The organism is Pseudomonas sp. (genome assembly GCF_035512415.1).
Classification (GTDB): domain Bacteria; phylum Pseudomonadota; class Gammaproteobacteria; order Pseudomonadales; family Pseudomonadaceae; genus Aquipseudomonas.
In genome coordinates, this window is record NZ_DATKDZ010000013.1 from 113682 (window position 1) to 575054 (window position 461373).

Consider the following 461373-nt stretch of genomic DNA (forward strand, 5'->3'; position numbering starts at 1 on the left):
CTGTCCTTGGCGCGGCGGCTGCAGTTATTGGAATGGGCCGAGCGCAATGACGGCCTGATTATCGAGGACGATTACGACGGCGAGTACCGCTACAGCGGCACGCCCCTGGCCCCGCTGGCCGCCCTCGACCGTCAGGGACGGGTGCTGTATGTCGGCACCTTCTGCAAGATCACCTTTCCGGCGCTGCGTCTGGGTTATCTGGTACTGCCACCAGCCCTGGCCGAAGCCTTCGCCCGCCGCCGCGCCCTGGATATGCGCCATTCGGAAATCGGCACCCAGGCGGTGATGGCCGAATTTATCGCCGCCGGGCACTTCCAGCGGCATATCCGCCGTATGCGCAGTGCGGCCCGCGCGCGGCGGGATGCGCTGTTGACCGGCTGGCCTGAGTTGGTGCCGGGCTGCGCGCCGCTGCCGGTGGTGGAGGCTGGGCTGCATCTGTGCGTGCGGGTGAACAGCCTGGCCCGCGAGCGCGAGTTGATCAGCGCCGCCGCCCAGGTTGGCGTGGAGATAAGTGCGCTAAGCAGTTACTGGCTGCCCGACAGCAGCACGCCGGAAGATCAGCGCGCCGGGCTGGTACTGGGTTTTGCTGCGGTGCCGGAGGCGCAGATCACCGAGGCCCTGCTGGCACTGCGCAGGGCCTGGCGGCTTTAGCCGCGGCGTAGGATGGGTGGTAACCCATCAATTGGCTGATGGGTTACCACCTGGGCGGCCCCACCCATCCTACGGGCTCAAACCCCGGACAAATACCGCTTGCCTGGTAAGGGCAGCGCGGTATTTGTCTTAGGTGAACGGCATTCAGCACAGCTCGGGGTTTTTCGCGCAGCTGCCGTAGCCTTCGCTGCGCATCTGTTCCAGGGCTGCCTGCAGGCGTTCGACCACTTCGTCGGGGGTGTCCTTGTTCAGCGCCAGGTACAGCTGCGAGGTTTCGAAGCTGAGCAGGGTTTCCAGGTCGTCAACGCCCTGCTCTTTGGCATAGAAGCGCCAGACCGGGTCGGAGGTGGCCCACAGGTCGATCTGTCCGCGTTGCAGCTTGCGGATATTTTCCTGGTCGCGCAGGGCGTTCTGTGGGGTAAAGCCCAGACGCTCCAGATGCTGGCTGACCGCCGCGCTCTGGTAGGCACCGATGCGGTAGGCCTTGGCCTGTTCCAGAGTGGTCAGTTGCGGGTGGCTGCCCTTACGGCCGACCAGCACGCTCTGGTACTGGGCGATGGGTCCCACCCACTTGAACAGCGGCTTGCGCGCCTCGCTCAGAGAGGTGGAGAACAGGCCGTGGTTGGGTTTGCTCATGGCCTGCTGGTAGATGCGGTCCCAGGGGAAGCGCAACGTCAGGCTGTAGTCGATGCCGGCACGCTTGAACATCTCGCGCACGATATCGGCACTGAGGCCCTGGATATTGGCGTCGCGGGCGAAGTTCTTGCCGTTGCTGGCCATATTGAAGGGCGGGAAATTCTCGGTCAGTAGCACCATCTTGTAACCGGGCGGCAACGCGGCCTGGCTCAGGGGGCTGAGCAGCAGGCAGAACAGCAGGGCAGCGAATAAAGGGCGGCGCATGGTCTGGCACTCCGATAAAAGAGGGCCGCGCGCGCCGATGGCCGTGGGCCCAAGATAAAAACTATGTCCCCGTTAACTGTTGTATGCGCGATCTCTTGTAGAAGGCGCGGCTCCGCGGCAAATGCTCCCCTCACCCTAACCCTCTCCCCGGAGGGGCGAGGGGACTAATCGGCGTAAGCCGGACAATCGCGCAACAGTTAACGGTATAGAGCCCAAATAAAAACGCCCGGCTCTAGGCCGGGCGTCGGGGCTTAACGCTGATGCAGCGTATTGCCGATTTCCGCATGGCCGTTGGCCGTGCTACCTGGCGCAGTGCTTGACCAGGCGGCTGGGTCCAGGTCCAGGTCGGCGAAGTTCTTCGCGTCCAGAACCGGCGACTCGACACCGGCCTTGATCTGGCTGTCGTAGTCGCGCATCAGGCGCAGGCCGACCTTGAACAGCAGCACCAAAGCGATCAGGTTGCAGATGGCCAGCAGGCCCATGGTCACGTCGGCAAAGGCGAACACCGTGCCCAGATCCTGCACCGAGCCCCAGAGTACCAGCGCCACCACCAGCACGCGGTAGACCATCACCGGGCCGCGTTTCTGGCTGAAGAAGCCCAGGGCGTTTTCACCCAGATAGTAGTTATAGATCAGGGTGGTGAAGACGAACAGCAGCAGGGCGACGCTGACGAACACCCGGCCCCACTCGCCAACTACGCTGGCCATGGCGGTCTGGGTCAGGATCACGCCGGACACATCCATACCCGGCTGGTAGACGCCGGAGAGCAGGATGATCAACGCGGTGCAGCTGCACAGGATCATGGTGTCGATAAACACGCTGAGCGATTGCACGATGCCCTGAGCCACCGGGTGCTTGACCTCGGCTACGGCGGCGACGTTGGGTGCGCTACCCAGGCCGGCTTCGTTGGAGAACAGGCCGCGCTTGACGCCCATGATGATGGCCGCGCCGATGCCGCCGGCAAAGGCCGGTTCCAGACCGAAGGCGCTCTTGACGATCAGCGCGAACACGGCCGGTACTTCGCCCAGGTTCAGGCCGATCACCACCAGCGCCATGGCGATATAGGAGAAGGCCATCACCGGCACCAGGATTTCGGAGAATTTGGCGATGCGCTTGATGCCGCCGAAGATGATCAGGCCGATCACCACGGTCAGGATCAGGCCGCTGATATAGGTCGGCACGCCGAAGGTGTCATGCATCGAGCTGGCCACGGTGTAGGACTGCACGGCGTTGAAGCCGAAGCCGAAGGTCACCAGCAGCAGGATCGAAACCACGATACCCAACCAGCGCTGGCCGAGGCCGTGCTGAATATAAAAGGCTGGGCCGCCACGGTAGGTGCCATCGGTTTCGCGGCGCTTGTACAGCTGGGCCAGGGAGCACTCAAAGTAGCTGGTGGCCATGCCGACCAGTGCTACGACCCACATCCAGAAGATCGCGCCAGGGCCGCCGAGCATGATCGCCACTGAGACACCGGCGATATTGCCGGCACCCACGCGACCGGCCACGGAAAGCATCAATGCCTGAAACGAGCTGAGTTGGCCGGGCTGGTGCTTGAAGGCCTCACTGAAGATGCGGAACATGCTGCCGAAGTAACGAAACTGGACGAAACGCGAGGCGATGGTGAAGTACAGACCAAGGCCGATCAGCATCACGATCAGCAGCTTGCTCCAGATCAGATCATTGAGAATATCGAGCATGGGGTCTCTCCCTTTACTTGTATTTATCGGGATTAATAGTGATGACGCCGCAGCGCCACCCGATAGGGCGACGCTGGCGGACGGCACGGGTGCTCCGTGTGCCTGGAGCCTGTGCAGTCGGTCGGTGGCGAGGGTTGTGCGCCGACACAGAAAATCCGCGAGGGCTAATGGCATGCCATAAACCGTCGCAGGAGGGTCCGCCGCCGAGCCGACTGAACGGGCTGTCAGGAACAGGAGCCTGTTGGGCTTGACCGTTCGTAGCGAGGGAAAGTCCGGCTCGAGTCAGTTTTGTTGGTCTTTCGAGGAGAATAGCGAGCTATTTAACGAGAAAGAGCAGCAAAAATGGCCGAGGCCGGCTTTTCCGCAGTAGAACAGCGTTAAGTCCGACAGGCTCCTAAGACAGCGGGGATCGCCTGCTGTTTGGCGGAGAGAGACAATCGGGGTCGAATGCGTTCATGGGTTCACCCTGTGTGGTTGTTTTTATTGCCCTGGATACCGATGGGTATCTCGTTGGCTGCCGGGTCCTGCCGGCGGTGCCGCTGCGCCGGGTTGGCGCAGAAGCCCCGCACATCCTTGTGCGGGGTGTTGCCCGTGATCAGCGCCGCGTTATTGCGCGTTGTCGCTGTTGTAGATCTCGCGATCCAGTTCCTTCTCGCTGCTGCCCACCAGAGTGGTGGTCATCAGGTCGCCGGCGACGTTCACCGTGGTGCGCGCCATGTCGAGGATGCGGTCAATACCGGCGATCAGCGCCACGCCTTCCAGCGGCAGGCCGACCGAGGTCAGCACCAGGCCGAGCATGATCAGCCCGGCACCGGGTACGCCGGCGGTGCCAATCGAGGCCAGGGTGGCAGTGAGGATGATCATCAGGTACTGGCCGGCATTCAGGTCAACGCCGAAGGCCTGGGCGATAAACAGCGCCAGCACGCCCTGGTAGATGGCGGTGCCGTCCATATTGATGGTGGCCCCCACCGGCAGCACGAAGCCGGCCACGCCCTGGGACACGCCGAGGTTCTTGCGCGCGCACTCAATCGACACCGGCAGGGTGCCGGCGCTGCTTGAGGTGCTGAAGGCCACGGCCAGTGCCGGGGCCGCGCCCTTGAAGAAACGCAGCGGGCTAAGCCGCGCCAGCACGGCCAGCAGGCCGCCATAGACCAGCAGCATATGGGTGATGCTGGCGAGGTAGATCACCCCGATGACTCCGGCCAGCGGCAGCAGCACTTCGATGCCGTGGGAGGCCACCACGCCGGCGATCAGCGCAAATACACCAATCGGTGCGCAGCGCATTACCAGGTCGGTGAGCTTGTAGAACACCTCGGCCAGGCTGTCGAACAGCTTGACTGCTGGCGCGGCCTTTTCGCCGATCAGGTTCATGCTCACGCCCAGGGCGATGGCGAACACGATGATCTGCAGGATATTGCCTTCGGCGAAGGCGGCGACCGGATTGCTCGGCACCAGGCCGACCAGAATCTGCACCAGCGAAGGGGCCTGCTTGGTTTCCTGCGCGGCGCTGGCGACCATGTTCATGCCTTCACCTGGGGTGAACAGGGCACCGAACAGCAGGCCGATGCTCACCGCAAAGGCGGTGGTGACCAGGTAGATGGCGATGGTCTTGACGCTGATGCGGCCGAGTTTGGCGCTGTCGCTCATGGCGGTGATACCGGCCACCAGGGAGACAAATACCAGCGGCACGATCAGCATCTTGATCGCATTGAGAAACAGCGCGCCGATGGGGGCCAGCACCAGGGCGTCGGCCTTGAACAGCACGCCAGTGAGTACGCCAAGGCCGAGGCCGATCAGAATCTGCTGCCACAGCGGCATGCGCCGCAGAAAGCCTAGGGAAGAGGTCGTGCTCTGACTCATGTTTATCACCCGAATTGTTGTTGTAAAAACAGCTGTCTGACGCAGCCGTGAGTGGTGTCGCCCGGTCGGCGAGAGTGGAAAGCACCGCGCCGCACAAAGTGGCGGCGCGGGGTATAACTCGGTTATCAGGCTATGAGGGGCACCAGGCGCGGCGCGATCATGTTTTCGGGCCGCAGGATGTCGGCCAGGGTGGCGTCATCCAGCAGGTTTTCCTCGCGTACCAGTTCCAGCACACCGCGGCCGCTGTCCAGGGCCAGTTTGGCGATGCGGGTGGCGTTCTCGTAGCCGATATAGGGGTTGAGGGCGGTGATCAGGCCGATGGAGTTTTCCATCAGCGCCCGGCAATGCGCCTCGTTGGCGGTGATGCCGACCACGCAATGTTCGCGCAGCATGTCCATGGCGCGCTGCAGCAGACGGATCGAGTCGAAGATCTTGTAGGCGATCAGCGGCTCCATCACGTTGAGCTGCAGCTGGCCGCCTTCGGCGGCGATGGTCAGGGCCAGGTCGTTGCCGATGATCTCGAAGGCCACCTGGTTGACCGCCTCGGGGATTACCGGGTTGACCTTGCCAGGCATGATCGAGCTGCCTGGCTGGCGCGCCGGCAGGTTGATTTCATTGATGCCGGTGCGCGGGCCGCTGGAGAGCAGGCGCAGGTCGTTGCAGATCTTCGACAGTTTGACCGCGGTGCGCTTGAGCATGCCGGAGAACAGTACAAAGGCACCCATGTCGCTGGTCGCTTCGATCAGGTCGGCGGCCGGTACCAGGGGCTGGCCGCTGATGGCGGCGAGACGGTCGACTGCCAGTTGCTGGTAGCCCGGGTCGGCGTTGATCCCGGTGCCGATGGCGGTGCCGCCCAGGTTGACCTCGGTGAGCAGCTCCGGGGCCAGGCTGCGCAGGCGCGCCAGATCTTCGCCGAGGGTGGTGGCGAAGGCGCGGAATTCCTGACCGAGGGTCATGGGCACGGCGTCCTGCAGTTGGGTGCGGCCCATCTTCAGTACATGGGCGAACTCTTCGCCCTTGGCCGCGAACGCGCCGATCAGGCTGTCGAGGCTGGCCAGCAGGCTGTCGTGGCCGAGCAGCAGGCCGAGACGGATGGCGGTGGGGTAGGCGTCGTTGGTCGACTGCGCCATGTTCACGTCGTTGTTCGGGTGCAGGTACTGGTACTCGCCCTTGGCGTGACCCATGGCCTCCAGGGCGATATTGGCGATCACCTCGTTGGCGTTCATATTGGTCGAGGTGCCGGCCCCGCCCTGGATCATGTCGACCACGAACTGCTCGTGGAAGTCGCCGCGCACGATGCGTGCACAGGCTTCGCTGATGGCTGCATGCTTGGCCGCGGGCAGGTGGCCCAGTTCGCGGTTGGCGTCTGCTGCCGCCTGCTTGACCATGGCCAGGGCGGTCACCAGTTTCGGGTAATGAGCCAGGGGCACGCCGGACAGGCGGAAGTTGTGCACGGCGCGCAGGGTCTGGATGCCGTAGTAGGCCTCGGCCGGAACTTCGAGGGTGCCAAGCAGGTCTTTTTCGACGCGGAAGGATGCAGCAGCGGACATGATGAGTATTATCTCGGGAAATGCGGCATATGCCGCGATGCCCCGTAGGTTAGGGCTCCTGGCCCGATGCTGGCTAATGCTGTTAAACGCTGGGTCATGCACAATCGGCATAATGTTGGTGTGACGTCCGGCTGCGTCCTGACGTACAGCGTATATGTGGGAGTAGTAGGGTGGGTTAGCCGCTTGCCGCCATTGCCACACACCACGCCACTTGAGATGCGGCGTAACCCACCACCGGCGCAACACGGCCGACCGTCTGGTGGGTTACGCGCCGCGCCCCAAGCGCATGTGGGATATAGACCTGTATACGACGGCGCTAACCCACCCTACGCATTGCAAAAATCATCGGGAGCCTGGGATGAACCTGGAAACCAAATGGCTGGAAGATTTTGTCGCCCTGGCCGCCACCCGCAGCTTCTCCCAGGCGGCGCAGAAGCGCTTCGTCACCCAGCCGGCCTTTAGCCGACGGATTCGCAGCCTGGAAAACATGCTCGGCCTGACCCTGGTCAACCGCGCCTGCACCCCGGTGGAGCTGACCGAGTCGGGCCAGCTGTTTCTGGTCACGGCGCGCAGCATGGTCGAACAGCTTGGCGAGGTGGTGCGCCATCTGCATAACGTCGAGGGCCAGCAGGGCGAGGTGATGCAGATCGCCGCCGCCCACTCGCTGACCCTGGGCTTCTTCCCCGAATGGATTGCCAGGCTGCGCCGCGAAGGCCTGCCGCTGAATACCCGGCTGGTGGCGACCAATGTCGGCGAGGCGGTGCACTCGCTGCGCGAGGGCGGCTGCGACCTGATCCTGGCCTATTACGACCCCGATGCCGCGCTGCAGATGGACCCGGAAATCTTCCCCTCGCTGCACCTGGGCCGCACCGAAATGCTGCCGGTGTGCGCGGTGGGCGAAGATGGCGCGCCGCTGTTCGACCTTAATAGCGGCCAGAGTGTGCCGCTGTTGGCCTACAGCGCCGGGGCCTTTCTCGGGCGCTCGGTCAACCTGCTGCTGCGCCAGCGCGGGCTACGTTCGACCACGGTGTACGAAACGGCGATGGCCGACAGCCTGAAGAGCATGGCCCTGCAGGGCATGGGCGTGGCCTGGGTGCCGCGGCTGTCGGTCACCGCCGAACTAAGCCGTGGCGAACTGGTGATCTGCGGCGACGAACAGTGGCAGACGCCCCTGGAAATTCGCCTGTACCGCTGCGCCCTGGTGCGCAAGGCCTCGGTGCGCCTGCTGTGGCGCAAGCTGGAAAGTGTCGAGGTTGGCCGCTAAAGCTGTCGCAGCTCTTGTAGGAGATCCCTCGTCGTCCAGACGCCGCGCTGTCGCGCAGCAAACTGGGGGAAATTGCGTCTTTCGGCTTGTAGGTACCTGTAGGAGCGGCTGGGCGGCACTCCGCCATGCCCGCGATGCGTTTCGCGGGCATGGGACTAGGCGTCCCCCCCGTTCCTACAAGGTAGCTAAATCGGCGTTGCTTCAGGTACCCGACTTGATGGTATTCCACACCCGGGTGCGCACCCGCTCGATCTTCTGCGGCAGCGGTTGCAGCACGTAGAGGGTCTTCTGCGCTTCGGCGGTTGGGGTTAGGCCAGGGTTGTCGCGGATTTCCGCGCCCACCAGCGACATGCCGTCCTTGTTCGGGTTGGGGTAGCCGAGAAAATCGCTGATCGGGGCCACGACTTTCGGGTCGAGAAGGTTGTTGAGGAACTCGTGGGCCTCACTGACGTTTTTCGCGCTTTTCGGGATGGCGAAGGAGTCGTACCACAGCGGCGCGCCTTCTTTCGGCAAGCGCCAGTCGACCACCACGCCGTTGCCGGCTTCCTTGGCGCGGTTGGCGAACTGGTAGAAGCTGCCGGAGTAGCCGATGGCCACGCAGATATCGCCGTTGGCGATATCGGTCATGTACTTGGCGGAGTGGAAGTAGGCCACGTAGGGACGGATTTTCAGCATCAGCGCGCTGGCCTTTTCGTAGTCCTCAGGCTTGCTGCTGTTGGGGTCGAGGCCCAGATGGTGCAGGGCGATAGGCAGGATATCGCCGGGCGAATCGAGCATGGCCACGCCGCACTGCTTGAGTTTACTGATGTTCTCTTCCTTGAAGATCAGGTCCCAGCTGTCCACTGGCGCATCGGCACCCAGCACGGCCTTGACCTTGTCCGGGTTAAAGCCGATCAGCACAGTGCCGTACATATAGGGCACGGCGTACTGGTTGCCGGGGTCGTTGGCGGTCATCAGTTCGAGCAGGCCGGGGTCCAGGTGTTGCCAGTTGGGCAGCTTGCTCTTGTCCAGGGGCTGGAACACCCCGGCCTTGATCTGGGTGTCGAGGAAGGTGTTGGTCGGCACCACTAGGTCATAGCCGGAGTTGCCGGTGAGCAGCTTGGCTTCCAGGGATTCGTTGGTATCGAACACGTCCCAGGTCAGCTGGATGCCGCTCTTGGCCTGAAACTCCTTGGGCACTGAGGGCAGCATATAGTCGGCCCAGTTATACACGCGCAGCTCGCGCGGCTTGCCTTCGGTTTGCGCCTGGGCCGCGGTGGCCAGCAGGGTTGCGCCGCAGATGGCGACGGCGAGCAGGTGTTTGATCGTGTTCATCGTGTCTCACCCCTGAATCATTATTGATGGTGTGTTGGCTGCCGCGCTTTGCGCGTGCGGCCTATGCGTTAGCTGCTTCGAACCCTTCCAGCACATTGACCGCGTTGACGCCGATGGCCTCCACCGCATAACCGCCTTCCATAACAAACAGGGTTGGTTTGCCGAGGGCGGCGATGCGCTTGCCCATGGCCAGGTAATCCGGGCTGTCGAGCTTGAACTGGGAAATCGGGTCGTCCTTGAAGGTGTCCACGCCCAGCGACACCACGATTACTTCGGCGTCATATTCGGCGATGCGTTGGCAGGCTTCATCCAGCGCCGCGCGCCACACTTCCCATGGGCTGCCCATGGCCAGCGGGTAGTTGAAGTTGCAGCCCTCGCCGGCCCCTTCGCCGCGCTCGTCGGCATAGCCGAGAAAGAACGGGAACTCGTCGGCTGGGTCGCCGTGGATCGAGGCGAACAGCACATCACCGCGTGTATAGAAGATGTCCTGAGTGCCGTTGCCGTGGTGGTAGTCGACATCGAGGATGGCCACACGCTGCTTGCCCTGGTCGAGAAAAGCCTGGGCGGCGATGGCGGCGTTGTTCAGGTAGCAGTAGCCGCCCATCAGCTCGCCGGCGGCGTGATGGCCAGGCGGACGGCACAGGGCAAAGGCGCTATGGGCACCGGCGGCGATTTCGGCCTGGGCGCTAAGGGCTACTTGTGCGGCGCTGTAAGCCGCCTGCCAGGTGCCGGCGGTAATCGGTGCGCCGCCGTCGAAGCTGTAATAACCGAGCTGGCCGTGCAGATCCCTGGGGATCACCTGACGCAGGGTGCGCGCCGGCCAGGTAAAGGGCAGCAGGTCGCCGCTGCCGTTCTGTGCCAGCCAGCGATCCCAGGCACCCTGGAAGAAGTCCAGGTAGGCGGCGCTGTGGATGCGCTCGATTGGCGCAAGGCCGAAATCCTTGGGCGCACGTACTTCGCCGAGCTGACGATCCTTGACCCGCGCAAGGATATGGTCGGCGCGTTGCGGCTTCTCGAAGCAGGGCATCAGCTGGCCATCGATCAGCTCGCAGCTGCCGTGGTGCAGGTGATGGTCGTCGCTGTAAAAGGTCAGCATGCAGGTGGCTCCCAGGCTTGTTGTTCTGGCAGCCATTGTTCGCCTGGTTGGCGCTGCGCAAGAACGCTGATAACGGCCAATAGGGGATCGAAGTGGCCAAGTTGCGCGGCCGCTGTGACATTTTGTGGGAGGCGCTTTAGCGGCGAGCTGTTTGATCGCTGTTACGACTGAAGGGATGCAGCCTGTAGGGTGGATGGCGCTCTTTTCATCCACCAGCTTTGCCATGGCTTGGTGGATGGATAAAGCGTCATCCACCCTACGTCACAGCACTATGTGCTTAGGCGCGAAAACGACTGGGTGGCACCCCGCTCCAGCGTTGGAAGGCGTGGCGGAAGCTGGCGGTTTCGCTAAAACCCAGGTGTTCGGCAATCCGGCAGATCGGCCAGTCCTCCTGGCTGAGCAGGGTTTTCGCCTGCTCGAAACGCAGCTCGTCGAGCAGCTCTTGGTAGTGGGTGCCCAGTTCCTGCAAATGGCGGCGCAGGGTGCGCGGCGAGCAGTGCAGTTGCTGAGCCAGCAGTTCCAGCCCCGGTGGCGCGGTCAGTTGCGCGGCCAGCAACTGGCGCACCCGTGCCAACCAGGCCTGGCGGGTGGTGAATTCGGCGTTCTGCTTGCGGCAGCGGGCGAGCATTTCGCGGTGGGTCACCGGGTCGGCCAGGGGCAGGCGCTTGTCCAGCCAGGCGGCGGGGAAGGCGAAGGCGTTGCGCCGGGCGTTGAACTGCAACGGGCAGGCGAAGCTCAGTGGGTAGCGGGCACTGTAGGCCGGTTCGGCATAGCGGAACTGCGCGGCGCTCAGCTCCAGACGCTGGCCGAGCAGGTCGTCGCAGATCAGTTTGAGTGAGGCCAGGCACATTTCCAGGTTGAACACTTCCAGGGCGGCAGCATGCCGATAACCGTCGGCACTGACCCAGGCCAGTTCGCCTTCCACCTGCAGGTCCAGCTTGAAATAGGTGCCGAGCAGGGCCGGGTACTGCAGCATCAGTCGCCAGGCGTCACCAAAGGTGGCACTGGAGAGGGCGGCGTAACCGACCATGCCGTAGGCCGAGATATGCATGCGTCGGCCCAGTTCGAGGCCCAGATCGTTGCGCAGCAACAGGGCGTTGGCGCACACCTGCAATTCCTGGGTGCGGGTGATGCGGGTGTCGGCGCAGCCCAGATCGGCCGCGGCGATGCCGCTGTCGGCCAGCAGCTGCTCGGTCAGTGCGGGCTGCTCGGCGAACAGATCGAGAATCTGCGACACCACATGCAGGGTGGTCAGGTGGGCATGCAACATTGAGGGATAACCGCAATAGTTCGGAATACCCGAATAAGGCAAGAACTATGCCGCGGCATCGCAGCGGCCGGAGGTGGTCCGCGCCGCTGCGGCTTAGCGGGGTTTAGCGATTACGCAGGTAAGCATTGATAAAGTCGCCTTGGTTGGGCGCTTTTTCGTGGGTGGTGAACACCAGGCCGGCATCGCCCTCGCGCAGTTTGAGTTGGGCGTCAAAGCTGCACTGCACGGTTTTCAGCTGCTCGGCCTGGGCTTTGAACGCCGCGTTGTTTTCACACAGGCTGGCCATCTGGCGCACCACTTCGCCGCAGAAGCTCGGCACGCCGAGGCGCTGGAGTTTGTCGTCTTCGATGGCTTGCCAATCCACCGCAGTGGTCAGTGGCGTGCCGCAGCTCTTCGAGGCGTCCTGGTCGATCTGCTGCAGTTGCGTGCTGAAATCGGCCACGCGCTGCGCGCGGTCGAAGCGGCTCAGCTTGTCCTGAATGCCCTGTTTCTTCTGCTGCTCGTAGAGCGCCAGCAGAGCGGCGGGTTTGGCGGCTTTGCTTTTGGTTTCGTCGAAACCCAGTTCGAAACCGTCGGTGTCTGGCAGATACAGCTGGAAGCGCTCGCCACCCCAGCCCTGACGCTTGACCAGCACGCTGGAGGCGCTGCCATTGAGGGTGGTGCTGTAGCTGAGCTCATCGTTGCCACGGTCTTTGATCGTGGTGAGCAGCACCACTTCATCCAGTGGGTGATTGATGCCGCTGACCTGGACCAGCGCCTGTTTGCTATCGCTGCTGGGCGCAACGATAACGCTGATGCCTTTGCCGGCATCGAACACTTGCGGGTACTTGGCCAGCTCGAGGGCGCTGGCGTTGAGGGTGAACAGTGCTGCAGTGAGTAGCAGTGACAGCCTTGTCATGGTGACGTCCTTCGTAAGTGGTGGAGCGCCGAGTATAACCAGGCGGCGGTGACCGGTCATGGCCGCCTGGGTCGCCCAGGCACCGCCACCTCGACAAACGGTTACCCGGGATGCTCGCCAGCCCAGGCTTTGCGGTATACTGCGCGGCCTTTCGCCGGTTGTACCGGCTATAAGTCGCACACAAGCCACGCCGGTTCTCCCGCGTGGCTTGTTGGTTTTTGTCGCGCCAACGGGCGCATGAATGAGAGGCACGACGATGAGCGCACTGGTTGGCGTGATCATGGGCTCCAAGTCCGATTGGTCCACCCTTAGCCACACCGCCGAGATGCTGGATAAGCTGGGCATTCCCTATGAGGTCAAGGTGGTGTCCGCCCACCGCACCCCGGACCTGCTGTTCCAGTACGCCGAACAGGCTGAAGAGCGTGGCATCCAGGTGATCATCGCCGGTGCCGGTGGCGCGGCGCATCTGCCGGGCATGTGTGCGGCCAAGACCCACCTGCCGGTACTCGGCGTGCCAGTGCAGTCGGCGGTGCTTTCGGGTGTCGACTCGCTGCTATCGATCGTGCAGATGCCTGCGGGTATTCCGGTCGCCACCCTGGCCATCGGCAAGGCTGGCGCGGTCAACGCCGCGTTGCTGGCCGCGAGCATCCTCGGCCACGTGCATCCGCAGTTCCACGCGCGCCTCAAGCAGTTCCGCCAGGAACAGACCGAGACCGTGCTGGAAAATCCGGACCCGAGGGACGCGTAATGAAGATCGGCGTAATAGGTGGCGGCCAGCTGGGTCGCATGCTGGCCCTGGCGGGTACCCCGCTGGGGATGAACTTCGCCTTCCTCGATCCGGCCCCGGATGCTTGCGCCCAGGCGCTCGGCGAGCATATCCGCGCCGATTACGGCGACCAGGACCACCTGCGTCAGCTGGCCGATGAAGTCGATCTGGTGACCTTCGAGTTCGAAAGCGTGCCGGCCGAGACCGTGGCCTTTCTCTCCCAGTTCGTGCCGGTCTATCCCTGCGCCGAGTCCCTGCGCATCGCCCGCGATCGTTGGTTCGAAAAATCCATGTTCAAGGGCCTGGGCATTCCCACGCCCGAGTTCGCCGATATCCAGGCGCAAGCCGACCTCGACGCTGCTGCCGTATCCATCGGCCTGCCGGCGGTGCTCAAGACCCGCACCCTGGGTTACGACGGCAAGGGCCAGAAGGTTCTGCGTGCTGCTTCCGATGTAGTCGGTGCCTTTGCCGAACTGGGCAGCGTGCCGTGCATTCTCGAAGGTTTCGTGCCGTTCACCGGCGAAGTGTCGCTGGTGGCGGTGCGCGCCCGCGATGGCGAAACGCGCTTCTACCCGCTGGTGCACAACCGCCACGACAGCGGCGTGCTGGCGCTGTCCATCGCCAGTACCGATCACCCGCTGCAGGCGCTGGCCGAAGATTACGTCAGCCGCGTGTTGACCAAGCTCGACTACGTCGGCGTGCTGGCTTTCGAATTCTTCGAAGTGGACGGCGGCCTCAAGGCCAACGAGATCGCTCCGCGGGTGCACAACTCCGGGCACTGGACCATCGAAGGGGCCGAGTGCAGCCAGTTCGAGAACCACCTGCGTGCCGTGGCCGGCCTGCCGCTAGGTTCGACCGCCAAGGTCGGCGAGAGCGCGATGCTCAACTTTATCGGTGTAGTTCCGCCGGTGGAGCAGGTTATCGACATCGATGACTGCCATCTGCACCACTACGGCAAGGCCTTCAAGGTCGGCCGCAAGGTGGGTCATGCCACCCTGCGCTGTGCTGACCGCGCCACTTTGGGCAGGCAGATCGCCGCGGTCGAAGCGTTGATCGCCAAAGGCTGAGCCCCACGCGGGATTCATGGCTAAGCTCTTGCGTACGGCCATACACAAGAGCCTCGCCATGAAGTACCTGCTTCTGCTGTCTTTGCTGTACCTGCCGCTCTGCCATGCCGAACAGCTGCTGCGCGCCGATTACCGTGAGCGGCCGCCGGAGATGCAGGCCCTCGACGCCCTGCCAGTCGGGCCGCTGATCGAGGTGCTGGATACCGCGGCCCGGCGCGTGGATGCGCGGATCGAATGGCGTTATGCGCCCTTCGCGCGCAGCCTGGAAGACCTCAAGACCGGGCGTATCGACCTGGTGCCGCGGGTGCTGTTCACCACCGAGCGCACGGCCTATGTGCACTACCTGCCAGCAATCGGTACTCAGCACAAAAGCATCCGCTTTATCGTCAGGCCCGGCCAGGAAGCCAGCCTGCGCGGCTATGCCGACCTGCGCGAACGGCTGATCGGGGCCAAGCGCGGCACCGCCTATTTTGAACCCTTCGACAGCGACGACCGGCTGAGCAAGAGCCTGGCCACCGACGATTACCTGCTTGCCGGGATGTTCCGCGCGGGTCGTCTGGATGTACTGGCGGTGCTGGATGCCGAGGCCATCGAGGCGCAGTTCCACAAGATCGGCTTCAGCGACTACCGTTACGCCGACTACCACTACGAGCAGTCCATCGGCAATTACTTCGGTGCCTCCCTGCGCCTCTATCAGGGCCAGAAGCAGGCGCTCTACGACCAGCTGGCACAGCAACTGCGGCAGATGCGCGACAGCGGCGAAATCGCCCTGATCTACAATCGCTATGGCGTGGCCCCGCCGGACAGCGTGGAGTAGCCCGGGCATCCGGGTGAACGGCCTGGCGCTTGAACGGTCTGATCAACGGTAACTGCAGCACACCCTATCCCAACTCCAGAGAGACTCAGCATGAGCATTATTGGCACCATTCTTATCGGCCTGATCGTGGGTCTGATCGCACGCTTTCTCAAACCCGGCGATGACAGCATGGGCTGGATCATGACCATCCTGCTCGGCATCGGCGGTGCCATTGCCGCTACCTACGGCGGCCAGGCCCTGGGGCTCTACCAACCGGGCCAGGCGGCAGGCTTTCTCGGTGCCGTGATCGGGGCGATGATATTGCTGGTAATCTACGGCGTAATCAAAAAGAACTGACCCCCAGCCCTCTGCGACCGCGAGCCTGTTCATGCGCCATCTGTTGTTGCTGCCCCTTGTGCTGATAAGCAGCCTGGCCTGCGCCGAACTGCCGGAAACCGACTGGCTCGAACTGATGCCGGAAACAGACCGTCTGGCTCTGGAGAACATGCCGGAAATCAGCCACGAAGGCGCGGAAATGGAGAGCGGTTTCTATATCCCCGGCGGACTCAAACAGCAGACCGCCGACCTCCCCGCGGTGATGTACTCGACCAAAACCGTACCCGCCTTCGACGGTAAACAGATCCGCCTGGGCGGCTACCCGGTCCCCCTGGAAACCGATGCCGCCGGGCGCAGCACCCTGTTCTTCCTGGTGCCATACCCCGGTGCCTGCATCCACGTCCCACCACCGCCACCCAACCAGCTGGTGTTGGTGCGCTACCCCAAAGGCATCGAACTCGAAGACATCTACGCCCCGCTCTGGGTCAGCGGCACGCTGAAAATCGAACAGGTCAACAACGACCTGGCGGATGCGGCCTATGCGCTGGAGGCGGGGGTGGTTCGGATGGTGGAGGAAAGCGATCTTTGAGTGAGCAGCCCCTCGGGGTTGGGGGGAAAGATCGTCTTTGAGTGCTCTGCGATTGGTAGGTAGCGACTTTGCGTTTCGCCCACGTTGGTTCTGGATCGATACCTATTCCTCGCTGAGCGGCGGAGACAGCGCAGAGTCGTTCAATTTGTTCTGTAAATAAATCGTCCCGTGCCTGTAAGGTTATGAAAATAGAGACAGTATTTAATGCTGCCATAGATATTCGGGGTGTTTTCTCTCATGTCAGGCCGCGCTTTATAGGCGCGGACTTATGTCCTAAGTTAAAGATCTGAAAAAGAATTCCTTTTCCTTATATTTCCTTATTATGCACTGTAAGGTACTCGCGTATTCCGCCCTAGTGCCAATAATCTCAAGTACCTCGGCCTTACAAGCGCGCTCAATAAATTCGTTCCATATCTCGTTTGCTGACTCTAATCGGTTAATCTGCTCATCGCGATTAAGATTTGATTCATTTGCAAAATCAAAAATATCTTTGTATGCCTTTAACGATGATTTCTTTTGTTCTCCAGTTCGAATTGGAACCTGGCCTCGATTTCTTGCTGCTGCTTTATTTCTGTACCTAAATCAGCACGGGCCAAACCTGAACAAAACAGTGCAGCAAGAAAAAATATCCTACCACTCATTAATTTATTCCTTCTTTTATTTAAACCTTTCTGATGGCACGCCGTACGTTGACACCCAAAATGTTTCATCTCTAATAACTTTCTTCATGCAGGGCAACTGGGGCCTCGATTAAAGAACCGTCGCTATACTTTTAAAACGCGGCCTGTCCCCTTGTTGTCATTTATAATACGTCGGAGAGCTTAATCCAGCGATCTATTGATGTGTTTTTGTTGTTTTTGTAACGAATAAGTAGCCACTCTTCTTTTGCTTTCAGTAGCATAACCTGGTCACCTTTTATTAAATAGGATTTTGATTTGTGCATGGTGTCAGGTTTAATGAAAAGCACAGCTTTTTCTGTAGTAATAGGTATTGATTTCTCTAGGCTTGATGATGCTAGTTCTAAACTCTCTTTACCAAATGCTTGGTTTTCGTCAAGCGTATCAAATGACATGGTTTCGATTTTTTCATCACTCGCGGAGAAATCTACCATAAGTGGTGTTTCTTCAATCGTTACCGAGCTTAGTTTTATCGTTTTATAAATGCTTGCTATTTTTATGGAGTGCTCTGAGCTTTCTAGCTCTATCACATAGGTATCTCTTGGGTACTGGTAGATAATTTGAAACCTATTTGCGTCTATTGCATCTATGGTGGTCTGATTTTGTTGCATGTCTTGAAGTTGGATAAGTGTGTTGTTTTCTGCAATTCTATTGTAGCCGACTAGTGTTTCTTCGAAAAAACTAATGGTTACGTATTTGTCACTTTCCATAGTGCTGTATATGCACGCTAACCCTCCCTTGTAAGCTAGCTCTTGGAATATTTCGTTAGCGCCAGGCTGTATTGTTCTGCACTCTTGAAGTGGAGAAGAAGTTGCGCTGTTAGTAAGGAGTGCCAAGAAAAGTAATATATGTTTCATTACCAGTTTTCCTTTAGCTTTTTGTAAGCATTTTCGATCTTTATGTCGTAGCCGACTTGGTTTCGTCCATTGTATTTCTCTGCAATGTCTGTCCAGTCTTTTGTTTTCATAGAGTTCAGCATGCGCTTTTCATCGGTTAAAAACACTTTGAAGTATTGCAGGTGTTGCAAGGCACAATGATTCTGTGCTTCGACTAGCTCCTGAGTTGTTTTGTATAAGTGCTTGTAGTATTCACCCATGACTTGAAACTTGCCCCAGGAACATGACATGTTTGCGGCGTCCTCGTTCAACTCACGTGCCCGAATGAGTCTTGTATGTTGTTCGTTCAGGCTGCCGTAAGCATAGTTGGATTCATATGCGTGAACAATTTTTGGTTCATCGATTGATAGTTGATTAACCTGAGCTTGCGTATAACCTGCCTTTATAAGCAATCTGCGCATGTAGTGGCGTTCGTATAAAATTAGTGCGTGCTGTTCTCCCGCCACAAATTCTTTAAATGGTACCTTGTCACCTGTCTCGGCTACAGCAATAGCTCGCAAAACTTCGCGTTCGACACCTAGCTGTGTAGCTAAAAGCTCGAAGTGATCTTTAGAAACATCTTCTTCTCCTTGCTGACAAGACATATTTACTATGCCCTGTTCAAAGCAAAAGCAGCGCTTCTTATTAGAATGCATAGAAATAAGGCTCACGGCATTAAAATGCCACGCTTTTCCATCTCCGCTAATCCCATGCTGCTCCGTCAGCTCCTTCCACCAGCTCAGCTTCTCAATCCGTTGCTTTTCCACTTCCCAAATCGGATTCGGTTTTCCAAGTTCTTCTGCCAGCAATGGGTCAAGCTCATCCCATTTGTCCTTGTTCCAAAACCACTCGCTTTCGTACTTGGTGAGCAATTGCCCGAGCACTTGGGCGTGCCAGGGTTTGGCCAGCGCTGCTTGGATTTCAGCGCTGGTCAATACGCCGTCCTTATCGGTGTCGACAATGTCGTAGAGGCGGGCGATGGCCAGAATGGGGCCGCCGTCGGCCTTGCTGATTTGGGCGCGGTAGTTTTGTTTTTCGTCATCGCTCAGCATGCCTCGGGCATTGAAGGTGTAGGCCAGTTTCTCGATCGGCGTGCCGGTGTCTTCGATGCATTGGAAGTCTGGCCATTCCCAAGGGCTATGGCGAGTGGTGATCAGGTCCTGTTCTGCTAGCCAGCCACCAATGGAATTACCGTTCTCGTCGGCGAACAATCCATCCAGCCGCCACCAATAAGTTGTGCTTGGTGTGGTACTGCCTTCGACAGGTGTTTTGACCTGAATCTTGTTTGAAGCGGGTAAGCCCTCCAGCAGGGCTTGAGGAATAATCAAATCGACACTGATTTGACTGCCCGCGTCACTGAGCTTAGGTGGGTTGTCCGCGTTGATATCGTCTCGATGAGCAATTAGCTTGCTGGCACCTTTGTAGATCTTGAGCAGGGTCTTCTGATCGTTCAGTAACCGGCTTGCCCAAGCACTACTTTGAGCAATAAAACCGGGCACGTCTTCGCAACTGAACACTTCCAGATGCAGCAAAGACCGCTGTGAGCCAGCGTGGTTCTGGTAGGTGCCCAAATGACCTATCAGTTCACCGGCTTTGATGGTGGTGCCTGGGCGCAGCACTACCACGCTGTTCTTGTCTTTGGGGTCGTGCTGAGCTTTAAGCAGTCTAAAGGACACATAGCCGGGCAGCTTGCCTTCGCTATCCGGTGTGAGAGCCGGTTGGGCTGCGCCGCTTATGATGCTCAGCAATTTACAGAAATCACCTTCTGGGCTGCCGACGGTGATCTGCGCACCTTTGCTCAGCATGGCCAATACTGTGCCGTTGGTGTTGGGCGCAGCACGTACATTGAGGCCCTGATCCCTGGTGTTTACGATGTAGCTTGCCGCTTCCCAGAATCCTGGTCGCGGAAGGTCCGCTTTAGCCTGATAGCTCGCCCAGTCCTGCAGGTGCATATACAGGCTATAGAAGGTCAGTGTGGGCGGAGCCTCTTCGCTGGCTGCAGCGGTTCCGTTGTTGGGTTGGGGAGGTTGAAGCTTATGTTTGACCAGAACAAACCCAGTGGAAAATGGTACACGCCTGATTTGCGGGATGGCCTCAGTGTATTCGCTGACGGGATAGGTTTCGTCGATGCGATAGGCAATCACCTCGCCATCGGCGATACAGCGTACGCTCGATTGATCGAGTACCGCCGCAGTACCCTCATCGAAATGCACGCCTCCATGCCAGAGACCATTCTCGCCGGTGGGGTAGTAGCCGTCTTTGGCTTTGGCCATATGGGTCAAGTACTGCAGCGGATTGCTACTCGTTTCTTTGCTGGGGAACGGATACGCCCAGTTGATCGGTTTGCTGTCTGCCATGATTTTCCGAATCCCTAATCCTTGTTTGCAGGCGTGACGACAGCCCGCGCTTGATCCCTGTTAACCCGAGAAATTGAGCATACGTTTGCGCTTTGTTGGCGTACTGATCAGTTCGTTCCCTTGCGTCTGCTCCAACACATCCCCCGCCTTATCGCTATCTGCCATCCCCGGCAGTACCGGCGGTTTGATCTTGATCCCCGAGCCTTTACCCGGCGAGCCGCCCGCGTTGATTTTGGCCAGCGGGCCGCTGAGGGTGATGCCGCCGGGGTCGAGTTTGATAAAGCTGCCGCCGGCTTTGAGGGTCAGTTCGGTGCCGGCCTCGATGACCATCTTTTGCCCTGCTTTTAGGTGAATCTCACGGCCGGCTTTGGTCAGTTGGGCGGTGCCGAGTTTGATGTGTTGGTTCTGGCCGACGGTGAGGTGATCGTCGGGTTTGACTTCGACTTTGCGCTCGGCTTTTACCGTCAGGTGCTCTTCGGCTTTGAGTTCGGTGTAGCTGTTGGCCTCGACGGTGTCGTGGCGCTCATTGCCGACGCGGATTTTCTGGTCGTGCTCGATGTTTTCGTCCCAGTCGCGCTCGGCGTGCAGGTAGATCTGCTCGGCCCCTTTCTTGTCTTCGATACGCAGTTCGTTGTAACCGCCACCGCCTGGGCTGCTGAGGGTCTTGAACAGGCTGCGGGTTTTGTTCGCGGGTAGGTCGTAGGGCACGACGTGCTCGGCGTGGTACAGGCAGCCGGTGACCAGCGGCTGGTCGGGGTCGCCTTCGAGGAAGGTCACCAGCACTTCCATGCCGATCCGCGGGATGGCGATGCCGCCGTAGCCATCACCGGCCCAGCTGTTGGCCACGCGCAGCCAGCAGCTGGTGGTGTCGTCGGCCTGGCCATGACGATCCCAGAAGAATTGCACCTTGATCCGGCCGTATTCGTCGCAGTGGATTTCTTCGCCAGCGGGGCCGGTGACCACGGCGCTCTGGCTGCCCAGCACGCGGGGTTTTGGGTGGGCCAGGGGTGGGCGGTAGGGGATGTCCCAGGGGGTGGCGGTGAAGTGGTTGCGGTAGCCTTGATGGAAGTCCGCGTTGCCTGCGGCCCTCACCCCCGGCCCCTCTCCCGGGGGGAGAGGGGAGGAAGCGCGGTGGCTGCCGGAGAAGTCGGTTACCGATTCTTCCAGCACTTGCGGTTGTTTGCCGTGGTGGATGACTTCGTGCAGCAGCCAGAGGTCGTTGTAGTCCTGGCGCGGGTGGTCGGAGAGTTCGAGGAAGTGGCCGCTGAGCAGTTTCGGCTGATCGCCACGGCCTTCGGCCAGGCGGTAGTCGGCGCGGTGGCGTTCGAGGTGGCGTTGGCTCAGGTGTTTGCCGCGAGTACGGTCGACAAAACGGCCGGGGTAGTCGTAGTCCTCCAGATCCGGCAGCGGCTTGGCCTCGGGGTCGCGGTCTTCCTTGAAGGCGGCTTCCATCAACAGGCGCGGTTGTTCGAAGTCGTAGTCGCGGCGGGTGGTGCGGCTGGTGCGGGTTTCCAGGCGCACGGCAAAGCGTTTGATCACCGGCTCGTCGGCGGTCATGCCGTTGTCTTGCAGGTAGGCGGTGGGCTGGCCGAGTTTGCCGAAGGCGCTCTGATCGTCGCCGAAGATCAGCACATGGCCCTGCTCGCTGTGCTGGAAGTGGTAGTGAATACCTTCCTCCTCGCACAGGCGCTGAACGAAGTGCAGATCGCTCTCATCGTACTGCACGCAGTAGTCGCGCTTGGGGTAGACAGTCGGGCCGAGCTGGAACTGGTAGGCGTTGGCCTGGATGCCGTGTTCTTCCAGTACCGTCGCGACGATCTGCGGCACCGTCAGGTGCTGGAAGATGCGTTGGTTGTGGCGGTGGGCCAGGTAGCTCAACTGCGGCACGATGGAGAGGCTGTAGCGGGTCAGGCGCTTGCCGGCCTCACCCTGGGCAACCCGGTAGATCAGGCCGTGAATCCCCAGCCCGTCGGGGCTAAAGGCGAGAAAGGCCGGTTGATGCAGCAGGCTCTGCAGATCCAGCTGCGGGTTTTCGCTGATCAGCTCCAGCTCGAAGCGATAGGGTTGGCTGATCGCCTCGCGGCCGCTGAATTCGAGCACTTGCAGGTCGTGTTCGAGGCCCTGGATATGCAGGCTGAAGTGGGTTTCATTGGCCGGGTTGAACATGCTTGTTTCCTTGTTAAAAGATCATCCATTGATGCCGCGTATGGCTACTGGCCAAGACCCAGCCAGCGTTGCCAGCGCCCGGGTGGCGGGCGGCGAAACACCCTTAGCAGCTCAGCGCAGTCTGAGCTGCGCTGCGCCTCATCGAAGGCCAGGGCGGTGCGCAGGGCTGGCCAGCAGTGCGCCGGCAGTTGCTCCGGGCGTTGCAGCTGCTTATCCAGTTCCATGGCCTTGGCCTGCTTGGCGCTAAGGCGGCGGAACGGGTGGCGGCCGCTGGCCAGTTCATACAGCACGCAGGCCAGGGCATAGATATCGGCCGCGGCGCTAAGTGGCGCGCCGTCGAGCAGTTCCAGCGCGGCATAGCGCGGCGTCCAGGCGCTGAAGCGGTTGCGGCACAGCCGTGGCAGGCCGGGCAGCAGGCCTTCCACCGGTTGGCCGAGACCATAATCGAACAGGCGCAGGCCGTCTTCGGCGAGCATCACATTGCTCGGCTTGAGGTCGCCGTGCAGCACGCCGAGGCTGTGCGAATAGCTCAGGGCCTCGAGCAGCGGCAGGGCGATGCCCTGCAGCTCGGGCCAGGGTAAACCCGTGGGCCGTTCCGCCAGCAGCTGGTCCAGGGTCAGGCCCTTGAGCAGTTCGAGAATAAGAAAGGCGCGCTGGCTCGGCACGTCCACCTCGAAGCTGAATAGCCGCACCACATGGGGATGGTTGAGCCGCGCGGTAAGGGCGAACTCGCTGTACATCAGCGAGTTGGCGTCGGGGTATTCGGCGAAGTCGTCGCTGAGGGTTTTTAGCGCCACATAGGGCTCGGGGTCGCCAAACTGCTCGCGCAACAGGTCACGGGCGCGATACACCGCACCCATGCCGCCGACGCCGATCAGCCGCTCGATGCGGTAACGGCCGCCGAGTACTTCCGGCAGTTCGCTGAGCGCCGGCCGCGGCGTTTGCGCGGTGGCTTTTGGTGTCGGTCTGGCAGCAGTGGCGGCGAGGGCGAAATAGGTCAGATCGCTGGCCTCGCTGCTAACCGGCGCGCTGTCGTCGAGCAGACGTTCACTCATCCTCGGCTCCTCATCGGCGGATCACCACCGCACTCAGGTTGTCCCGCGCCGGACCGTCGAGGGCCTGCTGGAACAGCCGGTTGAGCGCCAACAACGGCGATGGCAGATTGAGTGCGGCCCCCAGTGCGTCGGCGGACAGGCCCTGATAGAGGCCATCGCTGCACAGCAGAAAGGCATCGCCGGGCAGCACATCCAGTTCGAGTACTTCCAGCTTCAGCTCTTCGCTGGCCCCGATGGCGCGGGTCAGGGCGTGGGCTGCCGGGTGGCGGGCGGCTTCGGCCGGGCTGAGCTGTTCCTCGTCGATCAGTTGCTGCAGCAGCGAGTGGTCGCGGCTGAGCTGATACAGGCGGCTGCCGCGCCACAGGTAGCAGCGGCTGTCGCCGGCCCATACGCAGGCAGCGCGATCGCCCTCGATCAACAGCGCCACGACTGTGCTGCCGATCACCGGGTCCGGGCGCTCGGCGGTCACCGTCAGCTCCTGACCGAGGCGACGATTGAGGCCGTGCAGGCGCTTGCGCAGCTCATTCAGACGCTGCTGCATGTCGCCTTCGCAAGGCTCGGCCAGGTACTCGACGATCAGACGGCTGGCCAGGGCCCCGTTCTGGTGCCCGCCCATGCCATCGGCGACCACCCACAGGCCCTGCTCCGGCTGCGCCAGAAAGGCATCCTCGTTGCGCGCACGCACCTTGCCGGTGTCGGTGCGCGCGGCGCTGCGCCAGGCGTTGGCCACTTCTGTCATCAGAGCTTGGCCGGCAGCTTGAAGCCGCGCAGCAGACCGATGTCGAAGGGGTTTGGCGAGCGCTGGCTGTGCAGCAAGTAGTTGGCGCGCAGGCCGCCGAGGTCGGCCTTGAGCATCAGCACATCTCGGCCGCTGTGGTAGTCCACGCTCATCAGGTCGAGCAGGCGGAACAGCGACCAGGGGCCGGTGTTCTTCTCGATACCCACCTTGCGCCCGCCGAGCTCTTCGACCACCAGGCTGGTACGGCCTTCGTTGCCTTCGGCCGGCCAGCTGAAGGCGGTCTGCACGATTGGGCCGTGGCGGTATTCCATCTGCTCACTGCCGAAGCGGAAGTTGGCGCGGCCCAGGCTGGAATCCAGCGAGTAGGGTTCGAGCTTGAACAGCACTTTCGGCTCGTTGGGGTTCTCGGCGAAGAAGCTGCGGCGGATGGTTTGCACATGGCTCATCTGCAGCAGGAACTCGCGCGACAGCGGCAGCCCGCGGCCATCCACGCGGCGCAGCTGGTACTGGCCGGCGCTGCCGCTGACGAAGGGCTTGAGGTAGCCGTCGAAGAAGCGCTCGGCGATGCCCTGGGCCTTGAAGAACTCGCGGAAGTCGGCAATCGCCACGTCGCTTTCGCTGTGCGCGCTGAACGGATAACGCTGTTTCAGCGAACCGTTATAGGCGGCGTACAGCTCGCTCTTGTAGCGCTGATTGAGGTAGTGATAGGCGTCGCCCAGCACCAGCATCCAGCTGTCTTCGGCGAGCAGGCCGAGCCAGTTGCCGACCGGCTGCGGCAGGCGTGCGGCGCTGCTGCGTACCTGGTTGATGGCATCGCGACGGCCGCTCATGCGCGCCTTGGCTAGCTCGAACGCGGCCTGTTCCGGGGCGCTGGCGTGGGCCAGGCTGGCCAGTTGCAGGTGCAGGGCATCCAGCGCCTGCAGGGTGATCGCCAGTTCCGGGCCGGCACCGCCGTTGTCATCGAGCAGGCGGTGCAGCGGTTCGAAGCGCCGCTCCAGGGTTTTCCGGGCGGTGTCTGGCAGGTTCTTCACCAGCGCGGCTTGCGCCTGTTCGGCGGCACCAGCGGCGAGTTTGGCGACCTTGCCCAGCTTACCCTTGGCCCCTTTCAGCGCTTCGGCGGCGTCGCCCGCGCTGTCCGCGGCCTCGGCCAGACCCTTGAAACGGGTGTTGTCGCGCACTTCCACCAGCAGTTGCAGCAGCGGCGAGTTGGCGGCGGTGAGGCCAGCCAGTTGCAGGGCACCCTGGCCGGCGTTGCCGATCGGTTCCAGGGTCAACTGGGCCAGGGCTTCACCCCAGTAGTTGGCGTAATCGCGGAAGTACAGCTGTTCCATCTCCACCAGCAGGCGGCCGAGGTCGTTGCTGCTGAGGGTGTCGCCTTCGCCGAGTACCCAGTTGTCGCGCAGCAGGTCACGCACCAGGTCGGCCCCCTTGGCGGTGAAGGTTTTCTGGTAGCCGACCTGGGTGTAGAAACCCGGAATGGTGTAGTCGCTACCGGCGAACAACGCGCCTTGCGGACCGAGTTTCTGGCTCAGGCGATAGTCCGGCAGGCTGCGCGCTTGTTCGCGGAGCATGCGGTAGACCACGCTGGCCAGGGATTCGCTGCGCAGCACCTGGCGCGCCTGTGCCACCAGCGGGGCGTTGAGCGAGTAGGGCGCGAACGACTCGGACAGCAAACGCTCGAAGTGCTGATTGAGACCGCGCTGGCCAACGCTGTTGCCGGCGTAGCGCAGCGACCAGTCGGCGGCCAGCCATTCCTGCAGGAAGGCCTTATCGCGACGTTCTTCCAGGTTGAGCATCAGGTAGGCGCGCAGGCTGTTGAGTAGGCGCTCACGGTCACCTAGGTTGGCCCGTACCTGGGCTTCCAACTGGCGACCGACGCGCGGCAGCAGGAGGTTTTCCAGCTCGGCGCGGTAGGCGCGTTGCAGGGTCGGGTCGACCTCTTCACCCTGATACAGACCGCCGCGCTGCAGGTAGGACACCTCATCCACCGGCGCGAACACCTGGGTCGCGGCATAGCTGCTGTCGAGGGCCTTGAGGGTTTGCAGGGCATCGTCCTGGGTGCCGAGGCTGCCGTGTTGTTGGGTCAGTTGCTGGGCGATTTCGCGCAGTTGCTCCAGGCGACCGTGGTTGCCGGAGAAACCGCTGGCCCAGACCACACCGAACACCCCAAGTACCACCAGCGCGGTGGCGTACATGGCGCGCTGGCCCCAGTCGATACGGCGCACTTCCTTCTGGTCGAGGCCGGCAAGATCCGCTTCCGGGAAGATCACCCGGCTGAGCAGATGGTTGATAAAGCGTGCACGGCCGGTGCGGAAGGTCGGCAGGGCGCTGCTGGCCAGGCCGAGGTTGCGGCCGATGCCGCTGGTGCTCGGGTCGAGCTGGTTGTTCAGCTCCGGGGCGCTGGTCAGGTAGAAGCCGCGCAGCTGGCTGGCGCGCTGATAACGGTTGCCGCTAAAGGCCAGCTCGCTGAAAAGACACAGGCGCTCGCCGATCAGGCCGAGCTGATGGGGGAAGTCGAGGATGCGACCGCGGCGCTGGGTGTCGCGCTCTTGGTGCATGCGCAGGATCACCTGGCTGTTGAGGCGACGCAGCAGTTCTTCGAACTCCTGGCGGATCACCTGCACGTCGGTGGCGTTCTGTTCCTTGCGGAAGCTGGCACCGAGCACCTGATCGCTTTCCTCGCGCGACAGCTGGTCGAAGAACTCGTCGAAGCCCAGCACCTTGTCGGCCTTGCTCAGCACCAGGTACACCGGTACATCGGCACCCAGACGCTGATGGATATCCTGCAGACGCTGGCGGGTCTGGCGGGCCAGGTTTTCCAGCTCGATCTCGCTACCGCCCTGGAGCATCTCCACCGGGATATTCACCAGCACGCCATTCAGCGGACGGGCGCGACGCTGGCGCAGCAGGCCGAGGAGGAAGTCCCAGGCGCGGCTGTCGATGGCCGGGTCGGGTTGATTCAGATAGCGCCCGGCGGTGTCGATCAGTACCGCGTGATCGGCGAAATACCAGTCGGCATAACGGGTGCCGGACACGTCCTTGGTCAGGCGCTGCTGCTCGCCGCGGTTAAGCGGGAAGTCCAGGCCGGAGAAGTCCAGCAGGCTGGTCTTGCCGCTGCCCTGGGGGCCGAGCAGCAGGTACCAGGGCAGCTCGTTGCGCCACTTCTCGCTACGGCCGCGGTACAGGCTGGAACGCTTGAGGGTATGCAGCGCCTGCTTGAAGCGCTGGCGCAGTTCGATCTGCTCTTCGTTGATCAGGCCTTCGCGGCGCAGGCGCTCCTGGGCGTCGGCGTCGTCTTCCTCGGCCTTCTTGCGCGCGGTGGCCTTCCAGCTGGCGAACACCATGGCCAGGCCCCAGATCAGAAACAGCCCGCTGATGGTCAGCAGGCGGCTGGTGGCCGATTCCCAGAACTTGTAATCGTTGACCGCGAGCAGCGGGCCGACAAACCACACCAGCAGCGCCAGGACCAATACCAGGCACAGGCTCCAGACCCAGGTCTTGCGGAAAAAGGCGGCTAACTTGCCGAAAAAGCTCTTCATTTCAGATCATCCATGCTGACACCCGCGGACGGGTCGAGTTGCTCATACGGCTGCAAAATGGTCTCGCGCTGTTCGCCCAGCACCCAGGCGAAACCGCCGTACATCACGGCCAGGCAGACCAGGGTAAACAGCGCCACCAGCCACCAGGGCACGATGCGCACCAGGCGCCGGCGGGTATCCTTCAGGCCCTGCCAGTGCGGCGAAACTTCGCGTGGCACGTCGCCGCGCATCTGGCGGATCTGCCGATAGAGGCTGTCGCGCACCGCTTCCAGTTCGAGCATGCCGCGCGGCAGTACCCGGTACTTGCCCTCGAAACCGAGGGACAGGCACAGGTACATCAGCTCGAGCATCGGCAGGTGCTTGACCGGGTTGCGCGACAGGCGCTCGAGCAGCTGGAAGAACTTCTCGCCGCCAAACGTCTCGTTGTGGAAGGAGGACAGCAGGCTCATCTGCGACCACTCGCTCTCGTTGCCCCAGGGCGTGGTCACCACAGCCTCGTCGACCACGGTGCAGAGCACGTAACGGGCAGCCATCACCTGGCTGCTTTCCGCGCCTTCATGCAGGGCGCGGTGCTCGAACAGCTTGATGGCGCTGGACAGGCGCTGGTTGAGCGCGTGCATGTCTTCGCTGTCGAAGCTGTGCTTGAGGCGCACCACTTCCGAGAGCAGGGTGGCGGCCGCTGCGACCAGCGGGTTGAGGCTGATATTGAAGGTTTCCGCCGGGCGCAGACGTGCGGCGTAGATCATCCGCTCTTCCAGCTGCTCGAATTTTGGCGGCGCGGCGAAGTCGGTCAGCGGACTGTGCGCCGGGGCATCGCCCTTGCGGTTGAGGATGACGGTTTTGTCGTCCTGGCCGTATTCCATTTCCTTGGTCGTCATAATCAGTTCCTGATCGCCCAGAATTTCATCTCAAGCCCGGTGAACTCGCCGGACACGTGGAAAGCGAAGCCGCCGGAGCGCTCCAGCTGCGCCAGTTCCTCGGAGCCCAGTTCCAGGGCGAAGTAGGTCTTGCCCGAGTGGAAGGGGATCTGCCGTGGTGCCACGGGCATGGGTTTGACCTTGATCCCCGGCAGGTGCAGGTTGACCAGCTGGCGAATCTGCTCCACCGGGCCGACCTTGAGGTGCGCCGGTAGACGATTGCGCAGCTCTTCCGAGTCGCACTGGGCGCTGGCGGCGAGGATGAAGGTGGAGGTGGCGAGCAGCTTGTGGTCGTGCAGGGGCGACACCTGGATACCGTACTGACGCTGCTGCAGGAGCATCTCGATGGCGTGCTGTTCGAGCACCATCGACAGCACCTGGCGGATCGCATCCATCAGCTTGCGAAAGCTCACGCCCTGATCGCTGTGCAGGTAGCGGCCTTCCAGGCGCGGGCGTTTGATCTCGCTGGAGAAGGTCGCCAGCTCACCGAGCAGGCCGAGCAATTCGCGGTAGATCTGCTCCGGGTGCACCTGCTCGATGCCCAGGTAATGGCGCAGCACCGGCTCGAAGCGGTTGATCAGCTGCAGCATCATAAAGTCGCCGACTTCCGCGCCGCCGACCTTGCCGGTGGCGCGAATCCGTTCGGCAAGGATGTCGCCACGGTGGGCGAGCATGCTGATCACTTCCTTGAGGCAGCTGAGCAGATAGCCGGAAGCCTGGAAGTTGACGTAGGTCGGAATAAATTCCGGGTCGAGGCTGATCACCCCGTCCGGCGTGGTGTCGAGCACATCGCACAGCTTGAGTTTCACATAGGCCTGGTCGCTCTGTTGCTCGCCGAGCAGCAGGCGGAAATCCGGGCGGCCGCAGCTGACCTGGCTGGAGGCGCTATCACCGGCGTTGGAGTCGGCGACTTCCTCATCGAACGCGGTAAAGCGCGCCAGCACGTCCTGCTGCTCGGGGCGACGGCTCTCGATATGGTTACCAGTAACCAACGGCAGGGCCAGGTAAATCGGGGTATTGCCGGTGTTTGGCGGCACGTCGAGGGCCAGCGGCTCGCGCTCGGCACCGATATCGAACAGGGTGCCGTCCGGCAGAATGCCACTGGCCTTGCTCACCACCAGCTTGCCCATATTGAGGAACTGGCGGTCGATCTCCAGCTCGAAAAAGCCCCAGGCGTAGCTGTCGAGCTTCTGCGTACGGGTTTTCAGCTGGTAGTCGTAGTAACGGTCGTTCTGCTGGAAGTGCTGCGGGCGCAGCAGCATGCCTTCCTGCCAGACCACTTTATGCATGGCCATGGCTTACTTCCCTTCCTTGTTAGTGTCGTCCTGGGCTTTGATGCCTAGGGCATCGAGGGTCAGCACGCTGCTGTTGCGTGCTTGCTCCTGCAGCGGAATCACCACGCGCCAGTTGCTTTCCGGCAGGTCGCGGTAGGCGGCCAGCACGCCGACATAGCGGCTGCCCGGCTGCAGCGAAAGCTTCATTTCGCGTTGCTCGCCCGGGCGCAGTTCCAGCTCTTCGAGCACCACCATATCCGGCGAAAGGGCTTCTTTCGGGCGCTGATAGAGCGAGAAGAAATCCGCAGTTTCAAAGGCCACCGGGTGCTTCAGCTCGATCAGGCGCAGGACGATCGGCGAAGGGCGGCCATTGAGGTCCGGGTTGAGCTCATCGCTGCCGTTGAGGGTCAGGTCGAGCTTGGTCATATCCGAATAGGGCGAAAGTGCCGCGCAGCCAGTCAGGCTGAGCAGGGCGGCCAACAGGGCCAGGCAGGTGAAACGGTGCATGGAGATCATCCTTGAACGTCGTTGTTGAGGGTGGCGATCAGGCGAACCTGTTCTTCATAGGTGTGGGCGAAGTCGCGGGCGAACAGGCGGTCGCTCCAGTCATCGTTTTGCTCCAGCGCGCTGTGCAGGCGACGGTAGGCGCGCCAGCGGCTGCCAGCGGTGGCGATCAGCGGCTTGCGGCCTTCGCGCTCGAAACGCAGGCTCAGCTGCTCCGGCGACATTTGCTCGAACATGCCTTTGACTGCCGCGCGGCTGGCAGCGAGCATCGCCACTTGGTGCGCCTGCAGGTCACGGAAGCTGCGGCTGATGGTCTGCTCGGCGCTCAGTTGCCCAGCCTTGCCGCCACGCAACAGGGCGCTCAGCGCTTCACTGCTGTCGGCGGTGTGCTTGAGCGGGTTGTTGCCGGCGCTTTGTACGGTAGTCAGGGCCAGGCGCAGCTCGTTCTTTAGCTCGCTGCGGGTACGCAGGGCCTGCTGCAGGCTGCCGACGCTCTGCTTGAGCAGCTTGGCACTGTGGATGGCCAGGGCTTCGCGGGCCTCGTCATCGAGGTCATCAAGCTTGACCCCCAGGGCCTCGCCGAATTTCTCCCAGAAGGTCGGTGGCAGACGTACCGGCTCGGGTGCACGCTTGGGCTGCGGCTCGGGCGTCGGCATTACCAGCTCGGGCACCAGCAGGTTTTCTTCATCGATCTGCGCATAGTCGCGCTGCTGCGCCTGGACGTTATGCGGGTGCAGAATCGCGGTCAGATCATCGACCTGGGCGTAGACGCGCTCCTGCTGATCGAGGGCGGTCAGCGGGTCCAGATCGAGAAAGGCATCGTCCGGGATAATGCTGCCGGCCGGCTGCGCACGGCCGATATCGCCGGCGAACATCGCCGGATCCTGAATCAGCCGCGCACGAATTTCGAAGTCGCCGAAGCAATACACGCTGCCATGCTCAATACGCTGCGCCTGACCCTTACGCAGGCTGGCACCGCTGTCTTTGAGCTGAATGCCGTTGCTGCTGGTGTCGGTCAAAAAGAACGAGCCATCGCGATAGCTCACCTCGGCATGCCGGCTGGACAGCACGCGCTTGCGATCCGGAATCACCCAGTCGCACTCCTCCGCCCGCCCAATAATGCCGCCGGCCTGCTTGAAGGTTTTGGTGGTCAATAGACCTGGCACGAACTGCTGTGCACTGACCACATCGAAGACCAGTTCCATGGTTGTTAACTCCTTGCGGTCAGTTGCCGCGTTTCACTGCTTGCGGTTCGCCCAGCGGGCGGTATTCGTCATCGTTGAACTTGTAATTGCCGCTGCAGGCGGAGAGGCATAGGGCCAGGGCGAGCAGGGCGAGGGTGTAATAGCGGTTTTGCATGCGATTTCCTCCTTGAAAGTGTGAGTGGAAGCGAAGGCCACGCAGGGTGGTGGCGAAGTGGTATTTAAGGCCGGGTATTGAAGGGCAATGCGTGGCCTGGCTCGATTGTTCTGGTTCATAAAACAGACTGATGGCTGATCGGAAATAAGAGCTGCCACCGCGGTTTTCGTGTTGTCCTTTACTGTTGGTTCTGCTGAGCGTGCAAGGCAGTTGTTCATCAGCCGTCTTGCCCCGCCGCCCGCTCCAGATCAATCAGCCGACTGCTCGGCCCGTCCGGGCGCAGACGCTCTTTTACCAGCGTTGGCCATTGGCTACGGGCACGACGTTTGGCGATGGCGTAGGTGAAGTTTTGTAGGGTGCGTACAGGCAGAAGCAAAATACTGCCAATCACCAATACCAGGTCGCCATAGCTGAGGAAGTTGCGCCCGTTGTTGGCCTTGTATTCCTCCTTAAGTAGCCCCCAATACAGACGCACGGACTGTCCCTTGCTTTTGCGTACCTCTAGCAAGCTCTGAATAAAGGCATCCGATTCAGTGTGATTGCCCTGCTCGTCAAACCAGGGGCCTTTGTCCATATAGGTGCGCAGGTATTCCCAGAAACCCAGCTGCATTTCCAGGCTTTTGCTAATAGGGCTGCCCAGGTTGATCAGCACCTGTTCCGGGGGATGGCCATAGCGGTGCAGCAGTGCTTCCAAAGAAGCGTGGCGCATGCCTGCGGTATAGGGGCCAACGGTGCCGAAGGTATAGGCGGCCGCGGCGATCCCATCCCATGGGCTGTGGTACAGCTCGCCGTCCTGTTCGAAATACAGCTCGCGGGTACGGCGATTTAGCAGGATAGGTAGTGGCATGGGGCGAAGCACTTCCCAGAGGAAGGGAGCCATAACCATTACGAGGGTAACAAGAAGGATTCGACCGCCCGAATACATATCTCCATCCAGAAGCAGAGCGATAGCGAAGCAGGCAATAAATGTCCCCCCCCCACCCAAAGCCCCGGTGAGCATCCCCCGGTCGGCGCTATCGCCATGCTCGATGGCCAGGTAATGCTCGGTCTGCTCCTCGACCTCTGGGATGCACAGCAGCTCCGCGCCAGTGGCTTGGTCGGCATAGAGCAAGCGGCTCTCCGGGCTGCCTTGCAGGCGTTGGGCGAAGGGGTGCGACGTGGTCATTTCAGTCATGGTTTAAAGTCGCCTTGCCCAGATGTCCGCTCCAGATCAATCAGCCGACTGCTCGGCCCGTCCGGGCGCAGGCGCTCTTTTACCGGCGTTGGCCATTGGCTCCGGGCACGACGCTTGGCGATGGCGTAGGTGAAGTTTTGTACGGCATTGAAAGGCGAAAAAAGCATCCCACCCAGTAGCAACGCAAAATCGGAATAACTGAGAAAGTTACGTCCGTTGTTGGCCTTGTACTCTTTCTTAAGCAGTCCCCAGTGGAGACGCGCCCATTGACCTTTACTTTTGCGCACCTCTAGCAGGCTCTGAATAAAGGCATCCGATTCGCTGTGATTGCCCTGTTCGTCAAACCAGGGGCCTTTGTCCATATAGGTGCGCAGGTATTCCCAGAAACCCAGCTGCATTTCTAGGCTTTTGCTAATAGGGCTGCCTAGGTTGATGAGCACCTGTTCCTGAGGATGGCCATAGCGGTGTAGCAGTGCTTCCAAAGAAGCGTGGCGCATGCCTGCGGTATAGGGGCCAACGGTGCCGAAGGTATAGGCGGCTGCGGCGATCCCATCCCAGGAGCTGTGGTACAGCTCGCCGTCCTGTTCGAAATACAGCTCGCGTGTACGGCGATTTAGCAGGATAGGTAGTGGCATGGGGCGAAGCACTTCCCAGAGGAAGGGCAATACAGAGCACGCAAAAGCCATAAGAAAACATGTCAACGCTGGTTCGGGTCGGTTATCCAAATAAAAGGCAATAGAGAAGCCGCCCAAAAACACCCCTCCTACACCGGCCAAGGCACCGGTCAGCATCCCCCGGTCCGCGCTATCGCCATGCTCGATGGCCAGGTAATGCTCGGTCTGCTCCTCGACCTCTGGGATGCACAGCAGCTCCGCGCCAGTGGATTGGTCGGCATACAGCAAGCGGCTCTCCGGGCTGCCTTGCAGGCGTTGGGCGAAGGGGTGAGGTGCGGTCGTTTCGGTCATGGTTTAACTCAGGTCAATATCGATGGGCGGCAGGTAGAGGCCGTCAATGGGTTGATAGGTCAGGCTGCCCACGACACGTACCAGCGTGCTAAGACCATCGTCATGGTAAGCGCGGCGCAGGCGCACGCTGCCATCCGGCTCCGGGGCTATGCGAGTGCCACTATCCAGGTCGAAGGGAATGGGGTCTTCCTCGTCCCAGACCAGGGGAATGCAACGGCTGGCCGAGCCGAACAGGCTGGTTTTGTGCTTCCATTCCTCGTGCCCCTCAAAGCTGACCATGCCCTGGCGGTATACCTGTTGGCCGGGCAGGCGCAGGTATAAGCGCCGTTCCTGGACGACATCCGCGTTGGAGCGCTGTTCGGTCCAGCTTTCCAGGCTTATGCGCACCGGCAGTACGATCTGGTAGAAGGCGCGCATGCTGTCGGCATAGCTGCTCGCCCAATCGGCGGGACGAGTGCCGAAGCGGGTTTGTTTGAGCCACTGTTCCAGCGGAGTGTCCTGGGTATAGAACAGCGAAACCATGCCCAGAAAGATGGTGGCGGTTAAACCGAGCAGGCTCAGGCGTAGCGGCAGGCTGAGCACACGCAGGCCTGTGGCCAGGGCTTCGCCCTCGCCGGCCAGCACCGCAATGCGGGCGATACGCATGGCACGCACGGCCTGCACCGATATACGCGCATAGGCCATATTGGCACCGGCCAGGCCGGTGTACACCCCGGCGGTATCGAGGTCGCCGATGCGGTAGGCGTCCAGTGCCTGCCAGCCGTAGTAGAACACATCGATACCGGCTGTAATGGACTGGAGGAGCATGGCTGCAGAACCTGCCCCCAAGGCGTTGGCTAATAGCTTTTGTGCCTCCGGGTTGACTCTCCCTGCCTGTGCAGCGTGGCGCTCCCACTTGGTATCGGCCAATTGCTGAAAAATAGCGGATGCGGCGGTCGCTGTAGCAAAAGCAGCGCTGACCCCTGCGATTATGTTTTTACTCGATGAACTCTCCCAAGCCTGGCCGCCAACAGCCCCCAAGTTCCACATCGCCACCATCGCAATCAGCGTTTTCAGGGGGGCGTCATCGAATATATCGCCGATATTGCCCGGCAAGTCCGGGATGGCACCCGCCTTTATGGGGGGCAGCACCGGGGCGGGCTTGCTGAGTTTGTTCGGTGTACGCGGTACCTCACTGCCATAACCAGGCTGGGGATGGGTTGGTACCGGTTGTGGCTTGGGCACCAGGCGCAGGTGCGGAATTTCCTTCTGTACCCCGGTGCTAACGGGGTGCTTTACCGGTGCCTGGGGTGTGCTGGTGCGCGTGCTGCGCTCTTCGGCACGTTCCAGCTGTTCAATGCGTTTACGCAGGCTGCGGCGCTGGCCCTTGTTGTGGCCCTGACCCATCTGCTCGCTAAGCCACAGCAGGCTTTGCTTCGGCGTCAGCGCTAGGGCATCCATCTGTTGTTGGCTGCGCGCCAGCATGGCAAGCATCAAGGTGTAGGTATGCTGGTGAATCAGCGTGCTCAAGCTCGGCAAGCGGCCACCTAGGATGGGTGCGAGCGCAGCAGGTAAGGGCTCGCTACTGGCAGCCAAAGACAGTTGGTCAAGACGCTGCGCACCGCTATTCAATGCACGGGTCAGTGCCACCACGCGGGTAAAGCTGGCCGCAGCCTTGCCCACGTCATCGGTCACCGTGGCCAGGTTCTCGGGCACCTGCAGCAGTTGCTTGAGTTGGCCAGGATCGATGCGCTGGCGCACGCCCAGTAGCGCCCAGAGTAACCAGGGTTTGCCGGTGGTACTGGCAGGGTCGAGGGCCAACTCGATGGCCTTGAGCCCGGTAGAGGTGGCTGCAGGCCCAAGGCAGGCGGCCGCGAAGCTGGCCTCCAAGGCGTCGCGGGCATCTGCTTGGGTAATGTCGAAATGGCCGCAAGCGGTTTCCAGGCTGGCGGGGGTATTACCGCCCAGGGTGGCGAACCACTGTGCCCAGATTTCGGCAATGCGCTGTCGATCGGCATCCAGGGTTTCTTGCTCACCCTCCTGTTCTTGCAGGGTGAACTGAAGCCGGGTCACGTCGAGTATTGAGCCGAGTTGTGCGCGTACTTCGCTGTCACTGTCGCTGATATTTTTAATCGTCGCGGCAATGGCCCAGTCGTCAGCACGATGTCGGCTAAGGCTGTCGAAGGCCTGATTGCGTGTGCGAAGCAAGCAGGCGAGGTCGAACAAAACGCCCCAGGGGTCATCGACCAGAGCGAAGTGCTGCTGCTCACACCGCTGCATGCGTTTGAGTGGCGGCTCTTGCAGCAGCCAATAGCCTGGCTTGGACGCGCTACTCCAGCGCAAGTTCTCGGGTTTAACATCCGCGATCTGCGGGTGCAGTGCCTGCAACGGGCCACTGTCGTTACCGGTGCCAGGGGTCAGTTCGCGGAGCACCCGTTGGCGGACATCAGGCTGCTGCTCGGCGGCGCTAAATTGCGCGTCACTCCAACGTACCGGTGACCAGGCCAAGCCCACCGGCACCCCCGCCTCAAGCATCAGGTATGCCAGTGCTTCCTGGCTTAGAGGTACACCTCCACGGTCAGTAGGCGTGAGTAGCGAGGCGTTGACCTGATACTCGCTCAGGGTTTGCAGCGATGGTTCCCACAGATACAACCAGCCGTCGCGAAGCATACGTGGTACGTAGCCCAGAGGCTGATCCTGCAATTGGGGGTGAGCGGAGCCAAGGTCGGGGAATGCGCCAGAAACCGCCGGTAAACCCAGGGTGGCGGCGTCCAGGCTGGATGGGTGGCGAGGATCGATAGGGCCAATGGCATAACGTACCGGCAGTACGGCCGTTAACAGTGGACAGGCGGCCGGTTGTAGATTGGCGGGAGCGTTAACGGGGTGGTTCATACGGCAATCTCCTGCGTGCTGCCCTTATCGCGCGCCAATGCTTCCAGCAGTGGCCAATCCAGCGTTATCTGTGCATTGATGCCCTGGATGGCGGCGGTGCAGTCAATTTCAGGGGTGGCATTGCTCCAGGTCGGCAGAGGGCCGCCTGGGGTGGGTAACCAGACTTCTGTGATGCCGTGCCAAAAGCCTTGTGGCCATTGGCACTGTGCTTGCCATGCCATATGTAGTGGTTGTGCATCTGCCAGGCGTAGCCAGAACTCTCGGCCATCAGGGGAGAGAATGCGCAGGCGCCGTTGCAGGCTGTTGAACAACTGATCCGACGGTAAGTCGGTGGCTAGCCATACGGCATGCTCCAGGCCGGCATCGCCCTGCGACCAGGCACTGTGTAAGTGGCTGCCTGGTGCGGCCTCCAGCATGATCGGCCCGATATCGGCCAAGGGCTCGTATGGCGTGCCGTGAAGCAGCGGCCGCAACCCATGCTCGGGATAGGTCTGGCTCAGCCACATGGCGGCTTGCTTACGTGAGGCACCATCAAACAACAGCGCGCCGTTGTCAGTCATAGTGTCTCCTCCGCTTTTTTGGCTGCTTCACAGACTTCGCAAATGCCTGTACTGGCTTGCATAAACACGCGGCGCTGTTTGGCCAAGGCTTCCAGCGGAATACCTGCTACGTCCGTATCAGCTGGTTGTACCAAACCGGGCAATAGAATTTTCAGTCCAGAACCTTTACCCGGCGCACCACCCGAATTGATCTTGATGGTTGCGCCGCTGAGGGTGATGCCGCCGGGGTCGAGTTTGAGGAAGCTGCCGCCGCCGCTGGCGGTGAGTTCCATGCCGGCGTCGATGACTACTTTGCTGCCGGCGTAGTAGTGGATTTCGTTGCCGGCTTCGACGAACTGGCCGGTGCCAATTTTCACGTGTTGGGTCGTAGCGACCGTGAGGTGGTCGTTGCTGCGGGTTTCCACTTTGCGGTCGGCGTGGGTGGTGCGGTGTTCTTCGGCCATGAACTGGCTGTAGCTGTTGGCTTCGACGGTATCGTGACGTTCGTTGCCGATGCGGATTTTCTGGTCGTGCTCGATGTTTTCGTCCCAGTCGCGCTCGGCGTGCAGGTAGATCTGCTCCTCGCCTTTTTTATCCTCGATGCGCAGTTCGTTGTAGCCGCCACCGCCGGGGCTGCTCAGGGTTTTGAATACCGAGCGGGTCTTGTTGGCCGGCAGCGCGTAGGGCACCACATGTTCCTTGTGGTACAGGCAACCGGTGACCAGCGGCTGATCGGGATCGCCTTCGAGGAAGGTCACTAGTACTTCCATGCCGATGCGCGGGATGGCGATAGCGCCGTAGCCATCGCCGGCCCAGCTGGAGGACACGCGCAGCCAGCAGCTGGTGGTGTCATCCGCCTGACCTTCGCGGTCCCAATGGAACTGGACTTTGACCCGGCCGTACTGGTCGCAGTGGATTTCTTCACCCGCCGGCCCGGTGACCACGGCGGTCTGGCTGCCCAGGACTTTGGGTTTCGGGTGCTCTAGCGACGGGCGATGCAGCACATCCCAGGGCGTGGCGCTGAAGCGGTTGCGGTAGCCTTGGATGAAGTCCGTGTCGCCTGCTTCCCTCACCCCCGGCCCCTCTCCCGGGGGGAGAGGGGAGGAGGCGCGGAGGGATGAGAAGTCTGTTATCGACTCTTCCAGCACCTGGGGTTGTTTGCCCTGGTGGAAGATTTCGTTCAGCAGCCACAGCTGGTTCCATTCCTCGCGCGGGTGGGTGCTGAGGTTGAGGTAGTGGCCGCTGACCAGCAGCGGTTGGTCGCTTTCACCGCTGGCCAGTTCGTAGTCGCTGCGGTGGCGTTCCAGGTTGCGTTTGCTCAGGTGTTTGCCGCGCTCGCGCTCGGCAAAACGACCGGGGTAGTCGTAGTCCTCAAGGTCGGGCTGGAACTCGCTGTTGAAGGCGGCTTCCATCAACAGCTTGGGTTTTTCGAAGTCGTAGTCGCGGCGGGTGACGCGATTGGTGCGGGTTTCCAGGCGCAGGGCAAAGCGTTTGACCACTGGGTCCGTGGCGACCAGGCCACTGTCCTGCTGGTAAGCGGTGGCCGGCAGTTTCGGGAACACCGTCTGGTCATCGCCGAAGACCAGTACATGGCCTTGCTCGCTGTGCTGGAAGTGGTAGTGAATACCTTCTTCCTCGCACAGGCGTTGGATAAAGTGCAGGTCGGATTCGTCGTACTGCACGCAGTATTCGCGCTCGGGATAAACGCTTGGGCCGAACTGGAAGGCGTAGGCGTTGCTCTGGATGCCGTGTTCTTCGAGCACCTGGCTGATGATCTTTTCCACCGTCAGGTGCTGGAAGATGCGCTGATTCACGCGGTGCGCCAGGTAGGCCAGCTGCGGGCGCAGGGTGACGTTATAGCGGGTCAGGCGCGGCCCGGAGTCGCCTTGCGCAACGCGGTAGATCAACCCATGAATGCCGTTGCCGCCGGGGGCGAAGGCGAGAAAGGCCGGCTGATGCAGCAGGCTTTCCAGGTCGAGATCGGGGCGCTCGCTGATCAGTTCCAGCTCGAACACGAACGGCTGGCTGATGGCTTCACGGCCGGTAAATTCGAGCACCTGCAGATCGTGGCTGGCACCTTCGATGCTCAGGCTGAAATGGGTCTGATTGGCGGCGTTGAACATGCTCTTCTCCTTAAGCCTTACACGTCAGCCGGGCTGATATTCAGCCGCTGCATGCGGTACAGCAGGGTGCGCCGGGGCAGGCCCAGTTCGCTGGCGGCGTTGGTCTGGTTGCCGCGGTTCTTGCGCAGGCAGTCGAGCAGCAGGCTGCGCTCGACCCGCTCCATGCGTTCGCGCAGGTTCATGCCGTTGTCGTCGGGGTTGCTGTCCTGGCGCAGGTTGAAGTGCTCGGGCAACAGTTCGCCGCCTTCGCACAGCAGCACCGCGCGCTCCACCAGGCCTTTGAGTTCGCGCACATTGCCGGGGAAGGCATAGCCGGCGAGATGATCGAGGGTACGATCGGCCCAGCGGCAAGGGTCGCGCTGCAGGAAGGCGCTGGCCTTGTCGGCGAAATGCCGGGCCAGGGTCAGGATGTCCTGTTCACGCTCGCGCAGGGGCGGCAGTTCGATGGGGAACTGGGCCAGGCGATAGAACAGGTCTTCGCGAAAGCGCCCTTCTTCCACCAGGTTGCGCAGGTTGTGGTGGGTGGCGGCGACGATGCGCACATCGACCTTGTGGGTGGCGGTCGAGCCCAGCGGGCGCACTTCGCCTTCCTGCAGCACGCGCAGCAGTTTGGCTTGCAGGCTGAGCGGCATATCGCCGATTTCATCGAGGAACAGGGTGCCGCCATTGGCCGCATCGAACAGGCCCTGGTGATCGCGGTCGGCACCGGTAAAGGCGCCTTTGCGATAGCCGAACAGCTCACTTTCCAGCAGGTTTTCCGGCAGCGAAGCGCAGTTCTGCACGACAAAGGCCTTGCTGCGGCGCAAGCCGCAATCATGGATGGCGCGGGCCACCAGCTCCTTGCCGGTGCCGGTTTCGCCCGCCAGCAACACGCTGACCGGGTTGTGCAGCACCTTGCCGATCATCTGATACAGCTCGCGCATCGGCGCGCTGTCGCCGATCAGGCCGTAGCCGCTGGCGCAGGGCACGCTGGAGTAGAGCGTAGGTTGCTCGCTGCGCGGTGTGCGCAGGCGCTGCAGCAGGTGCAGCTGGGCGATCACGAAGCTGCCGAGGTGACCGAGCGAGCCGGCGAAACCGAGCAGGTCGCGGGGCGGCTGGCTGGCGAGCAGGAGCAGGCCGTTGACCCGCTTCTGTTCGTCGAGCAGCGGCAGGCACAGCAGGCTGCGCCAGGGCTCGCTGGCCTCGGGCAGGAAGCCGATCTGGTGCAGGTTGCCGTCCAGTTCGTCGAGGCTCAGCACCTGGTTCTGGCACAGGCAATACTGCAGCAGCTGCTCGCCATCGTAGTCGCTGGACAGGCTGGCGCCGGCGCGTGGTTGCAGCACGCCGTCCTGCCATTCGGCGCTGAGAGTCAGGCGGGTGTGGGTGTCGTCCAGCAGGTACAGCTGGCTCAGGCCGCAGTCAGAAAGCTGCGCGGCGGCCTCGACCAGGCCGCCGAGCAGGGCCTCGCCACTGGCGGTGCGCGCCAGGCCGGCGAAGCGCTGCAGCAGCGCCTCGGCATAGTGCAGCGGCTGCGGCACCTGATGGAACATCGGCGGCACCTTAAGCGAACTCACAGACCACCGTTCCTTCGCCGTCCAGGGTGGCGTGTACGCGTTGCAGGCTTTCGCCGCTGGCCATGGCATCGAGCAGGCGGTCGACCACCAGCGGTTGCAGGTGCTGGTCGATCAGGTGGTCGATCAGGCGTGCGCCGCTGTCGCTGTGGCTGCAACGTTCGGCCAGGTTTGCCAGCAGCGCCGGGCAGTGACTGAACTGCAACTGGCGGCGGGCCAGGCGTTCGGCGAAACGTGCGAGCTTGAGGCCGACCAGCTCGTTGAGCACCTCGCCATCGATCGGGTAGTAGGGCACCACGCGCATACGGCCGAGCAGCGCCGGCTTGAAGTGTTGCGACAGGGTCGGACGGATCGCCTGTTCCAGATCTTCCGCAGCCGGCCGTTGGCCGCCCTGGCAGAGGCTGGCGATGCGCTCGCTGGCGAGGTTGCTGGTCATCAGGATCAGGCAGTTGCGGAAGTTGATCTCGCGCCCTTCGCCGTCGTTGGCCACGCCCTTGTCGAAGATCTGATAGAAGACGTTCATCACGTCAGGATCGGCTTTTTCCACTTCATCGAGCAGGATCACCGAGTAGGGCTTCTGCCGCACCGCTTCGGTGAGCATGCCGCCTTCGCCATAACCGACGTAGCCGGGCGGCGCGCCGATCAGCCGGGAGACGGTGTGCTTCTCCTGGAATTCGGACATGTTGATGGTGGTGAGGAAACGCTCGCCGCCGTACAGCAGATCGGCCAGGGCCAGGGCGGTTTCGGTTTTGCCGACGCCGCTGGGGCCGACCAGCAGGAATACCCCGACCGGCGCATCGGCGCGGTTAAGGCCCGCGGCGGTGGCGCGCATCGAACGGTCCAGGGCCTCGATGGCTTGCTCCTGGCCACGCAGACGCTGGCGCAGGTCGCTGGCAAAGCTCAACACCTTGCTGTTGTGTTCGCGGGCCAGCTGGCTCAGCGGTACGCCGGTCCAGTGGCTGATCACTTCGGCCACCAGGCGCGGGCAGACTTCGAAGCTGACCAGGCGCTCATTGGCCTGGGCGCTGGCCAGTTCGACCTGCACCTCGCGCAGCTCGGCTTCCAGTTGTTGCAGGTCGGCCGCGTGCTCGGGGTTCTCCTCGCTGCTCGCTGCCCGGGCGCTGGCGCACTGCTTGCGCAGATCGAGCAGGCGGGTGGCGAGGTCGCGCTGAATGGCCCAGCGGGTTTCGATCTGCTCCAGCTCGGCGCGGGCTTCGCTCAGGCGCTGTTCCAGCTGCTTGAGGGCGTCGCTATCGATATTCAGGCCGGCCTCCAGGTCGCGGCCCATGGCCTCGCCCTGGCGCTCACCTTCGGCGATTTCGCCACGCAGGCGCTCCAGCGCTTCCGGCGCGGCGGCCAGGCTGATGCGCACCCGGGCGCAGGCGGTGTCCAGTACATCGACGGCTTTGTCCGGCAGTTGCCGGCCGGCCAGATAGCGCGCGGACAGCTCGGCGGCGGCGACCACGGCGTCGTCGCGCAGGTAGATGCCATGGCTCTTTTCATACACCGGGGCCAGACCGCGGAGGATGGTCACCGCCTCCTCGACCGTGGGTTCGAGCAGCTGCACCGGCTGGAAGCGGCGGGCCAGGGCCGGGTCTTTCTCGAAGTATTTCTTGTATTCGCTCCAGGTGGTGGCGGCGATGGTGCGCAGCTCGCCACGGGCCAGGGCGGGCTTGAGCAGGTTGGCCGCGTCGCCGCCACCGGCCTGGCCGCCGGCACCGATCAGGGTGTGGGCTTCGTCGATAAACAGGATGATCGGCTTGGGCGAGCCTTTGACTTCATCGATCACGCCCTGCAGGCGCCGTTCGAATTCGCCTTTGACGCTGGCACCGGCCTGCAGCAGGCCGAGGTCCAGGCACAGCAGTTCCACGCCCTTGAGCGCGTCCGGCACCTCGCCCGCGGCGATGCGCAGGGCCAGGCCTTCGACGATGGCGGTTTTGCCGACACCGGCTTCGCCGACCACGATCGGGTTGCTTTTACGCCGGCGCGCGAGGATGTCGATCATCTGCCGGATCGCGCCGTCGCGGCACAGCACCGGGTCGAGCTTGCCGTCGCGGGCCTGCTGGGTGAAGTTGTGGGTAAAGCGCGAGAGGTTCGATTCGCCGCCCGCCACGGATTTACTAGCGGTACCCTGGGGCTGCTGGGCCACGGCGAAATCGCGCAGACGCTCGGGATTGAGCTTGGCCAACAGCGCCTGGTAATGGCTGCCGGCATAACGCATCGGGTTGCGCAGCAGGGCGAGGATCAGCGCGGCCTGGTCGACCTGGCTCTGGCCGAGTTCCAGGTTGGCCACCAGCAGGGCGTCCTGCAGCCATTGCACCAGTTCGGTGGAGAACACCGGGTTGCGCGACTCGCTGTGTTCGCCGCGCGGTTGCAGCGCGCGGGCCAGCTCACCGGCATCGACTTCGGCGTCCTGCAGGGCGCGGCCGAGCAGGCCGTCCGGGCGCTCGAGCAGGCCGAGCAGCAGGTCTTCGACCAGTATCTTGCTGCCGCCACGTACCACGCAGCGCTCGGCGGCGGTTTCCAGGTCATGCTTGGTGGCGGCGTCGAGGGCCTGTACCAGCTGTTGCAGATCGACGTTGATCATTGCTCTCTCTTTCCCTAGTGAGTTTTGCTGCCGAGGGTGACCACGCCGTCGGCGTTGTCGCGCCCCAGCCAGGTGGTCCAGCCCAGCAGGCAAGGATTGTCCGCGCCGAGGCGCAATTCGCGTATTTCGTCCTGGCGCAGTTCCAGGCGGATGTCGTAGTCCAGCGGGTCGCGCAGGGTGAAACGCACCAGCGCGCAGAGCGGCTGGTAGCCACTGCCGATCGGCAGAAATTCGTGGAAGCGCTGCCAACCGAGCTGGCGCACATGGATGCGGAATTTGCCGCCGCGGTCACGCACGAACTCGCCGAGCACCAGGCTTTCGCCCAGCTGGCTGTTGGCCAGGCCGAGGCGATTGCGTTGCTCGCCGAGAATCTCCACCTGGCGCTCCAGGCATTGTTCGATATGCAGCGCGGCGTGTTTGAAGTAGTAACGCAGCACCGACTCGATCAGCGCCGCCGAGTGGGCACGCAGACTGAGCAGGCCGAGGTAGGGCAGCAGGCGTTTCCAGTTCAGCTCCGAGGCCTGGCGAATGGTCGCGCCACCCAGGCCGATCAGGGCGAACAGCTGCTCGGAGAAGGGGTCCGCCGCGCCGCTCTGGAAGCGCGCGTGGTAGCGATATTTTTGCCAGGTGGGCAGCAGCAGACGTTGCAGGCGGTTGTTGAACAGGTCGAGAAAGGCCCGGGTCGGATTGCCGTCCTCGCTGTCACCCAGGGCCTGCTCGCCATAGAAGGCCGGCAGCGGCGAGCCAGCACCGAACAGGCTGACCAGGTTGATGCGCAGGCGTGCGCGCAGCTCGCCGTGTTCTTCGAAGAACTGCACGCGATCGATATCGCTGCCGGGAAACCCCATACTCGGGTTGGCCTGCAGTTCCAGGTGTTGATACAGCGCCTCCTCGTCCAGCTCCGGATGGGCGGCCTGCAAGCGCTCCAGCACCAGCTGCACACCCTGAAACAGGCTGTACTCGCGGATGCCGCGGCTGAGTCGGCTAAGCCCCGGCTCGGTCAAGGCCAGATGTTGTTCAGGCGGCGTTGCTGCCGAGATCGCAGTGCTCATTTACACCTCGTAAAGTCGGGTGCGGTTCCAAGCATGTCTGCGTTCGCCGGTGCCTTGCCTGCCACCTGCGCGCCTGTCTCTGTGCGCAGTCTCATAGCAGGGGCTGCTGCCCCATGCGTGGCGTCCATTGATACAGCTCTCCCTGGGTGCTCTGCACACGCAGCTCGTGGTACGAATTCAAACTGGCGTACAGGGCGAAAAACTCATTGAGCACGGTGGCGAACAGGAACAGGTCGCCCTCACCGACATAGCCCTCGGGGTTGATCGTCAGCTGGGTGCGCACCCCGCGTACCGGCAGGCCGCGGTGCAGGCGGTCGACGTGCTGGTGGCTGATGCTTTTCAGACCGTCGAGCAGGCGCTTGCTGACCTTCTCCGCGTGCTGGTCGTAATAGCGCGGCAGGTCGTAGGTTTCGAGGATCACCTTGAGTGCGTCGACGTTGGCCAGCGACAGGTAGTTCAGCGACATATTGCTGATCAGCTTCCACAAAAAATCGCGGTGCAGCGGCGGCGCGTAGCTGGGGGTAACGGCGCTGATATTGCGGAAGCTGAGGAACTCCGGGGTGTCCTCGCAGGGCAGGCAGATATCGCCCAGGCCCAGCTGACGCGGCAGGTTCTGGTTGGTGCAGGTCAGCTCGATCGACAGCGTCTCGTGCTGATCGAGGTTGCGCAGGCCGAAACTCAGGTAGGTCTCCAGGCCATCGCCGAGCATTGAAGGCTGCTGGCGCACGCTGTAATGCGGGCGGGCGTGGGGCACATCGAAGCTGGCATCGTGTTCGAAGGACTCGAACGGCACATACTCTTCATAACCCTTGCCGCCGGGCTTCCAGCCGGTAACCCGGTCCACCGAGAACACCCCGCAATGCTCGGAGTCGAGCTCCGAGGGCAGCAGCAGGTACTGATCCTGTTTGCCGTCCAGGCGGATCGGGATGGCGTCATGGGCGAACAGGTTGACCACCGGCGTGCAGTACAGGCGCACGTTATCCAGGGTCGGGCGAATACGTTGCACGCCGGCCTTGTGGATATCGAAACGCAGCTCGATACCGCGAGCCTGTTTGAGCAGGTCGACTGGCAGACGCTTGAGCGCATCCAGGCCGAGCAGGTCGACAAACAGGAACTTGTCCTGGAAGGCGAAATATTCCTGCAGGTAGCGATAGCCGCGGAAGGTGTTGAGCGGGTAAGGGATCAGCGCCTGGTCTTCGTCGAAGCCCACCGGCTGTACATTGCTGGCGGGCAACTGCAGGGTGGCAACGGGCTGCTGGAGCGCATCGACCAGGGGCTTGCCTGCACCATCGAGCAGTACCAGCTGGATACCGCCGAGATGGCGCAGCAGGCCGAGGTAGAGCAACTGGCTGATATAGCGCTCGCCGGCCAGGTGCAGGCGCAACTGCTTGAGGTCGAGATCGCCGAGATGGCCATCGGCGCTCATCGCCAGGCGCAGGCTGAGCAGCGCGCCGTCGCCCTTGACCGAATAGTCGAGGCCATTGAGTGCCAGCGGCAGCACCTCGGTGGCGAAGGCGGTACGGAAACGACAGGTCACGCCCTGGATCGGCTTGGACTCCACCGGCGTATGGCGCGGCACCGGCAAGGCCGGGCCCGGACGCTTGAGTGGGTCGAACTGGAGCATGCTGAACGCCGGCAGCGGGCGCATATAGTTCGGCCACAGCAGGTGCATCAGCGAATGGGTCAGCTCCGGCAGCTCGTCATCAAGCTTCTGCCGCAGCCGCCCAGTAAGAAAGGCGAAACCCTCCAGCAGCCGCTCGACATCCGGGTCGCGCCCGCTCTGCCCAAGAAACGGTGCCAACGCCGGGCTGCGCTCGGCAAAGCGCTTGCCGAGTTGGCGCAGGGCGGTGAGTTCGCTCTGGTAGTAGTGGTTAAAAGACATTCGAAGCGCTCTTCCTTGGGCGTAGGGTCATGGACACAGGGCGGTGTCACGAATTTTCCAGGCGTGTATGGAGTTACCTCTGCGTTCGTGATGCGAGCGTCCGAGCTGTGCAAGAAACCTTGGCTTGTCGAGCGACAGCGAATTGCCATTTGCGGTGATGTCGAGGCGATAAGTATCGGGAACGCTGTTTTTCAACTCATCGTCGAAGGATATGTAGGACAGCACTTCGATGACTTCGCCAACCGCGACGCGCTTGTTCAATACGAACGGCTCTTTGGCGTTGGAGTACTCGTAGGCGGTGATGTCGACCGGGTAGCTGCAACGGTTTTCCAGGTCGGCGATAAACACCGTTTTCGATTGCGCTGTGCAACCTCCGAGAACGAACAGGGAAAGCAGGACGAGGTGCTTAATCATCGAATTGCACCCGTGATAGCCAAAGCAGGCCTTTGACATCTTGTTCCGAGGCGACTGCGCGGTTCCAGTAATCCTGATAGCCCCGCGGGCCTCTCGGAGAGTCTGAGTGATAGTGCATCACGTCCACTTCACCACTGCCCGGAACAGGGTGGTTAGCTACCGGGGATTGGGTTAGGACGGTAGAGGTTTCTTTGTGACTCCAGGAGTACTCAGGAACCAGTCCGCCATCGCCGTACTCGTTGAGAATCAAGTGACCAACTTCGTGAGCGGCAGTGTGTTCAAAATCGCCATCTGCGAAGCCCGCGGGATAATTGGCAGCGCTCCAAAAACCCTGGTTGTGATAGATCTTCTTGAACATGGCAAAACTGGTTGAACGACCAAAGTCGGCGCTCAGTGAGGAAATCAGAGGGAAGTTCTTGGCGCTTGGCTTGGTGTTCACATCCGCCACTACCTTAACCTTGTAAACACCCTTCGCCGTCTGAATCGGTGCGCCTACGCCTTGTGCGCGGCTGCCGTCGCGCGACCAGTAACGTTCGATACCCGCCTTGGCCATGGCCTGTAACTCGGTGAAGGTTTTTGCCGTCAGGTTGGTGTTCTTTCCCGATACACCTCCATCGGAAAAGCTTGGCCGCAGAGTGATTTCAACCAACTGGGTCGAGCGATCGATTCGGGCATCTACCCACTCAATCTCTTCGGCGTCATTGCTGAGCGCGAGTTCTTCGATCTGTTGCTGGCCACCCTTTACTGCCGTCAAACGCACCTTCAGGTTGGGGCTCTTCAGTACCTTGGTATCGAGCACGCCAGCTTGGTTATAACCGTCCCATTGCCAAAGATGCTCGCCAGCGGGCAGCAATGTGGCGGTGTTGGGTTCTGCATATAACAGGGTGCTACCATCGAGCACTTCAAGCGTCAGGCTATCGGCAGGTTGTTTGCGGTTGGTCACCAGAAAATCGATGGTTTCGCTGTTCTCCGTTGAACCACCTTTCAATTCCTTGAAATCAGGAATTTGTAGAGGCGTCAGAATGCGATTGCCGCCGCGCTGCAGACTGAGTTGGTAGTCCAGCTCTGTGCTTGAAGCCTCGGCCGCTTGCGCCGCTGGAACCAGGGCACCGACCAAGGCCGTTGCCACCGCCGCTACTGCAGTCGCGGGCATGGCAGAAGGCACGCTAAACGCAGCCCCACCCCCACTGGTCCCAATAATCACCGTCCCCGATCCCCCCACAACCACATTGCCATGGCTACCAACCGTGCCAACGGTGGTCGCCGGCTTGCCGTTGATCAGTACGGTGGGAATTACCGCGCTGGCCAGGGCACCGCCGCAGGCCGAGGCGTCGCCCTGGCGGGCGGCGGGCAGGTTGTCGAACAGTACGTTGGGCGAGCCGGCGGCGATCGGGTTGGTGCCATGGCCGGGAATCGGGCAGGCAGTGGGATCGCTGAGGCGGGCGGCGGGTTTACCGGACATGGGCTCTCCTTAATTGACCTTGACCTGTCCGCTGCCGTCCAGGCGCGCGGAGAAACTGACTTGGCGTTTGCAGCCTTCGACCTGCAGCAGGCCTTCGATGGCAAAAGCCAGGCTCAGCGGGTCGTTGTCGCGGGGCAGGGAAATCACCCGCACATCGCGCAAACGCGGTTCGTACGCTTCGATAAAGCGTTCGATAGCGATACGCGCCTGCTGCAGCGAATCGTGCAGCGATAGGCGCATATCGTTGAGATCGGGCAGCCCGTAGTCGGGCAGCGTTTGCACGCTGCCCGCCCGGGTGCTGAGCATTTTCGCCAGGTGGGTCGCCACCGACGCCATTACGGCGACCTCGCGGCTCCAGCCTGCGCGTTGGCTGGCTTCACCGCCGAGGCGTTCGAATAGGCTTCCGTACCCAGCCATAAGGATGCTTACTCCTTGTCCAGCTTGCCGACGAGCGACAGGGTGAAATCGGCACCCATGTACTTGAAGTGCGGGCGCACGTTGAGGCTGACGCGGTACCAGCCCGGCTCACCATCAACATCACTGACGATGACCTGAGCGGCGCGCAGCGGACGACGGCTACGCACTTCGGAGCTCGGGTTTTCCTGGTCGGCAACGAACTGGCGGATCCACTTGTTGAGTTCCAGCTCCAGGTCGGTGCGCTCTTTCCACGCGCCGATCTGCTCGCGCTGCAGCACTTTCAGGTAGTGGGCCAGACGGTTGATGATGAACATGTACGGCAGCTGGGTGCCGAGCTTGTAGTTCAGTTCGGCGGTCTTGCCTTCTTCGTTGGTACCGAAGAATTTCGGCTTCTGCGCCGAGTTGGCGGAGAAGAACGCGGCGTTGTCGCTGCCTTTGCGCATGGTCAGGGCGATAAAGCCTTCTTCGGCCAGCTCGTATTCACGACGGTCGGAGACCAGCACTTCGGTCGGGATCTTGGTTTCGATCTCGCCCATGCTTTCGAAGTGGTGCAACGGCAGGTCTTCCACCGCGCCACCGCTCTGCGGGCCGATGATGTTCGGGCACCAGCGGAACTTGGCGAAGCTGTCGGTCAGACGGCTGGCGAAGGTATAGGCGGTGTTGCCCCACAGGTAATGCTCGTGGCTGTTGGCGACGTTCTCTTTGTAGACGAAGGTCTTCACCGGGTTGTCTTCCGGATCGTAGGGGTTGCGCAGCAGGAAGCGCGGTACGGTCAGGCCAACGTAGCGGGCATCTTCCTGCTCGCGGAAGCTCTGCCATTTGGCGAACTGCGGGCCTTCGAAGTGATCTTTCAGATCCTTCAGGTCTGGCAAGCCGGTGAAGCTTTCCAGGCCGAAGAATTTCGGGCCGGCAGCAGCGATAAACGGCGCGTGGGACATGCTCGCGACCGAGGCCACGTATTGCATGGTCTTGACGTCCGGAGCGCTCGGGTCGAAGAAGTAGTTGGCGATCAGCGCGCCGACCGGCTGGCCACCGAACTGGCCGTATTCGGCGGTGTAGATGTGCTTGTACAGGCCGGACTGGGTGATTTCAGGGCTGTCTTCGAAGTCATCGAGCAGATCTTGCTTGGAGGCGTTGATGATCTCCAGCTTGATGTTTTCGCGGAAGTTGGTGCGGTCCACCAGCAGCTTGAGGCCGCGCCAGGAGGATTCCAGGGCCTGGAATTCGGCGTTGTGGAGGATTTCGTCCATCTGCCGGCTGAGCTTGGCGTCGATCTCCGCGATCATGCGGTCGACCATGGCCTTTTTCACCGGCTCATTTTCGTTCTGCGGCTTCAGCAACTCTTCGATAAAGGCCGACACGCCACGCTTGGCGATGTCATAGGCTTCGTCGTCGGGAGTCAGTTTGGTCTCGGCAATGATGCGGTCGAGGATGCCGAGATCGGCGGCGCTGCGACCGCTTTCTACTGCTGCACTAGTGCTCATGAATTAGCTTCCTTGTTAATTGAATCAGGAGTCCAGCTTGCCTTGGGCAGCCAGGCCGAGTTCGCCGAGTACGCGCTCACGCGAGTCGTCGTCAGCCAGCACGCTTTCGATTGCCTTGCGGAAGGCCGGGGCGTTGCCCAGTGGGCCTTTCAGGGCAACCAGGGCGTCGCGCAGTTCCATCAGCTTTTTCAGCTCGGGGACCTGGTCGACCAGGTTGGCCGGGTTGAAGTCCTTCATCGAGTTGATCTTCAGCTGTACGGCCAGTTCTTCGCTTTCGGCTTCGTCCTGCAGGCGGTTAGGTACGCCGAAGGTCAGGTTGAGTTCCTGCTTGGCCAGGACCTCGTCGAAGCTGTTCTTGTCGATGCTGATCGGCTTGCGGTCTTCGATCTTGCGCTCGTCGGCGCGCTGGGTGAAATCGCCGAGCACCATCAGTTTCAGTGGCAGTTCGATCTCTTCCTGGGCACCGCCGGTGGCGGGTTTGAAGGTGACGTTGATGCGTTCCTTGGGGGCTACCGAGCCTTCTTTGGCCATGGTTATTCTCCTTTGCGTTGATGGCCCGGGGGCCTTTGGGGCGTGCTCAGGGCAGACGACGAGGCGTCACCTGGCCTGAGCGCGCCTACTCCAGCACCACCTCGAGGTCGAGGTGGCACAACCTGCGGTAGATCTCTTCCTTGTGTTCGCGCACCGCATGGTTCTGCGGCAGCAGTTCGCAGCAGCTGTGCAGCATGCGCAGTACATCGAGGGCGAGATCGGGTTCCCAGTCGCCGAGGCCGGTGGCCTGCAGCGTCTGGTCCAGTGATTCCAGTTGGGTCTTGGCCAGTTCGTATTTCTTCGCGCTGTAGCACAGGCGCGCCAGGGTCAGTTGCCAGAAGAAGCGTTCGCGGCCGCCGCGTGCCCTGGCCAGACCGAGCTTGAGTTGTTGCACGGCGGATTTCAGGCCGTCCTTGCGCAGCTTCGGTAGCACTTCCTGCAGGGCCAGGTCCCAGGCCGGCTGGCTGTCGCCGTCGTGGGCGACCGGAGCGCTGGCGCTGGATGGGGCTTGCAGGTGCGGCATGACATGGGAGCTGAGCCAGGCGCGGGTCTGGGCATCGGCGAAGGCACTGCCGTCGTGAAAGCGCAGCTCTTCCAGGCCGTTCATGCGCTGCAGAAACAGCGCCAGCTGGATTTCCACTTCACGCATGGCCTGCTCGGCATCCAGCTCATGCAGGCACTGCCAGGCCAGGTGCTGGCCGTCGAGCCAGAACGGCGCGCGCGCGATGCTGGCTTCCAGGTCGACCAGCAGGTCGGCGTACTGGCCGTTCTGGTAACGCTCTTGATAGCTGGCCAGCTTGTCCGCTGGCAGGCCGCGCAGGGCGGTTATCTGTTCGGCGTTGCGTTCCGGCAGGCTGTCGATGGGCAGCCAGAGCAGGGTACGGGCCAGGCGCAGGGCGCGTAGGTCGCTGGCTTTTTGTTTCAGCCAATAGGCGCAGAGTGGGCGGGCCTGGTCTTGCAAGCTGCGCAGACTCTTGTGCGCTTCTTTTTCGCTTTCCACCGGCGCGCCAGGGGTGAGCATCTGGCTGGCGGCCTGCTTGACCTGGGCAATCGCCGCGCCGACCGAGCCTGGTTCCGGCTGACCCTGGCTGGCGCGCTTGACCAGTTCATCCAGGCGACGGCACAGCGGCAGCAGCAGTGGCGCGTCTTCACCCAGGTGTTCGGCCAGGCAGGCTTCCAGGGCGCGCAGTTGTTCGGCCAGGCTGCGGAACAGCGCCAGTTGCTCGCCAATCGGTACGTGTTCGGCCAGCGCCTGCTCCAGACGCGGAATCAGCCAGCTGATGGCGGCGGCGCGGGTGCGCGGTTTGCGGGGGTGCAGCTCGGTCCAATGGTTGATGCACAGGTAGTGCAGCAGGCTGAAACCGGCCTGCAGACCGGGGAAGGATTCGCGCTGGTACAGACCCCAGATCAGCCAGGCGGCGACGCGCAAATCCTTGGAGTGGGCGCTGAGCAGTACCTCACTGTTTTCGCGGACTTTCTGCCAGTCGATGGCGGCCGTTTCGTGCAGCGCCGTGGCCTTGCCCAGCTCGTTTTCGAGGACTTCGTATTCACTGGAATAACGCACGTCAGCGCCGGCAAAATTCCCTTTATCTATAGGGAGTTTGGCCAGCTCTAAATAATGAGCAGTGAGTTTGTTTGAATAGGTCATTCCATGACTCAATGTGTGTGCGCGTACAACTTTGTGAGTTCCGGCCTGGCTCAGGTCGGTCGTGTTGAAACAGCGCAAGTGCGCAACTTCTTGCGCACTTGGATGTGCAACAACTTGCGCAAATCCCTTGTGAGGTGGGCATCCTAGCCCCATGGCGAATGGCTAGCAACCGCCCAAAGTGTGAAATATGTAACAGAGAGGCGTATTAATCTAATAATTAATGGAACCATGGTTCCTGTTGGTTGGGCGAACTAATAGGCAAGTGGAAAAGTGTTCGGCAGTTGTAAGAGATATAAATCCATATATGTAGGAAATCACTTACTGGCGAACTAGTGGCACGTCACAGAAGTTGCTCTTGTATTGCTGGTTTATGTGAGCCAGCCGAGGTTTTGTTCGGGCCACTTATGCAACGCGCGATGCCTGGCTGGCGAGCCCGTGGGGGCTCGCGAGGCGAGTGGCGCGTCAGTCGGTCAGGGGCTGGGCCCACAGGCTCAGGTTGAGCTGGTGTTGGGCACCGGGGGCGAGCACCAGCATGTCGTGGAGCAGGTTGCCGTGCTCGACGCAGAGCATGCCGGGCCAGGCCGCGTCGGCGAACTGCGACAGGCGGCGGGCCTTGTCGATCCAGGGGGTCCACAGCACCGCCGAGCCGGAGCCGCTGCTGTGCAGATGAATCCGCCGCTGCCAGGCCGGGTCGCGAATGCTCAGTTGCGCCGGGGTGTCCAGGTAGATGCGGTCGGTCTCGCCGGCAAAACCCAGCGCGCCGTTCTGCTGGCGTTGCTGCCAGTCTTCCAGGGTTTCGACATAGCGGCAGCCGTGCAGGCCCTCGACTTCGGCCTGGCGAATATCGCCAACCGCGAAGTAGCTGTGCAGTGCCTGGCTGATGGTCAGGGGCGTGTCGCCCAGGTTGCGGTTGCTCAGGCTCAGGTGCAGGCGTTCATCCAGGCGGATGCCGAGTTTGAGTTCGGCCGCATGGGGCCAGCGTGGCAGTGGCTGTTCGGCGCTGTTGAAGACGAACTCCAGGCTGACACTGTCGTCCTGGCTGTCGATGCCTAGCAGCTGCCAGTCGAGGCCGCGCACCAGGCCATGGGCCGGTGCCAGTTGGTCACCTTGATACAGCGCCTGTACCGCCTGGGGGTTGCGCCGCAGGTCGCCGAACCACGGCCAGCACAGCGGCACGCCGCCGCGCACGCTCTGGCCCTGCTTGAATTCGGCCTGCTCGCTGAGCCAGATCAGAGGCTGTTCGCCATGGCGCTGGTAACTGAGGATCTGCGCGCCCTGTTGCGCCACCAGCAGTTCCGCCGTAGCTGTGCGTACACGCCAGCAGGGCAGTTCGTCGATTTCCACCCGTTCGACCTGTGGCCGTGATTGGGCTCCGCTCATGATTGCGTTCCTTGATCGTGCAGTTGGCTGAAAGTGTGAACCGCCCTGCCGGCAAAGGCCAGGCGTTGCTGTCCCATTCACTGACCTGGCGCATTGTTGCGCGGTTCCCGCTGGCCTAGGCTGAAAGCGACTTGTGGAGGGATTGATGGGCAGATCATGGATAGCCGTGCCGTTATTGCTGGTGCTGGCGGCAGGGCTGTGGTGGTGGAACCGGCCGCAGCCGCTGCCGGTACGCCTGGTCGAGGTGATGCGCGGCCCGGTGGAAAGCCTGGTGGCCAATACCCGCGCCGGTACGCTCAAGGCCTGCCGGCGTACCCTGCTGTCCTTTAATCAGGGCGGCCGGGTCGAGCAGCGTCTGGTCGAAGAGGGCCAGCGGGTGGCGGCTGGTGAGGTGCTGATGCGCCTGCGCCAGGACGAATTGCAGGCGCGCCTGCGCGAGGTCGAGGAGCGCTTGCTGGGCCTGCGCAACCAGCGCGAGCAGCGCTGTCTGCAGGCCGATCTGGAGCGCCGCGACCACCAGCGCCTGGCGCAGTTGCAGGCGCGTCAGCTGGTGGCCGAAGACCGGGTCGACCAGAGCGCCACCCGCGCGCGCCTGTCCGCCCTGGCCTGTAGCGGGGCCGCGGTGGCGATCCGCGAAACCGAGGCCAGTCTGGCCCTGCAGCGCGCGTTGCTGGATCAGGCCACCCTGCGCGCGCCGTTCGCCGGGATCATCGCCGAGATCAGTGGCGAGGTCGGCGAGTTCGTCACCCCTTCGCCACCGGGCATTCCCACCCCGCCGGCGGTGGACCTGATCGACGACAGTTGCCTGTATGTCGAAGCGCCGATCGACGAGGTGGACGCCGCCAGGGTCAAGCCCGGCATGCCGGTGCGGATCAGCCTGGATGCCTTTCGCGGCGAGCACTTTGCGGGGCAGGTCAGCCGTATCGCGCCCTTTGTGCGCGACCTGGAGCGCCAGGCGCGTACCGTCGATGTTGAGGTGCGTTTCGGCCCGGTGCCGGCCGAACTGGCCCTGCTCACCGGCTACAGCGCCGATGTGGAAATCCTTCTGCAACAGCGCCCCGAGGCCCTGCGCATTGCCACCGAAAGCCTGCTGGAGGGCAGCCGGGTGCTGCGTTATGACCCGGCGGCGGGGGTGCTGCGCGAGGTTGAGCTGCGCCTGGGCCTGGCCAACTGGCGCTGGACCGAGGTGCTCGAGGGCCTCAGCGAAGGCGACCGCATTCTCGCCAGCCTGGAGCAGGAGGGGCTGGCCGATGGCGTGGCGGTGGTGCCCGAGGACGAGGCCGGGCCATGATCCGCCTGAGTGCGGTCAGCCGCTGCTTCGTCCTCGGCGATCAGCAGGTCAAGGGCCTGGATCAGGTCGATCTGCAGGTCAGCCCGGGCGAATACCTGGCGGTGATGGGACCGTCCGGTTCGGGCAAGTCGACCCTGCTGAATATCCTCGGTCTGCTCGATGCGCCGGACAGCGGCGAGTACTGGCTCAATGGCGAAGCCACCGCGAGCCTGGACGAGATCCGTCGGGCCGAACTGCGCAGCCGCCATATCGGCTTCGTGTTCCAGTCCTACCACCTGATCCCGCGCCTGACTGCCCTGGAAAATATCGAGCTACCGATGCTCCTGGCCGGTATCGAACCCGCCGAACGCCAGCGCCGCAGCGCGCGCCTGGTGGAGCGGCTGAACCTCGGTGATCGGGTGCGCCATCGCCCGGCCGAGCTGTCCGGCGGCCAGCGTCAGCGCGTCGCCATCGCCCGTGCCATGGTTATGCAGCCGGCGCTGCTGCTGGCCGACGAGCCCACCGGCAACCTCGATAGCCATTCCGGTGCCGAGGTGATCCGCCTGCTTGAAGAGCTTAACGACGAGGGCCTGACCCTGCTGATCGTTACCCACGACGCCGCCCTCGGTGCCCGCGCCCGGCGCTGCCTGCGGATGCGCGACGGGCGCATTATCGAAGATGTGCAGCAGGAGCAGGGCAATGCGCGCGGCTGACGCCCTCGGCCTGATGCTCGGCGCGTTACGCGGGCACCGCTCGCGCAGTTTGATGCTGCTGCTCGCCATGGCCATCGGCGTGGTCGCGGTGAACCTGCTCACGGGGCTGGCCGAAGGCGCGCGGCAGTTCGTCATCGGCGAATTCTCCATGCTCGGGCGCAACACCCTGATCGTCCTGCCGGGGCGCAAGGAAACCACCGGCGGCATGCCGCCGCTCACCGGCCTGGCCACCCGCGACCTGACCCTGGGCGATGCCGAAGCCATCGGCCGCCTGCCCAGCGTGCGCCGGGTCGCGCCGCTGCAGGCCGGGCAGGTTGAGGTCAGTGTCGGCAACCGTTCGCGCGAGGCCTTTACCCTCGGCACCAGCCACGAATTTTTCGCCATCCGCCAGCTCGACGTGGGCCAGGGTCAGATCCTTCCGGCGCTGGCGCTGGACCAGGCCGAAGCGGTCTGCGTGATCGGCGCGACCCTACGCCGCGAGCTGTTCGGCAGCGGCCCGGCATTGGGCGAGTGGCTGCGCGCCGGTGACCGGCGTTTCCGGGTGGTGGGCATTCTCGGTGAGCGCGGCGAATCCTTGGGCATGGATTTCGGCGAGATGCTGATTATTCCGGTGGCCAGCGCCCAGGTGCTGTTCAACCGTGAGGGACTGTTCCGGGTCTTTGCCGAGCTGCGCGGGCCGCACTTTCTCGCCAGCGGCAAGCGGCAGATTATCGACACCATCAAGGCCCGCCACGAGGGCAAGGACGACGTCACCCTGATCAGCCAGGACAGCATGCTCGCCGCCTTCGACGGCATTCTCGGGGCCCTCGGCCTGGCCCTGGCCGGCATTGCCGCGATCAGCCTGCTGGTGGCCGGCATCCTGATCATGAACGTGACCTGGATTGCGGTGAACCAGCGCACCGCCGAGATCGGCCTGCTCAAGGCCCTGGGCGCGCGCCCGGCACAGGTGCGCTTGTTGTTCGTTGGCGAGGCGGCGCTACTGGCCGTGGCCGGCGGCCTGATTGGCCTGGGCTTGAGCGAGGCGCTGCTCTGGCTCGGCCGTCAGCTATGGGAGATTCCTTTGCAAACGCCGGTTTGGGCGCGAGTCGGTTCGCTGCTGCTGGCCAGCCTGGCAGCGCTGCTGTTCGCCTGGCTACCGGCCAACCAGGCGGCGCGAATGGAACCGCTGGCGGCGTTACGCCCGCCGGGAGCCAGGGCATGAGCGGTCATGGTGCGCACGGTCTGGGCGGCCCCGCGACACCCTACGGGTCGGGCGCGCTGTCTGAGGTAAACCACCGTCAATCTTCCGTAGGAGCGGTGGGAGACACCTTGTCCCATGCCCGCGAAGCGCTTGTGGCGTTTGTGACGGTTGGGCGGGCGCAGGTGAAAAAAACCGGTGCGCACGGCGCACCCTACGGGTGGAGCGCGTTGTTCGGGGTAGGGTGCGCCGTGCGCACCAATCGCCCATACATAAGGTCACTGCCATGATGCGCTGGCAGGATGGCCTGCGGCTGACCACCACGACCCTTACCAGCCGGCCGTTGCGTAGCCTGTTGACCCTGCTCGGGGTGGCCATTGGCATTGCCGCGGTGGCGCTGCTTACCGCCATGGGCGAGGGCCTGCGTCTGTATGTACTGGATAACTTCTCCCAGTTCGGCACGCGGATTATCGCCATCCATCCGGGCAAGACCCAGACCGGTGGCCTCGGCGGCATCCTCAGCAGCGTGCGCCCGTTGAGCCTGACTGATAGCGACGCCCTGCAGCGCCTGCCGCATATCGCCGCGGTGGTGCCGATTATCCAGGGCAGCGGTGATATCCAGTTCGGGGTGATGAGCCGGCGTAGCGACATTATTGGCGGCGGTCATCAGCTGGCCGAGGCCTGGCGTTTCCGGGTGGCCCTGGGGCAGTTTCTGCCGCCGGCCCGCGACGGCCGCTCGCCACCCTATGTGGTGCTTGGGCACAAGCTGCGCCAGGAATTGTTCGGCAGCGCCAACCCCCTGGGCGAGCTGGTGCGGGTCGGCGGCATGCGTTTCCGGGTGATTGGGGTGATAGAGGAGAAGGGCCAGCTGCTCGGCTTCGACCTCGACGATATCGCCTATATCCCGGTGGACTGGGCGCAGAGCCTGTTCAACCGCGATGGCCTGATGGAGATCAATGTGATGTTCACTGCCGGCATCGGATCGCAACAGTTGAGCGAGCGGATTCGTCAGCTGCTGATCGAGCGCCATGGTGAGGAGGATTTCAGCCTGACCACCCAGGACGACATGCTCGCCAGCCTGGATCGCATCCTCGGCACCCTGACCATCGCCATCGCTGCTCTGGGCGGTATCAGCCTGCTGGTGGGCGCGGTGGGCATTCTTACCATCATGACCACCACGGTCGGCGAGCGTACCGCCGAGATCGGCCTGCTGCGCGCCATCGGGGCCACGCCGCGGCAGGTGCTGGGGCTGTTTCTCGCCGAGGCGGCGCTACTGTCCCTGGCCGGTGGGCTGCTTGGCCTGCTGTTGATGGGGCTGCTGATGGCGCTGTTGTACGTCAGCCTGCCCGGCTTGCCGCTTAGCCTGGCCCCGGAGTTTCTGCTGCTGGCCCTGCTGCTCTCGGCGCTGATCGGCCTGCTCGCCGGCATCGCCCCGGCCCGCCGCGCCGCCCGCCTGCACCCGGTGGATGCACTGCGCAGCGAGTAAGGGAAGGGTGGGCATGGCGCGCCACTGGAGCAAAAGGATAGGGCGGACATGCTGAAGGGTTGTCCGCCATTAGCGCAGCGGGTGGACAAGGTTGAACACCCTGTCCACCCTACTTGCTACTTGCCGTATACCTGTTCCGGCAGCCAGGTAATCAGGCCGGGGAACTGGTAGGCGATTACCAGCAGACCGATCTGGATCAGGATAAACGGCAGTACGCCCTTGTAGATGGTGCTGGTCGGCACCGACGGCGGGGTGACTCCGCGCAGGTAGAACAGCGCAAAGCCGAACGGCGGGGTGAGGAAGGAGGTCTGCAGGTTAAGGGCGATCATCACCCCCAGCCATACCGGGTCCAGCCCCATGGCCAGCAGTACCGGGCCGACAATCGGCACCACCACGAAGGTGATCTCGATAAAGTCGAGGATAAAGCCGAGCAGGAAGATCACCACCATCACCAGGAAGAACGCGCCGAGCACGCCGCCGGGCAGCTGGGCGAAGATGTCCTCGATCATCGCTTCGCCGCCGAAGCCGCGGAACACCAGGGAAAACAGCGAGGCTCCGATCAAAATCAGGAACACCATGGCGCTGATTTCGGTGGTGCCGTAGGCCACCTGGCGCAGCTGGCTGAAGTTCAGCTTGCCTTTGTACAGAGCCAGCCCCATGGCACCGAGGGCACCCAGGGCGGCAGCTTCAGTGGGGGTCGCGTAACCGGCGAGGATCGAGCCGAGCACCGCGCCGATCAGCAGCAGTGGCGGTACCAGGGCGTTGATCAGCTTGCCCCACTCGATAGGGCCGAGTTCTTCCTGGGGCAGGGCCGGCAGCTTCTTCGGCTGGAAGATCGCTACGCCGATGATATAGAGGATATACAGGCCCACCAGCAGCAGGCCCGGCAGCAGCGCGCCGACGAACAGGTCGCCAACCGAAACGGTCTTCGGCGAGAAGATGCCCATCTTCAACTGCGCCTGTTGGTAAGCGCTGGACATCACGTCACCGAGCAATACCAGCACGATCGAAGGCGGAATGATCTGCCCCAGGGTGCCGGTAGCGGCCAGGGTACCGGTGGCAATTGCCGGGTCGTAACCGCGACGCAGCATGGTTGGCAGCGCCAGCAGGCCCATGGTCACCACAGTGGCCCCGACGATACCGGTGGAGGCGGCCAGCAGCGCGCCGACTACGCACACCGAGATCGCCAGACCGCCGCGCAGGGTGCCGAACAGCCGCGACATGGATTCCAGCAGATCTTCGGCGACCCTGGACTTCTCCAGCATCACCCCCATAAACACGAACAACGGCACCGCCAGCATGGTCTGGTTGTTCATGATGCCGAACAGGCGGTTGGGCAGGGCGCTCAGGTAACCGCCATCGAAGGTGCCGGTGAGAATGCCGATACCGGCAAACAGCAGCGACACGCCGCCCAGGGTGAAGGCCACCGGGTAGCCGGCCATCAGCGCCGCACAGATGCTGATAAACAGCAGAATCGCCATCAACTCAACCATGCGTCACCTCCACAGCGGGGAGACGACCGGTGAGGATGTAGGCGGATTTGATCAAGTTGGCAATTCCTTGCAAGACCAGGCTGAACACCAGCACCAGGATGATGCTTTTCTGCAGATAGACGAACTTCAGGCCGCCCGATTCGCTGGAGCCTTCCAGGGTCGCCCAGGAGTTGCTGACGTAATCCCAGCTGGCCCAGCCCAGGAACAGGCACACCGGCAACAGGAACAGCAGGGTGCCGAGGCCATCGATCAGGGCTTGGCGGCGGCCGCTGAACTTCTGATAGAAGATATCCACGCGGACATGGCCATTGCATTGCAGCACCCAAGCGGCCGCACCCATAAACACCAGGGCGTGGGCATAGAGCACCGCTTCCTGCAGGGCGGTCGCGCCGATGCCGAAGCCGTAGCGCAGGACCACCACGATGGCGGTACCCAGTACCAGGAACAGGGTGAGCCAGGCGCAGGCCTTGCCGAGCCAGGTGTTTATCGAGTCGATAAGTCGCGCGATGCTCAGCAACGGAGGAGGAGATGTCGTCATGGCAGATCCTTATTGTTATGAGCCAAGAAGGCCTGGGATTCTAGGTGGCGGGGTAAAAGCGTCGCAACTCGCAATACTACGTACGTAGTCGCTGCGCTTGAGGGATGCTGGTGCCTATGATAGTCAGTATTAGCTGATTGCTGGCGATCCCAGTGTTCAGCCCCTTAACAACAACAAGGAACCTTTACATGAAACGTCGTCAAATTCTCGCAGCAGCGGGTGTAGGCCTTGCAGCCACGGCCTTGGCCGGTTGCAAAGACAAGGCTGAGACCGTCGCCAAGCCTCAAGAGGGCGCGGGTGCTCAAACCTTCAACTGGAAAATGGTTACCTCCTGGCCGAAGAACTTCCCCGGCGTTGGCGTGGGGGCCGAACGCTTCGCCAAGCTGGTTGAGGAAATGAGCAACGGCCGCCTCAAGGTCAAGGTATATGCCGCCGGCGAACTGGTACCGGCGCTGGAAGTATTCGATGCAGTCTCCCGCGGCACCGCGGAAATGGGCCATGGCGCGCCTTACTACTGGAAAGGCAAGGTGCCAGCCGCGCAGTTTTTTTGCGCCCTGCCGTTTGGCCCCAACGCCCAGGAAATGAACACCTGGCTGCACCGTGGTGGCGGCATGCAGCTGTGGGAAGAGGTGTACAAGCCGTTCGGCGTGCTGCCGATGGCCTGCGGCAATACCGGCGTGCAGACCGCCGGCTGGTTCAATAAGGAAATCAACAGCGTCGACGACTTCAAGGGCCTGAAGATGCGCACCCCGGGCCTGGGCGGCGAAGTGCTGACCAAGATGGGCGGCACCGTGGTCAACCTGCCGGCCGGCGAGATCTTCACCGCGCTGCAGACCGGTGCCATCGACGCCACCGAGTGGATCGGCCCGTACAACGACCAGGCCCTGGGCCTGCACAAGGCGGCCAAGTACTACTACACCCCGGGCTGGCAGGAGCCGAGCGTACTGTTCGAACTGGATATCAATATCAAGGCCTGGGAAACCCTGCCGGCCGACCTGCAGGCTATCGTCCGCGCTGCGGCTCGCGATGTGAACGGCGACATGCTCGACGATTACAACGGCAAGAACATGGAAGCCCTGGAGCAACTCAAGAGCGAAGGCGTTGAAGTGCGCCGTCTGCCGGACGAAGTGCTGGCCAAGCTCAAGGAAGTGGCCGCCGAAGTGGTCGACGCCAGCGCCGCCGCCGACCCGGTCGCCGCCAAGGTGTGGGAGCAGCAGAAGGCTTATCTGCAGCGCCTGTACGACTATGCCGAGTTCAATGAAAAGGATATCTACAACATCCGTGGCTGATTCCAGAGCCATCAAAAACGCCGGCATCGCGCCGCGAGCCGTTGACTTAATCTGTTGAAAATCAAAGGCCCGGTGAAGTACAGGATATCCTCGTATTTCACTGGGCCTTTGGCCTAACCCAAGGCGCATTGCAGGTGCTTTCTTGCCCTTGCCGCCCTTCAGCACGTAGTTCTCTACCACTCGCAGGATATCGAGCAGGTTTTTAAACCTGATTCGGGCTGTACGCAGGCGTAGCCGCTCCATGCTCGCCCAGTATCCGGCTGGGAAGAAATGCTTCGCTCCACAAGCGATTGGCATCGGCTCGGCGCGATTTGATCCCGTCTTGAAACGCTGCCCGCATCCCAGAGTCTTGGTCGAGAAAGCGTCTGAGTTTTTCAACAGGCGACTCAGGCCACACCTCGCTCGCTGCCATCGGTGAGTTGATTGCTACAATCAGCGACATGAACGCGCAGATCGCCAGCGCCGCCGAAGAGCAAACTGCGGTATCGGAAGAGATCAACCGCAGCATCCAGCAGATCGCCACAGCGGTGGACAGCGTCGCCGACGAGACCCAGCAGGGCGCACAGACCGCGCTCAGTCTGGCCGAGCTCAGCGACAATCTGGGTGCCCTGGTACGTCAATTCCGCATTTAGATTGCTGTGTTTTTTCTGGAATAACGTAACCCATGCAACTCAAACACAAGATAGTCGCACTCAGCGTGCTGCCGTTACTGTTGGCCGTGGCGGTGGTGTGTGTGCTGGTGTTTTTTCAGAACCAGCGCCTGGGCGATCAACAGGCGCGCCTGATCGAAAACAGCATCCTGGCGAGCAAACGCGCCGAGCTCAAACACTATGTCGAGATGGCCCTGAGCATCATTTCGCCGCTGTACGAAAGCGGCCGCGACGATGCCGAGATCAAACAACAGGTGTTAGGGGTGCTGGCCAGAATCAGCTTCGGCAGCGACGGTTACTTCTTCGTTTACGAAAGCAACGGGCGCAACCTGATGCACCCGCGCCAGGGCGAGTTGGTCGGTAAGGATTTATGGGACATGACCGACCCGCGCGGCTTGCTGGTCATTCAAGCATTGATGCAAAGCGCGCAAAGCGGTGACGGCTTCCAGCATTACGCCTGGCAGAAGCCGTCGACCGGCGAGGTGACCGACAAGCTGGCCTATGTGGTCATGCTTGAGCGTTGGGGCTGGATGCTTGGCACGGGGATTTACCTGGAAGACGTCGACCAAGCGATTGCCCAAGTGCATAACGAGGCTACCAACGGCATCCATGCCACCATGCTGGCGATTGCCGGCCTGGCCCTGGTCGCGGTGCTGCTGGTATTCGCCGGCGGCCTGGCGCTGAACCTCAGCGAGCATCGCCTGGCGGATCGCAAGCTGCAATTGCTCACCCAACGCATCGTCAGCCTGCAGGAAGAGGAGCGCTCACGGGTCTCGCGCGAACTGCACGACGGCATCAGCCAACTGCTCGTCTCGATCAAATTCCAGTTCGAACTGGCCAGCCTCGAACTGGCCGCAGGCAATGACCAGGGCCTGGACACGCTGCACAAAGGCACCGAGCGGCTGGCGGGTGCCATCGGTGAAGTGCGGCGGATTTCTCACGACCTGCATCCCTCGCTGCTCGACACCCTCGGCCTGCCTGCCGCGATTGGTCAGTTGGTCGCCGAGTTCGAGCAACGTAGCGGCCTGTTGATCGACTACAAGAATGACCTAGGCGATACACTGCTTAACGATGGGATGGCGGTGGCGCTATTCAGGATTCTGCAAGAAGCGTTGACCAACATCGAGCGCCACGCGCAAGCGCACACTGTCGCCATTAGCCTCGACGGCAGGGCGCAACGGGTGCGTTTGCGGGTTCGCGACGACGGCGTCGGTTTCAGCCCCAGGCATTTCGACACCCTTACTGGCGGTATTGGCTTGCGCAACATCCGCGAGCGTGTCGAACATTTTGGCGGGCGCTTCGCCCTTACATCGCAACCTGGCCAGACGGAGCTGATGGTGACGCTGCCGTTACCGACCCCCAGCCCACTCGACTGAAGCAACCAAAACAACAAGAGCACGCACTCATGACCGCTGCCACCATACGAATCGCCCTGATAGACGACCATGCCTTGGTGCGCGAAGGTATTCGCGCATTGCTCGAGGTGCTGCCTCATTTCCAGGTGGTCGGGGAAGCCGGCAGTGGTGCCGAGGCATTCGAGCTGATGCAGCGCACGCAAGTCGACATCCTGCTGATGGATGTTGGTTTGCGCGATATCAATGGGCTGGAACTGACCCGCCAATTGCGCGAACGCCACCCCGCGATAAAAGTGTTGATCCTGAGCATGTACGACAATCAGGAATACGTGAGCACCTCGCTGGCGGTGGGTGCCAGTGGCTACGTTTTGAAGGAAGCGCCTTCCCGTGAAATCGTCGCGGCTATCGAAGCAATCGCAGCCGGTGGCAGTTTCTACAGCGGCGATATCGCGCGCAAGTTGGTCAAACCCATCCCCAGCGAAGACGAACTGACCCCGCGCGAACGCGAGGTGCTGCTGATGCTCGCCCAAGGCCTGAATAACAAAATCATGGCCCGCACTCTGCAGATCAGCGTACGCACCGTTGAAACCCATCGCCTGAGCATCAGGCGCAAACTGGCTATCGACAAGCCGGCAGACCTGCTCAAGCATGCCCTGGCCCATGGTTGGATACCCGACAGCTAGCAGGCGGTTAAAAAGGCTATGTGTGCGCCAGTACAAACTGGCAAGAGGTAGTCGGTGCAAGTTCGAGATGAGAACGAAGTGGCCAATCATCTTGGCCCCCCAGTCAGGCGTTGGGCGTCGCGAGGCGGCTAGCCGCCGATCTTTCACCCATAACTTCGAGTGAACTCCAGCCGCATGCCGACTGTCTGTCTGCTGTCGGCCCATCGGGTGGATTGCCTGGCCATTGGCCATGCGCTGCCTCCATTCCACCCAGATCGCGTTTCTGTCCAAATAATTTGCCAGGCCGGCTTTTATCGCGCCCGTTCGAGGGTTTTGTTCTATTGCCATGTGAAGATTGCCCTATGTCCCTATCCCGCCAGTCCCCCTTCCGTGTTTCCCCGTTGCTGCGTCGCGCCCGTGCTGCCTGGCTGTGTGCTGGCCTGCTGATGGTGGGTGCCCCGGCCTCCGCCGAGGAGGCCACGAGCAATCAGCGCTGGGTCAGCGATAGCCTGAATACCTATGTGCGCAGCGGGCCGACTGATGGCTATCGCATCGTCGGTACGCTGGTTTCCGGGCAGAAGGTCGAGCTGTTGCGCAGCCAGGGGGATTACAGCCAGGTGCGTGGCGACAACGGCAGCGCCGTGTGGATTCCCAGCCGCGATCTGCAGGACGTCCCCGGTCAGACCGAGCGCCTGCCGCAACTGGAGCAGAAGGTGGCCGAGCTCAGTGCCGAGCTGGCGAGTATCGACGACACCTGGAAGGCCCGCGTGCAGGGCATGCAGGAAACCCTGGATGCCCGCAAGGCGCTGATCGACGAGGCGCAGACAGCCCGCGCGGCGCTGGACGGCGAGCTGAGCCTGGCGCTCTCCGAGCTGCGCGAGGTGCAGGCTCAGTTGGGCGAAGAGAACCAGCAGGTGCTGATGCGTTATATGGTCTACGGCGGCAGCATCGCCGGTGCCGGGCTGTTCGCCGGGCTGCTTCTGCCGACCCTGCTGCGGGTGCGGCGCAAGCGCAATGATCAGTGGGTCTGATGACCTGAAAGGGTAGGGGCGCACGGTGCCCCCTACGGCGTTAGGTGCGTAAGTGCACCCGCCTGACCAGTCAGTGGCAGTCTCAATGCGCTGGAGCCAGACTTCGAGTAAACGATCACTGCCCACTTTTATGACGGTGTTTGCGTGATTGGAATGCGGTTGTGCTGGTGGCAACCAGCTGCGCATTTCCATTTTCTAGGCCATGGGTTGATGAGAGCCGGCATTCACAAACGGAAAAGGTTCTCTGGCTAGACGACACGAAGCAAACGCCCGTATTCTCTCGATCCCTTAGCCGCATGGACTCCTTCGTGGACCCCAGCCCCGCAACACCCAGCCGCTGTCCAGCTCCTCAATTTGGTCTTGCAGCCAAATGATCGAACCTATTCTTACCCTTCTTCTTGGCATCCTAGTCATCCTGGCGATCATCGCGGTGAATGGCTACTTTGTTGCGCAAGAATTTGCCTATATGGCGGTCGACCGCACCCGGCTTGCAGCATTGGCGGCTGCAGGTGATACGTCGGCAAAACGCGCACTGGCCGTCACGAATCGCACAAGCTTTATGCTGTCGGGTGCCCAACTGGGCATTACCGTCACAGGCCTGCTTGTGGGTTATGTTGCTGAACCGCTCGTCGGCGAATCATTAGGCGTTCTGCTCGCAGGAACCGGTATTCCGGTTGAAGCCAGAGTGGCGGTCGGCACAGGTCTGGCGCTGGTAGCGGCGACGATTATCCAAATGATCGTGGGTGAGCTTTACCCGAAAAACCTGGCCATCGCCAATCCTGAGCCGCTGTCGCTCGGGCTGGCCCGCTCCACGCTCTTTTATATGTCGGCCTTCGGCTGGTTGATCAGCTTCTTCGACAAGTCGGCCAACCTGTTCCTGAAGCTACTGCGTATCGAGCCTATTCATGACCTCGACGTGAGCGCCTCGGCTACCGATCTGCCGCACATCATTGCTGACTCACGCGACAGCGGCGATCTGCCACGTGAGCTTTCGCTCATGATGGATCGCATCCTCGACTTCCCGCAGCGCAACGTCGAGCACGCAATGGTGCCCCGCTCCCAAGTTGACTGGGTCGAGCCCGATACGACGCTCGAAGAGCTGCGCGGCCTGATGGCGCGAGCCCACACCCGCTACCCGGTGATTGATGACGATGATGCGCCAGTAGGCGTTGTCCATCTCGCCGACGTGCTGGCGCGTCTCGACGCGGGCAACGGTCACGAAACCGTTGCGTCGCTGATGCGACCTGCCAAGGTACTGCCGACGCTGATGCTGCTGCCAGACGCGCTTGACCAGTTGGTGCAAACAACCAACCAGTTGGCCTGCGTTATCGACGAGTACGGCGGTTTCGCTGGGGTGCTCACGATTGAAGACCTTGCCATGGAAATCGTTGGTGAGATCACCGATGAGCATGATGCTGAAGTCGGCGATGCCATCGTCGCCGAGGGTAACGACACCTGGACCATGGAAGGCGACGTTCACCTCGACGAGGTTCGGCGCATTATTGGCCACGACCTGCCGCGCGTTGATGTCGAGACGGTTGCCGGCATGCTGATCGCCGAGCTTGGCGCACTGCCAGCGCAAGGCGACACCGTTACCATTGATCTGCCTATCGATGCTGCTGAGCTAATTTCCGACGAACCTGTAAGGTATCGACTCGAAGTCGATGTGCTGCGCATTGAACGACACGTACCAACTGAAGTTCGTGTGCGACTGGTCAAGGTACCTATGGCGGAGGAAGAGCAATGAATGATCCGCTGATAGTCACGATAGCGACAGTCGCGCTCATCGCCCTGAGTGCCTTGTTTGTTGTTATCGAGTTCGCGTTGCTCGGCGCTCGCCGGCATCGCCTTGAAGAGCTGGCCGTCAACAGTCTGTCCGCTCGAGCCGCGCTGCGCGGCATGAATGATCTGACCTTGATGCTTGCCGGTGCTCAGCTGGGCATCACGCTCTGTACCTTTGCCCTGGGTGCGGTGACAAAACCTGCGGTCGACGTTTGGCTCGGCCCGGTGTTCACCGCGTGGGGCTTGCCTGGGTGGGCTGCCGGTGGCGCAGCTTTCGGTTTCGCGCTTTTCCTGGTGACGTTCCTGCATCTGGTTGTCGGCGAGATGGCACCCAAGTCCTGGGCCATTGCCCACCCGGAAAGATCCGCTCTGGCAATTGGTATCGTCTCGCGCATCTATATCTGGCCGCTGCGTCCGCTGTTGAGCTGGGTGAATCGAATCGCCAACCGTCTGGTGACGGCCTCAGGCGTTGAGCCCGTCGAAAGCGCTGCAGTTGGCGGTCAGGATATTGAGACCATCCGCCAGCTGGTTGAGCATTCGGCAAAGGTCGGCACGCTGATGCCGCAGATGCAGCAGCAGCTTTCAGGCTTGATCGACCTAGGCACGCTGCCCGTGGAAACGCTGCTGGTCGAGGGTGAGGAGCTGGTTCACGTTACGCGGGATGCGACGGTGGCGGATGTTCGCGCTGCCGCCATCCAGTCTGGACACTTGCGCATTCTCGTGTTGGGCACCGAAGGGATCCAGCCGACGGTGGTTCACGTACGCGACACCTTGCTTGAGCCAGAGACTCGGTCTGCGCATGAGCTTGCCCGCGAAGCTTTTGTGCTCGACGCGAAAACCCCCGTCTATGAAGCGCTTACGCGCATGCGCAAGTCGAGCGTTCAGCTTGCTTTAGTCATGAGTGCGGATCGCTTGCTGGGCGTTGTAACGCTGGCCGACATCCTCAAGCGAGTACTCCCTGCGGCCTCTAATGCTTAGCAGCCGCGCGCATAAATGCGGGGAGTTCTCGTAGCTACTTGGCAGTTATACCTTTACAGGGAAAGACGATTTTCATCTGAGCTTCGTTGGCTGATCATGACTTGAAGCTGCTGACTGGCCACCTTGGATCGAAAGCAGCATGACCTGGATGGCTTCCTCGGGGCGTTTTCTGCTGGTCATGATTTTGCCATCTACATGCTCAAACCGAGTGCAAACGCTGGTCAGCGGCAATGCAATTGGGCGGTCAGGTCGACGCAAGTACGCAGCCAGGTAAGCGCACGTTGAGCATCTGAAGCCAAGACAGCCTGCGGATCGCCAGAAAAAATGCCGTTCACCTGTCAGGTGAACGGCATTTTTTGTGCGGCCCGTAGAATGGGGCGGGCCGCGGAGGTCGGGCCGCGTAGGTGCTAACCCATCCTATCGCCGTGCCGGCACCGGGCGGGTGCGGCCGCTGCCGTCGATGGCGACAAACACGAAGACCGCCTCGGTAACCTTGCGCCATTCGCTGGACAGCGGGTCATCGCTCCATACCTCGACCAGCATCTGGATCGAGCTGCGCCCCACTTCCACGGTTTGCGTATAGAAGGACAGCTGTGCGCCCACTGCCACCGGCACCAGGAAAGCCATACGGTCGATGGCCACGGTCGCCACGCGGCCGCCCGCTACCTTGCTGGCCATGGCGGTGCCGGCCAGGTCCATTTGCGCCACCAGCCAGCCGCCGAAGATATCGCCGAAACCATTGGTTTCACGCGGCAATGCGGTGATCTGCAAAGCCAGATCGCCTTGCGGGATGGGGTCTTCCTGTTCGAAATCGTGCATCGGATAGGCTCGCGGCGCGGTTGTTGTTATTGGCGCAGTGCAGGGCGGTGAAGGGGTGACGATACAACCGCTTCTACGCTCCGCAGGCCCGCAGGAGTGCGGGTGTTGCCGAGTATAGCGACTCGACAGTCGCAGGGCGACCATGGCTTATGGCTAGTGTTGAGCAGGATTTTTTCAGCGTTCATCTAACTGTCATATTGCTTACATAGAGTGGTCACACGGCCCGAAGATACTTGGCTCGTTCAATCCAAAACTAGTCTGCTAGGAGTAAGGCATGAAACTTAAGCGTTTGATGGCGGCCATGACTTTTGTCGCCGCTGGCGTGGCTACCGCCACTGCGGTTGCTGCTGTCGATCCGGCTCTGCCGAGCTACACCAAAACTTCCGGCGTATCGGGCAACCTGTCCAGCGTGGGTTCCGACTCCCTGGCCAACCTGATGACCCTTTGGGCTGAAGAGTTCAAGAAGGAATACCCCAACGTCAACATCCAGATCCAGGCCGCCGGTTCCTCCACCGCGCCACCTGCTCTGACTGAAGGCACCGCTAGCATGGGCCCGATGAGCCGTCCCATGAAGGATGCCGAGATCCAGGCGTTCGAAGAGAAATACGGCTACAAGCCGACTGCCGTACCGGTGGCCATCGACGCCCTGGCGGTATTCGTACACAAAGACAACCCCATCAAGAGCCTGGACATGGCTCAGGTTGACGCGATCTTCTCCAGCACCCGCCTGTGCGGTGGCGCTACCGATATCAAAACCTGGGGTGACCTGGGCATGACCGGCGAGTGGGCTGCCAAGCCGATCCAGCTGTTCGGTCGTAACTCGGTATCCGGCACCTACGGCTACTTCAAGGAAGAAGCCCTGTGCAAAGGCGACTACAAGGCTAACGTCAACGAGCAGCCGGGTTCGGCTTCCGTGGTGCAGTCGATCTCCAGCACCATCAACGCCATCGGTTACTCGGGCATCGGCTACAAGACTTCCAGCGTGAAGACTGTGCCGCTGTCGAAGAAAGGCGGCGAAGCTTTTGACGCCAACGAAGAAAACGCTCTGGCTGGCAAGTTCCCCCTGGCTCGTTTCTTCTACGTATACGTCAACAAGGCCCCGAACAAGCCGCTGAGCCCGCTGGACGCCGAGTTCGTCAAGTTGGTGCTGTCCAAGCAAGGTCAGGAAGTTGTCGTGAAAGACGGCTACATCCCGCTGCCAAGCAAAGTGGCTTCCAAGACCCTGAAGGAACTGGGCCTGGAGTAATCCCGGTACAGGCAAGGACGCCAAAAAATGGTCGGGAACCCTTTTTAACGTCGCGCAGCGACGGCCCGCAGGGTGGTCGCCAGGGATGGCAGACCATAAAGTAAGTCGCACGCCCGCCTTCGTTTACGACTGGTGGGCGTTGCTTTGTCAAAGCGCTGTAACTTTTCTGTCACATAGTCCGGCTAGAGTTGGCCGCTCGTATAGCGACAGAACTCACTATGGCGCGCTCATGGCTGCGCAGAGACGCTCTTACCTATGAATGACTTGGCTAGTGAAACCATGACCGCACCAACCAAATCCCTCGGGCTGGACTTCAACACTCCGGCCCTGCAGCGCAAGCGACGCATGCGCGCACTCAAGGACCGCCTGGCGCGCTGGGCGGTGTCCATTGGCGGCATGACCGTGCTGGGTGCCATTACCCTGATCTTCTTCTACCTGGCCTATGTAGTGTTGCCGATGTTCCAGGGCGCGAGCATGGACAGCCGCAAGCCTGTGCAGGCCGCCTGGCTGAACGAAGCCGCCGCGCCGCTGCTGCTGACCCTGGAAGAACAGAACCAGATGGCCATGCGTCTGGACCAGAACGGTCAGGTGCAGTTCTTCGATGCGAAGAAGATGCAGCCGCTAAGCAACGTGCAGCTACCCATTCCAGCGGATGCGCGCATAGTTTCGGTTGGCCAGGATGCACCAGGCAGCAACCGCGTCGCCCTGGGTCTGTCCAACGGCCAGGTGCTGGTGTTCCAGCACGTCTACAAGCTCAGCTACCCGAATGATGTGCAAACCATCACGCCGAGCATCGAGTACCCCTTCGGCGAAGCGCCGATCGAGCTCGACCCTCAGGGCCGCGAGCTGGATCACATGGGCGTCAGCCTGAACAGCGGCACCCTGATGCTGGCCGGCTCCACCGGCACCGAGCTGCACGTGCTGAGCCTGGGCCGCGAAGAGAACATGATGACCGGCGAGGTGACCCTCAGCGAAGAGCGCGTCGCCCTGCCGCAGATCGCCGAGCCGATCAAGGCGCTGATCATCGACCCGCGTCACCTGTGGCTGTATGTGGTCAACGGTCGCGCCACCGCCGATGTCTTCGACATGCGCAGCAACAGCCTGAATGGCCGCTACAAGCTGCTGGCCGATGGCAAGCTGGAAGTCAGCAACGCCACCTCGCTGCTCGGCGGCATCTCGCTGATGATCGGTGACAGCAGCGGCGGCATCGCCCAGTGGTTTATGGTGCGCGAGGCCGACGGCAAGGCGGTGCTGAAGTCGATCCGCAGCTTCCAGCTGGCCGACAGCCCGATCATCCAGATTCTCCCGGAAGAGCGCCGCAAGGGTTTCTTCGCCCTGGATGCCAAAGGCAATCTGGGTATCTTCCATAGCACCGCGCACCGCACTTTGCTGGTCGAGCAAGTCGCCGAGGGTCAGGCCCTGGCCGCCCTGTCGCCGCGTGCCAACCGCGTGCTGGTGGAGAGTGATGGCCAGCTGCAACGCATACTCATCGACAACCCGCACCCGGAAATTTCCTTCAGTTCGCTGTGGGGCAAGGTCTGGTACGAAAACTATGACGCGCCCGGCCACGTCTGGCAGTCGACGTCCGCCAGCACCGACAACGAACCCAAGCTGAGCCTTGCGCCGCTGGCTTTCGGTACCTTGAAGGCGGCGTTCTACGCCATGCTGCTGGCCGCACCGCTGGCCATCGCTGCCGCGCTCTACACCGCCTACTTTATGGCCCCGGCGCTGCGTCGCAAGATCAAACCGGTGATCGAGCTGATGGAAGCCCTGCCGACGGTGATTCTTGGCTTCTTCGCCGGCCTGTTCCTCGCCCCCTATGTGGAAGGCCATCTGCCGGGCATCTTCAGCCTGCTGATCTTCACCCCCATCGGCATCCTGCTGACGGCCTACCTGTGGAGCCGCCTGCCGGAGTCGATCCGTCTGAGCGTGCCGGATGGCTGGGAGTCGGCGATGCTGATCCCGGTGATCCTGCTGGTGGGCTATGTGTCGCTGGCCATGAGCGGGCATGTGGAGAACTGGCTGTTCGACGGCAATATGCGCATGTGGCTGAGCAATGATCTGGGCATCCCGTTCGACCAGCGCAACGCCCTGGTAGTCGGCCTGGCCATGGGTTTTGCGGTGATTCCGACCATCTACTCGATTGCCGAAGACGCCGTGTTCAGCGTGCCCAAGAGCCTGACCTTCGGCTCCCTGGCTCTGGGTGCCACGCCGTGGCAGACCCTGACGCGGGTGGTGATTCTGACTGCCAGCCCGGGCATCTTCTCGGCGGTGATGATCGGCATGGGTCGCGCTGTTGGCGAAACCATGATTGTGCTGATGGCCACCGGTAACACCGCGATCATGGACATGAACATCTTCGAAGGCCTGCGCACCCTGGCGGCCAACGTGGCGGTGGAAATGCCCGAATCGGAAGTCGGTGGTACCCACTACCGCGTGCTGTTCCTCTCGGCGCTGGTGCTACTCGGCTTCACCTTTGTCATGAACACCCTGGCAGAGCTGGTGCGCCAGCGTCTGCGCGTCAAATACGCTTCGCTGTAAAACATGGCCTGCGCAGCAGGCCCAACTGATGACCTTCTCCCTTCGGGAGAGGGTGCCCGCAGGGCGGGTGAGGGTGGTTTGCCGCTACCTTCTTCCTCAGCCCCTCTCCCGCAGGCGGGAGAGGGGGGTGAATGCAAGATTTCATTGAAGGTGTGATGTCCGTGAAACAGAACAACCTGAAAGCCTGGTTCAAGAGCGGTACGCCCTGGGTCTGGATGAACGCCGGCGCGGTGTCGATCGCGGTAATCATGACCCTGGGTCTACTGATGGTGATCGCCGTGCGCGGCCTTGGCCACTTCTGGCCGGCGGATATCGTCGAAGCCGTCTACCAGGTGCCTGGGCAGGAAGCCAAGGTGATGGCCGGCGAGATCACGCAGATCGAGGAAGTACCGCGCGCCCGTCTTGCGGCCTCCGGCCTGCCGGTGAGCGCCGAGGGCGGCGAATTCATGACCCGTGAGCTGTTCAAGGTGGGTAACCGCGACGTGTATGGCGCGGACTTCACCTGGGTAGTCGGCGAATGGCTGAGCAACCTGCGCACTCCGGAAAACCTTACGGCGCTGGAGCGCCGCGAGTGGGGCAACTTCTACGGCTACCTGGTCAACGTCAAGGAAGCCGGCGAACTGGTCGCCGAGGGCGATGCCAGCTGGCCCGAGCTGCAGGAGCGCCTCGAGCGCGTCGAGCGGCTGCACAAGAACCTGGTGCGCCTGGAGAAGAAGGACATCGGGCGGATCAACGCAGGCCTGGAGCGTATCCGTCTGCAAACCCGCAAGCTGGAGCTGCAGGGCAAGCTGGATGAGGTCGCTCAGGCCGAGCTGGACGCCGAGCGCGCACAATGGGATGCCGAGTACAAGGTGCTGGAAACCGATCTGATCGCCCTTAATCAGGCGTTCAACCGCGACAGCGTCACACTCAAGACCGTCGATGGCCGCGAAGTGACCATCAGCCTCGGTAAGGTGGTGCGGGCCTTCCAGCCCAACGCCATGGGCATGGGCGACAAGCTCGGCTTCTACTTCGCCAAGCTGTGGGAATTCGTCAGCGACGACCCGCGTGAAGCCAACACCGAGGGCGGGATTTTCCCGGCGATCTTCGGCACCGTGATGATGACCCTGATCATGGCCGTGATCGTGACTCCGTTCGGCGTGGTCGCGGCCATCTACTTGCGTGAATACGCCAAACAGGGCCCGCTGACCCGGGTGATCCGCATCGCGGTAAACAACCTGGCGGGTGTACCGGCGATTGTTTACGGGGTGTTCGGCCTGGGCTTCTTCGTCTATGTGCTGGGCGGCTCGCTGGACCGCATGTTCTTCCCCGAGTCCGCTCCGGCACCGACCTTCGGTACCCCGGGCTTGCTCTGGGCCTCGCTGACCCTGGCGATTCTCACCCTGCCGGTGGTGATCGTGGCCACCGAAGAAGGCCTGGCGCGGATTCCACGGGCTGTGCGTGAAGGCTCTCTGGCCCTCGGTGCGACCAAGGTGGAAACCCTCTGGCGCGTGGTGCTGCCAATGGCCAGTCCGGCGATGATGACCGGTCTGATTCTCGCCGTGGCTCGTGCCGCTGGCGAAGTGGCACCGCTGATGCTGGTGGGTGTGGTCAAGCTGGCACCTTCGCTGCCGCTGGATGGCAACTACCCGTATCTGCACCTCGATCAGAAGATCATGCACCTGGGCTTCCACATCTACGACGTCGGCTTCCAGAGCCCCAACGTCGAGGCCGCGCGGCCGCTGGTGTACGCCACCGCGCTGCTGCTGGTGTTGGTTATCGTGGTGCTGAATATGGCGGCGGTGTATATCCGCAACCACCTGCGCGAGAAGTACAAGGCGCTGGATCACTAATGCTTTAACCCCCTCTCCCTTCCAAGGAGAGGGCGGGGGTGAGGGTTATGAACTCCGCCCCTCACCCTGACCCTCTCCCCTGCGGGGAGAGGGAATGGTCAACGAATTTGTTAGCGTAGGGAGCATCCCATGCAACACGAAGCACATACCCACGGCATCGATATCTCGGCCCTGGGCCGCGACAAGCAGAGCCTCAACCTGGCGGCGGAAACCACGGCCATCCAGGTGCCGGGCCTGAATCTGTACTACGGCGACAAGCAGGCCCTGTTTGACGTGCAGCTGGATATCCCCAAGCAGCGCGTCACCGCCTTTATCGGCCCGTCCGGTTGCGGTAAGTCGACCCTGCTGCGCACCTTCAACCGGATGAATGATCTGGTCGACGGCTGCCGCGTGGACGGCGAAATCAACCTCGACGGCAAGAACATCTACCGCAAGGGCGAAGACGTTGCCGAGCTGCGTCGTCGCGTCGGCATGGTGTTCCAGAAGCCCAACCCGTTCCCCAAGAGCATCTACGAGAACGTGGTCTATGGTCTGCGTATTCAGGGCATCAACCAGAAGCGCGTGCTCGATGAAGCCGTGGAATGGGCACTGAAAAGCGCGGCGCTGTGGGATGAGGTCAAGGACCGCCTGCACGAATCGGCACTCGGCCTCTCCGGCGGTCAGCAACAGCGTCTGGTCATCGCCCGTACTGTGGCGGTACAGCCGGAAGTGCTGCTGCTCGACGAACCCTGCTCGGCCCTCGACCCGATTTCCACGCTGAAAGTCGAAGAGCTGATCTACGAACTGAAATCCAAATACACCATCGTTATCGTTACTCACAATATGCAGCAGGCGGCGCGGGTTTCGGATTACACGGCGTTTATGTACATGGGCAAACTGATCGAGTTCGGTGATACCGATACGCTGTTCACCAACCCGGCGAAGAAACAAACCGAGGATTACATCACCGGTCGCTATGGCTGATGGCCATGTCAGAGTGCGCTGGACTGCGTCGGCGGAACTTGCCGTACTACTTGTACTGTCTGCGTTCCGCCTCCTTGCCCAGCACCCTCTGCCAAAGCCCATCGACCTGACAATTAGTAGGGTGCGCTGTGCGCACCATGGCCACCCAAGCCGGCAGCATTCGCGGAGCGAACCATGATCAACAAAGACAACCTTACCCAGCATATCTCCCAGCAGTTCAACGTCGAGCTGGAGGAGGTGCGCAGCCACCTGCTGGCCATGGGCGGCCTGGTCGAGAAGCAGGTCAACGACGCGGTTACCGCGCTGATCGACGCCGACTCCGGTCTGGCTCAGCAGGTGCGCGAAATCGATGACCAGATCAACCAGATGGAACGTAATATCGACGAGGAGTGCGTGCGCATTCTCGCCCGTCGTCAGCCGGCGGCCTCGGACCTGCGTTTGATCATCAGCATCTCCAAGTCGGTAATCGACCTTGAGCGCATCGGCGACGAAGCCACCAAGATCGCCAAGCGCGCCATCCTCCTGTGCGAGGAAGGCGAGTCGCCGCGCGGCTACGTCGAAGTGCGCCATATCGGCGATCAGGTGCGCAAGATGGTGCAGGAGGCGCTGGACGCCTTCGCCCGTTTCGACGCCGACCTGGCGCTGTCGGTGGCCCAGTACGACAAGACCGTCGACCGCGAATACAAGACCGCCCTGCGCGAACTGGTCACCTACATGATGGAAGACCCGCGCTCGATCTCCCGGGTGCTCAATGTGATCTGGGCCCTGCGTTCGCTGGAGCGTATCGGCGACCACGCGCGCAATATCGCCGAACTGGTGATCTACCTGGTACGCGGCACCGATGTGAAGCACATCGGTCTTACCCGCATGCAGGAAGAAGTGCAGGGCACCAACAAGGACAACTAGCGCACGTAAATCGTCCCCGCGGCGAGATAAGGCGTATTTCGGTTGGCCTTTGGCCACCAGCCGCGACTATGCTTAAGGCCATCTGAATGGGAGTGGCCGATGAGCAAAGTCAGCGTGCTGGTGGTGGACGATGCAACCTTTATTCGCGATTTGGTGAAGAAGGGGCTGCGCGACCACTTTCCCGGCGTGCAGATCGTGGAAGCAGTGAACGGGCGCAAGGCCCAGCAACTGCTAGGTCGGCAAGGCATTGACCTGATCCTCTGCGATTGGGAAATGCCGGAAATGTCCGGGCTCGAGCTGCTCAGCTGGTGCCGCGAGCAGGACAACCTGAAAACCGTGCCCTTTATCATGGTCACCAGCCGTGGCGACAAGGACAACGTGGTGCAGGCGATCCAGGCCGGGGTTTCCGACTTTATTGGCAAGCCCTTCTCCAACGAACAACTGGTAACCAAGGTCAAGAAGGCCCTGCACCGTGCCGGCAAGCTGCAGGCGCTGATGGCCAGCGCACCGCCGAAGATGCTTAGTACTGGGGCCTTCGCTAACGACTCGCTGTCCGCTCTGACCGCCGGCAAGGCCGAAGTGCTCAAGCCGGTTGCTGCGCCTGTGGCCACGGCTGCGGCCGCCTTTGCCGCTCAACCCGCAGCCGCCAAGGCCGCGCCGGCCAGCGGCCGTGGTCAAGGCCAGCTGCGCTTGCCCGGCGGCACCATGGCCTGTGTGATCAAGGCCCTGAGCCTCAAGGAAGCGCTGCTGGTGGTCAAGCGCACCGAGCTGCTGCCTCAGGTGCTGGAAAGCGCGGTGCTCGACCTGGAGCAGGGCGAGGCTGCGGAAACCGCCCGACTCAACGGCTACCTGCATGCGGTGGCGGCCTTCGAGCCCAAGCCCGACAGTGAATGGCTGCAACTGACCTTCAGGTTTGTCGACAGTGACCCGCAGAAGCTCGACTATATTTCCCGGCTGATCGCCCGCGGCACCGCGCAGAAGCACTTCAGCCCGGGTGCGTAACGGCTTGTCGGCCCGATCGCCAACGACTGCATCACAGCCCGGCGGATGCCGCCTCGCATGCTCCTGCCAGCGCTGCTAATCTGAACGATCATGGCCAACCAATCATAAGAACTGGGTCGTTATGCTAGGGCGTCTAATACTACTTTGTGGCGTGTTGGTCTTTGCCGGCCAGGCCGCTGCATTGACCATCTACAAGTACACCGATGCCAACGGCGTGGTGACCTACACCGACAAGGCCGCCCCCGGTGCCCAGGTGTTCGTGTTCCGCGACCGCATGGTTGAGCGCCTGGACAACCAGGTAAAGCTGGAAACCAAGAAGCACGAAGCCGGCGAAACCCTGCTGGTGCGCAATGATCTCTACGCCCCGGTGCAGGTCGAGTTGCGCCTGGAGCAGCTTGCCAATGTCGTTGGCGCGCCCAACAAGCCGATCAACTGGGTGCTGCCGCCGCGCAGCCAGATCCGCCTGGTGACCCTGACCGCGCAGGACGCCGGCAAGCCGCTGCGCTACACCCCCAAGCTGCGCTATGCCCTGGGTGATCCGCGCCTACTACCGACCCAGAAGAACTACCCGCTGCCCTGGCGTGGCGGCCCGTTCCGCCTGACCCAGGGCGCTAACGGCAAGTACAGCCACTTCACCCCGAAAGGCCGTTACGCCATGGATATCGCCATGCCCGAAGGCACGCCGATTGTCGCGGCCCGTGGCGGCGTGGTGGTGAAGACCGAAAACCAGCAGAGCGGGCGCGGCAACAACCCCTCCGGCAACTATGTGCGCATCCTCCATGACGACGGCACCATGGGCGTCTACCTGCACCTGATGAAGGGTTCGGTTGGCGTGCGCGAAGGCCAGCGGGTCACCAACGGCAGTTTTATCGCCCGTTCCGGCAACACCGGCAACAGCACTGGCCCGCACCTGCACTTCGTGGTGCAGCGCAACGTCGGCCTGTCGCTGGAGTCCATCCCTTTCGACTTCGCTCAACCGGTCAATAGCCTGCCCAATTTTGCGGTGGGTGGCGAGTAATCCTGCAGCCGGCGTATGGCGCTAACGTGTAGGGTGCGCCATGCGCACCACCGGCGCACCGCGCACCCTGGGTTGCTCAGTCGAGCTTAAGCACCTTGGCCAGGACGATCTTCGGGCCTTTCATCTTTTTGACGATGATGCGCAGGCCGTCGACTTCCAGCACTTCTTCTTCCTCGGGCATGCGCTTCAAGGTCTCGTAAACCAGGCCGGCCAGGGTTTCTGCCTCGACGTGATCGAGGTCGACGCTGAGCAGGCGCTCGACCTTGGCCAGCGGCGTGTCGCCGCGTACCAGCAGCTTGCCTGGCTGGTAGGCGAGGATGCCGCGCTCGGCCTTGCGGTGCTCGTCCTGGATATCGCCAACCAGAGCTTCCAGCACATCCTCCATGGTCAGGTAGCCGATCACCTTGCCGTCGGCCTCCTCGACCAGGGCGAAGTGCGAGCCGCCCTGGCGGAATTGTTCCAGCAGGTTGGACAGAGGCATATGCCGGCCGACCCGTTCGATGGGGTGCATCAGCTCCGCCAGTTTCAGCGCCGAGGGCAGCATCTCCAGCAAGGAGAGGTGCAGCAGCAGGTCCTTGATATGCAGCACGCCGACAAACTCGCCGCTGATTTCGTCATGGATCGGGTAGCGGCTGTACTTGTGCCGGCGGAAGACGCTGAACACCTCATCCAGGGCCGCTGTCAGCGGCAGGGAGACCAGGTCCTCGCGGGAGTTGGCCCAGTCCACCACTTCCAGTTCGCCCAGTTCCACGGCCGAGGCCAGCACGCGCATGTCCTGGTCGCTGGGGTTGCTGCCACGGCTGGAGTGGAGGATCAGCTTGAGTTCGTCGCGGCTGTAATGGTGTTCGTGATGCGGCCCCGGCTCGCCCTGGCCGGCGATGCGCAGGATGGCATTGGCGCTGGCATTGAGCAGGAAGATCGCCGGGTACATGGCCCAGTAGAACAGGTACAGCGGCACGGCCGTCCACAGCGACAGCAGCTCGGGTTTGCGAATCGCCCAGGATTTCGGGGCCAGTTCGCCGACCACGATATGCAGGTAGGAAATGATCGCGAAGGCAGTAAAGAAGGCGATGCCGTGGACCAGCTTCGGCGACTCGATGCCGATGGCCGCGAGCAGCGGTTCGAGCAGGTGGGCGAAGGCCGGTTCGCCCACCCAGCCCAGGCCCAGGGACGCCAGGGTGATGCCCAGTTGGCAGGCCGAGAGGTAGGCGTCCATCTGGTTGTGCACGGTGCGCAAGATATGCCCGCGCCAGCCATGGGCCTGGGCCAGGGCATCGACCTTGGTGGAGCGCAGGCGAACGATGGCGAACTCGGCGGCGACGAAGAAGCCGTTGAGCAGGACCAGGAAGAGGGCGAACAGGACGAGGCCGAAATCGGCGAAATAGCTGGTGGCGGTGTAACTCGTGGAGGGGTCCATAAGGGGTTCGGTTGGCCAATGACGGCTAAGAGTGGCGGCAGACGCCGGGCTTTGCAAGTGGGGTTAAAACGCTTTCGTCGCGCGGATAGGTCCTTTTCTATCCGCCAGCGCGTCGCTCCTGGTGGATGGATAAAGCGCCATCCACCCTACGGCAGAGCCACGCGGGCGCGCGGCTGGGCGGGTTAACCGCGACGCACCATCTGCTGGGCGGGGAAATGGCAGGTAAAGGTGCTGCCCTTGCCCGGGTTACTGACGATATTCAGGCGCGCGCGGTGGCGCAGCAGTACGTGCTTGACGATGGCCAGGCCCAGACCGGTGCCGCCGGTGTTGCTGGCGCGGCTGGAGTCGACCCGGTAGAAGCGCTCGGTCAGGCGCGGCAGGTGCTTGGCCTCGATGCCCAGACCCGTGTCGGCAACGGCCAGGTGCGCGCCCTGTTCATCGGCCCACCAGCGGATGCGGATCTCGCCCTCGTCGGGGGTGTACTTGACCGCGTTGAACACCAGGTTGGAAAAGGCGCTGCGCAGTTCCGTTTCGCTGCCCTTGAGGCGCAAGTGCGGGTCGGCTTCCAGGCTGATGCGGTGGTGGCGTTCGGCGGACAGGGCCTGGGCGTCGTTCTTGATCGACAGCAGCATCAGGTCCACCGCCACCGGCTGATTGTCCGAGGGGTAGTCGGTGGCTTCCAGCTTGGCCAGCAACAGCAGGTCGTTGAGCAGGTTCTGCATGCGCCCGCCCTGTTGCTGCATCTGCTGCAAGGCGCGCAGCCAGCGCGGATTGACCGCATCAACGTTGTCCAGCAGGGTTTCCAGGTAGCCAGCGATCACCGTCAGCGGGGTGCGCAGTTCATGGGAGACGTTGGCGACGAAATCCTTGCGCATCTGTTCCAGCTGATGGATGCGGGTGATGTCGCGCACCAGCATCAGGTGCTCGCGGTTGCCGTACTGGGTGATATGGAATTGCAGGCGCACACGGTCGCTGACCGGCGAGGGCAGCTCCAGGGGTTCCTGGTAATTGCTGCCTTCGAAGTACTCAATAAAGCGTGGGTCGCGCACCAGGTTGGTGATCTGCTGGCCGCTGTCCTGAGGGGTCTTCAGGCCCAGAAGTTTTTCCGCGGCGAGGTTCCACCATTCCAGGTTGCCATCGCGGTCGAGCATGATCACCGCGTCCTTCAGCGCGGCGGTGGACTCCTGCACGCGGTCGATCACCGCCTGCAAGCGGCCACGGGCCTTCTGGTCGCGGCGTTGCAGGTGATAGATATTGTCGAACACCTCGCCCCACAGGCCGTAGCCATCGGGCGGCGCTTCGTCACCCTTGCGGGTGCGCAGCCATTTGTGCAGACGTAGTAATTGCTGCAGGTGCCAGCCGAGGTAAGCGGCCAGGCCCAGGGCCATGGACCAACCATACTCGCCGGTGATCAGGCCAAGCAGCAGGCAGGCTGCGATCAGCAGCAGCAAACGACGTATCAGGGACGCGCGCCAGTCTTGATTCAATTAGAACTCATCCGCCAATCAATCCTTTATGCAGGCCATTTGTGGGCCTGCGGGTCATCCTAACCGTCTTAGCTCTTGGTGGAGAAACGATAACCGGTCCCGCGCACGGTCTGCACCAGGTTCTCGTAGACCTCGCCGAGGGCCTTGCGCAGGCGACGGATATGCACGTCGACGGTGCGCTCCTCGACATACACGTTGCCGCCCCAGACCTGGTCGAGCAACTGACCGCGGGTGTAGGCGCGTTCCTGGTGGGTCATAAAGAACTGCAGCAGGCGGTATTCGGTGGGGCCCATCTCAGCCGGTTTGCCATCGATGGTGACGCGGTGGCTGACCGGGTCGAGCAGCAGGCCGCCGACTTCGATCGGCCCTTCGCTGTCGGTCGGGCCGGCGCGGCGCAGCACGGCCTTCAGGCGTGCGACCAGTTCGCGTGGCGAGAAGGGCTTGGTGATGTAGTCGTCGGCACCGACTTCCAGGCCTTGGATCTTGTTGTCCTCTTCGCCCTTGGCGGTGAGCATGATGATCGGGATATCCCCGGTCAGCTCGTCACGCTTGAGCCGGCGTGCCAGTTCGATGCCGCTGGTGCCGGGGAGCATCCAGTCGAGCAGGATCAGATCGGGTTTGCGGTCGACGATGATGGCGTGGGCCTGCTGGGTATTCTCCGCTTCCAGGCACTCGTAGCCGGCCATTTCCAGGGCCACGGCGATCATTTCACGGATCGGTGCTTCGTCATCGACGATCAGGATGTTCTTGCCAACCATGGTCAAGCCTCGGGGTCATCTCGCTGTAATGGTCTGCATTAGATAACGGAATTATTGCAGTGATATGACAGGTGCGCGGCAAAGACCGGTGAAGACGCCCCATGGGACGGGCGGTGCCGCCTAGGTGAAACCCACCACTGCGATGACCGCGGTTGATGGGTTATCACCTGCACGATCCTATGCGCGTAGAGCGTAGTCCAGGACGATACCGACAAAGATCGCCAGGCCGGCCCAGTGGTTGTGCAGGAAGGCATTGAAGCAGGCCATGGGCTTGCGGTTGCGGGTCTTGTGATATTCCCAGGCGAAACAGGCGGCGGCCACGGCCAGGCCCAGATGGAAGTAGATACCCAGTTCGAAGCGTGCGCCGGCCAGTAGCAGGCACAGCAGGGTCAGGCCCTGCAGGCTGGCGATGATCAGGCGGTCGGCATCGCCGAACAGGATGGCGGTGGATTTCACCCCGATCTTCAGGTCGTCGTCGCGGTCGGCCATGGCGTAGTAGGTGTCGTAGGCCACGGTCCACAGCAGATTGGCGATATACAACAGCCAGGCTTCGGCCGGCACGCTGCCGGTCTCGGCAGTAAAGGCCATCGGCATGCCCCAGGAGAAGGCCGCACCGAGCACCACCTGCGGATAGAAGGTGTAACGCTTCATAAAGGGGTAGCAGGCGGCCAGGGCCAGGCCGCCGAAGGATAGCCAGATGGTGGTGGCGTTGGTAAACAGCACCAGGACGAAGCTGGCGGCCACCAGCACGGCGAACAGAATCAGCGCCTCGCGCGGCTGGATCTTGCCACTGGCCAGGGGCCGCGCTTGGGTGCGTTTGACGTGGCCGTCGAAGTTGCGATCGGCGTAATCGTTGATCACGCAGCCGGCAGCGCGCATCAGGATCACCCCGAAGACGAAGATAAACAGGTTCTTCGCGCTCGGCACGCCCTCGGCCGCCACCCACAGCGCCCACAGCGTCGGCCACAGCAGCAGGTAGATGCCGATGGGCTTGTCCAGGCGCATCAGCTGGACGAAGTCCCAGGCGCGTGGGTGCAGGCGATTCAGCGATTTCAGCAAGCGGGTGTACATCGGGCGCGTCTCCGTGCGGGTTGCGGCGGATTATACGGAGTCGGCGCGCGATCGGGCGATGCGTAGGATGGGTCGGGCCGCGTAGGTTAGCCGCGTAGCGGCGTAACCCATCAGGGGCGCAGGTGATGGGTATCGCTGCGCTCAACCTACGCGGCCCGACCCATCCTACGGCTCGATACCTGCCGCGACCCAGAAGGCCGGTAGAAATACCTCGGCCACCAGCACACCGAGCTCGCCGCGACTGAAGCAGGAACGTCGCCCCCACAGACGTTCGGCGCAGGCCTCGGTGGGTAGCCAGGCGCTCGGATAGCGACAGACCTGCATTGCGCCACGGTCGAAGGCGCGGTCGCTGAACAGCAGTTCGCCGAGTGAGCGGCTGCCCAGCTCCGCCAGGTTCAGCCCGGAGCCTTGCAGGGCGCTACGGGCGGCCACGCTGCGGGCGAACACCCAGGGCTGGCCATGGCCGCGCAGATACACCTCGCGCACCCAACCCTGGCAGCCCGGGGCCACGCCGAGGGCACTGCATTCATCGCGGCGCAGCGGCTGCCAGCCTTCCTGCAGCGGGGTGACGCTGAAACCCTGATTGGACAGGGCGGTCAGCCGTCGGGTCAGCGAGTCTTCATTGAACAGCCAGTCGCGCACGGCCGCGGCGGGCGCGGGGTGCAACTGGCCGGCGGTCAGCCAGCGGGGCGGATGGGCGAGAGCGGTGTGGGGCACGGCTGGAAATCACCATGGACTGGAAGCGCGCGAGTCTAGCATGGTGCTTCGCGGATGTTGGTCGGGGCGGGTGGCCAGGGGCGGGTGCTGCTCGCTGGGCGGCACCCGACTTTAGTTGGCCCGCCGGCGAGCGGCTTTCACCCTTCGGTCGCTTGGCGCACCCTCACATTTACGGTAGTTTGCCTCGCGCAAGCCGTTAGATTCGCCAGAGGTAGTTATGAAAAAGTGGCAATGTGTGGTCTGTGGACTGATTTACGACGAAAGCCAGGGTTGGCCCGATGAAGGCATCACCGCTGGTACGCCGTGGCAGGATGTTCCGGAAGACTGGCTCTGCCCCGACTGTGGCGTGGGCAAGATGGATTTCGAAATGATTGAGATCGGTTGATCGGCAATCTTTAAACGGCGACCTGCGGGTCGCCGTTTTGTTTCGCCAGTGCGCATACTTAAGCTGGACAAGCCGACTGATGGGTGAGGTGGGTATGCGCAAATGGCAGTGTGTGGTGTGTGGCTTTATCTATGACGAAGCCCTGGGCTGCCCCGACGAGGGCATTGCCGCCGGTACCGCCTGGGAAGATGTTCCCGCCGACTGGCTGTGCCCCGACTGCGGAGTCGGCAAGGTGGACTTCGAGATGATCGAAATTACCTGAGCCGCGCCCACCCCCTGGAAAATGCGTTCTGGCCACGGCCGCCGTGCTGTCGCCAAGTTGAGGAATCGATCATGAGTGCACCCGTAGTAATAGTCGGAACCGGCCTGGCCGGTTACAACCTGGCGCGTGAATGGCGCAAGCTCGACAGCGAGACGCCTCTGCTGTTGATTACCGCCGACGACGGGCGCTCTTATTCCAAACCCATGCTCTCCACCGGCTTCGGCAAGAACAAGGATGCCGATGGCCTGAGCATGGCCGAGCCCGGTGCCATGGCCGATCAACTGAACGCCGAGATTCGCACCCACACCCGCATCAGCGGCATCGACCCGGGCCACAAGCAACTGTGGATAGGCGAGGAGGCGGTGCCCTACCGCGACCTGATCCTGGCCTGGGGGGCTGAGCCTATCCGTGTGCCGGTGGCCGGGGATGCTCAGGATGCGATCCTGCCGATCAACGACCTGGAAGACTACGCGCGCTTCCGTACCGCGGCTGCGGGCAAGCAGCGGTTGTTGCTGCTCGGGGCCGGCTTGATCGGCTGCGAATTCGCCAACGACCTCAGTCTGGGCGGCTATCAGGTCGAACTGGTGGCACCCTGCGAACAAGTGATGCCCGGTCTGCTGCATCCGGCGGCGGCAGCGGCGGTCCAGGCGGGGCTGGAAAGCCTCGGTGCGCGCTTCCATCTGGGCCCTGTGCTGGCCAGCCTCAACCACAAGGGTGAGGCTCTGGAGGCGCACCTTTCGGACGGCAGCGTACTGAGCTGTGACCTGGTGCTCTCTGCCGTGGGCCTGCGCCCCCGCACCGAGCTGGCCGCGGCTGCCGGCCTGGCGGTCAATCGCGGAGTGGTGGTCGATCGCCTGCTGCAAACGTCCCACGCCAATATCTACGCCCTTGGCGATTGCGCCGAGGTCGACGGTCTCAATTTGCTCTACGTCATGCCCCTGATGACCTGCGCCCGCGCCCTGGCCCAGACCCTGGCCGGTAAGCCGACCGCGGTCAGCTATGGGCCCATGCCGGTGACGGTAAAAACCCCGGTCTGCCCGCTGGTGGTATCGCCACCCCCGCGCGGCCTGCAAGGCGAGTGGAGCGTGGAAGGCAGTGGCGGAAACATCAAAGCGCTGTGCCTCGACAGCAACGGAGCCCTGCTCGGTTACGCGCTGACCGGTACGGCCGTGCAGGAAAAATTGGTCTTGAATAAGGCCTTGCCAGCACTCCTGGCGTAAATGGCAGCTGTTCTGTCGGTTATGTCCTTATGTTGTCCGCTGAAACTGTCGGACAACACTGGCGCAGCTCTAAACGGCATGCCATTCTCGGTGGGTCTGCCGCAGCCCAGAGCTGTTGCGGCGCCTTGGACGCTGCTCGCGCAGAGTAGCCCCGGACACAACAACAAAAACTGTCAAAGAGGCATTTATGCGTAAACCGGAACTCGCCGCCGCCATCGCGGACAAGGCAGATCTGACTAAAGATCAGGCCAACCGTGTACTCAACGCCGTACTCGAAGAAATCACTGGTGCATTGAACCGCAAGGACAGTGTCACGCTGGTGGGCTTCGGGACCTTCGTCCAACGTCATCGCGGTGCTCGCACCGGGAAAAATCCGCAAACCGGCGAGCCGGTGAAGATCAAGGCCAGCAACACTGTCGCCTTCAAGCCGGGCAAGTCGCTAAAAGACGCAGTCAACTAAGTTGCAAAACCCGGAGCCGCCAGGCTCCGGGTTGCTCACCCCGCTGTTTTCCCTTCTTTCAGCCGGATGTAGTCCCCGGCGCGAAGCGCTACAATGCGCGGCCTTTTCATTCCCCCCCCTCGCGAGGCCTTGCGCATGAAATTCCGTTTTCTTCTGTGGATGCTGGGCCGCCTGATGGCCAAGGCCAGCCGTGACAACCCGGCGTTTCAGCAACAGCTCGAAGGCCGCGATATGGTCTTCCAGTTGCATACCCTGGACGGCAAGGTTGCCCGCCACTTTATCGTCAAGGACCGGCGCATCAGCAGCAAGCGCGGCCCGGCCAACGAACCCGCCTTTGCTCTGGGCTTCAAGGATGCCGCCTACGGTTTCGCCACCATGAATGCGAAGAACAAGCAGCTGGCCTTTATGCAGGGCATTCAGAACAAGGAGATCCAGATCCAGGGCAACCCGGCGCTGGTGATCTGGTTCCATGGGCTGACCAAGTACCTGATGCCGAAGAAGAAAACCGCGGCGAAAAAAGCCGCCTGAACCGCAGTACCGCGCGTCAGGGCTGGCCGGCGTGCCCGGCATTGGTTAGGCTGGGCCGAGTTTTTCGAGAGTTCGCCCATGCGTTTGTTGATTACCCTTCTGTGCCTGGCCGCCAGCCTGGCCCATGCCGCGCCGCCCAAAGCCGAAGCCTTTGCCCCGTTGTTCGAACTGGCTGGCATCCGCCTGCTCTGCGAGCAGAGTGCGCCGCTGGTGCAGCGCGGCCTTGGTAAACAGCAGCAGGCGCAATTGGCCCAACTGTTCGCCGCCGATGCCCTGTGCCTGGATCTGGCCAAGCGCATGGTGGCCAGCTTTGATCATAAGGGCCTGATCGAAGCTAAGCGTGTGCTCGAGAGCCCGCTGGCCCAAGGTTTTACTGCTGCCGAGCGCGCGGTGGGCGAAGGTGGTGCAGAAGACCTGGCCGCCTACCGTCAGCAACTGGCCGAGCGGCCGCCCCGGAAGGAACGACTGCAGCTGGTCAAGCGCCTGGATGCCGCGGCCCACACCACTGCACTGGCCACTCTGTTGCGCTATGAGGTCGGCAAAACCCAGGCCCTGCTCACCCTCAAGGCCCGTGGCGAAAACATCGACGAGCTGGCCCTGAGCAGCCAGACCCAGGCTCAGGAACAGGCCCTGCGGGCCTCCAGCGCCACCGCAGTGGAGTCTTTTATGCTGTTCGCTTACCGGCGCATGCCCAGTGCGCAGCTGGCCGACTATGCAGCGCTCTACGAACAGGAGGCGGTCGCGTTGCTGCTGGATCGCAGCCTGGAAATCCTCCCCGAGCTATTTGCCGCACGCCGCGCCCAGCTGCGTAAATAACCCCAGACAGCGTTCGCGATCGAGATCGTCCACACAAAAAAGCGCCCCCGCCGTAAATCTTTTAGGAGCGGCGGGGGCGCTTTTTGTTGGCTACGGCCAGGTGATGGGTTCTGGGGCTGTTGTGGGAGCGGACTTGTCCGCGAATTTCGCGGCTGAAGCCCCTCCCACAGCCTGTGCAACAGCTAACGGCGTTGTGCGCCTAACCCACCTTGCGAGCGGTCTCCTCTCCTGCGTTTTTCAGCGGTCTCCACAGGGTTCAAGTGCCGCAAACATGTAGGAGCACGCCATGCGTGCGAATCGCCGGCATGGCGGAGTGCCGCCCAGCGGAGTGCCGCTCAGCCGCTCCTACAGACCGATGGCTAACGGCGCACGGAGCTCCTCTAGTACTGCGAAGCCAGTTCGCGCAGGGCCACTTCGGCTGCCAGCACTTTGTTGACCGCTTCCTCGGCCTTGTCGCGGCTGATACCCAAGTTGTCGAACAGGTTCTGCGGGATTTCGCCCTGGGGGCCGGCCCCGATGCCGTGGTTGCGCAGCAGTTTTACCGCCAGGCACACCAGATTCGGGTACATCGCGTGGGGGCCGTTGTAGTCGGTGTCGTGCTGGAAGCGCAGGGCACTGGCCAGTTCTTCCGGCATATCCCAGTAGCGCATCAACCAGGCCCCGATCTGCTCGCGGCTGATACCCAGCAGGTGCTGCTCGATATAGCTGTGTGGCAGATGCGGGTTGACCTCCAGATGGCGGCAGATCAGCGAAAAATGCGGCGGAAATACGTGCGCCAGCACCAGATAACCGAAGTTGTGCAGCAGTCCGGCGAGGTAGGTCAGGCCGGCCTCCGGGCGTTGGGCGCGAGGGATGACGCGAGTCAGGCCTTCGATCACCGCCGCGGTGTAGATCGCCTGCTGCCAATAGGGTGTGGCGTGCTGCGGTTTGTCCTTGGGCAGGCTCAGGGTCTTGCCCAGGGCGAGGCCGAGGGCCAGGTTGATCACCAGATCGAAGCCGAGCACGCGGACGATGGCGTCCTCCACCGAGCGGATCTTGCCGGGGGCGGCGTAGTAGGGCGAAGCGGCCCAGCTGACCACCTGAGCAGCCAGCGCCGGGTCGGTTTCCACCACGCCGGTAATGTCGTCCACCGTGGCGTCCGGGTCGACCCGCAGTTTGATGATCTTCTGCGCGGTTTCCGGCAGGGGCGGGATCTCGATGGTTTCTTCCAGGCGCTGCTGGATGCGCCGGGCAGTAAAGGCCTGCACTGCCTGGGTGATCTCGGCGCGGTCGTCGTCGGGGCGATCGAGGTTCAGACGGATATTTTCCAGCGGCTCGCCGAAGCGCGCGGCGCTGGCCTTGCTCAGCAGGCTCTTGAAGGCCTCGGTGGGCAGCTCCAGCAGCACGCCGGGGGTGCCGGATTCGACAAACAGGCTGGGCACTTGCAGCAGGCGCTCATCGTATAGGCAGGGCGAACTGGTCAGCGGCGGCAGCCCGGGCAGCGTTTTCAGGTTGTGCTTGCCGAGCATGCGCTCCAGGCGTTCCGGCTTGACCGCGACGAGCTGGCGGCCGGTCAGTTCGGTAAGGCGCTTGAGGTCGAGCAACTGGCTTTGCGGGTAGAGCACCAGCAGGGCCCCGACGGCATCATCGAGCAAGACCGCCTGCAGGCGCTGCGCAGCCGGCAGATTGGGCAGGTCGCTGCGCACCTGATAGCTCAGGCCCAACTTCTCCAGAAGTTGCAGAATTACCGCTGGGGGTTGCGGTGCGGTGGAGGTGGAGAGGGCGAGTTCAGTCATGGCGATATCCGGCTGAGGCAGCAATTTGCCAAGTATATGCAGCTGTGGGGTGGGCGAGGCGTTCAGGCGACGGTTACCCTGTTCACACTTGCCCATATTGTTGTCCGTGGCGTAACCAGCGCTCCAGCAGCGGGCTGACATGCTGCGGCCAGCGCTCCAGCAGGGCCTGTGCGGCATCGCGTACCGCGGGTAGCAGGTCGGCGTCGCGCATCAGATCGGCCACCTTGAACTGCAGCAGACCGGTCTGGCGGGTGCCGAGCATTTCGCCGGGGCCACGCAGTTCCAAGTCTTTTTCGGCGATAACGAAACCATCGCAGGTCTCGCGCATGATTGCCAGCCGTTCGCGGCCCAATTGCGACAGCGGCGGGTGGTAGAGCAGCAGACAATGGCTGGCGGCGCTGCCGCGACCGACCCGTCCGCGCAGCTGGTGCAACTGGGCCAGGCCGAGGCGTTCGGGATTTTCGATAATCATCAGGCTGGCATTGGGCACGTCGACGCCGACTTCGATCACCGTGGTGGCCACCAGCAGTTGCAGCTGGCCCTGCTTGAACTGATCCATCACCGCGGCTTTTTCCGCCGGCTTCATGCGCCCGTGGATCAGCCCGACATTCAGCCCGCCCAGCGCCGCAGATAAATCTTCGAAGGTGGTTTCGGCGGCCTGGCAGGTCAGCTCTTCGGATTCCTCGATCAGGGTGCACACCCAATAGGCCTGCCGCCCTTCGTTACAGGCCAGGCGTACCCGCTCGACCACTTCCAGGCGGCGGCTATCGGCGATCACCAGGGTATTGACCGGGGTGCGCCCGGGCGGCAGTTCGTCGAGGATCGAGGTGTCGAGGTCGGCGTAGGCGCTCATCGCCAGGGTTCGGGGGATCGGGGTGGCGGTCATGATCAGCTGGTGCGGGCACATGCGCCCGCCGATACCTTTCTGCCGCAGGGCCAGGCGCTGCTGCACGCCGAAGCGGTGCTGTTCGTCGATAATCACCAGCGCGAGTTTTGGGAATTGCACTTCATCCTGAAACAGCGCGTGGGTGCCGACCACCATGGGCGCGCCCGCGGCGATCTGTTCCAGGGCGCTGGCGCGGGCCTTGCCCTTGAGCTTGCCGGCCAGCCAGGCGACTTCGATGCCCAGCGGCGCGAGCCATTTGCTGAAGGTGACGAAGTGTTGCTCGGCGAGGATCTCGGTGGGGGCCATTAGCGCCACCTGGTAACCGGCCTCCAGGGCCTGCAGCGCGGCAAAAGCCGCGACCACCGTCTTGCCCGCGCCGACATCGCCCTGTACCAGGCGCAGCATGGGCTCGTCCTGGCTGAGATCGTAGGCGATCTCAGCGCCGACCCGCTGCTGCGCGCCGGTGGGGGCGAAGCCCAGGTTGGCCAGGTAGTGCTGCGGCAGGATTTTCGCCAGGGGCAGGGCGGGGGCCTGCTGCGCGCGGACGCTTTCACGCAGGCGTTGCAGGGACAGTTGGTGAGTCAGCAGCTCCTCGAAGGCCAGGCGGTGCTGGGCCCAGTGGCGGCCTTCGGCGAGCTCTTCCAGATCGGCATCCGGCGGTGGCCGGTGCAGGTAACGGATGGCCTGATCGAGCGGGCTGAGCTGGTAATCGTCGGCCAGTTCGCGCGGTAGCCAATCCGGCAGGCTGTGTGGGCCGAGGCGGGCCAGGGCCTGTTCGCTCAAGGCGCGCAGGCGCTGCTGGGTCAGGCCTTCGGTGGTCGGGTAGATGGGGGTCAGGGTCTGTTCCACGGCAATCGGCTCGCTGCCCGACAGCGCGCGGTATTCCGGGTGGTAGATCTCCAGCCCCGACGAGCCGGGGCGCACCTCGCCATAGCAGCGCACCTGAGTGCCGCGCTTGAGGCCTTCCTTCTGCGCCTGGCTGAAGTGGTAGAAGCGCAAGGAGAGGGTGCCGCTGCCGTCCTGCAGGCGCACCAATAAGCTACGTCGCCTGCCCATCACCACATCCGCGCCGCAGACCACCCCTTCGACCACGGCATCCTGACCCGGGCGCAACGCGCCGATCGGCACGATGCGGGTGCGGTCCTGGTAGCGCAGCGGCAGGTGGAACAGCACGTCCTGCAGGGTTTCCAGGCCGACCTTGGCGAGCTTTTCGGCCAGGGCCGCGCCCACGCCTTTCAGCGCGGTCACCGATACCGTGGCCAGCTCGCTCATGCCCGGTCTCAGGCCTTCTGAGCCGGCGGGCGGGCCACCGAGCACAGGCGGATCGAGTCGGTCAGCACTTCGATGGCGTTAGGCCGCGGGAAGCTGGCGCGCCAGGCGATGGCCACGGTGCGGAACGGCGCGGGAGGGCTGAGTGGGCGCACTTCGATCACGCCGGGGGCGTAGTGGTGGCTGTCCACCGCGGAGAACGGCAGGATCGAGATGCCGAGGCCGGAGGCGACCATATGGCGGATGGTTTCCAGGGAGCTGGATTCCACCGTGGTGTGCTTGGCGCTGTCTTCGCCGCCTTTGCGCAGGCTGGGGCAGGCTTCCAGTACCTGATCGCGGAAGCAGTGACCTTCACCGAGCAGCAGCAGGCTCTTGTCATTGAGCAGCGCGCTGTCGATGGTTTTCAGCTCTGCCCAGGGATGGCCGGCGGGCAGTAGGGCGTAGAAGGATTCGTCGTAGAGCGGCTTGGTCAACACATCGGCTTCCTGGAACGGCAGGGCGATGATGATGGCGTCCAGCTCGCCGTTGCGCAGCTTGTCGCGTAGCACGTGGGTGAAGTTTTCCTCGATATACAGCGGCATATCCGGGGCAACCCGGTGCAGCTGCGGGATCAGGTGAGGGAACAGGTAAGGCCCGACCGTATAGATGGCCCCGATCTTCAGCGGCGCGGCCATCTGGTTCTTGCCGACCTGGGCCAGCTCGCGGATGCTCTGGGCCTGCTCCAGCACCTTCTGCGCCTGGGTGACGATGCCCTCGCCGACCGGGGTCAGGCGTACCGCGCTCTTGCTGCGCTCGAAGATCAGCACGCCGAGCTCGTCCTCAAGCTTCTTCACCCCCACGGACAGGGTCGGCTGGCTGACATGGCAGCGCTCGGCGGCGCGGCCGAAGTGTTGTTCCTGGGCCAGGGTGACGATGTAGCGCAGTTCGGTGAGGGTCATAGTGTTTATCCATTAAATTGCGCCTAAGCATAGCCTTTGCAATGCAATCAACCAACCGGGCTAAACTGCCCGCCTGCAAATACAGGGAGAAGCCCATGGCGGGTTCAGCGAGTCTTTTGATTGCCGGCTGCGGCGACGTCGGCACCCGCCTGGGCATGCGCCTGGCTGCGGCGGGTTGGACTGTGCATGGCCTGCGCCGCTCGGTTGCGCAGTTGCCCGCGCAGATTCTGGCGGTGGCCGGGGATCTGCAGGCGGATGCCTGTCCGCCGGCCTGGCCAGCGGGCCAGCTGGATTACCTGGTGTACTGCGTGGCGGCCACCGAGCATGACCAAGCCGGTTACCGCGCCGCCTATGTCGACGGCCTGCGCCGAGTGCTGGGCTGGCTGGCCGAGCATGGGCAGCGGCCCAAGCGCCTGCTGTTTGTCTCCAGCAGCAGCGTTTATGGCCAGCAGGGCGGCGAGTGGGTCGACGAGGCTTCACCGGCCGAGGCCGAGGGCTATTCCGGGTGCATCATGCGCGAGGCCGAACAGCTGGCGCTGGGCAGCGGCTTGCCAGCCAGCCTGGTGCGCCTGACCGGGATCTACGGGCCGGGGCGGCAGTGGCTGCTCAATCAGGTGCGCCAGGGCTATCGGGTGGCCACCGAGCCGCCGCTCTACGGCAATCGCATCCATGTCGACGATGCGGCTGGCCTGCTGGCCTACCTGCTGCAAGCCGATGCCCGTGGGGTAACGCTGGAGGACTGCTACCTCGGCGTCGACGATGTGCCCGCGCCGCTGCATGAAGTAGTGGCCTGGCTGCGCGAGCAGCTCGGGGTCAGCCACTGGGCGGAGCAGGCGACGGTGCGCCGCGCTGGCAGCAAGCGCTGCAGCAACGCCCGGGCTCGGGCGCTGGGTTGGGCACCGCAGTACCCCAGTTACCGCGAAGGCTATAGCGCGATCCTGGCGGAGCGCTGAGGTGGACGCCAATCGGCTGCTGGCCCGCGCTTGGCTACCGGGGGTGGAGCTGTTCCATGCCGATTTTTCCGGTCAGGCGTTTGCGCGCCACAGCCACGATGCCTTTGCCATCGGGGCCATCCTGCAGGGCGTTGGCGGCTACCAGTGCCGGGGTGCACGGCATGCCTTGCCGGCCGGCACCCTGTCGCTGATGAATCCGCAGGAGGCCCATAACGGCTATGCCGAGTCCGAGCGCCTGGTGTATCGCATGCTCTATGTCGAAGAGGGTCGTCTGCCGCATCTGCTGGGGCGCAAGCGCCTGCCGCGGGGTTTTGCCGAGTTGAACCCGCTGGACGATGGCGCGGTAGCCCTGGGCCTGGCCCGCCTGGCGGCGGCGTTCGAGCAGGCGGATGTACTGGCTCTGGAAAGCGAACTGCTGGTGCTGTTGGAGCGGGTGTTCCTCCGTCATGGCGGATTGCCGGCGGCCCAGGCTGCGCGACGCGATGGTGGGGTGATCCTGGCCCTGCGCGACTATCTGGAGGCGCACTATGCCGAGGCCGTCAGCCTGGAACAGTTGGGCCAGCAGCTACAGCGTCATCCACGCCATCTGATCGAGGCGTTTCGCCGGGTCTACGGCGTACCGCCGCATACCTATCTGCTGCAGCGCCGGGTCCGCGAGGCCAAGCGCCGCTTGCTTGCGGGCGAGGCGGTAGTGGCGGTGGCGCTGGACCTGGGCTTTTACGATCAGGCGCATTTCTCCACGACGTTCAAGCGCTTTACCGGGGTCAGCCCCGGGTTGTTTCGCCGCTCGGCCGCCTGAGAGGCTGTGAAAAAACTCCCACCTACTGCGACCGCCCCCCGGACGCCCGCTGCTGACGTTGCGCTACGTGAAAAACAGGGTCATTTAGCTCACTAAACTCCCCTGCTTTTCACGTAGAGCGCCTTGCCGCGAACGTCTGGAGACGGTCTCGCTACGGCGCTCGATATTTTCACAACCTCTGAGTTTCTTCCAAGACCGGCTCCGCTCGCCCGTTGAAACTGGCTCCCGTTCAATTCGGGAGTCGTTTATGTTCGCCTTGTTTGTGCTGGTCGCCAGCACCCATTTCGCTGCCCTGCTGTCGCCGGGGCCGGACTTCTTTCTGCTGATCCGCGCCGCGCTGCTCAAGGGCCGGCAGCAGGCCGATGGCTGCGCCGCAGGGATCGCCCTGGCCAATCTGCTGAGCATGTTGCTGGTGCTGCTGGCCCTCGGCCTGTTGCCGGCCCAGGGTGGCTGGCTATGGCCTGCTTTGCAGGTCGCGGGTGGGGCCTATTTCATCTGGCTCGGTGGTCAGGCGCTGTGCTCGAGGCGGCGGCTGGAGCTGACCGCGATCGCACCGCAGGCGTGCACGGGAACCTGGGTGGACGGTCTGCGCGAGGGGCTGCTGGCCAGCTGCTTGAATCCCAAATTGCCGATTTTCTACGCTGGCTTGTTCGGCGTGCTGCGCGAGGCGGCGATGCCCGCCTGGGGGATGCTGCTGAGCATGCTGTGGATGACGCTGGTGGTGCTGATCTGGGACCTGGCCCTGGTGCGGCTGCTCGGGCAAGCGCGCTGGCGCAGCTGGTTGCAGCGGCGCGTGGTCTGGTTGGACCGGCTGTGCGGCGGGTTGCTGCTGGTGCTGGGGGTGTGGCTGGTATGCGCTTAACGCCGCTGCAGCCGCCAGTGCAGCGGGCCTTTGTGGTAGTCGGGCATTTCGTCGATGGCCGCGCGGTTGAGCGCCGGGAAGATGCGCAGCTGGTCGCCTTCGCGTTCGAACAGCCAGCTCTGTCCCTGTTCGCCCAGTTGCAGCCAGATGCTGTCGGCTTCGCCGCTCATGGCGGCGCAATCGCCGGCCAGGCACAGGGCGTAGCGATCGGCCCCAGGCAGGCCTTCGAGCTTGCCGTCGGCGGCGAACAGCACCAGGCCGCCTTCGCCCAGGCCCTGTTTGATGACCCAGGTGCCGCCCAGATAGGCCTGATACAGGGCCTGTTCGAAACGGCTGCCGGGCGCGGCGTAACCGCTGTCGGCCGGGTTGGCGCGGACAAAGCGCTGTTGCGGCCAGGTGTCGCTGGCGGCCTGCACCAGCTCGCTGCGGTCGAGGCTGAGCCACTCCTGGTGATCGCCATGGAAGTGCACGCGGAAACCGCCATCGGGTTCGTGGCTCAGCCGGCCCTCGCCACGTTCGAAACCATTGCTGAAGCTGGCTTGCTGGCGCTGGCTGTCGACTTGCCATTCCAGGTTGGGGCCATAGGCGAGCAGGGCTTCGCGCAGCTCGCCGCCGGCCGCCGCGGCGTCGATGGCCGCCTGGTTGATCCAGATACCGCTAGGGTCTTGCGTCTGGCTGGCACAGCCGCTGAGTAACAAGGTGGCGAGTAGCAGGCTGGGCAGGCAACGCATGGGACGTCCTTGGAAAGAGGCGGCGGGGTGGGCAAACCCCGCCGGAGGGGCTTACTCGAGTACCAGAATCGCGTCCATTTCCACTTGGGCACCCTTCGGCAGTGCTGCTACGCCGATGGCGGCGCGGGCCGGGTAGGGTTGCTGGAAGTAGCGGCCCATGACTTCGTTGACGGTGGCGAAATGCGACAGGTCGGTGAGGAAGATGTTCAGCTTGACCACGTCCTTGAACGAGCCACCAGCGGCTTCCATGACCGCCTTGAGGTTCTCGAATACCTGCACGGTCTGGGCTTCGAAGCCTTCCACCAGCTCCATGGTGGTGGGGTCCAGCGGAATCTGCCCGGACATATAGACGGTGTTGCCGGCCTTGATCGCCTGGGAATAAGTGCCGATGGCGGCCGGGGCCTTGTCGGAATTGATAACGCTTCTGCTCATGGAAAAACTCCTTGGAAAGAAGCAGCTTCAAGCCAGGCTCAAGCTGCAGGTAAAGGCGGATGCAGGCTACAGATTGCGAGCTGCAGGCTCAAGGACAGGCTTTTGCTAGGCCTTGACCCGGTTGATATGAATCACGCCCTTGAGCGCGCGCAGCTTCCTGATCACGCGGGCCAGGTGGACGCGGTCATGCACGCTGACGATCAGCAGGACCACGCTGATGCGGCCGTCGCGCTCGTCCATGCTGATTTTCTCGATATTGCCGTCGGCGGCGTTGACGCTGCCGGCCAGCAGGGCGATCAGGCCGCGCTGGTGTTCCAGTTCGATGCGCAGTTCGACGTTGAACTCGCCGACCACGTCCTTGGCCCAGGACAGCTGGATGCACTTCTCCGGGTTATGCCGGATTTCGCCGATATTTCTGCAGGTGTCCAGGTGCACCACCATGCCCTTGCCGGCAGACAGATGGCCGACGATGGGGTCGCCCGGAATCGGCGTGCAGCATTTCGCGTAGCTCAGCACCAGGCCTTCGGTGCCGCGGATCGCCAGCGGGCCTTCGGCGCTCTGCAGGGTTTCGCCGCCTTCGCTGAGCAAGCGACGCGCCACCACGTAGGCCATGCGGTTGCCCAGGCCGATATCTTCCAGCAGGTCTTCGATCACCTCCAGGCGATACTCGTCGAGCACGGCCTTGACGCGTTCCGGCGCGAGTTTCTCGACCCGGCTGTTGAAGCCGGCCAGCACCTTGTTCAGCAGGCGTTCGCCGAGGCTGATCGACTCGGAGCGGCGTTGCAGCTTGAGGGCGTGGCGAATATGGGTGCGCGCCTTGCCGGTGACCACGAAATTGAGCCAGGCTGGGTTCGGCCGCGCGCCGGGAGCGCTGACGATTTCCACCGTGGCCCCGCTCTGCAGCGGCTCGGACAGTGGTGCCAGGCGGCGATTGATGCGGCAGGCGATGCAGGTGTTGCCGACATCGGTATGCACGGCGTAGGCGAAGTCCACCGCGGTCGAGCCCTTGGGCAGCTCCATGATTCGCCCCTTGGGGGTGAATACATAGACCTCGTCGGGGAACAGGTCGATCTTTACGCTTTCGATAAATTCCAGCGAGTTGCCGGCGCGCTGCTGCATCTCCAGCACGCCCTTGACCCACTGCCGCGCGCGGGCGTGGCTGCCCTTGGGCTGGTCTTCCTCGTTGGATTTGTACAGCCAGTGGGCGGCGATGCCGTTGTTGGCCAGCTCTTCCATCTCGCGGGTACGGATCTGGATCTCGATCGGCACGCCGTGCATGCCGAACAGGGTGGTGTGCAGCGACTGGTAGCCGTTGGCCTTGGGGATCGCGATGTAGTCCTTGAAGCGGCCTGGCAGCGGCTTGTACAGATTGTGCACGGCACCGAGCACGCGGTAGCAGGTGTCGACCTTGTCGACGATGATGCGGAAGGCGTAGACGTCCATGATCTCGTTGAAGGCTCGACGCTTGCCGCGCATCTTCTGGTAGATGCCGTACAGGTGCTTCTCGCGGCCCACCACCTCGCCTTCCATGCCCTCGCGGGCCAGGCAGTGGCTGATCGATTCCTCGATCTTGTTGACGATTTCCTTGCGATTGCCCCGGGCCCGGCGCACGGCGGCGCGGATGCGCTCGGAGCGCATCGGGTGCATGGCCTTGAAACCCAGGTCCTCGAACTCGATGCGCATGCTGTGCATGCCCAGGCGGTTGGCGATGGGGGCGTAGATTTCCAGGGTTTCCTTGGCGATGCGCCGGCGTTTCTCGCCGGATAGCACTTCCAGGGTGCGCATGTTGTGCAGGCGGTCGGCCAGCTTGACCAGGATCACGCGGATATCGCGGGCCATGGCCATGGCCATCTTCTGGAAGTTCTCGGCCTGGGCCTCGGCCTTGGTCTCGAAGTTCATCTGGGTCAGCTTGCTGACCCCATCGACCAGTTCCGCCACGGATTCGCCGAACTGGGCGTCCAGGGCTTCCTTGGCGATGCCGGTGTCTTCGATTACGTCATGCAGCATGGCGGCCATCAGGCTCTGATGGTCCATGTGCATATCAGCCAGGATGCTCGCCACCGCCAGGGGATGGGTGACGTAGGCTTCGCCGCTGCGCCGGCGCTGGCCGTCGTGGGCCTGCTCGGCGTAGAAATAGGCGCGACGCACCAGGTTGACCTGGTCGTCGTCGAGGTAGGTCGAAAGTCTGTCGGCGAGGGCGTCTATGCTCGGCATGGGCGTTCCCCTTGCCGATTCAGATGACCCTGCGCCTGACGACGTCGACCCGGCATAGGCTTACAGAGGCTCGTTGGCCTCTTCCTCGAATGCGGCAAACAGCGGTTCTTCTTCGACAATCTCGTCCTGAGCGATGACGTCATAGCTCATCAGGCCAGCAGCGATTTCGCGCAGGGCGACCACGGTAGGCTTGTCGTTTTCCCAGGCGAGCTTCGGCTCTTTGCCGCCGGTGGCCAGCTGGCGCGAACGCTTGGTGGCGAGCATGACCAGCTCAAAGCGGTTATCAACGTGATCCAGGCAATCTTCGACGGTAACGCGGGCCATGGTGTTCCTCGTAGCAAATGCGTAATAAAGCGGGCCCAAATGGGCGGGCGGACTGGATAGTCTAGTTAAGCCCGTGGTACGGCCGCAAGCTTTAAGCTACAAGCGGCAAGAAATACCCCGGTTGCGAACGTGCCGCATACCGCGTTAAACCAGCAATTCGCTGAGCAAACCACTGTGGCGCTGCTGTTGCGGTCCCTGCAGCAGTTGGTTGGCGCGGAAAATGGATTTCAGGTCGCTGAGCGCATGGGCGAAGTCGTCGTTGATCAGCAGGTAGTCGTATTCGACGTAGTGACTCATCTCGCTGACCGCCTCACGCATGCGCCGTTCGATGATCTCGCCGCTGTCCTGGCCACGGTTGGTCAGGCGATGGCGCAGGGCCTCCTGGGTCGGCGGCAGGATAAAAATCGACTTGGCCTCGGGCATCAGCCGGCGCACCTGTTGCGCGCCCTGCCAGTCGATTTCCAGAATCAGGTCGTAGCCTTCGGCCAGGGTCTGCTTGACCCACTCCTGGGAGGTGCCATAGAGGTTGCCGAACACCTCGGCATGCTCGAGAAACTCGGTGTTGTCGAGCATGGCATGGAACTGTTCGCGGCTGACGAAGTGGTAGTTGACCCCTTCCACCTCGCCCGGGCGCATGGCCCGGGTGGTGTGCGACACCGAGACGCGAATCTGCGCTTCGCTGTCGATCAGTGCTTTGACCAGGCTGGTCTTGCCCGCGCCGGAGGGGGCGGAAACGATATAGAGGGTGCCGGTGGTAATGGCCATAAATGTGTCCCGGGGCTGTCTTTCTATTCTTTCAGGTCTTAACGCGTAGGCAGTAGCGTTATTCGATGTTCTGTACTTGTTCGCGCATTTGCTCGATCAGCACTTTCAGATTGACTGCCGCCTGGGTGCTGCGGGTGTCGAAGGCTTTGGAACCCAGGGTATTGGCTTCGCGGTTGAGCTCCTGCATCAGGAAGTCCAGGCGTCGGCCGGCCGCGCCGCCGCTTTTCAGCACGCGGCGTACTTCGCTGACATGGGTGACCAGGCGATCGAGCTCTTCGGCGACGTCGCTTTTCTGCGCGAGCATCACCAGCTCCTGCTCCAGGCGCTGCGGGTCGAGCTCGGCCTGCATCTCGGCGCAGCGGTCGAGGATCTTCTGCCGTTGGCCGGCGAGCATCTGCGGCACCAGTTCGCGCAGGGCGACGACCTCGGTGGCGATGGCGTCCAGGCGTTCGTTAAGCAGCTTGGCCAGCTCGGCACCTTCGCGCGAACGGCCAATTTTCAGTTCATCCAGCGCCTGCGTGAAGAGGCTCAGGGCGGCCTTGTTGAGGGCTTGCGGGTCAGCGGCATCGGCCACCAGCACGCCGGGCCAGCCTAGCACTTCCAGGGGGTTGAGCGGGGCGGGCTGCTGGATCAGGTCGGCCACGCTCTGCGCCGCCGCCACCAGTTGCGCGGCGCGGGTCAGGTCGACCTGCAGGGTCTTGCCGGTGCTGTCTTCGGTAAAGCGCAGGGTGCATTCGACTTTGCCGCGCGACAGACCGCTGCGCAGCGCTTCGCGCACTGCGCCTTCGAGGTCGCGAAAGGCTTCCGGCAGGCGCAGGTGGGGTTCCAGGTAGCGGTGATTGACCGAACGCAGCTCCCAGCTCAGGGTGCCATTGGTGCCGGCCTGTTCGGCGCGGGCGAAGGCAGTCATGCTGTGGATCATGGGGCAAACCTCGCGGAAACGTCGTAACTCAAGGCGCAGGATTGTAGCGCAGTGCGTCGGTCGCTCCCAATTCGGCATACCGCCGCAGGCTTAGGGCCCTATAATGCCGGGCAGATTTTTTATTAAGAGCAGGTATTCCCAGATGAAACGTCCCAGTGGCCGCGCCGCCGATCAGTTGCGCTCGATTCGCATCACCCGCAACTACACCAAGCATGCCGAGGGTTCGGTGCTGGTGGAATTTGGCGATACCAAAGTGATTTGCACGGTCAGCGTCGAGTCGGGTGTGCCGCGCTTCCTCAAGGGCCAGGGTCAGGGCTGGTTGACCGCCGAGTACGGCATGCTGCCGCGCGCCACCGGTGACCGTAACCAGCGTGAAGCCAGCCGCGGCAAGCAGGGCGGTCGTACCCTGGAAATCCAGCGTCTGATCGGCCGTTCGCTGCGCGCCGCTCTGGATATGAGCAAGCTGGGCGAGAACACCCTGTATGTCGATTGCGACGTGATTCAGGCCGATGGCGGTACCCGTACCGCGTCCATCACCGGTGCCATGGTGGCCCTGGTCGATACGCTGAAAGTGATCAAGAAACGTGGCGGCCTGAAAGGCGGCGACCCGCTCAAGCAGATGATTGCCGCGGTATCGGTGGGCATGTACCAGGGCGAGCCGGTGCTGGATCTGGATTATTTGGAAGATTCGGCGGCAGAAACCGACCTCAACGTGGTGATGACCAGTGCCGGCGGCTTTATCGAAGTGCAGGGCACGGCCGAGGGCGCGCCCTTCCAGCCGGCCGAGCTGAATGCCATGCTGGCATTGGCGCAGAAAGGCATGACCGAGCTGTTCGAGTTGCAGCAGGCGGCCTTGGCCGACTGATTACCCGCAACGCCTCTATATGCAACGTCAAGGAGAAGCACCATGAGCGACGAATCCCCAGTGCCGCAGCCGGCACCCAGTCAGGAAGCCCGGCAATGGGCAATGTTCTGTCACTTCGCGGCCTTTTTCGGGCTGGTGTTTCCCTTTGGCAATCTGCTTGGGCCGCTGATTGTCTGGCAGATCAAGAAGGACCTCGACCCCTTTGTCGATCAGCAGGGTAAGGAAGCCCTGAATTTCCAGATCAGCGTGTCGTTGGCGATGGTGCTGTGCTTCCTGCTGATGGTGGTGATTATCGGCTTCCCGCTGCTGGTGCTGGTCGGGGTTGCCGCGCTGGTGCTGACCATCATTGCCGGGATCAAGGCCAATGAAGGCCAGGCCTATCGCTATCCCTTCGCCTGGCGTCTGGTGAAATAGAGGCAGGCAGACAACAAAAAGCCGGCATCGCGCCGGCTTTTTGTTGTCTGTCGATCAGACGCTGAGAATCCAGTCGTAATCGACGATCAGTGGCGCATGCTGGGAGAACCGCGGCTGGCGCGGCAGGCGTGCGCTGCGCACGCTGCGGCGCATGCCGGGGGTCAGCAGTTGGTAGTCGTAGCGCGAGCCGAGGTTGAGCAGTTCAGCCTGCTCGCTGTCCGGCCACCAGCTGAACTGCTCGCCTTCGCGGCTGACTTCGCGCAGGGCGTCGACATAGCCCATGGTGCCGATCACTTCATCCATCCAGGCCCGTTCGGGTGCGAGAAAGCCCGGCGATTGCTGGCAGTCGCGCCAGTTCTTCACGTCGAGTTTCTGGTGCGCCACGTAGAGTGAGCCGCAGTAGATGTATTCGCGGCGCTTGCGGCGCTGCTTGTCCAAATAATGGGTGAAGTCGTCCATAAACTTGAACTTCTGGTTCAAGCTTTCATCGCCGTTCTGCCCCGATGGCAGTAACAGGGTGGCGATACTTACCTTGTCGAAATCGGCCTGCAGGTAGCGCCCGTAGCGATCGGCCATTTCAAAGCCGAGGCCGCTGATTACCGCCTTGGGTTGCAACCGCGAATAGAGTGCCACGCCACCTTGGCTCGGCACTTCAGCATCGCAGGCATAGAGGAAATAGCCATCCAGTTGGAGGGCTTGGTCGTCCAGTTCAAAGGCGGAGGCGCGGGTGTCCTGCAGACAGATGACGTCGGCATTCTGTGCTTGCAGCCAGCTGAGCAAACCGCGCTCGACTGCAGCATGAATACCATTCACGTTCACACTGATGATCCGCATAAATGGCCCCCAAAATCACGTGCGTGTATGATACCCGAGCTCACCTCTATTAGCTAAATTCCTAGCAGATCCGTGTTGTCCGGGGCTTTTTCATGCAAGCGTACCAGCGCGATTTCATCCGTTTTGCCATCGAGCGTGGGGTCCTGCGCTTCGGTCAGTTCACCCTGAAATCCGGGCGGATCAGCCCGTATTTCTTCAATGCCGGGTTGTTCGACAGTGGTTCGGCCCTGGCTCAGCTTGGGCGTTTCTATGCTGCTGCGGTGGTAGACAGTGGAATCGCCTTCGACGTTCTGTTCGGCCCAGCCTATAAGGGCATTCCGCTGGCGGCGACCACTGCGGTGGCCTTGGCCGAGCATCATCAGCGCGATTTGCCCTGGTGTTTCAACCGCAAGGAAGCCAAGGATCATGGCGAAGGCGGCACCCTGGTGGGGGCCCCGTTGGCCGGTCGGGTGCTGATCGTTGACGATGTGATCACCGCTGGTACGGCCATTCGCGAGGTGATGCAGATCATTCAGGCCCAGGGCGCGCAGGCCGCCGGCGTGCTGATCGCGCTGAACCGCCAGGAGCGCGGCAAGGGCGAGCTGTCGGCGATTCAGGAAGTCGAGCGCGATTACGGCATGCCGGTGGTGAGCATTGTGTCACTGCAGCAGGTGTTGGAATATCTGGCTGACGACGCCGAACTCAAGCAGTATTTGCCTGCGGTAGAGGCTTACCGCGCCGAATACGGCATCTGATTTCTTGAAGTGAGGACCTGCATCGATGGGCACAACCAGGCTGATTCGCTGTTCGCTGTTGTTGGGCCTGCTGCTACCGGCTGTGGCGAGTGCGGTCGAGCTGTACCGTTATATCGACGAACGCGGTACCACGGTACTCAGTCGCCAGGGCGTACCGCCTGAGCATATCGCCCGCGGTTATGAGGTGCTCAACGAGCAGGGCCGGGTAATCCGGGTGATTCCCCCAGCCCCCACTGCCGAGGAACTGCGGCGGATGCAGCAGGAGAAGGCGCGGGCGCTTTCCGATGTGCAGCTGCTGCGTCTCTACAGCACCCCGGAAGACGTCGAACGGGCCCGGCAGCGCAAGCTCGCCGAACTCGATGGTTTGATTGGTGTAGCGCGGGGCAATTTGCAGTCGGTGCGTACTCAGCAGGGCAATCTGCAGAGCCAGGCCGCCGAGCATGAGCGTGCCGGCCGCGAAGTGCCTGCCCATCTGTTGGCGCAGATCGATAACCAGATTGCCGAGCAGACGCGTCTGAAAAGCGATATCGAACACTATCGGGCGCTGCGTGAGCAGTCGAATGCCAATTTCGACGCCGACCTCGATCGACTCAAGCAGCTGACCGAGCGCTAGCGCGGTCCCGCTTCGGCCAGCTCAAGGGCTGCCCGAAGCGCTCTGCGATGGCCGTTTAGGGGCGCTTGCGGTTGCAGATCAGGGTGCCGACGCCGCTGTCGGTGAAGATTTCCAGCAGCACCGCATTGGGCACCCGGCCGTCGATGATATGGGCGCTGTTGACGCCACCCTGCACCGCTTCCAGGGCGCAGCGGATCTTCGGCAGCATGCCGCCGTAGATGGTGCCGTCGGCGATCAGGCCATCGACCTGCTCGGTGGTCAGGCCGGTGAGCACTTCACCCTGCTTGTCCATCAGGCCGGCGATATTGGTCAGCAGCATCAGCTTCTCAGCTTTCAGTGCCTCGGCCACCTTGCCGGCCACCAGGTCGGCGTTGATGTTGTAGGACTCGCCGTTCTGGCCGACGCCGATGGGCGCGATAACTGGGATAAAGTCGCCCTTGACCAGCATGTTGAGCAGGTCGGTATTGACCCCGGTGACTTCGCCGACATGGCCGATGTCGATGATTTCTGGCTGGGTCATCTCCGGGGTCTTGCGGCTGACCTGGAGCTTCTTGGCGCGGATCAGTTGGGCATCCTTGCCAGTCAGGCCGATGGCGCTGCCGCCATGCTGGTTGATCAGGTTGACGATGCTCTTGTTGACCTGGCCGCCGAGGACCATTTCCACCACGTCCATGGTGGCGGTGTCGGTGACGCGCATGCCGTCGATAAAATGGCTCTCGATGGACAGGCGCTTGAGCAGGTCACCGATCTGCGGGCCGCCGCCGTGGACGACTACCGGGTTGATGCCCACCGCTTTCATCAGCACGATGTCGCGCGCGAAGCCTTGCTTGAGCTCTTCGCTTTCCATGGCGTTGCCGCCGTATTTGATCACCAGGGTCTTGCCGACAAACCGGCGGATATACGGCAGCGCTTCGGACAGTACCTTGGCGACGTTGGTGGCGGCATCACGTTCGAGGGTCATGCAGGGCTCCAGTGGGTAAGCGGTATTAATCAAAAAGGCAGATCCAGTTCGGGTATGACGCTGTAGAGCTGGGCGCGGAACACTTCCTTGATGCGATCGAGTTCACCTTGGGTTTCCGCTTCGAAGCGCAGCACCAGCACCGGCGTGGTATTGGAGGCGCGCACCAGGCCCCAGCCCTTGGGATAGTCGACCCGCACGCCGTCGAGGCTGGTGATATTGCCTTCGCCCCAGACCGCATCGCGTTGCAGGCGCTCGATAATGCTGAACTTGTTCTGCTCGGTGACCTGGATATTGATCTCCGGAGTGGAGATGTCGTTGGGGAAGGCCCCGAAGATCTGGTCGGCATCGCGCTTGTCCTGGCTGAGAATCTCCAGCAGGCGGGCGGCGGCGTAGACGCCGTCGTCGAAGCCGAACCAGCGCTCCTTGAAGAAGATATGCCCGCTCATCTCGCCGGCCAGCAGGGCACCGGTTTCCTTCATCTTCTTCTTGATCAGCGAGTGACCGGTTTTCCACATTACCGGGCGGCCGCCGTAGCCGCTGATCAGTGGGGTCAGGCGGCGCGTGCATTTGACGTCGAAGATGATGTCGGCCCCAGGGTTGCGCGACACCACATCCTTGGCGAACAGCATCAGCAGGCGATCCGGGTAGATCATGGCTCCGCTGTTGGTCACCACGCCGACACGGTCGCCGTCGCCATCGAAGGCCAGGCCCAGGTCGGCCTTCTCTTCCTTGACCTTGGCGATCAGGTCGACCAGGTTTTCCGGCTTGCCCGGATCCGGGTGGTGGTTGGGGAAGTTGCCGTCCACCTCGCAAAACAGCGGGATCACCTTGCAGCCCAGGGCTTCGATCAGTTGCGGGGCGATTACCCCGGCCGCACCGTTACCGCAGTCGACCACCACTTTCAGCGGGCGCGCCATGGCGATGTCATCGCGGATCTGCTGGAAGTAGCGCTGCAGCACATCGACCTGCTCGACCGAACCGACGCCGCTGGCCAGGTCGTTGGTGTCGATGCGTGTCTTCAGGGCCTGGATCTGCTCGTTGGCCAGGGTGTCGCCGGCGATAACGATCTTGAAACCGTTGTAGTCCGGCGGGTTGTGGCTGCCGGTGAGCATCACCGCGGACTTGCCGGCGAGAATATTGGCGGCGTAATAGACCACCGGGGTCGGCACCATGCCGACGTCGCTGACATTGCAGCCGCAGTCGAGCAGGCCCTGGATCAGCTGTTGCACCAGCTCCGGCCCGGACAGGCGGCCGTCGCGGCCCACGGCGATGTTCGGTTCGCCCTGGGCCAGGCTCTGCGAGCCAATGGCGCGGCCGATCCAGTAGGCGCTTTCCGCGGTCAGGCTGCTGCCGACCACGCCACGGATGTCATAGGCGCGGAAAATATCGGCGGGTAGGCTGGGGGCGGTTTGTTGAGTATTCATTGCAGGGGGTTGCTCCAGTCCCAGGAGATCCTGGTCTTCATCGAGAATATCGATATCGAGGATATCGGTGTCTTGAAACAGTGGATCAACCAGGCCGGCCGTTGCCGTTTGCTGCGTATCGGGTGTCGGGGCGGGCGCTTCCGCGGGTGGGCGCACGACAGTTTCATTGGCTCGGCGTGGCAGACGTGCCAGAGCATGGGCCAGGCTGTCGAGCGCTGGCAGGCTCAGGCTGAAAGCTTTGACTGCCTTGCCGGCCGAGAGTTCTTTGATCAGTTGGGCCAGCTGCATGACATCCTTGTGCAGGCGGCGTTGCAGGGTGCTGTGCAGCTGGTGCAGGCCCAGCAGGGAGCCGAGCAGGGCGATTAGGCCGATGACCACCAGTAGCAGCGGCGAGTAGGCCAGCTGTTGCAGTGCCGGGCCTGGAGTAAAGCCGAGCGTCCAGTTGGGGTTGCCGGTGGGGAACGCCTGGGCCTGGCCACTGGCCTGGCCAATACTGGCCAGCACCTGGGCGGCGGTATTGCTGAACTGCTGGCTTAGCTGCACCTGGCCGACATCCGCAGGCAGGGTGGGCAGGCTGTCCAGCAGCTGGTCGAGGTCAACCGCCAGGAGCAGGGTGCCCTGCAGCGGCTCGCCGTCCCTCAGGCGCAACGGCGCGGCGCTATAGACCAGCCAGCGCTGGCCGACCTTGTAGGCTTCGGGGGCGGGATCCTGGCCGCTTTCCACCCGGCGCAGCATATCCAGGGCGGCAAAGTTCATCGGTGCGCTGCGGGCCATGTCCTGCCGGGCCTGGCCGCGGGCATTGAGGTGGGCATCGACCACTCCGTGCCAATAGCCGAGGTTGCGTTCGGCGGCGCGCAGCTGGTTGCTGTCCTGGCTTTGCAGGGCCTCCAGCAGTTGTGGATTACGCGCGGCGCTGGCGGTGTTCGCGGCCAGTTGTTGCAGGGCCTTGTCCAGGGCTGAGGCCTGGCCGCTCCCCCAGGCCTGGCTGAGTTGTTGCTGCTGGCGTTGCTGGCTGCTGTCTAGTATGCCGAACCAGAGCAGGCCGCCGGCGACGAGCAGCCCGGCGAGTGCGGCCAGCAGGCCCGGCAGGATGGCATTGGCGGCCTGCTGCTGGGCGCTTGGCGCGGAGCTTGTGGCCGGGTGGCCTGGATCGGCGGAGGCGGCATCCTTGGCAGTGCGCTTGAAGAGTTTCATGCGGCGTCTCCTCGACAGTTCATCCTGCAATCAATAGGGGCCAATCAGTGGCTGCCGGAGTGGCCGAAGCCGCCTGCGCCACGCTGACTTTCATCGAACTGCTCCACCAGCTCGAAATGCGCCTGGACCACCGGCACCAGAATCAACTGGGCGATACGTTCACCGATAGCGATGGTGAAAGCGCTCTGGCCGCGGTTCCAGCAGGACACCATCAGCTCGCCCTGGTAGTCCGAGTCGATCAGGCCGACCAGGTTGCCGAGGACGATGCCATGTTTATGGCCCAGGCCCGAACGCGGCAGGATCATCGCCGCCAGGCCCGGGTCGCCGATATAGATCGACAGGCCAGTGGGGATCAGCACGGTCTGCCCGGGTTCCAGTACCAGCTCCTGCTTGAGCATGGCGCGCAGGTCGAGGCCGGCAGAGCCTGGCGTGGCGTATTGCGGCAGGGGGAATTCGTGGCCCAGGCGCGGGTCGAGGATCTTGGCTTGTAAGGCGTGCATGCGGGACTCGTTTTTGTATAGGTGGCTTCAGGTGCGGGGCAGACGTTCGGCGATAAAACCGATCAGCTGACGAGCGATTTTGCTCTTGCTGGTCTGGCCGAAGCTGTTCTGCTGCAGTTCGCGGTCGATGATGGTGATGGCGTTCTCCTCGCTGTTGAAACCGATGGTGGGGTTGGCCACGTCATTGGCGACGATCAGGTCGAGGTTCTTGTCCTTGAGCTTGCGCGAGGCGTACTCCAGCAGGTTCTCGGTTTCAGCGGCGAAGCCGACGCTGAAGGGGCGGTCGCTGCGTCCGGCCAGAGTGGCGAGAATATCCGGGTTACGCACCATTTGCAGGAGCAAACCGTCGCCGCTGCTGGGGTCTTTCTTCAATTTGTGCTGGGCAACTACTTCCGGGCGGTAATCGGCAACCGCGGCGGCGGCGATCAGCAGGTCGCAGGGCATGGCGGCCTCGCAGGCGGCGAGCATGTCGCGGGCACTGGTGACGTTGATGCGGTCGACCCGCTCGGGCGTCGGCAGGTGCACCGGGCCGCTGATCAGGGTGACCTTGGCACCGGCCTCGGCGGCCGCCTCGGCCAGGGCGAAGCCCATCTTGCCGGAGCTGTGGTTGGTGATATAGCGCACCGGGTCGATGTTTTCCTGGGTGGGGCCGGCGGTGATCAGCACATGCTTGCCGGTCAGGGCCTGGCCCTGGAAGCAGTCGGCGGCGCATTGCGCCAGTTGCTCGGCTTCGAGCATGCGGCCCAGGCCGACATCGCCGCAGGCCTGGCTGCCGGCGGCCGGGCCGAACAGATGCAGGCCGCGCTGGCTGAGTAACTGGGCATTGGCCTGGGTCGCCGGGTCGCGCCACATGGCCTGGTTCATGGCCGGGGCCAGAGCTACGGGGGCGTCGGTGGCCAGCACCAGGGTGGTCAGCAGGTCGTCGGCTACGCCCTGAGCCAGGCGCGCCATCAGGTCGGCGGTGGCCGGGGCAATCAGCACCAGGTCGGCCCAGCGTGCCAGGTCGATATGGCCCATGGCGGCTTCGGCGGCAGGATCGAGCAGGTCCAGATGTACCGGATGGCCGGAGAGGGCTTGCAGGGTCAGCGGGGTGATAAATTCGCGGCCGGCCCGGGTCATGACCACGCGCACGTCGGCGTCCAGATCCTTGAGTCGGCGAACTAGCTCGGCACTCTTGTAGGCGGCAATGCCGCCGCCCACACCAACGATGATGCGTTTCCGATAAAGCCGCTGCATAGGCCTGCCTTTTATCAAAGATGGATATACACCGCGATGCCGGCACCTCCCCAGGCCAGGCACCGCGCAAAAGTTGGGCTACGATAGCACAGAGGCCGCACGGGAGTAGCGGTGTGCCTAGCCCTGCGGCCTTTGCCCGGAGGCTGGCGGGACGACCACAAGGAGGTGTTATGAGCATTCGCGATTGGCCCGCGGCAGAGCGCCCGCGGGAAAAATTACTGGCCCAGGGGGCCGTCAGCCTGACCGATGCCGAGTTGCTGGCGATCTTTCTGCGTACCGGCGTGGCCGGGCAGAGCGCGGTGGACCTGGCGCGCCACCTGCTCGGCGATTTTGGCGGGCTGCGTGCGTTGTTGCAGGCCGATTTGCCGTCCTTTAGTCAGCGTCTGGGGCTGGGCCCGGCCAAGTTCGCCCAGCTCCAGGCGGTGCTGGAAATGGCCCGCCGCCACCTGGCCGAGCAGTTGCGCCGCGATTCCGCCCTGGAAAGCCCGCAGGCGGTGCGTGATTACCTCAAGGCGCTGCTGCGCCACGAGCCCCACGAAGTTTTTGGCTGTTTGTTTCTTGATGCCAAGCATCGGGTGCTGGGTTTCGAGGCGCTATTTCATGGCTCCATCGACAGCGCCAGCGTCTACCCGCGCCAGGTGGTTAAACGAGCGCTTGCACATAACGCGGCGGCGCTAATTTTGACCCATAACCACCCCTCGGGCGTAGCCGAACCGAGCCAGGCGGATCGGGTGCTGACCCGCCGCCTGAAAGAAGCACTGGAACTGGTGGATGTGCGGGTACTCGACCACTTTATCGTCGGCGATGGTGAGCCGCTGTCGATGGCCGAGTACGGTTGGCTCTAAGGCACCAGTCGCACTTTGGAAAAGTCCTGGCGACCGAAGGGGCTGACCTGATAACCCTCGACCTGCTTGCGCATTAGCGCATAGGCGGTCGGGTGGGCCAGGGGCAGCCACAGCGCCTGCTGCTGGATGATCTGCTGCGCTTCCTTATACAGCTGGCTGCGTTGCGCCTGGTCGCTGGTGCTTTTGCCGTCGGCGATCAGTTTGTCCAGTCGCAGGTCGCAATAACGGGCGAAGTTCAGCCCGGATTCCAGCGAGGCGCAGGCGAACTGCGGGGTGAGGAAATTATCCGGATCGCCGTTGTCGCCCGCCCAGCCCATAAACAGCAGGTCGTGTTCGCCGGCCTTGGCGCGGCGAATCAGCTCGCCCCACTCGATCACGCGGATCTCGGCCTGGATGCCGACCTTGGCGAGGTCAGCCTGGAGTAACTGCGCGCCCAAACTCGGGTTGGGGTTGAGCAGGCTGCCGGTGGGGCGAGTCCAGATGGTGGTGCTGAAACCATCGGCCAGGCCGGCCTGTTTGAGCAGCCCCCGGGCTTTCTGCGGGTCGTGGGCGTAGCCGGGCAGTTCGCTGGCGTAGCTCCAGGTATTGGCTGGGTAGGGGCCGTTGGCGGCTTCGGCACTGTTTTCGAACACGGCCTTGAGGTAGCTGGCCTTGTCGAAAGCCAGGTTGATCGCCTGGCGCACGGCGGGCTGATCCAGCGGCGGGTGCTGGCTGTTGATGCCGACGAAAGCGGTCATAAAGGCAGCGGTATGTGCGCTCTGCAGATTGTTATCGCCGCTGATGGCCTGCACGTCCTGGGGCTTGGGCGAAAGGGCGATATGGCATTCGCCGCGGCGCAGCTTTTGCAGGCGCACATTGGCATCCGGGGTGATGGCGAACACCAGGTTGTCTACCCCAGGCTTCCCAGCGAAGTAGCTCGGGTGGGCGCTGTAGCGCACCTGGGCGTCCTTCTGGAAGCGCTTGAAGACAAACGGGCCGCTGCCGATGGGCTGGTTGTTAAGATTTTCCGGGGTGCCGGCCTGCATCAGCTGTTCGGCGTATTCGGCGGAATAAATAGAGGCGAAGCCCATGCTCAGGGTGGCGAGAAAGGTCGCATCCGGGCGGTTAAGGCTAAAGCGCAGGCTGTGTTCGCCGGTCTTGTCGATGCTTTTTATCAGGCTCGGCAGTTGCATCGACTGCGCATGTGGATAACCGCTCGGGGCAGTTTTGTGCCACGGATGCGCCGGATCGAGCATGCGCTGGAAGCTGAACAGCACGTCGTCGGCGTTCAGTGGGCGGCTGGGGCTGAAGTAGTCGGTTGTGTGGAAGGCGACATCTTCGCGCAAGACAAAGCTGTAGCTGAGACCATCCTCACTGACCTCCCAGCTCTGCGCCAGGCTCGGCAGCAGTTGGCCGCTGGCGGCGTCGAAGTCCACCAGGCGGTTCATCAGCACATCGGCGGAGGCGTTGGTGGTGGTCAGCGAGTTGTACTGCACCACGTCGAAGCCATCCGGGCTGGCCTCGGTGCAGACGTTGAGGGTGGCGGCCTGAACCAGCAGTGGGCTCAGCAGGCTGGCGAACAGCAGTGTTGGGGCGATACGGCGCATGGCAAACTCCTTCCTGGATGCGGTGCGCCCAACAGGGTGCGCCAGCAAAAGCCTTACCCTAGCAGCCTGTCGGGCTTAACGCTGCCCTACTGCGGAAATCCGGATGTGGCCATTTTTGCTGCTTTCCCTCGTTAAATAGCTAGCTATTCGCGGGGCGGCCCCCCGCCTCGTGAAATCAGCAAAACTGACTCAAACCGAAATGTCGGACCACGGCCTTTCCCTCGCTACGGGCGGTCAAATCCGACAGGCTGCTAGGCGATAAGCGCGTGCTCGAACAGCGCGGCCAGGCGACGAGCGGCAGATGCCTGTCCGGCCCGGCCCTGCTGGCGGCGCTGGGGAAATGGGCGGTACGACAGATTCAGACAAAGTGCGGTTGGCCTTGTTGCACCTTGGGCTTTCTGGTATAAAGCAGCGCTCTTTTGTAGGGGCCCGGTTCGTGCGCTTTGTTGTGCAGCTGGTAAGACCCTCGAGATACGCGGCGCCGAGCGCCAATGATATTGAGTTTATGCGGCCAACCCATGCCGGGTTGGGCATGTGGTTTTAGAGGGCTGAGGCATGTCGAGAGTCTGTCAAGTTACCGGTAAGGGTCCGGTAACTGGGAATAACATTTCCCACGCAAACAACAAAACCCGTCGTCGTTTCCTGCCGAACCTGCAGCATCATCGCTTCTGGGTCGAGTCTGAGAACCGTTTTGTGCGTCTGCGCGTTTCTGCCAAAGGCATGCGTTGCATCGACAAGCGTGGTATTGACGTCGTTCTGTCCGAGCTGCGTGCTCGTGGCGAAAAGGTTTAAGGAGTAAGTCATGCGCGAACTGATCCGTTTGATCTCGAGTGCCGGTACTGGTCATTTCTACACTACCGACAAAAACAAGCGCACCACTCCGGACAAAATCGAAATTAAAAAATTCGATCCGGTTGTGCGTAAGCACGTGATGTACAAGGAAGGCAAGATCAAGTAATTGATCGGGCTCCTTGCCGAAAAAGCCCGCCTTTATGGCGGGCTTTTTCTTGCCCGGGATTTACCTCGGGCGGCGTGTCGCGCCTACGGCTAGCGCCGGGTGCAGGCAGCCGGGCGTAAAAAAGCCCGCTCGGGGCGGGCTAAAGGGTGACACATGAGCGGGTTGTTCAGGCCTGGGCCTGCTCGAAGATCACGTAGACCTTGCGGCAGGGCTCCAGCACTTCCCAGGTGCCGGAAAAGCCGGCGGGGATCACGAAGCGGTCGCCAGCGCGCACGGTTCTGGCGTTGCCGTCCTGGTCACGCAGCACCGATACGCCGGCAAGGATTTCGCAGTACTCGTGTTCGCTGTAGTTGACCGTCCACTGGCCCACCGCGCCTTCCCAGATGCCCGCGTTGAATTGACCGCAGGGGCTGCCGTAGTGGTTGCGCACACTCTGCTCGGGGTCGCCCTTGAGCACTTTCTCTGCAGCCGGACGGTAATGTTCGGGTGTGGTAGTGGCGGTGGCGAAGTCGACAATCTTTTCGATGTTCATCAGCATGTCCGGTAGGGATTGAGCGCCTGTTATGGCCAGGCTTGTTGTCGATTGGGGTTACGATTTCGGCAGTCTATGTTTAATAAAGCACACATAACAAGGCTGATTTTCCAGTTTTTGTAAAAAATATTGGAAGTGTGCAGGCCTCTGGTTTAGTGTTGCCGGCAGGATTGGGTTGTGAGGCCCATGCAGAATTATTGACAGTGCCCGCGGCGAGGCTGCAGCACTTTTACCGTTAGAGGATGCCCGAATGACTAGCCTGACTCGTGCCGACTGGGAGCAGCGCGCCAACGACCTGAAGATCGAAGGCCGTGCCTTCGTTCATGGTGAATTCCGTCCGGCGCTGTCCGGGCAGACCTTCGATTGCATCAGCCCGGTCGACGGCCGTCTGCTCGGCCAGGTGGCCAGCTGTGACCTGGCCGACGCCGAGCTGGCCGTGGCAGACGCCCGCGCCACCTTCGAGTCCGGCGTTTGGTCGCGTATGGCTCCGGCCCAGCGCAAGCGCGTGATGATCCGTTTCGCCGACCTGCTGGATGCCCACGCCGAGGAACTGGCGCTGCTGGAAACCCTGGACATGGGCAAGCCGATCGGCGATGCCCTGGCGGTCGATGTACCGGCTGCCTCGCGCGCCATCCGCTGGAGCGGCGAGGCGGTGGACAAGATCTACGACGAAGTGGCGGCTACCCCCCACGACGAACTGGGTCTGGTCACCCGTGAGCCAGTAGGCGTGGTCGCGGCCATTGTGCCGTGGAACTTCCCGATGATCATGACCTGCTGGAAGCTCGGCCCGGCCCTGGCCACCGGCAACTCGGTGATCGTCAAACCCTCGGAAAAATCCCCGCTGACCGCCCTGCGCATGGCGCAGCTGGCGCTGGAGGCCGGCATCCCTGCGGGCGTGCTCAACGTGCTGCCGGGCTACGGCCACACTGTCGGCAAGGCCCTGGCCCTGCATATGGATGTCGACACCCTGGTGTTTACCGGCTCGACCAAAATCGCCAAGCAGCTGATGATTTACGCTGGCGAATCCAATATGAAGCGCGTGTGGCTGGAGGCGGGCGGCAAGAGCGCCAATATCGTCTTCGCCGACGCCCCGGACCTCAAGGCGGCGGCCGAGTCTGCAGCGGCGGCGATCTGCTTTAACCAGGGCGAGATGTGCACCGCCGGCTCGCGCCTGCTGGTGGAGCGTTCGATCAAGGATCAATTTATGCCCATGGTGCTGGAAGCCATGCAGGGCTGGAAAGCCGGTCACTCCCTGGACCCGGACACCAAGGTCGGCGCACTGGTTGATGCTGGCCATCTGAATGCGGTGCTCGGCTATATCGAAGCCGGCCATGCCGACCAGGCCAAGCTGCTCTGTGGTGGCAAGCGCACCCTGGAAGAAACCGGCGGCCAGTATGTCGAGCCGACCATCTTCGACGATGCCCATAACGCCATGCGTATCGCCCAGGAAGAGATCTTCGGCCCGGTGCTGACGGTTATTGCTTTCGACAGCACTGAGGAGGCGATCAAGATCGCCAACGACAGCATCTACGGCCTGGCGGCGGCGATCTGGACCAGCAACCTGTCCAAGGCGCACCTGGCGGCCAAGGCGCTGCGCGTCGGCAGTATGTGGGTCAACCAATATGACGGCGGCGACATGACCGCGCCGTTTGGCGGCTTCAAGCAGTCCGGCAACGGCCGCGACAAGTCGCTGCACGCCTTCGACAAGTACACCGAAATCAAGGCAACCTGGATCAAGCTGTAAGCAACCGGGATGGCTTGAACAGCATCCCCGCGGCTGCCGCCGCTTCGGCAGCCAGTAAGGTCGATCCTCCAAAGGATCGGCTCATAGAGCCAGACCCGCGGCCGGGTTCCCCAAGGAACCCGGCCGCCTTGCATTCGCGCGCCGGGCTTTGCGAGCGGTGCCTGAGGCACCCAAGGAATGGAGTTGAGCAGATGAAGTGGGCAACCTATTTCGCCGTCAGCGCGGCGGTGGTGATAGTCGGGCTGTCGCTGGGCGTGACCCTGCCGCTGGTGTCCTTTCGCCTCGAGGCCTGGGGTTATGGCCCCTTTGCCATCGGTGTGATGGCGGCGATGCCGGCGGTGGGGGTGTTGCTGGGGGCGCGCCTGACCGGGCATCTGGCCGGCTGGTTCGGCACGCCGCAGACGTTGCGCCTGTGCCTGCTGGCCAGCGCGGTGTCGGTGGGGCTGCTCAGCGTGATGCCGAGCTATCCGCTGTGGTTGCTGCTGCGCCTGCTGATCGGTATTTCCCTGACCGTGGTGTTTGTCCTCGGCGAAAGCTGGATCAACCAGCTGGTCGAGGACCGTCTGCGCGGCCGCCTGGTGGCCCTGTACGGCACCGGCTTCGCCCTTAGTCAGCTGTGCGGGCCGCTGCTGCTGACCCTGATAGGCACCGAGAGCGACCATGGCTTCTGGTTTTCCGCGGGTCTGCTGGTGGCGGGCTGTCTGCTGTTGCTGGGCCATGATGGCGCGCCCAAGGTCGATGCGCAGAGTGCTTCCGGGCGTGGCGTGCTGGTGTTCTGCCGAACCTCGCCGGCGATTGCCTGGGCAGTGGTGCTGTTTGCCGCCTTCGAGGCCATGGTCCTGACCCTGTTGCCGGTCTACCTGCTGCGCGAAGGTTTCGCCCAGCAACTGGCGTTGATCATGGTCAGCACTGTGGTGGTGGGCGATGCCGCCCTGCAGCTGCCCATCGGCTGGCTGGCTGACCGGGTGCCGCGGCAGACCCTGTTCCGCTGCTGCGGGGTGGTGCTGCTGGGCTCCAGTCTGAGCATTCCCGTGGTGCTGCATACGCCGCTGATCTGGCCGGTGCTGGTGCTGTTCGGGGCCAGTGCCGGTGGGCTCTACACCCTGTCGCTGATCCTGGTCGGCCAGCGCTATCGGGATGATGCCTTGGTGCGCGCCAATGCCCATATCGCCCTGCTCTGGGGTGCGGGTTGTCTGCTCGGGCCGCTGTCCACCGGTGCCGCCAGCCAGTGGGTCAGCGGCCATGCCCTACCGGTGCTGATGGCCCTGGGCGCGGCGTTCTTCGTCTGGCTGGCGTTTCGTCGCGGAGCCTTTAGCGAGGCGCTGCCCGCCAAGGCCTGAGCGCCGTTCGGCAGGGCTCCTGGCACGGCCTGGCATTGCCGGCTAGCGTTGCTGGCAGGCGCGGCCGCCGGTGGCCTGCGCCAGGACTGGAGGCAGGTTATGCGCAGGGTTATCGGTTTGTGCCTGAGTGTGGTCTGCGCCCTGAGCGTGCAGGCCACTGACCTGCCGGGCAGCAGCGATCATCCGCTGATCCCGCGCTACGAGGGCGCGGAGATCATCCGCTACGCCACCCAGGCGTTTACCGATAAGGCTTTTCTGCGCAGTCCAGCCAAGGCCTATGGCGGCCTGACGAAAAATGCCGAGGCAACCCTGGTGCTGGAGGGCAAGCTGACCCAGCTGAGCTACCGCGCCCCGGCTGAGCGCACCCCCCTGGAGGTGCAGCGCAATTACCAGCAGGCCCTGCAGGACGCCGGCTTCGAGCTGCTGTTCGTCTGCGAGCGGGAGCAGTGCGGCGGGCGCAACTTCAACCATGCGGTGACCACCACTGCGCCCTTTCGCGAATACCATCAGCAGCAGCGCTACCTGTTCGCCAAGCTGGCGCGCCCGCAAGGCGATGTCTACGCCGCGCTCTATGTGGTGCTGAACCAGGATGGCGGCGGGCCTAACAAGGGCCGCAGCATGGTCCAGCTCGAGGTGCTTGAGCAGCAGGCCATGGAGCTGCGCATGGTGGTGGTCGAGGCCCCGGCCATGCAGGCGGATATCGACGCCAAGGGGCGGGTGACGCTGTACGGCATCCTCTTCGATTTTGATCAGGCCAGCATGCGTGCTGACTCCGCGCCGCAACTGGAGGAAATCGCCACGCTACTCAAGGCCAGCCCGGCACTCAAGGTGCTGGTAGTCGGCCACAGCGACGGCAAAGGGGCGCTGGACTACAACCGCGAGCTGTCGCAGCGGCGCGCGCAATCCATCGTCAAGGCGCTGGTCGAGCAGCACGGCATTGCCGCCGAACGCCTGACGGCCGTGGGTGTGGGCATGGCAGCTCCGTTGGCCAGCAATCGCAGCGAGGAGGGCCGCGCGCTCAACCGTCGGGTCGAATTGGTCGAACGCCCCGAGTAGCGCTCAGTCTTCTCCCGGCGCGAGCTGCTGCTCGGCCAGCAACCTGGCGACGCAGACTCCGGTCTGGCGGATGGCCTCTTCGAGGCTGCTGCTGGGCTTGGCGGCGTAGTTGATGCGCAGGCAATTGCGGTATTTGCCGGCGGCGGAAAAGATGCTGCCGGGGGCAATCTGGATGACGTGTGGCAGCAGTTCGCGGTTCAGGCGCTGGCTGTCAAAACCTGTCGGCAGTTCAATCCACAGCATAAAGCTGCCCTGGGGCCGACTGACCCGCGTGCCGGCAGGGAAATAGCGGCTGACCCAGTCGATCATCAGGTCGCGTCCGCGCTGATACTGCGCGCGCATGCGCCGCAGGTGCGGTTCGTAATGGCCGGCTTCCAGGTATTCAGTGATGGCCAGCTGCGGCAGCTGGGCGGTGCTGCCGGTGCCCATGTATTTCATGTGCAGTACGCGATCCAGATAGCGTCCCGGGGCGATCCAGCCGATGCGCAGGCCGGGTGCCAGGGTCTTGGAAAACGAGCTGCAGAGCAGCACGCGGCCGTCCTCGTCATAGGATTTGATCGTGCGTGGGCGTGGGTAGCTATAGGCCAGGTCGCCGTAGACGTCATCCTCGATAATAGCCACGTCATAGCGCTGCGCCAGGGCCAGCAGGGCGCGCTTGTTGGCGTCGGGCATGATATAGCCCTGCGGGTTGTTGCAGGTCGGGGTCAGCTGAATGGCCTTGATCGGCCATTGCTCCAGGGCCAGCTCCAGGGCCTCGAGGCTGATTCCGCTGATCGGGTCGGTGGGCAGTTCCAGGGCCTTCATGCCAAAGCCTTTCAGCGCCTGCATCACGCCGTGAAAACTGGGGGAATCCACCGCGACGATATCGCCCGGCTCGCAGATTGCTCGAATCGCCGCCGACAGCGCCTCGTGGCAGCCGGTGGTGACGATGATCTCCTCGGGCGACAGGCTGCAGCCGGAGTCGAGCATCAGTCGCGAAATCTGTTCACGCATGCCCAGGTGGCCGTAAATGCAACCGTAGGTCAGGCTGCTGGCGTCCTGGCGACGGCTCAGACGTGACAGTGAACGCAGCAGCGGTTTGAGCGTCGGGCTGTCGATATCCGGCCGGCCACGGCCGAGTTGCAGCAGGCCCTCCTGTCCGGGCGGGTGGCTGATCAGCTCCAGCACCTGATCCCACTGCGATACGTCCACGGGGCGCTGAGCCATGCGGCTGACCATGGGCAGCGCCGGCTGATGGCGGGCCTGGGGCACAAAGTAGCCGGACTTGGGTTTGGGGGTGGCCAGGCCCTGGTCTTCCAGGTGGCGATAGGCTTGTTGCACTGTGCTCAGGCTGACGCCATGTTCCAGGCTCAGGGCGCGCACGGAGGGCAGGCGATCGCCGGGGCGGTACAGGCCCTGCTCAATACGGGTGCCGAGCAATTCGGCCAGATTGATATAAAGCGTCATAACAGTTACCTCGCACTTTCCCCTGGAATTCCACCAGCCAGTACAGATAGACCGCAAATCCACCATTCAGAGCGTGGATGCCGCGGTCTGTATGGATTTAAAAGTTATTTTTTGAATCTGTCATGCTTTTTCCGCGTCGCTCATCATGATCTCCCATCAGGCTTACGGGCAGGAGCAGGCGATGAACGGATTAAGTGATGTCAGGCTGACAATGAAATCAGGCGAGTTGCAGCAGGAGTCCGCTGGCGGGCATCTGTATGCTCAGGCGGGCGCGGCCAAGCCGGCTGTAAGCCGCTGGAGCGCATTCTGGCTGCGCCTGTCGACTCGCCGGGCGCTGCTGACGCTGACCGATGAACAGCTCAAGGATGTCGGCCTGGGCCGCGAACAGGCCAGGCGCGAGGCTTTTCTGCCGTTCTGGAGGCTCTAAGCAAGGAGAAAATGCCGGGCAAGTGCGCGGCATTTTTTGTAGCCCGGATGCAATCCGGGGAAATCTACCTTCTGGCAAATCGCCCCCGGATTGCATCCGGGCTACTGTGTAGCGCAGCAGATCCGAGAAAGGTTCTTAGACCAGCTCTTTAAGTCGATGCCAGAGCATGCCCAACGCGAGAAGTGGCGAGCGCAGGTGCTTGCCGCCGGGGAAGGTCATATGCGGCACCTTGGCGAACAGGTCGAAGCCGCTGCTGGCCTGGCCGGCGATGGCCTCGGCGAGCAGCTTGCCGGCCAGGTGGGTAGCGTTGACCCCGTGGCCCGAGTAGGCCTGGGCGTAGTAGACGTTGGCCTGTTCCTTGAGCCGGCCGATCTGCGGCAGGCGGTTGGCACCAATGCCGATCATGCCGCCCCACTGGTAGTCGATGCGCGCATCGTGCAGGTGTGGGAACACCGCCAGCATCTTCGGTCGCATATAGCCGGCGATGTCCGCCGGGTCGCGCCCAGAGTAGTGGCAGGCACCGCCGAACAGCAGGCGGCGGTCGGCGGACAGGCGGTAATAGTCCAGGGCCACGCGCTGGTCACACAGGGCCATATTCTGCGGAATGATCGCCCGCGCTTCGGCTTCGGACAGCGGTTCGGTGGCGATCACATAGCTGCCGGCGGGCAGCACCTTGCCGCCCAGATTGTTGTTCAGGCCATTCAGGTAAGCGTTGCAGCCGAGCACCAGGCTGGCGGCGCGCACCACGCCCTGGGCGGTGTGCACCCTGACTTCGCTGCCGTAGTCGATGCGGCTGACCGCCGAATCCTCGAACAGCTGCACGCCCAGGCTCTGCGCCGCCGCGGCTTCGCCGAGGGCCAGGTTGAGCGGGTGCAGGTGGCCGGAGCCCATATCGATCATGCCGCCGACATAGCGGTCGGAGCCCACCACTTCATGCATCTGTTCGGCTTGCAGCAGGCGCATCTCGTGGCGATAGCCCAGCTGCTTGAGCTCGGCCATGTCCTCGGCGAAGCCTTCCAGGTGGCTGGGCTTGTTGGCCAGGTCGCAGTAGCCCCAGGTCAGGTCGCAGTCGATATTGAACTGCTCGACCCGACGGCGAACGATTTCCACCGCTTCCAGGCCCATCAGCTTCAGCTGACGCACGCCCTCGGCACCTATCTGCGCCTCGAACTGTTCGACACCATGGCCGACCCCGCGGATAAGCTGCCCGCCGTTGCGCCCGCTGGCTCCCCAGCCGATCTTGTGGGCTTCGAGGAGGATCACCGAGAGTCCCTTCTGCGCCAGCTCGATCGCCGTGTTAAGGCCGCTGAAACCACCACCGACGATGCACACATCGGCACGCATTTCGCCTTGCAGTGGCGGGTAGGCCAGTTGCCGGTTGGCGCTGGCGGCGTAGTAGGAGGCGGCGTGCTGGCTGTTGTGAACCGGCTGGTGAACGCGGGCGTTCATGTGTGGAATCCTGATTATTGTGTTTGGAAAATTTTACGAAGCATAAGCGTCCGCTTCGCCATACGCCAAGGGGCAATTGCCAAATAACGCGTTTTTCGTCGGTAAAGCCGCTGGCCCCGGCGCGCTTGCGCCGCCTGTGCAGTTACCATGGGCATCCGCCCCCAGGACCGTTCCCATGAGTTGCACCGGCCGCAAGATCGACCACCTGCGTTTGCAGATCCCCGCATTCGCCTGTGTGCCGGGTTGCCACGACTGCTGCGGCCCGGTTACCGCCTCATCCGAGGAGCTGGCGCGGCTGCCGGTCAGGAGCGATGCCGCACACGACGCCGCCCTGGCCGAGTTCAACTGTGTGCACCTGGGCCCGCAAGGTTGCCAGGTGTATGACCAGCGCCCGCTGATCTGCCGCCTGTTCGGCACCACCCCGAGCCTGCCGTGCCCGCGCGGGCAAGGCCCCGAGCAGCCGATCGAGGCGGCGGTGGAAAAGCAGGTGCACCAACTGATCGCCAGCACCCGCCAGCGTCTGGTGTAGCGCAGCGCGCCCTACGGATTACTCCGGTACTGGCAGGCTAAGCGACTCCTTGACCTCTTCCATCACGATATAGCTCTTCGACTCGCGCACATGCGGCAGCTTGAGCAGGATGTCGCCAAGCAGTTTGCGGTAGCTGGCCATTTCGTTGATCCGCGCCTTCACCAGGTAGTCGAAGTCGCCGGACACCAGGTGGCACTCCAGCACGTGGGGCAGCTTGAGCACGGCGCGGCGGAATTCCTCGAAAGTGTCGCCGGACTTGTAGTCCAGGCTGATCTCGACGAATACCAGCAGGCTGGCCTTGAGCTGCTGCGGGTTGAGCCGGGCGTGGTAGCCCATGATGATGCCCTCGCGCTCCAGGCGGCGTACGCGCTCGGTGCAGGGGGTGGTGGACAGGCCGACCCGCTCGCCCAGCTCGGTAAAGCTGATGCGGCCGTCTTCCTGGAGAATGCGGAGGATATTGCGGTCGATCTTGTCCAGCTCGCGGCGGCTCTGATGTTGGGTTCGCATGGTGGATCCCCCTCTGCTGAAGGCGTTTTTGCCAAGAATTCTCGCCAAATATAGCTATTTATATAGTGAATAGCACTGCTCGTCTCTTCTTATACTGCGCTCAATTGTGGTTCGGGCACTGTCCGTCGCGCTGGGTCGCGACGAGGAGAAGGTTATGCGGGTTCTGGTTCTGGGTAGCGGTGTAATTGGTACGGCCAGTGCGTATTACCTGGCGCGCCAGGGTTTCGAGGTGGTGGTGGTCGATCGTCAGGACGGCCCGGCCATGGAAACCAGTTTCGCCAACGCCGGCCAGGTCTCTCCCGGCTATGCCTCGCCCTGGGCCGCACCGGGCATCCCGCTGAAAGCCATCAAGTGGCTGCTGCAGAAGCACGCCCCGCTGGCGATCAAGGCCACCGGCGATATCGACCAGTACCTGTGGATGGCGCAGATGCTGCGCAACTGCACCGCCAGCCGTTACGCGGTGAACAAGGAGCGCATGGTGCGTCTGTCCGAATACAGCCGCGACTGCCTCGACGAACTGCGTCTGGAGACCGGCATCGCCTACGAGGGCCGCAGCCTGGGCACTACCCAGCTGTTCCGCACCCAGGCCCAGCTGGACAACGCGGCGAAAGACATCGCCGTGCTGCAGCAATCCGGCGTGCCTTATGAAGTGCTCGACCGCGCCGGCATCGCCCGGGTTGAACCGGCCCTGGCCGCGGTTACCGACAAGCTGGCCGGCGCGCTGCGTCTGCCCAACGACCAGACCGGCGACTGCCAGGTGTTCACCAGCAAGCTGGCCGAGATGGCCAAGGCCCTGGGCGTGGAATTCCGTTTTGGCCAGAACATCCAGCGTATCGACGCGGTGGGTGATCGGGTCAATGGCGTATGGATCGACGGCAAGCTGGAAACCGCCGACCGCTACGTGCTCGCCCTCGGCAGCTACAGCCCGCAACTGCTCAAGCCGCTGGGCATTAAAACCCCGGTGTATCCGCTCAAGGGCTACTCGCTGACCGTGCCAATCACCAATGCCGAGATGGCCCCCACCTCGACCATCCTCGACGAAACCTACAAGGTGGCGATCACCCGTTTCGACAACCGCATTCGTGTGGGCGGCATGGCCGAGATCGCCGGTTTTGACCTGAGCCTCAACCCCAAGCGCCGCGCCACCCTGGAAATGATCACCGCCGATCTTTACCCGCAGGGCGGTGACCTGGCTCAGGCCGAATTCTGGACCGGCCTGCGCCCGGCCACCCCGGATGGCACGCCGATCGTCGGTGCCACCCGGCTGGGTAACCTGTTCCTTAACACCGGCCACGGGACTCTGGGCTGGACCATGGCCTGCGGCTCCGGTCGCCTGCTGGCCGATCTGATCGGCAACAAGCGCCCGCAGATCAGCAGCGAGGGCCTGGACATCTCGCGTTACGCATCGCGCAAGCCGCGTGAAGCGGCCGCCGCGCCGCAGCCGCTGCGCACCTGATAGGCTGCGCGCCCCGTTCTTCAGGAGATTCGAACCATGTCCATCCAGCGCCTGCATGTGGAAAAACGCTACAGCGAAGTGGTGATCCACAACGGCACCGTCTACCTCGCCGGCCAACTGGCCGACGACTACAGCGGCGATATCCGCCAGCAGACCCGCGAGACCCTGGCCAATATCGACCGCATGCTGGCTGAGGCCGGCAGCGACAAGAGCAAGATCCTCTCGGTGACCATCTACCTCAAGGATATGGATGCTCACTACGACGGTCTTAATGCCGAGTACGACGCCTGGGTCGCCGAGGGTGCTGCCGCCGCCCGCGCCTGTGTCGAGGCGAAGATGTACAAGCCCGAGGTGCTGGTAGAGATGATGGTGGTAGCGGCTATATAAGTCGCTACCGCCCCGATTGCGATAAGTGTTTGCCCGGCTATCACACCGGGCTTTTTTATGGCCTGCCATCCCTGGCGGCCAGCCGTCGGGCCATGGCTGCGCCTGGCCATTTTTTAATTCTGAAAACTGCTGATAGTCGAGAACACCATGCGTCCTGCCCGTGCCCTGATCGATCTGCAAGCCTTGCGTCACAACTACCAGCTGGCCCGCGAAGTGACCGGCACGCGCGCCCTGGCGGTGATCAAGGCGGACGCCTACGGCCATGGCGCGGTGCGCTGTGCCCAGGCCCTGCAGGAGCAGGCCGATGGGTTTGCTGTGGCCTGTATCGAGGAAGCCCTGCAACTGCGCGAGGCCGGTATTCGCGGGCCGATCCTGTTGCTGGAAGGCTTTTTCGAAGCCGACGAACTGGCGCTGATCGAGCAGCATGAGTTGTGGTGCGTGGTGCATTCGTTGTGGCAGCTGGAAGCCATCGAGCGTAGCGCGCTGAGCAAGCCGTTGACGGTCTGGCTGAAGATGGACAGCGGCATGCACCGGGTCGGCCTGCATCCGGCCGACTACCAGGCGGCTTATCAGCGCCTGCTGGCCAGTGGCAAGGTCGGCAAGGTGGTGCTGATGAGCCACTTTGCCCGCGCCGACGAGCTGGACTGTCCGCGCAGCGATGAGCAATTGGCAGTGTTCCAGCAGGCGCGTCAGGGCATCGTCGCCGAGGTCAGCCTGCGCAACTCGCCGGCCGTACTCGGTTGGCCAAGCGTGCCAAGCGACTGGGTGCGCCCCGGCATCATGCTCTACGGCGCAACCCCGTTCGAGCAGGCCCAGGCCGTGGCGGCGCGTCTGCAGCCGGTGATGACCCTGGAATCGAAAGTCATCAGCGTGCGTGAACTGCCGGCCGGCGAGCCTGTTGGTTATGGTGCACGCTTTGTCAGCGAGCGGCCGACCCGGGTCGGCGTAGTCGCCATGGGTTATGCCGATGGTTATCCACGCCATGCCCCCACCGGTACCCCCGTGGCGGTGGATGGCCAACTGACTCGCCTGATCGGCCGGGTGTCGATGGACATGCTCACCATCGACCTGACCGATTTGCCGCACGCAGGGCTGGGCAGTCGGGTCGAACTCTGGGGCAAACAGGTGCTGGCCAGCGATGTCGCCACCCAGGCCGGCACGATTCCCTATCAGCTGTTTTGCAACCTGCGAAGGGCTCCGCTGCTCTACCTCGGGGGTTGAGCCTGTTCAAAGGCTGCTGCGCGTCGGCCCTGCTGCGTTAAAAACAGGCTCGGACTGCTCATTTACAACCCGTAAACTCCGCGTCCTCGCCTGTTTTTGCCTTGCATGACTCTAGCTCGCGAGCCTTTGAATAGGCTCTAAAACGCACGCTGTAGGCGAGTTTGAATGCGAGTGTTGTAAATTCTGAACGCTATGCCATGATACGGCGACTTTTCTGTATCTATCCCAAGGGGGACTCCAGCATTGGACGTCGGTGTACGACTGCAATCCATTCGCAAACTCAAAGGCCTATCCCAGCGTGAACTCGCCAAGCGGGCAGGCGTGACCAACAGCACCATTTCGATGATCGAGAAGAACAGCGTAAGCCCCTCGATCAGTTCGTTGAAAAAGGTGTTGGCGGGTATTCCCATGTCGCTGGTGGAGTTCTTCTCCCTGGATGTGGAGCCGGACAACCAGGCCCAGGTGGTCTATCGCGCCGCCGAACTCACCGATATCTGCAGTGGTGCCATCACCATGAAGCTGGTGGGCAAGGCGCATCCGAGTCGGGCCATCGCCTTCCTCGATGAAACCTACCCCGTGGGTTCCGATACCGGCGACGAGATGTATGCCCACGAGGGCGAAGAGGCCGGCATGCTGGTTTCCGGCAAGCTGGAGCTGACCGTCGGCGACGAGGTATTTATCCTCGAACCGGGCGACAGCTACTACTTCGAGAGCAGCAAACCGCATCGTTTCCGCAACCCTTATGAACAGCCGGCGCGACTTATTAGCGCGACTACACCGGCCAATTTCTAAATAACCCTGCGACAATCTGGGTTGTTTCGGCCTGCTGCGCTTGCCGCTATACTGACGCCCGCTCGCGAAACCGTGGCCGCGGGCGTGACTAGCCACGATGAGGGTGTACCGTGAACCTGATTAAAAAGATCCTGGTAGCGCCTGCTACCGTATTGGCCCTGTGGGCAGTGACTGCTCAGGCCACGACCGACGAAGCCATTGCCGAGCGCCTCAAGCCGGTCGGTGAAGTCTGCGTGATGGGCGAAGAATGCAAGGGCGTCGGTGCTGTGGCGGTTGCCGCTGGCGGTGCCGCACGTACTGCCGATGACATCGTGGCCAAGCACTGTGGTGCCTGCCATACCCCGGGTATCCTCGGCGCGCCAATGATCGGCGATACCGCTGCCTGGAAAGCCCGCGCTGACAAGGAAGGTGGTCTCGACGGCATCCTCAAGACGGCTATCGCGGGCATCAACGCCATGCCGCCGAAAGGCACCTGCGCCGACTGCTCGGATGACGAGCTGCGTGGTGCAATCCAGAAGATGTCCGGCCTGTAAGCGATATCGGCACCTAAAAAACCGCCCTCGGGCGGTTTTTTTGTTTTTCCGTGGGGCGTGGGCACTTCCATTCGCTGTCGTGGGTCCACACTGCTATGCAAAATGGCACCGCGGCATTGCGTGCTGCCGGTTCCGAGCCAGCCACTCACCCCACAGGGAATTGGATGCACAAGCGTTGTTCCATCGAGCAAGCGGTTGACCACGTACTCGCCGAACTCGACGGCCCCGTCCGGCTCGGCCTGCCTCTGGGCCTGGGCAAACCCAACCAGTGGGTGAACGCGCTGTATGCGCGGTTCAAGCAGTTGCCCGAGCGCCAATTGGTGATCTACACCGCGCTGTGTCTGGGCCGGCCGCCGGCCGGTTCGGGGTTGTCGCAGCGCTTTCTCGAGCCCTTCGTCGAGCGCCTGTATGGCGACTACCCGGAGCTGGATTTTCTTGCCGATCTGCGCCGCGACTGCTTACCGGCCAATGTGCGCATCGAGCAGTTCTTCCTGCAGCCGGGCAGCCTGCTCGACAGCACCACCACGCAGCAGAATTACATCAGCAGCAATTACAGCCATGTCGCCCGCGACCTGAATGACAAGGGCCTGAACCTGATCGCCCAGCTGGTCGCCCAGGACCCGCAGCGCCCGGAGCATTTCAGCCTCAGCTGCAACCCGGATATCACCCTGGATCTGCTGCCGCTACTGGAGCGCCGCCGCGCCGCCGGCGAAACCATTCTGTGCCTGGCCCAGGTGCACAGTGCACTGCCCTATATGGCCGGTACCGCCGAGGTGCCGCGCGCCACGTTCGACCTGCACTTGCTCGAAGAAGACCGCAGCACGCTGTTTTCCACGCCGAATATGCCGGTCACGCTGCAGGACCATTGCATCGGTCTGCAGGCCAGCGCCCTGGTCCGTGATGGCGGCACCCTGCAGATCGGCATTGGCTCCATGGGTGACGCGCTGACCGCCGCCTTGCTCGCCCGCCAGGCGGATAACCCGGCCTACCGGGCTGCATTGGATGAGCTGCGCTGCACTCGCCATTGGGCCGCTGAAATCGACAAGGATGGCGGTCTGCAGCCCTTTGCCGAGGGCCTGTATGGCTGCAGCGAGATGTTCGTCAACGGCCTGCTGGCCTTGGCCGATGCGGGCATCGTGCGCCGCCCGGTATACCCCGAGTTGCGTCTGCAGCAGTTGGCCAATGGTGGCGCGCTGGATCAGCAGGGCAGACCGCGCAGCGTCCAGGCCCTGCTCGATGCCGGCTTGGCCCCAGAGCTCGACCCCGCAACACTGCACTGGTTGCAGGGCTGCGGCGTGCTGGCCGAGTCAATCGGCTGGGATCAGGGGCGCTTGTTGTTGCCTGAAGGCGAGGCGCTTTCAGCCGATCTGCGTGACCCGCACAGCCAGGCCGGCTTGCAGCCTTATCTAGGCCCGGCGCGCGGTGGCGTGGTGGTGCATGGTGGTTTCTTTCTCGGCCCGCAAGCCTTCTACCAGCGTCTGCGCGAGCTGAGCGCGGAGCACTTGGCCCGCTTCGCCATGACCGGCATCGGCTTTATCAACGAACTGCACGGCGACGCCACGCTCAAGCGCCTGCAGCGCCGCGATGCGCGCTTTGTCAACACGGCCTTCACCATGACCCTGATGGGGGCCGGGGTCGCCGATCAGCTGGAAGACGGCCGGGTGCTCAGCGGCGTCGGCGGGCAATACAACTTTGTTGTTCAGGGCCATGCGTTACCCGGGGCGCGCTCGATTCTGCTGCTGCGCAGTTGGCGCGAGGCGGGCGGTAAGGCCTGCTCGAACCTGGTCTGGGATTACGGCCATGTAACCATTCCGCGGCATCTGCGCGATATGGTGGTGACCGAGTACGGTATCGCCGACCTGCGTGGCAAGACCGATGCCGAGGTGATCGAGGCGCTGCTTAATATCAGCGACTCGCGTTTCCAGCCTGGGTTGATCGCCCAGGCCCAGCGGGCCGGCAAACTGCCCAAGAATTTTCGTCTCGATGCGCGCTTTGCCGACAACCGCCCCGAGCGTTTGCAGGCTGTGCAGGTGCGGCATCCGGCACAGTTCGCGAGCTTTCCCCTGGGCAGCGATTTCACCCGGGTCGAGCGCGAGCTATTGCCCGCGCTGAGTTGGCTGAAGAGCCGGGTGAAATTCGCCCATGTCCTGGACCTGGCCGCAGCGCTGTTGCGCGCCCCCGCGCCGGCGGCCTATCCCGAGCATCTTCAGCGCATGGCCCTGGCGCAGCCGCAGGGCATGGCCGAGAAGCTCTACCGGCGTCTGCTGTTGGCGGCGCTGGGGGCCACTGCAGAGGCTAATCGAGAAAGCTGACCTGGCCATTGCTCAGGGAACTGATGCGCGCCAGCGACTCGACCCGGTAGCCTTGCGCATCCAACTCGGCGCGACCGCGCTGGAAGGATTTCTCGATCACCACGCCAATCCCGGCGATGCTCGCGCCGGCCTGGCCGATCAGGTCGATCAGGGCGCGGGCCGCGTGGCCGTTGGCGAGAAAGTCGTCGATCAGCAGCACATGATCATTGGCGCTCAGGTGCTTGGTCGAGATGGCCAGGGTGCTTTCGGTCTGCTTGGTGAAGGAAAACACCGTGGAGATATACAGGTCGTCTTTGAGCGTCAGCGACTGGTATTTGCGCGCGAAGATCACCGGCACGCCCAGCTCCAGCCCGGCCATCACCGCCGGGGCAATGCCCGAAGCTTCGATGGTGACGATCTTGGTGATGCCCTGGTCGGCGAAGCGCCGGGCGAACTCATGGCCAATCTGCTGCATCAGCTTGGGGTCGATCTGGTGATTGAGAAAGGCATCGACCTTGAGCACCTGCTCCGAGAGCACAGTGCCTTCATCGCGAATCTTCTGTTTTAGCGCTTCCACGCGATTACCCTCGTTGTTCTAGTGGTTTGCGTAGGATGGGTGGGGCCGCCTCGGTGATAACCCATCGCTGCGGTTGATGGGTTATCACCCATCCTACGGTCTGTCCTTTTGGCTTCGCTGCGCTCAGCGCCACCCGACGATAAGCCGTTATTTCTTAAGCATGGCGCGCATATTGGCCAGGGCGTCGTTACCACGGGCCGCCTTGACCTCCACGGGTGCATCGTCCTGGCCTTCCCAGACTAGATCCTCGGGCGGCAGTTCATCGAGAAAACGGCTCGGTGAGCAGTCGATGATCTCGCCGTACTGCTTGCGTTTGGCGGCGAAGGTCATGGTCAGGTTGCGCTTGGCGCGGGTGATGCCGACGTAGGCCAGGCGGCGTTCTTCTTCAACGGTATCGGCCTCGATGCTGGAGCGGTGCGGGAGGATTTCCTCCTCCACCCCGAGGATATACACCGACGGATATTCCAGGCCCTTGGAGGCGTGCAGGGTCATCATCTGCACGCCTTCGGCACCGTCTTCTTCCTCCTGCTGGCGTTCGAGCATGTCACGCAGCACCAGTTTGCCGATGGCGTCCTCGATGGTCATCTCGCCGTCTTCGTCGCGCTCCAGGGTGTTCTTCAGCGCTTCGACGAGGAACCAGACGTTGCCCATGCGCGCATCGGCGACCTTGTCGTTGGAGGCGTTCTGCCGCAGCCAGTTCTCGTAGTCGATATCCATGACCATGCTGCGGATCGCCGCAATCGGATCGTTCTGCGCGCATTCCTGGCGCACCCGGTCCATCCACTTGGTAAAGCGCGCCAGGCGTTCGGTATAGCGGGCGTCCAGCTGCTCGCCCAGGCCGATTTCGCCAGCGGCGGCGTACATGCTGATCTTGCGGCTGGTGGCGTAGTTGCCGAGTTTTTCCAGGGTGGTCGAGCCGATTTCGCGACGCGGCACGTTGATTACGCGCAGAAAGGCGTTGTCGTCATCCGGGTTGACCAGCAGACGGAAGTAGCTCATCAGGTCCTTCACCTCCTGGCGGGCGAAGAAGCTGGTGCCGCCCGAGAGACGATAGGGGATCTGATGGTGCTGCAATTTCAGCTCCATCAGCTTGGCCTGGTAGTTGCCGCGATAGAGGATGGCGTAATCGCTGTAGGGGCGCTGGGTGCGCAGGTGTTCGGTAAGAATTTCAAGGGCCACCCGTTCGCATTCGGCGTCTTCGTTCTTGCAGCGGATCACGCGGATCTCGTCGCCCATGCCCATCTCGCTCCACAGCTGTTTCTCGAACGCATGCGGGTTGTTGGCGATGAGGATGTTGGCGCACTTGAGGATGCGGCTGGTGGAGCGGTAGTTCTGCTCCAGCATCACCACCTTCAGCGAGGGGTAATCCTCTTTCAGCAGCATCAGGTTTTCCGGGCGCGCGCCGCGCCAGGCGTAGATCGACTGGTCATCGTCGCCGACCACGGTGAACTGGTTGCGCATGCCCACCAGCAGCTTTACCAGCAGGTACTGGCTGGCGTTGGTGTCCTGGTATTCGTCCACCAGCAGGTAGCGGATGCGGTTCTGCCATTTTTCCAGAATGGCCGGATTATCCTGGAACAGCTTGACCGGCATCAGGATCAGGTCGTCGAAGTCCACCGCGTTGTACGCCTTGAGCGTGCGCTGGTAGTGCAGGTAGACGATGGCGGCGGTCTGCTCCTTGGGGTTGCGCGACTCGGCTAGAGCCTGTTCGGGCAGGATCAGGTCGTTCTTCCAGCTGCCGATGTAGTTCTTGATCTCGTCCGCGCCATCATCGCCGGAATATTCCTTCTGCATGATGTCGCTGAGCAGCGCCTTGATATCGCCTTCGTCGAAAATCGAGAAGCCCGGCTTGTAGCCCAGCGCGGCGTATTCCTTGCGGATGATGTTCATCCCCAGGTTGTGGAAGGTCGACACCGTCAGGCCGCGGGCGTCGGGGCCCTTGAGCAGGGTGCCGACGCGCTCCTTCATCTCGCGCGCGGCCTTGTTGGTAAAGGTCATGGCGACGATATGGCGGGCCTGGATACCGCAGTTCTGCACCAGGTGGGCGATCTTGCGGGTGATCACGCTGGTCTTGCCGGAGCCTGCGCCGGCGAGCACCAGAAGAGGGCCGCCGACGTAGTTCACGGCTTCTTGTTGCCGGGGGTTGAGTCGGGACATGGCGAAATGAACTGGAGAAAAGGTTGGCGATTCTATCAGGGTTGCGCAGAACCGCTGAGCGGTCACCGACGAGTGCTCGATAAAACAGGCTGTACAAAAAAATTATTGCAAGGTATTAGGTAGGTGCGTCTATAACTTAAAGTGATTTGTTAAATAGCGAGCGCTGGAGGCCGTGTGTCCTGCCCAACCGATTTCTCGCAACTGTTGGTCCTGTCCACCGAACCCCATTGGGTGGCGTTGCTGGACAAGCTGCTAGCCGAACAGGACGAACCTGTCTGGCTATTTGCCGCCTGCAGTTGGAGTGATGCGCAGAGCCTGTATCAGGGCCGCTTGCCCGATCTGGTGTTCGCCACCCCGGAATGCCTGCCCACCGCCAGCCAGTGCCCGCTGCCGCCTATCCTGCTGCTCGACAGTGCGCCGAGCCAGCTGCCCGCCGATATCTGCGACTGGCTGGCGCGCGACAGCCTGAATGGCGAGGTCTTGCGCCGCTGTCTGCATTACAGCCAGCAATTGCTGGCCTTGCAGCGGTTGGCCAAGCAGGACCCGCTGACCGGTATCCCCAATCGTCAGGGCTTCCAGGCGCTGTTGCACAAACGTCTGCAGGCCAACCGTGGCCGCGGCCTGCTGCTCGGTTATCTGGATCTGGACAACTTCAACCATGCCAACGACAGCCTCGGCCATCAGGCCGGCGACGAGCTGATCCAGCAGGTGGTGCAGCGCCTGCAGCAGGTGCTCGGGCCACGCGATGTGCTGGGCCGTATCGGTGGCGACGAGTTCGCCCTGCTGCTGGATATCAGCGAGGCACCGACCCGGGTCGATGCGTTGGTGCAGGCGCTGCTGGAGTCCCTGGGCGAGCCCTACTGGCTGCAGGGCGAGAGCCTGTCGCTGGGCTGCAGCCTGGGCCTGGCCTATGGCCGCGCCGGCGAGGATGCCGATCCGCTGTTGTGGCATGCCCATATGGCCATGCAGCAGGCCAAGAGCCGCCAGGGCTGTACCCATCATCTTTACGACGAGCGCATGTCCAGCGATATCCGCAGCCTGGCCGACATCGAGGCCGAGCTGCGCCGCGCCCTGCGCCGCGACGAACTCGAGCTGTTCTACCAGCCGCGTCTGGACCTGGTCAGTGGCGAGGTGGTCGGGCTCGAGGGGCTGGTGCGTTGGCGGCATCCGCAGCGGGGGCTGCTCTACCCCCAGGACTTTATTCCCCTGGCCGAGCAGAGCGGCCTGATCGTGCCGCTTGGCTACTGGGTGATCGCTCGTGCCCTGCATGATGCGCGCTGGCTGAGTGAGCGTGGCCAGAGCCTGCATATGGCGATCAATCTGTCGTTCAGCCAGTTTCAGGACAGCCAGTTGCTGCCCACCGTGCAGCGCCTGATTGCCGGCTCCGGGGTGGATGCCCGCTGGCTGGAGTTCGAACTGACGGAAACCGCGGTGATGCAGCGCAGCGACTATGTGCTCAATACCATGCAGACCCTGGGCGAACTGGGCGTGCGCTTCTCCCTCGATGACTTCGGCACCGGTTTTTCTTCCTTTGTGCACCTGGCCAGCCTGCCGATTGCCCTGCTCAAGCTGGACAAGAGTTTCGTCAGCGGCATGCACCTGCGCCCCGAGCAGTGCCGGCTGGTCAACGCCATGATCAACCTGGCGCGCAACCTGGGTCTGGAAGTGGTGGCCGAGGGGGTGGAGAGCGCAGAGGACTTTGAACTGCTGCAGCAGTTTGGCTGCGACCAGGCGCAAGGCTATCTGATCAGCAAGGCGCTGCCATTGCGCGAGCTAGAGAGCTTTCTTGCCCAGCGCCAGACTCAGGCACCGGCGCGCATGGCGGCATTGCATTAGCGATTGCCGCCGGTTTTCCCCACGACTTCGGTCGATATCTCGCCCTACTTATGATGCCGCTCACAGGACGCGCCGAAGGTGCTGGCCGGCGGCTGGGCTCCTGGTTAATTTGAGCGCTGTGCGAGGGTTGTTGCGCTGCCCGCACGGCCGTGCCCTGTCTGTTCCTGCGCGGCCATGCGGCTTGCGTCGAACCGGCAACAGCCCCTAGGCTTGCGCCGTCAATTGCACCGCGCCGCAGTGGTTCGCGTCGGCCGTACCCCAGATAGGGGCGCAGGCCGCCCGCAGCGGTCCTTGGAGCTTGGCATTTACCATTTGATCCCGGGGAGGTTGTTTGTCCGCACCGTCAGAACCGTTGCGCTTGCTGTTGCTGGCCGATGACGCCAGCTGGACCGCGCAGTTGGACGCCTGCCTGGCGCAGTTGGGGCAGAACGTATCGGTGATCAGCGCGCCTTCCTGGGCGGTGGCCAGCAGCCTGCTCGAAAACCCGCGCCAGGCCCTTCTGCTGAGCACACCCGCTTGTCTGCCAGCGGCGGACGACAGCCAATTGCCGCTGATCCTGCTGCTCGAGAGCGAGCCGGACGAAGCCCCGCCAGGCGTCTGCGACTGGCTGGTGCGAGGCAACCTTACCCCTGATGCGCTGCGCCGTTGCCTGCGCTATGCCCGCGAGCGCCAGCAGATGCAGGATGCCCTGCAACTGCTGGCCGAGCAGGATGCCCTGACCGGGATTGCCAACCGCCAGGGCTTTCAAACCCTGCTGGCGGCGCGCCTGGCCGAGAGCGAGGGGCGCGGGGTGACCCTCGGTCACCTGGACTTGGACAACTTCCGCCATGCCAACGACGCCCTCGGTTACCAGGGCGGCGACAGCCTGATTCTGCAGGTGGTGGCGCGGATCAAGGCCGAGCTGCAGAACGGCGACCAGCTGGCGCGCCTGGGCAGCGACGAGTTCGCTCTGCTGCTGGACACCCGGCGTGATCCGCAGCGCGCCGAGCGCCTGGCCACTCGGCTCACCGCGGCCCTGGCCGAGCCTTACTGGGTGGAGGGCGAGAGCCTGCTGGTCGGTTGCAGCCTGGGCCTGGCTCATGCTCGGGTGGGCAGTACCGCCGACCCGCTGATGTGGCATGCGCATATCGCCATGCAACAGGCCAAGAGCCAGCAGGGCTGCACCTTTCATATCTATGACGAGCGGGTCAACCGCAGTGCGCGCAATCGGGCCGACCAGGAAGGCGAGCTGCGCCGCGCCCTGCGCCGCGACGAGCTGGAGCTGCACTACCAGCCGCGGCTGTGCCTGGAGAGCGGGCGGATTGTGGGCCTGGAGGCGCTGGTGCGCTGGCAGCACAGCGAGCACGGCCTGCTCTATCCCAACGAATTCGTGCCCCTGGCCGAGGAAAGTGGGCTGATCGTACCGCTCGGCTACTGGGTGATTTCCCGCGCCCTGCGCGATATGCAGTGGCTGCGCGGGCTCGGCATGCCGGCGCTGCATATGGCGATCAACCTGTCGTTCCGCCAGTTTCAGGACAGCCAGTTGTTGCCGACCCTGCGCCGCCTGATCGACGAGCGCGGGGTCGATGCGCAGTGGCTGGAGTTCGAGTTGACCGAGACCGCGGTGATGCGCCGTAGCGACCAGGTGCAGCAGACCATGCTGGCCCTTGCGCGGCTGGGCGTACGTTTTTCCCTGGACGACTTCGGCACCGGTTTCTCGTCGTTCGTGCACCTGAACAACCTGCCCATCACCCTGCTGAAGATCGACAAGAGCTTTGTCGGCGGTATGGGTGAGCGCGCGGAAAATCGCCAGCTGGTGCGGGCGATGATCAACCTGGCGCACAACCTCAATCTGCAGGTGGTCGGCGAGGGCGTGGAAAACACCGAGCAGCTGGCGCTGTTGCGCCAGTTCGGCTGCGATCAGGTGCAGGGCTACCTGATCAGCAAAGCCCTGCCGCTTAACGAGCTGGCGCGCTTCCTGGTAATTGGTCTGCGCCAGCCGTTGCTGGGCTTCAAGCTCTGAGACCCGGTGGTTATTGCGCGGCCTGCCGGCGTTGCGCCAGTTTCTGCTCGCGGTAGCTGATGGCGGCGGGCGGTACGGCGGTAACCTTGCCGGTTTCCAGCCAGCGCTTGATACGGCTGGCATCGGCCATATGGGTGTACTTGCCAAAGGCATCGAGCACCACGAACGCCACCGAGCGCTGGTTCATTACGGTATTCATCACCAGGCAGCGGCCGGCTTCACCGGTGTAGCCGGTCTTGCTCAGCTGCACGCTCCAGCCGGGCTTGCGCACCAGGTTGTTGGTGTTGCGAAAACCCAGGGTGTAGTTGGGCTTGCGGAATGCCTGGGTCTTTTCCGAGGTGGTGCTGAACTGGCTGATCAGCGGGTACTGGCGGGCGGCCTTGAGCAGCAACACCAGGTCGCGGGCGCTGGAGACGTTGTGTTCCGACAGCCCGGTCGGTTCGGCAAAGCGCGAGTTCTTCATGCCCAGAGCGCGGGCCTTGGCGTTCATGGCCGCGACAAAGGCCGCGTGGCCGCCCGGATAGTGGTGCGCCAGGCTTGCCGCGGCGCGGTTTTCCGAGGCCATCAGGGCCAGCAGCAGCATGTCGCGGCGGCTCAGTTCGCTGCCCACCCGTACCCGGGAGAACACCCCGCGCATGTCCGGGTTGTCGCGAATGATGATAGGCAGCTGCTGATCCAGCGGCAGCTTGGCATCCAGGGTGACCATGGCGGTCATCAGCTTGGTGACCGAGGCGATGGGTACCACCACATCGGCATTGCGCTCATAGAGCACTTGATTGGTTTGCAGGTCGACTACCAGGGCGCTGCCGGCGGCGAGTTCCTGGGGTTTGTTGGCGGCAAGGCTGTTCGATGCAACTACAACGCAGCTGCAGATCAGCAGCAGGTTTGCTAACGAGTGACGGATATTCACGGAAGGCTTCACGGACAGGTTGAGGGAGTAGAGGCGGGCTCTGGAGCAAGGATATACGCAATTTGGCACGCCGGCTGCAGCGTCGCAGGGGTGAGTGTCATGCGCACGGCGCTATAGTGATGCCGCCGTTTCCATCTGGATGAGCCCGTACCTTATGTCCGACCCGTAATCCGCCGATAAAATCCCGCCAGTGGTCAGCCTGTTCGAGGCCTTCTGCTTCTGGCTGAAACTCGGCCTGATCAGCATCGGCGGCCCGACGCATCGGCTTGCGAGCCCTGAAGAACAACTGGCTGTGGGGCATTGCCGGGGCGTCCTTTGTCGCCATTTTCGCCCTCAATCTGCCGTTCCCGCTGATCGTGCTCGGCGCGGCGTTGCTGACCTTCGGCGGGGCCTATGCTGTGCTGGCGCTGCGGTTGCTGCAGTAGAGGGGGCTCGTCGAAATGGCGTTCACCTAAGGTCAAGTGAACGGCGCTTTGTAGCCCGGATGAAATCCGGGGAAATCTATCCCCTGCTCATCCGCTCCCGGATTACATCCGGGCTACGGGCTGTTGCGTCTGCTGTAGCGGTTACTCGGCCAGGCGCACCTGATTGCGGCCGCTGTGCTTGGCCTGGTACAGGGCGCGGTCGGCCTGCTCCATCAGCTCACTGGCAGCCAGGCCCTCAGCACCGGCGATACCGGCGCTGAGGGTGACGTTGAATTCTCTGTCGCCGGCGCTAAAGCAGATGGCCGAGAACTGCTGGCGAATCTCGTCGACGATGCGTTCGGCGTGGGCCGCTGAACAATCGGGCAGCACCGCCAGGAACTCCTCGCCGCCGTAGCGGCCGAGGCTGTCGATGCGCCGCAGGCGCTGGCGCAGCAGGTTGGCCAGGGCGCGGATAACGCTGTCGCCGACCGCATGGCCATAGTTGTCGTTGACCTGCTTGAAGTGGTCGATATCGAGCATCACCACGCTGGCAGACTTGCCGCTGCGCAGGGCGCGCTCCTGCTCGAGGGCCACCTGTTCCTTGATGTCGGCGTGCTTGAGCAGGCCGGTCAGGCTGTCGCGCGACAGTGCATTGCTCAGCAGGCGGGCGCGCTGGGCGCGGGCGAATACCGTGGTGATCAGGCTGTTGTCGGAGATCGGTTTGTTGATGAAATCGTCGCCGGCCTTGACCAGTGCACCCATCTGTCGGGTGATGGCGGTTTCCGCCGAAAGATAGATGATCGGCACGCGCAGCCAGTCGTCATTGAAACGGATGATCTGCGCCAGTTCCGGGCCGCCATAGTTCGGCATGTTGATGTCGAGCAGCAGCACCTCCGGGTTGAAACTGGCCATGGCGGCGAGGATCAGCTCGGGGCTCTGCACGGTTTCCACCAGCATGTCGGCACCGCGCAGCACCAGGCTGTAACGGCTGGCCAGGTCGCGGTCGTCGTCGACGATCATGACCCGGTAGGGCTCGCCATTCTGCTGGGCGAAACAGCGCTCCAGGCGGTTTTCCAGTTTGGTGATGTCCAGCGGCTTGGCGAAGAAACCCTGGGCCCCAGCGCGGACCGCCTGCAACTGGGTGGCGAAATCGTTCTGGGTGGTCAGTACCAGCAGGGGCAGCGGTTCTTCCAGGCGCTGGTTCAGCGCCGCGGCGTAGTCCAGCCCGGTCTGGCTTTCCTGAGGCAGGTTGACGTCGATGATCAGCGCGTCGGGCAGGTGCCGGGCGATAGCCGCATCGAGCGCCTCGATACGGGTGAAATGCTCGGCCTTGTAGCCGAAGGTGTTGAGGGTCAGGCGAATGTTCTCGCCGATGCTGGATTCGTCTTCGAGGATATAGATGACCCGGGCGCAGGCTGTGCTGGCGAGGTTGGCCAGGCGCGCGTTGTTGCTCGCGGGGGCGGCTTCGAGTTCGACCAGTTGCGGCTGCTCGGCCAGGCGCTCGAGGCTGTGGATAAAGTCCTGCAGGCGCTGCTGTTTCTGTTGCAGGCTGTCCAGCCATTGCTCGGCTTGTTGCTCCAGCTCCCGGGCCTGCTGGCCCAGGCCGTTGAAGCCGAAGGTGCCGGCGCTGCCGGCGAGTTTGTGCAGCTGGTCGCGCAGGCTGCAGAGCAGACGCTGCTGGCTCTCGACATCGTCGGCCTGCTGCAGTTGCCGCGCCTTGTCGGCCAGCTCGGGCAGCTCCTGTTGCAGGCGTTGGGCGAATTGCTCGCCGAGCTGTTGCAGGTGGGCCTGCAGCTGCTGCAGTTGTTGCTGGCGTTTATCCATGGGCGCGGTCCCAGATGGCGCGGATCTGCGTCGACAGCTGCATGGGGTTGAACGGCTTGATGATCACGTCGGTGGCTCCCAGGCTGCGGTAGTGGGCGATCTCACTGGGCTGCACCTTGGCGGTCATAAAGGCCACGGGGATCAGGCCGATGTCCACCAGCTCGCGGAGTTTCGCCAGGGTTTGCGGGCCATCCATGTCCGGCATCATCACATCCAGCAGGATAAAGTCGGGGGCGAAGCCCTGCACCTGGTCCAGCGCTTCCTGGCCCGAGGAACAGCTGAGTACGCTGAACCCGCCGACGGCCTCCAGGGCGACCTTGGCCACGGCCTGGATCGAGGGGTCATCTTCCACATGCAGAATACGTTTGAGCTCAGGCATCGGGCGTGTCCTTGGTCGTCGACGGGCTGGCGCGGCGATGGGCCCAGTGTTGCCCATCGGCCCGGTATTTAGCCAGCGCGCCGCGCGGTCGCCGGGGTTCAGCGGCCTGGCCTAAGCCTAGGTCAGAATGGCGGCGAGTGAACAGTTGCCGGCTCATTGCGACGTTACCCGGGGCAGCTCAAACCAGAAGGTCGCGCCTTGGCCCGGGGTCGAGTCGAAGCCGATCTGCCCGCCCATGTGCTCAATCAGCTGCTTGCTGATGGCCAGGCCCAGGCCGGTGCCGCCCTTGCGCCGGGTGTCGGTGGCGTCTGCCTGGGCGAACTTGCCGAAGATCTGCTCCTTGAAGGCGTCGGCGATACCCGGGCCGTGGTCGCGCACGCTTACGCGCAGGCAGTCGCCACGACGTTGTACGGCGACTTCCACGCGCTCCCCGACGGGGGAGAACTTGGCGGCATTCGACAGCAGGTTGGCCAGCACCTGTTCCAGGCGCTGGCTATCGACCCTGACCCAGTCGGCGTCGGTGGGCTCCAGTAGCTGCAGTTGCACCTGGTACTGGCTGGCATAGGGCTGGTTCTGCGCCACGGCCTGTTCCAGCAGGGGCTGCAGGGGTTGCTCGAGCAGCTCGAAGCTCATCTTGCCAGCGACCAGTTTGTCCATATCGAGCAGGTCGTTAATCAGCGTGCTGAGGCGCTGGCTGTTGTCCTGGGCGATGCGCAGCATCTGCTGCATGGTGGCCGGCACTTCGCCCAGCACGCCGCCGTTGATCAGCCCGAGGGAGCCGGCGATGGCGGTGAGCGGGGTACGCAGCTCATGGCTGACGGTGGAGATAAATTCGTTCTTCATCTGTTCGATGCGCTTGCGCTCGCTGATATCGCGGATCACCGCGATAAAGCGCCGCTGGCCCTGGTGGCTGATCTGCGAGACGGCCAGCTCGATGGCGAACAGCTCGCCGCTGCGGCGCAGCCCCGTGAGTTCGCGCACCGTACCGACCAGGCGGGCCTCATTGGTCTCGCGGTAGCGGGCCAGGTAGTCATCGTGGGTCGAGCGCTCCGGCTCGGGCATCAGCAGCTTGACGTTGCGCCCGCTGACCTCGGCCAGGCTGTAGCCGAAAATCTGCTCGGCGGCGTGGTTGAAGGTTTCGATATTGCCCTGCTGGTCGATGGTGACGATGGCATCGAGGACGTTGTCGAGCAGGGTGCGCAGGTAGTCCTCGCGTTCGCGGATCGCCCGTTCGGCCTCGACCCGCTCGCTGAAGTCCTGAATCTGCGCGACGAAATTCACCGGCTGGCCCTGGCTGTCACGCACCAGGGCGACACTCAGCAGCACCCAGAGGGCGCGGCCCTGGCGGTCCAGGTAGCGTTTTTCCATCTGGTAAGCGCTGATTCGTCCGGCCAGCAGCTCCTCCAGGCTGTGCAGGTCGCTTTGCAGGTCGTCGGGGTGGCTCAGGCGCTGGAAATTCAGCTGCAGCAACTCGGCGCGGCTGTAGCCGAGCATCCGGCACAGTTCGTCGTTGACCTCCAGGCACTGCCCTTGCAGCGACACCAGGGCCATGCCCTGGGGCGCGGTGCTGAAGGCACTGCTGAAACGCTGCTGGCTGACGCTGAGGGCATCCTCCACGGCCTTGCGGTCGCTGATGTCCCAGATAAACCCGGAGATCCACAACGGCCTGCCGTCGGGGCTGTATTCGGCTCGGCCCTTTTCCCGCACCCAGACGCTGTGGCCATCGGCATGCTGCAGGCGATAGGTCAGCTCAAAGCTGTGCTGGCGGGCGATGGCCTCATGGGCCTGGTAGGTGATCGGCAGGTCGTCCGGGTGAATCATGCGGGCAAAGCTGCGCTGGCGGTTGTCGATAAAGTCGCTGGGCGGATAGCCGGTCAGGTTCAGCACCTCGTCGCTCATATAGCGCATGGTCCAATCGGCATCGTTGTCGCAGCGATAGACCGCCCCCGGCAGGTTGGCCACCAGGCCGCGAAAGCGGCTTTCGCTCTTCTGCAGGGCGCGGGTGGTCTGCTGCAGTTCGGTGATGTCGCTGGCGATGCTGAGAAACCCGGTGATGCTGCGATCACTGTCGAAGATGGCGCTGACCGTCAGGTTGACCCTGCGCTGGCTGCCGTCCTTGCACACGTAGGTCCACTGGTGGGTGTCGGGTTCGCCGCTGCGGGCATTGTGGATAAAGGCCTCGAAACCTGCGATGGGCTTGCCGCTCTGCTGGCTCAGGGCGACGCCGCGCGCCTCGATTTCGCTGGCCAGGTGGAAGGCTGCCGGGCTGGCGCGGCCGATCATCTCGGCGGCGCTATAGCCCAGCAGGCGCTCGGCCCCGGTATTGAACAGGCTGATCTGGCCAGCGGTATCGGTGGCGATAATGCTCACCCCGGTGGCCGAGTCGAGTACCGCCTGGAGGAAGGCGCGGGCCTTGCGGATCTCTTCCTCACGCTGCTTGGTCTCGCTGATATCGGCATGGGTGCCGTACATCAGCAGGGGCTGGCCGGCCTCGCCGCGGCGCTCGACCCGGCCGCGGTCCTGAACCCAGACCCAGTGGCCTTGCTTGTGGCGAATGCGGTACTGGCATTCGTAGTAGGGCGTTTCGCCGCGAAAATGCGCCTGCAGTCGTTCGCTGGACAGGGGCAGGTCGTCGGGGTGGATCATCTGCTGCCAGTGCTGGAAATCGCCGGGCAGCAGTTCATTCAGGTGGTAGCCGATGATCTGCGCCCAGCGCTCGTTGAATACCGTGGCCCCGCTTTGCACATCCCATTCCCAGGTGCCGATATGGGTGCCTTCGATAATGCTCGCCAGGCGTTCGCTCTGGGCCTTGATCGCCGCCTCGGCGCTGGCCTGTTCGGTGACATCCTGCACGGTGCCGACCAGGCGCAGCATGCGGCCCTGTACGTCGGGCTGCAGATGGGCCAGTTCATGGACCCAGCGCACCGCGCCGTCGGGGCGGATGATGCGGTGCACCACGTCGTGCACGCCGCCCGCCATCACCCGCTGTTCGCTGGCTTCGACCAGAGCGATATCTTCGGGGTGCAGCGTGCGTTTGAAGTTTTCCAGGCTGGGCCGGTAGTACTGCGGGTCGTAGCCGAAGATGCTGTAGATGGTGCTCGACCAGTACAGCTCGCCGTTTTGCAGGTTGGCTTCCCAGTGGCCGAGGCGGGCGATGCGCTGGGCGTCGTCGAGGCGTTCGAGCAGGACCTGACGTGCCTGTTCCTGTTGCTGGCGCTCCAGGGTGGCCCCGACCCAGCGGCCGAACAGGCGCAGAAACTCGCGGTCGGCCTCGTCGAATGAGCTCTGCCGCGCTTCGTGGGCGCAGAACGCCAGAGTGCCGAAACGCTGCCCAGCCACGCTGATGGCGATGCCGATATAGGTTTCCAGGGCAAACAGGGGGTAGCAGGGGTGGCTGGCATGGGCCGATTTGCCCATCTGTTCGATGGCCAGCACGTCGTCGCCGCGCAGGGCGATGCTGCAGTAGGTGTCGCCGAGGACGAAACGCTGACCATCTTCCAGGCCGCCCGCAGGCGAGACCTGGGCCATGACCCGATAATCCTCGCCATCGACCTGGCTGATGATGGCCAGGGGCAAGGCGTAGAAATCGGCCCCCAGTTGCAGGGCCTGGCGCAGCTGTTGCTGGCTGCTCAGGGTTGGCAGGGCGGCGATTTCGTTGAGCGCGCGCAGGGCGGCCTGCTGGCGCTGCAGGCTGTGCTGGGCCTGTTCGCGCTGAATATCGCGGCGCAGGGCCTCGATCAACTGGCCTAGGGTGGCCAGCAGCGGCTGCAGAAAATCGACAAAGGCCTGGTCATAGCCGCCGGGCCGGTTGGCCAGGCCGAGCATGCCGATCAGCTGACCATTGACATTGATGGGCAGGCCGGCAAAGGCCTGCAGCACCGGGTTGCGCTCCGCCGGGCCGGCGGGCTGGGGCTCTGCGGTCGGCATATTGCGCAGCAGCGGGCTGTTGCTGTGCAGCGCCTGTTCAAGCAGTTCGTCGAGGTCCGGCGCGGACTGGTCTGCGCGGCGCAGGGCGCGGGCGTAATCCCAGGCCTGATGGCTGACGGCATAGGCGCGCAGGTAGGGCGCGCCCTGGTCATTGTGGAGAACCTCGCCGATCAAGCCGAACTGGCTGTCGCTGAGGACGAGGATGCGCTTGAGCAGGGCGTCGAAGGCTTCGCGTTGATTCTGCGCGTTGATATAGGCCGCCTGGGCTTCGGCGATTACCGCCAGCAGCTGGCGCGCCTGCTCGCTCTGCCGATGCTTGGCCTGCAGCTCGTCGCGGTGACGGCTGAGCAGGAGCTGGCTGCTGCGCTTGGTCGCCCGCAACAGCAACAACAGCAGCGCCGCCGATCCTAGCCAGGCCAGCAACCATTTGCCGACCAGCTGGCGCTGGTCGCGCCGATGGATGGCCGCCAGCTCGCTGATATCGCGCCATACCAGGGTGATGGCCCGAGCCGTGGCCGGGCTGCTGGTGTCCTGCGAATAGCCCGGCAGAACAAACTGGTTGAGCAGGTAGCTACGATCCTCATCCTCTAGCAGCTGTCGGCTATAGCCGGCGGCAGGGGCCGGCAGCAGTCCGGCGGCCTGCCAGGCCCGAACCTGGGCGCGGGAGTCGCCAATCAGCTGCCAGCCGCCGGGCTGCGCCTTTAGGCCGCGCAAGGCCTCGCCATTATTGGTCTGGGCGGGGGTTTCCAGTAGCAGGGCGACGCCGGCATCCAGCTCCCGGTCCAGCTGGCGCAGCTCGCCGAGCACCTCGTACACCACTTCGATGGCACCCACGGTGAGCGGGCCATCGAGGCTGTCGACCCGTAACGGGATGACCGCGCGCATGCCCAGGCCCTGCGGGCTGAGATCCAGGCCGGCGCGGCTGGTGCCGCTGCGCAGGGCGTCGCGCAGTAGGGGATGGCGGTCACTCAGGTTGTCGCCATGGCGTTCGGGGGCGTGCACGCGCAGGAACACTTCGCCGGCAGGTGCCAGGTGCACCAGCAGGCGAAACGGATGGCTCGACTGCAGGTTGCGCCAGCGCGGTACCAGGCGGGTATACAGCTGGTTGCGGATGCTCGCCAGGGCTGGGTCGCTAGGGTCCAGGGCGTGGGCCTGACGCACCAGCTCGACCACCCAGGCATCCGCCGCCAGGGTTTCGCCGAGCAGCTGCGCCTGGGCGGCCTGGCGCTGGCGGGTGCTTAGCAGCGCCAACTGCTGCAGCTCGCTCTGGCTGGCCAATTGCAGTTGCCAGAGCGCTTCGCGTTCCTGCAGGGCACGCGAGCCGAGGGTGAGGAACAACAGCGCCAGAGCCAGGCTACCGAAACCGACAATCCAGCGAATTGCAGCAGAGCTGTTGTTAGCCATTGAGGCCCTCTAAGGCTGTTGGTGTGAGGGGGTCACGGCAGGCCCGCGAGGCGGCGCAGGCTATGGACGATCTGCTTGAGCAGGTCGGCGATCCAGACATCATCTTCGAGAATCATCACGCGCATGGTCTAGTCCTGCGGGGCCGTTACGCAGTGCACCAGGGGCAGCTGCGCGAGCAGGGCCTCGGCCGGTTGCGGGCGGCCGAAAAAGTAGCCCTGGGCATTGTCGCAGCCCAGTTGTTCGAGCAGCTCGGCCTGTTCCAGCTGTTCGATGCCCTCGGCCAGCACCTTGAGCCCCAGGCTGTGGCCCAGGGCGATGACCGCGCGGGTGATGGCGACATCGTCCTGGTCATTAGGCAGGCCCATGACGAAGCTCTGGTCGAGTTTCAGCTTGTGCACCGGCAGGCGTTTGAGCCGCGCCAGGGAGCTGTAACCGGTACCGAAATCGTCGATGGCCAGGCGTACGCCCAGGGCGCGCAGGCGATCGAGCAGGGCCAGGGCCGCGTCGGGGTTGTCCATCACCGCGCTTTCGGTGACCTCCAGTTCGAGGCAGGCCGGATCGAGGCCGGTGTCGGCCAGTACCTGGGCCACCCGGCTATCCAGCTCGCCGCGACTGAACAGGCGGCTGGAAACATTCACCGAGACAAAGCGCAGGTTATAGTCGGCCGCTTGCCAGGCGACCATCTGCCGGCAGGCCTTCTCCAGTACCCAGGCGTCGATGGCACCGATCAGCCCGCTTTCCTCGGCGATCGGAATAAATTCCCCCGGCGGCACCAGACCGCGCTGCGGGTGCTGCCAGCGCACCAGAGCTTCGACCCCGATCATCTGTCGGCTGCGCAGGCACATCAGTGGCTGGTAATACACGCGCAATTCGTCGTGCTCCAGGGCATGGCGCAGGGCGCTGACCAGCTCGACCCGCTGGCGGGCGTATTCGGTCAGTTCCTGGGCGTAGAAGGCATAGCCCTCGCGGCCGCTGCTCTTGGCCTTGAACAGTGCGGAGTCGACGTTGCGCAGCACCTGGGCGACGTTGTCGGCGTCGCCGGGAAACAGGCTGATGCCGACACTGGCCCCGATAAACAGCTCATGGCCGTTGACCACGAACGGCTGGCTCAGGCAGTTGAGCATCTGCTGGGCCAGGCCGGCTGCCTGTTCGGCCGTGGCGCAGTCTTCACAGAGCAGGCCGAACTCGTCACCGCCGAGGCGCGCCAGAGTCATGGCACCCTGCAACTGCTGGCGCAGACGTTCGCCCACCTCCTTGAGCAGCAGGTCGCCGGTGGCGTGGCCGAGGCTTTCATTGATGTGCTTGAAGTGGTCAAGGTCGATCAGCAGCACGGCCCCGCAACGGTTGTCGCGTTGCCCGCGCTCCAGCGCCGTCTCGACCCGCTCGGTAAACAGCAGGCGGTTGGGCAGGTTGCTCAGGGGGTCGTGATGGGCCAGGTAGTCCAGCTCGCGCTGGGAACGCTTGAGCGCGGTGATATCGGAGAACACCGCGACGTAGTGGCTGATCTCGCCCTCTTCATCGCGAATGACGCGGATATTCTGCCACTGTGGATAGATCTCGCCGTTCTTGCGCCGGTTCCACACCTCGCCACTCCAGCCACCGCGATTTTGCAGGGCATGCCAGAGGCTGTTGTAGAAGTCCTGATCGTGCCGCCCGGACTTCAACAGGCTGGGCTGCTGGCCAAGGATCTCCTCCTGGCTGTAACCGGTGATCCGGGTAAAGGCCGGGTTGCAGTGGACGATGCGTTGCTTGGCATCGGTGACCAGTACCCCTTCCTGGGTGGCATCGAACACCGCGGCGGCCTGGCGCAGGCTGTCCTCGTCGTTGCGCCGCTGGGTGATGTCGCTGGCCGTGCCGATCATCCGCTCCGGGCGGCCCTGGTCGTCCAGCAGCAGCCGGCCGCGGGACTGAATCCAGCGGTAGGTACCATCCTTGTGGCGCAGGCGATAGCTGACTTCGTAGGGATCCGGGCTGGCGCTGTTCAGGCGTTGTTCCATGCAGCGCTGAAAATGCGCGCAGTCGTCGGGGTGCAGGCGTTGCAGCCAGTTTTCCTGGTCGTTGCCCAGACCGCCCGGTGGCAGGCCGAGCAGGGCGGTGTAATCGGGGGAGAAAAATACCGTGCGGGTATGCAGGTCCCAGTCCCACATGCCATCCCGGGCCGCGCTCAGGGCGCGGCTCAGACGGGTTTCGCTGGCGCTCAGGGCCAGGTTGGCATGGTGCTGCTGCAGTTGATGGGTGCGCAGCACCCAGTACAGCAACGCGCCGGTGAACAGGACGAAGAGCAGCCCCTTGACCAGCTGCACGGACTCCAGCTGCTCGAGCGAGAGGCCGAGGGCGGCGACCAGAGTGTCGCTAAATGCTACCCACAGGCCGGCAGCCAGGGTGTAGGCGAGGGTCAGACGCCGAGCGCTGTGGGGAACATTCATAGGGGGTAGTCAGTCCTTTTGATCTGCTGGGCAGTATAGGTGCTAACGCGGGGCCGGCATTCTTATCCAAAAGACCAACTGGTTTTCTGATCTCGGTCAGGGATAATGTCGTAGTCTGTTGTGGCAACAGAGCAGCGTCCTTCTTTATACGAGGCACTCGATCCCCATGTGGTACAACGGTTTTCTCGACCTGTCGGTCTGGCAACTGATCGCGGTCACCCTGCTGATGACGCATGTGACCATCGTCAGCGTTACGGTTTATCTGCACCGTTACTCGGCCCACCGCGCCCTGGAACTGCATCCTGCGCTCAAGCATTTCTTCCGTTTCTGGCTGTGGCTGACCACTGCGCAGAACACCCGCGAGTGGACCGCCATCCACCGCAAGCATCACGCCAAATGCGAAACCGTGGATGACCCGCACAGCCCGGTGATCAAAGGCCTGAGTACCGTGTTGCTGACCGGTGCCGAGCTGTACGCCGAAGAGGCGAAGAACCCGGAAACCCTGCGCATCTACGGCAAGAACTGCCCGGAAGACTGGATCGAGCGCAACGTTTATTCGCGTTTCCCCATGGCCGGTATCAGCTTGATGGCGGTGATCGACCTGGCCCTGTTCGGCGCGGCGGGCATCACCATCTGGGCGATCCAGATGATGTGGATCCCGGTATGGGCCGCTGGCGTGATCAATGGCCTCGGCCATGCCGTCGGCTATCGCAACTTCGAATGCCGCGATGCCGCGACCAATCTGGTGCCCTGGGGCATTCTGATCGGCGGCGAAGAGCTGCATAACAACCACCACACTTACCCGAACTCGGCCAAGTTGTCGGTTAAGAAGTGGGAATTCGACATGGGTTGGTTCTGGATCAGGTTGTTCAGCATCCTCGGCCTGGCCAAGGTGCAGCGCGTTGCGCCCATCGCTCACCGCGTGGAAGGCAAGCGCAGCCTCGACATGGACACCGCCATGGCGATTCTCAACAACAGATTCCAGATCATGGCGCAGTACCGCAAGCTGGTCATTGCCCCCCTGGTCAAGCAGGAACTGGCCAAGGCCGATGCCTCGGTGCGCCATCATTTCCACCGCGCCAAGCGCCTGCTGGCCCGTGAGCCGAGCCTGCTCGACGAAGGGCACCAGCTGCGCATCCAGCGCGTGCTGGAGCAAAGCCAGGCACTCAAGGTGATCTACGAGAAGCGTCTGGCCCTGCAGCAGATCTGGGTCAAGACCAGCGCCAATGGCCACGACATGCTCGAAGCCATCAAACAGTGGGTGCATGAGGCCGAGGCCAGCGGCATCCAGTCGTTGCGCGAATTTGCCGAACAGCTGAAAACCTATTCGCTGCGGCCGACCGCCAGCGCCTGATTGAGGCCTGACGCAAATAACCCGCCCCCAGGCAGTGTGAAACGTAGCGAGCGAAGGTTAGGCAAGGCAAAAACAGGCGAGGAAGCGGAGTTTACGAGTTGTAAATGAGCATTCCGAGCCTGTTTTTAACGCCGCATAACCGAGCGCAGTAGTTTTCACACCGCCTGGCTCGGCGGGTTTTTTGTTTCTGGCATATGCTCGTGCTATTGCTTAAGCACTGTGCACCCCGGCGGCGTTTATGGATGAAGTGAGCAGACTGCAACTCGAGCATGAGGAGTTGACCCTGGCGCTATTGCACACCCGCGGTGAAGTCGCGCGGCTGCAGGAGCGCGAGCAGCTGTTCAGTACCCTGCTGGGCAGCGTCAATGCGGTACTGTGGGCCTTTAATTGGGAAACCCAGCGGGTTGTCTATGTCAGCCCCGCCTACGAGCGCGTCTTTGGCCGTTCCGCCGCCCTGCTGCTGGCCAGTTATAACGAGTGGCGCAACAGCATCTACCCGGACGACCTGGACTACGCCGCCGAGAGCCTGGCCCAGGTGCTGGAGACCGGCGCGGTCGAGGCCCGCGAGTACCGCATTATCCGCAGCGACGGCCAGCTGCGCTGGCTCAGCGACAAATGCTTCGTGAGCCGCCAGAGCGCTGCCGGCAAGGCGCAGATCATTGTCGGTATCGCCGAGGACATCACCGAAAAGAAGCAGTTGGAAGGCGAGCTGCACCGCCTGGCCACTACCGATGTGCTGACTCAAAGCAGCAACCGCCGGCACTTCTTCGACTGCGCCCAGCGCGAGTTCGAGCAGGCCCGCGAATATGGCAGCCCGCTGGCCTTTCTGCTGGTCGACCTGGACGACTTCAAGCTGATCAATGACCGCTACGGTCACCAGATGGGCGATCAGGTTTTGCAGCGTCTGGCCTACAGCGGTGCCACCACTCTGCGCCGCGGCGACCTGTTCGGGCGTATCGGCGGCGAAGAATTTGCCGCGCTCTTCCCCCGCTGCGAACCGGCCCTGGCCATCCAGATTGCCGAACGCCTGCAGCGCGAGGTGCGGCGTATGCGTTTCAGTCACGAGGGCACTTCATTCGGCGTCACCCTCAGCCAGGGCCTGACCAACCTGCACGCCGAGGACTTGAATCTGGACGCCCTCTACACCCGTGCCGATGCCGCCATGTATCAGGCCAAACGTCAGGGCAAGAACCAGATCGTGGTTGACTGAGCGGGCTGCTCCGAGCTGCTGCGAGACCTTGGTTGTTATGGCGGAAAATCGCCTACTGCTTATTGGGCTCGGCTGAAAACCGCCTATAATGCGCGCTCGACAGTCCCTCAGATCTTCCGTCTGCAGAGCTTGAGGCCTGAGCTAGAGCGCTCGGCTGCTGCAATAAGCAGACTGGCACAGTAACTGCGTAGGGCTCTGCATATAACGGCTGTGTCCATTCACGGCCAACAATAAAAAGACCGAGAGCCGCGTCATGATCACTACCTGCCCGATGCCCTGTCGCCTGACTTCGATTTGCGCCCCCTGTCTGCGCATGCACCCCTGATTCCGCTTATTGCCCTGTTGCCCGCTAGCTAGTTTTTCTGCGCGGCTGCGTTTGCTGCAGGGCGCAATAAGCCCCTGAATTCGGTGCGTGCCTGCCCCTTCACCTGGTGAAGCCCTGTGCCGTGCCGATGTGCCACCCACACACAACTGGAGCTATCACAATGAGAAAGACCTCCCTGGCCCTGGCCGTCGCCGCCAGCACCCTGGGCTTGTCCCTGAGCCAAGTCGCCACCGCGGCATTTATCGAAGACAGCAAAGCCAGCATCGAAGCGCGTAATTTCTATTTCAACCGTGATTTCCGCCAGGAAGGCGCGGCCCAGCACAAATCTGAAGAGTGGGCACAAGGCTTTATCCTGCGCATGAACTCCGGTTTCACCGACGGCACTGTGGGCTTCGGTGCCGATGCCATCGGCACCTTCGGCTTCAAGCTGGACTCCGGTGACGGCACCGCCGGCAGCGGCCTGCTGGTTCCGGATCGCTCGGGCGGTTCGCAAGATAACTATTCCGGTCTGGCAGTTGCTGCCAAGGCCAAGATCTCCAACAGCACCCTGCGCGTCGGTCAGATGCAGTTCAAAAACGCTGCCATTGCCTCCAGCGACGGCCGTTTGCTGCCGCAGGTGTTCGAAGCCGGTCACCTGGTCTCCCAGGAAATCGACGGCCTGATGCTCGAAGCCGCGCACGTTCGTGAGGTCAACCACCGCAACTCCGGCGATTACGAGGACATCGCAATCACCAGCGGCGGCCGTCGCGGCATCGCCACTACCGGCGGTACCACCTCCGACGCCTTCGATTTCATTGGCGGTACCTACAAGATCACCAAGGACCTGACCGCGGGTTACTACTATTCCAACCTGGACGAGTTGTACAAGCAGCACTCCCTCAACGCTGTGCATGTACTGCCGCTGGGCGACAAGCAGAGCCTGAAGACTGACCTGCGTTACGCCCGCTCCACTGATGATGGCAACCGCAGCAACGTCGACAACAAGGCCATCGGTGCCATGGTCACTTACGGTCTTGAAGGCCACGCCTTCGGTCTGGGTTACCAGAAGATGAGCGGTGACACCGGCTTTGCTTATATCAACGGCACTGACCCGTTCCTGGTCAACTACGTGCAGATCAGCGATTTTGCCAACAAGGACGAGAAGTCCTACCAGGCGCGTTATGACTTCAACTTCGCCAGTATCGGTATTCCCGGCCTGACCTTTATGACCCGCTACCTGACCGGCGACAACGTCGATCGCGGTCGTAGTGTTTCCGAAGGTAAGGAGTGGGAGCGCGACACCGAGCTGATGTACGTGTTCCAGGACGGTGCGCTGAAGAATCTGGGCGTGCGCTGGCGCAACGCGACTGTGCGCTCGAACTTCGCCAACGACATCGACGAAAATCGTCTGATCGTCAGCTACACCCTGCCACTGCTCTGATAGCAAGCGTGTGCGGCTGAGCTGTTGCATCCAGTTCAGCCTGCGTAGCCACCAGAAAACCCGGGACTCTGTTCCGGGTTTTTTATGCCCGCTGATTATATGCGAGTCGTTTGGCAGGGCTTGCCATTCAATATACAAAAGAATAAATTGTTTTTGTCTTAATTGAGTGCTGCCCGATGAATGCTCCCGACACCCCCTTCGATATCCAGCAACTGCGCGCCAATGCCGATGCGGCGGGGCAGCTGCTCAAGGCCCTGGGTAATCCCGACCGCCTGCTGCTGCTCTGCCAGCTGTCCCAGGGCGAGCGCAATGTCAGCGAGCTGGAAACCTTGCTGGGCATCCAACAGCCGACCCTGTCTCAGCAACTGGCGGTGCTGCGCCGCGAGGGCCTGGTGCAGACCCGTCGCGAGGGCAAGCAGATCTACTACCGGATCTGCAGCCCGGCGGCCCTGGCGGTGATCAACACCCTTTATCAACTGTTCTGTGCAGGAGAGTCGCAATGACCGTCGACTGGCTCAACTTTACGCCCTGGAGCGCCTTGGGCGGCGGGGCCCTGATCGGCCTGGCGGCGGCGCTGTTTGTGGTTCTGAACGGGCGCATCGCCGGCATTAGCGGCCTGCTCGGCGCGGTCGTGGAAGGCGGTGAAGGGCGTGGCGAGAAGGCCCTGTTTCTTCTCGGCCTGCTGCTTGCGCCGCTGCTTTGGGGGCTGTTCGCCGCCCTGCCGGCGATCGAGTTCCACGGCGGCTGGCTGAGCCTGAGCCTGGCCGGCTTGCTGGTGGGCGTCGGCACCCGTTATGGCGCGGGCTGCACCAGCGGCCACGGGGTGTGCGGAATTTCCCGGCTGTCGCCCCGTTCGCTGGTGGCGACCCTGGCCTTTATGGCCGCGGGTTTCGCCACGGTATTTGTCCTGCGCCATCTGTTGGGGGGCTGATCATGCGCAAACTGACTGCATTACTGGCCGGGCTGATCTTCGGCGTCGGTCTGTTGCTGGCCGGCATGGCCAACCCGGCCAAGGTGTTGGGCTTTCTCGACCTGGCAGGGGCCTGGGATCCGTCCCTGGCGCTGGTCATGTTGGCGGCCATCGCCGTGGCCGTGCTGCCTTTTCGCTGGGCCCGCCAGCAACGCCTGACGCTGCTGGACGCGCCCATGCAGCTGCCGAACAAGCGCAGCCTGGATCGGCGGCTGATCGGCGGCAGCCTGTTGTTTGGCGTCGGTTGGGGTATCGCCGGTATCTGCCCGGGCCCGGCGCTGGCGATTCTGCTCAGCGGGCATTGGCAGGTGCTGTTGTTCGTTCTGGCCATGTTGGCCGGGATGTTGTTGTTCAGCGTACTGGAGAGCCGGCGCGCAGCATGACCGAGGAGGTCACGATAAAAGCAAACGTTGGCACCATCGACCGCAGCCTGCGCATCGCCGCCGGGCTGATGCTGATTGGCCTGAGCCTCAGTGGCGTGATCGGCCTGTGGGGCTGGATCGGCGTCGTACCCCTGGCGACCGGCCTGTTTCGCTTCTGCCCGGCCTATCCGTTGCTGGGTATCAATACCTGCAACAACAAAACCTAAAGCAGCAACAGGGTGGCCAGGCCCAGGAAGGCGAAAAAGCCGACCACATCGGTCACCGTGGTGAGGATCACGCTGCCTGCCAACGCCGGGTCGATGCCCATGCGTTCGAGCAGCAGCGGGATGCCCCAGCCTGCCAGCGCCGCGCAGAGCAAGTTGACCAGGATGGCGACGCCGAGCACCGCGCCTATGCCCCAGTCGCCAAACCACAACACGGCGAGCAGGGCGATCACCACCGACCAGAGCATGCCGTTGAGGATGGAGATGCCCAGCTCCCGGTTGAGCAGGATGCGGATATTGCCTTTCTGCACCTGACCCAGGGCCAGGCCGCGAATCACCAGGGTCAGGGTCTGGCTGCCGGCGATGCCGCCCATGCTGGCCACGATGGGCATCAGCACGGCGAGGGCCACCAGCTGTTCCAGGGTGGCCTGGAACAGGCCGATAACCCAGGCCGCGCTAAACGCGGTGATCAGATTGATGCCCAGCCAGACCGCGCGGCGACGTGAGCTGACCAGCACCGGGGCGAAGATGTCGGCTTCGTCGTCGAGGCCGGCCATCTGCATCAGCGCCCGGTCGGAGTCTTCGCGTATCAGGTCGACCACGTCGTCGACGGTGATGCGTCCGAGCAGCTTGTTGTGCTCGTCGACCACCGGGGCGGACAGCAGATCGAGATCCTGGAACAGTCGGGCGACCTCGCGGCTGCTGGTCGTGACGGCGATCCCGGCGATATCGCTGTGCATCAGCTCGGCCACGCGCTGGCCGAGGTCGGCGGTGACCAGATTGCTCAGGCGCAGCGCGCCCTGATAATGGCCCTTGCGGTCCACCACCATCAGCATGTCGGTCTGCGGCGGCAGTTGTTCCATCAGGCGCAGGTAGCGCAGTACGGTGCTGGCCTTGACGTCGGCGCGGACCAGGATCGGGTCGGCGTTCATCAGGCCGCCGGCCGAGTCCTCGGGGTAGCGCAGCATCGACTCGAGCTGCTGGCGCTGCGCCGCGTTGCTGGCATGCAGCAGTTTGCTGCCGAGTTCGCCGGGCAAGGTCTGAATCAGGTCGACGCGGTCATCCAGTTCCAGCTGCTCGGCCGAGGCGATCAGGTCTTCCAGGTCCAGTTCCAGCGCCAGTGCGCCGCGGATTTCGTCGTGCAGGTAGGTCAGCACTTTGCCGCTGCGCTCGGTCTCGAGCATGCTCCAGGCGGCGCGCCGTTCGACGGGGGGTAGGGCTTCGAGCAGGCCGGCGACCTTGGCCGGGTGCATGCGCTGGAGGAGCTTGCCCACCCGCTTGAGCTTGCCCAGGGCCAGGGCCTGGCGCACGGCTTCCAGGTGGTTGACGCTGGCCCCCAAGCGTTCGCTCTCCGGGCGCGGCGGCAGTGGGTCGCTCGCGTCGCCGGCCAGCTGGGCAATCAGTTCCAGGCTGAGGTGGGGCAGAATGCGGCCTTCCAGGCTCGACTCGATCTGCTGCCAGAGGTTCTGGCGCTGGCGCGAGTCGAGCATTTCCAGCATGGCGGCGATCTTGGCCGGGTGCATGCGTCCCAGCAGCTTGCGCACGCGCTTGTTCTTGCCGGCCTTGAGCGCCTGCAGGATAGGGTCGCCTTCGGTGCGGCTATGGGGCTCGGCGTGCTGCTCGGGGTTGGGTTTGTTCGAATTCATGGGCGTCAGGGTAACACCAGCAGGGGCTGTCAGGGCTGGCGGCGTTGCGCGCCGGTGAGGGCCACAGACCCTCGCCGGCGGTCACCCTCAGGCGTGCTGCGCGGCCGGCTGCTGCTGGGTGATGCAGTGGATATTACCGCCGCCCAGAAGGATCTCGCGGCCCGGCACCATGACCACGCGATGTTCGGGGAACAGGCGCTGGAGCATGGCGCGGGCGGCTTGGTCCTGCGGGTCGTCGAAGCTCGGCGCGATAATGCCGCCGTTGACGATCAGGAAGTTGACGTAGGAGCCGGCCAGGCGGATCGACGGATCACGTTCCTGGCTGCCGGCCGCCAGATCGATCCCCGCGCACTCTTCGTCGCTGGCATAAAGGGGACCGGGGATCGGCATCTTGTGCACGATCAGCTGGCGGCCTTTGGCGTCGCGTGCCTGTTCCAGCACGGCCATGGCGGCCTGGCAGCGCGGGTAGTTGGGGTTCTGCGGGTCGTCGGTCCAGGCCAGCAGCACTTCGCCGGGGCGCACGTAACAGCAGAAGTTGTCGACGTGGCCGTCGGTCTCGTCGTTGAACAGGCCGTCCGGCAGCCAGATCACGCTGTCGATGGCCAGATGCTCGTGCAGCATCTGCTCGATCTCGGTGCGGCCCAGGTGCGGGTTGCGGTTACGGTTGAGCAGGCATTCCTCGGTGGTGATCAGGGTGCCTTCGCCATCCACGTGGATGGAGCCGCCTTCCAGCACAAAGCCTTCTGTGCGGTAGCGCGCGCAGCGCTCGATCTCGAGGATCTTGCGTGCCACCTGATCGTCGCGCACCCAGTTGGCATACAGGCCGCCATCGAGGCCGCCCCAGGCGTTGAAGGCCCAGTCCACACCGCGCACTTCGCCACTGCTGTTGGTAACGAAGGTCGGCCCGGTGTCGCGCACCCAGGCGTCATCGGTGCTGATTTCCACTACGCGGATATTGTCGTGGGCCAGGCGCTGGCGGGCGTTCTCATACTGCCCGGCGGAGGCGCAGACGGTCACCGGCTCGAACTCGGCAATCGCCCTGGCCACGGCGCTAAAGGCCGCCTGCGCCGGTTTGCCGCCCAGACGCCAGTTGTCCGGGCGCTCGGGCCAGACCATCCAGGTCTGGCTATGGGGTTCCCACTCGGCCGGCATACGAAAGCCATCGGCACGTGGAGTCGTGGTCAGTGTGGTCATGGTTCACCTGTAGCCGGATGCAGTCCGGGATGTTGTGACAGAAAATTCCCGGCTTGTATCCGGGTTATGCATAGGTCGTAGGGTGGCTTGAGCGCAGCAACAGCCTATCCTGCGCTGTCTGCTTTACTCGACGCTGACCCTAGCAGAGCGCTGTTGCGCTGCCATGGCACGCCATCATGCTGTTGCGAATAGCCTATTTATATCCGATAAAAATCGGCTTTTAAAGCATAATCAGCCTTCATTTTGGATTTTTAATCGATTAGTATCGAATAAAAATCTGTAATGGAGACTCTGTACCTTGTTATGTAATGCCGTGAAACGAGGTGCGGTAGAAGAGCCGTTTTTTCCATCCGTAATGTCCCCGAGCCCAACGTGCGGCGTGATGGCGACATTGAGTGCACAACCCATCAGCAGCCAGGGGTGACAAGATGATCGAGGTAACTGAAGTTTCCATTGCCGAACTGCGCGCCGCGCTGGAGGCCGGTCGAACCACGGCGGTCGAGCTGGTGCAGGCCTATCTCGCCAGAGTCGAGGCCTACGATGGCCCCGACACGGCCACCGCCCTCAATGCGCTGGTGGTGCACAACCCCGATGCACTCAAGGAGGCCCAGGCTTCCGATGCCCGCCGTGCTCGCGGCGAAACCCTCGGCCCGCTGGATGGCATTCCCTATACGGCCAAGGACAGTTATCTGGTCAAGGGCCTGACCGCCGCCTCCGGCAGCCCGGCCTTCAAGGACTTGGTCGCCTACCGCGATGCCTTCACCGTCGAACGTCTGCGTGCTGCCGGGGCCATCTGCCTGGGCAAAACCAATATGCCGCCCATGGCCAACGGCGGCATGCAGCGCGGCGTCTATGGCCGCGCGGAAAGCCCGTACAACGCCGCCTACCTCACCGCGCCCTTCGCCTCGGGCTCGTCCAACGGTGCCGGTACGGCCACCGCGGCCAGTTTCGCCGCCTTTGGCCTGGCCGAGGAGACCTGGTCGAGCGGCCGCGGGCCGGCCTCGAACAACGGCCTGTGCGCCTACACGCCGTCGCGGGGGGTGATCTCGGTGCGTGGCAATTGGCCGCTGACGCCGACCATGGACGTGGTGGTGCCCTATGCGCGGACCATGGCCGACCTGCTCGAAGTGCTCGACGTGGTGGTGGCGGAAGATGCCGATACACGCGGCGATCTGTGGCGGCTGCAGCCCTGGGTGCCGATCCCGAGCGTGGCCTCGGTGCGCCCGGCATCCTATCCGGCGCTTGCCGCGCAGCGCGATGCTCTTGCCGGCAAGCGCTTCGGCGTGCCGCGCATGTTTATCAACAAGGATGAAGCGGCTGGCACCAGCGAAAAACCAGGTATCGGTGGCCCGACCGGGCAGCGCATCCACACCCGTGCCTCGGTGATTGAGCTTTGGCAGCAGGCGCGTCAGACACTGGAAGCTGCTGGTGCCGAAGTGATCGAGGTGGATTTCCCCCTGGTGTCCAACTGTGAGGGCGACCGCCCCGGCGCGCCGACGGTGTTCACTCGCGGCCTGGTGTCCAAGGAGTTTCTCCACGACGAACTCTGGGCGCTGTCGGCCTGGGGCTTCGATGATTTTCTCCAGGCCAACGGTGATCCCAAGCTGAACCGTCTGGTTGACGTTGATGGCCCGCTGATTTTCCCCCATGACCCAGGCACGCTGCCCAACCGCGAAGACGACCTGGCCGCCGGCATGGACGAATACGTGCGTATGGCCGAGCGCGGTATCACGCCCTGGGACCAGATCCCTACGCTGCCCGATGGCCTGCGCGGCCTGGAACAGACCCGCAAGCTCGACCTGGAAGACTGGATGGACGCGCTGGGGCTCGACGCGGTGCTCTTCCCCACCGTCGCCGACGTGGGCCCGGCCGATGCTGATGTAAATCTGCAGTCGGCGGATATCGCCTGGAGTAACGGGGTCTGGGTCGCCAACGGCAACCTCGCCATCCGCCACCTGGGCGTGCCCACAGTCACCGTGCCGATGGGCGTGATGGCGGATATCGGCATGCCGGTGGGGCTGACTTTCGCCGGCCGCGCCTACGACGATTCGGCGCTGCTGAGCTTGGCTTCGGCCTATGAGTCGACTGGGACTAAGCGCGTGATTCCGCCGCGTACTCCGGCATTGTCACGGAGCTAATGATGGGGTTGGATTGGGGCGATGCCGGCCCCGATTCCGCTCGCTATCGGCGTTCAGGGCGGGTGAATAACGGGGAGGGTCAGGCGCTGCGGCGTTTGTGCTGTTCGAACTGTTCGTTGCCGTCATCCCAGCCGGCTTCCCAGGCCGCGGTGAGCACTTCGGCAGCCTGGCTGTGGGGCGTGTTGGGTTGTCCGGTCAGGCCGGCCATATAGCCCTGCTGGTAAGCCTTGTTGAGGCTTTCCAGGCTCCAGTGCTGATCTTCCGTGGTCGAGGCGGCGGACGCCATGGCACAAACTCGCGTTGAACATACAGGCCTAATGCTAGCTGGATAAAGCCGCACGCGTTGAGCCGTAGATCCCGGTTTTTCTGCCGCTCACTGGTTTTGTGAATCAGTTGACGAAATGCCGGCCCTGGTTGGGCCGGCGCTCTCGCGGCTCAGTTGGCCATTGCCAGGATGCTGGCCTGATAGGCCGCGGCAAAACTGTCGAAATCGCCTTCCTCGTGGGCCTCCAGCTCCACCTGGTCCTGCAGCGAGCGGGCCGTGCTGGCCTCGAAGGCCGCTTGCTGCTCGGCGCTTAGTGGCTGGCTGCGGAAGTACTCGGCGTGCAGCTTGCTCTGGCGCAGGGCGAACTCGGTAAAGCTCAGGCCCTGTTGCAGTTGCGCCAATACCTGCGCGGAGGGCGTCAGGCTGGAGTCGGCGACCTTGGCCTGCTGCGCCTGCAAAGCCTGGCGATGGGCGTTGCTGCCGTGGTTCTGGTCGAGCAGCTCGGCCAGCGGGCGGATCTGCTCCAGCAGTTCATCGGCCCAGGCCTGCAGCACCACCGGCTGGCCATTGCGTTGCAGATGCAGGCCCGGACGGCGACCTTCCTTGACCACGGCCAGGAAGTTGTCGGTGCAGGCATGGCATTCGCCGCTTTCCAATAGCGGGCTGTCGGCCAGCGCGCAGAACAGCAGGAAGGCGTCGAGGAAGCGCGATTCGGTCAGGTCGATGCCCAGCGGCAGGAACGGGTTGATATCCAGGCAGCGCACTTCGACGTACTGCACGCCACGGGCCATCAGCGCCTGGATCGGCCGCTCGCCGCTGTAGGTCACGCGCTTGGGGCGGATGTTGGAGTAGTACTCGTTTTCGATCTGCAGGATGTTGGTATTCAGCTGCAGCCACTCGCCATCCGTCTTCGCGCCGATTTCCACATAGGGCGGGTAGGGCGTGCCAACCGCTTGGCGCAGGCTGTCGGTGTAGCTGGTCAGATCGTTGTAGCAGGGCGTCAGGCCGGCCTGGGCGTTGCTCTGATAGCCCAGGTCGCTCATGCGCAGGCTGGTGGCGTAGGGCAGATAAAGGGTTTCGCCATCCAGCTCTTGCAACTGGTGCGGGCGGCCGCGCATAAAGCCCTTGTGCAGCGCCGGCGAGGCACCGAACAGGTACATCAGCAGCCAGCTGTAGCGGCGGAAGTTGCGGATCAGCGCGATATAGCGCGCCGACTGGTAATCCCGCGCGCTGCGCGTGTCACCTTCGGCCTGCTGCTGCAGCTGCCACAGCGCGTCGGGCAGGGAGAAGTTGTAGTGGATACCGGCGATGCACTGCATGGTCTTGCCGTAACGCAGGGCCAGGCCCTTGCGGTAGACGTACTTGAGTTCGCCGATATGCGAGCTGCCGTAACGGGCGATCGGGATCGTCTCTTCGTCCGGCAGGGCGCAGGGCATCGACGGGCTCCACAGGTATTCACCGTCCAGCTTGCTGTAGGCGAACCGGTGGATCTGCTCCAGATCGGCCAGGGTCGCTGCCGGATCAGGCTCGGCCGGGGTGATAAATTCCAGCAGCGACTCGGAGTAGTCGGTAGTGATCTGCGTGTGGGTCAGTGCCGAGCCGAGTGCGGCTGGGTGCGGGGTCAGCGCCAGCTGGCCGTCACCATCGACGCGCAGGCATTCGCGCTCGATACCGTGCAGGCACTGGGAAAGCAGGGAGAGGTTGGCGCGCTCGCCAAGCTGGGCCAGGCGGCGGGGTAACAGGTCGCTCAAGATTGCATTCCTTCACGCATCGGTTGCCCCAATATGGGGACGCCAGGCGTGCTCTACAAGGGGGCGAGAAAACCGCTTTCAGCGGTCGATAGCGCTTTATAACCCGGCACGGGTGAAGAAGGTTATAGCTGGGCGCAATGCATTTGCGTCAGGGCGACGCGGGAGGGCAGGGCGTGCGGCTCTGCGGGAAACACGGACATACGGCGTATGTCCGTGTACCAGCGGGCGTTGGCTTATTTCTTCAGCTGTTTGGCATTGGCAAACAGCGCCGCCATGCCGCCGCTGGCCGGCGCAGGTTTTTCCTGGCTGGAATGACGCTCGCTGCGCGGGGCATTGCCGGCCGGCTTGCCGCCACGGGATTGCCCACCACGCGGCCCATCGACTTTTTCGCCGGGGGTGTCGCCCATGCGCATCGACAGGGCGATGCGGTTACGCGGGATATCGACTTCCATGACCTTGACCTTGACCACGTCGCCGGCCTTGACCGCCTCGTGCGGGTCCTTGATAAATTTCTCCGACAGCGCCGAGATATGCACCAGACCGTCCTGGTGCACACCGATATCGACGAAGGCACCAAAGTTGGTCACGTTGGTGACCACGCCTTCGAGGATCATGCCCAGTTCGAGGTCTTTGAGGGTTTCCACCCCTTCCTGAAACTCGGCAGTCTTGAACTCCGGGCGCGGGTCGCGGCCGGGTTTTTCCAGCTCGCTCAAGATATCGCCGATGGTCACCAGGCCGAACTTGTCGTCGGTGAACTGCTTGGGGTCGAGGCGCTTGAGAAAGCTGGCATCGCCGATCAGCGAGCGGATATCACGGCCGGTATCGGCGGCGATGCGCTGCACCAGTGGGTAGGTTTCCGGGTGCACGGCGGAGGCGTCGAGCGGGTTGCTGCCGTTCATGACACGCAGGAAGCCGGCGGCCTGTTCGAAGGTCTTGTCGCCCAGGCGCGGCACCTTGAGCAGGTCGGCGCGGCTGTTGAATGCGCCGTTGGCGTCGCGGAAGGCGACGATATTCTGCGCCAGGGTGGTGTTCAGCCCGGAGATGCGCGCCAGCAGCGCGGCGGAGGCGGTGTTCACATCGACGCCGACGGCGTTTACGCAGTCCTCGACCACCGCATCCAGCGAGCGCGCCAGTTTCAGCTGCGACACGTCGTGCTGGTACTGGCCGACACCAATGGATTTCGGGTCGATCTTCACCAGCTCGGCCAGCGGGTCCTGCAGGCGGCGGGCGATGGACACCGCGCCACGCAGCGACACGTCCATATCCGGGAATTCCTTGGCGGCCAGCTCCGAGGCGGAATACACCGAGGCACCGGCTTCACTGACCATGACCTTGGTCAGGTTCAGGCCCGGCAGTTTCTTGATCAGCTCCAGGGCCAGCTTGTCAGTCTCGCGGCTGGCGGTGCCGTTGCCGATGGAGATCAGGTCGACCGCGTGCTTGGCGCACAGCTTGGCGAGGGTTGCCAGGGTGCCGTCCCAGTCGTTGCGCGGTGCATGGGGGTAAACCGTGGAGGTTTCCAGCACCTTGCCGGTGGCATCAACCACCGCCACTTTGCAGCCGGTGCGCAGGCCTGGGTCCAGCGCCAAAGTGGCGCGCGGGCCGGCCGGGGCGGCCAGCAGCAGGTCGTGCAGATTACGGGCGAACACGTTGATCGCCTCGTTTTCCGCGGCTTCGCGCAGCTCGCCGAACAGGTCGGTTTCCAGATGGGTGTAGAGCTTGACCTTCCAGGTCCAGCGCACCACTTCGCCCAGCCATTTGTCGGCGGCGCGGCCACGGGCACTGATGCCGAAGCGCTCACCGATCATGCCTTCGCAGGGGTGCATGGTACCTGGGGCTTCATCGCCGACTTTTAGGCTGGCGCTGAGGATGCCTTCGTTACGCCCACGGAAGATTGCCAGGGCGCGGTGCGAGGGGGCACCCTTGAGCTTCTCGTCGTGCTCAAAGTAATCGCGGAACTTGGCCCCTTCGTTCTCTTTGCCGGCGACCACGCGGGCGCTGAGGATGGCGTTGTCCTTGAGGTAGCTGCGCAGGCTGGCCAGCAGGTTGGCGTCCTCGGCGAAGCGCTCCATCAGGATGTACTTGGCCCCTTCGAGCACGGCCTTGACGTCGGGGAAGCCTTTCTCAGTGTCGATAAAGCGCTCGGCTTCGCTCTCGGGATTCAGCTCGGGGTCGTTAAATAGCGCGTCGGCCAGCTCGCCAAGGCCGGCTTCCAGGGCAATCTGGCCCTTGGTGCGGCGCTTCTGCTTAAACGGCAGGTACAAATCTTCCAGACGGGTCTTGGTTTCGGCCAGGTTGATCTCGCGGGTCAGCTCAGGGGTCAGTTTGCCCTGTTCCTCGATGCTGGCGAGGATGCTGGCACGTCGTTCGTCGAGTTCGCGCAGGTAGCGCAGGCGCTCTTCCAGGTTGCGCAGCTGGGTGTCATCCAGGCTGCCGGTGACCTCTTTACGGTAGCGCGCGATAAACGGCACGGTGGAGCCTTCATCGAGCAGGGCCACGGCGGCGGCGACCTGTTGCGGGCGTACGCCCAGTTCTTCGGCGATGCGGTTGTTGATGCTGAGCATATAAAAAGCTACCCACAGGGCGGCCATGCCAGCGGCATGACGCGCGGAATCATTTGAGTCGGCGTGGCCTGTCCTGCCCTCATCCGGTGCTGCGCACCACCTTCTCCCGGGGGGAGAAGGGCTGAGGCGGTTGTCGCTGCGCGACTGCCACGTCGATACGGCCGCGCATTATAAACACTGCCCGGCAGTGCGCCGGGAACCAGTCGGGGAAAAATCTGCTAACAATGGGCTGCACGTTGGCTGCGGCTCCTGAGCCATAATGCCGGCAATTGCACACTGCCAGCGCGCCCGCGCCCGGCGGATGCCTGGTCAAGGAGCCCTGAATGAGCAGCACTGCACTTCCCGTTGAAGGCGAAAAAATCCTGATCGTCGACGACGACGCCCGCCTGCGTCGCCTGCTCGAACGCTTCTTCGAGGAGCAGGGCTACCGCGTACGTGCGGTGGAAAACGTCGAGCAGATGGACCGCCTGCTGGCCCGCGAGCTGTTCAACCTGGTGGTGCTCGACCTGATGCTGCCGGGCGAAGACGGCCTGTCCGCCTGCCGCCGCCTGCGCGAAGGCAACAACCAGGTGCCGATCATCATGCTTACCGCCAAGGGCGACGAGGCCAGCCGTATCCAGGGCCTGGAGCTAGGTGCCGACGATTACCTGGCCAAGCCGTTCAACCCGCGCGAGCTGCTGGCGCGGATCAAGGCCGTGCTGCGTCGCCAGGCCCCGGTAGTGCCGGGCGCGCCGGGCAGCGAAGACGAAAGTGTAAGTTTCGGTGAGTACGAACTGTCCCTGGCCACCCGCGAGCTGAAGAAGGGTGACGAGGTGCATATGCTCACCACCGGCGAGTTCGCCGTGCTCAAGGCCCTGGTGCAGCACGCCCGCGAGCCGCTGACCCGCGACAAACTGATGAATCTGGCCCGTGGCCGCGAATGGGATGCTCTGGAGCGCTCCATCGACGTGCAGATTTCTCGCCTGCGCCGGCTGATCGAACCGGACCCGTCCAAGCCGCGCTATATCCAGACGGTCTGGGGCGTGGGCTATGTGTTTGTGCCGGATGGTAATAAGTGATTCGTAGGTTGGTGCTGAGCGCAGCGAAGCCCAACGTCCTGTTCGCGAGCCTTGTGTTGGGCTTCGTCGCTGCGCGTCTCAACCCAACCTACATCGAGTCGTGATGAACGCTCCGCTCTGGTTTCCGCAAAGCTTCTTCTCCCGCACCCTCTGGCTGGTGCTGGTGGTGGTGCTGTTTTCCAAGGCCCTGACCCTGGTTTATCTGATGATGAACGAGGACGTGCTGGTCGACCGCCAGTACAGCCACGGCGCGGCCCTGACCCTGCGCGCCTACTGGGCGGCGGACCCGGAGGACCGCGCCACCATCGCCGAAGCGGCTGGGCTTAAACCGGTACCCCACGCGCAGGTGCCCACCACCGAGCAGCACTGGCCCTACAGCGAAATCTTCCAACGACAGATGCAGACCGAGCTTGGCCCGGACACCGAGGTGCGGGTGCGTGCCAAGAGCCCGCCGGCCCTCTGGGTGCACGCGCCGACTCTAGGCGACCAGTGGCTGCGGGTGCCGCTTTATCCGCACCCGCTGCGTGGCCAGCGGATCTGGAGTGTGCTCGGCTGGTTTCTGGCCATCGGTTTGTTGTCGACTGCGGCGGCGTGGATTTTCGTCCGTCAGCTCAGTGCACCGCTCAAGCGCCTGGTGTTCGCCGCCCGCCAGGTCGGTCAGGGGCGCAGCGTGCGCCTGCCGGTCAGCGATACGCCGAGCGAGATGGCCGAGGTCTACCGTGCCTTCAACCAGATGGCCGAGGACGTCGAACAGGCAGCCCGCGAGCGCGAGCTGATGCTCGCCGGGGTGTCCCATGATCTGCGTACGCCACTGACCCGCCTGCGTCTGTCCCTGGAGTTTCTCCACAACGATTCCGAACTGACCGAGGATATGGTCCGCGATATCGAGGATATGGACGCCATTCTCGACCAGTTTCTCGCCTTTATCCGCGATGGCCGCGACGAGCGGGTGGAACAGCTCGACCTGCTCGAACTGGTCCGCGAGGTGGTCGCGCCCTATAACCAGAAGCAGGAAGTGGTGCGCTTGTGTCTGGAGTCGGTACCGGCCTTTCCCCTGCGTCGGGTGTCGATCAAGCGCCTGCTGGTCAACCTGATCGAGAATGCCCTGCGCTACGGCGGCAATGCAGTTGAGGTGGCTGTTTCGGTATCCGGCGACTGCAGCGCGCCCTATGTGGTGCTCAGCGTGCTGGACCGCGGTGCCGGTATCGACCCGGCGGAGCTGGGCAGCATTTTCAACCCCTTTATCCGCGGTGACCGCGCCCGGGGCGGCAAGGGGGCCGGGCTCGGCCTGGCCATCGTGCGGCGTATTGCCGCCCTGCATGGCGGCAGTGTCGAGTTGCGCAACCGCTCTGGAGGTGGCCTGGAAGCCCGCGTCTGTTTACCATTGGGCCTGCTCCTGCCGCGCGACGCGGCATAGCCCGTGCGCTATGTGCACCAGCGCCTGAGGGCGCTTGGGCATACCGATCTGACCGCTGCGTCGCGCTGAACTATGCTCAACCTGCGCTATGACATGAGGTCAGCATGCCTGCAGCTCCCGATCGCCTACCGACATGGACCTGGTGGCTGCCGCTGCCATTGCTCCATCTGGCCACCTGGCTATCTATCGGCACCCAGTTCAGCGAGGGCGCGGCGCTCTGGCACCTGCCTTTTGCCCTTGCCCTGACGATGACCCTGTGGTGGGGGCCGCGGGTGCTGCCGCTGCTCTACCTGAACAGCCTGTTGAGTATCCCGTTATGGGGCCTGGACTGGCGCTGGGCCCCGCTCTATGCCGTGCCGGAGACCCTGGGCGTGGCCCTGGCCTGGTGGCTGTGTCGCCTGCGTCCGGTCGACCCAGCCTTGCCCTTCTTGCGCCATCTGCTGCGGTTTATGCTGTTCGGCGTGCTGCTGGCACTGGTTCCGGTGGCCATCGGTGTGCAGTTCAACCTCTGGCTGAGCGGCCACCTGCCGACCGACAGCCTGCTTTCGGCGACCCTGACTCTGTGGCTGGCAGACAGCCTGATGACCCTGGCCGTTGCCGTGCCGCTGCTGACCTATATGACGCCCTGGCTGCAGCAGCGCGGCTGGTTGAACTCGCCCCTGGCCAAGCGTCGCGAGCCGGTACCCGCGGCCTTGCGCCAATGGCCTGCCTGGCCCTTGCTGCTGGCCCTGGTGGTGGGCATGCCCTGGTTGCTGGAGCTGCTGCCCCTGAGCCTGAACCTGCCGCTGATCGGTGTGATGATGCTCAGCCTGGCCCTGGTCTGGGGCTATGTCGGGGCCATCTGCGGGGCGACCCTGAGCGCCCTGATGGTGCTGATCCTGCCGCTGTTGCGCGGCCTCACCGATACCGCGGCCTGGCTCGACCCGCAGCGCCTGGAACTGCACTTCGGTGTGTTGCTGTTTATGCTGGCCAGCCTGATGGTCGGACGTTCCCTGAGCGATCTGCGTCAGGCTCTGGCGCGCAGCGCCCAGGTGCAGCAGCAACTGGCCCTGGCCAACCTGGCGCTGGAGGCCAGCTCGCTGGGGGTAATCATTGCCGATGCGCGGCAGGCAGAGTTGCCGCTGATCTACTGCAACCCCTCGTTCGAGCGCATCACCGGCTACAGTCGCGAGGAAAGCCTGGGGCGCAACTGGAGCTTTCTGCTGGGTGGCGATCATCGCCAGCAGGGCCTCGCTCGCCTGCAGCATGCCGTCCACGAGGGCCAGGCCTGCGATGTGGTGCTGCGCAATTACCGCAAGGACGGCGAGCAGTTCTGGAGCGAGTTTATTCTTGCGCCGATGCGCGATGGGCAGGGCATCAGCCATTTTGTCGCGCTGCTGCATGACGTCAGCGCCCGCGAACACATGGCCCAGCAGGTGCGCAGCCAGAGCGAGGAGCTGCTCAGGCAGAGCTATCTGTTCAGCCAGACTGAACATATCGCCAACCTGGGTGGCTGGGTGCTCAACCTGCCGGCCCAGGATATGGACTGGAGCGAGGGCTGCTTCCGCATCTACGAGCTCGACCCGAAGAACGGCACGCCCAGCCTGGATCAAGCCCTGAGCTATATGGACGCCGACGGTCGGGCGCTGGCCGAGCAGACCCTGCAGCAACTGTTCGAAGGCCTCGATCAGTTCGATTTGGAAGTGCGCCTGCTGACCGCCAAGGGCAAGAGCCGCTGGGTACGCGTGCGTGGCGTCACCCAGCGCGACGGTGCCGAGCTGGTGCGGGTGTATGGCGCGTTGCAGGATGTCAGCGCGCGCAAGTACGCCGAACAACAGCTGCGCGAGCGCGACGAGCGCCTGCGCCTGTTCTTTGAAGCGCCGTTGATCGGCATGGCCCTGACCGGTCCTGGCTTCGAGTGGGAGGAGGTCAACCTCAAGCTGTGCAGCATTCTTGGGCGTAGCCGTGAGCAGCTGCAGAGCTGCAGCTGGAGCGAACTGTCCTTCGCCGATGACCTGGCCGCCGAACAGCGGCTGCTCGAGCAGGTGCTGCAGGGGGAGCGCGAAGGCTACGAGCTGGAAAAACGCTTCCTGCGTCCCGACAACAGCCTGGTATATGCCCGCCTGAGCCTGCGTGCGGTGCGTCACAGCACTGGGCGGGTGCGCATGTTCCTGTTGCTGGTGGAGGACATCAGTGAGCGGCTGGAAGCCGAAGCGCGCTACCGCACCATAGTGGAAAACGCCCCCGAGGCGATCATGTTGTTTACCGCCCAGGGCAATATGGTCGACTTCAACGACAATGCCCTGCGCCTGCTGCGTTACTCTCGCGAAGCCATGCTTGGCCGCAATATTCTTGACCTGACCCCGCCCAAACAGGCCAGCGGCCAAGCTTCGGCGGAAATCGGCCGCGACTACCTGCGCCGCGCGCTTGCCGGTGAGGCCCCGGTATTCGAGTGGCTGCACCGCGACAGCGGCGGCCGGCAGATTCCCTGCGAGGTACGTCTGGTGCGCATGCCTGGCGAGCCGGTGCTGATTCGTGGCAGCGTCACCGATATTTCCGAGCGTCAGCGCTATCAGCGCGAAATCGAGCGGCTGGCCTTCAGCGACGAGCTGACCGGCTTGCCCAATCGGCGTTTGTTGCTCGACCGCTTGCAGCATGCAATGGACCGCGAAATACGCGAAAACACCCTGGGCGCACTGCTTTTTATCGACCTTGACCACTTCAAAACGGTCAACGACAGCCTCGGTCATCTGGTCGGCGACGGCCTGTTGCGGGAGGTCACTGCGCGCCTGGCCAGTAGCCTGCGCGCCGAAGACACCCTGGCGCGGATGGGCGGCGACGAGTTCGTGGTGCTGCTCGAAGGGCTCGACAGCAATCCGCAGCTGGCCGCCGAGGCGGCGGCGGTGGCGGCGGAGAAACTGCTCAAGAGCCTTGCCGGCACCTGCTGGATCGAGGGTCACGAGCTGTCGATCAGCGCCAGTATCGGTATCGCCCTGCACCCCTTCGGCACCCAGGTGGCGGCCGACGTACTCAAACAGGCCGACACCGCCATGTACCGGGCCAAGCATGCCGGGCGCAACGGCCTGCACTTCTTCGCCCCGGAAATGCAGGCCGCCATCGACCAGCGCCTGCAACTGCAGGGCGAGCTGCGCCAGGCGATTCAGCGTAACCAGTTGCATCTGGTGTTCCAGCCGCAGCTGGCGCTGGCAACCGAACGGGTGGCCGGGGCCGAAGTGCTATTGCGCTGGGTGCACCCCGAGCGTGGCGAGATCATGCCCAGCGACTTTATCCCCCTGGCCGAGGAAACCGGGCTGATCGAGGAACTCGGCGTCTGGGTGCTGGAGCAGGCCTGCATGGCCCTGGCGCGCTGGCTGCCGAGCTGGCCGCAGATGGTCCTGGCGGTCAATCTGAGCCCCCGTGAGCTGCGTCAGCCCAGGTGCGTCGAGCGGGTGCGCGACTGCCTGCAGCGGCACCGGGTACCGGCTACGGCGCTGGAACTGGAAATCACCGAAGGGGTGTTGCTCGAAGATGTCGAGCGCTGCATCGCCAATATGGACGCGCTGAAACAGCTCGGCGTGCGCTTCGCCATCGACGATTTCGGCACCGGTTACTCTTCCCTGACCTACCTCAAGCGCCTGCCGCTGGATCGCTTGAAAATCGACCGCAGCTTTACCTGGGACATGCACTGCGAAGACGGCAGCGGCCTGATGCTGGTGCAAACCATTCTGGTGATTGCCCGCAACCTCGGCCTGGAATGCGTCGCCGAGGGCATCGAGAGCGAAGCGCAACTCGATTGCCTGCGCGAGCATGGCTGCTCGCTGGGTCAGGGCTACCACTTCAGTCGGCCGCTGCGTGAGGCCGAGTTTCTCGACTGGATGGCCGATCAGGCGGAAGTGGGGGCTGGTAAGTCGGCGCTTGTGCGGCCGTTCTAGTTCGCCGGTTGCCGACTCAGCCTTTGCCTTTGGTGCGGGTCAGATGTGGGCCGCTGTTTTTCTCCAGGTACTGGATTACCAGGCTGGCAACGTCCTTGTTGGTGGTGGTTTCGATGCCTTCCAGACCCGGGGAGGAGTTCACCTCCATCACCAGCGGGCCGTGGTTGGAGCGCAGGATATCCACACCGGCCACCGACAGACCCATAACCTTGGCCGCGCGGATGGCGGTCATGCGTTCTTCCGGGGTGATCTTGATCAGGCTGGCTGAGCCGCCGCGGTGCAGATTGGAACGGAATTCGCCGGGTTTGGCCTGCCGCTTCATCGCGGCGATCACCTTGTCGCCGACCACGAAACAGCGGATATCCGCGCCGCCGGCTTCCTTGATGTATTCCTGCACCATGATGTCCTGCTTGAGGCCCATAAAGGCCTCGATCACCGACTCGGCAGCGGTGGCGGTTTCACACAGCACCACGCCGATGCCCTGGGTGCCTTCCAGCACCTTGATCACCAGCGGCGCGCCGTTGACCATCTGGATCAGGTCGGCGATGTCATCCGGGGAGTGGGCAAAACCGGTGACCGGCAGGCCGATACCGCGGCGTGACAGCAGTTGCAGCGAGCGCAGCTTGTCACGCGAGCGGGCGATGGCCACCGATTCGTTAAGCGGGAACACCCCCATCATCTCGAACTGGCGCAGCACCGCGCAGCCGTAGAAGGTCACCGAAGCGCCGATCCGTGGGATCACCGCGTCGAAACCCTCCAGCGGTTGGCCGCGATAGTGGATCTGCGGCTTGTGGCTTGCGATGTTCATATAGGCCCGCAGGGTGTCGATCACCACCATCTCGTGGCCCCGCAGCTGGCCGGCTTCGACCAGGCGGCGGGTGGAATACAGGCGCGGGTTGCGCGACAGCACGGCGATCTTCATTGGGCACCAGGGGAGTCAGCGAGGGTGGGTTTGTTCTGTACATAGGTCAGCGCCGGATTGACCAGCAGCTGCCCATCAATCAGTGCCTTGGAACCGAGCAGCACGCGGTAACGCATGGTCTTGCGGCAGGTCAGGGTGAATTCCACCGGCCATTGGCGCTCGCCCAGGGTCACGCTGGTGCGGATCACATAGCGCGACTGGCTGTGGCCGTTGGAGCTTTTGATGGTTTTCACCGACACCAGTTGCGCTTCGCAGCGATGGCGGCGCTGCACCAGGGTGCCGAGGTGGGCGGTAAAACGCACCCAGGGCTCGCCATCGCGGTCAAACGGCTGGATATCGCTGGCATGCAGGCAGGAGGTGCTCGCGCCGGTATCAATCTTGGCGCGCAAGCCGATCATGCCCAGGTCCGGCAGATTGATCCATTCACGCAGGCCGATCACGCCGAGTTGGTCAAAAGTCTTCAAAGGGGGTGCCTGCAAGATTTCCCGGCATTCTAGTAGGCCCTTATGACAACTGCATCAGGCAAAATGTCCGCTAACAGGCCGAAGCGATTGGAAACGCCATGAACGATAAAGACGACGACAAGATCCGCCTGGACAAATGGCTATGGGCGGCGCGTTTCTTCAAGACCCGCGCCCTGGCCAAGGCGGCGATAGAGGGCGGCAAGGTGCATTGCCGCGGCGAGCGCTGCAAGCCGGGAAAGGAACCCCGGGTGGGCGACGAGTATATGATTCGTATCGGCTTCGATGAGCGCAGTGTGGTGGTCCAGGCGCTGTCAGCGGTGCGTCGCGGTGCGCCTGAGGCGCAGGCGTTGTACGCCGAAACGCCGGCAAGCATCGAGCGCCGCGAGCAGGCGGCCGCGCAGCGCAAGGCCGGTGCCCTGGGCATGCAGACCGATGGTCGGCCGAGCAAGAAGCAGCGCCGGCAGTTTCAGCAGTTTCACGGCAATCAGGAATAAGGCGCGGAGGTTGGCTTAGGCAAGCCGCCGCGCAGGCCAGGCTAGCGCCCGCTGATGATGCTTAGGCGGCCCAGCAGTGGCAGCTTGGCGAGCTGGCGGGTCAGTGGCAGGGTGATCTTCTCCAGCCATTCGCTGGCCTTGTAGGCGAACGGGGTAAAGCAGGCCCAGGCCAGGCCCAGCAGGCTGAGGAAGACGCCGCCGACCAGGGCGTCCGAGCCCCAGTGCGCGCCCGCCACTAGGCGCGGCAGCATAAAGATCACGGCCATGGTCCAGACCAGCAGCAAGCGCCAGGTGTGGGCGAAGAAGCTCATAAACATCGCCCAGATCAGCAGCACCGAGGCGTGATCGCCGGGGAAGCTGCGGGTCGCGCTGTCCTTCATGTTCCAGCGCTCTTCCCAGTCCGGGAACAGCTCGGTCAGGCGTGCCGTACCCTCCACCATCAGCGATGGGCTCTGGCGCTGCCAGTCCATCAGCTTGACCAGGTCGGCGAAGCCGACGCGAAACAGCAGCATAACGATCAGCGCAGCGAGAAAGGCGAACAGCGCCTTGCGCACCTGCGGCCCGCTGAAGACAAAGTCAGCCTTGAGCATCACCGCCAGCATCAACAGGCCGACGCCCATGTCCACCGGGCGCATGCTGCCGATGGCCCAGGTCTGCGCCCACAGGCCGGCGCTATGCACTGGCTCGTTGAGCAGGGCAAACAGTTGCAGGTCGAACTGGTCCCAGAGCGCGCGGCTGGGTGTCCACAGCCAGCTGGCCAGCAGCAACAGGGCGACGATATGGCAGGCAACCAAGGGGCGGATGCGCCACTGGTCATTGATAAAAGGTGGGTTCATGCAATGGCATCCTTGTCATCTATATGTGATTAAGGCGGCCGGCATGCTAGGGGCTCGACTGCAAGATTGCAAAGTTTCCCCCTGCCTTTTGTCGCCATATGTGACCGGAGTCGGCGGCGATAGCCTGTGTTGGCTGCGCCGATAGATAAGAGGCGCTTGGTCGGATGGGCATTTGCGCCTAAAATCGCGGGCCGAGTCACATTCAGTGAAGTTGGCATGCCTGATTTTTCCCAACGCTTCTTGTTCGACGACAGCGATATTCGCGGCGAGTTGGTCGGTCTGACCGACAGTTACAGCCATGTGTTGGCCAAACACACCTACCCGCAACCGGTCGCCCAACTGCTGGGTGAGCTGCTGGCCGCCGCCTCGCTGCTGATCGGCACCCTGAAGTTCGAGGGGCTGCTGATTCTCCAGGCGCGCTCCTCCGGTGCCGTGCCGTTGCTGATGGTCGAGTGCTCCAGCGAAGGCGAATTGCGCGGTATCGCCCGTTATCACGCCGAGCAGATCACTGCCGATGCCAACCTGCGCGAGCTGATGCCCGATGGCGTGCTGGCCATGACCGTCGACCCGAAATCCGGGCAGCGCTACCAGGGTATTGTCGATCTGGAAGGGGAAACCCTGGCCGACTGTCTGACCAATTACTTCGCCACCTCCGAGCAGCTGCCCACGCGCTTCTGGCTTAGCGCCGACGGCCAGCGTGCCCGCGGCCTGCTGTTGCAGCAGTTGCCAGCCGACCGCCTGAAGGAAGCCGATGAGCGTGAAGCCAGCTGGCAGCACGCCATGGCCCTGGCCGACACCTTGAAGACCGAGGAATTGCTCGGCCTGGATAACGAAACCCTGCTGCATCGCCTGTATCACCAGGAAGCGCTGCGCCTGTTCGACCCGCGCGCCCTGCAGTTCCGCTGCAGCTGCTCGCGTGAGCGTTCCAGCCGCGCGCTGATCAGCCTCGGCCAGGCCGACGCCGAGGCGCTGGTGCAGGAGCATGGTGGCAGCGTGGAGATCGATTGCCAGTTCTGCAATGAGCGTTATCTCTTCGATGCCGCCGATGTATTGCAACTGTTTCTGGATGGGAGTATCGAAGCTCCATCGGATACGCGCCATTAAGGCTAGTAGCACCCAAACCGTGCCGGAATGATCTGATCAGAGGCTGCACCCGCAGCCGCGTTTTTCTGGCATAATCCGGCGCACTTTTTTCGCTGTAGTAGTGCCTCCACTTCTACTACAAAACGTTCGGAAGACTCGGCCGCTTGGCCGACGGGGACCCACATGACGCAAGCCAACAACGCCGTGCACACAGACATCAGCGCTGCCCAACTGGTCGAAGAAGCCCTTCGCCGCGGTGAAGGCGAGCTGGCCGCCAACGGCTCCCTGGTCGTACGCACAGGCCATCGCACTGGTCGTTCGCCGGCTGACCGTTATATCGTTCAGGAGCCGAGCACCGAGGCAAAAATCGCCTGGGGCGCAATCAACCGTCCGTTCCCGGCCGACAAGTTCGATGCCCTGTGGGACCGCGTACAGGCTTTCTCCGACGCCCAGGACAGCTTCGTTTCCCACGTTCATGTAGGTTCCGCCGAGGCTCACTACCTGCCGGTCAAGATGACCACTGCTACCGCCTGGCAGAACCTGTTCGGCCGCTGCCTGTTTATCGAGCCGGAGCAGTTCAACCCGGCTGGCAAAGACCAGTGGCAAGTGCTTAACGTTGCCAACTTCGAGTGCGTGCCCGAGCGTGACGGCACCAACTCCGACGGCTGCGTGATCCTCAACTTCGCCGCCAAAAAGGTGCTGATCGCGGGCATGCGTTACGCCGGCGAGATGAAGAAAGCCATGTTCAGCGTGCAGAACTTCCTGCTGCCGGACGCCGACGTGCTGCCGATGCACTGCGCCGCCAACATCGGTGAAGAAGGCGACGTGACCCTGTTCTTCGGTCTGTCCGGCACCGGCAAGACCACCCTGTCGGCCGACGAAAGCCGCTACCTGATTGGCGACGATGAACACGGCTGGGGCAAGGGCGTGGTGTTCAACATCGAAGGCGGTTGCTATGCCAAGTGCATCGACCTGTCGGAGAAGAACGAGCCGGTCATCTGGAAAGCCATCCAGTTCGGTGCCGTGCTGGAAAACGTCGTGCTCGACGAAAACCGCGTGCCGGATTACGCCGACGACAGCCTGACCCAGAACAGCCGCGCCGCCTACCCGCTGACCCACGTTGAAAAGCGCAGCGAGAAGAACCTCGGTGGCGAGCCGAACGCGGTGATCTTCCTGACCTGCGACCTGACCGGCGTACTGCCGCCAGTGTCGATCCTCAACGAAGAGCAGGCGGCCTACCACTTCCTCTCCGGCTACACCGCGCTGGTCGGTTCCACCGAAATGGGCAGCGGCAGCGGTATCAAGTCGACCTTCTCCACCTGCTTCGGCGCGCCGTTCTTCCCGCGTCCGGCTGGCGAGTACGCCGAACTGCTGATCAAGCGCATCCAGGGCTTCGGCTCCAAGGTCTACCTGGTCAACACCGGCTGGACCGGTGGTGGCTACGGTGTTGGCAAGCGCTTCAATATTCCGACTACCCGTGGCGTGATCGCAGCTATCCAGAGCGGCGCACTGATCGGCACCGAGACCGAGCAACTGCCGATCATCAACCTGAGCGTGCCGAAGTCGGTACCGGGCGTTGAAACCATCCTGCTCAACCCACGTAACACCTGGGCTGACCAGAACGCCTACGACGAAGCCGCTAAAGGCCTGGCCAAGCTATTTATCGAAAACTTCCAGAAGTTCGATGTGAGCGATGCCATCAAAAACGCCGGTCCTCAGCTCTAAGAACCTGCTTACGATCTGCTGCGCGTCGGCCCTGCGGCGTTAGAAACAGGCTCGGAATGCTCATGTACAACTCGTACACTCCGCTTCCTCGCCTGTTTCTGCCTTGCATGGCTCTAGCTCGCGAGATCGTAAACAGGCTCTAAGCTGTAATCGTCGCGTTGAAAAAACCGCCTTAATCGGCGGTTTTTTTATGCATGGAAATCACCGCGATAACCTGTAGGAGGCGCTTTAGCGGCGAGCTTTTGATATGAGAGGTCTGTCGCGGCTAAAGCCCCTCCCACAATGCTCTGTGATGCAGTAAGAAACGGAAAAGCCGCCCTGAGGCGGCTTTGGGTGCGTATCTGCGAGCAGACCAGGCACATTTTTCGCGTTGCATTGCAATCCAGCTCGGGTGGCCGCTCTGCACGGCCTGGGTATTGCCTATGTGGCTGACTCGGACCGCAGGCCTAACGGGTTGGCAACTCAGGCGATTTCCAGTGCCTTTGCCTTGGGACTGTCGACTTCAGCATGACTGGCTACTGCCAGATAGGTGTCGATATGTCGTTGGCGGCCACTGGCGCTTTCGAATTGGATGGCGGCGTTAGGTCTAGGGTTTGGCACAGCTCACGGCGAACTTGAGTACGACCAAATCGATCACCTTTACAGCCCGGTGTACGCATCAGCCACTCCAGAGTTGACCGGAGTCTTTACTGCGCGCCATCTGACCTGGGTGATAAACGATCTAGTGGGTAACCGGCAAGCTGCCGTTAAAACCGCATGGCTGCATACTCATCTCCTTATATCGCCTGCAATAAATTCAATGTACTCCAGCGCCCTGGGGTCTGTTAGTTGGATTGGCAATAGCCGGGGTGTTGCTAGGAGCCTGTCGGACTTAACACTGTTCTACTGCGGAAAAGCCGGACTCGGCCATTTTTGCTGCTCTTTCTCGTTAAATAGCTAGCTATTCGCGGGGCGGCCCCCCGCCTCGACAGACCAACAAAACTGACTCGGTCCGAATTGTCGGACCACGGACTTTCCCTCGCTACGAACGGTCAAGCCCGACAGGCTCCTAGGAAGCTAACTCTCGATAGGCTGCCGCAGCTCGTGGCGGTAGCACAGCAGGCCCAGCAGGGCCGCGGCATACATCGGTACGCCGAAGGCGGTGATGGCCAGCAGCACTTCCCCGGGTTCCGGCAACACTCGCGCCAACAGAATGGCCCCGCCGAGGTTGCGCACCAGCAGGAGCAGCTGCGGATTGCCGTCTTGCACCCGCTGCCGGCCTAGGCTGGCCGCCAGCAACAGGCTGACCAGCAGGCTGGCGGCTACCAGCAGTTCGGCGTGGGCGACCAGTCGCGGCAGGGTCTGTTGAGCGATCAGGGCAATCAGGCCGATGACCGCCACCCCGGCCATCCGCTCCAGTGGCGCTGCCAGCCTGCGGCCGAGCTCCGGCCGCCAGCGCAGTAGGCCCCGGCCCAGGGCATAGGGCAGGACCTGACCCAGCAGGCCAACCAGAAGGACCTTGCCCAGCAGCGCGATCTGCGCCGCCGGCCCTGCCGCAACGGCCACCAGCAAGAGCATCAGCGGCAGTGCCAGCAGGCTGCTGCCGATCACCAGGCGTGCCGCCTGGTGCGCATCGCCGCCGGCCAGGCGATGCAGGGCCGCGCCCGAGGTACCGAAACCGGCCGCAATGCACAGGGCCAGGCCCAGCAGGTGCGGCGTCGCGAGCCCCAAACCGGCCAGGGCGAGCAAGCCCAGGCCCGGCAACAGGTAGCCCAGCAGCGTGGCGAGGATCCAGCCGCTGGGGCGCGTCAGTGCCGCCGGGGCGTTCAGCGCCAGGCCGAACATCACCAGCCAGGCGCTGCCCAGGGCGAGTAGATCCAGCGCGGTGTTCACGCCAGGCTCTGCAGCGCGGGTGCGTGCGCCTGGCGCAGGTGGGTGAGCACGGCCGGCAACAGGTGTGCGGCGTCGGGGCCGACCCCGCGCAGGGTGGCCGAGGCGAAGTTGCGCTGTTTGGGCAGGCCGACGAAGAACAGCCCCTGCACCTGGCTGGCGCGACCGTTGCGCTGCAGCACCTGGCCCTGTCGACCCTGCACGGGCAAGCCGGCAAGGAAGCCCAGGTTGGGCCGAAAACCGGTGGCGAAGAGCAGCGCATCGACCGGTTCGCGGCTGCCGTCTGCCCAGATCACGGCATCGGGCTCGACCCGCTGGAACAGCGTGCGCTGTCGATAGCGGCCCGCCTGCAGGGCGCGTTTATAGCTGCCGTCGTCCAGCACCGGGGTGCTCTGGTCGCTAAGCCAGCCGGTGCGTTCCAGCCCGCTCCAGTGCAGCCAGGCATGAAAATCGATGCCGAGCAGGCGCTGGGGGAAGAAGCGCACTTTTTCCCGGGTGGCCAGGGTCACCTCGGCCACCGCGGCCAGTTCGTGGGCGATCTGCACCGCCGAGTTGGCCGCGCCAACCACCACCACGCGTTGGCCGGCAAAGGCCTCGGGCGTGCGGTAGGCGCTGCTGTGCAGCAGGGTGCCGGTGAAGTTCGTGAGCCCGGCGCAGTCCGGTATATAGGGCTGGCTGAAGGCCCCGGAAGCCACCACCAGGGCCTCGCAGCGGTAGTCCAGGCCATCCGCGCCGTGCAGCTGGAAGCCCGTGCCCTCACGGCTGACCCCATCGATGCGGCTGTTGTAGCGGATCGGTAGCTGGAAGTGCGCGGCATACTGCTCCAGGTACTCCACCACCTCGTCACGCCGCGGGTAGTGCCCGGGGCTGGCGGGGAAGGGCAGACCCGGCAGCGCGGAATAGGCCGCCGGGGAGAACAGCCTGAGGCTGTCGTAGTAATGCCGCCAATTGCCGCCCGGACGTTCGCCGGCTTCGATGATCAGAAAATCCACGCCCTGGCGCTGCAGGTGCCAGCCCATGGCCAGCCCGGCCTGGCCGGCACCGATGATGATGACTGCATGCTGTCTGGAAGTATTCATATATGCGCACCTATGCACGTGTTTGGATTTAAAAAAATTGCCGGGAGCAATTTTTAACGTCGTGTAGCGCCGACCGCTGGGTGGCCGCCAGGGATGGCGGGCCATGAAAATATGCCTGTGGCCGCGTTGTAGGGCGACCGCTTAACTGGGTGTACTGGGGCAACAGTAGGGGGCGATGGCCTTGCATTGCTGCAGTATGGCTTCCAGGCGGCTGACAATGGCCGGGCCGTCGACCTCGTAAAAGACCTGGCGGCCCTCCTTGGCGGTGCGCAGGATGCCGGCATCCAGCAGGGTCTGCAGGTGGCGTGAGACCACCGAGCGCTCCTGAGGCAGGTCGGCGGCGATCTCGCTGATATCGGCGCGGCCCAGCAGCATCACGCGCTTGAGCACGCCAATCCGCGAGGGTTCGCAGAGGGCCTTGAAGAAGGTGCTGTCGAAGGTGGCGATGGCGGCTTCGACGGCTTGTTGTTTGCGGGGTATTGAGTTGTCCATGACCGGCAATTTATGTGCATATATGTGCACGTGTCAATTGCGATTTACCTTCGTATGATCTTGCATGGCTGACCCAGGTCGGCTGGACTGCCTACAATGGTGGCCTAGGGTCTGTTGCCGTTTCGTCGCGAGCCGCGTTGCTGCGAAAAATCTCGCCAGGCTAGGCGGAGGACGCAGGTAATGGTGTTCCCTTGCCAAGTCCTCCAACACCGCATGGCGAGATTTTGCGCGCAACCCGAAGGGCCGGGCCTGTTTTAGCGCGATACTGCGTTTCTCGACACTCATTTGGAACAACCAAACTTCGTGTCTCGTGCCTTGCCTCGCGCTAAAACAGGCTCCGGCGCGGCCGCGAACGAAACGGCAACAGACCCTAGCGTCTATTCATGCCAAGGAATGCTTATGTACCAGCAGAGTCTCGCCGCGGTGTTCGGCTTTCAGCAATTGCGTCCCGGCCAGCAGCGGGTGGTTGAGGCCGTGTTGGCCGGACGCTCGGCGGCGGCGATCTTTCCCACGGGTTCGGGCAAGTCGCTGTGCTACCAGTTGCCGGCCCTGCACCTGCCGCATCTGACCCTGGTGGTCTCGCCGCTGCTGGCCCTGATGCAGGACCAACTGGCGTTTCTGCATGCCCGCGGCATCAGTGCCGCCAGCATCGATTCGGCGCAGAGTCGCGAGGATGCCAGTGCGGTAATGACCCGGGCCAAATCCGGCGAGCTGAAGATTCTGATGATCTCTGTCGAGCGCCTGAAGAACGAGCGATTTCGCAACTTTATCGCCCAGGTGCCCATTTCCCTGCTGGTGATCGACGAGGCCCACTGTATCTCCGAGTGGGGCCATAACTTCCGTCCGGATTATCTCAAGCTGCCGGACTACCAGCGCCAGTTCCGCATTCCCCAGGTGTTGCTGCTCACCGCTACAGCCACGCCGCCGGTGATTGCCGATATGCAGAAGAAGTTCGCCATCGCCGCCGATGATGTGGTCACCACCGGCTTCTATCGCGCCAACCTCAACCTGCTGGTGGTGCCGGTCGGCGGTACCGGCAAGCAGCGCCGTCTGGAGCAGTGGCTGGGTGACAAGGCTGGGCAGCCGAGCATCGTCTACGTGACCCAGCAGAAAACCGCCGAGCAGGTGGCTGAACGCCTGAGCCAGCGCGGCATCCCCGCCAGCGCCTACCATGCCGGCATGGCCCATGAGGCGCGTGAGGCGATCCAGCGCCAGTTTATGGCGGGGCGGATCAATTGCATCGTCGCCACCATCGCCTTCGGCATGGGCATCGACAAGGCGGATATCCGCAATGTGGTGCACTTCGACCTGCCCAAATCCATCGAAAATTACAGCCAGGAAATCGGCCGCGCCGGCCGTGACGGTCAGCCGTCCGACTGCCTGGTGCTGGCCAACCGCGACAGCCTTAGCCTGCTGGAGAACTTCGTCTACGGCGATACGCCGGAGCTGGACGGCATTCGCTGTGTACTCGATGAGCTGCTGAGTAGCAGCCAGGGCGGCGAATGGGAGCTGATGCTTAACCAGCTGTCCGAGCAGAGTAATATCCGCCAGTTACCGCTGAAAACCCTGCTGGTGCAGCTGGAGCTGCGCGGCATTATCGCCCCGCGTTACGCCTATTTCGCTGAATATCGCTTCAAATACTTGCTGGAACCCGAGGCACTGGTCGCCAAGTTCGACGGCGAGCGGCGGCAGTTTGTCGAGGCGTTGATCAGCACCTCGCAGCGCGCACGCACCTGGTGCACAGTGGATTTTGACCTGCTCTACCAACAGCACCAGGCCGAGCGCAGCCGGGTGATCAAGGCCCTGGATTACTTTCAGGAGAAGGGTTGGGTCGAGCTGGAAAGCAAGCAGATGACCGAGGTCTATGCGCTGCTCGACCCGGGTTTCGATCCGGTCGCCCTGAGCGCCGAGCTGCATGGCTATTTCAGCCAACAGGAAGCCAGCGAAATCCGTCGGATTCACGCCATGCTCGCCCTGTTTGCCAGCGAGCAGTGCCTGAGCCAGCGCCTGGCCGCCTATTTCGGTGACGCCAACGCGCCGCAGCAGTGCGGCCATTGCTCGGTGTGCCAGGGCCAAGTCGCCCATCTGCCCGAGCCGCCGGCCTTGCCGCCGCTGGCGGAGCAGGATGTCCGCAGCCTATGCGAGGGCTTTATGCGCAAATATCAGGAGCTCAAAGGCGGCGAACCCAGCGCCGAATGCCTGACGCGCTTTCTCTGCGGCATCAGCGTGCCGCTGTTTACCAAGCTCAAGGCCCGGCAGCTCAGCGGCTTTGCTGCGTTGGAAGATTACCCCTATGCCGAGGTGCGCAATTGGCTGAAGGGGGCGTAGGGTGGAGATGGCGAAGCCTTGTCCACCACGAGGGCTTGAGCGGCGGACAAGCCTTCGGCATGTCCGCCCTACCAGTGATGCCTACTCGCCGATATCTTCGTTCCACAGCGTCGGCTGGGCGGCGATAAAGCCCTGCATCATATGCAGGCATTCGCTGTTGTGCAGCACGTCGAGCTGCACGCCACGCTCGCGCAGTAGCGCTTCTTCGCCGAGGAAAGTCTGGTTCTCGCCGATGATCACCTTTGGGATGCCATACAGCAGGATCGCACCGCTGCACATGGCGCAGGGTGAGAGGGTGGTGTAGAGCACCGACTCGCGGTAGGTCTGCGCGCTTTGCCGGCCGGCGTTCTCCAGGGCGTCCATTTCGCCATGGCGGATGGCACTGCCCTGTTGCACCCGGCGATTGTGTCCGCGGCCAATAATCTGGCCGTTGTGCACCAATACCGAGCCGATCGGGATGCCGCCTTCGGCCAGGCCCTGGCGGGCTTCGTCGATGGCTGCCTGCATAAATATGTCCATGCTCGCTGCTCCTTGTGCGGTTTGGCTAAGTCTGTCGCGTTATGGCGCGCGGGAGGCCTGGCCTTGTTCCAGGGTCCAGTCCAGCAGTTCGCGAGTCAGCTGGTCGCCGGCCTGGCCGAAGGCGTTGACCACCGCCGCCACCGAGGTGTCGCTGGCCGCCTGGCTGACTTCGAAGCGGCGGCTGGCGAGGATGCGCAGGCTGCCGTTCTGCACCAGACGGGCCTCAAGCAGAATTCGCGCCACCGGGCGACCGTCCAGGTATTCGCTGTGGAAGGCTCGCAGGTCGCCATCCAGTTCCAGGTCGGCGTGCAGGCGGCTTTCATCGCTGCTGATGGCGGCGATTCGGCCGTCATCGATAAATCCGGCGATCAGTCGATCCCGCAGCAACAGCGGGGCGCGGTCGCTCCAGCGCACGCCCTGGTAGGCGCTGATCTGGTCCCCGGGCGGCAGCACGGCGATGCGCGTGCTGTCGAGCAGTTGGTTGCTGTAGGGCCTGTTCACCCGCAAGGCCCAGTCACTGCGCGGGCTGGCGCTCTGTTCGGGCAGGGCGCTGGCCGGCAGGCGGTAGATGCTCAGCTCCTCGCTTTTCGGCAGGATCGAGCAGGCACCGAGCAAGCCGGCCAGGAGCAGAACCGCGAGGGGACGAAGGCGACTCATGGTTGAAACTCCTTGATGCTGTCGCTGCGCAGCAGGTAACCGGCTGGATCTTCCTCCAGGCGGCGGGAAAAGGAGCGCAGGGCGCTAAGGGTTTCGCGTAGTTCGATAATGGTCGGGCCGAGTTCACTGACGCCTTGCATGCCGCCATGGAGGGCGTCGCGGTTGTCGCTCAGCAGGCTCTCGACCGTGGCGCTGCTGCGCTCCAGGGAGGCCAGCATGCGGTTGGCGTTGGCAAAGGCGGCGCGTCCCTCGGTGTTGACCAGCTGGTTGGCATTGCGCATCAGCTCGGCGGCTTCGCGGCTGGCGCTACTGATCTGCTGCAGGGCCTGGCGCAGCTCGTCGCGCTGCTCGGCGACGCTGGCGCTGGTCAGTTCGATGTTTTCCAGGGTGCGCCTAATGCTTTTCACGTTTTTTTGCGAGAACACCTGATTGGCGCGGTTGAGCAGGCGAGTGATGCTGATAATCAGGTCTTCACCGTTGGCCATCAGCCTCGACAGCGGCGAGGGGTCGGCGATGATCTGCGCGCGCTGTCCGTCCTGGCCCCTGAGCAGGGGGCTGTCTGGGGTGCCGCTGTGCAGCTGGATCAGCGCTGCGCCAGTAATGCCGGTGATCGACAGGCGCGCGCGGGTGTCTTCCTTGATCGGGGTGTTGGCACCGACCCGGATATGCGCATGCACCTTGCGTGGGTCTTCCTTGTCCAGGCTCAGGCTGATCACGTCGCCGATCTTGATCCCGCTGTACTGCACGGCACTGCCCTGGGACAGGCCGCTGACAGCCTCCTCGAAGATCACCTCGTAGTCGTTGAACTCGCTTTCTGGATTCGCGGAACTCAGCCACAGGGCAAAGCCCAGGCCGGCAGCAACCATAAGCACGGTAAATAGGCCGATCAGCACGTGATGGGCACGGGGTTCCATTCAGTTTCTCCCTGGCGCGCCGTTGGCGGCCTGTGCGGCTGCGCGTCCACGCGGGCCGTGAAAATAGTCGTGAATCCAGGCGTTGTCGGTGGCTACAACGACTTCCAGGCGATCGGCCACCAGCACGCGCTTCTCGGCCAGTACGGCGATGCGGTCACAGATGGTGTAGAGGGTATCCAGATCATGGGTGACCAGAAACACGCTGAGGCCCAGGGCGTCGCGCAGGGTCAGGATCAACTGGTCGAAGGCCGCCGCGCCTATGGGGTCGAGGCCGGCGGTGGGTTCGTCGAGAAACAGGATGTCCGGGTCCAGGGCCAGGGCGCGTGCCAGGGCCGCGCGTTTGATCATGCCGCCGGACAGTTCGGTGGGGTATTTGTTACCCGCTTCACGGGCCAGGCCAACCAGCGCCAGCTTGACCAGGGCCAGACGCTCGGCGGCGGCACGGCTGAGCCCTGCATGTTCAATCAGCGGCAGGGCGATGTTTTCCGTCACCGTCAGCGAGGAAAACAGCGCGCCGCGCTGGTAGAGCACGCCGAAGCGCCGCTCCAGTTGTGAGCGCTGCGCCGCCCCAAGCTCCAGCAGTTCCTGGCCGAAGATATGCACGTTGCCGGCGTTGGCCCGGCGTAAACCGAGAATACTGCGCAGCAGCACCGACTTGCCGGTACCCGAGCCGCCGACCACCCCCAGCACCTCGCCGCGGTACAGGTCCAGATCCAGATTCTCGTGCACGGTCTGGTTGCCGAAGCGGTTGACCATGCCGCGCACCTGGATGATCGATTCGCCGCTCACCAGCCCATCTCCATCAGAAACAGTGCCGCCAGAGCATCCAGCAGGATCACCACAAAGATCGATTGCACCACACTGGAGGTGGTGTGCTCACCTACCGACTGGGCGCTGCCGGTGACCTTGAAGCCTTCCAGGCAGCCGATCACGGCGATCAGAAAGGCAAATATCGGTGCCTTGGCCATGCCCACCAGAAAGTGTTTGAGGGCGATATTTTCCTGCAGCATGGCCAGGTACATGGTCGGCGAGATATCCAGGCTCAGGGCGCAGACCACCGCACCGCCAAGGATGCCGCTGAGCATGGCGATAAAGGTCAGGATCGGCAGGGCGATCAGCATGGCGAACACCCGCGGCAGCACCAGCAGCTCCAGCGGGTCGAGGCCCAGGGTGCGGATCGCGTCGATCTCCTCGTTGGCCTTCATCGAGCCGATCTGCGCGGTAAAGGCGCTGGCCGTGCGCCCGGCCATCAGGATGGCGGTAAGCAGCACGCCGAATTCGCGCAGAAAGGAGAAGGCCACCAGGTCGACGGTGTAAATGCTCGCGCCGAAGTCGGCGAGGATAGTCGCCCCAAGAAAGGCCACCACCGCGCCCACCAGAAAGGTCAGCAGGGCGACGATGGGCACGGCGTTCAGCCCGCTCTGTTCCAGATGGGCGGCCAGCGAAGTCATGCGCCAGCGCCCAGGGCGCAGCAGGATCTTCAGCATGGTGCTCAGGGTCAGGCCGATAAAGCCCAACAGCGCCACGCACTGGCGATAGAAGTCATCCACCGCCTGGCCAATGTGGCCGAGTACCTCGCGCCAGGCGGCTACCCGCTTGGCCGGCAGTAGCTGGCCCGACTCGGCGATGGCGCTGCCCACGGCCTGCAACAGGGCGCGGCGTTCGGCGGCCAGCCCCGGCGCATTGGCGGCCAGTTCGGCCAGGCGCTGGCTGCCGAGCAGCTCCACCAGCAGCGCTGCGCCGGCGGTATCCAGCGCGCCCAGGGCCTGCAGGTCGATCTCGGCCTCGCGCTCGAGGCTGCCGCTCAGGGCAAGCACCTCGGTCTCCAGGCGAGCGTAATGGGCCAGCGTCCAATCCCCGCCGATACGCAGGCCAGAAGGCGCGTCCGTGCGGCTGGAATCGAGCGGCGAGATATAGGGGGCTGTACTCATGCTGGCAGCTTAACCTCCCCGGGCGCGCGCGCCCAGCGTGCCGTGCTGCGGGCCACTTATGAGGGGGAATGCCGCCTGCGCTTCCAGGCAGTTGGAGGTCGAGTCCAGAACAGTGGGTATGAGGCTAGCCGCCTAGGCTTGCGCGGTGCCATTTCACTCATCTTTCGGAGTCACCATGGGTCCTATTACCGTACTGCGCGACACCCAGCCGCTGCCCCTGCTCGATGCCTGCAAGTGGACCCGGCTTGCCGGCGAGCCGCATACCGTCAACCTCAATGCCTACACCTCGGAAGACGGCAGCAAGATCATGGGCACCTGGATCTGCACCCCGGGCAAATGGCAGGTGGTCTATGAGAAGTGGGAGTACTGCCACTTCCAGGAGGGTTACTGCATTATCACGCCCGAGGGCCAGGAGCCGATTCACCTCCGGGCCGGCGATATCTTTATCGTCGAGCCGGGGATGAAGGGCACCTGGGAAGTGGTCGAAACCGTGCGTAAGTACTTCGTTTTTGCCTGAGTCCGCCTGGGCTTATGGATTGAAGGTGCGCGCATCCTTGGCCCAGCTGTCCAGCACTGGCTTGATATCTTCCAGGCGCAGCTGGGTGCTGTCGTTTTCCAGTTGCAGGCCATGGCCCTTGCGCACCACCCGTGCCATGGGCTGGCTGTTGCGGCCATCTATGGCTTCCAGTTCGATATAGATCTCGCTGTTCAGGTCGCGGGTGCCGGCTGCGGTACTGGCCGCCGCTGCTACCAGGGCGATGGGCACCACTTCGTAGACCTTGAGACCCTCTGCCGAGAGACTCACGGCACTGATTGCCGAGCGCAGCACCAGGCTGTCCTGATCCGCCTGGTTGACGATGCGCAGGCGTCCGGCCAGTTCGCGTTGCATGGCCTGCTGCAGGTAGGCGGCGATGGCGTCCAGGGTCTGTTGGCTGACCTGGGCGCTGGGTTGCGGCGCGGGGTAGAACAGCGGCTTCTCCACCACGACCGAACGGTAGCGCTGCAGGTCCAGTTCCGGTGAAATCCAGCGCATCACTGGCGCACCGCTGGCCGATTGCGCCGGTTGCAGCTGCGAGTAATCGCCGAGAAAGCCCGAGTATTGATTGGGTTTGGTGGTGCTGCTGGCGCATCCACCGAGCAGCAATGCTGCGGACAGACCAATGGCAAGGGGACGTAGAAACATATAGGCACTTTCCTGCGCAGGGGAGGTCAGTTGACTGTAGACCAGCCCGCTGCAAGGCGAGGGCTTTCTATAAAGGGCCTCAACAGCTCTGCCGTGACCGGCACCGTTATGGTGCGAGGGGCTTGCCTCGGCAGGAAGCTTGGGTTAAATCTTGTTTCCCGTTTCGGCTAAGGGATGTTCTCGCGAAAGGATCTCACCAATGGCCAATAAACTCGTGATCGCCGCTGCATCGCTGTTGTTGCTCTGCTACACCGCCACCTGGTTTGCTGCACCTCCGCAACTTTAATCTCGCCCGGCAAGGATGGCCGCTCATGACTTTTAAAGAACAACAATTGACCGAGCTGCTGACGCTGACATCGCGCAGCATCACCCACCTGACGGCTTCACTGACCTCACTGTCATTCGACCTGCTGCGTAGCCACGAGCCGGATGTGCGCAATGCCGGGGCGAAGATGATCACCCGGATGGAAGCGGTGAGTAAGGAACTGGATCAACAGTGGCAGCTGATCAGCGAATTGACCGGGGTACAGATACCCGAGCGGGTCGATGGGGTCGAAGAAGTGCAGCTGCAGTCGGTTAAATAGCCGCTAGCGCTCCTGGCGCTCGCTGCCTGTCCGGCTGCGGGGCGCTTTGCTGCGGCAAAGTTCAGCGAGCAGTTATGCGCAGACAACAAAAAACCCGCCGTGGCGGGTTTTTTACCTGACCATTCCAACATCCTGTTGGCAACCATCCTGGCTATGATCGATCGTCCTTGATCCTGAGTGCTTCCTTGCGACTCAGTGGATGTGTGTAGATTAGGCGCGCAGGGCCTGGGAGAACAGGGCGAAACGACGCCAGTCCGTGTAGGACATTCGCTATAGCGACTCAGTCGCGGCAAAACACCAGGGCCTTCAGGGCGCTGTCTGGCTGGCTGTCGGGGAATTCCGGCGGGTTCTGCAGGCGTTCGCTAAAGCGCAGGCTTGGCGCTTCGCTGGTCATGGCCTGGATCAGGTAATCCGGGCCGATTTCCGGATCATTGCTACAGGCCAGCACCACGCCGTCCGCGCTCAAGAGTTCGGGCAGGCGGCGCAGAACCTTGGGGTAATCCTTGCTCAGCACAAAGCTGCCGCGCTGGAAGGACGGCGGGTCGATGATGATCAGGTCATAGGGGCCGTACTTGGCCACCTTGCCCCAGGACTTGAACAGATCGTGGCCGAGAAACACTACCTGGCTCAGGTCGTGCTGGTTCAGCCGGTGATTATCGCGACCACGGCTGAGCGCGGCCCGGGCCATATCCAGATTGACCACCTGACGCGCGCCACCCGCCAGCGCCGCCACGGAAAAGCCGCAGGTGTAGGCAAACAGATTGAGCACGCGCTTGCCCGCCGCCTGCGCCTGCACCCATTGGCGGCCATAGCGCATGTCGAGAAACAGCCCGCTGTTCTGCTTTTTGCCTAGGTCGAGTCGGTAGTGCAGGCCGTGCTCGCAAATATCCCAGTGCTCCACGGGCTCGCCGAGCAGCCATTGCGTGGGGCTTTCCGGCAGGTAGCGCTGCTGCAGCAACAGACTGTGCGCGCCGCTTTGCTGCCAGGCGGCAGATTGGCCGATATCGAGCAGCATCTGCTGCAGCGCGGTCAGTTCGGCGTCGCTCACCGGCTTGAATAGCGCCACCAGCAGCACGCCTTGCAGCCAATCCACGGTGACCTGTTCCAGCCCCGGCCAGCAGCGTCCGCGGCCGTGAAACAGGCGGCGGGTTTCACTCGGCGCGCTATTCAGAGCAGTGAGCAGGTGTTGCTGCAGGGTGATAAGGGCGTCTGGGGTCATGGGCTTCGGTCGATTTGGCGAGGCGGCGATTTTAACAGGCAGCCGCCTGGAATCGTCTGCGTCGATCATTGTTATCGGTAAAGGCGTTTGGCATAAGCGCGTCCGAGTGCCTAGCATTGCCCTCTTTCTGCACCGCATATAAGGATCGACCATGCATATCGACGAAGCCATCCGCAGCCGCCGCGCCGTCAAAGGCTATGACCCGGCCTTTACCCTGAGTGACGCGGAGAAGGACGAGCTGCTGCAACTGGCCCTGCTCGCGCCGTCGGCGTTCAATCTGCAGCATGTGCGTATGGTTGAGGTCAGCGACCCGGCGCTGCGTCAGCAATTGCGTGAGGTGGCCTGGGGCCAGGCGCAGGTGACCGATGCCTCGATGCTGGTGGTGGTATGCGCCAAGCTCGACAGCTGGCAGGAGGATGTCGGCCGTGTCTGGGAAGGTGCTCCCGCCGAAGTACAGTCCTATATGGCCGGCGCCATCGACACCTATTACCGCGACAAGCCGCAGGTGCAGCGCGACGAAACCATGCGCAGCTGTGGCCTGATGGCGCAGACCCTGATGCTCGCCGCGCGCGGCAAGGGTCTGGATTCCTGCCCGATGGACGGCTTCGACTTCGATGCTGTGGCCAAGCTGATCAAATTGCCGGCCAACCATGTGATCGCCCTGATGGTCGCGGTCGGCAAGAAGACCATCGAGCCAAAGCCGCGGATCGGCAAGCTGCCGTTCAATGAAGTGGTGCTGCGCAACGGCTTCTGATCGCGGGGCAGGTTTCTGAGCGGTTTGGCCATTCTTCTGCCATAACTGGGGTCAGCCGGCGGCTGTTCACAGCACTAAAGGCTGGATGACAAAAGCGCTGTTGGGGGTGAATCTGGCGGCGCTACGCGTCGGTCTGCACCCAATAAGAAGAAGCCTGAGGAACCCCCCATGTCTGCCGAGCATCTGGACGTCTTGATCATTGGTGCCGGCCTGTCCGGCATCGGTGCGGCCTATCACCTGATGAAGCATTGCCCCGGCAAACGCTTCGCCATCCTCGAAGGTCGTGCGGCGCTGGGCGGTACCTGGGATCTGTTCCGCTATCCGGGTATTCGTTCCGATTCGGACATGTTTACCCTCGGCTACAACTTCAAACCCTGGACCAACCCGCTGGCGATTGCCGACGGGCCGTCGATCCGCAGTTATATCGAAGAAACCGCGCAGGAAAATGGCATTCAGGAACATATCCGTTTTCAGCACAAGGTGCTCAAGGCCGACTGGTGCAGCGAGCGCGCCAGCTGGACCCTGCAAGTGCAGCGCGGAGAGGACGCCGAGCCGATCAAGCTGAGCTGCCAGCACCTGCTGATGTGCACCGGTTATTACCGTTACGAGGCGGGTTACACCCCGGAATTCAAAGGCCGCGAGCAGTTCCAGGGCGAGTTTATTCACCCGCAGCTGTGGCCGGAAAACTTCGATTACAGCGACAAGACTGTGGTGGTGATCGGCAGCGGCGCGACAGCGGTGACTCTGGTACCAGCGATGACCGACAAGGCCAAGCACGTGACCATGCTGCAACGCTCGCCGACCTATGTGGTGAGCCTGCCGCAGGAAGATTCGATCTCCAATGCGCTGCGCCGTTTCCTTCCAGAAACCTGGGTCTATCGCCTGGCGCGTACGCGTAACGTGGCTATCCAGCTGGGTTTCTACAAGCTTTCCAAGGCCTTTCCCAGGCTGGTGCGCAAGGCGCTGCTCGGCCTGGCCAAGCGCCAGTTGGGGGCGAATTTTGATATGCGCCACTTCAGCCCGCGCTACAAACCCTGGGATGAGCGGGTGTGCGCGGTACCCAATGGCGATCTGTTCAAGGTGCTGCGCAAGGGCAAGGCCTCGGTGGTCACTGAGCATATCGACGGCTTTACCGCCAAGGGCATCCGCCTGAAGTCCGGCCAGGTGCTGCCGGCGGATGTGATCATCAGCGCCACCGGCCTGGAGCTGCAGTTGTTTGGCGGCATGCAGGTGGCGGTGGATGGCGTGCCCTTCGATGCGGCCAAGAGCATGGGTTATCGCGGCATCATGCTGCGCGATCTGCCCAATGCCGCCGTGGTGCTGGGTTATACCAATGCCAGCTGGACCCTCAAGGCCGACCTTTCCAGCGAGTACTTCTGCCGCCTGATCCAGCATATGGACGCCATCGGCATGCGCCAGTGCACCCCGCGCGATAGCCGGCGCGAGATCAAGGATGCACCCTTTCTCGACCTGGCCAGCGGCTATATCAAGCGCGCCGCCGACAAGATTCCCACGCAGGGCGACCGTGCACCGTGGAAGCTCTACCAGAACTACCTGCTCGACCTGGCCCTGCTGCGTTACGGCAAGATCGAGGATGGCTACCTGGAATTCACCTCGTCCCAGAGCAGCCCCCAGGCCGCGGCCGTTGGTGCTAGCACCGAAAGGCTGGTGTAAGCCAAACGCCATAGTGCTTTGACGGCTATCGGCTACAGCGCGCGGACAGGTTGCCGCTTTCATATGCGGCACTAGGCCACTATCCTTGTCCGGGCATCACGGATGATCAGGCAAGAGCCTGCACCGCGTATTTTTTGCAACTACAAAGAAGAAAGGACTCTATCGTGCTACTAGCGAGCAGAAAGGATGCAGGGCAGGAAGAGCAGCGCCACCTGCCGGCGTTGCGTGCGCATATCGAGCACATGCTCGGCCAGGGCTGGGTTATCGCCGCGCGCAACCCTCTCAAGCTGCAATTCGGCCAGAAGACCTGTCAGGTCAGGCATGGCATGTTGATCAGCGAAAGCATGCTCTAAGCCTTCCCAGAGTTCCCCGAGGCCCCGGCCGGTTGTCTGTCAATCGGCCGGGGCCTTTTTTCGTTTTGTTAGCGGGTATTGCGCAGCGCTGGGCACCTCATCGCGCGCTGTTACGACCGCGCGGGCTTAGCCTGAGCGTTGCGGTAGGCCCCAGTGGGTGGCGCTCAGCCAGTCGGCAAAGGCCGCTGGCGGTAGCGGTTTGCTCAGCAGGTAGCCCTGGGCGATATCGCAGCCGAGTTGGTCCAGGCGTTCGAGAATGGCCTCGGTTTCCACCCCTTCGGCGACTATCTTCAGGCCCATGTTGTGCCCCAGTTCGATGGTCGAACGGACGATGATGTCGTCATCGGGGTTGCTTAGCAGGTCCTGGACGAAGGATTTGTCGATTTTCAACTCATGCACCGGCAGGCGTTTGAGTTGGGCCATGCTCGAGTAGCCGGTGCCGTAGTCGTCGATCGACAGCTGCACGCCCAGTTCGCACAGCTGCTGCAATTGGCCCATGGCCAGCTCCGGGTCGGCCATCACTGCGCTCTCGGTGATTTCTACCACCAGGCTGCCCGGCGCGACGCCATGCTCGGCCAGCTGGGCGGCAATAAAGCTGGCAAACTGCGCATCGGCCAGGTCCAGTGCCGAGACGTTGATCGCGGTCTTCAGGTCCAGGCCCTGCTCCTGCCAGGCGCGGCTCTGCGCCACTGCAGTGCGTACCACCCAGCGGGTCAGGGCGCAGACGTTGCCGGTCTGTTCGGCCAGAGGGATAAATTCGTCCGGCGGGATAAAGCCGTGTACCGGGTGAATCCAGCGCACCAGGCATTCCACGCCATACAGGCTGCGCGCGCGGATATTCAGTTTGGGCTGAAAGTACAGGCTGAGCTGGCCATCTTCCACCGCACCTTTCAGCTCGCTCATCAGGGCCAGGCGCAGCAGGCTGTGGCGATCCAGTTCCGGGCGGTAGAGGGCGTAGGGCGAACGCTGTGCCTTGCCCAGGTACATCGCCACTTCGGCGTGCTGCAGCAGGCTGCCGGCGCTTTCACCGTGGTCCGGATACAGGGCGATGCCCAGGGTGGCGTTGAGGGTCATGCTGATGCCGCGCACGGCGAAGGGCTCGCGCAGGGCGGCGCGGTAATGCTCGGCGGCGGGGATGACCTGGCCCGGCTGGCAGCGGGCAATCAGCAGTGCAAATTCGTCGCCACCCAGGCGCGCCAGCTGCTCGCCTGGGCGCAGCAGGGCCTGCAGGCGCTCGGCGAGCTGACAGAGCAGCTGGTCGCCGGCCTCGTGGCCGAGGGTGTCGTTAAGGTCCTTGAAGTTGTCCAGGTCCATCAACAATACCGCCACGCCTTCGCCACCCGATGCCTGGGCGATGGCCTGTTGCAGCTCGGCGACAAAGCGGTTGCGGTTGGCCAGCTCGGTCAGCGGGTCGCGGTAGGCGAGAAAGCTGATGGTGGTTTCGCGTTCGGCGATGCCTTGCTGCATGGCGACGAATTCGCGGGCGAGCAGGCCGACTTCGCCACTGGCTTGCGTCGCCATCGGTACCTGATAATCGCCGCTGGCGATGCGCCGCACGTTGTCGACCATCTGGCTTAGTGGGCGGCTGACCGTATTGGCGATCCACAGCGCGCCGAGGCCGGCCAGCAGCAGGGCGATGGCGAAGATGGTTGCCAGCTGCCATTGCAGCGGCTGGTAATCGGCCAACTCGGCGGACAGCGAGCGCATCAGCAGCACCTGCAGGCCGCCGCTGGTGCCACTTAGCGGGGCGCGCAGGGCGACCTGCTCAAGCGCCTGCAGCTCGAAGCGGAACACCCCCTGGTCGTCGGGTAGTTGCTGGTTGGCCAGTTCGGCCCGCGGCAGCGTTGCCAGGTTGCTGGCCAGGATCCGGTAGCTGCCCGGGTTGCCGTCGAGCAGGGCGACATCGGCCCCGCTGAGGCGGGCCAGGTGCGCGGTGGCCTGGTCGTCCAGTTCGAAGGCCATCAGCAGCCAGCCCATCAGGTTGGGGCGCGGGGCGAAGATCGGCGTGGCGTTGATATGCAGCACCCGTTCGCCAAACACCACCAGGCGTTCGGCGCTTTGCGGGTCGTTTTTATCCAGCAGATCACCCCAAGGCAATGGGGCACCGGGCAGCAGTTCGCCGCTGGTGCCGGCCAGAATCAACCCCTGCGGCGCGCTGACCAGGGCAAAGCTGGCCTGGCTGCGCGAGGCGAAGGATTCCAGTGCGGCGGACAGCGACTGCGCCTCCTGCTGCGGGCTGGCGATCAGATCGGCGATTTCACCGAGCAAGGTAAAGTCCTTGGCGAGCAGGTCGGCCATGGCGCTTTGCGCCTGACGGCGGCTCTGCAGCTCGTTACTCAGCACCGCGTGGGCGAAATTCAACTGCCCGGCCACCTGGCTCAGGGTGTGCTGATAGGTGGAGCGGTAGACCAGCGCCAGGAGCAGCACCATTACCGCCAGCAACAGCAGCAGAAAGAAGCCGAGAATCTTGCTGCGCAGGGTCATGGCACGTAGCCGCCTTTACCCTGGGGGCGCATGACTGGCGCTTTCGGCCGCGGGTCGCGTTTCAGCTTGCTGGTGAGTTGCCAGGTCAGTGCGCCGTCGGTTGGCACGGCTCGACTCATGGCCTCCTCCGGCTCGGCGATACGCGGGTGCCAGAGGTGCAGGGTTTGCCCGGCAGCGGCATCGAACTGCAGGCGGGCTTTGCCCTGTTTGTCGGTCTGGGCGAACCAGGGACTGTCGAGTACCAGGATAAATCCGAGCATCCAGTCATGGATATTGCAGCCCAGGGTCACCAGGCCGGGCTGGTCGAAACGTAGCTCCTGCGGCGCGGCCTTCTGCTGGTGCAGGCGCAGTTCGAAGCGTTTGGCCGGCGAGAAGGAGTAAACGTGGTGGTTGATCGGGTCGGAGTTGGGAAAGCTCACCGTGGTGCCCACCTGCACCGGCAGGATATAGGGGGTGAACTGGCGTTTTTTCTGGTCCATCAGCGCAGTGGTGGGCTGAGTTTGCGTCGCCCCCGGTTCGACCCAGAACACCGCGTCGCTGAGCGGTTTGCCCCGGTTATCGAGTAGCTCGATCTCCAGGTTCGCGGCCTGCGCCAGTGTGCCCAGCAGCGCCAGCAGCAGCGCCAAAGCCGATTTCAGCATTATCGATTCCCCAAGACTGCACGACAGTAGCCGTCAGTATAGGAAGGCTTGCCCCATTACGGGCGATCAGTGCTGGGCGATCTGCAGGATCTGTTCGATCAGCCAGTGCAGCGCCGGGTCGCGCTGGCGTTGGGCCAGGCTGACGATTTCCAGATGAAACGGCCCCAGGGCGAACGGCAGCTCGAACAGTTGCAGCGGCAGCAGGCTGGCGAAGTGGCGCGCCAGCTGGGTCGGTAGCACGGCGGCCAGTTCACTGCTGGCGACGATATGCGCGGCCTGCAGGTAGTTGGGCGTGGTGTAGAGAATTTCCCGGCACAGGCCCTGTTCGCCCAGCCACTGGTCGACCATGCCGCGGGTCTGACCGCCATGCACCCAGAGATGGCGCAGCTGTAGAAAGGTCGGCAGGTCCATGGGCCCACTGACTAGGGGATGATCGCGGCGCAGCGCCAGTTGCAGGGTTTCGCTCATCCAGTGCTGGCGGGCAAAGCGCGCGGGGATTTCCTCGAAGCGCCCCAGCACCAGGTCCAGCTCACCCTTGTCCAGCGCCTCGGCCGGCAGGCTGGGGCTCAGGTGGCGGATGTCGATGCGCATGCCAGGTGCCTGCTGGCTGAGCTGTTTGAGCAGGCGCGGCATGCAGATCAGCTCGACGTAGTCGGTGACGGCGATGCTGAAGTGCTGACGGCTGCTGGCCGGGTCGAACACTTCACCGGCGCTAAGGCTCTGCTCAATCTGCTGCAGGGCGGCGCGGATCGGCGTTTCCAGCGCCTGGGCTCGCGGTGTCGGCTGCATGCTGCGGCCAACCCGTACCAGCAGCGGGTCGTCGAGCAGTACGCGCAGGCGATTGAGGGCGTTGCTCACCGCCGGCTGACTGAGCGAAAGACGTTCGGCCGCGCGGGAGACGTTCTGCTCGCGCATCAGCGCATCGAACACGCGCAGCAGGTTGAGGTCGAAGGTTGAGATATTCACTGGCTGAATACGACTTATCACAAGACTAAATTTCAAAAATAGTAACGCCTTGCTTATGGTGGTGGGCGAATTTTCTTCGCCTGGATGGGTTCGTGCTGAATGGCGCGTGCGCACGCGCGGTCTTTTGTAGGAGCGGCGGGGACGCCTAGTCCCGTGGCCGCGAATCGCGGGCATGGCCCGCTCCTACAGAAATAGCGATCAGGCGTCATGCCCATTTATTCTCCAGCCAGAGGACCCTCGATGAACCACTCCGCTTTTACCGTTCAGCAGGCCGCCGTAATCGGCGCGGGCACCATGGGCCGCGGTATCGTGATGAGCCTGGCCAACGCCGGCATTCAGGTGCTGTGGCTGGACAACAACCCGCAGATGCTCGAACAGGCCATAACCGTGGTGGCGCAGACCAACGCGCATAACGTCAAACTGGGTCGTATCAGCGAAGAGCAGTCGGCCGCGCGCCTGGCCTGCGTCACCCCGGTGGGCGAATATGCCGCGCTGGCCGACGCCGATCTGGTGATCGAGGCGGTGTACGAGAACCTGGAGCTCAAGCAGCAGATCTTCCGCACGCTCGACGCCACCCTGAAGCCGGGGGCTATTCTCGCCAGCAACACTTCGGCGCTGGATATCGACGCGATTGCCGCCGTGACCAAACGCCCCGAGCAGGTGCTGGGTCTGCACTTCTTCAGCCCGGCGCACATCATGAAGCTGCTGGAAATCGTTCGCGGTGCGCATACCGCCCCTGCGGTGCTGGACGCGGCTGTGGCCCTGGGCCAGCGTATCGGCAAGGTCAGCGTGGTGGCGGGTAACTGCGACGGTTTTATCGGCAATCGCATGCTCCACACCTATGTACGCGAGGCGCGCATGTTGCTGCTTGAAGGTGCCTATCCGCATCAGGTCGACGCCGCGCTGCAGGGTTTTGGCTTCGCCATGGGCCCGTTCCGTATGTACGACGTGGTCGGCATCGATCTGGAGTGGCGCGCCCGCGAGCTGGCCGGCAAGGGCCAGGATGATCCGGCGGTGCAGGTGGACAATCGCCTCTGTGGCCTCGGCCGTTTTGGCCAGAAGGTGGGTATGGGTTATTACCGCTACGCCGAGGGCAGCCGCCAGGCCGAGCATGACCCGGAGGTGGATGCGCTGGTGCTGCAGGTATCCGAGCAGCTGGGTTTTGTCCGCCGCGAGATTGGCCCCGAGGAAATTCTCGAACGCTGCCTGCTGGCGCTGGTCAACGAGGGCGCGAAAATCCTTGAAGAGAATATCGCCGCCAATAGCCACGACATCGATCTGGTCTATCTCAATGGCTATGGCTTCCCGGCCGACAAGGGCGGGCCGATGACCTGGGCCGATAGCCAGGGTGCGGCGGATATCCTCAAGCGTTTGCAAAACCTGCAGGCGCACTTCGGCAAGCACTGGCAGCCGGCGGCACTGATTGAAAAACTGGCCAGCAGCGGCCAGCGCTTTGTTGATGTACAGGAGGGCCGGGTATGAGCTACCAGGCCCCGCTGCGCGATATGCGCTTTGTGCTGCACGAACTGTTCGATATCAGCGGCCACTGCGAACTGCTCGGCAATGGTCTCGACCGCGAGCTGATTGACGGCGTGCTGGAAGAGGGCGCGCGCTACGCCGCCGAGGTGGTGGCACCGCTGAATCGCAATAGCGACGAGCAGGGTTGCCAGCTCAGCGATGGCCAGGTGAGCACCCCGGACGGCTTTGCCGAGGCCTATCAGCAATATGTCGACAACGGCTGGGCGAGCATGACCGGGCCGAGTGAGTACGGCGGCCAGGCGCTGCCGCAGATGCTCGCCTGCAACTTCCACGAGATGCTGATGGGTGCTTCGCTGTCGTTCCGGGTGTATTCCGGGCTGACCGAGGGTGCGGTGCTGGCGCTGTACAAGCACGGCAGCGAATCGCTGAAAAACACCTACTTGCACAAGCTGGTTAGTGGCCAATGGGCCGGCACCATGTGCCTGACCGAACCCCAGGCCGGCACCGACCTGGCGCTGCTGCGCACCAAGGCCGAGCCGCAAGCGGACGGCAGCTACAAGGTCAGCGGTAGCAAGATTTTTATCAGCGGCGGCGAGCAGGATCTGTCTGAGAACATTATTCACCTGGTACTGGCGCGTCTGCCGGATGCGCCTGCGGGGGTGAAGGGCATCAGCCTGCTGCTGGTGCCGAAATTTATCGCCGCGGCCGACGGCACGCCTGGTGAGCGCAATGCGCTGTCCTGCGGTGCCATCGAGCACAAGATGGGCATCAAGGGTGCGTCCACCTGCGTGATGAACTTTGACGGCGCCACTGGCTGGCTGATCGGCGAAGCCAACCAGGGCCTGGCCTGCATGTTTACCATGATGAACGATGCGCGCTTTCAGGTTGGTTTGCAGGGCTTAGGGATAGGCGAGGCGGCCTTTCAGGGTGCCCTGCGTTACGCCCGCGAGCGCTTGCAGTCGCGCGCCCTCAGCGGGCCGGCCGAGCCGGGCAAGGCGGCCGATCCGATCATCAATCACCCCGATGTGCGACGCATGTTGCTGACCCAGAAGAGCCTGGTCGAAGGCAGTCGCATGCTCGCGGCCTACTGCGCGCGCCAGCTCGATCTTGAGCACGGTCATCCGGACGCAAGCGCACGCAAGGCCGCCGGCAAACGCGCGGCGCTGCTGATCCCGATCGTCAAAGCCTTCTTTACCGATATGGGCCAGGAAGTCGCCAGCCATGCGGTGCAGGTGTATGGCGGTCACGGCTTTATCCGCGAATGGGGCATCGAGCAGCTGATGCGCGACAGCCGCATTACCCAACTTTATGAAGGCACCAACGGCATTCAGGCGCTGGACTATATCCGCCGCAAGGTGCTCGGCGACGGCGGTGCCGAACTGTCGGCGTTGCAGGCCGAATTCAGCGAGCTGTGTGATACCCAGGCTGGCTGCCCGACCCTGGTCGCGCTGGCTAAAACGGTGCAGGCGCGTCTGGGCGAGTGGCGCGAGCTGAGCAGCGAAGTGATTGCCGCCAGCCAGCGCGATGTGCAGGAAATTGGCGCGGTGTCGGTGGATTTCCTCCAGTATTCAGCCTATGTGTTGCTGGCCGGCTTCTGGCTGCAGGCGGCGGCGCGGGCGCAGGATGCCCTGGAGGCGGGTAGCGGCGAGGCAGCGTTCTATCAGGCCAAGCTGCAGTCAGCCGACTTCTACCTGCGTCGGGTGTTGCCGCGGGCCAGTGCCCACCGCGAGTCCCTGCTGGGTGGTGCAAACTGCTTGATGGCCATGGATGAGGCGAGTTTCGCCTTCTGAATCTGCGTAGGGTGCGCCGCGCGCACCGAATTGTGCCGAACACACAAGAGGATCACCCCATGCTGCCCTTTAGCTTTGCCACCACCGCGCAGATTCTCTGCGAAATCGGCGCGTCCCGGCGTCTGGCCGATCTGTGTCGCGAGCGCGGCGCGCAGCGGGTACTGATCGTCACCGATCCGGGCATCAGCAAGCTCGGCCTGCTGGACGAGGTGCTGCCAGGGTTTGCCCGCACGGAGCTGACGGTCGAGGTATTCGATCAGGTGGTCGCCGACCCACCCGAGGATATTTTACTGGCGGCAGTGGAGCAGGCCCTGGCGCTCAAGGCGCAGCTGATCATCGGCTTTGGCGGCGGCAGTTCGATGGATGTGGCCAAGCTGGTAGCGCTACTGGCCCATCCTGACTGCGCTCAGGCGTTGGCGCAGATCTATGGCGTCGGCAATGCCCGGGGTCAGCGCCTGCCGCTGATTCTGGTTCCGACCACCGCCGGCACCGGTTCGGAAGTCACGCAGATCTCCATTATCACCACCGGTGCAACCACCAAGATGGGCGTGGTCTCGCCGCTGCTGCTGCCGGACCTGGCGCTGCTCGATGCCGAGCTGACCCTCGGCCTGCCGCCAGCGGTCACCGCCGCCACCGGTATCGACGCCATGGTGCATGCCATCGAGGCCTACACCAGCGCACTGAAAAAGAACCCGTTGTCCGACCTGCTGGCCCGCGAAGCACTGCGCCTGCTGGCGGCCAATCTGGATAAGGTGGTGCATGACGGATCTGATCGCGAGGCGCGTCAGGCCATGTTGTTGGGCTCCTGCCTGGCCGGTCAGGCGTTTGCCAATGCCCCGGTGGCAGCGGTGCATGCCCTGGCCTATCCCTTGGGCGGGCATTTCCATATTCCCCACGGCCTGTCCAATGCCCTGGTACTGCCGCATGTGCTGGGCTTCAACGCCAGCGTGGCCGCGCCGCTGTATGCCGAGCTGGCCCCGCTGGTGCTGGGCGAGCAGTTGCGCGCTGGTGGCGTATTGCAGCAGGCCGAGCAGTTTATCGGCGCTATGGCCGACTTCAGTGTGCGCAGCGGCCTACCGACGCGCCTGCGTGATGCCGGTGTGCCGCAAGCTATGCTGCCGACCCTGGCCAGCGACGCCATGCAGCAACAGCGCCTGTTGGTGAACAACCCGCGAGAAATGACCGAGGCCCATGCACTGGCCATCTATCAGGTGGCCTATTGAAGCCGTTTGGTATCTGTAAGCGTTCTCGACTTGTAGGAGCGGCCTTGGCCGCGATTGGCAGTCAAGGTGCCACGGAAATTCGCGGGCAAGCCGGAGTGCCGCCCAGCCGCTCCTACAAAAGCAGGGATGCTTGTGTTTCCCGCTAACTTCAAGGAATGCCGATGAACCAACCCCAACACCTGCGCAGCGATTACCGGCATTTCCAGCCGATCACCACCCGCTGGCATGACAACGACGTCTACGGCCACGTAAACAACGTTACCTATTACAGCTTCTTCGACAGCGCGGTGAACACCTACTTAATCGAAGTTGGCGGCCTGGATATCCATAACGGCGAGGTGGTGGGCTTTGTGGTCAGCTCCAGCTGCGATTACTTCGCCTCTATCGCCTTCCCTGAGCGCATCGAGATCGGCCTGCGCGTCGGCAAGCTGGGCAATAGTTCGGTGCAGTATGAGCTGGCGGTGTTCAAGGCGGAGGAAGACGAGGCCTGCGCGGCCGGGCGCTTTGTGCATGTCTTCGTCGACCGCAGCAGTAACCGGCCGGTGAGCATTCCCGAGAACCTGCGGGCGGCGTTGACGGTGCTGCTGATGGAGCCGGCTGTGTAGGAGGCGCTTTAGCGGCGAGCTTCTACGCTGCAGTCGCGTAAAGCGGGGTACCGCCCAGCCCCTCCCACATAAACAAAAAGCCGCTAATTAGCGGCTTTTTGCTCACGGTACTCAGTGGTGCCTGTGTTTGTTCTTTTTGTGTTTCTTGTGCTTTTTGCCATGGTAGTGGCCGCGGTCACGCTCGCTGCCGCCTGCGTATTCATTGGCCAGTGCACCACCGGCTGCACCGCCCAGGCCGGCACCGATGGTCGAACCGGTGCTGCCGCCAACGTGGCCACCCAGCACCGAGCCGCCTGCGGCACCCAGACCGCCACCCAGGGCGGCTTCGGTCTTGCGGCCGTCGCGGGCGGTAACCACGCCGCCGGCTGCGCCGCCCAGACCGGCACCAATGGCCGCCCCGGTGCTACCGCCAACCTGCTGGCCAATCACGTTGCCCAAGGCTCCGCCAACGCCGCTGCCGATGGCAACTTTGCCGGTATCGCCGGCATGGGCCAGGGGGCTCAGCAATACGCTGAGGGTCAGTGCAGATAAAAGAGTACGCATAGGGCAAACCTCGACAACAGAAACGGATTTGTGAAGGCTTAGAGCCATGATGGGCGGGAAAAGTTCCTTCTCCCGTAGTGTAACTGTGCGCGCTGTCACGGATTCGCCAATGTGCTTGCAGCGTAGGGGCCTTTGCAGGGGCGGAAACTATGCCGCAGCAAAGACTGTCTAGACTCTTCGCAGCCAGGCGATTGTCGACCTGGACCTAGGAGCCTGTCGGACTTAACGCTGTTCTACTGCGGAAAAACCGGCCTCGGCCATTTTTGCTGCTCTTTCTCGTTAAATAGCTCGCTATTCGCCTCGAAAGACCAACAAAACTGACTCGATCCGAATTGTCGGACCACGGACTTTCCCTCGCTACGAACGGTCAAGCCCGACAGGCTCCTAGCCATCGAATGAAGAGGGTTTTGCATGAGCATGTTCGCCTTTGTCAAAGAAGCCGGGGTCAAACTCTGGGAGTCGCTGGTTGGTCAGGAGGCGCAGGCCGCCGAGTCGCTTACGGCGCATGTGGCCAAGGTGGGGTTGGGCAATCCGAATATCCAGGTCAGCGTCGAGGGTGAGAAGGTCATCGTCCGCGGCGAAGTGGCCAGCCAGGAAGAGAAGGAGAAAATCCTCTTGGCCCTGGGCAATGTGGCCGGTGTGGCCGAAGTGGAAGACCATATCAGCGTGACCACCCCAGCTCCGGCGGCGCGCTTTGTCACCGTGAAGAAGGGCGACACCCTGAGCGCGATTGCCAAGGCCGAATACGGCAATGCCAATGCCTACCCGAAAATCTTCGAAGCCAACAAACCGATGCTCAGCCACCCGGACAAGATCTATCCGGGCCAGGTGCTGCGTATTCCGTAGGGCGGATGTCGCTTTTTACATCCGCCAGAATGGCCTTCGGCAGCCACAGGTGGAAAACGCTTCGCGGTTTTCCACCCTACAGGCCTTGCAACAGTTCGCGGTAATCCTCCACCGCAGCAAATTCCTCGGTGTCCTTCGGTGCCGCCTGGCTATCGGGCTGGCGCACGGCGAGCAGGTGGCCGACGCCAAAGCGTCCGGCGCTGCGCAGGATCGGCAGGCTGTCATCGATAAACAGGCTGCGCGCCGGAGTAAACGGACAGTCCAGTTGCAGGGCATGCCAGAACTGCTGGTCTTCCTTGGGGAAGCCATAGTCGTGGGAACTGATCAGTCGGTCGAAGTAAGGTGCCAGTTCGATGCGCTCCAGCTTTAGCGACAGCGAATCGCGGTGCGCGTTGGTGATCAGGACCACCTGCTTGCCGGCTTGGCGCAGGGCTTGGATAAAGGTGTCGGCGTCTGGGCGCAGGGCGATCAGATGCGCCACTTCACGCTTGAGGTCGCGGATCGACAACTTCAGCTCGCGGCTCCAGAAATCCGTGCAGTACCAGTTGAGCGTGCCGGCGTGTTCGCGGAACAGCGGTAGCAGCTCGGCGTCGGCCAGCGCCCGGCTGATGCCATGGTGCTCGGCATAGCGCTGGGGCAGGTGCTGTAACCAGAAGTGGTTGTCGAAGTGCAGGTCGAGCAGGGTGCCGTCCATATCCAGCAGGACGGTGTCGATGGCGTTCCAGGGTAATGGGGGCATGGCGGCTTCTTGATGGCAGGTTGTGCAGGCTGTCGCGCGTGGTCGCGTTATCGTCGCTATTGCGCAATCTCAGCCGCAGATAATCGGAAAAGCCGCGTTATGATAACCCGCCAGGTCATGCCAAGGAGCCGCCCCATGCGTCAGAAACCCACCGTACTCGCTCGCGAGATAGTCGCCAGCAGTCGCCTGTTCCGTGTCGAGGAGCTGCAGCTGCGCTTCAGCAACGGCGTGGAGCGCACCTACGAGCGACTGGTGGGCAAGGGCGTGGGCTATGGTGCGGTGATGGTGGTGGCCATGGCCGATGCCGAGCATGCCTTGCTGGTGGAGGAGTACTGCGGCGGCACTGACGACTACCAGCTGTCGCTGCCCAAGGGCTTGATCGAGCCGGGCGAGGATGCTCTGGTGGCGGCCAACCGCGAACTCAAGGAGGAGGCCGGTTTCGGTGCGCGGCAGCTGGAGTACCTGACCGAGCTGAGTCTGTCGCCGGGTTATATGAGCCAGAAAATTCAGGTGGTACTGGCCTGGGACCTGTTCGAGGAGCGCTTGCCGGGCGATGAGCCCGAGCCGATGCGCGTCGACAAGGTCAACCTGCGCGAGCTGTCGAGTCTGATCCAGCACCCGCAATTCAGCGAAGGCCGTGCCCTGGCGGCGCTCTATCTGGCCCGCGACCTTTTGATCCAGCGTGGAGCCTTTAGCCTGTGAGCCATCCCCATATGAGCGGCCATCCGCTGATTCCCGCAGTTATCGAACTGGTGCGCCAGGCCGGTGCCGCCATCCTGCCGCACTGGCGCAACGATGTGCTGGTGCACGAAAAGGCCGACGCCTCGCCGGTAACCGCCGCCGATATGGCCGCCCATCATATTCTCGACGCCGGCCTGACCGCCCTCGACCCGAGCATCCCGGTACTGTCCGAGGAGGCCGCGGATATCGCCCTGAGCGAACGCGCCCAGTGGCACCGCTGGTGGCTGGTTGATCCGCTGGACGGCACCAAGGAATTTATCGCTGGCAGTGAGGAGTTCACCGTCAATGTGGCGCTGATCGAAGACGGCCGCGTGGTGTTCGGCGTGGTCGGCATTCCGGCCAATGGTCGCTGCTATTACGGCGGTGCTGGCCTCGGGGCCTGGCGCGCCGATGCGGCGGGTGTCAGCGCGGCGATCAGCGTGCGCCTGGCCCCGGAAGACGCCTTCACCCTGGTGGCCAGTCGTCGCCATTCCAGCCCGGCCCAGGAGGCCTTGCTGACAGGCCTGAGCGAACGCTTCGGCGACCTGCAACTGGCCAGCGTCGGCAGCTCGCTGAAGTTTTGCCTGCTGGCCGAAGGCAATGCCGATTGCTACCCGCGCCTGGCCCCGACTTCGCAGTGGGACACTGCCGCCGCCCAGGGCGTGCTGGAAGGTGCGGGCGGCGAGGTGCTCGATCTCAAGGGGGAGGTGCTGGGCTATAAGGCGCGCGAATCCCTGCTTAACCCGTCCTTTCTGGCCCTGCCCGCTGCCGCCGAATGGCGCGCCGAGTTGATTCAGCTGGCTCGCGCGCTGGATTGACCCAGTGCATTGAACCGTAGGAGCGGCCTTGGCCGCGATGGGTTTTGAGCTTGATCGCGGGCAAGCCCGCTCCTACAGATGCAACGGCGGCTCGGCTTACTCGAGCATATCGCCGTAGCGCTCGTCCTTCTTGAACACCAGTGGCTGGGCGAAGCCCGGCACCTTGATCTGCTCGCGGCTGATTTCGATACCCTTGTCGTCGATCAGGTCGTTGCCGAAGTTGTAGATGATCCCCAGATCCCCCAGCAGGGCCTGGGCGTCGTAGGCCTGGGCGGCGGCGCGGGTGGCTTCGCGGCGCTGCAAGTAGGCGGCAAAGGCTGTTTCGCCATGGCGCTTGCGCAGCATCTTCTCGACCACATGGGGTGCTAGCAGCAGCGCGCTGGCGTTATTGCCGCCAAAACCCTTGGAGTTGATAACGCACAGGTCCAGCTGCTCCGGGGCGCGGGTACGGTCGCGGGTGGCGAAGCTTAGGTGCTGCTGGTGCACGTCGTCTGCCACTTCATCGATGGTCTTGATGCCCGGGATGATGCCGTATTTGAAGCTGCCCAAGGCGGAGATCACCTGGTCGCCGCTGGCGGTGGCCAGGGAGTGGCCGACAAAGGCTTTTACCGCGGTGACCGGCCACTGCTCGATGGCAAAGGCGCTGGCGATACGGTCGAGGATTTCCGACTCGGTCACCCGGTTGGCCGGGGTGCTGGAGCCGTGGGCGTGGACGAAGCTGCGCTCGCGCACCGCGTCGATCCCCAGCAGTTGCACGGCGCTGGCCACGGCCTTGGCCACGGTCAGGTAGTTGCCCGGGCCGGGGGCGGAAATGGATTTCTTGAAACCATCGGCGTTGATAAATACGTCCGGTACCGCACCGTGGATATCCGCGCCCAGCTCCAGGGCCAGGGCGTCGTCCATCAGCACCACGAACTGGCAGGCCTCGGCCAGGGTAAAGCCGCAGTTGTCGCCAAACGGGCGGCTGGCACGGCGGAAGTCCACCGCCTCCTTGCCTTCGATCTGCCGTAGGCCATCTTCGGTGGCCAGGGCACCCATGGCCCCGTAACCCTCGATGCATTCCTGGTTGATCGGTGCTTCGCTGTTGCCGACGATGGCCACCCGCGCCTTGCCCGAGGCGATCAGCTCGATGCCCTTCTGCAGGTTGTAGAGGAAGGTGGCGCAGGCACCGGTGATGCTGCCGGTGGTGCCGACGCTGCCCAACACATAGGCGTTGATAAAGTCCGCCGGCATGGTGTTGAGGCCCAGGGCCAACTGCTTGGCGGTAACCCGGCCGCCCTTGAGGCGCGACTGCATCAGGCCGCCGAAACCGTTTTCGTCGAGCTGGCTCATGATGCTGCCGGCGAATACCGCCACTTCGTCCGGGGCCACGCGCTGCATGATGGCCTGCCAGTCGATGCCGGTGGCGCGCAGGGCGTCGGTCACGCCGACTATGGTCATGGCCAGGCCGCGCGGGTGGAAGCGGGCGTTGTACAGCTCGCTCGGCTCGAAGCCGGTGGGCAGCTGGCCGGCGGATTTCACCGGCAGGGCGCGGTAGCTGTCGACCTTGAATTCGCAGTTGTCGTGCAGGGTCACCAGCACTTCGCTGGCGTTCAGCTCGTCCACCGTCCAGTCGCTGGGCAGCGGGTCGGGCAGGTGCTTGCGCAGGGTGATAAAGCTCAGCGGGTGACCGGCGGTGGCGCTGATATCGATGGTCTTCTGCCAGTGGGCGGCGTCGGGGTCCAGGTGCTGTTTTTCGATGCGCCGCACCAGGGTCGAGGCGAGGATCTGCTCGGCGAAGCGGCTGTCGATCTCGGCCAGGCTCAGGGCCTTGCCCTCGTCATCGTAATGGCTGCCATCGACCACCTGGATCAGCTTCATCATCACCGCCAGGCCGGCCAGGGTCTGCTGGCGCGCGGCGCTGTCCATCGATTCGATCACGGTGCGGCGGAAGCCATGGTGAAAGGAGCTGCGCCCGGCCGCGTTGTAGCCACCAAAACCAACGATCACAGGTAGACGTGAGGTCACTCGAAAACTCCTTCTGAAGATGTCGCCGGGCAAGCGCAGATAACGCGATAAAGACTTGCCGTGGTGGTTTCTGTGCAGGAAAGGCGCCGCTGATACCGCGCGGCAGGGTTCCTTGGGTGCCTATGCTGACGTGATTTCTGACCTGTGAGTCACGGTTTCGACCAAGGTAGGGCTTCGGTAAAACCCCACGGCTGCTATGGTTTCTCCAGCCTTTTGCCGGAGAACAATAATGCACAGCGTCAATCCCTATGAATACGGCATGCCGCGTGACGCGGCTAACTTCCAGGCGCTTAGCCCGCTGAGCTTTCTTGAGCGCGCCGCCAGCGTCTACCCGCAGCGCCTGGCGCTGATCAACGGCGGCCTGCGGCAGAACTGGGGCGACACCTACAGCCGCTGCATCCGCCTGGCTTCGGCCCTGGCCAAACGCGGTATCGGCCTGGGCGATACGGTGGCGGTGATCGCCCCCAACGGCCCGGCGATGTTCGAGGCGCACTTCGGCGTGCCGATGTGCGGCGCAGTCCTCAATGCCATCAACACCCGTCTGGATGCCGAAGCCATCGCCTTTATCCTGCAGCACGGCGAAGCCAAGGTGCTGCTGGTGGACAAGGAGTTCGGCGAGCTGGTGCAGCGCGCCACCAGCCATTTACCCAATCGCCCGCTGATCATAGGCATCGACGACCCGGAATATCAGGACGGCCAACTGATCGGCCAGTTCGATTACGAAACCCTGCTCGCCGAAGGCGATGCCGACTATGCCTGGCAGATGCCCGCCGACGAGTGGCAGGCGATCTCGCTCAACTACACCTCCGGCACCACCGGTAACCCCAAGGGCGTGGTCTACCACCACCGCGGCGCGCACCTCAATGCCCTGTCCAATGCCATGTGCTGGGACATGAGCCGCTTCCCGGTGTACCTCTGGACCCTGCCGATGTTCCACTGCAACGGCTGGTGCTTCCCCTGGGCCCTGGCCGCCTATGTCGGGGTCAATGTGTGCCTGCGCCATGTGCGCGCCGAGGCCATCTACCCGGCCATCGCCGAGCATGGCGTCGACCACTTCTGCGGCGCGCCCATCGTGCTGAATATGCTGGCCAATGCCGCCGCTGAGCTGAAGGCGCTAAAGACCCGCCCGGTCAAGGTACTGACCGCCGGTGCCGCGCCACCCGCGGCGGTGATCGAGGCCATGGAAGCACTGGAGTTCCGTGTTACCCACGTCTACGGCCTGACCGAAACCTACGGCCCCAGCGTGGCCTGTGAGTGGAAGAGCGAATGGGACAGCGAAACGCCGGAGCAGCGCGCCCGCCTCAAATCCCGTCAGGGCGTGCGTGCACCGCTGCTTGACGGCTTGATGGTGGCCGACCCGGATACCCTGCAGCCGGTGCCGAAAGACGGCCAGACCATCGGTGAAATCTTTATGCGCGGCAACGTGGTGATGAAGGGCTACCTGAAGAACCCTTCGGCCACCGCCGAAGCCTTTGCCGGCGGCTGGTTCCACTCCGGCGACCTGGCGGTGTGGCATGCCGACGGCTATGTCGAGATCAAGGACCGCAGCAAGGACATCATCATCTCCGGCGGTGAGAACATCTCCTCCATCGAGGTGGAAGATGTGCTGTATCGCCATCCGCAGATACTCGAAGCGGCGGTGGTGGCCATGGCCCACGACAAATGGGGCGAAACCCCCTGCGCCTTCGTCACCCCCAAGCCGGGCGTCGAGCTGACCGAGCAGGAGGTGATCGCCTTCTGCCAGCAGCGCATGGCGCGCTTCAAGGTGCCGGGTTGCGTGGTCTCTACCGCGCTGCCGAAAACCTCCACCGGCAAGGTGCAGAAGTTTGTCCTGCGCGAACAGGCCAAGGCTATCGCGGCCAGCGGCAAGGTGGCGTAGCTCTATCGCCCCCTCACCCTAACCCTCTTCCCACAGGGGCGAGGGGACTGATCAGCGTAAGCCGCAAAACGGGTACAGATGCAAAAAAAAGCCCGGCACTAAGGCCGGGCTGAAGGTGTGCGTTGCTACACACGGAGTTGGATCAGGTCATGCCGAGCCAGGTTGGCAGGGCCATGGACACGGCCGGCACGTAGGTGATGATCATCAGGAAGCTGAGCAGCAGCATCAGCCACGGCCAGGCGGCCTTGACCACTGCGGTGAGCGGCATACCGGTCACCGCCGAGGTGACGAACAGGTTGAGCCCTACCGGCGGCGTGATCAGCCCGATTTCCATGTTCACCACCATGATGATGCCCAGGTGGATCGGGTCGATGCCCAGCTGCACGGCAATCGGGAAGAGGATCGGTGCGAGGATCAGGATGATCGCCGACGGCTCCATAAAGGCACCGGCGATCAGCAGCACGATGTTCACCACCAGGAGGAACTGCCAAGGCTGCAGGCCCATCTCGATCACCATGGCGGTGATGGTCTGGGGAATCTGCTCGGTGGTCAGTACGTGGGCGAAGAGCATGGCGTTGGCGATGATGAACATCAGCATGATGGTCAGCTTGCCGGAGTCCAGCAGCACCTTGGGGCACTCGCGGATTGTCATGTCCTTGTACACGAACAGCGCCACGAAACCGGCGTACACCGCCGCTACAGCGGCTGCTTCGGTCGGGGTGAACATGCCCGAGTAGATGCCGCCGAGGATGATCACCATCAGCAGCAGGCCCCAGATCGCCTTGCGCGCGGTGCTCAGCAGCTGGCGCAGGCTGGCCCGTGGCATGGCCGGCAGGTTCATCTTCCGCGCGACGATATAGATCGCCACCATCAATGCCACACCCAGCAGCAGGCCCGGCACCACGCCGGCCATAAACAGCTTGCCGACCGACTGCTCGGTCGCTGCGGCGTACACCACCATCACGATCGACGGCGGAATCAGAATGCCCAGGGTACCGGCGTTACACACGATACCGGCACCGAAGGCCTGCGGATAACCGGAGCGCACCATGCCGGCGATGGCAATCGAGCCCACCGCAGCCACGGTGGCTGGCGAGGAGCCGGACAGCGCAGCAAACAGCATGCAGGCCATCACCGCGGAAATCGCCAGGCCGCCACGGATATGGCCGACGCAGGCGTTGGCGAAATCGATCAGGCGCTGGGCCACGCCGCCGGTGGTCATAAAGGCCCCGGACAGGAGGAAGAACGGGATCGCCAGCAGGGTGTAGTGCTCGCTGGTTTCAAACAGCTTGATCGCCAGCGAACGGACCGAGTCCGGGCTGAACAGCATGATGGTTACCGAGCCGGCCAGGCCGAGGGAAACGGCAATCGGCACGCCGATAAACATCAGCAGGAACAGCAGGAAGAAGAGGAACAGGATGGTCATGGCTTGTGCTCCTCGTGTTCGGTCAGTTTCATCGCTTCGGCCGCTTCATCGGCCAGGCCGAGGCCGGTCTGCTGATTGCGCAGGATGCGGATGAAGACTTCCAGAAAACGGATAAAGACCATGGCGTAGCCGAACGGCACGATCAGGGTGATATGCCATTGCATGATGCCGTAGTGGCCGAGGTCTTCAGCCCCGATACCGGCGGTGAACAGGGTGCGCATCCAGTCGAAGCTGGCCACGCTGATCAAGCCGGCGTAGCCCAGGCAGGCCAGGCAGGCGATCAGGCCGATAACCCGTTGTACCGGTTTGCTGGCCAGTTTCACCAGGGCGTCGACGCCGATATGCCCGGCGGTGCGCACACCGTAGGCCAGGCCGAAAAAGATCAACCAGGCGAAAAGCGCCTTGGTCAGGGCAATGCTCCAGGTCATTGCCTGGGCCATGCCGAGAATGCTGTCGCCAATGGCGAATAACATCTCACTGCCGCCTTCCCAGCGATCTGCCAGGTTATAGAACAGCGTGTAGAGGTTGTTGAGGATCACGTAGACGAAGGTCACCAGCGTCATGGCGGCCAGCAGGAAAGCGATAAAGCCTTCCTCGAAGTGGTCCCAGACGCGCCGCAAGGCGTTCATCGATAGAGTCTCCAGTGGTTAAGAGCGGCGTACCCGGGCAGACCGCAAGGCCTGCCTGGGTATTCAGCCAGTGGCGCAGCAGCAAGGCTGCGCTGTGGTTGGGCTCAGGCCGCAGCCTGCTCCGCCTTACTGGTTGGCAGCGTCGGCAGCCTTGATCAGGTCGGCACCGATTTCGGCTTCGAACTTGCTCCAGACCGGCTTCATGGCGTCGCGCCATTCATTACGCTGCTCAGGGGTCAGGGTGATGATTTCGCTGGTTTTGGCTTCGATGATGCGCTGCTTGTCGCCTTCGTTGAGGGCGTCAGCCTGCTTGTTCACTTCGGCGGTCACTTCCACGACGATCTTGTCCAGCTCGCTGCGTACATCGGCAGGCAGGCTGTTCCAGAACTTGGTGTTGGTGATCAGCATGTAGTCCAGAACACCGTGGTTGGATTCGGTGATGAACTTCTGCACTTCATGCATTTTCTGGCTGTAGATGTTCGAGTAGGGGTTCTCGGCACCGTTTACAACGCCAGTCTGCAGGCCCTGGTAAACCTCGGCGAAGCTCATTTTGCGCGGGTTGGCTTTGACGGCCTTGAACTGCTCTTCCAGTACGGCGGAAGCCTGTACGCGGAACTTCAGGCCACGGGCGTCTTTCGGCTCACGCAGTGCCTTGTTGGCCGACAGCTGCTTGAGGCCGTTGTGCCAGTAGGCTAGGCCGGTGATGTTCTTGTCTTCCATGGATTTCAGCAGGGACTGACCTTCAGGGCTCTGCTGGAAGCGGTCGACAGCGGCCATGTCCTGGAACAGGAACGGCAGGTCGAATACCTGGATCTGCTTGGTGTACTGCTCGAACTTGGCCAGGGACGGGGCGATCAGCTGCACGTCACCGAGCAACAGCGCTTCCATTTCCTTGCCGTCACCGAACAGTGAGGAGTTGGAGTACACCTCGACCTTGACCTTGTCGCCCAGACGCTCTTCGGCGAGCTTCTTGAACAGTGCGGCACCTTGGCCTTTAGGGGTGTGGTCGGCCACAACGTGGGAGAACTTGATCACGATCGGGTCGGCGGCCTGGGCCATGCCGGCGATGCTCAGCGACAGGGCGCAAGCCAGCGCCTTGGCAGTCAGTTTGAACATGGAGTGCTTCCTCTTGTTTTGCTTATTTTGTTTTGAGTGGCGCGTGATGCGCGTACCGCTGTAGAACGGGCGAACAAGAGCAAGTCTAGGCGGCCTGCCGAAAAATGACGGGCGTTGGCAGCGATTGCCTGAACTTGTATTTGTTGGATCGCCTGCAAGAGGTAGAGCAACCACCATGCCAGCCTGTGCTGGCGTAGCGAAATTGCTTGCTCAGTGGTGCGCTGCGCGGCTCTAGGGCGCGCCTTGGCCGTATTGGCCTGGATGGTGACGGCACAGGCTGGGGCGTGCGGCCGCCCGCAGGCGGCGCGTTATTCGGGGTTTGTGGCGGAAAGCCGCCAGTTAGCGGCTGTGCTCTGGCGAGCTTCCGCCAGTTTCGGCGAAGCTCAGGCCGTGCTTGCGCAATTTGTCGTGCAGGGTCTTGCGCGGCACGCCGAGGGCCTCGGCCAGGCTGCGCAGGGAACTGTGCGAGCGGCTCAGTTCGGCGCAGATCAGGCTGCGTTCGAAGGCTTCCACCTGGGCGCTGAGGTTGCCGGCGAGCTCTTCCGCCGAGGGTGACGACTCGCCCTGGGCCTGCAGCTCGACATCCAGGTCCAGATCCAGGCCCAGGGCAAAGCGTTCGGCGGCGTTCTGCAGTTCGCGCACATTGCCCGGCCAGGGGTGGCGCAGCAGGGCCGCGCTTTGCGTAGCCTGCAGGTTGCGTTCAGGCAGGCCGTGGCGGCTGCTGGCGGCGGTGGCGAAGTGCTGGAACAGCAGCAGGGCATCTTCGCCGCGCTCGCGTAGCGGCGGGATGCGCAGCGGCGCGACGTTCAGGCGGTAATACAGGTCGGCGCGAAAGCGGCCCTGGTCAGCGGCCTGGCGCAGGTCTTCCTTGGTGGCGGCGATCACGCGGATATCCAGGGGGATCAGCTGGTTGCCGCCGAGGCGTTCGACCACCCGCTCCTGCAACAGACGCAGCAGCTTGACCTGCACCTCCAGGCTCATGCTTTCGATTTCATCGAGAAACAGGGTGCCGCCGTTGGCGAATTCGAACTTGCCGATGCGGCGCTTCTGCGCCCCGGTAAAGGCTCCGGGCTCGTGGCCGAACAGCTCGCTTTCCACCACCGACTCGGCCAGAGCTCCGGCGTTAATGGCGACGAAGGGGCCGTCGCGGCGGCTCGATAGGTCGTGCAGGGCACGCGCCACCACCTCCTTGCCGGCCCCGGTCTCGCCGAGGATCAGCACGTCGCTGTTGATCCCGGCCAGGGCCCCGATCTGCTCGCGCAGACGCAGCATGGCCGGCGACTGGCCGACCAGGCGCGCGGACAGGGTGTTGCGGTCGGTCAGGGCCAGACGCAGGCTGCGGTTGTCCAGCACCAGGCGGCGCAGGGCCAGGGCGCGGCGCACGCTGTCGAGCAGGTCCTCGCTGGCAAAGGGTTTCTCGAGAAAGTCATAGGCCCCGGCGCGCATGGCCTGCACCGCCAGGGGCACATCGCCGTGGCCGGTGATCAGCAGTACCGGCAGCTCAGGGTCCTGCTGCTGCAATTGCTCCAGCAGTTGCAGGCCGTCGATGCCGGGCATACGGATATCGCTGACCACCACCCCCGGCCAGTCGCGCTCGATGACCCCGGCGACGCCACGGGCATCGCCCAGGCTGGTGACCTGCAGGCCGGCCAGGTCGAGGGTCTGGCTGAGGGCCTGGCGCAGGTGCGGGTCGTCGTCAATCAGCAGCACCTGGGTGCGTGGGTCTAGGCGGGTCATAACGCAAGGTCCTCGGGCGACTGGGTATTGACACCCTGGGCGGCAGCGCGCAGACGCAGGGTCAGCACGGCTCCACCCTCGGCGTGGTTGGCGAACAGCAGTTCGCCGCCGAGGGCGCGCATCAGGGTATCGCAAATGGCCAGACCAAGGCCCAGGCCCTGGGCGCTGGTCTTGGTCGTAAAGAAGGGTTCGCGGGCGCGTTGCAGCGCATCGGCGGAAAAGCCCGGGCCGTTGTCGCGCAGGTGCAAATCGATGCCCTCGGCATGGCGCTCGGCGCTCAGCCAGATGCGCCGCGGGTGGGGCACTTCGCTCAAGGCATCGAGGGCATTGGCCAGCAGGTTGCCGAGCACCTGGCGCAAACGGGTTTCCCCGGCCTGGACCCACAGGGTGGCATCCGGCAGGTCGCGGATCAGCTCCACCTCCATGCCTCTCCGACGTTTGGCCAGCAGCGCCAGGGCATCGTCGATGGCCGGCTGCAGGGCCACGCTTTCCGGGGCGTGGCGGTCGCGCCGGGCGAAGGCGCGCAAGTGGGCGATGATCGAGGCCATGCGTTCGGTCAGCTGGCTGATCAGCTTGAGGTTGGCGCGCACGTCCTCGTTGCGCTGGTGGTCGAGCAGCACGCCGGCGTTGTCGGCATAGCTGCGAATCGCCGCCAGGGGCTGGTTGAGTTCATGGCTGATGCTCGCGCTCATGGTGCCTAGGGCCGAAAGCTTGCTGGCCTGAACCAGTTCGTCCTGGGCCTGGACCAGCTCCTGCTGAGCCTGTTCGCGCTCCAGCACCTCCTGCTTGAGGCGGCTGTTAAGCAGCTCCAGATCGTGGGTGCGTTCCAGCACCCTTAGCTCAAGCTGCTGGCGGGCGCGGGCATCCAGGGCGATGCGCTCGAGGTAGTGGCGGCGGCGTTGCATCAGCAGGCCGAGCAGCAACAGCAACAGCAACAGCAGGCCGCCACCGGCGACCAGGGCGGTGCGCACCGGGCGGTCGAGCAGGCTGCGCGGAGCCAGGATGCTCACCGTCCAGCCGGTTTCCGTCAGCTCGCGGTCCTGGCGGATCCAGCTCTGGGCATCGAGCTGCAGAGGCACCGGTGCCTGGGTCGGGTAGGGCAGGTTGGCGGCAATCGCCGTGCGCTCGGCGGCGTCCAGCGGGCGGCTGGCGGTAAAGCGCCACTGGCTGTTGGAGGTGAGGATCACCACGCCATTGGCATCGGTCACCAGTAGCTGTTCCGGGGTGTTGCCCCACAGGGTTTCGGTGTGGTCGAGGTCGACCTTGACCACCAGTGCGCCAAGGTTCTGCGTGCCTTCGCGCACGGCGGCAGCGAAGTAGTAACCGCGTTTGCCCGAGGTGGTGCCGAGGCCGAAGAAGCGCCCTGGGCGGCCGGCGATGGCCTCGCGGAAATAGGGGCGGAAGGCGAAGTTGCGGTCGACGAAGGAGTCGGCCTGGTCCCAGTTGGAGGCCGCCAGGGTCTTGCCGTCGGGGTCCATCAGGTAGATCACATCGGCCCCGGTCTGCGCACGCACCTGGTCGAGCAGGCGGTTGGCCTTGTCGCGGGCGCTGCTCGCCGTGGGTTGCTGCAGGGCCAGGCGCAGGTCCGGCAGGTCGCCAAGAATCGCCGGCAGCACTTCGTAGCGGCGCAGGGTGCCGAGCAGGTTGGCCACGTAGAGGTCGAGGGTCTGGCGGTTCTGCTCGATCAGCACGCCGCTGTAATAACGCTCGGCCAGTTGCTGCAGGGGCCACAGCAGCGGGGCCAGCAGCAGCGTCAGCAGAATCAGGCTGCGCCAGCGGGGCCGACGGGGATGGGGAAGCGCGGTGGGCATGCGGGTTACTCGTGCTCAGGACTATTTAGCGTGGCTCTTATGCAATAACCGGGCAAGTCTGCCGATATGGTTAATACTGTAGAAGTATGGCTGCCCCTGGAAACTCAGGGTAACGCTTAGTTGCGCCCGCATGGACAGCTTGCGCTGATTGGTCCGTGGAGATACCCAGATGCTGGCTCAAATAAGCGTTCGTGCACGTCTGTTGTTGTTGGCTGTGGTGCCGCTACTGGTGCTGGTGGTGGTGATCGGCATGGCGCTGAGCAATGCCAGCCGCCTCAATCACAGTTTCGAAGAACTCTTCCGTGACCGCATGCAGCCGATCAGCCAGATCAAACTGGTGTCGGATGCCTATGCGGTGGCCATGGTCGATGCCTTGCATAAGTACCGCGCCGGGGTGTTTGACGAGGCCAGGCTGCGCAAGGAATTCGGTGACGCGCGGCAGGTCGGCGACAAGGCCTGGAACGACTATATAGGCACCCGCCTGACCCAGGAGGAGGCCTCCCGGGTCGAGCGCACCAAACCCCATCTGCAGCGGGTGCAGCAACTGGCCGAGCAGTACCTGGGGCAGATCGCCAGCGGCGAGTTGCGCGCGGCCGAGGCCGGCAGCTTCAACCGTACTCTGTACGACACCTTCGACCCTCTGGGCGGCGAACTCAGCGGCCTGATCAGCCTGCAGCTGAGCGAAGGGGAAAAGCTCGGCGCGCAGACCGCCGCGCAGTATCAGTCGATGAAAACCAGCTTTATGGTTATCGGTGGTTTGGCGCTGGTACTGGTATTGATCGCTGCGCTGCTGATCAGCCTGTCGATCATCCGGCCGCTGTCCGGGTTGCGCACGCTGATCAGCGAAGTGCAGCAATCCTCCAACCTGACCCTGCGCGCCGATGTCAGTGGTCGCGACGAGGTGTCGGATACCGCGCGGGCCTTCAACGCCCTGCTGGAGAGCCAGCAGGCGCTGATCCGCCATTTGATCGATACGGCCACCCAACTGGCCGCGGCCTCCGAGGAAATGAGCGCGATCAGCACCCAGGTCAGCCAGGCCGCCACGGCCCAGGGCGACCAGACCAGTATGGTCGCCACCGCCGTGCACCAGATGAGCGTGGCGGTGCAGGAGGTGGCGCGCAATGCCCAGTCCACCGCCAGCAATGCCGCCGATGCCAACCTGGAAGCGCGCCAGGGCAGCGAGCTGGTGCAGTCCAACCTCAAGTCGATTCAGGGCCTGTCCGCCTCGGTGGAAAAGGCCGGCGAGGTGATCGACACCCTGCACAGCCAGAGCGACGAAATCAGCAAGGTGCTGGGGGTGATTCAGAGCATTGCCGAGCAGACCAACCTGCTGGCGCTGAATGCCGCCATTGAGGCGGCCCGGGCCGGCGAGGCTGGGCGCGGTTTTGCCGTGGTGGCCGACGAGGTGCGCAGCCTGGCGAGCAATACGCAGAAAGCCACCGAGTCGATTCGCGGCATGATCGATGCCCTGCAGGGCGGCGCGCGCAGTGCGGTCAGCGCCATGCAACTGTCCCGCGAGCAGGCGCAGAACAGCGTTAGCCATGCCCGCGAGGCCGGCGAGGTGCTTAACCATATCGCCCATGCCATCGAAGGCATTGCCGATGGCAATGTGCAGATATCCACGGCCACCGAAGAACAGACGGCGGTGGCCGCCGAAATCAGCCAGAACATCAGCAGCCTTAACGACAGCATCGGCGAGGTGGTCAACGGTGCCGAGCAAAGCTCGGTGGCCAGCCGAGATCTGGCACAGCTTGCCGTTGGGCTGCAGCAGCAGATTCAGCGCTTTAAGGCCTGATCGGCTGGGGCGACGGCCATAGGGCGCTTGGATAAACACCCCGGTTAAGGGCGTGCATCAGTCGATGTCCTGCCGGGACCATCCTGGCTGGAGTTGAATCGAGCTCCTAATACCGCAATCGGAAGATGTGTGGAGCCGTGTAAGAGAAGTCACGCCCCAATGCCATAAACGAAAAAGGCCCACCTTGCGGTGAGCCTGAGTCGTTGTTGCGTATGGTGCCGGCACCAGGAACAAAACCAGCCCCCTCTAGATCACTAAAAACAAGAATAACCATTGTTTTAAATCGCCAAAGGGTACTCAAATAGGTACTTGTATCATTGTCGCTTTAGTCATGAAGCCCTCAGCGATGGGCGCGTTGAAATCTTCCCCGGCTTCACCAGTCTTTGGTGTGCTGCGCGCGCTGATGCACGACCCTGAGAATCTGAATTTCGTTATGCTCAAGCCGGTAGGGGGCGATGAACGGATAGCGGGTTATGACTACCTCACGAACACCGGGCTTAAGCGAAGGCCGCCCCATCCCGACAAAAGTCTCGAGGTGCTCTAGCTGCTCCAGAATGCGAATGACTATGGCATCCGCTTCTGACTCCCCCACGATGGGCGCGTAGTGGCTATGGATGTCTTCCAGGTCATTCTGCGCTGGATCGGTTATTGCGACTCTCGGCACGGCTCACCCACTTAGCCTTGACGGCTGCCAGATCAGTAAGTTTGCCCGCGTCCGCTGCTTCAATCCCAACCTCAATCGCCTGCAGGTGCCACGACTCGGCCTCAAGGTAACGGGCCATAGCACGCTTTACATGGTACAGACGATCACGATCGGTAGCCTCGGCCAGCTTGTCCAGCTGGGAAATGATTTCTTCTTCAAGGCGAAACGACAGAACAGGCGAAGCCATATTAGCACCCTCCGGTTACACTGTAAACTTTGTATACTCTGTATACTTTTGCAATTGCAGTATACGTTTAAGCATAAACAATTCAATAAATAATTGAATAAATGTACGCCTCCGGATGCATACGTGCGGTTGTGCTGCTGGTGAAGGTGTGGTTGCGATTGATTGCACGGCCTGATGACCTTTGGGTAGCCGCTTCAAGCGGCCTATGCACGAAGCCCTCCACTCACAGCCTCAGAGTGTTCATCCTGTCCACCCCTACCAGGTCGAGCTGAAAGGAGAGTGGCCAGTCAAATTGGACACATTGCGCACTGGGAACATCCATCACCGCGAGCCCCCACTGACACACCAAGCACTCCCATCGATACCCCAAAAAAACTACCCATCCATACCCACCGTACGCCCCTTAAGAATCCCAGGAGCACGGTGAGTACATGAGGACGCCGAGCACGCGAGGACGCAGAGCACACGAAATAATTATAAATTCATGTTTTATAAGGATTATTTCTAAAAAAATGCGCGATATGGTGCGAACTCAATAACTTCAAATACGCTTGAATGTGTTAGCACACATGCATCAGATGGCCATATCACATGGTGAGATCTGCTCAATAGACGGCAAATACTAATCATTGTGCCGCCTAGCTTGCTCGCCGAGACTAGCCCCAACAGAAACGACAACGACTTACCAAGCAGGGAAACATCATGGCGAATGGAAAGCAGTCCTCGGCAAAGCGCATGAAAATGGCAGAGCGTGCACAACAGCTGATGGACATCCACTTCACAGGTATCACTGCCCCATGGGTATGGCATCGCAAGACCAACGACGGATACATCACGATCCCACGAACGCTGCCGATCGCCATGCAAGCCATCGATATGCAGTCGAAAGGCCAGCCGGCTGGACACACCTTGCTATGCCTATGGGCACGCTCTCCTGACCACCCGATGATCACCATCGAGAACCCTTCGACGTTTGCCGCCGAGGCTGGATTTCTCGGTGAAAGGGCTGTTGATACTTGGCGCAGGCGGATGAAAAAGCTGCGTGAGCTGAACTTCATTATGACGAAGCCCGGGGCATCTGGCGACTTCCACTATGTTCTGCTTATGAACCCCAACGCAGCACTTGAGTGGATGAAAGACTCTGGTCGCATCCAGGATGTCGTGTATGGACGCTTCATTGACCGATTGATCGAAGTAGGAGCCTTCGGCGAGGTCGAGTTCGTTAGAGCCTCCTTTGAGGCTCAGCGCGCAGCGCAGGTAACAGCGGCAGCGGCAACCGCCGCACCAAAACCAACAACCACACCACCGGCCGAAGCCAAATCATAAGGGGAGGTCAAAATGCTAAACATAAGGAGAACGCGTGGGTGCCTGATGCGAGCTTGCTCATCCGGCGCCCCTGAAAAAGAAGGCCCATGACTAGACTAGCCTGTGATGTCTTAACCTAGTCAGGGCCGTGGCAAGCGTTACTTACAGGCTGCTGAGTTAGGCCGCGAACCAAGCTCAGCGACCGTAGTGTAGCAACGAAGGAGACCCGCTTATAAAGCCGGTCTCCTTTCTTTTCATCAGAAGCGCTGCACAGCCTGCTAGGTGCGCAACCGATTTATCCGGATCACCAGATCGCCGCTACGATCTGACAGCGACTCAACCTCTTCGAATATCGATTCCGTCAGGGTTTCTAGATCCTCGATGGAGACAGCCAGATCCGTGGGGAACAAGTGGCATGCCTCAGCGGTTAGATCGCTCAGTGCATCACTGTATATATCGGTTATAGCTTCCATGCTGGCCCGAATTTTCTTTGCTTCCTCGGCAACCTGAATCAGCAGAAAGGTCAGCTCGGTCTTTTTATCGCCACTGCGCTGAGCGGCTTCGATAATCAACCTGACTTTCTCGCCCTCGCTGATGGTCTTTTTTGTCCAAACACTCATCCCCTGAATATTCAATCCGCCCTGCTGCTCAGCATAAGCGAGCCGATGCAACGCACAACGGAGCCATCGGTGTCCTATCGATCTTTTTGGCCAGATCTCGATAAGGCCCTGTAGAGAGTCGAACGATGCACGCCCATGAGATCTGCCACCTCGGAAACTGCGCGCTCCTCGTGATCGATCAGTTGCTTGGCGTGATCGAGCTGCGCCGGTGATAGGGTAGGGCGAGGGCCAAACTGGACACCTCTCGCCTTGGCTGCCTCTCGACCTGTACGGGTACGATCCAGGATCAAGCTTCGCTCGAATTCGGCAATACCTGCGAACACCGTCATGACCATGCGGCCGGCCGGTGAGGTGGTATCCGCCCATGGTTCAGCCAGACTGCGCAGACCAGCGCCACAGTTACGAATCCGCTCTGCAACATCCAGGAGGTCCCGCGTACTGCGCGCCAGGCGATCCAACCTGGTGACAGTGACCACATCACCAGGGCGAAGGTGATCGAGCATCCTTTCCAGCTCCGGGCGCGCTCGGCTGGCACCAGAAACCTTTTCAGCAAATAGCTTGTTGCAGCCTGCGGCTCGCAGGTGATCACGCTGCAGGGTTAAATCCTGATCATCAGTGCTCACACGGGCATAGCCGAGCATGAGACCACCGGGTATGAGATCGAGAGTGCCGGGGTCGTTGTCGTCGCGCATGATTGGTCGTCGCAGGTTATGGTCGCGGCATCATGCCATTGCGCGACAGACAAATGCGACAGGTCATCACCAGCGAAACCAGGGTGATTGTTTCAGTCGCATAAATTAGGACTAACGCGACAACACGCGCACAGAAAAAGCGGGGGCTGCAATTTATGTTGGAATGGTGCTTGCGCTTATACGCTCATTGAGCGCATTTTTAATGCATGTCGGCACGCTCCGACACAGCACCAAAATCCACCTAGGAGCGAATCATGGACACGCAGCACACCGAATTTTTCCCCGGCCTGTCTGGCAAACCTGGGATGACCAGCTGTCGTGGGTGGCAATCCCCCCAGGGAATTGGACTGATCCTGCCCTATAGCCTCGTTTCAGTAGAGGCCGAACAAAACAGATATTCGAGGACCTCTCAGTTGTGGCGTGATGCGGATGGTGATTATTGGATGATTAATTACTGTGACGCTCAATGTGAGTGGTCTGCGTGCAACATGGGTCAGGATTTTGAGAATGCTAAAACTAATTTGCTCTCTGCCAGGGCACACGAGATTCGGCTCCGTACTCCCGTGGCATTTAGGGTATTGGCAGCATCAGAGGGGGCGACCCTTGAGGAAATTTGGCACGAAGTAAAACGAGAGTCTGATTACATTGAGGAGGAACGTTTTTTTTGTGGGAGCCGTGGGGATGAAGATCTTTACTGCGATATCCAATTTAGGGACGGCTCATGTCTACGGGTCCTGCATCCAACCAGCATTAAAAATAGTGAGACCAAATTAATTGAGGCGTTTTCGTCGAGTATCTGTTGATGGCGGCTGTACCTGATCCAGCAGAAATTCTAGCTGCACGTAGGGCAGCTGGATTGTCTCAAACATCCGCCGCTGCACTGGTTCACAGCGGCCTGAGGACTTGGCAGCAATGGGAATCAGGTGATCGGCGCATGCACCCTGGCCTGTGGGAGCTGTTCCGATTGAAAGTCGAAACAGCTTCTATACATCCAACACACCCACCTGAACCAGTAGGCCGAGCACGGCAACACTTAGCCCCAACAACTCGATAACCAAAACAACGATTTCTGTATTTCGCATTGCGAAAACCTCCTGCGGATAGACATGCCTATCGTGCTGTCACGACTACCGGGCATTTGGCAGAGGTTTCCCATTTTTCCAAAACCCTACAGGGGGTCAGCGTCACAGATGCACCCTGGCTATTTCGCAGTGCGAAATGAAAAGCCCAGCTGGATGGCTGGGCTTTAGGTCTTCTGGATGGGCTGTTGATTCGATCCTATGGCTGTCTATTCCAAGTACTAATAGACCCCCAGCCCTTGCAGCTATCACTGATGCACTCCAGTCCGCGCTCATCTGCCGCATAGGAATACACATACGTTTTTCCGTCTTTCTTGCTGGTAAAGACCACCTGGCCGCGCTTGTGGTCTGCGTCGAAGTCCAATCTCGACATAACCCTATTTTGAGCAGTATTTACGTACTGCACGCTTGCGCTGCGACCTTCAACTTCCAACACAGCCACTGTGAAAATCCCAGTTTTAGACACATATGTGCCGCTGAAATCATCGCTGCAACCAGCAAGAGCCGTCATCAGACCGCACACCATCACTACACGGTTAAAGCTCATAGATCGTCCCTTTAATAGTCATTTAGTACGCCTAGCGGCCGCACGGCCAGCGCTTTTCACAGGTGCATGAATCCAGAAAAATGCATCCGCACAGGCAGAAAGCCTAAGTCCGTATTCACCGTGTTTCCAAAACCAGTCCAAGGCATAGGCCAGATTCCCGCTGCAATCAGCCCACAGTGGCAACAGTGCATCCGAGACCTCAACCACCTGCATCCTGATTCGACCTGGTGAAAGCAGCTGCAGATCGACGGTGATCGTCTTGTCCCGGATCAGGACAGCACTGCCCAACACGCTTTTTAAGGGCTCTAAATCTAAGTCGAGAGCCATTCCAGCGCGCAGGTTACAAGCGAGCTTTCGCTCAAACACATTCTTCGTCAGCACCCATGCATCGAGCTGAGAAAATGGTGCATCCGGCTCCTGGAGATACCGTATGTCTCCATCAAACTCATAACTCATAGCTCACCTGTGTTCATGCTTCGCAGGATCACTATTCGCTGACGATCACCAGCTCCTTGAAGCGCATTGACGCGCGCCGCGATCAACTCCGCCTCGATGAAGGTTTCAATACGTGGATGGGTAAGCGGGAGCGGTGTCGAAAAGCCCTGGGCAATAGCAACCAATGACGGGCTTTCGCCTCGATCGGCGGCCACGTGGGCAATAGCCCCCAACTGACTAAGCTGCTCATCTAGGTCGTGCACGACCTCTGCTGGTATGTGTATCTGATTGAACATACAAACTCTCCTGATAAGAGGTGAGCCTGTATGGTCAGGGCAGTTCGTGCGTGTCAGAGGCCTCAGAGCAAAAAGGGTAAAAGCTCGGTTCCTAGGTAGCCCCCTGTTGACGCCCCCATAAACAACTGGGCCGGCCAAAGAAGCGCTGGGCGGTAACCGGCCAGGCCTTTACACAGAAACAATGAGGTCGCGAGCAGCAGTAAAAACGACACCATCTGAGCACTCACCAGGATGTCGGTAAGTCCGCTACAAGCGTTCGCCCTGGTAAAGAAAGCGCCTCCCGCCGTTGCAGCAAAAACGAATAGCGAAACCGCAACAGCCACGAATCGCCAAGGCTTAAAGCTCATCCCAGCGATATTGATCCGATCTTTCATAAACCACCTCCTACGAATGGAGGTGATAGTTTTCTGGCAGACCTGGTGTGTCACAACCGGTCGGATGGCTCACATTCATCACAGACCACATCGAAAGGCGCTCCAGATAGGAGGTCGAAGTAATCACGCGCGAGCCCTTCTCCAATCACGACTCCACAAGCCGTACATTTCACGACGCTCGTCCTATCACCAGCCCCACGCAACCACCCAGAGCAGTAGCTGAGGTGATCAATAACCTCACCAGGAACAGGCAAGAGTTCGCCTCCTAAAAAGCCGGCCTCATAGCCAATTGATTCACTGCCCTGGTGTAGCCAAACAGAGACTTTCCTATAGCCAGACGCCTCCATTCGCTGTTTGAAGCGCGCTTGCCGGACAGCAGCTTTACTCCGATTCTTCTGGGTTGCGTCTGTCATCACTCGTTCCAGCTGGTAGATGCCGCAACTATACAGGCGCAGAAAAAACCAGAAGCGTTAGCGCTAACGATTTATATGCTAACATCGTGCTAGGCAGGGGGTTGTCCAACGAAGGCAACTGGTGATGAGGAGGATGCTCACACAGTGAGTACACCGCATCACATGCCTTCCCCATTCAAGAACGGCCACTCCCCATGATTGGGATTGGCGTCAGCCAGTTCAGGAAATGTCTCCTCCAGGTCGGCTCGATCCCCTAGCGCTATAGCTGTCATGATCGCGCAGCGAAGCTCGCGTCGAGCTGATTTAGACAGCACCGCAAACAGCGCCCTGACCCCCTCCGCTGGGCGATCAGAAACCGTCTCGTCCTCCCAGCCCACTGGCCTAATCGGCTTATTCGACATTCTTGTTCTTCCTGTTATCTGCGGGCTGCACTGTCCCGACCCTGACAGCCCGAGCAGGTACTAAATTAATTCCCATTGCTTTCGCAGCTGAGCGAGTTCCACTTGAATTGCTCGTGCCCGTACCTGGGCTCGATGCAAGTGGCGGGCGCGGTATAGCCCTGCTTGAACCACCCGAATTGCCGCTTTCGCCGCTGCCTGACTGCCCTCTACCTCCAGCAGTCTTGGCCGCTCCCCCCATCTGCCCCAAGCGCCCGATGAGCGCAAAAGTCCCCGCAACCTTTGCAACCACTGCGGCCGCGTCGGTCGTTGTAGAAACTCCACCTCGTGCACTCCCTGCCAGACCGGAAACACTAACGCCGGTCAGGTGGCCAGCGATCCAGGTCGTTACGATAAGCAATACCGAGGAGAGCGCCCCAAGAGCACCACGAAGACCATCGTAATCAGCACCGGTGCCGGTCCAACCGCTGGCGGCAGCGGCTTGGCTGATCGATATACCAGCAAGGGCAATGGAGGCTGCAACTGAGATTGCATGAGCAAAGATGAGAGATAACAGAGGGAACATCAGCAAAGAGAACCAACTGATGAGTACCTCCATGCCCCGCACAGAGATGAGAAGTAGCGCGAACGGGGCACTCAAAATAACCAACCAGCTAAGACCAGCCAATCCCATTACATAGAAGGGCAGCAGGACCTGCAGCTCAAGCCAGCTCGTCCAATTCTTAAGCATCTGAAAAGCGGCCATTACGCCGGCCGCAGTACCCGCATTACCACCGCTTACCTCACCAGTTTGACTGAACGAACGACTTAAAAAGCGCTGCCATGAAGCAGTCGAACTTATAAATCCGCTATCCGCACTGACACTCTGCCCACCAGAAGCCTTTCCTCCCGTAGCCTCAAGAGCTTTATAGGCTTGTTCCGCAGCATGCTGCGCGACCTGGTAAGCCTCCACGCAGCTTCTCGGGGTAAAGCTGATCGACGGCCTATTCGGGTCCGAGTGACTAACATTCGTCTTTGCACCTGGAGGGCCATCGGCAACAGCGAGGTAGCTAGGGGTTGCATCTTTTTTGCCAGAGAATTGGGCCTCCCAATACGACTGCGTAGGTAACACATAGGCCGCCGAGCCTCCAAATCCCTGTCCAGCCTCCTCCAGCAGTTTTAGACCAGCCTCGCGACGGCTTTTGATCGAGGCCAGGTCGTTGGCGCTGCTGATTGCATCACTCAGGGGTGACAGGGTCATACGGTTCATAAAGCCTTCGAGCCAATCTCCGTCGTAACCGGAGCCCCAAACATCCCAGAACCCAGAAGCCACAGATTTTATCTGAGCCACCCTCGTGATCGCTTCCTCTGGAATCCCCAAACCGCCACCACCGAGCAGGCCAATAGCGTGATAGGCCTCCATCGTCGCTGCATGCTCGGGACCGGCATTCGAGGTACGCGAGGGTGCGCAGTGTTCGTTGTAATCGCGGATCAGCCGAGCAAGATCACTATCCCCATAGAATGAGGCGCTCCGCTCAATGGCGTCATCGACTGCACTTTGGGCAGGCAGGATCGTTCCCGCTGTCCCTGTGTGCTCACTCATTACCCTGTTCAGGCCACTGCTGAAAATGCCGTGAATGTTTAGGACTAAAGTTAGTGGCTTTGCCTGGATCTCAAGCATTTGGATAGGAGCTCGACCTGGCGCTGAAAACTCTGCAGGCTGCATACCAAAAATGATCCAAGCAAATATCAACGCACCACCCGTCGCTCCTTCTATAAGCCCGACATCAGCACTACGGAGCAGTACCATGATTAGCCAGAGTATCGTGAAGCTCGTAATAAGAGCCGCCGTGTTTGCATTAATCGATTGCATCACTGGCTCAGCAACGATGAGCAACGTCAGCAAGGCGTCGCCCCACACCGAAAACAGCCAACCAAAACCCGCATAATCCTCAGCCGGCATAGTCAGGCCTCCAGGCTATCTGGAGTTGGGATGATCCAGTACAGCAGTGCTGTCCCAATAAGCAGCCCTGGTAGGAATCCGAACGTGCCCAGGATGATCAGGCCCCAGCTCGCGGCCTGACCACACACCAGGCAAACGGCCCAGAACGCGAACCAACGCCGGCGAGTCATCGCCGCTTTGATGATTACGCTCATTTGGCTAACCACGCTGGAATCCAGGCCATCGGGTGATAAGCGGCCATAAATGCGAGCCGGTGCTCGTCCAATATTTGGTGTGCATGCTCGTCAAGTCGCCACTCGCCATCGCAAAGCCTGTAACCGAAGAGCTGCGTGTTACCCCTCTCAACCAAATAGCATTGGATGCGTTCACGCCCAGCGAGCTTTGCCTTCTCAACGAAATGGTCGACGGCCTGGCGGCTAAAAACGATGCACGCGACTGGGTCGGTGTCGGAGTCGCATCCATGCTGGACCGCTACGAAAACTTGATCCGCATCTATCAGGTCAGCACTGATCAACGCCAGGGCCTGATCGAACAGATCGAGCAGCCCGCCCTTGAGGAAGTATTCGCTGAGGCTGCGCTTGCGGTTGTAGAGGCTGAACGGTCCCCGGCGCGGCGGTTGGTAGTGCATATGTGTCTCCTGTTTTTTGGGGACACTACGTGCTCTGACAACGCCCTGCATCCGGTTGGGGTGGTAATTCCGTGCACCCCACACAATCGTTATCGCTAACGAAAACAGGCAAGCGTAAGCGAGGCCGAATTTTCGTTAGCGATAACGAGCCTGGGCGAAAGCGCAGGGCTGTGGTTTTGACCTGGATCTGGCCTTTGATCTGGCTTGTGCACTCTCTTTTTTAGCGCAGCTAAATAAAGAGAGTGCACGCAGAGCACGGTGCCCGAAGGGCACCTCGTACACAAAACCCACTATTTTCGAGAATCTGCGGCACCTCACTATTTTCTGAGGTCGAGTGTGGAAAATGATTTGGGCAGGTGAACAAAGTTTTTTTCTGCACGACTGATGAGCCGGTTTACGGCGAAACCCAGCGGGATTGGGTCTCGTGCTAATGAGTTGTTTTTTCGTCTGGAACAACCGCCCTGGTAAGCCAATCCACGAACTTCGTGAAGCGGTCACAGGGTCACCAACCAGCCAACTGAATTCAGTTGGTTGGCTACAGATCGAGGGGCGTATGCATCAACGGCCCTCGGCCCGTTGCTGCATTTCATCAACGGGTACGGCAATGGTGCCGAACCCGAACATTGGATCTGATGATCGGGAGGTAGTAGTGGAGATCGAGCAACGAAATGAAGCGCGCAGCGCTTTCCGCCCTAGGTGTTATCTGCAAGCGGAGGCAGTCGGTGATGGGGGATGCTTACGGCATTTGTCACACCTGAAAACATCGCACAGCGTCTGGGATGGTGGCAGTTCTAGAGCGCACGCTGTGTAAATGAGAGGTAACGCATTAGACCTGGTGATGTTGCAGCCTGGTAGTGATCGAGTGGTGCTTGAGCATGCTCGCCCCTCTATCCAGCCACTCTGCAATTAAGCCTCGTTAATGATGCACACCAGCCCAACAGGCTGGCCGGAACCGCCTCGCGGTTGTCCGCCCCCCATGGGTGCTTTTAGATGCGGGAAACCGTGTTTATGGGCAGCAAAATCGCTTTCAAGTACGCCAGAACGCGCACGTAACAAAATCACTCAATAGAATCATTACGGGTTAAGGCAATGGCAGGGTGGAAGGGGTCGCTGGCTCAGGTTCTAAAAGAGCACAACGGAATCAAAGCCACTGACAGAACAGTGGCCTCGTTTGAGACCCAGGAAAAGCGGTCCAGCGTCCTTTTCGCCGCATTTACCGATCTGCGTTCAATGGGCTACAGGCTCGATGATGTGAAACAGCTAAAGGGGCGTCATGTCGAGGCACTGGGTAAGCACTGGGTAGAGAAAGGATTATCTGCATCGACCCTCCAGAACAATCTGTCGACGCTGCGCACCTTCTCGCAATGGATCGGCAAGGAGGGAATGGTCGAGGGGGCAGCGAAGTATTTCCAGAATGGCGAAGCCTCTCGTACCTCGATCAATACCGAAGATAAATCCTGGTCGGCACGAGGCGTGAATTTTGAAGCGAAGCTGGCCGAGCTTCGAGCCCTTGATGAACGCATCGCACTACAGGTCGAGCTGCAGGCGACCTTTGGCCTGCGGGTCAAGGAAAGCGTCATGCTCCGACCACACCTGGCAGACAAGGGCTCTTATCTGGCCGTGGGGATTGGCACAAAGGGCGGTCGAGATCGGACAGTGCCAATTGATACTGAACAGAAACGAGAGCTGCTGGACCGAGCCAAAGCCCTTACCAATAGCCGGACTGCGAGCACCGCAGATCCAGGCCTCTCACTCAAACAGGCACTGAGTCGCTACAGTCGCGTCATTAGAAACGCTGGCATTACCAAGGCATCAACCGGGGTAACGTCTCACGGCCTGCGTCATAACTATGCCAATGATCGTTACGAACACTACGCCGGCACTGATTCCCCAGTGCGCGGCGGCTCGCTCGCCGAGATCGATCGCGAACGTGATCGAGCAGCGCGCCTTGAGGTGAGTGAAGAACTCGGTCACTCCCGAGAGTCGGTATCCACGTACTACCTGGGCCGGTGAATACGGGATAACAGGGCAAAAGCCCCCAACTGCACCTGTCCGCCACCAACCGAGCACCGAAGCCGCACCGAGGCCGCCTTACATGAACCCGGTGCGCACCCTAAAAGCACCCTAAACGCCGCATACAGCACCGTGAATATTGGGCTAGATCAGGCCGAAAGCACCCAAGCTGCACTCTACGTGCACCCACCTCGCCCGGAAAAGCACTCATTGAGCACCATGCTTTCGAGGCGGGTTAGGCCCCAATTGCACGCCCTGCGTCGGGATTCAGCCGCTTGAGCCCGGCAGGATCGAAGGCGGCCTTTGCTTTAGTCAGATTGAAGTCAGTCTGCAGCCCCATCCACATTTCAGGGGTTCCCCCCAGGACGTAGCTAATGCGCATAGCCATCTCACTGGTGAGGTCGGCTTTTTCGTTTACGACGCGACTGACGCTGGAAACATTGACACCCATTGCATCGGCCAAAGCGCTCAGGCTCAGCTGGAGGGGATCAATGTAGCGACGGCGGATGATCCCACCAGGATGGCGACTGATCATTGTGTACCTCTCTTTTCTTGCGTTTTGCGCAAAGCGCAAAACTAGAGACAAAAATAAACCTGCTTGACAGCAGGTTACCTTTCGTGATTAAATCCGAAATTGGTGTGTCGATTCGGTAACGAAAGGAGTTTTATTCAATCAGCAGGTCGAATTCTAGTCAATGCTTACTCACTACGTCAAGCCCTTTGAACGCTAGTTAAGTACCGCCGACGAGCGGGGCAGATGAGACCAAATCCTTAGAAGCCAGTCGATCACCTCTGTCAACTTAACAGCGAGGTAATCGAATGCTGACGAAAAAGAGCTTCAAAAAATGTAAGGCCCTCTGGCTTCTCTATGAGGGTGACGCGTCCAAAATCAAGGCCGACCATGTGGAGGCCGTTGAGGACATTCTGGCGATGATGAGGGCGGGCTCCACCCTTGCAGATGTCGATCTGCCGGGATACAGGCTCCACCCGTGGCATGGAACCGCTAAGAAGAAGGCGAAGATTTGGTCGCTGGACGTAAGTGGCAACGTCCGTGTCCTGTTCTCGCTGGATGAGGACACCGGGTTGTTTTACGACCTGGATTACGGGAACTTCAAATAGCACCATACCCTAGGCCGTTCACGGCCTAGGGCCAACCTATGCCCGCGGCTGATGGTCACCGACCATCAGCCGCGGTCTTATTCCCCCGCAGCTCTACCTCTTTCAATCAAACGCCCCTCCAGCTCGTGCAACATGCGCTCAATCCGCCCGAGATATTCGCGCACATGCACAACCTCCTGCCTCAGAGCCAAAACTCCTGGGTGCGCCGTCGGATCGAGCTGAGCCAACGTCGGCACTTCTCTGACGGAGATTTCGCGCAATTTCAGCTCCTGGTCATCGATTCCGACCACAGAGAAATAATGTTCGACCTTCTGCCAGGCACTGGTATTCGCGTCCTCAAGCTGGGCACCAATGCCGATGCAGGAACCCACAACCAGACTACTGACATCAAACTCACGGCCTTCTCTATCCCGCTCCAGAAACGCCGCCTTGGTAGTCTCATCAATGTTCCATGTGCGGCAGACGAGCGCAGCCCAGGGGCGCTTCTGGCCCTCTTGATAGACCGGATTCCTCACATATCCGTCTACCAGGTGCAGGCTCAGGATGTTCCCCTCGACTGTCGTTTGATCCACGCTCATGACCTGCCCCCGCACTTAGTAGCCTATTCAACTCGCCTTGAAGCCGTTCTGACCGCTGGCAATGCACCAACCCTGGATTGATTGCACGATCCCCCTAGCAGACGTATCAGCACCTGGTTCTGGGTAGAAAATCAGATCCGAGCCTCCGGCTCCAGCTGCCAAGCTATTGAGATGGGCAATCAAGTCGTTCTGCCACTCCTCGCTTCCCTCGCAATCCTTGATCGCTTGAATCACCATCGTAAATTCGGCCTCGGTGTAGTCGGCCAGCGAACTTTTGAGCTCCATCAATTGGCTCCTTTATGAATATCTATGTGATGCCGAGGCGTAGTAACTCCAAGGTTGTCTACGTCATAAACCGCCCCGCCCTCAGCTACTGGTTCAACATGGTGGAGCTCGTAGGAAATCCGCTTTCCTACCTGGTCGGCCACGCGAGCTGCAGGCGCTAACCCCTTACCGATCCGCTTGATATTGTCCGGGTTAAATTGGCTGCTTAGCTGAGAGTCGGTGCCTACGGCCTGCCAAAAAGCCTTGCGGAAATCGTCGAAACTGGAGAATTCCTGGCCACGTAATCGGTCGGCGATCTGTGTCGGAATAGGGGCACCAAGCTCTCTGCTCGCGCCGGCCAGCCAGATCCCGGTTACATCTTGGCCCTGGCCAGTGACAACCCCAGGTTGATTGCGAACACTGAGCACCACATAGATCGGCGGAATATCAGTGGCCGGAAACCAGATTATGGCGTCCTGGTAGTCAGGCGGATGTACCGGGTTAACCAGAGCCTTGTTGGACTGCTCAGTGGGCGGATAAACCCACACCGACGGCAATTTCGGTGCACCCTCAAGCGCTGGAATACCCAACTCGTTAGGGTCAGCGGCCGGCGTCCAAATTACCTCGATCCCCTGCCCCAGGTCGGCCACAAATTGCTCGCCACGCGGGGTGGCTTTGATGACCTGGGCATTCTCCCACTCCGGGTTGCGGCCCGTGTAAAAGCCATAGGCGTTGATTGTGTCCGCTGACATCTGCTGGACATGGACGCGAACCCGCGTGCGCCCCAGACTTAGGCCGTGGTACTGCTCTTTGGTGTAGAACGCGCTATCCGCCGACATGCTGTTGTTCGGCAGCAGCATGCCGATGGTGCCAACCACAGCACCTGCCGCCATCACAGCGGCACCTTCGAGAAGTCCCAGGGACAACGTACCGCCCAAACGGGTGGCTATGGTGGTTGCTGCGGTCGAACTACCTATCAGCTGTAGGGGCGTACCGCCCGCGCTGATTGCAGAACCGGTCCCCAAAACGGCCCATTCTCCATAGTCCTTCAGCTGCTCAAGCGGTACGAACCCACCAGGGTTGTTGTGATTGATCACGCCGTCCGGCAGGTTGCAAGATTTGGCAAACACACAACCGACTGGTTGAGCTTTTTCAGCAACCTGCTCTGGCTGTTTAGCCAGAACCAACGGGCGTTGGGGTTGCTTGTCAAAGTCGCCGTTGTAGGGTTCGATCACCGGCGCGGGCCGTTTGCCCCGGTCATTGGCTACATATCCGCTCATATTGGTCTCGTTCCTTCGATCAGTATCCAGCCGCGAATCCTAACCCAATCCAGACTTTTTCTGGTTTCTCGATGAAACGCGAGCGCCTGAGCTCTCGGTTTACAACGTCCTAGCCCGAGTTGCTGCAGGTTACGCATTACCTCGGACGCTAAACATTCGACAAAAAGCTAAAGATTAAAAATGATTAAAAACTGATTAGTGACTACGGCGAAAATCGCTGCAAAGCCGATCGATCCTGGGCTACAGACCGATATCGATGCCGCGCTTTAGGAGTGCTAGAACGGTATCTACAGGGGTGCCAGAACGGTATCGTCGGAGTGCTAGAACGGTAGCCGGGGGCGCTAGAACGGTATCGTCGGAGTGCTGGAACGGCATCAGAGCTTATTATCCAGGTGTCGCCGCTGTGATGGGCTGGGGGTAGTTTTGACTCGCACCAAGTCGCCCTCAATTGCATAGCTGAACGGCTGGCCTGCAGAATTGCTCGCTCGTTCCAAGGAATCCAGGGCTTTGATCAGATCTTTACTAAAGTCAACCAGGGAACTTGCTTGGCTGCCGCATAGTCGGTATAGAGTTTCGACTTTTAATCGAAAGGGGTTGGCATGGGAGGCGTAATAGCCATGCAACCATTTCGCAATTGGCTTTCCACGTAGCGCCTGACGAACTGACCAATCCACATCAGTGAACTGGTCGCTCTCAAATAGAGTAAGGAGCTTTGGGTTTAACCGAATGACATAACTCTTAGTACGATTTCCGTGGTCGCGGTAAACCTCATTAATCAGACTTCCCTCATACGAATAATCGCCTACTCGTAGCTGCAGTGCGGTTGCCTTCATTCTGCTAAGTTGCCCACTGAGAATTTTTCTATTTTTACCAGTATCAGTTTTGCCGAGTTCTTTCAGTAGTTGATAGGCTGTTATCCGGCACTCTGCACCGAGTTCCTGAGACCGCACCATGTGCAACACGGTCTCCCATACATCCAAATCAAGCTGATCAAGCATCACTCCTGTGTAAAGGATGCTGACTCCACCTTGCGCATGGATTTCAAGTCGCTCCACGTATGGACGCTCGCCTTTCCCCATTGCTCCAAATAGAGCTGAGCGAAGGGCCACGTTAGGTACGCGCCGAACAGAGTCAGACCAGTTCGGCAAGAGGCTACGAACTTGCTCGACCTCCATGCCTTGCGATTGCACAGCGGAACGTTTGTTGCGCTCTTCTAGCCGGGTAAAAATCCGGCTAGGAATTGGCATAATTGAAGACATCGTTAACGAGATGCGCTAATTTTTTCTGCAACCCAGGCATTCACGTGCTCGGCAGGCCATGCCACAGAATTCGCCCCGAGCGAAATACCAGCAGGGAACTCGCCAGCCCGAATCAGCCGATAGATTTGTGATTTGCTTAGCCCCACCATGGCACAGACACTAGGAAGGCGAAGCAATGCAGGCGAGATAGATTGAGCAGCCATCTGGACGGGTCTCCTTGGAACCGGATTGGATGGCTAAGGATTTAATGGCACCTCAAGTGGGGAGTCTTGGGGATCCCCGAAATCTCATTGGGTACCCCAAAACTTCGCTCTGAAAACTCATGCCCCATTATTGGGTTTTGACTGGGCACGCATGTATTTTCTCAATGTTTGATGATCTGTGGGTATATCAACTCCGGCGTCCTCCGCGAAAGATATCAAGGCAGAGTACACATCAAATTTCTTACGTGGTGGATTGTTGAGCCTAGAGGCATGGGTCTTAATTTTATCTGCGCGCTTCTTACCATCGTAATCAGTTGGCGGTTCACGATGAGCCTTATCAACTTCCTTAATAAGTTCAACCAAACCACTCATGATCTTACTAATGGTTCCAAGCTCTTGCTCTTTAAATCCACTCCCGCTCTTATCTTTCTCGGATCTCTCGCCTGCACTACTGCTTAATATGAACTCTGGGAGCTCAATCCCTGCATCAAGAATCCACTCACCAAGAGCCGATTTTGACAAATATATGATGCCTGATGGAATGTCTTTAGCATCAATATGCTCACCAGCATAGAGGCATCGCACAAATTTAGATTCGGAATTACAGTTCGAATCAATAAAGTCATTCAGGTATTCAGCAAGCGTCGAAAAATATAATTTATAAGGCTTGGCCGTGCGCGTGGGACTCCCTACTCTCCCCACCCAAACAACCTGATCCGGGATAGCCTTAAAGGGCTGCTTCAAGTGATGATCAGTGTTCAGTTCAATAAATAGTTCATGCAGCTCATAAGCAGCATCCGAAAGACTGACTTTATAGCGGCGAGCGTACTCCGGCACCAAATCAGATAAGCGCATCACATCATCATTCATGCGACTTCCTCCGCCTCTGCGATAGAGGGGCCGGCACTGCTGCATGCCAAAGCATCCAAGTGATCGGCATACCACTGAAGCATCTCTCGCCGCCCCTCCAGATATTGAGCATGATTGTAAGTGCCGCGAATGCTGTTCTTGTCCACATGCGCCAACTGGGTCTCAACCCACTCGCTTGGATATCCCTGCTCGTGCAGAGTGGTGGACATTGTGTGGCGGAATCCATGGCCCGTAGCGCGTTTGTCGTAGCCAGAGCGCTTCAGCAATTGGTTTATGGCAGCCTCGCTCATTGGCTTTGCCGGATCGATACGGCCAGGGAAAGCGAGCGTGTATCCACCAGTAATGTTTTCCAGTTCACGCAGTGCTGCCACCGCCTGTTTGGGAAGTGGGATCAGGTGAGCGCGTCGCATCTTCATGCGCGCAGCAGGGATCAGCCAGAGCCCCTTATCGAGATCAAACTCCGACCAGGGAGCCCCCCTCAGTTCAGCCGTTCGTACCCCCGTCAGAATCAAAAGGCGAGTGGCGACCTTGACGGTGTCGTTACCTGGGCAGGCCTGGATGGAGCGCAACAGCTCCGGAAGCTCTGCGATGGGTAAGAACGGATAGTGTTTTGAGGTGGGCGTCTGTAATGCGCCGCCAATATCCGCTATGGGGTTGTACTCAGCACGGCCAGTAGCGATGGCATATCGGTACACCTCTTGGCAGCGTTGGCGAGTCTTGCGCAGTACCTCAAGCGCCCCCCGTGCCTCGATCTTGCGGAATACGTGCAGCCACTGCATTGGCTTGATGGTGGCGAGGGGCAAGCTTCCCACCTGGGGGAAGATGTCCCGCTCGAAGGCCTCCAAAACGTCGTTGGCGTATCCCTCCGACCATCGAGGCGCTTTGTGTTGGTGCCATTCCAGCGCTAGCCCCTTGAAGGTGTTAGCTCGCGCTATTGCTGCCTGCGCTTTCTTGGCCTCACGCTCCAGCCCTGGATGCATGCCTTGCGCTACGAGTTGGCGGGCTTCAGAGGCTAATTGGCGGGCCTGAGCCAGCGCCACCTTGTCGACAGTACCCAGGGAGATGTGGGACTGCTTACCATCCAGACGGAAGCGGAATCGCCAGGATTTTCCTCCTGCGGCACGAATCCACAGAAGCAATCCGCCGCCATCGGCAAGGCCGTAATCCTTGTCGCGTGGCGCGGCGTTCTTCACCTGGAGGACGGTCAATGGCATGAGTCGAGTACCCAAAGATTGTTGAACCAATCAAAGGTACTTGTGTGGGTACTCAAATGGCAAGCGCTTGGATGGAACTTGATGGCACTGCATGAAACAGAAAGCCCGCACTAGGCGGGCTTTCTGGGGTGTTCATGACACTGCGTGGCACTGCATGAAACGTTTAGATGGTGCCGGCACCAGGAATCGAACCCGGGACCTACTGATTACAAGTCAGTTGCTCTACCAGCTGAGCTATACCGGCATTTGCGGGCCGCCATTATATCCATTCGCGTGGCCGAGTAAAGCCGTCTGCGGCGAGTGTTGTGCAGTCTTCGTTATCAGCAGGAAAATCTTTATGCACAAATTCGAGTGGGTTCTGGGTGGGTCAATAGGTTTTTGTGCGTCGCTTCACGTTATTGCTTAACTAGCTGTTTTAATTGAATTTATTTGTAGAGCAAAAAATATACAGCGCTGCGGATCGTTGCGGCGGTGGGCTTTTCAAGAATCTGCCCAGAATCTATCAACAGAGTTATCCACAGATGCTGTGGGCAAGTCAGTGGCGCTCGGCCAGTAATAACAGGTTGCGCGGGGTCAGTTGGCTAGGGCAGAAGTGGCCGAGCCGCACGGCGTAGCCTTGTTCTTCCAGGTAGAGGGCGCGATCCAGCAGCAGCCAGAGTTCCAGGGGGCGGCGGAACAGGTTGCGCAGCAGTTCCAGGTTGCGCACCCGGGCCAGGCGTTGCCAGCCTTGTTGTTCCAGGTGCGGCCAGTCTTGCGTTGCGGGGGGCGGCAGTTGCTTGAGGGCGGCCAGGTCGGTGCAGTAGGTGGCAAAGTCCTTGTGCAGCCAGGCGCTGGGTAGGGAGGGGGTGGCCAGGTAACTGTCGCTGGCGCGAAGTTGGCGTTGCAGCAGATCGAAGGCCAGACGCCAGGCCATGGACTGGTCGCGCTGGCGGCGCACCCGGGCCCCGGCGGTGACCGTTTCACTTAGCGGCAGGGCCAGGTCATCTCGCGACAGCTGCAGGGACGATGCCTGGGCGCTGGTCGAGAGAGCCTGGTAGTTCGGCGCGGCGATGCGGTTGTAGCAGCAGGGCGCGACCGCCAGTTGCCGGCAGCCGGTCTCGTTGGCCAGTTGCAGCAGGCGCACGTGCAGGTCGCCGCAGGCGTGCAGGGCCACCGGGGTATGGCTGCTGGCGAGTTGCAGATGGGCGTTGGCGGCCAGCACGTCCTGCTCGATATGCTGCGCCGCCAAGCCGAGTTTATCGCTAAGGCGCTGGCCGCTGTGGACCAGTGCTGGATCGTACTCCAGGCAACTCAGTGCGCCGCCGCCATGGGCCAGGCGACGCCCCAGGTGGCCTTTGCCTGCGCACCAGTCGAGCCAGTGCTGGGCGGGTTGGGCAAATTGCAGGCAGCTGGCGAAGGCCTCGATCTGCTGCCATTTGCGCCCGGGTACATCGACGCCCAGGTGTGCGGGGGCTGCTGGCTGGGGCTGCTGTGGCAGGTCGCCAAGCTGACTGAGGGCCTGGGCTTGTGCGGCCAGCTGGGGAAATGGTGCGGGGGCTGGGAGCAGGTGGGGCTGGTTGTGTGCGGCTTCGGCCTGTTCCAGGCTGCGCGCGCTGAGCCAGGCCGCCAGTTCCGGGTAGCTGGCTTCCCAGGGCAGGGCCGGGTGGTGGGTAAAGGGCCGTGGTCGCCACAGGGCCTGGTGCTCGATAAGGAAGCTGTCCAGGGCGTGGAAGCGTTGCAGCAGGGCAGGGCCGCTAAGGGGATGGTCGTTCATGGGGCATATTGGCGTTGATTGCGCGGGGGCGGCAACCGCCCCCGGCTTAGCGGCCCTGGCAGGCGTCGACCCGCAACCAGCGTTCCAGCACCCGGAAGCCGCGCACCAGGATAAAGGCGATCAGCAGGTAGAACATGCCCGCGGCGAAGAAGATCTCCACCGGCAGGTAGGTGCGGGCGATGATGGTGCGCGCCATACCGGTCAGTTCCAGCAGGGTCACGGTGCTGGCCAGGGAGCTGGCCTTGAGCATCAGGATCACTTCGTTGCTGTAGGCCGGTAGGCCGATGCGCGCGGCGCGCGGCAGGATGATATAGAACATGGTCTGGGCCCGGGACATGCCCAGCGCCCGCGCCGCCTCGACCTCGCCCTGAGGCACGGCCTGGATCGCGCCGCGGAGGATCTCGGCGATATAGGCTGCGGTGTGCAGGGTCATGGTCAGGATGGCGCACCAGTAGGGGGAGCGCAGGTAGGGCCAGAGTGGGCCCTGGCGGATGGCGTCGAACTGGGCCAGGCCGTAGTAGACCAGAAACAGCTGCACCAGCAGCGGTGTACCGCGGAAGAAGAAGATATAGCCGTAGGGCAGGGCGCGTACGTACCAGTGCCGAGAGGCGCGGGCGATGCCCATGGGGATGGCCAGGATCAGCCCGGCGACGACGGCGATGGCCACCAGCTCCAGGGTCAGCATGGCCCCTTCGGCCAGGCGTGGCAGCCACTTGATAATTACTTCCCAGTTCATCCCGCGCTCCTGACAAAGCCGCGGCTGGAACGCTTCTCAAGGAAGTGCAGGCCGATCATGGCGAGTACGGTGAGGCCCAGGTAGATAAAGGCCGCCACCAGGAAAAAGGTAAAAGGTTCTTTGCTCGAGGTTACCGCGATCTGCGAGCGGCGCATGATCTCTTCCAGGCCGATCACCGAGACCAGGGCAGTGTCCTTCATCAAGATCATAAACAGGTTGCCCAGGCCGGGCAGGGCGATGCGCCACATCTGCGGCAGGATCAGTCGCCAGAAGATTCGCGGCTTGGACAGGCCCAGGGCCTGACCGGCTTCGCGATGGCCCTTGGGGATGGCCAGGATGGCCCCGCGGAACACCTCTGTGGCGTAAGCGCCGAAGCAGATGCCCAGGGCGATGGTGCCGGCGGCGAACGCGCTCAACTCCAGGCTTTCGATGCCCAGCAGGTCGGCGAGGTTGCGCATCAGCTGCACGGTGCCGAAATAGATCAGCAGCACCCAGAGCAGCTCGGGAATGCCGCGCACGATGGTCGAGTAGGTGCCGCCAAGCCATTGCAGCGGCTTGTACGGTGAAGTCTTGGCCAGGGCACCGAGCAAGCCCAGCACCAACCCCAGGCTGAGTGCACTAAGCGCCAGCTTGATGGTCATCCAGGTGCCAGCAAGCAAGGCCGGGCCGAATCCGTAGAGATCGAAATTCATGGGGGCGCTCAGAAGCCCGCGCCGCCGTGACGGCGGCGCAGGGCCGGCTGCTTAGTAGATGCTGAAGGGGAAGTACTTGTCGTTGATCTGCTTGTAGGTGCCGTCTTCAACGATTTCTTTCAGTGCGGCATTCAGGCGCTCACGCAGGGCATCGCCCTTGCGTACGGCAATGCCGATCTTGTCGTTGTCGAAAACCGGGTCGCCCTTGAACTCGAAGTCCTTGCCGGCATCGCTCTTGAGCCATTCCCAGTTGACGAAGCTGTCGGCCAGCACGCCATCGAGACGGCCCGAGGACAGGTCGAGGTAGGCGTTTTCCTGGGTGTCGTAGAGCTTGATGTCGACCACGCCATCCAGGTTGTCTTCCAGCCAGGTGCCGGCGATGGTGGCGCGCTGGGCACCGATTACCTTGCCTTTGAGGCTGGCCTTGTCGCTCTTGAAGTCCGAGCTTTTCGGCGCGATGAACTGCAGCTTGTTGGTGTAGTAGGGTTCAGTGAAGTCGACGGCGGCCTGGCGCTCTTCGGTGATCGACATGGAGGCGATCAGGAAGTCGAATTTCTTCGCGTTGAGGGCCGGAATGATGCCGTCCCAGTCAGAGGTGACCACTTCGCACTCGACTTTCATCTTGGCGCACAGGGCCTGGCCGATTTCCACGTCGAAGCCGCCGACCTGGCCACTGGCGTCGATCAGGTTGAACGGCGGGTAAGCGCCTTCGGTGCCCATCTTGAGTTTTTCAGCAGCCATGGCGCTGCCGGCGAATGCCAGGGTAGCGGCAGCGGCCAGCAGGATTTTCTTGTAGTTCTGCATGCGTAGTAGCTCCGTGTTTAGTGATTGCTGGACATAAATTGTTTACAGCGCGCCGAGTTGGGGCTGTCGAACACCTGCGCCGGTGGGCCCTGTTCTTCAACCAGGCCCTGATGCAGGAACACCACTTCGCTGGACACCTGACGGGCAAAGCCCATTTCGTGGGTTACCAGCAGCATAGTGCGGCCTTCTTCGGCGAGCGCGCGGATCACATTAAGCACTTCTTGTACCATCTCCGGGTCGAGGGCCGAAGTTGGCTCATCGAACAGGATCACCTTGGGTTCCATGCACAGGGTGCGGGCAATCGCCGCGCGCTGCTGCTGGCCGCCGGAAAGCTGGTTAGGGTAGACGTGGCGCTTGTCGCCGATGCCGACCTTGGCCAGCAGCGCCTCGGCCCGTTCGGTGGCCTCGGCCTTGCTCAGACCGAGCACCCGGCGCGGTGCCTCGATGATGTTGTCGAGCACGCTCATATGCGGCCACAGATTGAAATTCTGGAACACGAAGCCGATTTCGCTACGCAGACGGTTGATCTGCTTGCCGTCGGCCGCGACCAGTTCGCCGTTCTTCGCGGGTTTGAGCTTGAGCTCTTCGCCGGCGACGATGATCTGCCCCTGGTGCGGGTTTTCCAGCAGATTGATGCAGCGCAGAAAGGTCGACTTGCCGGAGCCGGATGAACCGAGGATGGAGATGACATCGCCGTCGCGGGCAGTCAGAGAGATGCCCTTGAGCACCTCGAGGTCGCCATAGCGTTTATGCAGATCGCGAATTTCCAGCGCGGGCGTGGCCTCGGCCATGGGGGGTCCTCTTCTTGTTCGAATGCGCTCAGGCGGGTGACTGGCCTTCCTGGCGGTGGCGTCAAGCTAGCATAGCGTTTCGCTGACCGCCAAGCCGTTTACCGGCCGTGGAGCGGTCGTCGGGTCACGCTGTCGCCTGGCTGCAGTTGGCTGTCGCGCGTACACAATTTCAGCGGGTTTATAAGCGGTTGTGCGCTAAATCGCAGGCAATAAAAAACCCCAAGGAAGTGATATTCGCTTGGGGTTTTTCGGTGTTAGTGGTGCCCGGGGACGGAATCGAACCGCCGACACGGGGATTTTCAATCCCCTGCTCTACCGACTGAGCTACCCGGGCTAACGGGGCGCTATTAGACGGATTTGAGGGGTAGGTGTCAAGCGTGAGTTTGAAAAATATTTAATTATTACGGGCGGTTAGGTTCGGCAGGGGCTTCGCTGGGGGTTGGGGCTGGTGGGGCGAGCTGATCGCGGGCAAGCCCGCTTCTACAGGTGAGTGCGGCGTAGGGGAGTTCGGATGCAGTTCTGGGGCGACTCTTTCCCGTATTGCATCCGGGCTCAGGGGAGGGTGTTGCGGTTACTCGCTCGGCGGCACGTAGCCTTCGGCTTGGGCGTATTCCTCGCCGGAGAGGAATTTGTCCATCTCGGTCTGGAGGAATTTGCGGTCTTCGGCGTTCATCATGTTCAGGCGGCGTTCGTTGATCAGCAGGGTCTGGTGTTTCTGCCATTCTTCCCAGGCCTGCTTGGACACGTTGTTGTAGATGTCTTCGCCTTTGGCACCGGGGTAGGGCGGGCGGTCGAGGCCGGGGAGTTCCTGTTTGTGCTTGCGGCACTGTACGGTGCGGGTCATGCGGGCTCTCCTGTAAGCAGACTGTCGGCGGCGCGCTTGAGCAGTTTCTTGACTGGGGCGGCAAGGCCCAGGCGCGGCGGGGTGGCGAGGTTATACCAGAGCCAGTCGGCCTCGGCCACGGCGGCCGGCGCGGCGTTGACCTGCACCAGCCAGGGTTCGATGGCCAGCTGGAAGTGGCTGAAGGTGTGGGTCAGCCCGCTCAGTTCGCGGCGTTCGCCCAGTTGCAGGTCGTGGCGGCTGGCCAGGGCGTCGAGGGCGCTTAGGGCATCCAGTTCCGGCAGGCTCCACAGGCCGCCCCAGAGGCCGCTGGAGGGACGGCGATAGAGCAGCACTTCGCCAGCCGGGTTGGTCAGCAGCGGCATCAGGGTGCGTTTTTGCGGCAGGGCCTTGCGCGGCTTGGGGATTGGGTAGCGGATCTCCAGGCCGAGCAGGTGCGCCTGGCAGCCGCTCTTGAGCGGGCAGAGCAGGCAGCTGGGCTTGCTGCGGGTGCACAGGGTGGCCCCGAGGTCCATCATCGCCTGGGTGTAGTGGTTGACCCGGGTGTGGGGGGTAAAGCGCTCGGCCACCGCCCACAGCTGCTTGGCTACTTTCGGCTCGCCCGGATAGCCCTCCTGGGCCACATAGCGGGCCAGCACGCGCTTGACGTTGCCGTCGAGGATCGGTGCGCGCAGGCCCATGCTGAGGCTGGCGATGGCTCCGGCGGTGGATTGGCCGATGCCGGGAAGTTCTGTGAGTTGGTCGACATCGCGGGGAAACTCGCCGCCATGTTCGGTCATAACGATCTGCGCGGTTTTCTGCAGATTGCGCGCGCGGGTGTAGTAGCCCAGGCCTGTCCACAGGTGCAGTACTTCATCCTCCGGCGCTTCGGCCAGGTCTTTTACCGTCGGCAGGGCGGCCATAAAACGGTCGAAGTAGCCGAGCACGGTGCTGACCTGGGTCTGCTGCAGCATGATTTCCGAGACCCACACGCGGTAAGGCGTGATGCCCTGTTGCCAGGGCAGGTCCTTGCGCCCGTGGCTGTCGTACCAGTTCAGTACTGCGTCGGAGAACTGCTCGGGACTCATCGGTTGAACAGGCCCTTGAGCGCGTCTTTCAGCTCGGGGCTGACCTTGTCGCCGAGTTTTTCCTCAAGCTTCTCGTTGATCTTGTTGCCGGCCAGTCTGGCCGCCACCTTGCCCATGCCGTCCTGATCCAGGCGACAGGCTTTGCCGCCCATTTCCAGCGGGCCGCGGCAGCGCAACGGCCACTCGATGCCGACATAGCGCTCGTTGACCTGGCAGGCCGGGTCGGGCATTTCGCGCTGGTCGCCGATCAGGGTGATGCCGGCGCGGTAGTCCAGGCCGAGGATACGCAGGTCGAGGTCGCCATTGCCGCTAAGCGTCAGGCCCGGCAGGCGGACTTTCAGGTCCGGGTTGTGGGCCACGCCGTTGCGCAGGCTGAGGGTGCCTTGCAGGCTGTCGAAGGGGGTGTCCTTGCTGCGTGGCTCGCTGCTCAGCACCTTGCGGTTGAGGGTAGCGATACCGCGGCACAGCTGCTGTTCGAGGTTGGCGTCAACCAGTACACCGTCATTCAGAACAAAGCTGGCGGTGCCGTTGAGGCCTTCGATCCAGGCTTGCTGGCTGTTGCCGCTGGTGCTCAGGTCGGCCTTGAAGTCGAGCAGGCCCTTGAGCGGCGAAGGCTGGTCGGGCTTCTTCAGGAAGGGTTCGACGGCGATGCGGGTCAGGGTCTTTTGCACCTTGAGCAGGGGCGTGGCCGGGCGCACATCGAGGCTCGCCTTGGCGTCGAAGTTGCCGCTGCCGAGGTTGCCGCGCAGCTCTTCGACGGTCAGCAGGCCGGCTCGGCTGTTGGCCTTGAGGTTGAACTTGTCGAAGCTCTGTTGCTGGGCGGTGAGCTGGTCGAGGCTCAGGGCCAGTTGCAGATCGAGTTTGCGCAGCAGTTCGATCGGCAGAAGCGGGTCGCGGCTCCAGGCCTGCTGGGTCGGTGCGTCGGGCAGTGGCGTGCTGCCGCTCTGCCCGGCATTGGCCACGCTTTCCTTGACCTCGGCCTTGCGCGCGGCGCTGGCGTTCTGGCTGTCCTTGCTGGGGGCCGGCAGGTAACGGTCGAGGTCCAGGCGGTCGCCCTTGAGCTGCACACGCAGGGCCTGTTTGGCGAAATCGGCGATGGAGAGTTTGCCGGTAAAGCTGCTGTCGTCCAGTTTCAGCTGCAGCTCTTCGAGGTTCAGGCTGTTGTCCGTGCCCGTCAGGCGGGTGACCAGCTCGAACTGGCCGAGGGTTGTTTCGTCCTTCATCGGCGGCAGTTTCTGGCCGATGGTTGCGAGGAATTCGCGCAGGTTGAGCGGGGCGATGGACAGGCCGCCGCTCAGCTTGGGGGCCTTGTCGAGGTCGCGGACCTTCAGCTCGCCGAGGGCGCGCAGCTGGTTACCGGAGAACTTCAGGCCGTTCCATTCGGCAACCTGGGCGGCCAGGTCGACCAGCAGCTGGCCCTGGGCCGTGTAGGTCAGGGTCTGGCCGTCGAAGGGTTCGCCGGAGATTTCGCCAGACAGCTTGGCGTCTTCCAGCTGGTAGCGTTTGAGTACGCGGTCGAAGCGCAGTTCGCCCTGCAGTTCGCTGCGGGCGCGGACCACCGGTTGGTTGGTGCCGAAGAAGGCGCTGAGTTTGAGCGGGATATTGGCCCCTTCACGAATGGCCCCAGTGGTCAGCTGGATGCTTTCGGCGCTGAATTGCTGACCCTTCTGTACGTCGTGGTAGTCGATGCGCGCGCCGTTGACGATCAGGCTGTCGATATCCAGCTTGATCGGCTGGGCACTCGGGGTCGGGCTTGCAGGCTGCTCGGTGGCCGGCTTGGTGGCGCTGTCGGTGCTGCTGGTGGTCGTGGTGGTAGCAGTTTGCGGCGGCTTGCCGACATCTTCCCAGTTGCTGCGGCCTTTTTCGTCGCGCTGCAGGTTGAGGTTGAGGCCGTCGATGCGGATATCGCTCATCTGCACTTCGCGGCGCAGCAGCGGCAGCACGCGCACCGACAGGCCAAGCAGGCGCAGGTCGGCAAAGGGCTGGTCCGGGGTGCTGGTGCTGGCCAGGGTGGCCTCGGTCAGCTCCAGGCCGAGCCAGGGGAACAGGCTCCAGCCGATATCGCCGTTGAGGGTCAGCTCCAGGTTGGCCTTGTCGCGGGCCAGCTGGCTGATTTCATCTTTGTAATCGTTGGGATCGAACAGATGGGTCAGGGCGAAGCCCAGCGCCACGATGATCAGCAATAGCCCGAGGAAAAACAGGCCGAGAATTTTGCCGAGCGCTTTCATGTGCGAATCCTTGTTTCGAAGCTTGATAGTGAAGAGCAGCAATCTGCGCGGGCGAGTATAGCGCCAGCGTCTTTACCTGGACCGCCGACAGTCCCGTTTGCGCGGTGATTTTGCAAGCGGCTTTTACAGCCTGTTTCTTACGAGCTCGCGAGCTAGAGCCATGCAAGGCAAAAACAGGCGAGGAAGCGGACTGGGCTCGCATGCGAGTGTACTTTTGTACATGAGCATTCCGAGTCTGTTTTTAACGCCGCAGGGCCGACGCGCAGCAGGTCGGCTCTTACAGTGCTTGCGCCACGCGCTCGGCAATAGCCAGGCTGGCGGTCAATCCTGGCGATTCGATGCCGAACAGATTAATCAGGCCGGGCAGCCCGTGCTCCTTGGCCGTTTGGATAAGGAAGTCGGCGGCCGGTTCCCCGGGGCCTGCGAGTTTTGCTCGGATGCCGCTGTAGCCGGGCACCAGGCGCGCGCTGTCGAGACTCGGGAAGTAGCGGCGGATGGCGCTGGCGAAGGGCTCGTGCAGGCGCTCGTCGACCCGGTAGTCGATCTGCGTGAGGTACTGGGTGTCCGGGCCGAAGCGCACTTGGCCGCCCAGATCCAGGGTGGCGTGGATGCCCAGGCCGGCGGTGTTGGCCTCCGGCATGGGGTAGATCAGGTGGCGGAAGGGCGCGCGGCCGCTGTAGCTGAAATAGCGGCCCTGGCACAGGTGCAGCGGCGGCACGCCTTGCAGCCCCTCGGTATGCTCGGCCAGTTGCTGGGCGAACAGGCCACCGGCATTGATCACCCGCTGCGCCTGCAGCTGAAACGGCTCGCCGTTGCTGCTGCCCGAGGCTATCCAGCCCGCGCCGTTATGCCGCAGCTGCTCGACCCGGGTGTGCAGGACTAGCTGCGCACCGCGGTTTTCCGCCACCGCCAGTAGCGACTGCAGATAGGCGTGGCTGTCGATAATCCCGGTACTCGGCGAGAGTAGGGCACCGCTGCCGCGTACCGCCGGCTCCAGCGCTTGCAGCTGGGCCTGGGTGATGGGCTGCAGGTCGTACACGCCGCAGGCTTCGGCGTTTTCGTGGAGCTGTTCGAGCTTGGCGATTTCCGCGCTTTCCACCGCCACCAGCAGCTTGCCCAGCTGTCGGTGCGCCACCTGGTGTGTACGGCACCAGGCATATAGCCGTTCGCGACCTTCCAGGCACAGCTCGGCCTTGAGCGAGCCGGGCGGGTAATACAGGCCGGCGTGGATCACCTCGGAATTGCGGCTGGAGCTGTGGCTGCCGATCAGGCTTTCTGCTTCGACTATCAAGGTACTCTGGCCCGGTGTGGCCAGGCGCGCGGCACAGGCCAGGCCGAGGGCACCTGCGCCGATAATCAGGGTGTCGATACTGTCCATGGCGTTTTCGGTGCTGCGGATTGGCGGGTTTGGCTGACGCGCACTGCGCAGGTCAGGGTTAGGCTGGGAGCATAACAAGAACCTGTGAGGTGGCCATGAACGTCGCAGTGCTGGCGTTTCCGCTGTATATCCTGCTGATGCTGCTGGAGTTGGCTTACGAGCGCCACTCCGGCCGGCACACCTACCGCCTGGCTGACGCCAGCACCAGCATCAACACGGCGGTGCTAAGGGTATTGCTGGAAGGTCCGCTGCGCCTGCTGCTGATCCTGCCCTATGCCTGGCTCTACGAGCATGGGCGGCTGTTCGACTGGAACCCTGCTTCGCCCTGGCTATGGCTGGGTGGTTTTATCGCGGTGGACTTCTGCTTCTACTGGGCCCATCGCACCCTGCACCGACATAACCTGCTGTGGGGCGCGCACCAGCCGCACCATTCCAGCGAGGACTTCAACCTGTCTACCGCCCTGCGCAAGGGCGCGTTCCAGACCGCCTTCGATTGGCCCTTCTACCTGCCGCTGGCGCTGCTCGGGGTGCCGTTGCCGGTGTTTCTCGTATTGCTCGGCGTGCAGCTGGTCTACCAGTTCTGGATTCATACCCAGCATGTCGGTCGCCTCGGTTGGCTGGAGCAGGTCATCGTCACCCCCAGTCATCACCGGGTGCACCACGGGCAGAACGACTGCTATATCGACAGGAACCACGGCGGCGTCTTTATTTTCTGGGACAAGCTGTTCGGCACCTACGCCGAGGAGCGCGAGCCGGTGCGTTATGGGGTAACCACGCCGGTCAGCACCTTCGACCCGATCCGTCTGCAATTTAGCTGGTGGCGGCTGCTCTGGGCCGATGCGCGGGCGACCGCGTCCTGGTGGGACAAGCTGCGCCTATGGTGGATGCCCACCGGCTGGCGGCCGCAGGATGTACGCGACCGGCCCTGGCCGAAGATGGGCGCGGAGAAGTTTGAACGGGCCTACCCGGCGGCGCTCAAGGCCTATGCCTTTGCCCAGTTTGTGGCGATCAATGCCCTGGCCCTGGGTTTTCTTGTCAGCGTGAAAAGCGCGGCGCTGTGGGAGCCCTGGCTGCTGGTGGCGGCGATTCTCGCCGGTTGCGTCAGCCTCGGCCTGCTGTTCGAGGGGCGACGTGCGCTATGGCCGCTGGAGTATGCGCGGTTGCTGCTGATGGCCGCTCTGGCCCTGGGCTGGGGACTGTGGCTGACACCGGGGCAGTGGCCGCTGGCGCTGGGGTTGCTGGTTTTTTGCCTGGGTAGCCTGGTCTGGTTGCTGTGGTTGGGCGCGCGGCCGCGCCGGTTGGTGCGGGTTTAGCCTTTGATAAATCTTTTGCGAGTCTCGCGGCTAAAGCGGATCGCCGGCCGGCCCCTCCCACCTTGACCGAGGTGGATCTCCGTATCGGCGTACGCTGCCGAATGCTTTGTGAGAGGGGCCGGGCCCGCGAAAGCTGTCGCTTACTGCAAGCGATGGCGGTCGTGGAGAAAGCTCAGCACCGCGCGACGGCAGCGGTTGTATTCGTGGTCGTCGGCCAGGGCGATGCGGTCGCGCGGGCGCGGCAGGTCAACCTTGAGAATTTCACCGATGGTGGCCGAGGGGCCGTTGGTCATCATCACTATGCGGTCCGACAGCAGCACCGCCTCGTCGACGTCGTGGGTGATCATCATCATGGTGTTGCCCAGGTCCGCCTGGATGCGCATCACCTCATCCTGCAGGTGGGCGCGGGTGAGGGCGTCGAGGGCCCCGAAGGGCTCGTCGAGCAGCAGCACCTTGGGCTTCATCGCCAGGGCGCGGGCGATGCCGACGCGCTGCTTCATGCCGCCGGAAATCTCCTGGGGGTACTTGTCCAGGGCGTGGCCCATGCTCACCAGCTTGAGGTTGTGCTCGATCCACTCGCGGCGTTCGGCCTTGCTCATGCTGCGCTTGAACACCTTGTTGACCGCCACTTCGACGTTCTCGAACACCGTCAGCCAGGGCAGCAACGAGTGGTTCTGGAACACCATGCCGCGGTCCGGGCCGGGCCCGCTGACTTCCTTGCCGTCGAGAATGACCACGCCGAGGCTGGGGTCGAGCAGGCCGGCGACGATATTCAGCACCGTCGACTTGCCGCAGCCGGAGTGGCCGATGATCGAGATAAATTCGCCCTTGTCGATACGCAGATTGATGTTCTTCAGCACCTGGGAGGCCAGGTTGCCGCGCACGAAGCTTTTGTCCAGTTGTTCGATGGAGAGGTAGCTCATGTCCGAACCCTCAGGCGGCGGGGATGCCGCGGGTGATGCGCCGGCCGGCGAAGGCCACCAGGCGGTCGAGGAAGAAGCCGACTACGCCGATATAGACGAGGGCGAGAATGATGTCGCTGATGCGCGAGGCGTTCCAGGCATCCCAGATAAAGAAGCCGATACCGACCCCGCCGATTAGCATCTCCGCCGCGATGATCGCCAGCCAGGACAGGCCGACACCGATGCGCAGGCCGGTGAAGATATAGGGCGCGGCGGCCGGCAGCATGATGATGCGGAAGTACTCCCAGGCATTCAGCTGGATCACTTGTGCGACGTTGCGGTAGTCCTGGGGAATATTGCGGATACCCACTGAGGTATTGATGATGATTGGCCAGATCGCGGTGATAAAAATCACGAAGATCGCCGACGGATGGCTGTCCTGAAAGCCCGCCAGGGACAGCGGCAGCCAGGCCAGCGGTGGCACGGTGCGCAGCACCTGGAACAGCGGATCGAGGCCGCGCATGGCCCAGTCCGACTGGCCGATCAGCACGCCGAGGGCAACCCCCGCCGCCACCGCCAGCAGATAACCCACCGCCACCCGTTGCAGGCTGGCCAGTAGTTGCCAGGCCAGGCCGACATCATTGCCGCCGTTGTCGTAGAAGGGGTCGACAATCAGCTCCCAGGTATCGCTGAGCACCTGGGAGGGCGGCGGCAGAGCCGCGCCGGCACCCGAACAGAGCATTTCCCAGATCAGCCCGAGCACCAGCAGGATCACCAGCGGCGGCAACAGGTTCTGCAGCAGCGTTTGCTGCAGGCTTGTGCCGATACGGCTAAGCCGCGAGGGCGTGGCTTGGGTTGCCGGGCTGGCCACGGCGGCGGGCTCGATTTTGACGTTGGCGTTCATCGGGTGTCTCCTCGCAGGCGGTGTATGGCGCTCAGGCCATGGCCTTGATGGTCAGGCTGTCCAGGTAGGCTTGCGGGTTTTCGGGGTCGAACACCTTGCCGTCGAAGAAGGTTTCGACGCCGCGCGAGGTCGAGGCGGGAATCAGCTCGGCCGGCAGGCTCAGGGCGGCGGCGGCAGCGCGCCAGATGTCCTCGCGGTTGACCTGGGCGATCAGTGCCTGGCTGTCGAAATCACGCGGCAGGTAGCCCCAGCGCTTGTTCTCGGTGAGGAACCAGAGGTCGTGGCTCTGGAACGGGTAGGAGGCGAAATCGTCCCAGTAACGCATCTGCTCGGGATGGTTCTCCACCACCTTGCCGGTGCCGTAAGCGAAGTTGCCCTTCATGCGGTCGACGATGTCGGCATAAGGCGCGCCGATCCAGCGCCGCTGCGAGCAGATCTTCGCCACTTCTTCCTTGTTTTCCGGCAGCTCGCAGAACATCTGCGCTTCCATGATCGCCATGGTCAGAGCCTGGGCGGCCTTGGGGTTGGCGGCCACGTAATCGCTGCGCATGGCGAAGGATTTCTCCGGGTGGTTGTGCCACAGCTCGCCGGTGGTGTTGGCCGTGTAGCCGATCTTCTGGTTGATCAGCTGGGCGTTCCACGGCTCGCATACGCAGAAGGTGTCCATGCTGCCGACCTTCATATTGGCGACCATCTGCGCCGGCGGCACGGTGATGGTGCTGATGTCGTTGTTCGGGTCGATGCCGCCGGCGGCCAGCCAGTAGCGCATCCACAGGTCGTGGGTGCCGCCGGGGAAGGTCATGGCGGCGCTGATTTTCTTGCCGCTGGCTTTCTTGGCATCCAGGGCTGCTTTGAATGGCGTGCTGTCGACGCCGATCTTCAGGTCGCGGTATTCCTCACCCACCGAGATGCACTGGCCGGCCAGGTTGAGGCGGGCGAGGATGGAAATCGGCACCGGCTGGTTGTTCGGGGTGACGATGCCGGCGCTGATCAGGTAGGGCATGGGGGTGAGGATATGGCCGCCGTCGATGCCGTTCTTCGCCGAGCCCAGCACCAGGTTGTCGCGGGTGGTGCCCCAGGAGGATTGCTTGAGCACCTCCACCTCGGTCATGCCGTATTTGGCGAAGAAGCCCTTCTCGGCAGCGACAAACAGCGGCGCGGCATCGGTCAGGGCGATAAAGCCGAGTTTGGCCTTGGTGGTTTCAACGTCACCGCCGGCAGCCCAGGCGCTGGACGACAGGCCCATCGGCATGCCGCCGAGCAGGGCGATGCCGCTGGCGGCGACTATCGACTGTTTCAGGAAGCGCCGGCGCGAGGCCATCAGTACGCTGTTGCTGTCGTCATTGCTCGGCTTGTCGGTCATGGCTCGGTTTCCTCTGGGCGAAAAAAAACGATGTCACGCCGACCGGCTGAGCCGGTGGCGTGGACATCGTTGTCCGGATTGGATTGTGGCGCTCGGCATTGCTGCCAAGCTTGTTCTAGCCATAGCGAAAGCCGTGCCAGGATGTGCGTAATGTCTTCGCTGATGCCGTCTCGGGACGGTCGCGCCTGTCAGATCAACGGTTTGCGTTGCCCGACCAGGCGAGCGTTGCGTTCGTTCGCTCTGGCCGAGTGCCGCGCTGATCGGCCGCTGCGGCGAATGACCGTGCGCGTTCGCGGTGCGTGGCTGCTGACGCGTGCCTGAGTTCAGTGCTTTTGTCGGGGGCTGGCCGTGGGCAGCTCGGCGTTGAGTGCCAGCAGACGCTGGGCCACCTCGTCCAGGCGCAGGCCCTGGTTCATCGCGGCCTGGCGCAGCCGGGCATAGGCTTCGCTCTCGCTGCAACCCTGCTGCTTGATCAGCAACTGCTTGGCGCGCTCCACCAGCTTGCGCTCGTCCAGGGCCTGGCGCGCTTCGCGCAGTTCATCGTGCATGCCCTGCAGGCGCTGGGTCTGGCTCTGCAGCAAATCCAGGGTCGAGCGCGCCAGGTTGGCACCCGGGCCTTCCTCGGGCGGGTTGTCGCGGTCGCTGTTGTGCACGCTGAACAGCCTGGCCTGCTCGGCGGCGGCATGCATATCGCTGAGGCCATCGAGCAGGCGGCGGTGGCTGTGCAGGTCGCTGCGAATGCGCTGCATGCTCTGCTGGCAGCGTTGCAGTAAGTCCTGCTCCAGGCAGGTTTCGACGCTTTTCATCGCGTCGATGCGCGCGGTGTGCAGTTCGAACCAGAGTTCACCGAGCTGACAGTCGACCCGGGCGTCGGCGTGGGTGCGCCGGGCAATCTCGCGCAGGCGGCAGGCCTGGGCGTTGCTGGGGCTGGCGCAGAGGTTGTGCCAAAGCTCCAGGGCCGCCGGGCTGGCGAAGCGACTGAAGGTCACGAAACTGCGCTCCTGACACTCCAGCAGGTGTTCCAGGCGTTCGAGCATCTCTGCCGTGAAATAGCCGCTGGCGAAGCCGGCGACGCCCAGGGCGCGCTCCTGGCCGGCGAGTTCCTTGCCCTGCATAAAGTTGAACAGCGCCACCAGGCTGCGGGTGATGGCGGGGTCGATGGCGGTGTCGGCGGCCTCGAAGACCACCGCCAGCAGACCGCCGATCAGCCGTACCAGGGCAGCGGTGGCGTCCTGCATGCTGATTCGGTGCTCGCGAATCTTGCGCCGCAGCGCCGGCAGCTCGTCGAGGCTGTGCAGGGCATAGGCGATGCGGGTGAACAGGCGGGCCTTGTCGGCCGAGCCGAGGCCGTTCTGGTCGATGCGTTCAAGATCGTCGCGCACCTGGCGTTCCAGGCTGTCGGCGGCCTGGCTCAGGCCGTCCAGCTGCAGGCGCTGGTGCGGGGCGTTGCCGCTCAGATAAAGGTTCGAATAGCCGCGCTCTTTTTGCAGGGCGTGCACCAGTTGGCTGATGCGGGTGACCAGCTCACAGGTCTGCGACAGGTCTTCCAGGCCGAGCAACTCGCTGCGCCGGGCCGCCAGCATAAAGCGCAGGGTGGCCGGCATTTTCCGCTCATGCATGATCGCCGCCTCGGGATGGCAAATATCCGGACGTCTGCAAGATGCAGTCCAGCCAGCGGGGTGCGTATCCCCAGGGCAGCTTTGCCCCTATAATGGTAGCCTTTTTCCGTGAGCAATTCTGGAGCAGGTGATGGCCGAACGTACGGCTTGCGTCGAACGCAACACCCTGGAGACCCAGGTCAAGGTCTCGATCAACCTGGATGGTACCGGCAAGGCCAAGTTTGATATTGGCGTGCCGTTCCTCGAGCACATGCTCGATCAGATTGCCCGCCACGGCCTGATCGACCTGGATATCCAGTGCAAGGGCGACCTGCATATCGACGACCACCACACCGTGGAAGACGTCGGCATCACTCTCGGCCAGGCGTTCACCAAAGCCATCGGCGACAAGAAGGGCATGACCCGCTACGGCCATTCCTATGTGCCGCTGGACGAAGCGCTGTCGCGTGTGGTGATCGACTTCTCCGGCCGTCCCGGTTTGCAGATGCATGTGCCTTTCACCCGTGCGGTGGTGGGCGGCTTCGATGTGGACCTGTTCCAGGAGTTCTTCCAGGGCTTCGTCAATCACGCCCTGGTCAGCATGCATATCGACAACCTGCGTGGCACCAACACCCACCACCAGATCGAAACGGTGTTCAAAGCCTTCGGCCGCGCTCTGCGCATGGCCACCGAGCTGGACCCGCGCATGGCCGGGAAAATGCCGTCGACCAAGGGCTGTCTGTAATGCAAACAGTCGCGGTAATCGACTACGGCATGGGCAACCTGCACTCGGTGGCCAAGGCTCTCGAACACGTCGGTGCCGGCAAGGTGCTGGTAACCAGCGATGCCCAGGTGATTCGCGAAGCCGACCGCGTGGTGTTCCCCGGCGTCGGCGCGATTCGCGATTGCATGGCCGAGATCAAGCGCCTGGGTTTCGACAGCCTGGTGCGTGAAGTCAGCCAGGACCGGCCGTTTCTTGGCATCTGCGTGGGCATGCAGGCGCTGCTGGAGCACAGTGAAGAGAACGATGGCGTCGATTGCATCGGTCTGTTCCCCGGCAAGGTGCGCTTCTTCGGCAAGGACATGGTCGAAGACGGCGAGCCGCTAAAGGTGCCGCATATGGGCTGGAATGAAGTGAGCCAGTCGGTCAAGCACCCGCTGTGGCACGACATTCCCGATATGGCGCGCTTCTACTTTGTGCACAGCTATTACATCGAGGCCGGCAAGCCGCAGCAGGTGGTCGGTCGCGGCCATTACGGCAAGGACTTCGCCGCGGCCCTGGCCGAGGGTTCGCGTTTCGCCGTGCAGTTCCACCCGGAGAAGAGCCATACCCATGGCCTGCAATTGCTGCAGAACTTCGCCGCCTGGGATGGTCGCTGGTAAATGAGCCGGGCCAAGCAGAAGCCGCCGCTGATGACCTTGAGCGCCGAGCAGGAGCGTGAAGCCTGCCTGGTGCTCAAGCGTTTTATGGCCGAGCGCTTCGAGCTGGAGCTGGGCTCGTTCGAGGCGGCTGAGATCCTTGAGCTATTCGCCCGCGAGATTGCGCCGCACTACTACAATCGGGCGATTTTCGATGTGCAGACTCACCTGAAAGAACGGTTCGAGAGCATCGAAAGCGACCTCTGGGCGCTGGAAAAGAGCTGACCCACCGAATTCACACGACTTGAGCAGGTTCAACCGATGCTGATTATCCCCGCTATCGATCTGAAGGACGGCGCTTGCGTGCGTCTGCGCCAGGGCCGCATGGAAGACTCCACGGTGTTCTCCGATGACCCGGTAAGCATGGCCGCCAAGTGGGTCGAGGGCGGCTGCCGCCGTCTGCACCTGGTCGATCTCAACGGTGCCTTTGAAGGCCAGCCGGTCAATGGCGAGGTGGTGACCGCCATCGCCAAGCGTTACCCGACCCTGCCGATCCAGATCGGTGGTGGCATCCGCACCCTGGAAACCATCGAGCACTATGTGCGTGCCGGCGTCAGCTACGTGATCATCGGCACCAAGGCGGTAAAAGATCCGCAGTTCGTTACCGACGCCTGCAAGGCCTTCCCCGGCAAGGTGATCGTCGGCCTGGATGCCAAAGACGGCTTTGTTGCCACTGACGGTTGGGCGGAAGTGTCCACGGTGCAGGCCACCGACCTGGCCAAGCGTTTCGAGGCTGACGGTGTATCCGCCATCGTTTATACCGATATCGCCAAAGACGGCATGATGCAGGGCTGCAACGTCGAGGCCACCGCGGCCCTGGCCGCCGCCAGCCGCATTCCGGTGATCGCCTCCGGTGGCATCCACAACCTCAGTGATATCGAGAAGCTGCTGCTGGCCCGTTCGCCGGGCATCATTGGTGCCATCACCGGCCGTGCCATCTACGAAGGCACCCTGGATGTGGCCGAGGCTCAGGCCTTTTGCGATAACTTCAAGGGCTGACCGTAGGGCGGGTGAAACCCGCCGCAACTGACGCAATCTTTATCGGTGGGTTGCACCCACCCTACGGGAGCTCCGTATGGCATTGGCAAAACGCATTATCCCCTGCCTCGACGTGGACAACGGCCGCGTGGTCAAGGGCGTGCAGTTCGAGAATATCCGCGACGCCGGCGACCCGGTGGAGATCGCCCGCCGTTACGACGAGCAGGGTGCCGACGAGATTACCTTTCTCGATATCACCGCCAGCAGTGACGGCCGTGACACCACCCTGCATACGGTTGAGCGCATGGCCAGCCAGGTATTTATCCCGCTCACCGTCGGTGGCGGCGTGCGTACCGTGCAGGATATTCGTAACCTGCTCAATGCCGGCGCGGACAAGGTCTCGATCAACACCGCCGCGGTATTTACCCCGGAGTTCGTCGGCGAGGCCGCCTCGCGCTTCGGCTCGCAGTGCATCGTCGTCGCCATCGACGCGAAGAAGGTCTCCAAGCCGGGCGAAACCCCGCGCTGGGAAATCTTCACCCATGGCGGGCGCAAGCCCACTGGCCTGGATGCCGTGCTCTGGGCGAAGAAGATGGAAGACCTCGGTGCCGGCGAAATCCTCCTGACCAGCATGGATCAGGACGGCGTCAAGAGCGGCTATGACCTCGGCGTGACCCGCGCCATCAGTGAAATGGTCGGCATCCCGGTGATCGCCTCCGGCGGTGTCGGCAACCTTGAGCACCTGGCCGCCGGTATTCTCGAAGGCAAGGCGGCGGCGGTGCTGGCGGCGAGCATCTTCCACTTCGGCGAATACACCGTGCCGGAAGCCAAGGCCTACCTGGCCAGCCGCGGCATCGTCGTGCGCTGAGTGGTTTGGCCCGGCTCAGCTTGAGTACGGGTCGACAACAGTTTGTCGCTTACTTGGTTAGAGTGTGCGGTCACGCCCGGTGGGTCGTGGCCGAGCTCGACTGCATATGTCTGTGTGCGACCGCTCGGTCGCTTTTAGCTTGCAAAGCCTAGGCCTGGTCGACGCTGCTGGTTATGCTGCGTCCCAGTCCGGTTTCAATGGAAAGAGAGTTGCTATGTTCAGATCCCTGTCGATTGCGCTGTTGGGTGCAAGCTGGCTGTTGGCCGCCAGCGCCCAGGCCGAGGTTCCCGACGGCTACAGGGTGGTGCTGCTGACGGAGAACTTCCCGCCCTACAACATGGCGATCAACGGTAAGAACTTCGCCCATGAAGACAATATCGACGGGATTGCCGCGGACATCATTCGCGAAATGTTCAAGCGTGCCGACATTCAGTACAACATGACCCTGCGGTTTCCCTGGGACCGGATCTACAAACTGGCCCTGGAAAAACCCGGCTATGGTGTGTTCGTTACCGCCCGCCTGCCCGAGCGGGAAAACCTGTTCAAGTGGGTCGGCCCTATCGGCCCGGATGACTGGGTCTTGCTCGGCAAGAGCGACAGCACTATCAGCCTGAACAGCCTGGACGATGCCAAACAGTACCGGGTAGGGGCCTACAAGGGCGATGCGATTGCCGAGTACCTGGTGGAGAAGGGCCTGGAGCCGATCACCGCCCTGCGCGACCAGGAAAACGCCAAGAAACTGATGGCCGGACAGATCGACCTGTGGGCCAGCGGCGACCCCGCCGGACGTTACCTGGCGAAACAGGAAGGCATCAGCGGGCTGAAAACCATCCTGCGTTTTGACAGCGCGGAACTCTTCCTGGCCCTCAACAAGGAGGTGCCGGATGAAGTGGTACAGAAGCTGCAAGCTGAACTGGACAAGATGCGCAGCGAAGGTTTTGTCGACGAAATCTTGAGCAATTATCTGTAATGTGAAAACCGGCGGGGCGGTCACAAGCCGGCTCGCGGCCAGGGATGGTTGACGTCAAGTCGCCTGGCATCCGCCCGAACAGGGATGCCGCTAGCCATAATCACAAATCTTGCGAGCGGGAAGACTTATGTTGAAAACGATAAAAAGCAGTCTGTTGTTCGGCCTTGTCCTCAGTGCCTTTGCCGCCCACGCCGAGTTGCCGGCCGACTATAAAGTGGTGCTGCTGACGGAAAATTTCCCGCCGTTCAATATGTCGGTGGATGACAAGAACTTTGCCCGCGACGACGGCATCGATGGCATCAGCGCGGAAGTGGTGCGCGCGATGTTCAAGCGCGCCAATATCGATTACAGCCTGAGCCTGCGCTTCCCCTGGGATCGCCTGTACCGCCTGACTCTGGACAAGCCCAACTACGGCCTGTTTTCGACCACCAGAACCGCCGAGCGTGAGCCCTTGTTCAAGTGGGTCGGGCCCTTGGGTGATACCTCGTGGGTATTGGTTGCCGCTCCGGATAGCACGATCAACGTCGCTTCATTGCAGGAGGCGGCCAAGTACAAGATCGGTGCCTACAAGAACAATGCGGTGACACAGTCCCTGGAAAGCCAGAACATTCCATTGGTGATCGCCCTGCGCGACCAGGAGAATGCGCGCAAGCTGGCCAAGGGGCAGATTGATCTGTGGGCAACCGATGACCCGGCAGGGCGCTATATGGCCCGCCAGGAAGGCATCACTGGTCTGCGAGTGGTCCTGAAGATGAATCAGGCCCAGTTGTACCTGGCAATGAACAGGGACACCCCGGACGAAGTGATCGAGCGCCTGCAGAAGGCGCTGGATGAGCTGCGCGCCGAAGGCTTTATCGAAGAGATGACCAGTAACTACCTGTAGTTGTTTGTCGTATAAAAAAGCCCGGCCTTGAGTGATCAAGGCCGGGCTGTTTGCTGCTTGGTGCGGGCCTGGGGTGGCGTTAGTCGCCGCGGGTAACGCTTAGGCCTTTGAGCAGGTTGAGGGCCTGGCTCAGCTGGTAGTCGTCGTCCTGCGGGCGGGCCGGGGTGCCGGTCTTGCCCTTGCTCGGCTTGTCCGCGCCGCCATTGCCGTTGCCCAGGTGACCTTGCAGGTCGGCTTCCTTGACCCCCGACTCATCCTGCTCGCGGGTCAGCTTGGCGCGCGCCACCTCAATGTCCGGGACGATGCCCTGGGCCTGGATCGAGCGGCCGTTGGGGGTGTAGTAGAGCGCGGTGGTGAGCTTGAGGGCGCGGTCGTTGTTCAGTGGCAGCACGGTCTGCACCGAACCCTTGCCGAAGCTGTCGGTACCCATCAGCACACCGCGCTTGTGATCCTGCAGAGCGCCGGCAACGATTTCCGAAGCCGAGGCGCTGCCGCCGTTGATCAGCACCACCAGGGGGACGCCTTCGCTGGCATCGGCCGGGTCGGCGGAGAAGCGCAGTTCGGAGTTGGCGATACGCCCTTCGGTGTAGACGATCAGGCCCTTCTTGAGGAAGTGGTCGGACACCTCGACCGCAGCCTGCAGCACGCCGCCGGGGTTGTTGCGCAGATCCAGCACCAGGCCGCGGAGCTTCTTGCCGTTGTCCTTGCGCAGCTTGTTCAGCGCCTTGCCGACTTCTTCGCCGCTGTTGACCTGGAACTGGGTGATGCGCACATAGCCGTAACCGTCGTCGAGCAGCTGGCTCTTGACGCTTCTGACCTTGATCACCGCGCGGGTCAGCTCCACGTCGAAAGGTTTGCCGCCTTCGCGCACCAGGCTGAGGGTGATCTTGCTGCCGGCTTTGCCGCGCATCAGATCCACCGCTTCCATCAGCGACAGGCCCTTGGTCGGCTTGCCGTCGATCTTGATGATCAGATCGCCGGGCTGGATGCCAGCGGCCGAGGCCGGGGTGTCGTCGATGGGCGATATCACCTTGATAAAGCCGTCTTCGGTGCCGACCTCGATGCCGAGGCCGCCGAACTCGCCGCTGGTGCTTTCCTGCAGGTCGCGGAAGGCTTCCGGCTCCAGGTAGGCAGAGTGCGGGTCGAGGTTGCTGAGCATGCCCTTGATGGCATTTTCCAGCAGGGTCTTGTCGCTTACCGGTTCGACATAGGCCGATTTGATCCGGTCCATCACCTCGGCGAAGGTGCGCAGGTCATCCAGGGGCAGGGGCGCACTGGCGTTCGCAGTGGCTGGAGGCGGCGCTGAATCGGCCAGGACCAGCGAGGCATGACCCAGCAGGCTGGCAGCCAGCGCGAGAGCGGTGAGGCGGAACAAATGCGGCATATCGAACTTACTCCTGTCCTGAAACGGTAAACGCGGTGTCTTGCAACCACCGACTATCCCTGTGTGCGGCACCATTGGGCCGGGTCGCTGGGGCGACCCTGCTGGCGAATTGCGAAATACAGCGCAGGGGTTTCCTGCCCGCCACTGTTGCCCACCGTGGCGATGGGTTCCCCGGCGGTGACCATATCACCGGCGTCTTTAAGCAAACTCTGGTTGTGCCCGTACAGGCTTAGATAACCGTTGCCATGGTCGAGAATGACCAGAAGCCCGGAGCCGCGCAACCAGTCGGCGAAGACCACACGGCCGCCGTGCACGGCGCGCACCTGGCTGCCGGCGGAGGCTCCGATGAGGACGCCGTCCCACTTGGTTCGAGCGTCGCCGCCGCGCGGAGTGCCATAACGCGCCACCAGACGACCATCCACGGGCCAGGGCAGCTTGCCCCGAGCCTTGGCAAACGGCCCGCCAACACTGGCACCCGAACTGACCTGCGGACCGCTGGCGACTGCCGCGGGTGTATTAACGCGGGGCTGTTCGCGGGTGGCGAGCAGGGCACGCTGGCGCGTGGCTTCGGCTTCGCGGGCCTGACGGGCGAGGGTTTCTTCGATGGTTTTCAGGACTCGGGCAAATTGTGCCTGGTCGCGCTCGCGGGCCTTGAGTTTGCGATCGCGGGCGGAAAATTCGCTATTTAGCTTGGCCAGGGCCTGCTGGCGCTCCTTGCGCACCACGGCGAGTTGCTGGTGCTGGACGTCGAGGGCGCTTTTCTGTTCCTGCAGCTGGGCTTGCTGGTTGGCAATGTCCAGCTCGACATTGGCCAGTTGCCGCAGGGTTTCGTTGAAGCCGTTGAGCTGCTCCATACGGGCTTCGCTGAGGTAATCGTAATAGCTCAGGGTGCGCGAGAATTTTTCCGGGTTCTGCTGGTTGAGCAGCAGTTTGACGTACTCCTGGCGACCGCTCTGGTAGGCGGCGCGAGCCTGGATGCCGATCAGCCGTTGTTGCTCAAGGCGCGCGCCCTCGAGTTTTTTTTTCTCGTTATCGAGGCGCTGGATTTCCTCTTCGCTCTTTTTCAGGTCCTGCTGCAGGCCTTTGACCTGCTTTTCCAGCTGGCCCAGCTCGCTTTCGGTTTTCTTCAGGTCCTTCTGCACGCCGGATTTTTCCTGCTGCAGCTTCTCCAGCAGTTTTTTCAGCTCGGCGACATCGCCGCGGGCGGCTTCCAGTTGCTTCTGGGCGTCGACTTTTTCGTCGGCAAAGGCCGGCGCAACCAGGACGGTCAGGAAAATCAGGGCAAGGGCGCGAAACATGGGGCGGGCGGCACCTGGGACAGAGACGCGCCTAGTATGCCTAAAAAACCAGCAGCAAGCTGCAAGTCATAAATGCCGGAAAGTGCGCTGTGCCACAGGGAGCAGCGCCGTGCATCGTGCAGCGTGACGCGGAGCGTCACCAACTGCATTTCCATTCTGGAGCGCTGGAACGATCAAAGGCCGCGACTGTGTGGAGTGGATCGGGGCGCGTAGATGACGCTTCATTCGCCGACCCACCAACTGCGATGGTGGAAGATAAAAGCGTCTTCCACCCTACCCAGCTCCCGTAGCCCGGATGCAATCCGGGGAAACTCCACGCTGCTCCAATTGCTCCAGGCTATTCGCTGGGTAGCGGCAACAATCTTGTCGCCTTTAGTCCAGCTCGATAATGCTGGTGCCGGTCATCTGTGGCGGGATTGGCAGGCCCATCAGGGTCAGCAGGGTCGGAGCCACGTCGGCCAGTACACCGCCGTCGCGGATGCGGGCGTGGCGCTTGCCGACATAGATAAACGGCACCGGCTCGCAGGTGTGGGCGGTGTGGGCCTGGCCGGTGCTGTCGTCTTCCATCTGCTCGACGTTGCCGTGGTCGGCGGTGATCAGGGCTTCGCCGCCGACCTTGTCCAGGGCCTCGACGATCCGTCCGACGCAGCTGTCCAGGCACTCGACGGCTTTCACCGCCGCGGCGAATACGCCGGTATGGCCGACCATATCGCCGTTGGCGTAGTTGACCACTATCACGTCATAGCGCTGGTTTTCGATGGCGTCGACGATCCGGTCGGTGACTTCCGGCGCGCTCATTTCGGGCTGCAGGTCGTAGGTGGCGACGTTCGGCGAGGGGATCAGGATGCGTTCTTCGCCCTCGAACGGATCTTCGCGGCCGCCGGAGAAGAAGAAGGTGACGTGGGCGTATTTCTCGGTCTCGGCGATGCGCAGCTGGGTCTTGCCGTTGTTCGCCAGGTATTCGCCCAGCACATTGGTCAGGGCTTCCGGCTTGTAGGCGCTGGGGGTGGGGATGCTGGCGGCGTACTGGGTGAGCATGACGAAGTCGGCCAGTTGCGGCACCCGCGCGCGCGCAAATTCCTTGAAGCCGGGCTCGACGAAGCAGCGGGTCAGCTCGCGGGCACGGTCGGCGCGGAAGTTCATAAAGACCACGGCGTCGCCGTCTTCGACCTTGACCGGTGCGCCAATGCCGGTGGCCTTGACGAACTCGTCGCTCTCGTCACGGGCGTAGGCGGCCTGCAGGCCTGCCACGGCAGTGCTGGCGTTGAATTGGCTCTGGCCTTCGACGATCAGGTGGTAGGCCTGCTCGACGCGGTCCCAGCGGTTGTCGCGGTCCATGGCGAAGTAGCGGCCGATCAGGCTGGCGATGCGGCCCTTGCCGAGCTTGGCGAAGGCGGCGTCGAGCAGTTCGATGGCGCTCTGCGCGCTGCGCGGCGGGGTGTCGCGGCCGTCGAGGAAGGCATGCAGGTAGATCTTCTCCGCACCGCGCCGGGCGGCCAGTTCGGCCATGGCTACCAGGTGGTCCTGGTGGCTGTGCACGCCGCCATCGGAAAGCAGGCCGAGGATATGCACGGCCTTGCCGGCAGTTACTGCCTTATCCACCGCGCTGGTGATGGCCGGGTTGTCGAAGAACTCACCATCGCGGATGGCCTTGGTCACCCGGGTGAAGTCCTGATACACCACGCGGCCGGCCCCGAGGTTCATATGGCCGACCTCGGAGTTGCCCATCTGCCCGTCTGGCAGGCCCACATCCATACCGCTGCCGGAGATCAGGCCGTGGGGACGGGTCGCGCGCAAATGATCGTAGACCGGCGTGTTGGCGGCCATGATGGCGTTGGCTTCAGGGTTGTCGCTATGGCCGAAGCCATCGAGGATGATCAGTACCAGGGGTTTGGGCGTTGCGCTCATAAAACTGGTTCGCTCTGGGTCGATGGGCGGGAAACAAGGCCGGGCATTTTACGGCCAAGCGCTGTGGGCGTCACTGCCGGGCGGGGGTTTGGCCGACCTGTGGGGCTGTGTATACTGGCCCACATTTTACCGTCCCGGAACCGCGCAATGCTTGCCAACCTGATTGAATTTGTCACGACCCACTACGTTCTGAGCGCAATGTTCGTCAGCCTGCTTGCACTGCTGGCCTTCACCGAAGCCCGCAAAGGTGGTCAGAGCCTGAGTTGCCGCGAGCTGACCGCGCTGATCAACAGCGAACAGGGCCTGGTACTCGACGTGCGTGGGCAGAAGGATTACTCCGCCGGACATATCGTCGGTGCACTGCACATTCCCTATGAAAAAGTCGCCAGCCGTATCGCCGAGCTGGAGAAGCACAAGGCCAAGACCCTGATCGTGGTCGATGCCATGGGCCAGCATGCCGGCGCGGTCAGCCGCGACCTGAAAAAGGCCGGTTACAGTGCGGCCAAGCTGTCGGGCGGGATTGCCAGCTGGCGTGGCGACAACCTGCCGCTGGTGAAGTGATATGCCGGCTGTAGTGATTTATTCCAGCGACTGGTGCCCCTACTGCATCCGCGCCAAGCAATTGCTGGCGAACAAGGGGGTGGCTTTCGACGAGATCAAGGTCGATGGCCAGCCTGACGTGCGTGCCGAGATGACCCGCAAGGCGCGGCAAACCTCGGTGCCGCAGATCTGGATCGGCACCACCCATGTGGGCGGCTGCGACGATCTTTATGCCCTGGAGCGCGCCGGCAAGCTCGACGCGCTGCTGCAGGCTTAATCCAATATCCAAAACGATAAACAAGAAGGCTTTGCCATGACTGAACAAGCTAGCAACGGCGCCGCTCAGGGCGAACAGAACCCACAGTTCTCCCTGCAACGTATCTACGTGCGCGATCTGTCCTTCGAAGCGCCGAAGAGCCCGGAAATCTTCCGTCAGGAGTGGACGCCGAGCGTGGCCATGGACCTCAACACTCGGCAGAAGACCCTCGATGGCGACTTCCACGAAGTGGTGCTGACCCTCTCGGTAACCGTTAAGAACGGTGAAGAAACCGCCTTTATCGCCGAAGTGCAGCAGGCCGGCATCTTCCTGATCAAGGGTCTGGACGCCGCCTCCATGAGCCACACCCTGGGCGCGTTCTGCCCGAATATCCTCTTCCCCTACGCTCGCGAAACCCTCGACAGCTTGGTGGTGCGTGGCTCCTTCCCGGCGCTGATGCTGGCACCGGTGAACTTCGACGCACTCTATGCGCAAGAGCTGCAGCGTATTCAGCAGGCTCAGGCGGGTGAGGCTGCCACAGCTCACTAAGCTAAGCGCTGCTGGATAAAAACGCCCTACGGGGCGTTTTTTGTGGCTGTGCCTCAGGCATGTTTGGCCGGAGTGACAGCCTGAGCCAATCACGCCGGTAGGAGGTCCCCCGTCGTCCAGACGCCGCGCAGTCGCTCAGCAATCTGGAGGTATTCGCGTCTATCGGCTTGTAGGCACCTGTAGGAGCGGCCCATGGCCGCGATGGATTTCGCGGGCATGGCCCGCTCCTACAGAAAACGCCATAACCCATAAAATCAATGATGTACGGGTTGTCTGATGAGAGAGGCCTTGGCCGCGAGCCTTTGTTTTACCTATCTGCGCGGAGTCTCGGATAAACGCTCGCGGGCAAGCCCGCTCCTACCAAAGCACCTAGCGCAACAACTGGTGGGTACGTGTCGTTTTATTGCCTGCCATCCCTGGCGGGCACCCTGCGGGCCGTTGCTGCACCATTTTTATTGGAGGGGTAGCCAGTCTGTCTCAACTGGTGGGTTACGGCGCAACGGGTCTATGTGGCAGCAGATAATCCGTGGCTTTGCGCCTAACCCACCCTACGCCTCGGCAAAGCCCTGCTGACGCCAGGCCTCATAGACCGCCACGGCGACGGTGTTGGACAGGTTGAGGCTGCGGCAGCCCTCGCGCATGGGCAGGCGCAGACGCTGTTCGACGGGCAGGCTGTCGCGGATCTCCTGGGGCAGGCCGCGGCTTTCCGGGCCGAACAGAAAGGCGTCGCCGGGCTGGTAGCTGACCTGGTGGAAGGGTTGCGAGCCCTTGGTGGTAAAGGCAAAGACCCGCGGCTGGCCGAGGCTTTCCAGGCAGCTGGGCAGGTCGGCATGGCGCTGCAGGGTGGCGTACTCGTGGTAATCGAGGCCGGCGCGGCGCAGGCGCTTGTCGTCCAGTTCGAAGCCCAGGGGCTCGATCAGGTGCAGGTGGCAGCCGCTGTTGGCGCAGAGCCTGATAATGTTGCCGGTATTCGGTGGAATTTCCGGTTGAAAGAGGATCACGTGAAACATGCGCGGCTCCGAGTGTGAAGGCCAGCAGCATTCTACAGACCCGCGGCCACGTCCGTGGGCGCGCGTGATCGCCTCCCTGGCACTGTTCGGTCTGTTACTCGGCCTGATGTTCGGTCGGATGTTTCAGCCTGAGCCGCTCTGGCTCAAACAGGTGGAGGTACGTGAGGGGGCGCTTGAGCTGTGGTTCAACGTCGAACCTGTGCCTCGCGAAGAGCATGCTGCGGGGGTATTCAACCTGCGTCTGCAGAGTTTTGGCCGGGAACAGCAAGGCCAGCTGCAGTTGCAGGGGCGGCTGGCCAATTGGCGTTTGCAGCGGGAAAGGAAGGATCTGCTGTTGCGTGTGGTGGCGGCCCGTCCACTGCGCGGCGAATGGCGCGCTGAGGAGGTGGACGGGCGCTGGCGGCTGACGGTCAGCCTGGAGCAAGAATAAAAGAGGGGAATCCCCGGCCTGCCTGTACCAAGGTCCCCGAAACTGGGATTACTAGAGTCTATGCAGACTGTGTGCCAGTTTTATTACGATGCCTGCAGGGCTTGAAAATCCTGGGCTCCAGCCATTTTTACGAACTTTGCGAGGCGTCGCCGGGTGAACCTTGGCGGTGCAGCGTGCGCAGATGGTGCATTGTCTCGGCGCAAATTCCTTGAGCTGTAGCTCGGGCAAGCGCGGCGCAGTCCGGGGCGGGTAGGGTGGCGGATCGGCTATATGTGCCGGCGCGTCGCGCTGCTTCGGGCGCTGGGTCTTTTCCGGATTGCGCCGGGGCTTATCCGGGGGGCTCAGGGGATTCGTAGGAAACGCCCCGTCGTCCAGACGCCGCGCTGTCGCGCAGCAAACTGGGGGCCATTGCGTCTTTCGGCTTGTAGGTACCTGTAGGAGCGGGCCATGCCCGCGATGACTTTGCCGGGCATGCCCTATTCGCGGCCATGGGCCGCTCCTACGTTCTGCGAGACTTGCGTCCGAGCATAGGGTCTACGCATTGCGTTGGGTTGGGCCAGGCCTGCGAGGCGGTGCCGCCGCAGACTGGCGCATAGGCATGGGAGCTATGCGACAGCCCGGCGGCGCGGGTTTATCTAACGGTTAGGCGCGGCTTAGTCGTCGCCTTCCTCATCGTCGCCGCCGATATTCATGCCCAGTTCCTTGATCTTGCGGGTCAGGGTGTTGCGGCCCCAGCCCAGCAGCACGGCGGCGTCGCGGCGGCGGCCGGCGGTGTGTTTGAGGGCGGTCTCGATCATGATCCGCTCGAAGGCCGGCACGGCGCTGTCGAGCAGATTCGACTGGCCGCGGCCCAGGGCCTGGTCGGCCCAGTGGCGCAGGGCCTGTTCCCAGTTGCTGATCGGGGCGCTGTCCTGGGGCTGGCTAAGCAGCTCCGGCGGCAGGTCGTCGACATGCACTTCGCGCCCGGAGGCCATCACGGTGATCCAGCGGCAGGTGTTCTCCAGCTGGCGCACGTTGCCCGGCCAGGGCAGGTTGCGCAGGTAGTCCTCAGTCTCGCCTTTCAGCAGCTTGGGCTCGACCGCCAGTTCCAGGGCGGCGCGGCTGAGGAAGTGGCGGGCCAGGGTGGGGATGTCCTCGCGGCGGTCGGCCAGGCGCGGGATATGGATGCGGATCACGTTGAGGCGGTGGAACAGGTCCTCGCGGAACTTGCCGGCCTGCACCAGGGTTTCCAGGTTCTGGTGGGTCGCCGCGATGATGCGCACATCGACCTTGACCGGGGTATGCCCGCCAACCCGGTAGAACTCGCCGTCAGCCAGCACGCGCAGCAGGCGGGTCTGGGTGTCGGCCGGCATATCGCCGATTTCGTCGAGAAACAGGGTGCCACCGTCGGCCTGCTCGAAGCGCCCGCGACGCAGGTTGGCCGCGCCGGTAAAGGCACCTTTCTCGTGGCCGAACAGCTCGGACTCCATCAGGTCTTTCGGAATCGCCGCCATATTCAGGGCGATAAACGGCGAGGCCGCGCGCGGGCTGTGGCGGTGCAGGGCGTGGGCCACCAGTTCCTTGCCGGTGCCGGACTCGCCGTTGATCAGCACGGTGATATTGGAGTGGCTGAGGCGGCCGATGGCGCGGAACACCTCCTGCATGGCCGGCGCTTCGCCGATGATTTCCGGGGTGCGTGGCTGCTCGACGGGTACGCTCAGGCCTTGTTGTTCCTGGGCGTGCTGATTGGCGCGCTTGACCAGGGACACCGCTTCATCGACATCGAAGGGCTTGGGCAGGTACTCGAAGGCACCGCCCTGGTAGCTGGCCACCGCACTGTCGAGGTCGGAATGGGCGGTCATGATGATCACCGGCAGGCGCGGGTGCAGTTCGCGGATTCGCGCCAGCAGTTCCAGGCCGCTGGAGCCGGGCATGCGGATATCCGAGATGATCACGTCCGGCTGCTGGCGCACCAGGCGGCTGAGTACGCCGTCGGCGCTGTCGAAGCTTTGCGTGGTCATGCCTTCCTGCTGCAGGGCTTTTTCCAGTACCCAGCGGATGGAACGGTCGTCATCGACTATCCAGACGGTTTCACTGCGACTCATGACGGAATTACTCCTTGTTCCAGCGGCAGGAAGATCGAGAACACGGTATGGCCGGGATGGCTCTCGCACTCGATCAGACCTTGATGCTGACTAATGATGTTCTGGGTGATCGCCAGGCCCAAGCCGGTGCCGTCGGCACGCCCGCTGACCATGGGATAGAAGATGGTTTCCTGCAGATCGGCAGGGATGCCCGGGCCGTTGTCGATGATCTCGATCTTGGTGACAAGGCGATGGCGGATATGGCCGATGGTGAACTGGCGCAGGGCGCGGGTGCGCAGGGTGATGCGCCCCAGGCCCAGGTCGTGCTTCTGCGCGGCAATGGCCTGCATGGCGTTGCGCACGATATTGAGCACGGCCTGGATCATCTGCTCGCGGTCGATCAGTACGTCGGGGATGCTCGGGTCGTAGTCGCGCACCAGGGTGATGGCACCCTGACTTTCTGCCTCCACCAGGCTGCCGACGCGCTCCAGTACTTCGTGCACGTTGGTCATCGCCAGGGACGGCAGTTTGTTCGAGCCGAGCATACGGTCGACCAGGTTACGCAGGCGGTCGGCCTCCTCGATGATCACGTTGGTGTAATCCTTGAGGCTTTCCTCGGGCAGCTCGCGGGCCAGCAGCTGCGCCGCGCCGCGAATGCCGCCCAGGGGGTTCTTGATCTCGTGGGCCAGGCCGCGCACCAGCAGCTTGGTGGTTTCCTGCTTGGACAGTTGCGCCTCTTCCTTGGTGATACGCAGCAGGCGGTCGCGCGGGTGAACTTCCAGCAGCAGCAGGGTCTCGCCCTTGTTGAACAGCGGGGTCACCGCATAGTCGACCGTCAGGGTCTGGCCGCTGACCGAAGTCAGCACGGCTTCGCGCTTGTTGAAGGGGTGGGCATGGTCGACGGCCTGGCGCAGCGAGTTCAAGGCTTCGGCCGATTCGGTAAAGAGTTCGCTGATAAATTGCCCATGGCTGCGCTGGCCGCTGACGGCCAGGAGCATTTCCGCCGCCGGGTTCATGTACTCAAGGCGCAATTCGGCGTTAAGCAGCAGGGTAGCGGTGGTCAGGTTGTCGAGTAACAGGCGGTGCAATGCGTCGTTGATGATCATAGGTAAGGTCTGCCGACGTTTCGCTGCGGGCCGCAAAGCGGCGGCCAATGCTGCGGGAAAATGCAAGAAGCAAACCAAAGCCCCGAAAAGAAGCGTGTTTAAGCGCTATGCCTCGGCTTATGGCTGCTTTTCGGCGCAGTAGGGTCGCCGTGCGCGACCCAAAACAGGGACAGTATAGAAATAGCCTGACCTTGCTGCACTGTATTGGTGCGTGCTTGCTGCTTCAAGGCTATCGGCGTTGCGGCGCGATGGCGCAACTCAGATAAAGGGAATCAGCGGAATATCTTTCTTTTCCGGCGGCTTGTCCTTGAGTGGGCATTCCGGGCGTACGCCGTAGTCGTCTTTCTTGCACGGATTGACCATGCGCTTCTGCGCCAGGGAAATGCGCAGCAGGTGGAAGGGCTGGCTGGGGGTGCGTTCGATGATGCGGCCCTGCTGGTCGATGATTTCCACCGCCAGTTGATGAGTGCCGCGGTCGATATTCTCCAGGGGGAAGACCGGGCTGCGTCCGGCCTGGCCCACTTCGTTGCCGTCCAGCAGCAGGCGATAGCTGTGCCCGGGAAACAGTGCCGGTTCGCTGCTGACACTGACAATCAGGTTGCCGGCATTGTCGCGCACGGTGGCATCCGGCTGCGGTACCAGAATTCGTAGCACCTGATAGCGCTGGGCCGGTTGCGTATCGCTGGCCGGGGCGCTGGGTGCTGGGGGCGTGACGAGCGCCGGCATCGAGTTACCCGGGTTCAGTTCGATACGCTGGGCGTCGCCCGACTTGGGTTTGTCGGTAAAGACCCGATTACCCTCGGCATCTATATAGGTGTAGACCTGAGCCACGGCGGGCAGGCCGAGCAGCAGCAGGCAGCAGAGCAGCAGTGCGCGCATGGTCAGGGGGTCGCCTTGGGTTTGGCTGGCGGTGGTGGTGGGCGCAGGGCCGGGCTGCTGGTGTTGACCCGTTGCACGGTGAACTCGACCGGCTCGCTCTGCTGGATCGACTGCTCGCCGCTAAGTACCTCCACGGCCAGGCTGTGCTCGCCGCGGTCGACATTGGTCAGCTGCAGCATTGGGACATTGCTCGCCTGGCCATAGGGCTGGCCGTCGAGCAGCAGGCGCAGGCGGTGGCCGGCGGCCAGGCGCGGTTCGATCTGGATGCTGACACTGAAGGTGCCGTTGTTGGCGCGCATGGCGTCGTCGCTGGGCAGGCCGGTCACCTGCAGCAGGCTATAGGGCGCTGCTGCGGCCTCGCTGGCGCTGCTGTCGGCCGGCGGCAGGCTGGGCACCTGCATATTTACGCTGTTGGTCTGTGGCAGTTGCACGCTCTCCGCAGCCTGGCCTTCCGGCGGCTGATCGGTGAACACGGTATTACCCTTGGCGTCGGTGTATTTGTAGATCTGCGCGCTGGCCGGCAGGGCCAGGCCGAGTAACAGGCAGATGAGCAGAGGGCGCATGGCCGAACTCTCCTGGTGGGGGTGTGCTAAGACTTGCACCGGCTGCGCGCGCTGGCAAGGGTGCTGATGGCCGGGCGTGCGCCAGTGCAGCAAAGGCCGGGATAAAAGGTCGTCTCGGATCGCCGGAGGTGGGGCGGCAAAACGCAAAAAGGCCACCCGAAGGTGGCCTCTTGTGTTGCGTGCGGGATTAGACGCTGTAGTACAGGTCGTATTCCAGCGGGTGTACGAAGGTGCGTACTTTGATTTCTTCTTCGGACTTCAGCTCGATGTAGGCATCGATAAAGTCGTCGGAGAACACGCCGCCCTTGGTCAGGAACGCGCGGCCCTTGTCCAGCTCTTCCAGGGCTTCTTTCAGGCTGCCGCATACCTGCGGGATCAGCTTGCCTTCTTCCGGTGGCAGGTCGTACAGGTTCTTGTCGGCCGCATCGCCAGGGTGGATCTTGTTCTGGATGCCGTCCAGGCCAGCCATCAGCAGAGCAGCGAAGGCCAGGTAAGGGTTGGCAGCCGGATCCGGGAAGCGCGCTTCGATGCGGCGGGCTTTCGGGCTGGAAACGTACGGGATACGGATCGAAGCCGAACGGTTACGTGCCGAGTAGGCCAGCATCACTGGCGCTTCGAAACCTGGGACCAGACGCTTGTAGGAGTTGGTCGACGGGTTGGTGAAGCCGTTCAGTGCTTTACCGTGCTTGATGATGCCGCCGATGAAGTACAGGGCGGTATCGGACAGGCCGGCATAGCCTTCGCCAGCGAAGGTGTTCTTGCCATCTTTGCTGATGGACAGGTGTACGTGCATACCCGAGCCGTTGTCGCCGTACAGTGGCTTAGGCATAAAGGTCGCGGTTTTGCCGTAGGCGTCGGCCACGTTGTGTACGCAGTACTTCAGGGTCTGAACTTCGTCAGCCTTGGCGACCAGGGTGTTGAACTTCACACCGATTTCGTTCTGGCCGGCAGTCGCCACTTCGTGGTGGTGAACTTCGATGACCAGGCCCATTTCTTCCATGGCATTACACATGGCAGTACGGATTTCGTGGTCGTGGTCGCATGGCGGAACCGGGAAGTAACCGCCTTTGACGGCTGGGCGGTGGCCCTTGTTGCCGCCTTCGACGTCCTGGTCGGTCATCCAGGAACCCTGTTCGGAGTAGATCTTGAACATGGAGCCGGAGATGTCGGACTTGAACTTCACTTCGTCGAAGATAAAGAACTCAGGCTCCGGGCCGACGAATACGGTGTCGCCGATGCCGGTAGTTTTCAGGAACTCTTCAGCGCGCTTGGCGATCGAGCGCGGGTCGCGGTCGTAGCCCTGCATGGTGCTCGGCTCAACGATGTCGCAGACCAGAATCAGGGTCGGCTCTTCGGTGAACGGGTCGAGAACGGCAGTGTCGTCAACCGGCATCAGGATCATGTCGGAGGCTTCGATGCCTTTCCAACCATGAATGGAGGAGCCGTCAAACATTTTGCCGTGCTCGAAGAATTCGTCGTCCAGGGCGTCGCGTGCCGGCATGGTCACGTGGTGCTGTTTGCCCTTGGTGTCGGTGAAGCGCAGGTCAACCCACTTCACGTCGTGTTCTTTAATCAGTTGAATCGACTTCGACATGCTGTCCTCCAGATGGCCAAGGCTCGGAATGGTGAGCCCTCAATAGTACGGTGCAGCCCGGCGGCATAGTCCTCCAGGGCAACCTGCCTCACAAGGGAGCAAATTGCATGCCAGTGCACAGGAATGGGTGCACGCCCTGAAACTCAGGGTTGGCGGGGGCTGCAACTGTGCAGAAAGAAAATATTTGCACTGTCATGGTGCGCCATATTTGCCTTGCGCTCTTAAATGGTGCGGAAAATTAAGTGTTGCAGGTTTTTGATCAAAGCTTGAGCAATTTCCGCTATAATCCGCGCCCCTGTTTTTTCGCGGCCTCGGCACTCACTGTTTTCATGAAACTGATCGTTAAAGTCTTCCCGGAAATCACCATTAAAAGTCGGCCGGTGCGTAAGCACTTTATCCGGCAGCTGGCGAAGAACATTCGTTCGGTTTTGCGTGAGCTCGATCCGCAGGTGCTGGTCAGTGGCGTGTGGGACAACCTGGAAGTCGAAACCCAGGTCAGTGAGCCGAAGACCCTGCAGGCGATGATTGAGCGCCTGCGCTGCACGCCGGGTATCACCCATTTCCTCCAGGTCGATGAATATCCCCTGGCCGATTTCGACGATGTACTGGAAAAATGCAAGCTGCACTTCGCCGAGCAGCTGCCGGGCAAGGTCTTCGCCGTGCGCTGCAAGCGCGCCGGCAAGCACGCCTTCAGTTCCATGGATATCGAGCGCTATGTTGGCAGCCAGTTGCGCCAGCAGTGCGGCGCGGCCGGGATCGACCTGAAGCAGCCGCAAGTCGAAGTGCGCATGGAAATCCGCGACCAGCGTCTGTTCGTTATTCATAACCAGCACGAAGGCCTGGGCGGTTATCCGCTGGGCTCGCTGGAGCAGACCCTGGTGCTGATGAGCGGCGGTTTCGACTCCACCGTGGCGGCCTATCAGATGATGCGCCGCGGTCTGGTCACCCACTTCTGCTTCTTCAACCTCGGCGGCCGTGCCCACGAGCTGGGCGTGATGGAAGTGGCGCATTACCTCTGGCAGAAGTTCGGCAGCTCCCAGCGCGTGCTGTTTATCAGCGTGCCGTTCGAGGAAGTGCTCGGCGAGATTCTCGCCAAGGTCGACAACAGCCAGATGGGCGTGATCCTCAAGCGCATGATGCTGCGCGCCTCCACGCGCATGGCCGAGCAGCTGCAGATCAATGCCCTGGTCACCGGCGAGGCGATTTCCCAGGTGTCCAGCCAGACTCTGCCCAACCTCTCGGTGATCGACTCGGCCACCGATATGCTGGTGCTGCGCCCACTGATCGCCAGCCACAAGCAGGACATCATCAACACCGCCAACCAGATCGGCACCGCCGAGTTTGCCAAGCATATGCCCGAGTATTGCGGCGTGATCTCGGTGAACCCGACCACCCGGGCGAAGAAGGACCGCATCGAATACGAGGAGCGCCAGTTCGATATGGCGATCCTCGAGCGCGCCCTGGAGCGTGCGACCCTGCTGCCAATCGACAAGGTGATCGACGAGCTGGGCAAGGACGTCAAGGTCGAGGAAGTCAGCGAAGCCCTGGCCAGTCATGTCATCATCGACATCCGTCACCCGGATAACGCCGAAGAGCAGCCACTCGAGCTGCCCGGTATCGAAGTGCAAACGCTGCCGTTCTATGCCCTGAACAGCCGCTTCAAAGAGCTGGATGCCAATCGCCAATACCTGCTGTATTGCGATAAAGGCGTGATGAGCCGTTTGCATGCCCACCATCTGCTCAGCGAGGGGCATGCCAATGTGCGCGTTTATCGTCCGGCATAAGACGCCCGGGTTGAATGGCGGAAGCATTCGCCATCGCCCTCCCGACCCACAGGCGGCGTAACAGCCACAGCGCTCGTACGCCGCCTGGCAGAAATCGCAATTAGTTAATACTCGCCGCCTAGAATAAGCGGCACACCGAATCCTCTGATCGAGATACACAAGTGATCGAAAATCTACGCAACATCGCCATCATTGCCCACGTTGACCATGGTAAGACCACCCTGGTAGACAAACTCCTGCGTCAGTCCGGCACCCTTGAGCGCGGCGAGCTCAACGACGAGCGCGTGATGGACAGCAACGACCAGGAAAAAGAGCGCGGCATTACCATTCTCGCGAAGAACACCGCGATCAACTGGAACGGCTACCACATCAACATCGTCGACACCCCCGGCCACGCCGACTTCGGCGGTGAAGTTGAGCGCGTGATGTCGATGGTTGACTCCGTACTGCTGCTGGTCGACGCCCAAGACGGCCCGATGCCGCAAACCCGCTTCGTGACCAAGAAGGCCTTCGAAGCCGGCCTGCGTCCGATCGTGGTGATCAACAAGGTCGACCGTCCTGGCGCGCGTCCGGACTGGGTTCTGGACCAGATCTTCGACCTGTTCGACAACCTCGGTGCCACCGAAGAGCAGCTGGACTTCAAAGTCGTCTACGCCTCGGCCCTGAACGGCATTGCCGGTCTGGACCACACCGAGATGGCCGAAGACATGACCCCGCTGTATCAGTCGATTGTCGACAACGTGCCGTCGCCCAAGGTTGATATCGAAGGCCCGTTCCAGATGCAGATCTCGGCACTGGACTACAACAGCTTCCTCGGCATTATCGGCGTTGGCCGTATCGCCCGTGGTCGCGTCAAGCCGAACACCCCGGTGATCGCCATCGACGCCGACGGCAAGAAGCGCAACGGTCGTATCCTCAAGCTGATGGGTCACCACGGCCTGCACCGCATCGACGTTGAAGAAGCCACCGCTGGTGACATCGTTTGCGTCAGCGGTATGGACTCGCTGTTCATCTCCGACACCCTGTGCGACATCAACTGTGTTGAAGCGATGAAGCCGCTGACCGTCGACGAGCCGACCGTATCCATGACCTTCCAGGTCAACGATTCGCCGTTCTGCGGTAAAGAAGGCAAGTTCGTTACCAGCCGCAACATCAAAGAGCGTCTGGACAAAGAGCTGCTGTACAACGTGGCCCTGCGTGTTGAAGAGGGCGACTCGGCCGACCGTTTCAAAGTGTCGGGCCGTGGCGAGCTGCACCTCTCGGTACTGATCGAAACCATGCGTCGCGAAGGCTTCGAAATGGGTGTGGGTCGTCCGGAAGTAATCATCCGTACGGTCAACGGCGTGAAGCAGGAACCCTTCGAAAACGTCACCATCGACACCCCGGAAGAATCCCAGGGCAAGGTCATGGAAGAGATGGGCCTGCGTAAAGGCGACCTGACCAACATGGTGCCGGATGGCAAAGGCCGTGTGCGTCTGGAATACAACATCCCTGCTCGTGGTCTGATCGGTTTCCGTAACCAGTTCCTGACCCTGACCAACGGTGCTGGCATCCTGACCTCGATCTTCGATCGCTACGACACCATGAAGTCCGGCGACATGTCCGGCCGTCAGAACGGTGTTCTGGTATCGGTAGAAACCGGCAAGGCGCTGACCTACTCCCTGGAAACCCTGCAGGCGCGTGGCAAGCTGTTCGTTGAACACGGTCAAGAGATCTACAACGGTCAGATCGTTGGTCTGAACAGCCGTGACAACGACATGGGCGTTAACCCAACCAAAGGCAAGAAGCTCGACAACATGCGCGCTTCCGGCAAGGACGAAACCATCGCCCTGGTTCCACCGGTGAAATTCACCCTGGAGCAGGCCCTGGAATTCATCCAGGACGACGAGCTGTGCGAAGTTACGCCCAAATCGATCCGTCTGCGTAAGAAGATCCTCGACGAAGGCGAGCGCACCCGCGCTGCCAAGAAAGCCAAGAACTGATCCCAGTTCTAGCTAACTAAAAAGCCCCCGCCGGCGCGAGCCTGCGGGGGCTTTTTTGTGGCTGGACAGTCCTGGGGGGAGTTATCTGGGCATTGCCGAGCCTTGTCCTTCGAGGCGCTATGGCATCTTGCCACCCAGGGTCTAGGCTTCAGTCAGCCTGAGCGTTGCCGTTCCGGGCGCTGAGCGGGGCTGGAGGGTGCTTGAGTTTGGCGGTGCGTGGGGCTGCGCAAGCTATCAGCGCCGGCGTTGGCTCAGGCGGGTGGCACGATGCCGGATAACCGGCATCGGTGCGTCATAACGCTGAGGTGCGCGAGATGAATGGTTGCCATGTTGGTGGGCGGCGCTGGGTGGGATTTTTCGCAGGGCTTGGCGTAGCGTTGCTCACCGCCAGTAGCCAGGCGCTGGACTTCAATAATTCGGAGTCGGCGGGCAATGCGAGCATCGACAACGAAAATGACACCCTCACCTTCAATGACCAAAGCGACGCCGGCACTGCCACTGTTGATAACAACACAGGCACCGTGATCTTCAACGATCAGAGCACGGCGGCGAATGCCAATATCGTCAATATCGACGATGCCACCACCGAGTTTTACGATCAGAGCAGCGCAGGCAGCGCCACCCTGGTCAACGAGTTGGATGGCAGCACCGAGTTCTATGGCAGCAGCAGCGCCAGCGACGCGACCATCCTGACCGAGGATGGCGGCAGTACCGAGTTCAACGGCAACAGCACGGGGGGCAATGCCCGGCTGATAGCCAACGACAGCGGTTTTGTGGACTTCTCCGGCAGCACCGGGCCGAATGGCGATAACCGCCTATCGGTGGGCTCCATCGAGGGTAGCGGCAACTTCTTTTTGGGCTCGGTGCTGCTGAGCGTCGGCTCCAACAATCTTTCCACCGAAATGTCTGGGCAGTTCAGCGATGGTACGGGTGCTGCCCTGACCAAAGTGGGCACCGGCATCCTGACCCTGAGCGGCGACAGCAGCGATGTTTTCAATGCCGCGATTAGCATTGAAGGTGGGCTAATCAACTTCAATAGCGCGGGCAGTTTTGGTGATGGGGCCATCACCCTCAATGGGGGCGGCCTGCAATGGGCGACGGGCACCACGACCGATATTTCCGGCCGTTTAAGTGCCCTGGGTGACGCCGGCGGTCTTTTCGATACCAACGGCAACGACGTGACCCTGTCGTCTGCGCTCAGCGGTACCGGCGCATTGAGCAAGCTTGGGGCTGGCCTGCTGCTGTTGGACGCGGCCAACAGCTACAGCGGCGGCACTGTGGTCGAGGCCGGCATCCTGCGCCAGGGTGTGGCCGGCGGGTTGGTCAGCAATACGGCCTATACCCTGAACGGCGGCACCCTGGATCTAAACGGCTTTGACCTGAGCATGGCCTCCCTAGCCGGCACTGGCGGCACCCTAAGCCTGGGCAGTGCCCAGCTGACCCTGGATCAGGCCGGCGCTACGACTTTTGCCGGCAGTCTGAACGGCAGCGGCGGTCTGACTAAACAGGGCGCCGGCACCCTGATTCTGAGCGGGATCAATAGCTACAGCGGCGGCACCGTAGTGGACGCCGGCATTCTGCGCCAGGGCGTGGCTGGTGGGCTGGTCAGCAATACGGCCTATACCCTGAACGGCGGCACCCTGGATCTGAACGGCTTTGACCTGAGCATGGCTTCCCTGGCCGGCACTGGCGGCACCCTAAGCCTGGGCAGCGCCCAGCTGACCCTGGATCAGGCCGGCGCTACGACCTTCGCCGGCAGCCTGAGCGGCACAGGCGGCCTGACCAAGCAGGGTGCCGGTACCCTGGCCCTAAGCGGGGTCAACACATACAGCGGCGGCACTGTGGTAGACGCCGGCATTCTGCGCCAAGGCGTGGCCGGCGGGTTGGTCAGCAATACGGCCTATACCCTGAACGGCGGCACCCTGGATCTAAACGGCTTTGACCTGAGCATGGCTTCCCTGGCCGGCACTGGCGGCACCCTAAGCCTGGGCAGCGCGCAGTTAACTCTGAACCAGGCCGGCGCTACGACTTTTGCCGGTAGCCTGAGCGGCACCGGCGGCCTGACCAAGCAGGGCACCGGTACCCTGATTCTGAGCGGGGTCAACACATACAGCGGCGGCGCTGTGGTAGACGCCGGCATCCTGCGCCAGGGTGTGGCTGGCGGGTTGGTCAGCAATACGGCCTATACCCTGAATGGCGGCAGCCTGGACCTAAATGATTTCGATCTGAGCATGGCTTCCTTGGCCGGCACTGGCGGCACCCTAAGCCTGGGCAGCGCGCAGTTAACTCTGAACCAGGCCGGCTCTACGACTTTTGCCGGCAGCCTGAGCGGCACCGGCGGCCTGACCAAGCAGGGCACCGGCACCCTGGTTCTGAGCGGGGTCAACAGCTACAGCGGCGGCACCGTAGTGGACGCCGGCATTCTGCGTCAGGGTGTGGCCGGCGGGTTGGTCAGCGGCACGGCTTTTACCCTGAACGGCGGCACCTTGGATCTGAACGGTTTCGATCTGAGCATGTCCTCCCTGGCCGGCACTGGCGGCACCCTAAGCCTGGGCAGCGCGCAGTTAACTCTGAACCAGGCCGGCGCTACGACCTTCGCCGGTAGCCTGAGCGGCACAGGCGGCCTGACCAAGCAGGGCACCGGTACCCTGATTCTGAGCGGGGTCAACACATACAGCGGCGGCACTGTGGTAGACGCCGGTATTCTGCGCCAAGGCGTGGCCGGCGGGTTGGTCAGCAATACGGCCTATACCCTGAATGGCGGCAGCCTGGACCTAAATGATTTCGATCTGAGCATGTCTGCCCTCAGCGGTAGCGGTGCTTTGAGTCTGGGCAGCGCTCAGTTGACCCTGGATCTGGCCAGCGATGGCAGCTATGCGGGCAGCATCAGCGGTAGCGGTGGCCTGACCAAGAGCGGGGTCGGCATCCTCAATCTCACGGGTGACAGCACCTACAGCGACACCACTACGGTCAGTGGTGGCACCTTGCTGGTCAATGGCTCGCTGCTGTCGTCGGTACTGGTGGGCAGTGGCGCGACCCTGGGTGGTGGTGGCAGCGTCGGCGATGTCACGGTGGATGCTGGCGGCATACTGGCCCCGGGCAACTCCATCGGTACCCTGTTTGTCATCGGTGATCTGAGTTTTGACAGCGCCTCGATCTACCAGGTGGAGGTGGATGCCGCCGGCAACACCGACAATATCATCGTCAGTGGCCAGGCGAGCCTGGCGGGCACCGTCGAAGTGCTGGCCAGCAGCGGCGAGTATGGCCTGGGCACGACCTACAGCATCCTGAGTAGCGGCAGCCCGCTGATCAGTCAGTTCGATGCGGTCACCAGCAACCTGGCCTTTCTCGATCCCAGCCTGAGCTACAGCAGCAACGAGGTATTTCTCACCCTGCTGCGCAATGACATCACCTTCGCCGACCTGGCCCTGACGCCCAATCAGCGCGCTTTTGCCAGCTCGACGAGCAGCCTGCCGCTAAACGACGAGGTGTTTCGTACCCTGATCAACCTGAGCACCAGCCAGGTGCCCGCTGCCTATGAAAGCCTGTCCGGCGATGCCCATGCCAGTTTCGTTTCGGCCTTGCTGCTGGACGATCTGGGTGTGCCTTGGATGCCACTGGATAACCTGCACAATAATCTCAGTTCGCCGGACCAAGCTCTGCCGTTCTGGGTGCAGGTGCAGACCGGTCATCAGCGCAGCAGCGATGACGGCAATGCCGGTTTGGTGATACTGGATCACGATGGCTTGCTGATGGGCACCGATTGGCCGATTTTCGGCGGTTGGCGCATGGGTATTGCCTTGGGCTATGGCGACCAGCAGCTGGGCGTGAGCTCCCGCGATTCCAAGGCTGTTACCGACACCTATCGCTCCGCCGCCTATCTGGGTAACCAACTGCCTCTGCCCGGCGGCAAGCTGAAGTTCTCCGCGGGGGCCACCTACAGCCAGCACCAGATGGATGGTCAGCGCAGCGTCGACTTGGTCGATGGCCTGGAGCGTCTGGCCAGCAGCTATAACGTCGGCATTGCTCAGGGCTTCAGTGAGCTGTCCTTTCGCACGCTGGAAAGCGAGCAGGGCTACTTCGAGCCATTCGCCCGTGTGGTGAGCATCGACCAGCGCAGCGAGGGCTTCCGCGAAAGCGGTGGCAGCGCCGCGCTTTCGGCGGCCAGCCAGGTCAACCAGCTGCTCAGTTCGACCATGGGGATGCGCGGGCAGCAGAAGTATCGGTTGCTTGAGCGTGAGCTGATCGTCAATGGCTCGCTCGCCTGGCGCCAGTTGCAGGGCGACTTGCGGCCCGAGATGGAGCTGAGCCTCGCTGAGGGGCAGACGTTCAGGGTGCAGGGCACCCGCTTGCCGAGCAGCAGCCTGCTACTGGATCTGCATGCCGATTACGTCCTGGCTCCAGGCGTGGGCCTGGATGTCCGCTACAAGGGTATGAGCGGTTTCGGCAGCGAGGGCAACGCGTTCTCGGTCAGTGTGCGCTGGCGTATGTAGCAACAAACCCGGTGCGTGGCAGATCTGAGGCAGATTGTTAGCCCATAAGCCCCTGCAGCAGATCGGCCAGGCGCCCGGCCAGCTTGCGCCGCCAGGGCGCGCTATGGGGGTTGGCCAGTACCCGGTCCTCATGGGCGAAGCTGCGGATGATGGCGTTGTAGCCAAGCCAGCGCAGCGGTTCCGGCTCCCAGCGCGGCAGCCGGCTGATCGCCTGGCCATCGAGCACCCAGGGCTGGCCGGTCAGTTCGCTGGAGCGGCCGAGGATCAGGTCGGCCAGGGTGCGCCCGCCGAGGTTGCTGGCACCCACCCCTTCGCCGCCGTAACCGCCGGACAGGGCGATGCCGTTTTTGCGGTCCACCAGCATATGCGGGCGAAAGCGCCGGGCCATGCCCAGGTTGCCGCCCCAGGCGTGAGTGATGCGCACGTCCTTGAGCTGCGGAAAGAGTTCGCCGAACAGGTAGCGGCGCAGGCCGCGTTCGTCTTCGCTGAGGTTGAAGTCGGTACGCAGCTGGCCGCCGAAGCGGTAGCCGCCGCGGGCACCGAACACCAGGCGGTTGTCGGCGCTGCGCTGGCCGTAGGTGACCTGGCGGCTGTTCTCGCTAAAGGCCTGGCCGCGTTCCAGGCCGATATCGGCCCAGACCTCGGCGGGCAGCGGTTCGGTGGCCACCAGCAGGCTCTGCACCGGTAATTGATGGTTGCCCAGGGGCGGCAGGCTGGCGGCGTAGCCTTCCACGGCCGGGACTATCCAGTCGGCCCGCACGCTGCCGCTGGCGGTGCGCACCTGGCCGGGCTTCCAGTCGATCACCCGGCTCTGCTCATAGAGTTCGACGCCCATGGCCGCCACGCAACGGGCCAGGCCGCGCACCAGTTTGGCCGGCTGCAGGGTGGCGCAGTGGCTGGCGTGGATCGCCCCGTAGGCATTGGCCAGCCTGAGTTGCTGGCTCAGTTCGTCGGCGCTTAGCCAGCGGTAAGCGTCCTCGCCCAGCCCCAGGGCGCGCAGCTCGGCCAGATGCTGTTGCAGGCTGGTCAGCTGCTCGGGGTAGCGCGCGGCGCAATACAGCACGCCGCCCTTGCGGTAATCGCAGGCGATGCCTTCGTGGGCCAGCACGCTGGCGACTTCATCGGGAATCCCGTGCAGCAGCGTATAGGCGCTCTGGCGTGCGGCGCTGGGCAGGTCGGCAAGCAGGCGATCCTCGCCCAGCAGGTTGCCCATCAGCCAGCCGCCATTGCGCCCGGAGGCACCGAAGCCTGCAATCTCGCCTTCGAGGATAACGATGCGCAGCTGCGGGGCCTGGCGCTTGAGGTAATAGGCGGTCCACAGGCCTGTGTAGCCCGCGCCGATAATCGCCACATCGGCGTGCAGGTCTTCGCTCAGCGCGGGGCGGGCGGTCAGCGGTTCGTCCAGCTGGTCCATCCACAGGCTAAGACTGCGCCATGGGCTCATGGTTTCTCTCCGGCAGGGGCGGCGGCGTCGGCCGCTGGTTGCGCAGAGTGCCCGATGGCGCGGAGCCGCTCAATCCCCGCAGGCTTTAGTCCTGGGTGACGGGCAGATGCAGGCTGCGCTTGAGCCGGCGCATGCCCAGCCACACTGCGGTCACGCACAGCGGCACGGCAATGCCGGTGGCCAGGGCGCTGCTTTCGATCAGGCCGAGAGCCTTGGCCGATTCCGCCAGGTATTTGCACAGGCCCACCAGGTAATAGCTGATGGCGGCCACCGACAGGCCTTCCACCGTCTGTTGCAGGCGCAGTTGCAGGTGGCTGCGCTTGTCCATGGCCTGCATCAGCTGCTGGTTCTGGGTTTCGATGGTCAGGTCGATACGGGTGCGCAGCAGCTCGCTGGCCCTGTCGATGCGCCGCGCCAAGTCGTCGAGGTCCTGTTCGGCGGCCTCGCTGGTGCGCCAGGCCGGGGTCAGGCGGCGCTGGAGGAATTCGCTGAAGGTCTGCAGGCCGGGACATTCCTGTTCGCGCAACTCGCCCAGGCGATTGATGATCAACTCGTAATAGGCGCGGCTGGCGGAGAAGCGGAAGTTGTGCGCGGCGATCAGCTGCTCGACCCGGGCCGCCAGGCTGCCCAGCTCGCCGAGCAGGCGGCGTTCGTCGCCGAGGTCGCCAATCTGGTTGATCTGCTGGATGGCAGCGGCCAGTTGCTGCTCCATTTCCTTGATCTGCGGGGCGATGGCCTTGGCCTGGGGCAGGGCCAGAAGCAGCATCATGCGGTAGGTTTCCATCTCCAGCAGGGTGCGCACCAGGCGCCCGCTCTGGCAGGGATTGAGGCCGCGGTTGTGGATCAGCAGGCGGCCGCTGCCATCGCTGTGGATGCGGTAGGCGCTCCACAGGCGCGCCTGGCCGTCGCTGACGCTGGAGCTGATCAGGCGCTGGCCTTCGAAGTGCGCACGCATCTCGTCCGGGCTCGGCTGCACCTCCGGAGCGGCGATGATTTCCAGGTGGTTGTAGCTGAGCAGTTGCCCGGGCAGCTGCTGCAGCCAGTGTTCCGGCAGCAGGGCCAGGGCATCCTGGCTGAACGGCTCACCTTGCACCTGCTTGCTGACCAGGGTGTAGGTGGAGAATTCGGTATGGCGTTCCCAGCGCAGTTCGAAGCCGCCGAAGTCCTGGTAATAGCAGGAGGAGTGCGCCGCCGGCGGCAGCACGGCATGGCGTTCGCACAGGCGCAGCAGGTGCTGGTATTCGGCATCCGCCTGCTGGGTGTCGGGCAGCAGCACCAGTTGCGCCAGACGCGAAGGCGTCGACAGGACCGGAAAGGGTCGGGTGTGCAACTCGTTGAACAGGGCCTCGCGCTCCGGGTGGAAGCGCAGGCCATGCTGGCTGCGGGGCGTATGCAATTGGGGCGAATTCATGCGCGGCTATCTTGTGCGGCTGGCCTGGCCGGCCAGTCTAGCGAGAGTTGCGTCGGTCTTGTATGTGTCGCATTGCCGCGAGGCAGTTGTGTTGTAGGGCTCGCGAGCTAGAGCGAGACAAGGCAAAAACAGTCGAGGAAGCGGAGTTTACGCCTGTAAATGAGCATTCCGAGGCTGTTTTTAACGCAGTATCGCCGACGCGCAGCAGGCCCTAATCAGACCTTTGGTTTGTAGGCGCAATAGCCTGGCCGAGGCCCGATCTTGGGGTGGTTGCGGCAGGTGTCCGGGCGCTTGTCGTAGATGGTGCACAGGCGGGTCTTGCGGTCCAGGTAATAGCAGTCGTTGTTGCTCATGCGGGTCAGGGTGAATATCCCCGACTTCTGGTGGAAGCGCTCCACCAGACCGTCCTTCTGCAGCCGCTTGGCAATGTTCTTGGCCGGCTCGCTGCGCTCGAATTCGTCCACCACGCCGATGCGGATCAGGTCGTTCAGGCGCACCTCCACCGGCAGGGTGCAGCAGCTGGACATGCAGCTGTGGCACATATCGGCGGTGTATTTGGCCCAGGTGTCCAGGCGGTCGAGTTCGGCGGCGGCGATCAGGTTGTTTTTCATCGGGGGCAGGCGTGCGTCGGTTAGGCGGCGGGCGATGATAGCGAGCCTGGCGCATTTGTGAATGACTATCTGCCGGCTGGTCATATTCTGTGCGGCGGGCGTGGGGTGGCTGCTATCTATAGTGGGCACTCTACGGGCGCGCCATTGCGGCGCAACGCTGAAAATGGCTCCCGGCAATTTCTTGCTGTGCTGTGATGCGTGCGGCATTCGTCTCTCTGGGTATGCGCGGGGCGGGCTCCTATACTGCTGCCAGTTCGAGCCCGCGGCGAGGGCAGGGAATGTTCGGGTTTGGCTGATTGGGAATGCACGCATGCAATGGATCTTTATGCTGGTCGGCCTGGTGCTCGGGGCTGTGGCGGATGAAACGCTGACTGCCTCGCTGCTGGGCGCGCTGCTTGGCCTGGGCCTTGGTCAGGCGCTCAGGCTGCATGGGCTGGAGCGTGAAAATGCGGCGCTGCAGGCCCAGCTCAAGACCTTTGCCCAGCGTTTCGAGCAGGGCACGGCCGCCCTCTATGAGCGCCTGCTAAAGCTGGAGCAGCCTGCCGCCACGGCCAGCGAGGTGGCGCAACCATCTGCCGCGCCGGCCGCTGTTGCCGAACCCGCGCCGGCGCAGGCTGACCCTGTGCAAGCGGCCCCTGCGCAAACGGCCAGTGCAGCGCCCACCGAGGCGGAGCTGGACTGGTCCCTGGACTTTGAGCTACCCGAGCCGGATAAACCCGCCGCGCCTGCCCCGCAAGCAGCTGAGCCGAAGCTCACCCGCAAGCCTGCTGCGCCCTGGAAGCCCGCCGCGCCACGCCAGCCGACGTTGATCGAGCGTGGCTTCAGTGCCGCCAAGAACTGGTTGTTGGGCGGTAATACCGTGCTGCGCGTGGGCGTGGTGCTGCTGTTTCTCGGCCTGGCCTTCCTGTTGCGCTACGCCACCGAGGGCATGGTGGTGCCGGTGCAGTTGCGTTATGCCGGGGTCGCCGCCAGTGCGCTGGCCCTGCTGGGCTTGGGCTGGTGGCTACGCCTGCGCAATCCGGGGTATGCCCTGATGTTGCAGGGCACCGGGATCGCCGTGCTGTACCTGACCGTGTTCGCCGCCATGCGCCTGCATCCGCTGCTCGACCCGGGCCTGGCCCTGGGGCTGCTGGTACTGGTCACGCTGTTTTCGGCGATTCTGGCGGTCAAGCAGGATGCCCTGGGCCTGGCCGCGGCGGCGGCCCTGGGCGGTTTCGCCGCGCCGATTCTGACCTCCACCGGCAGCGGCAACCATGTGGCGCTGTTCAGCTACTTCGCTCTGCTCAACGCGGGAATCTTCGCCATCGCCTGGTTCAAGGCCTGGCGCTTGCTCAACCTGATCGGTTTTGTCGGCACCTTCGGCATCGGCTTCGCCTGGGGTATCCGCTCCTACAACCCAGAGCTGCTGTGGAGCACCCAACCGTTCCTGCTGCTGTTCTTCCTGATGTATGTGGCCATCGGCCTGCTGTTTGCCCGGCGCAAGCTGCGCGAGGCGGCGGATGCGCCGCAAGAGCGCGATCAGCTGCTGCGTTGGGCGGCGCGCCAGGGCGACTATATCGACGCCACCGTGCTGTTCGGCCCGCCGCTGGTGGGTTTTGGCCTGCAGTTCGCCCTGGTGCAGCATATCGAGTTTGCCGCGGCCTTCAGCGCCCTGGCTCTGGGCCTGTTCTATCTGCTGCTGGCGCGGTTGCTGGTGGGCCGCACGGGGGAGCGCGCGACGCTGCTGGTGGAAACCTGCCTGGCCCTGGGCGTGGTGTTCGGCAGCCTGGCGATTCCCCTGGGCCTGGACGCGCGCTGGACCTCGGCGGCCTGGGCGGTGGAAGGCGCGGGCATCTACTGGCTGGGGCTGCGCCAGCAGCGCGGGCTGGCGCGGGCCTTCGCCTTGCTGCTGCAGTTCGGCGCGGCCGTGGCCTTTGTTATGGGTCTGGAGGGCGCTTATCGGACTCTGCTCGACGGTGCGCCCCTGGGCGCGCTGATGCTTGGCGCGGCCTTGTTGTTCAGCTACTGGCAGTTGCGCCGCAGCCCGCCCGGGGCGAGCAGCAGCTGGGAGCGGCGCGGTCTGCCGCTGCTGGCCTGCAGTGGCCTGGCCTGCCTTTATCTGATTGCGCCGCTGCTGTTTGCCGCCCAGGGCACAGCCATCAGCTGGGCCGTGGCTGGTTTGCTGACCCTGCTCGTGGGCCTGCGTTTGCCGGCGCGCAGCTTTCTGTTCAGCGCCTTCGCCGTGCAGCTGCTTGGCGGTTTGGTGTTTATGGCGCAGATGGCCGGCGATGCGCTGACCGGTGGTGGCGGTTTTGCCGCTGGCTGGCAGGGCCTGCTGACCTCTTCCTTGATCGGTCTGGGCCTGATCGCCGGCATGTTGCTGGCGGCGCGCGATCCTCAGGTCAGCGCCGACCGCCGCCTGCTGCGCGGCCTGTCCCTGGTGCTGCTGGTGGGGCTGGTATTTCTCAACCTGGCGGTGCTGTTCGTTCTGCCCTGGGCCACGGCCAGCGCGGTATGGGGCGGCAGCGGGCTGTTGATCATCTGGCTTAGCCTGCACTTGCAGCAGCGTGCCAGCTTTGTTTTCGGTCTATTGCTGCAGGGCCTGGCGGGGTTGGTGTTCCTCGGCGTCAGCCCGCTGCTGTACGGCCAGCTGGACAGTGAGGGGCTGCGCCCGCTGGCTCATGTGGACTTCTGGACGCCACTGGTGCTGGGCATCGCCGCCCTGGTCGGGGCCTGGCGTCTGCAGCAACTGGCGCGCCGCGAAGGGCCTGCTGCCCTGGGCAATTTCAGCCTGCTCGGCCTAGCCCAGTTGCTGCTGGTATGGGGCGCGGCCTGGTGGGGGCTGGCGCTGAGTAGCGAAGTGCTGCGTTTCCTCGCGCCGCAATGGCAGGCGGCGGCCTTGCTTGGCGTCGCTTCCCTGAGCGTAGCGGCGGCCAGTTGGCTGGCACCCCGTGCGCGCTGGCCGGAACTGGCGTTGCTGTGCGGCCTGTTGATCCCCCTGGCCGGCGTGGTGTTGCTGCACGCCTGGCACCTGCACTATCAGCCGGCGGCGCAGTTCGGCTGGCTGGGCTGGGCGCTGCTGTTCGCCGTGCACTTCTGGTCGCTGCGACGGCTGGCCGCACAGCTACCGGCCGGGGCCCTGAGCGCCGCTCATGTGCTGGGCTGCTGGTTGCTGCTGGGGGTCCTGGCGCTGGAGTTGCGCTACCTGTTCTTTGCCCTGTCCGAGCATTACAACGCCTGGCGCTGGCTGGGTTGGGCGCTGCTTCCCAGCGGCTATTTATGGCTAATGTCCCTGCCGCGGCAGTGGCCTTGGCCGCTGGCGGCCTATCCACGGGAATATCGCCTGCTGGCGGCTGCCCCTCTGGCGCTGCTGATGCTCGGCTGGTTCTGGCTGGCCAACGTGGCCAGCGCCGGCGATGCCGAACCGCTGGCCTATCTGCCGCTGCTCAACCCGCTGGAGCTGGGCCTGTTGTTCGCCCTCGGGGCCGCCTTTGCCTGGGCGCGTACGGGCTTGCCGGCGTTGGGTATGGACGCCATGCGCAGTCAGTGGCTGACTCAGGCAGTGGCGGGTGCCTCGCTGTTCGCCCTGCTCACCGCCATGGTGATGCGCACCGCTCATCATTGGGGCGGCGTGCCTTATCAGTTGGATGGGCTGCTCGATTCGATGCTGGTGCAGGCCGGCTTGTCGATCGTCTGGACCCTGATCGCATTGCCGCTGATGGTCCTCGGCAACCGCCGTGGCCAGCGTGAGTTGTGGCTGATCGGCGCGGCGCTGATCGCCGTGGTGGTGGCCAAGCTGTTGTTTGTCGAGCTGGGCAATCGCGGTGGCCTGGAGCGCATCGTGTCCTTTATCGGGGTGGGGGTATTGCTGCTGGTGGTCGGCTATTTCGCCCCGTTACCACCACGCAAGGCCGAAGCCGAAGTCGAGCAAGTCCGGGAGCAGTTATGAAAAGGGTCAAATCGTGTTACCTGGGCTGGGGTCTGCTCGCCGGTCTGTTGCTCAGCCCATTCGCCCAGGCTGAGGAGCGCCTGGAGGATTACACCGTGCAGCTGCCCCTGGCGCTGTCCGGCGAAGGCCCCTGGTATCGTCTGGAAGTGCCCATGGCCCTGCATTTTGCCGCACGTTTCGGCGATCTGCGTGACCTGCGGGTGTTCAATGCCGAGGGTCAGGCGCTGGCCTATGCCCTGGTGCCGGGGCAGAGCGAGGCGCACGACAGCCAGCAGGAACAGGCGGTGCGCTGGTTTGCCCTGTATGCCGAGCAGGACGATGCCAGTGGCGTGCCCAACTTGCGGGTGCAGCGCAGTACCAGCGGCACCCTGATTGAACTGCTGGATGAAGCGGACGCCGCGCCGAAGCCGGCGCAGCTGCGTGGCTGGGTGCTCGATGCCAGCGCGATCGAGGAGCAGTTGGTGCGTTTGCAGCTGGATTGGGTCGGCGCTCAGGAGGGCTTTCAGCGCTTCAGCATCGAGGCCAGCGATGACCTGCAAACCTGGCAGCCCTGGGGCACGGGGCAGCTGGCGCGGCTGTCCTTCGGCAGCGAACGCATCGAACAGCGCCAGGTCGAGCTGCCGGGGCGCAAGGCGCGTTACCTGCGCCTGCTCTGGCAGAGCCCGCAACAGGCCCCGCAGCTGACCGCGGCGACCCTGCACAGCCAGCGCAGCGAACAGGCCCCGGCACCGCTGGTGTGGTCGCAGGCGTTGCCGGCCAGTCGCAGCCCGGATGGCGAGTACCAGTGGCAACTGCCCCTGGCTCTGCCGCTGGAGCGGCTCAGGGTCGAACTCAGTCAGGCCAACAGCCTGGCCCCCATCCGCGTCAGTGGCCGCAACGAAGCCAAGGGTGCCTGGCGATCGCTGGCCCAGGGCCTGCTCTATCGCTTGCCGGAAAATGGCACGGAGATCCGCCAGAACGAACTGCAGTTGCCGGGCTGGCCGGTGCAGCAGCTGCGCCTGCAGGTGGATCCGCGCGGCGGTGGGTTGGGCACTGAGCCGCCGACCGTGCAGGTGGCTGTGCGCGCTAGCCAGCTGGTGTTTCTGCAGCGCGGCAGTGGGCCTTATCGGCTGGCGCTGGGCCGCGCGGGGGCGCAGTCGGCGGCCCTGCCGCTGAACACCCTGATTCCCGGCTATCAGCCGCAGCGTCTGCAGCAATTGGGGCGTGCCGAGCTGCTGACGGAGGCTGCACTGGCGCCGCAGCAGCCTAACGCTGCCGCCGGCAGCGACTGGAAGCGCTGGGGGCTCTGGGCGGTGCTATTGCTGGGCGTGGGCATGCTGGGGTGGATGGCCATCAGTCTGCTGTGCCGGCCGCCGGGCGACTGAAGGTTGATGCTGGCCTGTCGCCATAAATAAACACATGATCAGTAATGGCTTTTACAGTATCGTTGGCCGCTTGAATTGATCGACGTTTGAGGTCAGGAAGGCCCTTGCGTATCGCTATCTCGACTACAGTGCGGCCTCTTGCCGCCAGCGTTTCTGGGGGCCGGGCAGCTCTGTGCTGCTGGCGTATCGGGCCGTTATCCATTGCAGCGCAAAACCGATGAATGCTTGCGGGGATTCCGCCTGGGCGCTGACTGCGCCGGTGCTGCTGACGATCTGTGTGTGTTGCGGCGTGCTGCTGCTGGCGCGCTGGGTCAAGCGCCAGCGCTACTTTCCCGGGCGGGAAACTTTTATCGTGCTGCACCTGGCCAGTATCTGGTGGATGGTGGCCGCCGGCCTGGAAATGGCCGCGCAGGGCCCGCAGTGCAAGGTGTTCTGGGCCAGTATGGCCTGGCCGGGGATTCTCGCGGTACCGACCTTCTGGGCGATGTTCCTCTGGCAGTACGTCAACAGCGTGCGCCAGCCATTGTCGCTGCGCACTACCCTGGGGCTGGCCGTGGTGCCCCTGCTGATCTGGTTGATGGCCCTGAGCAATCCCTGGCATGGCCTGTTCTACGGTCCAGGCACCGCGCCGCTGAGCGATGCCCCGGGTGCACCTATCCGCTACCAGCACGGCCCGCTGTTTTATGCCGCGGCGGCCTATCTCTATCTGTTTATGGCCTTCAGCATAGGGGTGGTGCTGCGTGCGGCGCTGGTCAGCTACGGCGTGCACCGCCGCCATTTTATGGCGTTTGCGGTGGTCACGGTGTTCCCCTGGGTGGCCAATATCAGCTATGTGGTGTTCGGCTGGATGCTGTTCGGCTTCGACCCCACGCCCTTCAGTTTCGCCTTTACCCTATTGGCGTTCGCCTGGCTGATCGTCGGCGTGCGTCTGTTCGATCTGCTGCCGGTGGCCCGTCACCTGCTGCTCGATGCGCTGCTCGATCCGGTGCTGGTGGTCGATGCCCAACTGCGGGTGATCGAGGCCAACCCGGCGGCGCTCAAGCTTTCCGGCTTGTCCGGTAGCTGGCAGGGGCGGCCGCTGGCGGGCTGGCCGGTGCTGGGGGCGGATTTGCAGGTGCTGCTGGCCGCCCAGCCCAAGGCCGAGCAGGAGCAATTGCTGGCCCTGGCCAATTCGGCGCGCTACTTCGAGGTGCGTATCCGCGCCATCGAGCGCACGACTCATCGCGGCACCCTGGTGCTGGGGCAGATGCTCTATTTGCGCGATGTCACTCAGCGTCACCTCAGCGAGTTGAAACTGGCCGAGGCCCTGGCCGTCAGCGAAGAGCGCCTGCGGATCATTTCCGACCTGCATGAGCAGCTGCGTGAGCAGGCGCTGTGCGACCCGCTGACCGGCCTGTACAACCGCCGCTACCTGGACGAGTTCTTCGCCCGCGAGCTGGCCCTGGCCCAGCGCGAGCGCACGCCGATCTCCCTGGCCCTGATCGATTTGGATCATTTCAAGCGGCTCAACGATGAGTACGGCCATCTGGAAGGCGATGACGTGCTCAAGGGCGTGGCTCAGCATCTGCTGGAAAACCTGCGCAGCTCGGATGCACTGTTCCGCATCGGCGGCGAGGAATTCCTCCTGATCCTGCCCCGTGCCGATGGCCAGGAAGCGCGTCAGCGCCTGGACACCATCTGCCGCAGCCTGGCCGCCCATCCCATGCCCACTCGCGGCGGTGCCCGCTACGTCACCCTTTCCGCCGGCCTGGCGCTGTGGCCCGAGCAGGGCCTGGCGCTCGACGAGTTGCTCCAGGTTGCCGATGCGGCGCTGTACCAAGCCAAACACGAAGGGCGCAACCGGGTGTGCGCGCTGCCCAGCTAGGTCTTCGCGTACCCGTGAGGTAACCCGCGCAGCCCTGAACTCACCCAAATGGGTGAGGCTGGCGTTAGCCCGTGCATTGGTTCACAAAACTGACTACATTCTGTGCCGGTAAGGTCCAATAAAAATAAATTTCCAGGTGGCCCATGAAGCGACTTTTAACCCCATTAGCAGCGGCATGTCTGCTCGCAGCATCCCCCTCCCTTGTACTGGCCTCGCCCTATTCCGGGTTGGTGGTATTTGGCGACAGCCTCAGCGATGCCGGGCAGTTCCCTGACTCGGCCAATTCGACCACTCAAACCCAGCGCTTCACCAACCGTATTGGCCCGCTGTTTACCGATGCAAGCGGTGAGATATACGGCTCGACCTCGCCCATGCTGCTGGGCGAGTTGCTGGGCCTGGGCCCGCAAACCCCTTCGACGTCTTCGGTTCTGGCCGACGCCGGGCTACCCGACGGTTCCAACTGGGCCGTAGGCGGTTATCGCACCGATCAGATTCTTGACTCGATTACCGAAGTTGGCGGCTCGGTAGTTGCTGATAATGGAATTACTTTTCGTCAGCGCGATGGTTTCCTTGTGGACCTGGCCAATCGTGGCCTGAGCCTTGACCCTAATACGCTGTTTTATGTGAACGGTGGGGGCAATGACTTTCTTCAGCTAGCCATCAACCCGTTCGCCTTGCCGGATGTAGCAACCCAGCAGGCGCAGGCCGCAGCTGGTCGTTTGGTTGATAGCGTCGAGGCCCTGCAAACTGCTGGCGCGCGCTACATCATGGTTTCTTTGCTGCCCGATGTGGGTGGCACGCCGAGCGCGGCTGCTTTGGGTGCGTTTTTCCCCACATTGCCGGGCACCATCTCTGGGCTGGTGGGCGATTTCAATACCGAGCTGGTCAGCCAGTTGCGCGGCGTTAACGCCAATATCATCCCGCTGAATCTGCCGCTGTTGTTGACCGAGGTGCTCGCCACCCCCGGCACCTATGGTTTTGATGCCACTCAGGAACTGACTGTCACCTGCTTCAGCAGTTGCGCCAACGTCAACACCACCTGGGGCATCAATAGCGCTACGCCGGACCCGAGCAAGCTGATGTTCAATGACAGCGTGCACCCGACCACGGCCGTGCAACAGATCGCCGCTGATTACTCTTATTCTCTTCTGGCTGCGCCCTGGGAGCTGACCCTGTTGCCGGAAATGGCCCATGGCACCTTGCGCGCGCACCAGGACCAGCTGCGTACCCAACTGCTGGCCGACTGGGAAGCCTGGCAGCCTGTTGGCCAGTGGCGGGCGATGGTTTCCGCTTCCGGGCAGCGTCTGGACTTCGATTCCCAGCGTGCCTCTGCAGGGGCCGACGGCGATGGCTACAGCCTCAACCTGGGCACCAGCTATCGGCTCGACGAGGCCTGGCGGGTGGGCGTGTCCCTTGGTGTGTACGAGCAGGAACTGCAGGCTGGCAGGGCCGATTCCGACTACGACATGCGCAGTTATCTGGCCACCGCCTTTGCCCAGTACCAGCACAACCGCTGGTGGGGCGATTTTTCCGCGAGTGCGGGCTACCTCGACTACCAGGACCTCAAGCGCAAATTCGACCTTGGCATTACCCAGGCCGGCGAGAAGGGCGATAGCGAAGGCCAGTTGTGGGCATTGAGCGGGCGGGTGGGTTACGACATCGCCCAGCCCGGCAGCAACTGGCACCTGAGCCCCTTCCTCAGCGCGGACTACGCGCGGGTCGAGGTGGACGGTTATGCCGAGTCGGGCTCGCGTTCGACCGCATTGACCTTCGCCGACCAGACCCGCACCTCCAAGCGTCTGGGCTTTGGCTTCCAGGGCAACTGGATGCTCGGTGCGAGTACCCAGGTGTTTGCGGAAATCGCCCGTGAGAAGGAGTACGAGGACGATGCAGCCAAGCTCAATGTCGCCCTCAACAGCCTGCCGAGCCTCGATTTCACCCTGCAGGGCTATCAACCGGACGACCGCCTGGACCGTCTGAGCCTGGGCTTCAGCCAGCAGCTGAGCAAGGATCTGGCATTGCGCGGGGCCTACAGTCTGCGCAAGGGCGAGGATGACAAGCAGCAGGGCGTCAACCTGGCGTTGACCTGGAACTGGTAGCGACCAACGGGCGGCAGCAGGAGGCACTGCCGCCCTTAAAGGAGTAAACTGCGCGCGATTTCCTTCCTTCCGGAGCACTCCATGTCCCGCGTTACCCTCAGCCGCTACCTGATCGAGCAGACCCGCAGCCATAACACTCCGGCCGATCTACGCTTCCTTATCGAGGTGGTGGCGCGTGCCTGTAAAGCGATCAGCCATCAGGTGTCCAAGGGTGCCCTGGGCGGTGTGCTGGGCAGCATGGAAACCGAGAACGTGCAGGGCGAAGTGCAGAAGAAGCTCGACGTGCTGTCCAACGAGATTCTGCTTGAGGCCAACGAGTGGGGCGGCCACCTGGCCGGCATGGCTTCGGAAGAAATGGACAACGCCTACCAGATTCCTGGCAAGTACCCGAAGGGTGCTTACCTGCTGGTATTCGATCCGCTGGACGGCTCCAGCAACATCGACGTCAACGTCTCGGTCGGTACCATCTTCTCGGTGCTGCGCTGCCCGGATCGCAATGGCGAAGTCGGCGATCTCGGCGAGGAAGCCTTCCTCCAGCCGGGCACCCAGCAGGTGGCTGCCGGTTACGCGATCTACGGCCCGCAGACCATGTTGATGCTGACCCTCGGCGATGGCGTCAAGGGCTTCACCCTGGACCGCGAGCTGGGCAGTTTCGTGCTGACCCATGACAACATCAAGGTGCCGGAATCGACCAAAGAGTTCGCCATCAACATGTCCAACCAGCGTCACTGGGAAGCACCGGTGCAGCGTTACGTCAGCGAACTGCTGGCGGGCGAGACCGGGCCGCTGGGCAAGAACTACAACATGCGTTGGGTCGCCGCGATGGTTGCCGACGTGCATCGTATCCTCACTCGTGGCGGCGTCTTCATGTACCCGCGCGACAGCCGCGAGCCGGAGAAACCCGGCAAGCTGCGCCTGATGTACGAAGCCAACCCGATGTCGATGATCATTGAGCAGGCCGGCGGCGTCGCCACCAACGGCACTCAACGCATTCTGGATATCCAGCCGACTTCTCTGCACCAGCGCGTTGCGGTCTTCCTCGGTTCCAAGGAAGAAGTGCTGCGCATCACGGCTTACCACCGGGACTGATTGATGCAGCAACCCTGGCAGCCCTTGCTTGACTGGTGGTTCGGTGCGGCCGGCTTCGGTGCGGCCGGCTGCGGCCCAGGTGTGACGGCTGCCGAGGTGGCAGCCAGCCGTACGGCGCTGTGGTTCGGCAAGCAGGACCGCCAGGATGATCAGGCGCGCGAGCAGTTTGGCGCGCTGGTCGAGCAGGCCCTGGCGGGTCAGCTGCAAGACTGGCAAGGCGAGCCTGAGGGTTGGCTGGCCAACATCCTGTTGCTCGACCAGCTGCCGCGGATGATCTTTCGCGATACCCCGCGTGCCTTTGCCGGCGATGTCCTGGCTCGTCCGTTGGCCCTGCGTGGGCTGGGATCGGCAACTGCAGCCCATCCAGCGGGTGTTTGCTTACCTGGTGCTGGAGCATGCTGAAGATCTGGCGCTGCAGAACCAGGCGGTGCAGCTGTTTCAGGCGTTGTTTGAACAGGCCGCAACCGTCGAGCGCGAGCTGTTTGCCGGCTATCTGGACTATGCCGAGCGCCACCAGCGAGTGATTGCCCGCTTTGGCCGTTTTCCCCATCGCAACCAGATTCTCGGGCGCACCCCCAGTGCCGAAGAATCTGCCTTTCTGCTGCAACCTGGCTCGCGCTTCTAACATCCAAACAAGCAAGTTCGCCATTGCTATGCCAAGCTGGTCTTGGTTCTTTCCTCAGGAGTTTCCCTATGTCTCTGCGTGTCGTCGCTCTACTCGCCGGTTGCCTGCTGCTGGCCGCCTGCGGCAAGGTCAATCAGGATAATTACGCCCAGCTCAAGCCGGGCATGAGCAAGGCCGAGGTGGAGAGCCTGCTCGGTAGCCCGAGTGAGTGCGCGGGTGCATTGGGCATGTCGAGTTGCACCTGGGGCGATGAGCAGCGCTTTATCAGCGTCCAGTACGCCGGCGAGAAGGTCATGATGTTTTCCGGCAAGGGCCTTAAATGATGCGTCTGCTGGTGGCCGCGCTGGCCCTTGCCGTGCTGGCGGGCTGCGCCAATTCGGGTACCGGCGTGGTACCACCGCAAACAGTAGATCGGGTCGATCTGGAGCGTTATCAGGGCACCTGGTACGAGCTGGCGCGCCTGCCGATGTACTTCCAGCGTCACTGTGCGCAGTCCGAGGCAACCTACGGCCTGCAGGAGGATGGCAACCTCGCGGTGAGCAATCGTTGCCGCACCACGACGGGAGAGTGGCAACAGGCGCAAGGGCAGGCGGTGCCGCAGTTGGCCGGGCAGAGCAACAAGCTCTGGGTCAGTTTCGATAACTGGGCCAGTCGTCTGCTGCCAGGGCTGACCAAGGGTGAGTACTGGGTGCTCTACCTGGACGATGACTACCAGAATGCCCTGGTCGGTCACCCGAACCGCAAGTACCTCTGGCTGCTGTCGCGCAGCCCGAACGTTGCCGACCAGACTCGCGAGCTGCTGCTCAGCGAGGCGCAAAGTCGTGGCTATGACACCGACCGCTTGATCTGGCGCAGCAGCAACCAGCAGATCGAGCCCTAGCAGGTCGTTTTGTAGCGGCCTGCTAGGGCTTGGCTTTGGCTTTTGGGCTATGCAGGCGGATGCTCAGCTGGGTGTCCGCCTCGCCATGTTCGAACAGGCAGTCGAGGGGCGCAGGTTTGCCATTGACCAGTGGCGGGTTGCCGGAAAAACCCACGGGTTCGAGGGGAATCCCGCGCCGGCTGTGGTCGAGTCGGCCATTGCCGTTGCTGTCCTGAAACAGCTGGATGGCGTAGCGCCCCGGGGCAATATCCACCAGTCGCACCACGGCCGCGCTGCTGCGCAGCTGCAGCAGCGGTTGTTCGGGCCAGTGCGGCTCGACGGCGACCAGTGCCAGGTAGAGGTCGCCGCTGGCGTGACTGCCCTCTACTTTGACCAGGATGTCGCCAGCCTGGGCCAGCGGGCAGCTCAGTAGCAGCATCAGCCCGGTTTGATACCCGGCCTTCTTTACGGTTTGAAGAATTCTCTGTGGCATAATCCGGGCATTTTGCAGGGGATTGGCTGGCGATGCGTCAGGTCTTGATCGTTCATTTTTCGCAAACCGGCCAGCTAGACAGGTTGGCGCAGTCAGTCTGTGGGCCGCTGCAGCAGCACGGCGATATTCAGCTGGATTTTCTCCAGCTGCAACCCGCACAACCTTACCCCTTTCCCTGGCCGTTTCTCGACTTTTTCCGGATTTTTCCGGAAACCGTGCTGATGCGCCCGCAGCCTCTGCTGCCGTTGGCGGTGGATGCGAGCAAGCGTTATGACCTGGTGATCCTGGCCTATCAGGTGTGGTTCCTTTCGCCATCGCAGCCGATGACCGCCTTTCTCGCCTCGCCTGAAGCGGCGCAGCTGCTCAAGGGCGCACCCGTGGTGACCCTGATCGGCTGCCGCAATATGTGGCTGATGGCCCAGGAAAAGGTCAAGGCACGGCTTGCTGAGCTGGGTGCGCGACTGGTGGACAATATCGCCCTGACCGATGCCTGCGGTACCGCGGCAAGCTTTCTGGCAACGCCCTTGTGGCTGTTTACCGGACGGCAGAAGCCTTACAGCTGGGTGCCGCGCGCCGGTATTGATGAGGAGGAAATTGTCGCCGCCAGCCGTTTTGGCCAGGCCATGGTGCAGCGGCTGACGGCCGATAGTCTGCCGATCGAGCAACCCATGCTGGCCGGGCTTGGCGCGGTGCGAATTGATGAAAAGCTGATCGCCAGCGAGAAGGTCGGCAATCGCAGCTTCCAGTTATGGAGCCGCTTACTGGCCGCTTTAGGCCCGCAGCAGAGCCGTCGCCGTGCGGTCGGGCTGGTGGTGTATATCGTTTTTCTGTTGTGCCTGATCGTCACTGTAGTGCCGCTCAGTGCCTTGCTTAAAAAAATGCTGGCACCTCTGTTCACGGAGCGAACGCAGCGTGAGAAGGCCTACTTCGCCGGTCCGTCTGGCGAGTGAAGTGACCCGAGGAAACCCCGTGGTACAACCCGTATTTATCAATCGCATCAGCGCCTTTCTGCCCCATGCGCCGGTCGACAACGAGCAGATGGAAGCGCGCCTGGGTCTGGTCGGCGGCAAACCGTCGCGTGCGCGCAAGCTGATTCTGCGCAGCAATGGCATTGTCCAGCGTCACTATGTGATCGACCCGCAGACCGGCGCGCCGAGCATGAACAATGCCCAAGTCAGCGCGGCCGCGATTCGCGGCCTGTTGGGCGGCGATTTCCAGCTGGATGATCTCGATTGCCTGGTGGCCAGCAGTGCCTCGCCGGATCAGGTCATGCCTGGCCATGCGGTGATGGTCCAGGGCGAGCTGGGCAATCCGCCCTGCGAAGTGGTCTCCACCGCGGGTATCTGCCTGTGCGGCATGACCGCGCTGAAATATGCCTGGATGAGCGTGGCCAGTGGCGAAAGCCGCAACGCCGTGGCCTGTGGCTCGGAAGTGGCTTCGACCCTGATGCAGGCGAGCAACTTCAACGCCGAGTACGAGAGCCGCCTCGACGAGCTGGAAACCCATCCGGAGATCGCCTTTGAGAAGGACTTTCTGCGCTGGATGCTCTCCGATGGCGCCGGTGCCGTACTGCTGCAAGGCCAGCCGAACCGCACGGGTCTGAGTCTGCGCATCGACTGGATCGACATCTTCTCCTTCGCCGATCAGATGCCGCCATGCATGTACGCCGGGGCGGAAATGGTCGACGGCCAGCTACAGGGCTGGAGCCGCTATGAAGGTGCCGAGCGCAACCGTTGCTCGCTGATGGCGATCAAGCAGGACGTCAAACTGCTTAACGACAATATCGTCAAATACACGGTGGAAGAGACGCTTAAGCGCATTATGGCGCGGCGTGAACTGCATGCCGACGCGGTCGATTATTTCCTCCCGCATTACAGCTCGGAGTTCTTCCGCGAGCGTCTGGCCGTGGGCCTGGCCAATGCGGGCTTGCCTATTGCGCAGGAACGCTGGTTTACCAATTTGACCCGCAAGGGCAATACCGGCGCGGCGTCGATCTTTATCATGCTCGAAGAACTGTTCAATTCAGGCCGCCTGCGCAGCGGCCAGCGCCTGCTCTGCTATGTGCCGGAAAGCGGGCGTTTCTCCAGCGCCTTTATGCAGCTGACAGTGGTGGGCCAGGATGGTGATAACGCATGAAGCTCGATGAAGTTCCCCAGGATCACAGTTCCACCTACGGTGGCCACAGCAAGCTGGTCTATGCGGTGGATGCCAGTGGCCATTATCAGGGCGCGCAGAGCGATGGCTGGGAGCCGGAAGCCTTCGCCACTCAGCTGGCCGTGGCCGAGCTGCAGGAGCAGGAAGCCGAGGCCGAAGCGGGCTGGCAGCGCGGCGAGCTGTCGCCACTGAAGTGCCTGATGTACCGCTATCGCCTGGATGAACCGGCGCTGTCGCAGATCACCGGGTTGTGGCAGTGGCGCATCCGTCGGCACTTTCGTCCGGCCATTTATCGGCGTTTGTCGGCCGCCATTCTGGCGCGTTACGCCGAGGCCTTTGGCCTGCCCGTTGAGCAATTGACCACCTACCAGAAGGGCATGGCATGAGCAGTTTTCAGCATCAACAGAGCGCCCACTGCGAAAGCGGGGTGATGGCTAGCCTGTTGACCCATGCCGGTCTGCCGATAAGCGAGCCGATGGCCTTTGGTTTGGCCTCCGGCCTAGCTTTCGCTTATCTGCCGATCGTCAAACTCAGCGGTATGCCGCTGATTGCCTACCGCATGCCGCCCAAGCACCTGATCAAAACCCTGAGCAAACGCCTTGGCGCACGCCTGCACACGCGTACCTTTGGCGATCCCGAGCAGGGTCGTCGTGAGCTGGATGCAGCGCTGGACAGCGGCCGCCTGGCCGGGCTGCAGAGTTCGGTGTTCTGGTTGCCGTATTTTCCGCCGGAGATGCGCTTTCACTTCAACGCACACAATCTGCTGGCCTATGGGCGCGAGGGCAATGAATACCTGATCAGCGATCCGGTGTTCGAAGAGCCGGTGCGCTGCGCCGTCGAAGACCTGCAAAAAGCCCGCTTTGCCAAGGGCGCATTGGCGGCCAAAGGGCTGATGTACTGGCTTGACGACGTGCCGCTGGAGCAGGACTGGAACAAGCTGATCCGCCAGAGCGTACTGTCGACTACGCGCATTCTCGACGGCATGCCGCTGCCATGGATCGGTATTCGCGGCATTCAGCATCTGGCCAAGCAGGTCGATAAGCTCGACCCGGCGCAGAGCAAATACAACCGCTTGTACCTGACCCATATCGTGCGTATGCAGGAAGAGATCGGCACCGGCGGCGCGGGTTTCCGCTTTATGTATGCGAGCTTTCTGCAGGAGGCTGGCGAGAAACTGGGCGACAGCAATCTGCAAGAGGCCTCGGCGCAACTCACCGCCATCGGCGACAACTGGCGCCAGTTCGCCTCGGCCTGCGTGCGCGCCAGCCGCAATAAGGGCGAGACGCCCAACTTCGCGCCCATCGCCGCAAGCCTGCGCGGGATTGCCCTGCAGGAGCGTGGGTTGATGAAGGAGCTGGCGGCCTGGAGCAAGCGCAAATAGCCATACCCGCAAACTTCGCGGGCATGGCCCGCTCCTACGAGACGCTGTGATTCGTAGATGGGTGCCAACCCATCGGTTGTCATTGGGTGGTGATGGGTTGGTACCTGTGCGGTCCGACCCATCTACAGATTGATCCGCAACACCTCGGTGCCTGCACTGAGTTCGGCAAAACTGTTGGCGTACGCGCCCGCAGCTTGCCCTTCCAGCAGCACAGCCTGCACACAGAAATCCCCGCGCTCATCGCAGACCAGCAACAATGCCTGCTCAATCAAACCATCCTGCAAATCCAGATTGGCTAGGGCCTGTAACTGCGCCCAGACTTGCTCGCCCGCGCCGATAAACAGATTTGGCCCGTCGATGCCGAGCTGCTGGGCGATATAAAAGCCGGCGGCGTTGCTCACGCTATTCACAAACTCGAAGGGTTTGGGCTGCTTGTGCTGCACGCACACCGCTTCCAGCAGAGCGCCCATGGTGGCCCGCGCCGGATGGGCGGAGGCCAGATACAGGCCGCAGTTGCTGCGTACCTGGCGCTTCAGTGGAGCGGCGGCTAGCAGGCATTGCAGGATCAACCGGTCGATACGCCGGGGTGGGCTGTCCAGCCACTGACCCAGAGCGGCCTTCAGCTGCTTGTCGCAGGTAGTGGCCAGGCCGCGGATTTCGCTGGCGGCGATTACCGGCATAGGGTTTCTCCCGTGCTGCAGCCTTGCAGAACCAGGCTGGCGTTATTGCCGCCAAAGCCGAAGAAGTTGGTCAGTAGCAGGCTGTCTGCCGCCAGCATCTGCGGCTCTGCGCTTAATGGCAGCATGGCTTGGCTGGCGTAGCTCACGCCGGGCAGCGGACCGTTTTGCAGGGCCTGGAGCAGCAGCAGGCTTTCGCTTAGGCCGCAGGCGCCCAGGGTATGGCCGAGCCAGGGTTTGAGCAGGCTCAAGGCCGGCATCTGTTCGCCATACAACAGGCGCATGCCATTGCTTTCGGCTTCATCGTTGGCGCTGGTGGCGGTGCCGTGCAGTTTCACCAGGTCGATCTGCGCAGCCGCACAGCCGGCGCTGCGCAGGGCTTGTTGCATCACCCAATGGATATGGCTGCCATCTTCGCGGGTGGTGGTCAGGCTGCTGGTGTCGCAGGCGCTAAAGCCGCCGAGCAGGCGCGCCAGTGGTGCGTCACCCGGCTCGCGGCTGAGCAGCACGGCGGCATAGGCTTCGCCCAGCAGTAGGCCGTCGCGCTCGGGGTGAAACGGGCGGTACTGGCCGCTGGGACTGGTCAGCATCAACGCGCCGAAACCCTGCATGGCGATGGCGCTGGGTGTTTCGAAACTCAGCACCAGGGCGCGGGTGTACTGACCGGCGTTGATCAGCCGGGCACCATACAGCAGGCCGTTGGCAGCGCTGGTGCAGGCGGTGTTCAGGGTAAAGGCAGCGGCAAAACCCCAGCGCTGGCGCAGCTGGTTGGCGAGCAAATCCAGCGGCGTCGAATCTTCCGGGAGAAAGCCTTGTTGCTGGCTGGTCAGGGCTTCCAGTTCGCTGATATCCAGGCTGGTACTGGCGATGATCAGCAGGCAGTCGTCGAGTGCCTGGGGATTTGCGCCGAGGGTTTCGCCCAGCAGGCGATCCAGGCGCTTACTCAGGTTTTCGCCGGTTTTAGCGGCGTACAGATAATTGCGCGGCTCATGCACTTCATGCAGCACAAAGGCCTCGCCCTGTGGCAGCTGGCCCGTATGCAAAGCTTGAGCGGCGCTGTGCAGGTTATCGCCCAGAGCGCAGTGCAGGGCGGCGCGTTGCAGGTAGATCGGGGTCACTGCTGTTGCCGGATATAGGCGGCAATGCTGGCGATGCTGCCGAGGATGCGTCGGCCGTCTTTAGCGCCCTCAATGCGTACGCCGTAGTGCTGCTGCAGGGCCAGGGAGACTTGCAGGGCGTCGAGGCTGTCCATCGCGATGCGGCTTTTTGCGCCGAACAGCGGTTCGTCGTCGGCGATGCTCTGCCAGTCGATATCGTCTTCCTTGTCGCACTCGCGGATCAGCAGTTGCTTGAGTTGTTGTTCTAGTAGTGAGTGGTCCATTGCGTGCGCTGTACTCGTCGGGTGAACAGAAGCAGCCCGGCTATGCCGCACAGCGCTGCAAATAGCAGCAGGCGCGCGCAGTAGGGGGCGATGTCGGCCAGTGAGCCGTGGCCCACCAGCAGGGTGAGAAAGGCGTCCAGCGCCCAGCTCATCGGGGAAATTTCCGCCAGCTGGGCCATGGCTGCCGGCATTACGCTCTTCGGCACCATAATCCCGCCAATCGCGGCGAGCAGGATATTGATGCCGCCACCGAGCAGCAGCGCCTGTTCGCTGCTGCGCGCCAATGCGGCCAGCAGCAAGCCCAGGCTGCAGGTGGCCAGAGCGATGCTGAGTGCCAATAGCGGATAGGCCATGGCGCTGCCGGGCAGGCTTAGCGCCGACAGGCCAAGCAGCGGCAGGCCGTAGACGCCAATGCTCAACAGCAGAACGAATTGCAGGAGATTGATCGCCAAGTACGGCAGCAGTTTGCTTAGCACCAGGGTGCCGAGGTTCAAGCCCAGGCAGCGTAGGCGCAGCAGGGTGCCGCTCTGCTGTTCGCGCTGAAAGCCTCCGGCCATGGGCAGGACGACGAAGAACATGCCGAAAATCAACCAGGCCGGCACGCTCAGCTGGGTGGCGTTGGCGCGGCCGCTAAGATCGCCGCTGGCCAGTTGTTCCTGCTCATCAATCTGGCTCTGGGTGCGCTGCTGTACCAGCTCCAATCGCTCGGCGCGGCTTAGTTCGGCATCAACTACGCCGCTGTCTTCCAGATAAGCCAGCAGCCGGGTTTGCGCCAGGGCAATGCTCACCGCGCTATGCAGGCGCTGGCGCGAGAGTTTGTCGAATTGCGCCGGGAAACTCAGGCTGGGGCCCTGGTGCGGGCTATCCAGCAGCTTATCGGCGAAGTCGGCGGGCAGGCGCACATGGGCCAGGCTTTCGCTGCTTTCGTCGAATAGCTGGCTGTCGGGTAATTGCGCCTGCAAGGCGTCGCGGAAGAACTGGCTGGCGTCGTCGCGCGGTGCTTCGATAATCAGGCGCAGCGCCGGCGGTTTATCCTGCATATAGCTGGACATGGCCCCGGCCATTAGCAGCAGAAACAGGGTCGGCATAATAAACAGCACGGCCAGCGCATGGGGGTCGCGCAGCAGCAACAGCGCTTCCTTGCGCACCAGCGCCCAGAGCCTCATAGCCGGCCTCCGTTAAGGCGCAGATAGAGCTGCTCAAGTGAGGGGCGGCCAAAGCGCAGCAGATTGGGCAGGCCATCTTGGGCGGCAACAAATTCGGTGATTGCCAGCAGCTGCTGGCCATTCAGGGCTGCGATACGCAGGCCCTTGGGTAGGGTTTCAGCGCTCAGGTGCAGACGCGCGAGCAGTTCGCTCAGGCCTGCGGGCGCGTTGTCCGGCCATTCCAGCAGCAGGCCGTGGTCGTCGCCGAGCAGTTGGCGTTTGTCCAGATCCAGGCGCACCTGGCCTTCGTGCAGCAGCAGGATGCGTTGCGCCACTCGCTCGACTTCTTCCAGGTAGTGGCTGGTGTAGATCACCGCCTTGCCGTCGGCCGTCAGTTGCTCGACGGCGGTCAGCAGGTGCTGGCGACTCGCGGCGTCTACGCCCACGGTGGCTTCATCGAACAGATAGAGTTCGGCCGGTTGCAGCAGGCCGATGGCGAAATTCAGCCGCCGCTGTTCGCCGCCGGACAGCTGCTCGCTGCGTCGCGTCAGCTTGTCTTCCAGGGCGCAGATATCGATGCACTGCTGCAGGCGTTGCCGGCGTTCGGTGCCGCGCAGGCGATAGAGGTCGGCAAACAGTTCGAGGTTCTCGCCCACCTTGAGCCCGGCGTAGAAGGCCAGCTGCTGCGGCACCAGGCCGAGCCTGGGTTGACCTTCCCAGCGCAGCTCGCCCTGTTGCAGCGCCAGCACGCCGCTAAGCAGCGACAGCAGGGTTGTCTTGCCGGCACCATTGCTGCCGAGCAGGCCCAGGCATTCGCCGGCCTGCAGCTGCAGGTCGATACCCTGCAGCGCGGCGCGGCTGGCACCCGGATAGCTGTGGCCGACGTGGCGCAGTTCAAGCATGGATCAACACCAGCAGCAGTTTGCCGTCGAGCAGCAGGCGTTGCTCGCTGTGGATACTGAAGGCATACAGCGCGCCTGCCGGGCTCAGCGCCTCCTGGTTGGCGCTGACCTGCAATGCGCCGCTGCGCTGCGTCGGTTCATGGTGCAGCTGCAACTGCGAGAGCTTGCCGACCAGGGCCATTTCAATGGCACTGGCATCGCCGTATAAGGCACCATGCGCGGCGCACAACTGGGCCGCTGCTTCGAACAGCAGGCAGGGCGAGGCGTTGGCACCAAAGGTCTCGAGAAAGCGCCAGGCACTCAGGCCCTGAATGCTCAGTCTGTCATGCGCCAACAGGCCATCCAGCCAGAGGGCTGGGCCTTGGTGGGGCAGCAGGCTGTGCAGTTGAGTGCGATCCATTGCGGGCGGCCGAAGCAAAGAGGCCGGCAGTGTAACAGAGGGGCTGCAGGTCGCGCAGCGCCTGGCTTTGAGGGGCTAGCAGGCCGTTGAAAAACGTAGGCGAGGCAGGCAAGACAAGGCAAAAACGGCCGAGGAAGCGGAGTTTACTGGTTGTAAATGAGCATTACTCGTTTCACTCGCCCTTCGGGTCGCGCTGGAGCGCGTTAGCCGCAAGCGGCTTGCCGAGGCCGTTTTTAACGCAGGATTGCCCACGCAGGTAGTTTTTCAACAGCCTGCTAACGGGCGGAGTTGGAGAAGATTTTATGGCATGGTTGCAGGGGTTGGCTTTTGTGCTGGGGACGCTGATGCTGCTGGCGCTGTCCTGGCGGGCCGTGCGCCGTCCACAGTCCCATGGCTTCTACCGCTTCTTCGCCTGGGAGGCGATTCTGGCCTTGCTGGTGCTTAACGCGCCGGTCTGGTTTGTCGACCGTTTTGCCCTGCATCAGCGCCTGTCCTGGCTGCTGTTGTTCGCATCCTTGCTGCTGCTGTTTGCCGGTCTCTATCAGCTACGGCGCATGGGCCGCCCCGATGGGCAGCGTACGGACGCCGAGCTGTTCGCCTTCGAGCGCACCTCGCAACTGGTGACCAGCGGCATCTTCCGCCTGATCCGCCACCCGCTGTACGCCTCGCTGCTGTTACTGGCCTGGGGCGTGGCCTGCAAGCAGCCCAATGGCTTGAGTCTGGCTCTGGGGCTGCTGGCTAGCCTGGCGCTCTGGCTGACCGCCAAGCGTGATGAGGCCGAGTGTTTGCAGCAGTTTGGCGAGGCATACCGTGACTATATGCAGCGCAGTAGGATGTTTATTCCCTGGCTCTTTTGATCGGTCATTCCCAATTCAGCCGCGCCAGTTTCCACTCATCGCCTTCCAGCCACCACTCCATCTTCACGCTGTAGTGACGGGCGCTGTCCGGGATCAGGCCTTCGGCACCGGCCAGGCCGACCTGGGCCTCGGTGTGGCCTTTTTCGCGGTAGGTCGCATCGAGGTAGCTGTTCTTGCTCAGGGCCAGCACCTTGATGTTCTTGTGGCGCATAAACAGCAGCAACATGGTGCGCTGCGCCCACTCGCGGTCGAACTCCCCTTGGGCCGAGAACTGCGAGTGCAGCTGGTCGAGTACCGCGCTGTTTTTCTTCGCTTCCAGATTGTCCTGCAGCTGTTGCACGGCTGCTTCCAATGCTGCCTGCGGGTCATCCTTGCCGCCGCAACCGGCGAGCAGGGTGCAAAACATTACGAAAGCTAAGGCAAATATCCTTGTTGGCATGCTGAACTCCTTTTTCATGGTTATGATGCCGGGCAGAGCGTTAAACGGTTGCGGCAGGAAGCAGTCGACGCTACGCATCAATTCAGGAGCATGCCATGCAGACCTTGTATCCGGAAATTAAACCCTATGCCCGTCATGAGCTGGCGGTGCAGGAACCGCACGTGCTCTATGTCGACGAAAGCGGTTCGCCGGATGGTCTGCCCGTGGTGTTTATCCATGGCGGGCCAGGTGCAGGTTGTGATGCCGCCAGCCGGCGTTATTTCGATCCCAACCTCTATCGCATCGTCACCTTCGATCAGCGTGGCTGCGGCCGCTCCACGCCCCACGCCAGCCTGGAAAACAACACCACCCAGGCGCTGATCGCCGATATGGAGCAGATCCGCGAGCACCTCGGCATCGACAAGTGGGTGCTGTTTGGCGGCTCCTGGGGTTCGACCCTGGCCCTGGCTTATGCCCAGGCCCATCCGCAGCGCGTGCATGGGCTGATTCTGCGCGGCATCTTTCTCTGCCGCCCGCAGGAGTTCGACTGGTTCTATCAGGAAGGGGCCAGCCGTCTGTTCCCCGACTACTGGGAAGACTACCTGGCACCGATCCCGGCCGATGAACGCGGCAATCTGATGCAGGCTTTCTACAAGCGTCTGACCGGTTCCGACCAGATCGCCCAGATGCATGCGGCCAAAGCCTGGTCGACCTGGGAAGGGCGCACCGCCACCCTGCGTCCCAACCCGCAGGTGGTCGACCGTTTCAGCGATGCGCATCGGGCGCTGTCGATTGCTCGGATCGAATGCCATTACTTCGTCAACAATGCCTTCCTCGAAACCGATCAGCTGCTGCGCGATATGCCGAAGATCGCCCACCTGCCCGGGGTGATCGTGCACGGTCGCTATGACGTGATCTGTCCGCTGGACAACGCCTGGGCGCTGCACCAGGCCTGGCCGAACAGTGAGCTGCAGATTATTCGCGATGCCGGTCATTCGGCGGCTGAAAACGGTATCACCGATGCCCTGGTACGGGCCGCGGACGAACTGGCCCATCGCCTGCTCAACCTGGCTCCAGACGAAGCATGAAGGCACTGATTCAACGCGTACGCGGTGCACGGGTGGAAGTGGCGGGAGAGGTGGTCGGCTCCATTGATCAGGGCCTGCTGGCGCTGGTTGGCGTCGAGCCGCAGGACACCCCGGCCAGCGTCGAGAAAATCCTGCACAAGCTGCTCAACTACCGGGTTTTCAGCGATGCGGCGGGCAAGATGAACCTGTCGCTGAGCGACGTCGGCGGCGGCCTGCTGCTGGTTTCGCAATTTACCCTGGCCGCCGACACCAAGAGCGGCCTACGGCCAAGCTTCTCCAGTGCTGCACCGCCGGCGCTGGGGGCTGAGCTGTTCGATCTGTTGGTAACCCAAGCCCGCGCCAAACACCCGCAGATCGCCACCGGCCAGTTCGGTGCCGATATGCAGGTGCATCTGGTTAATGATGGGCCGGTGACCTTTCTTCTAGAGACCTAGCGCGCCAGGGCTTCTGCGACGAAGTCCAGGCGGTCCTGGCCGAAGTGCATCTCGCTGCCGACAAAGAAGGTCGGCGCGCCAAATACCCCGCGTTTGACCGCTTCCTCGGTGGTGCTCTTTAGCCGCTCCTTGACCGTTTCGTCACTGATCAGGCGCTCGAACTCGACCGGGTCGAAGCCAGCGGCGCTAAGCACTTCGGCGACCACTTCGGGCTTGCCGAGGTTTTTCTGCTGCACCCACAGCGCTTCGAAGATGGTTTTTACGTAGTGCTCGAAGCGTTCGCTGCCCTGGTAACCGGCCGCGCCGCGCATCAGCGTCAGGGTGTTGATCGGGAAGCTCGGACTAAAGGCCATCGGCACACCGTAGCGGCTGGCAAACCGTGCCAGATCCTTAAGCATCCAGGCCCCCTTGCTTGGGATCATGACCGGCGACTGGTTGCCGGTGGCCTTGAATACGCCACCGAGCAGCATTGGCCGCCAGGCGATCTGCGCGCCGGCCGCGGCGGCGATGCGAGGTAGTTGGGTCCAAGCCAGATAGCTGGCCGGGCTGCCGAAATCGAAAAAGAACTCTACGGTTTTGCTCATTGCATGCTCCTCTGGGAGGTCTTGTTATTGGGTTGGCGTGCAGTCAGTAGGATGGGTGTCAACCCATCAATTGCCGATGGGTTGGCACCCATCCTACGGTGCAAGCTGGGGCATTTCGGCTCAGAAGGTTTCCGTCCATGGCCGCAGATCCAGCTCATGCACCCAGCAATCGCGCGGCTGGCAATGAATCTGCCAGTAAGTTTCGGCGATATGCTCGGGGTTGAGGATGCCGTCTTGTTCCTTGAGCTGGTACAGCTCGGGGAAGGTCTCGCGGATAAAGGCGGTGTCGATGGCCCCGTCGATAATCGGGTGGGCGACATGGATGCCCTTGGGGCCAAGTTCGCGGGCCATACTCTGGGCCAGGGCGCGCAGGGCGAATTTGGCGCTGGCGAAGGCAGAGAAATTCGCCCGGCCGCGCAAAGAGGCGGTGGCACCGGTAAAGATAATGGTGCCCTGGCCGCGCGGCAGCATGACCTTGGCGGCTTCACGGCCGGTGAGAAAACCGGCCAGCGCGGCCATTTCCCAGACCTTGCGGTAGACCCGCTCGGTGGTCTCGGTGATGGAGAACTGCACGTTCGCGCCGATGTTGAAGATCACCGCGTGCAGTGGGCCGACCTCGCGCTCGATGGTGGCAAACAGCTCGATAACTTGTTCTTCCACTCGCGCATCGCAGCCAAAGGCCCGGGCGCTGCCACCAGCCGCTTCGATATCCGCTACCAGCGGGCCGAGTTTATCGGCATTACGCCGCGCCACGCAGGCGACATAACCCTCGCGGGCGAAGCGTTTGGCGATGGCACCGCCGGTGGCGTCACCGGCTCCCACCACCAGGATTGCTTTGCGTTCGGTCATTGCAGTTCTCCGTCAGTTCTATTTTGGAACCTAGGCTGATAGTCGGTTCCATTTTGGAACCTGTCAAGCTATGGTGAGCCATCGCTGTTGGAGATTGGCTATGCGTTGGGAAGAACTTGAGCAACAACCCTGCTCCCTGGCCCGTACCCTATCTGTGGTGGGTGACCGCTGGACGCTGTTGGTGCTGCGCGAGAGTTTTCTCGGTATTCGTCGTTTCGACGAGTTCGAGAAACGTCTGGGGGTTACCCGCCACGTGCTGGCCGAGCGGCTGAAGAAACTGGTGGAGGCCGGGGTGCTGGATAAGGTGGCCTATCAGCAGCGCCCCGTGCGCGAGGAATACCGTCTGACGGCCAAGGGCCGCGATCTATATCCGGCCATCATGGCCCTGGTGAACTGGGGCGACCGCCATATGAGCGGTGCCGAGGGCGCGCCGATTCGGCATATCCACCGCAGTTGCGGCCAGCCGATGCATGGCGTGCTGGTGTGCTCGGACTGTGGTGAGCCGCTGCAGCCGCGTGATGTTGAGCTGGAGGAAGCGCCTGCGCTTAAGGGCCAGTTGTTGCCTGAGCATTGGCAGGCACAGCAGGCTGGAGAAAAACCGTAGCCCGGATGTAATCCGGGAATTCTCGGTCCAGGATTGCATCCGGGCTACAAGTTGAACTGTAGGAGCACGCCATGCGTGCGAGCGATGTTCTGGATAGTGCTTTTCGCGGGCATGGGCTAGGTGCCCCCGCCCATCCTATGGACTGAGGTATTCGCTTAGAACAGTCGCGCCAGCAAGGCGGTTACCGCGGTTTCCACCCGCAATATCCGCGCGCCTAGCTGCACCGGCTGCAGGCCGGCTTCCTGCAGTTTTTCCACTTCGTAGGGAATCCAGCCACCTTCCGGGCCGATGGCGAGCGTCACTGGCTGTTCGACTGCCCGTGGGCAGGCCGGGTAGTCGCCGGGGTGGCCGACCAGGCCCATTGTGCCGGCTGCGATACCAGGCAGTTGGTCTTCGACAAAGGGCTTAAAGCGCTTCTCGATAATGACTTCCGGCAGCACGGTATCGCGGGCCTGTTCGAGGCCGAGGATCAGCTGTTCGCGAATGGCTTCTGGTTGCAAAAAGGGCGTCTGCCAGAAGCTTTTTTCCACCCGGTAGCTGTTCAGCAGAATCAGCCGAGGCACGCCCATGCTGCTGACGGTTTGCAGCACGCGCCGCAGCATCTTCGGCCTGGGCAGGGCGAGCAGCAGGGTCAGCGGCATTTTTTCCGGCGGTGGCTGGTCGAGCTGCACGGCAAGCTCGGCCTGCTCGGCGTCCAGACGCAGCAGCTGGCCGCTGCCCATCAGGCCATTCAGGCGGCCGACCCGCAGGCTGTCGCCGGCTTCGGCGCGGTGCACCTCATGCAGGTGCTTGAGGCGGCGGCCGCTCAGCAGCACGCGGTCGGCGGCGATAAAATCGCCGTCTTCCAGTAGCAACAGGTTCACGGTTGCGCGGCGGGCGGCTGGTCGTTAGAGGGACTATCGTTTTCGGCTTCTTCAGCCGCTGCTTCCTGCTCGGCGCGGCGCTTGACCAGGCTGCCGCACAGCAGGCCGACCTCGAAGAGCATCCACATGGGCACGGCCAGCAGGGTCTGCGAGAACACGTCAGGCGGGGTCAGCACCATGCCGACGACAAAGCAGCCGACAACCACATAGGGCCGGCTTTTGCGCAGGCTGGCTACATCGACAACGCCTACCCAGATCAGCAGAAAGGTGGCAATCGGGATCTCAAAGGCGACGCCGAAGGCGAAGAACAGGGTGAGGACGAAATCCAGGTACTGGCCGATATCGGTCATCATCGCCACGCCTTCCGGGGTCACGCTGGCGAAGAAGCCGAACATGATCGGGAACACCACGAAGTAGGCGAAGGCCATGCCGCCGTAGAACAGCAGGATGCTGGAGATCAGCAGGGGGATGGCGATGCGCTTTTCGTGCTTGTACAGCCCCGGCGCGATAAAGCCCCAGATCTGATGCAGGATGATCGGAATGGCCAGAAACAGGGCGACCATCAGGGTCAGTTTGAACGGGGTGAGAAACGGCGAAGCCACCCCGGTGGCGATCATGGTCGCGCCTTCGGGCAGATAGGCGCGTAGCGGTGCGGCGACCAGGGCGTAGATGTCCTGGGAGAAATAGAACAGCCCGGCAAACAGCGTGAATACTGCCGCGACAATACGCAGCAGGCGCGTGCGCAGTTCGGTCAGGTGTGAGACCAGGGGCATTTCCTGATCGCTGTCCGGTCGTTGGCTCATGGCTGCGGGCTTTTATCCTGGCGAGTGCTGGTGTCAGTGGTGGCGACCGGCTCTGCTGCGGGGGGCGCGACCGGGCTTGGCTCGGTCAGGTTACCGAGGGGCGCGTTGAGGGTTTGCTTCATCGCGTTCATTTCCCGCTCAAGGTCGAGGATCTGCTCGTTATGCAGCTGCCGACGGATTTCGTCTGCGCCGATTTCGCGCTCGACCTCGGCCTTGATTGCGCTGAAGCTGCGCTTGATCCGGCCGATCCACAGGCCGGCGGTGCGCACCGCGCCCGGCAGGCGATCGGGCCCCAATACGATCAGGGCGACCACGCCGACCAGCAGCAGCTCGGTAAAGCCGATATCGAACATGGCTTAGTCTTTTTTCGCCGGTTCTTCGACCTTGCGCGCCTGGGCGTCGATGGTCTGGCCCTTGGGCTCGTCCACCGCTGGCTTGTCGTCTTCGTTGCCCATGGATTTCTTGAAGCCCTTGATCGCATCACCCAGATCGGAGCCCAGGCCCTTGAGGCGCTTGGTGCCGAACAGCATGACCACGATCAACAGGATGATCACCAGTTGCCAGATGCTAATGCCACCGAATCCCATAATGCGTACTCCGTAGTAAGAGGTTGATCAGTTTTGCGGGCGTGCGGCTTTTTCCGCATGCCCGGACAGGCCGAAGCGTCGATCCAGTTCGTCCAGTACGGCCTGGGGGTGCTGGCCGAGGGCGGCGAGCATCACCAGGCTGTGGAACCACAGGTCGGCGGTTTCGTAAATCACATCGCTGCAATCGCCACTGACTGCAGCATCCTTGGCGGCGAGAATGGTTTCCACCGATTCTTCACCGACCTTTTCCAGAATCTTGTTCAGGCCCTTGTGGTACAGGCTGGCGACATAGGAACTGTCGGCGGCCGCGCCTTTGCGCGACTCCAGCACTTCGGCTAGGCGGCTCAGGGTGTCAGTCATGCCTGTGTCACTCATGACTGCCTCCTGCGGCATAGATGGCATGCGGGTCTTTGAGTACCGCATCGACGGTTTTCCACTCGGCGTTTTCATACACCCGGTAGAAGCAGCTTTCACGCCCGGTGTGGCAGGCGATACCGCCCAGTTGCTCGACCATCAGGATGACCACGTCGGCGTCGCAGTCTAGGCGCAGTTCGTGAAGCTTCTGTATATGGCCGGATTCTTCGCCCTTGCGCCACAGCTTACCGCGCGAGCGTGACCAGTAGATGGCGCGCTGCTCGGCGGCGGTCAGGGCCAGGGCTTCGCGGTTCATCCAGGCCATCATCAGCACGCGGCCGCTCTGGTGGTCCTGGGCGATGGCCGGTACCAGGCCGTCGGCGTTCCAGTTGATTTCGTCGAGCCAGTCAGTCATCGCTATTTCCGCCCACTCGGGCTGCTGGGTTATGGGGCTAGTGTGCCAGTGCGCAACCGGTGTGGCTATCGGCGCAGCACCAGGTAGACGCCGCCGGCGAGCATCGCCCAGCTCGGCCAAAGCAGCAGGCTGAGGGCCAGGCCCTGGCTCACCGCGCCGCCGATCAGCACGGCACCGAGCAGGCGTGCCGGCCATTGGTGGCTAAGGCCGGGTTCGGCCGGGCGCACGGCAGGTTGCTGGTTGAGCCGCTCCAGGGTGTCACGGGCGATCTGCGACAGGTGCGGAACCTGCTCGGCCTGCAGTTGCAGGTTGCGCAGCAGCTGCAGCGGGCTGATGCGCTCACGCATCCAGCGCTCGAGAAACGGCTGCGCGGTGCTCCACAGGTCGAGGTCCGGGTACAGCTGACGGCCCAGGCCTTCAATATTCAGTAGGGTCTTCTGCAGCAGTACCAGCTGCGGCTGCACTTCCATATTGAAGCGCCGGGCGGTCTGGAACAGGCGCAGCAGCAGCTGGCCGAAGGAAATGTCTTTCAGCGGCCTCTCGAAGATTGGCTCGCACACGGTGCGAATCGCCGCTTCGAAGTCATTCACCTTGGTTTCCGCCGGCACCCAGCCTGAGTCGATATGCAGCTGCGCCACGCGGCGGTAATCACGCTTGAAGAAGGCGATCAGGTTGCGCGCCAGGTAGTCCTGGTCCTCGTCGGTGAGGCTGCCGATGATGCCGCAGTCGATGGCGATGTACTGCGGGTTCCATGGCGTGCGGGTGCTGACGAAGATATTGCCGGGGTGCATGTCGGCATGGAAGAAGCTGTCGCGGAACACCTGGGTGAAGAAGATTTCCACGCCGCGCTCGGCCAAAAGCTTCATGTCGGTGCGCTGGTCGGCCAGGGTTTCCAGGTCGGTGACCTGGATGCCGTAGATGCGCTCCATCACCAGCACTTTCGGCCGGCACAGGTCCCAGTACACCTGCGGCACGTAGAGCAGCGGCGAGCCTTCGAAGTTGCGCCGCAGCTGGCTGGCGTTGGCCGCTTCGCGCAGCAGATCGAGCTCGTCGTAGATGGTCTTCTCGTAGTCGCTGACAATCTCCATCGGGCGCAGGCGGCGGGCGTCGGCCGAGGCCCTCTCGGCCAGCCTGGCGAGCAGGAACAGCCAGGCGATGTCCTGGCCGATCACCGGTTTGAGGCCCGGGCGAATGACCTTGACCACCACTTCTTCGCCGCTTTTCAGCTGCGCCCCGTGCACCTGGGCGACCGAGGCGGAAGCCAGCGGCTGGGCGTCGAAACGGGCAAATACTTCACCGACCTTGGCCCCCAGTTGCGCCTCGATCAGCGCCAGCGAGTGGGCCGGGTCGAAGGGCGGTACCTGGTCCTGCAGCTTGGCCAGTTCGTCGGCGATATCTGGCGGCAGCAGGTCGCGGCGGGTCGAAAGCAGCTGGCCGAACTTGATAAAGATCGGCCCCAGCTCTTCCAGGGCCAGGCGCAGGCGCGCGCCGCGCGACAGCTCAAGCGGCTTGCGCGGCAGCCAGCGCCAGGGCAATAGGGCACTGAGCGCGCGCAGCCAGAAGGGCACCGGCAGGGCCAGCAGCAGGTCGTCGAGTTGGTAGCGGATGATGACCCGCTGGATACGGAACAGGCGGCGAACGGCAAGCAGCGTCATGACTGGGGCTTATGCAGTTGGGCGAGGCGCTCGATGCGCGCGTCGAGACGGTCGAGGGCCAGCTTGAGGTTATCCAGCTCGGCGAAGCGCGCATCGGCTTCGCGCTGGCCCACCAGGCTGCGGGATTCTTCGCTGAGGTAGTCGGCCAGGTTCAGGCGCAAGCTGCCGAGGGCCTGACTGCTCCAGTTCACCCGGCTGCGCAGATGGCCGCCGAGCAGCTGGCTGCCGACCGGGCCGAGCCAGCGCGACAGCTCGTATTCCCAGTCCAGCTCGAGATCCTGAAGGATCCCGGCCAGCTCCAGCAGTACGGCGCTGTCGCCCTCCAGACTGACTTCCGGACTGTGCAGGATGCGCGTCTTGTCCTTGCTGGTGGCCAGGCGCAACAGGCTGGCGGCAGGTGCGCGCAGGCGGCAGTCCGCCGGGCCTTCCCACTGCGCGGCCAGTTGCAAACCGCTGGCGCTGGGCAGAATAAACAGCTGCAGGTTCGGCGCGGCACATTCGACGGCAATCACCCGGCCGCTCAATCGCGCCAGGCTCGGCAGCGCGGTGCTGTCCATGGCCAGTACCCGATTGAGGCCGAGTTCGACCCCGGCATAGACCCCGGTGAGCAGCATCAGGGCTTGATGCCGCGGTGCAGGGCGACGATGCCGCCGGTCATATTGTGGTAGGTCACGCGCTCGAAGCCGGCCTCGGCCATCATCGCCTTGAGGGTGTCCTGATCGGGGTGCATGCGGATCGACTCGGCCAGGTAGCGGTAGCTCTCGGCGTCGTTGCTGATCAGCTTGCCGGCCAGCGGCATGAATTTGAAGGAATAGGCGTCGTAGAACTTCGACAGCAGCTCGCTGGACGGCTTGGAGAACTCCAGCACCAGCAGGCGGCCGCCGGGCTTGAGCACGCGCAGCATGGAGCGCAGGGCGTCTTCCTTGTGCGTCACGTTGCGCAGGCCGAAGGCGATGGTGACCACGTCGAAGTGGTTATCCGGGAAGGGCAGCTTCTCGGCGTCGGCCTGGACAAAGCTGACGTTGCCGGCCACGCCCTTGTCGAGCAGACGATCACGGCCGACGCGCAGCATCGACTCGTTGATATCGGCCAACACCACTTCGCCGGTCGGGCCAACCAGGGCGGAGAACTTGCGGGTCAGGTCGCCTGTGCCGCCAGCGATATCCAGCACCCGATTGCCCGGACGCACGCCGGACAGTTCGATGGTGAAGCGCTTCCACAGGCGATGCAGACCGCCGGACAGCACATCGTTCATCAGGTCGTATTTGGCCGCTACCGAGTGAAAGACTTCGGCGACTTTTTCCGCCTTCTGGCTTTCCGGCACGTTCTGGAAGCCGAAGTGGGTGGTGGGTTCGCTGTCGTTGCTCTTGCGCGGGTCGTTCATCTTGCCCTTTCCCTTAACAGAGAGGCGGAATCAAAGTGGCGGCCATTCTAAACCTAAAAGGTCGCCATGGGCTTCACGCCACACGCTTGCAGTAAACCTTTCCGCAGGCTCAGCTGGCACCAGGCCGATGCGCGTGCAGCTTGCCACGCGCAGCCTTGCTATAGTCGCAGCGACTTAAGGTCGCAGTTAACTGGCGAGGAGAAAGGCCATGGCCAAAATCAATATCGAGCGCGCCCATTCTCTGGGTCGCGAAGTCGCCCGGGTGAAGGCCGAGGAACTGGCCGAGCGCCTGGCCCGAGAATACGACGTGCGCTATCGCTGGAATGGCGACAGCCTGGAGTTCAAGCGCAGCGGTGCCGATGGTCGCATCGACGTGGCCGAGGACAGCGTGCGCGTGCAGCTCAACCTGGGGCTGTTGCTGTCGGCCATGAGCGGCAGCATCAAGCGCGAGATCGAAGAGGTGCTGGACAAGAACCTGCAGGCTTGAGGCTTGCGGTTATGTCTCGGTGCTGAGTTGCACACAGCCTTGTAGGGTGGGTGAGTGGCGCTGAGCGGAACCTGCCGTCGGCAGCATAGTGCGCGCGCCACGTAACCCACCAGGCGCTAGTCGGTCTGCCACAGCTGGTGGGTTACGGCGCAACTGACTTGCGCGTGAGCAGATAATCCGTGGTTTGCGCCTAACCCACCCTACTTTCCGCGGCGTTAAAAATTGCTCCCGGCAATTTTTGATGGCTTGCCATCCCTGGCAGCCACCCTTCGGGCCGTTGCTGCGCAACGTTAAAAACTGCTCCAGGCAGTTTTTTCTCACGCTTAGTATGCGGTTTCTAATTTTCATCGATACCTTGCATCTAAGCCTGCATTCCGTGGGCGTTTCCTCGAAACACTTAGAGTGAGGTGCACCATGTCGAAAGTTGCCGTTAAAAAGAAAGTCGAAGTCGAAGAAGCCGTTACCGTGCTGAGCGACGTTAAAGTTTATGCCCGCAAGATCTGGCTGGCTGGCCTGGGTGCCTACGCCAAAGCCGGTCAAGAGGGTGCCGAGTATTTCAAGGAACTCGTCAAGAGCGGCGAAGGCGTTGAAAAGCAAGGCAAAAAGCTGGTCAACGAACAGGTTGAAGCAGCCAACAGCCAGATCGACAGCGTCAAGAGCACTGTCACCAGTAACGTCAGCAGCGTGAAAGGCAAAGTTGAAGTGCAGCTCGACAAGATCGAGAAGGCTTTCGACAACCGTGTAGCCAGCGCCCTGAACCGCATTGGTATCCCGTCCAAGCAGGATGTTGAAGCACTCTCTGCTAAGCTGGATGAGCTGAGCGCGTTGCTCGAGCACGTCGCGCGTACCAAATAAGGAGAGCAGGATGGCTGTCAAAAAGAAAATCGAAAAGCAAACCACTTCCTGGATCGGCGAAGTAGAAAAATACTCGCGTCAGATCTGGTTGGCTGGTTTGGGTGCCTACTCCAAGGTCAGCAAGGACGGCAACAAGCTGTTCGACACGCTGGTCAAGGACGGCGAAAAAGCCGAGAAGATGGCCAAGACCGAAGTCGACAAGCAAGTGGATGCTGTGAAATCCACTGTGGGTTCGAAAGTCGACACCGCCAAGTCGCGTGTCGATGAGGTCAAGGACAAGGCGCTGGGCAAGTGGGGCGAGCTGGAAGAAGCCTTCGACAAGCGGTTGAACAACGCCATTTCGCGCCTCGGTGTACCGAGCCGCAATGAAGTGAAAGCGCTCAACGCCAAAGTTGAAAGCCTGACCAAGCAGATCGAGCAACTGACCGGCGTATCGGTCAAGTCGGTCAAGCCGGCTGCCAAGAAGGTTGCGGCTAAGCCTGCAGCCAAACCAGCGGCTAAGCCAGCTGCCAAGCCTGTGGCAAAAGCAGCGGCTAAGCCTGCCGCCAAGCCTGCGGTCAAAGCAGCAGCTAAACCTGTCGCCAAGCCTGCGGTCAAGGCAGCAGCCAAACCGGCCGCCAAGCCAGCAGTCAAGGCCGCCGCCAAGCCTGTAGCTGCCAAGCCTGCTGCTGTGGCTCCGGCCGTTGCCGCGGCTCCTGCTCCGGCCGCCGCACCTGTAGCCGCTGCACCAGTAACACCTGCCAGCCAGTCGTAAGACCCGCGGCAGTAATCGCAAACGCCCGGCCTAGTGCCGGGCGTTTGCGTTTGTGGTGCAGTGGCCCGGCTTAGTCGAGTAGGTAACGCTGGGCCAGTTGCTCGGCGGCGAAGCGCGAGTCGCTCGCCAGGTGCGGTGCGGCCAGCATCATTACCTGATAGACCACCAGACGGCTTTCGCCTTCACGGCCGAGGATGCGCTGGTAGTCGAGGGAGAACAGCAGGGTCATGGTGATCTGCTCCACCAACTGGCCGAGGGCCTGGGTGTCGCTGAGCAGTTGACCAGCGGCCTGCAGGCGCGCGAGCAGTTCGGCCAGGGCGCGCTTCAGGCTGTTGAGCCAGTGACGCATGCCGCGCTCCAGTTTGGGCAGGCGGCTGGTCAGGTTGGACAGGTCCTGAAACAGGAAACGGTAGTGGGCCAGGCGCTCAACTATCAGGTGCAGAAACAGCCAGTAATCTTCCACATCCAGCTGCACGTCTTCCGGCGGTGAGAGCAGTGGTGCCAGCTCGGCCTGGAAGCGCTCGAACAGGCCGAGGATCAGCGGTTCCTTGCCGTGGAAGTGGTAGTAGAGGTTGCCCGGGCTGATACCCAGTTCGTTGGCGATCTCCAGGGTGGAGACGTTGGGTTCGCCCTTCTGATTGAACAGCACCAGGGCACATTCGAGGATACGGTCGCGGGTCTTCATCCAGTCTTCTTATTCTGGCCGTGTGGATTGCCCAGGTAGCGGGCCGCCAGTCGCGGCGGCCTGCATGCGAGGTTAGCGCACATGCACATAGGTGCCGGGCGCATCCTCCATGGGCGGGTAGTGTGGGTTGCCCAGGGCCATAAGGGTCTCGCGGGTTTCTCCGGAATGGGCCTGAACCCAGCTCAGCCATTCGGGCCACCAGCTGCCTTGCATATGTTTGGCGTCGTGGTACCAGGCGCGTGGGTCGCCGGTCAGTTTATTGTTCTCGAAGAAATTGGCCTTGGGGTTGCCCGGCGGGTTGAGGATGCTCTGGATATGTCCGCTGTTGGACAGGATAAAGCGCCGGTTGCCGCCGAGCAGCAGGGTCGAGCGGTACACCGCATCCCAGGGGGTGATGTGGTCGTTGATCCCGGCCACGCTGAAACTGTCCACCGTGACCTTCTGCAAGTCGACCGGGGTGCCACAGATTTCCAGGCCCTGGGCGCGGCTGAGCGGGTTGTGCTTGAAGAAGTCGATCAGGTCGCCATGCAGGGCAGCCGGCAGACGGGTGTTGTCGTTGTTCCAGTAGAGGATGTCGAAGGCCGGCGGCTGCTTGCCGAGCAGGTAGTTGTTGACCCAGTAGTTCCAGATCAGGTCGTTGGGGCGCATCCAGGCGAATACCTTGGCCATATCGCGACCGTTCAGCACGCCCTGCTGGTAGGAGCGGCGCTTGGCTGCCTCCAGGGTCTGCTCGTCGGCAAACAGCATGGCCGGGCTGTCGATCTGGCTGTCCAGCAGGCTGACCAGGTAGGAGGCGCTGGCGACCTTGCGCAACTGGCGCTTGGCCTGCAGATGGCCCTGCAGGGCGGCGATGGTCAGGCCACCGGCGCAGGCCCCGAGCAGATTGACCTCTTTGCTGCCGGTGATAGCCCGGCAGGCATCAATGGCTTCTTCGGCCGCCTGCACATAGCTCGACAGGCCCCACTCGCGGTGGCGCGGATCGGGGTTGCGCCAGCTGATGACAAAGGTCTGCAGGCTATTTTTCAGCGCGTACTGGACGAAGCTCTTGTCGCTGGCGAGGTCGAAGATATAGAACTTGTTGATCTGCGGCGGCACGATCAGCAGCGGTTTGGCGTACTGCTTTTCGCTCATCGGCTTGTACTGGATCAGCTCCAGCAGGTCGTTGCGAAACACCACGGCACCGCTGGTGGTGGCCAGGTTGCGGCCGACTTCGAAGGCGTGTTTGCTGACCTGGCTGGGCATGCCGTCGTTGTTCACCAGGTCGTCGAACAGGTGACCCAGCCCCCTGATCAGGCTGCTGCCGCCGGTGTCGAACAGTTCCTTGAGCGCCTTCGGGTTGAGCAGGCTGTTGGAGGGCGACAGAGCATCGCCGAGCAGGGCGGCGATAAAGCGCGCGCGGGAGCGATCGTCGGCGCTCATGCTGCTCTCGTCTATCCAGTTGTTGAGCTGTTTCTGGCAGGCCAGGTAGGACTGCAGACTGCGTCTGTAGAGCGGGTTGTTGTGCCAGGTTGGATCGGCAAACCGGGCATCCTGAGGGTTGACCTGATAAGGGGTGTCGCCGAGCAGGACCCGACCCAGTTGACCGCCCAGGGCCAGGACGTGGCGGGCGCTGTGTACGGGTTGCTTAAGACCCTGCAGGGCCAGACTACGCAAGGTGGACAGAACATCACGGCCACGCAGTCCGGCGACGGCGTTTTGTGCATTCATCGGGCGGTGGGGGGCAGGCAGGGCCTTTTTGGTCGGCTGGTCTCGCATTGGGCAACACTCCGTCGTCAAACCGTGAGACTTCAAGGTTTACAGGTAAGCAGCAAGGCTTATACCAATGGGCACGAAGGGGCATCCCAGACTGCGTCGCGCCAGGCCTCAGGAATACCGCGTGCCTGGAAACGGGTCAAGTGTTGCCTGTGCGCACCAGCGCTGTGCCGGATTTCGATCCAGTGTCTTATCCGGGGCGGCGGTCAATGGCTGCGGGCGGAGGCGGGGTGCGGATGCATGATGGCGCGCTGCCGTTCTTCCTCGAGAAACTTCATGATGATTGGCGCGACGGCCTCGGCGCGGGTCACCAGAAACAGGTGGCCGTCGTCGATCACATGCAGTTCCGAGTTGGGGATACGCCAGGCCAGCAGGCGCATATTCACCAGCGGGATCAGCGGATCGTCGTCGCCGGCCATCACCAGCGTCGGTTGGCGAATCTTGTGCAGCCAGTGGATGCTGGTCCAGCCGAGGCCTGCGAACAGCTGCCAGTAGTAGCCCATCTTGCCACCCGAACGAACTTTACTGGCATGCGCCAGGGCCAGCTTGGGGTCGCGGCGGAAGGCACCGCCGTAGATTTCCGGGGCGATCTGCACGCCGTAGGACGGCTGCACATAACGCCGCGGGCTGGCCATGCACCAGAGCACCTTGGGTTTGCCGGGAATCATCACCGCGCCGGCCGAGGTGGCGGCGAGGATCAGCTTCTTGCAGCGTTCCGGGTAATCGTGGGCGAACTGCTGGGCCAGGGCACCGCCCCAGGACACGCCAATCGCATTGACCTGACCGTAGTCGAGGTAGTCGAGCATGCGCGCGGCCAGCTTGGCCAGGCCCGGAAAGCGGTAGGGTGTGCTGGGCGTGGAGGAGCCGCCAACGCCGGGTACGTCGAAGGCGATCACCTCCAGGCCGGGGTCGAGGGCGCGGACGAAGGGCATGACCAGTTCCAGGTTGGCACCGATGCCGTTGAAGATCAGCAGGGGTGTCATCTGACCGTTGCCTGGGCGAACGGCGGTACGAATGGTCTGGCCGTCCAGTTCGATGGTACGGAATACAAAGGGTAACGACATACGCAAAAGCCCTATCAATAAAAACACTGGGTCAGACCGTCCAGGTCATTCCCAGAACCGCCAGGGCAAAGCCTGGTTCGCCACATCCGGGCCAATTGGCTCGGACTGACGAGCGGCACCTCCAGTGCCGCGGGCAGCGTTGCGCAATGCGCAGTCGATTAGCGTTCGTGCACGTAGGTGCCGGGGGCGGCTTCGCCTGCGGCATATTTTTTGTTACCCAGCTGGCTGGGGGCCTTTTTCTGCTCGCCGGAACGCTCGGCCAGCCAGGTCTGCCAATGCAGCCACCAGGAGTCGGCATGCTTGGTCGAACTGGCCTGCCAGGCCTTGGGGTTGAGCGGCATTTCGCTATTGGTCATATAACGCGCCTTGGGGTTGCCAGGCGGGTTGAGAATGCTCTGTATATGCCCGCTGTTGGACAACACGAATTCGACTTTGCCGCCGAACAGGTTGGCCGACTTGTAGCAGGACTCCCAGGGGGTGATGTGGTCAGTGGTGCCGGCGACGCAGAACAGGTCGCAGGTGACCTGCTTGAGGTCAATCGGCGTGCCGCAGACTTCTAGAGCCCCGGGGCGGATCAGCGGGTTGGAGGTAAACATGTCGATAAACTCGCCATGCAGGGCAGCCGGCAGGCGGGTGGTGTCGTTGTTCCAGTAGAGGATGTCGAATACCGGCGGCTCGTTGCCCAGCAGGTAGTTGTTGACCCAGTAGTTCCAGATCAGGTCGTTGGGGCGCATCCAGGCGAACACCTTGGCCATGTCGCTGCCTTCCAGCACGCCAGCCTGATAGGAGCGGCGCTTGGCGGCTTCCAGGCTTTTCTCGTCGGCGAACAGCGCCACATCGGTTTCCAGACGGTTGTCCAGCACGCTGACCAGCAGGGTCAGGGCATGCACCTTGTGCTCGCCGAGGGCAGCATAGTGGCCCAGCAGCGAGGTGGTGGTGAGGCCGCCGGAGCAAGCCCCGAGCATGTTGATGTCCTTGCTGCCGGTGACGGCGGTGACCACGTCGATGGCTTCTTTCAACGCTTCGATATAGCTCGACAGGCCCCACTCGCGGTGGGCCTTGGTCGGGTTGCGCCAGCTCACCACAAAGGTCTGGATGCCGTGGCGCAACAGGAAGCGCGCCACGCTCTTTTCCTGTGACAGGTCGAAGATATAGAACTTGTTGATCTGCGGCGGCACCACCAGCAGTGGACGCTGGTGGACCTGCTCGGTGATCGGCTTGTACTGGATCAGCTCCAGCACCTCGTTGCGGAAGATCACTGCGCCATCGGTGGTGGCCAGGTTCTTGCCGACCTCGAAGGCATTCATGTTGACCTGGCTGGGCATGCCGCCGTTATTGACGATGTCCTTGGCCAGGTGCGACAGGCCGTCGAGCAGGCTCTTGCCGCCGGTTTCGAAGAAGCGCTTGACCGCCGCCGGGTTGGCCACGCTGTTGGTCGGGGCCATGGCTTCGGTCATCAGGTTGATCACGAAGTGGCCGCGGCTGGCATCCTGTTCGGACAGGTTGCTGTGCTCGACCCAGTCATGCAGTTCCTTGCGCCAGGCCAGGTAGGTCTGCAGGTAGCGGCGGTACAGCGGGTTCTGGCTCCAGGCTGGATCGGCAAAGCGGCGGTCGCCGTCCTCGGGTTTGAGCTCGGATTGGCCGAACATCACGTTCTTCAGTTCCATGCCGAAATGGGCGGCATGCTTGGCGCTGTGGAAAGGCTGTTTGATGGCCTGGCGCAATACCAGGCGGGCTGAAGTCAGCAGGTCTCTACCGCTGATGCCGATCACCGGGTTAAGCCCGAGAGTGTTCTCGGAGGCCTGGCGCTTCAGGTCATCATTGTTCTTGTCAGTCATCTACAACGCTCCATTGTCCTGAGACGAAATACCGGCGTACTGCTTGCTGTGCGCGGCGACACAAAGCGAAGGGCCAGGTATTGCCCGGGTTACCGAGGGCGGATCAGTTCCGCAGTCTTCCCCGCACCCGATATGCCCGGGCGCAAGGAAACTTCCAGCTACTTGGTTACCCGAGTTTGTGAATTTGTGCAAGCTGGTCGCGATATGGACCAAATGCGTGGGGAGTATGCAGGGAAGGATTAGAAAATGCGCTCTAACCGGCCCGGTAAAAGGGTTGGGTAGGTTGCCATGGTGCAGCGGCTTGCCGCCCGGCAGGCGTTGCGACGGGGCAAAACAGACGCGTGCGCAGCCATTTCGAGGGGCATCGAATTGTCGGTTTAGAGCAGCAGCTTGACCACACTTTCGTCGGGGTCGCGGGATTTGCCGGCGGCGGCGAGGGCGGCCTGATACTCGCTCCACAGCTCGGCCTGACGCGTGGCCAGTTGTTCGAGGTAATCCCAGGTGAACAGGCCGCTGTCGTGGCCGTCATCGAAGCTCAGCTTGAGGGCGTAGTTGCCGGCGGGTTCGATCTTGCTCAGGCCGACATGCAGCTTGCCGGTCTGCAGGATGGGTTTGCCGTGGCCCCGGACCTCGGCCGAGGGCGAATGCACGCGGAGAAACTCGGCGGGCAGGGTGTAGCGCTCGTCAGCCCCGTAATGCAGCTCCAGGGTTTTCGAGGCTTTGTGCAGTTTGATCGTGGTAGGAATACGCATGCTCGCGTCCTGGAGTTGTTATGTAGCCCGGATGTAATCCGGGGGCTCCGTGGTGGATGCCCCGGATTGCATCCGGGCTACCTACCGAGCGCGTTACAGAATATAGCGCGACAGATCTTCATCCTGCGCCAGCTCACCGAGGTGGCTGTTGACGTAGGCCGCGTCGATCACGATCGGCGTGCCGTTCTGCTGGCCGGCCAGGTCGGAGGCCGTGAAGGAGACTTCCTCCAGCAGACGTTCGAGCAGGGTGTGCAGGCGGCGCGCACCGATATTCTCGGTCTTCTCGTTGACCTGATAGGCAATCTCGGCAATGCGCTTGATACCGTCGGCGACAAACTGGATGCCCAGACCTTCGGTGTTCAGCAGCGCGGCGTATTGCTCGGTCAGCGAGGCGTGCGGCTCGGTGAGGATGCGCTCGAAGTCCTGTGGGGTCAGAGCTTTCAGCTCCACGCGGATCGGCAGGCGACCCTGCAGCTCAGGCACCAGGTCACTCGGCTTGCTCAGGTGGAACGCGCCGGAGGCGATAAACAGGATGTGGTCGGTTTTCACCATGCCCAGCTTGGTGTTTACCGTGCAGCCTTCGATCAGTGGCAGCAGGTCGCGTTGCACACCTTCGCGGGACACATCGGCACCGCCGGTGTTGCCGCGCTTGGCGACCTTGTCGATCTCGTCGATAAACACGATGCCATTCTGTTCCACGGCTTCCAGGGCCTGGGCCTTGAGCTCTTCCTCGTTGACCAGGCGCGCGGCTTCTTCATCGCGTACCAGCTTGAGGGCTTCCTTGACCTTGAGTTTGCGGCTCTTTTTCTTGCCCTTGCCCATATTGGCAAACAGGCTTTGCAGCTGATTGGTCATCTCTTCCATGCCCGGCGGGGTCATGATTTCGATGCCGGCCGGACTGTCGGCCACTTCGATCTCGATGTCCTTGTCGTCCAGCTGACCTTCGCGCAAGCGCTTGCGGAACAGCTGGCGGGTGTTGGAATCGTTGCTTGGGGCAGGGTCTTCGTTGAAGCCTGCGCGTGGCGGCGGCAGCAGGGCATCAAGGATGCGCTCTTCGGCGGCATCTTCGGCACGGTGGCGCACCTTGATCATCTCCTGCTCGCGCAGCAGCTTGATCGCCGCGTCGGCGAGGTCGCGAATGATCGACTCGACATCGCGGCCGACATAGCCGACTTCGGTGAACTTGGTCGCTTCCACCTTGATAAACGGCGCATTGGCCAGCTTGGCCAGGCGACGGGCGATTTCGGTCTTGCCGACCCCGGTCGGACCGATCATCAGGATGTTCTTTGGCGTCACTTCGGCGCGCAGCTCAACCGGCAGCTGCATGCGCCGCCAGCGGTTGCGCAGGGCAATGGCCACGGCGCGCTTGGCGTCGTCCTGACCGATGATATGGCGGTTGAGTTCGTGAACGATCTCGCGGGGCGTCATGGACATGCGGGGTTTACTCCAGAAAAAGGCGCGCTTATTCGGCGCAGTCTTCTTCTTCGATAGTCAGGTTCTGGTTAGTGAAGACACAGATAGAGCCGGCAATGTTCAATGCGGTTTCGGTGATTTCACGGGCGCTCAAGTCGGTTTTCTGCAGCAGGGCCATGGCCGCGGCCTGGGCGAAGCCGCCGCCGGAGCCCATGGCGATCAGGCCCTGCTCGGGCTCAACCACGTCACCGTTACCGGTGATGATCAGGGAGGCGTCCTTGTTGGCCACTGCCAGCATGGCCTCCAGACGGCTTAGCGAGCGGTCGGTGCGCCAGTCTTTGGCCAGCTCGACGGCGGCGCGCACCAGATGGCCCTGGTGTTTCTCCAGCTGGCCTTCGAAGCGTTCGAACAGGGTAAAGGCGTCGGCGGTAGCGCCGGCGAAGCCAGCCAACACCTGGCCGTGGTACAGGCGGCGAACCTTCTTCGCGTTGCCTTTCATCACGGTATTGCCGAGGGACACCTGGCCGTCGCCGCCCATGACGACTTTGCCGTTGCGGCGCACTGAAACGATGGTGGTCAAGGGGAGAGTCTCCACGCAGCGGGGCGAAAGTGCCCAATGCCGAATGAAGTGGGGGCAGCGAGGGCCCGCTTCAAGCCCTGCAGAGCACGCTGTCCGACAAATAGTCGGCAAACGGCACTGCTGGGCCTGAAATCGCCAGGTTTATTGCGCCTGGCGCTGCTGTAACAACAGATTGCTAAAGCCGCTGGCGGCCAGGGACTTCTGCGCCTGGCCGAGTTGCTCGCGGGTGGCGAAGGGGCCGACCAGCACGCGGTGCCAGGTTTCCTCGCGCACCGTGCCGGACTCCACTTGCACGTTCTGCCCGAGCAGGATGATCTGCGCGCGCAGGCTGTCGGCGTCATCCCTGCGGCGGAACGAGCCGGCCTGGAGGAAGAACTGCGAGCTGACCGGGCCTTTGGCGACCACCGGCGGCGGTGGCGGCACCTGGCCATTGAGCGCGGCTTCGGCGCGGGCGGCGTCGATCTTCGCCGCTTCTTCCGGGGTGACCGGCTTCTGCGCCGGTGGAGCGGGCGGCTCGATGCCTTGCGGCGGCAGGATCACTTCCGATTCCGGCAGCAGGGTGTAGAAGTCGTACTTGGGCTTGGTCGGCTCGCTGGTGGCGGGCTTGGTGGCCGCGGCTTTGCTGGCCTGAGTGGCACGCGCCTGTTCGACCTTGCTGCGCTTGATCTCGTCGCGACCCGGCTCCAGGCTGAACAGAAACACCATAAAGCCGCCGATCACCAGGCCGCAAACCAGCCAGAACCAGCCCGGCACCGGTTTCTTCGCCGGGGCCTGGTAGCGGCTGGCACCGCGCTTGGGTGCGGCTTTCTTCTTGGCGGCCACTTACATGCGCTCCAGGGTGTCCAGGCCGAGCAGTTCCAGGCCCTGCTTGAGGGTGCGCGCGGTCAGGGCGGCCAGGCGCAGGCGGCTGTTGCGCAGCACTTCGTCCTCGGTGGAGAGAATCGGGCAGTTCTCGTAGAAGCTGGAGAACAGCCCGGCCAGGTCGTACAGGTAAGCGCAGAGCAGGTGCGGCTCGCCCTTGTCGGCAACGCTGGCGAGCACCTCATTGAATTGCGCGAGCTTGCCGGCCAGGTCGACCTCGTGGGCGGCCTGCAGGTCGAGGCTGCCTTCGAGCTGCTCGAAGCCCTTGCCCAGCTTGCGGAACACGCTGGCCACGCGGGTGTAGGCGTACAGCAAATACGGCGCGGTGTTGCCCTCGAAGCTCAGCATCAGCTCGAAGTTGAAGCGATAGTCGCTGGTGCGGTGCTTGGACAGGTCGGCGTATTTCACTGCACCGATGCCCACGGCGCGGGCGATCTGCCGCAGTTCGGTTTCGTCTAGTTCGGGGTTCTTGCCCTTGACCAACGTATAAGCGCGCTCTTCGGCCTCATCGAGCAGGTCGACCAGTTTCACGGTGCCGCCATCGCGGGTCTTGAACGGGCGGCCGTCGGCGCCGTTCATGGTGCCGAAGCCCATATGTTCCAGCTGCATTGTGGCGGGGACGAAGCCGGCCAGGCGCGCGGCGGTGAAAACCATCTGAAAATGCAGAGCTTGGCGCTGATCAACGAAGTACAGCGCACGATCAGCCTTCAGTACGTTGGCACGGTAGCGGGTGGCGGCCAGGTCGGTGGTGGCGTACAGGTAGCCGCCGCCGGCCTTCTGCACGATCAGCGGCAGCGGGTTGCCTTCGGCATTCTTGAATTCGTCCATGAATACGCACTGGGCACCGTCGCTTTCGCTGAGCAGGCCCTTGGCCTGGAGGTCGGCGACCACGTTGGCCAGGTCATCGTTATAGGCGCTCTCGCCCTTGACGTCGGCCATGGAGAGCTTCACGCCGAGGCGGTCATACAGCGCCTGGCAGTGGCTCAGGGAGATATCGTTGAAGCGGTGCCACAGGCGCAGGCATTCGGCGTAGCCGGCTTGCAGCTGCACCACCAGCTCGCGGGCGCGCTCGGCGAACTCAGGGGATTCGTCGAAGCGCTTCTTCGCCGCGCGGTAGAAGCCTTCCAGGTCAGCCAGCTCGCTTTCGGCGGCGGCCGGGTTTTCCTGCATAAAGGCCAGCAGCATGCCGAACTGGGTGCCCCAGTCGCCCACGTGGTTCTGCCGGATCACGTCGTCACCGAGGAATTCCAGCACCCGCGCCACACCGTCACCGATGATGGTCGAGCGCAGATGGCCGACGTGCATCTCTTTGGCCAGATTGGGGGCGGACAGATCGACCACCACGCGCTGCGCCGGGCCAGCCTTGCGCACGCCGAGCTTGGCGTCGGCCAGCAGGGCATCCAGGCGCGCGGCCAGGGCCTGGGTGTTCTGATAGAAATTGAGGAAGCCCGGGCCGGCGATCTCGACCTTGCTGATGGCGGCATCGCTAGGCAGCGCGGCGATCAGCTTCTCGGCCAGGTCACGCGGCTTCATGCCGGCCGGCTTAGCCAGCATCATGGCGATATTGCTGGCGAAGTCGCCGTGGCTCTTGTCCTTGGTGTTCTCCACCTGAATGGCCGGCGTCAGGCCCTCGGGCAGCACACCGTCGGCGGTGAGGCGGGACAGGGCTTGCTGGATCAGGTGGCGAATAGTGTCTTTCATGGTCTGCTCGGTCGGCCGTTGGCAACGGCGGCGCACAAAGGCGCTGGTTGAAAACTGCGCATTATCGACGCCCTTCGCCCGCCGCTTCAAGTTTTAAGCGGGCGGGCCTCGATATGTGGGGCCGACTGTCGAGGCCTGTGGCCTAGAACAGATCGATGGGGTCTACATCCAGCGACCAGCGCACCGCGCGGCCACTGGGCATCTGCTCCAGGGCCAGCACCCAGCTGTTGAGCAGGCGATGCAGCGGCGCGCGGGCGTTGGCTTGCACCAGCAGCTGGGCGCGGTAGCGTCCGGCGCGGCGCTCCATGGGGGCGGGCACGGGGCCGAGCAGTTCGATGCCGCTGAGTTTCAGCTCGGTCAACAACAGCTCGGCTTCCGTGCAGGCGTCGTCGAGAAAACCTTCGGCCTGCCCTGGTTTATGCGCTTCGGCGCGCAGTAGGGCGAGGTGGCAGAACGGCGGCAGGCCGGCGCCGCGACGTTCACTCAGGGCCTGTTCGGCGAAGGCGAAGTAGCCCTGCTCGGTCAGCTGCACCAATAACGGATGGTCGGCCAGGTGGCTCTGAATAATCACCTTGCCCGGCTCTTCCGCCCGTCCGGCCCGTCCGGCGACCTGCACAATCAGCTGGGCCATGCGCTCGCTGGCGCGAAAGTCCGCAGAGAACAGCCCGCCATCGGCATCGAGAATCGCCACCAGGGTGACGCGGGGGAAGTGATGGCCCTTGGCGAGCATCTGCGTGCCGACCAAGATGCACGGCTCGCCGCGCTGCACGGTATTGAACAGAGTGGTCATGGCTTCCTTGCGCGAGGTGCTGTCGCGGTCGACGCGCAATACCGGCACGTCGGGGAAGAGAATCTCCAGGCGTTCTTCGGCGCGTTCGGTGCCGGCACCGACCGGGCGCAGGTCGACGTTGTTACATTTCGGGCAGTTGCTCGGCTGGCGCTCGACGTGGCCGCAATGGTGGCAGCGCAGCTCGCGCGAGCGCTGGTGCACGGTCATTCGCGCGTCACAACGCGGGCACTCGGATAACCAGCCGCAGTCGTGACACAGCAGGGTCGGGGCAAAGCCGCGGCGGTTGAGGAACACCAGCACCTGCTGGCCAGCTTGCAGGGTTTGGGCGATGGCTTGCTGCATGGGCCCGGAGATGCCGGAATCCAGCGGTCGGCTTTTTACATCCAGGCGCAGAAAGCGCGGTTGCTTGGCCCCGCCGGCCCGCTCGCGCAGGTGCAGCAGGGCGTAGCGGCCGTTGTGGGCGTTGTGCAGGCTTTCCAGCGAGGGCGTGGCAGAACCGAGGACAATCGGAATGTTGTCCTGATGCGCGCGCACCACCGCGAGGTCACGGGCGTGGTAGCGCAGGCCTTCCTGCTGTTTATAGGAGGCGTCGTGCTCTTCGTCGATGATGATCAGCCCCGGCCGCTGCATGGGGGTGAACAGCGCCGAACGGGTGCCGATGATGATGTCTGCTTCGCCGTCTCGCGCCGCCAGCCAGGCGTCCAGACGCTCGCGGTCATTCACCGCCGAGTGCAGCAGGGCGATGCGCGCGTTGAAGCGTTGCTCGAAGCGCGCCAGAGTTTGCGGGCCGAGGTTGATCTCCGGGATCAGCACCAGGGCCTGCTTACCGGCCTCCAGGGTTTCGCGGATCAGCTGTAGGTAGACCTCGGTCTTGCCGCTGCCGGTCACCCCGGCCAGGAGAAAAGCGTTGAAGCTGCCGAGACCTGAGCGGATCGCTTCGCTGGCCGCGCGCTGTTCGGGATTTAGCGGCAGTTCCGGCTGGGCTAGCCAGTTGGCATGGCGCTCGCTGGGTGCATGACGGCGGACGTCAACCTGGACCAGACCCTTTTCCAGCAGCAGATCGAGGCTGTCCTTGTTCAGCAGCAGTTTGCTCAGCAGTGCATGGGCGACGCCGTGGGGATGTTGGGCGAGGGTGCGCAGGGCGTCGCGCTGGCGCGGTGCGCGGCTCAGGCGTGGATCATCCAGCTGCGCGCCTTCAGTGACTGACCAGAAGCGCTGCTGGCGCACTTCCGCCGGCTCGCCCTGGCGCAACAGCACCGGCAGCGCCCAGCTCAGGGTGTCGCCGAGGCTGTGCTGGTAATACTGCGCGGTCCACAGACACAGCTTGAACAGCGCGGGCGGCAGCGGCGATTGGGCGTCGAGCAGTTGCAGGGCGGGCTTGAGTTTGTCCGCCGGGACTTCGCTGTGCTCGGTTACCTCGATCAGGATGCCAATCATCTCGCGCCGGCCAAACGGCACACGCAGCCGTGCGCCAGGCTGCAGAGCGCTGCGCGGCACACCGGGCGGGGCACGGTAGTCGAACAGGCGGCGCAGCGGCGAGGGCAAAGCGAGGCGCAGAATGACGTCGGGCACGCAAAGGCTCCAGCTGGAAGGGCGCGATCTTAACACGCAGCCAGTCGACGGCCGGCCTTGCGTCGCTGCGGTGCTCTGGTATTATCGCCGGCCTAATTCCGTGCGGTACCTGACAATAGTGTCTGGTGGCGGCACGACAGCCCTGAGGAATCACCATGAAAGCCGATATCCACCCGAACTATGTAGCCATCACCGCCACCTGCAGCTGTGGCAACGTGATCGAAACTCGCTCCACCCTGGGCAAAGCTCTGAGCCTGGACGTGTGCAACGAGTGCCACCCGTTCTACACCGGCAAGCAGAAAATGCTGGATACCGGCGGCCGTGTTGATCGCTTCAAGCAGCGTTTCGGCATGTTCGGCGCCAAGCAGTAAGCTTGCGCGCAGCGTCGGAGACCCTCATGGGTTACCCCGCGCTACTGAAAAAGGCGTCCCTAGTGGGCGCCTTTTTCGTTTTCGGCGTTTATTCAGGTGTCGCGCTGGCGTTCTGCCCGGCCCCCGGCAAATTGCCCAGTGCCAAGGTGCAGCGGGTGGTGGATGGCGACACCTTGCGTCTGGTCGATGGACGCAATGTGCGCTTGATCGGCTTGAATAGCCCGGAAATGGGCCGCCAAGGCCGCTCTGCCGAGCCTTTCGCCGAGGCCGCCCGCAAGCGCTTGCAGGTCCTGGTAGCGGCCAGCGATGGACGCATCTCGTTGCAGTACGGCCAGCAGGCCAAGGATCACTACGGGCGCACCCTGGCGCATGCCTATGACAGCCGTGGGCGTAACCTGGAAGCGCAGTTGCTGGCCGAGGGCCTAGGCTATCTGGTGGCTGTCGCGCCTAATCTGGCGCTGGTGCAGTGTCAGCAAGCCGCCGAGCGCAGTGCGCGGCAGGCGCGTGCCGGGCTCTGGCAGCGTTCGCCGGTGCAAACACCCAAACAGTTGAACAGTGGCGGCTTTGCCCTGGTGCAGGGCCTGGTCGAGCGTGTTGAGCGCAATGGCGGCGGGCTGTGGCTGGAAATGGGCGATTCGCTGGTGCTGCATATCGCTCCGCGTGCGTTGGGCAGTTTTGACCTGCGTGCTGTCCAAGGGCTTGAAGGTCGCAAGGTCGAGGCCCGCGGTTGGGTGATCGATCGTTCCAAGCGGGGCGGTTTGCGCACGGGACAGGCGCGCTGGATGCTGCCGTTGACCGATAAGGCCATGTTGGAGGTGTTGCCATGACCCTGCGCGTACTGACGTTGTTCGTCCTGCTGATGCAGCTGGCCGGCTGTGCGGTCAATCCGGCCACTGGCCGCAGCAATTTCGTGATGATGAGCGAGCAGCAGGAGCTCGACCTCGGCCGCCGCTACAACCAGCAGATACTCAAGCAGAGCCCACGTTACGCCGACGAGAAGCTGCAGGCCTATGTGCAGCAGGTCGGTGAGCGGGTGGCGAAGAGTAGCCACCGCAACCAGCTGGCCTATCAGTTCACCGTGGTCGACAGCCCGGATATCAACGCCTTTGCCTTGCCGGGTGGTTATATCTATATCCACCGTGGACTGCTGGCCTACCTCAGTTCGGAAGCTGAGCTGGCTGCCGTACTCGCTCACGAAGTGGGCCACGTTACCGCGCGGCACAGCGTGCAGCAGCAAAGCCAGTCCACCGCTTGGGGCTTGCTGGGCCAGGCCGTGGCGATTGGCACCGGCGTGGGTGCAGCCGCCGATGTCACCGGTGTGCTGGGCAGCGCTTTTGTCCGTGGCTATGGCCGCGACATGGAGCTGGAGGCCGACGGCTTGGGCGCGCAGTATCTGGCCCGCAGCGGCTATGACCCGCAGGCGATGATCGAAGTGGTCAAGGTGCTGAAGAATCAGGAAGTTTTCAGCCGCGATCAGGCCGCCAAGCGTGGTCAGGCGCAACCTACCGGCGGTTACCACGGGCTATTCGATACCCATCCGGATAACGACCGGCGTTTGCAGCAGGTGCTGGGCCCGGCGCGGGCCTTGGCCACCGGCCAGCAGGAGGTTAATCGCGAGGCTTTTCTCAAGCGTCTGGAGGGCTTGCCCTTTGGTGACTCTGCCGAAACCGGCGTGCGCCGTGGTCAGCGGTTCTACCATGCTGACCTGAACTTTACCCTGGCGTTTCCCAAGGGTTGGAGCCTGCTCAATCGCCCTGATGCGCTGATCGGTCACACCGCCGATCAGCAGGCGTTTATTGCCATGAGCCTGGAAGATAACCCGCAGAAACTGACGCCGGCTGAGTTGCTGCGCCAGCGTGTCGGCGGTCAGCGCCTGGTGGCCGGGGCCGAGTTGCAGCAGGCGGGCCTCAAGGGCTACAGCGCAGTGATTCCCGGCAATGCCGCCAAGCGCGTGGCGGTTATCCAGCATGGCCCGCGGGTTTACCTGTTTGTCGGTGCGGTGCGTGGTCGGGTTTCGCTGGAAAGCCAGGACGAGCAGTTTCTAAGCGTGATCAAAAGCTTTCGGCCGATGACTCGGGACGAGCGCCTGCAGGCGCAGCCGCTGCGTCTACATAGGGTCAAGGTCAGGCCGGGGCAGACTATCGAGGCGCTGGCCAAGGGCAGCAAGCTGCCTGGTGACGCCCTGGCGACCCTGCGGTTGCTGAATAATCTCTATCCTGATGGCGAGCCCAGGCCGGGAGATTGGCTTAAAGTCGTACGTTAAGTCGCTGGACATCGGCTGACTTGTCAGTCTTGTGCAGCTGTATGCAACTTGCGTATCCTCGGCCGCCTGCCTGTTCAACAGCCCAAAGCGGAAATGCCAACATGTCTGATTTGAAAACAGCCGCTCTCGAATATCACGCCAAACCCCGTCCGGGTAAGCTGAGTGTCGAGCTAACCAAACCCACCGCCACTGCCCGCGACCTGTCGCTGGCGTACAGCCCGGGTGTCGCTGAGCCTGTGCGTGAAATCGCGCGTGATCCGGAGCTGGCGTACCGCTACACCGGGAAGGGCAACCTGGTGGCAGTTATTTCCGACGGCACCGCGATTCTGGGTCTTGGCGACCTCGGTCCGCTGGCCTCCAAGCCGGTAATGGAAGGCAAGGGCGTGCTGTTCAAGCGCTTTGCCGGTATCGACGTATTCGACATCGAAGTCGAGTCCGAGAGCCCGCAGGCCTTTATCGACACCGTACGTCGCATCTCCATCACCTTCGGTGGTATCAACCTGGAAGACATCAAGGCACCCGAGTGCTTTGAAATCGAACGCACGCTGATCGAACAGTGCGACATTCCAGTGTTCCATGATGACCAGCACGGCACCGCGATCGTCACCGCCGCCGGCATGCTCAACGCCCTGGAAATCGCCGGCAAGTCCCTGCCGGAAGCCAAGATCGTCTGTCTGGGTGCCGGTGCTGCCGCCATCTCCTGCATGAAGCTGCTGGTGAGCATGGGCGCGAAGGTCGAAAACATCTTTATGATCGATCGCAAGGGCGTAATTCACGCCGGCCGTGACGATCTGAACCAGTACAAGGCGGTATTCGCCAGCGAAACCGACAAGCGCACCCTGTCCGATGCACTGGATGGCGCTGACGTATTCGTCGGCCTGTCGGGCGCAAACCTGCTGGCACCGGAAGACCTCAAGCGCATGGCGTCGACCCCGATCGTGTTCGCCTGCTCCAACCCGGATCCGGAAATCAAGCCGGAACTGGCGCACGCAGTGCGTGATGACGTGATCATGGCCACCGGTCGTTCGGACTACCCGAACCAGGTCAACAACGTACTGGGCTTCCCGTTTATCTTCCGCGGCGCCCTGGACGTTCGCGCCACTCGCATCAACGAAGAAATGAAGATCGCCGCTGCCCTGGCGCTGCGTGACCTGGCCAAGCTGCCGGTACCGCAGGAAGTCTGCGACGCTTACGGCGGCATCGCCCTGTCGTTCGGCCGCGAGTACATCATTCCGAAGCCGATGGACCCACGCCTGATCACCGTCGTCTGCGACGCGGTGGCCAAGGCCGCCATCGAAAGCGGTGTGGCGACTCTGCCGTATCCGAAGCACTACCCGCTGCAATCGGTGGATGACGTGTTCAACGGCTAAGCCGACACGCAATAAGAAACCCGCTTCGGCGGGTTTTTTATTGCATGTCGGTATTGGGGCGGCACTTGCGTATGAGGGCTCTGTTGCCGCAGAGGGTGTCGTGGATATCAGGAGGTCTCGCCTACCCATGGACGAGGTGCATGGGTAGGCGGGTGGATAGGCTAGAAAAGATCGAAGGGTGCCGCTTCGTCAGCGGGTAACGGGCTGCCGGGAATGCCCAGGCCCATCTCGAGCTCACCCATGGAAGGCGGCGAGTCTTCGCTCTTGAACAGCTCGTAGTAGGCATCCTGCGTCCCCGGGCTGGCAATGCGGCCGCTGTGCGGGTCGATGCGCAGGGTCAGCATGCCCTCGGGTTCCGCTGGCAGGTGGCTGGGTTTGTCTTTCAGCGCCGCCGCCATGTAGTTCATCCAGATGGGCAGGGCCACGGTGCCGCCATACTCGTTGCGGCCAAGGCTCTCGGGCTGGTCGAAACCGGCCCAGACAGTGGTGATGTAGTCGGCGTTGTAGCCCGAGAACCAGCTGTCTTTGGATTCGTTGGTGGTACCGGTCTTGCCGGCCAGGTCGTCGCGGCCGAGCGCCATGGCGCGGCGTCCGGTGCCGCGCTTGATCACGTCCTGCAGCATGCTGGTCATGATATAGGCGGTGCGCTCGTCGATGATCCGTTCGGCGATGATGGGCTCGGCCTGGTCGGCGAGTTGCAGCCCGTTGGCCTCCAAGGCGTGCTTCTCAGCGCTATCGGGGGTTTGTGCCGGGTTGGCGACAAACAAGAGCTGCCCGGCGCGATCTTCTATGCGCTCGATCAGATAGGGCTCGGTTTTATAGCCGCCGCTGGCGAAAACGCTCCAGCCTTCGGCGATTTCCATGGGCGTCAGGCTCGCCGTACCCAGGGCCAGGGAGAGGTTCGGCGGGAGGTCCTTCTTCTCGAAACCGAAGCGTTCGATATAGCGCAGGGTGCTGTTGATGCCGAGGTCCTGCAGCAGACGGATGGAAACCAGGTTGCGGGACTTGTACAACGCTTCCCGCAGGCGGATTGGGCCGAGGAAGGTGTTGTTGTCATTCTTCGGGCGCCATACCTGTGCCAGGGCGTCGTCGGCAAAGACGATGGGGGCGTCGTTGACCAAGGTGGCGGCGGTATAGCCTTTATCCAGTGCGGCGCTGTAGACGAACGGTTTGAAGCTGGAGCCGGGCTGACGTTTGGCTTGGGCGGCGCGGTTGTAGTTGCTCTGCTCGAAGGAGAAGCCGCCCACCAGTGCGCGAATGGCCCCGTCCTGTGGGTCGAGGGACACCAATGCGCTTTGTGCGGCGGGCAGCTGCACAAAGCGCAGGCTGTTGTCGTCCTGGCGTTGCACGCGAATCAGGTCGCCTACCTGCACCACGTCTCCCGGACGCTGGGGGCGAGGGCCGATGCTGTTGGTATGGAGGAACGGGCGCGCCCATTTCATGCTGTCCCAGGCCACTGCCGTTTCCTCGCCCGTGCGGATCAGGACGAGGATGCCGCTGTTCTCGACCGCGGTCACAATTGCAGGTTCGAGGCCGCCCAGAGGGCTGAGCTTGTTCAGGGTAATCAGCCAGTTTTCCCGGGTCATGTCGGGCAGGCGCTTCTCCGGTCCGCGATAGCCATGGCGTTGATCGTAGTCGATCAGTCCTTCGCGAACGGCGCGGTTGGCGGCCTGCTGCAGGTCGCTGGGGACGGTGGTGGTGACGTTGAAACCTTCGGTGTAGGCATCGCTGCCATAGCGGCCGACCATTTCGGCTCGGGCCATTTCCGCCACGTAGGGCGCATCCAGTTCGGGGCGGGGGACGTGGTAGCTGACATTGATCGGTTCGGCCAGCGCTTCTTCATAGCGCTGTTGGTCGATGCGGCCGAGGCTATACATGCGCCCGAGAATCCAGTCGCGTCGCTCCATGGCACGAGACGGATTGATCAGGGGGTTGAAGCGCGACGGGGCTTTGGGCAGGCCGGCAATCATGGCCATTTGCGCGAGGCTGATCTCGCGAATGGGTTTGCCGTAATAGACGTGGGACGCTGCTTCGATGCCGTAAGCGCGGTTGCCCAGATAGATCTTGTTGACGTAGAGCTCGAGGATTTCGTTCTTGCTCAGCTCTCGCTCGATTTGCAGGGCAAGGAGGATTTCAGTGATCTTGCGCGAGAAGCTACGCTCACTGGTGAGGAAGAAGTTCTTCGCCACCTGCATGGTGATGGTACTGCCGCCAGTCTGGATCTGGCCGCTTTTTAGAATTTGCGTTGCAGCGCGCATCAGGCTGGTCAGGTCAACGCCATAATGATTGGCAAAATTATCGTCTTCGGCCGCCAGCAAGGCGTTGATGAAATCCTCGGGGATATCGGCGAAAGCGATAGGGGAACGGCGCATTTCGCCGAATTCGGCGATCAGCTTGGCGTCACTGCTGTAGACCCGCAGAGGAATCTGCAGCTGGATGCTGCGTAAAGATTCGACGGATGGAAGGCTGGGGCTAAGATAAAGAAACGCGCCACTGAAACTGAGTAGCAGGCCACAAAAAGCAGCGAGGCCGGACCAGCAGAAAAATCGCACAAGACGCATCAAGATTTTCGGATTTCCAGATAAAAGAACGAGTTAAGCGAAACTCAAGGTTAAAAGAGAAAAACTGATCACATTATAAGCGGTTTTTTTGCTGGGTAGCCATTTGCGCTTCTGTCAAGACTGTTATTTAATGTGAAAAAACATAAATAGTCCGTAAGTCGCGGATGCCAATAGGAAATCGGTCGTGCTAGGGCTCTTCAATAAGAAAGCGAATACGCTACTCGGGATCGATATCAGTTCGACCTCCGTCAAGCTCCTCGAATTGAGTCGCTCAGGAAGCCGCTACAAAGTAGAGGCTTACGCTGTCGAGCCGCTCCCGCCCAATGCTGTGGTCGAGAAAAACATCGCCGAGCTCGAAGGTGTCGGACAGGCCCTTTCACGCGTCCTGGCGAAAGCCAAAAGCGGCGTGAAAACGGTTGCTGTAGCCGTCGCCGGTTCTGCGGTGATTACCAAGACCATCGAGATGGAGGCCGGGCTTTCCGACGACGAGTTGGAGAACCAGCTGACGATCGAAGCCGACCAATATATTCCCTACCCGCTCGAAGAAGTGGCGATCGACTTCGAAGTGCAGGGGCCTTCCCCGCGCAATGCTGATCGCGTCGAGGTGCTGCTGGCGGCATGTCGCAAGGAGAACGTCGAGGTGCGCGAAGCCGCCTTGGCGTTGGCCGGGCTGACAGCCAAGGTGGTTGACGTCGAGGCCTATGCCTTGGAGCGTGCCTATGGCTTGCTCGTGGAGCAGATGGGCGGTGGCCGCGACGAACTGACCGTAGCCGTGGTCGATATTGGCGCGACCATGACCACTCTCAGCGTTCTGCACAATGGACGGACCATCTACACCCGTGAGCAACTGTTTGGGGGCAAGCAGCTTACCGAAGAGATTCAGCGTCGCTATGGCCTGTCTGTGGAAGAAGCCGGTCTTGCAAAAAAACAAGGCGGCCTTCCAGATGACTACGACAGCGAAGTTTTGCAACCGTTCAAAGAGGCTGTAGTCCAGCAGGTCGCGCGTTCCCTGCAGTTCTTCTTTGCCGCGGGCCAGTTCAATGATGTCGATTACATCCTGCTCGCCGGCGGTACGGCTTCTATTCCCGACCTCGATCGCCTTATCCAGCAAAAGATTGGCACGCAGACCCTGGTAGCCAATCCCTTTGCCGATATGGCGCTGAGCGGCAAAGTCAATGCGGGGGCCCTGGCCAGTGATGCGCCGGCATTGATGATCGCCTGTGGTCTGGCAATGAGGAGTTTCGACTAATGGCGCGGATTAACCTTCTCCCATGGCGCGAGCAACTGCGTGAAGAGCGCAAGCAGCGTTTCCTGGTCACGCTGGCCGGCGTTCTGGTGGTTGCTGCCGGTGTGGTCTTCCTTGGTGACCAGTATCTGAGCGGTGCAATTGAGCGGCAAGATGCTCGCAATGAATTTGTGCGCAAGGAAATTGCCGTCTTGGATGCACGCATCAAGGAAATTAGCGAGCTGAAGACGCGTCGTGAGCAGCTTTTGGAGCGGATGAAGATTATTCAGGATCTCCAGGGCAACAGACCCATTATTGGGCGAGTTTTCGATCAACTGGTCCGCACTCTTCCCGATGGCGTTTATTTCAGTGCCGTCAAAATGACGGCTAAAAATATCGCCATCGTCGGTGCGGCAGAGTCGAATAATCGAGTTTCCAACTTGATGCGCAATCTTGATTCTTCGGAGTGGCTTACCCAGCCTAATCTGACCGAAGTCAAGTCGGTTACGGCCGGCGCTGTAGATCAGGCCAACGTCTTCAAGCTGAGTGTGCAGCAAACGCAGCCGGCGCTTGAAACGCAGGAGGTCAAGTAATGAGCCTGAATGATTCGTTGGAAAGCCTGCGTCAAATAAACTTGAGCGATCTGGACTTTAATAACGTCGGCTCGTGGCCTGCGGCAATAAAATTTATCGCCAGTTTGCTTCTGCTGATAGTCGTTCTGGCGCTGGGCTATAACTTTCATCTGAAGGATTTACAGGCAGAGTTCGAGCTTAAGCAGGGTGAGGAAGCCTCGCTAAAGAGCCAGTTTTCGACTAAAGCCTTTCAAGCGGCAAATCTCGAGGCATATAAGGAGCAGATGGCGGAAATGGAAGTTTCCTTTGGTTCCATGCTCAAGCAGTTGCCTAGCGATACTGAGGTGCCAGGGCTGCTGGAAGATATAACCCGGACCGGGTTGGGGAGTGGCCTGGAGTTCGAGGAGATCAAGTTACTGCCAGAGGCAACTCAGCAGTTTTATATTGAATTACCCATTCAAATTAAGGTGGTTGGTAGCTATCACGACCTGGCGACATTTGTCAGTGGCGTGGCGAGTCTACCCCGTATTGTGACGCTGCATGATTTTGAGTTGTTGCCATCCAGTTCGGATAGCAGTTCGACCTTGCGCATGAGTATCTTGGCCAAGACTTATCGCTACAATGATAAGGGGCTGCAAAAATGAAGTTCTCGAATTCGTTGTTCTTCTGTGCCGCGCTGGGTTTGAGTGGCTGTGGTGCAAATCATGATTTTTCCGATCTTCAGGCTTATATGGACGAGGTGCGTGCGCGCCCCAAGGGCTCCATTGAGCCGCTACCAAAATTTCAGCCTTATGAGAGTTTCACCTATTCCGCTGCGTCAATGCGTAACCCTTTCCAGCCGCCTATCAAGATTGATATGACCAAGCGGGAAAAGGGCTCGCAGAACATTAAGCCAGACGAGTCGCGGACCAAGCAGTTTCTCGAAGATTTCAATATAGAAGCGTTTCAAATGGTCGGCACGCTCGCAAATGACGGTGGTGTATTTGCGTTGGTCAGTGGTGCCGGCGGTGTCCATCGGGTCAAGGTGGGTGACTACTTGGGGCGCAATCATGGACGCATTCTGGCCATTGATGAGTCGAAAATCGATGTAGTTGAAATCGTTCCAGATGGTGAAGGTGGCTGGCTGGAACGGCCGCGCAGCCTCTCCCTTAAGGAGCGCTCTTAATAAGAGCGGAGTGAATATGAAGAAAAATAACCGGTCTGCCCAACGGAACCTGATAATGAACAGCTCCCTTTCGCGTTTAGGTCTTTCCCTGTTGGCTGGGTTGTTGTCGCCATCGCTCTTGGCTGCAGATCTGCAGAAGCTTGATGTTGCGGCGCTGCCTGGCGATAAGGTCGAGTTGAAGTTGACCTTCGATGAGCCGGTGTTGGCCCCGCGTGGCTATACCATCGAACAGCCTGCACGTATTGCTCTGGATCTGCCGGGCGTTTCCAACAAGCTGGGTGCGAAGAATCGAGAGCTGGGCGTGGGCAATGCACGAAGCGTTACAGTGGTTGAGGCCAAGGATCGTACTCGGCTGATTATCAACTTGACCAATCTGGCACCCTACAACACCCGTGTTGAAGGTAACCATCTTTATGTGGTTGTAGGTGAGGGCGCTCGCACGGCGACGGCTGCCGTGCAGTCTACCCCGGTCGCCACTGCTGCGCCGGCCAAGGTTTATGCACCGCAAGGGCGGGCTATCAGCAATATTGATTTCCAGCGTGGCGATCAGGGCGAGGGTAATGTGGTTATTACCTTGTCGGATGCTTCGGTGAGCCCTGATATTCAGGATCAGGGCGGCAAGATTCGTCTGGACTTTGCCAGGACCCAGCTTCCCGAGTCCCTGCGCGTACGTCTGGATGTGAAGGATTTTGCCACGCCGGTACAGTTTGTCAGCGCCAGCGGGTCGGCCGACAAGGCTAGTATCGTAATCGAGCCTACGGGCCTTTATGACTACCTGGCCTATCAGACCGATAACAAACTTACCCTGAGCATCAAGCCCTTGACTCAGGACGATGTAGAGTCCAGAAAAGCCGAACGTTTTGCCTACACCGGTGAGAAGCTCTCGCTGAACTTCCAGGATATTGATGTTCGTTCGGTGTTGCAGTTGATTGCCGACTTTACCGACTTGAACCTGGTGGCCAGCGATACGGTTGCCGGCAATATCACCCTGCGTTTGCAGAATGTGCCTTGGGATCAGGCCCTGGATTTGGTCCTGAAAACCAAGGGGCTGGATAAGCGCAAGATCGGCAACGTGTTGCTGGTTGCGCCGGCTGATGAAATTGCTGCGCGTGAGCGGCAGGAGTTGGAGTCGCAGAAGCAGATTGCCGAGCTTGCTCCGCTGCGCCGCGAACTGATTCAGGTCAATTATGCCAAGGCCTCCGATATGGCCAAGTTATTCCAGTCGGTCACCAGCGCCGAAGGCGCTGGTGATGACCGCGGCTCAATAACTGTCGATGACCGGACCAATAGCATTATTGCCTACCAGACTCAGGAGCGTCTTGACGAGCTGCGTCGTATTGTTGCGCAGCTCGACATTCCTGTGCGTCAGGTGATGGTAGAGGCGCGCATTGTTGAGGCGAATGTTGATTTCGACAAGTCGCTAGGTGTTGAATGGCGTGGTGTAAGCCTCGGTGATAATAATTTCGTTGTGGGCGGAACCAATAGCCTGATCAAGGGAACCGACCCCCTTGAAATTCAGGCGGGTAATTTTGTTGATCTAGGGGCAATTGGTGCGAATACTGGCCTGAACCTAGGCTTTATTACCAACAATACCCTGCTCGATCTTGAGCTGTCCGCGATGGAAAAGACCGGGAATGGCGAGGTGATTTCGCAGCCCAAGGTTGTTACCTCGGATAAAGAGACTGCAAAAATCCTTAAGGGGGCTGAGATCCCTTATCAGGAGGCGAGTTCCAGTGGTGCCACAAGTACGTCCTTCAAGCAGGCGGCTCTGTCTTTGGAGGTGACGCCACAGATCACGCCGGACAACCGTATCATCATGGAGGTCAAGGTAACCAAGGACGCCCCCGACTTTACTAACGCGGCGGCTAGCGGCGGTGTACCAGCGATCAGTAAGAACGAAGTTAATGCCAAGGTGCTTGTGGCTGATGGCGAAACTATCGTAATTGGCGGTGTGTTCTCCAACACTCAGAGCAAGTCGGTAGACAAGGTCCCCTTCCTTGGTGATATCCCCTACTTGGGTGCTTTGTTCCGACGTGATCTGGTTAAAGACAGCAAGTCCGAGTTGCTGATTTTCCTCACCCCACGCATCATGAACAATCAAGCCGTTGCGGTGAGCCGTTGATTAAGTGCGTAATTTGATTCTCGTTGGCCCGATGGGTGCTGGTAAAAGCACCATCGGGCGTTTGCTTGCCAAAGAATTGCGGTTGCCGTTCAAGGACTCGGATAAGGAGATCGAGCAGCGCACGGGTGCGGATATTCCCTGGATCTTCGATGTCGAGGGTGAGCAGGGTTTCCGTGATCGTGAGCAGGCTGTGATCGCCGAGTTGTGTGAGGTGGACGGCATGGTGCTGGCCACCGGGGGCGGTGCGGTGATGCGTGGAGAGAATCGTGCGGCGCTGCGTGGCGGCGGTCGTGTGGTGTATTTGCATGCGTCGGTCGAGCAGCAGGTTGATCGTACGTCGCGTGATCGCAATCGACCTTTGTTGCGCTCGCCGAATCCTGGAAAAGTGCTGGCCGACCTGTTGGCTATTCGTGATCCCCTGTATCGCGAAATCGCGGATGTGGTAGTGGAAACCGATGAGCGCCCACCCCGTATGGTCGTTCAAGAGATACTGGAGCGCATCGAAGCGCTTCCTCCCCGTTAAAGCGTAGGCTGAACTGCGCTATCCTAGGGCCCTTTGCAATCTGGGGGCTTTATGCAAACTCTTCATGTCGAGCTCGGTGAGCGCACCTACCCCATTTATATCGGGAGCGACTTGCTGCGCCATACGGATTTGTTGGCGGCGCATATCGTGGGCCGGCAGGTAGCCATTGTCACTAATGAAACGATTGCCCCTCTTTATCTGCCAGCTCTGCAGCAGGCGCTGGCGGGCTATAGCGTGACTTCTGTTGTCTTGCCGGACGGCGAGGCCTTCAAAACCTGGGAAACCCTTCAGTTGGTGTTCGACGGCTTGCTGGGCGCGCGGCATGATCGGCGCACGACCATCGTCGCCCTGGGTGGTGGTGTGATCGGTGATATGGCCGGCTTTGCCGCGGCTTGCTACCAGCGCGGCGTCAATTTTATTCAGGTGCCTACCACCTTGTTGTCGCAGGTCGATTCATCGGTAGGCGGCAAGACCGGGATCAATCATCCGCTGGGCAAGAATATGGTGGGTGCGTTTTACCAGCCGCAAGCAGTGTTGATTGATACCGCTACGCTGGCTACTTTGCCTGCGCGTGAGTTGTCTGCAGGCTTGGCGGAAGTGATCAAGTACGGTTTGATCTGCGATGAGCCATTTCTGTCCTGGCTGGAAGAGCATATGACGGCATTGCGCGGCCTCGATCAGGAGGCGTTGACAGCTGCTATTGCCCGTTCCTGTGCAGCCAAGGCGCAGGTAGTCGCTGCCGATGAGCGTGAGTCGGGCGTGCGTGCCACCTTGAACCTTGGGCATACCTTTGGTCACGCCATCGAGACCCATCAAGGCTATGGCGCATGGTTGCATGGCGAGGCCGTGGCGGCCGGAACCGTAATGGCGCTGGATATGTCCGAGCGGCTGGGCTGGATTTCCGCCGCCGAGCGTGATCGCGGCGTACGTTTGTTTATGGCGGCCGGGCTGCCGGTGGTTCCGCCGCTGGAAATGACCCCGGAAGATTTTATGGAGCATATGGCCGTCGACAAGAAAGTGCTGGATGGCCAGCTGCGTCTGGTTTTGTTGCGAGGCTTGGGGGCGGCGGTTGTCACCGCCGAATTTGCCCCTGAGGTGTTGAATGCCACGTTGCGCGCAGATTATGCGGCGCAACTGGATCGGCTTAAAAATTAATGAGTGCACCATGACCAGTTTGCATGCTGACGAGGCGTTTCTCGATCATTACCACTTCACTCACGATCCTTTTGCTGCGCGAGTGCCGGGTTTCAAGTTCTATCCTGCACAGCGCAAGCCTGTTCTCGGGCAGTTGCATCACCTGGCGCGTTACAGCCAGTTGCTGCTGGTGGTCAGCGGTCCCGCGGGCGGCGGTAAAACCCTGCTGCGTCAGGCGCTGGTGGCCAGTACCAATAAGCAGTCGGTGCAGAGTGTTGTAGTTTCCGCCAAGGGTGCGTCCGATCCTGCCAGTATTCTGCGGTTGCTCGCCCAGGGCTTGCAGGTGCAGCGTGGCGACCTGCCTTCGGTTTTGGCTCAGGTCGGTCAGTTGGCACTTACCGGACAGGAAGTCTATGTCCTGGTCGATGATGCGCAAGACCTCAGCGATGCTGCGCTGAGCAGTCTGCTGAGTCTGGCGGCGGGCAATGCGGAAGGTCGTCCCCATGTGTTTCTGTTTGCCGAGTCGGGGATTCTCTCGCGTCTCGAGCAGTTGGCGGGCGGCGAAGAGTGCTTTCATGTCATCGAGTTGCAGCCCTACAGCGAAGACGAGACGCGCGAGTACTTGGCGCTGAGGCTGGATGGGGCCGGGCAGGGCATCGAAATTCTCACGGATGAACAGGTTGCCACTATCCATGAGCTGTCCGGCGGCTGGCCTGGAGCGATTAACCAGGTGGCGCACGAGACCCTGATCGAAGCCATGCTGGCGGATCGTCGGAGTGCTGGCCGCAAAGGCTTCGCCTGGAACTTGCCGAAAAAACATGTTTTGGCCTTGCTGGTCGTGAGTCTCGGGGTGCTGGCAGCCTGGATGATGCAAGGGCGCGAGTCGGGTGAGGATAATGTGCCGGTTATCGCGCAACTGCCGCTTGATCAGGCGGCAACTCCTGCACCGGCACCCGGGGCGGTGGTGCCCGATAAAGCTGAGCTGTCCATTCAGTTCGAAGGGGCCAACCAGCCGATGCCTTTACCTCTGGTGGGTGAAGCTCAGCCGGTTATTCGTCAGCCCCTGGCCCAGGCGGCTGGCCTGAGCAGTGCGGAGGAGAGTGATGGCGCTGGTGGCGAAGGTGCCGTCGACCTGCCGACCGCTCCTGCGCCTATCGCTCCCATTACGCCAGCACCGGCGGTCGTTGCCCCACCCGTGGTGGTTCCCGCGCCTGTTAAACCGGTACCTGCTCCGGTACAAACACCTGCACCTGCACCTGCACCCGCCAAGCCTGCTACCCCTGTGGCCGCGGCGCAGCCTGCGGCTGTGAGTGGTTGGTACGCTACGCAGGCCGGTTCGCGCTTTACCCTGCAGATATTGGGTTCGCGCTCGGAGAGTGGTGCGCAGGCCTTTGTTCGCGAGCATGGGGCCGAGTATCGTTATTTCCGTAAGCAGCATCAGGGGCAGCCGCTCTACGTGGTGACCTACGGCAGCTTTGCGACCCGTGATGAGGCGCAGGCGGCGTTGCGTACCTTGCCAGCCAAGGTGCAGGCCGGCAAACCATGGCCGCGTAACTTTGCCGGTATTCAGCAGGAAATTGCTCAGGCGCGCTAGCCGTCCCTGTCGTTCTGACCGATTGGTCGTTAACACGACCTTTCGGTCTGTTCCTTCGTTTTAGCGACATAAGCTTTCACTGCTTCGTCACTTAGATTTGTGACGGTCTGGGTGGGTATGTACAATGACCACCCTTTCGCCTGCGCAAAGCTGGGGCTTAGTCCTGCGCGCATGGTAAGTGGTTGAATTAGAAAGTAATTGCCTTGTAATAGGCCGTCTGGTGAGAGTCCCTATGAAAGCAGGTTTGTACCGTCCTGATGAGTTCAAGGATAACTGCGGCTTCGGCCTTATCGCCCATATGCAGGGTGAGGCTAGCCATCACCTGCTGCAGACCGCGATTGAAGCCCTGACATGCATGACCCACCGTGGCGGGATCAACGCCGACGGTAAAACCGGTGACGGTTGCGGTCTGCTGATCCAGAAGCCTGATGCTTTCCTGCGGGCCATGGCCCAACAGCACTTTGCCGTCGAACTGCCCAAGCAGTACGCCGTGGGCATGGTGTTCTTCAACCAGGACCCGGCTAAAGCCGAAGCTGCCCGCGAAAACATGAATCGCGAGATTCTCGCCGCCGGCCTGAGCCTGGTCGGCTGGCGCAAGGTGCCAATCGACACCAGCGTGCTCGGCCGCCTCGCACTTGAGCGTCTGCCGCAGATCGAGCAGGTGTTTATCGGCGGCGAAGGCCTGTCCGATCAGGAATTTGCGATCAAGCTGTTCAGCGCCCGTCGTCGTTCCTCGGTGGCCAACGCCGCCGATAGCGATCACTACATCTGCAGCTTTTCGCACAAGACCATCATCTACAAAGGCCTGATGATGCCGGCCGACCTGCAGCAGTTCTACCCGGACCTGGGTGACGAGCGCCTGCAGACCGCCATTTGCGTCTTCCACCAGCGCTTCTCCACCAACACCCTGCCGAAGTGGCCTCTGGCTCAGCCATTCCGCTTCCTCGCGCATAACGGTGAAATCAACACCATCACCGGTAACCGCAACTGGGCGCAGGCGCGTCGCCTGAAGTTTGCCAACGACCAGATCTTCGATCTCGAAGAGCTTGGCCCGCTGGTCAACCGCGTGGGTTCCGACTCCTCGAGCATGGATAACATGCTCGAGCTGATGGTCACCGGCGGCATCGACCTGTTCCGTGGCGTGCGCATGCTGATTCCGCCTGCGTGGCAGAACGTCGAAACTATGGACGCCGACCTGCGCGCGTTCTACGAATACAACTCCATGCACATGGAGCCCTGGGATGGTCCGGCCGGTGTGGTCCTTACCGATGGTCGCCATGCCGTGTGCCTGCTCGACCGTAACGGTCTGCGGCCGGCGCGCTGGGTCACCACCAAGAATGGCTATATCACCCTGGCTTCTGAAATCGGCGTGTGGAACTACGCACCCGAGGACGTATTGGCCAAGGGCCGCGTAGGCCCGGGGCAGATTCTGGCGGTGGACACCGAAACCGGGCAGATCCTCGGCAGCGACGATATCGACAACCGTCTGAAGTCGCGCCATCCCTATAAGCAGTGGATGCGCAAGAGTGCCCAGCGCATTCAGGCGACCCTGGAAGACAACGACCACGGTTCGGCGTTCTACGACCAGGACCAGCTCAAGCAGTACATGAAGATGTACCAGGTCACCTTCGAGGAGCGTGACCAGGTGCTGCGTCCGCTGGGCGAACAAGGCCAGGAAGCGGTTGGCTCCATGGGTGACGACACGCCGATGGCGGTGCTCAGCCAGCGCGTGCGCTCGCCGTACGACTACTTCCGTCAGCAGTTCGCCCAGGTCACCAACCCGCCGATCGACCCGCTGCGTGAAGCCATCGTCATGTCGCTGGAGATCTGCCTCGGTGCCGAGCGCAACATCTTCGAAGAGTCGCCCGAGCACGCCGCACGGGTGATTCTCAGCAGCCCGGTGATTTCCCCGGCCAAGTGGCGCGCCCTGATGAACCTGGATCGCCCAGGCTTCGAGCGTCAGCTGATCGACATGAACTACGACGAGTCGATTGGCCTGGAAGCCGCCGTGCGCAATATGGCCGATCAGGCTGAAGAAGCCGTGCGCGCCGGTAAGGTGCTGCTGGTTCTGTCTGACCGTCATATCGCCCCAGGCAAACTGCCGGCCCACGCCTCGCTGGTTACCGGTGCGATTCACCACCGCCTGACCGAAAAAGGTCTGCGTTGCGACTGCAACATCCTGGTCGAGACCGCGACTGCCCGCGATCCGCATCACTATGCGGTGCTGCTCGGTTTTGGCGCGTCGGCGGTTTATCCGTTCCTCGCATACGAAGTGCTGGGCGACCTGATCCGCACCGGCGAAGTGCTGGGCGATCTGTATGAAGTGTTCAAGCACTACCGCAAAGGCATCTCCAAAGGCTTGCTGAAGATCCTGTCGAAGATGGGTATCTCCACCGTTGCCTCCTACCGTGGTGCGCAGCTGTTTGAAGCGGTCGGCCTGGCCGATGACGTCACCGAGCTGTGCTTCCGTGGTGTGGCCAGCCGCATCAAGGGCGCGCGCTTCGTCGATATCGAAGCCGAGCAGAAGCTGCTGGCGCTTGAGGCCTGGAACGCGCGCAAGTCGATCCAGCAAGGTGGCCTGCTCAAGTTCGTCTACGGCGGCGAGTACCACGCCTACAACCCGGATGTGGTCAACACCCTGCAGGCTGCTGTGCAGCAGGGCAGTTACGAGAAATTCAAGGAATACACCACGCTGGTCGACACCCGTCCGGTGTCGATGCTGCGCGACCTGTTGCAACTGAAGCTGGCCGATCAGCCATTGGCGCTGGATCAGGTTGAGCCGCTGGGCGAGATTCTCAAGCGCTTCGACTCCGCCGGGATTTCCCTCGGCGCGTTGTCGCCGGAAGCCCACGAAGCCATCGCCGAGGCGATGAACCGTTTGGGCGCGCGCTCCAACTCCGGTGAGGGCGGTGAAGACCCGGCCCGTTACGGCACCGTGCGCAGCTCGAAGATCAAGCAGGTGGCTACTGGCCGTTTCGGTGTAACCCCGGAATACCTGGTCAATGCCGAAGTGCTGCAGATCAAGGTTGCTCAGGGCGCCAAGCCCGGCGAGGGTGGCCAGCTGCCAGGCGGCAAGGTCAACGGTCTGATCGCCAAACTGCGTTACGCAGTACCGGGCGTGACCTTGATTTCGCCACCGCCGCACCACGATATCTATTCCATCGAAGACCTGGCGCAGCTGATCTATGACCTCAAGCAGGTCAACCCGGCTGCTCTGGTATCGGTCAAGCTGGTGGCGGAAGCCGGTGTCGGCACCATCGCCGCCGGCGTGGCCAAGGCCTATGCCGACCTGATCACCATCTCCGGTTACGACGGTGGTACCGGCGCATCGCCGCTGACCTCGATCAAGTACGCCGGTGCGCCGTGGGAGCTCGGCCTGGCCGAAACCCACCAAACCCTGCGCGGCAACGACCTGCGTGGCAAGGTGCGGGTACAAACCGACGGTGGCCTGAAGACCGGCCTGGACGTGATCAAGGCTGCCATTCTCGGTGCCGAAAGCTTCGGCTTCGGTACTGCGCCGATGATCGCCCTGGGCTGCAAATACCTGCGTATCTGTCACCTGAACAACTGCGCCACCGGCGTGGCTACGCAGAACGACAAGCTGCGCAAGGATCATTTCATCGGCACCGTCGAGATGGTGATGAACTTCTTCACCTACGTCGCCGAAGAGACCCGCGAGTGGCTGGCCAAGCTGGGCGTGCGCAGCCTGGAAGAGCTGATCGGGCGTACCGATCTGCTGGAAATGCTGCCGGGCGAAACCGCCAAGCAGGGTCATCTGGACCTGACGCCGCTGCTCGGCAGCGACCACATTCCGGCCGACAAGCCGCAGTTCTGCCTGGTTGATCGCAACCCGCCGTTCGACGAAGGCCTGCTGGCCGAGAAGATGGTCGAGTTGGCCAAGTCGGCGATCGATGCCGCCAGCGGTGCCGAGTTCGATCTGGACATCTGCAACTGCGACCGTTCCATTGGTGCCCGTGTTTCCGGCGAAATCGCCCGCAAACACGGCAACCAAGGCATGGCCAAGGCACCGATTACCTTCCGCTTCAAGGGTACTGCGGGCCAGAGCTTCGGTGTGTGGAACGCCGGTGGTCTGAACCTGTACCTGGAAGGCGACGCCAACGACTACGTCGGCAAGGGCATGACCGGCGGCAAGCTGGTGATCACCCCGCCGAAAGGCAGCCCGTTCAAGACCCAGGACAGCGCCATTATCGGCAACACCTGCCTGTACGGCGCCACTGGCGGCAAGCTGTTCGCCGCCGGTACCGCGGGCGAGCGTTTCGCCGTGCGTAACTCCGGTGCGCACACCGTGGTTGAAGGCACTGGCGACCATTGCTGCGAATACATGACCGGCGGCTTTGTCTGCGTACTGGGCAAAACCGGCTACAACTTCGGTTCCGGCATGACCGGCGGTTTCGCCTACGTGCTCGATCTGGATAACAGCTTCTACGATCGCGTTAACCACGAGCTGGTGGAAATTCAGCGGATCAACAATGAATCGATGGAGGCTTATCGCAGCCACCTGGAGCGCGTACTCGCCGAGTACGTCCAGGAAACATCGAGTGAGTGGGGCATCAACCTGCTGGAAAACCTGGACGACTACCTGCGCAAGTTCTGGCTGGTCAAACCGAAGGCGGCAAGCCTGAAGTCGTTGCTCTCCAGCACCCGTGCCAACCCGCAATAAGAATGCGCCTGAAGTGGTTTGATGAGGTATTGCAATGACTGAACGTCTGAATAACGACTTCCAGTTCATCGAAGTCGGGCGCAAAGACCCGAAGAAGAAACTGTTGCGTCAGCGTAAGAAAGAGTTCGTCGAGATCTACGACAACTTCAAGCCTGCACAAGCGGCCGACCAGGCGCATCGTTGCCTGGGCTGCGGCAACCCCTATTGCGAATGGAAGTGCCCGGTGCACAACTTCATTCCCAACTGGCTCAAGCTGGTGTCCGAGGGCAATATCCTCGCCGCCGCCGAACTGTCGCACCAGACCAACACCCTGCCGGAAGTCTGCGGCCGCGTGTGTCCGCAGGACCGTCTGTGCGAGGGTGCCTGCACCCTGAATGACGGCTTCGGCGCGGTGACTATCGGCTCGGTGGAGAAGTACATCACCGACACGGCGTTTGCCATGGGCTGGCGTCCGGACATGTCGCGCGTGGTGCCGACTGGCAAACGCGTTGCGGTGATCGGTGCAGGCCCGGCTGGCCTGGGCTGCGCCGACGTACTGGTGCGCAACGGTGTGACCCCGGTGGTGTTCGACAAGAACCCGGAAATCGGCGGCCTGCTGACCTTCGGTATTCCCGAGTTCAAGCTGGAGAAGAGCGTGCTGAGCAATCGCCGCGAAGTCTTCACTGGCATGGGCGTCGAGTTCCGCCTGAACACCGAGATCGGCACAGACATCACCATGCAGCAGCTGCTGGATGAGTACGATGCCGTGTTTATGGGCATGGGCACCTACACCTATATGAAGGGCGGCTTCCCCGGTGAAGACCTGCCGGGTGTCACCGATGCGCTGGATTTCCTGATCGCCAACGTCAACCGCAACCTCGGATTTGAGAAGAACGCGGAAGACTTTATCGACATGAAGGGCAAGCGCATCGTCGTCCTCGGCGGCGGCGACACCGCGATGGACTGCAACCGCACCTCGATCCGCCAGGGTGCCAAGAGCGTGACCTGCGCCTATCGCCGCGACGAAGAAAACATGCCGGGCTCGCGCAAGGAAGTGAAAAACGCCAAGGAAGAAGGGGTGAAATTCCTCTTTAACCGTCAGCCCATCGCCATCGTTGGTGAAGACAAGGTTGAAGGCGTGAAAGTGGTCGAGACCCGTCTCGGCGCACCGGATGCCCGTGGCCGTCGTAGCCCTGAGCCGATTCCTGGCTCCGAGGAAATCATCCCGGCGGAAGCCGTGCTGATTGCCTTCGGTTTCCGCCCAAGCCCGGCTGCCTGGTTCAGCGATTTCGAGATCGAAACCGACAGCCAGGGCCGTGTGGTAGCGCCGGAGCAGAGCCAGTTCAAGCACCAGACCAGCAACCCGAAAATCTTCGCCGGTGGCGATATGGTCCGCGGTTCTGACCTGGTGGTGACGGCGATCTTCGAAGGCAGGAATGCCGCCGAAGGCATCTTGGATTACCTCGGCGTCTGATCTGTCGATGCTGGCGATTGATGGGTGATAACCCATCAATCGCGGTGATGAGTTATCACCCATCCTACCCGCGACAAATTGACCCTATAGACAAAAGGCACGGCACTCGCCGTGCCTTTTGTTTTGCGCTCTGCGAAAATGCCCGCACTTTTTCGCCGACTACTTTTCTCGGGAACTGCCATGACCGCCCTGAAGAACGACCGCATCCTTCGTGCTCTGCTCAAGCAACCTGTCGACGTCACCCCGGTGTGGATGATGCGCCAGGCCGGTCGTTACCTGCCGGAGTACCGCGCCACCCGCGCCAAGGCCGGTGATTTTGTCAAGCTGATGAAGAACCCGGAGCTGGCCTGCGAGGTCACCATCCAGCCGCTGGATCGTTACCCGCAGCTGGACGCGGCGATTCTGTTTTCTGACATCCTGACCATCCCCGATGCCATGGGCCAGGGCCTGTACTTCGAAACTGGTGAGGGCCCGCGCTTCAAGAAGGTCATCAGCAGCATGGCCGATATCGAGGCGCTGCCGATCCCTGATCCAGAGCAGGACCTGGGCTATGTGATGGACGCCGTGCGTACCATTCGCCGCGAACTGAATGGCCGCGTGCCGCTGATCGGCTTCTCCGGCAGCCCTTGGACCCTGGCCACCTATATGGTCGAAGGCGGCTCGTCGAAGGACTTCCGCAAGTCCAAGGCCATGCTTTACGACAACCCGCAGGCCATGCACGCGCTGCTCGATAAGCTGGCGCAGTCGGTCACCGCCTACCTCAACGGGCAGATCAAAGCGGGCGCGCAGGCGGTGCAGATTTTTGACTCCTGGGGCGGTTCGCTGTCGGCGGCGGCTTATCAGGAGTTCTCTCTGGCCTATATGCAGAAGATCGTCGACGGCCTGATCCGCGAACACGACGGCCGCCGCGTGCCGGTAATTCTGTTCACCAAGGGTGGCGGCCTGTGGTTGGAATCCATGGCCGAGACCGGTGCCGAAGCCCTGGGCCTGGACTGGACCTGCGATATCGGCAGCGCTCGCGCCCGGGTCGGCAACAAGGTGGCGCTGCAGGGCAATATGGACCCGAGCGTGCTATACGCCAACCCGGCGGCGATCCGCGCCGAAGTGGGGCGCATCCTCGCTGCCTACGGTCATGGCAGCGGCCAGGTGTTTAACCTCGGCCACGGCATCACCCCGGAAGTCGACCCGGAACACGCTCGGGCCTTCTTCGAAGCGGTACATGAATTGTCTGGGCAGTACCATCAGTAAACTCTGCACAAAATAAAGGCCGCTAATGCGGCCTTTGTTTTGTCCACGTTTCTTAGAGCCTGACCCGGATCTCGCGAGCTAGAGCGAGACAAGGCAAAAATGGCCGAGGAAGCGGAGTTTACTGGTGTAAATGAGCATTCCGAGGCCATTTTTAACGCAGTATCGCCGACGCGCAGCAGATCCGGGGCAGGTTCTCAGGGCTTACGTAAATCGCGCACGGCTTTTACCAGCGCTAGCTGCTCGGCTTCGCTGAGCTTGTCGGCGTAGCCGGGCATGGCACCGGGGCCATCCTGAATGGCTTGGAGGATGTCGCTGTCGCTGTTGTTGTCCTGCCACTTGGCTTTGCTCAGGTTCTGCGCAAAGTACAGCCAGCCGCGCAGGGTGTTAGCGCGGCCGTCTGCGGCGTGGCATTTGGCGCAGTGCTCACGGTACAGCTGCTGGCTATCCCCTTCGGCAAGCGCGGGCAGGCTGCCGAGTAAGCTCAGCGCAGCGAGCAGGCCGAGCAGCGCCGGCTTATTTGGCATTGGCCAGGTTTCCCTTGAGTGCGACGCCCGCCATGATCGCGCCGGCGTGGCATTCGTACTTCTGGCTGTCCTTGTATTCGACATGTTTGTAGTTGCTGGCGATATCCACCACGGCGTTGGCCCCTACAGCCTTGGCGGCTTGCTGCAGGTGGATCAGCGCCGATTGCAGGGCCCAGGAGCAGGCACCTTCGTCGCTCTTGTTGAAGGCGTTGGTCTTCTTGCTGGTGGTTACGCCGGATTTAACCACGCTGACCGCGCCGGCCGGCTTGTTGCCCGCCAGGTAGAACTTCACGCTGCCATCGAGGCGGCCGGCATTCAGGGCTTCCTGCACAACTGCGTCGAATGGCAGAAAGTGGGTGGTGTCGCGGGCCTGGCTGACGGCTGGCAACAGGCTCAGGCAGGCGGCAGCAAGGATCCAGTTCTTGGCTTTCATCGGGTGACTCCTTTCTTGTGAGTTTCTGGTCAGGGTGTTGCGCAAAAAATCAGTGTAATCCGGCTGCCTTTTAGCTCCAGCGTTTGAAGATCAGCGAGGTATTCACTCCGCCAAAGGCGAAGTTGTTGTTCATCACGTACTGGTGGCTCATCTGGCGGAATTCACCGCGCAGGTAGTCCAGCTCGCCGCAGGCCGGGTCGATATTCTCCAGGTTAAGCGTCGGCACATAGCTGTCCGCGTTCATCATTTCGATGCTGAACCAGGACTCCAGCGCGCCGCAAGCCCCGAGGGTGTGGCCGAAGTAGCTCTTCTGCGAGCTGATCGGCATCTGGCTGCCGAACAGCTCCTGAGTGGCCTGGGTTTCCGCGACATCGCCTTGGTCGGTGGCGGTGCCGTGGCCGTTGACGTAGCCGATGGCGGAGGGCTGTAAACCGGCATCCTGCAGCGCCAGCTCCATCGCCCCGCGCATGGTCGCCTGCACCGGTTTGGTGGCGTGCTGGCCATCAGCGTTGCAGCCAAAACCGACAATTTCGGCGTGGATGGTGGCGCCACGGGCCAGGGCGTGTTCCAGCTCTTCGAGTACCAGAATGCCGGCACCTTCGCCGATCACCAGGCCATCGCGGCCGCTGTCGTAGGGGCGTGGCGAGGTGTGTGGGGCATCGTTTTTCAGGCTGGTGGCGTACAGCGCATCGAACACCATGGCTTCGGTGGGGCACAGCTCTTCGGCACCGCCGGCGAGCATCATCGGTAGGCGGCCGAACTTGATCGCTTCATAGGCATAGCCGATGCCCTGGCTGCCGCTGGTGCAGGCGCTGGAAGTGGGGATCAGGCGGCCCTTGAGGCCGAAGAAGATGCTGATATTGGCTGCCGTGGTGTGGGGCATCATGCGGATATAGGAGTTGGCATTCAGGCCGTCGGCCACCGAGTTGAGCAGCATATTGCCGAACGCCTTGATCTCATCGGTGCTGCCGGTGGAGGAGCCGCAGGCCACGCCCATACGGCCGTCCTTGATCGATTCGTCGCCGAGCAGGCCGGCGTGTTCCAGCGCGCGTTCGGCGGCGTACACCACCAGCTTGGAGACCCGACCCATGCTGCGGGTCTGCTTGCGGTTCCAGTGTTTGGGTTGCACGAAGTCATCCACCGGGCCGCCGAGGCGGGTGTTCAGCTCGCTGAACCTGTCCCACTCGTGCATATAGCGGATACCGCTCTTGCCGGCCTTGAAGTTCGCTTCAATCGTCGGCCAGTCGCTGCCCAGCGAGGTCACGCCGGCCATACCGGTGACTACAACCCGTTTGCATCCGCTCATCAGCACAACCCACCGTTCACCGCGAGGACCTGGCGGGTAATGTAGGCCGCCTCCTCGGACATCAGAAAATTCACCGCGCCGGCCACTTCTTCCGGGGTGCCCATACGTTGCGCCGGGACCATCTTGAGGATTTCCTCGATTGGCACATCGGCATCGAGAATCTCGGTATCGATCAGCCCCGGTGCCACGCAGTTGACCGTGATCTTGCGCTTGCCCAGCTCGATCGCCAAGGCCTTGGCCGCACCGATAACGCCGGCCTTGGAGGCGCTGTAGTTGACCTGGCCGCGGTTGCCGATCAGCCCGGACACCGAGGTGATGCAGACGATGCGTCCGGCCTTGCGCCGTCGCACCATGGGCATGGTCAGCGGATGCAGCACGTTATAGAAACCGTCCAGATTGGTGCGCATGACGATGTCCCAGTCCTCTTCGCTCAGCGCCGGGAAAGCACCGTCGCGGGTCAGGCCGGCGTTGCACACTACGCCGTAGTAGGCACCGTATTGCTCGACATCGGCCTCCAGTGCGGCGCGGCAGGCGGCTCGATCGGACACGTCGAACTGCAAAATGCGCGCCTGCTGGCCCATCTCGATGATCTGCGCCTGCACCGCTTCGGCTTCATCGCGGCGGGCGCGGCAATGCAGCACGATGTCATAGCCGCTTTTGGCCAGACGCAAGGCAATCGCCCGGCCGATGCCACGACTGGAGCCGGTGACCAGAATGGTTTCGCTCACGGCTGCTTGTTCGCTCATGGCTGCGTTCCTTGAAATTCTTCCTGAAGATAGCTGGCCACCTGAGGTGGGCGGAATACGTTAAGGCGGGCCAAGGCCTCGATGCCGGGGCCGCGCAGGTGGCACTCGAACACACCCATGCCGTTGTCATCCTGCAGCGAGCGGCTCGCATGGATATGCAGCTCGGCTCCTGCCGGGAAGCGTTCGACGTTGCACTCGTACTTGCGCGTGCCGAGCAGAAAGCCCAGTTCGACCGGCTCACCGCGCAGGCGCGCCTGGCAGCCGGCGTAGGCGGCGACGCTCTGCGCCATCAGCTCGATGCCAACCCAGGCCGGCAGGCTGCCGTCATCCAAGTTAAACAGGCCGCCGTTGCGGATGGTCAGCAGGGTTTCGATGTCCTCATCGCCAAAGCGCAGCACCTGGTCGATCAGGATCATATCGCCGGCGTGGGGAATCAGTTCGGCGATTGGCCATTGGCTCATAGCTGCTCTCCTGGCGTTTCGCCTCGCTCTTCACCCTGCTCTTCACCCAAGAGCAGGCTGATATTGTTACCGCCAAAGGCGAAGGAGTTGCTCATCAACCGGCGTGGGCGCGTGTTGCTCAGCTGCGTGCCGGGCTGTACCAGATTCAGTGCCGGCAAGGCCGGATCGGCCTGGTCATCCCACAGGTGCGGTGGCAGCAACTGCTGCGGGTTGTATTCGCTCAAGGTCAGCCAGCAGAAGGCGGCTTCCAATGCGCCTGCCGCACCCAGCGTATGCCCGACCAGGGGCTTGCTGGAGGAGCAGGGCACGCCGTGGGGGAAGATCGCCTGCACTGCCTGGCTTTCCATGGCGTCGTTGTGGGTGGTGGCGGTGCCGTGCAGGTTCAGATAGTCGACCTGATCAGCGCTGATCCCGGCTGCAGTCAGGGCTTTGCGCATCGCCGCCTGGGCGCCGAGGCCGTCGGGTTGCGGTGCGGAGATATGGTGGGCGTCGGAGCAGGCACCGCCGCCAAGCAGGGCGATTGATACGGCACTCCGGGGTACGGCGGCTGCACCACCTAGCTGCTCTCTGGTCATTGGCTCTTTGGTCATAAGAAAGAGCGCCGCGCCTTCGCCGATATTGATGCCATGGCGATTGACGGAAAACGGGTTGCAGCGCTCGGCCGAGACCGCTTCCAGGGCAGAGAAACCATTCAGGGTCAGGCGACACAGGCTGTCCACGCCGCCGCAGATCACCGCCTCACATACACCCAGGTTAAGCAGGCGCTGCGCGCTAAGCAGCGCCCGCGCGCCCGAGGTACAAGCGGTGGAAATGCTGAAGCACGGTCCGCTCAAACCCAGCCAGTCACTGAGAAAATTTGCCGGTTCAGCCAGCTCCTGCTGCGCGTAGTGATAATGCGCCGGCAACTCGCCCTCGTTGAGATAGGTGGCGATGCTCTGGCTGGCTTCTTCGATGCCCGAGGTGCTGGTGCCGAGTACCACGGCAATGCGTTCGGTGCCGAAACGGCTGATGGCGGCGCGCAGCTCAGGTTCGATTTCCAGCGCGGCCGCCAGCAGCAGCTGGTTATTGCGGCTCGGCGGATGGCCCGGCAGATCGGGTAACTCCGGCAGGCCACCGGGCACAGCACCGACTGTTAGTGTGCGCTCGGCTACCCAGCCGCTTTGCGCCTGCATGCCGCTGCTATCGCCGGCAAACAGCGCCGTTGCCACCGCCTGCTTGCCTTGGCCGAGGGCGCAGTTAAGGCCCAGTGCGTTGAGGTAAATCGGCATCAGGGAATCTCATCATCGGCGAGGGCATAGACCCGGTAACTCAGTACCTGGCCCTGGCTCAGGGTGAAATCCAGGGGCGCACGGTAGTCGATCAGCCAATGCGGGTTAAGCCGGCGCTGACCGTCGGCCAGTTGCTGCCAGGCTTCTGGCGCATAGCTGGCGGGCAGCTTGTCGATAGGGGTGAGGGCGAACAGCAGGGCGGCGAACAGCTCCTGCGCTTCGCTATTGGGCGGCAGCAGGCCATCGGCGCGCCACTTGCCATCCTCCAGCAGTTGCCGCGCCAGGGGCATGCCAAGGGGATCGAACAGCGACCAGCGCAGCGCCGCTTGCTCGGCCTGCACCACCAGCCACCAGGTTTGCTGATCCGCACCTTGCTGGCGTTCGACGCGCAGCGCGGCGGGCAGTGGTGCGCCGAAGGTTGGGGCAGTCAGCGGCAGCGGCGTGCGGGCGGCGCATGCGCTCAGCAGCAGACAAAGACCGAGCAGGGCGATGCGTTTCATACAGGGTTTGCCTCGAGCGGCTTGCGTGCCACCACATTGACCAGGGTTTCATTGCGTTGGCCGACCGGCTTGGGCTTTAACAGCCCCCAGCGTTCCAGCAGGCCGAAGTCCTTGGAGCGGCTCCACCACAGATAGGGGTAAGAGATATTACTGGCATCGAACGCGAAGCCCTGGCCGCGCAACATAGCCAGATAGCCGTCGGCGCTTTTCTGCACATGCATGGGGTGGCGGAACAGCCAGCGGATCACCCAGGTGTCGATGTAATACTGGGTGGATTCGGCAAATAACAAATAACCGCCGGGCTTGAGTACACGCCAGAACTCGGCTAGGGCCTGCTCCTGCTCGACCAGATGATGGAAGGTCTGGTGGCAGAACAGCAGGTCGACGCTGGCGTCCGCCAGGTCGATGGCCGCGCAGTCGCTGGCGATCAGTTGCACATCCAGGCCCAGGCGTTCCGCCTCGGCACGGGAACAATCGAGGCTATGCGGGTCGGCATCCAGGCCGATTATCCGCGCAGGCGCAAACGCCTCGGCGAGCAGGCCGAACGATTTGCCCTGGCCGCAGCCAGCATCCAGCAGCACCGGCGCTTCTGGCAGCGGACCGGCGAACAGGCCGCGCAGATCATTGATCGCCACGCGCAGCACATGGTGGTGCCAGACGTGGCTCTGCAAAAACCAGAAGCCGAAGCGGGTTTCCTCGACGTAGGTGGATGAGACGGCGGTGGTTTCGGGCATCGACTGTCCTTAGTTGAATCTGTTTACGAGCTTGCGAGCTAGAGCCATACAAGGCGCTACGTTAGTAACAGCCTCCGGCTGGTCAAGCAGGCGAGGAAGCGGAGTTTACTGGTGTAAATGAGCATTCCGAGCCTGTTTTTAACGCAGTAGGGCCGACGCGCAGCTGCTCGTAAATAGGTTCTCAGTTGTTGGCGCAGAGTTCGGCAAGTACCCGCAGGCGCCGCTTCGGTTCGGCGACATAGGGGTTTTTCTCATCCCAGGCGTAGCCGGCGAGGATCGAGCTGATCATCCTGCGGATTTCCGGCTGGGCTTTCTCGAAATAGATCACGTCCTGGAAGCTGCCGTCGTACCAGCCCTCGACATACACGCGGAAGGTGTCGACGCCGCGCTTAAGTGGAATAGCAAAATCATGCTCCCAGTCCACCACCTCGCCGCTTAGCTGCCGGTGCAGCACACCGGCGGCCATGCTCGCCGAACGCATGGCGATGGTCACGCCCGAACTGAACACCGGGTCGAGAAATTCCGCTGCATTACCGAGCAGGGCAAAGCCTGGGCCGTGCAGGGTTTTGACGTTGGCCGAGTAGCCGCCAATGGTTCGCGCCGGGGTATCCCAAACAGCATTCTTCAGCACCTTGTGCAGGCTGGGGGTCTCTTCAATAAATTGCTTGAGGCAGGCATCCAGATCATCCGGGCGACCCTTATAGAGGTCGGCCTCGGCCACCACGCCGACCGAGCAGCGGCCGTTGCTGAACGGAATGGTCCAGAACCACACATCGCGTAAGGTCGGGTGAGTGGTGATCAGAATCTTCTCGCGGTCGAAACCGGTGCCTTCGCTGCGGTCTTCGACGTGGGTGAACACCGCCTGGCGCACCGGGAAGCTCGACGGCGTGTCGAGGTCGAGCAGGCGCGGCAGCACGCGGCCGTAGCCGCTGCCGTCGAGGACGAAGGCGCATTCGACCTGATACTCGTGGCCATCGGCGAGGCGACGTACGGAGAGGCGCGGGCAGTCGCCGCTGCGCGCGCCACTAAAATCGACGGCGAAGATTTCCTCTTCATAGCGAATTTCCACCCCCTGCAATTCGGCCTGGTCGGCCAGCAGTTTGTCGAAGTCGGCACGCAGCACCTGATAGGTCGAGCCCTGACCCTTGGTAAAGGTGTCGCGGAAATCGAATTCGGTGTAACGCTCGCCCCAGCCGAAAGCTGCGCCATGCTTGGTCTGGAAGCCCGCAGCGCGAACCGCGTCGAGCATCCCGGCTTCTTCGACGAAGTCCAGGCAATGCGACAGCAGGCTTTCGCCGATCGAGAAGCGCGGGAAGCGCTGCCGCTCCAGTACCAGCACGTCATGGCCATTGCGCTTGAGCAGCGCCGCGGCAATCGCTCCGGACGGGCCGGCACCTATCACTACGACTTGGCGTTGTTCGACTTCAAGAGACTTCATAGCGACTTCTTGCCTCGGGATTGGCTGCGGGGGAACCGGCCAGGGCCGGCAACAGGGTCGAGATCAGGCCCATCAACATTAGGGCGAAATACAATGCCGGGCTGATTATCTGCTGTTGCAGCAGCAGATTGAGAAAGATGATTTCAGTCAGGCCGCGGGTATTGAGCAGCAGGCTTTCGCGCCACTGCCCCGCATAGGCGCGCAGCTGCCCGGCGGCCCAGCTCAAGCCCAGCCAGTTACCGGCCAGTTTGCTGATGATCGGCAGCAGCAACAGCGCGCCGAACTGCCAGGCAGAATACGCCAGCCAGGCGTCGTGCCAGTCGATCTGCAGCAGGCCAAAGGCCAGAATCAGTGGCACCGCCAGCCAGGTTTGCAGCCAGCGCAGCAACCCGGCGGGCAGCGGCAGGCGCAAAGGCAGACGCAAGGCGGTGAGTAGCAACAGATAGGCGATGCCGAACACCAGGGCATTCAGGTGCAGTTGCTGCATCAGCAACAACAGGGCGAGAAAACAGCTGCCATTGAGTAGCGCGGAGCGCAGCGGCAGCAGCTTTAACAGCAGCGGCAGGCCGGCGGCCAGCAGGGGCCAGAGCAGGGTGGCCGGATCGCTGCTGCCCTGAGCCAGGCCGAAGATCAGCCAGCAGAGCAAATCCATAATGATTGCCGCCTGCAGCAGCTGGCGGATCTTGGCCACCGGGTAGCCGAGGTGCTGCAGGTAGAGAAACAGTACCGGAATGGCGGTCAGGGCAAACAGCAGGCCCACGGCAATAGTGGCCAGGCCGCTCTGCTCTGGCAGCAGCCAGAAGGCGCAGGCCAGGCCGCAGAAGAACGGCACAAAGAAACTCGGCAGGGCGATCTGCAGGCTGCCGGGTTCCAGTTGCAGATCGACTACATCACTGAGGATATGCCCGAGCAACAGACAGAAGGCCACGCCATACAAGGGCTCCAGCCACACAGGTGCAAGCAGCTCGCGGGCGCCGAAGCCCAGCGGCGTGGTCCACAGCATTAGCAGCGGCAGGCCCAGGGTGGCCAGCAGCAACTGGCTGACAATCGGAATCAGGCGCAGGCGTTTGCCCAGCCAGGTCACCAGGGCAAATAGCGCGAGCAATGCCAGCCAGGCCAGGGCGATGGTCATATCGCTTGCGCCTGGTTAGCTGTGGTCTGCCGAGTTCCGGCCCAGGGCGCGAGCAGAAAGCAGAACAGCAGACCGAGGCTGATAGCCAGGCCGAAGTTGGCAATCGCCGGGGTGTCGCTGATCAACAGCAGGCCGAACGACAGCCAGCTGGTCAGTGCCGAGAGCAGGGTGCCGAGCAGACTGACGGCCGGCCCGCCGATGTTCTCGCGCATCAGAATGGCGTAATCGACGCCGATGGCGGTGATCAGCAGCAGGCCGAACAGGCTGAACAGGGTCAGCGGTTGGCCCAGCCAACCGAGGCAGGCCAGTGCCGCTAGCGCCGCCAGCAGAGGCAGGCAGACCACCCGCAACGCGCCGCCGAGGCCGAATGGCAGGCACAGCAATAACAGGATGGCGATTGAGGACAGCAGTTTTAGTTCGGCGGCGCTAAGTTGGGTGGCGCTAAACAGCGCGTTGAGTTCGCTGATTCGATCAACCAGCTGCACCCCCGGCAAACCCTCAACCAGCGGCTTGAGTTCGCTGCTGTTGCTGAGTCCTTGCAGGCTGACCAGCCCGGCCACGCCAGCGGCTCCGTCTTTGTTATGGGCGCCCAGCCATAGCGGTCGCCAGGCCTCACCCAGGGGGCTGGCCAGGGCTTGTTCAAGGCTTGCCTGGTTGTTCTGTTGGAGTTCCAGCAATTCGTTATGCAGCGCGGCCGGCGGGATGCCCAGATCAAGCAGAGGCTGCCAGTGTTGCGGCAGTTCGCTCAGTGCAGTGCGCAATTCCTGCAACTGACTGTCGGGTGCGACCAGTTGGCTTAGGGCACGGTAGTCACGCAACTGACCATTCTGTATTGCCTGATCCAGACGCTGACTCAGCGCGGCCTGGCGCTCCAGCAACTGCTGCGGGTTAGCGGCGCGCACCAGAAAGAACTGGCTGGTGGGCTGCTGTCCGGTCAGCTCGGCGATGCGCTGAGCTTCGGCCAACAGTTGCGGCTCCTGGCCGAGCCACTGGCGCAGATCATTTTGTGTATGCAACTGCCACAGGCCGCCGGCGCAAAACAGCAGCAGCAACGCCAGCAGCGGCGCGCTGCCGATCTTGGCTAACAGACGTGTCCGCCCCGCCAGCAGGCGTTGGCTAAAACTCAGCAGCTGCGGCGATGGGCTTAGCCGTAGGCCGCGCAGCCAGGCCGGCAGCAGGCAGACCGAGCACAGGTAGGCGGCGATCAGCCCTGCAGCGGAGAACAGTGCGACCTGGGTCAGCGCCGGAAACGGGGTAAAAGCCAGCGCCAGGTAGCCGATCAGGTTGGTGCCCAGACTCAGGCTCAGGCCCGGCAGGGTGGCGCGCAATGCGCCCCAGCTAGTCCAACCGTCTGCGCCCTCGGCCTTGCTCCAGCTCTTGCTTAAATAGTGCTGCGGGTAATCGGCGGCCACTCCGACCAGGCTGGCACCCAGCACCAGGGTCAGGGCGTTGATCTGGCCGAACACCAGCACGCAGGCGGTGCAGCCGGCCAGCAGGGCCATGCCAATCGGCAGCAGGCTGACCAGCACCCGCACGCGGCGGAAGGCCAGCAGCAACAGCAGCAGGGTGCCGAGGGTGGCACCGCCGCCAATCAGGCTGATCTCGCGGGTGGCCTTGGCCTGGCCAGCGGCGGCGTACAACACGCCGCCGGCCGCCAACAGTTGCCCGCCGGCTGTTTCGATCTGCGCGCGGGTGTCGGCGACTTGCGCGGCAATCAGCGGCGGTTCCTGCATATCAAAGGCGCTGCCCTGGGCGCTGGCGCGCAGCAGGGCCCAGGTCATGCCCGGCTCTTCCAGCAGCAGCACGCCGCTGCTCAGGTCGGCCTGGATACGGCTGCCGGGATTCAGCGCTTGCTGCGCGCGTACGCCCAGGCCCAACCAATCCTGCTCGATGGGCAACAGGCTAAAGCCGGCGAAGGTGTCGAACAGCTGGGCGGTGCGTTGTTCGATCAGCTGTTGCGGTTGCTCCAGCAATAGCTGGCGATCCGCCGTCGGCAGCAGGGGCAGGCGGTTGTTGCGCAGATAGTCGCGCAGCGCGCCGAGGTCGCTGTCGACGCTCCACTGCACCTGAGCGAAGCGCCCGCTACCGCGCCACTGCTCGCCAACCTGCTGCGCCAGGGCAATCGCCTGTTCGCGCTGTGGGTGGCCAATCAACAGCAGCAGGTCGCGGTTTAGCGGTTCCTGCATACGTTGTTCGGCCTGCTGCACCAGGGCGTCGCCACTGCCGGCCGGCAATAGCGCGAGAATATCCGCGGCTACGGGCGGGCCGTTGCGCCACTGCCAGGCGGCGAGCGCCAGCAGGGCGGCGAGCAGCAGCAGAAAGCCGCGCGGCAGCCAGCGTTCACTGGGCAAAGTCGCGTTGCTCCTGCTCGCTCAAGGCCTCGCTGGCCTGGCTTTCAGGCAAGCGCAGCACGCTGCGGTCACCCTGGGTTTCATGCAGCTCGATGCGCTGCACCAGCGCGCCGCCATCAATCTGAATGCGGCTGAAGATCTGTTTGAGCAGCACCGAGTTCGGCACCAGGCGCAGTTGCCAGGCCTCGGCCGTGCCGCTTAGTTGCAGCTGGAAGTCTTTGGACAGGCCGCTATGGTCGCCCTTGAGCACGGCGAGAAACAGCCGGCTCTGCTGGGCGGCGACATCCTGGCCAGGCTGCTGTTGCCAGCCGCTGGGCGTGCGTTTGGCGATGCCCTGGCTATCGATGCGGTAATCCTGCTTGAGTGGGCTTTGCAGCTGCCAGAGCAGGCCAAGGTCGCGGCTGAGGACGAACTGGCCACGACTGGTCAGCGGCTGCGGCAGGGCGCGTAAGTGCTTTTCCTGAATCAGCGGGCCACGGACCACGGCGGGCTTGGCCAGCTGGGCGCTGAGCTGGTCAAGGTCGAAGGCGTAAGCATCGGATGCCAGAAGCAGCAGAAACGCCAGTTGTAGCCCGGATGCAATCCGGGCTACGAGGCCAGCACCGCGTTGGGTATCGCAAAGCTCAACCCAACCTACGGGGTTGAGTGCGCGGCTCAATCCGGCCCAAAGCCTGTTCACGCCAACACCTTCTCAACGGCGTCGATCAGCACCTTGGGCGAAGCAAACTGCATCTCGCGGGTGGCGATTTCCACCGCTACCTGCACGCTGCTGCCACGGGTTATGCGCTCGCCGCTGGCGGCATCGGTGATCAGGTAGTTGATCTTCAGGCGGTTCTCCCACTCCACCAGATCGGCGCGCACGATGATCTTCTGGCCGAACTGCGCGCCGCGGATATAGCGCAGCTGCAGGTCGATCACTGGCCAGGCGTAGCCGGCGTCACGCATCTGCACGTAGTTGTGGCCGAGCTTGTCGAGCAGGGCGCAGCGCGCTTCTTCGAAGTATTTGACGTAGTGGCCGTGCCACACCACTTCCATCATGTCGACGTCGAAGAACGGCACCACCAGCTCGATCTCGGCTTGTAATACGCCTTTGCTACGCATGGGCGGCTCCTTGGCGGGTGGTGCGCACGGCGCACCCTACGCGGTGTGCGGCGCTGGTCGTAGGGTGCGCTGTGCGCACCAGGGCAAACTTATACATAAAGGTTCCAGTGCTGCGCGCGGATACGCACCAGGCACAGACGCAGCTCGGCTTCCAGGGCGCGGTCTTCGATTACCGGGTGGAAGTCCACGGCCAGCTGTTCACGCATGGCGGCGACGGGTGCAGGGATATCGATCTTGCCGTCGCGCTGGCGCAGCCATACGCCCTGGTTGGCGGCCAGCAGGGTGGCGGCGGCGACCTGCTCGGTCAGCTCCAGGCTGCGCAGGGCATCGCGGGCGGCGATGGTGCCCATGCTCACCTTGTCCTGGTTGTGGCATTCGGTGGAGCGCGAGAACACGCTGGCCGGCATGGTGTTTTTCAACGCTTCGGCGGTCCAGGCGCTGGTACCGATCTGCACGGCCTTGAAGCCGTGGTTGATCATCGCGCTGACGCTTGGCGCGCCGGACAGGTTGCTCGGCAGGCCGTGGTTGTAGCGGGTGTCGACCAGCAGGGCGAGCTGGCGGTCGAGCAGGTCGGCGACGTTGCCCACCAGGTTTTTCAGGCTGTCCATGGCGAAGGCGATATGCCCGCCGTAGAAGTGTCCGCCGTGCAGTACGCGCTCGGCTTCGGCGTCGATCAGCGGGTTGTCGTTGGCGCTGTTCAGTTCGATTTCGATAAATTGCCGCAGCAGGCCCAGGCTATCGGCCAGTACGCCGAGCACATGCGGCGCGCAGCGCAGCGAGTAGCGGTCCTGCAGGCGGTGCAGTGGCGCGGTCGGCGCGTCGATGGCCAGATCCTGACGCAGCCAGGCGGCGACCTGCATCTGCCCCGGATGCGGCTTGGCGGCGAACAGGCGCTCGTCGAAATGCTCCGGGTTGCCTTCCAGCGCCACCACGTTAAGCGCGGTGATACGCGTGGCCAGCTTGAGCAGGTAGTCGGCGCGGGAGAACGCCTGGCAGGCCAGGGCGGTCATCACCGCGGTGCCGTTCATCAGCGCCAGGGCTTCCTTCGGCCGCAGGGTCAGCGGCGTCCAGCCCAGCTCGCGGTGCACATCGGCGGCGCTGCGGCGTTCGCCTTTAAACATCACTTCGCGTTCACCACTAAGAGTGGCGGCGACATAGGACAGCGGCGTCAGATCGCCGCTGGCGCCCACCGAGCCTTCTTCCGGGATCAGCGGCAGCACGTCAAATTCGAGAAACGCCTGCAGGCGTTCCAGCAGTTCCACGCGCACCCCGGAGACGCCCTGACACAGCGACTGCAAGCGTGCGGCGAGCACGGCGCGGGTGCTGGCTTCATCCAGCAGTTTGCCCAGACCGCAGCCGTGGAAGGTGTAGAGGTGACGTGGCAGCGCCTCGACCTGGTGCAGCGGCACGGCCACCACGCAGGAGTCGCCGTAGCCGGTGGTGACGCCGTAGATCACGCCTTCCTTGTCCAGCAGGCTGTCGAGAAAACGCGCGCCCTTGGCGATTTTTTCGCGGTAGGCGGCATCGCTTTGCAGCTGCGCCGGGGCGCTGCGGCTGGCCAGGGCGACAACCTGCTCGATGCTCAAGGGGCGCTCGCCAAACACGATGGGATCAGGCTGATTTGTCGTCATCTTCATTCCAGAACGGGTAGAAATTGAACCATTGCAGGGGCGCATCCAGGCAGCGTTGCGCGAGCTGGTCGGCGTAGCGCTGGGTCCAGTGGCGGATCACCTCGTCCCGTTCGCTGCGCTTCCAGTGCAGGCGCTCGGCGAAGGGTTCGATGATCACCTGATAGCGTTTGTCGATTTTCAGGCAGTGAATCAGATTGACCGGGCATTGCAGCAGTCCGGCCAGCAACCACGGGCCTTGCGGGAAGGCGGCGGGCTTGCCGAGAAAGTCCACGCTGACCTTGCGGCTGCCCTTGAGCGGCACGCGGTCGCCGGCAATCGCCAGCCACTCGCCGCGCTCCAGGCGTTCGGACAATTGCAGCATGATCGCTGCGTCCAGCTCACTGACCTGAATCAGCCGCAGGTGGGTGGCACCGGCCTCGCCCAGCAGGCGGTTGAACTGTTCGGCATGTTTGGTGTGCACCAGCACGTTCATCGTTACCTGCTCACCAAGTTCGGCGAGGGCGCGGCAGACTTCCAGGTTGCCCAGGTGCGCGGCCACCAGCATCTGCCCACGGCCCTGCTGGTGCAGCTGCGCGCAGGCGTTGCCCGGGTCGATCAGGGTCACCTGTTCCAGGCCGAGCTTGCCGTTCCACACATCGAGCTTGTCCAGCAGGGTGTCGGCGAAGCTTATAAAGTGGCGGAACACGCTGTGCCGGGTCGGTTGCAACTCGGTGCGGCCGCTCCAGTTGGCCAGGTTGCGCTGGTACTGGCGGATGCTGCGCCGCGCCTTGGCGCCGAACAGATAGAAATACAACACGATCAGGTACAGCAGCGGGCTGATCAGCCGGCGGCCGAGCAGGCGCGCCAGCAGCGCGGTGAATTTCATCAGGATAAAACTGCCGCGCTCGCGCTGCCCGGCCCAGTGCTGCTGGCCACTCATGCGCGGCACCTGCGCCAGAGGATTTGCGGCGCGCGCAGCAACATGCCGAAGAACAGCTTGGCGTGCATCTTCGAGATCAGCGCGTTGTCGTGCCACAGGCGAAAGTGCGAGAGGCCATCCAGCGGGTAATGCACCTTGGTCGGTAGCCAGTGCATCGGCTGATTGCGCCAGGCCAGGCGCACCAGAATCTCGGTGTCGAAATCCATGCGCTTGCCGATGTTTACCGCGTCGATCAACGCCAGGGTGGCCGGCAGCGGGTACACGCGAAAGCCGCACATGGAGTCGCGGATGCTCAGCGACAGGGTGTTGATCCACACCCACACATGGGTCAGGTAGCGCGCGTAGAGGCGGCCTTTCGGCACGCTTTCGTCGTATTGCGGGTAGCCGCAGATCAGCGCCTCAGGGGCGGCCTGCGAGGCGTTGATGAAATGCGGCAGATCACTGAGGTCGTGCTGGCCGTCGGCGTCTACCTGCAGCGCATGGCTAAAGCCCAGGCGCGCCGCTTCACGCAGACCGGCCATCACTGCGCCACCTTTGCCCTGATTGACGGGCAGACGCACTAGATGGGTATCGGGCAGTGTGGCCAGCTGATCCATCACCGCTGCGCAGGCCGGGCTGGAGGCATCGTCCACCAGCACGCAGGGCAGGCCGGCCGCGCGCAGGGCATCGACCACCAGCGGTAGCGCGTGCTCGTGGTTGTAGACCGGGATCACCGCGCAGGGCTTATGCACTGGCAGCTCCCAACAATATGCGCCCTGAGGAGCAGGGGGCTTCGCCATTGCGGAAGGCGAAGTACAGCTTGCCGCGCGCCGCGTCGAAACGCAGGGTCAGCTGCAGCTGATCGCCGGGGCGTACCAGTTGCTGGAATTTCAGCACTTCCATACCGCTGAAACGCGGCGGCAGGTCCTTGATCAGGCTGCGCGCCAGTTGCTGCGCCCAGTCGACCTGCACCACGCCCGGCAGCACCGGGGTCTGCGGAAAGTGGCCGGTGAAGTGTGCGAGGTCCAGCGGCACCACCATCTGCAGCTGCCATTCGCCGTCCTGCTCGACAACCGACAGTGGCTCCACCTGGGTTGGGCGTGGCTCGGCCAGCAGTGCTTCGACCGTGGCTTGCGCCAGTTTGCCCTGGTTGTTGTAGGGCAGCTGAGCGAGCAGGCGCCAGCGCCGGGGCAGGGCGATGGCTTCGCAATGGTTGGCCAGATGGCGGCGCAGGGTTTCGGTAACGGTCTTGCGCCCCTGGTTGCGCAGCGCATGCAGGCCGGCCGGGCTCAAGGCCACCAACGCGCCGAGGTAGGCGCGGCCTTCCTGCACCACGCCCAGGCGTGCGTCGCTGAGCCATTCGTGGCTACTTAGCGCCTGTTCGAGCATGGGCAGGGAAATACGTTTTTCTTCCAGTTTGATAATCCGGTCCAGGCGGCCGCGCAGGGTGAAGCGGCCATCGGCCTGCAGCTCCACTGCATCGGCGGTCTGCTCGCGGTGGCCGGCCGGCAGATAGGGCGAGGTCAGGTGCAGGGCACCTTCGGCGTTCTGCCCCAGTTCGATGCCGGCGAAGGGCGTCCACAGCTCACCGCCCTGACGCCAGGCGATACCGCCGGTTTCCGAGCTGCCGTAGATTTCCGTGGGCCATTGGCCAAGCAGGCCCTGCAGCTCGGCAGCGGTTTCGCTCGGCAGCGCGCCGCCGGAGGAAATCACCTGACGCACGGCACGTAGTGCATTCCAGTTGAGGTTATTGCCCATGCGCTTCAACAAGGCAGGGCTGGCCACCCACACAAAGTCAGTGCCACAGGCCAGACTTTCACGTTGCAAGTCTTCGGGGAACGGCTGGGCGCGGCGCAGAAAAGCGCGGCCGGCGCACAGCGGCCAGAGCACGCGAAACAACAGGCCGTAGATATGCTGGGTGGCGACGCTGCCGAGGATGGTCGCGTTGCCCAATTGCTCGCCCCATAGCTGTTCCAGGGCGGTCACTTCATTGGCCAGCTGGCGCAGAGATTTGTCGATCAGCTTGGCTTCGCCGCTGGAGCCGGAGGTGCACAGGGTCAGTCGGCATTGGTCGAGATCGAGCGGGGCCGCTGGCAGCGCAACGCTTTCGGGACTAAGCAGGCTATGAATGCTGTCCAGCCAAAGGTCGCACTGCGTGCTGAGGCGCCGACGGGTCTGCGGCTGGGCATCGCCCGGCAGCAGCACGGTAATACCGGCGCGCCAGGCGGCCAGCAGGGCAATCGCCAGTTCGCCGGCATCGTCGAGATAGAGTGCCAGGCGTTTTACGCCACGGCCTTGCAGCTCGGCCGCCAGCTGCAGGGCGTGCTGGCGCAGCTGGGGTTGATCCAGATCCGCAGTTACCGCGCGACCTGCGTGGGCTTCGAGCAGCAGGTGCTCGAGGGGCAGCCAGTTCATTCATGTCTCCTTACATGCTGGCGCACCAGCCATTCACCGGCAAACAGCAGGCCCATCAGGCCATAGGAAATCAACCCGGTGTACAGGGTCCACCAACTCAGCGGGGCCCAGAAATTCAGCGCCACCACCACCAGGCCGTTGGCCAGAAAGAAACCGGCCCAGACCGCGGTGACCAGGCGTGTGTAGCGTATCGCCACCTCCGGCAACTGCGGCTCGGTCAGACGCGCCAGGCGTTCGATCAGCGGTGGGCCGAACTTCAGGCTCAGGCCGAACAACGCCAGCAGCAGACCGTTGAGCAGTACCGGATACCAGCGCAGCAGCGCGGGCTCACCGGCGAGACCCAGCAGCAGGCAGAAGCCCAGGGCCACCGCGGTCATCCAGCGGTTGCCGGGCTTGCCCCATTGGCTGAGCGCGCGGGCCAGCCACAGGCCGCCGAGCAACGCGGCGAACAGGCGGGGCGACAGATGCTCCATGCCGTAATACACGGCAAAGGGGTAGAGCAGCCCCACCAGCAGCAGGAGCAGGCCCAGTAGGCGACTCATTATCCGGCAGCGGGTGTATTGACCAGCTGCAGCACCGCCTCGACCACGTCGCCGACGGTGCGTACCGCCTTGAACTCCTCGGCTGCCAGCTTCTTGCCGGTCTGGCGCTTGATATGGTCGATCAGGTCGACGGCATCGATGCTGTCGATCTCCAGGTCCTGGTAGAGGTTGGCGTCCAGGGTGACGCGCTCGGCATCCAGTTCGAACAGCTCGACCAGGGCGTCGCGCAGGGTGGCGAAAATATCTTCACGGGTTTGCATCGGCGGCTTCCTCAGGCGGTCTGTTGCGATGACACGAATGCCGCCAGGCTGGCTACGTTGGCAAAGTGCTTGCGGGTGTCTTTGGCTTCGGCGTCGATCTTGATACCAAAGCGTTTCTGGATGGCCAGGCCGAGTTCCAGGGCGTCTACCGAATCCAGGCCCAGGCCCTCGCCAAACAGGGTCAGGTCGGCGGCGATATCTTCGGCAGCCATGTCTTCGAGGCCCAGGGAGTCGATAATCAGGTTTTTAATTTCCAGCTGTAAATCGCTCATCTTTGGCGAGCTCCTTCATAAAGTGTTGGTGCAAAACATCGTTGAGCTTGCGCGAGGCTATCGGCGGCGGGCCCATAAGGTTGAACTGTTGCGGGTCAATATCCTCGCCTACGCGCAGGCGCAAGTGGAAACGACGCGACGGAATGCTGTACCAGGGCTCGGCCTTGGTCAGGGTGGTGGGGCTGACGCTGATCACCACCGGGGTGACCACATGCGCGCCACGCAGGGCGATGGCCGCTGCGCCGCGGTGAAACTGCGGGCTTTGCCCCGGTGTAGTGCGCGTACCTTCGGGGAAGATCACCAGGGTCTGGCCGCTTTGCAGGGCAGCGGCCGCCTCGTCGAGCATGTCCATGCTGCCGCTGTTGCTGATGTAGTGTGCCGCGCGCAGTGGCCCGCGCATGCTTGGGTTATCCCACAGGCTCTGTTTGACCACGCAGTTGGCGTCGCGAATAAAGGCGATCAACACCACCACGTCGATTAACGACGGGTGGTTGGCGATCACCAGTTGCCCGGGACGGCCCAGTCGCTCGATGCCCTCGACCTCATAGGTCAGCACGCCGCTGCGGTACATAAAACGCACGAACAGGTAGAAGGTCTTGCTCACCACCGCGCGGGCACGGGTGCGCCGGCTCAGGGCATCACCCGGCAGCAGGGCGAGCAGGGGAAAGATCAGCACGCGCAGCAGCACGCCGCCGAGGCCGAACAGGCTGAAGCTCAGGGCCGTGGCGATCAGCCGCCACACATAGGGCGCGCTGTAACGGCTCAGGCCTTGTTGCGAGACCATATCCATTGTCGGCTCTTCCAGTGGTGGTGCAGGGTGGTCTGGTCGCTGCACAGGGCGCGTACCAGATTGATCGCATGGGGCCACTCGCTGGCCGGGCCTGTGGCGCTGAGCAGTTGCAGCTGCCAGTCGCTGCCCGCCGTCAGCAGCAGGGCGACGGCGTAGGGAAAGGGCACGTCGTCGATAAAGGGGGCGTATAGCTCGGGCGGCGTTTCCTCGCAGATCACCAGCAGCACCGCCGGGGCCCCTTCGGCCAGCAGGCCGCAGGCTTCCAGCACGGCGTGCTCCAGGCCATCGCCGGTGGCGGCCAGGGCGGTCATTTCGCTGGTGTCGCCACGCTGGATCGACCACAGACCGATAATCGCGTTATGCACCGAGAGGCTGAACTGGGTCGGAGACAGCGGTTCGCCGTGGGCCAGGTCGGTAAGAATGGCCAGGGTGCGTGGGGTTTCGCCGTGGCGGCAGGCGAAGACCATGGGCATCGGGCCCTGAACCTCCGCCAGGGGCCAGGCGACGTGGAAGGCCATGCGCGCCAGGCGGCTCAGGCGGCGGCGCTGCATGGCCGGGAGAAAGCTGACATCGGGCTGTGCGTCGCTATCAGGCAGGCGTGACGGCGTCCGATGCCAGGCGCACCAGTCGTCCGTGCTGTCCAGGCCGGGAGCCCAGGCACGCCATTGTTCAATCCTGAATTCGGTCACGCGGGAGGCTCTTTCCGGCCCTGTACTGGGTGTTCACGCCTGCGGTCGTCAGGCATGCCAGCGAGGGCATTGGCAATGCACATGGCGAGGTGCCGGCATTATCCCGTCCGCGGCGGCCCTAAGCAAATCGGCTGTGTGGCGTTCTGACCGGAGGTGTCGGCTTGTTTGCCGAAAATCTCCCCCTTGTCATGTAGTTTGCATAGAATTCATCACCATTTCGGTGCTTATTTGCGGTTAGGGGGGCGTTTTATGCGGCGGGTGATCTTCAATCAGAAGGGCGGGGTGGGTAAATCCAGCATTGCGTGCAACCTGGCGGCGGTAAGTGCCTCCCAGGGCTATCGCACCCTGTTGGTCGATCTGGATGCCCAGGCCAACTCCACCCACTACCTGACCGGCTTGACCGGCGACGACATCCCCATGGGCATCGCCGAGTTCTTCAAGGGCACCCTGAGCAGTGGTCCGTTCGGCAAGAAGGGCACTGTGGATATCTACGAGACCCCCTTCGACAACCTCCATGTGGTCACCGCCACCGCCGAGCTGGCCGACCTGCAGCCCAAGCTGGAGCAGAAGCACAAGATCAACAAGCTGCGCAAACTGCTGGATGAGCTGAGCGAGGATTACGAGCGGATTTACCTGGATACTCCACCGGCCTTGAACTTCTATACGGTTTCCGCGCTGATAGCCGCTGACCGGGTGCTGATTCCCTTCGACTGCGACAGTTTCTCCCGCCAGGCGCTGTACGGCCTGCTGCGTGAAATCGAGGAGTTGCGCGAGGACCACAACGAAGGCCTGGAGGTCGAGGGTATTGTGGTCAATCAGTTCCAGCCGCGGGCCACGTTGCCGCAGCAGCTGCTCGACGAGCTGATCGCCGAGGGCTTGCCGGTATTACCGGTCAACCTGATGAGTTCGGTGCGGATGCGCGAGTCCCACCAAGCCTGCATGCCGCTGATCCACCTGGACCGCAACCACAAGCTGACCCAGCAGTTTGTCGAGCTGCATGACCTGCTTAATAGCGCGGACTGAACCGCGCCTAGACAATAAAAAAGCTGCCTAGGCAGCTTTTTTGTTGTGCGCAGAAAACCTAGCGAACGACGTAGATATCGCAGGGAGCCTTGTGCAGGAAGTGCTGTGCCAGGCTGCCGAGCAGGGCTTGCGACAGTGCGCTGCGGCCATGGCTGCCGAGCACCAGCAGTTCGGTCTGCTGGGTTTTCAAGTGCCCCTGCAGGCAGCGCAGGATGCCGCCCTGTTGCACCGAATGGCTGAGGGTCGGGCCATTGGCTGGCAGGTTCTGCTGTTCGTCCTGGAGCAGCTGGTCGATCAGCGCCTTCTGTGTGGCCAGTTGCGCTTCAACCTGCTGCTGGGTGCCCTTGTCCGGCTCGAACACGTGCAGGGCGTGCAGCTCGGCGGTTTCCGGCAGCAGGCGGTAGGCCTGGCCGAGAGCGCTGCAGGCGCACAGGGAGAAGTCGATAGCCGAGAGGGCGCGCTGATAGGGCTGGAAATCGTTGCGGGCCACCAGCAGCAGGGGCACCGGGCAGCTACGTGCGATGCGGTCGAGGCTGGTGCCGGAGAAGAAGTCATGGCGCTGATGATGCGCGCCGAGTACCAGCAGGTCGTACTTGCCTTCGGTCAGTTGCTGCAGCACCACTTCCGAGGGCTTTTGCCCGCTGCGGATCAGCAAGGTGGTTCCGGGCGGGGCGTACTGGGTCAGGCTGCGATCCAGGGCCTGCTTGGCCTGCTCATGCTCCTGACTGCTCTTGCTCGGGTCGAGCACATGCAGCATGGTCAGCTTGGCGTTGAACTGCTTGGCCAATTGTGCGGCACGGCACAGGGCCATGTCGGCAGTGTCGCGTAGGTCGTGGGCGATAAGAATGTGCGTGGGCATGCTCGGCTCTCCTGCCGATACATGTCGGCAAATTTATTGTGACATCGAGAGATAGCTGGTCTTTTGACCTATGGCAAGGTCAGGCGTCAGCGGGCGCGTAATTGGTACAGGCCGCGACTCTCAACCACTACTTCACCACTGTCATCGGTTAGCTGCAACTGTAAAACATACTCGGCTTTGCCTTGTTCTGTTGCCTGCTTTTGCAGGTGCTGAATTTCTTCGACGGAAAGCCGCGCTTCGACCCGAATATCGCCGGTTGCCGGGCGACGAAAACGCAGGTTCATTTCCTTGATGATGGGGTAAAAACGCTGGGCGTCGAAGCTGGTAAGAAACAGCGCGCCGCCGGGGATCTCGGCCAGGGTGAACAGCGCGCCAGCGTACATGCTGCCGATATGGTTCTGGTTGCCGGCCAGCGGCATACACAGGCGCACATGGCCGGGCTCCAGCACCTCGGCCTTGAGGCCGCTGCGTTGGACAAAGGCGATCTGCTCTTCGGTAAGTTGGCGAATCAACTCGGCTGGCATCGACATGGTCTGGCTCCACACTTAATTATTGTGCAGCCAGCCTAAGGCCTAGTCGAAGGCAGAGTAATGACCGCAAGGTCGCGCAGGATTGACCGATCCGCTCAGAACCTGTGTGCGATACCGCGAGCTAGAGTCCTGCAAGGCAAAAACAGGCGAGGAAGCGGAGTGTACTTTTGTACATGAGCATTCTGAGCCTGTTTTTAACGCAGCAGGGCCGACGCGCAGCAAATCGCCAATAGGTTCTCAGATGCCCTGCTGACGCAACCAGCCGAGCAATTGCGGCAAGGGCAGGGCACCGCTTTGCCGGGCGATTTCGACGCCGCCCTTGAGCAGGATCAGGCTGGGGATCGAGCGGATGCCCATTTCCGCGGACAGTTGCGGGTTGGCTTCGCTGTCCAGCTTGGCCAGGCGGCAGTGGCCTTGCAGCTGGCTGGCGGCCTGTTCAAAGATCGGCGCAAAGCTGCGGCAGGGTCCGCACCAGCTGGCCCATACATCGATCAGCAGCGGCAGATCACCCTTGTTTTGCGCGTCGAAGCTGGCTTGGGTCAGCTCGAAGGGTTTACTCGGCAGCACCTCGGCCTTGCAGCGGCCGCAACGCGGCGCATCGCCCAGGCGCTCGGCAGGGATGCGATTAAGGCCGTTGCAGTGCGGGCAGGGGATCAGCAGGGGATTGTTCATCGGCGGCTCCTTGGGCTATTGCGGATAGATGGAGCCGCGCCGCGGCGATATCAAGTCAAACCGGGGTCAGCGGGAAGAACCAGGGAATCACAAAGCTGGCCACCACCCACAGCAGCAGGTTGAGCGGGATGCCGACCTTCATAAAGTCGGTAAAGCGGTAACCGCCGGCGTTGTAGACGAAGGTGTTGGTCTGATAACCGATGGGCGTGGCGAAGCTGGCGCTGGCGGCGAACATCACCGCGACGACAAAGGCGCGCGGGTCGACGCCCAGGTGCTGGGCCATGCCGATGGCAATCGGGGTTACCAGCACGGCGACGGCGTTGTTCGACAACACCTCGGTAAGGATCGAGGTGAACAGGTAGATAAACGACAGCATCAGCAGCGGCCCGGCCCACGGCATCAGGCTCATGACATTGCTGACCATCAGGCTGACCAGACCGACCTTGTCCATGGCGATACTGATGGCCAGCATGCCGAAGATCAGGCTGAGGATTTTCCAGTCCACCGCCTTGTAGGCGTCTTCCACATCCAGGCAGCGGGTGGCCAGCACAGTAACTGCGCCGATGATCGCCAAGCCCTCGATCGGCATCACGCCGAAGGCCGCCAGGACCATCACCGCCATGGTGGCGATGATCGCAATCGGTGCCTTGTCGCGGCGGAAGGCGCGCTCCTGCACAGCGTTGAGGCTGATCAGCTCGCCGTTGTCGGCAAAGCGCTTGATTTGCGTCGGCGTGCCTTCCACCAGCATTACGTCGCCGAACTGCAGTTCGAAGTCATCCAGGTTGCCCTGGATATTCTCGTCCTGACGGTGCACGGCGAGTACGGCAATGCCATAGCGCGCGGTAAGGTCGAGGTCGCGCATCGGCCGATGGCTATAGCGCGAGTTACGCCCGACTATCGCTTCGGCGAGGATTACGTCGTGGCTGCTGATGGTTTCGAAGGCATCGCTGCGGTTGAAGATCAGGTGGCCGCTTTCGCGCAGCTCCACCACATCCTTGACCTGGCCGTGCAGCACCAGACGGTCGCCGCTGGCCAGTAGGGTGTCGGCGGCTGGTTCGGTGAGCTCCAGCTCCTCGCGAAACAGCTTGAGCACCAGCAGGCCACTGCCGCCGTTGAGATTGGCTTCGTGCAGGGATTTGCCGATCACCGGCGAGTCGTGGGGCACCAGCAGCTCGGTCATAAAGGTGCGGTCCAGGTCCGGGCGCAGCTGCTTGGACAGAGTCTCGCGCTCTGGCAGCAGATGGCGGCCGATGGTCAGCAGGTAGAGCATGCCCACCGTCGCCAGGATCAGCCCGGCACCGGTAATTTCAAACATGCCAAAGGGCTCAAGGCCAGCTTTGCGCGCTACGCCGTCGACCAGAATATTGGTCGAGGTGCCAATCATGGTCAGGGTGCCGCCGAGAATGGTGGCGTAGGACAGTGGGATCAACAGCTTCGACGGCAAGGTTCCGGCGCGCCGCGCCAGGGAAATCGCCACCGGGGTGAGAATGGCCACCACCGGGGTGTTGTTGAGGAAGGCCGATATCACCAGTGCGGTAACGGTCAGGCCGGTCAGCACGCGGATCGGGCTGGTGCCGACCAGATCGCCCAGCCAGTTGCCCAGGGCGTCGATGCAACCGGTGCGCTCCAGCGCGGCGGACAGCACGAACATGCAGGCGATGGTCACCGGTGCAGAGTTGGACAGCACGCTGAGTACTTCGGCGGGGCTGAGCAGTTGGCTGATCAGCAGGGCGGCCACGGCAATTGCCGCGACGATGTCCGGGCTCCACTTCTCGCGCACAAAGGAGTACAGCAGCCAGACCAGCAGGGCGGCTACGAAGAGCAGAGGCAGGGGCAGTGAGTCCCAGAACATTGAAATCCTTAACGCGCGAATCTCGTAGGAGGTATCAGGCACGCCAGATTCAGACGCGGCGGCCACGCAAGGCGGAGAAGATAAGGGTTGCTGCTTAGAGAGTCTAAGAATGTTTGGAAAGGTTTATATGCCTTTTCGGATTAATAGATAAGGCTGTACCGACGGCTCTACCGCGCACTGTGCCTGTGCACGGCTATGGGGGCGGATTAGGCTCAAGGCTTTATCGAGTGGGTGGGTGATATGCGACAGCTAGGCATTCTGGGTGGTATGAGCTGGGAGTCCACGGCGAGCTATTACCGCCTGCTCAATCAAGGTGTGCGCGAGCAGTTGGGCGGCCTGCACTCCGCGCCCCTGCTGCTGCATTCCGTGGACTTTGCCGAGATCGCCGCGCTGCAGCAGCAGGGCGACTGGTCGGCTGCCGGGCAGATACTGGCGCAGGCAGCCCAGGGTCTTGAACGCGGCGGGGCGACGGCCCTGCTGCTGGCCACCAACACCATGCACAAGGTGGCACCGGCCATCGAGGCGGCGGTGGATATTCCTCTGCTGCATATCGGCGATGCCGTTGGCCAGGCTCTGCAGCGTCAGGGCGTGCGCCGTGCAGCCCTGCTCGGCACGCGTTTTACCATGCAGGAAGACTTCTACCGTCAACGCCTGGCTGAGCGCTTCGCCATTGAGGTGATCATCCCGGACGTGGCGCAGATGGCGGAAATCGACCGGGTGATCTTTGCCGAGCTGTGCCAGGGCCAGTTTTTGCCGCAGGCGCAGGCGTTCTATCTGGACTGTCTGCGCACGTTGCAGGAACGGGGTGCCGAGGTGGCCATCCTCGGCTGCACCGAAATCGGCTTGCTGCTCGATGGCCTGGATGCGCCGCTGCCGCTGCTCGATAGCACCGAGCTGCATGTGGCCATGGGGCTGGAGTGGCTGCTGGGTGGTTCGTAGGTTGGGTTGAGCTTGCGAAGCCCAACAGGGAGCGCATAGCGCTCCGCCCGGCTATCGTTGGGCTTCGTCGCAGGCTCCTCAACCCAACCTACGACGAACACCAGGTACGGCAGTTCGTAGGGTGGATGACGCTCTATCCATCCACCGGGGCAGTTGGTGGATGAAAAAGGCGTCATCCACCCTACGGCTCTGTTCAGGAAGAACAGCTGATCTCCAGATGCTTGCCCCACTCCGGCGGACGCTGGGCGTAGCGTTCGAAGCCGGGTTGTTCATCGAAGGGCTGTGACAGCACCTGATGCAGTTCGCGCACCGGGGCGTAGTCGCCCTGCTCGGCGGCTTCGATGGCCTGCTGGGCCAGGTAGTTGCGCAGGATGTACTTGGGGTTGGCCGCGTGCATGCGGGTGCGGCGTTGCGCCTGGTCGTCGCCCTCCTGGGCGCTGCGCGCCAGGTAGTCGGCGGTCCAGGCGTCGAAACCGGCCAGGTCGGTAAAGTCGTCACGCAGGCGCGCCACGGCGTGCACTGCCGAGCTGTCGCCCAGCTCACGGAAGAACAGCGTGTAATCCACCGCGCTGCTCTGCATCAGTTGCAGCAGGCGTTGCACCAGGGCTTCGTCGCCTTCATCGGCGCTGAGCAGGCCCAGGCGCTTGCGCATCAGGTCGAGGTAATGGGCCTGGTACAGCGGCAGAAACAGGCCAAGGGTTTCGCGCAGCGCCTCTATCTCCACCAGCGGCACCAGGGCCTGACCGAGGGCGGCGAGGTTCCACTGGGCGATGGGCACCTGATTGCTGAAGCTGTAACGGCCGGTGTCATCGGAGTGGTTGCAGATATGTTTGGCGTCGAAATCATCGAGAAAGGCGTAAGGGCCGTAATCGAAGGTGATGCCGAGGATCGACATATTGTCGGTGTTCATCACCCCGTGGCAGAAGCCGTAGGCCTGCCAGTAGGCGATCATCGTGGCGTTGCGCTCGATGATCTCGCGGAACATCGCCAGATACGGCTGCTCCTGCTGCAGGCAGTCGGCGTAGTGGCAGTGCAGCACATGCTCGGCCAGTTGCCTGAGCTGCTCATGCTGCTGGGTGTAGTAGAAGTATTCGAAGTGGCCGAAACGCACATGGCTGGGTGCCAGGCGCAGCACCATGGCCGCGCTTTCCTGCTTCTCGCGCCACACCGGGGTGCTTGAGCCGGTCACGCACAGTGCCCGCGAGCTGGGGATGCCGAGGGCGTGCAGGTGTTCGCTGGCGAGAAATTCGCGGATTGATGAGCGCAGCACCGCGCGGCCGTCGCCCATGCGCGAGTAGGGCGTCTGCCCAGCGCCTTTCAGGTGCAGATCCCAGTATTCGCCAGCGTTGTTAACTACCTCACCCAGCAGCAGGCCACGGCCATCGCCCAGGCGCGGGTTGTAGCCGCCGAACTGATGGCCGGAATAGACCATGGCCCGCGGCTCGGCCGTGCTCCACAGCTTGTGTCCGGTGAAAATCTGCGCGAACACCTCGCTATCGGCCTCGGCCGGGTCGAGGTCGAGCAGCGCCATGGCGGCGGGGCTGGCCACCACCAGGCGCGGCTCGGCGATGGGCTCGGGCAGTACCTCAGTCGAAAAGGCATCACCAAGACGGGTGAAGCGATTATCGAAGGTTAGCTCGGTCAACGACTTCAAGGCAGGACTCCAGGCAGTGACGCCGCCGGGCCAAGGCTCGGCGGCGGGTGGTCGGTGGCCCCGTTCTGCGCGCTGTGCGAGCGCCAGGCCCGCTATTTACAGGGGATCGGGCGTGGGTTCGGTGGGCGTGGTCGGTGTGATCGGGTCCTGCTCGGTGCTGGGTTGCTCGACCTGGGTGGTCTGGCCAGTACCCAGGTTGAGCTCCAGGCCCTGCAGGTTTTTCACCATGACCTCGACCTGATTGAAGGCCATCTCGACGTTGTTCTCGCGGAAGCTCAGGGCGATGCGGGTGAGAATTTCATCCGTGGAGGCATTGCGGTCGGCCAGTTCGCGCACATGGAAACGCAGTTCGTAGTCGAAGGTGCTGGCGCTGATGGTCAGGAAGAACAGCAGCGGCTCGGGATCGCGCAGCACCCGCGGGTTTTCCGCGGCGGCCTGCAGCATCAGCTTGCGGGCCAGCGCCAGGTCGGTCTCGTAGGCCACGCCGATCTTGATGATCACCCGGGTAATCGTATCGTTCAGCGACCAGTTGACCAACTGGTCGGTGACGAAGGTCTTGTTCGGAACGATGATTTCCTTGCGGTCGAAATCGGTGATGGTGGTGGCGCGGATGCGGATCTTGCTCACCGTGCCGGACAGGTTGCCGATGGTCACCACATCGCCGATGCGCACCGGGCGCTCGAACAGGATGATCAGGCCGGAGATAAAGTTGGCGAAGATCTCCTGCAGGCCGAAACCCAGTCCCACCGACAGCGCGGCTACCAGCCATTGCAGCTTGTCCCAGCTGACCCCCAGGGTCGACAGGGTAACCACGAAGCCGATGGCGACGATCAGGTAGGAGAGCAGGGTGGTGGTGGCATAGGCGCTGCCTTGGGCCAGGCTCAGGCGTGACAGCACCAGCACTTCGAGCAGGCCGGGCAGGTTGCGCGCCAGGGCCACGGTGATGCCGACGATGACCAGCGCGCCGATCACATCGCTGAGGCTGATCGGTACCAGGCTGGCCGTTTCGCCCGTGCCGCTGCTGTATTCGTAGAGGCTGATGTTGTCCAGGTAGGAAAACACCGATATCAGATCGGCCCAGACCCAGTACAGGCCGACGATAAAGCTGCCGAGCAGGGCCAGGCGGATCAGGCGCAGCGACTGCTGGTTGACCTGTTCGATATCCAGGGTCGGTTCCTCGACCACGGTTTCCGTACCTTCGCCGCCGTCCTTGCTCTGCGCCTGGCGCTTGACCATGGCACGCTGGTAGGCCAGGCGGCGTGCCGCAACGCCCAGGCCGCGGACGAAGGTGGCCTCGATGATCAGCCAGATCATCAGCAGATAGAGGGTGGTGATCAGGCGGTCGCTGAGCTTGAGGGCGGTGTAGTAGTAACCGAAGCCCACGGCGACGATCAGGGCCAGGGGCAGCAGGCTCAGGGCAATGCCGATCAGCATGCGGAAGGGCGAGGCATGTTCGCGGGCGGGGCCGCTGAGCAGCAGTTTGTGCAGCAGCCAGACCATCAGGGCGTAGCAGCTGAGTACCACCGCCAGGCCGATCACATCGTCGCCGAGACTGGCCGGCTGATGCCCGGCGATGGTAACCACCGCCACCAGGGCCATGACCACCAGCCCCAGGCGGCGAACCTGGCGGTGCAGGAAGGCGACCTGGCTGCGCCCCCAGCGGAAGTGCAGTTCGGCCACGCCGCCGTCGGCGAGGATGCGGTACACGGTATAGAACACCAGCCAGGCCTGGGCCATCTGGAAGAAGGCAGCCCCCAAGTTGGCGTTCTGCCCGCGGGCGTCCATCTGCAGGGCGAAGCCGCATAGCGTCAGGAACAGGGTGCCGGGCAGCGCCAGCAACAGGTTGAGGAGGATCGCCATAGGCGTGTGCAACTGGCTGTCGCGTTTGAAGTGGCCGACGTCCTGGTGGTACTCGCCGAGCTTGCGGTACAGGTAGCCGCGTCGCCACAGCAGCACGGCGATCAACAGCAACAGCGGCAGGAACAGCAGCGGCCGCTCGATCAGGCCGGCACCTAGCTGGCGCAGATTGGAGCCCCAGGGCAGCTCGGCAATCTGCCGCTCCAGCAGGCGCGGTACCGACTTGAACCACTCCAGGTCCAGCGGCTTGTTGCTGGGAATCCAGAACATCTGCTCGTCGAGGGTGGTACGCAGGGCCTGGGCGGTGCTTTGCAGCTGCTTCTGGTTCAGCTGCAGGGTGATTGATTCGTTAAGCAGGGCATTCAGTTCGCGATTGAGGCGGTCGATCAGTTCGCGGCGGGTGGCGAAGATGTCCAGCAGGTCGGCGCGTAGATTCTGTACTTCTTCGATATCGACCTGCTGTGCCAGCAGTTGATCGACATAGGTGCTGGGGTTGCTGATGCTTTCGCGCTGCTGGTTGAGTTCGAATTGGTACAGGCGCAGGTCGGCGATCTGATCGGGCAGCTTGCTGTCGATTTTCAGGGTCGGCAGCGCCTGCTGCTGCTGATAGAGGATGCGCGACAGCAGCAGGCTGCCCTGCAGCACGCTGATCTGCTCCTCCAGGGCCTGGTCGCTCTGGTTGAGACTGTCGAGCTGCTGTTTGGTCTGCAGGTTTTCTCGGGTCAGCTGGTTGAGGCGCTCGGTGGCGCGCAGCAGGTAGTCGGAGAGTTTCAGGTTGGCTGCGCGCTCCCGTGCCAGCAGGGTGCTGGAGCCGGCCTTCTCGGCCTCGCGGGATTGTTCCTCGACGGTCTGGGCGGACAGCGCGCGGCGCTTTTCATTGATCAGGGTTTGCAGGTCGAGCAACTCCTGCTCGACGCGCTTGATGCGCTCCTCGAGCAGGGCGCGGCGGCTGTTGCCGAGGTCCTGCAGGGCGCTGTTGCCGGCCAGCTCCTGGCGGCGCAAGTGGGTCTGGGCTTCCAGTTTGACCAGCTCGGCGCTGAGCAGGTCGCGGCGTTCGCTGGTCAGCGGCTTGCTGCCGTCGCGACCGCTCTTCAGGATGTTGTTGATTTCCTGGCTGCGGGTCTGGTTGCCGCTGATCTCGGCCTGGGCGCGTTCCGGGCGGGTTTGTGCGGTGATAACCAGGCTGTTGGCTTCGACGATCTGCTTTTGCCATTCGCTGAGCTGGGTGTTGCGCTCGGCCAGCAGCTGTTCGAGTTGCGTCAGTGGGCTATCAGCATAGCGCTGGTCGACCTGGGTGGGCTGGCTGGCCTTGAGGCGTTCGAGCTCGCGCTGGGCTTCGCCGATCAGGCGTGGGGCTTGCTCAAGCTGCGTTTTGAGGTCGCTCAGGCGCTGCTGGCTGTCGGCCTGTTCGGTCAGCCACTCCAGGGTCTTTTCCAGGGTCTGCTTGAGCGCCTGCTGTTCGGCCTCGGGCAGTTTGCGCTCGGCCAGGCTGTCCAGACTGCGCTGGATATCAGCGCTTTTTGGCGGCTCGGCGGCCTGCAGCCAGGGAGCGCAGAGGGACAGCCCGAGCAGGGCGATGACAAGGTAGGCGCGTAAAGAGGGCATGATGGAGATCGTAGGGCTCGAAAAGAAGCTGAGTTTAGAGGAACAGCCCGGGTCCCGGGCGACTACCTTCGGGGAATCTGACGCCGACCTTGCGCACCTTGTTCCCTTCCATTGCCGCAACGGTCCAGGTCAGGCCTTGCCATTCGACCTGGTCGCCGATCACCGGCGAGCCGCCAATCTTGTGGGCGATAAAGCGGCCCAGGTGCAGCTGGCCTTCGGCACCTTCCAGTTTCAGGCCATAGAGTGCGGCGATGGCCGCCAGTTCGGCATCGCCTTCGAGGACGAAATCGCCGAAGAAGCGCAGATCCTGGCCGCGGGTCGGGGCCTGGCTGAACAGCTTGCCGAGGCCGGGCAGGTCGTGTTCGTGGCCGACCACGCAGAGCAGGTCGCCGGCTTCCAGGGTGGTACTACCGGAGGGATGCAGTAGCTCCTTGCCGCGAAACAGCGCGGCGATGCGCGTGCCTTCAGGCATCTTCAGCTCGCGCAGGGGCGCGCCGATGCACCACTTCTCCGCACCGAGGCGGTAGATAAACAGTTCCCACTGGCTGGTCGGGTGCACGTCCAGGCCGGCGCGCGACACCGGGGCCGGCTCCGGCGGTACGGTGACGCGCAGCCGTTTGGCTGCCCAGGGTAGGCTGGTGCCCTGCAGCAGGAGGGAGACCAGCACAATAAAGAAGGCCACGTTGAAGAACAGCTGGGCGTTCGGCAGGCCGGCCATCAGCGGGAAGACCGCGAGAATGATCGGCACCGCGCCACGCAGGCCCACCCAGGCGATAAAGGCGCGCTCGCGGTCATGGAATGCCTTGAATGGCAGCAGGCCGATGAAAATCGACAGCGGCCGGGCGAACAGGATCATCCACAGCGCCAGGCCCAGAGCCGGCAGGGCAATTGGCAACAGTTCATGGGGGGTAACCAGCAGGCCGAGGACCAGGAACATGCCGATCTGCGCGAGCCAGGCCAGGCCGTCGAGCATATGCAGGATGCCGTGGCGCGAGCGGATCGGCTTGTAGCCCAGCAGCAGGCCGCACAGGTAAATCGCCAGAATGCCGCTGCCGCCAACCGCGTTGGTTACGGCAAAGATAATCAGCCCGCCGCTGACCACCAGCAGGGGATACAGCCCGCCCGGCAGCTCCATGCGGTTGACCAGCTTGAGCAGCAACCAGCCGCCACCCAGGCCGAACAACGCGCCGATGCCAAATTGCAGCAGCAGTTGCAGCAGCAGTGCCCAGTCCAGGCCATTCTGGCCGCTGGCGAGGATGGCGATCAGGGTAACAGTGAGGAACACCGCCATCGGGTCGTTGCTGCCGGACTCGATTTCCAGGGTGGCGCTGACCCGCTCGTTAAGGCCGCGCCCGCCGAGCAGGGAAAATACCGCGGCGGCATCGGTGGAGCCGACGATGGCCCCGATCAACAGACCTTCCATCCAGCTCAGCTTGAACAGCCAGGCCGCCGCCATACCGGTCAGCCCGGCGGTGATCAGTACGCCAACCGTGGCCAGCGATAAGGAGGGCCACAGGGCCACGCGAAAGCTCGATACCCGGGTGCGCATGCCGCCGTCGAGCAGGATGATGGCCAGGGCCAGGTTGCCCACCAGATAGGCCAGGGGGTAGTTGTCGAAGACGATACCGCCGGGGCCGTCGGTGCCGGCGAGCATGCCGACGCCGAGAAAGATCACCAGAATCGGGATGCCGAAACGCGAACCGAAGGCGCTGACCAGAATGCTCATGGCCACCAGCATTGCCCCGATCAAGAACAGGTTGTTGATGGCAGTGGCGTCCAAGTGTGGCTCCGGGCAAAAACGAGGGGATGCGCTATGCATGGCGCATGCCATCGATTCTAACCTTTGCCTTCACCGGCCTGTCAAAAAAACGCCCCGCGTTCAGCGGGGCGTCAGATGGCAGGTGTAATGTCTGCTCCAGGTCTAGAACCTGTTTACGATCTTGCGAGCTAGAGCCATGCAAGGCAAAAACAGGCGAGGAAGCGGAGTGTACTTCTGTACATGAGCATTCCGAGCCTGTTTTTAACGCAGCAGGGCCGACGCGCAGCTGATCGTAAGCAGGTTCTTAGAACCAGGCGTCCTGCATGCTTAGACAGGTATCGTCGCGGGCTTCGAGGATGGCCAGGTCGTGATGGCAGCCCGGCACTTCCCAGGTGAGGAAGTAGCGTGCGGCCTGCAACTTGCCCTGGTAGAAGTCGGCATCGGCGGCGTTATTGAGTCGAGCGAGGCCTTCTTCAGCACGGATCGCCTGTTCCAGCCAGCGCCAGCCGATCACGGTGTGGCCAAACACTTTCAGGTACAGCGCCGAGTTGGCCAGGCCCTGGTTGACCTTGCCGCTCATCAAATCGCCCAGCAGCGCCAGGGTCACCGTTTGCAGGCGCGCCAGCAGTTGCTCCAGCGGCTGGCGCAGGGCGGTCAGCGAGGTATGGGTTTCGGCGCGCTGGCAGGTGCCGTGGATCAGCTTGAGCAGCTGCTTGAGCGCCGCGCCGCCATTCATCGAGACCTTACGCCCGAGCAGGTCGAGGGACTGGATGCCGTGGGTGCCTTCGTGGATCGGGTTGAGGCGGTTATCGCGGTAGTACTGCTCCACCGGGTAATCGCGGGTATAGCCGTGGCCGCCGAGAATCTGGATCGCCAGCTCGTTGGCCTTGAGGCAGAACTCCGATGGCCAGGATTTGACGATCGGGGTGAGCAGATCGAGCAGTTCCAGGGCGATACGGCGCTCGTCTTCAGTCGCCAAAGTCTGGGTGTCGTCGAACAGCCGCGCGGCGTACAGGCCGAGATCGAAAGCGCCTTCTACATAGGCTTTCTGGGTCAGCAGCATGCGCCGCACATCGGCGTGCTCGATGATCGCCACCTGGCTGGAGGTCGGGTCCTTGCCATCCGGCAGGCGGCCTTGCGGGCGCTGGCGGGCGTAGTCGAGCGAGTACAGGTAGCCGGCGTAGCCGAGCATCACCGCGCCCATGCCGACGCCGATGCGCGCTTCGTTCATCATCTGGAACATATAGGCCAGACCCTGGTGCGGCTTGCCCACCAGATAGCCGACGCAGTCGCCGTTATCGCCGAAGTTCAAGGCGGTAGAGGTGGTGCCGCGCCAGCCCATCTTGTGGAACAGCCCGGCCAGGACCACGTCGTTGCGCTTGCCCAGGCTGCCGTCATCGTTAACCAGAAATTTGGGCACGATAAACAGGCTGATGCCTTTTACCCCGGCGGGGGCGTCCGGCAGTTTGGCCAAGACCATATGCACGATGTTTTCCGACAGCGGATGGTCGCCACCGGAGATAAAGATCTTGTTGCCCTTGAGCCGGTAGGTGCCGTCGTCTGCCGGTTCGGCGCGGGTGCGGATATCCGACAGTGATGAGCCAGCATGCGGCTCGGTCAAGGCCATGGTGCCGAAAAAACGCCCGTCGATCATCGGCTGCAGAAAGCGCTGTTTCTGCTCATCACTGCCGAAAGTCTCGATCAGGTTGGCCGCGCCCATGGTCAGGAACGGGTAGGAGGTGGTCGCCGCGTTGGCCGACTGGAAGTGGGCGAAGCACGCCTGCGAGAGCAGGTTGGGCAGCTGCATACCGCCGACATCGAACTCGCGGGTGGCGTTGAGGAAGCCGGCTTCGAGGAAGGCGTCCACCGCCGGTTTGACCTCGGGGATCAGCACCGCTGCGCCGTCGACATACTCCGGCTCGTGCTCGTCATTCTTGCGGTTGTGCGGGGCAAACAGGTTTTCCGCGATGCTGCGCGCAGTGTCGATGGCCGCGTCAAAGGTTTCGCGGCTGTGCTCGGCAAAGCGCTCGCGCTGGGTCAGGCCTTCGGCGTCCAGCACTTCGTAGAGCTCGAAGGCCAGGTTGCGGGAACTGAGCAGGGACTCGGACATGGGTGTACCTCCGGTTGCGATGCCTCGAGTCTAAGCAGCCGCGTGCGCCGCTCCCAGCACTATCAATAAGCGTGATAACGGGGCGTTGGGCAGGGGCGGTCGAGTAGGGTGGATGACGCTTTATCCATCCACCAGATCGCGATGGTGGATGAAAAAGACGTCATCCACCCTACGAGGTTACGCAGCAAAGGTTGTACTTATTGGATAAAACCCTGAGCCAGCTCGCGGGTCAGTTCGGCAGCGCCGACGCTCTTGCAACCGCTGACATTCTGCCCGGCCCAGAGCGGCGAGAAGTCGCCGCTGCCCTGGCTTTCCGCCAGGCTGCGCAGCGGCGCAATGGCTGCAGTCGCCAGGGGAAAGGCCGGTGCCAGTGGGCTAAGTGGGCCCAGCTCACGCATCAGCCGATTGACGATACCCCGCGCCGGCCGGCCGCTAAACAGATTGGTCAGGGCCGTGTGCTGCGCGGCCGGGCTGTGCAGGGCGGCGCGGTGGAGGGCGCTGGTGCTGGCCTCATTGCAGCACAGGTAGGCGGTGCCGATCTGCACCCCGGCCGCGCCGAGGGACATGGCCGCGCGCACCCCGGTAGCATCGGCAATACCGCCGGCGGCGATTACCGGCAGGCGCACGGCCTGGACGATCTGCGGCAACAGAGCAAAGGTGCCGAGCTGGCTGCTCAACTCATCGCTCAGGAACATGCCGCGATGGCCGCCCGCTTCCAGGCCTTGGGCGATGATCGCGTCCGCACCGTTGGCTTGCAGCCACAGGGCTTCCTCCACGGAGGTTGCCGAACTCAGCACCTTGGCTCCGCAGCCCTTGACCCGCGCCAGCAGCTCGGCCGAGGGCAGGCCGAAGTGAAAACTCACCACCGCCGGACGGAACTCATCAAGCAGGTCGGCCATTTCGGCACTGAATGGCAGGCGCCCGGGGCCGCTGGCGATAGTTGCCGGGTCGATGCCGAGCTCGGCGTAGTAAGGGCTTAGTGCCTCGCGCCAGGTTGCTTCGCGGGCAGCATCGGCGGCTGGCGGGGTATGACAGAAAAAGTTCAGGTTATAGGGCTTGCTGGTTTTCTCGCTCAGCGCCTGCAGCTCCTTGCGCAACCCGGCCGCGTCGAGCATGGCGCAGGGCAACGAACCCAGCGCGCCGGCATTCGATACAGCAGCGGCCAAGCCATGCAGCTGCACGCCGGCCATCGGTGCCTGAATCAGGGGCAGCTCGATGCCCAGTAGGGTTTGCAGTGACATGACGGTTCTCCCTAGCAGGCTGTTGAAAAACTACCTGCGTTGGTAATCCTGCGTTAAAAACGGCCTCACAGCCGTAAGGCTGAACGCGCTTTAGCGCGGCCACGAAGGGGTGAGCGAAGCGAATCAAATGCTCATTTACAACACGTAAACTCCGCTTTTGACTCACTATGTTCGCCCTTCGGGTCAGCCTGCGGCTGTTACTCCGCTGCGCTACGTTTCGGCCGTTTTTGTGGGGCCGCCATCGGTATTGCCTTACCTGCCTCGCCTACGTTTTTCAACGGCCTGCTGGCCAGACGAATCAACGGCCACCGTACTGATCCATCTGGCGCATGGCAAATGCCGCCGCCCTGTGGCCCTGTTAAACTGCCCGGCCACAGGAGCCCGCCCCGATGAACTACCGCCACGCCTTTCATGCCGGCAACCATGCCGATGTGCTGAAACACTATGTCTTGAGCCGTCTGATTGCCCTGTTGTCGCGCAAGGAGGCACCGTTCGCCTACCTCGACAGCCATGCTGGCATCGGTCTGTATGACCTGCGCGGCGACCAGGCCAGCCGTACCGGCGAGTGGCTGGAAGGTATCGCCCGGTTGTGGCAGGCCACGGATGTGCCGGACCCGCTGCTGGATTATCTGGAAGTGATCCGCGCGATGAACCCCTATGGCGAGTTGCGTCATTACCCGGGCTCGCCAGAGCTGGCGCGCCTGCTGACGCGCGAGCAGGATTGCCTGCACTTGAACGAGAAACACCCGGAAGACGGTCGCCTGCTCAAGGAAAACATGCGCGGTGACCGCCGCGTCGCGGTGCACCTGGGCGAGGGCTGGCACGTACCGCGTGCCTTGCTGCCAACCCGTGAGAAGCGCGCGCTGCTGTTGATTGATCCGCCATTCGAGCAGGTGGATGAGATGGAGCGCTGCGCCCAGTCCCTCAGCGAAGCCATCGGCCGCATGCGCCAGGCGGTGGTGGCGATCTGGTACCCGATCAAGGATCTGCGTCAGCTGCGCCGTTTCTATAGTGACTTACAGAAGAGCAAGGCACCCAAGCTGCTGCGTGTGGAGCTCTACGTGCACTCCACCGATGAAGCCGCGCGGCTGAACGGCTCCGGCCTGGTAATCAGCAATCCGCCATGGGGGCTGGAGGATGAACTCAAGCAGATCCTGCCGTGGCTGTCCCAACTGCTCGGGCAGAGCCAAGGCGGTTGGCGCATGGATTGGTTGATTGAGGAAAAGCCGGCTGGCTAGCTGATAGGGCGGGTATCGCCAAGCGATACCCGTCGCATCACTTATGGTGCATCGTCGTTAACGTTGCCGCTCAAGCTGCAACTGCTTGGCGCGTTCCACATAGTGCTGGTATTGGGGAATGGCGATGGCCGCCAGGATGCCGATCACGGCAACGAATATAAACACGAAGACTACCGCCATCACCGCGCTAGAGCCGCCTTTGACGTTGCCATACTTGCGCTGCCAGTTGCTCTCGCTGCTGCAGAAAAACACGATGCTCTCAATCAGGGAAACGACAGAAGGAATCCCTGTTCCCCAGAACAGCAAATAGACCACCCCCCACCATTGCCCTAGATAGAAACGGTGAATACCGAGACCACCCAAAAAAAGCGCCAGCACGCCAGCGGTGATTCTGCTTTTGGGGTTGAGGTCTTGGCTGGCTAGACAGCTCGGGCATTGGTTGGCATCGGCGGCTATCTTGCTGCCGCACTGGCGGCAAAAGACGCTGGCAATGGTCAAGTCGGCCTGAGGGGCTTGGTAGGGCTGGGCATCCATGATTGAGGGCATCCATTTTGTGTGGGCGCGCACTCTATCAAGGCTATTTGATATCGCCAATAAGGGCGGGTTGGAGCCACCTGTTTCAGTGATGGGGCTAGCGGCTCTCGCCAGGCTCGACAAAATAACTCAGCTGCTGACGCGGATTAAGGTATTCCAGCGCTTCGCGCGGTAGCTGCGCCGGGCGCAGGCTGGCGGCGATGCTCAGGCGTGGTTCCTGCGCCAGATCGATTATCAGTGCCTCGCTTTTGGGTACGGCAGCGTCGTAGACAATCAGCGTCGGTTTCAGTGGCTGGCTGGGGTTTATGCCGAGCACCAGGCCGTAGCGCTGGTCGTCCAGCTGCACCAGACCGCCGGGTGGGTAGACGCCCATCACCCGGATAAAGGCCTTGAGCGCCACCGCATCGAAGCGCGCGCTCTGTTGCTTGAACATCAGCGCCAAAGCTTCATGGGGGCTCAGGCCATCGCGCGGGTTGAGCGGGTTGCACAGGTTGTCGAATTGGTTGGCGATGCACACCAGGCGGCTTAGCCGGCCAATGGCGGCCTCGCGCAGCTGGCGCGGGTAACCGCTGCCGTCGCAGTACTCGTGGTGCTCGTTGATGATGCGCAGCACCTCGTCGTCGAGCATCAGCTTCTGGCCCATGCGCAGGCCGAACTCGCAGTGCAGTTGCAGCAGTTGCTGTTCCGGACGGGTCAGCGGCTCGCTTTTCAGCAGCACCTTGCTCGGCACTTCCAGCTTGCCGATATCGTGCAGCAGCGCGCCCAGACCGAGGATATGGCAGTCCTCACTGTCCAGGCCGAGCTGACGGCCAAGCATCAGCGCCAGCACCGTGACGTTCAGTGAATGCAGGTAGCTGTCTTCGGCGGCCTTGCTGTTGATGCTGTGCAGCACCACGCCGCTGCCGCCGAGCAGGGTCTCGACCATCGCGCCGACAATCTCGCCGGCCTGTTTGATGGCGTCTTCCGGGCGGCTGCGCAGGGTCTGGTTAAGCGTCTTGACCTGCTGGCTGGCCTGGACGAACTTGCGGTCCACCTCGGCCAGGCGTTTGCGCAATACCTTGAGCTTTTCCGCGCGGGCCTGACTGGCCTGTTCCGCCGGGCTGGGCCTCGGCGCGGTTAAGGGCTCGGCCGCAAGGGGGGCCGGGCTGGCGTCCAGCGGCGGGCAATCGCTGCGCGCCGGGTCATAGCGCAGACGCTCGAGGCCCAGGGCGCGCAATGCCTTGATCTGCCCTTCATCCTTTATCTTGAAGTTGCTGAAGGCAAAGTTGTGCTCCCACCAAGCCAGTTCGAGCTGAATATACAGGCCGACACAGAGTTGATCGGGGGCTATATAGGAGGAGGCTGCAGGCATGCGGGTATCGGCAATGATGGCTATTGGCTTGCAGTCTAACGGTTTGCCCGTGAGCCGGCAGCCATCTTTCGATACTCGCCGGGTCAGGCCGGCAGGCACACCCCCGTGCCGCCCAGGCCGCAATAGCCGCTGGGGTTTTTCGCCAGGTATTGCTGGTGATAGGCCTCGGCGTAATAGAAGGGCGGGGCCTCGCGGATTTCCGTGGTGATGGGGCCAAAGCCGGCCTTTTCCAGCTCGTCCTGGAACTGCGCCTGGCTGGCCAGGGCGGCGTTGAGCTGGGCCGGGCCGTGGCAGTAGATCGCCGAACGGTACTGGCTGCCGATATCGTTGCCTTGGCGCATGCCCTGGGTCGGATTGTGGGCTTCCCAGAACACCTTGAGCAGCGCTTCGAAGCGGGTGAGCTGCGGGTCGAACACCACCAGCACCGCTTCAGTGTGGCCGGTCAGGCCGGAACAGGCTTCTTCATAAGTTGGATTCGGCGTATGGCCGCCGGCATAGCCGACCGCGGTGGTCCACACGCCCGGCTGCTGCCAGAAGCGCCGCTCGGCTCCCCAGAAGCAGCCCAGGGCGAATACCGCTTGTTGCAGGCCGGCGGGGAATGGTCCTTGTAGCGGGTTGCCGTTGACGTAATGGGCGTCCGGCACCGCCAGGGGCGTATCGCGGCCGGGCAGTGCCTGTTCGGCGCTGGGTAGTTCGAGTTTATGGGCGAGAATTTGCGAGCGCAGAACCATGAGCCATTTCCTCAGCAGAAGCATGTGTGTCATAGACCGCGTCACGGCCGCGGTGTTACAGATTTCAGGGGGAGTCTAGCGCCGGATCTGATAGCGCTTGAGCCGCTCCAGCAGCTCACGGCCGGCAATTGGCCGGTCGAACAGGTAGCCCTGGCCGATATCGCAGCGCTGGCGGCGCAGGAAGCCCAGTTGGGCTGTGGTCTCGACGCCTTCGGCCACCACCTTGAGGTTGAGGTTGTGGGCCATGGCGATCACCGCCGAGGTGATTTCCATATCGTCCTGGTTGTCCGGGATGTCCTTGATAAAGCTGCGGTCGATCTTGATCACGTCGATGGGGAATTTCTTCAGATAGCTGAGCGACGAATAGCCGGTGCCGAAGTCGTCCATGGCCAGGGTCAGGCCCAGGCTCTTCAGGCGGCTAAGCTGGTGGCGGGTGTCGTCGGTGGCTTCCAGCAGCAGGCTCTCGGTCAGCTCCAGCTCGAGCAGCGTGGGGTCGAGCTGTTCCTCATGCAGGATGGCGGCGATTTCGCCCACCAGATCGGGGTCGGAGAACTGTTTGGGCGACAGGTTGATGGCCATCTGCAGGTTGCCCAGGCCGATTGCGCCGAGCTGCTTGCTCATGCGGCAGGCCTGACGCACCACCCATTTGCCGATGGGGATGATCATGCCGGTTTCTTCCGCCACGCTGATAAACCTGTCCGGGCCGATCATGCCTTTTTCCGGGTGGTTCCAGCGCAGCAACGCTTCCATACCCAGCAGTTGACCGCTCTTGAGGCACAGCTTGGGCTGGTAGAAGACTTCCAGCTCGTTCTGCATCAGCGCGCGACGCAGGTTGTTCTCGACGAACAGCTTGTAGTGGGCCTCGGCATTCAGTTCTTCGGTAAACAGCTGCAGCTGGTTCTTGCCGTTGGCCTTGGCCTTGTGCAGCGCTAGGCCGCAGTGCTTGGTCAGGGTTTGCGGGTCGTCGCCGTGCTCGGGGGCGCAGGCCAGGCCGATGGAGCCGGTGATGCTGATCAGCTGGTTGTCAACGAACAGGGGTTTGTCCAGGGTATTGAGCAGGCGCTGGGCGATCAGTCGGCTGTCGGCATTGCCGGCTTCGAGCAGTATGGCGAACTCGTTGCTGGCAAAGCGCGCCAGCACGCTACCGGCTGCCAGGCTGTTGCGCAGGCGGCGGGCCAGGCTGACCAGGAGCTTGTCGCCGGTCTGGTGACCCAGGCTGTCGTTGATCCGTTTGAAATTGTCGATATCCACCAGCAGCAGGCTGACCGGCTTGCTCGAACCCTCGGCAAAGTGGCGTTCCAGCTCGCGGATAAAGGCGTAGCGATTGCCCAGGCCGGTAAGGTTGTCGCGAAAGGCCAGGCGCTCGATATGCTGCTGCGCCAGCTTGCTCTCGGTGATGTCTTCGTAGATGCCGATGTAGTGGGTCAGTTGGCCGTCATCGGCATACACCTTGGACAACGACAGGTGGCCCCAGTAGGGGTCGAGGTTCTTGCGCCGACTCTTGAACTCGCCCTGCCAGCTGTTGTGTTCGGCCAGACCAGAACGGGCATCGAACAGCAGCTCGCCGAGGTTCTCCAGAGCGGGCATCTCCGACAACCGGCGGCCCTGCACCTCGGCGCTGCTATACAGGGTGATGGCGGTAAAACTGGGGTTGACGTACTCCACCAGACCGTCGCGGTCGAGCAGGATAAAGGCGCTGGAACTCTGTTCGACAGCGCGCTGGAACAGGTACAGAGAGCTGGTGGCCGTGCGCCGTTGCTGGTTGCTCAGGGCCTGGGCGTACTGGTCGGCCAGCTCGCCGATAAAGGCGATTTCGTCGGGCTGCCAGCTGCGCCGCGAACCGGTGTGTTCCAGGCACAGCACGGCGACCACTTCGCCGTCGACGCGGATACTGGCGTCGAGCATGGCGGTGATCGTCAGCGGCTGCAGATAGTCGTCGTTCAGCTCGCGGGTGCGCGGGTCGTGTGCGGCGTCGTGGGCATCCAGCACGCGCCCGCTGTGCAGGGCGCTCAGGTAGTCGGGGTAGGGGCTGGCATCGATGGTCGGTTGTTCGACATAGTCGCCCGGGTCTCTCTGGTACAAGGCCATGGGCTGCAATAGCTGGCCGTCGAGGTGCCAGATGCCGGCGCGGGCCACGCCATAGGCATCGCAGGCGCTCTTGCTGATCAGCTCGGCGGCCTCGCGCAATGGGTCGTCGCCGTAGTGATGGCGGGCCAGGCGCACGATCAGATTCTGTTTGGCCTGGGAGCGGCGTTTTTGCTGCTCGGTTTGTGCTTGCTCGTCGCCGGACGGGTGTGCGGGTGCCTTCTCCTGACCCGGGCTGAGTACCAGCAGGTAGCCGCGCAGCAGATGCCGCCCATGCTGCTTGAAGGCTTCGCCCTGCTCCAGCAGGGTCAGGGTGCCATTGGGGCTGTGCAGCTTGTACTGCACGCTGTAGTGGTTCTGGCTGGCAAGTTGCTGGGCGATGGTGTCGTGCAACTGATGGCGCGCCGCAGGTTCCATCAGGCTGGCGTAGGGCGAGTCGAGCAGGGTGCAGAGTTGCTGGGCGGGCAGGCCCAGTTGCTGCTCGCAGGCGGGGTCGAGATATAGCAGTGTCCAGCTGGCTTCATTCAAGCGCTCGAAACGCAGCATGCCGAGGCGCGATGGCACTGGCAACTGTGTCACAACCTCGGCCGCTAAACGACTTGCGACATCTGGATGGCTTTTCATTCAGTGGCGGGCTTCCAGTATGCTGAGCGAGGCGAGGGTCCGACCCCCTTCACTTACAGCGTCGGCTAAGGGTGCATCATGCAATTGCGACTGACAAGAAAACTAATCTGCGCAGTATTGCTCGGTGGTTGTGTGGCGGTCTCTCCGGTATTTGCCGGCGAGCCCAGTGGCGGTTTGAGCAGCGCCGAGCAGAGCAACTACCTGGCCGAATTGAAGCGTCTGTATCTGACTCAGAATGAGCGTCAGGCACTGCTCGCCCATAGCAATGACCTGCTGAAAACCTATGCCCTGCGCGCTGCCTACCAGGTCGGCCAGGCGCAGCGTCAGGATCGTTTGTACCAGCTGAGTGTGACGGGCCCCGGCGAGTTGCTGCTGCGCGAGGAAGTACGCAGCGAGAGCGGCACCGATGTCGCGGTGCGCAACCAGCGCATTGTCTTGTTCGGCGTCGATCCCTATGTACGCTACGACTGCCCGGCCAGCGGCATCCGCTGTGTGCTGCACAATCCCCAGGACGGCAGCCCGCTGCTGAGTATCGTGCGCGATCACAAGGGCGCGGCCGAATTGGCCAAGGCCTTGAGCTTTCTGATTCGTAATCTGCAGAAGGGCTAGGTTGTGCTACCTCAGGCCAGTGCATGCGATATCTAACGGGTACAAAACCTAAAAAAAACCCCGCCAAGCGGCGGGGTCGAGGATAACGAGCGTGGCTGCTCGAAAATTGATGCGTTACAGCAGCATGGTGCGGATGTCCGCCAGCACGTCGCTCAGGCGCTTGGTAAAGCGCGCGGCGGCGGCACCGTTGATCACCCTGTGGTCGTAGGACAGCGACAGCGGCAGCATCAGCTTGGGCTGGAACGCCTTGCCATCCCAGACCGGCTGGATGGTTGCCTTGCTTACACCGAGAATCGCCACTTCCGGCGCGTTGACGATCGGCGTAAAGCCGGTGCCGCCAATATGGCCGAGGCTGGAGATGGTGAAGCAGGCACCCTGCATATCGTCCGCCGACAGCTTTTTGCTGCGCGCTTTTTCCGCCAGTACGGCGGCTTCGGCGGCGAGCTGTAGCAGGCTCTTCTGATCGACGTTCTTGATCACCGGTACCAGCAGGCCATCCGGGGTGTCCACGGCAAAGCCGATGTGCACGTATTTCTTGCGGATAATTGCCTTGCCGCTCGGTGCCAGCGAGCTGTTGAAGTCCGGCAGTTCCTTGAGTAGGAAGGCGCAGGCCTTGAGCAGCAGCGGCAGCACGGTGAGTTTGACTCCGGCCTTTTCCGCCACGGCTTTCTGCGCCACGCGGAAGGCTTCCAGCTCGGTGATATCGGCCGAGTCGAACTGGGTCACGTGTGGCACGTTGAGCCAGCTGCGATGCAGGTTGTTGGCACCGACCTGCATCAGGCGGGTCATCGCCACTTCTTCGATTTCACCGAACTTGCTGAAGTCCACCACCGGGATCGGCGGGATACCGGCACCGCCGGTTGCGCCACCGGCTTCCGGTGCAGCCTTGGCCTTCTGCATCATGGCTTTGACGTAAACCTGCACGTCTTCCTTGAGTACGCGGCCTTTCGGCCCGGTGCCAGGCACAGCATCCAGCTCGACGCCGAACTCGCGAGCCAGCAGACGTACCGCCGGGCCTGCATGCACCTTGCTACCGCTGGCGCGAGCCGGGGCGTCTGCAACCTTGGCCGCAGCGGCAGCCAGGGAGGCAATGGCGCTGACTTCGGCGGCGACCGCCGGATGAGCGCCGGCCGGTACCTTATGCACATCGCTAGCGTGTGCAACGGCGGGTGCAGCGGCCGGTGCTGGTGCGGCAGCTGGAGCTGCTGCTCCAGCGACTTTCAGCTTGAGGATAAAGTCGCCGGTGCCGACTTCGTCTTCCAGTTTGACGCTGATGCTTTCCACCACGCCGGCAGCCGGCGAGGGGATTTCCATGCTGGCCTTGTCCGACTCCAGGGTGATCAGCGACTGGTCGACTTCGACCGAATCGCCGACCTTGACCAGTATTTCGATGACCTTGGCTTTGCTGTCCGAGCCAATATCCGGCACATGGATATCTTGCACGCTGCTGCTGGCCGGCGCGGCTGGCGCAGGTGCGGCGGCCGCTGCGGGTGCTGCAGCGGCTTGAGGCGCTTCGGTAGGTGCCGCAGCGGGGGCTGCTGGTGCTTGGGCAGCGCCTTCGACTTCCAGCTCGAGCAGTTCGTCGCCTTCTTTCAGGCGGTCGCCCAGCTTCACTTTCAGGCTTTTCACCACGCCGGCTTTCGGCGCGGGAATTTCCATACTGGCCTTGTCTGATTCTAGGGTCAGCACGCTCTGATCGGCTTCGATGCGATCACCGACCTTGACCATCAGTTCGATTACTTCACCCTCACCGCCACCGATGTCGGGTACGCGAATCAATTCACTCATCGTTTCGCTCCTTAGCAGTCCAGTGGATTGGGTTTTTCCGGGTTGATGCCGAACTTGGCGATGGCTTCGGCCACCACTTTAGGTTCGATATCACCACGGTCGGCGAGGGCTTCCAGAGCAGCCAGAACCACCCAGTTGCGGTCCACTTCGAAGAAGTGGCGCAGCTTCTTGCGGCTGTCGCTGCGGCCGAAGCCGTCGGTGCCCAGTACCTTGAATTCCTTGCTCGGTACCCACTGGCGAATCTGTTCAGCGAACAGCTTCATATAATCGGTGCTGGCGATAACCGGGCCCTGACGGCCGCTCAGGCATTCTTCCACATAGGTCTGCTTGGGCTTCTGCTCCGGGTGCAGGCGGTTGTTGCGCTCAACGGCCAGGCCGTCGCGGCGCAGCTCGTTGAAGCTGGTCACGCTCCACACGTCGGCCGCGATGTTGTACTCGTCGCGCAGAATCTTCGCCGCCTCGCGCACTTCGCGCAGGATGGTGCCGCTGCCGAGGAGCTGCACGTGGTGCGCGGCTTCCTTCTTGTCTTCTTCGAGCAGGTACATGCCCTTGATGATGCCTTCCTCGACACCGGCCGGCATGGCCGGCTGTTGGTAGGACTCGTTCATCACGGTGATGTAGTAGAAGACGTCCTGTTGCTGCTCGGTCATCTTCTTCATGCCGTCCTGGATGATCACCGCCAGCTCGTAGCCGTAGGTTGGATCATAGGTGCGGCAGTTGGGGATGGTCGCTGCCAGCATGTGGCTGTGGCCGTCCTCGTGCTGCAGGCCTTCGCCGTTCAGCGTGGTGCGTCCGGCGGTGCCGCCGATCAGGAAACCACGGGTGCGGCTGTCGCCGGCGGCCCAGGCCAGGTCACCAATACGCTGGAAGCCGAACATCGAATAGAAGATGTAGAACGGCAGCATCGGCTGGTTGTGGCTGGAGTACGACGTACCGGCAGCGATAAACGAGCTCATGGCACCGGCTTCGTTGATGCCTTCCTCGAGGATCTGACCCTTCTTGTCCTCGCGGTAGAACATCACCTGGTCTTTATCCACCGGCTCGTAGAGCTGGCCGACCGAGGAGTAGATGCCGAGCTGGCGGAACATGCCTTCCATACCGAAGGTACGGGCTTCGTCCGGGATGATCGGGACGATGCGCGAGCCGATGTCCTTGTCCTTGACCAGCTGCGCGAGGATGCGCACGAAGGCCATGGTGGTGGAGATTTCGCGGTCGCCCGAGCCGTCGAGGATGGCCTTGAGGGTCTCCAGCGGCGGGGTCGGGATGCTGAAGCTTTTGGCCCGGCGCTGCGGCACGAAACCGCCGAGGGCGGCGCGGCGTTCACTCAGGTAGCGGGCTTCGGCGCTGCCGGGCTCCGGCTTGAGGAACGGCAGACTTTCCAGCTCGTCGTCCTTGACCGGGATGTCGAAGCGGTCGCGGAACAGCTTGAGGCTGTCGACATCGACCTTCTTGGTGTTGTGCGCGGTGTTCTTCGCTTCACCGGCACCGGTGCCATAACCCTTGACGGTCTTGGCCAGGATCACGGTCGGCTGCTCTTTGTGATTGACCGCCTGGTGGTAGGCCGCATACATCTTGTACGGGTCGTGGCCGCCGCGGTTGAGCTTCCAGATCTCGTCGTCGGACAGATCGGCCACCATCGCCTTGAGTTCAGGCGAGTTGAAGAAGTGCTCACGGACGAACGCGCCGTCCTTGGCCTTGTAGTTCTGGTATTCGCCGTCGATCACTTCGTCCATGCGACGCTGCAGGATGCCGTCGACGTCCTTGGCCAGCAGTGGGTCCCAGAAACGGCCCCAGACCACTTTGTTGACGTTCCAGCCACCGCCACGGAACACGCCTTCGAGTTCCTGAATGATCTTGCCGTTGCCGCGTACCGGGCCGTCGAGGCGCTGCAGGTTGCAGTTGATGACGAAGATCAGGTTGTCCAGCTTCTCGCGGCCAGCCAGGGAGATCGCGCCGAGGGATTCCGGCTCGTCGCACTCGCCGTCGCCCATAAAGCACCAGACCTTCTGCTTGCCGGCCGGGATAAAGCCGCGCGCTTCCAGGTACTTCATAAAACGTGCCTGGTAGATCGCTTGAATCGGCCCCAGACCCATGGATACGGTGGGGAACTGCCAGAAGTCCGGCATCAGCCAGGGGTGCGGGTAGGACGACAGGCCTTGGCCATCGACTTCCTGGCGGAAGTTGTTCATCTGCTCTTCGGTGATGCGGCCTTCCATAAAGGCGCGGGCGTAAACGCCGGGCGATGCGTGGCCCTGGAAGAAGATCAGGTCGCCGCCGTGCTCCTCGGTGGGAGCCTGGAAGAAGTAGTTGAAGCCGATGTCGTACAGCGTCGCCGAGGAGGCGAAGCTGGAGATATGACCGCCCAAGTCTGAATCTTTCAGGTTGGTGCGCATTACCATGGCCAGCGCATTCCAGCGCACCAGCGAGCGAATGCGGCGTTCCATAAACAGGTCGCCAGGCATGCGTGCTTCGTGGGTCAGCGGAATGGTGTTGCGGTATGGCGTGGTGATCGCATAGGGCAGCTGCGAGCCACTGCGGGTGGCCAGCTCGCCCATACGGGTCATCAGATAGTGCGCGCGGTCTTCACCCTCGTGTTCGAGGACGGACTCAAGGGCGTCCAGCCATTCCTGGGTTTCGACGGGATCGAGGTCTTGCATGGCTTGCTCCAGGGCGGAAAGGCTTCCAGAATCGGAGGCCAGGTTTCGCGGCCGACTTCGTGAGTGGCCGCGTGAATTCTTGGATTGACCGGGGGTAGGACCGGCTGCGTGTAGTTTTACTACATTCCGACGCCGATTTCAGCCTTTTGGATACAACCTTCGGTAGTAAAACTACAATTATTTTTGCTGACAGTAACCCGCCCCGCTCTAGCGCAAGGTGTTCGGCGGATTGTGCGGTTCACTGTCAGCTCGCCAAAAAGGATAGACCATGAGCCTGCCCGTGTTGGCCTCTTTACCTGCCGTACTTGAACCCCTGGCGCTGCGTGCCGAGCAATCCGTGCAGCAGGCCATCGACGCCCTGGCGAGCGAGGCCCCTGCGCAGTTTGCCGCCTGGCCGGCCGAGCGTCGGGCGCTGTTGCGGCGGGTCGGGGCGGCCAGCGATTTCGTGGTGCAGCAAGGTCTGCGCGACCCGCAGATGCTTCTTGAACTGGCCGCCTGCGGCGAGCTGGAACGGCCGCTGCAGACCGGCGAAATGCGCGCGCAGCTGGCAGAGCGGCTGGCCGAGTGTGGCGATGAAGATGAGCTTGGGCGACGCTTGCGGCGCTTTCGCAACCGTCAGCAGCTGCGCATCATCTGGCGCGATCTCAGTCGTCAGGCCGATCTGATCGAGACCTGTCGCGACCTCTCGGAAATGGCCGATATCTGCATCGACCTTGCCTATCACTGGCTCTATCCCAAGCATTGCGCGCAGTTCGGCACGCCCATCGGCCGGCGCAGCGGCGAGCCGCAACATATGGTGGTTCTCGGCATGGGCAAGCTGGGTGCCCATGAGCTCAATCTGTCTTCGGACATCGACCTGATCTTCGGCTACCCCGAAGGCGGCGAGACCGAAGGGGTCAAGCGTTCGCTGGATAATCAGGAATTTTTTATCCGTCTCGGCCAGCGCCTGATCAAGGCGCTGGACGTGATCACCGTCGACGGTTTCGTCTTCCGTACCGATATGCGCCTGCGCCCTTATGGTTCGTCCGGTTCGCTGGTGTTCAGCTTCAACGCCCTGGAGCAGTACTACCAGGATCAGGGCCGCGACTGGGAACGCTACGCGATGATCAAGGCGCGGGTGGTCGGTGGGGATCAGGCTGCCGGCGCGCAGTTGCTGGAGATGCTGCGGCCCTTCGTCTACCGGCGCTATCTGGATTTTTCCGCGATCGAGGCGCTGCGCGGGATGAAGCAGCTGATCCAGCAGGAGGTGCGGCGCAAGGGCATGAGCGAGAACATCAAGCTGGGTGCCGGCGGCATTCGCGAGGTGGAGTTTATCGCCCAGGCCTTCCAGCTGATCCATGGCGGCCGCGACCTCAGCCTGCAGCAGCGTTCTCTGTTCGCCGTGCTCGACACCCTGCGCGACCAGGGCTACCTGCCGGCGGCGGTGACCGACGAACTGCGCGATGGCTATGCCTTTCTGCGTTACGCCGAACATGCCCTGCAGGCTATCGACGACCGGCAGACGCAGATGCTCCCGGACAACGATCAGGACCGTGCGCGGGTGGCCTTTATCATGGGCTTCGACAGTTGGCCGGCGTTTCACGAGCGCCTAATGCACTGGCGGGGGCGTGTCGATTGGCATTTCCGCCAGGTGATCGCCGACCCCGATGAAGACGCCGAAATCGCCGAGGATGAGTCCGTGGGCGGCGAATGGCTGCCGCTGTGGGACGATGTGCAGGACGAAGCCGCCGCCTGCCGCCAGTTGGCTGAGGCCGGCTTCGCCAATGCCCAGGCAGCCTGGCAGCGTCTGGCGGGGCTGCGCAATGGCAATCAGGTGCGCGCCATGCAGCGCCTCGGTCGTGAGCGCCTGGACGCCTTCGTTCCGCGCCTGCTGGCCCAGGCGGTGGAACACGCCAACCCGGACCTGGTGCTGGAGCGAGTGCTACCGCTGGTAGAGGCGGTGGCGCGGCGTTCGGCCTATCTGGTTTTGCTCACGGAAAACCCCGGTGCCCTGCAACGCCTGTTGACCTTGTGCGCCGCCAGCCCGTGGATCGCCGAGCAGATCACCCGCTTTCCTTTATTGCTCGACGAGTTGCTTAACGAAGGCCGGCTGTTCAAGCCGCCGTTGGCTCCCGAGCTGGCCGCCGAGTTGCGTGAGCGGCTGATGCGCATTCCCGAGGAAGATCTGGAGCAGCAGATGGAGGCGCTGCGCCATTTCAAACTGGCCCACCGCCTGCGGGTGGCTGCCTCGGAAATTGCTGGCACGCTGCCGCTGATGAAGGTCAGCGACTACCTGACCTGGCTGGCCGAGGCGATCCTTGATCAGGTACTGGCCCTGGCCTGGCGGCATACGGTGAGTAAATACGGCGCGCCACGCCGGGCCGACGGCAGCGTCTGCGACCCGGATTTCATCATCGTCGGTTACGGCAAGGTTGGCGGTATCGAGCTGGGTCACGGCTCGGACCTCGATCTGGTGTTTATCCACGACGGCGACCCGCAGGCGGAAACCGATGGTGAAAAATCCATCGACGGTGCGCAGTTCTTCAATCGTCTGGGCCAACGCATCATTCACCTGCTGACCACCCAGACCAACTCCGGCCAGCTCTACGAAGTGGATATGCGTCTGCGTCCCTCGGGTGCGGCGGGGCTGCTGGTCAGCTCCCTCGGCGGATTCCAGCGTTACCAGGAAAACGAAGCCTGGACCTGGGAACACCAGGCCCTGGTGCGCGCCCGAGTGCTGGTCGGCTGCCCGCGGGTGGGCAAGGCCTTCGAGGCCGTACGCGCCCAAGTGCTGGGCCGCGAGCGCGATCTGGACAAGTTGCGCACCGAGGTCAGCGAGATGCGCAGCAAGATGCGCGACAACCTCGGTAGCAGGGCCACTGCCGCCGGTACTGCGGCGAATGCCTTCGAGGCCACGGTGCCGTTCGATCTCAAGCAGGACGCCGGTGGTATCGTCGATATTGAATTTATGGTGCAATACGCGGCCCTGGCCTGGTCGCATCAGTACCCGGAACTGCTGGAATTCCCCGATAACATCCGCATTCTGGAAGGGCTGGAGCGAGTCGGCATGCTGCCGGGCGAAGATGCCCGGTTGCTGCAGGATATTTACAAGGCCTACCGCTCGGCGGCCCATCGCCAGGCGCTGCAGAAGCAGCCCGGGGTGGTGAATGGCGATCAGTTTGCGCAAGAACGACGCAGCGTGATGCGCATCTGGCGGGAACTGGGGTTGAACTGAATTGATCCTGTCGGGCGTGCTAGGTGCCCGGCATAGGCTGTACCAATCGAACTTGAGGAGCAGGCAACTATGTCGATGGCCGATCGTGATGGCGTGATCTGGTATGACGGCGAGCTGGTGCCGTGGCGCAACGCGACCACCCACGTACTGACCCATACCCTGCACTACGGCATGGGTGTATTCGAAGGCGTGCGCGCCTACAACACCCCGCAGGGCACGGCGATCTTCCGCCTTGAGGCGCACACCGACCGCCTGTTCGATTCGGCCCACATCATGGGCATGAAGATTCCCTTCTCCAAAGACGAAATCAACGAAGCCACCCGCGCCGCCGTGCGTGAGAACAACCTGGAAAGCGCCTATATCCGCCCCATGGTGTTCTACGGATCTGAAGCCATGGGCCTGCGCGCCAGTGGCCTGAAAACCCAGGTGATCGTTGCGGCCTGGAGCTGGGGTGCCTATATGGGCGACGAAGCCCTGCAGGTTGGCATCAAGGTGCGCACCAGCTCCTTTACCCGCCACCACGTCAATATCTCGATGACCCGGGCCAAAGCCAACGGCAACTACATCAACTCGATGCTGGCCCTGCAGGAAGCCATCTCCGGCGGTGCCGACGAAGCGCTGCTGCTGGACCCGGAAGGCTATGTGGCCGAAGGTTCGGGCGAGAACATCTTCCTGGTCAAGAACGGTGTGATCTACACCCCGGAAGTGACCTCCTGCCTCAACGGCATCACCCGCAACACTATTCTGACCCTGGCAGCCGAACATGGCCTGGAAGTGGTCGAGAAGCGCATCACCCGCGATGAGGTGTATATCGCCGATGAAGCCTTCTTTACCGGTACCGCCGCCGAAGTCACGCCGATCCGTGAAGTCGATGGCCGGCAGATCGGCGCAGGCCGCCGCGGCCCGATCACCGAGAAACTGCAAACCGCCTATTTCGACCTGGTAACAGGTAAGACCGATGCCCACGCCGAGTGGCGCACCCTGGTTAAATAAGCCGCTCGCGTTTGCCGGATGGGTTCTGTCCGGCGTTGCAGGCTAGGCTGATAGTCGAGCGTTAAGTTTGTCCGGGAGGCGAAAGCCTCCTTGGTCGTTTCTGGGAATCGCATGAAAATACTGATCGTAGGCCCCAGCTGGGTGGGCGATATGGTGATGGCGCAGACGCTGTTTCAGTGTCTCAAACAGCGTCATCCCGAGTGCGAGATCGATGTGCTGGCCCCGGACTGGAGCCGGCCGATTCTCGAGCGCATGCCCGAGGTGCGTCAGGCCCTGAGTTTTCCGCTCGGCCATGGCGTGCTGCAACTGGCCACTCGACGCAAGATCGGCAAATCCCTGGCGGGCCAGTACGGTCAGGCGATTCTCCTGCCCAACTCGCTCAAATCTGCCCTGGTACCGTTTTTCGCCGGTATCTCCCAGCGCACCGGCTGGAAGGGCGAGATGCGCTATGGCCTGCTCAACGATGTGCGCACGCTGGATAAACAGCGCTTGCCGTTGATGATCGAGCGCTTTATGGCCCTGGCCTTCGAGCCGGGTGCCGAGCTGCCGCAGCCCTATCCGCGGCCGCGTCTGCGGATAGAGGAAGCCAGTCGCGCCGCGGCCCTGGCCAAGTTCGGCCTGAGCCTGGATCGACCGGTGCTGGCGCTGTGTCCAGGTGCCGAGTTCGGTGAGGCCAAACGCTGGCCCAGCGAGCATTACGCCAAGGTCGCTGAAATGAAGATCCGCGCCGGCTGGCAGGTGTGGATTTTCGGTTCGAAGAACGACCATGGCGTCGGCGAGGATATCCGCTCACGGCTGATTCCGGGCTTGCGTGAAGAGTCCAGCAACCTGGCCGGTGCAACCAGCATGGCCGAAGCCATAGACCTGCTGTCCTGCGCCGCTGCCGTGGTCTCCAACGACTCCGGCCTGATGCATGTGGCCGCGGCGCTGAACCGGCCGCTGGTGGCGGTCTACGGCTCCACCTCGCCGGGCTTTACCCCGCCGCTGGCCGAGCAGGTGGAAATCGTGCGCCTGGGTATTGAATGCAGCCCCTGTTTCGAGCGCACCTGCCGCTACGGCCACTACGACTGCCTGCGCCAGCTCAAGCCGCGCCCGGTGATCGAGGCGTTGGAGCGTCTGGTGGCTGATCCGATCGAGCCGGTCGAGGTCGATTGATGCGGGTACTGCTGATCAAGACCTCTTCGCTGGGCGATGTGATCCACACCCTGCCGGCCCTCACCGATGCCGCCCGGGCGATTCCGGATATCCAGTTCGACTGGGTGGTGGAGGAGGGCTTTGCCGAGATTCCCGCCTGGCATCCGGCCGTGGCGCAGGTGATCCCGGTGGCGATCCGCCGCTGGCGCAAACACCTCTGGCAGACCTTCAAGAATGGCGAGTGGAAGCGCTTTAAGCAGCGTCTTGGCGAAACTCAGTACGACTTGGTGATCGACGCCCAGGGCCTGTTGAAAAGCGCCTGGCTGACTCGTTACGTCAAGGCACCGATTGCAGGTTTTGACCGCGATTCGGCGCGCGAGCCGCTGGCCAGCCGCTTCTATAACCGTGCCTACGCGGTGCCTAAGGAGCAGCATGCCCTTGAGCGCACCCGCCAGTTATTCGCCCAGGCGCTGGGCTACCCGTTGCCGGTCGGCGTCGGCGACTACGGCCTGAACCGCGCGCAACTGGCCGATCCCGCTCCGCAGCCTTATCTGCTGTTTCTGCACGGCACCACCTGGCCAAGCAAGCATTGGCCGGAAGCCGAATGGCGGGCGCTGGCCGAGCAGATGAGCGCCCTGGGCTGGGCGGTGCGTCTGCCCTGGGGCAATGAAACCGAGAAGGCGCGGGCCGAGCGTATCGCTGCCGGCATTGAAAACGCCGCAGTACTGCCCAAATTAAATCTTGCCGGCGTGGCCAAGGTAATCGCCGGGGCCAGTGCCTGTGTGGCCGTGGATACTGGCCTGGGCCATCTGGCCGCTGCGCTGGATGTGCCAAGTATTTCCCTGTACGGCCCAACCCTGCCGGGCCGCGTTGGTGCCTATGGCCGCTCGCAGATTCACCTGTGCGCCAGCGGGCCAGATGCCGGCCTGGGCGATCGACACAAACCCTGTTTCGACGGCCTCGATGCCGAGCGCGTCGCCACGCAATTGCAGGCCCTGTTGCTGGCCGAGGACGCTGTCTGATGCAACTGGCTTTTATCCTCTACAAATACTTCCCCTTCGGTGGCCTGCAGCGCGACTTTATGCGTATCGCCCTGGAATGCCAGGCGCGCGGCCATGCCATCCGCGTCTACACGCCGATCTGGGAGGGCGAGGTGCCCGCCGGTTTCGAGGTGGTGGTGGTGCCGGTCAAGGCGCTGTTCAATCACAAGCGTAACGAAAAACTCAGCGCCTGGATCGAGGCTGATCTGGCCAAGCGCCCGGTGGACCGGGTGGTGGGTTTCAACAAGATGCCGGGGCTGGATGTCTACTACGCCGCCGACGGCTGTTTCGAGGACAAGGCGCAGACCCTGCGCAACCCCCTCTACCGCCAGTGGGGGCGCTACAAGCATTTCGCCGACTATGAGCGGGCGGTGTTCGCCCCCGAGTCGAAGACCGAAATCCTGATGATTTCCGAGGTGCAGCAGCCGCTGTTTATCAAGCATTACCACACCCCGCTGCAGCGCTTTCACCTGCTGCCGCCGGGCATCGCCCTGGACCGTCGTGCGCCGGCCAATGCCGCGGCTATCCGCGCCGAGTTTCGTGCCGAGTTCAAGCTGGCCGATAACGAACTGCTGCTGGTGCAGATCGGCTCTGGGTTCAAGACCAAGGGCCTGGATCGCAGCCTCAAGGCTCTGGCGGCGCTGCCGCAGGAGCTCAGGCAGCGCAGCCGGCTGATCGCCATCGGTCAGGACGACCCGCGGGCATTCAAGCTGCAGGCCAAGGCCCTCGGCATTGCCGATAAGGTCGAGATTCTCAAGGGCCGCAGCGATATTCCGCGTTTTCTGCTGGGGGCCGATCTGCTGATTCACCCGGCCTATAACGAAAACACCGGCACTGTGCTGCTCGAGGCCCTGGTGGCCGGCCTGCCGGTGCTGGTCAGCGATGTCTGCGGCTATGCCCATTACATCGCCGATGCGGATGCCGGGCGGGTGCTGCCCAGCCCCTTCGAGCAGGCGCGGCTCAACCATTTGCTCGCCGATATGCTCGCCGACGATCAGCGCCGGGCGTTCTGGTCGCGCAACGGGCTGGCCTACGCCGACAGCGCCGATCTGTATTCCATGCCGCAGCATGCGGCCGACATCATCCTGGCGACCCGTCCATGAAGCTGGTACTGGCTGAACCCTTTAAAAGCCTGTGGGCCGGCAAGGACCCCTTTGTCGCGGTCGAGGCCCTGCAGGGCCAGGTTTACCGCGAACTGGAAGGTCGCCGTACCCTGCGCACGGAAGTGGCCGGGCGCGGTTATTTCGTCAAGATTCACCGCGGCATCGGCTGGGGTGAGATCGCCAAGAACCTGCTCAGCGCCAAGTTGCCGGTGCTCGGCGCGCGCCAGGAGTGGCAGGCCATCGAGCGCCTGACCACGGCCGGGGTGGCGACCATGACTGCGGTGGCCTATGGCGAGCGCGGCAGCAATCCGGCGGCGCAGCATTCCTTTATCGTCACCGAGGAACTGGCCCCGACCACCGACCTCGAGCAGCTGAGCCTGAACTGGGCGAACGAGCCCCCCGAGCCGCGCCTGAAGTGGGCGCTGATCGACAAGGTGGCGAGCATGCTCGGCAGCATGCACCGCGCCGGGGTCAATCATCGTGACTGCTATATCTGCCACTTTCTCCTGCACACCGATAAGCCGGTGACTGCGGACGATTTGCGCCTGTCGGTAATCGACCTGCACCGCGCCCAGGTGCGTAGCGCGACGCCGCTGCGCTGGCGCAACAAGGACCTGGCCGCGCTGTATTTCTCGGTGCTGAATATCGGTCTGACCCGGCGCGACAGGCTGCGCTTTCTGCGCGGCTATTTCGCTGCGCTGAAGGGCCAGCAGCCGTTGCGGCAGATCCTGGGTGAAGAGGCGCAGCTGCTGGCCTGGCTGGAGCGCAAGGCGCAGCGCCTGCTAGAGCGTTACGCTCGCAAATATGCGCCGGGTGCCGGGCAATGAGTGAGTGGCGGGTAACCGATATCTGTCCCCCGGAGCTGGTCGATGAGCTGGCCGACCTGCAGCGGGTGTTTGCCCTCGAAGGGCAGCGCCTGACCCGCGACCCGCTGTCGGAGGTGGTGCGTATCGAGCGTGATGGCGTGTGCTATTACGTCAAGCGCTACTGGGGCGCGGGCAAGGGCTTGCGCCGCTATATCGGCCGGCCACGGGTCAAGGCCGAGTGGCAGAACCTCAAGCATTTTGCCAAGTGGGGCATTCCCACCGCACCCATCGTGGCCTACGGCCTGGAGCGCAAGGGCGGTGCCTTTGTGCGTGGCGCGCTGATCACCCGGGAGCTGTCGCGCACCGAGGATCTGGCGCTGCTGGCGCGGCGCAAGGACGAGCGTCTGGCCGACCGGAACTGGGTCGCGCGGGTCAGTGTGCAGTTGGCCCACGCCACCCGCACCCTGCATGACCATCACTTCACCCACAACGATTTGAAGTGGCGCAATCTGCTGGTCAACGACCAGGCCGAGCTGTTTCTGATCGATTGCCCGACCGGGGCATTTTGGTGGGGGCCGTTGCTGCGCTATCGCATGGTCAAGGACCTGGCCTGCCTGGACAAGGTGGCCAAGTACCACCTGAGCCGTACCCAGCGCCTGCGTTTCTACCTGCAGTACCGTGGTCGTGAGTGCTTGAGTGCTGCGGACAAGCGCCGGGTGCGCGGCATCGTCAAATTCTTTGAGGGGCGGGAATGAGTGATTTTGTCGCGGCCGCGGATCGTGCCGTTCTCGAAAGTGAGGGGCTGGCCAGTTTTGAGGCGCTGTGGGCCTTGCAGCTGGAGGCGGTCGATGAACCCAATACCGAACGCGGCGGCTGGAGCAGTGTGTATCGTCTGGAACTGGGCGGTACGGCCTTCTACCTCAAGCGCCAGAGCAATCACTTGACCCGCAGCCTGCTGCACCCTTGGGGCGAGCCGACCTTTGCCCGTGAATTTCGCAATATCCAGGCGTATCGCCGGCTCGGCATTCCCGCGCTGCAGGCGGCCTTCTTCGCCGAGCGCCGCGTGCCCGGCGAGCGCCGCGCCATTCTGCTGACCCGCGCGCTGGACGGCTGGCGTGACCTCGAATACTGGTTGCAGGGCTGGAGTGCTACCCCCGCAGCGACTCGCCAGGCCATCCTGCGCGCCTGCGGCGAGCTGGCGCAGCAGCTGCACGCTGCCGGGCAGATGCACGGCTGTTTCTACCCCAAACATATTTTCCTCAAGGCCGACGGCGCGGATTTTTCCGCGCAGCTGATCGACCTTGAAAAGACCCGTCCCCTGCTGTTCGGGCGGCGTGACCGGATCAAGGATCTGGAGCCGTTGCTGCGCCGGGCCAGCGTCTGGAGCGAGGCCGACGTGCGCGAGCTGTTGCTGGCCTACCTGGGCGCTACGGGCGATCTGGAAGGCTGGTGGCAGCAGCTGGGCGCGCGCCGGCGGCACAAGGAGACGCGCTGATGAAACTTGCCCAACTGGCCCAGGCCGGTCGCGCGCCGACGTTGCCGTTGCGCCTCGAACTGGCTGGCGAGGTGCTGGAGTTGCAGCGCCTGCTGCGGGTGCTGCCCGATCAGCGCTACGTAGCCCTGGCCCAGTGGCGCGGTCGTCCGGTGCTGGCCAAGCTGCTGGTCGGCGGCAAGGCCGAGCGGCATTTTCAGCGTGAACTGCAGGGCGCGCGCCTGCTCGCCGAACAAGGCCTGCCCACCCCGGCGCTGCTGGCGCAGGGCTGGCAGGCGGGGCAGGGCGGCTGGTTGCTGTTCGACTACCTTGAGGGTGCGCAAAGCCTGTGGGATGCCTGGCAGGCGGTGGCCACTCGGCCACCCCTGGATGCGGCGCAGCAGGCGGTGCTGGGCGAGGCCCTGAGCGCGATTGCACAGATGCACGCCAGGGGCCTGTGGCAGGCCGACCTGCATCTGGACAACCTGCTGCGCCATGCCGGCCAGGTGTCGATTATCGATGGCGGCGCGGTGTCGGTCGAAGTCGCCGGCAAGCCGCTGTCACGGGCGCGGGTGCTGGAAAACCTCGGCATGTTCTTCGCCCAGCTGCCTGCCGAGGTACAGCCCTTTATCGAAGAGCTGCTGGTGCATTACCTGCTGGCCAATGGCGAGCACGCGTTGCCGCTGGAAGCGCTGCTGGCCGAGGTGGCCAAGGTGCGGCGCTGGCGTCTGCGTGACTATATGCGCAAGATCGCCCGCGATTGCAGCCTGTTCAACGCAAGGATCGGTGCGTTTGGCTTGCGCGTGATACGCCGCGACTCCCTCGATGAGCTCGCGCCGCTGCTGGATCAGGCCGATGCGCTGCTGGCCCAGGGGCGGGCCCTGAAGCTGGGCGGCTCCGCCACGGTTGCCCAGGTTCGCCAGGGCGAGCGTGAGCTGGTGGTCAAACGCTACAACGTGAAAAACCTCGGCCACTGGCTGAAACGCTTCTGGCGGCCCAGCCGCGCCTGGCACAGCTGGGTCGAGGGCAACCGCCTGCAATTGCTGGGTATCGCCACCCCGCAGCCCTTGGCCGTGCTGGAACGGCGCTGGTGCTGGTTGCGCGGGCGCGCCTACCTGATTACCGAATACTGCGGCGGGCAGGATATAATCGCGCGTTTTCAGCCCTATCTGGATAAAGATGGGGACGGATCGCCCCCTGAAGCCGACCTGTTGGCGCTGGATCGCCTGTTCGCCGCCTTGCTGCGCGAACGCATCAGCCACGGCGATTTCAAGGGGAGCAACCTGCTTTGGATTAACGCGCAGGATGAAGGCCAGGGCCGCTGGTCGTTGATCGACCTCGATGCCATGCAGCAGCACCGCAGCGCACGCAGTTTCGCCCGGGCCTATGCCCGCGACCGTGCACGCTTTTTGCGCAACTGGCCGGCTGACTCACAGCTGTTCAAGCTGCTTGACCAACGTATACCGCTGACGCCCGCCGTCGGCTCAGCAGACTAAAAGAGGCAAAACCAGTGGCACTGACGATTCTCGGCCTTTCCGGCGCCCTCAGTCATGATCCATCCGCCGCCCTGTATATCGACGGCAAGCTGATCGCGGCCGTCGAAGAAGAGCGCTTCGTGCGCGACAAGCACGCGAAGAACCGCATGCCCTACGAGTCTGCCAAGTTCTGTCTGGAGCAGGCCGGGATCAAGCCCGCTGACGTCGACGTCGTGGCCATTCCGTTTGCGCCCATCAGCATCTTCGAGAAGGCCCGCTGGCAGTACGCCAAGCGCTACTGGTACGCACCGGACCGTGCGCTCGACGCGATCCTGATGGGCAATCGGCGCTACAAGCGTTACTACAAGCATATCCAGTGGTGCCTGCAGCAGCTCGGCTTCGACCTGAAAAAGATCAAGATCGAGCCGGTCGAGCACCACCTGGCCCACGCGGCCAGCGCCTACCACTGTTCGGGCTTTACCGAGAAGACCGCGATCCTCGGCATCGATGGCAAGGGTGAGTACGCCACCACCTTCTTCGGCTACGGCGAGAACGGCAAGATTCACAAGATCAAAGAGTTTTTTGATCCGGATTCGTTAGGCGGTCTGTACGGCGCGATCACCGAATTCCTCGGCTTCGAGATGCTCGACGGCGAGTTCAAGGTGATGGGCATGGCACCCTATGGCGATGCCAGCAAGTACGACTTCTCGCGGTTGGCCAAGTTCGAAAACGGTGAGCTGATCATCAACACCGAGTATGCCAACGTCATCGGCTTGCGCCGTTATAAAGAAAACGGCAAGGGCTTCTACTTCTCCAAGAAGCTGATCGAGTGGCTGGGGCCTAAGCGCGTCGGCGATATCGCCGATGACCCCTATATCCATTACGCCGCCAGCATGCAGGCGCTGTTCGAGAAGCTGGCGCTGCAGATGATGGAGCACTACCTGGGCGACATCATCCGCGAAACTGGCAAGATCGCCTTCGCCGGCGGCTGCGCGCTGAACGTCAAACTCAACCAGAAGATCATTGCCCGCGACGATGTGAAGGAGCTGTTCGTTCAGCCCGCTTCCGGTGACGCCGGCACTGCAGTTGGCGCTGCCGCCTATATCTCGCACCAGCGCGGGGTGCCGGTGGAGAAGATGGAGCACGTCTACCTCGGCCCGTCCTACTCCAACGAAGAGGTGATTGCCGCTTGCGTTCGCCACCCGAGCAAGCCGGTGTTCAAGCGCATCGACAATATGCCGCAGCGCATCGCCAAGATCATGGTCGACGCCAACCCGGTGGCCTGGTTCCAGGGCCGCATGGAGTTCGGCCCGCGCGCCCTCGGCGGTCGCTCGATCATTGGCTGCCCGAGCGTGCCGGGCGTGGCTGACCGGATCAACGAACAGATCAAGTTCCGCGAGCGCTGGCGCCCTTTCTGTCCGTCGATGCTCGATACTGTCGGCCCGCAGATGCTCAAGGTCGACCACCCGAGCCCCTTTATGACCTTCACCTTCGAAGTCAACGAAGAATGGAAGACCCGTGTCGGCGAGGTGGTGCACGAAGACGGCACCTCGCGCGCCCAGGTGCTCAAGCGCGAATACAACCCGCGCTACTACGACATGATGCTGGAGTTGGAAAAACTCACCGGCAACGGCGTGTCGCTCAACACCTCGCTCAACCGCCGCGGCGAGCCGATGATCTGCTCGCCCACCGACGCGCTGAACATGTTCTACGGCTCCGACCTGCAGTACCTGATCATGGAAGACATCCTTGTGGTCAAGGACGGCAAGGACTGGTATGACAACATCTGAGGCCGGCAGCGCTCAGCCTCAATGGGTGCTGCAGTTCTGCCACGGTTATGACGGCCCATTCCTGGACTGTGCTCGGCAGTACGCCAGCCTGTTTGCCGGGACGCGCTACAAGGTGTGCACGGTGTTTCTCACCGGCGCGCCCGATCCCGACGTCGTGGCGGGCTGCGCCTCCGACGAGGTGCTGTTTCTCGATTACAGCTCCAAGGCTGTGCGTGGCCTCAAGTTGCGCGCGATGCAGGACCTGCGTGCGCTTGTGCGCACCCGGAGTTTCCGCCTGTGCATCGCCCACCGCTTCAAACCTGCCTATATCGCCTGCCTGGCAACAGGCTTGCCGGTTATCGGGATAAACCACGCCTTCGGCGTGTATCAGCGCTGGCCGCGGCGGCTGTTCGCCCAGGTATTTCGTCGCCGCTTGAGCCTTCTGGCGGTATCCGAGTCGGTGCGCGACGATATTCGTCGCTGCTTGCCAGCCTGGCCGGCCGCGCGCATCGAAGCCCTGTACAACCGTATCGATGTCGAGCAGCTGCAGGCGCAGCAGCTGGACCGCGTCCAGGCCCGCGAGGCGCTGGGGTTGCCCGCGCAAGCCTGGGTGGTGGGCAATGTCGGGCGCCTGCACCCCGACAAGGATCAGGCCACGCTGATTCGTGGCTTCGCCCGCGCGCTGCCGCAGCTGCCAGCCGGCAGCCTGCTGGCCATACTCGGCAGCGGCCGCCTGGAAGATGCCCTCAAGGGACTGGCGAGAGAGCTTGGCGTGGCGCGTCAGGTCGTGTTTCTCGGCCAGGTCGCAGAGGCCAAACGTTACTTCAAGGCCTTTGATGTATTTGCGCTGAGCTCCGACCACGAGCCGTTTGGCATGGTGCTGCTGGAGGCCATGGCCGCTGGTGTGCCTTTGCTCGCCACCGCGTGTGGCGGGGCCCGTGAAGTGGTCGAGGGCTTGGGGATCCTGTTTCCCCTGGCGGACGCGGATGCGTTGGCTCAGGGCATGTGCCATCTGGCGCAGCTCGATGAAGCCCAGCGCCAGGCATGCGAGGCGGCAATGTACCAGGCGCTGCTCGAACGTTTCTCCGATGCGGCGATAACGCGCCGGTTCTGGAGCCTGCCGATGGTCACCGCTGCCCTCGGGGATGGCGCATATGGGCGAGAGTAAACCAGCCGTACCAGGCCCGGGAGCCTGGGCCGCCAAGGCGCGAGCGCTGGATCGCTATCGCTGGTTGCTGTTGCGCGAACACCATGGCTACCTCGGTGCCGCCGTGCGCTATGGCCGTGATGCGCTGCTGGATCTGCTCTTCGGTATCCGCGCCCGGCTGGCCTTGCCCGCGGGCGATGTGGTTGCGGAGCCCTGCGATTTCCTGCTGCTGCAAGGCGCGCCCAAGGTTATTCCGCTGCAGCGGAAAAAACGCCTGATCGAGACCCTGCGCGCCCAGGGCTACCACCTGGTCGAATCAGGCCAGGAGGACCCGCGCCATATCATCGCCGGGCGCATGCTGGCGCGGCCAACGCAGCCCGTGCCGCTGCGTTACTTCGGCTATGCGGCCTATGCCGAATGGCTGGTGAAGCGCCATGACCCGCAGCTGCTGATCAACGATCGCAACGGCAGTATCTGTTCGCCCTTCTTGCGTCTGGCCCTGAATACCCGGGGGCGTCTGCTGGTGCATCTGGCCCATGCCAGCACCGTGGAAAGCTCGCGGCGGCTGGGGATGAACGACTACGACTATTACCTGCTGTTCGGCCAGAGTTCGCTGCAGGCCCTGCAGGCGCGGGCACTGCGTTTTGGCTCATCGCGGGTGATTCTAGCCGGCTCGCATATGATCGACCGCACCTTCGAGCTGCCGCCGGCCGCGGTCGAGCAGCGCAGCGTGCTGCTGCTCGGCGTGGGTCCGGATAAGGAAAAGCAGCCCGACTACCTGGCCACCTATGCCCTGCTGGTGAGCTGGGCCAGGGAGAATCCGAGCTATCGCGTGTTGGTCAAGCGACACCCGCGCAGCCGTGCGCAATTCTGGCAGGAGGCGGTCGAGGCCTGCCCCAATATTGTCCTGCTGCCCGGCGATTGCTCCCTGGCGGCGGCGCTGGAACAGGCGTCGATAGTCGTCAATATCATGTCCAATGCGGTTATCGAAGCCGGCCTGGCGGCGCGCCCGGTGATCTATATGAATTGCACCAATGACCAGGATGTCCTGGCCCAGGCGCGCTACTTCGGCCCCGCCGTGCGCAGTGTCGACGAGCTGGCTCGGCGGCTGGCCGAGGTCGAGGGCGCTTACGCGGCGTCCATTGCCCGGGCGCAGGACTTCTCGAAATTTCATCTGGAAAATGCCTTTGCCGGCCTTGAGGCGAGCGCCCAGATCCTCTGTGCCCTGCATGGGCAACGTGTGGATGGGCTTGCCTGGAAGCGCCTGGATACGACGATTACGGAGTGCGGGTCGTGATCAATGCCTTGCTGTTCAACGATACGTCCTATGAAAAACATCATGGCTCGCAGCTGGTGGTGCGGCAGATCTACGCGCTGGCCAAGGAGGCTGGCATCACCATCAGCCGCGCCTGCCCGATGCGCCATGACTGGCGCAAGAACGAGCAGCTGAAAGAGGATGTCCGCCGTGCCGATCTGTGCCTGATCAATGGTGAAGGCACCCTGCATGACGATGCTCCGCAGGCTCTGATGCTTGGCGAGCTGGCCAGGCCAGTCCAATGATCCGGCCGGACAAATGCCAGTTGGGGCTCGTGGCGCTAGCGCTAGCGACAGTGGTTGTTTATCTTGCCTGCGGCCTTTACGGACCTGTTGGCCCGAATATCGAGAAGAGTGAGGGAGTGCTTGGTGGACGATAGGCTGGAGAGTTGGCCCTTCTTCGAGCATGCCCGTGTGATTAACCTGGACACGCGCGCCGATCGCTGGGATGCCATGCAGCGGCAGTTTAAGCGTCTGGGCATCCAGGGCGTGCAGCGGTTTGCGGCGATAAGGCCGGGAGCAGGGGTCGTCGAGCAGGCGGCGCTGAAGCCGCTGCGCGAGTTTCTGACGCGAGTCGACGGCAGCAGTGAGCGCCTCGATGGCAAGCTGCGCGCGACCTGGGGTTGTATGCTTAGCCATCTGGGCATCATTCGCGAAGCCAAGGCGCAGGGCTGGCCCTATGTGCTGATTCTCGAGGACGATTGCGAGTTTGAACCCTACGCGTTGCCGGTATTGCGCCGTGCTGCTGAGCAGTTGGCGGCGCAACCCTGGGACATGCTCTACCTGGGCGGCACGTTCAAGAAGGGGGGCAAGCGCCGTCGTTACTCCGCGAACCTGGAGCGCGTCAGCCGTATCCGCCTGGGGCATGCCTATGTGGTCAACGCGCGGCTCTATGACCGCATTCTCAATGAGTGCGAGCATTCCGGTCTGCCGATCGATTGGTACTATTCCGAGATGCTGCAGTCCCAGGTCGAGTGCTTTCTGCTGCGTCCCGTTCTGGCCTATCAGCGTTTGCTCGATATGAGCGATATCGAGTCGGTGGAGCGCAGGCCGGAATTCAAGACGCGCAAGACCTTGCGCCGGCTATGGAGCCGCATCCGCTATGGTGCGTGCTGAGCCTGCGGGTGCGCCCGTGACAGGAGCCTGGACGCGCGCCGTGCTGGAGAAGTGGCTGGCCGCACAAGGGCGGGCAGGGACGATTCGGATGGCAGCAACGTATGAGTAGAGTTGATCGGCAGCTGCCGCTGGAGCAGCAACTGCAGGGGTATTGGGATAACGGGCAGGCCTTCGCTGCTTGCCGTGGCAGCTGCTCCGGGGCGGTCTTTGTGGTGGCATCCGGGCCATCGGCCGCGAACTTCCCGGTGGAGCGTTATCGGCATATACCGATGATTGCCATGAATGGCTCGATCATGCGTTTTGTCGAGGCGGACCTCAGCCCCTTGTTCTATATCTGCGACGACCGCGGGTTTGTCCGTCTGCGCCAGTCGCTGGTGAGCCAGGGTATTGCCCGCTCTCAGCACGCAGCCCTGGGCTACGGCGCGCTGGAGGTGCTGTTGCAGGCGGCTCCCGAGGCGGTTGACGGCCACTCCGTGTACCTGATGCAGCGCAGCAATCGCCCGGTGAACGGGCTGGCGCTGTCGGACCGTCGCTATGCCTGGAGCGTGCGCAATGATCCGGATATCGCCTGCCGCTTTTCCCTGCTCCGGCAGAAGCCGAACCGCGTGGGCTTCAGTCGCAATATGAGCAAGGGCTATTTTGGCGGCAGGACCATACCCTTCGCGGCCCTGCAGCTGGCCTATCACCTGGGGTTCTCGCAGGTGTTTCTGGTCGGGGTGGATATGAACGCGCAGCCTGGGCGCTTTTACGAACAGGGCGAGGCCGCGTTGCCGACCCGGCTCGATGAAGATTATGAGGATTACATCTTGCCCAGCTTCGAGTTACTGGCCGAGCAGGTCGTCGGGCCGGCGTTTCAGGTGTTCAATCTTTCGCAAACCAGTCGGCTGCCGGGCGATCTGGTCCCGGTCATCGATTTGAATCAGCTGGATGCCTTGCTGGCTTCGTCATAGCAGCGCATCAGATCGTCCCAGGGGAAGTTCTGCACGCTGCGACGCAGCAGATATCCGCGTAGGTGCTCGAAGTTACGCCGAATCAGGGTGGGGCGCAGGGGGCGATTTTTAAAGCGGATATCGAGAAAGTCGATCAGGCCGAAATCGCCGTCCGGGGTGTAAAGAACGTTGCCCAGGTGCAGGGAGCGGAAATAGATACCGCGCTGATGCAGCTGATAGATATAGCGGCCCAGTTGCGGCAACAAGGCATCGAACTGGGCGCGCGAGTTATGGAACAGTTTGTCCAGCGGCGTGCCTTCCAGGGGGCGGTAGAGGCAGGCGCTTACAGCCTGGTCGCGGTCGATCCAGCAACTCTCGCGGATGCTGGGTGTCTTGATCCCGAGGCGCTGCAGATGCTCCGCACGTTCGGCAAAGCGGCGCGAGTCGGGACGTAGGCGGGCGATCAGCGGAAGACGCCGGCTGCGGAAGATCTTGACGATGTCGCCCTCGGGTAAGCGGATCACCTTGGGGCCTTTGCTGTCTTTTTCCAGGACATCGCCGGCACTCAGCCAGCCTTGCAATTCGTTCGCTGTTACAATCCGCATCTTTGTCTCTCTAGCCAGTCGTATGAGGCTTGCCGAATGGCCAATTCTACCCAGCAATCCAGTCTGAAAGTGTACTTACGGTTGCTGCGCTATGTGCTGCCCTACTGGGGGCTGTTCGCCATCAGTATTCTTGGCTTCCTGATTTTCGCCTCCACTCAGCCGATGCTGGGCTATATCCTCAAGTTCTTTGTGGACGGGTTGAACAACCCGGAGGCGAGCTTCTTCGCCACTGTGCCGTACTTACGTGACATTGCGTGGTTGAGCCAGCTGAAGCTGTTGCAGGCCGTGCCGATGCTGATCGTGCTGATCGCGCTGTTGCAGGGTATCGGGTCCTTTCTCGGCAACTATTTTCTCGCCAAAGTCTCATTGGGCCTGGTCCATGATATGCGCGTTGCGCTGTTCAATAACCTGCTGACCCTGCCCAATCGCTATTTTGACAATCACAACTCCGGCCATTTGATTTCCCGCATTACCTACAACGTGACCATGGTCACCGGGGCGGCCACCGATGCGATCAAGGTGGTGGTGCGTGAAGGCATGACCGTCATCTTCCTGTTTGCCACGCTGCTGTGGATGAACTGGCAGCTGACCCTGGTGATGGTCGCGATTCTGCCCATCATCGGCCTGATGGTCGTCAGTGCGAGCAAGAAATTTCGCAAGCAGAGCAAGAAGATTCAGCTGGCGATGGGCGATGTGACCCATGTCGCCTCCGAAACCATTCATGGTTACCGGGTGGTGCGCAGCTTTGGCGGCGAAGACTACGAACAACAGCGTTTCTGCAGCGCCAGCACCGAGAACCGGCAAAAGCAGCTGAAAATGGTAAAGACCAGCGCGGTCTATACCCCAAGTCTTCAGCTGGTCATCTACAGCGCCATGGCGGTGTTGATGTTCCTGGTATTGCTGTTGCGCGGGGATGCCTCGGCCGGCGATCTGGTGGCCTACATCACCCTGGCGGGGCTGTTGCCCAAGCCGATTAGGCAGCTATCCGAGGTCAGTTCCACGGTGCAGAAGGGGATTGCCGGTGCCGAAAGCATTTTCGAGCAGCTCGACGAGGCCCCGGAGATCGATCGCGGCACCCAGGAGCGGGGGCGCGTCAGCGGGCGGCTGGAAGTGGTCAATCTGAGTTTCCAGTACGAGGGCACCGACAAACCGGTACTGGATAACATCAGCTTCGTTGCCGAGCCCGGGCAGATGGTGGCGCTGGTCGGCCGTTCCGGCAGCGGCAAGTCGACGCTGGCCAACCTGATTCCGCGTTTCTACCACCATGATCAGGGGCAGATCCTGCTCGATGGGGTGGATGTCGAGGAATACACATTGCGCGACCTGCGGCGTCATATCGCCCTGGTCACCCAGCATGTGACCCTGTTCAACGATACGGTGGCCAACAATATCGCTTACGGCGATCTGGCGGGTGCGCCGCTTGATGATGTGCGCAAGGCCTCCGAACTGGCCTACGCCGCCGAGTTTATCGAACAGATGCCGCAGGGCTACGCGACCCTGGTGGGCGAAAACGGCGTACTGCTGTCCGGCGGTCAGCGCCAGCGCCTGGCGATTGCGCGGGCACTGCTCAAGGATGCACCGTTATTGATTCTGGACGAGGCCACCTCGGCCCTCGATACCGAGTCCGAGCGGCATATCCAGAGCGCGCTGGACGAAGTGATGAGAGGGCGTACCACCTTGGTGATCGCCCACCGCCTCAGCACCATCGAGAAGTCCGACCTGATTCTGGTGATGGACAAGGGGCGGATCGTTGAGCGTGGCACCCATGCCGAGCTGCTGGCGCTCAATGGCTATTACGCGCGCCTGCACGAGAAGGATTTTGTCGATGCGCTGCAGCCGCTCCCAGAGTCGGCGATCTGAATATCAGCGGGCTTGTGTGGCCGGTGACGGCCACGGGCTTGGCTGGCGTGACCAATGTTATGATCCGCGCAGATTTTCTGCTGCTTTCGGGGTGTTTATGAAATTGTCCATGCCGCGTTTCGACCAGGCCAGCGTGCTGGTGGTGGGCGATGTCATGCTCGATCGTTACTGGCATGGCGGCACTTCGCGGATTTCCCCGGAAGCGCCGGTGCCGGTGGTCAAGGTCGAGCAGATCGAGGACCGTCCGGGCGGTGCCGCCAACGTCGCGCTGAACATTGCCGCCCTGGGCGCGCCGGCCGTGCTGGTGGGCGTGACCGGCCGCGATGAGGCCGCGACGAGCCTGAGCAATAGCCTGCAGGCCGTGGGGGTCAAGACCCATTTCCAGTGCATCGACGATCAGCCGACCATCGTCAAGCTGCGGGTCATGAGCCGTCATCAACAATTGCTGCGCATGGATTTCGAAGAGTCTTTCAATACCGACAGCGCGGCTATGGCCACCAGCGTCGAGGCGCTGCTGGACGGTATCAAGGTGCTGGTGCTGTCGGACTACGGCAAGGGTGCGCTGCAGAACCACCAGACCCTGGTGCAGCTGGCGCGGCGCAAGGGCATTGCGGTGCTGGCAGACCCCAAGGGCAAGGATTTTTCCATCTACCGCGGCGCTAGTCTGATTACCCCCAATCTGCATGAGTTCGAAACCATCGTCGGCCCGTGCCGCGATGAGGCTGAACTGGTGGCCAAGGGCGCGGCGCTGATGACGGAGCTGGAGCTCGGCGCACTGCTGGTGACCCGCGGCGAACACGGCATGACTCTGCTGCGCCCGCAACAGCCGCCGCTGCATCTGCCAGCCCGAGCCCGCGAGGTGTTTGACGTCACGGGTGCCGGCGATACGGTGATTTCCACCCTGGCCGCCAGCCTGGCAGCGGGCGAAGAACTGCCGCATGCGGTGGCTCTGGCCAACCTGGCGGCCGGTATCGTGGTCGGCAAGCTCGGTACGGCGGCTATCAGCGCGCCGGAGCTGCGCCGCGCGATTCAGCGCGAAGCCGGTTCCGAGCGCGGCGTGCTGGGCCTGGAACAACTGTTGCTGGCCATCGAGGATGCTCGCGCCCATGGCGAGAAAATCGTCTTTACCAATGGCTGTTTCGACATTCTGCATGCCGGCCACGTGACCTATCTGGAGCAGGCCAGGGCCCAGGGTGATCGCCTTGTGCTGGCGGTCAACGACGATGCCTCTGTCAGCCGTCTAAAGGGACCGGGTCGACCGATCAATTCGGTCGACCGGCGCATGGCGGTGCTCGCGGGCCTCGGCGCGGTGGACTGGGTGGTGAGTTTCAGCGAAGACACGCCGGAAAACCTGCTGCGCGCGGTCAAGCCGGATGTGCTGGTCAAGGGCGGCGACTACGGCCTGGAGCAGGTGGTAGGGGCCGAGATCGTCACCGCCTACGGCGGCGAAGTACGAGTGCTGGGGCTGGTGGAAAACAGCTCGACCACGGCCATAGTCGAAAAGATTCTCGACCGCTCCCGATGACGCCTCTGCGCGCCCACCTCTTCGGGTGCGCGACTGCATGGCAGGGCGGCGCTGCTGCACCGCAGCCGCCCTGCGCATTGACCAATACCCACAGACTGGCTGTTTCGGCAGGCATTTTCCTTTTTGTACCTAATCACTCGGCGGGCGTCGGCCCGCAGGTAGCACAGGCCAAGGAACACGTATTGTATGAACACTGGGTTTCGTAGCGACATCAATGGATTGAGAGCCTGGGCCGTAATGGCCGTGGTGCTTTATCACTTTGCTGTACCGGGCCTGGTTGGTGGCTTTGCTGGCGTCGATGTGTTCTTCGTTATTTCCGGCTTTCTGATGACCTCTCTGGTCTTCGTGGGTCTGGAGAACCAGCGCTTTTCCTTGTGGCGCTTTTACCTGGCCAGAGCCCGGCGGATTTTCCCGGCCTTGCTCGTGGTATGCCTGGTGGTGCTGGCCGTGGGCTGGTTTGTGCTGATGCTGGACGAGTACCAGCAGCTGGGCCGGCATGTACGCGACAGCCTGCTGTTTATGTCCAACATCCGCTACTTCAAGGAGTCGGGTTACTTCGACGCAGCCTCCCATGAGAAGTGGCTGCTGCATACCTGGTCGCTGTCGGTGGAGTGGCAGTTCTACATGGCGTTGCCGGTGTTGTTGCTGCTGGTGTGGAAGCTGTTCCCAGGTCGCCGCGCCGCCTTTATCGCCCTGGCCACGCTGTTTGTCGCCTCATGGCTGGTATGTCTTGTCTGGACCCTGAATGAGCCGGACCGGGCCTTCTATCAACTGCAGGCCCGGGCCTGGGAAATGGCGGCAGGTGGCTTGCTGTTTTTCCTCGCCCAGCGCTTTCGTCCAAGTGCCGCCCTTGCCAAAAGTGCCGAGTGGTTAGGTTTTGCGATGATCGTCGCGACTTTTCTGCTGGTCGATGCGCAGGCGCTCTGGCCGGGCTGGCTGGCGCTGTTGCCGGTCGGCGGTACCTGTCTCGTACTGCTGGCGGGCCGCGAGCGCTCATGGTTGAGCGGCACCGCCGTGGCGCAATGGCTGGGCAGTCGCTCGTACTCGATCTATCTGTGGCACTGGCCGTTGGTGGTGGGGTTGGCCTATATGGGGCTGCTGGAACAGCCGCTGTGGTTGGTGGCCGGTGTGCTGTTGAGTGTGCTGCTCGGGCATCTTTCCTACGTGTTGGTCGAGGAGCCGGTGCGCAAGGGCGGGCGAGTCTGGGCACCGCGTTGGGAGATACTGGTGCTGTGTTGCAGCTTGCTGCTGGTGGCGCTGATGGGGCAGCTGGTGCGCAAGACCGGGGTGCCCGAGCGATTATCCGCAGCGGTCATCGAGCTGGAGGCGCAACGGCAGAACCGCAATCCCCGCCAGAAAGAATGCCTGAATTCGGGCGAACCCTGCCTCTACGGCGGGGAGCGCATCCGCCTGCTGCTGCTGGGCGACAGTCACGCCGATACGCTGGTCACAGCCATCGTCGACAGCCTGCCGAGCGCGCAGGATGGCCTGTTCTTTCGCGGCCTGCCGGGGTGCCTGATGGTCACCGGGGCGAAGGATATCGATCCTGAGCGCACGGGCTGCCTGCAGCTCAACGAGTGGATGATCGCCGAACAGGAGTCCCTGTATCCGGGTGTGCCGATGCTGCGTGTGGAGCGAACCTCGTTCCATGTGTGGGGCGGGCTCGACCCGGATGAGGAACAGCCCCTGGGCAGCCCCGGGGTGTATTTCTCGCAGAAATACGAAGAAACCACGCCCGAGTTCCTGCAGGAGTTTCGCCAGGAGTATGTGGCCACGGCGTGTCGCCTCACGGCCATCCGGCCCCTGTATCTGATGCGTCCCCTTCCTGAAATGGGCATCAATGTGCCGCTGGCCATGGGGCGGGCGCTGCTGCTCGGCAAGTCCCGTGAGCTGTCCATCAGTCTTGAGGCCTATCACCAGCGCAATGCCTTTGTCTGGAGTGTGCAGGATCAGGCCCGCGAGGAGTGCGGCGCGCAGATCCTCGACCCGCTGCCCTACCTCTGCGATAAACAACGTTGTTATGGCAGCCGTGATGGCAAACCGCTGTACTACGATGACGACCACCTCAGCGAGTACGGTAATCGGCTGCTGTTGCCGTTGTTCAAAACGCTGTTCGACTGATTCCTCTGCTGGCTTTGCTGCCGTAGCCAGGTGGCACGGCGGTCATAGCCGCTCGCCAGGCTGGCGCGCATTATCGTGGCATCCCCCGTATGGAGCGAGATGTCATGACTGCCGATATCCAGGGCCGTGCCCTGGCCATGTTGAATCGATTCGCCCAGGCCGACTGGCCGGATCGTCTGAAACTGCGCAAGCCCGTCGAGAAACTTATCTACAACGGTAGCCGCGCGAGTTTTCGCGCCGCCGCGCAACGTACCGGTAAAGCGGGCAGTACGCCGCGCCCGGCTGCCCCGGATAGCCTGTTCGATCTGTCGCTGTCCGACGAGCAGCAGATGCTGGTGGAGATGCTCGAAGCCTTCGCCAGCGAAATACTGCGGCCCCTGGCCCATGATGCCGATGCACAGGCCGCGCTGCCTGCCGCGTTGCTTAATCAGGCCCATGAGCTGGGGCTGACCCATTACGCGGTGAGCGAGGCCCAGGGCGGCATGGCCGGGGAGCGCACCACCCTGAGCAATGCCCTGATCGCCGAAGCCCTGGGCAAGGGCGATCTGTCCCTGGCCGCGGCGCTGCTGGTGCCGCTGTCGGCGGCCAACTGCATCCGCCGTTGGGGCAATGCCGCGCAGCAGGCGCGTTGGCTGCCGGCCTTTGTCGCCGATGAGCCGGCCCCGGTGATGGCCATTGCGGTCAATGAACCCACGCCGTTATTTGACCCCCAGAAGCTGCAGACCCGCGCGCACAAGCGCGGCAAACACTACCTGCTCAGTGGCGAGAAGTGCCTGGTGCTGCGCGGCCTGGATGCCGGTCAGTTGATCGTCGCGGCCCAGGCCGCCGATGGTCCCGGGCTGTTTATCGTCGAGGCCGGTGCCAAGGGGCTGCAGCGCAGCCCACAGCCGGCCATGGGCCTGAAAGCCGGCAGCACCGCGCGCATCCGTCTGAACAAGGTCAAGGTGGCGAAGGAGGCGCGCCTGTCGGGCGAGGGCTTCGACTACCAGAGCTTTGTCGATCATGCCTCGCTGGCCTGGTGTGCCTTGGCTGTCGGTACGGCCCAGGCGGCCCTGGACTATGTGATTCCCTATTGCAACGAGCGAGTGGCCTTCGGCGAGCCGATCAGCCATCGCCAGGGCGTGGCCTTTATGGTCGCGGACATGGCGGTGGAAGTGGATGCCATGCGTGTGATGGTCTGGCGTGCCTGTGCCCGTGCCGAACAGGGCCTGTCGTTCCAGCGCGAGGCCTATCTGGCGCGCCTGTTGTGCAGCGAAAAGGCGATGAAGATCGGCACCGATGCCGTGCAGCTGCTCGGTGGCCACGGCTTCACTAAAGAACATCCAGTCGAGCGCTGGTACCGCGATCTGAGAGCGCTGGCAGTCATGGCCGGCGGCTTGCAACTTTGAAGGGGCACAACGCATGAATTTGGAAACCCCAAAGAAATTCCAGGGCCTGGTCAACCAGGCTCATCAGGTGGCGGAGAATTATTTCCGACCGATTTCGCGCAAGTACGACAAGGCCGAGCATGCCTACCCCAAGGAGCTGGATCTGCTCGCGGCCCTGCTCGACGGCATGAACGCCGGCTCCCCGGACGCCATCGGTGCCACCTCGGCGAGCAAGCGTGGCGCGGCCCGCGAACAGCAGGAGGGGGTGAAGAACGGCGGCAATATGTCCGCACTGCTGGGGGTGATGGAGCTGTGCTGGGGCGATGTCGGCCTGCTTCTGGCCATGCCGCGCCAGGGCCTGGGCAATGCGGCCATCGCCGCGGTGGCCAATGACGAACAGCTGGCGCGTTTCGGCGGCACCTGGGCGGCCATGGCGATTACCGAACCGGGCTGCGGCTCGGACTCGGCGGCGATTCGCACCACGGCGATCAAGGATGGCGATCACTACGTGCTTAACGGCGAGAAGATTTTCGTAACCTCTGGCGAGCGTGCCGATTCCGTGGTGGTCTGGGCCACCTTGGACAAGGGCCTGGGCCGAGCGGCGATCAAGTCCTTTGTGGTCGAGCACGGCACCCCGGGCATGAGCGTAACGCGGCTGGAGAAGAAGCTCGGCATCAAGGCCTCGGATACCGCCTCGATCAGCTTCAGCGACTGCCGCGTGCCGGCGGCCAACCTGCTGGGCAACCCAGAAATCGATGTGCAGAAGGGCTTTGCCGGGGTCATGGAGACCTTCGACAACACCCGTCCGCTGGTCGCCGGCATGGCGGTCGGCGTGGCCAAGGCCTCGCTGGATCGTACCCGCGAGCTGCTGAAGAAGGTCTGCAAGCTGGATTACCGCAAGCCGCTGCTCAGCGTCAGCCATGCCGAGGCGACGCTGTATCGCCTGGAGGCCGAATGGGAAGCCGCGCGTCTGCTGACCCTGAAAGCCGCCTGGATGGCCGACAACAAGCTGCCCAATTCCAAGGAGGCGTCGATCGCCAAGGCCAAGGCCGGGCGGGTGGCCAACGAGGTTACCCTCAAGTGTGTGGAGCTGGCCGGAGCCCTGGGCTACGGCGAGGATGAACTGCTGGAGAAGTGGGCGCGCGACTCGAAGATTCTCGACATCTTCGAAGGCACCCAGCAGATCCAGTTGCTGATCGTGGCGCGGCGTCTGCTGGGCAAGAGTTCCAGCGAGTTGAAATAGCCGGCGCGCACGGCAGGTTTTTAAGCCGTCCCTCTTTGCCCGTGTTGACGGTTATGCCGTTCACTTGACCGAGTGAGCGGCATTTTTTTTGTAGCCTCCGTGCTTATGCGCAAGCTCCCGGACTGCGCTGCGCTTGTCCGGGCCAGCCCTGGCGCAATCCGGGATGGCCGCGTCCCGGATGACTGGGTCTGCGTGCGACAAACGAGCCCGACCGGCTCCTAGGCCTTGGCGGCGCGTTTGGCTTGCTGCAGGTTCTGCTGGCTAAGCCAGTCCTTCCAGCTGATCCGCTCGTCGCGTACCAGCCAGCCGTCTTGGGGTGCGAAGCTTTCCGCCAGCCACAGGCCGCGGGTACTGGCCGGGCGCAGCTGGCCTTGGTTGAGGGTGAAGAGTTCGGCGCTCGGCTGGCCCTGCACCAACGGCAGCAGAAACAGGTCGGGGCGCGAGCGGTCGAGGCGGGCGATCAGCTGACCCTCCTGCAGATGTTCATCGACATGCAGCAGGCTCAGCTGGCGGATTTCCTTGGGCAATTGCAGGTGCAGGTCGTACACCAGCTGCAGCGAGGCGGTCGGCAGGTGCACGTAGGCCCGCGGCCGCTCCAGCAATTTGAGGTTGCCACATTGCACCGGCCGCGCCGCACCGGACAGCGGGCTCAGGCTGAAATGCGCGGTTTCCCGGTAACGCAGGCTGGCCTGATAGGGGGTTGGCAGCCAGGTGCTGCCAAAGCGGCCGCTCAGCCAGCCTTCCGGGGTTTCCAGCAGGCACTCTTCGGCCACCTCCTGGATGGCGGTGAGCAGCGGCAGGTTGAGCTCGTGGGCCGGCACGTAGCCGGAGATCAGCTTGAGCACCACATCGCCGCGATCGGCGCGGCGCTGGCGTACCAGCAGCCAGTAGTCGCGGCCCTGCCAGCTAAGGGTCAGGCGCACCGAGACGCCCAGGTTGGCCAGTTCCACGGCAAAGCGCTGGGTGTCGTCGATCGTGACCGGCTGGCGTTTTTCCAGCATCTGGCTGAAGTTCAGCGGTCTGCCCAGGCCCTGGTAGCTCAGGCCTTCCGGGCTGGCTTCGACGAACAGCTGCAGGGTTTTGAAGCTGCTGGGGTCCTTGCGGATCAGGTCGCGCGGCATGGCAACTCCTTGCTGACGTGGCTGTGGCCGGACAGCTTGGCATAGTTAGGCAGGCGTGAACGCTTAAGCAATATCCTGTAGCACAGCCGCCGCGGTGGCGACGTTATGGGTCAGGTGCTCGGGGTTGATGGTGCCGATAATCGCGCTGTTGACCGCCGGGTGGGCGAAGATCAGCTCGAAACTGGCGCGTACCGGGTCTTCCCCGGTCTGCAGGGCATGCCCGCTGGCCAGGGCCTTCTTGATCAGGATGCCTTTGCCGTGGGCCTCGGCGTAGTCGAGTACCGGCAGTTCGGCCTGCTCGCTCAGGTTGTAGGTGACCATGGCGCAATCGCCCTGTTCCAGGGCCAGCAGGCCGCCTTCCACGGTCTTGCCGGAAAGGCCGAAGGCGCGAATCTTGCCCTCGCGCTTGAGTTCAGCCAGGGTTTGGTACACACCACTGTCGCGCAGGATGGCGACATCGTTGCCGTCGGAATGCACCAGCACCAGGTCGATAAAGTCGGTCTGCAGGCGCTTGAGGCTGCGCTCCACGGAAAAACGTGTGTGTTCGGGGCTGAAGTCGAAGCGCGACTGGCCGTTTTCGAACTCTTCGCCGACTTTACTGACGATCACCCACTGCTGACGTTGGCCGCGCAGCAGGGGGCCGAGGCGGGTTTCGCTGGTGCCATAGGCCGGCGCGGTGTCGATCAGGTTGATGCCCAGGTCATGGGCCAGGGCCAGCAGCTGCCGCGCTGCTGCATCGTCGGGAATGCTAAAGCCGTTGGGGTATTTCACCCCCTGGTCGCGGCCGAGTTTGACCGTGCCCAGGCCCAGCGGCGAAACCAGCAGTTCGGTTGCGCCCAGCGGGCGATGCAGGTTGTGCAGGCTATGCAGTGCGTGCATTAGAACAGTTCCTCCCAGGCAGCGAGGGCGACGGCCGGACGCGGCAGCGCGGGCAGCGGCGTGTGGCTTGCGGGCTGGATAGCATCGCGGGCCAGGGCAGCGAGCACACGGTCGGCAAAGTCCGGGGCTAAGGCCAGTTTAGTCGGCCAGCCGACCAGCAGCTTGCCCTGTTCGTCGAGAAAGGCATTGTCCGGTCGGACCAGGCCCGATTGCGCCGGCTCGGCGCGCTCGACCCGCAGGGTGGCCCAGCGTGCGGCGGCCAGGTCGACCCAGGGCAGCAGCTCGCTCAGCTCACGTTGCGCAGCCTTGATCTGCGCCGCCTCGTCGCGGGCCACGCCCTCGGCTTCGGCCAGGTCGCCGCCCAGGTACCAGACCCATTCGCCGTCGGCGGCCGGATGAGTGGTGACGGTGACCCGCGGCTTCGGTCCGCCGCCCAGGCAATGGGCATACAGCGGTTTCAGGGTCGGCCCCTTGACCAGCACCATATGCAGCGGGCGCAGCTGTTGTGCGGGCTGGCTCAGGCCGAGGGCCGCGAGCAGCTCGGCATTGCCGCGGCCGGCACTGAGAACGATGCGCTGGGCGCGAATCTCCCGGCCATCGACCCGCAGGCCGACCAGCTCGCCCTGCTCATGCAGCGGCGCGATATGTTCGGCGGCCAGCAGGCCGTCGCCAGCCAGCTCGGCCAAGCGCTCGATCAGGCTCGGCACATCCAGCACCAGCTCGGCCAGACGATAGACCTTGCCCTTGAATTTGGGATGTTGCAGGGCAGGCGGCAGTTGCTCGCCCTTGACCTGATCGACCCGGCCGCGCACCGCCTTGCTGGCGAAGAAGCTGGTGATATTGCCGGCCAGGCTGCCGGGGGACCACAGGTAGTGGGCGTCGGAGAGCAGGCGTACGCCGGTGAGATCCAGCTCGCCGCTGCCCTGCAGGGCTTCGCGCCAGCGCCGCGGCATATCGGCGATGGCCTCCGAGGCTCCGGTTAGTGCGCCATGCAGGGCATATTTGGCCCCACCGTGGATAATCCCTTGGGATTTCACGCTCTGCCCGCCGCCGAGCCGGGCGTTTTCCACCAGCAGGGTGGCAAAGCCCTGGCGGCGCAGGCGCGCATTTAGCCAGAGGCCGGCGATACCGCCGCCAACGATCAAGACATCAGTGCTCAGGGCCTGGGACATGCGCGAATCTCGCCGGGAAAACAGGCGCGCAGTATAACGGCAAGCGGTCAGCGGTAAGCCATCCGCGGCAAGTTTGACGGCGCAGTGGGGTTACGAGCCGCTTGCCACTTAACGCGCCGTCAATGGCCCACGTTGTGGGAGAACAGCTGGATCACCACCACGCCGGCAACGATCAGGGCCATGCCGAGCATTGCCGGCAGGTCCAGGCGCTGCTGGTAGAGAAATACCGCGGCGATGCTCACCAGGACGATGCCCAAACCCGCCCAGACCGCATAGGCGACGCCGACCGGGATGGTTTTCACCACCAGGCTGAGCATCCAGAACGAGATGACGTAGCCGACCACCACCAGCAGCAGTGGCAGGGGTTTGTTGAAACCATCCAGCGCCTTCATCGAGGTGGTGGCAATGACTTCGGCGGTAATGGCGATGGCGAGATAGAGATAGCCGCTCATGGTGGGCCTCCTTGGGTAGTCTGCCGGCTATTCTAGTGGTCTGGCTGATGGGATAAAGTGATTACCTATCTGTAAAGGAGATGGCTTGTGCAATGGAATCTGGAGCAGATTCGCTTGTTTGTCGGCGTGGCCGAAGGTCAGTCGTTTTCCGCCGTGGCGCGGCGCATCAACCGCGCGCAATCGGCTGTGAGCAGCGCCATCGCCATGCTGGAAACCGACCTTGGCGTGCTGCTGTTCGAGCGCAGCAGCGGCCGCCAGCCGCGCCTGACCGCCGCCGGCGCGGCCTTGCTGGAGGAGGCCCGCGAGGTACTGCGCCAGTGCCAGCGTCTGGATGGGCGGGCGCTGGGCCTGGCGCGCGGCGAAGAAGTTCGCCTGCGCTTGGCCCAGGACGAGGCCATGCCCTATCAGCCGGTACTCGACAGTCTGGAGGCGCTGGCCCAGGCCTTTCCGTTGCTGGAGGTGCAACTGGCCAGCGGGGCCCAGGGCGATGTGGCGCGCAAGCTGCTGGAGCGTCGCGCCGATCTGGGCCTCTTGTTCCATCATGAACAGATGCCCGAGGCCCTGGAGCGTCAGCGCCTGGGCACCATCGAAATGGTCACGGTGTGCGGTGCCGGGCATGCCCTGGCGGCGGCGGGGCATGTTGATCGGCGCGAACTGGCGCGGCATCGCCAGCTGTTGATGGCTCCGCAGTACCCCGGCGGCGAGCAGATCAGCCCGTCGGTGTGGCGCACAGATAGTTTCTACGCCATGGCCGAGCTGCTGATGCGCAACCTCGGTTGGGCCTGGCTGCCGCGCCATGTGGTGCAGTACCCGACTTACCAGAGCCAGCTGGTGGAACTGAGCAGCGACTGGACCCCGCCGCCGCTGGTGGTGGAACTGGTCTGCCGCCGCGACGAAGCCCTGGGGCCGGCCGCGTTGTGGCTGGCGGAATGTTTTGCCCAGCATCTGCAGGCCATTGGCTAGCAGGCCGTTGAAAAATGTAGGCGAGGCAGGCAAGACAATACCGATGGCGGCCCCACAAAAACAGGCGAGGAAGCGGACTGGGCTCGCACTCGAGTTTACGAGTTGTAAATGAGCAGTACTCGTTTCACTCGCCCTTCGGGTCGCGCTAAAGCGCGTTAGCCGCAAGCGGCTTGCCGAGCCTGTTTTTAACGCAGTATTGCCAACGTAGGTAGTTTTTCAACGGCCTGCTGATGCGGCCTGCGCGTTACTCGACGATATTGGCCAAAGTGCATAAGCTGCGCCCCCATGAATAGAAGCCTCTACACCCTGTTGTTTCATCTCGGTCTGCCGCTGGTGGCCGGGCGTCTGGCTTGGCGTGCCTGGCAGGCCCCGGCCTATGCCCAACGCATTGGCGAGCGCTTTGCCCTCGGTCTGCCGCCCCTCAAACCGGGCGGTATCTGGCTGCACGCGGTGTCGGTGGGCGAGAGCATCGCCGCCGCGCCTCTGGTGCGCGAGTTGCTGGCGCGCTATCCGCAGCTGCCGATCACCGTCAGCTGCATGACCCCGACCGGCTCGGAGCGCATCCAGGCCCTGTTCGGCGGCCCTGAGTACGCCGGGCGGGTGCAGCATTGCTACCTGCCGTACGATCTGCCCTGGGCCGCGGCGCGTTTTCTCGACCGGGTGCAACCGCGGTTGGCGGTGATTATGGAAACCGAGCTGTGGCCCAACCATATTCACCAGTGCCACCGGCGCGGTATCCCCGTGGCGCTGGCCAATGCGCGGCTCTCCGAGCGCTCGGCGCGCGGTTATGCGCGCTTTGCCAAACTGACCGCGCCGATGCTCGCCGAGCTGGACTTGATTGCCGTGCAGACGACGCTGGAAGCCGAGCGCTTTCGCAGCCTTGGCGCGCGGGCCGAGTGTGTTGAGGTCACCGGCTCGATCAAGTTTGACCTGAGTATTGATCCCGAGCTGCTCAGCCGCGCCACGCTGTTGCGCGGGCAATGGCAGGCCGAGTCGCGCCCGGTGTGGATCGCGGCCAGTACCCATGCTGGTGAAGATGAAATCGTCCTCGCCGCCCATCGCCAGCTGCTCAAGCAAAGTCCTGATGCGCTATTGATCCTGGTGCCGCGCCACCCCGAGCGCTTCGGCTCGGTGTTCGAGCTGTGCCAACGCCAGGGCTTTAGCACGCGTCGTCGCTCCAGCGGCGAGCTGGCGCTGGCGGGCGATCAGGTGTTGCTCGGCGATACCATGGGCGAGCTGCTGTTTCTCTACGCCCTGGCCGATACCGCCTTTGTCGGCGGCAGCCTGGTGGCCAATGGCGGGCATAACCTGCTGGAGCCGGCGGCCCTGGGCAAGCCGGTCCTCAGCGGCCCGCACCTGTTCAACTTCCTCGAGATTGCCGCGCAGCTGCGCGAGGCCGGGGCGTTGCGCGAAGTGGCGGATGCTGACGGTCTGGCGCAGCAGATCGAGCAGCTGTGGCGCGCGCCTGAGGCGGCGCAGACCATGCGTGCAGCTGGGTTGGCGGTAATGCGGGCCAATCAGGGGGCGTTGGCGCGGTTGCTGGCGGGGCTGGAGCGTCTGTTAAAGAGCAAGCGGTAGAGGGTGTAGGAGCGGCGGGGGGGCCTAGCCCGTGCCCGTGATACCGCAATCGCGGGCATGGCCCGCTCCTACAAAGGCGTATCCCATAAAAAAGCCCGCTAAATTCAGCGGGCTTTTTCGTCTTGCTCAACTCAGTACTGCGGGTTGCCGCGCAGCTGGGCTTCGGCGGCCTTGGCCAGGTCCGGCGGCAGGAAGTCGCGGTCCGGGTCGTAGTCCGCTTTCAGGTACTGCTTCAGGGCTTCCAGGTCGGCCGGGCTGAGGGTGCCGGCGGCCTGCTTGAGGCGCAGGTTGTTGATGATGTAATCGTAGCGGGCGTTGTTGTAGATGCGCACCGAGCTGTACAGCTGGCGCTGGGCATCCAGCACGTCGACGATATTGCGGGTGCCGACCTGGTAGCCGATTTCGGTGGCTTCCAGAGCGCTCTGGCTGGAGATGATCGACTGCTTGCGCGCCTGCACGGTTTCCACGTCGGTGTTGATCGCGCGGTGCAGGTTGCGGGTGTTCTGCACCACCTGACGGCGCAGGCTTTCACGCAGCTGCTCACTCTGGTTGACCCGCTGGTAGGCCTCGCGGACCTGGGAGCTGGTCAGGCCGCCGCTGTACAGCGGGATATTCAGTTGCAGGCCAATGGAGCGCTGCTCGACATCGCTGCTAAAGCGCGGCGGGGTTCCCGAGTTGCTGAAGCCGAGGCTGTCGTTGTCGCCTTTCTGAAAGCTGGCCACCGCATCCAGGGTCGGTGCATGGCCAGCTTTACGCTGGCGCAGGGTTTCTTCTGCAGCTTCAACGGCGTAGTTGCTGGCTTGCAAATTGAGGTTCTGCGCGGCGGCAGTGTCGACCCAGGCCTTGGCGTCGTTGGGCGTCGGAGCGAGGATAGGCAGGCTGTGTTCGATACCTTCCAGGGCCGCGAAATCGCGGTTGGTCAGGCTGATCAGCGCCTCGAAGGCGTCTTCCACCTGCTGCTGGGCGATGATCCGGTTGGCGCGGGCGGTGTCGAAGCCGGCCTGGGCTTCCAGTACATCGGTCTTGTCCGACAGGCCGACATCGAAGCGCTCGTTGGCCTGGTCCAGTTGCCGCTTGAGCGCCGCTTCCTCGGCCTTGGTCGAGGCCAGGTTGTCCTGGGCGCGCAGTACTGTGAAGTAGGTTTCGGCGCTTTGCAGGATCAGGTTCTGTTCGGTGGCCGAGAGCTCCAAAGCGGCTTGCTCATCGGTGGCCTCGGCGGCCTGCAGCTGGAACCAGCGGTCGGCGCGGAACAGCGGCTGGCTGAGGTTGGCCTGATACACCATGCCGCTGCGCGAGATGGACTGTGAGCCAAGCGAGGTATCTACGTCGGTGCGGGTGTCGCTCAGGTTGGCTCCGGCAGACAGGTTCGGCAGCAGGCCGGCGCGGGCCTGGGGCACCACTTCGCTGCGCGCTTCATAATCTGCACGGGCAGCGGCCAGATCGGCATTGTTGGCGGCGGCTTCCTGGTAAACCGTGACCAGGTCGGTTTTGCTCGATGCGGGGGCTTGTTCGGCCCAGGCAAATCCGCTGGAGGCGGCGGCCACGGCTAAAGCCAGAGAGAGTCTGCGCAACATTAGGGAGATCCTGAATTTGGCGGTAATCGGCAAGGCTAAGGGGCGCTGCCTAGAGGGTCAAGATTTGTCTTATAGCGCAGTGAATGTAGTTTGCAAAAGGCATAGCACACAGGATCGGGCTTTTTTCGTTTCGTCACTTTCCGACGCATGGGTCATTTGAAATTGACTCGCGGGTTGGTTTTATTGACGGGGGTTGATTAGACTGGCCGGGTTCTTGTCGGGGTGCCCCAATTGCGGGGCTGAGATTGGCAGCTGCCGGATCCCGTTGAACCTGATCAGGTTAAGGCCTGCGTAGGGAACAAGATGTGCTCGCCTTTCCCCTGGCGAGCCTCTGGCACCGCCCCTGGTGCGCCTTTCGCCGCTCATCCGTCCAGGTTCGCTCCGACATATAGCCCTGGAGAGCCGCCGATGAGCACACAAGAAAAAAACATCAATCCGACCCTGAGTGAGTCCGCCCAGGTCGACCAGCAGTCGATCCAACCTTTCCCTCGTTCGCAGAAAGTCTATGTGCAGGGCTCGCGCCCGGACATCCTGGTGCCGATGCGAGAAATCAGTCTGGACGTCACGCCTACTGATTTCGGTGGTGAGATCAATGCACCCGTGGTGGTCTACGACACCTCCGGCCCCTACACCGATCCCAATGTCATCATCGACGTGCGCAAGGGCCTGGCCGATGTGCGTTCTCCGTGGATCGAATCGCGTGGCGACACCGAGCGCCTGCCTGGCCTGAGCTCCAACTTCGGCCAGCAGCGCCTCGCCGATGCCGAGCTGACCAAGTTGCGTTTCGCCCACGTCAACAACCCGCGCCGCGCCAAGGCCGGGGCCAACGTCAGCCAGATGCACTACGCGCGCAAAGGCATCATCACCGCCGAGATGGAATACGTTGCCATCCGCGAGAACATGAAGCTGGAAGTGGCGCGCTCCGCCGGCCTGCTCGATCAGCAACATGCCGGTCACAGCTTCGGTGCCAGCGTGCCGAAGATCATCACCCCCGAATTCGTTCGCGACGAGATTGCCCGCGGCCGCGCGATCATCCCGGCCAACATCAACCACACCGAGCTGGAGCCGATGATCATCGGCCGCAACTTCCTGGTGAAGATCAACGGCAATATCGGCAACTCAGCGCTGGGCTCCTCCATTGAAGAAGAAGTGGCCAAGCTGACCTGGGGCATTCGCTGGGGCTCGGACACAGTCATGGATCTGTCCACTGGCAAGCATATTCACGAAACCCGCGAATGGATCATCCGCAACTCGCCGGTGCCGATCGGTACCGTGCCGATCTACCAGGCTCTGGAAAAGGTTGGCGGCGCGGCCGAAGACCTGACCTGGGAACTGTTCCGCGACACCTTGATCGAACAAGCGGAGCAGGGCGTGGATTACTTCACCATCCACGCCGGCGTGTTGCTGCGCTACGTGCCGATGACCGCCAAGCGCGTCACCGGCATCGTGTCCCGTGGCGGCTCGATCATGGCCAAGTGGTGCCTGGCACACCACAAAGAGAACTTCCTCTACACCCATTTCGAAGACATCTGCGAAATCATGAAGGCCTACGACGTCAGCTTCTCGCTGGGCGATGGCCTGCGTCCTGGCTCGATTGCCGATGCCAACGACGAAGCGCAGTTCGGTGAGCTGGAAACCCTTGGCGAGCTGACCAAGATCGCCTGGAAGCACGATGTGCAGTGCATGATCGAAGGCCCGGGCCATGTGCCGATGCAGCTGATCAAGGAGAACATGGACAAGCAGCTGGAATGCTGCGACGAGGCGCCGTTCTACACCCTCGGCCCGCTGACCACCGACATTGCACCGGGTTACGATCACATCACCAGCGGCATCGGTGCGGCGATGATCGGCTGGTTCGGTTGCGCCATGCTCTGCTACGTTACACCCAAGGAGCACCTGGGCCTGCCGAACAAGGACGACGTCAAGACCGGGATCATCACCTACAAGATCGCCGCCCATGCCGCCGACCTTGCCAAAGGTCATCCGGGCGCGCAAATTCGTGATAATGCATTGAGCAAGGCGCGTTTCGAGTTCCGTTGGGAAGACCAGTTCAATCTCGGTCTGGACCCGGATACCGCGCGTAGCTACCACGACGAGACCCTGCCCAAGGACTCGGCCAAGGTGGCGCACTTCTGCTCCATGTGCGGGCCGAAGTTCTGCTCGATGAAGATTACCCAGGAAGTTCGGGTCTATGCTGAAGAGCAACGCATCGCCGCTCTCGATCTGGATGCCGAGGCGGGCATGCAGGCTAAGGCTGAGGAGTTTAAGGCGCAGGGGGCGCAGCTCTATCACAAGGTGTGAAAGAGCGTCTGCTAGGCGATTTTGCATAGCAGTATAAGAGTAACCAGGACGGGCCTTAGGGCCCGTTCGTTTTAGGGGGTCATATGCAGCGGGATGACGTTGAAATAAGCGAGCGTGAAGTCTGCTTTAGTGGCTTCTATCAGCTCGATCGCCTGCAGCTGCGCCATCGCCAGTTTGCCGGGGGCATGGGGCCGGTGCTCAGTCGTGAGCTGTTCGTGCGCCGCGATGCGGTGTGTGTGTTGCCCTACGATCCGCAGCGCGATTGCGTGGTGTTGATCGAGCAGTTCCGTATCGGTGCGTTGGACAAGAGCAACAACCCCTGGCTGCTGGAGCTGGTTGCCGGGTTGATCGATGACGGCGAACAGCCGGAGCAGGTGGCGTTGCGCGAAGCGATCGAGGAGGCCGATCTGGCCCTGACGTCCCTGTGGCCGATCACCCAGTACTACCCCTCGCCAGGCGGCTCGGATGAACGCGTGCATCTGTTTGTCGGGCGCTGCGACAGTGCAGGTGCGGGCGGCGTGCATGGTCTGGCGGAAGAGGGCGAGGATATCCGGGTGCACGTCTGGCCCCTGGAAGATGCCCTGGATGCGGTCAAGGATGGGCGTATCGACAATGCCGCGAGCATTATCGCTCTGCAGTGGCTGGCGCTGAACCGTGCCGAAGTCCGGGGGCTGTGGTCATGAACCTGCTGCGCGAGCGCTATCGGGTCGACCTGGTCGAGCTGCAGGCGGCTTGTGAGCTCAACTATGCGCGTTTGATGCAACTGCTGCCGGCTATGCGCGAGCAGCCACAGGCGCGCCGCGTGGCCCTCAGCCAGGGCGAACACTTGCTTGGCGTGCTGGCCCTGGAAGTGGTGGAAAGTTGTCCCTACACCTCGACCATCAGGGTACGCCAGGAACATAGCCTGGCCTGGCTGCCGGTGCCGCAGCTGGAGGTGCGGGTGTATCACGATGCGCGCATGGCCGAAGTTATCGGCGCGCAGAGCGCCCGACGTTTTCGCGGCATCTACCCCTATCCCAATGCGGACATGCACCAGCCCGACGAGAAGACCCAGCTCAACCTGTTTCTCGGTGAGTGGCTAAGCCATTGCCTGGCCTGTGGTCATGAGCTGGTGCCGGTTCGCTAGACTCCCTAAGTTGCTCCAGCGCGGATGCGCCGCACGGGCTAGCCTTAGGGCGGGCGCTTGAGTCGTAGCGGGCGTTCTGTGAACTATTCCCATTTCCCAGGTTTACCGCCACCGGGCCTAGCCAGCATAATCCACGCATTGCGCTCAAGGAGACGGTCTTGCCAAGCAAGCCTACCGTTATGACTACCCCCGTTGAATCGTCGGTACTGCTGGTGCAGCTGTCGGATAGCCATCTATTTGCCGAAGCGGCCGGTAGATTGCTGGGCCTGGATACCCAGGACAGCCTGCAGCGGGTGATCGAGCGGGTGCTGCAGGAACAGCCACAGATTGACCTGATGCTGGCCAGCGGCGACCTGTCGCAGGACGGCAGCCAGGCCTCCTACCAGCGCTTTCGCGAGATGACCGCGGTCATTCCCGCGCCGGCGCGCTGGTTTCCCGGCAACCATGACGATGTCCCGGCGATGCAGGCCGTGTGCGCCGACAGCGATTTGCTGGAGTCGGTGGTCGATCTGGGCAACTGGCGGATCATCCTGCTCGACTCCTCGATCCCGGGGGCCGTACCCGGCTACCTGAGCGATCAGCAACTGGGTTTGCTCGAGCGCGCCTTGAGCGAGGCCCCGCAACGTCACCATCTGGTCTGCCTGCACCATCACCCGGTGTCCATCGGCTGCAAATGGATGGAGCCCATTGGCTTGCGCAACCCCGATGCCCTGTTTGCCGTGCTGGCGCGCTTCGATCAGGTGCGTGCAGTGCTGTGGGGGCATATCCATCAGGAACTCGACCAGCAGCGCGGTCCGATCCGCCTGCTCGCCTCGCCGTCCACCTGCGTGCAGTTCGCCCCGGGTAGCGAGGAGTTTCAGGTCGATAAAACCGCGCCGGGCTATCGCTGGCTGCGCCTGCATGACGACGGCCGCCTGGAAACCGGTGTGTCGCGGGTGACCGGCATCAAGTTCGAAATCGATTACACCATCAAGGGCTATTGAGCCGCTTGGCTAACCGGTTGCAGCCGGTCGCTGCTACCGGTTAGCCTCCCGCCTTATGACCGCATCCATTCTCTATATTCATGGGCTGAACAGCTCGCCGGCATCGCTCAAGGCCAGCCAGTTGTCGCGCGCCATGGCGCAACTGGGCCTGGCCGAGCAGCTGCGCGTGCCGGCCCTGCATCACCATCCGCGTCAGGCGCTGGCCCAGCTCGAGGCGTTGATTGCCGAGCTGGGTCGCCCCGTGCTGGTTGGCAGCTCGCTGGGCGGCTACTATGCGACCTTTTTGGCCGAGCGCCATGGTTTGCCGGCGCTGCTGATCAACCCGGCAGTGCGCCCGCACCTGCGTTTCGATGGTTACCTGGGCCCGCAGAAGAACTATTACAGCGATGAGACCTGGGACCTGACGGCCGACCATGTAACGGCGTTGGCCGAACTGGATGTGCTGGCACTGCAGGATCCGGCGCGTTACCAGGTGTGGCTGCAGACCGCCGACGAAACCCTCGATTACCGCGATGCCCAGCGTTACTACCGCGCCTGCGCCCTGCGTATCCAGGCCGGCGGCGATCATGGCTTCCAGGGTTTTGCCGAACGCCTGCCGATGCTCTTCGCTTTCGCCGGTATTTCCCGCCAGCTGTGGCAAGATATCGACTTTTCCGCTCTCAATTGACGAACAAGAGACCCCATGGCCCAGCAAGGTTCTAGCTCTTACAACGCCGATGCCATCGAAGTCCTTTCCGGCCTCGACCCGGTGCGCAAACGCCCGGGCATGTACACCGACACCAGCCGCCCCAACCATTTGGCCCAGGAAGTCATCGACAACAGCGTCGACGAAGCCCTGGCTGGCCACGCCAAATCGATCCAGGTGATCCTGCACGAGGACAACTCCCTGGAAGTGCTCGACGACGGTCGCGGCATGCCAGTGGACATTCACCCGGAAGAGGGCGTGCCAGGTGTCGAGCTGATCCTCACCAAGCTGCACGCCGGCGGCAAGTTCAGCAACAAGAACTACCAGTTCTCCGGCGGCCTGCACGGCGTGGGCATCTCGGTGGTCAACGCGTTGTCGACCAGTGTCATCGTCAAGGTCAAGCGCGACGGCAACGAGTACCAGATGAGTTTCGCCGATGGCCACAAGGCCAGCGATCTGGCAGTGGTCGGTACGGTGGGCAAGCGCAATACCGGCACCAGCGTGCATTTCTGGCCGGACGGCAAGTATTTCGATTCGCACAAGTTCTCGGTTAGCCGCCTTAAGCACGTACTGAAAGCCAAGGCTGTGCTGTGTCCAGGGCTCGCGGTCAGTTTCGAGGACAAGGCCAGCGGCGAGAAAGTCGAGTGGATGTATGAAGACGGCCTGCGTTCCTACCTGGTGGATGCGGTCAGCGAATTTGAACGTCTACCCAATGAGCCCTTCTGCGGCAGCCTGGCGGGCAACAAGGAAGCAGTCGATTGGGCCCTGCTGTGGCTGCCGGAAGGCGGCGACAGCGTGCAGGAAAGCTACGTCAACCTGATTCCCACGGCTCAGGGCGGCACCCACGTCAATGGTTTGCGTCAGGGCTTGCTGGACGCCATGCGCGAGTTCTGCGAGTTCCGCAGCCTGCTGCCGCGCGGGGTCAAGCTGGCTCCGGAAGATATCTGGGAGCGCATCGCTTTTGTCCTGTCGATGAAGATGCAGGACGCGCAGTTTTCCGGGCAGACCAAGGAGCGTTTGTCGTCCCGTGAGGCGGCCGCCTTTGTCTCCGGCGTGGTGAAAGACGCCTTTAGCCTGTGGCTCAACGCCCACCCTGAATTGGGTCAGCAGCTCGCCGAACTGGCGATCAGCAACGCCAACCGCCGCCTCAAGGCGGGCAAGAAGGTCGAGCGCAAGCGCATCACCCAGGGCCCGGCGCTGCCCGGCAAGCTGGCTGACTGCGCCGGGCAGGACCCGATGCGCTCCGAGCTGTTTCTGGTCGAGGGCGATTCCGCCGGCGGCAGCGCCAAGCAGGCGCGGGACAAGGAGTTCCAGGCGATCCTGCCGCTGCGCGGCAAGATCCTCAACACCTGGGAAGTGGATGTCGGCGAAGTGCTGGCCAGCCAGGAGGTGCATAACATCGCCGTGGCCATCGGTATCGACCCCGGCTCCAACGATCTGGCGCAGCTGCGTTACGGCAAGATCTGCATCCTCGCCGACGCCGACTCCGACGGCCTGCATATCGCAACTTTGCTCTGCGCGCTGTTCGTCCAGCATTTCCGCCCGCTGGTGGATGCCGGGCACGTCTATGTGGCCATGCCGCCGCTGTACCGCATCGACCTGGGCAAGGAGATTTTCTACGCCCTGGACGAGGCCGAGCGCGACGGCATCCTCGACCGCCTGGTGGCCGAGAAGCGTCGCGGCAAGCCGCAAGTCACCCGCTTTAAAGGCCTGGGTGAGATGAACCCGCCGCAGCTGCGCGAAACCACCATGGACCCCAATACCCGGCGCCTGGTGCAGCTGACCCTGGACGATTACCCCGGCACCCAGGAAATGATGGACATGCTGCTGGCGAAGAAGCGCGCCGGCGACCGTAAATCCTGGCTGGAGTCCAAGGGCAACCTGGCCGAGGTGCTGCTCTGATGCGGCGACTATGCGTCGCCTTGCTGCTCTGTGGTTCCTCAGCCCTGGCCGCAGAGCCGGAGCTGGAAGAGCTGCGACTGCTCGACGAGTACCCGGTCGCCGGCATTGCCGGTGGTAACCTCTCCGGGCTGGCCTGGTGCAACGACGGACTCTGGGCGGTATCGGACCGCGAGGACGACCGCCTGTACCGGCTGGAACCCGAGGCGGGGCTTATGCGCGCCGAAGCCGAGTCGTTTATCGCCCCGCAGCCGCCCGAGGCGCGCATGCCCTGGGGGCTGCGTATGCGCGGCTGGGTGGCCGGTATGTTGCGCGGCGGCAAGCTGGATTTCGAAGGCCTGAGTTGCGATGCCATGGGCAATCGCTACCTGGTCAGCGAAACCCGCGCCGCGGTGTTGCAGCTGCCCCTGGTGGGCGAGCCGCAGTGGCTGGCCTTGCCCAGCGGCATGCTGCGCCAGGCGCGGGCTAGCGGGATGTTGCTGCATTACAACTCGCTGCTCGAAGGGGTTGCCGTTGATCCGGCCGGCGAGCGCCTGTACCTGGCAGCCGAGCGCATGCGCCGCGGCGTGCTGGTGGTGCATCGGCAGCGTGCGGGTTGGCGCTGCACCGGCGGTTGCGTGCTGTTTAGCGAGGCGGGCAGTGAGGCCGGGCCCGCGCAGCTGGGCGCGCAGGGTAACGAGCCGCGGGATTTCTCCGGGCTGGCCTTCCACAACGAAAAACTCTTTACCCTCGAACGTCAGACTCACCGCATCTGTCGGCGCAAGCTGAGCGATGGTGCGGTCGAGCGTTGCTGGTCGTTTGCCGCCGAGGCGCTGACCCCGGAGCGCCGCTATCCGCCGTCCTATGGCCTGGCGGAAGCCCTGTGGGTCGACGCCGACGGGGCCTGGGTCGGGGTCGATAACGGCCGCTTCAGCCGCGCCGATGGTGAGTCGCAGCCGATTGTCTGGCGCTTCGCCGCACCCAAAGGCGGCTGGGGCGGCAAGCCGTGAGCGAGCAGCCGGCGGGCAAGCGGGCCGGGCGAGTGATGTTGGTGCTCGCCTGGGGCGCAGCCTTGCTGCTGGCGACCAAGTTTTTCGGCGACTGGGAAGAGGGCCGGCGCAACCCAAATCGCACGCCTGAGTCGCTGCATGGCAGCGGCTATGTCGAAGTGCACCTGGCCAGCAGCCGGCAGGGCCACTATATGGCGGGCGGCAAGATCAACGGCGAGGAGGTGAGCTTCCTTCTCGATACCGGTGCGACCCAGGTGGCGATTCCCACTCAGGTGGCGCAGCGCTTGGGCCTGCAGGCCGGCGCGGCGATCGTCATCAACACCGCCAATGGCCGCGCCACGGCCCATCGCACCCGGCTTGAGCGCCTGCAATTGGGCGATATCGTCCTGACCGATGTAGATGCTTTGATCGCCCCCGGTATGGGCGGCGATGACGTATTACTGGGCATGAGTGCCCTGAAACAACTCGAATTTACCCAGCGCGGCGGCACCCTGATGCTGCGCCAATCCACCTTGCAATGAGGCACGCATGAGCGAATCCCTCGATTTGAGCCTGGACGGCGTCGAACGCCGTTCCCTTGCCGATTTTACCGAGCAGGCTTACCTCAATTACTCCATGTACGTGATCATGGACCGTGCCCTGCCGCATATCGGCGACGGCCTCAAACCCGTGCAGCGACGCATCGTCTACGCCATGAGCGAGCTAGGCCTGGACGCCGACTCCAAGCACAAGAAGTCAGCGCGTACCGTCGGTGACGTGCTCGGCAAGTTCCATCCCCACGGCGACAGTGCCTGCTACGAAGCCATGGTGCTGATGGCGCAGCCGTTCAGCTACCGCTACACCCTGGTCGACGGCCAGGGCAACTGGGGTGCGCCGGATGATCCCAAGTCCTTCGCCGCCATGCGTTATACCGAGGCGCGCCTGTCGCGTTATTCCGAGGTGCTGCTTACCGAGCTGGGCCAGGGCACCGTGGACTGGGTGCCGAACTTCGACGGCACCATGAATGAGCCGGCTACCCTGCCGGCGCGCCTGCCGAACATTCTGCTCAATGGCACCACCGGCATCGCCGTGGGTATGGCCACCGACGTGCCGCCGCATAACCTGCGCGAAGTCGCCGCGGCCTGCGTGCGTCTGCTCGATCAGCCGAGTGCCACGGTCGAGCAGCTGTGCGAGCACGTGCTGGGTCCGGATTACCCGACCGAGGCGGAAATCATCACCCCCCGCGCCGATCTGCTGAAGATCTACCAGACCGGCAAGGGCTCGGTGCGTATGCGCGCCGTGTACCGCGTCGAGGACGGCGATGTGGTGGTCACCGCGCTGCCGCATCAGGTCTCCGGGGCCAAGGTGCTGGAGCAGATCGCCGCACAGATGCAGGCCAAGAAGCTGCCGATGGTCGCCGACCTGCGCGACGAGTCGGACCATGAGCACCCGTGCCGTATCGTGATTATCCCGCGCTCCAACCGCGTGGATGCCGATGAGCTGATGCAGCACCTGTTCGCCACCACCGAGCTGGAGTCCAGTTACCGGGTCAACGCCAACGTGATCGGCCTGGACGGCAAGCCCTCGGTAAAAGACCTGCGCACCCTGCTGACCGAGTGGTTGCAGTACCGGGTCAATACCGTGCGCCGCCGTCTGCAGTTCCGTCTGGACAAGGTCGAGAAGCGCCTGCACCTGTTGGAAGGCTTGCTGGTGGCCTTCCTCAATCTGGATGAAGTGATCCATATCATCCGCACCGAGGATCAGCCCAAGCCGGTGCTGATGGCGCGCTTCGGTCTGACCGATATTCAGGCCGATTACATCCTCGACACCCGCCTGCGCCAGCTTGCGCGTCTCGAGGAAATGAAGATCCGCGGCGAGCAGGACGAGCTGGCCAAGGAGCGCGCCAAGCTGCTGGCCCTGCTCGGCAGCGAAGCCAAGCTGAAGAAGCTGGTGCGTGACGAAATCATCAAGGACGCCGAGACCTATGGCGATGATCGCCGCTCGCCCATCGTCGCCCGCGCCGAAGCCAAGGCCCTGAGCGAAACCGAGCTGATGCCGACCGAGCCGGTCACCGTGGTGATCTCGGAAAAGGGCTGGGTGCGCTGCGCCAAGGGCCACGATATCGACGCCACCGGCCTGTCCTACAAGGCCGGCGACGGCTTCAAGACTTCGGCACCGGGGCGCTCCAACCAGTACGCGGTGTTTATCGACTCCACCGGCCGCAGCTACTCGCTGGCGGCCCATTCGCTGCCCTCGGCCCGTGGCCAGGGCGAACCGCTGACCGGTCGCCTGCAGCCGCCACCGGGGGCGACCTTCGAGTGCGTGCTGCTGCCCGATGACAGTGCGCTGTATGTGATCGCCTCTGACGCCGGCTATGGCTTTGTGGTCAAGGGTGAAGACCTGCAGGCCAAGAACAAGGCCGGCAAGGCGTTGCTCAGCCTGCCAGCGGGCGCGCTGGTGGTGCCGCCGAAACCTTTGGCCAATCGTGAAGACGATTGGCTGGCCGCGGTGACCACCGAAGGCCGGCTGCTGTTGTTCCCTGTGCGCGATCTGCCGCAGCTGGGCAAGGGCAAGGGCAACAAGATCATCGGCATCCCTGGCGAGCGGGTCGCTTCACGCGAGGAATACCTCACCGATCTGGCCGTACTGCCGGTCGGCAGCACCCTGGTCTTGCAAGCCGGCAAGCGCACCCTGTCGCTCAAGGCCGATGACCTGGAGCACTACAAGGGCGAGCGCGGCCGGCGTGGCAACAAGCTGCCGCGCGGCTTCCAGCGCGTCGACAGCCTGCTGGTCGAGGTACTTGCCTGATTGTCAGACAGGCCGCGCTGTCAGGGCGCGGCTGGTCTGGCGCTGATGTACTGCGCTGGAGTCGAGCGCCGCTTTGGCGGATGATAGGCGGCCGTGTGGTGCGTCGCTCCGTTATGCGCATCTGCCATTTATTTAGACATGCCGGCGCGTTTGCCGGCGGGGTGTGGTCATGACTGTAATGCGTTTCCCTATTGTCCTGCTGCTGGCGGGGGTGCTTGGCCTGACGGGCTGCGCGCGCTACCAGCAGACGGCGCTGTACCAGCTCGATGGCGGCAACCTGACTGTGCCGACGTCCCATCAGGGGCTGGCAGTGCTGCTCGGGCCGGTTTCGATCGCCGATTATCTGCAGCGTGAGGCCCTGCTGCAGCGTCAGCTGGACGGCAGCCTGACTTCGGCCGAGAGTGCCCGCTGGGCCGGTAATCTGGCCGCTGAACTGGATCAGCAGTTACTCCGCCAGCTGGCTTCGCGGCTCAACAGCCAGCGCCTGGTTGCGGCTCCTGCCGCTCCGGGCTTCACCCCCCAGGTAAAGGTTGCCCTGTCGATTACCCGGCTCGACTCGGGGCCGCTGCGCCCCGCAGTGCTGGAGGCGCAATGGCGTCTTTCGGCGGCCGACGGCAAGCTGCTTGATGGCCGTCTGGTACGCCTGGAGGAAGGGCATCAGGGTTCCATCGCCGATCAGGTGCGGGCGCAGAGTCTGGTGGTGCAGCAGTTGGTCGAGCAGCTGGCGCTGGCCGTCGAAGAATACGCCGTGCCGGCTCCGGTGGCGGTAAAGCCTGCGCCCAAGCGCAAGCCGACCAAGCCTGCGCCGCAGCCGCCGGAACCGAAGATTCCGGTGGCCGAGCCGCAGCGTATCGAAGGCGAAGTCTTCCGTTTCTAAGTGAAGGCGCTTGAAGCGGGCCGCCGCCAGGCCGGCCCGTGGCCTCAGTGGCTCTCGTGCATGCGCGCGAGTTGCCGTTCCAGCAGTGCTGGGTAAGGGTCCAGCAGACGTTCCACGCAGCATGCCCCTTGCGGGCTGGCGATGGCGCGTATGCGCGCGCACTGGCGCACCAGCGGATCGTCGGCGACGCTGCGCTCGACCAGCAGCAGGTTACGGCTGTGCTGCGACAGGGCCAGAGCATTCTGGGCGGTTTCGCTCAGCAGCAGGTCGCCCTGGCTCAGGTCCAGCAGGTCTTCGCCCAAGGTCAGGCCCAGCTGCAATTGCAGGGTGATGCCGCTGTCGGCCACTTCAATCTGCAGGGCGTGGCCCAGGGCGCGCATCAGCTCGCCGCAGCAGAGGGCATGGGTCAGGTAGTCTTCGCCGCTGTCCTGGCGGTGGAACAGCATCAGGCTGCTGCCGTCGCTCAGGGTATGCAGTTCGCCCTGATAGAGTGCCGCGGCCTGATCCAGGCAGTCGCGGTAATGCTGCAGCAGCTCCAGCAGGCGCGTCCGTGGCAGACAGCGCAGTTGCTCCTGGGCACCCAGCTGGATGGCCAGGACGGCACTGGGCTGCGGCTCGCTGCTGGCAACGGGAGCGCTGACAGGGGCGGGAGCCTCGTCGAGATCATCCTCGTCGTCGACACGCAGCTCGGCAAAGGGATCTTCCTCAAATGCATTGTCCGCATTCAGGCCGGCAGGTACGGGCTCTTGCTCATCAAGGTCGTCGAAATCCGGCTCGCGCAGGTCGGGCACCTGGAAATCGGGCTCCTCGTCAAACTGCTCGTCCAGGTAGTCGTCGCTGTCCGGCTCCTCATCGAGGGCCTGGACTTCGGGTTTTTCCGGGACCAGGCGGGCTTGCAGCTGGCGCGCCAGGTCGCCGATTTCATCCTGACGCCCGGCACCAGGGGCCGGGTCGTCCGGGTCACGCAGCCAGACCCGCAGTTGCAGCAGCGGGGTGGAGATATGCCGCCCAAGGCGCATGCTCAGACTGAGGGTCAGGGCCAGCAGGATTATGCTGAGAATGCCCATGCTTTGCAGGCTGATGGTCATCGGCTGTTGGAACTGCTGCATATCCAGGCTGATACGCAATTGCCCGGCGATCACCTCCTGAAAGGTGATGGGGGTCGAATACAGCCCTTCGGTCTCCCCCAACATGCTTTTGCTTGGGCGTGAGCCAGCCTCGGCGAGGATGCGGTTGTCCACGCTGTAGATGGCGGCGTGGGCCACCAGCGGGTTTTTCACCAGATTATTGAGCAGCACGTTGAGGCTGAGAATATCGTTGGATACCAGCAGCTCGGTGGCCGAGGTCGCCGTCTGGGTGATCAGGCTGGTGCCCAGAGCTTCGGCCTGCTGCTGCATGGCGTGCTTGAACTGCATGCCGATCACCCAGCCGTAGATCACCAAGGCCAAGGCCACCAGCAGCAAGCTATGGCTGACGATGCGCAGCGCCAGGGGAATGCGCCGTTGGCGCAGGGCCTGGAACAGCAACAGGAAGAAATTATCGGGTTTAACGGGGGCGGGCCGGTTCACGGGGGCTCGGCTCTTGTCGACTGGAGTTGGCGCGCAGTATAACGGCCACCCCGCGGCGGGCAAAGCGCTGTGCGTGGCTGTTTGGCAGTGATATTGGGTAGAATGTGCGCCTTTTGTGCGGCTTGTTACGTGTTTGCCAGGTCGCCTGCAATTCATACTGTCTCGGAGAGTGCGCCTTGCGCGAAATCGTCCTGATCAATATCACCGGTGAAGACCGTCCCGGCCTGACCGCCGCCATCACCGGGGTGCTGGCCCAAGGCGGGGTGAATATCCTCGACATTGGCCAGGCGGTGATCCACGACACCCTGTCCTTCGGCATTCTGGTGGAGATCCCCGATACCGAGCGCGCCTCCTCGGTGCTCAAGGACATTCTGTTTACCGCCTACAAGCTCGATCAGCAGGTGCGCTTCACCCCGGTCTCCGAGGCGGATTACCAGCAGTGGGTCGGCGGCCAGGGCAAGGCCCGGCATATCGTTACCCTGCTGACGCGCAAGGTCACTGCCGAACAGCTACAGCGGGTCAGTGCGATCACCGCGCGCTATGACCTCAATATCGACCATATCGACCGTCTTTCCGGGCGTATGCCGCTGGATATGCCGGCCGAGCAGGGCAAGGGCTGTATCGAGTTCTCGGTGCGTGGCGAGCCCGCCGACCCGGCCGCCTTGCGCGCTGAGTTTCTCAGCGTGGCCCAGGAGCTGAACGTCGATATCGCCTTTCAACGTGACTCGCTGTTCCGTCGCAACCGCCGCCTGGCGGTGTTCGACATGGACTCGACGCTGATCGAGGCCGAGGTGATCGACGAACTGGCCAAGGCCGCTGGGGTCGGCGATCAAGTATCGGAAATCACCGAGCGGGCTATGCGCGGTGAGCTGGATTTTGCCGCCAGCTTTCGCGAGCGCCTGGCGCTGCTCAAGGGCCTGCCGGAAACCGTATTGGCCGATATCGGCGCTTCGTTGCGGCTGACCGAGGGCGCGGAAACTCTGTTCAGCGAGCTGCGTCGTCTGGGCTACAAGACGGCGATCCTCTCCGGCGGCTTTACCTACTTTGCCAAGCAGCTGCAGGCCAAGCTGGGCATCGACTATGTGTTCGCCAACGAACTGCAGATAGTCGATGGCCTGGTCACTGGTGTGGCGGTTGAGCCGATTGTCGACGCCCAGCGCAAGGCCGACCTGCTGCGCGAGCTGGCGACCAAGGAAGGGCTGCGTCTGGAGCAGACCATCGCCGTGGGCGATGGGGCCAACGATTTGCCGATGCTGGCGATTGCCGGCCTGGGCGTGGCGTTCCGGGCCAAGCCGCTGGTCAAGCAGTCGGCCAAGCAGGCGATCTCCACCCTGGGTCTGGACGGTATTCTGTACCTGCTGGGCTTTCGCGATCGCGACGGCCTGGAGTAAACCCGCCCTCGGGCGGCTTTTTTTGTGGCCTGCCATCCATGGCGGCCATCCCTTCTGGGCCGTCGCTGCGCAACGTCAAAAATGGCTCCCGGCCATTTTTTGTACCTGCGCAGTCTTACTCGTCGCCGGCCGAGAAGTCGTAGTCCATCGACTGGCTTGGGCCCTGCAGGTAATGGCCCTGGATATAGTTGACCCCTGCCTGCCAGAGAGTGGCCAGCACGCTGGCGGTCTCGACGAATGGCACGATGGTCAGCTTGGCCTGGGAGTGCAGGCTGGCCAGCAGGGTTTTCAGCGCCTCCTGGTTCTCCGCATTGCTCAGGTCCTGAGAGAAGGAGCTGTCGACCTTGACGAAATCGATATGCAGGTACTTCAGGGTGTTGAACGGGTTGAGCGAGCAGCCGAACTGGCTCAGGGCTACCTTGCAGTGCAGTTCGTTGAGGCCCTGGGTCAGGCTCTTGGCCTGTTTCAGATAAGCAATGGCATCCGGTTCGCTGAACTGGAAGACCAGCGAATCGGAAGGCAGGCGCGCGGCTTTCAGGGCCACGCTGAGCCAGGGCAGCAGGGTCTTGTCCTGCAGGCTGGCACTCGACAGATGCACGAACAGGCGGGTGTTGTGGCCTTTACTGCGGTGGTCGGCCAGCAGCTTGATCGAGTTGAGGATGACCCAGCGATCGATTTTTTCCGCCATGCCGGCCCCCATGGCCGCGGCGAACAGTTCGAGCGGGGGGATTTCTTCGCCTTGCGGGCTGACCAGGCGCAGCAGCGCCTCGTAGTGTTCGAAGTTGTCGCCGCGCAGGCTGATGATCGGCTGGAACAGCAGGCGGAAACTGTTGTTTTCCAGGGCCTGCTGAATCATCGCGATGATATTGCCGCGGCTGGCGGCCGCCGCCAGTTCGTCGGCCGGGTTGAAGACTTTCAGCGCGTTGCCTTCTTTTAGCTCGTCGGCGCAGCGGTGCGCGCGGTCGACGACTTCCTGGGCTTTGGCGGTTTTCTCGTTGAGGCCGGCGACGCCAATCGACAGGCTGGTCTGCACGGTGCGGCCGCTGACATCGAACAGGTGGCCCTCGACCTTCTTCAGCAGCGCAGCCAGATGTTCCTGGCACTTTTCCGGCACCTGGCCCGGCTGCAGCACGGCAAACACATCGTCGCCGAAACGGGCAATCTGGGCTTCGGCGCTGAAGTGCGCGCGCAGCAGGTTGGCCAGGTCGGTGAGCAGCAAGTCGATGCCCGCCAGGCCGATATCGGCGAGCAGGGCGGCATAGCGGTCGACGCGGATATAGGCCAGGCAGGCGGGCTGGCCGGCGTTGACCGCACGCTCTGCCGCCGTGTCCATCAGTTCGAGGAAGTGGGTGCGGTTGAACAGGCCGGTGACCAGATCCTGGCTGCTGATCTCGCGCAGTTTCTCTTCCAGCTCGGCGTTGCCGCTTTGTGCGCGAATCACCACCTGGATGCACGGCTCGCCATCATAGGTGGCCGGGGAAAAGCTCATCTGCGCCGGGAAGCCCTGGCCGTTGGCCTTGATTCCGGTACAGGCCAGCTCGGCGTGGCCTTCGACGCTCTGATAGTTTTTCAGGAAGTCCTTGAAGCTGGCCTGGTCGCTGCTGCCGATCAGGTCGATCATCGGCATGCCTTCCAGCTCGTCGGCATCTTCATAGGCGAAGAGCTCGAGGTAGGCGCGGTTGGCGTAGATATGCATGCCGTCGTGCACATAGGTGATGGCATCGACGGAGCTGTCGAGCAGCAACTGGCAACGCTTCTCCGCTTCGCGCAGGGCGACTTCGGAGGCGCGCCGGGCGCGGCGTTCTTCCAGATTGGTCAGTTCGCGTTTGGCCACCAGTACCAGGCGCTCATCCTCACCTTGCGGCAGGGCGTCCTGGGCACCGAGCATCAGTGCTTCGGTAACGCTGTCGGAGTCGTTGTCGGCCAGCAGTTGGATAACCGGGATGTCCTTGGCTAGGCGGCGAATGCAGCCGATGGCTTCGCCGGGCGACAGCTGCTCGCTGCTTGGCGCGCAGATCAGCAGGTCCCAGGTTTGCTGGAGGACGTCGAGCAGGTCATCGCTGGAACTCAGGCGATGCACCCGAGTTGCCCGGCCCGCGTTGCGGAACAGGCTGACCAGGCGCTCGGCCTCGTTCTGCGAGTCTTCGAGAATCAGTAGCCGAATAGTTTTTTTTTCGATGGCCATGGCTTAGATCAAGTCTGCGCCGAACGGGCGCGAAAAGGCGACAAAAGGGAGTGCGTCGGCAATCTACAGCGACTTCCAGAGTGAGTCAAAGTCTTCCTCCCCGCCTGCGCCGTGGCTTTTCGCCGCTGTGACGGGCTTCCCGTGGTCGCTGGGCGGTTGTTCAACACTGCGGTATTCGAACTGGTTGAAACTGCCGGTGCTGGTCTGCCGATGGCTGAGTATGGCGCGTGTTTCCTGGCCGTTGCTGTTAATCAGCACCTTGTGGCCTTCCTGGAACGGCAGTCGGGCGGTAATCAGGCTGGCTGGGCGTGAGATGGCGCTGATTTCCGGCAGCAGCAAGGCGCGCAGGTACTGGCTGTTTTGTTCGGCCTTGCGCATCAGTTGCAGGCCGCAGGGCTGCGCGTGCGGGGCGATCAGTTCGATCCCCATTTGTGTGCCGCCACCGCGTACCTGGCGGATCCAGCGCACCACCGCGACGCTCCAGCCCTGTTGCGGCAGGCTCTGGATGCCGAGCAGTTCGCCGGCCTGGAGCTGATTGGGAACGTCCTTGGGCCAGGACAGGCAGTAGCCGCCGGGGCTGATATTGACGATCGACAGCGGGTAAATCGGGTAGCTTTCCGGGCCGCTGCTTTCGCCGGGTTCCGATGTCTGCTGCGGTTTGCTGTACTGGATTTCCTCCATGGGCAGACGTTGGTCCCATTCGCTGATCTTCTGCACATCGAAGGCGTTCGACCAGATGTCCGGTGCGCCGCTATCCACCTTGAATACCGGGGTGGTTTTCTGGTTAGGCAGTTTCAGTACTTCATGGAAGGGGCGCTCTCCAGCGAGGAAGAAATGCAGGGCGCTCATGCCGATACAGATCGTCAGCTGGCCGCTGGCCTGGCTGCGCTGAAAGGTGCGCTCGGCGATATCGCCCCAGGCGGCGGCCAGGTGTTGCAGCATGTCCTGGCTAAAGCCTTCGGGTGCGACGAGGCGCGACTTGCCCAGGTTTTCCGCCGGCAGCAACAGGTGTTCCTTGATCGCGTCGACCAGGTTGCCGGGGTCTATGCCGAGTGTGCTGGGCAGTTCCTTGGTTTGAAACAGGGAGGTGTAACGAGGTGGCCCGTCTTGCAGGGGCGCGATGGCGAACAGACTGGATGGGGTCTCGCCGGCTTGCAGGGTGACCAGGGTGCTCCAGGGCTCGAGGACTTCGGCAAGGCGGGCAATGGCGTTTTGGCGCATCTGGTTGCAGCGTGCGCAGCCCAGAAGCAGGGCGACCAGATAGCTCTGTTCGACGCTCAGGCCCTGGGCATGGGAGGCCAGCGGGTCACGTATCAGGGTTTTCTGCAGGCCCCGCTGACGGGCAATCTGGTAGAGCTGGTGCAGTTCCAGCCACAGGCCTTCGGGAACCGGGCAGTACAGTTGGCTGGCGCGAATCAGCGGCCCACACAGGCTGTGGGTGGCGCGTTGCAAGGCAACGTTGAGGAGCTGGTTGCGCTCACGGCCGGCCTGGCTAACGAGGCGGGTGACGATCAGCTTGTAGCCGATTGCCAGGTGGTTTTGCAGGGCCTGGCACAGGTTGGCGACCTTGCGCGGGCGCTCGTCGAGGACGATGGCCTGGTTAAGGAAGTGGCGTTCCAGTTGCTTGCAGACGAAATAAACCTCGGGGCGCAGGATCTCCAGGAGTTGCAGGCGGTTGTCCGAGGGGGTCAGCAGCTGGTTGATCTCCACCAGTGCCTGGTACAGCTGGCGAGCAGTCTCACCGATATTGGCCTTGGGCAGGCCAGCGATCCAGGTTTTCAGGTCGCGCGGGCTGGCATTGCAGAATGACAGACTCTGTTTATCCGGTGTGGTGACACGGAGCATCAGGTGAGAGTTCTGTTTATCCATCTAGCTCGGCTACTCCGGCGCGCCGCCACGGCGGGCGTTTTTATACGTTATGTTCCGACTCTAGCAGCATCTCGCCGCAGTCGCAGCCAGCAGAGGGTCGGGGGTGTGTAGCGGGCCACAAGATTGCCGCGTGTCCTGTGGCCTTGCAGGTTGAACGTTTGACCTCCAAAGGCCAGCAGGGGTTCACCGCCAACCCGTCAGCTGGCGTCGCCCAGGCGCTGGCCCATTTGCACGCTGCTGTTGGCAGTCAGTTGTTCGGCCCACTGCACCTGCTGCGGGCCGAATAGAACGATGGCGGTGGACCCGAGCTTGAAGCGACCCAGTTCGGCCCCCTTGTCCAGGACGATGGGCGCGCGGGCGGCCTCGTCGTAGCTGACGCTTTTCAGGGCGCGCTTGGGTGGCGTGACCAGGCCGGCCCAGACGGTTTCGATTGAGGCAACGATCATCGCACCGACCAGCACCACGGCCATGGGACCGCGCTCGGTATCGAACAGGCAAACCACGCGCTCATTGCGGGCGAAGAGTTCGGGGACGTTTTCCGCGGTGGTCTGGTTGACCGAGAACAGGCGGCCCGGCACATAGACCATCTCGCGCAGAGTGCCGGCCAGCGGCATATGCACGCGGTGGTAATCCTTGGGCGACAGGTAGACGGTGGCAAACTCGCCGCCCATAAAGGGCGCGGCGCGCGAGGTGTCGCCGCCGAGCAGTTCGACCAGGCTGAAGCTGTGGCCCTTGGCCTGGAAAATCCGCCCGTGCTCGATTTTACCCAGCTGGCTGACCGCGCCGTCGGCCGGGCACAGCACCGCGCCGGGGGTCGGGTCCAGGGGGCGCGCGCCGTCTTTGAGGGCGCGGGTGAAGAAGTCATTGAAGTGGGCAAAAGCCGTCAGGTCTTCAATCTGCGCTTCGCTCATGTTCACCTGGTAGTGCTTGGCGAATAAACCTATCAGGCGATTCTTGAACCAGCCAGCACGGCATTCGGCCGCGCAGCCGATCAGGCGCGACAGCAGGTGGTGGGGCAGCAGGTACTGGCTGAGGATAAACAGGCGGTCTTTCATTGGTGTTCCTTCAAATGTGAGAAGCGGGTAGCGCTTTATTGCTCGATCGGCGTGTCCGGGTGATTACCCCACTCGCCCCAAGAGCCTGCATAGGCCTTGACCCGCGGGTAGCCCAGTATTTTGGCGATCAGATAGGTGAGACCTGAGCGGTGGTGGGTCTGGCAGTGGGTGATCAGTTCCTTGTCGGGGCTGATGCCCAGGGTGTCGAGAATCTCGGGCATGTCCTGGCGGATGCGCAGGGCGCGGGCCTGGTCCATGGCGGCGGTCCATTCGAAGTTGACTGCGCCGGGAATATGCCCGCCTCTCTGCGCCAGGACCTTCTCTCCGCGGTATTCGGCGGGCGAACGGGCATCCCAGATGGCCAGGTCGGGCGCGCCGAGTCGGCTCTGCAGGTACTCGCGGCTGGCCGTGGGTTCCTGGTTCAGAGTCAGGCTGAGCGCCTGTTGCACGGCGGCGGGTTGTTCCGTACTGAGGGCCAGGTCTTCCGCCAGCCAGGCATGCAGGCCGCCGTCCAGGTAGTGGTAGTGCGTGTGGCCGATCACGTCCAGCAGCCAGATAAAGCGCCCGGCCCAGCCCCCGCCTTCATCGTCATACACCACGTAGACGGCATCGGGGCGGTGGCCCAGTTCACCGAACAGCTGCTCGAGCTGCGCCTGTTCGGGCAGCAGGCCGGGTGCCGGTGGCTGACCCAGCTGGGTACGCTTGGGGTCGACAAAGCGTGCGCCAGGGATATGCCCGCTGGCGTAGCGCGCGCTGCTGGTCAGGTCGACCAGAATCAGCTCGGGTGCATCCAGGCGGCTGGCCAGTTGGGCCGGTTCGATCAGCAAGGGCAACTCAGCGAAGGCGGTCATGCCGGGCCTCTTTTGACGGGAAAGGGACGGATTGTAGCGGAAGCTGAGGGCCTGTTGCCGTTTCGTCGCGAGCCGCGTTGCTGCGAAAAATCTCGCCAGGCTAGGCGGAGGACGCAGGTAATGGTCGTTCCCTTGCCAAGTCCTCCAACACCGCATGGCGAGATTTTCCGCGCAACCCGAAGGGCCGGGCCTGTTTTAGCGCGATACTGCGTTTCTCGACACTCATTTGGAACAACCAAACTTCGCGTCTCGTGCCTTGTCTCGCGCTAAAACAGGCTCCGGCGCGGCCGCGAACGAAACGGCAACAGACCCTAGCGGCCGCGGTTGGCAAAGCTGGTCAAGGCACGCTCAATGCATTGCACGGTTTTGCCAAAGCCCTGCACCAGGCCGTCACTGAGGGGGCGACCATTTTGGTCGGCGAACACCAGCATGACCACGCGGTTGTTGCTGGCAATCGAGCGGATCAGCAGGTGTTCGCTGGGAAACAGGCTTTTCAGCGAGCCGGGTAGCAGTGCCGAAAACTGTGCGACGTTGGCGGGGCTCAGGCGCAGCTGCGCCGGGGCACTAAGCAGGCGGCGCAAGACCTGGCTCTGTTGCGGGTCGAGGCTCAGTTGGTCGGCCGCCGGGTCCAGGCCGCAGTGCTGTTGTACCATCAGACGGCTGTGGTTGCGGTCGCCCAGGAGGATCAGCAGGCGCTGCATGCCGCAGGCCTGCAGGGCCTGGTTGGCACAGGCGGTGAGCTGCAGCACGTTGCTGAATGGGCTGGGCTGGGCCAGCAGCTGAGCACAGTGCTGACGCCAGGCGCTGGGCGGCGGGGTCTTGGTCTGCTCTATGGTGGCTTGCAGGTGGCGCGCCTGCCAGGGCCAGAGCAGGGCCTCGGCCGGATGCCACAGGCCTGTGTGCGAGTGCTGGCGTGCGCTGTTTACGGCTTGCTGGTGCAGGGCCTGCTGCACCTCGGCCAGGGGCAGCTGGAGAAACAGGCCGGCGAGACGTTGCCAGCGCAGGCTGTGCTGGCCGTTCCAGGCGTAATGGGCGGACAGGGCCATGCCGTTGGCCAGCAGAATGCTATTGGCGGGGTGGGTCAGCCAGCGCTGCAGGTTGCTGTCGGCGTCCAGGCATTGTTGCTGTTGCAGCGGATGTTCGTTATTGCGGGCGATATGCAGGGCCTTGACCAGTAGGCGGCGGTCGTTGAGCAGCAGGCGGTAGCCCTGGGTGATCCACTCGGGCAAGCGCCAGCGCTCGCTCAGGGCCAGGCAGAGTTGCAGCAGGGGCACGCCGAGGACCTCCTGTTCGACTCGCGCCGCCGGTTCACCCTTGACCAGCACGCGCTGTTCCCAGATTTCGAACAGCTCGGGGTGAGCCGCCAGCAGTGTCCAGATAGGTGCCAGGAACAGCAGGCTGCCCCAGTGCACTTCATGCCACAGGCGGGCCAGGCGACCGGCGAATAGGCCGTTGGCCTGCTGGCTGGCATGCAGGCTGATCAGCTGGATTTGCCGCAGGGCTTTGGGCAGTTCCTGCTCGGCCAGGGCCGGTTGCTGCTCCAGGAGTGTTTCCGTGCGTTTCAGGCCCAGGCGGCTGATCGCCCCTTCCAGGCTTTCCGTCGGCTCCTTGTTGGCCGCGCCCTGGCGGTTGGCCTCGCGCAACACGCTAAGCGCCAGCGCCGGGCAGTGCTGCATCAGCTCGGCAATCTCGCGTATTGAGCTGTTGCTGTCGGCCAGGCCGCGGCGCAAGCGTTGCTGGCTTTCGCTGGACACGGGCAACAGCTGCCCATCCAGCAGCTTCAGCCAGTTCGGGAGGGTGCGCGGGGGTGGTAGTGGTGTGGGCATTCGGGTTGAGCCAAGCTGGCTTTTGACCTTAACTGGCTATAGTCTCGCGCAAATCTTCCGATAAATAGAAGGGTTGTTTTTTCCGGCCCCATCTCCCCTTAGCTTTGGCATGTTTTCTCTATGGTAAAAATCATCGGCATCATCGTTGTGCTCGCCAGTGTGCTGGGTGGCTTTATGCTCTCCGGCGGCCAGTTTATGGCCCTGGTGCACCCCTTCGAGGTCTTGATCATCGGCGGTGCGGCGCTGGGGGCCTTTCTCCAGGCCAACCCAGGCAGCGCTTTTGTGCATGTGGCCAAGAAGTCGCTGAGCATGTTCAGCTCGCGCTTTACCCATGCTTACTACCTCGATGTGCTGAAGCTGATCTACGAGATCCTCAACAAGAGTCGCCGCGAAGGCATGATGGCCATCGAGGCGGATGTCGAAGACCCCGCGGCCAGTCCGATTTTCAGCAAGTATCCGGGCATCCTCAAGGATGAGCGGATGACCGCCTTTATCTGCGATTACCTGCGCATCATGTCGTCCGGCAATATGGCCCCCCACGAGCTGGAAGGGCTATTCGACATGGAAATCACCAGCCTCAAGGAAGATCTCGAACACCCCTCGCATGCTGTGGCCAAGGTGGCCGACGGCATGCCGGCCATGGGTATCGTCGCGGCGGTGCTGGGTATCGTGATCACCATGTCGATTCTCGCCGAAGCGGACAACGCTGAAATCGGCCAGAAGGTCGGCACCGCGCTGGTCGGTACCTTCCTCGGGATTCTGGCCTCCTACGGCTTCTTCGGCCCCCTCGCGGCTGCTCTGGAGCACGATGCCAAGGAGGAGTTGAACGTCTACGAGGCGATCAAGGCCGGTCTGGTGGCTTCGGCCTCCGGCATGCCGCCGTCGCTGGCGGTGGAGTTTGCGCGCAAGGTGCTGTATCCGGCGCATCGTCCGAGCTTTGTCGAGCTTGAACAGGCCATGCGCGGGAGCTAAAGCCAAGCATGGAAAACAATCAGCCGATTATCGTCAAGCGGGTCAAGAAGGTTGCCGGTGGCCATCATGGCGGTGCCTGGAAGATCGCTTTTGCTGACTTCGCCACGGCGATGATGGCGTTCTTTCTGGTGATGTGGCTGATGTCGGTGGCCACGCCTGAGCAGAAAAAGTTGATCTCGGGCTATTTCAAGGACCCTATCGGTTTTTCCGAAAGTGCCAGCCCCTATGTGATCGACCTCGGCGGCTCGCCGACACCGGCTCCCGACCGCACCCTCAATCAGCAAGAGCAGGACCCTGCGGACGCGGTGGATGCGGCGGACGCGGAAGTCGACCTGCAGCAGGCCGAGTCAATAGCTGAAGAAGTAGAGCGAGAGCGCCTTGAGCTGCTGCTGCAGGAATTGCAGAACAAGGTCGACGAGAATCCGCAATTGCAGCGCTTCAAGGACCAGATACTGTTCGAGATCACCCAGGACGGTCTGCGCATCCAGATCATGGATGCCGAGAACCGGCCGATGTTTGCCTCCGGCAGTGCGCGCCTGCAGCCCTATTTCGAGGACATCCTGCTGGCCCTCACCGACACCATTGCGGCGGTGCCGAACAAGATCAGTGTCAGCGGTCATACCGATGCTCAACCCTTCGTCGGGCGCGGCGGTTATGGCAACTGGGAGCTGTCCGCCGATCGCGCCAATGCGGCGCGGCGCGTCCTGATTGCCGGTGGCTATGACGATGAACAGGTGGCGCGGGTGGTGGGTTACGCGTCTTCGGCGTTATTTGATCGGGAGAGTCCGCTCAACCCGGTCAACCGCCGTATCGATATCGTGGTACTGACGAAGAAGGCCCAGCGAGCCATCGAGGGCGAGCAGAGTGATGCCGCCGCAGACGATGCGCCTGCAGAACCTGCGGCTGCGCCTATTGCGCCGGATGCGGCAGCACCTGTCGCGCCAGGTGAGCCGCTGCCCGATGGGCAGTTACGCGAGCGCTTGAATATCTTCGAGGAAGGCGTGTTGCAGTTCGATCAGCCCACTGAGTAAACGGCAATCGCCAGCAAAAGGCCGCGACATGTCGCGGCCTTTTTATGTTGATGGCCTGCCATCCCTGGCGGCCACCCGGCGGGCCGTAGCGGTGCGACGTTAAAAATCGCTCCCGGCGATTTTTTCAGTACTCGGTTTCCGGCAGGCTGGCCAGGATATGCCGGTAGCTGGCCATGCGCTGCGGGTGCAGGCGGCCGTCTTCCAGAGCCTTGAGCAGGGCGCAGCCGGGTTCGCGATCATGTTTGCAGTCGCGGAAGCGGCATTGGCCGATCAGGTCGTGAAACTCGATAAAGCCGGCTTCGACATCATCACGGCTGACATGCACCAGGCCGAATTCGCGAATCCCTGGGGAGTCGATCAGTTCGCCGCCGCGGGGAAAGTGGAACAGTCGCGCGGTGGTGGTGGTGTGGGTGCCCTTGCCGGTCAGTTCGGAGAGCGGCCCGACGCGGGTATCGACTTCCGGCAACAGACTGTTGACCAGCGACGACTTGCCGACCCCGGACTGGCCGACGAATACGCTGACGTGACCGTCCAGTTGCAGCTGCAGCTGCTCCATGCCATCGCCACCGTGAGCGGACACTTCCAGCAGCGGATAACCGAGTTCGCGGTAAACGCCGAGCATGCGGTTGAGGGCCACGGCATTCTGCTCATCCAGCAGGTCGGTCTTGTTCAGCAGCAGCAGCGGGCGGATGCCGGCGTGTTCGGCGGCCACCAGGTAGCGGTCGATCAGGTTGGCGTGAGGCTCGGGCAGCGGGGCGAAGACGATCACGATCAGGTCGACGTTGGCCGCCACCGGTTTGAGCTGGCCGCGGGTGTCCGGGCGGCATAGTTCGGTGCTGCGCGGCAGCTGCGCGACGATGACGCCGATGCCCTGGTTGCCGGCCCGCCACACCACCTGGTCGCCGGTGACCATGGTCGGCAGGTTGGCGCGCAGGTGGCAGCGGAATACCTGGCCGGCCAGTTCGCCATCCAGCGCTTCGACTTCGATCTGTACGCCGAAGTGGGCGATGATCAGGCCGGTCTGTTCTGGGCCGAGGTCACCGCCTTCAAGAATCTGTACAGCCTGCGACTCGCGTTTGGCGGCGCGGGCGGCACGCTCGCCCTGGATTTTTTCGATACGCCAGTTTTGCCGGCGGTTGAGTTGGCGTTTGGCCATGGGTCTTCCGAGAGTTGAATTGCGCAATAAACGGTCGCGAGTCTAGCACGGGCTGCCTATTGAGCTGCTGGCGCGGCTAAACTGCGGCGTATCATTGATCGGGCGCTTCAGGAGTTCCGCATGCTGCGCGTTGTCCGGCAATACCCGGCGTTGCTGGCGTTGTCTGCCCAGTTGGGTGCGATGTTGCTGATCGGCCTGGTGCTGTATCTGGCGGCTCAGCTGTCACCTTGGCGGCCTACTTTATTGGCTACCGGCCTGCTGCAAGGCTTGCTGGCTGCCACTCTGGCGCGTTACCTGGGGTTGTCGCGCTGGTGGTGCTGGCTGAACTTGCTGTTCGTCCCGGCGCTGTTGCTGGCCAGTGGTGCGCCGCTGCCGTCCTGGGTGTTTCTCTGCGGTTTTGTGCTGCTGTTGCTGCTCAACTGGAACAGCTTTGGCGAGCGGGTGCCGCTGTACCTGACTGCTGCCGGTGCGCGTCAGCATCTGCGTGCGGTGCTTGACCAGCAGCCCGCGCAGTTTCGCTTTATCGATCTGGGTTGCGGTCCGGCCGGCACGTTGCTGAGTCTAGCTCGCCACTATCCGCAGGCGCAGTTTGTCGGTGTGGAAACCGCGCCGCTGTCCTTCGCCATCGCCTGGTTGCGAGCATTACCCCGGAGCAACTGCCGGATTCGCTACGAGAATCTCTGGCGCACCGACCTGGCGCAGTTCGATGTGGTCTATTGCTTTCTCTCACCCGCGCCCATGGCTCGGCTGTGGGCCAAGGCCCGGGCGCAGATGCCGGCGGGCAGCCACTTTGTCAGCAATACCTTCGAGGTGCCGGGGGTGCCGGCCGATCGGCAGGTCGAATTGCACGATTGGCGCAATTCACGATTACTCTTGTGGCAGATGCCAGGCTGCTAAACTGGCCGCCTTAGTCGAGGAGCCACGCATGCAAAATTCGCAGAACCTGATCTGGATCGATCTGGAAATGACCGGTCTGGAACCCGAAACCGACGTCATTATCGAGATGGCCACCATCGTCACCGATAGCGACCTCAATATCCTCGCCGAAGGCCCGGTGATTGCCGTGCACCAGAGCGATGAGCTGCTCGCCAGCATGGATGAGTGGAACACCCGCACCCATGGCCAGAGCGGCCTGACCCAGCGCGTACGGGAAAGCAAGATCGGCCCGGCCGAAGCGGAAGCCATGACTATCGCATTCCTCGAGCAGTGGGTGCCGAAGGGCAAGTCGCCAATCTGCGGCAACAGCATCGGCCAGGATCGGCGCTTCCTCTATAAGTACATGCAGAACCTGGAAGCCTACTTCCACTACCGCTATCTGGATGTCTCGACCTTGAAGATTCTTGCCGGCCTCTGGGCACCGCAGGTCAAGGAGTCGTTCCAGAAACAGGGCACGCACCAGGCGCTGGACGATATCCGCGAGTCCATCGCCGAGCTGAAGCACTACCGCCAGCACTTCCTCAAGGTGTGATGCATAAAAAGCCCGCTAATGCGGGAGCGCTGTTCACCTAAGAAAAATGCCGCACTCCCTTGCTAGGGAAGCGGAATTTTTTTGCGCTCAGCGCGTAGGATGGGTGATAACCCATCAGCCAATTGATGGGTTATCACCTAGGCGGCCCCACCCATCCACGACCTGCGAACACAGCTGTATTCGTTACAGGCCATGGCGAGCCAGCGCCCATTCGACATGCTCGCGCACCAGCTCCGACGGATGCTCGCGGCGCGCTTTGAGCGCTTCCAGCACCGGGATGCTCGACGGCGCGTTGCCCAGGCCCACCGCCAGGTTACGCAGCCAGCGCTCGTAGCCGGCGCGGCGCAGCGGCGAGCCTTCGGTGCGGCTGAGAAATTCCTCCTCGCTCCAACAAAACAATTCGGCCAGCTCGGCATTGTCCAGGCTGTGGCGCGGCTGGAAGTCGCCTTGCTCGGTGGCTTTGGCAAAGCGGTTCCAGGGGCAGACCATCTGGCAGTCGTCGCAGCCGAACACCCGGTTGCCGATCGGCGCGCGCAGCTCCAGCGGGATCGCGCCTTTGAGCTCGATGGTCAGGTAGGAAATACAGCGCCGCGCATCCAGCACATAGGGGCCGACAAAGGCCGCGGTCGGGCAGATGTCCATACAGGCCGTGCAGCGCCCGCAATGTTCGCTGGCATGGGGTGGGTCGACAGGCAGCGGCAGGTCGACGAATAGTTCGCCGAGAAAGAAGTAGCTGCCGGCCTTGCGGTTGAGCACCAGGGTGTTCTTGCCGATCCAGCCCAGGCCGGCCTGTTCGGCGATGGCTTTTTCCAGCACCGGCGCGCTGTCGACAAAGGCGCGGTAGCCGAACGGCCCGATCTGCTGCTGGATGCGTTCGGCCAGTTGCTGCAGGCGCTTGCGGATCAGCTTGTGGTAGTCGCGGCCCAGGGCATAGCGCGATACATAGGCCTTCTCGGGTTGAGCGAGGCGCTGGGCCATCTGCGTGTCGCCGGGCAGGTAGTCCATGCGCAGCGAAACGACCCTCAGGGTGCCGGGTACCAGTTCATCCGGGTGGGAACGTTTGCTGCCGTGGGCGGCCATATAGTCCATCTCGCCCTGGTAGCCAGCGTCCAGCCAGCGCTGCAGATGCGCCTCGTGTTCGCCCAGTTGCACATCGGCGATACCGACTTGCTGAAAACCCAGCTCGCGGCCCCAGTCTTTGATCGACTGGGCGAGGGCGGCAAGATCGAGTGAGGCGCTGGACATACTGAGCGGGCAACCTGGGCTGGGGTGCGTATAATTCTGCCAGACAACGGAGCTCACGCATGCCGCATTCTCCCGACAATCTTCCCCTGGCTCTGTACAGCGCGGCGCAAGTGCGCGCGCTGGATGCTCGGCTGATCGCCGCCGGCACCCCCGGTTTCGAGCTGATGACCCGCGCCGCCCATGCCATCTGGCGTGCCTTGCGCCAGCGCTGGCCGGCTGCCGGGGCGATTACGGTGTTGGTTGGGCGCGGCAATAACGCCGGCGACGGCTACCTGATCGCGGCGCTGGCCTTGCGTGCCGGCTGGCAGGTGCAGGTGCTGGCGGTGGGCGACCCGGCGCTGCTGCAGGGCGATGCGGCCCAGGCGCGCGACGAGGCGCTGGCCGCCGGTGTGTGTGTTCAGCCCTGGAGTGAGTGCGCCGCGCTGAGCGGGGTGGTGGTCGATGCGCTGCTCGGTACCGGCCTCAGCGGCGCGGTGCGCGAACCCTATGCCCAGGCCATTGCCCTGCTCAACGCCAGCGGCCTGCCAGTGCTGGCGGTGGATATCCCTTCGGGGCTGTGCGCGGACAGCGGCCAGGTGCTGGGCGTGGCGGTGCGGGCGCAGCTGACGGTAACCCTGATCGGCCTGAAACTGGGGCTGTTCACCGGGCTTGCCGTCGACTGGGTGGGCGAGGTGCAGTTCGTTGACCTGCAGGCCGATGCGCAGTTGGTTGCCGCGCAGCCCTTTACCGCCCAGCGCCTGGCCGGAAGCAATGTGCCGCAGTTGCCGCCCCGCCCGCGCAGTGTGCACAAGGGCCAGCTGGGTCATGTGCTGGTGGTGGCCGGCGACCGCGGTTTTGCCGGGGCCGGCCTGCTGGCGGCGCAGAGCGCGCTGCGGGCTGGGGCTGGGCTGGTTACCCTGGCCACCCGCAGCGAGCACCTGGCGGCGGCCCAGGCCCGAGTACCCGAGGTCATGGCCGCTGGCGTGGCGTCGGCCAACCAGCTGCGGGCCCTGGGCGCGCAGGCCAGCGTCTGGGTGGTCGGGCCGGGGCTGGGGCAGGCGGCCTGGGGGCGCAGCCTGTTGTCGGCGGCGGTGTGCAGTCAGGCGCTGCAGGTGTGGGATGCCGATGCGTTGAACCTGTTGGCCTTGGGCGGTATCAGTATGCCATCCATTGCGGTGATTACCCCGCATCCGGGGGAGGCCGCGCGTTTGCTGGGGCTCGACAGCGCCGCGGTACAGGCGGATCGTCCAGCCGCCGCTCGGGCTCTGGCTCAGCGTTATCAGTCGGTGTGCGTGCTGAAAGGCGCGGGTACCCTGGTTGCCGACCCCGCTGGGACCTTGCTGCTCTGCGAGCACGGCCATCCGGTGATGGCCGGTGCCGGGCTGGGGGATGTGCTGGCGGGGCTGATCGGGGCGCTGCTGGCCCAGGGGTTGCCCGCCTTTGCCGCAGCCAGCCTGGCGGTCTACCTGCATGCCCGTGCGGGCGAGGTGCTGGCTGAACAGGGTCGTGGCCTGGCGGCCAGTGATTTGTGTGCGGTTATTCGTCAGTTATTGCAGGAGCAGTCCGAGTGTCTGAGTTAGAACTGTTTGTCGCCGATGAAGAGGCGATGCTGGTGCTGGGCGCGGCGCTGGCCAAGGCGACGGCCGGGGTTGGGGTGATTTATCTGCATGGCGACCTGGGGGCCGGCAAAACCACCCTGTCGCGCGGCATTATTCGTGGCCTGGGGCATGTCGGGGCGGTGAAAAGCCCGACCTTTACCCTGGTCGAGCCCTACGAGATCGGCAGTGTGCGAGCCTTCCACTTCGACCTCTATCGCCTGATAGATGCCGAGGAGCTGGAGTTTCTCGGCATCCGCGATTACTTCGACGGTGCCGCCCTGTGCCTGGTCGAGTGGCCCGAGCGCGGTGCCGGCGTTTTGCCAAAGGCGGACCTGGACATTACCATTAGCCCGCAAGCGACCGGCCGTGCGCTGCGTTTGCAGGCACACAGCGTGCGCGGTGAAACCTGGTGTGCCATTTTGGCTTCCGGGGCATGATCAGAATATGGGGTTGGCTATGCGCATAGGCGCGCGTTTCATCGTACTTGGAGTGGCATTGGCCGGTTTGGCCGCCGATGTACTGGCCGCTTCGGATGTGCGCAGCGTCAGGCTGTGGCGGGCACCGGATAACACCCGCCTGGTATTCGACCTGTCCGGGCCGGTGCAGCACAGCGTGTTTCTGCTGTCCGCTCCCGACCGTATCGTTATCGATGTCGGTGGAGCCAAGCTGGCCACCCGCTTCGATCAGCTGGCCCTGAGCAATACCCCGATCACCGGGATGCGTTCGGCCCAGCGCACCGCCGACGACCTGCGAGTGGTAATTGATCTGTCGGCCCCGGTGACACCGAAGAGCTTTACCCTGGCCCCCAATCAGCAATATGGCCATCGCCTGGTGGTCGACTTGTTCGACCAGGAGTCGGGGGCTGCGCCGCGTTTGCCGAGCACCACGGTTGCCACTGCGCCACCGGTGCCGGTGACGCCGACTCGGGCGCCCGTCAAGTTGACCCCGGTGCCGAACGGCAAGCGCGAGATCGTGATTGCCATCGACGCCGGCCATGGCGGTGAAGACCCGGGGGCCCTGTCGCCAGTCAAGGGCCAGTACGAGAAGCACGTGACCCTGGCGATAGCCAAGGAACTGCAGCGGCAGATCAATGCCGAGAAGGGCTTTCGCGCCGAGCTGGTGCGTACCGGCGACTACTTTATTCCGCTGCGTCGGCGCACCGAGATCGCCCGCAAGAAGGGCGCGGACCTGTTCGTCTCCATCCATGCCGACGCCGCGCCACGGGCTGCGGCCTTTGGCGCGTCGGTGTACGCCCTGTCGGAGGGCGGTGCCACCTCGGAAACCGCGCGCTGGCTGGCCGACTCGGAAAACCAGTCCGATCTGATCGGCGGTGCCGGCAATGTAAGTCTCGACGACAAGGACCGCATGCTGGCCGGGGTGCTGCTCGATCTGTCGATGACCGCTTCGCTGTCCTCCAGTCTGAATGTCGGCAACAAGGTGCTGGGCAATATGGGCCGGGTCACTCCGCTGCATAAGCGTCGGGTCGAGCAGGCCGGCTTTATGGTGCTCAAATCGCCGGATATTCCGTCGATCCTGGTGGAAACCGGGTTTATTTCCAACCCCAATGAAGCGCGCAAGCTGGCCAGCGCCAGCCATCAACAGACATTGGCGCGCTCGATTGTCAGCGGCGTGCGGCAGTTCTTCCATGAAAACCCGCCACCGGGCAGCTATGTGGCTTGGTTGCGTGATAACGGTAAGATCACCCTCGGTCCCCGCGAGCATGTGGTCAGTTCCGGCGAAAGCCTGGCGCTGATCGCCCAGCGCTATCAGGTCAGCCTGGCGGCCTTGCGCAACGCCAATGGGCTGAAAAGCGATGTGATCAAGGTCGGCCAAAGGCTGCAAGTGCCGGCGACGGCTCTGGCGGCGCAGCCATGAGTCAAGTCAGTCGTATCCAGCTGCTGAGTCCGCGGCTGGCCAACCAGATTGCCGCCGGAGAAGTGGTCGAGCGGCCCGCTTCGGTGATCAAGGAATTGTTGGAGAACAGCCTGGACTCCGGTGCCAAGCGCATTGAGGTGGATGTCGAGCAGGGCGGGGTCAAGCTGCTCAAGGTCCGCGACAACGGCAGCGGCATCTCCCCGGATGACTTGCCTCTGGCTCTGGCCCGCCACGCCACCAGCAAGATCCGCGAACTGGAAGACCTCGAACAGGTGATGAGCCTGGGCTTTCGTGGCGAGGCCCTGGCCTCGATCAGCTCGGTGGCGCGCCTGACCCTGACCTCGCGCACGGAAGATGCCGAGCAGGCCTGGCAGGTGGAAACCGAAGGTCGCGATATGCAGCCGCGGGTACAACCTGCTGCCCACC

At 62.7% G+C, this 461373-nt stretch carries 400 protein-coding genes, 2 tRNA genes, 6 pseudogenes and 1 riboswitch (2 of these 409 running past the window's edge); of the genes and pseudogenes, 183 read left to right on the forward strand and 225 right to left on the reverse strand.

All coding sequences use genetic code 11. The features are described from left to right. On the forward strand, positions 1–651 hold the final stretch of the coding sequence (locus VMP31_RS06145) for a PLP-dependent aminotransferase family protein (RefSeq protein ID WP_325505135.1). Its footprint begins 831 nt before the window's first position; only the last 651 of its 1482 coding nucleotides appear in the window; its start codon lies beyond the left edge, outside the window; it ends in the stop codon at positions 649–651. Between the two features lie 144 nt (positions 652–795). On the opposite strand, the gene VMP31_RS06150 is transcribed toward VMP31_RS06145, so the two are convergent. From VMP31_RS06150 to VMP31_RS06165, 4 genes are all read right to left on the reverse strand, one after another. Next, positions 796–1551, reverse strand: a complete 756-nt coding sequence (locus VMP31_RS06150; protein ID WP_325505137.1) for a substrate-binding periplasmic protein — start codon at positions 1549–1551, stop codon at positions 796–798. A 251-nt stretch (positions 1552–1802) separates the two neighbouring features. Then, positions 1803–3248 carry an alanine/glycine:cation symporter family protein gene (locus VMP31_RS06155; RefSeq protein ID WP_325505139.1) on the reverse strand — a complete coding sequence of 482 codons (1446 nt, stop codon included), beginning with the start codon at positions 3246–3248 and terminating at the stop codon, positions 1803–1805. A 606-nt stretch (positions 3249–3854) separates the two neighbouring features. After that, positions 3855–5108, reverse strand: coding sequence for a dicarboxylate/amino acid:cation symporter (locus VMP31_RS06160; protein WP_325505141.1), 1254 nt, complete (start codon positions 5106–5108; stop codon positions 3855–3857). Between the two features lie 125 nt (positions 5109–5233). Then, a complete protein-coding gene (locus VMP31_RS06165; protein ID WP_325505143.1) occupies positions 5234–6658 on the reverse strand; it encodes an aspartate ammonia-lyase in 1425 nt (474 codons plus the stop codon). A 358-nt stretch (positions 6659–7016) separates the two neighbouring features. Here VMP31_RS06165 and VMP31_RS06170 point away from each other — a divergent pair, with 358 nt between their 5' ends. Beyond that, a complete protein-coding gene (locus tag VMP31_RS06170; protein WP_325505145.1) occupies positions 7017–7922 on the forward strand; it encodes a LysR substrate-binding domain-containing protein in 906 nt (301 codons plus the stop codon). 201 nt (positions 7923–8123) lie between these two features. Here VMP31_RS06170 and VMP31_RS06175 read toward each other — a convergent pair whose 3' ends face one another. The 4 genes from VMP31_RS06175 to VMP31_RS06190 all read right to left on the reverse strand — a co-directional run bounded on the left by VMP31_RS06175 (position 8124) and on the right by VMP31_RS06190 (position 12500). Further along, positions 8124–9236, reverse strand: a complete 1113-nt coding sequence (locus tag VMP31_RS06175; RefSeq protein WP_325505147.1) for a polyamine ABC transporter substrate-binding protein — start codon at positions 9234–9236, stop codon at positions 8124–8126. 61 nt (positions 9237–9297) lie between these two features. Then, a complete protein-coding gene (locus VMP31_RS06180) occupies positions 9298–10332 on the reverse strand; it encodes a histone deacetylase family protein (protein ID WP_325505149.1) in 1035 nt (344 codons plus the stop codon). Positions 10333–10609: 277 nt separating this feature from the next. Next, complete coding sequence (locus tag VMP31_RS06185) at positions 10610–11602, reverse strand: AraC family transcriptional regulator (RefSeq protein WP_325505151.1); 993 nt, start codon at positions 11600–11602, stop codon at positions 10610–10612. Positions 11603–11705: 103 nt separating this feature from the next. After that, positions 11706–12500, reverse strand: coding sequence for a hypothetical protein (locus VMP31_RS06190; protein ID WP_325505153.1), 795 nt, complete (start codon positions 12498–12500; stop codon positions 11706–11708). A 256-nt stretch (positions 12501–12756) separates the two neighbouring features. Between VMP31_RS06190 and purE the strand changes: the two genes are divergently transcribed. The 5 genes from purE to VMP31_RS06215 all read left to right on the forward strand — a co-directional run bounded on the left by purE (position 12757) and on the right by VMP31_RS06215 (position 16054). Then, on the forward strand, positions 12757–13248 hold the full coding sequence (purE, locus tag VMP31_RS06195) for a 5-(carboxyamino)imidazole ribonucleotide mutase (RefSeq protein WP_325505155.1): 492 nt from the start codon (positions 12757–12759) through the stop codon (positions 13246–13248). Then, entirely contained in the window at positions 13248–14333 is a 1086-nt protein-coding gene (locus tag VMP31_RS06200; RefSeq protein WP_325505157.1) for a 5-(carboxyamino)imidazole ribonucleotide synthase, read from the forward strand. Before purE ends, VMP31_RS06200 begins: the two co-directional genes overlap by 1 nt. Before the next feature lie 58 nt (positions 14334–14391). Further along, a complete protein-coding gene (locus tag VMP31_RS06205; RefSeq protein WP_325505158.1) occupies positions 14392–15150 on the forward strand; it encodes an ABC transporter substrate-binding protein in 759 nt (252 codons plus the stop codon). A 90-nt stretch (positions 15151–15240) separates the two neighbouring features. Next, positions 15241–15486 (forward strand): GlsB/YeaQ/YmgE family stress response membrane protein, encoded by a 246-nt coding sequence (locus VMP31_RS06210; RefSeq protein WP_325505160.1) that lies wholly within the window; start codon positions 15241–15243, stop codon positions 15484–15486. Positions 15487–15517: 31 nt separating this feature from the next. Then, positions 15518–16054, forward strand: coding sequence for a DUF3299 domain-containing protein (locus VMP31_RS06215; RefSeq protein ID WP_325505162.1), 537 nt, complete (start codon positions 15518–15520; stop codon positions 16052–16054). Between the two features lie 802 nt (positions 16055–16856). Here the strand turns inward: VMP31_RS06215 and VMP31_RS06220 are convergent. From VMP31_RS06220 to VMP31_RS06350, 27 genes and pseudogenes are all read right to left on the reverse strand, one after another. After that, positions 16857–17588: a hypothetical protein gene (locus VMP31_RS06220; protein WP_325505164.1), complete on the reverse strand. Its 732-nt coding sequence runs from the start codon at positions 17586–17588 to the stop codon at positions 16857–16859. Further along, the gene (locus VMP31_RS06225; RefSeq protein ID WP_325505166.1) at positions 17588–19963 is read right to left on the reverse strand and encodes an N-acetylmuramidase domain-containing protein; all 2376 of its coding nucleotides are present in this window, start codon (positions 19961–19963) and stop codon (positions 17588–17590) included. The genes VMP31_RS06220 and VMP31_RS06225 overlap by 1 nt, the downstream gene beginning before the upstream one ends. A gap of 60 nt (positions 19964–20023) precedes the next feature. After that, complete coding sequence (gene tssI / locus VMP31_RS06230) at positions 20024–22129, reverse strand: type VI secretion system tip protein TssI/VgrG (RefSeq protein WP_325505168.1); 2106 nt, start codon at positions 22127–22129, stop codon at positions 20024–20026. A 44-nt stretch (positions 22130–22173) separates the two neighbouring features. After that, on the reverse strand, positions 22174–23184 hold the full coding sequence (locus VMP31_RS06235; protein WP_325505170.1) for a serine/threonine-protein kinase: 1011 nt from the start codon (positions 23182–23184) through the stop codon (positions 22174–22176). Positions 23185–23194: 10 nt separating this feature from the next. Further along, positions 23195–23923: a PP2C family serine/threonine-protein phosphatase gene (locus VMP31_RS06240; RefSeq protein WP_325505172.1), complete on the reverse strand. Its 729-nt coding sequence runs from the start codon at positions 23921–23923 to the stop codon at positions 23195–23197. Next, entirely contained in the window at positions 23923–27462 is a 3540-nt protein-coding gene (gene tssM / locus VMP31_RS06245; protein ID WP_325505174.1) for a type VI secretion system membrane subunit TssM, read from the reverse strand. Before tssM ends, VMP31_RS06240 begins: the two co-directional genes overlap by 1 nt. Beyond that, a complete protein-coding gene (gene icmH, locus VMP31_RS06250; protein WP_325505176.1) occupies positions 27459–28340 on the reverse strand; it encodes a type IVB secretion system protein IcmH/DotU in 882 nt (293 codons plus the stop codon). Before icmH ends, tssM begins: the two co-directional genes overlap by 4 nt. Positions 28341–28342: 2 nt before the next feature. Further along, positions 28343–29674 (reverse strand): type VI secretion system baseplate subunit TssK, encoded by a 1332-nt coding sequence (tssK, locus tag VMP31_RS06255; RefSeq protein ID WP_325505178.1) that lies wholly within the window; start codon positions 29672–29674, stop codon positions 28343–28345. Positions 29675–29677: 3 nt separating this feature from the next. Further along, positions 29678–30160, reverse strand: a complete 483-nt coding sequence (gene tssJ, locus VMP31_RS06260) for a type VI secretion system lipoprotein TssJ (RefSeq protein ID WP_325505180.1) — start codon at positions 30158–30160, stop codon at positions 29678–29680. A gap of 5 nt (positions 30161–30165) precedes the next feature. Continuing rightward, positions 30166–31362 (reverse strand): type VI secretion system-associated FHA domain protein TagH, encoded by a 1197-nt coding sequence (gene tagH / locus VMP31_RS06265; protein ID WP_325505182.1) that lies wholly within the window; start codon positions 31360–31362, stop codon positions 30166–30168. Positions 31363–31381: 19 nt separating this feature from the next. Further along, on the reverse strand, positions 31382–31516 hold the full coding sequence (locus VMP31_RS06270) for a type VI secretion protein (protein WP_325505184.1): 135 nt from the start codon (positions 31514–31516) through the stop codon (positions 31382–31384). A 217-nt stretch (positions 31517–31733) separates the two neighbouring features. Continuing rightward, complete coding sequence (locus tag VMP31_RS06275) at positions 31734–32690, reverse strand: hypothetical protein (protein WP_325505186.1); 957 nt, start codon at positions 32688–32690, stop codon at positions 31734–31736. Further along, the gene (locus VMP31_RS06280) at positions 32687–33655 is read right to left on the reverse strand and encodes a hypothetical protein (RefSeq protein ID WP_325505188.1); all 969 of its coding nucleotides are present in this window, start codon (positions 33653–33655) and stop codon (positions 32687–32689) included. The genes VMP31_RS06275 and VMP31_RS06280 overlap by 4 nt, the downstream gene beginning before the upstream one ends. A gap of 3 nt (positions 33656–33658) precedes the next feature. Beyond that, positions 33659–36526 carry a toxin VasX gene (locus tag VMP31_RS06285; protein ID WP_325505190.1) on the reverse strand — a complete coding sequence of 956 codons (2868 nt, stop codon included), beginning with the start codon at positions 36524–36526 and terminating at the stop codon, positions 33659–33661. Further along, complete coding sequence (locus tag VMP31_RS06290; protein ID WP_325505192.1) at positions 36523–37086, reverse strand: DUF4123 domain-containing protein; 564 nt, start codon at positions 37084–37086, stop codon at positions 36523–36525. Before VMP31_RS06290 ends, VMP31_RS06285 begins: the two co-directional genes overlap by 4 nt. Beyond that, entirely contained in the window at positions 37083–39188 is a 2106-nt protein-coding gene (locus tag VMP31_RS06295; RefSeq protein ID WP_325505194.1) for a type VI secretion system tip protein VgrG, read from the reverse strand. Before VMP31_RS06295 ends, VMP31_RS06290 begins: the two co-directional genes overlap by 4 nt. A 17-nt stretch (positions 39189–39205) precedes the next feature. Continuing rightward, the gene (locus VMP31_RS06300; protein ID WP_325506100.1) at positions 39206–40717 is read right to left on the reverse strand and encodes a sigma-54-dependent Fis family transcriptional regulator; all 1512 of its coding nucleotides are present in this window, start codon (positions 40715–40717) and stop codon (positions 39206–39208) included. Between the two features lie 10 nt (positions 40718–40727). Next, positions 40728–43325, reverse strand: coding sequence for a type VI secretion system ATPase TssH (tssH, locus tag VMP31_RS06305; protein WP_325505196.1), 2598 nt, complete (start codon positions 43323–43325; stop codon positions 40728–40730). 14 nt (positions 43326–43339) lie between these two features. Then, the gene (gene tssG, locus VMP31_RS06310; protein ID WP_325505198.1) at positions 43340–44377 is read right to left on the reverse strand and encodes a type VI secretion system baseplate subunit TssG; all 1038 of its coding nucleotides are present in this window, start codon (positions 44375–44377) and stop codon (positions 43340–43342) included. A gap of 91 nt (positions 44378–44468) precedes the next feature. Next, positions 44469–46259, reverse strand: a complete 1791-nt coding sequence (gene tssF / locus VMP31_RS06315) for a type VI secretion system baseplate subunit TssF (protein WP_325505200.1) — start codon at positions 46257–46259, stop codon at positions 44469–44471. A gap of 27 nt (positions 46260–46286) precedes the next feature. Next, on the reverse strand, positions 46287–46673 hold the full coding sequence (locus tag VMP31_RS06320; RefSeq protein WP_325505202.1) for a hypothetical protein: 387 nt from the start codon (positions 46671–46673) through the stop codon (positions 46287–46289). 1185 nt (positions 46674–47858) lie between these two features. After that, positions 47859–48135: pseudogene (locus VMP31_RS06325) on the reverse strand (PAAR domain-containing protein); the annotation flags it as partial. Positions 48136–48144: 9 nt separating this feature from the next. Beyond that, positions 48145–48552, reverse strand: coding sequence for a type VI secretion system baseplate subunit TssE (gene tssE, locus VMP31_RS06330; RefSeq protein WP_325505204.1), 408 nt, complete (start codon positions 48550–48552; stop codon positions 48145–48147). 8 nt (positions 48553–48560) lie between these two features. Further along, complete coding sequence (gene tssC / locus VMP31_RS06335; protein ID WP_325505206.1) at positions 48561–50036, reverse strand: type VI secretion system contractile sheath large subunit; 1476 nt, start codon at positions 50034–50036, stop codon at positions 48561–48563. A gap of 24 nt (positions 50037–50060) precedes the next feature. Next, positions 50061–50567 carry a type VI secretion system contractile sheath small subunit gene (gene tssB / locus VMP31_RS06340; protein WP_325505208.1) on the reverse strand — a complete coding sequence of 169 codons (507 nt, stop codon included), beginning with the start codon at positions 50565–50567 and terminating at the stop codon, positions 50061–50063. Positions 50568–50652: 85 nt separating this feature from the next. Next, positions 50653–52215, reverse strand: coding sequence for a type VI secretion system protein TssA (gene tssA / locus VMP31_RS06345; protein WP_325505210.1), 1563 nt, complete (start codon positions 52213–52215; stop codon positions 50653–50655). A 462-nt stretch (positions 52216–52677) separates the two neighbouring features. Continuing rightward, positions 52678–53595: a D-hexose-6-phosphate mutarotase gene (locus VMP31_RS06350; protein ID WP_325505212.1), complete on the reverse strand. Its 918-nt coding sequence runs from the start codon at positions 53593–53595 to the stop codon at positions 52678–52680. A 145-nt stretch (positions 53596–53740) separates the two neighbouring features. Between VMP31_RS06350 and VMP31_RS06355 the strand changes: the two genes are divergently transcribed. The 4 genes from VMP31_RS06355 to VMP31_RS06370 all read left to right on the forward strand — a co-directional run bounded on the left by VMP31_RS06355 (position 53741) and on the right by VMP31_RS06370 (position 58241). Continuing rightward, complete coding sequence (locus VMP31_RS06355; RefSeq protein WP_325505214.1) at positions 53741–54886, forward strand: efflux RND transporter periplasmic adaptor subunit; 1146 nt, start codon at positions 53741–53743, stop codon at positions 54884–54886. Further along, on the forward strand, positions 54883–55578 hold the full coding sequence (locus tag VMP31_RS06360; protein ID WP_325505216.1) for an ABC transporter ATP-binding protein: 696 nt from the start codon (positions 54883–54885) through the stop codon (positions 55576–55578). Before VMP31_RS06355 ends, VMP31_RS06360 begins: the two co-directional genes overlap by 4 nt. Beyond that, positions 55565–56779 carry an ABC transporter permease gene (locus VMP31_RS06365; RefSeq protein WP_325505218.1) on the forward strand — a complete coding sequence of 405 codons (1215 nt, stop codon included), beginning with the start codon at positions 55565–55567 and terminating at the stop codon, positions 56777–56779. The genes VMP31_RS06360 and VMP31_RS06365 overlap by 14 nt, the downstream gene beginning before the upstream one ends. A 265-nt stretch (positions 56780–57044) precedes the next feature. Beyond that, on the forward strand, positions 57045–58241 hold the full coding sequence (locus VMP31_RS06370; protein ID WP_325506102.1) for an ABC transporter permease: 1197 nt from the start codon (positions 57045–57047) through the stop codon (positions 58239–58241). Positions 58242–58357: 116 nt separating this feature from the next. Here VMP31_RS06370 and VMP31_RS06375 read toward each other — a convergent pair whose 3' ends face one another. Next, the gene (locus VMP31_RS06375; protein ID WP_325505220.1) at positions 58358–59734 is read right to left on the reverse strand and encodes a TRAP transporter large permease subunit; all 1377 of its coding nucleotides are present in this window, start codon (positions 59732–59734) and stop codon (positions 58358–58360) included. After that, entirely contained in the window at positions 59727–60272 is a 546-nt protein-coding gene (locus VMP31_RS06380) for a TRAP transporter small permease subunit (protein WP_325505222.1), read from the reverse strand. The genes VMP31_RS06375 and VMP31_RS06380 overlap by 8 nt, the downstream gene beginning before the upstream one ends. A gap of 188 nt (positions 60273–60460) precedes the next feature. Here VMP31_RS06380 and VMP31_RS06385 point away from each other — a divergent pair, with 188 nt between their 5' ends. The 7 genes and pseudogenes from VMP31_RS06385 to VMP31_RS06415 all read left to right on the forward strand — a co-directional run bounded on the left by VMP31_RS06385 (position 60461) and on the right by VMP31_RS06415 (position 68019). Then, entirely contained in the window at positions 60461–61561 is a 1101-nt protein-coding gene (locus VMP31_RS06385) for a TRAP transporter substrate-binding protein (protein ID WP_325505224.1), read from the forward strand. A gap of 398 nt (positions 61562–61959) precedes the next feature. After that, a pseudogene (locus tag VMP31_RS06390) lies at positions 61960–62193 on the forward strand (chemotaxis protein); the annotation flags it as partial. Positions 62194–62225: 32 nt separating this feature from the next. Further along, positions 62226–63587 (forward strand): cache domain-containing protein, encoded by a 1362-nt coding sequence (locus tag VMP31_RS06395; RefSeq protein WP_325505226.1) that lies wholly within the window; start codon positions 62226–62228, stop codon positions 63585–63587. A 29-nt stretch (positions 63588–63616) separates the two neighbouring features. Beyond that, the gene (locus tag VMP31_RS06400) at positions 63617–64249 is read left to right on the forward strand and encodes a response regulator transcription factor (RefSeq protein ID WP_325505228.1); all 633 of its coding nucleotides are present in this window, start codon (positions 63617–63619) and stop codon (positions 64247–64249) included. Positions 64250–64590: 341 nt separating this feature from the next. Beyond that, complete coding sequence (locus VMP31_RS06405) at positions 64591–65259, forward strand: TIGR04211 family SH3 domain-containing protein (RefSeq protein WP_325505230.1); 669 nt, start codon at positions 64591–64593, stop codon at positions 65257–65259. A 370-nt stretch (positions 65260–65629) separates the two neighbouring features. Beyond that, positions 65630–67006 carry a hemolysin family protein gene (locus VMP31_RS06410; RefSeq protein ID WP_325505232.1) on the forward strand — a complete coding sequence of 459 codons (1377 nt, stop codon included), beginning with the start codon at positions 65630–65632 and terminating at the stop codon, positions 67004–67006. Further along, entirely contained in the window at positions 67003–68019 is a 1017-nt protein-coding gene (locus VMP31_RS06415) for a CNNM domain-containing protein (protein WP_325505234.1), read from the forward strand. The genes VMP31_RS06410 and VMP31_RS06415 overlap by 4 nt, the downstream gene beginning before the upstream one ends. A 417-nt stretch (positions 68020–68436) precedes the next feature. Here the strand turns inward: VMP31_RS06415 and VMP31_RS06420 are convergent, their stop codons facing one another. After that, positions 68437–68838 carry an acyl-CoA thioesterase gene (locus tag VMP31_RS06420; RefSeq protein ID WP_325505236.1) on the reverse strand — a complete coding sequence of 134 codons (402 nt, stop codon included), beginning with the start codon at positions 68836–68838 and terminating at the stop codon, positions 68437–68439. Positions 68839–69112: 274 nt separating this feature from the next. On the opposite strand from VMP31_RS06420, the gene VMP31_RS06425 reads away from it, so the two are divergent. The 7 genes from VMP31_RS06425 (at position 69113) to VMP31_RS06455 (ending at position 78346) form a co-directional block, all read left to right on the forward strand. Further along, a complete protein-coding gene (locus tag VMP31_RS06425) occupies positions 69113–70084 on the forward strand; it encodes a phosphate ABC transporter substrate-binding protein PstS family protein (RefSeq protein WP_325505238.1) in 972 nt (323 codons plus the stop codon). A 255-nt stretch (positions 70085–70339) separates the two neighbouring features. Continuing rightward, a complete protein-coding gene (locus VMP31_RS06430; protein WP_325505240.1) occupies positions 70340–72625 on the forward strand; it encodes a phosphate ABC transporter permease in 2286 nt (761 codons plus the stop codon). A 155-nt stretch (positions 72626–72780) separates the two neighbouring features. Next, positions 72781–74457, forward strand: a complete 1677-nt coding sequence (pstA, locus tag VMP31_RS06435; protein ID WP_325506104.1) for a phosphate ABC transporter permease PstA — start codon at positions 72781–72783, stop codon at positions 74455–74457. Positions 74458–74586: 129 nt separating this feature from the next. Further along, the gene (gene pstB / locus VMP31_RS06440; protein ID WP_325505242.1) at positions 74587–75420 is read left to right on the forward strand and encodes a phosphate ABC transporter ATP-binding protein PstB; all 834 of its coding nucleotides are present in this window, start codon (positions 74587–74589) and stop codon (positions 75418–75420) included. A gap of 174 nt (positions 75421–75594) precedes the next feature. After that, on the forward strand, positions 75595–76326 hold the full coding sequence (phoU, locus tag VMP31_RS06445) for a phosphate signaling complex protein PhoU (protein WP_325505244.1): 732 nt from the start codon (positions 75595–75597) through the stop codon (positions 76324–76326). A 99-nt stretch (positions 76327–76425) separates the two neighbouring features. Beyond that, positions 76426–77328, forward strand: coding sequence for a response regulator (locus tag VMP31_RS06450; protein ID WP_325505246.1), 903 nt, complete (start codon positions 76426–76428; stop codon positions 77326–77328). A gap of 121 nt (positions 77329–77449) precedes the next feature. Further along, positions 77450–78346: a peptidoglycan DD-metalloendopeptidase family protein gene (locus VMP31_RS06455; protein WP_325505248.1), complete on the forward strand. Its 897-nt coding sequence runs from the start codon at positions 77450–77452 to the stop codon at positions 78344–78346. Positions 78347–78422: 76 nt separating this feature from the next. Here VMP31_RS06455 and VMP31_RS06460 read toward each other — a convergent pair whose 3' ends face one another. The 5 genes from VMP31_RS06460 to VMP31_RS06480 form a co-directional block, all read right to left on the reverse strand. Then, positions 78423–79763, reverse strand: a complete 1341-nt coding sequence (locus VMP31_RS06460) for a hemolysin family protein (RefSeq protein WP_325505250.1) — start codon at positions 79761–79763, stop codon at positions 78423–78425. A gap of 182 nt (positions 79764–79945) precedes the next feature. Beyond that, entirely contained in the window at positions 79946–81250 is a 1305-nt protein-coding gene (gene phoR / locus VMP31_RS06465) for a phosphate regulon sensor histidine kinase PhoR (protein WP_325505252.1), read from the reverse strand. Positions 81251–81318: 68 nt separating this feature from the next. Further along, a complete protein-coding gene (gene phoB / locus VMP31_RS06470; RefSeq protein ID WP_090379663.1) occupies positions 81319–82008 on the reverse strand; it encodes a phosphate regulon transcriptional regulator PhoB in 690 nt (229 codons plus the stop codon). A 177-nt stretch (positions 82009–82185) separates the two neighbouring features. Then, entirely contained in the window at positions 82186–83079 is an 894-nt protein-coding gene (gene ubiA / locus VMP31_RS06475; RefSeq protein ID WP_325505254.1) for a 4-hydroxybenzoate octaprenyltransferase, read from the reverse strand. 165 nt (positions 83080–83244) lie between these two features. Continuing rightward, positions 83245–83796 carry a chorismate--pyruvate lyase family protein gene (locus tag VMP31_RS06480; protein ID WP_325505256.1) on the reverse strand — a complete coding sequence of 184 codons (552 nt, stop codon included), beginning with the start codon at positions 83794–83796 and terminating at the stop codon, positions 83245–83247. Positions 83797–84013: 217 nt separating this feature from the next. Between VMP31_RS06480 and VMP31_RS06485 the strand changes: the two genes are divergently transcribed. The 6 genes from VMP31_RS06485 to VMP31_RS06510 all read left to right on the forward strand — a co-directional run bounded on the left by VMP31_RS06485 (position 84014) and on the right by VMP31_RS06510 (position 87467). Further along, positions 84014–84181 carry a rubredoxin gene (locus tag VMP31_RS06485; protein ID WP_325505258.1) on the forward strand — a complete coding sequence of 56 codons (168 nt, stop codon included), beginning with the start codon at positions 84014–84016 and terminating at the stop codon, positions 84179–84181. A 94-nt stretch (positions 84182–84275) separates the two neighbouring features. Continuing rightward, positions 84276–84443: a rubredoxin gene (locus VMP31_RS06490; protein ID WP_325505260.1), complete on the forward strand. Its 168-nt coding sequence runs from the start codon at positions 84276–84278 to the stop codon at positions 84441–84443. A gap of 71 nt (positions 84444–84514) precedes the next feature. Continuing rightward, the gene (locus VMP31_RS06495) at positions 84515–85663 is read left to right on the forward strand and encodes an NAD(P)/FAD-dependent oxidoreductase (protein ID WP_325505262.1); all 1149 of its coding nucleotides are present in this window, start codon (positions 84515–84517) and stop codon (positions 85661–85663) included. Between the two features lie 187 nt (positions 85664–85850). Next, entirely contained in the window at positions 85851–86123 is a 273-nt protein-coding gene (locus tag VMP31_RS06500; RefSeq protein ID WP_298113809.1) for an HU family DNA-binding protein, read from the forward strand. Between the two features lie 135 nt (positions 86124–86258). Continuing rightward, positions 86259–86651, forward strand: a complete 393-nt coding sequence (locus VMP31_RS06505) for a helicase (RefSeq protein WP_325505264.1) — start codon at positions 86259–86261, stop codon at positions 86649–86651. A 78-nt stretch (positions 86652–86729) separates the two neighbouring features. Further along, positions 86730–87467: a hypothetical protein gene (locus VMP31_RS06510; RefSeq protein WP_325505265.1), complete on the forward strand. Its 738-nt coding sequence runs from the start codon at positions 86730–86732 to the stop codon at positions 87465–87467. Between the two features lie 380 nt (positions 87468–87847). On the opposite strand, the gene VMP31_RS06515 is transcribed toward VMP31_RS06510, so the two are convergent. From VMP31_RS06515 to VMP31_RS06525, 3 genes are all read right to left on the reverse strand, one after another. After that, positions 87848–89242: an aminoacyl-tRNA deacylase and HDOD domain-containing protein gene (locus VMP31_RS06515; RefSeq protein WP_325505266.1), complete on the reverse strand. Its 1395-nt coding sequence runs from the start codon at positions 89240–89242 to the stop codon at positions 87848–87850. Positions 89243–89324: 82 nt separating this feature from the next. Continuing rightward, positions 89325–91400, reverse strand: coding sequence for an ATP-dependent DNA helicase RecG (gene recG / locus VMP31_RS06520; protein WP_325505268.1), 2076 nt, complete (start codon positions 91398–91400; stop codon positions 89325–89327). A gap of 8 nt (positions 91401–91408) precedes the next feature. Beyond that, the gene (locus VMP31_RS06525; RefSeq protein WP_325505270.1) at positions 91409–92335 is read right to left on the reverse strand and encodes a hydrogen peroxide-inducible genes activator; all 927 of its coding nucleotides are present in this window, start codon (positions 92333–92335) and stop codon (positions 91409–91411) included. Positions 92336–92430: 95 nt separating this feature from the next. Between VMP31_RS06525 and VMP31_RS06530 the strand changes: the two genes are divergently transcribed. The 3 genes from VMP31_RS06530 to VMP31_RS06540 all read left to right on the forward strand — a co-directional run bounded on the left by VMP31_RS06530 (position 92431) and on the right by VMP31_RS06540 (position 94949). Then, entirely contained in the window at positions 92431–93288 is an 858-nt protein-coding gene (locus VMP31_RS06530; protein ID WP_325505272.1) for an NAD-dependent epimerase/dehydratase family protein, read from the forward strand. Position 93289: 1 nt separating this feature from the next. After that, positions 93290–94087 (forward strand): AraC family transcriptional regulator, encoded by a 798-nt coding sequence (locus VMP31_RS06535; protein WP_325505274.1) that lies wholly within the window; start codon positions 93290–93292, stop codon positions 94085–94087. Between the two features lie 247 nt (positions 94088–94334). After that, entirely contained in the window at positions 94335–94949 is a 615-nt protein-coding gene (locus VMP31_RS06540) for a LysE family translocator (protein WP_325505276.1), read from the forward strand. On the opposite strand, the gene VMP31_RS06545 is transcribed toward VMP31_RS06540, so the two are convergent. The 6 genes from VMP31_RS06545 to VMP31_RS06570 all read right to left on the reverse strand — a co-directional run bounded on the left by VMP31_RS06545 (position 94946) and on the right by VMP31_RS06570 (position 100337). Further along, complete coding sequence (locus tag VMP31_RS06545; RefSeq protein ID WP_325505278.1) at positions 94946–95680, reverse strand: hypothetical protein; 735 nt, start codon at positions 95678–95680, stop codon at positions 94946–94948. The two genes, VMP31_RS06540 and VMP31_RS06545, sit on opposite strands and share 4 nt — an antisense overlap. A 51-nt stretch (positions 95681–95731) precedes the next feature. Further along, positions 95732–96112, reverse strand: a complete 381-nt coding sequence (locus VMP31_RS06550; RefSeq protein WP_325505280.1) for a RidA family protein — start codon at positions 96110–96112, stop codon at positions 95732–95734. A 105-nt stretch (positions 96113–96217) separates the two neighbouring features. After that, complete coding sequence (spoT, locus tag VMP31_RS06555; RefSeq protein WP_325505282.1) at positions 96218–98326, reverse strand: bifunctional GTP diphosphokinase/guanosine-3',5'-bis pyrophosphate 3'-pyrophosphohydrolase; 2109 nt, start codon at positions 98324–98326, stop codon at positions 96218–96220. A 60-nt stretch (positions 98327–98386) separates the two neighbouring features. Further along, positions 98387–98650, reverse strand: a complete 264-nt coding sequence (gene rpoZ / locus VMP31_RS06560) for a DNA-directed RNA polymerase subunit omega (RefSeq protein ID WP_305621687.1) — start codon at positions 98648–98650, stop codon at positions 98387–98389. 144 nt (positions 98651–98794) lie between these two features. Further along, the gene (gene gmk, locus VMP31_RS06565; RefSeq protein ID WP_325505286.1) at positions 98795–99415 is read right to left on the reverse strand and encodes a guanylate kinase; all 621 of its coding nucleotides are present in this window, start codon (positions 99413–99415) and stop codon (positions 98795–98797) included. A 58-nt stretch (positions 99416–99473) separates the two neighbouring features. Then, on the reverse strand, positions 99474–100337 hold the full coding sequence (locus VMP31_RS06570) for a YicC/YloC family endoribonuclease (protein ID WP_325505287.1): 864 nt from the start codon (positions 100335–100337) through the stop codon (positions 99474–99476). Between the two features lie 142 nt (positions 100338–100479). Here VMP31_RS06570 and rph point away from each other — a divergent pair, with 142 nt between their 5' ends. Both rph and VMP31_RS06580 read left to right on the forward strand, forming a co-directional pair. After that, a complete protein-coding gene (gene rph / locus VMP31_RS06575; protein WP_325505289.1) occupies positions 100480–101202 on the forward strand; it encodes a ribonuclease PH in 723 nt (240 codons plus the stop codon). A gap of 42 nt (positions 101203–101244) precedes the next feature. Then, positions 101245–101616, forward strand: coding sequence for a DUF4870 domain-containing protein (locus tag VMP31_RS06580; RefSeq protein WP_325505291.1), 372 nt, complete (start codon positions 101245–101247; stop codon positions 101614–101616). A 54-nt stretch (positions 101617–101670) separates the two neighbouring features. Here the strand turns inward: VMP31_RS06580 and VMP31_RS06585 are convergent, their stop codons facing one another. Further along, positions 101671–102450, reverse strand: coding sequence for an exodeoxyribonuclease III (locus tag VMP31_RS06585; protein WP_325505293.1), 780 nt, complete (start codon positions 102448–102450; stop codon positions 101671–101673). Between the two features lie 92 nt (positions 102451–102542). Here VMP31_RS06585 and pyrE point away from each other — a divergent pair, with 92 nt between their 5' ends. Beyond that, complete coding sequence (gene pyrE, locus VMP31_RS06590) at positions 102543–103184, forward strand: orotate phosphoribosyltransferase (RefSeq protein WP_325505295.1); 642 nt, start codon at positions 102543–102545, stop codon at positions 103182–103184. A 25-nt stretch (positions 103185–103209) separates the two neighbouring features. Beyond that, the gene (locus tag VMP31_RS06595; protein WP_325505296.1) at positions 103210–103797 is read left to right on the forward strand and encodes a DUF4124 domain-containing protein; all 588 of its coding nucleotides are present in this window, start codon (positions 103210–103212) and stop codon (positions 103795–103797) included. A 55-nt stretch (positions 103798–103852) separates the two neighbouring features. Here the strand turns inward: VMP31_RS06595 and argB are convergent, their stop codons facing one another. The 4 genes from argB to coaBC form a co-directional block, all read right to left on the reverse strand. Beyond that, positions 103853–104758 (reverse strand): acetylglutamate kinase, encoded by a 906-nt coding sequence (gene argB, locus VMP31_RS06600; protein ID WP_325505298.1) that lies wholly within the window; start codon positions 104756–104758, stop codon positions 103853–103855. A 29-nt stretch (positions 104759–104787) separates the two neighbouring features. Continuing rightward, positions 104788–106182, reverse strand: a complete 1395-nt coding sequence (gene algC, locus VMP31_RS06605) for a phosphomannomutase/phosphoglucomutase (protein ID WP_325506106.1) — start codon at positions 106180–106182, stop codon at positions 104788–104790. Between the two features lie 1238 nt (positions 106183–107420). Continuing rightward, the gene (gene dut / locus VMP31_RS06610) at positions 107421–107876 is read right to left on the reverse strand and encodes a dUTP diphosphatase (protein WP_325505300.1); all 456 of its coding nucleotides are present in this window, start codon (positions 107874–107876) and stop codon (positions 107421–107423) included. A gap of 27 nt (positions 107877–107903) precedes the next feature. Continuing rightward, positions 107904–109112 carry a bifunctional phosphopantothenoylcysteine decarboxylase/phosphopantothenate--cysteine ligase CoaBC gene (gene coaBC, locus VMP31_RS06615; RefSeq protein WP_325505302.1) on the reverse strand — a complete coding sequence of 403 codons (1209 nt, stop codon included), beginning with the start codon at positions 109110–109112 and terminating at the stop codon, positions 107904–107906. A gap of 170 nt (positions 109113–109282) precedes the next feature. Here coaBC and radC point away from each other — a divergent pair, with 170 nt between their 5' ends. Further along, the gene (radC, locus tag VMP31_RS06620) at positions 109283–109957 is read left to right on the forward strand and encodes a RadC family protein (RefSeq protein WP_325505304.1); all 675 of its coding nucleotides are present in this window, start codon (positions 109283–109285) and stop codon (positions 109955–109957) included. Here radC and VMP31_RS06625 read toward each other — a convergent pair. Continuing rightward, positions 109954–111543: an ABC transporter substrate-binding protein gene (locus VMP31_RS06625; protein WP_325505306.1), complete on the reverse strand. Its 1590-nt coding sequence runs from the start codon at positions 111541–111543 to the stop codon at positions 109954–109956. The genes radC and VMP31_RS06625 overlap by 4 nt on opposite strands. 555 nt (positions 111544–112098) lie before the next feature. Between VMP31_RS06625 and rpmB the strand changes: the two genes are divergently transcribed. Next, positions 112099–112335: a 50S ribosomal protein L28 gene (gene rpmB / locus VMP31_RS06630; RefSeq protein WP_090240685.1), complete on the forward strand. Its 237-nt coding sequence runs from the start codon at positions 112099–112101 to the stop codon at positions 112333–112335. 10 nt (positions 112336–112345) lie between these two features. Further along, entirely contained in the window at positions 112346–112501 is a 156-nt protein-coding gene (gene rpmG, locus VMP31_RS06635) for a 50S ribosomal protein L33 (protein ID WP_022960960.1), read from the forward strand. A gap of 166 nt (positions 112502–112667) precedes the next feature. Here the strand turns inward: rpmG and VMP31_RS06640 are convergent, their stop codons facing one another. Then, positions 112668–113033, reverse strand: a complete 366-nt coding sequence (locus tag VMP31_RS06640; RefSeq protein ID WP_325505320.1) for a cupin domain-containing protein — start codon at positions 113031–113033, stop codon at positions 112668–112670. Between the two features lie 250 nt (positions 113034–113283). On the opposite strand from VMP31_RS06640, the gene VMP31_RS06645 reads away from it, so the two are divergent. The 3 genes from VMP31_RS06645 (at position 113284) to VMP31_RS06655 (ending at position 117173) form a co-directional block, all read left to right on the forward strand. Continuing rightward, on the forward strand, positions 113284–114777 hold the full coding sequence (locus VMP31_RS06645; RefSeq protein ID WP_325505322.1) for an aldehyde dehydrogenase: 1494 nt from the start codon (positions 113284–113286) through the stop codon (positions 114775–114777). An 83-nt stretch (positions 114778–114860) separates the two neighbouring features. Next, positions 114861–116117, forward strand: coding sequence for an MFS transporter (locus tag VMP31_RS06650; RefSeq protein WP_414705437.1), 1257 nt, complete (start codon positions 114861–114863; stop codon positions 116115–116117). Between the two features lie 99 nt (positions 116118–116216). Beyond that, entirely contained in the window at positions 116217–117173 is a 957-nt protein-coding gene (locus VMP31_RS06655; RefSeq protein ID WP_325505323.1) for an OmpA family protein, read from the forward strand. Positions 117174–117176: 3 nt separating this feature from the next. On the opposite strand, the gene VMP31_RS06660 is transcribed toward VMP31_RS06655, so the two are convergent. After that, positions 117177–118619: a PLP-dependent aminotransferase family protein gene (locus VMP31_RS06660; protein WP_325505325.1), complete on the reverse strand. Its 1443-nt coding sequence runs from the start codon at positions 118617–118619 to the stop codon at positions 117177–117179. Between the two features lie 181 nt (positions 118620–118800). On the opposite strand from VMP31_RS06660, the gene VMP31_RS06665 reads away from it, so the two are divergent. Then, positions 118801–119046 (forward strand): DUF1127 domain-containing protein, encoded by a 246-nt coding sequence (locus VMP31_RS06665; protein ID WP_325505327.1) that lies wholly within the window; start codon positions 118801–118803, stop codon positions 119044–119046. A gap of 135 nt (positions 119047–119181) precedes the next feature. On the opposite strand, the gene VMP31_RS06670 is transcribed toward VMP31_RS06665, so the two are convergent. Further along, positions 119182–120495, reverse strand: coding sequence for an FAD-binding oxidoreductase (locus VMP31_RS06670; protein ID WP_325505329.1), 1314 nt, complete (start codon positions 120493–120495; stop codon positions 119182–119184). 175 nt (positions 120496–120670) lie between these two features. Between VMP31_RS06670 and VMP31_RS06675 the strand changes: the two genes are divergently transcribed. Further along, positions 120671–121024 carry a YkgJ family cysteine cluster protein gene (locus VMP31_RS06675; RefSeq protein WP_325505331.1) on the forward strand — a complete coding sequence of 118 codons (354 nt, stop codon included), beginning with the start codon at positions 120671–120673 and terminating at the stop codon, positions 121022–121024. A gap of 18 nt (positions 121025–121042) precedes the next feature. Here the strand turns inward: VMP31_RS06675 and dadR are convergent, their stop codons facing one another. Next, on the reverse strand, positions 121043–121531 hold the full coding sequence (gene dadR / locus VMP31_RS06680) for a transcriptional regulator DadR (RefSeq protein ID WP_160487796.1): 489 nt from the start codon (positions 121529–121531) through the stop codon (positions 121043–121045). 154 nt (positions 121532–121685) lie between these two features. Between dadR and dadA the strand changes: the two genes are divergently transcribed. The 6 genes from dadA to VMP31_RS06710 all read left to right on the forward strand — a co-directional run bounded on the left by dadA (position 121686) and on the right by VMP31_RS06710 (position 128232). Continuing rightward, positions 121686–122987, forward strand: a complete 1302-nt coding sequence (gene dadA, locus VMP31_RS06685; RefSeq protein ID WP_325505334.1) for a D-amino acid dehydrogenase — start codon at positions 121686–121688, stop codon at positions 122985–122987. A 36-nt stretch (positions 122988–123023) separates the two neighbouring features. Then, the gene (locus tag VMP31_RS06690) at positions 123024–123374 is read left to right on the forward strand and encodes a RidA family protein (RefSeq protein WP_325505336.1); all 351 of its coding nucleotides are present in this window, start codon (positions 123024–123026) and stop codon (positions 123372–123374) included. Between the two features lie 147 nt (positions 123375–123521). Then, on the forward strand, positions 123522–124595 hold the full coding sequence (alr, locus tag VMP31_RS06695; RefSeq protein WP_325505338.1) for an alanine racemase: 1074 nt from the start codon (positions 123522–123524) through the stop codon (positions 124593–124595). A 243-nt stretch (positions 124596–124838) separates the two neighbouring features. Continuing rightward, positions 124839–125387 carry a cupin domain-containing protein gene (locus tag VMP31_RS06700; protein ID WP_325505340.1) on the forward strand — a complete coding sequence of 183 codons (549 nt, stop codon included), beginning with the start codon at positions 124839–124841 and terminating at the stop codon, positions 125385–125387. A 110-nt stretch (positions 125388–125497) separates the two neighbouring features. Beyond that, a complete protein-coding gene (locus VMP31_RS06705) occupies positions 125498–125920 on the forward strand; it encodes a c-type cytochrome (RefSeq protein WP_325505342.1) in 423 nt (140 codons plus the stop codon). Between the two features lie 164 nt (positions 125921–126084). After that, positions 126085–128232: an acetyl-CoA hydrolase/transferase C-terminal domain-containing protein gene (locus VMP31_RS06710; protein ID WP_325505344.1), complete on the forward strand. Its 2148-nt coding sequence runs from the start codon at positions 126085–126087 to the stop codon at positions 128230–128232. Here VMP31_RS06710 and VMP31_RS06715 read toward each other — a convergent pair. Together VMP31_RS06715 and rep are read right to left on the reverse strand one after the other, a co-directional pair. Beyond that, positions 128216–128788: a xanthine phosphoribosyltransferase gene (locus VMP31_RS06715; protein ID WP_325505346.1), complete on the reverse strand. Its 573-nt coding sequence runs from the start codon at positions 128786–128788 to the stop codon at positions 128216–128218. The genes VMP31_RS06710 and VMP31_RS06715 overlap by 17 nt on opposite strands. A gap of 147 nt (positions 128789–128935) precedes the next feature. Continuing rightward, entirely contained in the window at positions 128936–130945 is a 2010-nt protein-coding gene (gene rep, locus VMP31_RS06720; protein WP_325505348.1) for a DNA helicase Rep, read from the reverse strand. A gap of 174 nt (positions 130946–131119) precedes the next feature. Between rep and VMP31_RS06725 the strand changes: the two genes are divergently transcribed. Together VMP31_RS06725 and VMP31_RS06730 are read left to right on the forward strand one after the other, a co-directional pair. Next, a complete protein-coding gene (locus VMP31_RS06725; RefSeq protein WP_325505350.1) occupies positions 131120–132781 on the forward strand; it encodes a bifunctional diguanylate cyclase/phosphodiesterase in 1662 nt (553 codons plus the stop codon). Positions 132782–133112: 331 nt separating this feature from the next. Further along, positions 133113–134783, forward strand: a complete 1671-nt coding sequence (locus VMP31_RS06730; protein WP_325505352.1) for a bifunctional diguanylate cyclase/phosphodiesterase — start codon at positions 133113–133115, stop codon at positions 134781–134783. Positions 134784–134793: 10 nt separating this feature from the next. Here the strand turns inward: VMP31_RS06730 and pbpG are convergent, their stop codons facing one another. Beyond that, positions 134794–135693: a D-alanyl-D-alanine endopeptidase gene (gene pbpG, locus VMP31_RS06735; RefSeq protein ID WP_325505354.1), complete on the reverse strand. Its 900-nt coding sequence runs from the start codon at positions 135691–135693 to the stop codon at positions 134794–134796. 248 nt (positions 135694–135941) lie between these two features. On the opposite strand from pbpG, the pseudogene VMP31_RS06740 reads away from it, so the two are divergent. Then, a pseudogene (locus VMP31_RS06740) lies at positions 135942–136091 on the forward strand (chromate transporter); the annotation flags it as partial. 168 nt (positions 136092–136259) lie between these two features. Here VMP31_RS06740 and VMP31_RS06745 read toward each other — a convergent pair. From VMP31_RS06745 to dibA, 4 genes are all read right to left on the reverse strand, one after another. Further along, positions 136260–137921, reverse strand: a complete 1662-nt coding sequence (locus VMP31_RS06745; protein WP_325505356.1) for a diguanylate cyclase — start codon at positions 137919–137921, stop codon at positions 136260–136262. Continuing rightward, the gene (locus VMP31_RS06750; protein WP_325505358.1) at positions 137914–138300 is read right to left on the reverse strand and encodes a response regulator; all 387 of its coding nucleotides are present in this window, start codon (positions 138298–138300) and stop codon (positions 137914–137916) included. The genes VMP31_RS06745 and VMP31_RS06750 overlap by 8 nt, the downstream gene beginning before the upstream one ends. 153 nt (positions 138301–138453) lie before the next feature. Beyond that, entirely contained in the window at positions 138454–143631 is a 5178-nt protein-coding gene (locus VMP31_RS06755) for a PAS domain S-box protein (protein ID WP_325505360.1), read from the reverse strand. 128 nt (positions 143632–143759) lie between these two features. Beyond that, positions 143760–146057, reverse strand: a complete 2298-nt coding sequence (gene dibA, locus VMP31_RS06760) for a phosphodiesterase DibA (protein ID WP_325505362.1) — start codon at positions 146055–146057, stop codon at positions 143760–143762. A 166-nt stretch (positions 146058–146223) separates the two neighbouring features. Between dibA and desA the strand changes: the two genes are divergently transcribed. The 7 genes from desA (at position 146224) to VMP31_RS06795 (ending at position 151925) form a co-directional block, all read left to right on the forward strand. Beyond that, positions 146224–147411 carry a delta-9 fatty acid desaturase DesA gene (gene desA, locus VMP31_RS06765; RefSeq protein WP_325505364.1) on the forward strand — a complete coding sequence of 396 codons (1188 nt, stop codon included), beginning with the start codon at positions 146224–146226 and terminating at the stop codon, positions 147409–147411. 238 nt (positions 147412–147649) lie between these two features. Continuing rightward, a complete protein-coding gene (locus VMP31_RS06770; RefSeq protein WP_325505366.1) occupies positions 147650–148621 on the forward strand; it encodes a sensor domain-containing diguanylate cyclase in 972 nt (323 codons plus the stop codon). 485 nt (positions 148622–149106) lie between these two features. Then, a complete protein-coding gene (locus VMP31_RS06775; protein ID WP_325505368.1) occupies positions 149107–150366 on the forward strand; it encodes an OprD family porin in 1260 nt (419 codons plus the stop codon). Positions 150367–150542: 176 nt separating this feature from the next. Beyond that, positions 150543–150869: a metalloregulator ArsR/SmtB family transcription factor gene (locus VMP31_RS06780; RefSeq protein WP_325505370.1), complete on the forward strand. Its 327-nt coding sequence runs from the start codon at positions 150543–150545 to the stop codon at positions 150867–150869. Further along, positions 150866–151297, forward strand: coding sequence for a YeeE/YedE family protein (locus VMP31_RS06785; RefSeq protein ID WP_325505372.1), 432 nt, complete (start codon positions 150866–150868; stop codon positions 151295–151297). Before VMP31_RS06780 ends, VMP31_RS06785 begins: the two co-directional genes overlap by 4 nt. A 2-nt stretch (positions 151298–151299) precedes the next feature. After that, complete coding sequence (locus VMP31_RS06790) at positions 151300–151719, forward strand: DUF6691 family protein (protein WP_325505374.1); 420 nt, start codon at positions 151300–151302, stop codon at positions 151717–151719. A gap of 14 nt (positions 151720–151733) precedes the next feature. Beyond that, on the forward strand, positions 151734–151925 hold the full coding sequence (locus VMP31_RS06795) for a DUF2892 domain-containing protein (protein ID WP_325506110.1): 192 nt from the start codon (positions 151734–151736) through the stop codon (positions 151923–151925). Here VMP31_RS06795 and mgtE read toward each other — a convergent pair. Together mgtE and aguA are read right to left on the reverse strand one after the other, a co-directional pair. After that, positions 151922–153568: a magnesium transporter gene (gene mgtE / locus VMP31_RS06800; protein ID WP_325505376.1), complete on the reverse strand. Its 1647-nt coding sequence runs from the start codon at positions 153566–153568 to the stop codon at positions 151922–151924. The genes VMP31_RS06795 and mgtE overlap by 4 nt on opposite strands. A gap of 87 nt (positions 153569–153655) precedes the next feature. Continuing rightward, positions 153656–154762, reverse strand: a complete 1107-nt coding sequence (gene aguA, locus VMP31_RS06805) for an agmatine deiminase (RefSeq protein ID WP_325505378.1) — start codon at positions 154760–154762, stop codon at positions 153656–153658. A gap of 428 nt (positions 154763–155190) precedes the next feature. On the opposite strand from aguA, the gene VMP31_RS06810 reads away from it, so the two are divergent. Then, positions 155191–156900: an amidase gene (locus VMP31_RS06810; RefSeq protein WP_325505380.1), complete on the forward strand. Its 1710-nt coding sequence runs from the start codon at positions 155191–155193 to the stop codon at positions 156898–156900. Positions 156901–156979: 79 nt separating this feature from the next. On the opposite strand, the gene rmf is transcribed toward VMP31_RS06810, so the two are convergent. From rmf to VMP31_RS06825, 3 genes are all read right to left on the reverse strand, one after another. Beyond that, positions 156980–157186 carry a ribosome modulation factor gene (rmf, locus tag VMP31_RS06815; protein WP_325505382.1) on the reverse strand — a complete coding sequence of 69 codons (207 nt, stop codon included), beginning with the start codon at positions 157184–157186 and terminating at the stop codon, positions 156980–156982. 149 nt (positions 157187–157335) lie between these two features. Continuing rightward, positions 157336–158916, reverse strand: a complete 1581-nt coding sequence (gene gshA / locus VMP31_RS06820) for a glutamate--cysteine ligase (protein ID WP_325505384.1) — start codon at positions 158914–158916, stop codon at positions 157336–157338. Between the two features lie 233 nt (positions 158917–159149). Beyond that, positions 159150–161477 (reverse strand): Tex family protein, encoded by a 2328-nt coding sequence (locus tag VMP31_RS06825; protein ID WP_325505386.1) that lies wholly within the window; start codon positions 161475–161477, stop codon positions 159150–159152. Positions 161478–161800: 323 nt separating this feature from the next. Here VMP31_RS06825 and ompR point away from each other — a divergent pair, with 323 nt between their 5' ends. The 3 genes from ompR (at position 161801) to VMP31_RS06840 (ending at position 167863) form a co-directional block, all read left to right on the forward strand. Further along, on the forward strand, positions 161801–162535 hold the full coding sequence (ompR, locus tag VMP31_RS06830) for a two-component system response regulator OmpR (RefSeq protein WP_325505388.1): 735 nt from the start codon (positions 161801–161803) through the stop codon (positions 162533–162535). 103 nt (positions 162536–162638) lie between these two features. Next, positions 162639–163952 (forward strand): ATP-binding protein, encoded by a 1314-nt coding sequence (locus VMP31_RS06835; RefSeq protein WP_325505390.1) that lies wholly within the window; start codon positions 162639–162641, stop codon positions 163950–163952. A gap of 104 nt (positions 163953–164056) precedes the next feature. Beyond that, positions 164057–167863, forward strand: a complete 3807-nt coding sequence (locus tag VMP31_RS06840) for a bifunctional diguanylate cyclase/phosphodiesterase (protein WP_325505392.1) — start codon at positions 164057–164059, stop codon at positions 167861–167863. Positions 167864–167879: 16 nt separating this feature from the next. Here VMP31_RS06840 and rimK read toward each other — a convergent pair whose 3' ends face one another. Continuing rightward, on the reverse strand, positions 167880–168785 hold the full coding sequence (gene rimK, locus VMP31_RS06845) for a 30S ribosomal protein S6--L-glutamate ligase (protein WP_325505394.1): 906 nt from the start codon (positions 168783–168785) through the stop codon (positions 167880–167882). After that, positions 168782–169216 (reverse strand): ATP-dependent zinc protease, encoded by a 435-nt coding sequence (locus VMP31_RS06850; RefSeq protein ID WP_325506112.1) that lies wholly within the window; start codon positions 169214–169216, stop codon positions 168782–168784. Before VMP31_RS06850 ends, rimK begins: the two co-directional genes overlap by 4 nt. Before the next feature lie 131 nt (positions 169217–169347). On the opposite strand from VMP31_RS06850, the gene VMP31_RS06855 reads away from it, so the two are divergent. Next, complete coding sequence (locus tag VMP31_RS06855; protein WP_325505396.1) at positions 169348–169743, forward strand: RNA-binding S4 domain-containing protein; 396 nt, start codon at positions 169348–169350, stop codon at positions 169741–169743. A 41-nt stretch (positions 169744–169784) separates the two neighbouring features. On the opposite strand, the gene VMP31_RS06860 is transcribed toward VMP31_RS06855, so the two are convergent. Beyond that, complete coding sequence (locus tag VMP31_RS06860) at positions 169785–170579, reverse strand: phosphatase PAP2 family protein (RefSeq protein ID WP_325505398.1); 795 nt, start codon at positions 170577–170579, stop codon at positions 169785–169787. A gap of 216 nt (positions 170580–170795) precedes the next feature. Here VMP31_RS06860 and hslO point away from each other — a divergent pair, with 216 nt between their 5' ends. Together hslO and VMP31_RS06870 are read left to right on the forward strand one after the other, a co-directional pair. Next, positions 170796–171683 (forward strand): Hsp33 family molecular chaperone HslO, encoded by an 888-nt coding sequence (gene hslO, locus VMP31_RS06865; protein WP_325505399.1) that lies wholly within the window; start codon positions 170796–170798, stop codon positions 171681–171683. A 162-nt stretch (positions 171684–171845) separates the two neighbouring features. Beyond that, entirely contained in the window at positions 171846–173387 is a 1542-nt protein-coding gene (locus tag VMP31_RS06870; RefSeq protein WP_325505401.1) for a phosphoenolpyruvate carboxykinase, read from the forward strand. 1056 nt (positions 173388–174443) lie between these two features. Here the strand turns inward: VMP31_RS06870 and VMP31_RS06875 are convergent. From VMP31_RS06875 to VMP31_RS06885, 3 genes are all read right to left on the reverse strand, one after another. Then, positions 174444–175259 (reverse strand): hypothetical protein, encoded by an 816-nt coding sequence (locus tag VMP31_RS06875; protein WP_325505403.1) that lies wholly within the window; start codon positions 175257–175259, stop codon positions 174444–174446. Then, on the reverse strand, positions 175256–176335 hold the full coding sequence (locus tag VMP31_RS06880) for a flavin-containing monooxygenase (protein ID WP_325505405.1): 1080 nt from the start codon (positions 176333–176335) through the stop codon (positions 175256–175258). The genes VMP31_RS06875 and VMP31_RS06880 overlap by 4 nt, the downstream gene beginning before the upstream one ends. A gap of 141 nt (positions 176336–176476) precedes the next feature. Beyond that, positions 176477–176827 carry a metalloregulator ArsR/SmtB family transcription factor gene (locus VMP31_RS06885; protein WP_325505407.1) on the reverse strand — a complete coding sequence of 117 codons (351 nt, stop codon included), beginning with the start codon at positions 176825–176827 and terminating at the stop codon, positions 176477–176479. A gap of 399 nt (positions 176828–177226) precedes the next feature. Between VMP31_RS06885 and VMP31_RS06890 the strand changes: the two genes are divergently transcribed. Further along, a complete protein-coding gene (locus VMP31_RS06890; RefSeq protein WP_325505409.1) occupies positions 177227–179155 on the forward strand; it encodes a RecQ family ATP-dependent DNA helicase in 1929 nt (642 codons plus the stop codon). A gap of 81 nt (positions 179156–179236) precedes the next feature. Here the strand turns inward: VMP31_RS06890 and VMP31_RS06895 are convergent, their stop codons facing one another. Genes VMP31_RS06895 through VMP31_RS06915 form a run of 5 tightly spaced genes read right to left on the reverse strand, consistent with a single transcriptional unit; the run spans position 179237 to position 183176 of the window. Then, on the reverse strand, positions 179237–179674 hold the full coding sequence (locus VMP31_RS06895; RefSeq protein ID WP_325505411.1) for a nucleoside deaminase: 438 nt from the start codon (positions 179672–179674) through the stop codon (positions 179237–179239). A gap of 39 nt (positions 179675–179713) precedes the next feature. Then, positions 179714–180331 carry an ABC-type transport auxiliary lipoprotein family protein gene (locus VMP31_RS06900; protein WP_325505413.1) on the reverse strand — a complete coding sequence of 206 codons (618 nt, stop codon included), beginning with the start codon at positions 180329–180331 and terminating at the stop codon, positions 179714–179716. Further along, positions 180328–181245 carry an MlaD family protein gene (locus tag VMP31_RS06905; protein WP_325505415.1) on the reverse strand — a complete coding sequence of 306 codons (918 nt, stop codon included), beginning with the start codon at positions 181243–181245 and terminating at the stop codon, positions 180328–180330. The genes VMP31_RS06900 and VMP31_RS06905 overlap by 4 nt, the downstream gene beginning before the upstream one ends. Continuing rightward, positions 181246–182001 (reverse strand): ABC transporter ATP-binding protein, encoded by a 756-nt coding sequence (locus VMP31_RS06910; protein ID WP_325506114.1) that lies wholly within the window; start codon positions 181999–182001, stop codon positions 181246–181248. Positions 182002–182030: 29 nt separating this feature from the next. Beyond that, the gene (locus tag VMP31_RS06915) at positions 182031–183176 is read right to left on the reverse strand and encodes an ABC transporter permease (protein WP_325505417.1); all 1146 of its coding nucleotides are present in this window, start codon (positions 183174–183176) and stop codon (positions 182031–182033) included. A 175-nt stretch (positions 183177–183351) separates the two neighbouring features. Between VMP31_RS06915 and VMP31_RS06920 the strand changes: the two genes are divergently transcribed. Beyond that, a complete protein-coding gene (locus tag VMP31_RS06920) occupies positions 183352–183693 on the forward strand; it encodes a cupin domain-containing protein (RefSeq protein WP_325505419.1) in 342 nt (113 codons plus the stop codon). Positions 183694–183705: 12 nt separating this feature from the next. Here the strand turns inward: VMP31_RS06920 and VMP31_RS06925 are convergent, their stop codons facing one another. Further along, positions 183706–184359, reverse strand: coding sequence for a DUF3313 domain-containing protein (locus tag VMP31_RS06925; protein ID WP_325505421.1), 654 nt, complete (start codon positions 184357–184359; stop codon positions 183706–183708). A gap of 311 nt (positions 184360–184670) precedes the next feature. Here VMP31_RS06925 and VMP31_RS06930 point away from each other — a divergent pair, with 311 nt between their 5' ends. Continuing rightward, positions 184671–184943, forward strand: a complete 273-nt coding sequence (locus tag VMP31_RS06930) for a hypothetical protein (protein WP_325505423.1) — start codon at positions 184671–184673, stop codon at positions 184941–184943. A 280-nt stretch (positions 184944–185223) separates the two neighbouring features. Here VMP31_RS06930 and VMP31_RS06935 read toward each other — a convergent pair whose 3' ends face one another. Further along, on the reverse strand, positions 185224–186162 hold the full coding sequence (locus VMP31_RS06935) for a class I SAM-dependent methyltransferase (protein ID WP_325505425.1): 939 nt from the start codon (positions 186160–186162) through the stop codon (positions 185224–185226). Between the two features lie 151 nt (positions 186163–186313). Here VMP31_RS06935 and VMP31_RS06940 point away from each other — a divergent pair, with 151 nt between their 5' ends. The 3 genes from VMP31_RS06940 (at position 186314) to VMP31_RS06950 (ending at position 188943) form a co-directional block, all read left to right on the forward strand. Continuing rightward, complete coding sequence (locus tag VMP31_RS06940; protein WP_325505427.1) at positions 186314–186916, forward strand: nitroreductase family protein; 603 nt, start codon at positions 186314–186316, stop codon at positions 186914–186916. Between the two features lie 168 nt (positions 186917–187084). Continuing rightward, complete coding sequence (locus VMP31_RS06945; RefSeq protein WP_325505429.1) at positions 187085–188590, forward strand: NAD(P)/FAD-dependent oxidoreductase; 1506 nt, start codon at positions 187085–187087, stop codon at positions 188588–188590. Between the two features lie 164 nt (positions 188591–188754). Next, complete coding sequence (locus VMP31_RS06950; protein ID WP_325505431.1) at positions 188755–188943, forward strand: hypothetical protein; 189 nt, start codon at positions 188755–188757, stop codon at positions 188941–188943. Positions 188944–189069: 126 nt separating this feature from the next. On the opposite strand, the gene VMP31_RS06955 is transcribed toward VMP31_RS06950, so the two are convergent. From VMP31_RS06955 to VMP31_RS06965, 3 genes are all read right to left on the reverse strand, one after another. Then, positions 189070–191427, reverse strand: a complete 2358-nt coding sequence (locus VMP31_RS06955) for a putative bifunctional diguanylate cyclase/phosphodiesterase (protein WP_325505433.1) — start codon at positions 191425–191427, stop codon at positions 189070–189072. Continuing rightward, positions 191424–192068 carry a methylamine utilization protein gene (locus VMP31_RS06960; RefSeq protein ID WP_325505435.1) on the reverse strand — a complete coding sequence of 215 codons (645 nt, stop codon included), beginning with the start codon at positions 192066–192068 and terminating at the stop codon, positions 191424–191426. The genes VMP31_RS06955 and VMP31_RS06960 overlap by 4 nt, the downstream gene beginning before the upstream one ends. Before the next feature lie 66 nt (positions 192069–192134). Then, complete coding sequence (locus VMP31_RS06965) at positions 192135–193034, reverse strand: LysR family transcriptional regulator (RefSeq protein ID WP_325505437.1); 900 nt, start codon at positions 193032–193034, stop codon at positions 192135–192137. Positions 193035–193274: 240 nt separating this feature from the next. Here VMP31_RS06965 and VMP31_RS06970 point away from each other — a divergent pair, with 240 nt between their 5' ends. From VMP31_RS06970 to VMP31_RS06985, 4 genes are all read left to right on the forward strand, one after another. Then, positions 193275–194516, forward strand: a complete 1242-nt coding sequence (locus VMP31_RS06970; protein WP_325505439.1) for a 3-hydroxyacyl-CoA dehydrogenase — start codon at positions 193275–193277, stop codon at positions 194514–194516. Beyond that, positions 194513–196303 carry an acyl-CoA dehydrogenase C-terminal domain-containing protein gene (locus VMP31_RS06975; protein ID WP_325505440.1) on the forward strand — a complete coding sequence of 597 codons (1791 nt, stop codon included), beginning with the start codon at positions 194513–194515 and terminating at the stop codon, positions 196301–196303. Before VMP31_RS06970 ends, VMP31_RS06975 begins: the two co-directional genes overlap by 4 nt. Positions 196304–196362: 59 nt before the next feature. Beyond that, entirely contained in the window at positions 196363–197526 is a 1164-nt protein-coding gene (locus VMP31_RS06980; protein WP_325505442.1) for an iron-containing alcohol dehydrogenase, read from the forward strand. A 161-nt stretch (positions 197527–197687) separates the two neighbouring features. Continuing rightward, the gene (locus tag VMP31_RS06985) at positions 197688–198131 is read left to right on the forward strand and encodes a thioesterase family protein (protein ID WP_325505444.1); all 444 of its coding nucleotides are present in this window, start codon (positions 197688–197690) and stop codon (positions 198129–198131) included. A gap of 111 nt (positions 198132–198242) precedes the next feature. Here VMP31_RS06985 and VMP31_RS06990 read toward each other — a convergent pair whose 3' ends face one another. Next, positions 198243–198674: a glycine zipper domain-containing protein gene (locus VMP31_RS06990; RefSeq protein ID WP_325505446.1), complete on the reverse strand. Its 432-nt coding sequence runs from the start codon at positions 198672–198674 to the stop codon at positions 198243–198245. A gap of 411 nt (positions 198675–199085) precedes the next feature. Here VMP31_RS06990 and lysM point away from each other — a divergent pair, with 411 nt between their 5' ends. Beyond that, positions 199086–199520: a peptidoglycan-binding protein LysM gene (lysM, locus tag VMP31_RS06995; RefSeq protein WP_325505448.1), complete on the forward strand. Its 435-nt coding sequence runs from the start codon at positions 199086–199088 to the stop codon at positions 199518–199520. Between the two features lie 76 nt (positions 199521–199596). Here the strand turns inward: lysM and yrfG are convergent, their stop codons facing one another. Continuing rightward, positions 199597–200259: a GMP/IMP nucleotidase gene (yrfG, locus tag VMP31_RS07000; RefSeq protein WP_325505450.1), complete on the reverse strand. Its 663-nt coding sequence runs from the start codon at positions 200257–200259 to the stop codon at positions 199597–199599. Between the two features lie 135 nt (positions 200260–200394). Here yrfG and nudE point away from each other — a divergent pair, with 135 nt between their 5' ends. Both nudE and cysQ read left to right on the forward strand, forming a co-directional pair. Beyond that, entirely contained in the window at positions 200395–200961 is a 567-nt protein-coding gene (nudE, locus tag VMP31_RS07005) for an ADP compounds hydrolase NudE (protein ID WP_325505452.1), read from the forward strand. Positions 200962–200972: 11 nt separating this feature from the next. Beyond that, a complete protein-coding gene (gene cysQ, locus VMP31_RS07010; protein ID WP_325506116.1) occupies positions 200973–201797 on the forward strand; it encodes a 3'(2'),5'-bisphosphate nucleotidase CysQ in 825 nt (274 codons plus the stop codon). Between the two features lie 96 nt (positions 201798–201893). Here the strand turns inward: cysQ and VMP31_RS07015 are convergent, their stop codons facing one another. Further along, the gene (locus VMP31_RS07015; RefSeq protein WP_325505454.1) at positions 201894–203804 is read right to left on the reverse strand and encodes a beta-ketoacyl synthase; all 1911 of its coding nucleotides are present in this window, start codon (positions 203802–203804) and stop codon (positions 201894–201896) included. 229 nt (positions 203805–204033) lie between these two features. Between VMP31_RS07015 and VMP31_RS07020 the strand changes: the two genes are divergently transcribed. Then, positions 204034–205683, forward strand: coding sequence for an acyl-CoA synthetase (locus tag VMP31_RS07020; protein ID WP_325505456.1), 1650 nt, complete (start codon positions 204034–204036; stop codon positions 205681–205683). Positions 205684–205825: 142 nt separating this feature from the next. Here VMP31_RS07020 and dctM read toward each other — a convergent pair whose 3' ends face one another. The 5 genes from dctM to VMP31_RS07045 form a co-directional block, all read right to left on the reverse strand. Continuing rightward, complete coding sequence (gene dctM, locus VMP31_RS07025) at positions 205826–207109, reverse strand: C4-dicarboxylate TRAP transporter large permease protein DctM (RefSeq protein WP_325505458.1); 1284 nt, start codon at positions 207107–207109, stop codon at positions 205826–205828. Beyond that, a complete protein-coding gene (locus tag VMP31_RS07030; RefSeq protein ID WP_325505460.1) occupies positions 207106–207738 on the reverse strand; it encodes a TRAP transporter small permease in 633 nt (210 codons plus the stop codon). Before VMP31_RS07030 ends, dctM begins: the two co-directional genes overlap by 4 nt. 126 nt (positions 207739–207864) lie before the next feature. Then, positions 207865–208854 (reverse strand): C4-dicarboxylate TRAP substrate-binding protein DctP, encoded by a 990-nt coding sequence (gene dctP, locus VMP31_RS07035; RefSeq protein ID WP_325505462.1) that lies wholly within the window; start codon positions 208852–208854, stop codon positions 207865–207867. A 339-nt stretch (positions 208855–209193) separates the two neighbouring features. Further along, on the reverse strand, positions 209194–210591 hold the full coding sequence (locus VMP31_RS07040; RefSeq protein ID WP_325505464.1) for a sigma-54 dependent transcriptional regulator: 1398 nt from the start codon (positions 210589–210591) through the stop codon (positions 209194–209196). Next, positions 210588–212402: a sensor histidine kinase gene (locus VMP31_RS07045; protein ID WP_325505466.1), complete on the reverse strand. Its 1815-nt coding sequence runs from the start codon at positions 212400–212402 to the stop codon at positions 210588–210590. The genes VMP31_RS07040 and VMP31_RS07045 overlap by 4 nt, the downstream gene beginning before the upstream one ends. Positions 212403–212571: 169 nt before the next feature. On the opposite strand from VMP31_RS07045, the pseudogene VMP31_RS23350 reads away from it, so the two are divergent. Both VMP31_RS23350 and VMP31_RS23355 read left to right on the forward strand, forming a co-directional pair. Beyond that, a pseudogene (locus VMP31_RS23350) lies at positions 212572–213333 on the forward strand (MCP four helix bundle domain-containing protein); the annotation flags it as partial. Between the two features lie 273 nt (positions 213334–213606). Continuing rightward, positions 213607–214197, forward strand: a pseudogene (locus tag VMP31_RS23355) (methyl-accepting chemotaxis protein); the annotation flags it as partial. 373 nt (positions 214198–214570) lie between these two features. Here VMP31_RS23355 and VMP31_RS07055 read toward each other — a convergent pair. Then, the gene (locus VMP31_RS07055; RefSeq protein ID WP_325505470.1) at positions 214571–214861 is read right to left on the reverse strand and encodes a type II toxin-antitoxin system RelE/ParE family toxin; all 291 of its coding nucleotides are present in this window, start codon (positions 214859–214861) and stop codon (positions 214571–214573) included. Then, positions 214824–215087: a CopG family ribbon-helix-helix protein gene (locus tag VMP31_RS07060; protein ID WP_325505472.1), complete on the reverse strand. Its 264-nt coding sequence runs from the start codon at positions 215085–215087 to the stop codon at positions 214824–214826. Before VMP31_RS07060 ends, VMP31_RS07055 begins: the two co-directional genes overlap by 38 nt. A gap of 702 nt (positions 215088–215789) precedes the next feature. Between VMP31_RS07060 and VMP31_RS07065 the strand changes: the two genes are divergently transcribed. After that, entirely contained in the window at positions 215790–216413 is a 624-nt protein-coding gene (locus VMP31_RS07065; protein ID WP_325505474.1) for a hypothetical protein, read from the forward strand. A gap of 257 nt (positions 216414–216670) precedes the next feature. Here VMP31_RS07065 and VMP31_RS07070 read toward each other — a convergent pair whose 3' ends face one another. Both VMP31_RS07070 and VMP31_RS07075 read right to left on the reverse strand, forming a co-directional pair. After that, complete coding sequence (locus VMP31_RS07070; RefSeq protein ID WP_325505476.1) at positions 216671–217027, reverse strand: hypothetical protein; 357 nt, start codon at positions 217025–217027, stop codon at positions 216671–216673. A gap of 59 nt (positions 217028–217086) precedes the next feature. Beyond that, the gene (locus VMP31_RS07075; RefSeq protein WP_325505478.1) at positions 217087–217704 is read right to left on the reverse strand and encodes a recombinase family protein; all 618 of its coding nucleotides are present in this window, start codon (positions 217702–217704) and stop codon (positions 217087–217089) included. A 254-nt stretch (positions 217705–217958) separates the two neighbouring features. On the opposite strand from VMP31_RS07075, the gene VMP31_RS07080 reads away from it, so the two are divergent. Next, positions 217959–218507, forward strand: coding sequence for a hypothetical protein (locus VMP31_RS07080; RefSeq protein WP_325505480.1), 549 nt, complete (start codon positions 217959–217961; stop codon positions 218505–218507). A 475-nt stretch (positions 218508–218982) separates the two neighbouring features. On the opposite strand, the gene VMP31_RS07085 is transcribed toward VMP31_RS07080, so the two are convergent. The 7 genes from VMP31_RS07085 to VMP31_RS07115 all read right to left on the reverse strand — a co-directional run bounded on the left by VMP31_RS07085 (position 218983) and on the right by VMP31_RS07115 (position 223816). Beyond that, entirely contained in the window at positions 218983–219330 is a 348-nt protein-coding gene (locus tag VMP31_RS07085; RefSeq protein ID WP_325505482.1) for a hypothetical protein, read from the reverse strand. 18 nt (positions 219331–219348) lie between these two features. Then, entirely contained in the window at positions 219349–219786 is a 438-nt protein-coding gene (locus tag VMP31_RS07090) for a hypothetical protein (protein ID WP_325505484.1), read from the reverse strand. Beyond that, positions 219783–220061, reverse strand: coding sequence for a hypothetical protein (locus VMP31_RS07095; RefSeq protein WP_325505486.1), 279 nt, complete (start codon positions 220059–220061; stop codon positions 219783–219785). Before VMP31_RS07095 ends, VMP31_RS07090 begins: the two co-directional genes overlap by 4 nt. A 62-nt stretch (positions 220062–220123) precedes the next feature. Further along, positions 220124–220435, reverse strand: coding sequence for a hypothetical protein (locus VMP31_RS07100; RefSeq protein ID WP_325505488.1), 312 nt, complete (start codon positions 220433–220435; stop codon positions 220124–220126). An 803-nt stretch (positions 220436–221238) separates the two neighbouring features. After that, positions 221239–223188: a hypothetical protein gene (locus VMP31_RS07105; protein WP_325505490.1), complete on the reverse strand. Its 1950-nt coding sequence runs from the start codon at positions 223186–223188 to the stop codon at positions 221239–221241. Between the two features lie 2 nt (positions 223189–223190). Beyond that, on the reverse strand, positions 223191–223382 hold the full coding sequence (locus tag VMP31_RS07110; protein ID WP_325505492.1) for a hypothetical protein: 192 nt from the start codon (positions 223380–223382) through the stop codon (positions 223191–223193). Then, positions 223379–223816 (reverse strand): hypothetical protein, encoded by a 438-nt coding sequence (locus VMP31_RS07115; RefSeq protein ID WP_325505494.1) that lies wholly within the window; start codon positions 223814–223816, stop codon positions 223379–223381. Before VMP31_RS07115 ends, VMP31_RS07110 begins: the two co-directional genes overlap by 4 nt. Before the next feature lie 1089 nt (positions 223817–224905). Between VMP31_RS07115 and VMP31_RS07120 the strand changes: the two genes are divergently transcribed. Further along, positions 224906–225829 (forward strand): phage integrase N-terminal domain-containing protein, encoded by a 924-nt coding sequence (locus VMP31_RS07120; protein WP_325505496.1) that lies wholly within the window; start codon positions 224906–224908, stop codon positions 225827–225829. 235 nt (positions 225830–226064) lie between these two features. Here VMP31_RS07120 and VMP31_RS07125 read toward each other — a convergent pair whose 3' ends face one another. Further along, positions 226065–226364 (reverse strand): HigA family addiction module antitoxin, encoded by a 300-nt coding sequence (locus tag VMP31_RS07125; RefSeq protein ID WP_325505498.1) that lies wholly within the window; start codon positions 226362–226364, stop codon positions 226065–226067. Between the two features lie 284 nt (positions 226365–226648). On the opposite strand from VMP31_RS07125, the gene VMP31_RS07130 reads away from it, so the two are divergent. After that, positions 226649–226948, forward strand: a complete 300-nt coding sequence (locus VMP31_RS07130) for a type II toxin-antitoxin system RelE/ParE family toxin (RefSeq protein WP_325505500.1) — start codon at positions 226649–226651, stop codon at positions 226946–226948. Between the two features lie 77 nt (positions 226949–227025). On the opposite strand, the gene VMP31_RS07135 is transcribed toward VMP31_RS07130, so the two are convergent. The 18 genes from VMP31_RS07135 to VMP31_RS07220 all read right to left on the reverse strand — a co-directional run bounded on the left by VMP31_RS07135 (position 227026) and on the right by VMP31_RS07220 (position 242906). After that, positions 227026–227526, reverse strand: coding sequence for a hypothetical protein (locus VMP31_RS07135; RefSeq protein WP_325505501.1), 501 nt, complete (start codon positions 227524–227526; stop codon positions 227026–227028). A 27-nt stretch (positions 227527–227553) separates the two neighbouring features. After that, a complete protein-coding gene (locus VMP31_RS07140; protein ID WP_325505503.1) occupies positions 227554–227811 on the reverse strand; it encodes a bacteriocin immunity protein in 258 nt (85 codons plus the stop codon). Then, positions 227811–229070, reverse strand: a complete 1260-nt coding sequence (locus tag VMP31_RS07145) for an S-type pyocin domain-containing protein (RefSeq protein ID WP_325505505.1) — start codon at positions 229068–229070, stop codon at positions 227811–227813. Before VMP31_RS07145 ends, VMP31_RS07140 begins: the two co-directional genes overlap by 1 nt. Positions 229071–229444: 374 nt before the next feature. After that, on the reverse strand, positions 229445–230317 hold the full coding sequence (trfA, locus tag VMP31_RS07150) for a plasmid replication initiator TrfA (RefSeq protein WP_325505507.1): 873 nt from the start codon (positions 230315–230317) through the stop codon (positions 229445–229447). Positions 230318–230331: 14 nt separating this feature from the next. Further along, entirely contained in the window at positions 230332–230532 is a 201-nt protein-coding gene (locus VMP31_RS07155) for an AlpA family transcriptional regulator (RefSeq protein ID WP_325505509.1), read from the reverse strand. 117 nt (positions 230533–230649) lie between these two features. Next, positions 230650–231402: a hypothetical protein gene (locus VMP31_RS07160; RefSeq protein ID WP_325505511.1), complete on the reverse strand. Its 753-nt coding sequence runs from the start codon at positions 231400–231402 to the stop codon at positions 230650–230652. Then, entirely contained in the window at positions 231399–232616 is a 1218-nt protein-coding gene (locus tag VMP31_RS07165; RefSeq protein ID WP_325505513.1) for a tyrosine-type recombinase/integrase, read from the reverse strand. Before VMP31_RS07165 ends, VMP31_RS07160 begins: the two co-directional genes overlap by 4 nt. A 168-nt stretch (positions 232617–232784) precedes the next feature. Beyond that, positions 232785–232860 (reverse strand) — tRNA-Thr (locus VMP31_RS07170). 291 nt (positions 232861–233151) lie between these two features. Further along, positions 233152–234369, reverse strand: coding sequence for a methyltransferase (locus VMP31_RS07175; RefSeq protein ID WP_325505515.1), 1218 nt, complete (start codon positions 234367–234369; stop codon positions 233152–233154). Positions 234370–234415: 46 nt separating this feature from the next. After that, entirely contained in the window at positions 234416–235105 is a 690-nt protein-coding gene (locus tag VMP31_RS07180; protein ID WP_325505517.1) for an ABC transporter permease, read from the reverse strand. Then, on the reverse strand, positions 235102–235797 hold the full coding sequence (locus VMP31_RS07185; protein ID WP_325505519.1) for an ABC transporter permease: 696 nt from the start codon (positions 235795–235797) through the stop codon (positions 235102–235104). The genes VMP31_RS07180 and VMP31_RS07185 overlap by 4 nt, the downstream gene beginning before the upstream one ends. Before the next feature lie 51 nt (positions 235798–235848). After that, positions 235849–236601 carry an ABC transporter substrate-binding protein gene (locus VMP31_RS07190; protein WP_325505521.1) on the reverse strand — a complete coding sequence of 251 codons (753 nt, stop codon included), beginning with the start codon at positions 236599–236601 and terminating at the stop codon, positions 235849–235851. 17 nt (positions 236602–236618) lie between these two features. After that, positions 236619–237392 (reverse strand): ABC transporter ATP-binding protein, encoded by a 774-nt coding sequence (locus tag VMP31_RS07195; RefSeq protein WP_325505523.1) that lies wholly within the window; start codon positions 237390–237392, stop codon positions 236619–236621. 258 nt (positions 237393–237650) lie between these two features. After that, a tRNA-Phe gene (locus tag VMP31_RS07200) sits at positions 237651–237726 on the reverse strand. Between the two features lie 237 nt (positions 237727–237963). Continuing rightward, entirely contained in the window at positions 237964–238236 is a 273-nt protein-coding gene (locus VMP31_RS07205; protein ID WP_325505525.1) for an oxidative damage protection protein, read from the reverse strand. Beyond that, positions 238233–239300, reverse strand: a complete 1068-nt coding sequence (mutY, locus tag VMP31_RS07210; RefSeq protein WP_325505527.1) for an A/G-specific adenine glycosylase — start codon at positions 239298–239300, stop codon at positions 238233–238235. Before mutY ends, VMP31_RS07205 begins: the two co-directional genes overlap by 4 nt. After that, positions 239297–241528, reverse strand: coding sequence for an AsmA family protein (locus VMP31_RS07215; RefSeq protein WP_325505529.1), 2232 nt, complete (start codon positions 241526–241528; stop codon positions 239297–239299). Before VMP31_RS07215 ends, mutY begins: the two co-directional genes overlap by 4 nt. 277 nt (positions 241529–241805) lie before the next feature. Continuing rightward, a complete protein-coding gene (locus tag VMP31_RS07220) occupies positions 241806–242906 on the reverse strand; it encodes an NAD(P)/FAD-dependent oxidoreductase (RefSeq protein ID WP_325505531.1) in 1101 nt (366 codons plus the stop codon). 95 nt (positions 242907–243001) lie between these two features. Here VMP31_RS07220 and VMP31_RS07225 point away from each other — a divergent pair, with 95 nt between their 5' ends. Next, the gene (locus VMP31_RS07225) at positions 243002–244219 is read left to right on the forward strand and encodes a sterol desaturase family protein (protein WP_325505533.1); all 1218 of its coding nucleotides are present in this window, start codon (positions 243002–243004) and stop codon (positions 244217–244219) included. A 140-nt stretch (positions 244220–244359) separates the two neighbouring features. Here the strand turns inward: VMP31_RS07225 and VMP31_RS07230 are convergent, their stop codons facing one another. The 4 genes from VMP31_RS07230 to VMP31_RS07245 form a co-directional block, all read right to left on the reverse strand. After that, entirely contained in the window at positions 244360–245142 is a 783-nt protein-coding gene (locus VMP31_RS07230; protein WP_325505535.1) for an ABC transporter ATP-binding protein, read from the reverse strand. A gap of 10 nt (positions 245143–245152) precedes the next feature. Next, complete coding sequence (ntrB, locus tag VMP31_RS07235; protein WP_325505537.1) at positions 245153–246025, reverse strand: nitrate ABC transporter permease; 873 nt, start codon at positions 246023–246025, stop codon at positions 245153–245155. Positions 246026–246056: 31 nt separating this feature from the next. Continuing rightward, a complete protein-coding gene (locus VMP31_RS07240) occupies positions 246057–247388 on the reverse strand; it encodes a CmpA/NrtA family ABC transporter substrate-binding protein (RefSeq protein ID WP_325505539.1) in 1332 nt (443 codons plus the stop codon). Between the two features lie 323 nt (positions 247389–247711). Next, positions 247712–249007, reverse strand: coding sequence for a nitrate- and nitrite sensing domain-containing protein (locus VMP31_RS07245; protein ID WP_325505541.1), 1296 nt, complete (start codon positions 249005–249007; stop codon positions 247712–247714). A 130-nt stretch (positions 249008–249137) separates the two neighbouring features. On the opposite strand from VMP31_RS07245, the gene hisB reads away from it, so the two are divergent. From hisB to VMP31_RS07280, 7 genes are all read left to right on the forward strand, one after another. Further along, complete coding sequence (hisB, locus tag VMP31_RS07250) at positions 249138–249731, forward strand: imidazoleglycerol-phosphate dehydratase HisB (RefSeq protein WP_325505543.1); 594 nt, start codon at positions 249138–249140, stop codon at positions 249729–249731. Continuing rightward, complete coding sequence (gene hisH, locus VMP31_RS07255; RefSeq protein WP_325505545.1) at positions 249731–250369, forward strand: imidazole glycerol phosphate synthase subunit HisH; 639 nt, start codon at positions 249731–249733, stop codon at positions 250367–250369. The genes hisB and hisH overlap by 1 nt, the downstream gene beginning before the upstream one ends. Continuing rightward, entirely contained in the window at positions 250370–250630 is a 261-nt protein-coding gene (locus VMP31_RS07260; RefSeq protein WP_325505547.1) for a DUF2164 domain-containing protein, read from the forward strand. 36 nt (positions 250631–250666) lie between these two features. Further along, positions 250667–251404: a 1-(5-phosphoribosyl)-5-[(5-phosphoribosylamino)methylideneamino]imidazole-4-carboxamide isomerase gene (hisA, locus tag VMP31_RS07265; protein ID WP_069520986.1), complete on the forward strand. Its 738-nt coding sequence runs from the start codon at positions 250667–250669 to the stop codon at positions 251402–251404. 76 nt (positions 251405–251480) lie between these two features. After that, positions 251481–252251 carry an imidazole glycerol phosphate synthase subunit HisF gene (gene hisF, locus VMP31_RS07270; RefSeq protein ID WP_325505550.1) on the forward strand — a complete coding sequence of 257 codons (771 nt, stop codon included), beginning with the start codon at positions 251481–251483 and terminating at the stop codon, positions 252249–252251. 214 nt (positions 252252–252465) lie between these two features. Then, positions 252466–253221 carry an ABC transporter substrate-binding protein gene (locus tag VMP31_RS07275; protein WP_325505552.1) on the forward strand — a complete coding sequence of 252 codons (756 nt, stop codon included), beginning with the start codon at positions 252466–252468 and terminating at the stop codon, positions 253219–253221. Positions 253222–253348: 127 nt separating this feature from the next. Then, on the forward strand, positions 253349–254104 hold the full coding sequence (locus VMP31_RS07280) for an ABC transporter substrate-binding protein (protein WP_325505554.1): 756 nt from the start codon (positions 253349–253351) through the stop codon (positions 254102–254104). Between the two features lie 79 nt (positions 254105–254183). Here the strand turns inward: VMP31_RS07280 and VMP31_RS07285 are convergent, their stop codons facing one another. The 3 genes from VMP31_RS07285 to gpmI all read right to left on the reverse strand — a co-directional run bounded on the left by VMP31_RS07285 (position 254184) and on the right by gpmI (position 258694). After that, positions 254184–255488: a S41 family peptidase gene (locus tag VMP31_RS07285; RefSeq protein WP_325505556.1), complete on the reverse strand. Its 1305-nt coding sequence runs from the start codon at positions 255486–255488 to the stop codon at positions 254184–254186. Between the two features lie 53 nt (positions 255489–255541). Then, a complete protein-coding gene (locus VMP31_RS07290) occupies positions 255542–256786 on the reverse strand; it encodes a murein hydrolase activator EnvC (protein ID WP_325505557.1) in 1245 nt (414 codons plus the stop codon). 372 nt (positions 256787–257158) lie between these two features. Then, positions 257159–258694 carry a 2,3-bisphosphoglycerate-independent phosphoglycerate mutase gene (gpmI, locus tag VMP31_RS07295; protein WP_325505559.1) on the reverse strand — a complete coding sequence of 512 codons (1536 nt, stop codon included), beginning with the start codon at positions 258692–258694 and terminating at the stop codon, positions 257159–257161. Between the two features lie 147 nt (positions 258695–258841). On the opposite strand from gpmI, the gene VMP31_RS07300 reads away from it, so the two are divergent. Genes VMP31_RS07300 through secB form a run of 3 tightly spaced genes read left to right on the forward strand, consistent with a single transcriptional unit; the run spans position 258842 to position 260039 of the window. Then, positions 258842–259255, forward strand: a complete 414-nt coding sequence (locus VMP31_RS07300) for a rhodanese-like domain-containing protein (RefSeq protein WP_325505561.1) — start codon at positions 258842–258844, stop codon at positions 259253–259255. 1 nt (position 259256) lies between these two features. After that, positions 259257–259511: a glutaredoxin 3 gene (grxC, locus tag VMP31_RS07305; RefSeq protein WP_325505563.1), complete on the forward strand. Its 255-nt coding sequence runs from the start codon at positions 259257–259259 to the stop codon at positions 259509–259511. Between the two features lie 36 nt (positions 259512–259547). Further along, entirely contained in the window at positions 259548–260039 is a 492-nt protein-coding gene (secB, locus tag VMP31_RS07310; RefSeq protein ID WP_325505565.1) for a protein-export chaperone SecB, read from the forward strand. A 548-nt stretch (positions 260040–260587) separates the two neighbouring features. On the opposite strand, the gene trmL is transcribed toward secB, so the two are convergent. After that, positions 260588–261049, reverse strand: a complete 462-nt coding sequence (gene trmL, locus VMP31_RS07315; protein WP_325505567.1) for a tRNA (uridine(34)/cytosine(34)/5-carboxymethylaminomethyluridine(34)-2'-O)-methyltransferase TrmL — start codon at positions 261047–261049, stop codon at positions 260588–260590. Between trmL and VMP31_RS07320 the strand changes: the two genes are divergently transcribed. Further along, a complete protein-coding gene (locus VMP31_RS07320; RefSeq protein ID WP_325505568.1) occupies positions 261048–261479 on the forward strand; it encodes a hypothetical protein in 432 nt (143 codons plus the stop codon). The genes trmL and VMP31_RS07320 overlap by 2 nt on opposite strands. Before the next feature lie 653 nt (positions 261480–262132). On the opposite strand, the gene ntrC is transcribed toward VMP31_RS07320, so the two are convergent. The 5 genes from ntrC to glnA form a co-directional block, all read right to left on the reverse strand. After that, the gene (gene ntrC, locus VMP31_RS07325; protein ID WP_325505569.1) at positions 262133–263563 is read right to left on the reverse strand and encodes a nitrogen regulation protein NR(I); all 1431 of its coding nucleotides are present in this window, start codon (positions 263561–263563) and stop codon (positions 262133–262135) included. Further along, positions 263560–264648 carry a nitrogen regulation protein NR(II) gene (gene glnL, locus VMP31_RS07330; RefSeq protein WP_414705434.1) on the reverse strand — a complete coding sequence of 363 codons (1089 nt, stop codon included), beginning with the start codon at positions 264646–264648 and terminating at the stop codon, positions 263560–263562. The genes ntrC and glnL overlap by 4 nt, the downstream gene beginning before the upstream one ends. Positions 264649–264906: 258 nt before the next feature. Further along, a complete protein-coding gene (locus tag VMP31_RS07335) occupies positions 264907–265527 on the reverse strand; it encodes a DUF4124 domain-containing protein (RefSeq protein WP_325505570.1) in 621 nt (206 codons plus the stop codon). Between the two features lie 2 nt (positions 265528–265529). Further along, on the reverse strand, positions 265530–266090 hold the full coding sequence (locus VMP31_RS07340) for a DUF4124 domain-containing protein (protein ID WP_325505572.1): 561 nt from the start codon (positions 266088–266090) through the stop codon (positions 265530–265532). A 187-nt stretch (positions 266091–266277) separates the two neighbouring features. Beyond that, the gene (glnA, locus tag VMP31_RS07345) at positions 266278–267684 is read right to left on the reverse strand and encodes a glutamate--ammonia ligase (protein ID WP_325505574.1); all 1407 of its coding nucleotides are present in this window, start codon (positions 267682–267684) and stop codon (positions 266278–266280) included. Positions 267685–268013: 329 nt separating this feature from the next. Here glnA and thiI point away from each other — a divergent pair, with 329 nt between their 5' ends. The 3 genes from thiI to VMP31_RS07360 all read left to right on the forward strand — a co-directional run bounded on the left by thiI (position 268014) and on the right by VMP31_RS07360 (position 275943). Further along, positions 268014–269468, forward strand: coding sequence for a tRNA uracil 4-sulfurtransferase ThiI (thiI, locus tag VMP31_RS07350; protein ID WP_325505575.1), 1455 nt, complete (start codon positions 268014–268016; stop codon positions 269466–269468). 161 nt (positions 269469–269629) lie between these two features. After that, entirely contained in the window at positions 269630–271450 is a 1821-nt protein-coding gene (gene typA, locus VMP31_RS07355; protein WP_325505577.1) for a translational GTPase TypA, read from the forward strand. A 314-nt stretch (positions 271451–271764) separates the two neighbouring features. Continuing rightward, entirely contained in the window at positions 271765–275943 is a 4179-nt protein-coding gene (locus tag VMP31_RS07360; protein ID WP_325505579.1) for an autotransporter outer membrane beta-barrel domain-containing protein, read from the forward strand. Positions 275944–275980: 37 nt separating this feature from the next. Here VMP31_RS07360 and VMP31_RS07365 read toward each other — a convergent pair whose 3' ends face one another. The 3 genes from VMP31_RS07365 to VMP31_RS07375 all read right to left on the reverse strand — a co-directional run bounded on the left by VMP31_RS07365 (position 275981) and on the right by VMP31_RS07375 (position 279409). Beyond that, entirely contained in the window at positions 275981–277387 is a 1407-nt protein-coding gene (locus VMP31_RS07365; RefSeq protein WP_325505581.1) for an FAD-binding oxidoreductase, read from the reverse strand. Between the two features lie 85 nt (positions 277388–277472). Further along, the gene (locus VMP31_RS07370; RefSeq protein WP_325505583.1) at positions 277473–278798 is read right to left on the reverse strand and encodes a DUF3422 domain-containing protein; all 1326 of its coding nucleotides are present in this window, start codon (positions 278796–278798) and stop codon (positions 277473–277475) included. A 215-nt stretch (positions 278799–279013) separates the two neighbouring features. Then, complete coding sequence (locus tag VMP31_RS07375; protein ID WP_325505585.1) at positions 279014–279409, reverse strand: YkgJ family cysteine cluster protein; 396 nt, start codon at positions 279407–279409, stop codon at positions 279014–279016. Positions 279410–279719: 310 nt separating this feature from the next. Between VMP31_RS07375 and VMP31_RS07380 the strand changes: the two genes are divergently transcribed. The 8 genes and pseudogenes from VMP31_RS07380 (at position 279720) to VMP31_RS07415 (ending at position 291258) form a co-directional block, all read left to right on the forward strand. Continuing rightward, entirely contained in the window at positions 279720–283337 is a 3618-nt protein-coding gene (locus VMP31_RS07380) for a DUF2339 domain-containing protein (RefSeq protein ID WP_325505587.1), read from the forward strand. Continuing rightward, positions 283334–284701, forward strand: coding sequence for a DUF3999 domain-containing protein (locus tag VMP31_RS07385; protein WP_325505589.1), 1368 nt, complete (start codon positions 283334–283336; stop codon positions 284699–284701). Before VMP31_RS07380 ends, VMP31_RS07385 begins: the two co-directional genes overlap by 4 nt. A gap of 217 nt (positions 284702–284918) precedes the next feature. Then, positions 284919–286565, forward strand: a complete 1647-nt coding sequence (locus VMP31_RS07390) for a histidine kinase N-terminal 7TM domain-containing diguanylate cyclase (RefSeq protein WP_325505591.1) — start codon at positions 284919–284921, stop codon at positions 286563–286565. A 143-nt stretch (positions 286566–286708) separates the two neighbouring features. Continuing rightward, on the forward strand, positions 286709–288664 hold the full coding sequence (locus tag VMP31_RS07395; RefSeq protein WP_325505593.1) for an autotransporter domain-containing protein: 1956 nt from the start codon (positions 286709–286711) through the stop codon (positions 288662–288664). Between the two features lie 81 nt (positions 288665–288745). Next, positions 288746–289753, forward strand: a complete 1008-nt coding sequence (locus VMP31_RS07400) for a class 1 fructose-bisphosphatase (RefSeq protein WP_325505595.1) — start codon at positions 288746–288748, stop codon at positions 289751–289753. Positions 289754–289756: 3 nt separating this feature from the next. Next, a pseudogene (locus tag VMP31_RS07405) lies at positions 289757–290378 on the forward strand (DUF924 family protein). Positions 290379–290446: 68 nt separating this feature from the next. Continuing rightward, the gene (gene bamE, locus VMP31_RS07410) at positions 290447–290701 is read left to right on the forward strand and encodes an outer membrane protein assembly factor BamE domain-containing protein (RefSeq protein WP_325505597.1); all 255 of its coding nucleotides are present in this window, start codon (positions 290447–290449) and stop codon (positions 290699–290701) included. Next, positions 290698–291258 carry a lipocalin family protein gene (locus tag VMP31_RS07415; protein ID WP_325505599.1) on the forward strand — a complete coding sequence of 187 codons (561 nt, stop codon included), beginning with the start codon at positions 290698–290700 and terminating at the stop codon, positions 291256–291258. Before bamE ends, VMP31_RS07415 begins: the two co-directional genes overlap by 4 nt. A gap of 22 nt (positions 291259–291280) precedes the next feature. Here the strand turns inward: VMP31_RS07415 and VMP31_RS07420 are convergent, their stop codons facing one another. Next, positions 291281–291676 carry a DUF2141 domain-containing protein gene (locus tag VMP31_RS07420; RefSeq protein ID WP_325505601.1) on the reverse strand — a complete coding sequence of 132 codons (396 nt, stop codon included), beginning with the start codon at positions 291674–291676 and terminating at the stop codon, positions 291281–291283. 86 nt (positions 291677–291762) lie between these two features. On the opposite strand from VMP31_RS07420, the gene VMP31_RS07425 reads away from it, so the two are divergent. Genes VMP31_RS07425 through VMP31_RS07440 form a run of 4 tightly spaced genes read left to right on the forward strand, consistent with a single transcriptional unit; the run spans position 291763 to position 295265 of the window. Next, a complete protein-coding gene (locus tag VMP31_RS07425; RefSeq protein WP_325505603.1) occupies positions 291763–292680 on the forward strand; it encodes a dialkylrecorsinol condensing enzyme in 918 nt (305 codons plus the stop codon). A 19-nt stretch (positions 292681–292699) separates the two neighbouring features. Beyond that, complete coding sequence (locus VMP31_RS07430; protein WP_325505604.1) at positions 292700–293866, forward strand: beta-ketoacyl-ACP synthase III; 1167 nt, start codon at positions 292700–292702, stop codon at positions 293864–293866. Then, complete coding sequence (locus VMP31_RS07435) at positions 293863–294270, forward strand: hypothetical protein (protein ID WP_325505606.1); 408 nt, start codon at positions 293863–293865, stop codon at positions 294268–294270. Before VMP31_RS07430 ends, VMP31_RS07435 begins: the two co-directional genes overlap by 4 nt. Continuing rightward, on the forward strand, positions 294267–295265 hold the full coding sequence (locus VMP31_RS07440) for a BtrH N-terminal domain-containing protein (RefSeq protein ID WP_325505608.1): 999 nt from the start codon (positions 294267–294269) through the stop codon (positions 295263–295265). Before VMP31_RS07435 ends, VMP31_RS07440 begins: the two co-directional genes overlap by 4 nt. Before the next feature lie 122 nt (positions 295266–295387). On the opposite strand, the gene VMP31_RS07445 is transcribed toward VMP31_RS07440, so the two are convergent. From VMP31_RS07445 to VMP31_RS07470, 6 genes are read right to left on the reverse strand one after another with little or no spacing between them, the layout of a single operon-like run. Then, positions 295388–295945 (reverse strand): hypothetical protein, encoded by a 558-nt coding sequence (locus tag VMP31_RS07445; protein WP_325505610.1) that lies wholly within the window; start codon positions 295943–295945, stop codon positions 295388–295390. Then, positions 295936–297060: a beta-ketoacyl synthase N-terminal-like domain-containing protein gene (locus VMP31_RS07450; RefSeq protein ID WP_325505612.1), complete on the reverse strand. Its 1125-nt coding sequence runs from the start codon at positions 297058–297060 to the stop codon at positions 295936–295938. Before VMP31_RS07450 ends, VMP31_RS07445 begins: the two co-directional genes overlap by 10 nt. Continuing rightward, the gene (locus VMP31_RS07455; protein ID WP_325505614.1) at positions 297057–297323 is read right to left on the reverse strand and encodes an acyl carrier protein; all 267 of its coding nucleotides are present in this window, start codon (positions 297321–297323) and stop codon (positions 297057–297059) included. The genes VMP31_RS07450 and VMP31_RS07455 overlap by 4 nt, the downstream gene beginning before the upstream one ends. After that, positions 297305–298489 carry an ABC transporter permease gene (locus tag VMP31_RS07460; protein ID WP_325505616.1) on the reverse strand — a complete coding sequence of 395 codons (1185 nt, stop codon included), beginning with the start codon at positions 298487–298489 and terminating at the stop codon, positions 297305–297307. The genes VMP31_RS07455 and VMP31_RS07460 overlap by 19 nt, the downstream gene beginning before the upstream one ends. Next, a complete protein-coding gene (locus tag VMP31_RS07465) occupies positions 298486–299370 on the reverse strand; it encodes an ABC transporter ATP-binding protein (protein WP_325505618.1) in 885 nt (294 codons plus the stop codon). Before VMP31_RS07465 ends, VMP31_RS07460 begins: the two co-directional genes overlap by 4 nt. After that, positions 299363–299770 (reverse strand): beta-hydroxyacyl-ACP dehydratase, encoded by a 408-nt coding sequence (locus VMP31_RS07470; protein ID WP_325505620.1) that lies wholly within the window; start codon positions 299768–299770, stop codon positions 299363–299365. The genes VMP31_RS07465 and VMP31_RS07470 overlap by 8 nt, the downstream gene beginning before the upstream one ends. Positions 299771–300072: 302 nt before the next feature. Here VMP31_RS07470 and VMP31_RS07475 point away from each other — a divergent pair, with 302 nt between their 5' ends. Further along, positions 300073–300627, forward strand: coding sequence for an isoprenylcysteine carboxylmethyltransferase family protein (locus tag VMP31_RS07475; RefSeq protein ID WP_325505622.1), 555 nt, complete (start codon positions 300073–300075; stop codon positions 300625–300627). Positions 300628–300631: 4 nt separating this feature from the next. On the opposite strand, the gene VMP31_RS07480 is transcribed toward VMP31_RS07475, so the two are convergent. Then, positions 300632–301066, reverse strand: a complete 435-nt coding sequence (locus tag VMP31_RS07480) for a hypothetical protein (RefSeq protein WP_325505624.1) — start codon at positions 301064–301066, stop codon at positions 300632–300634. A 95-nt stretch (positions 301067–301161) separates the two neighbouring features. Here VMP31_RS07480 and pip point away from each other — a divergent pair, with 95 nt between their 5' ends. Together pip and dtd are read left to right on the forward strand one after the other, a co-directional pair. Continuing rightward, positions 301162–302133 carry a prolyl aminopeptidase gene (gene pip, locus VMP31_RS07485; RefSeq protein ID WP_325505626.1) on the forward strand — a complete coding sequence of 324 codons (972 nt, stop codon included), beginning with the start codon at positions 301162–301164 and terminating at the stop codon, positions 302131–302133. Continuing rightward, the gene (dtd, locus tag VMP31_RS07490) at positions 302130–302567 is read left to right on the forward strand and encodes a D-aminoacyl-tRNA deacylase (RefSeq protein ID WP_325505628.1); all 438 of its coding nucleotides are present in this window, start codon (positions 302130–302132) and stop codon (positions 302565–302567) included. Before pip ends, dtd begins: the two co-directional genes overlap by 4 nt. Here the strand turns inward: dtd and VMP31_RS07495 are convergent. Continuing rightward, positions 302564–303151 (reverse strand): 2-hydroxychromene-2-carboxylate isomerase, encoded by a 588-nt coding sequence (locus tag VMP31_RS07495; protein ID WP_325505630.1) that lies wholly within the window; start codon positions 303149–303151, stop codon positions 302564–302566. The genes dtd and VMP31_RS07495 overlap by 4 nt on opposite strands. Positions 303152–303271: 120 nt before the next feature. Continuing rightward, positions 303272–304000: an SDR family oxidoreductase gene (locus tag VMP31_RS07500; protein WP_325505632.1), complete on the reverse strand. Its 729-nt coding sequence runs from the start codon at positions 303998–304000 to the stop codon at positions 303272–303274. 100 nt (positions 304001–304100) lie between these two features. Here VMP31_RS07500 and VMP31_RS07505 point away from each other — a divergent pair, with 100 nt between their 5' ends. Continuing rightward, positions 304101–304604 (forward strand): helix-turn-helix domain-containing protein, encoded by a 504-nt coding sequence (locus tag VMP31_RS07505; RefSeq protein ID WP_325505634.1) that lies wholly within the window; start codon positions 304101–304103, stop codon positions 304602–304604. Positions 304605–304759: 155 nt separating this feature from the next. On the opposite strand, the gene VMP31_RS07510 is transcribed toward VMP31_RS07505, so the two are convergent. The 9 genes from VMP31_RS07510 to ubiE form a co-directional block, all read right to left on the reverse strand. Next, positions 304760–305467 (reverse strand): 16S rRNA (uracil(1498)-N(3))-methyltransferase, encoded by a 708-nt coding sequence (locus VMP31_RS07510; protein WP_325505636.1) that lies wholly within the window; start codon positions 305465–305467, stop codon positions 304760–304762. Continuing rightward, positions 305464–306270 carry a twin-arginine translocase subunit TatC gene (gene tatC, locus VMP31_RS07515; RefSeq protein WP_325505638.1) on the reverse strand — a complete coding sequence of 269 codons (807 nt, stop codon included), beginning with the start codon at positions 306268–306270 and terminating at the stop codon, positions 305464–305466. Before tatC ends, VMP31_RS07510 begins: the two co-directional genes overlap by 4 nt. Further along, positions 306267–306623 carry a Sec-independent protein translocase protein TatB gene (gene tatB / locus VMP31_RS07520; protein ID WP_325505640.1) on the reverse strand — a complete coding sequence of 119 codons (357 nt, stop codon included), beginning with the start codon at positions 306621–306623 and terminating at the stop codon, positions 306267–306269. Before tatB ends, tatC begins: the two co-directional genes overlap by 4 nt. A gap of 3 nt (positions 306624–306626) precedes the next feature. Beyond that, positions 306627–306857 (reverse strand): twin-arginine translocase TatA/TatE family subunit, encoded by a 231-nt coding sequence (gene tatA, locus VMP31_RS07525; RefSeq protein WP_325505642.1) that lies wholly within the window; start codon positions 306855–306857, stop codon positions 306627–306629. 27 nt (positions 306858–306884) lie between these two features. After that, a complete protein-coding gene (locus VMP31_RS07530; protein WP_274087686.1) occupies positions 306885–307217 on the reverse strand; it encodes a phosphoribosyl-ATP diphosphatase in 333 nt (110 codons plus the stop codon). A gap of 7 nt (positions 307218–307224) precedes the next feature. Then, positions 307225–307626, reverse strand: coding sequence for a phosphoribosyl-AMP cyclohydrolase (gene hisI, locus VMP31_RS07535; RefSeq protein ID WP_325505644.1), 402 nt, complete (start codon positions 307624–307626; stop codon positions 307225–307227). A 65-nt stretch (positions 307627–307691) separates the two neighbouring features. Next, a complete protein-coding gene (gene ubiB / locus VMP31_RS07540) occupies positions 307692–309281 on the reverse strand; it encodes a ubiquinone biosynthesis regulatory protein kinase UbiB (protein ID WP_325505646.1) in 1590 nt (529 codons plus the stop codon). Further along, entirely contained in the window at positions 309278–309895 is a 618-nt protein-coding gene (locus VMP31_RS07545; protein ID WP_325505648.1) for a ubiquinone biosynthesis accessory factor UbiJ, read from the reverse strand. Before VMP31_RS07545 ends, ubiB begins: the two co-directional genes overlap by 4 nt. Next, entirely contained in the window at positions 309895–310665 is a 771-nt protein-coding gene (gene ubiE / locus VMP31_RS07550; RefSeq protein WP_325505650.1) for a bifunctional demethylmenaquinone methyltransferase/2-methoxy-6-polyprenyl-1,4-benzoquinol methylase UbiE, read from the reverse strand. Before ubiE ends, VMP31_RS07545 begins: the two co-directional genes overlap by 1 nt. A 208-nt stretch (positions 310666–310873) precedes the next feature. Between ubiE and VMP31_RS07555 the strand changes: the two genes are divergently transcribed. The 3 genes from VMP31_RS07555 to VMP31_RS07565 all read left to right on the forward strand — a co-directional run bounded on the left by VMP31_RS07555 (position 310874) and on the right by VMP31_RS07565 (position 312761). Continuing rightward, positions 310874–311152 carry a polyhydroxyalkanoic acid system family protein gene (locus VMP31_RS07555; RefSeq protein ID WP_325505652.1) on the forward strand — a complete coding sequence of 93 codons (279 nt, stop codon included), beginning with the start codon at positions 310874–310876 and terminating at the stop codon, positions 311150–311152. A gap of 414 nt (positions 311153–311566) precedes the next feature. Then, positions 311567–312007, forward strand: coding sequence for a phasin family protein (locus tag VMP31_RS07560; RefSeq protein WP_325505654.1), 441 nt, complete (start codon positions 311567–311569; stop codon positions 312005–312007). Between the two features lie 10 nt (positions 312008–312017). Next, a complete protein-coding gene (locus tag VMP31_RS07565) occupies positions 312018–312761 on the forward strand; it encodes a phasin family protein (protein WP_325505656.1) in 744 nt (247 codons plus the stop codon). A gap of 70 nt (positions 312762–312831) precedes the next feature. Here VMP31_RS07565 and VMP31_RS07570 read toward each other — a convergent pair whose 3' ends face one another. From VMP31_RS07570 to VMP31_RS07615, 10 genes are all read right to left on the reverse strand, one after another. Further along, a complete protein-coding gene (locus VMP31_RS07570; RefSeq protein WP_325505658.1) occupies positions 312832–313446 on the reverse strand; it encodes a TetR/AcrR family transcriptional regulator in 615 nt (204 codons plus the stop codon). A gap of 72 nt (positions 313447–313518) precedes the next feature. Next, positions 313519–315201 carry a class II poly(R)-hydroxyalkanoic acid synthase gene (gene phaC, locus VMP31_RS07575; protein ID WP_325505660.1) on the reverse strand — a complete coding sequence of 561 codons (1683 nt, stop codon included), beginning with the start codon at positions 315199–315201 and terminating at the stop codon, positions 313519–313521. Positions 315202–315404: 203 nt separating this feature from the next. After that, entirely contained in the window at positions 315405–316262 is an 858-nt protein-coding gene (gene phaZ / locus VMP31_RS07580) for a poly(3-hydroxyalkanoate) depolymerase (RefSeq protein WP_325505661.1), read from the reverse strand. A gap of 158 nt (positions 316263–316420) precedes the next feature. Further along, positions 316421–318100, reverse strand: a complete 1680-nt coding sequence (gene phaC, locus VMP31_RS07585) for a class II poly(R)-hydroxyalkanoic acid synthase (RefSeq protein ID WP_325505663.1) — start codon at positions 318098–318100, stop codon at positions 316421–316423. Positions 318101–318477: 377 nt separating this feature from the next. Next, complete coding sequence (locus VMP31_RS07590; RefSeq protein WP_325505665.1) at positions 318478–318852, reverse strand: DUF971 domain-containing protein; 375 nt, start codon at positions 318850–318852, stop codon at positions 318478–318480. A gap of 93 nt (positions 318853–318945) precedes the next feature. Then, a complete protein-coding gene (hslU, locus tag VMP31_RS07595) occupies positions 318946–320286 on the reverse strand; it encodes an ATP-dependent protease ATPase subunit HslU (RefSeq protein WP_325505667.1) in 1341 nt (446 codons plus the stop codon). Between the two features lie 28 nt (positions 320287–320314). Further along, complete coding sequence (gene hslV / locus VMP31_RS07600; RefSeq protein WP_160489431.1) at positions 320315–320845, reverse strand: ATP-dependent protease subunit HslV; 531 nt, start codon at positions 320843–320845, stop codon at positions 320315–320317. Positions 320846–320986: 141 nt separating this feature from the next. Further along, positions 320987–321667, reverse strand: a complete 681-nt coding sequence (locus VMP31_RS07605) for an SPOR domain-containing protein (protein ID WP_325505671.1) — start codon at positions 321665–321667, stop codon at positions 320987–320989. Then, positions 321668–323407, reverse strand: a complete 1740-nt coding sequence (gene argS / locus VMP31_RS07610) for an arginine--tRNA ligase (RefSeq protein WP_325505673.1) — start codon at positions 323405–323407, stop codon at positions 321668–321670. 142 nt (positions 323408–323549) lie between these two features. Then, entirely contained in the window at positions 323550–325769 is a 2220-nt protein-coding gene (locus VMP31_RS07615; protein ID WP_325505675.1) for a primosomal protein N', read from the reverse strand. 155 nt (positions 325770–325924) lie between these two features. Between VMP31_RS07615 and rpmE the strand changes: the two genes are divergently transcribed. The 4 genes from rpmE to VMP31_RS07635 all read left to right on the forward strand — a co-directional run bounded on the left by rpmE (position 325925) and on the right by VMP31_RS07635 (position 329773). Then, positions 325925–326140, forward strand: coding sequence for a 50S ribosomal protein L31 (gene rpmE, locus VMP31_RS07620; protein WP_296216777.1), 216 nt, complete (start codon positions 325925–325927; stop codon positions 326138–326140). 26 nt (positions 326141–326166) lie between these two features. Then, entirely contained in the window at positions 326167–326967 is an 801-nt protein-coding gene (locus tag VMP31_RS07625; RefSeq protein ID WP_325505678.1) for a thermonuclease family protein, read from the forward strand. Further along, complete coding sequence (locus VMP31_RS07630) at positions 326964–328403, forward strand: M48 family metalloprotease (protein WP_414705435.1); 1440 nt, start codon at positions 326964–326966, stop codon at positions 328401–328403. Before VMP31_RS07625 ends, VMP31_RS07630 begins: the two co-directional genes overlap by 4 nt. A 101-nt stretch (positions 328404–328504) precedes the next feature. After that, positions 328505–329773 carry a malic enzyme-like NAD(P)-binding protein gene (locus tag VMP31_RS07635; RefSeq protein ID WP_325505680.1) on the forward strand — a complete coding sequence of 423 codons (1269 nt, stop codon included), beginning with the start codon at positions 328505–328507 and terminating at the stop codon, positions 329771–329773. Positions 329774–329934: 161 nt separating this feature from the next. Here the strand turns inward: VMP31_RS07635 and VMP31_RS07640 are convergent, their stop codons facing one another. After that, a complete protein-coding gene (locus VMP31_RS07640) occupies positions 329935–332337 on the reverse strand; it encodes a penicillin-binding protein 1A (protein ID WP_325505682.1) in 2403 nt (800 codons plus the stop codon). A gap of 181 nt (positions 332338–332518) precedes the next feature. Here VMP31_RS07640 and VMP31_RS07645 point away from each other — a divergent pair, with 181 nt between their 5' ends. The 11 genes from VMP31_RS07645 to hemE all read left to right on the forward strand — a co-directional run bounded on the left by VMP31_RS07645 (position 332519) and on the right by hemE (position 348051). Beyond that, positions 332519–333583: a pilus assembly protein PilM gene (locus VMP31_RS07645; RefSeq protein WP_325505684.1), complete on the forward strand. Its 1065-nt coding sequence runs from the start codon at positions 332519–332521 to the stop codon at positions 333581–333583. Continuing rightward, a complete protein-coding gene (locus VMP31_RS07650) occupies positions 333583–334152 on the forward strand; it encodes a PilN domain-containing protein (protein ID WP_325505686.1) in 570 nt (189 codons plus the stop codon). Before VMP31_RS07645 ends, VMP31_RS07650 begins: the two co-directional genes overlap by 1 nt. Continuing rightward, positions 334152–334775 carry a type 4a pilus biogenesis protein PilO gene (pilO, locus tag VMP31_RS07655; RefSeq protein ID WP_325505688.1) on the forward strand — a complete coding sequence of 208 codons (624 nt, stop codon included), beginning with the start codon at positions 334152–334154 and terminating at the stop codon, positions 334773–334775. The genes VMP31_RS07650 and pilO overlap by 1 nt, the downstream gene beginning before the upstream one ends. Beyond that, positions 334772–335296: a type 4a pilus biogenesis lipoprotein PilP gene (gene pilP, locus VMP31_RS07660; RefSeq protein WP_325505690.1), complete on the forward strand. Its 525-nt coding sequence runs from the start codon at positions 334772–334774 to the stop codon at positions 335294–335296. Before pilO ends, pilP begins: the two co-directional genes overlap by 4 nt. A gap of 55 nt (positions 335297–335351) precedes the next feature. Next, positions 335352–337418, forward strand: a complete 2067-nt coding sequence (gene pilQ / locus VMP31_RS07665; RefSeq protein WP_325505692.1) for a type IV pilus secretin PilQ — start codon at positions 335352–335354, stop codon at positions 337416–337418. A gap of 4 nt (positions 337419–337422) precedes the next feature. Then, positions 337423–337941, forward strand: coding sequence for a shikimate kinase AroK (aroK, locus tag VMP31_RS07670; RefSeq protein WP_325505694.1), 519 nt, complete (start codon positions 337423–337425; stop codon positions 337939–337941). Between the two features lie 51 nt (positions 337942–337992). Continuing rightward, positions 337993–339096, forward strand: coding sequence for a 3-dehydroquinate synthase (aroB, locus tag VMP31_RS07675; protein WP_325505696.1), 1104 nt, complete (start codon positions 337993–337995; stop codon positions 339094–339096). A gap of 10 nt (positions 339097–339106) precedes the next feature. Continuing rightward, the gene (locus VMP31_RS07680; protein WP_325505698.1) at positions 339107–340669 is read left to right on the forward strand and encodes an SPOR domain-containing protein; all 1563 of its coding nucleotides are present in this window, start codon (positions 339107–339109) and stop codon (positions 340667–340669) included. A 232-nt stretch (positions 340670–340901) separates the two neighbouring features. After that, positions 340902–345350, forward strand: a complete 4449-nt coding sequence (gene gltB, locus VMP31_RS07685) for a glutamate synthase large subunit (RefSeq protein WP_325505700.1) — start codon at positions 340902–340904, stop codon at positions 345348–345350. Positions 345351–345384: 34 nt separating this feature from the next. Beyond that, on the forward strand, positions 345385–346803 hold the full coding sequence (locus VMP31_RS07690) for an FAD-dependent oxidoreductase (protein ID WP_325505701.1): 1419 nt from the start codon (positions 345385–345387) through the stop codon (positions 346801–346803). Between the two features lie 180 nt (positions 346804–346983). Continuing rightward, positions 346984–348051 (forward strand): uroporphyrinogen decarboxylase, encoded by a 1068-nt coding sequence (gene hemE, locus VMP31_RS07695; protein WP_325505703.1) that lies wholly within the window; start codon positions 346984–346986, stop codon positions 348049–348051. Positions 348052–348245: 194 nt separating this feature from the next. On the opposite strand, the gene VMP31_RS07700 is transcribed toward hemE, so the two are convergent. The 22 genes from VMP31_RS07700 to VMP31_RS07805 form a co-directional block, all read right to left on the reverse strand. Then, complete coding sequence (locus tag VMP31_RS07700; protein WP_325505705.1) at positions 348246–348575, reverse strand: cytochrome c; 330 nt, start codon at positions 348573–348575, stop codon at positions 348246–348248. Next, positions 348565–349008: an excinuclease gene (locus VMP31_RS07705; RefSeq protein ID WP_325505707.1), complete on the reverse strand. Its 444-nt coding sequence runs from the start codon at positions 349006–349008 to the stop codon at positions 348565–348567. The genes VMP31_RS07700 and VMP31_RS07705 overlap by 11 nt, the downstream gene beginning before the upstream one ends. A gap of 70 nt (positions 349009–349078) precedes the next feature. Beyond that, positions 349079–350314 carry a beta-ketoacyl-ACP synthase gene (locus VMP31_RS07710; RefSeq protein WP_325505709.1) on the reverse strand — a complete coding sequence of 412 codons (1236 nt, stop codon included), beginning with the start codon at positions 350312–350314 and terminating at the stop codon, positions 349079–349081. Then, the gene (fabG, locus tag VMP31_RS07715) at positions 350314–351042 is read right to left on the reverse strand and encodes a 3-oxoacyl-ACP reductase FabG (RefSeq protein WP_325506124.1); all 729 of its coding nucleotides are present in this window, start codon (positions 351040–351042) and stop codon (positions 350314–350316) included. Before fabG ends, VMP31_RS07710 begins: the two co-directional genes overlap by 1 nt. 14 nt (positions 351043–351056) lie before the next feature. Continuing rightward, on the reverse strand, positions 351057–351521 hold the full coding sequence (locus tag VMP31_RS07720) for a hotdog family protein (protein ID WP_325505710.1): 465 nt from the start codon (positions 351519–351521) through the stop codon (positions 351057–351059). Further along, complete coding sequence (locus tag VMP31_RS07725; RefSeq protein WP_325505712.1) at positions 351518–352789, reverse strand: beta-ketoacyl-[acyl-carrier-protein] synthase family protein; 1272 nt, start codon at positions 352787–352789, stop codon at positions 351518–351520. Before VMP31_RS07725 ends, VMP31_RS07720 begins: the two co-directional genes overlap by 4 nt. Then, entirely contained in the window at positions 352789–353289 is a 501-nt protein-coding gene (locus VMP31_RS07730; RefSeq protein WP_325505714.1) for a hypothetical protein, read from the reverse strand. The genes VMP31_RS07725 and VMP31_RS07730 overlap by 1 nt, the downstream gene beginning before the upstream one ends. Next, on the reverse strand, positions 353286–354023 hold the full coding sequence (locus tag VMP31_RS07735) for a class I SAM-dependent methyltransferase (protein ID WP_325505715.1): 738 nt from the start codon (positions 354021–354023) through the stop codon (positions 353286–353288). The genes VMP31_RS07730 and VMP31_RS07735 overlap by 4 nt, the downstream gene beginning before the upstream one ends. A 181-nt stretch (positions 354024–354204) precedes the next feature. Continuing rightward, positions 354205–355461, reverse strand: a complete 1257-nt coding sequence (locus VMP31_RS07740) for an NAD(P)/FAD-dependent oxidoreductase (RefSeq protein WP_325505717.1) — start codon at positions 355459–355461, stop codon at positions 354205–354207. Next, entirely contained in the window at positions 355448–356593 is a 1146-nt protein-coding gene (locus VMP31_RS07745) for a sodium:proton antiporter (RefSeq protein WP_325505720.1), read from the reverse strand. Before VMP31_RS07745 ends, VMP31_RS07740 begins: the two co-directional genes overlap by 14 nt. After that, entirely contained in the window at positions 356590–358944 is a 2355-nt protein-coding gene (locus VMP31_RS07750; protein ID WP_325505722.1) for a hypothetical protein, read from the reverse strand. Before VMP31_RS07750 ends, VMP31_RS07745 begins: the two co-directional genes overlap by 4 nt. After that, positions 358934–359527, reverse strand: coding sequence for an outer membrane lipoprotein carrier protein LolA (locus tag VMP31_RS07755; protein ID WP_325506126.1), 594 nt, complete (start codon positions 359525–359527; stop codon positions 358934–358936). The genes VMP31_RS07750 and VMP31_RS07755 overlap by 11 nt, the downstream gene beginning before the upstream one ends. Before the next feature lie 92 nt (positions 359528–359619). Further along, entirely contained in the window at positions 359620–360045 is a 426-nt protein-coding gene (locus VMP31_RS07760) for an acyl-CoA thioesterase (protein WP_325505724.1), read from the reverse strand. 89 nt (positions 360046–360134) lie between these two features. Further along, complete coding sequence (locus tag VMP31_RS07765; RefSeq protein ID WP_325505726.1) at positions 360135–361676, reverse strand: aromatic amino acid ammonia-lyase; 1542 nt, start codon at positions 361674–361676, stop codon at positions 360135–360137. Further along, positions 361657–362595, reverse strand: a complete 939-nt coding sequence (locus VMP31_RS07770) for a glycosyl transferase (protein ID WP_325505728.1) — start codon at positions 362593–362595, stop codon at positions 361657–361659. Before VMP31_RS07770 ends, VMP31_RS07765 begins: the two co-directional genes overlap by 20 nt. Then, on the reverse strand, positions 362592–363326 hold the full coding sequence (locus tag VMP31_RS07775) for a glycosyltransferase family 2 protein (protein WP_325505730.1): 735 nt from the start codon (positions 363324–363326) through the stop codon (positions 362592–362594). Before VMP31_RS07775 ends, VMP31_RS07770 begins: the two co-directional genes overlap by 4 nt. After that, positions 363319–364989, reverse strand: a complete 1671-nt coding sequence (locus VMP31_RS07780; RefSeq protein WP_325505732.1) for an AMP-binding protein — start codon at positions 364987–364989, stop codon at positions 363319–363321. The genes VMP31_RS07775 and VMP31_RS07780 overlap by 8 nt, the downstream gene beginning before the upstream one ends. Then, a complete protein-coding gene (locus tag VMP31_RS07785; protein ID WP_325505734.1) occupies positions 364986–365531 on the reverse strand; it encodes a hypothetical protein in 546 nt (181 codons plus the stop codon). Before VMP31_RS07785 ends, VMP31_RS07780 begins: the two co-directional genes overlap by 4 nt. Further along, on the reverse strand, positions 365531–365791 hold the full coding sequence (locus VMP31_RS07790; protein ID WP_325505736.1) for an acyl carrier protein: 261 nt from the start codon (positions 365789–365791) through the stop codon (positions 365531–365533). The genes VMP31_RS07785 and VMP31_RS07790 overlap by 1 nt, the downstream gene beginning before the upstream one ends. An 11-nt stretch (positions 365792–365802) precedes the next feature. Beyond that, the gene (locus tag VMP31_RS07795; RefSeq protein ID WP_325505738.1) at positions 365803–366063 is read right to left on the reverse strand and encodes a phosphopantetheine-binding protein; all 261 of its coding nucleotides are present in this window, start codon (positions 366061–366063) and stop codon (positions 365803–365805) included. Next, positions 366038–366853, reverse strand: a complete 816-nt coding sequence (locus VMP31_RS07800) for a lysophospholipid acyltransferase family protein (RefSeq protein ID WP_325505740.1) — start codon at positions 366851–366853, stop codon at positions 366038–366040. The genes VMP31_RS07795 and VMP31_RS07800 overlap by 26 nt, the downstream gene beginning before the upstream one ends. Continuing rightward, a complete protein-coding gene (locus VMP31_RS07805; protein WP_325505742.1) occupies positions 366826–367542 on the reverse strand; it encodes a beta-ketoacyl synthase chain length factor in 717 nt (238 codons plus the stop codon). The genes VMP31_RS07800 and VMP31_RS07805 overlap by 28 nt, the downstream gene beginning before the upstream one ends. A gap of 249 nt (positions 367543–367791) precedes the next feature. Here VMP31_RS07805 and VMP31_RS07810 point away from each other — a divergent pair, with 249 nt between their 5' ends. Further along, positions 367792–368565, forward strand: a complete 774-nt coding sequence (locus VMP31_RS07810; protein WP_325505744.1) for a ParA family protein — start codon at positions 367792–367794, stop codon at positions 368563–368565. Between the two features lie 58 nt (positions 368566–368623). Here the strand turns inward: VMP31_RS07810 and VMP31_RS07815 are convergent, their stop codons facing one another. The 4 genes from VMP31_RS07815 to VMP31_RS07830 form a co-directional block, all read right to left on the reverse strand. Beyond that, the gene (locus tag VMP31_RS07815) at positions 368624–369424 is read right to left on the reverse strand and encodes a universal stress protein (RefSeq protein ID WP_325505746.1); all 801 of its coding nucleotides are present in this window, start codon (positions 369422–369424) and stop codon (positions 368624–368626) included. Positions 369425–369510: 86 nt separating this feature from the next. Continuing rightward, a complete protein-coding gene (locus VMP31_RS07820; RefSeq protein ID WP_325505748.1) occupies positions 369511–369954 on the reverse strand; it encodes a YiiD C-terminal domain-containing protein in 444 nt (147 codons plus the stop codon). A gap of 237 nt (positions 369955–370191) precedes the next feature. After that, positions 370192–370626, reverse strand: a complete 435-nt coding sequence (gene trxC, locus VMP31_RS07825; protein ID WP_325505750.1) for a thioredoxin TrxC — start codon at positions 370624–370626, stop codon at positions 370192–370194. A gap of 55 nt (positions 370627–370681) precedes the next feature. Continuing rightward, complete coding sequence (locus tag VMP31_RS07830) at positions 370682–372478, reverse strand: SLC13 family permease (protein ID WP_325505752.1); 1797 nt, start codon at positions 372476–372478, stop codon at positions 370682–370684. A gap of 240 nt (positions 372479–372718) precedes the next feature. On the opposite strand from VMP31_RS07830, the gene VMP31_RS07835 reads away from it, so the two are divergent. Next, positions 372719–373417 (forward strand): aspartate/glutamate racemase family protein, encoded by a 699-nt coding sequence (locus VMP31_RS07835; RefSeq protein ID WP_325505754.1) that lies wholly within the window; start codon positions 372719–372721, stop codon positions 373415–373417. Positions 373418–373610: 193 nt separating this feature from the next. Here VMP31_RS07835 and selO read toward each other — a convergent pair whose 3' ends face one another. The 5 genes from selO to VMP31_RS07860 form a co-directional block, all read right to left on the reverse strand. Next, positions 373611–375071 carry a protein adenylyltransferase SelO gene (gene selO / locus VMP31_RS07840; RefSeq protein WP_325505756.1) on the reverse strand — a complete coding sequence of 487 codons (1461 nt, stop codon included), beginning with the start codon at positions 375069–375071 and terminating at the stop codon, positions 373611–373613. A gap of 96 nt (positions 375072–375167) precedes the next feature. Further along, the gene (gene mscK / locus VMP31_RS07845; RefSeq protein WP_325505758.1) at positions 375168–378533 is read right to left on the reverse strand and encodes a mechanosensitive channel MscK; all 3366 of its coding nucleotides are present in this window, start codon (positions 378531–378533) and stop codon (positions 375168–375170) included. Positions 378534–378567: 34 nt separating this feature from the next. Beyond that, complete coding sequence (locus tag VMP31_RS07850) at positions 378568–380313, reverse strand: potassium/proton antiporter (RefSeq protein ID WP_325505760.1); 1746 nt, start codon at positions 380311–380313, stop codon at positions 378568–378570. A gap of 283 nt (positions 380314–380596) precedes the next feature. Beyond that, positions 380597–382402 (reverse strand): acyl-CoA dehydrogenase, encoded by a 1806-nt coding sequence (locus VMP31_RS07855; RefSeq protein WP_325505762.1) that lies wholly within the window; start codon positions 382400–382402, stop codon positions 380597–380599. 197 nt (positions 382403–382599) lie between these two features. Further along, on the reverse strand, positions 382600–383643 hold the full coding sequence (locus VMP31_RS07860; protein ID WP_325505764.1) for a nitronate monooxygenase: 1044 nt from the start codon (positions 383641–383643) through the stop codon (positions 382600–382602). 389 nt (positions 383644–384032) lie between these two features. Here VMP31_RS07860 and VMP31_RS07865 point away from each other — a divergent pair, with 389 nt between their 5' ends. Continuing rightward, on the forward strand, positions 384033–384881 hold the full coding sequence (locus VMP31_RS07865; protein ID WP_325505766.1) for a 23S rRNA (adenine(2030)-N(6))-methyltransferase RlmJ: 849 nt from the start codon (positions 384033–384035) through the stop codon (positions 384879–384881). 57 nt (positions 384882–384938) lie between these two features. On the opposite strand, the gene VMP31_RS07870 is transcribed toward VMP31_RS07865, so the two are convergent. From VMP31_RS07870 to VMP31_RS07885, 4 genes are all read right to left on the reverse strand, one after another. After that, the gene (locus tag VMP31_RS07870; RefSeq protein ID WP_325505768.1) at positions 384939–385415 is read right to left on the reverse strand and encodes an NINE protein; all 477 of its coding nucleotides are present in this window, start codon (positions 385413–385415) and stop codon (positions 384939–384941) included. 97 nt (positions 385416–385512) lie between these two features. Further along, complete coding sequence (locus VMP31_RS07875; protein WP_325505770.1) at positions 385513–386766, reverse strand: HD-GYP domain-containing protein; 1254 nt, start codon at positions 386764–386766, stop codon at positions 385513–385515. An 83-nt stretch (positions 386767–386849) separates the two neighbouring features. Then, positions 386850–387497, reverse strand: coding sequence for a peptide-methionine (S)-S-oxide reductase MsrA (msrA, locus tag VMP31_RS07880; RefSeq protein WP_325505772.1), 648 nt, complete (start codon positions 387495–387497; stop codon positions 386850–386852). Between the two features lie 75 nt (positions 387498–387572). Further along, positions 387573–390206, reverse strand: coding sequence for a sensor domain-containing protein (locus VMP31_RS07885; protein ID WP_325505774.1), 2634 nt, complete (start codon positions 390204–390206; stop codon positions 387573–387575). 78 nt (positions 390207–390284) lie between these two features. Here VMP31_RS07885 and VMP31_RS07890 point away from each other — a divergent pair, with 78 nt between their 5' ends. Continuing rightward, positions 390285–390815 (forward strand): hypothetical protein, encoded by a 531-nt coding sequence (locus tag VMP31_RS07890; protein WP_325505775.1) that lies wholly within the window; start codon positions 390285–390287, stop codon positions 390813–390815. A 114-nt stretch (positions 390816–390929) separates the two neighbouring features. Here VMP31_RS07890 and aceF read toward each other — a convergent pair whose 3' ends face one another. Together aceF and aceE are read right to left on the reverse strand one after the other, a co-directional pair. Then, the gene (aceF, locus tag VMP31_RS07895; RefSeq protein WP_325505777.1) at positions 390930–392603 is read right to left on the reverse strand and encodes a dihydrolipoyllysine-residue acetyltransferase; all 1674 of its coding nucleotides are present in this window, start codon (positions 392601–392603) and stop codon (positions 390930–390932) included. An 11-nt stretch (positions 392604–392614) separates the two neighbouring features. Further along, complete coding sequence (gene aceE / locus VMP31_RS07900) at positions 392615–395260, reverse strand: pyruvate dehydrogenase (acetyl-transferring), homodimeric type (RefSeq protein ID WP_325505779.1); 2646 nt, start codon at positions 395258–395260, stop codon at positions 392615–392617. Positions 395261–395528: 268 nt separating this feature from the next. On the opposite strand from aceE, the gene glnE reads away from it, so the two are divergent. From glnE to VMP31_RS07975, 15 genes are all read left to right on the forward strand, one after another. Then, complete coding sequence (glnE, locus tag VMP31_RS07905) at positions 395529–398474, forward strand: bifunctional [glutamate--ammonia ligase]-adenylyl-L-tyrosine phosphorylase/[glutamate--ammonia-ligase] adenylyltransferase (RefSeq protein WP_325505781.1); 2946 nt, start codon at positions 395529–395531, stop codon at positions 398472–398474. A 69-nt stretch (positions 398475–398543) separates the two neighbouring features. Beyond that, the gene (gene ilvE / locus VMP31_RS07910) at positions 398544–399467 is read left to right on the forward strand and encodes a branched-chain-amino-acid transaminase (protein WP_325505783.1); all 924 of its coding nucleotides are present in this window, start codon (positions 398544–398546) and stop codon (positions 399465–399467) included. Positions 399468–399578: 111 nt separating this feature from the next. Continuing rightward, positions 399579–400622 (forward strand): lipopolysaccharide heptosyltransferase II, encoded by a 1044-nt coding sequence (waaF, locus tag VMP31_RS07915; protein WP_325505785.1) that lies wholly within the window; start codon positions 399579–399581, stop codon positions 400620–400622. Then, complete coding sequence (gene waaC, locus VMP31_RS07920; protein ID WP_325505787.1) at positions 400622–401623, forward strand: lipopolysaccharide heptosyltransferase I; 1002 nt, start codon at positions 400622–400624, stop codon at positions 401621–401623. Before waaF ends, waaC begins: the two co-directional genes overlap by 1 nt. Further along, entirely contained in the window at positions 401623–402744 is a 1122-nt protein-coding gene (locus tag VMP31_RS07925; protein WP_325505788.1) for a glycosyltransferase family 4 protein, read from the forward strand. The genes waaC and VMP31_RS07925 overlap by 1 nt, the downstream gene beginning before the upstream one ends. Then, a complete protein-coding gene (rfaP, locus tag VMP31_RS07930; RefSeq protein ID WP_325505790.1) occupies positions 402741–403571 on the forward strand; it encodes a lipopolysaccharide core heptose(I) kinase RfaP in 831 nt (276 codons plus the stop codon). Before VMP31_RS07925 ends, rfaP begins: the two co-directional genes overlap by 4 nt. Next, positions 403568–404305 carry a lipopolysaccharide kinase InaA family protein gene (locus tag VMP31_RS07935; RefSeq protein ID WP_325505792.1) on the forward strand — a complete coding sequence of 246 codons (738 nt, stop codon included), beginning with the start codon at positions 403568–403570 and terminating at the stop codon, positions 404303–404305. Before rfaP ends, VMP31_RS07935 begins: the two co-directional genes overlap by 4 nt. After that, positions 404302–405045 carry a lipopolysaccharide kinase InaA family protein gene (locus tag VMP31_RS07940; protein WP_325505794.1) on the forward strand — a complete coding sequence of 248 codons (744 nt, stop codon included), beginning with the start codon at positions 404302–404304 and terminating at the stop codon, positions 405043–405045. Before VMP31_RS07935 ends, VMP31_RS07940 begins: the two co-directional genes overlap by 4 nt. Beyond that, the gene (locus VMP31_RS07945) at positions 405045–406517 is read left to right on the forward strand and encodes a lipopolysaccharide kinase InaA family protein (protein ID WP_325505796.1); all 1473 of its coding nucleotides are present in this window, start codon (positions 405045–405047) and stop codon (positions 406515–406517) included. Before VMP31_RS07940 ends, VMP31_RS07945 begins: the two co-directional genes overlap by 1 nt. Before the next feature lie 14 nt (positions 406518–406531). Beyond that, positions 406532–408286 carry a carbamoyltransferase gene (locus tag VMP31_RS07950; RefSeq protein WP_325505798.1) on the forward strand — a complete coding sequence of 585 codons (1755 nt, stop codon included), beginning with the start codon at positions 406532–406534 and terminating at the stop codon, positions 408284–408286. Further along, positions 408273–409433 (forward strand): glycosyltransferase, encoded by a 1161-nt coding sequence (locus VMP31_RS07955; protein WP_325505799.1) that lies wholly within the window; start codon positions 408273–408275, stop codon positions 409431–409433. Before VMP31_RS07950 ends, VMP31_RS07955 begins: the two co-directional genes overlap by 14 nt. Beyond that, positions 409420–410709, forward strand: a complete 1290-nt coding sequence (locus tag VMP31_RS07960) for a capsule biosynthesis protein (protein WP_325505801.1) — start codon at positions 409420–409422, stop codon at positions 410707–410709. The genes VMP31_RS07955 and VMP31_RS07960 overlap by 14 nt, the downstream gene beginning before the upstream one ends. Continuing rightward, on the forward strand, positions 410706–410972 hold the full coding sequence (locus VMP31_RS07965; protein ID WP_325505803.1) for a hypothetical protein: 267 nt from the start codon (positions 410706–410708) through the stop codon (positions 410970–410972). The genes VMP31_RS07960 and VMP31_RS07965 overlap by 4 nt, the downstream gene beginning before the upstream one ends. Positions 410973–411095: 123 nt before the next feature. After that, complete coding sequence (locus VMP31_RS07970; protein WP_325505805.1) at positions 411096–411842, forward strand: glycosyltransferase family 25 protein; 747 nt, start codon at positions 411096–411098, stop codon at positions 411840–411842. Between the two features lie 101 nt (positions 411843–411943). Continuing rightward, on the forward strand, positions 411944–412792 hold the full coding sequence (locus VMP31_RS07975; RefSeq protein WP_325505807.1) for a lipopolysaccharide core biosynthesis protein: 849 nt from the start codon (positions 411944–411946) through the stop codon (positions 412790–412792). Here the strand turns inward: VMP31_RS07975 and VMP31_RS07980 are convergent. Next, positions 412762–413376, reverse strand: a complete 615-nt coding sequence (locus VMP31_RS07980) for a lipopolysaccharide kinase InaA family protein (protein WP_325505809.1) — start codon at positions 413374–413376, stop codon at positions 412762–412764. The two genes, VMP31_RS07975 and VMP31_RS07980, sit on opposite strands and share 31 nt — an antisense overlap. A gap of 36 nt (positions 413377–413412) precedes the next feature. Between VMP31_RS07980 and msbA the strand changes: the two genes are divergently transcribed. The 5 genes from msbA (at position 413413) to VMP31_RS08005 (ending at position 421492) form a co-directional block, all read left to right on the forward strand. Continuing rightward, positions 413413–415236 carry a lipid A export permease/ATP-binding protein MsbA gene (gene msbA, locus VMP31_RS07985; protein ID WP_325505811.1) on the forward strand — a complete coding sequence of 608 codons (1824 nt, stop codon included), beginning with the start codon at positions 413413–413415 and terminating at the stop codon, positions 415234–415236. A gap of 97 nt (positions 415237–415333) precedes the next feature. Next, a complete protein-coding gene (hldE, locus tag VMP31_RS07990) occupies positions 415334–416761 on the forward strand; it encodes a bifunctional D-glycero-beta-D-manno-heptose-7-phosphate kinase/D-glycero-beta-D-manno-heptose 1-phosphate adenylyltransferase HldE (protein ID WP_325505813.1) in 1428 nt (475 codons plus the stop codon). 186 nt (positions 416762–416947) lie between these two features. Further along, positions 416948–418882 carry an acyltransferase family protein gene (locus VMP31_RS07995; protein ID WP_325505816.1) on the forward strand — a complete coding sequence of 645 codons (1935 nt, stop codon included), beginning with the start codon at positions 416948–416950 and terminating at the stop codon, positions 418880–418882. 104 nt (positions 418883–418986) lie between these two features. Beyond that, on the forward strand, positions 418987–420270 hold the full coding sequence (locus VMP31_RS08000) for an acyl-CoA dehydrogenase family protein (RefSeq protein WP_325505818.1): 1284 nt from the start codon (positions 418987–418989) through the stop codon (positions 420268–420270). 13 nt (positions 420271–420283) lie between these two features. After that, on the forward strand, positions 420284–421492 hold the full coding sequence (locus tag VMP31_RS08005) for an acyl-CoA dehydrogenase family protein (protein ID WP_325505820.1): 1209 nt from the start codon (positions 420284–420286) through the stop codon (positions 421490–421492). A 218-nt stretch (positions 421493–421710) separates the two neighbouring features. Here the strand turns inward: VMP31_RS08005 and VMP31_RS08010 are convergent, their stop codons facing one another. The 4 genes from VMP31_RS08010 to VMP31_RS08025 form a co-directional block, all read right to left on the reverse strand. Continuing rightward, positions 421711–422613: a metal ABC transporter ATPase gene (locus VMP31_RS08010; protein ID WP_325505822.1), complete on the reverse strand. Its 903-nt coding sequence runs from the start codon at positions 422611–422613 to the stop codon at positions 421711–421713. A gap of 63 nt (positions 422614–422676) precedes the next feature. Continuing rightward, complete coding sequence (locus VMP31_RS08015; protein ID WP_325505824.1) at positions 422677–423492, reverse strand: aldo/keto reductase; 816 nt, start codon at positions 423490–423492, stop codon at positions 422677–422679. Beyond that, positions 423492–424664: an NAD(P)/FAD-dependent oxidoreductase gene (locus VMP31_RS08020; RefSeq protein WP_325505826.1), complete on the reverse strand. Its 1173-nt coding sequence runs from the start codon at positions 424662–424664 to the stop codon at positions 423492–423494. The genes VMP31_RS08015 and VMP31_RS08020 overlap by 1 nt, the downstream gene beginning before the upstream one ends. A gap of 119 nt (positions 424665–424783) precedes the next feature. Beyond that, a complete protein-coding gene (locus VMP31_RS08025; protein ID WP_325505828.1) occupies positions 424784–425116 on the reverse strand; it encodes a multidrug efflux SMR transporter in 333 nt (110 codons plus the stop codon). A gap of 87 nt (positions 425117–425203) precedes the next feature. Between VMP31_RS08025 and VMP31_RS08030 the strand changes: the two genes are divergently transcribed. Both VMP31_RS08030 and waaA read left to right on the forward strand, forming a co-directional pair. Beyond that, the gene (locus VMP31_RS08030; RefSeq protein ID WP_325505830.1) at positions 425204–426079 is read left to right on the forward strand and encodes a LysR family transcriptional regulator; all 876 of its coding nucleotides are present in this window, start codon (positions 425204–425206) and stop codon (positions 426077–426079) included. Positions 426080–426364: 285 nt separating this feature from the next. Beyond that, positions 426365–427657 (forward strand): lipid IV(A) 3-deoxy-D-manno-octulosonic acid transferase, encoded by a 1293-nt coding sequence (waaA, locus tag VMP31_RS08035; RefSeq protein ID WP_325505832.1) that lies wholly within the window; start codon positions 426365–426367, stop codon positions 427655–427657. A gap of 131 nt (positions 427658–427788) precedes the next feature. On the opposite strand, the gene VMP31_RS08040 is transcribed toward waaA, so the two are convergent. Beyond that, entirely contained in the window at positions 427789–429231 is a 1443-nt protein-coding gene (locus VMP31_RS08040; protein WP_325505834.1) for a TolC family outer membrane protein, read from the reverse strand. Between the two features lie 208 nt (positions 429232–429439). Continuing rightward, positions 429440–429546, forward strand: a riboswitch (TPP riboswitch). 93 nt (positions 429547–429639) lie between these two features. On the opposite strand from VMP31_RS08040, the gene thiC reads away from it, so the two are divergent. The 10 genes from thiC (at position 429640) to VMP31_RS08090 (ending at position 440878) form a co-directional block, all read left to right on the forward strand. Beyond that, complete coding sequence (thiC, locus tag VMP31_RS08045; protein WP_325505836.1) at positions 429640–431532, forward strand: phosphomethylpyrimidine synthase ThiC; 1893 nt, start codon at positions 429640–429642, stop codon at positions 431530–431532. Positions 431533–431615: 83 nt separating this feature from the next. Beyond that, a complete protein-coding gene (locus VMP31_RS08050) occupies positions 431616–432215 on the forward strand; it encodes an NUDIX domain-containing protein (protein ID WP_325505838.1) in 600 nt (199 codons plus the stop codon). Continuing rightward, a complete protein-coding gene (locus tag VMP31_RS08055; protein WP_325505840.1) occupies positions 432206–432658 on the forward strand; it encodes a DUF1249 domain-containing protein in 453 nt (150 codons plus the stop codon). The genes VMP31_RS08050 and VMP31_RS08055 overlap by 10 nt, the downstream gene beginning before the upstream one ends. Positions 432659–432837: 179 nt before the next feature. Continuing rightward, on the forward strand, positions 432838–433641 hold the full coding sequence (gene cpdA, locus VMP31_RS08060) for a 3',5'-cyclic-AMP phosphodiesterase (protein ID WP_325505842.1): 804 nt from the start codon (positions 432838–432840) through the stop codon (positions 433639–433641). Between the two features lie 55 nt (positions 433642–433696). Beyond that, entirely contained in the window at positions 433697–434308 is a 612-nt protein-coding gene (locus VMP31_RS08065; RefSeq protein WP_325505844.1) for a YqiA/YcfP family alpha/beta fold hydrolase, read from the forward strand. Between the two features lie 15 nt (positions 434309–434323). Then, complete coding sequence (gene parE / locus VMP31_RS08070) at positions 434324–436228, forward strand: DNA topoisomerase IV subunit B (RefSeq protein ID WP_325505846.1); 1905 nt, start codon at positions 434324–434326, stop codon at positions 436226–436228. After that, complete coding sequence (locus tag VMP31_RS08075; protein WP_325505848.1) at positions 436228–437214, forward strand: esterase-like activity of phytase family protein; 987 nt, start codon at positions 436228–436230, stop codon at positions 437212–437214. Before parE ends, VMP31_RS08075 begins: the two co-directional genes overlap by 1 nt. Further along, positions 437211–437735, forward strand: coding sequence for a retropepsin-like aspartic protease family protein (locus tag VMP31_RS08080; protein ID WP_325505850.1), 525 nt, complete (start codon positions 437211–437213; stop codon positions 437733–437735). Before VMP31_RS08075 ends, VMP31_RS08080 begins: the two co-directional genes overlap by 4 nt. Before the next feature lie 7 nt (positions 437736–437742). Continuing rightward, a complete protein-coding gene (gene parC / locus VMP31_RS08085) occupies positions 437743–440001 on the forward strand; it encodes a DNA topoisomerase IV subunit A (RefSeq protein ID WP_325505852.1) in 2259 nt (752 codons plus the stop codon). Positions 440002–440170: 169 nt separating this feature from the next. Next, positions 440171–440878 carry a PqiC family protein gene (locus VMP31_RS08090; RefSeq protein WP_325505854.1) on the forward strand — a complete coding sequence of 236 codons (708 nt, stop codon included), beginning with the start codon at positions 440171–440173 and terminating at the stop codon, positions 440876–440878. A gap of 44 nt (positions 440879–440922) precedes the next feature. Here the strand turns inward: VMP31_RS08090 and VMP31_RS08095 are convergent, their stop codons facing one another. Beyond that, complete coding sequence (locus VMP31_RS08095; protein WP_325505856.1) at positions 440923–442446, reverse strand: AhpA/YtjB family protein; 1524 nt, start codon at positions 442444–442446, stop codon at positions 440923–440925. A 176-nt stretch (positions 442447–442622) separates the two neighbouring features. On the opposite strand from VMP31_RS08095, the gene serB reads away from it, so the two are divergent. Further along, on the forward strand, positions 442623–443837 hold the full coding sequence (gene serB / locus VMP31_RS08100) for a phosphoserine phosphatase SerB (RefSeq protein WP_325505858.1): 1215 nt from the start codon (positions 442623–442625) through the stop codon (positions 443835–443837). Positions 443838–443952: 115 nt separating this feature from the next. Here serB and VMP31_RS08105 read toward each other — a convergent pair whose 3' ends face one another. The 5 genes from VMP31_RS08105 to VMP31_RS08125 form a co-directional block, all read right to left on the reverse strand. Beyond that, positions 443953–446022, reverse strand: coding sequence for an EAL domain-containing response regulator (locus VMP31_RS08105; RefSeq protein ID WP_325505860.1), 2070 nt, complete (start codon positions 446020–446022; stop codon positions 443953–443955). A 63-nt stretch (positions 446023–446085) separates the two neighbouring features. Beyond that, on the reverse strand, positions 446086–447891 hold the full coding sequence (locus VMP31_RS08110) for a molecular chaperone (protein WP_325505862.1): 1806 nt from the start codon (positions 447889–447891) through the stop codon (positions 446086–446088). A gap of 197 nt (positions 447892–448088) precedes the next feature. Beyond that, on the reverse strand, positions 448089–448946 hold the full coding sequence (gene asd, locus VMP31_RS08115; protein WP_325505864.1) for an archaetidylserine decarboxylase: 858 nt from the start codon (positions 448944–448946) through the stop codon (positions 448089–448091). Positions 448947–448981: 35 nt separating this feature from the next. Further along, complete coding sequence (locus VMP31_RS08120; protein WP_325505865.1) at positions 448982–449797, reverse strand: rhodanese-like domain-containing protein; 816 nt, start codon at positions 449795–449797, stop codon at positions 448982–448984. 311 nt (positions 449798–450108) lie between these two features. Beyond that, positions 450109–451623: an HDOD domain-containing protein gene (locus VMP31_RS08125; protein ID WP_325505867.1), complete on the reverse strand. Its 1515-nt coding sequence runs from the start codon at positions 451621–451623 to the stop codon at positions 450109–450111. 120 nt (positions 451624–451743) lie between these two features. Between VMP31_RS08125 and motA the strand changes: the two genes are divergently transcribed. Both motA and motB read left to right on the forward strand, forming a co-directional pair. After that, on the forward strand, positions 451744–452595 hold the full coding sequence (gene motA, locus VMP31_RS08130; RefSeq protein WP_325505869.1) for a flagellar motor stator protein MotA: 852 nt from the start codon (positions 451744–451746) through the stop codon (positions 452593–452595). Between the two features lie 8 nt (positions 452596–452603). Continuing rightward, positions 452604–453626: a flagellar motor protein MotB gene (gene motB / locus VMP31_RS08135; RefSeq protein ID WP_325505871.1), complete on the forward strand. Its 1023-nt coding sequence runs from the start codon at positions 452604–452606 to the stop codon at positions 453624–453626. A 124-nt stretch (positions 453627–453750) separates the two neighbouring features. Here the strand turns inward: motB and rsgA are convergent, their stop codons facing one another. Beyond that, the gene (rsgA, locus tag VMP31_RS08140; protein WP_325505873.1) at positions 453751–454782 is read right to left on the reverse strand and encodes a small ribosomal subunit biogenesis GTPase RsgA; all 1032 of its coding nucleotides are present in this window, start codon (positions 454780–454782) and stop codon (positions 453751–453753) included. Between the two features lie 120 nt (positions 454783–454902). Here rsgA and VMP31_RS08145 point away from each other — a divergent pair, with 120 nt between their 5' ends. Further along, complete coding sequence (locus VMP31_RS08145; RefSeq protein ID WP_325505875.1) at positions 454903–455679, forward strand: class I SAM-dependent methyltransferase; 777 nt, start codon at positions 454903–454905, stop codon at positions 455677–455679. A 28-nt stretch (positions 455680–455707) separates the two neighbouring features. Further along, positions 455708–456250, forward strand: a complete 543-nt coding sequence (orn, locus tag VMP31_RS08150; RefSeq protein ID WP_325505877.1) for an oligoribonuclease — start codon at positions 455708–455710, stop codon at positions 456248–456250. Between the two features lie 183 nt (positions 456251–456433). On the opposite strand, the gene queG is transcribed toward orn, so the two are convergent. Continuing rightward, positions 456434–457495: a tRNA epoxyqueuosine(34) reductase QueG gene (gene queG, locus VMP31_RS08155; RefSeq protein ID WP_325505879.1), complete on the reverse strand. Its 1062-nt coding sequence runs from the start codon at positions 457493–457495 to the stop codon at positions 456434–456436. Between the two features lie 59 nt (positions 457496–457554). Between queG and VMP31_RS08160 the strand changes: the two genes are divergently transcribed. The 4 genes in view from VMP31_RS08160 to mutL are tightly spaced (at most 19 nt apart) and all read left to right on the forward strand, a layout consistent with a single transcriptional unit that may run on beyond the window. Continuing rightward, positions 457555–459054, forward strand: coding sequence for an NAD(P)H-hydrate dehydratase (locus VMP31_RS08160; protein WP_325505881.1), 1500 nt, complete (start codon positions 457555–457557; stop codon positions 459052–459054). Then, positions 459042–459509 carry a tRNA (adenosine(37)-N6)-threonylcarbamoyltransferase complex ATPase subunit type 1 TsaE gene (gene tsaE / locus VMP31_RS08165; RefSeq protein WP_325505883.1) on the forward strand — a complete coding sequence of 156 codons (468 nt, stop codon included), beginning with the start codon at positions 459042–459044 and terminating at the stop codon, positions 459507–459509. The genes VMP31_RS08160 and tsaE overlap by 13 nt, the downstream gene beginning before the upstream one ends. A gap of 19 nt (positions 459510–459528) precedes the next feature. Then, a complete protein-coding gene (locus tag VMP31_RS08170; RefSeq protein WP_325505884.1) occupies positions 459529–460947 on the forward strand; it encodes an N-acetylmuramoyl-L-alanine amidase in 1419 nt (472 codons plus the stop codon). Next, positions 460944–461373, forward strand: the beginning of a protein-coding gene (mutL, locus tag VMP31_RS08175) for a DNA mismatch repair endonuclease MutL (RefSeq protein WP_325505886.1). The gene runs 1451 nt beyond the window's last position; 430 of the gene's 1881 nt are visible here — the first part of the coding sequence; its start codon is at positions 460944–460946; its stop codon lies beyond the right edge, outside the window. Before VMP31_RS08170 ends, mutL begins: the two co-directional genes overlap by 4 nt.

Coding starts and splice junctions, on each gene's coding strand:
- VMP31_RS06150 (WP_325505137.1), bottom strand. CDS start 1,551: ATGCGCCGCCCTTTATTCGCTGCCCTGCTGTTCTGCCTGCTGCTCAGC.
- VMP31_RS06155 (WP_325505139.1), bottom strand. CDS start 3,248: ATGCTCGATATTCTCAATGATCTGATCTGGAGCAAGCTGCTGATCGTG.
- VMP31_RS06160 (WP_325505141.1), bottom strand. CDS start 5,108: ATGAGTCAGAGCACGACCTCTTCCCTAGGCTTTCTGCGGCGCATGCCG.
- VMP31_RS06165 (WP_325505143.1), bottom strand. CDS start 6,658: ATGTCCGCTGCTGCATCCTTCCGCGTCGAAAAAGACCTGCTTGGCACC.
- VMP31_RS06170 (WP_325505145.1), top strand. CDS start 7,017: ATGAACCTGGAAACCAAATGGCTGGAAGATTTTGTCGCCCTGGCCGCC.
- VMP31_RS06175 (WP_325505147.1), bottom strand. CDS start 9,236: ATGAACACGATCAAACACCTGCTCGCCGTCGCCATCTGCGGCGCAACC.
- VMP31_RS06180 (WP_325505149.1), bottom strand. CDS start 10,332: ATGCTGACCTTTTACAGCGACGACCATCACCTGCACCACGGCAGCTGC.
- VMP31_RS06185 (WP_325505151.1), bottom strand. CDS start 11,602: ATGTTGCATGCCCACCTGACCACCCTGCATGTGGTGTCGCAGATTCTC.
- VMP31_RS06190 (WP_325505153.1), bottom strand. CDS start 12,500: ATGACAAGGCTGTCACTGCTACTCACTGCAGCACTGTTCACCCTCAAC.
- purE (WP_325505155.1), top strand. CDS start 12,757: ATGAGCGCACTGGTTGGCGTGATCATGGGCTCCAAGTCCGATTGGTCC.
- VMP31_RS06200 (WP_325505157.1), top strand. CDS start 13,248: ATGAAGATCGGCGTAATAGGTGGCGGCCAGCTGGGTCGCATGCTGGCC.
- VMP31_RS06205 (WP_325505158.1), top strand. CDS start 14,392: ATGAAGTACCTGCTTCTGCTGTCTTTGCTGTACCTGCCGCTCTGCCAT.
- VMP31_RS06210 (WP_325505160.1), top strand. CDS start 15,241: ATGAGCATTATTGGCACCATTCTTATCGGCCTGATCGTGGGTCTGATC.
- VMP31_RS06215 (WP_325505162.1), top strand. CDS start 15,518: ATGCGCCATCTGTTGTTGCTGCCCCTTGTGCTGATAAGCAGCCTGGCC.
- VMP31_RS06220 (WP_325505164.1), bottom strand. CDS start 17,588: ATGAAACATATATTACTTTTCTTGGCACTCCTTACTAACAGCGCAACT.
- VMP31_RS06225 (WP_325505166.1), bottom strand. CDS start 19,963: ATGGCAGACAGCAAACCGATCAACTGGGCGTATCCGTTCCCCAGCAAA.
- tssI (WP_325505168.1), bottom strand. CDS start 22,129: ATGTTCAACCCGGCCAATGAAACCCACTTCAGCCTGCATATCCAGGGC.
- VMP31_RS06235 (WP_325505170.1), bottom strand. CDS start 23,184: ATGAGTGAACGTCTGCTCGACGACAGCGCGCCGGTTAGCAGCGAGGCC.
- VMP31_RS06240 (WP_325505172.1), bottom strand. CDS start 23,923: ATGACAGAAGTGGCCAACGCCTGGCGCAGCGCCGCGCGCACCGACACC.
- tssM (WP_325505174.1), bottom strand. CDS start 27,462: ATGAAGAGCTTTTTCGGCAAGTTAGCCGCCTTTTTCCGCAAGACCTGG.
- icmH (WP_325505176.1), bottom strand. CDS start 28,340: ATGACGACCAAGGAAATGGAATACGGCCAGGACGACAAAACCGTCATC.
- tssK (WP_325505178.1), bottom strand. CDS start 29,674: ATGGCCATGCATAAAGTGGTCTGGCAGGAAGGCATGCTGCTGCGCCCG.
- tssJ (WP_325505180.1), bottom strand. CDS start 30,160: ATGCACCGTTTCACCTGCCTGGCCCTGTTGGCCGCCCTGCTCAGCCTG.
- tagH (WP_325505182.1), bottom strand. CDS start 31,362: ATGGAACTGGTCTTCGATGTGGTCAGTGCACAGCAGTTCGTGCCAGGT.
- VMP31_RS06270 (WP_325505184.1), bottom strand. CDS start 31,516: ATGCAAAACCGCTATTACACCCTCGCCCTGCTCGCCCTGGCCCTATGC.
- VMP31_RS06275 (WP_325505186.1), bottom strand. CDS start 32,690: ATGACTGAAATGACCACGTCGCACCCCTTCGCCCAACGCCTGCAAGGC.
- VMP31_RS06280 (WP_325505188.1), bottom strand. CDS start 33,655: ATGACCGAAACGACCGCACCTCACCCCTTCGCCCAACGCCTGCAAGGC.
- VMP31_RS06285 (WP_325505190.1), bottom strand. CDS start 36,526: ATGAACCACCCCGTTAACGCTCCCGCCAATCTACAACCGGCCGCCTGT.
- VMP31_RS06290 (WP_325505192.1), bottom strand. CDS start 37,086: ATGACTGACAACGGCGCGCTGTTGTTTGATGGTGCCTCACGTAAGCAA.
- VMP31_RS06295 (WP_325505194.1), bottom strand. CDS start 39,188: ATGTTCAACGCCGCCAATCAGACCCATTTCAGCCTGAGCATCGAAGGT.
- VMP31_RS06300 (WP_325506100.1), bottom strand. CDS start 40,717: ATGTTCCATCAGGTGCCGCAGCCGCTGCACTATGCCGAGGCGCTGCTG.
- tssH (WP_325505196.1), bottom strand. CDS start 43,325: ATGATCAACGTCGATCTGCAACAGCTGGTACAGGCCCTCGACGCCGCC.
- tssG (WP_325505198.1), bottom strand. CDS start 44,377: ATGAGCACTGCGATCTCGGCAGCAACGCCGCCTGAACAACATCTGGCC.
- tssF (WP_325505200.1), bottom strand. CDS start 46,259: ATGTCTTTTAACCACTACTACCAGAGCGAACTCACCGCCCTGCGCCAA.
- VMP31_RS06320 (WP_325505202.1), bottom strand. CDS start 46,673: ATGATTAAGCACCTCGTCCTGCTTTCCCTGTTCGTTCTCGGAGGTTGC.
- tssE (WP_325505204.1), bottom strand. CDS start 48,552: ATGGCTGGGTACGGAAGCCTATTCGAACGCCTCGGCGGTGAAGCCAGC.
- tssC (WP_325505206.1), bottom strand. CDS start 50,036: ATGAGCACTAGTGCAGCAGTAGAAAGCGGTCGCAGCGCCGCCGATCTC.
- tssB (WP_325505208.1), bottom strand. CDS start 50,567: ATGGCCAAAGAAGGCTCGGTAGCCCCCAAGGAACGCATCAACGTCACC.
- tssA (WP_325505210.1), bottom strand. CDS start 52,215: ATGACCTATTCAAACAAACTCACTGCTCATTATTTAGAGCTGGCCAAA.
- VMP31_RS06350 (WP_325505212.1), bottom strand. CDS start 53,595: ATGAGCGGAGCCCAATCACGGCCACAGGTCGAACGGGTGGAAATCGAC.
- VMP31_RS06355 (WP_325505214.1), top strand. CDS start 53,741: ATGGGCAGATCATGGATAGCCGTGCCGTTATTGCTGGTGCTGGCGGCA.
- VMP31_RS06360 (WP_325505216.1), top strand. CDS start 54,883: ATGATCCGCCTGAGTGCGGTCAGCCGCTGCTTCGTCCTCGGCGATCAG.
- VMP31_RS06365 (WP_325505218.1), top strand. CDS start 55,565: ATGCGCGCGGCTGACGCCCTCGGCCTGATGCTCGGCGCGTTACGCGGG.
- VMP31_RS06370 (WP_325506102.1), top strand. CDS start 57,045: ATGCGCTGGCAGGATGGCCTGCGGCTGACCACCACGACCCTTACCAGC.
- VMP31_RS06375 (WP_325505220.1), bottom strand. CDS start 59,734: ATGGTTGAGTTGATGGCGATTCTGCTGTTTATCAGCATCTGTGCGGCG.
- VMP31_RS06380 (WP_325505222.1), bottom strand. CDS start 60,272: ATGACGACATCTCCTCCTCCGTTGCTGAGCATCGCGCGACTTATCGAC.
- VMP31_RS06385 (WP_325505224.1), top strand. CDS start 60,461: ATGAAACGTCGTCAAATTCTCGCAGCAGCGGGTGTAGGCCTTGCAGCC.
- VMP31_RS06395 (WP_325505226.1), top strand. CDS start 62,226: ATGCAACTCAAACACAAGATAGTCGCACTCAGCGTGCTGCCGTTACTG.
- VMP31_RS06400 (WP_325505228.1), top strand. CDS start 63,617: ATGACCGCTGCCACCATACGAATCGCCCTGATAGACGACCATGCCTTG.
- VMP31_RS06405 (WP_325505230.1), top strand. CDS start 64,591: ATGTCCCTATCCCGCCAGTCCCCCTTCCGTGTTTCCCCGTTGCTGCGT.
- VMP31_RS06410 (WP_325505232.1), top strand. CDS start 65,630: ATGATCGAACCTATTCTTACCCTTCTTCTTGGCATCCTAGTCATCCTG.
- VMP31_RS06415 (WP_325505234.1), top strand. CDS start 67,003: ATGAATGATCCGCTGATAGTCACGATAGCGACAGTCGCGCTCATCGCC.
- VMP31_RS06420 (WP_325505236.1), bottom strand. CDS start 68,838: ATGCACGATTTCGAACAGGAAGACCCCATCCCGCAAGGCGATCTGGCT.
- VMP31_RS06425 (WP_325505238.1), top strand. CDS start 69,113: ATGAAACTTAAGCGTTTGATGGCGGCCATGACTTTTGTCGCCGCTGGC.
- VMP31_RS06430 (WP_325505240.1), top strand. CDS start 70,340: ATGAATGACTTGGCTAGTGAAACCATGACCGCACCAACCAAATCCCTC.
- pstA (WP_325506104.1), top strand. CDS start 72,781: ATGTCCGTGAAACAGAACAACCTGAAAGCCTGGTTCAAGAGCGGTACG.
- pstB (WP_325505242.1), top strand. CDS start 74,587: ATGCAACACGAAGCACATACCCACGGCATCGATATCTCGGCCCTGGGC.
- phoU (WP_325505244.1), top strand. CDS start 75,595: ATGATCAACAAAGACAACCTTACCCAGCATATCTCCCAGCAGTTCAAC.
- VMP31_RS06450 (WP_325505246.1), top strand. CDS start 76,426: ATGAGCAAAGTCAGCGTGCTGGTGGTGGACGATGCAACCTTTATTCGC.
- VMP31_RS06455 (WP_325505248.1), top strand. CDS start 77,450: ATGCTAGGGCGTCTAATACTACTTTGTGGCGTGTTGGTCTTTGCCGGC.
- VMP31_RS06460 (WP_325505250.1), bottom strand. CDS start 79,763: ATGGACCCCTCCACGAGTTACACCGCCACCAGCTATTTCGCCGATTTC.
- phoB (WP_090379663.1), bottom strand. CDS start 82,008: ATGGTTGGCAAGAACATCCTGATCGTCGATGACGAAGCACCGATCCGT.
- ubiA (WP_325505254.1), bottom strand. CDS start 83,079: ATGTACACCCGCTTGCTGAAATCGCTGAATCGCCTGCACCCACGCGCC.
- VMP31_RS06485 (WP_325505258.1), top strand. CDS start 84,014: ATGAAAAAGTGGCAATGTGTGGTCTGTGGACTGATTTACGACGAAAGC.
- VMP31_RS06490 (WP_325505260.1), top strand. CDS start 84,276: ATGCGCAAATGGCAGTGTGTGGTGTGTGGCTTTATCTATGACGAAGCC.
- VMP31_RS06495 (WP_325505262.1), top strand. CDS start 84,515: ATGAGTGCACCCGTAGTAATAGTCGGAACCGGCCTGGCCGGTTACAAC.
- VMP31_RS06500 (WP_298113809.1), top strand. CDS start 85,851: ATGCGTAAACCGGAACTCGCCGCCGCCATCGCGGACAAGGCAGATCTG.
- VMP31_RS06505 (WP_325505264.1), top strand. CDS start 86,259: ATGAAATTCCGTTTTCTTCTGTGGATGCTGGGCCGCCTGATGGCCAAG.
- VMP31_RS06510 (WP_325505265.1), top strand. CDS start 86,730: ATGCGTTTGTTGATTACCCTTCTGTGCCTGGCCGCCAGCCTGGCCCAT.
- VMP31_RS06515 (WP_325505266.1), bottom strand. CDS start 89,242: ATGACTGAACTCGCCCTCTCCACCTCCACCGCACCGCAACCCCCAGCG.
- recG (WP_325505268.1), bottom strand. CDS start 91,400: ATGAGCGAGCTGGCCACGGTATCGGTGACCGCGCTGAAAGGCGTGGGC.
- VMP31_RS06525 (WP_325505270.1), bottom strand. CDS start 92,335: ATGACCCTCACCGAACTGCGCTACATCGTCACCCTGGCCCAGGAACAA.
- VMP31_RS06530 (WP_325505272.1), top strand. CDS start 92,431: ATGGCGGGTTCAGCGAGTCTTTTGATTGCCGGCTGCGGCGACGTCGGC.
- VMP31_RS06540 (WP_325505276.1), top strand. CDS start 94,335: ATGTTCGCCTTGTTTGTGCTGGTCGCCAGCACCCATTTCGCTGCCCTG.
- VMP31_RS06545 (WP_325505278.1), bottom strand. CDS start 95,680: ATGCGTTGCCTGCCCAGCCTGCTACTCGCCACCTTGTTACTCAGCGGC.
- VMP31_RS06550 (WP_325505280.1), bottom strand. CDS start 96,112: ATGAGCAGAAGCGTTATCAATTCCGACAAGGCCCCGGCCGCCATCGGC.
- spoT (WP_325505282.1), bottom strand. CDS start 98,326: ATGCCGAGCATAGACGCCCTCGCCGACAGACTTTCGACCTACCTCGAC.
- rpoZ (WP_305621687.1), bottom strand. CDS start 98,650: ATGGCCCGCGTTACCGTCGAAGATTGCCTGGATCACGTTGATAACCGC.
- gmk (WP_325505286.1), bottom strand. CDS start 99,415: ATGGCCATTACCACCGGCACCCTCTATATCGTTTCCGCCCCCTCCGGC.
- VMP31_RS06570 (WP_325505287.1), bottom strand. CDS start 100,337: ATGATCCACAGCATGACTGCCTTCGCCCGCGCCGAACAGGCCGGCACC.
- rph (WP_325505289.1), top strand. CDS start 100,480: ATGAAACGTCCCAGTGGCCGCGCCGCCGATCAGTTGCGCTCGATTCGC.
- VMP31_RS06580 (WP_325505291.1), top strand. CDS start 101,245: ATGAGCGACGAATCCCCAGTGCCGCAGCCGGCACCCAGTCAGGAAGCC.
- VMP31_RS06585 (WP_325505293.1), bottom strand. CDS start 102,450: ATGCGGATCATCAGTGTGAACGTGAATGGTATTCATGCTGCAGTCGAG.
- pyrE (WP_325505295.1), top strand. CDS start 102,543: ATGCAAGCGTACCAGCGCGATTTCATCCGTTTTGCCATCGAGCGTGGG.
- VMP31_RS06595 (WP_325505296.1), top strand. CDS start 103,210: ATGGGCACAACCAGGCTGATTCGCTGTTCGCTGTTGTTGGGCCTGCTG.
- argB (WP_325505298.1), bottom strand. CDS start 104,758: ATGACCCTCGAACGTGATGCCGCCACCAACGTCGCCAAGGTACTGTCC.
- algC (WP_325506106.1), bottom strand. CDS start 106,182: ATGAATACTCAACAAACCGCCCCCAGCCTACCCGCCGATATTTTCCGC.
- dut (WP_325505300.1), bottom strand. CDS start 107,876: ATGCACGCCTTACAAGCCAAGATCCTCGACCCGCGCCTGGGCCACGAA.
- coaBC (WP_325505302.1), bottom strand. CDS start 109,112: ATGCAGCGGCTTTATCGGAAACGCATCATCGTTGGTGTGGGCGGCGGC.
- radC (WP_325505304.1), top strand. CDS start 109,283: ATGAGCATTCGCGATTGGCCCGCGGCAGAGCGCCCGCGGGAAAAATTA.
- VMP31_RS06625 (WP_325505306.1), bottom strand. CDS start 111,543: ATGCGCCGTATCGCCCCAACACTGCTGTTCGCCAGCCTGCTGAGCCCA.
- rpmB (WP_090240685.1), top strand. CDS start 112,099: ATGTCGAGAGTCTGTCAAGTTACCGGTAAGGGTCCGGTAACTGGGAAT.
- rpmG (WP_022960960.1), top strand. CDS start 112,346: ATGCGCGAACTGATCCGTTTGATCTCGAGTGCCGGTACTGGTCATTTC.
- VMP31_RS06640 (WP_325505320.1), bottom strand. CDS start 113,033: ATGAACATCGAAAAGATTGTCGACTTCGCCACCGCCACTACCACACCC.
- VMP31_RS06645 (WP_325505322.1), top strand. CDS start 113,284: ATGACTAGCCTGACTCGTGCCGACTGGGAGCAGCGCGCCAACGACCTG.
- VMP31_RS06655 (WP_325505323.1), top strand. CDS start 116,217: ATGCGCAGGGTTATCGGTTTGTGCCTGAGTGTGGTCTGCGCCCTGAGC.
- VMP31_RS06660 (WP_325505325.1), bottom strand. CDS start 118,619: ATGACGCTTTATATCAATCTGGCCGAATTGCTCGGCACCCGTATTGAG.
- VMP31_RS06665 (WP_325505327.1), top strand. CDS start 118,801: ATGAACGGATTAAGTGATGTCAGGCTGACAATGAAATCAGGCGAGTTG.
- VMP31_RS06670 (WP_325505329.1), bottom strand. CDS start 120,495: ATGAACGCCCGCGTTCACCAGCCGGTTCACAACAGCCAGCACGCCGCC.
- VMP31_RS06675 (WP_325505331.1), top strand. CDS start 120,671: ATGAGTTGCACCGGCCGCAAGATCGACCACCTGCGTTTGCAGATCCCC.
- dadR (WP_160487796.1), bottom strand. CDS start 121,531: ATGCGAACCCAACATCAGAGCCGCCGCGAGCTGGACAAGATCGACCGC.
- dadA (WP_325505334.1), top strand. CDS start 121,686: ATGCGGGTTCTGGTTCTGGGTAGCGGTGTAATTGGTACGGCCAGTGCG.
- VMP31_RS06690 (WP_325505336.1), top strand. CDS start 123,024: ATGTCCATCCAGCGCCTGCATGTGGAAAAACGCTACAGCGAAGTGGTG.
- alr (WP_325505338.1), top strand. CDS start 123,522: ATGCGTCCTGCCCGTGCCCTGATCGATCTGCAAGCCTTGCGTCACAAC.
- VMP31_RS06710 (WP_325505344.1), top strand. CDS start 126,085: ATGCACAAGCGTTGTTCCATCGAGCAAGCGGTTGACCACGTACTCGCC.
- rep (WP_325505348.1), bottom strand. CDS start 130,945: ATGTCCCGACTCAACCCCCGGCAACAAGAAGCCGTGAACTACGTCGGC.
- VMP31_RS06745 (WP_325505356.1), bottom strand. CDS start 137,921: ATGGATAAACGCCAGCAACAACTGCAGCAGCTGCAGGCCCACCTGCAA.
- VMP31_RS06750 (WP_325505358.1), bottom strand. CDS start 138,300: ATGCCTGAGCTCAAACGTATTCTGCATGTGGAAGATGACCCCTCGATC.
- VMP31_RS06755 (WP_325505360.1), bottom strand. CDS start 143,631: ATGGCTAACAACAGCTCTGCTGCAATTCGCTGGATTGTCGGTTTCGGT.
- dibA (WP_325505362.1), bottom strand. CDS start 146,057: ATGAATGTTCCCCACAGCGCTCGGCGTCTGACCCTCGCCTACACCCTG.
- desA (WP_325505364.1), top strand. CDS start 146,224: ATGTGGTACAACGGTTTTCTCGACCTGTCGGTCTGGCAACTGATCGCG.
- VMP31_RS06770 (WP_325505366.1), top strand. CDS start 147,650: ATGGATGAAGTGAGCAGACTGCAACTCGAGCATGAGGAGTTGACCCTG.
- VMP31_RS06775 (WP_325505368.1), top strand. CDS start 149,107: ATGAGAAAGACCTCCCTGGCCCTGGCCGTCGCCGCCAGCACCCTGGGC.
- VMP31_RS06780 (WP_325505370.1), top strand. CDS start 150,543: ATGAATGCTCCCGACACCCCCTTCGATATCCAGCAACTGCGCGCCAAT.
- VMP31_RS06785 (WP_325505372.1), top strand. CDS start 150,866: ATGACCGTCGACTGGCTCAACTTTACGCCCTGGAGCGCCTTGGGCGGC.
- VMP31_RS06790 (WP_325505374.1), top strand. CDS start 151,300: ATGCGCAAACTGACTGCATTACTGGCCGGGCTGATCTTCGGCGTCGGT.
- mgtE (WP_325505376.1), bottom strand. CDS start 153,568: ATGAATTCGAACAAACCCAACCCCGAGCAGCACGCCGAGCCCCATAGC.
- aguA (WP_325505378.1), bottom strand. CDS start 154,762: ATGACCACACTGACCACGACTCCACGTGCCGATGGCTTTCGTATGCCG.
- VMP31_RS06810 (WP_325505380.1), top strand. CDS start 155,191: ATGATCGAGGTAACTGAAGTTTCCATTGCCGAACTGCGCGCCGCGCTG.
- rmf (WP_325505382.1), bottom strand. CDS start 157,186: ATGGCGTCCGCCGCCTCGACCACGGAAGATCAGCACTGGAGCCTGGAA.
- VMP31_RS06825 (WP_325505386.1), bottom strand. CDS start 161,477: ATGCTCAGCATCAACAACCGCATCGCCGAAGAACTGGGCGTACGCCCG.
- ompR (WP_325505388.1), top strand. CDS start 161,801: ATGAGCAGCACTGCACTTCCCGTTGAAGGCGAAAAAATCCTGATCGTC.
- VMP31_RS06835 (WP_325505390.1), top strand. CDS start 162,639: ATGAACGCTCCGCTCTGGTTTCCGCAAAGCTTCTTCTCCCGCACCCTC.
- VMP31_RS06840 (WP_325505392.1), top strand. CDS start 164,057: ATGCCTGCAGCTCCCGATCGCCTACCGACATGGACCTGGTGGCTGCCG.
- rimK (WP_325505394.1), bottom strand. CDS start 168,785: ATGAAGATCGCCGTGCTGTCGCGCAACCCGCGCCTGTATTCCACCCGC.
- VMP31_RS06855 (WP_325505396.1), top strand. CDS start 169,348: ATGAACGATAAAGACGACGACAAGATCCGCCTGGACAAATGGCTATGG.
- VMP31_RS06860 (WP_325505398.1), bottom strand. CDS start 170,579: ATGAACCCACCTTTTATCAATGACCAGTGGCGCATCCGCCCCTTGGTT.
- hslO (WP_325505399.1), top strand. CDS start 170,796: ATGCCTGATTTTTCCCAACGCTTCTTGTTCGACGACAGCGATATTCGC.
- VMP31_RS06870 (WP_325505401.1), top strand. CDS start 171,846: ATGACGCAAGCCAACAACGCCGTGCACACAGACATCAGCGCTGCCCAA.
- VMP31_RS06880 (WP_325505405.1), bottom strand. CDS start 176,335: ATGAATACTTCCAGACAGCATGCAGTCATCATCATCGGTGCCGGCCAG.
- VMP31_RS06885 (WP_325505407.1), bottom strand. CDS start 176,827: ATGGACAACTCAATACCCCGCAAACAACAAGCCGTCGAAGCCGCCATC.
- VMP31_RS06890 (WP_325505409.1), top strand. CDS start 177,227: ATGTACCAGCAGAGTCTCGCCGCGGTGTTCGGCTTTCAGCAATTGCGT.
- VMP31_RS06895 (WP_325505411.1), bottom strand. CDS start 179,674: ATGGACATATTTATGCAGGCAGCCATCGACGAAGCCCGCCAGGGCCTG.
- VMP31_RS06900 (WP_325505413.1), bottom strand. CDS start 180,331: ATGAGTCGCCTTCGTCCCCTCGCGGTTCTGCTCCTGGCCGGCTTGCTC.
- VMP31_RS06905 (WP_325505415.1), bottom strand. CDS start 181,245: ATGGAACCCCGTGCCCATCACGTGCTGATCGGCCTATTTACCGTGCTT.
- VMP31_RS06910 (WP_325506114.1), bottom strand. CDS start 182,001: ATGGTCAACCGCTTCGGCAACCAGACCGTGCACGAGAATCTGGATCTG.
- VMP31_RS06915 (WP_325505417.1), bottom strand. CDS start 183,176: ATGAGTACAGCCCCCTATATCTCGCCGCTCGATTCCAGCCGCACGGAC.
- VMP31_RS06920 (WP_325505419.1), top strand. CDS start 183,352: ATGGGTCCTATTACCGTACTGCGCGACACCCAGCCGCTGCCCCTGCTC.
- VMP31_RS06925 (WP_325505421.1), bottom strand. CDS start 184,359: ATGTTTCTACGTCCCCTTGCCATTGGTCTGTCCGCAGCATTGCTGCTC.
- VMP31_RS06930 (WP_325505423.1), top strand. CDS start 184,671: ATGACTTTTAAAGAACAACAATTGACCGAGCTGCTGACGCTGACATCG.
- VMP31_RS06935 (WP_325505425.1), bottom strand. CDS start 186,162: ATGACCCCAGACGCCCTTATCACCCTGCAGCAACACCTGCTCACTGCT.
- VMP31_RS06940 (WP_325505427.1), top strand. CDS start 186,314: ATGCATATCGACGAAGCCATCCGCAGCCGCCGCGCCGTCAAAGGCTAT.
- VMP31_RS06945 (WP_325505429.1), top strand. CDS start 187,085: ATGTCTGCCGAGCATCTGGACGTCTTGATCATTGGTGCCGGCCTGTCC.
- VMP31_RS06955 (WP_325505433.1), bottom strand. CDS start 191,427: ATGACCCTGCGCAGCAAGATTCTCGGCTTCTTTCTGCTGCTGTTGCTG.
- VMP31_RS06960 (WP_325505435.1), bottom strand. CDS start 192,068: ATGCTGAAATCGGCTTTGGCGCTGCTGCTGGCGCTGCTGGGCACACTG.
- VMP31_RS06970 (WP_325505439.1), top strand. CDS start 193,275: ATGAACCACTCCGCTTTTACCGTTCAGCAGGCCGCCGTAATCGGCGCG.
- VMP31_RS06975 (WP_325505440.1), top strand. CDS start 194,513: ATGAGCTACCAGGCCCCGCTGCGCGATATGCGCTTTGTGCTGCACGAA.
- VMP31_RS06980 (WP_325505442.1), top strand. CDS start 196,363: ATGCTGCCCTTTAGCTTTGCCACCACCGCGCAGATTCTCTGCGAAATC.
- VMP31_RS06985 (WP_325505444.1), top strand. CDS start 197,688: ATGAACCAACCCCAACACCTGCGCAGCGATTACCGGCATTTCCAGCCG.
- VMP31_RS06990 (WP_325505446.1), bottom strand. CDS start 198,674: ATGCGTACTCTTTTATCTGCACTGACCCTCAGCGTATTGCTGAGCCCC.
- lysM (WP_325505448.1), top strand. CDS start 199,086: ATGAGCATGTTCGCCTTTGTCAAAGAAGCCGGGGTCAAACTCTGGGAG.
- yrfG (WP_325505450.1), bottom strand. CDS start 200,259: ATGCCCCCATTACCCTGGAACGCCATCGACACCGTCCTGCTGGATATG.
- nudE (WP_325505452.1), top strand. CDS start 200,395: ATGCGTCAGAAACCCACCGTACTCGCTCGCGAGATAGTCGCCAGCAGT.
- cysQ (WP_325506116.1), top strand. CDS start 200,973: ATGAGCGGCCATCCGCTGATTCCCGCAGTTATCGAACTGGTGCGCCAG.
- VMP31_RS07020 (WP_325505456.1), top strand. CDS start 204,034: ATGCACAGCGTCAATCCCTATGAATACGGCATGCCGCGTGACGCGGCT.
- dctM (WP_325505458.1), bottom strand. CDS start 207,109: ATGACCATCCTGTTCCTCTTCTTCCTGCTGTTCCTGCTGATGTTTATC.
- VMP31_RS07030 (WP_325505460.1), bottom strand. CDS start 207,738: ATGAACGCCTTGCGGCGCGTCTGGGACCACTTCGAGGAAGGCTTTATC.
- dctP (WP_325505462.1), bottom strand. CDS start 208,854: ATGTTCAAACTGACTGCCAAGGCGCTGGCTTGCGCCCTGTCGCTGAGC.
- VMP31_RS07040 (WP_325505464.1), bottom strand. CDS start 210,591: ATGACCCGCCTAGACCCACGCACCCAGGTGCTGCTGATTGACGACGAC.
- VMP31_RS07045 (WP_325505466.1), bottom strand. CDS start 212,402: ATGCCCACCGCGCTTCCCCATCCCCGTCGGCCCCGCTGGCGCAGCCTG.
- VMP31_RS07060 (WP_325505472.1), bottom strand. CDS start 215,087: ATGGCTTCGCCTGTTCTGTCGTTTCGCCTTGAAGAAGAAATCATTTCC.
- VMP31_RS07065 (WP_325505474.1), top strand. CDS start 215,790: ATGGCGAATGGAAAGCAGTCCTCGGCAAAGCGCATGAAAATGGCAGAG.
- VMP31_RS07075 (WP_325505478.1), bottom strand. CDS start 217,704: ATGCGCGACGACAACGACCCCGGCACTCTCGATCTCATACCCGGTGGT.
- VMP31_RS07080 (WP_325505480.1), top strand. CDS start 217,959: ATGGACACGCAGCACACCGAATTTTTCCCCGGCCTGTCTGGCAAACCT.
- VMP31_RS07085 (WP_325505482.1), bottom strand. CDS start 219,330: ATGAGCTTTAACCGTGTAGTGATGGTGTGCGGTCTGATGACGGCTCTT.
- VMP31_RS07090 (WP_325505484.1), bottom strand. CDS start 219,786: ATGAGTTATGAGTTTGATGGAGACATACGGTATCTCCAGGAGCCGGAT.
- VMP31_RS07095 (WP_325505486.1), bottom strand. CDS start 220,061: ATGTTCAATCAGATACACATACCAGCAGAGGTCGTGCACGACCTAGAT.
- VMP31_RS07100 (WP_325505488.1), bottom strand. CDS start 220,435: ATGAAAGATCGGATCAATATCGCTGGGATGAGCTTTAAGCCTTGGCGA.
- VMP31_RS07105 (WP_325505490.1), bottom strand. CDS start 223,188: ATGCCGGCTGAGGATTATGCGGGTTTTGGTTGGCTGTTTTCGGTGTGG.
- VMP31_RS07110 (WP_325505492.1), bottom strand. CDS start 223,382: ATGAGCGTAATCATCAAAGCGGCGATGACTCGCCGGCGTTGGTTCGCG.
- VMP31_RS07115 (WP_325505494.1), bottom strand. CDS start 223,816: ATGCACTACCAACCGCCGCGCCGGGGACCGTTCAGCCTCTACAACCGC.
- VMP31_RS07120 (WP_325505496.1), top strand. CDS start 224,906: ATGGCAGGGTGGAAGGGGTCGCTGGCTCAGGTTCTAAAAGAGCACAAC.
- VMP31_RS07125 (WP_325505498.1), bottom strand. CDS start 226,364: ATGATCAGTCGCCATCCTGGTGGGATCATCCGCCGTCGCTACATTGAT.
- VMP31_RS07130 (WP_325505500.1), top strand. CDS start 226,649: ATGCTGACGAAAAAGAGCTTCAAAAAATGTAAGGCCCTCTGGCTTCTC.
- VMP31_RS07135 (WP_325505501.1), bottom strand. CDS start 227,526: ATGAGCGTGGATCAAACGACAGTCGAGGGGAACATCCTGAGCCTGCAC.
- VMP31_RS07140 (WP_325505503.1), bottom strand. CDS start 227,811: ATGGAGCTCAAAAGTTCGCTGGCCGACTACACCGAGGCCGAATTTACG.
- VMP31_RS07145 (WP_325505505.1), bottom strand. CDS start 229,070: ATGAGCGGATATGTAGCCAATGACCGGGGCAAACGGCCCGCGCCGGTG.
- trfA (WP_325505507.1), bottom strand. CDS start 230,317: ATGCCAATTCCTAGCCGGATTTTTACCCGGCTAGAAGAGCGCAACAAA.
- VMP31_RS07155 (WP_325505509.1), bottom strand. CDS start 230,532: ATGGCTGCTCAATCTATCTCGCCTGCATTGCTTCGCCTTCCTAGTGTC.
- VMP31_RS07160 (WP_325505511.1), bottom strand. CDS start 231,402: ATGAATGATGATGTGATGCGCTTATCTGATTTGGTGCCGGAGTACGCT.
- VMP31_RS07165 (WP_325505513.1), bottom strand. CDS start 232,616: ATGCCATTGACCGTCCTCCAGGTGAAGAACGCCGCGCCACGCGACAAG.
- VMP31_RS07175 (WP_325505515.1), bottom strand. CDS start 234,369: ATGAACGACCATCCCCTTAGCGGCCCTGCCCTGCTGCAACGCTTCCAC.
- VMP31_RS07180 (WP_325505517.1), bottom strand. CDS start 235,105: ATGAACTGGGAAGTAATTATCAAGTGGCTGCCACGCCTGGCCGAAGGG.
- VMP31_RS07185 (WP_325505519.1), bottom strand. CDS start 235,797: ATGAATTTCGATCTCTACGGATTCGGCCCGGCCTTGCTTGCTGGCACC.
- VMP31_RS07190 (WP_325505521.1), bottom strand. CDS start 236,601: ATGCAGAACTACAAGAAAATCCTGCTGGCCGCTGCCGCTACCCTGGCA.
- VMP31_RS07195 (WP_325505523.1), bottom strand. CDS start 237,392: ATGGCCGAGGCCACGCCCGCGCTGGAAATTCGCGATCTGCATAAACGC.
- VMP31_RS07205 (WP_325505525.1), bottom strand. CDS start 238,236: ATGACCCGCACCGTACAGTGCCGCAAGCACAAACAGGAACTCCCCGGC.
- mutY (WP_325505527.1), bottom strand. CDS start 239,300: ATGAGTCCCGAGCAGTTCTCCGACGCAGTACTGAACTGGTACGACAGC.
- VMP31_RS07215 (WP_325505529.1), bottom strand. CDS start 241,528: ATGAAAGCGCTCGGCAAAATTCTCGGCCTGTTTTTCCTCGGGCTATTG.
- VMP31_RS07220 (WP_325505531.1), bottom strand. CDS start 242,906: ATGGACAGTATCGACACCCTGATTATCGGCGCAGGTGCCCTCGGCCTG.
- VMP31_RS07225 (WP_325505533.1), top strand. CDS start 243,002: ATGAACGTCGCAGTGCTGGCGTTTCCGCTGTATATCCTGCTGATGCTG.
- VMP31_RS07230 (WP_325505535.1), bottom strand. CDS start 245,142: ATGAGCTACCTCTCCATCGAACAACTGGACAAAAGCTTCGTGCGCGGC.
- ntrB (WP_325505537.1), bottom strand. CDS start 246,025: ATGAACGCCAACGTCAAAATCGAGCCCGCCGCCGTGGCCAGCCCGGCA.
- VMP31_RS07240 (WP_325505539.1), bottom strand. CDS start 247,388: ATGACCGACAAGCCGAGCAATGACGACAGCAACAGCGTACTGATGGCC.
- VMP31_RS07245 (WP_325505541.1), bottom strand. CDS start 249,007: ATGCATGAGCGGAAAATGCCGGCCACCCTGCGCTTTATGCTGGCGGCC.
- hisB (WP_325505543.1), top strand. CDS start 249,138: ATGGCCGAACGTACGGCTTGCGTCGAACGCAACACCCTGGAGACCCAG.
- hisH (WP_325505545.1), top strand. CDS start 249,731: ATGCAAACAGTCGCGGTAATCGACTACGGCATGGGCAACCTGCACTCG.
- VMP31_RS07260 (WP_325505547.1), top strand. CDS start 250,370: ATGAGCCGGGCCAAGCAGAAGCCGCCGCTGATGACCTTGAGCGCCGAG.
- hisA (WP_069520986.1), top strand. CDS start 250,667: ATGCTGATTATCCCCGCTATCGATCTGAAGGACGGCGCTTGCGTGCGT.
- hisF (WP_325505550.1), top strand. CDS start 251,481: ATGGCATTGGCAAAACGCATTATCCCCTGCCTCGACGTGGACAACGGC.
- VMP31_RS07275 (WP_325505552.1), top strand. CDS start 252,466: ATGTTCAGATCCCTGTCGATTGCGCTGTTGGGTGCAAGCTGGCTGTTG.
- VMP31_RS07280 (WP_325505554.1), top strand. CDS start 253,349: ATGTTGAAAACGATAAAAAGCAGTCTGTTGTTCGGCCTTGTCCTCAGT.
- VMP31_RS07285 (WP_325505556.1), bottom strand. CDS start 255,488: ATGCCGCATTTGTTCCGCCTCACCGCTCTCGCGCTGGCTGCCAGCCTG.
- VMP31_RS07290 (WP_325505557.1), bottom strand. CDS start 256,786: ATGTTTCGCGCCCTTGCCCTGATTTTCCTGACCGTCCTGGTTGCGCCG.
- gpmI (WP_325505559.1), bottom strand. CDS start 258,694: ATGAGCGCAACGCCCAAACCCCTGGTACTGATCATCCTCGATGGCTTC.
- VMP31_RS07300 (WP_325505561.1), top strand. CDS start 258,842: ATGCTTGCCAACCTGATTGAATTTGTCACGACCCACTACGTTCTGAGC.
- grxC (WP_325505563.1), top strand. CDS start 259,257: ATGCCGGCTGTAGTGATTTATTCCAGCGACTGGTGCCCCTACTGCATC.
- secB (WP_325505565.1), top strand. CDS start 259,548: ATGACTGAACAAGCTAGCAACGGCGCCGCTCAGGGCGAACAGAACCCA.
- VMP31_RS07320 (WP_325505568.1), top strand. CDS start 261,048: ATGCGCGGCTCCGAGTGTGAAGGCCAGCAGCATTCTACAGACCCGCGG.
- trmL (WP_325505567.1), bottom strand. CDS start 261,049: ATGTTTCACGTGATCCTCTTTCAACCGGAAATTCCACCGAATACCGGC.
- ntrC (WP_325505569.1), bottom strand. CDS start 263,563: ATGAGTCGCAGTGAAACCGTCTGGATAGTCGATGACGACCGTTCCATC.
- glnL (WP_414705434.1), bottom strand. CDS start 264,648: ATGATCATCAACGACGCATTGCACCGCCTGTTACTCGACAACCTGACC.
- VMP31_RS07335 (WP_325505570.1), bottom strand. CDS start 265,527: ATGCGCGCACTGCTGCTCTGCTGCCTGCTGCTGCTCGGCCTGCCCGCC.
- VMP31_RS07340 (WP_325505572.1), bottom strand. CDS start 266,090: ATGCGCCCTCTGCTCATCTGCCTGTTACTCGGCCTGGCCCTGCCGGCC.
- glnA (WP_325505574.1), bottom strand. CDS start 267,684: ATGTCGAAGTCGATTCAACTGATTAAAGAACACGACGTGAAGTGGGTT.
- thiI (WP_325505575.1), top strand. CDS start 268,014: ATGAAACTGATCGTTAAAGTCTTCCCGGAAATCACCATTAAAAGTCGG.
- VMP31_RS07360 (WP_325505579.1), top strand. CDS start 271,765: ATGAATGGTTGCCATGTTGGTGGGCGGCGCTGGGTGGGATTTTTCGCA.
- VMP31_RS07365 (WP_325505581.1), bottom strand. CDS start 277,387: ATGAGCCCATGGCGCAGTCTTAGCCTGTGGATGGACCAGCTGGACGAA.
- VMP31_RS07370 (WP_325505583.1), bottom strand. CDS start 278,798: ATGAATTCGCCCCAATTGCATACGCCCCGCAGCCAGCATGGCCTGCGC.
- VMP31_RS07375 (WP_325505585.1), bottom strand. CDS start 279,409: ATGAAAAACAACCTGATCGCCGCCGCCGAACTCGACCGCCTGGACACC.
- VMP31_RS07380 (WP_325505587.1), top strand. CDS start 279,720: ATGCAATGGATCTTTATGCTGGTCGGCCTGGTGCTCGGGGCTGTGGCG.
- VMP31_RS07385 (WP_325505589.1), top strand. CDS start 283,334: ATGAAAAGGGTCAAATCGTGTTACCTGGGCTGGGGTCTGCTCGCCGGT.
- VMP31_RS07390 (WP_325505591.1), top strand. CDS start 284,919: ATGAATGCTTGCGGGGATTCCGCCTGGGCGCTGACTGCGCCGGTGCTG.
- VMP31_RS07395 (WP_325505593.1), top strand. CDS start 286,709: ATGAAGCGACTTTTAACCCCATTAGCAGCGGCATGTCTGCTCGCAGCA.
- VMP31_RS07400 (WP_325505595.1), top strand. CDS start 288,746: ATGTCCCGCGTTACCCTCAGCCGCTACCTGATCGAGCAGACCCGCAGC.
- bamE (WP_325505597.1), top strand. CDS start 290,447: ATGTCTCTGCGTGTCGTCGCTCTACTCGCCGGTTGCCTGCTGCTGGCC.
- VMP31_RS07415 (WP_325505599.1), top strand. CDS start 290,698: ATGATGCGTCTGCTGGTGGCCGCGCTGGCCCTTGCCGTGCTGGCGGGC.
- VMP31_RS07420 (WP_325505601.1), bottom strand. CDS start 291,676: ATGCTGCTACTGAGCTGCCCGCTGGCCCAGGCTGGCGACATCCTGGTC.
- VMP31_RS07425 (WP_325505603.1), top strand. CDS start 291,763: ATGCGTCAGGTCTTGATCGTTCATTTTTCGCAAACCGGCCAGCTAGAC.
- VMP31_RS07435 (WP_325505606.1), top strand. CDS start 293,863: ATGAAGCTCGATGAAGTTCCCCAGGATCACAGTTCCACCTACGGTGGC.
- VMP31_RS07440 (WP_325505608.1), top strand. CDS start 294,267: ATGAGCAGTTTTCAGCATCAACAGAGCGCCCACTGCGAAAGCGGGGTG.
- VMP31_RS07445 (WP_325505610.1), bottom strand. CDS start 295,945: ATGCCGGTAATCGCCGCCAGCGAAATCCGCGGCCTGGCCACTACCTGC.
- VMP31_RS07455 (WP_325505614.1), bottom strand. CDS start 297,323: ATGGACCACTCACTACTAGAACAACAACTCAAGCAACTGCTGATCCGC.
- VMP31_RS07460 (WP_325505616.1), bottom strand. CDS start 298,489: ATGAGGCTCTGGGCGCTGGTGCGCAAGGAAGCGCTGTTGCTGCTGCGC.
- VMP31_RS07465 (WP_325505618.1), bottom strand. CDS start 299,370: ATGCTTGAACTGCGCCACGTCGGCCACAGCTATCCGGGTGCCAGCCGC.
- VMP31_RS07470 (WP_325505620.1), bottom strand. CDS start 299,770: ATGGATCGCACTCAACTGCACAGCCTGCTGCCCCACCAAGGCCCAGCC.
- VMP31_RS07475 (WP_325505622.1), top strand. CDS start 300,073: ATGGCATGGTTGCAGGGGTTGGCTTTTGTGCTGGGGACGCTGATGCTG.
- VMP31_RS07480 (WP_325505624.1), bottom strand. CDS start 301,066: ATGCCAACAAGGATATTTGCCTTAGCTTTCGTAATGTTTTGCACCCTG.
- pip (WP_325505626.1), top strand. CDS start 301,162: ATGCAGACCTTGTATCCGGAAATTAAACCCTATGCCCGTCATGAGCTG.
- dtd (WP_325505628.1), top strand. CDS start 302,130: ATGAAGGCACTGATTCAACGCGTACGCGGTGCACGGGTGGAAGTGGCG.
- VMP31_RS07495 (WP_325505630.1), bottom strand. CDS start 303,151: ATGAGCAAAACCGTAGAGTTCTTTTTCGATTTCGGCAGCCCGGCCAGC.
- VMP31_RS07500 (WP_325505632.1), bottom strand. CDS start 304,000: ATGACCGAACGCAAAGCAATCCTGGTGGTGGGAGCCGGTGACGCCACC.
- VMP31_RS07505 (WP_325505634.1), top strand. CDS start 304,101: ATGCGTTGGGAAGAACTTGAGCAACAACCCTGCTCCCTGGCCCGTACC.
- tatC (WP_325505638.1), bottom strand. CDS start 306,270: ATGAGCCAACGACCGGACAGCGATCAGGAAATGCCCCTGGTCTCACAC.
- tatB (WP_325505640.1), bottom strand. CDS start 306,623: ATGTTCGATATCGGCTTTACCGAGCTGCTGCTGGTCGGCGTGGTCGCC.
- tatA (WP_325505642.1), bottom strand. CDS start 306,857: ATGGGATTCGGTGGCATTAGCATCTGGCAACTGGTGATCATCCTGTTG.
- VMP31_RS07530 (WP_274087686.1), bottom strand. CDS start 307,217: ATGACTGACACCCTGAGCCGCCTAGCCGAAGTGCTGGAGTCGCGCAAA.
- hisI (WP_325505644.1), bottom strand. CDS start 307,626: ATGACTGACTGGCTCGACGAAATCAACTGGAACGCCGACGGCCTGGTA.
- ubiB (WP_325505646.1), bottom strand. CDS start 309,281: ATGACGCTGCTTGCCGTTCGCCGCCTGTTCCGTATCCAGCGGGTCATC.
- VMP31_RS07545 (WP_325505648.1), bottom strand. CDS start 309,895: ATGCTGCTCACCGGGGTCTATGCCGGGGTCGAACTCGGCCTCAATCGG.
- ubiE (WP_325505650.1), bottom strand. CDS start 310,665: ATGAACGACCCGCGCAAGAGCAACGACAGCGAACCCACCACCCACTTC.
- VMP31_RS07555 (WP_325505652.1), top strand. CDS start 310,874: ATGGCCAAAATCAATATCGAGCGCGCCCATTCTCTGGGTCGCGAAGTC.
- VMP31_RS07560 (WP_325505654.1), top strand. CDS start 311,567: ATGTCGAAAGTTGCCGTTAAAAAGAAAGTCGAAGTCGAAGAAGCCGTT.
- VMP31_RS07565 (WP_325505656.1), top strand. CDS start 312,018: ATGGCTGTCAAAAAGAAAATCGAAAAGCAAACCACTTCCTGGATCGGC.
- VMP31_RS07570 (WP_325505658.1), bottom strand. CDS start 313,446: ATGAAGACCCGCGACCGTATCCTCGAATGTGCCCTGGTGCTGTTCAAT.
- phaC (WP_325505660.1), bottom strand. CDS start 315,201: ATGCGAGACCAGCCGACCAAAAAGGCCCTGCCTGCCCCCCACCGCCCG.
- phaZ (WP_325505661.1), bottom strand. CDS start 316,262: ATGTCGTTACCCTTTGTATTCCGTACCATCGAACTGGACGGCCAGACC.
- phaC (WP_325505663.1), bottom strand. CDS start 318,100: ATGACTGACAAGAACAATGATGACCTGAAGCGCCAGGCCTCCGAGAAC.
- VMP31_RS07590 (WP_325505665.1), bottom strand. CDS start 318,852: ATGCGTATTCCTACCACGATCAAACTGCACAAAGCCTCGAAAACCCTG.
- hslU (WP_325505667.1), bottom strand. CDS start 320,286: ATGTCCATGACGCCCCGCGAGATCGTTCACGAACTCAACCGCCATATC.
- argS (WP_325505673.1), bottom strand. CDS start 323,407: ATGAAAGACACTATTCGCCACCTGATCCAGCAAGCCCTGTCCCGCCTC.
- rpmE (WP_296216777.1), top strand. CDS start 325,925: ATGAAAGCCGATATCCACCCGAACTATGTAGCCATCACCGCCACCTGC.
- VMP31_RS07625 (WP_325505678.1), top strand. CDS start 326,167: ATGGGTTACCCCGCGCTACTGAAAAAGGCGTCCCTAGTGGGCGCCTTT.
- VMP31_RS07630 (WP_414705435.1), top strand. CDS start 326,964: ATGACCCTGCGCGTACTGACGTTGTTCGTCCTGCTGATGCAGCTGGCC.
- VMP31_RS07635 (WP_325505680.1), top strand. CDS start 328,505: ATGTCTGATTTGAAAACAGCCGCTCTCGAATATCACGCCAAACCCCGT.
- VMP31_RS07650 (WP_325505686.1), top strand. CDS start 333,583: ATGGCGCGGATTAACCTTCTCCCATGGCGCGAGCAACTGCGTGAAGAG.
- pilO (WP_325505688.1), top strand. CDS start 334,152: ATGAGCCTGAATGATTCGTTGGAAAGCCTGCGTCAAATAAACTTGAGC.
- pilP (WP_325505690.1), top strand. CDS start 334,772: ATGAAGTTCTCGAATTCGTTGTTCTTCTGTGCCGCGCTGGGTTTGAGT.
- pilQ (WP_325505692.1), top strand. CDS start 335,352: ATGAACAGCTCCCTTTCGCGTTTAGGTCTTTCCCTGTTGGCTGGGTTG.
- aroB (WP_325505696.1), top strand. CDS start 337,993: ATGCAAACTCTTCATGTCGAGCTCGGTGAGCGCACCTACCCCATTTAT.
- VMP31_RS07680 (WP_325505698.1), top strand. CDS start 339,107: ATGACCAGTTTGCATGCTGACGAGGCGTTTCTCGATCATTACCACTTC.
- gltB (WP_325505700.1), top strand. CDS start 340,902: ATGAAAGCAGGTTTGTACCGTCCTGATGAGTTCAAGGATAACTGCGGC.
- VMP31_RS07690 (WP_325505701.1), top strand. CDS start 345,385: ATGACTGAACGTCTGAATAACGACTTCCAGTTCATCGAAGTCGGGCGC.
- hemE (WP_325505703.1), top strand. CDS start 346,984: ATGACCGCCCTGAAGAACGACCGCATCCTTCGTGCTCTGCTCAAGCAA.
- VMP31_RS07700 (WP_325505705.1), bottom strand. CDS start 348,575: ATGCCAAATAAGCCGGCGCTGCTCGGCCTGCTCGCTGCGCTGAGCTTA.
- VMP31_RS07705 (WP_325505707.1), bottom strand. CDS start 349,008: ATGAAAGCCAAGAACTGGATCCTTGCTGCCGCCTGCCTGAGCCTGTTG.
- VMP31_RS07710 (WP_325505709.1), bottom strand. CDS start 350,314: ATGAGCGGATGCAAACGGGTTGTAGTCACCGGTATGGCCGGCGTGACC.
- VMP31_RS07720 (WP_325505710.1), bottom strand. CDS start 351,521: ATGAGCCAATGGCCAATCGCCGAACTGATTCCCCACGCCGGCGATATG.
- VMP31_RS07725 (WP_325505712.1), bottom strand. CDS start 352,789: ATGCCGATTTACCTCAACGCACTGGGCCTTAACTGCGCCCTCGGCCAA.
- VMP31_RS07730 (WP_325505714.1), bottom strand. CDS start 353,289: ATGAAACGCATCGCCCTGCTCGGTCTTTGTCTGCTGCTGAGCGCATGC.
- VMP31_RS07735 (WP_325505715.1), bottom strand. CDS start 354,023: ATGCCCGAAACCACCGCCGTCTCATCCACCTACGTCGAGGAAACCCGC.
- VMP31_RS07740 (WP_325505717.1), bottom strand. CDS start 355,461: ATGAAGTCTCTTGAAGTCGAACAACGCCAAGTCGTAGTGATAGGTGCC.
- VMP31_RS07745 (WP_325505720.1), bottom strand. CDS start 356,593: ATGACCATCGCCCTGGCCTGGCTGGCATTGCTCGCGCTATTTGCCCTG.
- VMP31_RS07760 (WP_325505724.1), bottom strand. CDS start 360,045: ATGCGTAGCAAAGGCGTATTACAAGCCGAGATCGAGCTGGTGGTGCCG.
- VMP31_RS07765 (WP_325505726.1), bottom strand. CDS start 361,676: ATGACGACAAATCAGCCTGATCCCATCGTGTTTGGCGAGCGCCCCTTG.
- VMP31_RS07770 (WP_325505728.1), bottom strand. CDS start 362,595: ATGAGTGGCCAGCAGCACTGGGCCGGGCAGCGCGAGCGCGGCAGTTTT.
- VMP31_RS07780 (WP_325505732.1), bottom strand. CDS start 364,989: ATGAACTGGCTGCCCCTCGAGCACCTGCTGCTCGAAGCCCACGCAGGT.
- VMP31_RS07785 (WP_325505734.1), bottom strand. CDS start 365,531: ATGAGTCGCCTACTGGGCCTGCTCCTGCTGCTGGTGGGGCTGCTCTAC.
- VMP31_RS07790 (WP_325505736.1), bottom strand. CDS start 365,791: ATGCAAACCCGTGAAGATATTTTCGCCACCCTGCGCGACGCCCTGGTC.
- VMP31_RS07795 (WP_325505738.1), bottom strand. CDS start 366,063: ATGAGCGATTTACAGCTGGAAATTAAAAACCTGATTATCGACTCCCTG.
- VMP31_RS07800 (WP_325505740.1), bottom strand. CDS start 366,853: ATGGATATGGTCTCGCAACAAGGCCTGAGCCGTTACAGCGCGCCCTAT.
- VMP31_RS07810 (WP_325505744.1), top strand. CDS start 367,792: ATGCGGCGGGTGATCTTCAATCAGAAGGGCGGGGTGGGTAAATCCAGC.
- VMP31_RS07815 (WP_325505746.1), bottom strand. CDS start 369,424: ATGCCCACGCACATTCTTATCGCCCACGACCTACGCGACACTGCCGAC.
- VMP31_RS07820 (WP_325505748.1), bottom strand. CDS start 369,954: ATGTCGATGCCAGCCGAGTTGATTCGCCAACTTACCGAAGAGCAGATC.
- trxC (WP_325505750.1), bottom strand. CDS start 370,626: ATGAACAATCCCCTGCTGATCCCCTGCCCGCACTGCAACGGCCTTAAT.
- VMP31_RS07830 (WP_325505752.1), bottom strand. CDS start 372,478: ATGTTCTGGGACTCACTGCCCCTGCCTCTGCTCTTCGTAGCCGCCCTG.
- VMP31_RS07835 (WP_325505754.1), top strand. CDS start 372,719: ATGCGACAGCTAGGCATTCTGGGTGGTATGAGCTGGGAGTCCACGGCG.
- mscK (WP_325505758.1), bottom strand. CDS start 378,533: ATGCCCTCTTTACGCGCCTACCTTGTCATCGCCCTGCTCGGGCTGTCC.
- VMP31_RS07855 (WP_325505762.1), bottom strand. CDS start 382,402: ATGTCCGAGTCCCTGCTCAGTTCCCGCAACCTGGCCTTCGAGCTCTAC.
- VMP31_RS07860 (WP_325505764.1), bottom strand. CDS start 383,643: ATGTCACTGCAAACCCTACTGGGCATCGAGCTGCCCCTGATTCAGGCA.
- VMP31_RS07865 (WP_325505766.1), top strand. CDS start 384,033: ATGAACTACCGCCACGCCTTTCATGCCGGCAACCATGCCGATGTGCTG.
- VMP31_RS07870 (WP_325505768.1), bottom strand. CDS start 385,415: ATGGATGCCCAGCCCTACCAAGCCCCTCAGGCCGACTTGACCATTGCC.
- VMP31_RS07875 (WP_325505770.1), bottom strand. CDS start 386,766: ATGCCTGCAGCCTCCTCCTATATAGCCCCCGATCAACTCTGTGTCGGC.
- msrA (WP_325505772.1), bottom strand. CDS start 387,497: ATGGTTCTGCGCTCGCAAATTCTCGCCCATAAACTCGAACTACCCAGC.
- VMP31_RS07885 (WP_325505774.1), bottom strand. CDS start 390,206: ATGAAAAGCCATCCAGATGTCGCAAGTCGTTTAGCGGCCGAGGTTGTG.
- VMP31_RS07890 (WP_325505775.1), top strand. CDS start 390,285: ATGCAATTGCGACTGACAAGAAAACTAATCTGCGCAGTATTGCTCGGT.
- aceF (WP_325505777.1), bottom strand. CDS start 392,603: ATGAGTGAATTGATTCGCGTACCCGACATCGGTGGCGGTGAGGGTGAA.
- aceE (WP_325505779.1), bottom strand. CDS start 395,260: ATGCAAGACCTCGATCCCGTCGAAACCCAGGAATGGCTGGACGCCCTT.
- glnE (WP_325505781.1), top strand. CDS start 395,529: ATGAGCCTGCCCGTGTTGGCCTCTTTACCTGCCGTACTTGAACCCCTG.
- ilvE (WP_325505783.1), top strand. CDS start 398,544: ATGTCGATGGCCGATCGTGATGGCGTGATCTGGTATGACGGCGAGCTG.
- waaF (WP_325505785.1), top strand. CDS start 399,579: ATGAAAATACTGATCGTAGGCCCCAGCTGGGTGGGCGATATGGTGATG.
- waaC (WP_325505787.1), top strand. CDS start 400,622: ATGCGGGTACTGCTGATCAAGACCTCTTCGCTGGGCGATGTGATCCAC.
- VMP31_RS07925 (WP_325505788.1), top strand. CDS start 401,623: ATGCAACTGGCTTTTATCCTCTACAAATACTTCCCCTTCGGTGGCCTG.
- rfaP (WP_325505790.1), top strand. CDS start 402,741: ATGAAGCTGGTACTGGCTGAACCCTTTAAAAGCCTGTGGGCCGGCAAG.
- VMP31_RS07935 (WP_325505792.1), top strand. CDS start 403,568: ATGAGTGAGTGGCGGGTAACCGATATCTGTCCCCCGGAGCTGGTCGAT.
- VMP31_RS07940 (WP_325505794.1), top strand. CDS start 404,302: ATGAGTGATTTTGTCGCGGCCGCGGATCGTGCCGTTCTCGAAAGTGAG.
- VMP31_RS07945 (WP_325505796.1), top strand. CDS start 405,045: ATGAAACTTGCCCAACTGGCCCAGGCCGGTCGCGCGCCGACGTTGCCG.
- VMP31_RS07955 (WP_325505799.1), top strand. CDS start 408,273: ATGACAACATCTGAGGCCGGCAGCGCTCAGCCTCAATGGGTGCTGCAG.
- VMP31_RS07960 (WP_325505801.1), top strand. CDS start 409,420: ATGGGCGAGAGTAAACCAGCCGTACCAGGCCCGGGAGCCTGGGCCGCC.
- VMP31_RS07975 (WP_325505807.1), top strand. CDS start 411,944: ATGAGTAGAGTTGATCGGCAGCTGCCGCTGGAGCAGCAACTGCAGGGG.
- VMP31_RS07980 (WP_325505809.1), bottom strand. CDS start 413,376: ATGCGGATTGTAACAGCGAACGAATTGCAAGGCTGGCTGAGTGCCGGC.
- msbA (WP_325505811.1), top strand. CDS start 413,413: ATGGCCAATTCTACCCAGCAATCCAGTCTGAAAGTGTACTTACGGTTG.
- hldE (WP_325505813.1), top strand. CDS start 415,334: ATGAAATTGTCCATGCCGCGTTTCGACCAGGCCAGCGTGCTGGTGGTG.
- VMP31_RS07995 (WP_325505816.1), top strand. CDS start 416,948: ATGAACACTGGGTTTCGTAGCGACATCAATGGATTGAGAGCCTGGGCC.
- VMP31_RS08000 (WP_325505818.1), top strand. CDS start 418,987: ATGACTGCCGATATCCAGGGCCGTGCCCTGGCCATGTTGAATCGATTC.
- VMP31_RS08005 (WP_325505820.1), top strand. CDS start 420,284: ATGAATTTGGAAACCCCAAAGAAATTCCAGGGCCTGGTCAACCAGGCT.
- VMP31_RS08010 (WP_325505822.1), bottom strand. CDS start 422,613: ATGCCGCGCGACCTGATCCGCAAGGACCCCAGCAGCTTCAAAACCCTG.
- VMP31_RS08015 (WP_325505824.1), bottom strand. CDS start 423,492: ATGCACGCACTGCATAGCCTGCACAACCTGCATCGCCCGCTGGGCGCA.
- VMP31_RS08020 (WP_325505826.1), bottom strand. CDS start 424,664: ATGTCCCAGGCCCTGAGCACTGATGTCTTGATCGTTGGCGGCGGTATC.
- VMP31_RS08025 (WP_325505828.1), bottom strand. CDS start 425,116: ATGAGCGGCTATCTCTATCTCGCCATCGCCATTACCGCCGAAGTCATT.
- waaA (WP_325505832.1), top strand. CDS start 426,365: ATGAATAGAAGCCTCTACACCCTGTTGTTTCATCTCGGTCTGCCGCTG.
- VMP31_RS08040 (WP_325505834.1), bottom strand. CDS start 429,231: ATGTTGCGCAGACTCTCTCTGGCTTTAGCCGTGGCCGCCGCCTCCAGC.
- thiC (WP_325505836.1), top strand. CDS start 429,640: ATGAGCACACAAGAAAAAAACATCAATCCGACCCTGAGTGAGTCCGCC.
- VMP31_RS08050 (WP_325505838.1), top strand. CDS start 431,616: ATGCAGCGGGATGACGTTGAAATAAGCGAGCGTGAAGTCTGCTTTAGT.
- cpdA (WP_325505842.1), top strand. CDS start 432,838: ATGACTACCCCCGTTGAATCGTCGGTACTGCTGGTGCAGCTGTCGGAT.
- VMP31_RS08065 (WP_325505844.1), top strand. CDS start 433,697: ATGACCGCATCCATTCTCTATATTCATGGGCTGAACAGCTCGCCGGCA.
- parE (WP_325505846.1), top strand. CDS start 434,324: ATGGCCCAGCAAGGTTCTAGCTCTTACAACGCCGATGCCATCGAAGTC.
- VMP31_RS08075 (WP_325505848.1), top strand. CDS start 436,228: ATGCGGCGACTATGCGTCGCCTTGCTGCTCTGTGGTTCCTCAGCCCTG.
- parC (WP_325505852.1), top strand. CDS start 437,743: ATGAGCGAATCCCTCGATTTGAGCCTGGACGGCGTCGAACGCCGTTCC.
- VMP31_RS08090 (WP_325505854.1), top strand. CDS start 440,171: ATGACTGTAATGCGTTTCCCTATTGTCCTGCTGCTGGCGGGGGTGCTT.
- VMP31_RS08105 (WP_325505860.1), bottom strand. CDS start 446,022: ATGGCCATCGAAAAAAAAACTATTCGGCTACTGATTCTCGAAGACTCG.
- VMP31_RS08110 (WP_325505862.1), bottom strand. CDS start 447,891: ATGGATAAACAGAACTCTCACCTGATGCTCCGTGTCACCACACCGGAT.
- asd (WP_325505864.1), bottom strand. CDS start 448,946: ATGAAAGACCGCCTGTTTATCCTCAGCCAGTACCTGCTGCCCCACCAC.
- VMP31_RS08120 (WP_325505865.1), bottom strand. CDS start 449,797: ATGACCGCCTTCGCTGAGTTGCCCTTGCTGATCGAACCGGCCCAACTG.
- VMP31_RS08125 (WP_325505867.1), bottom strand. CDS start 451,623: ATGCCCACACCACTACCACCCCCGCGCACCCTCCCGAACTGGCTGAAG.
- motA (WP_325505869.1), top strand. CDS start 451,744: ATGGTAAAAATCATCGGCATCATCGTTGTGCTCGCCAGTGTGCTGGGT.
- motB (WP_325505871.1), top strand. CDS start 452,604: ATGGAAAACAATCAGCCGATTATCGTCAAGCGGGTCAAGAAGGTTGCC.
- rsgA (WP_325505873.1), bottom strand. CDS start 454,782: ATGGCCAAACGCCAACTCAACCGCCGGCAAAACTGGCGTATCGAAAAA.
- VMP31_RS08145 (WP_325505875.1), top strand. CDS start 454,903: ATGCTGCGCGTTGTCCGGCAATACCCGGCGTTGCTGGCGTTGTCTGCC.
- orn (WP_325505877.1), top strand. CDS start 455,708: ATGCAAAATTCGCAGAACCTGATCTGGATCGATCTGGAAATGACCGGT.
- queG (WP_325505879.1), bottom strand. CDS start 457,495: ATGTCCAGCGCCTCACTCGATCTTGCCGCCCTCGCCCAGTCGATCAAA.
- VMP31_RS08160 (WP_325505881.1), top strand. CDS start 457,555: ATGCCGCATTCTCCCGACAATCTTCCCCTGGCTCTGTACAGCGCGGCG.
- VMP31_RS08170 (WP_325505884.1), top strand. CDS start 459,529: ATGCGCATAGGCGCGCGTTTCATCGTACTTGGAGTGGCATTGGCCGGT.